The 461,373-nt window shown below is 46.4% G+C and carries 368 protein-coding genes, 10 tRNA genes, 6 rRNA genes, 1 other RNA gene, 1 pseudogene, 1 CRISPR repeat array and 4 riboswitches (2 of these 391 running past the window's edge); of the genes and pseudogenes, 178 read left to right on the forward strand and 208 right to left on the reverse strand.

Features of this window, described 5'->3' with window-relative positions:
• Together EL341_RS14010 and deoD are read left to right on the forward strand one after the other, a co-directional pair.
• On the forward strand, nt 1–267 hold the 3' portion of the coding sequence (locus EL341_RS14010) for an ABC transporter permease (protein ID WP_047782757.1). The gene continues 840 nt to the left of window position 1, outside the view; only the last 267 of its 1,107 coding nucleotides appear in the window; its start codon lies beyond the left edge, outside the window; it ends in the stop codon at nt 265–267.
• Nucleotides 268–366: 99 nt separating this feature from the next.
• Nucleotides 367–1,086, forward strand: a complete 720-nt coding sequence (deoD, locus tag EL341_RS14015) for a purine-nucleoside phosphorylase (RefSeq protein WP_047781877.1) — start codon at nt 367–369, stop codon at nt 1,084–1,086.
• A 500-nt stretch (nt 1,087–1,586) separates the two neighbouring features.
• Here deoD and pgtP read toward each other — a convergent pair whose 3' ends face one another.
• Nucleotides 1,587–2,975: a phosphoglycerate transporter PgtP gene (pgtP, locus tag EL341_RS14020; RefSeq protein ID WP_074821773.1), complete on the reverse strand. Its 1,389-nt coding sequence runs from the start codon at nt 2,973–2,975 to the stop codon at nt 1,587–1,589.
• Nucleotides 2,976–3,534: 559 nt separating this feature from the next.
• Here pgtP and EL341_RS14025 point away from each other — a divergent pair.
• From EL341_RS14025 to pgtA, 3 genes are read left to right on the forward strand one after another with little or no spacing between them, the layout of a single operon-like run.
• Nucleotides 3,535–4,758: an ABC transporter substrate-binding protein gene (locus tag EL341_RS14025; protein WP_074821771.1), complete on the forward strand. Its 1,224-nt coding sequence runs from the start codon at nt 3,535–3,537 to the stop codon at nt 4,756–4,758.
• Nucleotides 4,755–6,731: a two-component system sensor histidine kinase PgtB gene (pgtB, locus tag EL341_RS14030; protein ID WP_126468060.1), complete on the forward strand. Its 1,977-nt coding sequence runs from the start codon at nt 4,755–4,757 to the stop codon at nt 6,729–6,731. Before EL341_RS14025 ends, pgtB begins: the two co-directional genes overlap by 4 nt.
• Before the next feature lies 1 nt (nt 6,732).
• On the forward strand, nt 6,733–7,983 hold the full coding sequence (gene pgtA, locus EL341_RS14035) for a two-component system response regulator PgtA (protein WP_047781881.1): 1,251 nt from the start codon (nt 6,733–6,735) through the stop codon (nt 7,981–7,983).
• 92 nt (nt 7,984–8,075) lie between these two features.
• On the opposite strand, the gene ftsP is transcribed toward pgtA, so the two are convergent.
• The 9 genes from ftsP to nudF form a co-directional block, all read right to left on the reverse strand.
• Nucleotides 8,076–9,521: a cell division protein FtsP gene (gene ftsP, locus EL341_RS14040; protein WP_126468062.1), complete on the reverse strand. Its 1,446-nt coding sequence runs from the start codon at nt 9,519–9,521 to the stop codon at nt 8,076–8,078.
• Between the two features lie 194 nt (nt 9,522–9,715).
• Nucleotides 9,716–10,456, reverse strand: a complete 741-nt coding sequence (locus EL341_RS14045; protein WP_047781883.1) for a 1-acylglycerol-3-phosphate O-acyltransferase — start codon at nt 10,454–10,456, stop codon at nt 9,716–9,718.
• Between the two features lie 266 nt (nt 10,457–10,722).
• A complete protein-coding gene (gene parC, locus EL341_RS14050; protein WP_047781884.1) occupies nt 10,723–12,999 on the reverse strand; it encodes a DNA topoisomerase IV subunit A in 2,277 nt (758 codons plus the stop codon).
• Nucleotides 13,000–13,070: 71 nt separating this feature from the next.
• Nucleotides 13,071–14,960 carry a DNA topoisomerase IV subunit B gene (parE, locus tag EL341_RS14055; protein WP_047781885.1) on the reverse strand — a complete coding sequence of 630 codons (1,890 nt, stop codon included), beginning with the start codon at nt 14,958–14,960 and terminating at the stop codon, nt 13,071–13,073.
• Nucleotides 14,961–15,064: 104 nt separating this feature from the next.
• On the reverse strand, nt 15,065–15,646 hold the full coding sequence (gene yqiA / locus EL341_RS14060; protein ID WP_164720466.1) for an esterase YqiA: 582 nt from the start codon (nt 15,644–15,646) through the stop codon (nt 15,065–15,067).
• The gene (gene cpdA / locus EL341_RS14065; protein ID WP_047781887.1) at nt 15,646–16,473 is read right to left on the reverse strand and encodes a 3',5'-cyclic-AMP phosphodiesterase; all 828 of its coding nucleotides are present in this window, start codon (nt 16,471–16,473) and stop codon (nt 15,646–15,648) included. The genes yqiA and cpdA overlap by 1 nt, the downstream gene beginning before the upstream one ends.
• A gap of 50 nt (nt 16,474–16,523) precedes the next feature.
• Nucleotides 16,524–16,949 (reverse strand): DUF1249 family protein, encoded by a 426-nt coding sequence (locus EL341_RS14070; RefSeq protein WP_047781888.1) that lies wholly within the window; start codon nt 16,947–16,949, stop codon nt 16,524–16,526.
• Nucleotides 16,950–17,224: 275 nt separating this feature from the next.
• Nucleotides 17,225–17,563, reverse strand: coding sequence for a hypothetical protein (locus EL341_RS14075; protein ID WP_047781889.1), 339 nt, complete (start codon nt 17,561–17,563; stop codon nt 17,225–17,227).
• A 109-nt stretch (nt 17,564–17,672) separates the two neighbouring features.
• The gene (gene nudF, locus EL341_RS14080) at nt 17,673–18,308 is read right to left on the reverse strand and encodes an ADP-ribose diphosphatase (protein ID WP_047781890.1); all 636 of its coding nucleotides are present in this window, start codon (nt 18,306–18,308) and stop codon (nt 17,673–17,675) included.
• 236 nt (nt 18,309–18,544) lie between these two features.
• On the opposite strand from nudF, the gene tolC reads away from it, so the two are divergent.
• The 3 genes from tolC (at nt 18,545) to EL341_RS14095 (ending at nt 22,115) form a co-directional block, all read left to right on the forward strand.
• Nucleotides 18,545–19,894, forward strand: a complete 1,350-nt coding sequence (tolC, locus tag EL341_RS14085; RefSeq protein WP_047781891.1) for an outer membrane channel protein TolC — start codon at nt 18,545–18,547, stop codon at nt 19,892–19,894.
• A gap of 370 nt (nt 19,895–20,264) precedes the next feature.
• Nucleotides 20,265–20,942, forward strand: a complete 678-nt coding sequence (locus EL341_RS14090; RefSeq protein ID WP_047781892.1) for a DUF1190 family protein — start codon at nt 20,265–20,267, stop codon at nt 20,940–20,942.
• Between the two features lie 12 nt (nt 20,943–20,954).
• Nucleotides 20,955–22,115, forward strand: a complete 1,161-nt coding sequence (locus EL341_RS14095; RefSeq protein WP_047781893.1) for a glutathionylspermidine synthase family protein — start codon at nt 20,955–20,957, stop codon at nt 22,113–22,115.
• Nucleotides 22,116–22,178: 63 nt separating this feature from the next.
• Here the strand turns inward: EL341_RS14095 and ygiD are convergent, their stop codons facing one another.
• Nucleotides 22,179–22,961 (reverse strand): 4,5-DOPA-extradiol-dioxygenase, encoded by a 783-nt coding sequence (ygiD, locus tag EL341_RS14100; protein WP_047781894.1) that lies wholly within the window; start codon nt 22,959–22,961, stop codon nt 22,179–22,181.
• Nucleotides 22,962–23,278: 317 nt separating this feature from the next.
• Here ygiD and zupT point away from each other — a divergent pair, with 317 nt between their 5' ends.
• Complete coding sequence (gene zupT / locus EL341_RS14105; protein WP_074821751.1) at nt 23,279–24,046, forward strand: zinc transporter ZupT; 768 nt, start codon at nt 23,279–23,281, stop codon at nt 24,044–24,046.
• 275 nt (nt 24,047–24,321) lie between these two features.
• Here the strand turns inward: zupT and ribB are convergent, their stop codons facing one another.
• A complete protein-coding gene (gene ribB, locus EL341_RS14110; RefSeq protein ID WP_047781896.1) occupies nt 24,322–24,978 on the reverse strand; it encodes a 3,4-dihydroxy-2-butanone-4-phosphate synthase in 657 nt (218 codons plus the stop codon).
• A 110-nt stretch (nt 24,979–25,088) separates the two neighbouring features.
• A riboswitch (FMN riboswitch) is annotated at nt 25,089–25,255 on the reverse strand.
• Between the two features lie 188 nt (nt 25,256–25,443).
• On the opposite strand from ribB, the gene ubiK reads away from it, so the two are divergent.
• Entirely contained in the window at nt 25,444–25,695 is a 252-nt protein-coding gene (gene ubiK / locus EL341_RS14115; RefSeq protein ID WP_047781897.1) for a ubiquinone biosynthesis accessory factor UbiK, read from the forward strand.
• A gap of 51 nt (nt 25,696–25,746) precedes the next feature.
• On the opposite strand, the gene yjeH is transcribed toward ubiK, so the two are convergent.
• Nucleotides 25,747–27,003 carry an L-methionine/branched-chain amino acid transporter gene (gene yjeH, locus EL341_RS14120; RefSeq protein WP_074821748.1) on the reverse strand — a complete coding sequence of 419 codons (1,257 nt, stop codon included), beginning with the start codon at nt 27,001–27,003 and terminating at the stop codon, nt 25,747–25,749.
• A 10-nt stretch (nt 27,004–27,013) separates the two neighbouring features.
• Nucleotides 27,014–28,441, reverse strand: a complete 1,428-nt coding sequence (gene hldE, locus EL341_RS14125) for a bifunctional D-glycero-beta-D-manno-heptose-7-phosphate kinase/D-glycero-beta-D-manno-heptose 1-phosphate adenylyltransferase HldE (RefSeq protein ID WP_047781899.1) — start codon at nt 28,439–28,441, stop codon at nt 27,014–27,016.
• A gap of 124 nt (nt 28,442–28,565) precedes the next feature.
• Here hldE and lpxL point away from each other — a divergent pair, with 124 nt between their 5' ends.
• Nucleotides 28,566–29,498, forward strand: a complete 933-nt coding sequence (gene lpxL, locus EL341_RS14130) for an LpxL/LpxP family Kdo(2)-lipid IV(A) lauroyl/palmitoleoyl acyltransferase (protein WP_074821743.1) — start codon at nt 28,566–28,568, stop codon at nt 29,496–29,498.
• Nucleotides 29,499–29,544: 46 nt separating this feature from the next.
• Here the strand turns inward: lpxL and glnE are convergent, their stop codons facing one another.
• Together glnE and EL341_RS14140 are read right to left on the reverse strand one after the other, a co-directional pair.
• Nucleotides 29,545–32,385 carry a bifunctional [glutamate--ammonia ligase]-adenylyl-L-tyrosine phosphorylase/[glutamate--ammonia-ligase] adenylyltransferase gene (gene glnE, locus EL341_RS14135; protein ID WP_126468068.1) on the reverse strand — a complete coding sequence of 947 codons (2,841 nt, stop codon included), beginning with the start codon at nt 32,383–32,385 and terminating at the stop codon, nt 29,545–29,547.
• A 35-nt stretch (nt 32,386–32,420) separates the two neighbouring features.
• The gene (locus EL341_RS14140; protein ID WP_126468070.1) at nt 32,421–33,713 is read right to left on the reverse strand and encodes a CYTH domain-containing protein; all 1,293 of its coding nucleotides are present in this window, start codon (nt 33,711–33,713) and stop codon (nt 32,421–32,423) included.
• A gap of 206 nt (nt 33,714–33,919) precedes the next feature.
• On the opposite strand from EL341_RS14140, the gene EL341_RS14145 reads away from it, so the two are divergent.
• From EL341_RS14145 to EL341_RS14155, 3 genes are all read left to right on the forward strand, one after another.
• The gene (locus EL341_RS14145; protein WP_047781903.1) at nt 33,920–34,543 is read left to right on the forward strand and encodes a TIGR04211 family SH3 domain-containing protein; all 624 of its coding nucleotides are present in this window, start codon (nt 33,920–33,922) and stop codon (nt 34,541–34,543) included.
• Nucleotides 34,544–34,653: 110 nt separating this feature from the next.
• The gene (locus EL341_RS14150) at nt 34,654–35,886 is read left to right on the forward strand and encodes a multifunctional CCA addition/repair protein (RefSeq protein WP_126468072.1); all 1,233 of its coding nucleotides are present in this window, start codon (nt 34,654–34,656) and stop codon (nt 35,884–35,886) included.
• A gap of 144 nt (nt 35,887–36,030) precedes the next feature.
• Nucleotides 36,031–36,597 (forward strand): hypothetical protein, encoded by a 567-nt coding sequence (locus EL341_RS14155; RefSeq protein ID WP_126468074.1) that lies wholly within the window; start codon nt 36,031–36,033, stop codon nt 36,595–36,597.
• A gap of 1,107 nt (nt 36,598–37,704) precedes the next feature.
• Here the strand turns inward: EL341_RS14155 and bacA are convergent.
• Together bacA and folB are read right to left on the reverse strand one after the other, a co-directional pair.
• Nucleotides 37,705–38,526: an undecaprenyl-diphosphate phosphatase gene (gene bacA / locus EL341_RS14160; RefSeq protein WP_047781906.1), complete on the reverse strand. Its 822-nt coding sequence runs from the start codon at nt 38,524–38,526 to the stop codon at nt 37,705–37,707.
• A gap of 154 nt (nt 38,527–38,680) precedes the next feature.
• The gene (folB, locus tag EL341_RS14165; RefSeq protein WP_047781907.1) at nt 38,681–39,040 is read right to left on the reverse strand and encodes a bifunctional dihydroneopterin aldolase/7,8-dihydroneopterin epimerase; all 360 of its coding nucleotides are present in this window, start codon (nt 39,038–39,040) and stop codon (nt 38,681–38,683) included.
• Nucleotides 39,041–39,147: 107 nt separating this feature from the next.
• Between folB and plsY the strand changes: the two genes are divergently transcribed.
• Nucleotides 39,148–39,789: a glycerol-3-phosphate 1-O-acyltransferase PlsY gene (gene plsY, locus EL341_RS14170; RefSeq protein WP_074821728.1), complete on the forward strand. Its 642-nt coding sequence runs from the start codon at nt 39,148–39,150 to the stop codon at nt 39,787–39,789.
• Between the two features lie 73 nt (nt 39,790–39,862).
• Here the strand turns inward: plsY and tsaD are convergent, their stop codons facing one another.
• Complete coding sequence (gene tsaD, locus EL341_RS14175; protein WP_047781909.1) at nt 39,863–40,882, reverse strand: tRNA (adenosine(37)-N6)-threonylcarbamoyltransferase complex transferase subunit TsaD; 1,020 nt, start codon at nt 40,880–40,882, stop codon at nt 39,863–39,865.
• Between the two features lie 299 nt (nt 40,883–41,181).
• On the opposite strand from tsaD, the gene EL341_RS14180 reads away from it, so the two are divergent.
• From EL341_RS14180 to rpoD, 4 genes are all read left to right on the forward strand, one after another.
• Nucleotides 41,182–42,732: a vWA domain-containing protein gene (locus EL341_RS14180; RefSeq protein ID WP_164720467.1), complete on the forward strand. Its 1,551-nt coding sequence runs from the start codon at nt 41,182–41,184 to the stop codon at nt 42,730–42,732.
• Between the two features lie 244 nt (nt 42,733–42,976).
• Nucleotides 42,977–43,192, forward strand: coding sequence for a 30S ribosomal protein S21 (gene rpsU / locus EL341_RS14185; protein WP_027275017.1), 216 nt, complete (start codon nt 42,977–42,979; stop codon nt 43,190–43,192).
• Between the two features lie 149 nt (nt 43,193–43,341).
• Entirely contained in the window at nt 43,342–45,093 is a 1,752-nt protein-coding gene (dnaG, locus tag EL341_RS14190; RefSeq protein WP_047781910.1) for a DNA primase, read from the forward strand.
• Nucleotides 45,094–45,254: 161 nt separating this feature from the next.
• Complete coding sequence (gene rpoD, locus EL341_RS14195) at nt 45,255–47,096, forward strand: RNA polymerase sigma factor RpoD (RefSeq protein WP_047781911.1); 1,842 nt, start codon at nt 45,255–45,257, stop codon at nt 47,094–47,096.
• Between the two features lie 64 nt (nt 47,097–47,160).
• On the opposite strand, the gene mug is transcribed toward rpoD, so the two are convergent.
• Nucleotides 47,161–47,661, reverse strand: coding sequence for a G/U mismatch-specific DNA glycosylase (gene mug, locus EL341_RS14200; RefSeq protein ID WP_126468078.1), 501 nt, complete (start codon nt 47,659–47,661; stop codon nt 47,161–47,163).
• 142 nt (nt 47,662–47,803) lie between these two features.
• Here mug and EL341_RS14205 point away from each other — a divergent pair.
• From EL341_RS14205 to EL341_RS14220, 4 genes are all read left to right on the forward strand, one after another.
• Nucleotides 47,804–47,879 (forward strand) — tRNA-Ile (locus EL341_RS14205).
• 641 nt (nt 47,880–48,520) lie between these two features.
• Nucleotides 48,521–50,062 (forward strand): S-type pyocin domain-containing protein, encoded by a 1,542-nt coding sequence (locus EL341_RS14210; protein ID WP_126468080.1) that lies wholly within the window; start codon nt 48,521–48,523, stop codon nt 50,060–50,062.
• Between the two features lie 2 nt (nt 50,063–50,064).
• Nucleotides 50,065–50,325 (forward strand): bacteriocin immunity protein, encoded by a 261-nt coding sequence (locus EL341_RS14215; protein WP_126468082.1) that lies wholly within the window; start codon nt 50,065–50,067, stop codon nt 50,323–50,325.
• A 403-nt stretch (nt 50,326–50,728) separates the two neighbouring features.
• Complete coding sequence (locus EL341_RS14220; protein WP_126468084.1) at nt 50,729–51,820, forward strand: porin; 1,092 nt, start codon at nt 50,729–50,731, stop codon at nt 51,818–51,820.
• Between the two features lie 111 nt (nt 51,821–51,931).
• Here the strand turns inward: EL341_RS14220 and mscK are convergent, their stop codons facing one another.
• Complete coding sequence (gene mscK / locus EL341_RS14225) at nt 51,932–55,240, reverse strand: mechanosensitive channel MscK (protein WP_164720468.1); 3,309 nt, start codon at nt 55,238–55,240, stop codon at nt 51,932–51,934.
• A 645-nt stretch (nt 55,241–55,885) separates the two neighbouring features.
• Between mscK and nfrB the strand changes: the two genes are divergently transcribed.
• Genes nfrB through EL341_RS14240 form a run of 3 tightly spaced genes read left to right on the forward strand, consistent with a single transcriptional unit; the run spans nt 55,886 to nt 61,990 of the window.
• Nucleotides 55,886–58,117 (forward strand): cyclic di-3',5'-guanylate-activated glycosyltransferase NfrB, encoded by a 2,232-nt coding sequence (gene nfrB / locus EL341_RS14230; RefSeq protein WP_126468088.1) that lies wholly within the window; start codon nt 55,886–55,888, stop codon nt 58,115–58,117.
• 1 nt (nt 58,118) lies between these two features.
• Entirely contained in the window at nt 58,119–61,091 is a 2,973-nt protein-coding gene (locus tag EL341_RS14235; protein WP_126468090.1) for an NfrA family protein, read from the forward strand.
• Entirely contained in the window at nt 61,091–61,990 is a 900-nt protein-coding gene (locus EL341_RS14240) for a DUF4434 family protein (RefSeq protein ID WP_232036565.1), read from the forward strand. The genes EL341_RS14235 and EL341_RS14240 overlap by 1 nt, the downstream gene beginning before the upstream one ends.
• A 64-nt stretch (nt 61,991–62,054) precedes the next feature.
• Here the strand turns inward: EL341_RS14240 and EL341_RS14245 are convergent, their stop codons facing one another.
• From EL341_RS14245 to EL341_RS14265, 5 genes are all read right to left on the reverse strand, one after another.
• Nucleotides 62,055–62,591: a 4Fe-4S binding protein gene (locus EL341_RS14245; RefSeq protein ID WP_074821695.1), complete on the reverse strand. Its 537-nt coding sequence runs from the start codon at nt 62,589–62,591 to the stop codon at nt 62,055–62,057.
• On the reverse strand, nt 62,591–63,190 hold the full coding sequence (locus tag EL341_RS14250; protein ID WP_126468092.1) for a TorD/DmsD family molecular chaperone: 600 nt from the start codon (nt 63,188–63,190) through the stop codon (nt 62,591–62,593). Before EL341_RS14250 ends, EL341_RS14245 begins: the two co-directional genes overlap by 1 nt.
• A 107-nt stretch (nt 63,191–63,297) precedes the next feature.
• Nucleotides 63,298–64,074, reverse strand: a complete 777-nt coding sequence (locus tag EL341_RS14255; RefSeq protein ID WP_114987047.1) for a dimethyl sulfoxide reductase anchor subunit family protein — start codon at nt 64,072–64,074, stop codon at nt 63,298–63,300.
• Nucleotide 64,075: 1 nt separating this feature from the next.
• Nucleotides 64,076–64,693 (reverse strand): DMSO/selenate family reductase complex B subunit, encoded by a 618-nt coding sequence (locus EL341_RS14260; RefSeq protein WP_047781932.1) that lies wholly within the window; start codon nt 64,691–64,693, stop codon nt 64,076–64,078.
• Between the two features lie 10 nt (nt 64,694–64,703).
• Nucleotides 64,704–67,124 (reverse strand): DMSO/selenate family reductase complex A subunit, encoded by a 2,421-nt coding sequence (locus EL341_RS14265; protein ID WP_047781933.1) that lies wholly within the window; start codon nt 67,122–67,124, stop codon nt 64,704–64,706.
• Nucleotides 67,125–67,555: 431 nt separating this feature from the next.
• Between EL341_RS14265 and EL341_RS14270 the strand changes: the two genes are divergently transcribed.
• The gene (locus EL341_RS14270) at nt 67,556–67,825 is read left to right on the forward strand and encodes a hypothetical protein (RefSeq protein ID WP_047781934.1); all 270 of its coding nucleotides are present in this window, start codon (nt 67,556–67,558) and stop codon (nt 67,823–67,825) included.
• Between the two features lie 178 nt (nt 67,826–68,003).
• Complete coding sequence (locus tag EL341_RS14275) at nt 68,004–68,426, forward strand: DUF1622 domain-containing protein (RefSeq protein ID WP_197723507.1); 423 nt, start codon at nt 68,004–68,006, stop codon at nt 68,424–68,426.
• Between the two features lie 88 nt (nt 68,427–68,514).
• On the opposite strand, the gene EL341_RS14280 is transcribed toward EL341_RS14275, so the two are convergent.
• From EL341_RS14280 to EL341_RS14295, 4 genes are all read right to left on the reverse strand, one after another.
• Nucleotides 68,515–69,948 carry a DUF3999 domain-containing protein gene (locus tag EL341_RS14280; protein WP_114987049.1) on the reverse strand — a complete coding sequence of 478 codons (1,434 nt, stop codon included), beginning with the start codon at nt 69,946–69,948 and terminating at the stop codon, nt 68,515–68,517.
• Nucleotides 69,945–72,746 carry a DUF2339 domain-containing protein gene (locus tag EL341_RS14285; protein ID WP_126468094.1) on the reverse strand — a complete coding sequence of 934 codons (2,802 nt, stop codon included), beginning with the start codon at nt 72,744–72,746 and terminating at the stop codon, nt 69,945–69,947. Before EL341_RS14285 ends, EL341_RS14280 begins: the two co-directional genes overlap by 4 nt.
• A gap of 464 nt (nt 72,747–73,210) precedes the next feature.
• Nucleotides 73,211–74,098 carry a DMT family transporter gene (locus EL341_RS14290; RefSeq protein ID WP_232036566.1) on the reverse strand — a complete coding sequence of 296 codons (888 nt, stop codon included), beginning with the start codon at nt 74,096–74,098 and terminating at the stop codon, nt 73,211–73,213.
• Between the two features lie 21 nt (nt 74,099–74,119).
• The gene (locus EL341_RS14295) at nt 74,120–74,329 is read right to left on the reverse strand and encodes a helix-hairpin-helix domain-containing protein (protein ID WP_373994779.1); all 210 of its coding nucleotides are present in this window, start codon (nt 74,327–74,329) and stop codon (nt 74,120–74,122) included.
• Nucleotides 74,330–74,679: 350 nt separating this feature from the next.
• Between EL341_RS14295 and EL341_RS14300 the strand changes: the two genes are divergently transcribed.
• The 16 genes from EL341_RS14300 (at nt 74,680) to EL341_RS14375 (ending at nt 91,551) form a co-directional block, all read left to right on the forward strand.
• Complete coding sequence (locus EL341_RS14300; protein WP_047781939.1) at nt 74,680–75,165, forward strand: (2Fe-2S)-binding protein; 486 nt, start codon at nt 74,680–74,682, stop codon at nt 75,163–75,165.
• On the forward strand, nt 75,162–77,426 hold the full coding sequence (locus tag EL341_RS14305; protein WP_126468096.1) for a xanthine dehydrogenase family protein molybdopterin-binding subunit: 2,265 nt from the start codon (nt 75,162–75,164) through the stop codon (nt 77,424–77,426). Before EL341_RS14300 ends, EL341_RS14305 begins: the two co-directional genes overlap by 4 nt.
• A gap of 113 nt (nt 77,427–77,539) precedes the next feature.
• Nucleotides 77,540–78,859, forward strand: coding sequence for a c-type cytochrome (locus EL341_RS14310; RefSeq protein WP_126468098.1), 1,320 nt, complete (start codon nt 77,540–77,542; stop codon nt 78,857–78,859).
• Between the two features lie 175 nt (nt 78,860–79,034).
• Nucleotides 79,035–79,991 carry an XdhC family protein gene (locus EL341_RS14315; RefSeq protein ID WP_126468100.1) on the forward strand — a complete coding sequence of 319 codons (957 nt, stop codon included), beginning with the start codon at nt 79,035–79,037 and terminating at the stop codon, nt 79,989–79,991.
• Nucleotides 79,992–80,437: 446 nt separating this feature from the next.
• The gene (locus EL341_RS14320; protein WP_047781943.1) at nt 80,438–81,406 is read left to right on the forward strand and encodes a sugar-binding transcriptional regulator; all 969 of its coding nucleotides are present in this window, start codon (nt 80,438–80,440) and stop codon (nt 81,404–81,406) included.
• A 507-nt stretch (nt 81,407–81,913) separates the two neighbouring features.
• The gene (gene rpiB, locus EL341_RS14325; RefSeq protein WP_074821669.1) at nt 81,914–82,372 is read left to right on the forward strand and encodes a ribose 5-phosphate isomerase B; all 459 of its coding nucleotides are present in this window, start codon (nt 81,914–81,916) and stop codon (nt 82,370–82,372) included.
• A 78-nt stretch (nt 82,373–82,450) separates the two neighbouring features.
• Complete coding sequence (gene tal / locus EL341_RS14330) at nt 82,451–83,422, forward strand: transaldolase (protein ID WP_126468102.1); 972 nt, start codon at nt 82,451–82,453, stop codon at nt 83,420–83,422.
• Between the two features lie 94 nt (nt 83,423–83,516).
• Nucleotides 83,517–85,511: a transketolase gene (gene tkt / locus EL341_RS14335; RefSeq protein ID WP_047779943.1), complete on the forward strand. Its 1,995-nt coding sequence runs from the start codon at nt 83,517–83,519 to the stop codon at nt 85,509–85,511.
• A 643-nt stretch (nt 85,512–86,154) separates the two neighbouring features.
• Nucleotides 86,155–86,541: a fluoride efflux transporter CrcB gene (gene crcB, locus EL341_RS14340; protein ID WP_047781947.1), complete on the forward strand. Its 387-nt coding sequence runs from the start codon at nt 86,155–86,157 to the stop codon at nt 86,539–86,541.
• Nucleotides 86,542–86,966: 425 nt separating this feature from the next.
• Nucleotides 86,967–87,641 (forward strand): DedA family protein, encoded by a 675-nt coding sequence (locus EL341_RS14345; RefSeq protein ID WP_047781949.1) that lies wholly within the window; start codon nt 86,967–86,969, stop codon nt 87,639–87,641.
• Nucleotides 87,642–87,861: 220 nt separating this feature from the next.
• Nucleotides 87,862–88,173: a DUF883 family protein gene (locus EL341_RS14350; protein ID WP_047781950.1), complete on the forward strand. Its 312-nt coding sequence runs from the start codon at nt 87,862–87,864 to the stop codon at nt 88,171–88,173.
• A 2-nt stretch (nt 88,174–88,175) separates the two neighbouring features.
• Nucleotides 88,176–88,571 carry a phage holin family protein gene (locus EL341_RS14355; protein WP_047781951.1) on the forward strand — a complete coding sequence of 132 codons (396 nt, stop codon included), beginning with the start codon at nt 88,176–88,178 and terminating at the stop codon, nt 88,569–88,571.
• Nucleotides 88,568–88,852, forward strand: coding sequence for a YqjK-like family protein (locus tag EL341_RS14360; protein ID WP_074821662.1), 285 nt, complete (start codon nt 88,568–88,570; stop codon nt 88,850–88,852). Before EL341_RS14355 ends, EL341_RS14360 begins: the two co-directional genes overlap by 4 nt.
• 297 nt (nt 88,853–89,149) lie before the next feature.
• Nucleotides 89,150–89,545, forward strand: a complete 396-nt coding sequence (locus EL341_RS14365) for a DoxX family protein (RefSeq protein WP_047781953.1) — start codon at nt 89,150–89,152, stop codon at nt 89,543–89,545.
• Between the two features lie 145 nt (nt 89,546–89,690).
• On the forward strand, nt 89,691–90,683 hold the full coding sequence (locus EL341_RS14370; RefSeq protein WP_074821659.1) for a glutathione S-transferase family protein: 993 nt from the start codon (nt 89,691–89,693) through the stop codon (nt 90,681–90,683).
• 10 nt (nt 90,684–90,693) lie between these two features.
• A complete protein-coding gene (locus EL341_RS14375) occupies nt 90,694–91,551 on the forward strand; it encodes a pirin family protein (RefSeq protein WP_047781955.1) in 858 nt (285 codons plus the stop codon).
• Nucleotides 91,552–91,715: 164 nt separating this feature from the next.
• Here the strand turns inward: EL341_RS14375 and EL341_RS14380 are convergent, their stop codons facing one another.
• Nucleotides 91,716–92,573, reverse strand: a complete 858-nt coding sequence (locus EL341_RS14380) for a DMT family transporter (protein ID WP_074821656.1) — start codon at nt 92,571–92,573, stop codon at nt 91,716–91,718.
• Nucleotides 92,574–92,622: 49 nt separating this feature from the next.
• Complete coding sequence (locus tag EL341_RS14385; RefSeq protein ID WP_047781957.1) at nt 92,623–93,513, reverse strand: LysR family transcriptional regulator; 891 nt, start codon at nt 93,511–93,513, stop codon at nt 92,623–92,625.
• 240 nt (nt 93,514–93,753) lie between these two features.
• Here EL341_RS14385 and EL341_RS14390 point away from each other — a divergent pair, with 240 nt between their 5' ends.
• From EL341_RS14390 to EL341_RS14405, 4 genes are all read left to right on the forward strand, one after another.
• Nucleotides 93,754–94,863 (forward strand): cobalamin-independent methionine synthase II family protein, encoded by a 1,110-nt coding sequence (locus tag EL341_RS14390; protein WP_074821653.1) that lies wholly within the window; start codon nt 93,754–93,756, stop codon nt 94,861–94,863.
• Nucleotides 94,864–95,258: 395 nt separating this feature from the next.
• Entirely contained in the window at nt 95,259–96,230 is a 972-nt protein-coding gene (locus EL341_RS14395) for an HlyD family secretion protein (RefSeq protein ID WP_074821652.1), read from the forward strand.
• The gene (locus EL341_RS14400; RefSeq protein WP_074821649.1) at nt 96,212–97,363 is read left to right on the forward strand and encodes an ABC transporter permease; all 1,152 of its coding nucleotides are present in this window, start codon (nt 96,212–96,214) and stop codon (nt 97,361–97,363) included. Before EL341_RS14395 ends, EL341_RS14400 begins: the two co-directional genes overlap by 19 nt.
• 2 nt (nt 97,364–97,365) lie before the next feature.
• Entirely contained in the window at nt 97,366–98,520 is a 1,155-nt protein-coding gene (locus EL341_RS14405) for an ABC transporter permease (protein ID WP_047782766.1), read from the forward strand.
• Nucleotides 98,521–98,889: 369 nt separating this feature from the next.
• On the opposite strand, the gene EL341_RS14410 is transcribed toward EL341_RS14405, so the two are convergent.
• Nucleotides 98,890–99,546, reverse strand: coding sequence for a DUF4136 domain-containing protein (locus tag EL341_RS14410; RefSeq protein WP_074821648.1), 657 nt, complete (start codon nt 99,544–99,546; stop codon nt 98,890–98,892).
• 514 nt (nt 99,547–100,060) lie between these two features.
• On the opposite strand from EL341_RS14410, the gene EL341_RS14415 reads away from it, so the two are divergent.
• Nucleotides 100,061–101,221, forward strand: coding sequence for a NapC/NirT family cytochrome c (locus EL341_RS14415; protein WP_047781962.1), 1,161 nt, complete (start codon nt 100,061–100,063; stop codon nt 101,219–101,221).
• A 12-nt stretch (nt 101,222–101,233) separates the two neighbouring features.
• Nucleotides 101,234–103,753 (forward strand): trimethylamine-N-oxide reductase TorA, encoded by a 2,520-nt coding sequence (gene torA, locus EL341_RS14420; RefSeq protein ID WP_126468104.1) that lies wholly within the window; start codon nt 101,234–101,236, stop codon nt 103,751–103,753.
• A gap of 160 nt (nt 103,754–103,913) precedes the next feature.
• Here the strand turns inward: torA and EL341_RS14425 are convergent, their stop codons facing one another.
• The 4 genes from EL341_RS14425 to EL341_RS14440 all read right to left on the reverse strand — a co-directional run bounded on the left by EL341_RS14425 (nt 103,914) and on the right by EL341_RS14440 (nt 108,669).
• Nucleotides 103,914–105,413 carry a GntP family permease gene (locus EL341_RS14425; RefSeq protein ID WP_114987061.1) on the reverse strand — a complete coding sequence of 500 codons (1,500 nt, stop codon included), beginning with the start codon at nt 105,411–105,413 and terminating at the stop codon, nt 103,914–103,916.
• Between the two features lie 150 nt (nt 105,414–105,563).
• Nucleotides 105,564–106,565: a 4-hydroxythreonine-4-phosphate dehydrogenase PdxA gene (pdxA, locus tag EL341_RS14430; protein WP_074821645.1), complete on the reverse strand. Its 1,002-nt coding sequence runs from the start codon at nt 106,563–106,565 to the stop codon at nt 105,564–105,566.
• Entirely contained in the window at nt 106,566–107,903 is a 1,338-nt protein-coding gene (locus EL341_RS14435; protein WP_074821642.1) for a four-carbon acid sugar kinase family protein, read from the reverse strand.
• 28 nt (nt 107,904–107,931) lie between these two features.
• Nucleotides 107,932–108,669, reverse strand: a complete 738-nt coding sequence (locus EL341_RS14440; RefSeq protein ID WP_047782768.1) for a DeoR/GlpR family DNA-binding transcription regulator — start codon at nt 108,667–108,669, stop codon at nt 107,932–107,934.
• Nucleotides 108,670–108,909: 240 nt separating this feature from the next.
• Between EL341_RS14440 and EL341_RS14445 the strand changes: the two genes are divergently transcribed.
• Nucleotides 108,910–109,890 carry a KpsF/GutQ family sugar-phosphate isomerase gene (locus EL341_RS14445; protein ID WP_047782769.1) on the forward strand — a complete coding sequence of 327 codons (981 nt, stop codon included), beginning with the start codon at nt 108,910–108,912 and terminating at the stop codon, nt 109,888–109,890.
• A gap of 347 nt (nt 109,891–110,237) precedes the next feature.
• Here the strand turns inward: EL341_RS14445 and EL341_RS14450 are convergent, their stop codons facing one another.
• The 3 genes from EL341_RS14450 to EL341_RS14460 all read right to left on the reverse strand — a co-directional run bounded on the left by EL341_RS14450 (nt 110,238) and on the right by EL341_RS14460 (nt 113,628).
• On the reverse strand, nt 110,238–111,548 hold the full coding sequence (locus EL341_RS14450) for a cytochrome c (protein WP_074821639.1): 1,311 nt from the start codon (nt 111,546–111,548) through the stop codon (nt 110,238–110,240).
• A gap of 66 nt (nt 111,549–111,614) precedes the next feature.
• Nucleotides 111,615–112,031 (reverse strand): c-type cytochrome, encoded by a 417-nt coding sequence (locus EL341_RS14455; protein ID WP_053007658.1) that lies wholly within the window; start codon nt 112,029–112,031, stop codon nt 111,615–111,617.
• 16 nt (nt 112,032–112,047) lie between these two features.
• Nucleotides 112,048–113,628 (reverse strand): flavin monoamine oxidase family protein, encoded by a 1,581-nt coding sequence (locus tag EL341_RS14460; RefSeq protein ID WP_047781967.1) that lies wholly within the window; start codon nt 113,626–113,628, stop codon nt 112,048–112,050.
• Between the two features lie 1,081 nt (nt 113,629–114,709).
• On the opposite strand from EL341_RS14460, the gene EL341_RS14465 reads away from it, so the two are divergent.
• On the forward strand, nt 114,710–117,748 hold the full coding sequence (locus EL341_RS14465; RefSeq protein WP_074821637.1) for an autotransporter outer membrane beta-barrel domain-containing protein: 3,039 nt from the start codon (nt 114,710–114,712) through the stop codon (nt 117,746–117,748).
• 74 nt (nt 117,749–117,822) lie between these two features.
• Nucleotides 117,823–120,918 (forward strand): autotransporter outer membrane beta-barrel domain-containing protein, encoded by a 3,096-nt coding sequence (locus EL341_RS14470; RefSeq protein WP_232036567.1) that lies wholly within the window; start codon nt 117,823–117,825, stop codon nt 120,916–120,918.
• A gap of 107 nt (nt 120,919–121,025) precedes the next feature.
• Here EL341_RS14470 and EL341_RS14475 read toward each other — a convergent pair whose 3' ends face one another.
• The 3 genes from EL341_RS14475 to EL341_RS14485 form a co-directional block, all read right to left on the reverse strand.
• The gene (locus tag EL341_RS14475) at nt 121,026–124,583 is read right to left on the reverse strand and encodes an autotransporter outer membrane beta-barrel domain-containing protein (protein ID WP_232036568.1); all 3,558 of its coding nucleotides are present in this window, start codon (nt 124,581–124,583) and stop codon (nt 121,026–121,028) included.
• Between the two features lie 465 nt (nt 124,584–125,048).
• Nucleotides 125,049–125,552: a hypothetical protein gene (locus EL341_RS14480; RefSeq protein WP_126468106.1), complete on the reverse strand. Its 504-nt coding sequence runs from the start codon at nt 125,550–125,552 to the stop codon at nt 125,049–125,051.
• Nucleotides 125,549–126,331, reverse strand: coding sequence for a winged helix-turn-helix domain-containing protein (locus EL341_RS14485; RefSeq protein ID WP_164720469.1), 783 nt, complete (start codon nt 126,329–126,331; stop codon nt 125,549–125,551). Before EL341_RS14485 ends, EL341_RS14480 begins: the two co-directional genes overlap by 4 nt.
• 750 nt (nt 126,332–127,081) lie before the next feature.
• Here EL341_RS14485 and EL341_RS14490 point away from each other — a divergent pair.
• The 3 genes from EL341_RS14490 to EL341_RS14500 all read left to right on the forward strand — a co-directional run bounded on the left by EL341_RS14490 (nt 127,082) and on the right by EL341_RS14500 (nt 131,021).
• A complete protein-coding gene (locus EL341_RS14490; RefSeq protein WP_126468110.1) occupies nt 127,082–129,634 on the forward strand; it encodes an autotransporter outer membrane beta-barrel domain-containing protein in 2,553 nt (850 codons plus the stop codon).
• Between the two features lie 573 nt (nt 129,635–130,207).
• The gene (locus EL341_RS14495; protein WP_126468111.1) at nt 130,208–130,426 is read left to right on the forward strand and encodes a hypothetical protein; all 219 of its coding nucleotides are present in this window, start codon (nt 130,208–130,210) and stop codon (nt 130,424–130,426) included.
• Nucleotides 130,427–130,541: 115 nt separating this feature from the next.
• The gene (locus EL341_RS14500; RefSeq protein ID WP_126468112.1) at nt 130,542–131,021 is read left to right on the forward strand and encodes a recombinase family protein; all 480 of its coding nucleotides are present in this window, start codon (nt 130,542–130,544) and stop codon (nt 131,019–131,021) included.
• Nucleotides 131,022–131,186: 165 nt separating this feature from the next.
• Here the strand turns inward: EL341_RS14500 and EL341_RS14505 are convergent, their stop codons facing one another.
• From EL341_RS14505 to rsmI, 3 genes are all read right to left on the reverse strand, one after another.
• Entirely contained in the window at nt 131,187–131,684 is a 498-nt protein-coding gene (locus EL341_RS14505; protein ID WP_126468113.1) for a hypothetical protein, read from the reverse strand.
• Nucleotides 131,685–132,946: 1,262 nt separating this feature from the next.
• Nucleotides 132,947–133,323, reverse strand: an RNA gene (gene rnpB / locus EL341_RS14515) — RNase P RNA component class A.
• 88 nt (nt 133,324–133,411) lie between these two features.
• Nucleotides 133,412–134,287 (reverse strand): 16S rRNA (cytidine(1402)-2'-O)-methyltransferase, encoded by an 876-nt coding sequence (gene rsmI, locus EL341_RS14520; protein ID WP_126468114.1) that lies wholly within the window; start codon nt 134,285–134,287, stop codon nt 133,412–133,414.
• Nucleotides 134,288–134,385: 98 nt separating this feature from the next.
• Between rsmI and EL341_RS14525 the strand changes: the two genes are divergently transcribed.
• Genes EL341_RS14525 through dolP form a run of 4 tightly spaced genes read left to right on the forward strand, consistent with a single transcriptional unit; the run spans nt 134,386 to nt 137,721 of the window.
• Nucleotides 134,386–136,131 (forward strand): penicillin-binding protein activator, encoded by a 1,746-nt coding sequence (locus EL341_RS14525; RefSeq protein WP_373994780.1) that lies wholly within the window; start codon nt 134,386–134,388, stop codon nt 136,129–136,131.
• The gene (locus EL341_RS14530; protein WP_047782779.1) at nt 136,089–136,490 is read left to right on the forward strand and encodes a YraN family protein; all 402 of its coding nucleotides are present in this window, start codon (nt 136,089–136,091) and stop codon (nt 136,488–136,490) included. The genes EL341_RS14525 and EL341_RS14530 overlap by 43 nt, the downstream gene beginning before the upstream one ends.
• Before the next feature lie 48 nt (nt 136,491–136,538).
• On the forward strand, nt 136,539–137,129 hold the full coding sequence (gene diaA / locus EL341_RS14535) for a DnaA initiator-associating protein DiaA (RefSeq protein WP_047781971.1): 591 nt from the start codon (nt 136,539–136,541) through the stop codon (nt 137,127–137,129).
• 13 nt (nt 137,130–137,142) lie between these two features.
• On the forward strand, nt 137,143–137,721 hold the full coding sequence (dolP, locus tag EL341_RS14540; protein WP_114987067.1) for a division/outer membrane stress-associated lipid-binding lipoprotein: 579 nt from the start codon (nt 137,143–137,145) through the stop codon (nt 137,719–137,721).
• Nucleotides 137,722–137,966: 245 nt separating this feature from the next.
• On the opposite strand, the gene mtgA is transcribed toward dolP, so the two are convergent.
• The 4 genes from mtgA to EL341_RS14560 form a co-directional block, all read right to left on the reverse strand.
• Nucleotides 137,967–138,689, reverse strand: coding sequence for a monofunctional biosynthetic peptidoglycan transglycosylase (gene mtgA, locus EL341_RS14545; RefSeq protein ID WP_047781972.1), 723 nt, complete (start codon nt 138,687–138,689; stop codon nt 137,967–137,969).
• The gene (gene elbB / locus EL341_RS14550; protein WP_047781973.1) at nt 138,686–139,339 is read right to left on the reverse strand and encodes an isoprenoid biosynthesis glyoxalase ElbB; all 654 of its coding nucleotides are present in this window, start codon (nt 139,337–139,339) and stop codon (nt 138,686–138,688) included. Before elbB ends, mtgA begins: the two co-directional genes overlap by 4 nt.
• A 134-nt stretch (nt 139,340–139,473) precedes the next feature.
• The gene (gene arcB, locus EL341_RS14555; protein ID WP_047781974.1) at nt 139,474–141,798 is read right to left on the reverse strand and encodes an aerobic respiration two-component sensor histidine kinase ArcB; all 2,325 of its coding nucleotides are present in this window, start codon (nt 141,796–141,798) and stop codon (nt 139,474–139,476) included.
• A 179-nt stretch (nt 141,799–141,977) separates the two neighbouring features.
• Nucleotides 141,978–142,904, reverse strand: coding sequence for a TIGR01212 family radical SAM protein (locus EL341_RS14560; RefSeq protein ID WP_126468115.1), 927 nt, complete (start codon nt 142,902–142,904; stop codon nt 141,978–141,980).
• A 727-nt stretch (nt 142,905–143,631) separates the two neighbouring features.
• Here EL341_RS14560 and gltB point away from each other — a divergent pair.
• Nucleotides 143,632–148,095 (forward strand): glutamate synthase large subunit, encoded by a 4,464-nt coding sequence (gene gltB / locus EL341_RS14565; RefSeq protein WP_126468116.1) that lies wholly within the window; start codon nt 143,632–143,634, stop codon nt 148,093–148,095.
• Nucleotides 148,096–148,109: 14 nt separating this feature from the next.
• Nucleotides 148,110–149,528 carry a glutamate synthase small subunit gene (locus EL341_RS14570; protein WP_047781977.1) on the forward strand — a complete coding sequence of 473 codons (1,419 nt, stop codon included), beginning with the start codon at nt 148,110–148,112 and terminating at the stop codon, nt 149,526–149,528.
• Between the two features lie 114 nt (nt 149,529–149,642).
• Here EL341_RS14570 and sspB read toward each other — a convergent pair whose 3' ends face one another.
• From sspB to citC, 12 genes are all read right to left on the reverse strand, one after another.
• A complete protein-coding gene (gene sspB, locus EL341_RS14575) occupies nt 149,643–150,140 on the reverse strand; it encodes a ClpXP protease specificity-enhancing factor (protein WP_047781978.1) in 498 nt (165 codons plus the stop codon).
• Nucleotides 150,141–150,145: 5 nt separating this feature from the next.
• On the reverse strand, nt 150,146–150,787 hold the full coding sequence (sspA, locus tag EL341_RS14580) for a stringent starvation protein SspA (protein ID WP_047781979.1): 642 nt from the start codon (nt 150,785–150,787) through the stop codon (nt 150,146–150,148).
• A 318-nt stretch (nt 150,788–151,105) separates the two neighbouring features.
• The gene (rpsI, locus tag EL341_RS14585) at nt 151,106–151,498 is read right to left on the reverse strand and encodes a 30S ribosomal protein S9 (RefSeq protein WP_047781980.1); all 393 of its coding nucleotides are present in this window, start codon (nt 151,496–151,498) and stop codon (nt 151,106–151,108) included.
• A gap of 16 nt (nt 151,499–151,514) precedes the next feature.
• Nucleotides 151,515–151,943 (reverse strand): 50S ribosomal protein L13, encoded by a 429-nt coding sequence (gene rplM, locus EL341_RS14590; RefSeq protein ID WP_047781981.1) that lies wholly within the window; start codon nt 151,941–151,943, stop codon nt 151,515–151,517.
• Nucleotides 151,944–152,253: 310 nt separating this feature from the next.
• Nucleotides 152,254–153,687: an anion permease gene (locus tag EL341_RS14595; protein ID WP_047781982.1), complete on the reverse strand. Its 1,434-nt coding sequence runs from the start codon at nt 153,685–153,687 to the stop codon at nt 152,254–152,256.
• Between the two features lie 457 nt (nt 153,688–154,144).
• Nucleotides 154,145–155,287 (reverse strand): 2-methylaconitate cis-trans isomerase PrpF family protein, encoded by a 1,143-nt coding sequence (locus tag EL341_RS14600; protein ID WP_197723509.1) that lies wholly within the window; start codon nt 155,285–155,287, stop codon nt 154,145–154,147.
• A gap of 21 nt (nt 155,288–155,308) precedes the next feature.
• A complete protein-coding gene (gene citG, locus EL341_RS14605; RefSeq protein ID WP_232036569.1) occupies nt 155,309–156,229 on the reverse strand; it encodes a triphosphoribosyl-dephospho-CoA synthase CitG in 921 nt (306 codons plus the stop codon).
• Nucleotides 156,210–156,749 carry a citrate lyase holo-[acyl-carrier protein] synthase gene (gene citX, locus EL341_RS14610; RefSeq protein ID WP_126468117.1) on the reverse strand — a complete coding sequence of 180 codons (540 nt, stop codon included), beginning with the start codon at nt 156,747–156,749 and terminating at the stop codon, nt 156,210–156,212. The genes citG and citX overlap by 20 nt, the downstream gene beginning before the upstream one ends.
• A 3-nt stretch (nt 156,750–156,752) precedes the next feature.
• Nucleotides 156,753–158,309, reverse strand: a complete 1,557-nt coding sequence (citF, locus tag EL341_RS14615; protein ID WP_126468118.1) for a citrate lyase subunit alpha — start codon at nt 158,307–158,309, stop codon at nt 156,753–156,755.
• Nucleotides 158,310–158,324: 15 nt separating this feature from the next.
• The gene (gene citE, locus EL341_RS14620; protein WP_047781985.1) at nt 158,325–159,221 is read right to left on the reverse strand and encodes a citrate (pro-3S)-lyase subunit beta; all 897 of its coding nucleotides are present in this window, start codon (nt 159,219–159,221) and stop codon (nt 158,325–158,327) included.
• On the reverse strand, nt 159,218–159,514 hold the full coding sequence (citD, locus tag EL341_RS14625; RefSeq protein ID WP_047781986.1) for a citrate lyase acyl carrier protein: 297 nt from the start codon (nt 159,512–159,514) through the stop codon (nt 159,218–159,220). The genes citE and citD overlap by 4 nt, the downstream gene beginning before the upstream one ends.
• Nucleotides 159,511–160,587, reverse strand: a complete 1,077-nt coding sequence (gene citC / locus EL341_RS14630; protein WP_074821618.1) for a [citrate (pro-3S)-lyase] ligase — start codon at nt 160,585–160,587, stop codon at nt 159,511–159,513. Before citC ends, citD begins: the two co-directional genes overlap by 4 nt.
• Before the next feature lie 335 nt (nt 160,588–160,922).
• Here citC and dpiB point away from each other — a divergent pair, with 335 nt between their 5' ends.
• The 5 genes from dpiB (at nt 160,923) to degS (ending at nt 166,902) form a co-directional block, all read left to right on the forward strand.
• Nucleotides 160,923–162,551, forward strand: a complete 1,629-nt coding sequence (gene dpiB / locus EL341_RS14635; RefSeq protein WP_282569597.1) for a sensor histidine kinase DpiB — start codon at nt 160,923–160,925, stop codon at nt 162,549–162,551.
• 5 nt (nt 162,552–162,556) lie between these two features.
• Complete coding sequence (gene dpiA / locus EL341_RS14640; protein WP_047781988.1) at nt 162,557–163,246, forward strand: two-component response regulator DpiA; 690 nt, start codon at nt 162,557–162,559, stop codon at nt 163,244–163,246.
• Between the two features lie 282 nt (nt 163,247–163,528).
• Nucleotides 163,529–163,939, forward strand: a complete 411-nt coding sequence (gene zapG, locus EL341_RS14645) for a Z-ring associated protein ZapG (protein WP_047781989.1) — start codon at nt 163,529–163,531, stop codon at nt 163,937–163,939.
• Nucleotides 163,940–164,357: 418 nt separating this feature from the next.
• Nucleotides 164,358–165,731, forward strand: coding sequence for a serine endoprotease DegQ (gene degQ / locus EL341_RS14650; protein ID WP_074821616.1), 1,374 nt, complete (start codon nt 164,358–164,360; stop codon nt 165,729–165,731).
• 88 nt (nt 165,732–165,819) lie between these two features.
• Nucleotides 165,820–166,902: an outer membrane-stress sensor serine endopeptidase DegS gene (gene degS, locus EL341_RS14655; RefSeq protein ID WP_047781991.1), complete on the forward strand. Its 1,083-nt coding sequence runs from the start codon at nt 165,820–165,822 to the stop codon at nt 166,900–166,902.
• 105 nt (nt 166,903–167,007) lie between these two features.
• Here the strand turns inward: degS and murA are convergent, their stop codons facing one another.
• The 7 genes from murA to mlaF form a co-directional block, all read right to left on the reverse strand.
• Nucleotides 167,008–168,267, reverse strand: a complete 1,260-nt coding sequence (gene murA, locus EL341_RS14660) for a UDP-N-acetylglucosamine 1-carboxyvinyltransferase (protein WP_074821613.1) — start codon at nt 168,265–168,267, stop codon at nt 167,008–167,010.
• A gap of 101 nt (nt 168,268–168,368) precedes the next feature.
• On the reverse strand, nt 168,369–168,623 hold the full coding sequence (ibaG, locus tag EL341_RS14665; RefSeq protein WP_047781993.1) for a BolA family iron metabolism protein IbaG: 255 nt from the start codon (nt 168,621–168,623) through the stop codon (nt 168,369–168,371).
• Nucleotides 168,624–168,820: 197 nt separating this feature from the next.
• On the reverse strand, nt 168,821–169,141 hold the full coding sequence (gene mlaB, locus EL341_RS14670; RefSeq protein WP_047781994.1) for a lipid asymmetry maintenance protein MlaB: 321 nt from the start codon (nt 169,139–169,141) through the stop codon (nt 168,821–168,823).
• Nucleotides 169,141–169,773, reverse strand: coding sequence for a phospholipid-binding protein MlaC (mlaC, locus tag EL341_RS14675; protein ID WP_074821611.1), 633 nt, complete (start codon nt 169,771–169,773; stop codon nt 169,141–169,143). Before mlaC ends, mlaB begins: the two co-directional genes overlap by 1 nt.
• A 20-nt stretch (nt 169,774–169,793) precedes the next feature.
• Nucleotides 169,794–170,300, reverse strand: coding sequence for an outer membrane lipid asymmetry maintenance protein MlaD (mlaD, locus tag EL341_RS14680; RefSeq protein WP_074821608.1), 507 nt, complete (start codon nt 170,298–170,300; stop codon nt 169,794–169,796).
• Nucleotides 170,301–170,304: 4 nt separating this feature from the next.
• A complete protein-coding gene (gene mlaE, locus EL341_RS14685; RefSeq protein ID WP_047781997.1) occupies nt 170,305–171,087 on the reverse strand; it encodes a lipid asymmetry maintenance ABC transporter permease subunit MlaE in 783 nt (260 codons plus the stop codon).
• A complete protein-coding gene (gene mlaF / locus EL341_RS14690; RefSeq protein WP_047781998.1) occupies nt 171,087–171,890 on the reverse strand; it encodes a phospholipid ABC transporter ATP-binding protein MlaF in 804 nt (267 codons plus the stop codon). The genes mlaE and mlaF overlap by 1 nt, the downstream gene beginning before the upstream one ends.
• Nucleotides 171,891–172,331: 441 nt before the next feature.
• On the opposite strand from mlaF, the gene EL341_RS17825 reads away from it, so the two are divergent.
• The 11 genes from EL341_RS17825 to rnk all read left to right on the forward strand — a co-directional run bounded on the left by EL341_RS17825 (nt 172,332) and on the right by rnk (nt 180,078).
• On the forward strand, nt 172,332–172,502 hold the full coding sequence (locus EL341_RS17825) for a hypothetical protein (protein ID WP_083399645.1): 171 nt from the start codon (nt 172,332–172,334) through the stop codon (nt 172,500–172,502).
• Nucleotides 172,503–172,539: 37 nt separating this feature from the next.
• On the forward strand, nt 172,540–172,758 hold the full coding sequence (locus tag EL341_RS14700) for a hypothetical protein (protein ID WP_074821606.1): 219 nt from the start codon (nt 172,540–172,542) through the stop codon (nt 172,756–172,758).
• Nucleotides 172,759–172,898: 140 nt separating this feature from the next.
• A complete protein-coding gene (kdsD, locus tag EL341_RS14705) occupies nt 172,899–173,867 on the forward strand; it encodes an arabinose-5-phosphate isomerase KdsD (RefSeq protein ID WP_047782001.1) in 969 nt (322 codons plus the stop codon).
• Between the two features lie 53 nt (nt 173,868–173,920).
• On the forward strand, nt 173,921–174,469 hold the full coding sequence (kdsC, locus tag EL341_RS14710; protein ID WP_047782002.1) for a 3-deoxy-manno-octulosonate-8-phosphatase KdsC: 549 nt from the start codon (nt 173,921–173,923) through the stop codon (nt 174,467–174,469).
• A complete protein-coding gene (gene lptC / locus EL341_RS14715; protein ID WP_047782003.1) occupies nt 174,466–175,053 on the forward strand; it encodes an LPS export ABC transporter periplasmic protein LptC in 588 nt (195 codons plus the stop codon). Before kdsC ends, lptC begins: the two co-directional genes overlap by 4 nt.
• A complete protein-coding gene (gene lptA / locus EL341_RS14720; RefSeq protein WP_047782004.1) occupies nt 175,037–175,561 on the forward strand; it encodes a lipopolysaccharide ABC transporter substrate-binding protein LptA in 525 nt (174 codons plus the stop codon). The genes lptC and lptA overlap by 17 nt, the downstream gene beginning before the upstream one ends.
• A gap of 43 nt (nt 175,562–175,604) precedes the next feature.
• Nucleotides 175,605–176,330: an LPS export ABC transporter ATP-binding protein gene (gene lptB, locus EL341_RS14725; protein ID WP_047782005.1), complete on the forward strand. Its 726-nt coding sequence runs from the start codon at nt 175,605–175,607 to the stop codon at nt 176,328–176,330.
• A gap of 56 nt (nt 176,331–176,386) precedes the next feature.
• Nucleotides 176,387–177,817, forward strand: a complete 1,431-nt coding sequence (gene rpoN, locus EL341_RS14730; protein ID WP_074821603.1) for an RNA polymerase factor sigma-54 — start codon at nt 176,387–176,389, stop codon at nt 177,815–177,817.
• Nucleotides 177,818–177,836: 19 nt separating this feature from the next.
• Nucleotides 177,837–178,346: a PTS IIA-like nitrogen regulatory protein PtsN gene (gene ptsN / locus EL341_RS14735; RefSeq protein ID WP_074821601.1), complete on the forward strand. Its 510-nt coding sequence runs from the start codon at nt 177,837–177,839 to the stop codon at nt 178,344–178,346.
• 129 nt (nt 178,347–178,475) lie between these two features.
• Nucleotides 178,476–179,348, forward strand: a complete 873-nt coding sequence (gene rapZ, locus EL341_RS14740) for an RNase adapter RapZ (protein ID WP_047782007.1) — start codon at nt 178,476–178,478, stop codon at nt 179,346–179,348.
• 322 nt (nt 179,349–179,670) lie between these two features.
• Entirely contained in the window at nt 179,671–180,078 is a 408-nt protein-coding gene (rnk, locus tag EL341_RS14745) for a nucleoside diphosphate kinase regulator (RefSeq protein WP_047782008.1), read from the forward strand.
• Between the two features lie 76 nt (nt 180,079–180,154).
• Here the strand turns inward: rnk and pmbA are convergent, their stop codons facing one another.
• Nucleotides 180,155–181,495: a metalloprotease PmbA gene (gene pmbA / locus EL341_RS14750; RefSeq protein WP_074821600.1), complete on the reverse strand. Its 1,341-nt coding sequence runs from the start codon at nt 181,493–181,495 to the stop codon at nt 180,155–180,157.
• A 215-nt stretch (nt 181,496–181,710) separates the two neighbouring features.
• On the opposite strand from pmbA, the gene yjgA reads away from it, so the two are divergent.
• Nucleotides 181,711–182,268: a ribosome biogenesis factor YjgA gene (gene yjgA, locus EL341_RS14755; protein ID WP_047782010.1), complete on the forward strand. Its 558-nt coding sequence runs from the start codon at nt 181,711–181,713 to the stop codon at nt 182,266–182,268.
• 269 nt (nt 182,269–182,537) lie between these two features.
• Here yjgA and EL341_RS14760 read toward each other — a convergent pair whose 3' ends face one another.
• The 12 genes from EL341_RS14760 to csrD all read right to left on the reverse strand — a co-directional run bounded on the left by EL341_RS14760 (nt 182,538) and on the right by csrD (nt 197,736).
• Complete coding sequence (locus EL341_RS14760) at nt 182,538–182,807, reverse strand: barstar family protein (RefSeq protein ID WP_047782011.1); 270 nt, start codon at nt 182,805–182,807, stop codon at nt 182,538–182,540.
• Nucleotides 182,804–183,325, reverse strand: coding sequence for a ribonuclease domain-containing protein (locus tag EL341_RS14765; protein ID WP_114987074.1), 522 nt, complete (start codon nt 183,323–183,325; stop codon nt 182,804–182,806). The genes EL341_RS14760 and EL341_RS14765 overlap by 4 nt, the downstream gene beginning before the upstream one ends.
• 150 nt (nt 183,326–183,475) lie before the next feature.
• A complete protein-coding gene (locus tag EL341_RS14770) occupies nt 183,476–184,351 on the reverse strand; it encodes a DUF817 domain-containing protein (protein WP_197723510.1) in 876 nt (291 codons plus the stop codon).
• Nucleotides 184,352–184,527: 176 nt separating this feature from the next.
• Nucleotides 184,528–185,973, reverse strand: coding sequence for a metalloprotease TldD (gene tldD / locus EL341_RS14775; RefSeq protein WP_047782013.1), 1,446 nt, complete (start codon nt 185,971–185,973; stop codon nt 184,528–184,530).
• 5 nt (nt 185,974–185,978) lie between these two features.
• Nucleotides 185,979–186,827, reverse strand: coding sequence for a deaminated glutathione amidase (gene nit1, locus EL341_RS14780; RefSeq protein ID WP_047782014.1), 849 nt, complete (start codon nt 186,825–186,827; stop codon nt 185,979–185,981).
• The gene (yhdP, locus tag EL341_RS14785) at nt 186,824–190,669 is read right to left on the reverse strand and encodes an AsmA2 domain-containing protein YhdP (protein WP_126468119.1); all 3,846 of its coding nucleotides are present in this window, start codon (nt 190,667–190,669) and stop codon (nt 186,824–186,826) included. The genes nit1 and yhdP overlap by 4 nt, the downstream gene beginning before the upstream one ends.
• Nucleotides 190,670–190,725: 56 nt before the next feature.
• Nucleotides 190,726–192,195, reverse strand: a complete 1,470-nt coding sequence (gene rng, locus EL341_RS14790; RefSeq protein ID WP_047782016.1) for a ribonuclease G — start codon at nt 192,193–192,195, stop codon at nt 190,726–190,728.
• Nucleotides 192,192–192,788 (reverse strand): Maf family protein, encoded by a 597-nt coding sequence (locus EL341_RS14795; protein ID WP_074821594.1) that lies wholly within the window; start codon nt 192,786–192,788, stop codon nt 192,192–192,194. Before EL341_RS14795 ends, rng begins: the two co-directional genes overlap by 4 nt.
• 8 nt (nt 192,789–192,796) lie before the next feature.
• Nucleotides 192,797–193,285: a rod shape-determining protein MreD gene (mreD, locus tag EL341_RS14800; RefSeq protein ID WP_047782018.1), complete on the reverse strand. Its 489-nt coding sequence runs from the start codon at nt 193,283–193,285 to the stop codon at nt 192,797–192,799.
• Complete coding sequence (mreC, locus tag EL341_RS14805) at nt 193,282–194,301, reverse strand: rod shape-determining protein MreC (RefSeq protein WP_074821591.1); 1,020 nt, start codon at nt 194,299–194,301, stop codon at nt 193,282–193,284. Before mreC ends, mreD begins: the two co-directional genes overlap by 4 nt.
• Before the next feature lie 184 nt (nt 194,302–194,485).
• The gene (gene mreB, locus EL341_RS14810; protein ID WP_047782020.1) at nt 194,486–195,529 is read right to left on the reverse strand and encodes a rod shape-determining protein MreB; all 1,044 of its coding nucleotides are present in this window, start codon (nt 195,527–195,529) and stop codon (nt 194,486–194,488) included.
• Nucleotides 195,530–195,798: 269 nt separating this feature from the next.
• Complete coding sequence (gene csrD / locus EL341_RS14815; RefSeq protein WP_047782786.1) at nt 195,799–197,736, reverse strand: RNase E specificity factor CsrD; 1,938 nt, start codon at nt 197,734–197,736, stop codon at nt 195,799–195,801.
• A gap of 513 nt (nt 197,737–198,249) precedes the next feature.
• On the opposite strand from csrD, the gene msrP reads away from it, so the two are divergent.
• The 10 genes from msrP (at nt 198,250) to fis (ending at nt 207,301) form a co-directional block, all read left to right on the forward strand.
• Complete coding sequence (gene msrP / locus EL341_RS14820; protein ID WP_074821586.1) at nt 198,250–199,251, forward strand: protein-methionine-sulfoxide reductase catalytic subunit MsrP; 1,002 nt, start codon at nt 198,250–198,252, stop codon at nt 199,249–199,251.
• The gene (gene msrQ, locus EL341_RS14825) at nt 199,251–199,856 is read left to right on the forward strand and encodes a protein-methionine-sulfoxide reductase heme-binding subunit MsrQ (protein ID WP_047782022.1); all 606 of its coding nucleotides are present in this window, start codon (nt 199,251–199,253) and stop codon (nt 199,854–199,856) included. Before msrP ends, msrQ begins: the two co-directional genes overlap by 1 nt.
• 230 nt (nt 199,857–200,086) lie before the next feature.
• Complete coding sequence (gene aroQ / locus EL341_RS14830) at nt 200,087–200,530, forward strand: type II 3-dehydroquinate dehydratase (protein WP_047782023.1); 444 nt, start codon at nt 200,087–200,089, stop codon at nt 200,528–200,530.
• Between the two features lie 41 nt (nt 200,531–200,571).
• Nucleotides 200,572–201,027 carry an acetyl-CoA carboxylase biotin carboxyl carrier protein gene (gene accB / locus EL341_RS14835; protein WP_047782024.1) on the forward strand — a complete coding sequence of 152 codons (456 nt, stop codon included), beginning with the start codon at nt 200,572–200,574 and terminating at the stop codon, nt 201,025–201,027.
• A gap of 23 nt (nt 201,028–201,050) precedes the next feature.
• Entirely contained in the window at nt 201,051–202,406 is a 1,356-nt protein-coding gene (gene accC, locus EL341_RS14840) for an acetyl-CoA carboxylase biotin carboxylase subunit (RefSeq protein ID WP_047782787.1), read from the forward strand.
• A gap of 244 nt (nt 202,407–202,650) precedes the next feature.
• Complete coding sequence (locus tag EL341_RS14845; protein ID WP_047782025.1) at nt 202,651–202,896, forward strand: YhdT family protein; 246 nt, start codon at nt 202,651–202,653, stop codon at nt 202,894–202,896.
• Nucleotides 202,886–204,334, forward strand: a complete 1,449-nt coding sequence (gene panF, locus EL341_RS14850; protein WP_047782026.1) for a sodium/pantothenate symporter — start codon at nt 202,886–202,888, stop codon at nt 204,332–204,334. Before EL341_RS14845 ends, panF begins: the two co-directional genes overlap by 11 nt.
• A 40-nt stretch (nt 204,335–204,374) precedes the next feature.
• The gene (gene prmA / locus EL341_RS14855) at nt 204,375–205,256 is read left to right on the forward strand and encodes a 50S ribosomal protein L11 methyltransferase (RefSeq protein ID WP_074821583.1); all 882 of its coding nucleotides are present in this window, start codon (nt 204,375–204,377) and stop codon (nt 205,254–205,256) included.
• Between the two features lie 759 nt (nt 205,257–206,015).
• Nucleotides 206,016–207,023, forward strand: a complete 1,008-nt coding sequence (gene dusB, locus EL341_RS14860; protein ID WP_047782028.1) for a tRNA dihydrouridine synthase DusB — start codon at nt 206,016–206,018, stop codon at nt 207,021–207,023.
• Entirely contained in the window at nt 207,005–207,301 is a 297-nt protein-coding gene (gene fis / locus EL341_RS14865) for a DNA-binding transcriptional regulator Fis (protein WP_029096993.1), read from the forward strand. Before dusB ends, fis begins: the two co-directional genes overlap by 19 nt.
• Before the next feature lie 151 nt (nt 207,302–207,452).
• On the opposite strand, the gene EL341_RS14870 is transcribed toward fis, so the two are convergent.
• The 4 genes from EL341_RS14870 to EL341_RS14885 all read right to left on the reverse strand — a co-directional run bounded on the left by EL341_RS14870 (nt 207,453) and on the right by EL341_RS14885 (nt 211,784).
• Nucleotides 207,453–207,713, reverse strand: a complete 261-nt coding sequence (locus EL341_RS14870; RefSeq protein WP_047782029.1) for a hypothetical protein — start codon at nt 207,711–207,713, stop codon at nt 207,453–207,455.
• A gap of 316 nt (nt 207,714–208,029) precedes the next feature.
• Nucleotides 208,030–209,679 (reverse strand): Na+/H+ antiporter, encoded by a 1,650-nt coding sequence (locus tag EL341_RS14875; protein ID WP_047782030.1) that lies wholly within the window; start codon nt 209,677–209,679, stop codon nt 208,030–208,032.
• A 229-nt stretch (nt 209,680–209,908) separates the two neighbouring features.
• Nucleotides 209,909–211,276 carry an NCS2 family permease gene (locus tag EL341_RS14880; protein ID WP_047782031.1) on the reverse strand — a complete coding sequence of 456 codons (1,368 nt, stop codon included), beginning with the start codon at nt 211,274–211,276 and terminating at the stop codon, nt 209,909–209,911.
• A gap of 181 nt (nt 211,277–211,457) precedes the next feature.
• A complete protein-coding gene (locus tag EL341_RS14885; protein WP_083399644.1) occupies nt 211,458–211,784 on the reverse strand; it encodes a hypothetical protein in 327 nt (108 codons plus the stop codon).
• A 559-nt stretch (nt 211,785–212,343) separates the two neighbouring features.
• Between EL341_RS14885 and EL341_RS14890 the strand changes: the two genes are divergently transcribed.
• The 6 genes from EL341_RS14890 to kdpE are packed head-to-tail and all read left to right on the forward strand — an operon-like array spanning nt 212,344 to nt 220,230.
• Complete coding sequence (locus tag EL341_RS14890; RefSeq protein WP_047782033.1) at nt 212,344–212,433, forward strand: K(+)-transporting ATPase subunit F; 90 nt, start codon at nt 212,344–212,346, stop codon at nt 212,431–212,433.
• Nucleotides 212,433–214,109 (forward strand): potassium-transporting ATPase subunit KdpA, encoded by a 1,677-nt coding sequence (gene kdpA / locus EL341_RS14895; protein ID WP_074821577.1) that lies wholly within the window; start codon nt 212,433–212,435, stop codon nt 214,107–214,109. Before EL341_RS14890 ends, kdpA begins: the two co-directional genes overlap by 1 nt.
• Nucleotides 214,110–214,142: 33 nt before the next feature.
• Nucleotides 214,143–216,209, forward strand: a complete 2,067-nt coding sequence (gene kdpB, locus EL341_RS14900; protein ID WP_074821574.1) for a potassium-transporting ATPase subunit KdpB — start codon at nt 214,143–214,145, stop codon at nt 216,207–216,209.
• A gap of 45 nt (nt 216,210–216,254) precedes the next feature.
• Nucleotides 216,255–216,833 carry a potassium-transporting ATPase subunit KdpC gene (gene kdpC, locus EL341_RS14905; RefSeq protein WP_074821573.1) on the forward strand — a complete coding sequence of 193 codons (579 nt, stop codon included), beginning with the start codon at nt 216,255–216,257 and terminating at the stop codon, nt 216,831–216,833.
• Nucleotides 216,834–216,841: 8 nt separating this feature from the next.
• Nucleotides 216,842–219,541, forward strand: coding sequence for a two-component system sensor histidine kinase KdpD (gene kdpD / locus EL341_RS14910; RefSeq protein ID WP_074821572.1), 2,700 nt, complete (start codon nt 216,842–216,844; stop codon nt 219,539–219,541).
• Nucleotides 219,538–220,230 (forward strand): two-component system response regulator KdpE, encoded by a 693-nt coding sequence (gene kdpE / locus EL341_RS14915; RefSeq protein WP_074821570.1) that lies wholly within the window; start codon nt 219,538–219,540, stop codon nt 220,228–220,230. Before kdpD ends, kdpE begins: the two co-directional genes overlap by 4 nt.
• On the opposite strand, the gene EL341_RS14920 is transcribed toward kdpE, so the two are convergent.
• The gene (locus EL341_RS14920; protein ID WP_074821566.1) at nt 220,217–221,680 is read right to left on the reverse strand and encodes an aminotransferase-like domain-containing protein; all 1,464 of its coding nucleotides are present in this window, start codon (nt 221,678–221,680) and stop codon (nt 220,217–220,219) included. The two genes, kdpE and EL341_RS14920, sit on opposite strands and share 14 nt — an antisense overlap.
• Nucleotides 221,681–221,823: 143 nt before the next feature.
• Between EL341_RS14920 and EL341_RS14925 the strand changes: the two genes are divergently transcribed.
• Nucleotides 221,824–222,441, forward strand: a complete 618-nt coding sequence (locus EL341_RS14925) for a LysE family translocator (RefSeq protein ID WP_074821563.1) — start codon at nt 221,824–221,826, stop codon at nt 222,439–222,441.
• Here the strand turns inward: EL341_RS14925 and EL341_RS14930 are convergent, their stop codons facing one another.
• On the reverse strand, nt 222,442–223,215 hold the full coding sequence (locus EL341_RS14930) for an AraC family transcriptional regulator (RefSeq protein ID WP_074821560.1): 774 nt from the start codon (nt 223,213–223,215) through the stop codon (nt 222,442–222,444). It abuts the gene before it with no gap.
• Nucleotides 223,216–223,338: 123 nt separating this feature from the next.
• On the opposite strand from EL341_RS14930, the gene EL341_RS14935 reads away from it, so the two are divergent.
• Together EL341_RS14935 and EL341_RS14940 are read left to right on the forward strand one after the other, a co-directional pair.
• Nucleotides 223,339–224,253, forward strand: a complete 915-nt coding sequence (locus EL341_RS14935; protein WP_074821558.1) for a DMT family transporter — start codon at nt 223,339–223,341, stop codon at nt 224,251–224,253.
• Between the two features lie 88 nt (nt 224,254–224,341).
• Nucleotides 224,342–224,671 carry a hypothetical protein gene (locus EL341_RS14940; RefSeq protein WP_074821555.1) on the forward strand — a complete coding sequence of 110 codons (330 nt, stop codon included), beginning with the start codon at nt 224,342–224,344 and terminating at the stop codon, nt 224,669–224,671.
• A gap of 291 nt (nt 224,672–224,962) precedes the next feature.
• Here EL341_RS14940 and EL341_RS14945 read toward each other — a convergent pair whose 3' ends face one another.
• The 3 genes from EL341_RS14945 to EL341_RS14955 all read right to left on the reverse strand — a co-directional run bounded on the left by EL341_RS14945 (nt 224,963) and on the right by EL341_RS14955 (nt 226,895).
• Nucleotides 224,963–225,472, reverse strand: a complete 510-nt coding sequence (locus EL341_RS14945; RefSeq protein WP_071845516.1) for a deoxycytidylate deaminase — start codon at nt 225,470–225,472, stop codon at nt 224,963–224,965.
• A gap of 67 nt (nt 225,473–225,539) precedes the next feature.
• A complete protein-coding gene (locus EL341_RS14950; protein ID WP_074821550.1) occupies nt 225,540–226,253 on the reverse strand; it encodes a hypothetical protein in 714 nt (237 codons plus the stop codon).
• Between the two features lie 132 nt (nt 226,254–226,385).
• Nucleotides 226,386–226,895 (reverse strand): single-stranded DNA-binding protein, encoded by a 510-nt coding sequence (locus tag EL341_RS14955; RefSeq protein WP_047782044.1) that lies wholly within the window; start codon nt 226,893–226,895, stop codon nt 226,386–226,388.
• 467 nt (nt 226,896–227,362) lie between these two features.
• Between EL341_RS14955 and uvrA the strand changes: the two genes are divergently transcribed.
• Nucleotides 227,363–230,194 (forward strand): excinuclease ABC subunit UvrA, encoded by a 2,832-nt coding sequence (uvrA, locus tag EL341_RS14960; protein WP_047782045.1) that lies wholly within the window; start codon nt 227,363–227,365, stop codon nt 230,192–230,194.
• Between the two features lie 80 nt (nt 230,195–230,274).
• On the opposite strand, the gene EL341_RS14965 is transcribed toward uvrA, so the two are convergent.
• On the reverse strand, nt 230,275–230,826 hold the full coding sequence (locus EL341_RS14965) for a bactofilin family protein (RefSeq protein ID WP_082119045.1): 552 nt from the start codon (nt 230,824–230,826) through the stop codon (nt 230,275–230,277).
• A gap of 538 nt (nt 230,827–231,364) precedes the next feature.
• On the reverse strand, nt 231,365–231,733 hold the full coding sequence (locus tag EL341_RS14970) for an MmcQ/YjbR family DNA-binding protein (protein ID WP_047782046.1): 369 nt from the start codon (nt 231,731–231,733) through the stop codon (nt 231,365–231,367).
• A gap of 604 nt (nt 231,734–232,337) precedes the next feature.
• On the opposite strand from EL341_RS14970, the gene EL341_RS14975 reads away from it, so the two are divergent.
• Nucleotides 232,338–233,651 carry a cation:dicarboxylate symporter family transporter gene (locus tag EL341_RS14975; RefSeq protein ID WP_082118996.1) on the forward strand — a complete coding sequence of 438 codons (1,314 nt, stop codon included), beginning with the start codon at nt 232,338–232,340 and terminating at the stop codon, nt 233,649–233,651.
• Nucleotides 233,652–233,733: 82 nt separating this feature from the next.
• On the opposite strand, the gene alr is transcribed toward EL341_RS14975, so the two are convergent.
• Together alr and dnaB are read right to left on the reverse strand one after the other, a co-directional pair.
• On the reverse strand, nt 233,734–234,810 hold the full coding sequence (alr, locus tag EL341_RS14980; protein ID WP_047782047.1) for an alanine racemase: 1,077 nt from the start codon (nt 234,808–234,810) through the stop codon (nt 233,734–233,736).
• Between the two features lie 156 nt (nt 234,811–234,966).
• Entirely contained in the window at nt 234,967–236,388 is a 1,422-nt protein-coding gene (gene dnaB, locus EL341_RS14985; protein WP_126468120.1) for a replicative DNA helicase, read from the reverse strand.
• Nucleotides 236,389–236,541: 153 nt separating this feature from the next.
• Here dnaB and EL341_RS14990 point away from each other — a divergent pair, with 153 nt between their 5' ends.
• The 4 genes from EL341_RS14990 (at nt 236,542) to EL341_RS15005 (ending at nt 239,577) form a co-directional block, all read left to right on the forward strand.
• A complete protein-coding gene (locus tag EL341_RS14990) occupies nt 236,542–237,525 on the forward strand; it encodes a quinone oxidoreductase (RefSeq protein WP_047782049.1) in 984 nt (327 codons plus the stop codon).
• Nucleotides 237,526–237,604: 79 nt separating this feature from the next.
• Complete coding sequence (locus EL341_RS14995; protein ID WP_126468121.1) at nt 237,605–238,096, forward strand: YfbM family protein; 492 nt, start codon at nt 237,605–237,607, stop codon at nt 238,094–238,096.
• 135 nt (nt 238,097–238,231) lie between these two features.
• A complete protein-coding gene (locus tag EL341_RS15000; protein ID WP_074821540.1) occupies nt 238,232–238,609 on the forward strand; it encodes a MerR family transcriptional regulator in 378 nt (125 codons plus the stop codon).
• Nucleotides 238,606–239,577, forward strand: coding sequence for an aldo/keto reductase (locus tag EL341_RS15005; protein WP_114987089.1), 972 nt, complete (start codon nt 238,606–238,608; stop codon nt 239,575–239,577). Before EL341_RS15000 ends, EL341_RS15005 begins: the two co-directional genes overlap by 4 nt.
• Nucleotides 239,578–239,831: 254 nt before the next feature.
• Here EL341_RS15005 and dusA read toward each other — a convergent pair whose 3' ends face one another.
• The gene (gene dusA / locus EL341_RS15010; RefSeq protein WP_074821534.1) at nt 239,832–240,830 is read right to left on the reverse strand and encodes a tRNA dihydrouridine(20/20a) synthase DusA; all 999 of its coding nucleotides are present in this window, start codon (nt 240,828–240,830) and stop codon (nt 239,832–239,834) included.
• Between the two features lie 210 nt (nt 240,831–241,040).
• Between dusA and zur the strand changes: the two genes are divergently transcribed.
• Both zur and EL341_RS15020 read left to right on the forward strand, forming a co-directional pair.
• On the forward strand, nt 241,041–241,490 hold the full coding sequence (gene zur / locus EL341_RS15015; protein ID WP_047782054.1) for a zinc uptake transcriptional repressor Zur: 450 nt from the start codon (nt 241,041–241,043) through the stop codon (nt 241,488–241,490).
• A gap of 388 nt (nt 241,491–241,878) precedes the next feature.
• Entirely contained in the window at nt 241,879–242,418 is a 540-nt protein-coding gene (locus tag EL341_RS15020; protein ID WP_074821530.1) for a hypothetical protein, read from the forward strand.
• Nucleotides 242,419–242,503: 85 nt separating this feature from the next.
• Here EL341_RS15020 and lexA read toward each other — a convergent pair whose 3' ends face one another.
• Complete coding sequence (gene lexA, locus EL341_RS15025; RefSeq protein WP_047782056.1) at nt 242,504–243,115, reverse strand: transcriptional repressor LexA; 612 nt, start codon at nt 243,113–243,115, stop codon at nt 242,504–242,506.
• A 100-nt stretch (nt 243,116–243,215) separates the two neighbouring features.
• Nucleotides 243,216–243,581, reverse strand: a complete 366-nt coding sequence (locus EL341_RS15030; protein ID WP_126468122.1) for a diacylglycerol kinase — start codon at nt 243,579–243,581, stop codon at nt 243,216–243,218.
• Between the two features lie 122 nt (nt 243,582–243,703).
• Between EL341_RS15030 and plsB the strand changes: the two genes are divergently transcribed.
• On the forward strand, nt 243,704–246,157 hold the full coding sequence (gene plsB / locus EL341_RS15035; protein WP_074821527.1) for a glycerol-3-phosphate 1-O-acyltransferase PlsB: 2,454 nt from the start codon (nt 243,704–243,706) through the stop codon (nt 246,155–246,157).
• A 98-nt stretch (nt 246,158–246,255) separates the two neighbouring features.
• Here plsB and ubiA read toward each other — a convergent pair whose 3' ends face one another.
• The 5 genes from ubiA to EL341_RS15060 all read right to left on the reverse strand — a co-directional run bounded on the left by ubiA (nt 246,256) and on the right by EL341_RS15060 (nt 251,004).
• Entirely contained in the window at nt 246,256–247,128 is an 873-nt protein-coding gene (gene ubiA, locus EL341_RS15040) for a 4-hydroxybenzoate octaprenyltransferase (RefSeq protein ID WP_047782059.1), read from the reverse strand.
• On the reverse strand, nt 247,128–247,634 hold the full coding sequence (gene ubiC, locus EL341_RS15045) for a chorismate lyase (protein ID WP_074821524.1): 507 nt from the start codon (nt 247,632–247,634) through the stop codon (nt 247,128–247,130). Before ubiC ends, ubiA begins: the two co-directional genes overlap by 1 nt.
• Nucleotides 247,635–247,781: 147 nt before the next feature.
• Nucleotides 247,782–248,192 carry a phosphate-starvation-inducible protein PsiE gene (gene psiE / locus EL341_RS15050; RefSeq protein WP_074821520.1) on the reverse strand — a complete coding sequence of 137 codons (411 nt, stop codon included), beginning with the start codon at nt 248,190–248,192 and terminating at the stop codon, nt 247,782–247,784.
• Between the two features lie 70 nt (nt 248,193–248,262).
• A complete protein-coding gene (pgi, locus tag EL341_RS15055) occupies nt 248,263–249,906 on the reverse strand; it encodes a glucose-6-phosphate isomerase (RefSeq protein WP_074821518.1) in 1,644 nt (547 codons plus the stop codon).
• A gap of 186 nt (nt 249,907–250,092) precedes the next feature.
• The gene (locus tag EL341_RS15060; protein ID WP_047782063.1) at nt 250,093–251,004 is read right to left on the reverse strand and encodes a LysR family transcriptional regulator; all 912 of its coding nucleotides are present in this window, start codon (nt 251,002–251,004) and stop codon (nt 250,093–250,095) included.
• A gap of 148 nt (nt 251,005–251,152) precedes the next feature.
• Here EL341_RS15060 and EL341_RS15065 point away from each other — a divergent pair, with 148 nt between their 5' ends.
• From EL341_RS15065 to EL341_RS15085, 5 genes are all read left to right on the forward strand, one after another.
• Nucleotides 251,153–251,599: a nuclear transport factor 2 family protein gene (locus EL341_RS15065; RefSeq protein WP_074821517.1), complete on the forward strand. Its 447-nt coding sequence runs from the start codon at nt 251,153–251,155 to the stop codon at nt 251,597–251,599.
• Nucleotides 251,600–251,648: 49 nt separating this feature from the next.
• Nucleotides 251,649–252,284 (forward strand): NAD(P)-dependent oxidoreductase, encoded by a 636-nt coding sequence (locus tag EL341_RS15070; protein ID WP_047782065.1) that lies wholly within the window; start codon nt 251,649–251,651, stop codon nt 252,282–252,284.
• A gap of 283 nt (nt 252,285–252,567) precedes the next feature.
• Nucleotides 252,568–252,826: riboswitch (Lysine riboswitch) on the forward strand.
• 116 nt (nt 252,827–252,942) lie between these two features.
• Nucleotides 252,943–254,292 (forward strand): lysine-sensitive aspartokinase 3, encoded by a 1,350-nt coding sequence (lysC, locus tag EL341_RS15075; protein WP_047782066.1) that lies wholly within the window; start codon nt 252,943–252,945, stop codon nt 254,290–254,292.
• A 168-nt stretch (nt 254,293–254,460) separates the two neighbouring features.
• On the forward strand, nt 254,461–255,390 hold the full coding sequence (gene panS, locus EL341_RS15080) for a ketopantoate/pantoate/pantothenate transporter PanS (protein WP_047782067.1): 930 nt from the start codon (nt 254,461–254,463) through the stop codon (nt 255,388–255,390).
• A gap of 448 nt (nt 255,391–255,838) precedes the next feature.
• On the forward strand, nt 255,839–257,293 hold the full coding sequence (locus tag EL341_RS15085; protein WP_074825129.1) for a DASS family sodium-coupled anion symporter: 1,455 nt from the start codon (nt 255,839–255,841) through the stop codon (nt 257,291–257,293).
• 62 nt (nt 257,294–257,355) lie between these two features.
• On the opposite strand, the gene EL341_RS15090 is transcribed toward EL341_RS15085, so the two are convergent.
• From EL341_RS15090 to EL341_RS15135, 10 genes are all read right to left on the reverse strand, one after another.
• On the reverse strand, nt 257,356–257,772 hold the full coding sequence (locus EL341_RS15090; protein WP_074825132.1) for a DUF6691 family protein: 417 nt from the start codon (nt 257,770–257,772) through the stop codon (nt 257,356–257,358).
• A 4-nt stretch (nt 257,773–257,776) separates the two neighbouring features.
• Complete coding sequence (locus tag EL341_RS15095) at nt 257,777–258,211, reverse strand: YeeE/YedE family protein (protein ID WP_074825135.1); 435 nt, start codon at nt 258,209–258,211, stop codon at nt 257,777–257,779.
• On the reverse strand, nt 258,208–258,507 hold the full coding sequence (locus EL341_RS15100) for an ArsR/SmtB family transcription factor (protein WP_047782792.1): 300 nt from the start codon (nt 258,505–258,507) through the stop codon (nt 258,208–258,210). The genes EL341_RS15095 and EL341_RS15100 overlap by 4 nt, the downstream gene beginning before the upstream one ends.
• A 136-nt stretch (nt 258,508–258,643) precedes the next feature.
• On the reverse strand, nt 258,644–262,324 hold the full coding sequence (metH, locus tag EL341_RS15105) for a methionine synthase (RefSeq protein WP_126468123.1): 3,681 nt from the start codon (nt 262,322–262,324) through the stop codon (nt 258,644–258,646).
• A 90-nt stretch (nt 262,325–262,414) separates the two neighbouring features.
• On the reverse strand, nt 262,415–263,344 hold the full coding sequence (metA, locus tag EL341_RS15110; RefSeq protein WP_047782072.1) for a homoserine O-acetyltransferase MetA: 930 nt from the start codon (nt 263,342–263,344) through the stop codon (nt 262,415–262,417).
• A 583-nt stretch (nt 263,345–263,927) separates the two neighbouring features.
• A 5S ribosomal RNA gene (rrf, locus tag EL341_RS15115) occupies nt 263,928–264,043 on the reverse strand.
• 107 nt (nt 264,044–264,150) lie between these two features.
• Nucleotides 264,151–267,061: ribosomal RNA gene (locus tag EL341_RS15120) — 23S ribosomal RNA — on the reverse strand.
• Between the two features lie 207 nt (nt 267,062–267,268).
• Nucleotides 267,269–267,344 (reverse strand) — tRNA-Ala (locus EL341_RS15125).
• Between the two features lie 135 nt (nt 267,345–267,479).
• Nucleotides 267,480–267,556, reverse strand: a tRNA-Ile gene (locus EL341_RS15130).
• A gap of 103 nt (nt 267,557–267,659) precedes the next feature.
• Nucleotides 267,660–269,202, reverse strand: a 16S ribosomal RNA gene (locus tag EL341_RS15135).
• Together the 16S, 23S and 5S rRNA genes with 2 tRNA genes alongside form the textbook arrangement of a ribosomal RNA operon.
• A 610-nt stretch (nt 269,203–269,812) precedes the next feature.
• Between EL341_RS15135 and purH the strand changes: the two genes are divergently transcribed.
• Both purH and purD read left to right on the forward strand, forming a co-directional pair.
• Nucleotides 269,813–271,402, forward strand: coding sequence for a bifunctional phosphoribosylaminoimidazolecarboxamide formyltransferase/IMP cyclohydrolase (gene purH, locus EL341_RS15140; protein ID WP_047782073.1), 1,590 nt, complete (start codon nt 269,813–269,815; stop codon nt 271,400–271,402).
• 54 nt (nt 271,403–271,456) lie between these two features.
• Nucleotides 271,457–272,746 carry a phosphoribosylamine--glycine ligase gene (gene purD / locus EL341_RS15145; protein WP_047782074.1) on the forward strand — a complete coding sequence of 430 codons (1,290 nt, stop codon included), beginning with the start codon at nt 271,457–271,459 and terminating at the stop codon, nt 272,744–272,746.
• A gap of 71 nt (nt 272,747–272,817) precedes the next feature.
• On the opposite strand, the gene EL341_RS15150 is transcribed toward purD, so the two are convergent.
• The 6 genes from EL341_RS15150 to nudC all read right to left on the reverse strand — a co-directional run bounded on the left by EL341_RS15150 (nt 272,818) and on the right by nudC (nt 277,276).
• Nucleotides 272,818–273,474 (reverse strand): DUF1481 domain-containing protein, encoded by a 657-nt coding sequence (locus EL341_RS15150; protein ID WP_126468124.1) that lies wholly within the window; start codon nt 273,472–273,474, stop codon nt 272,818–272,820.
• 53 nt (nt 273,475–273,527) lie between these two features.
• Nucleotides 273,528–273,803: a nucleoid-associated protein HU-alpha gene (gene hupA, locus EL341_RS15155; protein WP_047782075.1), complete on the reverse strand. Its 276-nt coding sequence runs from the start codon at nt 273,801–273,803 to the stop codon at nt 273,528–273,530.
• Between the two features lie 187 nt (nt 273,804–273,990).
• The gene (locus EL341_RS15160) at nt 273,991–274,581 is read right to left on the reverse strand and encodes a YjaG family protein (RefSeq protein WP_047782076.1); all 591 of its coding nucleotides are present in this window, start codon (nt 274,579–274,581) and stop codon (nt 273,991–273,993) included.
• Between the two features lie 72 nt (nt 274,582–274,653).
• Nucleotides 274,654–275,328, reverse strand: coding sequence for a deoxyribonuclease V (nfi, locus tag EL341_RS15165; protein ID WP_074825092.1), 675 nt, complete (start codon nt 275,326–275,328; stop codon nt 274,654–274,656).
• The gene (hemE, locus tag EL341_RS15170) at nt 275,321–276,385 is read right to left on the reverse strand and encodes a uroporphyrinogen decarboxylase (protein ID WP_047782078.1); all 1,065 of its coding nucleotides are present in this window, start codon (nt 276,383–276,385) and stop codon (nt 275,321–275,323) included. The genes nfi and hemE overlap by 8 nt, the downstream gene beginning before the upstream one ends.
• A 117-nt stretch (nt 276,386–276,502) precedes the next feature.
• A complete protein-coding gene (gene nudC / locus EL341_RS15175) occupies nt 276,503–277,276 on the reverse strand; it encodes an NAD(+) diphosphatase (RefSeq protein WP_047782079.1) in 774 nt (257 codons plus the stop codon).
• 101 nt (nt 277,277–277,377) lie between these two features.
• On the opposite strand from nudC, the gene EL341_RS15180 reads away from it, so the two are divergent.
• From EL341_RS15180 to thiH, 7 genes are all read left to right on the forward strand, one after another.
• On the forward strand, nt 277,378–277,875 hold the full coding sequence (locus EL341_RS15180; RefSeq protein ID WP_047782080.1) for an Rsd/AlgQ family anti-sigma factor: 498 nt from the start codon (nt 277,378–277,380) through the stop codon (nt 277,873–277,875).
• Nucleotides 277,876–278,013: 138 nt separating this feature from the next.
• Nucleotides 278,014–278,131, forward strand: a riboswitch (TPP riboswitch).
• A gap of 96 nt (nt 278,132–278,227) precedes the next feature.
• The gene (gene thiC / locus EL341_RS15185) at nt 278,228–280,162 is read left to right on the forward strand and encodes a phosphomethylpyrimidine synthase ThiC (RefSeq protein ID WP_074825095.1); all 1,935 of its coding nucleotides are present in this window, start codon (nt 278,228–278,230) and stop codon (nt 280,160–280,162) included.
• Complete coding sequence (gene thiE, locus EL341_RS15190; protein ID WP_074825098.1) at nt 280,155–280,823, forward strand: thiamine phosphate synthase; 669 nt, start codon at nt 280,155–280,157, stop codon at nt 280,821–280,823. Before thiC ends, thiE begins: the two co-directional genes overlap by 8 nt.
• Nucleotides 280,824–280,825: 2 nt before the next feature.
• Complete coding sequence (locus EL341_RS15195) at nt 280,826–281,587, forward strand: HesA/MoeB/ThiF family protein (protein WP_047782083.1); 762 nt, start codon at nt 280,826–280,828, stop codon at nt 281,585–281,587.
• Nucleotides 281,571–281,771: a sulfur carrier protein ThiS gene (thiS, locus tag EL341_RS15200; RefSeq protein WP_126468125.1), complete on the forward strand. Its 201-nt coding sequence runs from the start codon at nt 281,571–281,573 to the stop codon at nt 281,769–281,771. The genes EL341_RS15195 and thiS overlap by 17 nt, the downstream gene beginning before the upstream one ends.
• Before the next feature lies 1 nt (nt 281,772).
• Nucleotides 281,773–282,552 carry a thiazole synthase gene (locus tag EL341_RS15205; RefSeq protein ID WP_074825100.1) on the forward strand — a complete coding sequence of 260 codons (780 nt, stop codon included), beginning with the start codon at nt 281,773–281,775 and terminating at the stop codon, nt 282,550–282,552.
• Nucleotides 282,552–283,676, forward strand: coding sequence for a 2-iminoacetate synthase ThiH (thiH, locus tag EL341_RS15210; RefSeq protein ID WP_126468126.1), 1,125 nt, complete (start codon nt 282,552–282,554; stop codon nt 283,674–283,676). The genes EL341_RS15205 and thiH overlap by 1 nt, the downstream gene beginning before the upstream one ends.
• Before the next feature lie 55 nt (nt 283,677–283,731).
• On the opposite strand, the gene arnF is transcribed toward thiH, so the two are convergent.
• The 20 genes from arnF to EL341_RS15310 form a co-directional block, all read right to left on the reverse strand.
• On the reverse strand, nt 283,732–284,121 hold the full coding sequence (arnF, locus tag EL341_RS15215; RefSeq protein WP_047782087.1) for a 4-amino-4-deoxy-L-arabinose-phosphoundecaprenol flippase subunit ArnF: 390 nt from the start codon (nt 284,119–284,121) through the stop codon (nt 283,732–283,734).
• A complete protein-coding gene (arnE, locus tag EL341_RS15220) occupies nt 284,118–284,462 on the reverse strand; it encodes a 4-amino-4-deoxy-L-arabinose-phosphoundecaprenol flippase subunit ArnE (RefSeq protein ID WP_047782088.1) in 345 nt (114 codons plus the stop codon). Before arnE ends, arnF begins: the two co-directional genes overlap by 4 nt.
• Nucleotides 284,459–286,114, reverse strand: coding sequence for a lipid IV(A) 4-amino-4-deoxy-L-arabinosyltransferase (arnT, locus tag EL341_RS15225; RefSeq protein WP_126468127.1), 1,656 nt, complete (start codon nt 286,112–286,114; stop codon nt 284,459–284,461). The genes arnE and arnT overlap by 4 nt, the downstream gene beginning before the upstream one ends.
• Complete coding sequence (gene arnD / locus EL341_RS15230) at nt 286,101–287,015, reverse strand: 4-deoxy-4-formamido-L-arabinose-phosphoundecaprenol deformylase (RefSeq protein ID WP_074825108.1); 915 nt, start codon at nt 287,013–287,015, stop codon at nt 286,101–286,103. Before arnD ends, arnT begins: the two co-directional genes overlap by 14 nt.
• A gap of 2 nt (nt 287,016–287,017) precedes the next feature.
• Entirely contained in the window at nt 287,018–288,997 is a 1,980-nt protein-coding gene (arnA, locus tag EL341_RS15235; protein WP_074825111.1) for a bifunctional UDP-4-amino-4-deoxy-L-arabinose formyltransferase/UDP-glucuronic acid oxidase ArnA, read from the reverse strand.
• Entirely contained in the window at nt 288,994–289,977 is a 984-nt protein-coding gene (arnC, locus tag EL341_RS15240) for an undecaprenyl-phosphate 4-deoxy-4-formamido-L-arabinose transferase (protein WP_074825113.1), read from the reverse strand. Before arnC ends, arnA begins: the two co-directional genes overlap by 4 nt.
• Nucleotides 289,970–291,118: a UDP-4-amino-4-deoxy-L-arabinose aminotransferase gene (arnB, locus tag EL341_RS15245; RefSeq protein WP_074825116.1), complete on the reverse strand. Its 1,149-nt coding sequence runs from the start codon at nt 291,116–291,118 to the stop codon at nt 289,970–289,972. The genes arnC and arnB overlap by 8 nt, the downstream gene beginning before the upstream one ends.
• Before the next feature lie 663 nt (nt 291,119–291,781).
• Nucleotides 291,782–296,008 (reverse strand): DNA-directed RNA polymerase subunit beta', encoded by a 4,227-nt coding sequence (gene rpoC / locus EL341_RS15250; RefSeq protein ID WP_047782094.1) that lies wholly within the window; start codon nt 296,006–296,008, stop codon nt 291,782–291,784.
• Between the two features lie 128 nt (nt 296,009–296,136).
• A complete protein-coding gene (rpoB, locus tag EL341_RS15255; RefSeq protein ID WP_074824993.1) occupies nt 296,137–300,165 on the reverse strand; it encodes a DNA-directed RNA polymerase subunit beta in 4,029 nt (1,342 codons plus the stop codon).
• A gap of 327 nt (nt 300,166–300,492) precedes the next feature.
• The gene (gene rplL, locus EL341_RS15260; RefSeq protein ID WP_047782096.1) at nt 300,493–300,861 is read right to left on the reverse strand and encodes a 50S ribosomal protein L7/L12; all 369 of its coding nucleotides are present in this window, start codon (nt 300,859–300,861) and stop codon (nt 300,493–300,495) included.
• Nucleotides 300,862–300,924: 63 nt separating this feature from the next.
• Nucleotides 300,925–301,422 (reverse strand): 50S ribosomal protein L10, encoded by a 498-nt coding sequence (rplJ, locus tag EL341_RS15265; protein WP_047782097.1) that lies wholly within the window; start codon nt 301,420–301,422, stop codon nt 300,925–300,927.
• A gap of 324 nt (nt 301,423–301,746) precedes the next feature.
• Nucleotides 301,747–302,451 (reverse strand): 50S ribosomal protein L1, encoded by a 705-nt coding sequence (gene rplA, locus EL341_RS15270; protein ID WP_047782098.1) that lies wholly within the window; start codon nt 302,449–302,451, stop codon nt 301,747–301,749.
• 3 nt (nt 302,452–302,454) lie between these two features.
• Nucleotides 302,455–302,883 (reverse strand): 50S ribosomal protein L11, encoded by a 429-nt coding sequence (rplK, locus tag EL341_RS15275; RefSeq protein ID WP_047782099.1) that lies wholly within the window; start codon nt 302,881–302,883, stop codon nt 302,455–302,457.
• A 160-nt stretch (nt 302,884–303,043) separates the two neighbouring features.
• Nucleotides 303,044–303,589, reverse strand: coding sequence for a transcription termination/antitermination protein NusG (gene nusG, locus EL341_RS15280; protein ID WP_047782100.1), 546 nt, complete (start codon nt 303,587–303,589; stop codon nt 303,044–303,046).
• A gap of 1 nt (nt 303,590) precedes the next feature.
• Complete coding sequence (gene secE / locus EL341_RS15285; protein ID WP_047782101.1) at nt 303,591–303,974, reverse strand: preprotein translocase subunit SecE; 384 nt, start codon at nt 303,972–303,974, stop codon at nt 303,591–303,593.
• A 235-nt stretch (nt 303,975–304,209) separates the two neighbouring features.
• Nucleotides 304,210–305,394: an elongation factor Tu gene (gene tuf, locus EL341_RS15290; RefSeq protein WP_047782102.1), complete on the reverse strand. Its 1,185-nt coding sequence runs from the start codon at nt 305,392–305,394 to the stop codon at nt 304,210–304,212.
• A gap of 117 nt (nt 305,395–305,511) precedes the next feature.
• Nucleotides 305,512–305,587 (reverse strand) — tRNA-Thr (locus tag EL341_RS15295).
• A gap of 3 nt (nt 305,588–305,590) precedes the next feature.
• Nucleotides 305,591–305,665 (reverse strand) — tRNA-Gly (locus EL341_RS15300).
• A 203-nt stretch (nt 305,666–305,868) separates the two neighbouring features.
• Nucleotides 305,869–305,953 (reverse strand) — tRNA-Tyr (locus EL341_RS15305).
• 13 nt (nt 305,954–305,966) lie between these two features.
• Nucleotides 305,967–306,042: transfer RNA gene (locus EL341_RS15310), tRNA-Thr, on the reverse strand.
• Nucleotides 306,043–306,622: 580 nt separating this feature from the next.
• Between EL341_RS15310 and atoS the strand changes: the two genes are divergently transcribed.
• From atoS to uhpC, 8 genes are all read left to right on the forward strand, one after another.
• Complete coding sequence (atoS, locus tag EL341_RS15315) at nt 306,623–308,473, forward strand: two-component system sensor histidine kinase AtoS (RefSeq protein WP_074824996.1); 1,851 nt, start codon at nt 306,623–306,625, stop codon at nt 308,471–308,473.
• Nucleotides 308,470–309,846 carry an acetoacetate metabolism transcriptional regulator AtoC gene (gene atoC, locus EL341_RS15320; protein WP_074824999.1) on the forward strand — a complete coding sequence of 459 codons (1,377 nt, stop codon included), beginning with the start codon at nt 308,470–308,472 and terminating at the stop codon, nt 309,844–309,846. Before atoS ends, atoC begins: the two co-directional genes overlap by 4 nt.
• Before the next feature lie 307 nt (nt 309,847–310,153).
• Nucleotides 310,154–310,813, forward strand: a complete 660-nt coding sequence (atoD, locus tag EL341_RS15325; protein ID WP_074825001.1) for an acetate CoA-transferase subunit alpha — start codon at nt 310,154–310,156, stop codon at nt 310,811–310,813.
• Between the two features lie 2 nt (nt 310,814–310,815).
• Nucleotides 310,816–311,481, forward strand: coding sequence for a CoA transferase subunit B (locus tag EL341_RS15330; protein WP_047782106.1), 666 nt, complete (start codon nt 310,816–310,818; stop codon nt 311,479–311,481).
• Nucleotides 311,478–312,800, forward strand: a complete 1,323-nt coding sequence (locus EL341_RS15335) for a TIGR00366 family protein (protein WP_047782107.1) — start codon at nt 311,478–311,480, stop codon at nt 312,798–312,800. The genes EL341_RS15330 and EL341_RS15335 overlap by 4 nt, the downstream gene beginning before the upstream one ends.
• Nucleotides 312,801–312,827: 27 nt before the next feature.
• Entirely contained in the window at nt 312,828–314,012 is a 1,185-nt protein-coding gene (locus EL341_RS15340) for an acetyl-CoA C-acetyltransferase (RefSeq protein ID WP_126468128.1), read from the forward strand.
• 474 nt (nt 314,013–314,486) lie between these two features.
• Nucleotides 314,487–315,284 (forward strand): inositol monophosphatase family protein, encoded by a 798-nt coding sequence (locus tag EL341_RS15345; RefSeq protein ID WP_047782109.1) that lies wholly within the window; start codon nt 314,487–314,489, stop codon nt 315,282–315,284.
• A 34-nt stretch (nt 315,285–315,318) separates the two neighbouring features.
• On the forward strand, nt 315,319–316,674 hold the full coding sequence (gene uhpC / locus EL341_RS15350) for an MFS transporter family glucose-6-phosphate receptor UhpC (RefSeq protein ID WP_047782110.1): 1,356 nt from the start codon (nt 315,319–315,321) through the stop codon (nt 316,672–316,674).
• 122 nt (nt 316,675–316,796) lie between these two features.
• On the opposite strand, the gene EL341_RS15355 is transcribed toward uhpC, so the two are convergent.
• The 4 genes from EL341_RS15355 to EL341_RS15370 all read right to left on the reverse strand — a co-directional run bounded on the left by EL341_RS15355 (nt 316,797) and on the right by EL341_RS15370 (nt 321,773).
• The gene (locus tag EL341_RS15355; RefSeq protein WP_232036570.1) at nt 316,797–317,816 is read right to left on the reverse strand and encodes an Ldh family oxidoreductase; all 1,020 of its coding nucleotides are present in this window, start codon (nt 317,814–317,816) and stop codon (nt 316,797–316,799) included.
• A gap of 250 nt (nt 317,817–318,066) precedes the next feature.
• Nucleotides 318,067–319,662 carry an aldehyde dehydrogenase (NADP(+)) gene (locus EL341_RS15360; protein ID WP_126468129.1) on the reverse strand — a complete coding sequence of 532 codons (1,596 nt, stop codon included), beginning with the start codon at nt 319,660–319,662 and terminating at the stop codon, nt 318,067–318,069.
• A gap of 109 nt (nt 319,663–319,771) precedes the next feature.
• Nucleotides 319,772–320,692 (reverse strand): dihydrodipicolinate synthase family protein, encoded by a 921-nt coding sequence (locus EL341_RS15365; protein WP_126468130.1) that lies wholly within the window; start codon nt 320,690–320,692, stop codon nt 319,772–319,774.
• A gap of 223 nt (nt 320,693–320,915) precedes the next feature.
• Nucleotides 320,916–321,773 (reverse strand): AraC family transcriptional regulator, encoded by an 858-nt coding sequence (locus EL341_RS15370; protein ID WP_082118997.1) that lies wholly within the window; start codon nt 321,771–321,773, stop codon nt 320,916–320,918.
• 443 nt (nt 321,774–322,216) lie between these two features.
• Between EL341_RS15370 and EL341_RS15375 the strand changes: the two genes are divergently transcribed.
• The 10 genes from EL341_RS15375 to EL341_RS15415 all read left to right on the forward strand — a co-directional run bounded on the left by EL341_RS15375 (nt 322,217) and on the right by EL341_RS15415 (nt 330,657).
• Nucleotides 322,217–323,164 (forward strand): 4-hydroxyproline epimerase, encoded by a 948-nt coding sequence (locus EL341_RS15375; RefSeq protein ID WP_181811617.1) that lies wholly within the window; start codon nt 322,217–322,219, stop codon nt 323,162–323,164.
• Nucleotides 323,161–324,324 carry an NAD(P)/FAD-dependent oxidoreductase gene (locus EL341_RS15380; RefSeq protein WP_126468131.1) on the forward strand — a complete coding sequence of 388 codons (1,164 nt, stop codon included), beginning with the start codon at nt 323,161–323,163 and terminating at the stop codon, nt 324,322–324,324. Before EL341_RS15375 ends, EL341_RS15380 begins: the two co-directional genes overlap by 4 nt.
• A gap of 3 nt (nt 324,325–324,327) precedes the next feature.
• Nucleotides 324,328–324,585, forward strand: a complete 258-nt coding sequence (locus EL341_RS15385; RefSeq protein WP_071845518.1) for a (2Fe-2S)-binding protein — start codon at nt 324,328–324,330, stop codon at nt 324,583–324,585.
• Nucleotides 324,582–325,853, forward strand: a complete 1,272-nt coding sequence (locus EL341_RS15390) for an NAD(P)/FAD-dependent oxidoreductase (RefSeq protein WP_126468132.1) — start codon at nt 324,582–324,584, stop codon at nt 325,851–325,853. Before EL341_RS15385 ends, EL341_RS15390 begins: the two co-directional genes overlap by 4 nt.
• Nucleotides 325,854–325,988: 135 nt before the next feature.
• Entirely contained in the window at nt 325,989–327,797 is a 1,809-nt protein-coding gene (frdA, locus tag EL341_RS15395; protein ID WP_047779751.1) for a fumarate reductase (quinol) flavoprotein subunit, read from the forward strand.
• Nucleotides 327,790–328,524 carry a succinate dehydrogenase/fumarate reductase iron-sulfur subunit gene (locus EL341_RS15400; RefSeq protein ID WP_047779750.1) on the forward strand — a complete coding sequence of 245 codons (735 nt, stop codon included), beginning with the start codon at nt 327,790–327,792 and terminating at the stop codon, nt 328,522–328,524. The genes frdA and EL341_RS15400 overlap by 8 nt, the downstream gene beginning before the upstream one ends.
• A gap of 17 nt (nt 328,525–328,541) precedes the next feature.
• On the forward strand, nt 328,542–328,931 hold the full coding sequence (gene frdC, locus EL341_RS15405) for a fumarate reductase subunit FrdC (RefSeq protein WP_047779749.1): 390 nt from the start codon (nt 328,542–328,544) through the stop codon (nt 328,929–328,931).
• Nucleotides 328,932–328,947: 16 nt separating this feature from the next.
• Nucleotides 328,948–329,304: a fumarate reductase subunit FrdD gene (frdD, locus tag EL341_RS15410; protein ID WP_047779748.1), complete on the forward strand. Its 357-nt coding sequence runs from the start codon at nt 328,948–328,950 to the stop codon at nt 329,302–329,304.
• A 99-nt stretch (nt 329,305–329,403) separates the two neighbouring features.
• Complete coding sequence (locus EL341_RS17625; protein ID WP_164720471.1) at nt 329,404–329,550, forward strand: hypothetical protein; 147 nt, start codon at nt 329,404–329,406, stop codon at nt 329,548–329,550.
• Nucleotides 329,551–330,045: 495 nt separating this feature from the next.
• Nucleotides 330,046–330,657: a trimeric intracellular cation channel family protein gene (locus EL341_RS15415; protein WP_047782117.1), complete on the forward strand. Its 612-nt coding sequence runs from the start codon at nt 330,046–330,048 to the stop codon at nt 330,655–330,657.
• Nucleotides 330,658–330,702: 45 nt separating this feature from the next.
• On the opposite strand, the gene rbsR is transcribed toward EL341_RS15415, so the two are convergent.
• From rbsR to EL341_RS15475, 12 genes and pseudogenes are all read right to left on the reverse strand, one after another.
• On the reverse strand, nt 330,703–331,713 hold the full coding sequence (gene rbsR / locus EL341_RS15420; protein WP_047782118.1) for a ribose operon transcriptional repressor RbsR: 1,011 nt from the start codon (nt 331,711–331,713) through the stop codon (nt 330,703–330,705).
• Nucleotides 331,714–331,723: 10 nt separating this feature from the next.
• A complete protein-coding gene (gene rbsK / locus EL341_RS15425) occupies nt 331,724–332,647 on the reverse strand; it encodes a ribokinase (RefSeq protein WP_047782119.1) in 924 nt (307 codons plus the stop codon).
• Between the two features lie 93 nt (nt 332,648–332,740).
• Nucleotides 332,741–333,628 carry a ribose ABC transporter substrate-binding protein RbsB gene (rbsB, locus tag EL341_RS15430; RefSeq protein ID WP_047782120.1) on the reverse strand — a complete coding sequence of 296 codons (888 nt, stop codon included), beginning with the start codon at nt 333,626–333,628 and terminating at the stop codon, nt 332,741–332,743.
• Between the two features lie 24 nt (nt 333,629–333,652).
• Nucleotides 333,653–334,621, reverse strand: coding sequence for a ribose ABC transporter permease (gene rbsC, locus EL341_RS15435; RefSeq protein ID WP_047782121.1), 969 nt, complete (start codon nt 334,619–334,621; stop codon nt 333,653–333,655).
• Between the two features lie 6 nt (nt 334,622–334,627).
• Nucleotides 334,628–336,133, reverse strand: coding sequence for a ribose ABC transporter ATP-binding protein RbsA (gene rbsA, locus EL341_RS15440; RefSeq protein ID WP_126468133.1), 1,506 nt, complete (start codon nt 336,131–336,133; stop codon nt 334,628–334,630).
• Between the two features lie 9 nt (nt 336,134–336,142).
• On the reverse strand, nt 336,143–336,562 hold the full coding sequence (rbsD, locus tag EL341_RS15445) for a D-ribose pyranase (RefSeq protein WP_047782123.1): 420 nt from the start codon (nt 336,560–336,562) through the stop codon (nt 336,143–336,145).
• Nucleotides 336,563–336,891: 329 nt separating this feature from the next.
• Nucleotides 336,892–337,560 (reverse strand): 3-oxoacid CoA-transferase subunit B, encoded by a 669-nt coding sequence (locus EL341_RS15450; protein WP_074825079.1) that lies wholly within the window; start codon nt 337,558–337,560, stop codon nt 336,892–336,894.
• A pseudogene (locus tag EL341_RS15455) lies at nt 337,560–338,167 on the reverse strand (3-oxoacid CoA-transferase subunit A). Before EL341_RS15455 ends, EL341_RS15450 begins: the two are co-directional and overlap by 1 nt.
• Nucleotides 338,168–338,179: 12 nt before the next feature.
• On the reverse strand, nt 338,180–339,358 hold the full coding sequence (locus EL341_RS15460) for an acetyl-CoA C-acetyltransferase (RefSeq protein ID WP_126468134.1): 1,179 nt from the start codon (nt 339,356–339,358) through the stop codon (nt 338,180–338,182).
• The gene (locus tag EL341_RS15465; protein ID WP_126468135.1) at nt 339,355–340,188 is read right to left on the reverse strand and encodes a BKACE family enzyme; all 834 of its coding nucleotides are present in this window, start codon (nt 340,186–340,188) and stop codon (nt 339,355–339,357) included. Before EL341_RS15465 ends, EL341_RS15460 begins: the two co-directional genes overlap by 4 nt.
• Before the next feature lies 1 nt (nt 340,189).
• Nucleotides 340,190–341,452, reverse strand: coding sequence for an MFS transporter (locus tag EL341_RS15470; protein ID WP_074825070.1), 1,263 nt, complete (start codon nt 341,450–341,452; stop codon nt 340,190–340,192).
• A gap of 15 nt (nt 341,453–341,467) precedes the next feature.
• Nucleotides 341,468–342,241: a cyclase family protein gene (locus EL341_RS15475; protein WP_126468136.1), complete on the reverse strand. Its 774-nt coding sequence runs from the start codon at nt 342,239–342,241 to the stop codon at nt 341,468–341,470.
• 457 nt (nt 342,242–342,698) lie between these two features.
• Between EL341_RS15475 and EL341_RS15480 the strand changes: the two genes are divergently transcribed.
• The gene (locus EL341_RS15480; protein ID WP_053007670.1) at nt 342,699–343,391 is read left to right on the forward strand and encodes a TetR/AcrR family transcriptional regulator; all 693 of its coding nucleotides are present in this window, start codon (nt 342,699–342,701) and stop codon (nt 343,389–343,391) included.
• 45 nt (nt 343,392–343,436) lie between these two features.
• On the opposite strand, the gene sugE is transcribed toward EL341_RS15480, so the two are convergent.
• From sugE to efp, 4 genes are all read right to left on the reverse strand, one after another.
• Nucleotides 343,437–343,751, reverse strand: coding sequence for a quaternary ammonium compound efflux SMR transporter SugE (gene sugE / locus EL341_RS15485; protein WP_047782130.1), 315 nt, complete (start codon nt 343,749–343,751; stop codon nt 343,437–343,439).
• 121 nt (nt 343,752–343,872) lie between these two features.
• Nucleotides 343,873–344,226, reverse strand: a complete 354-nt coding sequence (locus EL341_RS15490; protein ID WP_047782131.1) for a DMT family protein — start codon at nt 344,224–344,226, stop codon at nt 343,873–343,875.
• A gap of 47 nt (nt 344,227–344,273) precedes the next feature.
• On the reverse strand, nt 344,274–344,405 hold the full coding sequence (locus tag EL341_RS15495) for an entericidin A/B family lipoprotein (protein ID WP_047782132.1): 132 nt from the start codon (nt 344,403–344,405) through the stop codon (nt 344,274–344,276).
• Nucleotides 344,406–344,477: 72 nt separating this feature from the next.
• Entirely contained in the window at nt 344,478–345,044 is a 567-nt protein-coding gene (gene efp / locus EL341_RS15500) for an elongation factor P (protein WP_047782133.1), read from the reverse strand.
• 41 nt (nt 345,045–345,085) lie between these two features.
• Between efp and epmB the strand changes: the two genes are divergently transcribed.
• On the forward strand, nt 345,086–346,114 hold the full coding sequence (gene epmB, locus EL341_RS15505) for an EF-P beta-lysylation protein EpmB (RefSeq protein ID WP_126468137.1): 1,029 nt from the start codon (nt 345,086–345,088) through the stop codon (nt 346,112–346,114).
• A gap of 262 nt (nt 346,115–346,376) precedes the next feature.
• Nucleotides 346,377–347,606 carry a flagellin lysine-N-methylase gene (gene fliB, locus EL341_RS15510; protein WP_126468138.1) on the forward strand — a complete coding sequence of 410 codons (1,230 nt, stop codon included), beginning with the start codon at nt 346,377–346,379 and terminating at the stop codon, nt 347,604–347,606.
• 85 nt (nt 347,607–347,691) lie between these two features.
• Here fliB and groL read toward each other — a convergent pair whose 3' ends face one another.
• The 3 genes from groL to EL341_RS15525 form a co-directional block, all read right to left on the reverse strand.
• Nucleotides 347,692–349,338, reverse strand: coding sequence for a chaperonin GroEL (groL, locus tag EL341_RS15515; RefSeq protein ID WP_047782136.1), 1,647 nt, complete (start codon nt 349,336–349,338; stop codon nt 347,692–347,694).
• 54 nt (nt 349,339–349,392) lie between these two features.
• Nucleotides 349,393–349,686 carry a co-chaperone GroES gene (locus EL341_RS15520; RefSeq protein WP_047782137.1) on the reverse strand — a complete coding sequence of 98 codons (294 nt, stop codon included), beginning with the start codon at nt 349,684–349,686 and terminating at the stop codon, nt 349,393–349,395.
• A 184-nt stretch (nt 349,687–349,870) separates the two neighbouring features.
• Nucleotides 349,871–350,341, reverse strand: a complete 471-nt coding sequence (locus EL341_RS15525) for an FxsA family protein (RefSeq protein WP_126468139.1) — start codon at nt 350,339–350,341, stop codon at nt 349,871–349,873.
• Between the two features lie 410 nt (nt 350,342–350,751).
• Between EL341_RS15525 and aspA the strand changes: the two genes are divergently transcribed.
• From aspA to EL341_RS15550, 5 genes are all read left to right on the forward strand, one after another.
• Nucleotides 350,752–352,176: an aspartate ammonia-lyase gene (gene aspA, locus EL341_RS15530; protein WP_047782139.1), complete on the forward strand. Its 1,425-nt coding sequence runs from the start codon at nt 350,752–350,754 to the stop codon at nt 352,174–352,176.
• Nucleotides 352,177–352,323: 147 nt separating this feature from the next.
• On the forward strand, nt 352,324–353,625 hold the full coding sequence (locus EL341_RS15535) for an anaerobic C4-dicarboxylate transporter (RefSeq protein ID WP_047782140.1): 1,302 nt from the start codon (nt 352,324–352,326) through the stop codon (nt 353,623–353,625).
• Nucleotides 353,626–353,762: 137 nt separating this feature from the next.
• Nucleotides 353,763–354,107 carry a divalent cation tolerance protein CutA gene (gene cutA / locus EL341_RS15540; RefSeq protein ID WP_232036571.1) on the forward strand — a complete coding sequence of 115 codons (345 nt, stop codon included), beginning with the start codon at nt 353,763–353,765 and terminating at the stop codon, nt 354,105–354,107.
• A complete protein-coding gene (locus tag EL341_RS15545) occupies nt 354,083–355,852 on the forward strand; it encodes a protein-disulfide reductase DsbD (protein WP_126468140.1) in 1,770 nt (589 codons plus the stop codon). The genes cutA and EL341_RS15545 overlap by 25 nt, the downstream gene beginning before the upstream one ends.
• Nucleotides 355,853–355,962: 110 nt before the next feature.
• Nucleotides 355,963–356,038, forward strand: a tRNA-Phe gene (locus EL341_RS15550).
• Nucleotides 356,039–356,077: 39 nt separating this feature from the next.
• Here EL341_RS15550 and EL341_RS15555 read toward each other — a convergent pair.
• The gene (locus EL341_RS15555) at nt 356,078–356,776 is read right to left on the reverse strand and encodes an RluA family pseudouridine synthase (RefSeq protein ID WP_074824285.1); all 699 of its coding nucleotides are present in this window, start codon (nt 356,774–356,776) and stop codon (nt 356,078–356,080) included.
• Nucleotides 356,777–356,964: 188 nt separating this feature from the next.
• On the opposite strand from EL341_RS15555, the gene EL341_RS15560 reads away from it, so the two are divergent.
• Both EL341_RS15560 and EL341_RS15565 read left to right on the forward strand, forming a co-directional pair.
• Nucleotides 356,965–357,447, forward strand: a complete 483-nt coding sequence (locus EL341_RS15560; protein WP_074824287.1) for a cold-shock protein — start codon at nt 356,965–356,967, stop codon at nt 357,445–357,447.
• A gap of 403 nt (nt 357,448–357,850) precedes the next feature.
• The gene (locus EL341_RS15565) at nt 357,851–358,459 is read left to right on the forward strand and encodes a LysE family translocator (protein WP_074824289.1); all 609 of its coding nucleotides are present in this window, start codon (nt 357,851–357,853) and stop codon (nt 358,457–358,459) included.
• Between the two features lie 189 nt (nt 358,460–358,648).
• Here the strand turns inward: EL341_RS15565 and EL341_RS15570 are convergent, their stop codons facing one another.
• The gene (locus tag EL341_RS15570) at nt 358,649–359,656 is read right to left on the reverse strand and encodes a LacI family DNA-binding transcriptional regulator (protein WP_175474944.1); all 1,008 of its coding nucleotides are present in this window, start codon (nt 359,654–359,656) and stop codon (nt 358,649–358,651) included.
• An 81-nt stretch (nt 359,657–359,737) separates the two neighbouring features.
• Nucleotides 359,738–360,301 carry a D-lyxose/D-mannose family sugar isomerase gene (locus EL341_RS15575; protein ID WP_126468141.1) on the reverse strand — a complete coding sequence of 188 codons (564 nt, stop codon included), beginning with the start codon at nt 360,299–360,301 and terminating at the stop codon, nt 359,738–359,740.
• Nucleotides 360,302–360,515: 214 nt separating this feature from the next.
• Here EL341_RS15575 and EL341_RS15580 point away from each other — a divergent pair, with 214 nt between their 5' ends.
• From EL341_RS15580 to EL341_RS15605, 6 genes are all read left to right on the forward strand, one after another.
• The gene (locus EL341_RS15580; RefSeq protein ID WP_047782155.1) at nt 360,516–361,553 is read left to right on the forward strand and encodes an NAD(P)-dependent alcohol dehydrogenase; all 1,038 of its coding nucleotides are present in this window, start codon (nt 360,516–360,518) and stop codon (nt 361,551–361,553) included.
• 3 nt (nt 361,554–361,556) lie between these two features.
• Nucleotides 361,557–363,068, forward strand: coding sequence for a xylulokinase (xylB, locus tag EL341_RS15585; RefSeq protein WP_074824295.1), 1,512 nt, complete (start codon nt 361,557–361,559; stop codon nt 363,066–363,068).
• Nucleotides 363,065–364,567 carry a sugar ABC transporter ATP-binding protein gene (locus EL341_RS15590; RefSeq protein ID WP_074824298.1) on the forward strand — a complete coding sequence of 501 codons (1,503 nt, stop codon included), beginning with the start codon at nt 363,065–363,067 and terminating at the stop codon, nt 364,565–364,567. The genes xylB and EL341_RS15590 overlap by 4 nt, the downstream gene beginning before the upstream one ends.
• A gap of 44 nt (nt 364,568–364,611) precedes the next feature.
• Nucleotides 364,612–365,652 (forward strand): ABC transporter permease, encoded by a 1,041-nt coding sequence (locus EL341_RS15595; protein WP_047782158.1) that lies wholly within the window; start codon nt 364,612–364,614, stop codon nt 365,650–365,652.
• 51 nt (nt 365,653–365,703) lie between these two features.
• On the forward strand, nt 365,704–366,699 hold the full coding sequence (locus tag EL341_RS15600) for a substrate-binding domain-containing protein (protein ID WP_373876102.1): 996 nt from the start codon (nt 365,704–365,706) through the stop codon (nt 366,697–366,699).
• A gap of 751 nt (nt 366,700–367,450) precedes the next feature.
• Nucleotides 367,451–368,629, forward strand: coding sequence for a fimbrial protein (locus EL341_RS15605; RefSeq protein WP_074824301.1), 1,179 nt, complete (start codon nt 367,451–367,453; stop codon nt 368,627–368,629).
• 105 nt (nt 368,630–368,734) lie between these two features.
• On the opposite strand, the gene EL341_RS15610 is transcribed toward EL341_RS15605, so the two are convergent.
• Nucleotides 368,735–369,064: a NapC/NirT family cytochrome c gene (locus tag EL341_RS15610; protein ID WP_164720472.1), complete on the reverse strand. Its 330-nt coding sequence runs from the start codon at nt 369,062–369,064 to the stop codon at nt 368,735–368,737.
• Nucleotides 369,065–369,093: 29 nt separating this feature from the next.
• Here EL341_RS15610 and EL341_RS15615 point away from each other — a divergent pair, with 29 nt between their 5' ends.
• From EL341_RS15615 to EL341_RS15635, 5 genes are all read left to right on the forward strand, one after another.
• Nucleotides 369,094–369,558, forward strand: a complete 465-nt coding sequence (locus tag EL341_RS15615) for a response regulator transcription factor (protein ID WP_074824305.1) — start codon at nt 369,094–369,096, stop codon at nt 369,556–369,558.
• Nucleotides 369,559–370,389: 831 nt separating this feature from the next.
• Nucleotides 370,390–371,436 carry a UDP-N-acetylglucosamine--undecaprenyl-phosphate N-acetylglucosaminephosphotransferase gene (gene wecA, locus EL341_RS15620; RefSeq protein ID WP_074824306.1) on the forward strand — a complete coding sequence of 349 codons (1,047 nt, stop codon included), beginning with the start codon at nt 370,390–370,392 and terminating at the stop codon, nt 371,434–371,436.
• A 123-nt stretch (nt 371,437–371,559) separates the two neighbouring features.
• Nucleotides 371,560–372,756 carry a polysaccharide export protein gene (locus tag EL341_RS15625; protein WP_047782166.1) on the forward strand — a complete coding sequence of 399 codons (1,197 nt, stop codon included), beginning with the start codon at nt 371,560–371,562 and terminating at the stop codon, nt 372,754–372,756.
• A 176-nt stretch (nt 372,757–372,932) separates the two neighbouring features.
• On the forward strand, nt 372,933–375,074 hold the full coding sequence (locus EL341_RS15630; RefSeq protein WP_074824307.1) for a polysaccharide biosynthesis tyrosine autokinase: 2,142 nt from the start codon (nt 372,933–372,935) through the stop codon (nt 375,072–375,074).
• Between the two features lie 72 nt (nt 375,075–375,146).
• Entirely contained in the window at nt 375,147–376,190 is a 1,044-nt protein-coding gene (locus EL341_RS15635; RefSeq protein ID WP_047782168.1) for a hypothetical protein, read from the forward strand.
• A 6-nt stretch (nt 376,191–376,196) separates the two neighbouring features.
• On the opposite strand, the gene EL341_RS15640 is transcribed toward EL341_RS15635, so the two are convergent.
• The gene (locus EL341_RS15640; protein ID WP_074824310.1) at nt 376,197–377,423 is read right to left on the reverse strand and encodes an oligosaccharide flippase family protein; all 1,227 of its coding nucleotides are present in this window, start codon (nt 377,421–377,423) and stop codon (nt 376,197–376,199) included.
• 125 nt (nt 377,424–377,548) lie between these two features.
• Between EL341_RS15640 and EL341_RS15645 the strand changes: the two genes are divergently transcribed.
• The 3 genes from EL341_RS15645 to EL341_RS15655 all read left to right on the forward strand — a co-directional run bounded on the left by EL341_RS15645 (nt 377,549) and on the right by EL341_RS15655 (nt 381,342).
• The gene (locus EL341_RS15645) at nt 377,549–378,913 is read left to right on the forward strand and encodes an asparagine synthase-related protein (protein ID WP_047782170.1); all 1,365 of its coding nucleotides are present in this window, start codon (nt 377,549–377,551) and stop codon (nt 378,911–378,913) included.
• A gap of 114 nt (nt 378,914–379,027) precedes the next feature.
• A complete protein-coding gene (locus EL341_RS15650) occupies nt 379,028–380,176 on the forward strand; it encodes a glycosyltransferase family 4 protein (RefSeq protein ID WP_047782171.1) in 1,149 nt (382 codons plus the stop codon).
• Nucleotides 380,173–381,342: a nucleotide sugar dehydrogenase gene (locus tag EL341_RS15655; protein WP_074824313.1), complete on the forward strand. Its 1,170-nt coding sequence runs from the start codon at nt 380,173–380,175 to the stop codon at nt 381,340–381,342. Before EL341_RS15650 ends, EL341_RS15655 begins: the two co-directional genes overlap by 4 nt.
• A 92-nt stretch (nt 381,343–381,434) precedes the next feature.
• Here EL341_RS15655 and EL341_RS15660 read toward each other — a convergent pair whose 3' ends face one another.
• From EL341_RS15660 to tehB, 8 genes are all read right to left on the reverse strand, one after another.
• A complete protein-coding gene (locus EL341_RS15660; protein ID WP_126468142.1) occupies nt 381,435–383,381 on the reverse strand; it encodes an autotransporter outer membrane beta-barrel domain-containing protein in 1,947 nt (648 codons plus the stop codon).
• A 741-nt stretch (nt 383,382–384,122) separates the two neighbouring features.
• Entirely contained in the window at nt 384,123–384,674 is a 552-nt protein-coding gene (locus EL341_RS15665; protein WP_074824318.1) for an immunity 42 family protein, read from the reverse strand.
• Nucleotides 384,675–384,676: 2 nt separating this feature from the next.
• Nucleotides 384,677–385,900, reverse strand: coding sequence for a VENN motif pre-toxin domain-containing protein (locus EL341_RS17670; protein ID WP_232036572.1), 1,224 nt, complete (start codon nt 385,898–385,900; stop codon nt 384,677–384,679).
• Between the two features lie 308 nt (nt 385,901–386,208).
• Nucleotides 386,209–386,733, reverse strand: coding sequence for a hypothetical protein (locus tag EL341_RS15675; RefSeq protein WP_232036573.1), 525 nt, complete (start codon nt 386,731–386,733; stop codon nt 386,209–386,211).
• A complete protein-coding gene (locus EL341_RS15680; protein WP_126468143.1) occupies nt 386,730–396,095 on the reverse strand; it encodes a hemagglutinin repeat-containing protein in 9,366 nt (3,121 codons plus the stop codon). The genes EL341_RS15675 and EL341_RS15680 overlap by 4 nt, the downstream gene beginning before the upstream one ends.
• A 13-nt stretch (nt 396,096–396,108) precedes the next feature.
• On the reverse strand, nt 396,109–397,776 hold the full coding sequence (locus EL341_RS15685; RefSeq protein ID WP_074824415.1) for a ShlB/FhaC/HecB family hemolysin secretion/activation protein: 1,668 nt from the start codon (nt 397,774–397,776) through the stop codon (nt 396,109–396,111).
• 748 nt (nt 397,777–398,524) lie between these two features.
• Entirely contained in the window at nt 398,525–398,875 is a 351-nt protein-coding gene (locus tag EL341_RS15690; protein WP_074824329.1) for a DUF4156 domain-containing protein, read from the reverse strand.
• A gap of 181 nt (nt 398,876–399,056) precedes the next feature.
• Nucleotides 399,057–399,923, reverse strand: a complete 867-nt coding sequence (gene tehB / locus EL341_RS15695) for an SAM-dependent methyltransferase TehB (RefSeq protein ID WP_126468144.1) — start codon at nt 399,921–399,923, stop codon at nt 399,057–399,059.
• A gap of 576 nt (nt 399,924–400,499) precedes the next feature.
• On the opposite strand from tehB, the gene EL341_RS15700 reads away from it, so the two are divergent.
• Together EL341_RS15700 and EL341_RS15705 are read left to right on the forward strand one after the other, a co-directional pair.
• Nucleotides 400,500–400,889, forward strand: coding sequence for a hypothetical protein (locus EL341_RS15700; protein ID WP_074824336.1), 390 nt, complete (start codon nt 400,500–400,502; stop codon nt 400,887–400,889).
• Between the two features lie 3 nt (nt 400,890–400,892).
• Complete coding sequence (locus tag EL341_RS15705) at nt 400,893–401,444, forward strand: RNA polymerase sigma factor (protein WP_074824339.1); 552 nt, start codon at nt 400,893–400,895, stop codon at nt 401,442–401,444.
• Between the two features lie 60 nt (nt 401,445–401,504).
• Here EL341_RS15705 and EL341_RS15710 read toward each other — a convergent pair whose 3' ends face one another.
• The 8 genes from EL341_RS15710 to EL341_RS15740 all read right to left on the reverse strand — a co-directional run bounded on the left by EL341_RS15710 (nt 401,505) and on the right by EL341_RS15740 (nt 415,279).
• The gene (locus EL341_RS15710; protein ID WP_074824342.1) at nt 401,505–404,882 is read right to left on the reverse strand and encodes an autotransporter outer membrane beta-barrel domain-containing protein; all 3,378 of its coding nucleotides are present in this window, start codon (nt 404,880–404,882) and stop codon (nt 401,505–401,507) included.
• A 90-nt stretch (nt 404,883–404,972) separates the two neighbouring features.
• Nucleotides 404,973–405,239 carry a transposase gene (locus EL341_RS17855; protein WP_428480396.1) on the reverse strand — a complete coding sequence of 89 codons (267 nt, stop codon included), beginning with the start codon at nt 405,237–405,239 and terminating at the stop codon, nt 404,973–404,975.
• A 1,196-nt stretch (nt 405,240–406,435) separates the two neighbouring features.
• The gene (locus EL341_RS15715; RefSeq protein ID WP_074824345.1) at nt 406,436–409,609 is read right to left on the reverse strand and encodes an autotransporter outer membrane beta-barrel domain-containing protein; all 3,174 of its coding nucleotides are present in this window, start codon (nt 409,607–409,609) and stop codon (nt 406,436–406,438) included.
• Nucleotides 409,610–409,943: 334 nt separating this feature from the next.
• Complete coding sequence (locus tag EL341_RS15720; protein ID WP_074824348.1) at nt 409,944–410,960, reverse strand: ParB/Srx family N-terminal domain-containing protein; 1,017 nt, start codon at nt 410,958–410,960, stop codon at nt 409,944–409,946.
• Between the two features lie 215 nt (nt 410,961–411,175).
• A complete protein-coding gene (locus tag EL341_RS15725) occupies nt 411,176–411,499 on the reverse strand; it encodes a FaeA/PapI family transcriptional regulator (RefSeq protein WP_083399705.1) in 324 nt (107 codons plus the stop codon).
• 272 nt (nt 411,500–411,771) lie between these two features.
• Nucleotides 411,772–412,731 (reverse strand): D-2-hydroxyacid dehydrogenase family protein, encoded by a 960-nt coding sequence (locus tag EL341_RS15730; RefSeq protein ID WP_074824354.1) that lies wholly within the window; start codon nt 412,729–412,731, stop codon nt 411,772–411,774.
• 117 nt (nt 412,732–412,848) lie between these two features.
• Nucleotides 412,849–413,454, reverse strand: a complete 606-nt coding sequence (locus tag EL341_RS15735; RefSeq protein ID WP_126468145.1) for a response regulator transcription factor — start codon at nt 413,452–413,454, stop codon at nt 412,849–412,851.
• Between the two features lie 7 nt (nt 413,455–413,461).
• Complete coding sequence (locus tag EL341_RS15740; RefSeq protein ID WP_126468146.1) at nt 413,462–415,279, reverse strand: sensor histidine kinase; 1,818 nt, start codon at nt 415,277–415,279, stop codon at nt 413,462–413,464.
• Nucleotides 415,280–415,461: 182 nt separating this feature from the next.
• Between EL341_RS15740 and dsrO the strand changes: the two genes are divergently transcribed.
• Genes dsrO through EL341_RS15755 form a run of 3 tightly spaced genes read left to right on the forward strand, consistent with a single transcriptional unit; the run spans nt 415,462 to nt 420,390 of the window.
• Nucleotides 415,462–416,220: a sulfate reduction electron transfer complex DsrMKJOP subunit DsrO gene (gene dsrO, locus EL341_RS15745; RefSeq protein ID WP_047782181.1), complete on the forward strand. Its 759-nt coding sequence runs from the start codon at nt 415,462–415,464 to the stop codon at nt 416,218–416,220.
• On the forward strand, nt 416,217–417,311 hold the full coding sequence (gene nrfD / locus EL341_RS15750) for an NrfD/PsrC family molybdoenzyme membrane anchor subunit (RefSeq protein WP_126468147.1): 1,095 nt from the start codon (nt 416,217–416,219) through the stop codon (nt 417,309–417,311). The genes dsrO and nrfD overlap by 4 nt, the downstream gene beginning before the upstream one ends.
• On the forward strand, nt 417,304–420,390 hold the full coding sequence (locus EL341_RS15755; protein WP_126468148.1) for a tetrathionate reductase subunit A: 3,087 nt from the start codon (nt 417,304–417,306) through the stop codon (nt 420,388–420,390). Before nrfD ends, EL341_RS15755 begins: the two co-directional genes overlap by 8 nt.
• Before the next feature lie 54 nt (nt 420,391–420,444).
• Here EL341_RS15755 and EL341_RS15760 read toward each other — a convergent pair whose 3' ends face one another.
• From EL341_RS15760 to EL341_RS15780, 5 genes are all read right to left on the reverse strand, one after another.
• Nucleotides 420,445–421,044, reverse strand: a complete 600-nt coding sequence (locus tag EL341_RS15760; protein WP_047782184.1) for a nucleotidyltransferase family protein — start codon at nt 421,042–421,044, stop codon at nt 420,445–420,447.
• A gap of 199 nt (nt 421,045–421,243) precedes the next feature.
• Complete coding sequence (kdgR, locus tag EL341_RS15765; RefSeq protein ID WP_047782185.1) at nt 421,244–422,035, reverse strand: DNA-binding transcriptional regulator KdgR; 792 nt, start codon at nt 422,033–422,035, stop codon at nt 421,244–421,246.
• A gap of 341 nt (nt 422,036–422,376) precedes the next feature.
• Nucleotides 422,377–422,871, reverse strand: coding sequence for a GNAT family N-acetyltransferase (locus tag EL341_RS15770; protein ID WP_047782186.1), 495 nt, complete (start codon nt 422,869–422,871; stop codon nt 422,377–422,379).
• A 358-nt stretch (nt 422,872–423,229) separates the two neighbouring features.
• The gene (rnz, locus tag EL341_RS15775) at nt 423,230–424,144 is read right to left on the reverse strand and encodes a ribonuclease Z (protein ID WP_114987151.1); all 915 of its coding nucleotides are present in this window, start codon (nt 424,142–424,144) and stop codon (nt 423,230–423,232) included.
• Nucleotides 424,145–424,166: 22 nt separating this feature from the next.
• Nucleotides 424,167–425,090 carry a LysR family transcriptional regulator gene (locus EL341_RS15780; protein WP_074824379.1) on the reverse strand — a complete coding sequence of 308 codons (924 nt, stop codon included), beginning with the start codon at nt 425,088–425,090 and terminating at the stop codon, nt 424,167–424,169.
• A gap of 108 nt (nt 425,091–425,198) precedes the next feature.
• Here EL341_RS15780 and EL341_RS15785 point away from each other — a divergent pair, with 108 nt between their 5' ends.
• Nucleotides 425,199–426,065: a pirin family protein gene (locus EL341_RS15785; protein WP_114987152.1), complete on the forward strand. Its 867-nt coding sequence runs from the start codon at nt 425,199–425,201 to the stop codon at nt 426,063–426,065.
• 68 nt (nt 426,066–426,133) lie between these two features.
• Complete coding sequence (ycaC, locus tag EL341_RS15790) at nt 426,134–426,751, forward strand: isochorismate family cysteine hydrolase YcaC (RefSeq protein WP_047782190.1); 618 nt, start codon at nt 426,134–426,136, stop codon at nt 426,749–426,751.
• A 313-nt stretch (nt 426,752–427,064) separates the two neighbouring features.
• On the opposite strand, the gene EL341_RS15795 is transcribed toward ycaC, so the two are convergent.
• The gene (locus EL341_RS15795; protein WP_047782191.1) at nt 427,065–427,646 is read right to left on the reverse strand and encodes an NAD(P)H-dependent oxidoreductase; all 582 of its coding nucleotides are present in this window, start codon (nt 427,644–427,646) and stop codon (nt 427,065–427,067) included.
• 210 nt (nt 427,647–427,856) lie between these two features.
• Between EL341_RS15795 and EL341_RS15800 the strand changes: the two genes are divergently transcribed.
• The 3 genes from EL341_RS15800 to EL341_RS15810 all read left to right on the forward strand — a co-directional run bounded on the left by EL341_RS15800 (nt 427,857) and on the right by EL341_RS15810 (nt 429,889).
• Nucleotides 427,857–428,756 carry an AraC family transcriptional regulator gene (locus EL341_RS15800; RefSeq protein ID WP_232036574.1) on the forward strand — a complete coding sequence of 300 codons (900 nt, stop codon included), beginning with the start codon at nt 427,857–427,859 and terminating at the stop codon, nt 428,754–428,756.
• Between the two features lie 96 nt (nt 428,757–428,852).
• Nucleotides 428,853–429,569, forward strand: a complete 717-nt coding sequence (locus EL341_RS15805; protein WP_074824384.1) for an AzlC family ABC transporter permease — start codon at nt 428,853–428,855, stop codon at nt 429,567–429,569.
• Nucleotides 429,566–429,889 (forward strand): AzlD domain-containing protein, encoded by a 324-nt coding sequence (locus EL341_RS15810; RefSeq protein WP_074824388.1) that lies wholly within the window; start codon nt 429,566–429,568, stop codon nt 429,887–429,889. Before EL341_RS15805 ends, EL341_RS15810 begins: the two co-directional genes overlap by 4 nt.
• 69 nt (nt 429,890–429,958) lie before the next feature.
• On the opposite strand, the gene EL341_RS15815 is transcribed toward EL341_RS15810, so the two are convergent.
• From EL341_RS15815 to gltP, 3 genes are all read right to left on the reverse strand, one after another.
• Entirely contained in the window at nt 429,959–431,290 is a 1,332-nt protein-coding gene (locus EL341_RS15815) for an MATE family efflux transporter (protein WP_114987153.1), read from the reverse strand.
• Nucleotides 431,291–431,374: 84 nt separating this feature from the next.
• Nucleotides 431,375–431,977: a TetR family transcriptional regulator gene (locus EL341_RS15820; RefSeq protein ID WP_158487448.1), complete on the reverse strand. Its 603-nt coding sequence runs from the start codon at nt 431,975–431,977 to the stop codon at nt 431,375–431,377.
• A 173-nt stretch (nt 431,978–432,150) separates the two neighbouring features.
• Entirely contained in the window at nt 432,151–433,452 is a 1,302-nt protein-coding gene (gltP, locus tag EL341_RS15825) for a glutamate/aspartate:proton symporter GltP (protein ID WP_047782196.1), read from the reverse strand.
• Between the two features lie 841 nt (nt 433,453–434,293).
• Here gltP and acs point away from each other — a divergent pair.
• From acs to EL341_RS15840, 3 genes are read left to right on the forward strand one after another with little or no spacing between them, the layout of a single operon-like run.
• Nucleotides 434,294–436,252, forward strand: coding sequence for an acetate--CoA ligase (gene acs, locus EL341_RS15830; protein ID WP_074824398.1), 1,959 nt, complete (start codon nt 434,294–434,296; stop codon nt 436,250–436,252).
• Nucleotides 436,253–436,306: 54 nt separating this feature from the next.
• Entirely contained in the window at nt 436,307–436,618 is a 312-nt protein-coding gene (locus tag EL341_RS15835) for a DUF485 domain-containing protein (protein WP_047782198.1), read from the forward strand.
• The gene (locus EL341_RS15840; RefSeq protein ID WP_047782199.1) at nt 436,615–438,270 is read left to right on the forward strand and encodes a cation acetate symporter; all 1,656 of its coding nucleotides are present in this window, start codon (nt 436,615–436,617) and stop codon (nt 438,268–438,270) included. The genes EL341_RS15835 and EL341_RS15840 overlap by 4 nt, the downstream gene beginning before the upstream one ends.
• Nucleotides 438,271–438,322: 52 nt before the next feature.
• Here EL341_RS15840 and EL341_RS15845 read toward each other — a convergent pair whose 3' ends face one another.
• The gene (locus tag EL341_RS15845) at nt 438,323–438,874 is read right to left on the reverse strand and encodes a zf-TFIIB domain-containing protein (protein ID WP_074824404.1); all 552 of its coding nucleotides are present in this window, start codon (nt 438,872–438,874) and stop codon (nt 438,323–438,325) included.
• A gap of 407 nt (nt 438,875–439,281) precedes the next feature.
• On the opposite strand from EL341_RS15845, the gene aqpZ reads away from it, so the two are divergent.
• A complete protein-coding gene (gene aqpZ / locus EL341_RS15850) occupies nt 439,282–439,983 on the forward strand; it encodes an aquaporin Z (RefSeq protein ID WP_047782201.1) in 702 nt (233 codons plus the stop codon).
• 52 nt (nt 439,984–440,035) lie between these two features.
• Here the strand turns inward: aqpZ and EL341_RS15855 are convergent, their stop codons facing one another.
• The 9 genes from EL341_RS15855 to btuB all read right to left on the reverse strand — a co-directional run bounded on the left by EL341_RS15855 (nt 440,036) and on the right by btuB (nt 450,923).
• On the reverse strand, nt 440,036–440,968 hold the full coding sequence (locus tag EL341_RS15855; RefSeq protein WP_074824407.1) for an alpha/beta hydrolase family protein: 933 nt from the start codon (nt 440,966–440,968) through the stop codon (nt 440,036–440,038).
• Between the two features lie 54 nt (nt 440,969–441,022).
• Nucleotides 441,023–442,199 (reverse strand): IS3 family transposase gene (locus tag EL341_RS15860; protein WP_126468149.1). Its coding sequence is split into 2 segments (ribosomal slippage): nt 441,023–441,947 and nt 441,946–442,199, totalling 1,179 coding nucleotides; the frame shifts between segments, so codons are not numbered across the junction.
• Nucleotides 442,200–442,586: 387 nt separating this feature from the next.
• Nucleotides 442,587–442,702 (reverse strand): 5S ribosomal RNA (rrf, locus tag EL341_RS15865).
• 108 nt (nt 442,703–442,810) lie between these two features.
• Nucleotides 442,811–445,721: ribosomal RNA gene (locus EL341_RS15870) — 23S ribosomal RNA — on the reverse strand.
• A gap of 207 nt (nt 445,722–445,928) precedes the next feature.
• Nucleotides 445,929–446,004, reverse strand: a tRNA-Ala gene (locus EL341_RS15875).
• Nucleotides 446,005–446,139: 135 nt separating this feature from the next.
• Nucleotides 446,140–446,216 (reverse strand) — tRNA-Ile (locus tag EL341_RS15880).
• A gap of 103 nt (nt 446,217–446,319) precedes the next feature.
• A 16S ribosomal RNA gene (locus EL341_RS15885) occupies nt 446,320–447,862 on the reverse strand.
• 397 nt (nt 447,863–448,259) lie between these two features.
• A complete protein-coding gene (gene murI / locus EL341_RS15890) occupies nt 448,260–449,051 on the reverse strand; it encodes a glutamate racemase (RefSeq protein ID WP_126468150.1) in 792 nt (263 codons plus the stop codon).
• 24 nt (nt 449,052–449,075) lie between these two features.
• Nucleotides 449,076–450,923 carry a TonB-dependent vitamin B12 receptor BtuB gene (btuB, locus tag EL341_RS15895; protein ID WP_074824702.1) on the reverse strand — a complete coding sequence of 616 codons (1,848 nt, stop codon included), beginning with the start codon at nt 450,921–450,923 and terminating at the stop codon, nt 449,076–449,078.
• 71 nt (nt 450,924–450,994) lie between these two features.
• Nucleotides 450,995–451,205: riboswitch (cobalamin riboswitch) on the reverse strand.
• A gap of 126 nt (nt 451,206–451,331) precedes the next feature.
• On the opposite strand from btuB, the gene trmA reads away from it, so the two are divergent.
• A complete protein-coding gene (gene trmA, locus EL341_RS15900) occupies nt 451,332–452,435 on the forward strand; it encodes a tRNA (uridine(54)-C5)-methyltransferase TrmA (RefSeq protein ID WP_126468151.1) in 1,104 nt (367 codons plus the stop codon).
• A gap of 216 nt (nt 452,436–452,651) precedes the next feature.
• A CRISPR array of direct repeats spans nt 452,652–453,279; the repeat unit is 28 nt; unit sequence TTTCTAAGCTGCCTGTACGGCAGTGAAC.
• 156 nt (nt 453,280–453,435) lie between these two features.
• Here the strand turns inward: trmA and cas6f are convergent.
• The 6 genes in view from cas6f to cas1f are tightly spaced (at most 11 nt apart) and all read right to left on the reverse strand, a layout consistent with a single transcriptional unit that may run on beyond the window.
• Nucleotides 453,436–454,074, reverse strand: coding sequence for a type I-F CRISPR-associated endoribonuclease Cas6/Csy4 (cas6f, locus tag EL341_RS15905; protein WP_074824693.1), 639 nt, complete (start codon nt 454,072–454,074; stop codon nt 453,436–453,438).
• A gap of 8 nt (nt 454,075–454,082) precedes the next feature.
• Entirely contained in the window at nt 454,083–455,126 is a 1,044-nt protein-coding gene (gene csy3, locus EL341_RS15910) for a type I-F CRISPR-associated protein Csy3 (protein ID WP_126468152.1), read from the reverse strand.
• Between the two features lie 11 nt (nt 455,127–455,137).
• Nucleotides 455,138–456,031: a type I-F CRISPR-associated protein Csy2 gene (csy2, locus tag EL341_RS15915; protein ID WP_126468153.1), complete on the reverse strand. Its 894-nt coding sequence runs from the start codon at nt 456,029–456,031 to the stop codon at nt 455,138–455,140.
• A complete protein-coding gene (locus EL341_RS15920; protein WP_126468154.1) occupies nt 456,028–457,305 on the reverse strand; it encodes a type I-F CRISPR-associated protein Csy1 in 1,278 nt (425 codons plus the stop codon). The genes csy2 and EL341_RS15920 overlap by 4 nt, the downstream gene beginning before the upstream one ends.
• Entirely contained in the window at nt 457,305–460,679 is a 3,375-nt protein-coding gene (gene cas3f, locus EL341_RS15925) for a type I-F CRISPR-associated helicase Cas3f (RefSeq protein WP_074824687.1), read from the reverse strand. Before cas3f ends, EL341_RS15920 begins: the two co-directional genes overlap by 1 nt.
• On the reverse strand, nt 460,676–461,373 hold the 3' portion of the coding sequence (gene cas1f / locus EL341_RS15930; RefSeq protein WP_074824680.1) for a type I-F CRISPR-associated endonuclease Cas1f. The gene runs 292 nt beyond the window's last position; only the last 698 of its 990 coding nucleotides appear in the window; its start codon lies off the right edge, out of view; the stop codon is at nt 460,676–460,678. Before cas1f ends, cas3f begins: the two co-directional genes overlap by 4 nt.

Genomic DNA, 461,373 nt, shown 5'->3' on the forward strand with positions numbered 1-461,373 from the left:
CAGCAACAGGCGTTTATTGGGGTATTCGTCTTTATGATGCCGGCCATTTTGCTATCGGGTTATGTCTCACCGGTGGAAAATATGCCGGTCTGGCTACAGGATCTGACTTGGATTAACCCCATCCGCCATTTTACCGATATCACGAAACAGATTTATCTGAAAGATGCCGATTTCTCGATTATCTGGGGCAGCCTGTGGCCGCTGTTGGTCATTACCGTTACCACCGGTAGTCTGGCGTACTGGATGTTCCGACGCAAAATATCTTAATAATTACAGGAATTAGCCCACAATTCTGGGTTAACTCGGTTGCTGATGTCCCTTTGATAATGGCAATCTGAAACGTATCTTTTAATCAGGGAGAATTCTATGGCGACACCTCATATTAATGCCGAACGCGGTGACTTTTCCGATGTGGTTCTAATGCCCGGCGATCCACTACGCGCCAAACATATTGCCGAAACCCAGCTAGAACGGGCTAAACTGGTGACGGATACCCGCAATATGCTGGGTTTTACCGGTTATTACCGCGGCCGCCGAATCTCCGTGATGGGACACGGAATGGGCATTCCCTCCTGTTCAATCTATGCGAAAGAACTGATTACCGAGTATGACGTTAAACATCTGATCCGCGTCGGTTCATGCGGTGCGATCAATCGTCATCTGAAACTGCGCGATATCGTGATTGGTATGGGTGCTTCAACGGATTCCGGCGTAAATCGCCAACGTTTTAAAGGCCATGATTTTGCCGCACTGGCCGACTATGGTTTGTTACGCCATGCCGTTGATGCCGCACAGCAACAAAAAATTGATGTTCAGATAGGCAATATTTTTTCTGCTGACCTGTTTTATTCTCCGAACCCGGATATGTTCGATATTATGGAGAAGTTCAACATTCTGGCCGTCGAAATGGAAGCCGCTGGTTTGTACGGCGTCGCCGCTGAATTTGGTGCTAAAGCGCTGTGTATTTGCACCGTGTCAGACCATCTACGCCAGCCGGGCAACCTGAGTGCCGAACAACGGCAGACTTCATTTAATCAGATGGTTGAGATTGCGCTGGAGTCCGTGTTGTTGGGGGATAAGGCATAAAATAATAGTCTTAGAATAAGCGGGCATTCATTTAAGTATTTTTATTCTGTATACAATGACTGATAAATTTCACCATCCCGTCTTTATTCCCGTCATCCCAGCAAACGCTGGAACGCGTAGCCGTAGGAGAAGCAAACATTCACTATGTGAATGTTTGCTTAAGGGAGAGATCCTAGCTTTCGCTCTGTCTGAAGGATCCCCACAAATTTTTTATTTGGAGATTCAAAGGATTAAAGTAGGTATTTTGTGAGCGATTTGTTCCACTTATTAGTGACTCAGTCAGAATATGATCGCATTCCCCCCTTCGTCATTCCGGTGAAAACCGGAATCTAATGTTTTCGCTTAACGACAACGCTTGGCTTAAGAACGAGGTCCCCGCTTTCGCAGGGATGACGGCACCGATCAATTGTAAATATCACCGGAATGACGACTTAGATAGAACGTAAACGGCCTCACGATAGAGACCGTTTAACAAATGACAGATTATTACCTATTCAGCATTAAGCCGTCGCTGGCACTGCGTCATTCACTTCATCTTCTGCCGCTTTTGCCCTTTCACGCTCTAATTCCAGCGCTCCACGGTGAGTTAATATGCAGAAAATAATACAGCAGATCACGCCACCCAATAGCATGTAGAAGCCACCGTCCCAACCTACACGGTCAACCATCACACCAAACAGGCTGGTGCCTAATGAAGCCCCCAGAATATAACTAAGGAATCCACGCAGCCCCACAGCTGAACCCACAGCAAAGCTCGGTACGATTTCCATGGTCTGTACTGACGCTAGGAATTGCGGCACATAAATCAGACAACCCACGCAAGCGGCAAATACGGTCACCAACAGCAGAGAATTACTTTGCCAGTAACCCACCAAGCAGAAGAAGATCAGCGTCATACTGACAATCGCTAATGGCATGCGGCGTCCACGGAACAGCTTGTCACTTAACCAACCGGCCAACAAGGTTGACGGAATAGCCGCCCATTCAAAGAACAGGAACGCGACGCTCATTTCGGTTTTACTGAAATGCTTCACGGTTAACAGATAAATCGGTAACCAACTGATGATGCCAAAACGCACCATATAGACGAACACATCCACAAAAGAAACGTACCAGGCATTCTTATTTTTCAGTACATAGGTACAGAAAATCTGGAAGGCGGACATATTTTCTGGTGCCTTATCCCCTTTGATTTTCACTACCGGTGAATCGTCTTTTACAATCTCATTTAACGGCGGTAAACCTTCACTCACCGGTGAACCTTTACCGACGGTCAGAACCACCATCGCCAGAATCACAGCAATACCAGCAGGAACAATATAGCTGGCAATTTTCCAGTGCTCGGTACCCACCAGCGCAAAAGCAATCCCGATAATAGGCGCAACAATACCGCCACCCACGTTATGGGAAATATTCCAGATCGCTCCCGTTATGCCACGCTCTCTACGTGGGAACCAGTTAGCAATGGTGATAAACGATGGCCCGACACCCATTCCCTGAAAGAAACCGTTTAAAATAACTAACACGGCAAACATCCAGAAGGCAAAGCTGAAGCCCAATCCGACGTTAACCAGCGCACACAGAATCAAACCCACCGCCATATAGACTTTTGGATTGGCCTTATCCGCCAGACTACTCATGATGCCTTTACTGATCCCGTAAGCAATCAGCATGCAGCTACTAAGCAGACCAATCTGCGTCGCGGTCAGGTTGAGTTCTTGTTTTAAATAAGGGGTTGAAAGGGCAAAGTTATTACGCACAATGTAATAGGAAAGGTATCCAATAAATACGCTGAACAGCGCTTGAATACGATAGCGACTATAAGTACTTTGTATTTGGTCTTCCGGCACTTTATGTGTCGCGACCTTAGGTTTCAGTATAGATAGCATAGCATTACCTTAAACTGTTATTTTAAATTTATTGTTATCCGGAATATAAATAAGCCGTTCTAACCGACGGTTATTTCTATAAAAAAATCTTGGTTCTAATAATTAAATATGTACGCCGGAATTATTCATCCATTAAATAATAGAGTTATCTGACAAACCTAACTAACGAAGCTCGCTGTGGTCTCATCATGATTTATGCTGCATCCTGAGCGGTAAGCGGGATCGTTCCCCAGAGGTATATCAGTGGAATAATAATGACCTGAGATATTTTTATATTCAACAGAATGAAATGCGTCAAAAATAACCCAAAATATAAAAATCATGAGTCAATTTGTGACCATTAATATTTTTAGCTCGCCACCAAGATGAATTTTAGGATAAAATGTGTTAAATAAAACCGAATAAATAATAGCATCCGTTGAATTTATTTTATTATTATTTGAGCTTACTCACATATTTAAATGACACTTTTTCATAAATACGTTAGTTATTATTTTTTATTCGCCTATAACGACCCTGCATAACTGAAGTGGGTCATTCGTCATTACAGGAAACCTTCATGCTCCGCTGGCATTTACTTATTCTGTTGCTAACATCAGCCCTTGCGCACAGCAGTGAGCTGGTTATCGCCACCACGCTGTCGCCGGAGGCAACGGAACACATTATTGGCCAGTGGCAAACACAGCCTCAAGCGGTGAGTATCCGTACCCTTAACCGCACCAGCTCCTCTCTTGAACGTTTGCTTAATAATCCTCTGGGAGAAAAGATCGATCTGGTGCTGAGTTCATCGCCCATGTTAATGCAACGTTTACAAGATGGCGGCAAGCTATCCCTGTTTGAAAATAAAATTGAAGACAGCCGTCGATTGGTACCCGAATCAATCCGTAGCACCACCGTTGCGGTGGCTATTTCAGGCTATGGCATTCTGGTCAACCGTACCCGTTTACAGGAAAAAGGGTTACCCACACCGAAGACCTGGGAAGATCTGGGCGATGCGCGCTATCAGGGTATGATTCTCATGAGTAGCCCGTCCCGATCCGACACCACTCACCTGATGATTGAAAGCCTGCTGGAACAACGTGGCTGGCAACAGGGCTGGGCTTCACTCTTACAAGTCAGCGGAAATCTGGCGACCATTTCATCCCGCAGTTTTGGTGTAGCCAATAAAATCAACACAGGTTTAGGCGCCGCCGGTCCGGTGATCGATAACTATGCGAATGTATTACTCAATAGCCCAAATCTGAGTTTTAACTATTTTCCCACCTCGCGTGCTGCCCCGATGTTTATCGCAATAACTCATACCAGCACCAACCAGTCTGAGGCGGGACGTTTTATTACTTTTCTGCTTAGCCCATCTGGCCAGCAGGCTATGAGCGATTCAGACTCGGGTAAATATCCAGTCTACCCTTTACCGCCGAATCACCCGATGGCTCATCAGCAATCTTTACTGCTGGAACATCCGCCGCTGAATTATCCTTTAACTATTCAGCGCCAGAAGCTGGTTCAGCTACTGTTTGATTCCGCGATAACGTTCCGCCTGACCCAGCTACAAGATGCCTGGAAAGCGCTAAATCAGGCTGAACTGAATTTAAAGCGACCGCTGCCCGAGATTAGAGCCCTGTTAACTCAGGTTCCGGTCAGCGCCGAGCAGGCTGCCGATCCGCAGTATCTCAGCCAGTTGGAACAGCAACCTGACTTCCGTGAGTCCCAACTTATGGCATGGCAGCAATTCTTCCTCCAGCAGCAGCGATTAGCCATTAAACAGCTGGAAGCCTTGAAATGAGCGGTTTACTACATCGTCTGACCATCAGTGCCAGCCTACGTCTGGCTTTTGTCTTCAGCGCCATTCTGACGCTGTTTGTCAGCATCGTTAGCCTCTACTCATGGAATGTACAAAATACCCAAGTACGCTATGCGCTGGACGACTATTTCCCCAAAATTCAGGCCTCATTTCAGTTTGAGGAAAACCTGACTTCACTGGTGAATGAGTTTAACGAACTACAACAAAGCACCAATACCAGCAGTCGATTGCAGTTGCGGGAACAAATAAAGCTGCGTTTACAAAAAATTCAAACCATTAGCCCCCATCTGGATCAAGAGCGGCAAAGTACTCTACATCAGCAGGTTAATGCCAGTTATCAGCTGCTGAATAATCTGGACAGTACCTTGTACAACAGCTATCTGGAGAAAGAGAAGCTAAATGAAATTTCTTCGCGCATTAACTGGCTCCACGATGATTTCAGCAATGAACTCAGTTCCCTTTCTCAGGATCTGAGCTGGCAACAGTCGTCACTGTTGGAACAATTGAGCCAAACCAGTAGCGCCGAAAAAAGTCAGGCTTTGCAGCAATCTCTGCGTAATGTGCAAAATGAACTTCAGTTGGTATTCGCCCTGTCCCACACTGAAGTACAAATTGTGGAAGCACTGAGGGAAATGCTAAAAGCCGACTACAGAGACGAAAGCAATCTGGTCAGCCATATCAACTATCTTAATTATCTCAAACAGCTCACCGATGATGGCGCTCTGGCGCTGGAAAAGCATACCAGTACCGTTACCCTGCGCCAGACGGTGTATTCATTGTTGGAGTTGGGTATCTCGAAAAATTACTTACCGGGTGCGCTGGCGGATAATCAACACGCCCAGCAAATGCTGCAAAAAACCGTTGGCGAGAAAGAAATCCTGCTCACCCAACTACGCTCACAGTTAGAAAAACAGTTAGGCAATAGCCATCTACAGCTGCAAACCTTCAACCATAAGTTAGAAAATATCATGCAGATCAGCGGCATGCTGATCGTCGCCGCAATGCTTACCGCCCTGCTGTTTGTGGTTTTACTCAATTACCTGTTTATTCGCCCAAGGATGACCAATCGCTTTAAGGCGTTAAACGACGCCGTTGCCCGTTTAAGTAACGGTGAATTAGACGCGGAAATTCCCCTCTCCGGCAATGATGAACTGGGGCGGATTGCCAATCTGTTGCGTCAAACCATTGTGCAGATCAATCAACAAAAGCATCAGTTGGAGCAGGAAATTGGTGAGCGTATCGTGATTGAAAATAATTTAAGAACCGCACAGGACGAGCTGATTCAAACCGCCAAACTGGCAGTGGTAGGTCAGACCATGACCACGCTAGCTCATGAAGTAAATCAGCCGCTGAATGCGCTGTCGATGTATTTACATAGCATCGGCCGGGCGCTGGAACAGCGCAATACTCAAGCGGTAACGAACTATTTGCTGACAATGCGCTCATTAATTGAGCGTATGGATAATATTATCAAACGACTACGTTATTTTGCCCGCCGCCGCGATGGTGACCAATCATTGGGTGAGCTGGATTTACGTCAGGTTATTGAATCCTCCTGGGAACTGCTGGCCTTACGCCATCGTCCACTACAAGCGAAAATGACTTATCCCGAGCATATCCATCCTATTTTTGGTGATGATGTGCGGATTCAACAGGTGCTGGTCAATATACTGACCAATGCGCTGGAAGCCGTTTCTGGCCCGCCTCCTCAAATTACGATTGAGCAACAGGAAGATGATGAATCAGTCACGCTGTATGTTTATGACAACGGCAAAGGTTGGTCACTGGACCTGGCGGATAAATTGCTAACGCCGTTCACCACCGATAAATCAGTAGGATTGGGCATTGGCCTGTCGATTAGTCGTTCAATTATGCATCAATGTCAGGGCGAGCTGTTTATCGCCTCAAGCTTAGACCACCATGCTCTTGTCATTCTTCAATTCAGGAAACCGTAATATGTTAAGCGACCAACAGTCTATTCTGCTTATTGATGATGACCATGATGTATTAGAAGCCTATAGCGCCCTGCTGCAACAGGAAGGCTATCAGGTTTACACCTGTAGCGATCCACAGCAGGTTTCTGGCCTGCTGCCCGAAGATTGGCCCGGTATTGTTCTGACCGATGTCTATATGCCAGAAATTTCCGGTATTACCCTACTTGAACAGTTGCACAATACCGATAGCCAACTGCCTATTTTACTGATCACTGGCCATGGCGATGTACCGATGGCGGTTGAAGCGGTCAAAAAAGGCGCCTACGACTTTCTGCAAAAGCCGGTTAATCCGCAGCAGTTACTCACGTTAATCGAGAAGGCCTTAACTGAACGACGCTTGCTAATCGAACAGCGGAAATGGCGACGAGAGCAGTTGGGTGAGCATCTGATTGGTCATAGCGGTTGGATTCGCCAGTTGCGTCAACAGTTAGAAACGCTGGCGGAAACCACGCTCCCTATTTGTCTGTACGGTGAGCTGGGTACCGGGCGCACACTGGCCGCCAAATATCTTCATCGTATCAGCCCACAACGGGAGAATTCCTTAGTGGTTGAGGAGTTGACCGCGGATACCGAACAGCCTCTTGACCTGTGGGCTAAGCAGGCCAACGGTGGAACTTTGCTGTTAAAAAATATCGAATGTCTGACGTTGGTCAATCAACGTTTATTGATTCAATTACAGGATCAGCAGCAGGAGCGAAAATTCCGCCTGATCGTCACCAGCCAATGTCCTCCCGCAGAGCTGGCCGCTAAGCAGCAATTGATTCCTGAGCTGTATTACCTGTTCTCATTGACGCAAATTGAGTGTATTCCCCTGAGCAAACGCCCCGGCGATATTGAAGTGTTATTCAGGCACTATCTGGCCTATGCCTGTAAGCGCCTGAATCGCCAACAGCCTCAGTTAAGTGAGGCATTGGTTAAAAAATTCACCACGCGCCCGTGGCCCGGTAATGTGCGAGAACTGGCTAATGCCGCCGAGCTGGTTGCCGTTGGCGTGCTACCGATGGCCGGCCCCGTCAATACCTTAGCCACCGATGCCGACCCTACCCCGCTGGATGAACGCATCGAAAATTATGAGCGTAAGATCATCATCGAAGCCCTGAATATCCATCAGGGAAGAATTAACGATGTGGCGGAGTATTTTCAGATTCCGAGGAAAAAGCTGTATTTGAGAATGAAGAAGTATGGGATTGATAAGATGGATTATCGTTATTAAGGTATCGTTCAGAAGCCTATAAAGGCCGCTAATAGGACATCACATAGAATTACTATCGTCTTGGGGCGTTCGGGTAAACGCCCCTCACTCACCTAAAGTCTTTCTTCCACCAACAACTGCCCAATATTTCCCCGATCTGCCATTTCAAGATTCTGGCTATAGTACATAAACGGGAAATGCGGCGATGAAGATTGATTGAACTTCACCAGCAGTTCAACTTTACCATCGACCCAGACGGTATCTTTCCAGCCATTTTCTTCCTGAGGCGGTGTCGCGCCGTTTACCGCGCTGACAAAGAACGAGGCGCCCTGAAGATGGAACGGTTGAGGTTTGGCCGCATTAATCGTCCAACGCTCCCATGTCCCTTGTAGCGCTTGAGTATCGATGCGTAGCGGATCCCAAATCGCGCCATTAATCCCCGGTACATCATCACCTAAGACAAACTCGCGGGAACGGGCAATACTGCCATCCAATACATCAACTGGCTTCAGACTAGCAGGCAGCTTATCCGTAGCCAGCGCCATCAGCCCGGTTGGTTTAATGGTTAATACCAAAGAAGAATTAAGAATGCTTGATGGTTCAAAGAAGCTACGTATCCGATCCACCACACCGGCAGACAGCCCTGCGGAAATTGAAACCTCTTCGCCTTTCGACATATCGATCAGGACCTCACGGCGCTCCCCCGGAGCCAGATTTAGCAGAGGTAAACTAATCGGTGCCGGTAACAGACCACCATCGTTGGCAATCAAATGAAAAGGCCGATTGTCACTCAAACTCAGCGTATAGCGACGTGAATTAGATGCGTTAAGTAAACGCAGGCGCACCCATCCCCGACCAACTTCAACATAAGGTCCGATGGCGCCATTGGTCAGCAAAGTATCTCCCAGAAAGCCGGACTCACTATTACCGGTATATTCCGGCTGACCAAAAGCATCAAAATGCTTATCCTGCAAAATCACCGGGAAATCGTTAATACCATACTGGTTAGGAATGTTCAGTCCACGGGTTATTGCATCTTCAATAATCCACATACCCGCCAAACCGTTATAAATATGCGGGGCAATCTTATTAGGGGTAATCGCATGATACCAGCAGGTCGCCGCTTGCTGACGGATAGGAATAATCGGTGACCAATCTACGCCGGGTGACATCATGCGAGCACCGTTGCCCACTAACATCCCAGGTACCTGTAATCCGCTAACGGTGATGGCAACGGCTTCACTCAGGCGATTGCTGTAGACCATTTTAACATCGTCACCATCGCGCACTCTCACCGTTGGCCCTAAATATCGGCCGTTAAATCCCCAGGCCGCCACTCGGGCCCCGGCGATAAACTCCCAGTGCGTTCGCTGCATAGAAAGATAAAGAGGCTGACCACGACGAGTTTCCAACAACGGAGGAACCGGTAACGCAACCTGCGGTGTCGCTGCCATAACAGGTACACTTGGCAGCATACTTGCCCCTAAAGCCACGCTGGTCGCCTGCAATAAGCGACGGCGACTAATTGACGTCGTTTTTTTATTCAATCTATCAACCATTAATACAGCCTTTATTTAGCACAACTCAAGGGAGCTATCCCAATCTGTTTCAGGTTATCCATACTCAGGCCCATTACACCAAAAATAAAATGGTCTGATTATCGATATACAATAGAAAACGCAGGGACATTATTGTCTCTGCGTAAAATCATCAAATAGTCACCGTCGTGAACCAGCAATACCTAAAGCATTGGTTAACGCTGCCGGTCGTTCGCCTCACGTTGGGCCACTTCCTGATTCAACTGCGCCAGCTTTTCTACCATCACATCATGGCAATGCTGAGCAAGTTCACGCACCTGATCCTTATTATATTGGCTGGTATCAATAGGCGACATCATTTCAACGATCACATGCCCATTATTCCAACGGTTCAGGTTAATTTTGTTACTGGTATTGGATACACAAATCGGCACAATCTGCACGCCGGCGGCTATCGCCGCATGAAATGCACCGGTCTTAAACGGTAATAAACCACGACCGCGGCTGCGGGTACCTTCTGGGAACATCCACACCGAAAGATCGCGCTTTTTCATCTGTTCAACAATTTGATAAATCGTGCCGCGTGATTTGGTTTTGTTATTGCGATCGATCAGGATGTTACCCGTCAGCCAGTAGAAAGGGCCGAAGAATGGAATCCACAACAAACTTTTTTTACCCACGGTGACCGTTTTAGGCTGCACCGCAGCGGCAGCAGTGACCATATCGTAGTTATTTTGATGGTTAGCGATATAGATACAGTTACCGTCGGCTTTAACCGGAGGATTAACCCGGGTTTCAACGCTTAAACCAAATATCGGCGCCAGACGGCCAAATAACCGCCCAAAAGTATAAGAATGACGAGGATTACGCGGGCTAAAAAGGCAATATACTGAACCAAGTAGACAGACTAAAATACAAAACGGAATAACGATCAAAGCACGCAAAATTACTAGCATATAAATCCCTCTCATTTATAAGCGGTAAGTATACCCACTTATAAAGAAAACGCACTGATTCCAATATCAAGTTGATGAAAGAAAAACACACTTTATCTCAATGAATCATCGCAGAAAAGCAGCAAAATTATCGGTTATATAATAACCATCACGATTCGCATTCCACGCTAACCCACGCTTGATATAAAAACGGGTGCATATAAAACAAATAGGCTGCTCCAATAAAGAAACAGCCTATAATTCAATCAATTATTTTCAGCGACATATCAGCTTTCTACAGCAGGATCTTCACCCGGCTGTGGCGGTGTTTCCACCTCAATGCTGTCAATACGCTGCAAACCACGAGGCAGCAGTGTACCTTTACGACCGCGTTCCGCACGGAATTTCTGCAAATCTTCCGGTCTCAGTTGAAGTTTACGCTTACCAACATGCAGGGTAACCGATGACTTCGCCGTCAGGATAAACAGATAGGCGATCCGATCTTCACCGGCAGCGGCCTGTGCCGAAGGAATGGAGATAATCTTATTCCCCTTACCTTTGGATAACTGTGGTAAATCCCCAACCGGGAACAGCAGCATTCGGCCTGCAGCGGTAATAGACAGCAGCAAGTCATCTTCACTGTTCACATCCAGCGGAGGCAGCGCTCGAGCATTATCCGGTAAGGTAATCATCGCCTTACCATTGCGGTTACGCGCCACTAAATCTTCAAAGGTACAGATAAAGCCATAACCGGCGTCAGAAGCCATCAACAGTTTCTGATCGTCAGCAGCCATTAAGACCTGATCGATCGTTGCTCCCGGTGGCAGAGTCAGTTTGCCGGTTAACGGTTCCCCCTGCCCACGGGCAGACGGCAGCGACAGAGGATCCAACGCATAGCTACGGCCGGTGGAATCAATAAACACCACCGGCTGATTACTCTTACCGCGAGCAGCGGCTTTAAAGCTGTCTCCTGCGCGGTAGCTTAACCCTGAAGGTTCGATATCATGGCCTTTAGCGCTTCTGACCCAGCCCATATCAGACAACACGATAGTCACTGGCTCAGACGGTACAAAATCATGTTCGCTCATCGCTTTGGCTTCAGTGCGAGCCACCAGCGGTGAACGACGATTGTCGCCATAAGTTTCGGCATCCGCCAGAATTTCTTTCTTGATCAGCGTGCTCATTTTACGATCGGAAGAGAGCAGCCCTTGTAAATGCGCCCGCTCTTTTTCCAGCTCTTCTTGCTCACCGCGGATTTTCATCTCTTCCAGTTTGGCAAGGTGGCGTAATTTCAGCTCCAGAATAGCTTCGGCCTGAGTATCACTAATGCTAAAACGCTGCATCAATACCGGCTTAGGTTCATCTTCCGCACGAATGATCTCAATCACTTCATCGATATTGAGGAAGGCAACCAGTAAGCCATCCAAAATATGCAGGCGTTTTAATACCCGTTCTAAACGGTGATTCAGGCGGCGGGTCACGGTATCGCGACGATACACCAGCCATTCGCTGAGGATCTCAACCAGATTCTTCACCGACGGACGGCCATCCAGCCCCAGCATATTCAGGTTAATACGGTAGCTTTTTTCCAGATCGGTAGTGGCAAACAGATGATTCATCACCTGTTCCATATCAACGCGGTTAGAGCGCGGTACCAACACCAAACGCGTCGGATTCTCGTGGTCGGACTCATCACGTAAGTCGTCAATCATCGGCAGCTTTTTGGCACGCATTTGGCTGGCGATCTGTTCCATCACTTTAGCGCCGGAAGTTTGATGAGGAAGCGCGGTAATCACGATTTCGCTCTCTTCTTTCTTCCACACAGCACGCATGCGCACTGAGCCTTTACCGCTCTGGTAAATTTTACGGATCTCTTCCTGCGGCGTAATGATCTCGGCTTCCGTTGGATAGTCTGGCCCCTGAATCAGGGTCATCACGTCATCCAGTGTGGCCTTTGGATTATCCAGTAACATCACCGCAGCATTCGCCACTTCCCGGACGTTATGCGGAGGAATATCCGTCGCCATCCCCACCGCAATACCGGTGGTGCCGTTTAACAGAATATTCGGCAAGCGCGCCGGCAGCATCTTCGGTTCTTGCAGCGTACCGTCAAAGTTTGGCGTATAGTCCACTGTACCCTGACCTAATTCGCTAAGCAGTAACTCAGCATATTTTGACAGGCGAGATTCGGTATAACGCATGGCGGCAAACGATTTAGGATCGTCAGGTGCCCCCCAGTTTCCTTGACCGTCTACCAACGGATAGCGGTAAGAGAATGGCTGAGCCATTAACACCATGGCTTCATAACAGGCACTGTCGCCGTGTGGATGGTATTTACCCAATACGTCACCGACGGTACGCGCCGATTTCTTAAACTTAGCCGTGGCATTCAGCCCCAGCTCAGACATAGCATAAACAATGCGGCGCTGTACCGGTTTCAGACCATCCCCAATAAACGGCAGGGCACGGTCCATAATGACGTACATCGAATAGTTGAGGTACGCATTTTCAGTAAACTGGTGGAGCGGTTGTTGCTCCACGCCGTCGTGAGTTATATCACTCATAAAATTACTCTTTCCTTTCCCGCTTTAACTCAGCGTAATCACCGGGTTGAAACCGGGCTCAGATATCGATATTAAACATCAAGTTCCACCATATCGCCCTTTTCCTGTAACCAGTTACGGCGATCTTCCGAACGTTTCTTCGCTAACAGCATATCCATCAGCGCCATGGTGGTTTCGCTGTCTTCCAGCGTTAGCTGTACCAGACGGCGGGTATTAGGGTCCATAGTTGTTTCGCGCAGTTGCAGAGGGTTCATTTCACCCAATCCTTTAAAGCGCTGCACGTTTGGTTTGCCCTTTTTGCGCTTTAACTGTTCGAGGATACCGGCCTTCTCTTCTTCATCCAGCGCGTAATACACCTCTTTACCCAAATCGATGCGGTACAGCGGCGGCATGGCAACGTACACGTGCCCTTCTTCCACCATCTTACGGAAGTGGCGCACAAACAGGGCACAAATCAGTGTCGCGATGTGTAAACCATCGGAGTCCGCATCCGCCAGAATACAGACTTTGCCGTAACGCAATTGGCTGAGATCGTCGCTATCAGGGTCAATACCGATCGCCACGGAGATATCGTGAATCTCTTGCGAGGCCAGTACTTCATCGGAAGACACTTCCCAGGTATTTAGAATTTTACCTTTCAGCGGCATAATGGCCTGAAACTCACGGCTACGCGCCTGTTTAGCTGAACCGCCTGCTGAGTCCCCTTCCACTAAAAACAGTTCCGTCACGCTTAAATCTTGTGAAGAACAGTCTGCCAGCTTACCCGGTAAAGCCGGGCCGCTAACCAGTTTTTTACGTACCACTTTCTTGGCAGCACGCATACGCTGTTGAGCGCTGGAAATGGCTAATTCAGCCAGCTGTTCCGCTGCCTGTACGTTCTGGTTTAGCCACAGGCTAAAGGCGTCTTTAATAATTCCGGAGACAAAAGCCGAACTTTGACGGGAAGAGAGCCGTTCTTTGGTCTGCCCGGCGAACTGTGGATCCTGCATCTTAAGTGACAGCACGTAGGCGCAACGATCCCAAATATCTTCCGCGCTGAGTTTGACACCGCGCGGCAGTAGATTACGGAACTCACAAAATTCACGCATCGCGTCCAGTAACCCTTGGCGCAATCCATTAACGTGCGTTCCTCCCTGCATGGTAGGAATCAGGTTAACGTAGCTTTCGCTTAGCACTTCACCGCCTTCAGGCAGCCATAGCAGCGCCCAGTCAACGGCTTCAACTTCACCGGAGAAAGCGCCAACAAACGGTTTTTCCGGTAACGTAACCAGACCATTTACCGCTTCCATCAGATAATCGGTCAAGCCGTCCTGATAGCACCAGCGCTGTTCAGTACCGTTGACTTTGTCAGTAAAGACAATTTCCACGCCAGGACAAAGTACCGCTTTCGCTTTCAGTACGTGGACCAAACGGGAAACGGAAAATCTTGGGCTGTCAAAGAAGCTACCATCCGGCCAGAAATGCACACTGGTACCGGTATTACGGCGACCGCAGGTACCAATAACCGTTAAGTCTTGTACTTTTTCGCCGTTTTCAAAAATGATGCTGTACACCTGCGCATCGCGCCGCACCGTCACTTCCACGCGGGTAGACAGGGCGTTAACCACTGAAATACCGACCCCGTGCAGACCACCGGAGAATTGATAGTTCTTGTTAGAGAACTTACCGCCAGCATGTAGACGACACATAATCAGCTCGATTGCCGTGACCCCTTCTTCAGGGTGAATATCTACCGGCATACCGCGACCATCATCGATCACTTCCAGCGACTGATCTTCGTATAAAATCACTTCGACTTTACGTGCGTGACCGGCTAACGCCTCATCAACGCTGTTATCAATCACTTCCTGACCAAGATGGTTAGGGCGAGAGGTATCAGTATACATGCCGGGACGGCGACGTACTGGTTCAAGGCCGCTGAGAACCTCAATGGAATCAGCATTATAACTAGATTGGCTCATTGTTTAGCTTCTGGATAATAGTTTTAGGGCATAAAAACGATCATTGCTTATTATCGGTGTAAACCGGCTTACCTTCCATAGCTGGCAGGCTGAAGCCGGTATTATTAAGCCGCAGCAAGCCCTAAAAAATCAATAATCGGGGAAAAATAGTGATCAAAGCTGACAAAACTGTGATTTCCACCTGACTCTACCGTTTGTCTACAGGAAGTGTAGTAAGTGACCGCCTGACGGTAATCAAGCACTTCATCCCCTGTCTGCTGTAATAACCATAGCAAATCCGGAGATTCTAGTGGATCAATTTGCATAACTTTGAGATCGTAAATATGGCGTGACTCTATCACATATTGCTGTCCGGTGTAGGGATTCTCATATTCCCCAATATAATCCTGCAACCATTCATACGGCTTAACCGCAGGATTAACCAGAACCGCCGGCAACATAAAACATTGGGATAACCAAGTAGCATAATAGCCTCCCAATGAGGAGCCAACAATGCCGAGCGGCTCTCCAACCCGGTCTAACACGATCTGCTCTAACAACTCAGCCGCCTCCGATGGATACGGCGGAATTTGAGGAATTAGCATCTCAATATGCGGATGGTGCTCCGCCAGCCAACGCTGAAAACTGGCGGCCTTGGCCGACTGCGGCGAACTATTAAATCCATGTATATACAGCAGGGTTGCCATCAATAACCATCCGAGTTCATATCAGGACGGAATGCATCGCTGTTAAGGCGGCACACCGTAGTGTCAATCGAACCATCAGAATATAGATCAAGATAACGCCAGCCCGGCGCAAGTTCATCAATAGTAAAGTTAGTACAGTGGGGCTTAAATTGCACGCAGGTTGATGGAGAAGCCAGAACCCGTCGACCATTCCAGTCAAGATCGAGATCCTGATGAATATGCCCACATAGCAGCGTTTTTGCCTGCGGATGTTTATCCAACACTTCTGCCAACATATGGGCATTACGCAAACTATGTTGATCCAACCAAGTACAGCCGGAGGCCAGCGGATGATGGTGCAACAGGATTAACGCATGGCGATCGGCATAGCGAGATAATGAATGATCCAGCCAATTCAGTTGGTATTCGCTCAGCTCACCGTGAGGGACGCCTAAGACCTGGCTATCCAACAGAATCAGATACCAGTCATCGCCCAGCAACACCTGTTTTGAAGGCAGAATCTCTGCTGCGGCCATGGCATCGACCATCGCCGGTTGGAAATCATGATTACCCGGTAGCCATACGCAAGGAGCAGGTAGGTGGGCAATGCCGGCGGCAAAACGCTGATAGGCAGCGAGGGAACGATCTTGAGCCAGATCTCCTGTCGCAACGATTAATTGATAATCATGCCCTTGTTCAGCAATCGCCTCTAATACGGCCTGATAGCTTTGCAGAGTGTTAACGCCTAACAGCGTTTCATCCATACCAGCGAATAAGTGGGTATCAGTAATTTGTAAAACTCGCACTCTGGTCCCACGTGCCAGAGGGAGTTGAAAAAGGCTTTCCAAGAGGTTTCCTTCAAAAAGCTTAAGTTAGTAAGCTCCTGCTTTCTAAGTGTTTAACAAACCGGGACTGACATTGTCCCTTTCATCAGACAAAAACGTAACCAATCCGCCAAAAACTGATTGATTTGATGTTTCTCATCCCGCTGGTGCAATTTCTTATTAGGATAATCATAACTTGCTTTAAATCTAAAGATCTGTTGACTAGAACACACTTCTGCAACTAACGCATCATGGTACAGCCGAACGTTCAGTTGTGGCATGCTCCAATAGCTCACTTTAGGGTGCGCCTGTTTAATCGAAACCAGTGAGGTATAACGGGTCGATTCCAGCGTTTCAATATGATAAGTCGTGCCTGCTACCTCTAGTCCCACCCGACTTCCTAACGTATCACTACGAGGAATTAATCGGCGCAACTGAGCGTAATTAACTTCGGTTAAACGCATCATTGCCGGAAAGTCAGGAACATACCGCTTTTTCATATTACCCTTTTAAATATCATGAAACTGACCTTATTACACTAAGGTATACCAGACATGTCAGGTCATAAACCATGACAAATATATACTGCCGTCTCAAATCAATGACGTATTATGAAGGAAAAACCGTGGGCAAATAAAGAATCAATTGATAGAAAATCGTAAATAAACGACGAATTTACCTGATGCAACCCAACGATATATCCATACACATTGCATGGTTTAATGTCAAAGCGCCGACTTAATTAATCTCAACCGCAAGACATAAACGGCAGGTGTTAAATATGCCCATAATTAATTTCGCAGTAAAAGCCTTTCATATCACTACCGCCAGATATCAGCTTATAGCTCACCAAATGCTCATTGGCCTTTCTGGAATAAAAGGTAAAGTAGGAGTACTGCATCAGTGAAACTAAAGACATAAAGTGAATTTTAATAGTATGAATGTCAGGCTGTTTCAGCATCACGCTAATATAATATTTGTTATCTATCAGCTCATAACTAAACTCCACAACATTTTCATCATTATGATAAAAGTCATGCAATTGAGAATCTATCCATGGATCGGTGATTAGCTCGATGCTGCTGATGATATTTTCAACAATTTTATTCGCCACACGAGAGCCCCTTTAGTGATTATTCTTTTTATATTAGCAGTATCCGCATGATTTAACAGGCGACTATGGAGAGCAGCCAATAACCACCCTCGTGAGTACTGAATAATCACTACGATTTTTGCCACTCTTGTCGTAGGGAAATGTAATGCAGCTGTAGCCATTGCAGCGCAATCACTGAAGCGGCGTTATCAATGGTTCCATCTTCTACCCAGCGATAGGCTTGCTCTCGAGTCACCACATGAACCCGAATATCCTCATGCTCTTCAGCTAAGCCATGAATGCCAAAAGCGGTGGATGAATCCACTTCCCCCACCATAATCGACATTCTTTCACTGCTTCCTCCCGGACTGGACAGATAGCTCAACACCGGCTTACAGCGCCCAATATGGATTCCCGCCTCTTCCACTGCCTCGCGCCGAACCACTTGTTCAATATCTTCATCAGGCTCAATCATGCCGGCAATTAATTCAAGCAACCACGGAGTATCGCTGGTTTCCAGTGCCGCAATACGAATCTGTTCTATCAGTACCACTTTGTCACGTATCGCATCATAAGCCAGTAGAACCCCGGCATGACCGCGCTCAAAGATTTCCCTCATTACTTCGCCGCTCATACTACCGTCAAACTTTCGATGGCGAAAACGGTACTCGGTGAGAGAGAAAAAACCACGATAAAGCGGCTTCTGCGAGATAATTTCTATGTCTTGCTGACCCAGTTCAACGGGTGAAAGAGTGGATAGCGTCATTATTTCTTTCTCTTTAAGTCGATAAATGGTTTGATAGTGCCTATCTTGATTGGGTAGATACGTTGACTTCAACCAATAAATGCCCAAAACGCGTAAAAATTCTGTAAATAATAGTATGATGGCACATAAAGCTACCTTTATTATCAGAGATACTCTGGTAGAATTTGTCACTATATTTATTTCTGACAGTAACAATCAGTCAAAACAACATTATTGCTGTACAACAAGGATCGCCCATGAAGAAACTGCTTCCTTTGATTATTGGTCTTAGCTTGGGTGGCTTAAGTTCATTAAGCTACGCTGACAGTTTGGTACAAGTATACCAACAGGCTAAAAGCAATAACCCTGACTTACGTAAGGTTCAGTCTGACCGTGATGCAGCCTATGAAAAAATTAGTGAGTCGCGCGGAGCTCTGCTTCCTCAGTTGGGCTTAAACGCCGGTTATAATATCAATCGCGGCTATCGTGACAACAGCGGCAACCAAAGTGATGTCGGTAATGGTAGTTTGCAACTAAGCCAAACCATTTTTGATATGTCATTATGGCGTCAGTTGAACATTACTGAGAAGCAGGCTGGCGTACAGGATGTATCTTATCAAGCTCAGCAGCAAAAGCTGATTCTGGATACTGCAACCGCTTATTTCAACGTTTTGCGTAGTCTGGATACCCTATCGACGACTGAAGCACAGAAAGATGCCCTTTATCGTCAGTTGGATCAGGCTCGTCAACGTTTTAATGTCGGTCTGGTAGCCATTACTGACGTGCAGAACGCCCAAGCACAGTATGACCAAACACTGGCCAACGAAGTGACCGCCCGCAACAATCTGGAAAACGCGCTGGAAGTGCTGCGTCAAATTTCCGGTATGTTCTATCCAGAGCTGAGTTCACTGGATACCGCTCGTTTCAGCACTAAACGTCCTAATGACGTTAATAGCCTGCTAAAAGAAGCTGAGAGCCGTAACCTTAATCTGTTGACCGCCCGACTTTCTCAAGATCTGTCCCGCGATCAAATCAAGCTACAGCAAACCGGTCATATGCCGACGGTTGCACTGACTGCCTCTACCGGTTTATCCAATACTGACTACCGCGGTACAAGTACTATGGGACCGGATACTACAACCGGTGGTAGCACCACGGCAGGCGTCACGTTAAGTTTCCCATTGTTTAGCGGTGGTCAAACTAACTCCCGCGTTAAGCAGGCACAGTATAACTATGTCGGCGCTAGCGAAGCACTGGAAGCGGCTCATCGCTCAGTGGTGCAAATCGTACGCTCTTCCTACAATAACGTGTCGGCTTCTATCAGTTCAGTGAAGGCTTACCAACAAAGCGTTGTTTCTGCGCAAAGCTCTCTGGAAGCGACTCAGGCTGGTTATGATGTTGGTACTCGTACCATTGTTGACGTCTTGAACGCCACAACCACCCTGTACAATGCCAAGCAGCAACTCTCTAATGCACGTTATGATTACCTGATTAATCAGTTAAACATTCAATATGCTTTAGGTACGCTGAATGAAAACGATCTGACCAAATTGAACGGCTCTTTAGGTAAACCCGTTACTACCATTCCGGTGATTAAAACCAATTAATCCCTTGAGCTGAAAAAACCGATTGGTTTGGTCCATATAGCCCCTGAACTTCAAACGTTCAGGGGCTTATTTTTAAGCGCTAGCATCAGGCTATCAGGAACAAAACCGAGAGTCAGCGCACACTTTGCCCTACCTCAGAAATCAATTCCGTTGAAACTGCGTCTCTTTACTTTAATTTGTTTCTAATTTCGCCTATTCTAACGGTAGTTTATTAAAAGGGAATTTCCCTGCCTTGTCCTGCCTGAAACGGACAATCACCCGTGCATGTACAGCCAATTTTTTATTACCAACATGCACACATGTTCTTTTTTCCAAAACGCAGGACGATGCAGCGTAGGTATCTTGAATTTAACTCTGGGACTGATAAATAATGAAGCGCACTAAACAAATAAACCGTGACTCTTTCCGCAAATCATTTCGTACTTATCGCCTGGCGCCTGTGGCGTTGGCGGTAAGTGCCGTATTTATGCTGTCAGGCTGTGAACAAGCGGACGAAAGCGTATCTCTTTTCGCCAATGCGGACGAATGTAAACAAAGTAATCCGGCGATGGGTGACCAGTGTACTATTGCTTATAATCAGGCTCTGGAAGAAGCGGTTAAAACTGCGCCTAAATATGCCACCAAAGAAGATTGCGTCGCTGAATTTGGCGAGTCTCAATGTACTCAAGCACCAGCGCCAGCACAAGCAGGCATGTCTGCTGAACCTCAGCAAAGCGGTAGCATGTGGATGCCTTTAATGGCCGGTTACATGATGGGTCGCATGATGGGTGGCGGTTACGGTCAATCTCCTCTGTTTACCTCTAAGTCTGCCAGCAGCCCGGCTAACGGTAAATTCGTTGATTCCACCGGCCGTAATTACGGTAATGCCACCACAGGCAGAACCATGAAAGTAGACAAGAGCGCCCTTGCACCTAAACCAGCCACCACCAAAACCATTACCCGCGGCGGCTTTGGTGAGTCGGTAGCCAAGCAAAATGCCATGTCACGCAGCAGCAGCTCAACGAATAACTCATCAACATCGAGCAAAGGCCGTTCATTTGGCGGTTAAGGTTAACTTTTAATGATTCGTCAAACCATTGCTGAGCGCCCGAACTGGCGCGAAGTGGCTACAGAATATGGTTTTAACTTCCACACCATGTACGGTGAACCGTACTGGTGTGAAGATGCCTATTACCAATTTACCTTAGCCCAGATTGAAGAGCTGGAAAACACCACCGCCGAGCTACATCAAATGTGCTTACAGGTGGTGGAGAGAGTCGTTAATAGCGAAGAGCTGTTAACCAAGTTTCAGATTCCCCGCCATTGCTGGGAGTTCGTACGCAATTCATGGACCACTCAACAACCGTCACTCTATTCTCGCCTCGATTTAGCCTACGATGGCAAGAGTCCGGCCAAGCTGCTGGAAAATAATGCTGATACGCCAACTTCACTGTATGAAACCGCATTTTTCCAGTGGATGTGGCTGGAAGATCAGGTTAACGCCGGTAAATTGCGTCACGATGCCGACCAGTTCAACAGCCTGCAGGATAAGCTGATTGAGCGTTTCAGCGAGCTAAAAGCCCTGCACGGTTTTAACCTGCTGCATTTCGCCTGCTGTGAAGATACCGAAGAAGACCGTGGCACTGTACAGTATCTGCAAGATTGCGCTAACGAAGCCGGCCTGGCCAATGAGTTTCTGTATATTGAAGAAATTGGTCTGGGAGAAAGAGGCCAGTTTACCGATCCTCAGGATCAAGTGATCAGCAATCTGTTTAAGCTGTATCCTTGGGAGTTTATGTTCCGTGAAGTGTTCTCCACCAAGCTGGCAGATGCCGGTGTACGCTGGTTAGAACCTGCATGGAAAAGCATTATTTCCAACAAGGCACTATTACCACTGCTGTGGGAAATGTTCCCTAATCATCCCAACCTGCTGCCGGCTTATTTTTCCGGTGAAGCACATCCTGAGCTGTCTCATTATGTCACTAAACCGCTGTTCTCGCGGGAAGGTGCCAATATTCAGATTATCGAAAACGGCAAAGAAGTGTGTAAGGTTGACGGCCCTTATGGCGAAGAAGGTATGATTATTCAGCAGTTCCATCACTTACCGCGCTTCAATGATAGCTATACGCTAATTGGCAGCTGGCTGGTAAATGATGAACCTTGCGGTATCGGCCTGCGTGAAGATCGGAGCTTAATTACTCAGGATCTTTCCCGTTATTATCCGCATATTATTTTAGATTAATTCTAACGAATAAAAACGCCCCGAAATATCAGGGCGTTTTTTTATCTGTAATTCTGTTATCCATCACCCTATCTGCACCGACAACATACTTAATGACGCCATTTCAATGCCATCTACCGGAATAGTGATAGACTCACCCGGCTGCTTAGCGCCTAAAATATACAGCAGTGGTAAATAGTGCTCAGGCGTTGGACAAGACAAGGCGGCATCAGGATGCTGCATAAAATTAACCAGCGGATGATCATCACTATCATCGTTTAGGTTATCCCGCACAAAGGCATCGAAACGCAGTGCCCAGTCATAAGGTTGCGGCTCCCCCTGCCATTTAACCATACGCAGGTTATGCACCACATTGCCGCTGCCCACGATCATCACGCCTTCACGGCGTAATTCAGCCAATTTTTTACCCAACTGATAGTGATATTCCGCCGACTGCGTGCCGTCAATGCTGAGTTGTACCACTGGAATGTCAGCATCAGGGTACATCTTAATCAGCACACCCCAGGTACCGTGATCTAATCCCCATTCAGTGCTGTCAGACATTACGGCTACTGGCGCTAATAGCTGCTGAACCCGCTCAGCTAACGCAGGCGAACCCGGTGCCGGATATTGCGTGTCAAACAGCGCTTGAGGAAAACCGCCAAAGTCATGAATAGTTTTTGGCTGGCTCATTGCCGTTACTGCAGTACCTCGGGTATACCAGTGTGCTGAAATCGCGAGAATCGCTTTTGGTTTAGGCAATGTCGCGCCAAGCTGACGCCATGTTTGAGTGTAGACATTTTCCTCCAACACGTTCATTGGGCTACCATGTCCCAGAAACAGGGCCGGCATTAAACTATTGTTCATGATAATTCCTCTGCTTTCTGCTCATGTTATTCGATACATCAAGCTGTTACCTGTCTCCTTACAACATCAGGATAAGACAATAATTAACATTGATGGATTATTCTGGTAGATAAATCTAACCAAACAGTGAAATATATGTTAATCCTTATTCAGCAATTTAACAGAAGATAACCATGATAGAGATCGTCAAAAAAACTGAATAATCGGTAATTTGTCTTGCCTATCAAATAAATTGTTGCGATATATTCGTTATTTTTACAGAGTTTGTTATTATCGGTAAATGATAATAATTATCATATAGAGGTGATAGAAGTTTTATGTCGGTTCCACTTATTCTTACTATACTTGCTGGCGGCTCGACATTTATCGGCGCATTCTTGGGCATCATTGGCCAAAAGCCATCCAATCGCGTTCTGGCCTTCGCCCTCGGCTTCGCTGCCGGAATTATGCTGCTGATATCCCTGATGGAAATGCTTCCCGCCTCGCTGAATACGCCGGGAATGTCCCCAGTGCTGGGCTACAGCATGTTTATTGCCGGGCTACTGGGCTATTTTCTGCTGGATCGCCTGCTACCACATCAGCATGCCCACGATCTAATGCCAGGACAGAAAGCACCAAGAAACCTGAAGCGAACGGCTATTTTGTTGACGCTGGGTATCAGCCTACATAACTTCCCTGAGGGCATTGCTACTTTTGTTACCGCCAGTACCAACTGGGAACTCGGTCTGGGTATCGCCCTTGCCGTAGCCATACATAATATTCCAGAAGGATTAGCGGTTGCTGGTCCTGTGTATGCAGCCACCGGTTCCAAACGTGCTGCTCTGTTGTGGGCTGGTTTATCCGGAATGGCAGAAATTGCCGGAGGCCTGTTTGCTTTCCTACTGCTGGGTCCGAACGTTTCCCCAGTAATAATGGCCTCAATTATGTCCGCCGTTGCAGGAATTATGGTTGCCTTATCCGTTGACGAGCTTATGCCATTAGCCAAAGAGATTGATCCACATAATAACCCTAGCTACGGTATTCTTTGCGGTATGTCGGTGATGGGACTCAGCTTGATGCTATTGCAGATTTGGACAGTGGGCTAGTTAACCGATAAAAAAGAAGCCGCATTAGCGGCTTCTCTGATTGCTGATAAAACGTAAACGGAAGGAGAGGATTCTGTTGGGGTCGTAGCAGCTTTAGCTGCCGAAGCGCCCCTAAGAATCGTAGGCCTGACGCCCACAGAACTCAAAAACATCCCTCTCGTCCGTGAAACAATGTAAATATTCCTACGTTCTGTTTACGGACGAAATATTCACTGCAGTCAAATTAAATGACTTTATCGGAAGCCGCATTAGCGGCTTCTTTTTATTCCCAACTATCAGCTAGCTTGCTTAGCGTTCTTCAGCTCGATATAAGCAACCAGATCTTCAATGGTCACTACCGGCATATTGTGTTGCTTAGCAAATTTAATAACCTGAGGAGCATTGGCCATGCTGCCGTCATCGTTAGTTAATTCACACAACACGCCAGCAGATTTAAAACCAGCCAAAGTGACTAAATCAATGGTAGCTTCAGTGTGGCCACGGCGGGTTAATACTCCACCATCACGCGCGCACAGCGGGAAAATATGCCCTGGGCTATGCAGACTGGCTTCTGTAGCTCCATCAGCAACGGCAGCACGAATAGTGGTAATACGGTCAGATGCTGAAACACCCGTCGTCACACCTTCAGCCGCTTCAATACTAATGGTAAATGCCGTTTGGTAGCGGCTAGAGTTAGCCGGAACCATCATTGGCAGCGCTAGCTGCTCACGCATTTGTTCATTGATACAAAGACAAACAATACCGCTACCGTGACGAATGGTCAGCGCCATTTGCTCAACGGTCATGGTTTCAGCGGCAAAAATCATGTCGCCTTCATTTTCGCGGTTTTCATCATCAAGTACCATCACACCACGGCCATTGCGTAAAGCGTCCAGCGCCAGTTCAATGCGAGCAATCGGGGTACCAAATTCGGAAAGTAATGTCTGATTCATGGTAAAATAACCTCTTTATTTTTTAAATGGATTACCAGAATCAGGGCAGCTTTTGGAAGCAGGCGTAAACGCCTGAATAACGTAAGGCGAGCGAATGCCCGACCCGTTATCGTTACTCTCTCCCATCCGGACTATAACCGTCGGCCCCGGAATTACACCGGATCTGCTGACCTTGAACCTAGCGTTGGCTAAGTTAAGCGCTCGCGGGCTTTCACTTGGCTGTTACACCTGATGATTTACCGCCGGTGGGGACTTTCACCCCGCCCTGAGAATAAGCCTGAATACTATAGCGCTTATTAAAATGAGGGGCAATCTTTGGCCGCTAATCTTTATTGGATAATGTGCACCAACGCAGACACAAGGTAATCAAATGTTTATACTCTACTCAACAGACGATAAACTAAAGCCTGTCTCCCATTTTTACGGGACTAAATACAGATGCCATCAACCATCAAAGGTAGACGAATGATCGATCCGAAGAAAATTGAGCAGATAGCTAAACAGATTCACGAATCCATGCCTAAAGGCATTCGTGAATTGGGCGATGAAGTCGAGAAGAAAATCCGTCAAGGGCTGCAAAACCAACTGGCTAAACTCGATGTAGTTAGCCGTGAAGAGTTTGATATTCAGACCCAGGTTCTGCTGAGAACCCGTGAGAAATTGACCGCGCTGGAAAAACGTTTGACTGAACTGGAAGCAAAAAACAATCAGGAATAGTCAGCACCACAACGTCAATTGAATCGACGGAGCAAATACCTGCTCCGTTAATCATTCTGCCTTAACCGATTGTTCTCTTCCTTTAGGCAAAATCAGCCATAAGACCATAAACATCCCAATCGCATACAGCGTTTTCCAGCCGATCATAATCAGCAATAAAATACATAATCCACTACCGATAAAGGCCATAACTTTCGAACGCCCCTTGAGCAGTCGACAGCCGGACAACATACATAGCAGGTAGATAAAAACAAAAATACCGTTGGCATAGACAATTAAGGCATCGAGGGGCAAGGTCAGATAATAGGCCGCCAGAGAAGCAATCAGGCTGCATAATAGCACCAGCGTCAGCGCATTCAGTGGAGAACGAGAGCGGGAAAGTTGCGCGACCCAAGCTTTCGGTCGATGTTCATAGTTTTGTGACCAAACCAAGCGGGCAAAGCTTTGAGTATAGATATTCAAACTGGCAAAACAGGCTAAATAACCAATAATGCAGGCGACCCACAAAGCATGGGAGCCAAACAGTTGAACCACAATCGATGGCAGAGATGCCGCTGCAGCCATGTCACCACCGTAGGCATGAAATGCTAACACCGCAACGGTACAGCCCCAATAAACGCCTCCGGCCACTAACATACCAATGAGCAATGCCCGGGGAAAATCACGTTCAGGATTGCGAAACTCTGCCGCCAAATGAGCGAAAGCCTCCAGCCCTACAAAACACCAGAACATCACCGCCAGTGCATTGAACATCGAGTTTGCCGATAAGGTTTGTACCGCTGGCCAGTCAATGGTTGCAGGCGTAATCCCCCCTTTCCACCAAATAGCCACCACCATTGCCACAATCAGAATAGCAATCAACACCTGAATATTGGCGCTCGACCCGGCACTGCGCATGCCCAAAAACCAGATCGTCAGTAATGTAGCTAGCTGCACCAGCTGTAATCCAAGCTGATCCAAGCCAAACGCCGCCTGCCAGAAACCAGAAGCTATCTGTAATGCTGCCGGTAAACCGACCGGGATCACCGATAAAAATAGCCATCCGGTGACCTTGGCCATATGAGGGCCAAATGCCAGACTCACAAAATGCGCGGCACCGCCAGCATTAGGGAAATGGCGTCCCAATGCGGCGAAAGCAATAGCGATCGGGAACACTAAAAGAATCAGCAGCGGCCAAGCCCACAGGCTACCAGAGTCCGCTATCTGTGCCGCCAGTGCAGGAACGGCAAAAACCCCAGTACCCAACAATGACGTCGACAGTAACCCGATTCCTTGAACTAAGCCGATATCCTGTTTTAAGCCGCTCATTTATTGCTGATTAACCACGCTCTCTAATCGTTTTAATGATATTGCTGGTTGAGCAGCCATCTTCAAAATTCAATACCCGCACATCGCCTCCGGCAGCCCAAACCTCTTTACTTCCGGCAATATCTTCCGGCTTATAGTCACCGCCTTTCACCAGCAGATCCGGCAGAATATCAGCAATCAGACGCTGCGGCGTATCTTCATCAAATGAGACAACCCAATCAACGGACTCCAACGCCGACAGCACAATCATACGCTGAGCCAGCGGATTAACCGGGCGGGTCTCCCCTTTCAGTCGACGGGTTGAGGCATCGCTGTTAACTGCGACAATCAAACGATCCCCTAGCTTACGGGCATTGGCTAAGTAAGAAACATGACCGGCATGCAGAATGTCAAAACATCCGTTGGTCATCACGACTTTTTCACCGCGCTGGCGGGCATGAGCAACCGCCTGCTTAAGCTGCTGTTCGTCCATTACACCAAAACCGGTATCGGCTCTGCCGCGAATCGCATTCTCCAACTCAATAGGCGAAACCGTCGATGTCCCCAGTTTACCGACCACCACACCGGCAGCAGCGTTTGCCATAAAGCAGGACTCTTCTAACGACAGCCCCGCCGCCAGACTCACCGCTAATACGCCAATTACCGTATCACCTGCACCGGTAACGTCATACACTTCCTGAGCCTGAGTTGGCATATGGAATGGCTCTTTACCCGGCTGCAATAACGTCATACCGTTTTCAGAACGAGTGATCAACAGCGCGCTAAACTCGAACCGTTCAATCAGCGCCATACCACGCTCTACCAGCTGTTGTTCACTTGTACAGTGACCAACGACCGCCTCAAATTCAGACAGATTCGGCGTCAGTAATGTCGCTCCACGGTAGCGCTCAAAGTCAGCGCCTTTCGGATCGATCAGTACCGGAACACCCGCTTCACGCCCAAGCTGAATCAGTGACTGAACCGATGTCAACGCGCCCTTGGCATAGTCAGACAGCACTAAAGCCCCTAGTTGAGGCAGCGCGCGCTGTACGCGATCTAAAATAGGCTGAGCATCAACGTTGTCAAAACCTTCTTCAAAGTCGAGGCGTAGTAGCTGCTGGTTGCGAGAAAGCACGCGCAACTTGGTGATGGTTGGATGGGATTCCAGCGTCACAAAGTCACATTTCACGTTAACTTCGTTGAGTTTGGCATCCAATACCCGCGCCGCTTCATCCTGACCGGTTAAACCAACCAATTGGGAAATACCGCACAGGGATGCAATATTCATTGCCACGTTAGCCGCACCACCCGGACGATCTTCTACCACATTAACCTTGACCACCGGCACCGGTGCCTCAGGTGAGATCCGGCTGGCGGGCCCGTGCCAGTAACGGTCAAGCATAACATCGCCAACCACCATTACATTGGCACGGCTAAAATCAGGTAACATGACTTTCATCCCAAACTCCATAAACAAAGACCGCATATATTGTTTGCCAGTTTATCATAATCACGTCATAAAATAGGAATGCGTTAAAAATACCGCTAAACTAATTGGCAATAATTTTCTGATTCGAATCGTTATGTCAAAAAATCATATACGTCCGGAATTTACCCGCGACCTTTTACACCCACGTTATTGGTTGCTGTGGCTTGGCATAGGTGTCTTATACTTGCTGGTACTCTTACCCTATCCCTGGATTAATAGTATGGGCCGAGGCTTAGGCCGTTTTGCTATGCGTTTTATGAAACGCAGGAAAAAAATTTCCAAGAGCAATATTCAACTGTGCTTTCCTGATATGACCGAGGAAGAGCATACCGCCTGGATGCTTAAGAACTTTGAAGCTACGGGTCTGGCGGTCTTTGAAACCGGCATGGCTTGGTTTTGGCCTGACTGGCGGATTGAAAAGTGGTGTACCATTAAAGGTATCAATAACTTAGATGTCGGAAAAACAGAACAGCGCGGCGTTTTAGTTATTGGTATTCACTTTCTGACGTTAGAACTCGGGGCACGTATTATCGGCATACATCGACCCGGCGTTGGCGTTTACCGCCCTCACGACAACAAATTAATGGACTGGCTGCAAACTTGGGGCAGACTGCGCTCTAATAAATATATGCTGGATCGTCGTGATATTAAGGGCATGATTCGTTCCCTCAAGAAAGGCGAGCTTATCTGGTATGCACCGGATCATGACTATGGTCCACGCAATAGCGTTTTTGCGCCATTCTTTGCGGTAGAAAAAGCGGCAACGACGATTGGTACCACGATTCTGGTGCGCGCCGCAGACCCGCTATTAGTGCCATTTATTCCCATGAGAAATGAAGACAATAGCGGCTATAGCCTGATAGTACAGCCACCGCTGGAAGGATTTCCTAAAAAAGATGAAGTGGCCGCCGCGGCGTTTATGAATAAGGCTATTGAACAGCAAATTTTGATCGCACCAGAGCAATACATGTGGCTACATCGCCGCTTTAAAACTCGTCCTGAAGGTGAACCTTCACTCTATCAATAACTTTTGCTCCTCAGTGAAAAATAACGCGATCACTGAGGAGTAGGCTTTACTCTGCCAACCATCTCTGCCAGCTTTGGTTTACCTGCTGACGCTCCGCGGCAAAATGCGCTATCGATACCTTACCCGGCTTATCTTGCAGAGCCAGACGATGAATTTCATCGCGCATAGAAACATACGCATGGGTCAGCGCTGCCGCTTCTCGCTCATCCATAATCTGATAATTAGCCATCAGTTCAAATATCCGCACATTATCCGACCAGCGGGTGAGCTGAGGCTGCTGGTGAGCGTAACGCAACACTAAATATTGGGCGATAAACTCAATATCCGTGATACCCCCTTCATCGGTTTTCAAGTCAAATAAATCAGGATCTTTGTCCGCTAAATGACTGCGCATCTTTTCACGCATTTCACGCACATCCAGCTTGAGCTGGGGCTCATCACGCTCAAGGCTCAGAATGTCATGGCGAGCCCGATCGAACGCTTTATGCAAAATGGGATCGCTGTAAACGATGCGGGTCCGTACCAACGCTTGATGTTCCCAAGTCCATGCTTCATTACGCTGGTAGTCTTCAAATGCATTGATAGTACTCACTAACAAGCCAGACTCTCCAGATGGACGCAGCCGGGCATCCACTTCATACAGCACGCCAGAGGCCATACGTGCACTAAACAGATGCATAATCCGCTGTGCCAGGCGCAGGTAGAACTGGCGGCCATCAATACTGCGCTGACCATCGGTACTGATATGCTCAGGACAATCCACCAAAAAGACCAAATCCAGATCGGAACTATAACCCAGCTCTATTCCCCCCAGCTTACCATAGGCAACCACGGCAAAACCGCGACCTTCTCTATCGTATAAGTGAGTTGGCTGACCATAACGAGCCGTCATTTGGAACCAGGCTTGCTGGACGACTGCATCGATAATCGCTTCCGCCAGATAAGTTAAGTGATCGCTCACTTTCATTACCGGCAATGCTCCGGCAATATCCGCCGCGGCAATTCGCAGTAAATGAGTCTGCTTAAACTGTCGGAGCGCTTCCAGACGTTGCTCTTCGTCCTCTTCCGGCACCCGCAGTAAAAACTGCCGCAGTTCGTCGCGATAAGCGCTTAGCGGTACTGCCTGATACAGTGAATTCACATCGAGTAATTCGTCCAACAGAATTGGATAGCGAGCCAGCTTACTGGCGACCATGGGGGAAGCCGCACACAGACGAATAAGATGGGTCATCGCTAGCGGATACTCTACCAACAATTCCAGATAGGTGGTGCGAGTAACAATGCTAAGAATTAAATGCGTCAGCCTCGGTAATACACTGTCAGCATCGTCTCGTTTACCCACCTCAGACAGGAGTCTAGGCATTAGCTTATCAAGCACATCCCTGCCTCGCTGACCAATCGAGCGCTTATCCACATCATGACGAAATGCCTGCAAATGCTCGCTAAACTGTAAGCAAGATGCCTGATTTAACTGGGGCATTAACAGTGATAGTTCATCTGGATCAAAATCATCTAACCAGAGTGGGCTATACCGTAAACAGTCAGGATCGTCCTCTATATCAGGGCTATCATCGCCGATCAGGTCAGCAAAGATGGCTCTGACCGCAGACATGTATTCACTCAACTGCGTTAATAGCGTCGGCCAGTCGGGGCATCCCATACCGGCAGCAAGTCGAGCCTGATCCAATGGATTATCAGGTAAGGTCTGAGTTTGCTGATCGGCAATTGCCTGCAATAGGTTTTCTAACCGACGCAAATAAAGATAAGCGCCGGCCAGCGTCTCCGTCTCTTCCCGGGTTAGCAGCTCCAAATCAGCAATCACCTGCAAAGTCGGCAGCAGAGAATTACCCTGTAGTTTCGGCTCACGACCACCGCGAATAAGCTGGAAAACTTGAGTAATAAACTCAATCTCGCGGATCCCCCCCGCACCCAACTTAATGTTATCCGCCAGACCACGACGGCGGACTTCCCGGGCAATCATGCCTTTCATATTACGCAACGACTGAATCACGCTAAAATCGATATAGCGGCGAAATACAAAAGGCCGCAGCATCCGTTTAAGCTCCTCGCTATAGCCATCGTGACCATCGCCCATGATGCGTGCTTTAACCATGGCATAGCGTTCCCAGTCGCGTCCTTGTTCCTGATAGTAGTCTTCCAGCGCATTAAAGCTAAACACCAGCGGCCCGCTATCACCGAAAGGTCGTAAACGCATATCTACCCGGTAAACAAAGCCTTCTGGGGTGATCTGATCCAGCGCTTTAATCAGGCGTTGGCCAAGACGAGTAAAGAACTGGGCATTATCCAGTTGACGGCGTCCTCCCTGAGTTTCACCATTTTCCGGATAGGCAAAAATCAAATCGATATCGGAAGAAAAATTCAGTTCCCCGCCGCCCAGCTTTCCCATACCCAGAATAAATAGCGGTTGTGCAACACCCTCTGCATTTATCGGCGTACCCCATTCCTGACAGCAGAGGCGATATAGCCAATCTCTGGCGGCGATAATCAGGGTTTCCGCCAATATGCTCAGTTGACTAAGGGTTTGCTGGGTATCGCATAGCTTAAGGCTTTGTGCCCAGGAAATACGCATCATCATACGGCGACGAAACAGGCGTAAAACCCGCAACAACTCGGCTTCATCTATCACTTCCGCCAGCGCAGCGTTCAACCAAGCTTCATAATGTTGGGCGTCATCGGCTGAGGGTTCCATCAGATGGAACTCTGGCCACCACTCAGGATGTTGAAGTAAGCCATCACTAACAAAGTCGCTCAAAGCCAGTGCCATACCGTCTTGCGGGCTAAACTGAACAGAACCTGCCAAACGCTGCTCCAATTCAGACTGTCGTTTAATCCGCTGAGCATCCAGTAATGGGGAAAGTGATAACATAGGGCATCCTTTACACAACCAATAGAAAAAACGGGTTATACGTGCTGAGAGCTATTCAGCCAGAAAAGCGGTTGTTCCATCGCACTGCGACGCAGTAAATCGCGATCCCCCTCGGCATTAAACAATTTCTGCCAAACATCAATATAAGGCAGCGACTGCTCTGGGTCATAGGCACCAGACAACAGATAAAAATTGATAATTTGCCGTTCAAGACGCGGCTGTTGATCGTTATAGCCATCGTTAGTTAACGGCTTATTGAAAGCCTCTTTCAACTCAGAGCGGCACCGGGACATCATCACATCGGCAAAACGTTTGAAGGAACCAGAGAGCTTCTGTTTACCTTTCTCATCGATAAACAACCGCCAGCCTTTGTTCATCAACCACGCCATCACCGCTAGCTTTAGCTGCAAATAGCCGGGCTGCTCACATATCGAAGCAGCGTCCTGTTTACTTTCAAGCTGCTGCTCTAACGTTACCAAACGTTCACGTAGCGAAGTTGTCGCTTTTCGCGGAATCATCCCGCCAAAAACCACCAGAATTTGACGAATGGTGGTCAAAGCATGCCTGACGCCATATTGAGCCTGCGTTTCACCGTCAAACCAATTGGCTTCATTACGCTGCCAATACGACAGCGCCCATTCCAGTGCTGCTTCCAGCCCCTGTTCAGTATTGGCTTTATCCGATACCGTCAATATTGCCATTTCAGCCTCAGGTAGCTCAGCAGAACCCGCTAGCAGTCGGTATCCACGCGCCGCCTTACTCTGGCTACCAAGACGTAATCCCTCAACGGTAGTCAGTTGCTGCGCCAGCGCCAGCATATCCGCGGCATTGCCCTGTTTAAGCTCCATTTCCAGTTCACCGATTGGTTCGCTTAATTCACCGGCTTGAATGATGCCCTGATCGAGGGCGATCTCTATCTGGCTTTGCTGGAAATTTATCAACCACGTTTCTCGTTTAAAGTCGGTAGTAAACAGTGGATTCAACGTCTCTTGCAGCTCTGCTACATTCATATCATCAGGCCAAACATCTTTCGGCAATAATGAGATATCTAATTTATCGTCCGGTAAGTCAATATTATATTCCTGACGATGGGCGATACCGCCGACCACGCTTCCAGCTGACTTCAACGTCATTTCATAAGTCTGATTGCATCCCCTGACGCGTAACCCAAAGCGATGGGAACGTAGCACCCCCAGTTCTGAGTCGTAGTAAGTATTCGAGAGCTGTAATACTTCATGAGCTTCACACTTCCAGCCTGTTATTTTTTCCGGTAATGCGGCAAGAGCCGCAGGACTGGCAATGAACTTTAATTCTATTTCAACGGTCATAATAGTTTCCGCGGTCAGAGTCATTCGGGGAATAAACGATAATTATCGTGGTATTAGTGTAGTAATTTACGCTATCGGTGAGGTAAAAAACCACCTGATTTACGTCCTTTATTCAGACGTAACAAGGTTTTTACATTGCACCAGCTCCCTGAACGCTCTACTATCCGTACATACGTCATTTTTCTGAGAAGATAAAAATACCGACAATGCTTACATTAAGATCAATTACTATCGCCTTATTGGCATCCCTTAGTATTGCCGCATTTACCGCAACCGCGGCTGAAACCAGATATATCTCCGATAATCTGATTACCTATTTACGCGGTGGTCCATCGGACAACCACCGTATTACCGGCGCAATTAATGCCGGTGAAAAAGTCGAACTGCTTGCTGTGAATAGCGGAACCAAGTATGGACAAATTCGTGACGCGAAAGGTCGTACCGCTTGGATCCCATTAGAACAACTGAGCACTGACCCAAGCCTGAGCGAGAAAGTTCCCGCGCTGGAGCTACAGGTTAAAGAGTTAACCGATAAGTTAACCAATATTGATAACAGTTGGAATCAGCGCACCGCCGATATGCAGCAAAAGGTCGCTAGCAGCGATGGCATTATCAATGGGCTAAAAGATGAAAATCAAAAGCTAAAAGATGAGCTGGTTGAAGCGAAGAAAAAAGTGAGCGATATCAGCCTGCAATTGGATGACAAACAGCGCACCATTATTCAACAATGGTTTATGTACGGCGGCGGTGTTGCCGGCATTGGTTTGCTGTTAGGTCTGATTCTGCCTTATCTGATCCCACGTCGTAAAAAAGATCGCTGGATGAACTAATCTGATTTTTATCGTTTAAGTTAACCCGATACCAACGCCGGCACTCTTTGTCCGGCGTTTTACGTCAAACAGCCTGACATATTATTGAACCAAGATTTTCCGGAGAGACAGTGAAGACCTATCTTGTTGGCGGAGCCGTCCGCGATCGCTTATTAGGATTACCGGTACATGAATATGACTGGGTCGTCGTGGGTGCAACGCCAGAACAAATGCTGGCCATGGGCTATCAACAGGTAGGGAAAGACTTCCCGGTATTTCTGCATCCCACCACCCATGATGAGCATGCGCTGGCGCGCACTGAACGTAAATCAGGCCCCGGATATACCGGCTTTACTTGCTATGCCGCTCCGGACGTTACGCTAGAACAAGATTTACTGCGCCGCGACTTAACTATTAACGCCATTGCATCAGACCCCGATGGGAATTTAATCGATCCTTATCACGGCCAGCAGGATCTTGAACAACGCATTTTGCGTCATGTCTCCCCAGCCTTTCGTGAAGATCCATTGCGGGTACTTAGGATTGCGCGTTTTGCTGCGCGCTATGCCCATCTGGGCTTCACCATCGCACCAGAAACCCAACGCTTAATGATAGAGATGGTGAACGGTGGCGAAATTTCCAGCCTGACGCCGGAAAGAGTCTGGAAAGAGACGGAAAAGGCGCTGGCAACCCAATGCCCACAGGTATACTTTCAAGTCCTGAGAGATTGCGGCGCACTGGCGGTCCTGTTTCCGGAAATTGATAATCTGTTTGGTGTACCTGCTCCGGAGAAATGGCACCCTGAGATTGATACCGGCATTCACGTTTTAATGGTACTGGAAGTGGCAGCACAGTTCAGCGATGATATTGACGTACGTTTCTCAGCGCTGTTGCATGATGTCGGTAAGGGTTTGACCCCACAAGAGATGTGGCCTCACCATCACGGTCATGGATTAGCGGGCGTCAGGCTGGTGGAAAATATCTGCCAACGTTACAAAATCCCGAATACCACCCGAGAACTGGCTCGTCTGGTGTCGGAATTTCACGATCAAATCCATACGGTATATAAATTACGCCCCTCAACCATGCTTAATCTGTTTAATGCTATTGATGTTTGGCGTAAACCCCAGCGGCTGGAACAAATGATACTGGTTAGCGAAGCAGATTATCGCGGTCGTGCTGGCTGGCAGAATAAACCCTATCCTCAAGCCGATTACCTAAAGCAGGCTTACGCCGTTGCCAATGGCGTATCGGTGAAAGAAATTATTGATGCCGGGTTTAGCGGTGCCGATATTAAAACCCAACTAAATCAACGTCGGCTCGCGGCGTTAGATGCCTGGAAAAAAACTCAGCCCGAAAATTGAAAACCTAGCAGTTCATCTATACTACATATTGATAGAGATTAAATGGATTACATCTCGTCCTGATTGCGCATCATTTGCATTTCTTCAGGCCGATGCCGCAGACAGAATTAATTTATTTAAACTTATCAATATGAGTAATGAACGATGAAAATAAAAATTCTTCTACCTACTCTCATCGGTATGACTTACGCCGCCGCCGCTTTAGCCGTTTCCCCGGGTAACTATGATACACGTTTTAACATCAGCGCTCAGGTGCCCGGCAGCGCAATGATTACCACCCCGGAAGGAACGCCCATCACACAATTGGATATCCATCTGATACCGTCCGGTAGCCCTTATGCTGCTCCAGCAACGTTGTCTGCTGATACCGTTAGCATCAGGCCACTACGGTTATGGAGTAACAGCAGCTCCGATGACAAAGTTAGGCTTACGTTGGACGATGGCAATTCCGCCACCGGTCGGCCTTTCACCCTCAACAGTAGTTCTGGCGCTCAACTGAATAAAATGGAATATAAAATTTCCACCATCGACCATTCCGGTAAGAAGGCGTTTCTTTACTCTGGTGCCCAGCACGACTATCTACTGACTCGTCATGTTGGTTATGCAGAACAAGAAATCGCGTTCGTCTTTGAATCGCAACGAGTGCATAACGCTTATAAACCGGGGGATTATAGCGGTGTGGTTTATGCCAATGTTGCAGTTATGCCGTAGTGATTATTTTCACATGATAAAAGCTTCCCATATTTATTTGGGAAGCTTTGCTTGATGATAAACCTTCTTAAATCAGCAAAAGTGACAATTCCGGCTGTAAAAACAGTGAGCGAATATGGCTATTGTGCTCAGCCGGAAGACCATCTGTATTCAGCTATGGAGAGCGTTGGGCCTAGCCGGATTAGGGGCGCTCCGGTAGCTAAAGCTACTACGACCCCAACACCCGTCTCTCCCAACGATTGAGTTCTGCTAACAAAACTTTTTAAATCAGCAAACGTGACAATGCCGGCTGTAAAAACAGTGAGCGAATATGACTATTGTGCTCAGCCGGAAGACCATCTGTATTCAGCTATAGAGAGCGTTGGGCCTAGCCGGGTTAGGGGCGCTCCGGTAGCTAAAGCTACTACGACCCCAACCCCCGTCTCTCCCAACGATTGAGTTCTGCTAACAAAACTTTTTAAATCAGAAAACGTGAATGTTTCGGCTGTAAAAACAGTGAGCGAATATGGCTATTGTGCTCAGCCGGAAGACCATCTGTATTCAACTATAGAGAGCGTTGGGCCTAGCCGGGTTAGGGGCGCTCCAGTAGCTAAAGCTACTACGACCCCAACACCCGTCTCTCCCAACGATTGAGTTCTGCTAACAAACCTTCTTAAATCAGCAAAAGTAACAATGCCGGCTGTAAAACAATGAGAGAATATGGCTATTGTGCTCAGCCGGAAGACCATCTGTATTCAGCTATAGAGAGCGTTGGGCCTAGCCGGGTTAGGGGCGCTCCGGTAGCTAAGGCTACTACGCCCCCAACACCCGTCTCTCCCAACGATTGAGTCCTGCTAACAAACCTTCTTAAATCAGCAAAAGTGACAATGCCGGCTGTAAAAATAGTGAGCGAATATGGCTATTGTGCTCAGCCGGAAGACCATCTGTATTTAGCTACAGAGAGCGTTGAGCCTAGCCGGGTTAGGGGCACTCCGGTAGCTAAGGCTACTACGACCCCAACACCCGTCTTTCGCAACGATTGAGTACTGTAGAATTTTGTCAGCCGCCAGAACTTCCCATAACCGATATGGGAAGTTCTGGCTAAAATATCAATTCAAACGTTAACGATTAGAAGAACACCAAATAGATAACGCCGGCGACAAAGAAGCGATAAATCGCGAAAGGGATAAACGAAAAACGTTTAATCAGGTTCAGAAAGGTTTTAATCGCCAATAGTGCGACAACAAATGCGGTGAAGAACCCAACGGTAAACATCGGCAGATCGTCCCACACCAGCAGGCCAATACTTTTATACATCACCAGTATGGTGGCCCCCAACATCATCGGTACCGCCAGAATAAAAGAGAATTCAGATGCCGCATAACGACTCACGCCCATCAGCATTCCCCCAGAAATCGTTGCCCCTGAACGGGAGAAACCCGGCCACAATGCTAAACACTGGAAACAACCAATTATAAAAGCCTGACGATAAGTCATATCATCCAGACCTTCCGCCCGCGGCTTTTTCGGTTTCAGCAACTCCGCAGCGATCAGCAATAAACCACCGGCAATCAGCGCATACATGACGGTTTTAGCGCCGAACAGATTCGCTTTAATCATATCGTGTAAGGCGAATCCGACGACTACCGCCGGTAGCATGCCCAGAATAATATGACCAAGCGTTAAGCGCCCCTTACCTCTCCCTTCATGGGGTACTTCGCCAAAATGAATGCCAATTAAACCAAACAATCTGCGCCAGAACACCACAACAACGGCAAGAATAGAACCTAACTGTATAACAACTTCAAAGGTTGAAGCCCTATCACCGGAAAAGCCTAACAGTTCACCAACAATGATCATATGACCCGTCGACGAAACCGGTAGGAACTCTGTTAATCCCTCAACAACTCCGAGAATAAATGCAACCACCAGATCGTGGAAATTGCCCATCAATGTTATTCCTTGCTAAAGAAGAAAAATAAAATAAATAATAACTATAGTCTGTACAGCGCTTATTGTTTATAAAGCTGTCTAACTCAGACACAAAGCAACATATTTAGTTTCATTCGGGCATGATAACCGATGGTAAATTAAACAATTACCGTCAAACTGAGCGGGAACCACGTTCAATGATTACACCGACCTGTTTCGCCTCTGCGACAGCACCGGGTTTACTCACTTTAATTTTGATCCAAGGAATAGAAAACTGACTCATCAATAAATCGGCCACTTCTTCCGCAACGCGCTCAACCAAGGCAAAACGCTCGTTTTCAACCTTTTGAATCACCGCTTCACTCACATCCGCATAGCTCAGACAGTCGGCAACATCATCACTGGCCGCTGCTTTACGGTTATCCCAGCCCATTTCGATATCGAAAATTAGCCTCTGACGGATGGTCTGTTCCCAGTCATAAACCCCAATAGTTGTAATAACGTTTAGCTGTTCTATAAATACAATATCCATTACACCACTCTCAGTTTTTCAATTAAGACATACCACTTCAGGCAGAATATGCGTATTATCCATGTAAGCAATGAGTAAAACGACAATTATTAGATGGAATCGAGTTTATGAGTGCTATCGCGCTTGGCATGATCATTATCGCCTATCTATGTGGCTCTATTTCCAGCGCAGTGTTGGTTTGTCGTATCGCCAAGCTGCCCGATCCACGAGAACATGGTTCCGGTAATCCCGGAGCAACCAACGTGCTACGCATCGGCGGAAAAACCGCGGCGGCGGCAGTATTAATCTTTGATGTATTAAAAGGCATGATACCGGTTTGGGTTGCTTATAAACTGAATCTTTCTCCGCTGTATCTTGGCCTGACTGCCATTGCGGCCTGCTTAGGCCATATCTATCCGATTTTCTTCCATTTTCGCGGCGGCAAAGGCGTCGCCACTGCATTTGGTGCCATTGCCCCAATTGGCTGGGATCTCACTGGACTGATGACCGGAACTTGGCTCTTAACGGTATTGCTGAGTGGTTATTCCTCACTGGGTGCGATTGTGAGTGCGCTGATTGCTCCATTTTATACTTGGTGGTTCAAGCCCCAGTTTACCTTCCCGGTTGCCATGCTTTCCTGTCTGGTGTTAATGCGCCATCATGACAACATTCAGCGCCTGTGGCGCGGTCAGGAAGGTAAAATTTGGGATCGGTTCAGAAAGAAGAAAAAAGAAAATACAGTTACCGATTCGGATGATAAATCTGAATAGTTACTTACCCCATATTCAATTACAAAAAAGCGCGTAAATTACGCGCTTTTTGCTATTTAAACGGAAAGTTCTATTACACTTTCACTGCCGGCAGTTGCTCCAACGGCCAACGCGGCCGTACGGTCAACTCAAGCCCACTGTGCTCACCCGCTTTTAAGCGTACCATTCCAGCATAGGCAATCATGGCACCGTTATCGGTACAAAACTCAGGGCGGGCATAAAACACTTCACCTTTGCGCTGTTTCATCATCTCCGCCAGCTTGCTACGCAAAGTGCGGTTAGCGCTTACGCCACCGGCCATCACTAAGCGATTAAATCCTGTTTCTTCCAATGCACGACGGCACTTAATCGCCAGCGTATCAACTACCGCATCTTCAAACGCTTTGGCAATATCCGCCTTCGTTTGTTCATCATCGCCGGATTGGCGAATGGTGTTAGCGGCAAAGGTCTTTAATCCGGAAAAACTAAAGTCCATACCGGGACGATCGGTCATAGGGCGTGGGAAGGTAAAACGGCCGGCCACCCCTTGCTGCGCCATTTTTGACAACATCGGGCCACCCGGATAGTCGAGTCCCAGTAACTTGGCGGTTTTATCGAATGCTTCACCTGCCGCGTCGTCAATCGACTCGCCCAGCAGTTGATATTCACCAACGCCAGTCACGCTAATCAGTTGGGTATGCCCGCCGGAAACCAGCAAAGCGACAAAAGGAAACTGCGGAGGGTTATCTTCCAGCATAGGGGCTAGCAAGTGTCCTTCCATATGGTGAACCGCTATGGCTGGTACATTCCACGCCAGCGCCAGAGAACGCCCAATAGTAGCGCCAACCAACAAGGCTCCAACCAGCCCCGGACCTGCGGTATAGGCTACGCCATCAATATCTGTCGGTTGTAAATTGGCCTGTTTTAACGCGGCCTGAATCAATGGCACCGTTTTACGCACGTGATCGCGAGAGGCTAACTCAGGAACAACGCCGCCATAATCAGCATGCAGTTTAACCTGACTATACAGTTGATCTGCCAATAGCCCTTGCCGATCGTCATAAATCGCGACACCCGTTTCATCACACGACGTTTCGATACCTAAAATACGCATAACCCGTTAAACAGCCTCTGAATTCATTATTTAGCCCCGCTGTATTTCCAAGGGTAACCCCGAGAAACAGCGCATCTGCTGATACATCTATGGGCTAAATGATATCACAGACCGTATGCTCGAAATAAATAATCACTCACCAGAAGAAAAATTCTACTGAATATAATGAAATAGCGACAGCGGCCTATAGATTTCGCTAAACTACGCATAAAGTCGCTTGCAGCACACCAGAATCTCTGGGTATGCTTCGCTTTTCTTTATATCCATCCACGCCAAACAACCATTTGATTGAGATAGAAATGACTAAAGCTCAAAGTGTTAAACGCGGAATTCATTCCCTGGCATTGTTGAGTGCACTGGTACTCGCCGGCTGTAGCTCAACCGATCCAAATATGAATCTTCCTGCTGCAGTAAAGACGGCGGGTTCTGCGGATCAAATAACAAAATCTGCCCATAAAGCCAATGCCCAAACCGGGCCTGAAGTGCTGATGTCTGCCGGGCAGAACAACGGTAGCTATAACAATATGCGCCGTGCTCTGGTTCGTTCTGAACTCCCTGCTAAGAACGGTATCCAGCTTGCTGAATGGGTGAACTTCTTCCCTTACGACTATCCACAAACTCAGGGACGTATTCCTTTCTCCGCCGTCAGTGAAATGGCTAACACCCCGTGGAATCCTAACACTCGCTTATTGCGCGTGGCGATAAAAGCCGATGATGCCCAGACCAGCGAACGCCGTGCGGCCAATCTGGTGGTATTTGTTGGTGCGGATGGTAGCGACCTCTCTCTTATAAAACTCAGCCTGACGCGTCTGGTTAATCAGCTTACCGCACAGGATAGTTTGGCGATTATCACCACCGCTGGTGACAACGGTGTGTTATTAGCCCCAACCTACGGCAGCAGTAAAGATAAAATGCTGTCAGCCATTGATAATCTGAAAAGTGGGAAGGCCAACAAGGATACCGATCGCCTGAGCCAAGCCTATTCACTGGCTAAGGAACATTACCTCACTGATGGTATTAACCGCGTTATTCTGGCCGGAAACAGCAATTTCAGCGCCGGGTTTAAAGACATCGCAGAAGCACAGAACTTTTTTGCCAACCAGCAAAATTCTGGCGTTTCCCTGACCGCTTTAGGCTTTACCGCGACACAATTTACCCCATCCTCACTGGCTGAAATCGCCGATGAAGGAAACGGTGTCTATAGCTACATTGATAACCAACGCGATGCCGATAAAATCTGGTCTGAACAACTACGTTCAACGCAAACGCCAGTCGCCAAGGACTTCTCCATGAAAGTGGAGTTTAACCCAAGCTATGTGAAAGCCTATCGATTGCTGGGCTATCAAGCACCGGCTACGGACAATGAGTCAGCCAATAAAGGCATCGTAGTGACCGGTCAAACGTTAACGGCGCTCTATGAAGTGATTCCAGCAGGCGATGCCGGAAACTGGGCCGGTCAGGAGTTTGGCCCGATTTATACGCCATCAAACAGCAGCTACCTGAGCAAGACCAAAGAAATGGCCATGGTTCATCTGCGTTATCACAAACCAACCGCACAGGGTGACTCTCAACGCATTGAGCTACCGGTTCCTGCATCACGGATGAATACCCCGCTGAAAGACAGCAGCCAAGACTTCCGCTTTGCTGCGGCCGTCGCTGCCTTTGCACAACAGCTAAAAGATGGTGGTGTCACTACCGGTAACTTTACCCTGAATGACACGCTAAAACTGGCTAATGAGGGTCAAGGTAGCGATAAATTTGAACTACGTGGTGAATTTATCCAACTGGTAAAAAATGCCCAAGAAGCGTTACCAAAAGCTTCTCCGGTAAAAGGTAAAGAAGACAAGTAACCCGCTGATTAGCCTCAGTCATAGCGGGTTAGGAATCCATTTCCTGACTCGCTATTTCAAGGCAATAGCACCATTGCGAAAATTTATATCACGAATAAAGGCCGTTTTATCTGAGATACCGGTGAATGAATCGGTAACAGGACTTTACAAGCGCCCCCTATTCGCAGTAGAATTCCGCACCATTTTGAATATGGCTGGCACTAGCGCCAGCAGCAAAACCGATTTCTATTGAGGTGAAAGGCACATGCCGGTAATTAAAGTACGTGAAAACGAGCCATTTGACGTAGCATTACGTCGTTTCAAGCGTTCATGCGAAAAAGCAGGTATCCTTGCTGAAGTTCGTAGCCGTGAATTCTACGAAAAACCAACTACTGAACGTAAGCGCGCTAAAGCTTCTGCTGTGAAACGTCACGCGAAGAAATTAGCTCGTGAAAACGCACGCCGCACCCGCCTGTATTAATTTCTTTCGGATAGCTCCGAGCGCGCGATTAATGCGCAGGTTGGTCGTGTAGCTAAAGCTAGTAATAGCTAACTGCATATAAGTATGCCGTGCTTTCCGGAAGGGATGCGCGGCTTATTCTCATTTATGGATTTACGAATTGAGGCTTAATGGCAGGACGAATCCCACGCGTATTTATCAATGACTTGCTTGCCCGTACGGACATTGTCGATCTTATAGATGCCCGTGTGAAGCTGAAAAAGCAAGGCAAGAATTATCACGCCTGTTGTCCGTTCCATAATGAAAAAACGCCCTCTTTTACCGTAAACGGTGAGAAACAGTTTTACCACTGCTTCGGTTGTGGAGCTCACGGCAACGCCGTTGACTTCCTGATGAACTTTGACCGATTAGAGTTTGTGGAAAGTATTGAAGAGCTGGCCACGATGCACAGTCTCGAGGTTCCTTACGAATCGGGAACCGGCAGCAGTCAGCTCGAGAGACACCAAAGGCAAAGCCTTTACAAACTGATGGAACCGCTATCCCAGTTCTATCAGGAATCATTAACCCAGCCTCAGTCTCAAGAAGCGCGCAATTATCTGGCGCAGAGAGGTCTAAGCGACGATATTATCCAACGCTTCGCCATTGGCTATGCGCCTTCCGGCTGGGATAACGTATTAAAACGTTTTGGTCGTTCACCGGAGAATCGCGAATCACTCAGCGATGCCGGAATGTTAGTGACTAATGATAACGGACGTACCTACGATCGCTTTCGTGAACGCGTGATGTTTCCAATCCGCGATAAACGCGGTCGAGTGATTGCCTTCGGCGGTCGAATTTTAGGCAGTGGAACACCGAAATACCTGAATTCGCCAGAAACAGAGATATTCCATAAAGGCCGCCAGCTATATGGCCTGTATGAAGCCCAGCTCAATCATAATCAGTTGGCTAAGCTGCTGGTAGTTGAAGGCTATATGGATGTGGTGGCGTTGGCGCAGTTTGGCATCGATTATGCCGTTGCCTCGCTGGGTACCTCCACGACCGCAGAGCATATTCAGTTAATGTTTCGCAGCACGGACAACGTTATCTGCTGCTACGACGGCGATAATGCAGGTAGGGAAGCGGCATGGCGCGCTTTAGAAACCGCACTGCCCTATCTGACCGATGGCCGCCAGCTTAAATTTATGTTTTTACCCGAGGGTGAAGACCCAGATACATTAGTACGGAAAGAGGGTAAAGAGGCTTTCGAGCAGCGTCTGGAACAAGCCCAACCACTTTCTATGTTTCTATTTGATACACTTATGCCTCAGGTTGACCTCAGCTCGCCTGATGGACGTGCTAAACTGAGTACACTGGCATTGCCTTTAATCACCAAAGTACCCGGCGAGACACTGCGTTTGTATTTACGCCAGCAGTTGGGTCAGAAACTCGGTATTTTAGACGATAGTCAGCTTGATAAACTGATGCCCAAAACCATTGAGTCTGAACAGCAAGGTTATCAGGCTCCACAGCTAAAGCGCACTACCATGCGCGTACTGATAGGACTGATAATCCAACGACCAGAGTTAGCAACACAGGTACCCTCAATACAGGGATTGGAACAAACCGGTCTGGCCGGAGTCCCGCTATTTATCGAGTTGGTAAACACCTGTCTGGCACAGCCTGGTTTAACTACCGGGCAGCTTTTAGAGCTATATCGAGGTAATAAATTCAGTCAACAGCTTGAAACCTTGGCAACATGGAACCACATGATTGTAGAGGACATGATTGAAGAAACATTTATCGATACGTTAGCCAAACTGTATGACTCAGTTCTGGAACAGCGACAGGAAGAGCTAATCGCTCGCGACAGAACACACGGCCTGAATGCCGACGAACGTAAAGAGCTCTGGTCATTAAATATGGCCTTGGCGAAAAAAGATTAGTTTTTAACAGAATTAACGGCTTAAGTGCCGCTCATTGCAGGAACGAAATCCTGCGCATAGCTGTTAACAAAGGCGACAGCTGAATAAATTAGCCCGACGACTTATGATTACCGGCTTTAGCCGATAAAAAATTTAATACTCTGAAGTGTGGATACCGTCTTATGGAGCAAAACCCGCAGTCACAGCTTAAACTTCTTGTTACCCTTGGCAAGGAGCAAGGCTACCTGACCTATGCCCAAGTCAATGACCATCTGCCAGAAGATATCATCGATTCAGATCAGATCGAAGATATCATCCAGATGATCAATGATATGGGTATTCAGGTTATGGAAATAGCACCTGATGCCGATGATCTAATGCTCGCAGAAAACACGGCAGATACCGACGAAGATGCAGCAGAAGCTGCTGCACAGGTGCTTTCTAGTGTTGAATCCGAAATCGGTCGGACCACGGATCCCGTACGTATGTATATGCGTGAAATGGGAACCGTTGAACTCTTAACCCGCGAAGGCGAGATCGATATTGCAAAACGCATCGAAGAAGGGATCAACCAGGTTCAGTGCTCCGTTGCTGAATACCCGGAAGCGATTACCTATCTGCTTGAGCAATATGACCGCGTTGAAACCGGTGAAGCACGCCTGTCTGACATTATTACCGCGTTTATCGATCCGAATGCCGATGACACCATCGGTCCGGCGGCTACTCATGTAGGCTCGGAGCTCTCCACCGAAGAGCAAGACGACGACGATGAGGATGAAGACGAGGATGATTCCGATTCTGATGAAGATATCGGTATCGATCCAGAACTCGCTCGTGAAAAATTCAATGACCTGCGTGTGCAGTATGAAGCTGCGCGTAAAGCCATTAAAGAGTTTGGCCGCAGCCATCAAAAAGCGATAGACGAGATCGTTCAGCTGTCTGAAGTATTTAAACAGTTCCGTTTAGTGCCTAAGCAGTTTGACTATCTGGTCAACAACATGCGCCAAATGATGGATCGCGTACGTACTCAAGAACGCTTAATTCTTAAGTTGTGTGTTGAGCAAAGCAAGATGCCGAAGAAAAACTTCGTCACCCTGTTTGCCGGCAATGAAACCAATATGGCTTGGTTCCATAGCGCCATTGCGCTGGGTAAGCCTTGGTCTGAAAAGCTGAAAGATACCACTGAAGAAATTGAACGCAGCATTCAAAAACTGCAGTTAATTGAACAAGAAACCGGCTTAACCATTGAACAGGTTAAAGACATCAACCGTCGCATGTCTATCGGTGAAGCTAAAGCTCGCCGTGCGAAGAAAGAGATGGTTGAAGCGAACTTACGTCTGGTTATTTCTATCGCTAAAAAATACACCAACCGTGGCTTACAGTTCCTGGATTTGATTCAGGAAGGTAACATCGGTCTGATGAAGGCAGTAGACAAGTTTGAATACCGCCGTGGTTATAAGTTCTCAACCTACGCCACTTGGTGGATTCGTCAGGCGATTACCCGTTCGATTGCCGATCAGGCGCGTACTATCCGTATTCCGGTGCATATGATTGAAACCATTAACAAACTCAATCGTATTTCTCGCCAGATGCTGCAAGAGATGGGGCGTGAACCGCTGCCGGAAGAGCTGGCTGAACGTATGTTGATGCCGGAAGATAAGATCCGTAAAGTGCTGAAAATCGCCAAAGAGCCAATCTCCATGGAAACGCCAATCGGCGACGATGAAGATTCTCATTTAGGGGATTTTATCGAGGATACCACCCTCGAGCTGCCGCTGGATTCCGCTACTTCGGAAAGCCTGCGTTCAGCAACGCACGACGTTCTGGCTGGTCTGACAGCTCGTGAAGCCAAAGTACTGCGCATGCGTTTCGGTATTGATATGAATACTGACCATACATTGGAAGAAGTCGGCAAGCAGTTCGACGTAACCCGTGAGCGTATTCGTCAGATCGAAGCGAAAGCGTTACGTAAATTACGTCATCCAAGCCGTTCAGAAGTTCTGCGCAGCTTCCTTGATGAGTAATCTTGTCTGATTGACAGCAAAAAACCCCGGTCTCCGGGGTTTTTTATTGGCCTAAATTCAGCCTCTAAACCATTTTTAACGCCACTGCCAACTCATGATAGCTGGCGGTTAGCTGTTCCAGCGTCGCTCGATTTAAACCGCTTGGATTGGGTAATAACCAAACCTCAGTTTGACCAATACAGATGCCCTGCTTTCCCCATTTAGCATTACGTACGCCAAAAGCCTGATGATAAGCCTGCTTACCTAATATCGCCACGGCGCGAGGTTGATAGCGTTTAATGTTATTAATCAGCGCCTCTCCCCCCTGCTTTAATTCATCCGCCGAGAGTTGATCGGCTCTTACCGTCGGGCGATCAACCAACCGGGTGATACCGCAGTGATTATCCAACAGCATCAACTCATCCTGCGGCGCTAACAAGGTTTTGGTCAATCCAGCCAGATAGATCACTTTCCAAAACCGATTAGTCGGATTGGCAAAATGAAATCCGTCAGAAGACGAGGTTAAACCGGGATTAATACCGCAAAACACCACCTGCAGGCCGGGACGTAAAATATCGTTAGTCATAGAGCTCCTAAAATTAACGCACGAACCACCAATGCTTACGCTATCAATAAATACAATCACCTACAACTGTACAGAAAACCAACGTTTGCATTAAGTAGCTATGGACTAAGCGCTAAAGATTACCGTATAATCCCCGCCACTTGGCCCCTTAGCTCAGTGGTTAGAGCAGGCGACTCATAATCGCTTGGTCCCCCGTTCAAACCGGGGAGGGGCCACCAAATTTTAGCAGTAGATATAGAGAGTTAAGCCCGCTTTTTAGAGTGGGCTTTTTTGTGCCTGAAGCAGAGTGTCGCAAAAGTGTCGCACGAGTTTTTTGTACCACAAACGCAATGCAAAAGAGGTATAGATCTGGTATTGAACCTAGCACTATTAAAAACGCTGCGACTTATATTGACTCTCTTGACTAAGCTGAATAACTAACGTTATCAATTTCAGTATTTCATTTTTCCTATTCTTCCGAAATCAGCGATTTTCTCAAGCTCTTTCAAAAACTGTAATCCAATAAAAACCCTTTCAAAATTTTATCATTGTGGAATTGGTGAAAAAAACCAGCAGCAGCGTGATTGATAGGATCCTTTTAATTCTAATTCGGATTCATCTTAGATAATACGGACTGTGTAAATATGGGATCCATTAAGCAATAATTAGTAAGTATTTACCTTTTAATTAAGACACTTACGTTGTACTTCTTAGATCTGATCGACTTTCTATCTACCCATAAACTGAACTTCCCTTCAGTTAATAAAAATCAATACCTAAATGCCACTAACTCATTGAATAAATATGTTTTTGCCTTTCCATCTCTTTTTCCCTACTTTAATAAATTCGATACTGATTAAAGCAACAAGGACTGTTTGCTATGCCCAGAATGTTAGCCTGTTTAGGCAATAAAACAACGAAGGGAACCATAATTCACGCTTCCAGCACCTTATTTGAAGGCTCTCATCCTCTCGCCAGAGACGGCGATTTAGCTTGGTGCAATGAGTGTAAAAATTCATTTCCTATGCTCGGTACAGCAACCAGCATAATTGATGATCGTCCAATGGTCGCTTTCGGAGACAAAGTATTATGCCTGTGCTCCGATCATTGGGTAATCGCCCAATCTACTTGGTTTTGTGAACATCAAGACTCAGGTAAAGAGAGCACAATAACTAACCAACAATCATTCACACAGAGTAATCCACCTTCCCTAGCTGAATTATCATATACCGATAACTCTCCGTCTGTTGAGACTGTTTTTGCCAAATCCTGTTTGCTTAGCGACGGTTGTACTGATGCTGGTCAAGAGCAAGAACCAGTAGAGAATTTTGGTGAGGTTTCATTATTTCAGGGAACTGACATTGAGTGCGGTTATCGTTGTGAGCCTTCACCATCACCTCAAATAACTTCAATGGGTGCGCTGATAGCCTCACAGACCGGTATAAGAGTTTTACAACACAGTGCTGGAACATCTATTGCCGGACGCTGGATGGTATCTAATCCGATCTCCATATTATTAATTGGCTTATTTTATTCTCCAGAAATCAGTCAAGGTAGTCATCGTGATGGATTGGCCGATTATATTGCCCGTGATAAATTAGATTATTTGGCAACGACAGGTGGAACGGCTACAACACGGGTCCGCTTTCAGGCTCGAGTGAATATACAAACAAATCAACCAGTAATTGAGGGATACCACACACCAGCTAATTCAGAATTAGACCAAGTTCCAGTTATTAAGATGAGGCTGGATAGTTCTAACGGCATACGGCGATATATTCCTGAAGGTCAGAGTGGCCCGAGTATTATCTGGACACCAGCAGAACCAGAGTATAGCCCCATTAATCATACTGGCAATCATTCAGGTTATTCTGCTCCGCTATCTATTCTGGTTAATCCACTACCAGAAACTCCAGGGGATCATTCGACAACCTCGCCAATACCTGAAAAGAAAAACTTTAACGATTATATTTTGGTTTTCCCTGCTGATTCAGGTATGCCACCTATCTATATTATGCTGGATAGTCCACGCAATGAATCTGGTGTTGTCATTGGTCAGGGTGAAACCATCTTTGGTACTTGGTTAAGGGATGCGGGAGCAGGTTTAGGTTGCCCTGTTCCAGCTCAAATCGCGGATAAACTTAGAGGAAGAGAATTTACAAATTTTGACCAATTTAGGGAAGCATTCTGGATAGAGGTTTCAAAAGATGCAGAATTATCTTCTCAATTCATTCCTTCAAATCGTAAAAAAATGGCTAATGGTAGAGCGCCAAGAGCTAGATATAGAGATACTGTTGGTGGCCGCCGCTCTTTTGAATTACACCATAAACACCAAATACAGCACGGTGGAAACGTTTATGATGTTGAAAATCTAAATGTCGTCACACCTAAAAGACATATTGATATACACAGGGATAATTAATAATGATTCTACGTAGCCGATTAAACGAATATACAGAAGCTGAGTTTTTGGAGTTGATTAACGCATTATGTAACGATTTAGGTACGGAACAACAACAAGATTTATGGTTAGAACACTTTATCGAAGTAACAAACCACCCCGATGGTTCTGATTTGATCTATTACCCAGTGCATGAAGAAGATGGCACCCCTCAGAGAATTATTGAGATTGTAAAACAATGGCGTTCATCTCAAGGATTAGCCAGCTTTAAGGATACACAATAATTCTATAGGTCGGTTTTCGAAGAGGTTCATTTACCAATTTCTCTACATAAGAACCGACCTACTATTTAGGATCTATCAATAACTCAGTGTATTCCAAGGTATTAAAGGTTAAAGCTTGATCATCCAACTCGATAATAAAACAACTAATTACCAGCTACTTATTCTGAATTTTCATACCCCCACATTTTCAATGCCAACTTGCTGTCACCCTGTGTAATTATCACATATAACCCTATCCTCACCCATAAATGATAATGAAAATAATTATCATTTAATATTGTTTATTTAATCATTGTTTGCTTCAATAAAACGCAGTGTCAGGGCTGAAACTGTTACTTTAATGACTGATTCAGTCCTGAGTCACAACAACAAATAAAAACCAGTGCATCAAGGACAACAAACAATGAAAAACTACACACTGCTGGTGGGATTACTACCCGCGATAATGGTGACGGGTGCGGTAAATGCGGCTGAACTGTATAACAAAAATGGTAATAAGTTAGATCTTTCCGGTCAAATTGAAGGGAATCACTACATTTCCGATGATAAGAGCGAAGATGGCGATAATAGCTTTGTCCGTTTCGGCCTTATGGGTGAAACTCAAGTTAATGATCAAATTACCGGTTATGGTTTTTATCAGGCAGAACTGACCGCCAGCGCTTCTGAAGACGATGGTGATAACGGTTCAAAAACCCGTTATGCCTATGCCGGTCTTAAAGTTGGCGATGCGGGCTCCTTTGACTATGGCCGTAATAACGGCATTCTGTATGACGTTGGCGGTTGGACCGACGTTCTACCGGAATTCGGCGGTGACTCCTATCAACAAACCGATGTCTTTATGACTCAACGCGCCGGTAATCTGGCGACTTATCGCAACAAGAACTTCTTCAACCTGATTGATGGGCTGGATTTTGCGGTTCAATATCAGGGGCGTAACGACGCCAACGATCGCAATAAAAGCGAACGTAACGGCAACGGCTGGGGTATGTCGACCACCTACGACTTAGGTATGGGACTCTCTTTAGGTGCCGCCTATAGTTCATCCGAACGCACCAACAAACAAAAGGAAGATGGCAACGGCGACCGTGCCAATGCGCTAAGTACCGGCCTCAAATATGATGAAAACAATCTCTATTTAGCCGCACTCTACGCCCAAACCTATAATATGAATCTCTATGGCGGTGACGATCGCGTTGCTAATAAGACTCAAAACGTAGAGTTAGTGGCACAGTACCAGTTTGAATCCGGTCTGCAACCCTCTTTAGCCTGGATCTACTCTAAAGGTAAAAATCTCGGACATGAGGTCGGCAGCAAAAACTATAGCAGTGAAGCATTAGCAAACTACATTGATGTGGGTGCTAACTACCACTTTAACAAAAACATCACGGCCAAAGTCGATTACAAAATCAATATGTTGGATAACAGCGCCTTTACCAAAGACGCCGAAATTTCGACCGATGATATCGTCTCACTGGCAATTGTTTATCAGTTCTAATACTGAGTAAATCGACCTACAACACATCACCATCGTTTAGCCCGCAATCAGCGGGCTAATTGTTCACAACAGGACTTATCACTCCGTTTACAACCCGCTTAAGCCCTACTCCTATTGACGCCCAGATGCTGAATTATCAGCTTCAATATCCTGCGGTTGGTGCAAATGAACTTCTAACTGATTGAATGCGATATCAATATTATTCTCTCTGCACAAAGCATCAATCATGCGATTTAGCTCATCAACCGTACGAGTCCGATATTTCAATTCACCGACATAAAAACGCAGCTCATGATCGAGCGTGCTATCACCAAAATTGAGGAACAGTACCTGCGGCTCCGGCTCTGGCAATACGTGCGGGTTCATTTTCATCGCTTGTAATAAAACGGATTTTACCTTATCTAAATCAGAGCCGTATGCCACACCCAGCTTAATTGAAACGCGCGTTACCGTGTCTGACAGCGTCCAGTTAATCAATCTTTCAGTTACAAACGATTTATTCGGAATAATCACTTCCTTACGGTCAAAATCGATAATCGTCGTGGCGCGGATATGAATCTTACTGACTTTACCAGAATAGGTACCAATCGTTATCGTATCCCCGATACGTATTGGCCTTTCAAATAAAATAATCAGGCCTGAAACAAAATTAGCCAGAATTTCCTGTAGACCAAAACCTAAACCGACGGAGAGCGCTGCCGCTAACCACTGTAGCTTATCCCACGAAATACCCAATCTGCCTAATGCAATCATAATGCCAATCACTGCAATCAAATAGGTTAAAACCGCGGTAATTGCATAAGAAGTACCCGGTCTTAATTGCAGTCGGGACAATACCGAAACTTCTAATAATCCCGGTAAGTTACGCATCATAATGTAGCTCACGACTAATATCGCCAGACAGACTAATAAACTGCCCAACGTCACCGATTGCAACATCGCATTACCAGAAACGACGGCATCATAATTCCAAAGGGTAATACCGTATAAGTAAGAAAGATCGACAATGAGATCGGACCAAATCCAATAGAAAAGAACCGCAAAAATCAAAAAGAAAACCATGTTAATAATGCGCAGAGACTGATGGTTAATTTGCTCCATGGCTAACTGAGGCTCTTCTATCGGTGTTGGGTCATCATCCCCATTTTCCTCTTGTGTTAAATCCTGACGACGTACCACTGCTCTGCGATGGGCCAATTTTTGAGCGGCAACTCTTAGCACACACAGGGTGGTTAAAAAGATATAGTTCCATGCAATCAATAAATAAAGGCTATCAATCCAGCGGCTCGCTAAGCGTAATGTGGTATAAAAATACCCCAACACCATCAAAACAATGAAAATTAACGGCACAACGGCAACAATACAGACCACGGATAGGCGAATGGTAAGTGAATGACCCTGTTGTAAATAGCGCCGACACACCGGGAAAATTTGGACGCAGAGTAAAATCAAGATAAAGAGAATGATCGCCTGACCAATAACATCATCCATTAACCACAGCGGATTTTGCTCGCCTAATACTGACCAAAAAATAAAAGGTAAAATCGTCAGGCTCAACCATAACGTCTGACGCCGATATTGAATACAGTGCTGTGCCGGAAAAGCAAAATGATGCTCAACAATACCTTTCGGCGAAAGGCTATGCCAAATAAAGGCGCAAACGAACCAAAATAGCGCAAGTTCAAGGGACAAACGCCAGCAAAAATGGCTAATACTGCTGTTTGATTTTAAACACACTAAACCCACGGCTAAAATCATTAACGCTCCGGGAAGCGCTTTGATTAACGTGAGATAAATTGCTTTGGGGGTATTTATCTGGTTATCCTGAAAGTGACCAACCTCTGCCGATAACCGAGCAAGAGACCGATTAATACTGCGCATCCGCCAATAAATAACTCCGATGCCAAAGAGTATTAACAATAAATAACCAATTGAATTTTTCACACCTTGCATCAAGGCATCAGACGATATTGATAAATCAGTCGTTTTTAATTGCTGTTTAGCGGCAGCAGGAAAGTCAGTCAGCCAAGATAAATTCATGGGCTTATTACTGCTGACCCAAAAGATCTGTTGAGTCAGCGTACGCCAAATCGCGGTATTAATTTCAATTAACTGTTGTTGATTAATCTGCAGCTTGATTGACTGCGTGAGCTGATTGCCTAATTGCTCATTCAACTGCTCCAATAACTCCAGTCGAACCATAACAATCTTATTTAATGTCTCTCGCAGTTCACTGGATTGCTGCTCTGCACTTTGGCTGACAAGTAAGTTATTAACGTATTTCTCAGAGTCAAACAGCGTATTGATATTTTGGCTAATGTTAAACTTTTCAATACGGATATTATCAATATGTAAATCCTGCACCAGTACCTCAGACTGGAAATTTTTCTGTTGCTGATACAGAAGGCGGGAAAGTAATAGCGTTCCCCGAAACATATTGATCTGTATATTAAGATTACGCTGAACTTCCTGAACATTATTCAGCCCACCTCTAACCCTGATGTTTTCCTCAACTAAACGATTAGTATCATTTGTTACGGTATTGAGACGTTGGCCAATCCGATCGATCGCCTCAAGCTCTTGGTTAATTAATGGATGCTGCTTAACGTCTCCGGCAAGGTGCTCATCTTCAATAATACTTTTTGATAAATTAAGCCGCTTAGTATTTAACTCTGCCTGCAACTCAAACACCGTACTCTGTAATTTATTAATATAAACAGAAAGATAATCATTGCGCATTTGTACTAAACGGCTTAACTGAGTATTAATGTCTAACTTTTTAAATTCTAAAGCCCGCTGTACATCTAAAAAACTTTGCTGATTAACCAGCATAAGACGCTCAGTTGGACGTACGTTACTTGAAGAAGACAAATCGCTCAGTTGATTTTGTAATGCGACCTGCTGATGAGTCAGGTCTTGAATAATACTTTGGGCTCGTTCTGGTAATGTTTGTAACGAGGCTAGCTGGCTACTATAGGAAAAAAGACTTTCCTGAGCTATTTGTAAGCGGTTAGTTATATCACTAAGTAGGCTTTCTAACTGCTTAATTGATTGTGACCGTAACTTATCCGGTGTGGGTAACAGATTATCAGCCTGATTTAAGGTAATAAGGTTACTCGTTTCACTTTGTATCTGTGCTGGCTGCTGTTCTAACGCCAAACGTTCTTGTGCAACGTCATTAATTTTGTCCATATACTCTAACGTATGCATTAGATCATCTTTGATCAGTTTATCTTCTGGCGAAAGATTATTGTTATCATTCAGTATATTAAGCTGATTACTAACTTCATCACGCGTCGGAAATTGATTACTCAGTGCTAATACATCTGGCACCATAAATAAGAAAAAAAGGCAGAATAACGCGTCCATTCGACGAATCTGAAATAATGCAAAGGTGGCCGACTTAGTTGATTTAGTCATTTTATTTATAACTCGATAAAGTAAAGATAAAAATAACAAAACGTTTAAGACAAATCTGTGTGACATGAGCAATATCGTAGAATGTTCATATCGTCTGATAAAAAAACTATAAATTAGTATCATTTAAATAGATATAAACGCCCGATGTTTTTTCTCCTCTATTTTGCACCAACCAGAAAAACAGGATAAAAAATACCAGTTTTTTCCTCTCCTCAATAATCAATGTGCTAATCGTGTGTTTTTCTTTCTATCAAGGCCACTTTATTCTTGATATATGACATGGCCATATTGAAAAAAAACATCCAGCATAAGCCAGTACAAAAAACCAACTTTAAAGACAAATTCAATATAAATATTCTTTAACCAATATTATTATTTAACGATAACATCCAACTAGCCAACCCGATACGAAGTGCAACATAATCAAAAATAAAAAAATATAAAAAAACATTCTAATAAAATCAAAAAGTAATACTAAAAAGGTCTAAATAACGCACTATCATTCTTTTTTAGATTATTCCACTGCGCTTATATTTGTTAGATAATACCCATGACAACTATTAGATAAAGTTATAGTGTAATTTTTAGATGCTAATAATGAAAAGGAGGCCATTAACATAGATCTTGCTTAAGTTGGGGTGTCCTATGAGTTGGATGGTAGATGCGTTCGCAACCTATCTCTACGGTATGAAAGTCATCGCTATTGCACTGGCCATTGCCATGCTGATTAGCGGAATCGATGATTTATTCATTGATATTATTTACTGGTTTCGTCGTATAAAACGCGCCTTCACCGTCTATCGCCGCCATAAGCATATGGATTATCGTGAACTGTATAAGCCTGATGAAAAAGCATTGGCGATTATGGTTCCCGCCTGGAATGAAACCGGGGTCATTGGCCATATGGCTGAGCTTGCCGCCACTACCCTAGACTACGAAAACTACCATATCTTTGTCGGTACCTACCCTAACGATCCGGATACCCAACGCGATGTTGATGAAGTCTGCGTCCGCTTTCCCAACGTACATAAAGTGATTTGTGCTCGCCCGGGTCCAACCAGCAAAGCCGACTGTCTCAACAATATATTGGATGCCATTACCCAATTTGAACGTAGCGCTAATTTCACCTTCTCCGGCTTTATTCTGCACGATGCTGAAGACGTTATCTCACCGATGGAACTCCGCTTATTCAACTATCTGGTCGATCGTAAGGACTTAATTCAAATACCAGTTTATCCATTCGAACGGAAATGGACCCACTTTACCAGCATGTCATACATTGATGAATTTGCTGAACTACACGGTAAAGATGTGCCGGTACGCGAAGCCATAGCTGGACAGGTTCCCAGCGCCGGAGTCGGTACTTGCTTTAGCCGCCGCGCCATCATGGCCCTGTTAGCAGACGGTGACGGTATCGCTTTCGATGTACAAAGCTTAACTGAAGATTACGACATCGGCTTCCGCCTAAAGGCCAAAGGCATGACCGAGATTTTTGTGCGTTTTCCAGTCATACCGGACGACTACGACAGCAGGAAAAAGGCATTTTTACAGCGCACCCGCTCCGCTAACGTTATTTGCGTGCGTGAATATTTCCCCGATACCTTTAGCACCGCAGTACGTCAAAAATCACGCTGGATTATTGGTATTGTTTTTCAGGGGTTTAAAACCCATAAATGGAGCAGCAGCCTGACGCTGAACTACTTTCTGTGGCGCGATCGCAAAGGTGCCATCAGTAACTTTCTTAGCTTCACCGCCATGATTGTGATGATCCAGCTGGTATTGTTGCTGATCTATCAACGCCTTTGGCCTGATGCTTGGCAGTTCCTGTCTATTTTCAGCGGTAGCCAATGGCTGACCACGCTGCTGTGGCTCAACTTAGGGCTAATGATCAACCGTATTTTCCAACGGGTGATTTTCGTCACCGTTTATTATGGATTAAAGCAGGGACTGTTATCGATCCTGCGCCTGTTCTGGGGCAACCTGATTAACTTTACCGCCAACTGGCGGGCGCTAAAACAGGTGATTCAGCATGGGGATCCGCGTCGGGTTGCCTGGGATAAAACCACCCACGATTTCCCCAGCGTTACTGGCAATAACCGCGCGTTAAAACCGCTGGGACAAATTTTAATTGAGCAAGGTGCCATTAACCAAACCCAGCTTCAGGATGCGCTGATTCATCGCATGCCCGGCCTGCGTCTGGGAGGTACCCTAATCTATCGCCAAGTGATTACTGCCCAGCAGTTGGCTGCCGCATTGGCCGAACAAAGCGGCGTGAGTGCCGAATCTATCGATGCCTGGCAGATCCCCGAAGCGCTGATTAAGCTGATGCCAGACTCTGTCGCCCTGCACTATGCGGTATTGCCGCTGCGAATTGAGGACGGCACCCTGATACTGGCTAGCGAATCCGCTATCGATCCGGTTTCGCTGGCGGCGCTGGGGCGTAAAATGGACAAGCCAGTACGCTATATTATTGCCCCTCGCGGTCAAGTGGTGGTCGGCCTACGCCATTGGTATGCCCGTAAACGCCAAAATGATGAACGCTCCCTGCTGCAAAAAGCGGTTCAACGCCGTTGGCTCTCGGCGGAACAGGCAGAGATCATTTGGTCAAACTTCGTTCCACGTCAGCTGCTGTTCGCTGAAATCCTGATCTCTCTGGGTGATATTGATATGGCCGCCATGAATTCGCTGCTATTGCGCTATGAACGCAGCGATTTAGCGCTGGGAGAGTTTCTGGTTGAACAAGGCGTGATAAGTGCTGAGACACTGAATTACGCTCTCGAATTACAGCATCAGTTGCAGGTCTCGATGCCGACTCTGCTACAGCAGGCCGGAATCAGTGAAGAACAACTGCAACAGTTGGAACGGGAGAACGCCTGATATGTTAACCACACCACGAGTTAGCCACCTTACCCTACTGAGCCTACTGCTGACGACCGCGTTGGTTAGCCTACCAGTACAGGCCAATGAGCATCAACAAGCGACTCAAACCGATCTCGGCCTTAGCGATTATCACCGCTTTATTATTTTCCCGCATTTTGAAAAAGCCCTAAGAGCCCAAAAGAATAATGATGAAAAAACGGCGCTGTCTGAGTTTGAATATATGCATCAGCAGTTTCCCGACAATATTGCCATTACCTTGTATCTAAGCGAATCCTATCGCCATTTTGGTCATCATGATAAAGCACTCCAGTTACTGCGCCAGCAGTTGAAAAAAGCGCCAAACAATACACAGCTACAAAGCGCCTATGCGGCAATTCCCGTTGAGATAACACCGATTAACAATCTCGAGGAGTTACTGGCTCAGGAACGTCAATGTCATAGCCAGCCCGATCCCCTGTGCCGTAGTCGAATCGGACAAAGTGCCCTCAATCTGGCTAAATTAGACATTGCCGCTCGCCAGCTAACCGGCAGTTTCGCTGATTCTCCGCAGGGAACGACATTACGGGAAGCCATTCTCCAGCGAGCGGTTTATCTAAAGCAGTGGCAATACGCTGACGAGATGTTGATGCAACTACACCAGCAGCACACACTGAGCGCACAACAGGCTCAACAATGGTTTGATATTCTGCTTGCCGCCCAACGAGACGATCGCTTGTTGGCGCTCCAGTCTCAGGGGTTAATCAACTCGCCAGAACAGCAGATTGGCTACGCCAATAGCCTTATTGCCCGCAACGAAACCGCTAAACTACAAAACTATCTGGCCAACCGCCATCCATCGTTTGCTAACGCGGCACAGGAGAAAAGCTGGCTGTATCTGCTCACTCGCTACAGTAAAAATCCGGCACAATCGCTAAGCCAATTTAAGGCGCAATTTCCGCAAAATCAGCATTATCAAAACGGCTTTGAACTGGCGGATGCGCTAAAGGCTAAAGATTACGCCACCGCCCAGCGGTTGTTGGCTACTTTGCCAGAAAATGAGTGGTTGGAAGAGCGCTTTACCGTCAGCCTTGCTCAGGGCAACACAACGCAAAGCCGTCAATTGGCACAGCGGTTATCCGCTCAGCAACCAAAAAACATGGCCTTGTTGGATAGGCTCAGCTATCAACTCATGCGGGCTGGTCAGAACAAGACCGCCGCCCAACTCTTGCTATCATCCTATCCGTTTTCAGCGTCTACGATTGCCAGCCAAAACCTGAACACTCGCTTATTTGGCTTATTGACTCGGTACCCTGAGCTAACCAGCCCAGAACAAATAGCCAAACTAAGTCGCCCATTGTCTACTCCATCCCAACGGGAAATTCAGGCCGCATGGCTCGCGCCAAATGGGCAATGTGCCGATATTCAGCGACTGCTCGGGGATATGTCCACCAGCTATAGCGCCAATAGTTGGAATTTACTGGCAAACTGTTATCAGAAAACGCTGCCGGGTCTGGCGCTGTATGCCTATCAGCAAAGCGCTCAGCGTCAACCCAGCACCAACGCCCTACGCGCTGTAGCCTATCAAGCTTATCAAACCGAGGATTATGCAACGGCGGTGCGCACATGGGCCGATCTCAGCCCAGCAACGCTAAGCGACCAAGATATTATGGCTGCGGCCAACTCAGCACAGGCAGCCGGTAACCAAACCGCATTGCAAAGTTGGTTAGCTCAGGCCCAAAGCCGAAACCTCACCCACAGTGAAGCTTACTGGTGGTTACACGCTCAGCGCTTTATACCTAACGATCCTGATGCTGCGCTGGCGGATCTGAATCGGGCAAACCATATTCAGCCCAGCGCGCGGGTCTATGCGGCACGGGCAAATATCTATCGCCAACGAGGGGAATATGCGCAGGCCATCACCGAACTGCAACAGGCGCTGAAGTTAGAACCGAATAACAGTGATATCCAAGCTAACCTTGGCTATACGCTATGGGATAACGGCGATGTCGCACCGGCGCGCGAAATGTTGCAACAAGCTAATCAAACAACACCGGACGATCCAGCCTTATTAAAACAGCTGACATACGTTAATCAGCGACTGGCGGATATTCCGCAAACTCGGCATTACGCTGAACGAGTCATTGACGATATCGATAATGCCAGTGCATTACAGCCGATGAACGAACAAACGAACCAACAACGATTCAACTTCCGTCGATTACATGAAGACGTATCCCGGCGCTGGACCTTTAACTTTGATACGGTACTGGGTCTGCGTTCTGGCGCCGTCAATTCCGCCAACAATAACGTGGGTGGTCAGCCCGGCCAAAGCTATCGTAGCTTTGGTCAACTGGAAGCCGAATACCGTATTGGTTCTAATATGTTACTGGAGGGAGATCAGCTCTCCGCCTATAGCCGCGTATTTACCGGCACCGGTACCAGCGGAGTATTTATTCCCAGCAAAGATCCCATGTGGGGCACCGGTATCCGCTGGAAGCCGCTGTCCAGTCAGGTATTTTTTCTGGCGCTAGAACAGCAAATCCCTCTCGATCGCCACCATGGTGAATCCGATGTCATGATCCGTGCCAGTAGCTCATTCTTAAATAGCGGGAAATTCAGCGATGCGTGGCACCCAAACGGCAACGGCTGGCTGGCACAAAATCTCTATCTGGATGCTGCCCACTATATACGGCAAGACAACCAGGCCTATACCGCCGACTACCGCATCAGTTGGCATCAGAAAATTGCCGCCAATCAAACCATTGAGCCTTATAGCCATGTTCAATATAACGGATTTAACGGTGATAGCTTTCAGGGTGCACAGTTAGCCGGCATCGGGGTACGCTGGAATATCTGGACCGGGGAAAGCCATTATGATGCCTGGCAACATAGAATGAGTATCGGTCTGGAATATCAAAATACCTTTAAGGGTATCAACCAGCATATTGGTGAAAGAAACAGTGCCTTTATCACTCTGGGAGTTCATTGGTAATGTTAAACCTATATCGCATATTCATGATCGGCCTGATGCTGGTCGCTCCCGGCGCTTTCGCCATTAACGGCGTTATTTATCAACCACAGCTGCGGGACAGGCAAAGCGATCCAGCCCAGTGGCAAGCCCTGATGACTAAACTCCATCAACAGCAGATAGATACGTTGGTGGTGCAGTGGACCCGTTATGGTGATGCCTTTCAATCTCCGCAGGAGCAGCAGTGGTTACAGCAACGGCTGTTAACCGCTCATCAGTCCGGGCTGAGGCTGATTATCGGTCTTAACGCCGATCCGGACTTCTTTAGCCGCCAGAACCAACCACCAGCGGCGCTGGAGAACTATCTGAACAGGCTACGCAATCAGGATGTTCAGCAGGCTAAAGTCTGGCAACGGTTACTGGGCAGCCATCGTATCGATGGCTGGTATATCAGTGCAGAAATCGATGATCTCAATTGGCGCAGCGAAGCCAAGCAGGCTCAGGCTGAACAATGGCTACAGAGCACTCGACGCCAGCTTAACCAACTCGATGATAAGCCGGTATATGTCAGCAGCTTTTTCGCCGGCAATATATCACCGCAAGGCTATCAACAATGGATAAGCCGGTTAGCGGCAAGCGGTATGCAAGTCTGGGTACAGGATGGTGCCGGCGTCGCGAAACTCTCGCCTAATGAACGGAAACTCTATCTCAATCCCTTGGTCGAATGCACGAATCCATCACCAGCAGCGGGAATAGTGAATGAGGTTTTTCGCCAGTTACCGGGAGACACCTTTAAGGCTCAACCCATCACGGATAAACAGCTCAAACAGCTGCTTACACAGCCTCAACGCTGCGCGAAAGATCGGCTGTTATTCTCGCTACGCTATCTACCCCAGGCTCAGGGTGTATTGGATTACCGCTAGAATCGCAAAATATCAGGGGGCTAAATCCATGGGTTTAGCCCTCACCACAACCAAGCTTAAGCCACTAACTCAGCACCATCTCCAGCGCTTTTACCGGGCAAACAAACGCACATTCGGCGCAGCCATCACACGCCTCGGTTAATATCTGCGGCGAAAGTCCACTTTGCCAGCGAATCGCGTTTTTACTACAGCGCTCAACGCAGCTATCGCAGTACATATAGCTATTCTGACAGGCATGATTTAGCGTCGGACGAGCATGAATATTAAAGGTATTTTTTTGCAGTACGCCGATTGGGCAGGCCTGAATACAGGCTTCACAGCGGGTGCAGTAATTCGCCAGAAAATCGATCTCCGGCCGTTGTTCATTTAATACAATCAGCGACTCAGGACAGGCGGATACGCATTCGCCACAGCCGGTACAGGCCTGACGAAATAGTACTTCAGCTACCGCGCCGGGAGGACGAATCACTTCGGCTTTGATGTTATCTTCGTGCTGAATCTCTGGCGTGACTTGCGCTCCCTTTAACAAGCCACGAAACAGCCCCCGTCGGCTGACGGTTCGATGTTCCATATAGGCTTTATAGAAACGCTCATCTTTCATTACAGATATAAGTCCGTTGGTTTCTCATTTAAATCAAGCTGCTGCTGCAACGTTTGCAAATAGATATCTGCAATTTGTGCCAACAAAGGATAAAACCGCTGGCCGCTGTCATATTGGCTAACTAACTGCAAATAACGTCCGGCCCACGGCAGGATATATTGACTCAACAGCTCTATCGCTGCCTGAGATTTATCCGACTCTAGCAGGTAGGCAAAGGCCATCAGCATCAAACCAAACTGGTCATCCGGCTCTGGATTTTCCGTATCGGTTACCACACCATTGCTCAACAGAAACTCGCGATAGCGTTGAGTTGACTCCCCCATCAGCAGGTTGTCCTGCTCCAAATAAACCGAACTCCATGGCGGAGCAGGCATTTCCCCCTGCCCTTCAAACAACACCGAATAGTCATAATCCAGTAATGCCAGATCAACCTGTGATATTTGCTCTGCATGCTGGCGAATCAGTGCCGGCTGCGGCCATGGAAACAGATCGGCCAACTCGGATAAAGCGCCCGTTAACTGACTAAAGCTGTTTGAATAAGGAGGATAATAAAAACAGGCGCCGATAATTCGGGGAATGGTGGTATTCAGTAGCGTCACGGTAAAGCCTCTCAAAATATATCAGAACTGACTGACCAGAAAACCCGGCCAGTCAGATACGGCCTATCTTCACATAGTTCAAGTTACAAATTGAAGTATGGCGGAGATTACATCGGTATTGCCCACAAGTTATAGAAGGCAATACGCGCAGACAGCTCACCAATCACCACGGCACCGGCGCATAACGCCAGCAGTGCGGAGGATCCCTCGCGCTTAACCAGTGCCACCACTGCCATCAACAGCCCCACGGCCAGACAGAAGGTCTGTACTGCCCAGAACAGGGTTTGCTGAGAAGAAAGCATTGGGTCGGTATGACTGACAAAGTCGATATAGTCAGGCTTAGCAATCAGGCTGATCACCACGCCAATCGACAGCGCAATCGCACCAGTTTTACGTACCCCAGCCAGCACCGCACAGGCACCGCCGCCAACTAACACCGTTAGCCACATTTGTAGCGAAGTATGCAGGCTATCCCAGCTTGCCACGGTTTTCAGTTGGTAAACCTGAATAATTGACCAAACAAATACCAGACCAACCAGAATCGCCGCGACGTTACATACCCGCGCAAAACCGCTATGTTTTTTCAGGTAAGAGAAGAAAATAGTGCCGCAAACCAGCGCAAAGAAAGCGCCGCACAACACAATTTCATTACTCATTGGCGAGCGGCCTAATCCGGCCAGCATATTCGGTGCCCGGAAAATCTGCCCTAAATGGAGAATACCAATAGCCAGACCGACTGCCATCAGCACAAACGCCAGCAGATTAGCGCGCTTCAGCTGCTCCCCATCGCTCAGTTTTAGCTGATAGCTAATAAAGGCCAGCAGGAAGATGCCGACGGCGCTTTGTCCTAAAACGGTAAAAAATACCAGTGGTAATTCATGCATCTTACACCTCCGCCGGATTCTGAATATAGCCGGATGTATCACCGTTTGGTTTGGCATCTTGATGCGCCTTAATCACCAAACTCGGCTTAGTTAATGACGGATCGGGCAATGGCGCTACACCATCTTCATGACCATACTTCTCACGCAGTAAACCAATTTCATCAAAGTCCAACGCTCGCTGCGGACAAGACTCAACGCAAACCGGCTTCTGTCCCTGAGCCACACGCGCATAGCAACCATCACACTTGGTCATCACTTGCTTAGTGGCATCAAACTGCGGAGCACCATAAGGGCAGCGCATTTCGCAGTAACGACAGCCAACGCAGATGTCCTGATTCACCACCACTAAACCATCTTCTGCTCGCTTATGCATGGCTCCGGTCGGGCAACCAGCGACGCAGGTGGGTTCCGCACAATGGTTACAGGCGATAGACAAATAATAGCTGAACACGTTTTGGGTCCAGACATTACCTTGCTTCGCCCAGGTACCGCCGCCGTACTCATACACCCGACGTAATTTTGGCCCCAGCTGTAGGTCTTTTTCATCCTTACAGCTAATCTGGCAGGTCTTACAACCGGTGCATTTGGAGCTATCTACATAAAAACCATACTGTTTCATCACTATCTCCTTATGCAGGTTGTACTTCAACCAGGTTAGTGTGTTGCGGGTTGCCTTTCGCCAGTGGAGAAGGACGCTGAGTCGTCAGGGTATTGATACACCCGCCGACATCCACACCTTCAGCATTGGTATTGCGCCACGCCCCCTGCGGTACACCAATAACGCCGGGTAAAATACGGGCAGTCACTCTAACTGGAATGCGAATACGACCGCGATCGTTAAAGATCTCCGCCATATCCCCCTGCTTCAGGCCTCGAACCTGTGCATCAACCGGATTCATCCACACCATATGCGGTACAGCTTCACGCAGCATCGGTACCGAGTAGTAAGTTGAGTGGGTATGCCCCTTATCGTGGAAACCGATCATTTGTAGCGGATAGGTCTTTTTCTTCTCGCTATCCTGCACCCCTTCAAACGATGGGCAATATTCAGCTACCGCCGGAATACGATCCCCTTCGGCCAAATCCCAGGTCGCGCCAATCGTCGCCAGCGCCTCAGAGTAAATCTCAATTTTACCTGACGGCGTTTTGAGTGGATTAGCCTGCGGATCGTCACGGAACGCTTTCAACGCAATGTGCTTACTGCTGTCCGCCAGCACCCGATCGATAATGCCTTTATCGTTGGTGTCGGCAAACGTCGGCAGAGCGGGGTTCTTCTCACGCATCTTGTTATAGCAATACTCGATCCACTGCTCATGAGTGCGGCCTTCGGTAAACTTATCACCGATGCCCAGTTTCTCAGCCACTTCAGCCAGCACATCATAAGACTGACGGCACTCCCATAACGGCTCAATGGTATTTTGCATACGTACAAAGTAGTGATAAGCACCGCTGGCGTAAGAGTTATCAATTAAATCGTTAGACTCTACGCTGGTCACATCAGGCAACAGCAGGTCGGCATATTTCGCCGTAGCGGTCATATGGTTTTCCCATACCAAAATAAACTCACATAGCGATTCATCCTGCAAAATCGTATGGGTTTTATTGGTATCAGAATGCTGATTCATTAACACATTACTGGCATAGTTCCATAAGAACTTAATGTTGGTTTCTAGCTTATCTTTCCCCTTCACGTGAGCGTTTTTCGCAGTCATTTCCGTGCCACGGGTAATGGCATCAGTCCACATAAAGCAAGGGATAACCGTTTTCACCGGATTCGGCAGGCTAAAGCCTTGAACCGCGTATTTAACGTTACCGCCCCACCCGCCAGTGTTGGTGCCCGGGCGCCCAATCTGACCAGTCATCAGTGGAACCATCATCACCGCACGAGCAGCCTGTTCACCGTTGGCCGTACGCTGTAGCCCCCAGCCTTGAGAAATCCAAGCCGCTTTTGCCGTGGCGATTTCACGCGCCAACTGCATAATGCGATCCGCTGAAATACCGGTAATCTCACTGGCCCACTCGGGAGTTTTCGCGGTATTGTCCGGGCCATTACCCAGCAGATAATCTTTATAGGACGCGTTTCTCGGTGCTGAATCCGGCAGCGTAGACTCGTCCCAACCGACACAATACTGCTTAAGAAAATCTTCATTGGTCAGGTTTTCTTTGATCAGCGTATAGCCAATGGCGGCGACTAGTGCACCGTCAGTTCCCGGATAAATCGGGATCCATTCGGCATCCAGCGTGGTAACGCTATCGGTGCGGCGCGGATCGATAATAATTACCCGAGCTTTACTCTGCTTAAGGGCATTCAGGGTTTCATAAAATTGACCACCGCCTGACATCCGCGTTTCCGCCAGGTTATGACCAAACATCACCACCAAATCGGAGTTTTTGATCTCCGACAGCAAGCTTTCAGGCGCGCCGCCGTACACGTAAGGGAAAACGGTATTAATCTGAGCGGTGGAATAGGTGCCATGCTGCTCCAGGAAACCACCGTATAAATTCAGCAAGCGTTTACAGGCATTACGTCCCTGTAAGTTAGCACCGGTCGAACCGGAGCCATATTGATAATAGATCGCCTCATTACCGTATTTCTCAACGGTATATTTCAGCTTCTCGGCCAGAATGGTTGTAGCTTCATCCCAACTGATACGTTTGAATTTACCTTCGCCGCGCTTGCCGGTACGCAGCATCGGATACTTAACTCGATCCGGATTGTAGGTTTTCCAGCGTACTGAGCGCCCGCGTAAGCAAGGACGAATTTGGTGTTCACCGAATGTTGAGTCGTCATAGATTGACTCATTAGCAATCTTGGTAATGACTCCATCTTTAACGTGCACTTTAAGTGGGCAACGGCTACCGCAGTTAACCAGACAGGCACTGTATTTAATGGTTTCCGCAGAAGAAGAGTCAGACGTTGGTGTTGCGCTGGCAGTAAACGGTAGCGTAATTGAACTCGCCACCGCCACTGCTCCCGTCGCTGCTACAGAAGTTTGAAGAAACTCCCGTCGTGTCACCTCGCCAAGGTGAGATACTTTTTTAGTGTGCATCGACATTACCCTCGTGGTAATAACAATAAGAAATATAAAAGATTTTTATTTATTATGCTTACTGATATTACAATTAACTCCGCATACCCTTACTGATCTATATCAACGGCATTTCGCAAAATTCGAGAATGGCATCTTATTTGTTAAATCCATGCCCAAAGTATCACTGCACGTAGTCAGACAATAAATTAACAAGCTGAATAATATGAAATTTATTTTTATGCTAAATAAATCTGATGACGTCTAATTATTGGTATTTATGGCGAAGGGAACAGAAGCTGATTAAAAATCAAGCCAATGGATAACCGGAGAATAATCGGCGTCAATCACCTAACCGTTTGGGATGACCACACAGAGACTACCGCGCTATTTATCAGCACCTAAAATAGTGCTATTTTTGAACAACGGCAGCCATTGCTCAGAGAACCATCATGCCTCTACTCGAACAGCTTATTGAAGGTATTCAGCGCAAAAAAGAGGATATCTTTTTACAATACGGTCGAATTCCGTCGGACAAACTGCTGCTGGTGATGCGGAAAGACGATATGCATGAATTGTTTAAAATGCGCTACAACAATAAAAATGCGCCCCACATCACGCTCACTGCGGGCTATATGCTGAAAGTGATGGATATCAAGATCATCACGGCACCGGAAGAAGTGCTCAAGGGCAAGCTCTTTCACCTGACCATGATTACCTGAGAAATTTACCACTACGCGGAAAAATCAAATCCCAAAGTGTTGCTATTTCCCCTGCCAATAACCGGGAATATTGACAGCTATATTGAAAAACTAATTCATGCGATCCTTATAAGTGAGCTAACCTTAAGAAGAAGGATTGTAGGCGGCTCAGGACTTCACCATCTACAGGGATACTATTATGGTCAACATGCTTAACCTTATTGCTAATATCCTTAGCGTTATTAGTATATTAATCATTTCTTATGGCGCACTGATTGCGATCATCAACTTTCTACGGGGTGAGATAAAACGTAATGCTTCGCCCCTTAACGCACTCACTACCGTTCGCACCACATTAGGTTCCTACCTGCTACTCGGTCTGGAAATACTGATTGCCGCTGATATCTTAAAAACCATTCTGGAGCCAAGCTACAGAGAACTGATCGTTTTAGGTTCTGTTGTGCTGATTCGTACTGTTCTGTCCTTTTTCCTGAATCGGGAAATCAGCGAGCTATCTGCCCGATCGGAAGCGGTAAATAAAGTCACCACGCCGGAGATCGTGATTATAGATAATATCGTTAAAGATGAGATAAAGCCGGAAGAAGAGAAAGCGGATAAATAGCCATGATTTTATCATGTTAAGTTTAATGACCGAGCAAAGGCGCTAAGAACAGCGCCTTTGCTCCGAGTTCAGGTCGGTTATGCTTAAACTACTGAGGGCGAGATCCCATCACTTCTCGCGCCAACTTAACCACAATCAGCGCCAGACCAATTACCCCAACAATCAATAACCCCCACAGTAGCCATTTTTGCCACTGACTGGCCTGCTCCGCCGATGACATCGCCGTCAAACGCTGTTCTCCCCCCAAGACCATCACCGATCCAACGTGAGCCCTTGGCAAATCATTCAATCCGCTTTTTGGTATAGCGCTTGCCGGAATCAACTGTTCAATCGACATTGTCGCCGCTGGTGCCTGATGCGATCCCCAGGCTAGTAAATAAGGCGAACTCCCCTGAGCATTAAAGATCACATCGATCTGATTGCGGGTTCCCGTCATGGTCGGCGGTTGTTCGCCCCAGTTGCCGTTAATCGCCTTAATGCGTATCCCCTGCACTAGCTTTTGATTTAATGACAGCGGCTCAGAAACCCGATATCCAGTTTCACCATCAAGCTGATACACCACCGTATTCATCAACCAATGCCACTGGTCATCATGACTGGTACGATACTCAATGCTAATCGGCAACACCGTATTTTTCTGTTCAGGAACAATCGATAGTGTCGTCAGCGGCTGTGGACGATCCAAAACGTATTCCACTTCGATTTTCGATACCGCTTTGGCGTTGAAAGGTAAATCAACCGTCTCAGTCCGCTGGTCGCGAATAATAGCAATACTGTTGGCTTTAGTGATTATCGGCGCAGATGACTGACCATCGCTATTAATCACCAGCAACCAATAACGAGCTCGTTTGCTATTGTAGTTATCATCAATATCGATATGGTTGAGCAATAATCGATCGCTGCCGGAAGCCAGATCCATCAGCGGAGCGTTATCCGCCTGTTTATGCCAGCTTTTTAAATCACGGCTGCTAAATACCGTCACGTGGGCTTGCCAATTATGTTTCGACTGTGCCCAGTTCAGAACAATCTGGTTGAGGTTCTGATTTTCCTGTTCTCCTTCTACCTGTAGCAGATAAGAAGTGGCTAATTCACTCTTCTCATCCTGAGAAATCTTAATCTCCACACCGTCAGCTGACTTTAGAGTAATTCTTTCCCCTTGATAGCTGCCATCTGGCTTATCCACGCTCATTTTCAGCGGGAAAATCCGTAATGGACTCTCCCGCATTTCAACGCTGGATTGTTCAACCGGCGATAGCGAAAACGTCACAGCCTGCCCCGAGCTGTTAAACACCCGCATATCACTCAGATCGGGTTTGACGCTTTCGCGATAAACCTCTTCCGGCAGCGTTACGCGGTAAAAAGGAAAAGCCTCCGTCGTTTCCAGCTCTGCCCCATGATAAAAATCCTGCGGCGTCAGCTCAGGTGATTCTGCGTAAACCGGTGATAGGCTGAACAGGCATAATATCCCCAGCGCCACGCCCGAATTAAACGTTGAATTTTTTATATCCTTTAACCACATCATGCCTTTGACTCCTGCTCAATCGACGGCCGGGGAGGAAGAGGCGAAACGTATCCCACCACTAATAACAATATCGCGACCCCAATAAACGCGATAGCCCGGGCCAGACCGCCACCCTGAGCACTATCGACCAAAAATAGTTTAACAATCACCACACCTAACACTGCTGCCCCCGTAAACCAAAGCGTTCTACGAGCGATGCGAGTTGAATAAATCATACAGACCAGCGCAATCAGCGTCCAAACAATGGCAAACGTCGCCTGAATCAATCTTGATGCCCACAAACTATTAAGCCACCATGGCACATCGGCATAATAGGCCAGCGCTCGTAGTAGCATACCGTTCAACCACCATGCGGCTATTGCCCAAATAATCCAATGCACTAACACATCAAATTGCGGGGCAAACTGTCCCATCAGTGACGAAGTACGACGCAACCAAACGGCCAGCATCAATATGCCAAAAATCGCCGCTTCTTCTAACGGATTCACCAACGGAACATAGGTCCAATTGACCATCTGTCCATCCATCATATTGCCGGTCAATAGCATAATCATCATCGATAAAACCAAAGGAATACATCCCAACCAATAAACGTCACCATGCGTTTTTATTGGCCAAGCCTGACGGCGCTCTGCTATCCACAACAGCAGAATAACCAGCGACAGACTGCACATAAACAGGTAGAAGCGCCACTCGCTCATTCCCCATGACAACTCACTAATACGCCAGAGGATTTCACTACCAGCCAATATCAATACCAGCCAGAACAACAGCAAATGAGCACCTTTCTCCAATATCATTGGTAACAGTTTTGACGCATCCTTGAACAGTAAAAAAGCGGCAGAGACAATCACCGACAACCAGCTCAGGTTCCACCATCCCATTTCCAAAGGATGCGAACTACCCTGCAATTGGATTAACAAAATAAAACTGGCTACCGGCCATAATAGCCACACGGTTTGCTTCAGTTCCCGCCAGTCTAAGCGCTGTCCGGCTTGACGCCATATCCACACCGAGAGACTCCAGCCGAGCAGCGATAGCAGCACAGGTTGCAAATCGTAGGTACGCATATAGAAATAAGCCGGCATCTCCGCTAACCACCAGCCCCAAACCGCAATACCGACCATCAGCATACCCAGGCTTAATACCTGCCACGGGCTGTGTTGTGGTTTGTAATGGCGCCACAGCGCACCTGCGCTAATAAAGCACAGGAAAACCACCGGCAGTACCAATACCAGCGAGATCCCCCAGAGATAATCGGTATAGGCAACCAGTTGAGACCCCAGAGCCAGCACCAACAATGCGCTACCGCTCCAGCTTAAACGACGCTGGTTCTGTAGCAGACCAAACCATAGAATCCCCAAGCCTTCCAGTGACCATGCCAGCGCGGTCCATTGGGCTGACAGGGCTAACGGAATCGCCAACGTGACGAAACAGCCACCCAGCGCCAAATAGCCTGTAGCAATGCGCTTGCCATCCTGCGGGAATCGTCGCAGCGTACCCCAAGTAATCACCAAATAGATCAGCCCAAAACCCAGCGCGGAGAAGGCGGGGCCAAATGCCCAATGGGAGGTTATGGCATACTGCATAGCAAAGCCAATCAGCGGTGGGCCAAACAACAATGTGCCGTCGATAGCCATATGCTGTTGAATACGATTTTTTACCGCAAACAGTTCGGCCAACAGACTAAATAGAATCAGATTAGCCAGTAAAAATAGCTGGCAAGAGAGGTAATATTCAGGGCGGTAATATTCCATTCCCCAAATTGTTGCCACACCGAATGTAAACACAAATCCCAGCAGGTTTAACACCCGCCACGATTGCCAAACAGCAATGACTAAAATACCGCTGGAAATCAGCAGATAATAAGAGAATAAACCGACATGATTCGCACTGCCGGTTGATAATAGAATTGGTGATAAATACCCACCAATACTGGCCAACATCGCCAAGCTTAGCGCTCGCTGTAATACCGCCAAGCCAACGCTGGCAGCGCAGATGAGCAGCATCAGGCCAAAAGCAAACATATGTGGCAATAGCAGATAGAGCCTGAACGCGGCAAATACCGTGATATACAGCGCACCAACGGCACCACCCTGTAATATCAATCCGTACAGCGGCTGCTTATGGCGTAAACGCCAACCCAGTCCTAAGAGCACAATACTGATTAACGCTGCACTGGCTAAACGCAATTCAATCGGGAACATATCTCGATCGATGGTATATTTCATCAGATAGGCTAAGCCGAAAAACAGCAGCAGGATGCCTAACTTAGCAACGGGATTCTCTTTAAAGAACCAATGAATCAACCCTGAGAACAGATCGTTATCGGTACTTTTCGCTACCGGGGTTGAAGGTGTCACGACCTTGTTCGACGCAGCTTTAACCTCATCGTTGCTGCTATCGGCAGCAGGCGTAAAGGATTCTTGCGGGGCTGTAGTTTGAGCGGTGCTGGTCTGAGGAACAGGCTCACTCACCGTCGGTGCAATGCTGGAAGAGATAACCTCAGCTTCAAACTGTGGCTGAGGAATAGAATAGGCATTAGCCGCCCTTTCTGGCGGTGGAGCCACCAGTTCTTCAGTCACTAAGGCTTCAATCGGTGCCGGAGCTAACGGCTCAGCGGCCTCATCCTTATACTGTGCATTCGCCAGTTTCTTCTGCAGTTCCTCAACCTGCTGCTTGAGCTGAGAAATCGCATATTTAGCTTGATTGCTACGACTCAATGCCACCAATGCAATAATCGGTGCCGCAATTATCGCAACAAGAATAAGAAACCCAAATGCTATCAATCCATCCATATCTATTCATCCTGAATAAAGGTTAGACCAGTTTTACAGGAATCCCAGATATCGTCTACAAATGGAAGCGTAAACTGTTAGCTAAAGTGACAATATAATTGTAACGTTCTATGAAATAGGTAAATTTTCGTCTTTACTGATACCACTAAATTCATTCTCTGTTCAATTAAGAAAATGCGAGCAGTGAGTTTTCTCTTTTGCCCTTTCTATTGAGCGCTGGAATTTAGCCGACAACTGAGTTAGGGAGCACGCCCTCTGCTCGGCCACGTGCGCTCACGTTGATTTATACTCTGTACTCATAGTGGACGAAACATTCGATGTCATTAAACCTAACGAACAAACCTTCAGTCTACTCATCCTACACAACCGGAATTAACCAGCTAAAACTCATCTCAACCAACGTGTGAGTTAATAGTTAAATACAACACCAGAAACAAAGAGAATTAAATAACTTTAATAAAACATCATTTCTCAGTGGCCCTACCGCTCCGATGTTTTGGTAAACTCAATATCACCAATGCCAATACCACCAAAACAATCCCAACCAATTCCGGAGCATTAGGTCGTTCTCCCAATAGCCCCCACGATAGCAACGCACCTAAAACCGGAACCGCCAGCGTTCCCAGACCCGCAATCGCCGCAGGCAAATTTTTCAGGATAAACATCCACAAGATCCAGGCAATAGCCGTTCCCAGTACCGCCGTATAAGCCAGCCCGCCCCACAAATAAGGGTGCCAGATAATGGGTTTAGAGTGGGTGAATAGCGCGATAACCGTTAATACTATCGCCCCCATTACCATCTGCCAGGTCGTTAAAGACAACAGATCGGTTGGGTTACGAATATACAGCCGCTTAGCGATAATCACGCTGGCTCCCCAGCTTAAGCCAGAAAGTAACGCCAGTATCGAGGCCATCATCGAACCATCAGTATTCCACGGCTGCAGAATAAATATCATGCCGCCTATCGCAATACCTGTTGCCCAGTATTGTAGCTTACTCAGGCGTTCATTAAGAAAAAGAGCCGCCAGCAAAATCACCCAAAACGGCATGGTATAGGTCAAGATAGCCACTTTACCAGCACCACCGCTCACCAGCGCCCACTGGGAAAAACCCACCATGCCTGCGGTTTGTAATACCCCAATCATAAACGTTGGAACAAGGGGAGGAGGCTTCATACCGCGATTACGCAACTTTAAGACAACCAACAGTAATACGGCCCCTAACGCACAGCGCATGGCCGCAAAATCAAATGCACCGACATAAGGCAGCCCAGATTTCATTACAATCCAGCTATAGCTCCAAATGCAGGTAAGAACAATGAGAGCAATCACTGCCGAAAGATTGAGTTTCAAAATGCCTCCCTATAAACGAGCTCAGTTCTGAATAGACTTAGCCAGGTCAATGATTCCCTGAATAGCCCCCCGCGCCTGTGGACTATTATGCCAACAGGTCGACCCCATCATTTGCGCAATCTGTTTAGTGACATCGCCAGTATCAGCCTCAGCCAATTGAGACAGTGATGAAAAACCAATCTGTTCCAGTCGGGAAATCACCGTTTCACCGACGCCTTTTATGGCAAGCATGCGTGATCTTTCCTCGGAGGAAAACATAATGGCTCCTGACAATTAAAAAGGTGAATAAAAAAACAACAGGATCATCATACGACCAAGTACCAGATAAATACAGATGATAGCCATTTAAGGATAATTAACATCCTTGATAACGCGACTTAAGGCTAACTACCTGTACCGTGACGATTTATCTCTCCTACGCCAATCACTCTCAATGATTGCCGCACTTTTTGTATGTTCATCATGATTGTATTGGGCTAATGCCTTCGATAAACTATTAAGAAATTGTTAAGAAATATCATCAAACTAGTAAAAAGAATTATTGGATCTGGTCCGGTATCGGACTTATCAAGGAGAACCAAATGGCTTCCAGCCGTGCAATAAAAGTAAATGGACAATGGATCCGTTTAGAGAATACCCCGCCAACCACCCCATTATTATACGCACTACGCAATGACCTGATGCTTAACGGCCCGAAATATGGCTGTGGTTTAGGTGAATGCGGTGCCTGCACAATATTGATTGATGGTGTAGCCACTCGCTCATGTATTACCCCGGTGTCAGCGGCCTATCAAAAAGAGGTCACTACCCTTGAAGGTATTGGTACCGAGCAGGATATGCACCCGGTACAGCAGGCTTTTGTTGAAGAACAAGCTGCCCAATGTGGTTACTGCACCAACGGCATGATTATGACGCTGGTGGCGCTGTTTGAGCGCAATCCTAATGCTTCAGAAGATGAAATTAAGCAAGAGCTGACCTATAACCTGTGCCGTTGCGGTACCCATATGGAAATTCTCAGTGCGGCTGAAAAAGCCAAAGCGCTGCTGGCAGAGAGGAAAACCGCATGAGTATGTTAGAAATAACCCGCCGTCGGCTACTTCAGGCCGGTGGACTATTAATGGTCAGCGTGGCAATGCCTATGCCATTTAAAGCATTGGCGGACGACGTGGCTAAAGGCCATGGCAAAGAGATCCCCCTCGATCAGGTGGATAGCTTTATCGCCATTTCTGCCGACGGTCAGGTCACGGTCTTTTGTGGTCACGTCGATTTAGGTACCGGTATTCGCACCTCTTTGGCGCAGATTATTGCCGATGAGCTGTATGTCCCTTTTGAAAAAATCACCATGATTCTGGGCGATACATTACGTACTCCCGATCAGGGTCCAACCATTGCCAGCGCCAGTATTCAAGTTACCGCGATACCACTGCGTAAAGCCGCGGCACAGGTACGTCAGTTCCTGCTCAAACAGGCTGCGGTTGTTTTCGCACAGCCGGTTGACAAGCTGGTGACCCAACACGGAATGATCAAGATCGTTGACAATCCAGAGCGTGAAATCAGCTATGGCGATTTAGTTAAGGGCGAGAGTTTTAATCTCACCTTAAATAACGACATTGCCTTAAAACCAACGTATGAATACCAGTTTATCGGCAAACCCATTGCCCGCGTTGATATTCCGGCCAAGGTGACCGGCGGTCTGACGTTTGTCCATGATTTTCGCTTACCCAATATGCTGCACGGTCGAGTGATCTTGCCGCCATACGGTGGCGCAGACAGTTCCGCCCCGCTGGGTGATTGCTTACTGGAAGTCGATCAATCGTCGATTGCTGACTTACCCGGCATCGTTAAAGTGGTGGTGATTAAAGACTTTGTGGCAGTTGTCGCCGAACGTGAAGAACAAGCTATTCAGGCAGCTCGTAAGCTAAAAGTAAAATGGAAAGAGTGGGCTGGGCTACCGAATCTTGAACCTGATGATCTGTTGGCAACCCTGAAGGCTCATCCGAAAAGCCCGAGAATGCTGAAAGAAGATGATGGCGTCGATGGTGCGATGGGTAAACTGACTAAAGTGGTAAATGCCGACTACGTTTGGCCTTACCATATGCACGCTTCAATCGGGCCTTCCTGTGCGGTTGCTGACGTCACTGCCGATAAAGTAGAAGTGTGGTCCGGTACCCAAAATCCACACGATCTGCGTAACGATATTGTCACTTTGCTGGCCTGCGATCGTGAGAAAGTGAATATTCACCGCATGGAGGCTTCTGGCTGCTATGGCCGCAACTGCGCGGATGATGTAGCCGGTAATGCCGCCCTGCTTTCCCGTGAAGTTGGCCGACCGGTTAGAGTTCAACTGATGCGTGAGCAGGAAAATGCCTGGGAGCCTAAAGGTACCGCACAGCTTATCCAGATCCGCGGCGGTCTGGATGCTGAAAATAATGTGGGTGCCTATGAGTTTAAAACCTGTTATCCCTCCAACGGCGCGACGTTACTGCCGCTGATTTTAACCGGCGTTGTGGCGAATACCGCCGTGACTCAGCAAATGGGTGACCGTACCGCGGTACCTCAGTACGAATATCCCAATATGCGCGTCGTTTCCGAAGATACCGCCCCGATTGTCCGGGCATCATGGATGCGCGGTGTATCCGCGTTACCTAACGTCTTTGCCCATGAATCCTGGATTGATGAACTGGCTTATCTGGCACAACAGGATCCGATTGCTTACCGTTTACGCTACCTGAAAGATCCACGGGCTATCGCGCTGATTGAAGCGTTAAAGAAACAGTCTAACTGGGTTGATGGTCCATCGTTTAACCATAAAAACAGCCAGGATGACATTGTGACCGGCAGAGGATTTGCCTATGCCCGCTACTTCCACAGTAAATTCCCTGGATATGGCGCGGCGTGGGCTGCATGGGTGATTGATATTGAAGTTAACCGTAAAACCGGCCATATCAAACCGAAAAAGATCTTTATCTCCCATGACTGCGGACAAATTGTGAATCCGGCCGGCGTTCGCCATCAGATCCACGGCAATATTATTCAGTCCACCAGCCGAGTGCTTAAAGAGTTCACCACTTTTGATAAGTCTGGTGTGACTTCGCTGGACTGGGGCGGTTATCCGATCCTGCGCTTTGACGAACTGCCTGAAATTGATATTCATTTGATTGAAAATCAGGCCGAAGCACCAATGGGCGTAGGGGAATCAGCTTCAGTACCCAGTGCAGCAGCGATTGCTAACGCGGTGTTTGACGCCACCGGCGTCCGTTTGCGTCAAGTACCGTTTACCCCTGCCCGGGTTAAACAGGCGCTGGACAACGCCGCTACGGCTAAATAATTAGCCGATAATTGGACTGAATATCGCGTCCGTCAAGCTAACTGAGCGACGGACGCCATGTGACTTTTGGACTCTGAGCGTTGACCGATAAACGCCAAATAAATGGATAAATAATGATGAGGCTTAAACGTGTATTAGGCTGGTGTGTTGCTATCGTTGCAGTGGTCGGCGTAGCCGGTCTTTGGTATAGCAGCCATCCTGAAATTGAGCCGTTAAACGCGAGCAACCCGGCCAAGTTTTCTGATGAAATGGTGGCCCGAGGCAAACTCTTGGCAGACGCTGGCGATTGTGCGGTTTGCCATACCAGTAAAGATGGCGTGACCAATACCGGTGGTTTAGCAATTGAAATTCCTTTCGGCACCATTTACACCACCAATATCACCCCAGATGTTGAAACGGGCATCGGTAGCTGGAGCTTTGACGCCTTTAAGCGTGCAATGAGAGAAGGTATCGACCGAGAAGGTAACTACCTGTATCCCGCCTTTCCATATACCGCCTTTACTAAAACCAGCGATGCGGATCTGGAAGCGTTGTACGCCTATTTGATGTCGCAAACCGCAGTGAAAAGTCATAATCCGAAAACCGACCTTTCATTTCCGTTCAATATTCGTCGTGGAATCTCAGCCTGGAACTTGCTGTTTCTCTCTCCGGGCGCCTATCAGCCAGATACTGCGCAAAGTGAAGAGTGGAATCGTGGTGCTTACTTAGTCGAAGGTTTAGGCCACTGTAGTGCCTGCCATACACCGCGTAACCTGATGTTTGCCGAGAAAACCGGCGCTGACTATTTGGGCGGCGGCGTGGCTGAAGGCTGGATTGCCCCAGCGTTAAATCAACACTCACCGTCACCGTTAGGTTGGAATAAACAAGAGCTGGTTGAGTATATGCGTACCGGTTTCTCCATTAATCATGGTGTCGCAGCGGGTCCGATGGCACCGGTGGTGAAAGAGGGATTATCGGCGCAGTCTGATGCCGATCTCATGGCTATCGCGACCTATCTGCTGTCGTTTCAAGGTTCAGAAACCAAAATACCTGACGGCGACCGAGAAAAAGCCGCGGCGGATATTAATCTGAAAGCATATAGCCAGATTGAGCCATTAACCTCTCAAGGAGCGCGTATTTTCTCCGGAGCCTGTATGGCTTGCCATAACCAAGATAGTGGCCCGGCATTAAACGGGGTTAAGCCATCAATTGCGTTAAACAGCAACCTGTATGAGTCTTCGCCGGATAATATGATTCATATTATTCTTAACGGTATTCAGTCACCGGCAACCGACAAATTGGGTTATATGCCCGCTTTCCGCTACAACATGAACGATCAGCAAATTGTCGCGCTGTTAAGTTATCTGCGGGAAGATTTTGCCAAACAGTCGGCGTGGTCGGATCTGGCCGAACGAGTGAAACAAATCAGGCTGGAGACAGAGAAGGATAACTAAACCGATAAGCTAGCCTACACTTCACATGGTTCCGATAAAAACCGGAACCGGTCGTCGTAGGCTAAGCCAACATTCGCACGGTGAATCATCGGGCTTTTCGCTAACCAATTAACGGTTAACGCCGATCTTGGTATAGGTTTTATCCGACGTTTAAACTTTTGACAGGCTACTCGTAATGCAGCACATGGAACTCGAAGTGATTCAGCGTAGCATCGGCTGGATTGAACAACAGCAACCGATATGGCTTTGTACCGTACTCAATACCTATGGTTCATCGCCGCGCGGGCCAGGTGCCATGATGTCGGCTATTTCTGCTGGTCAATTTAGCGGTTCGCTATCCGGCGGCTGTGTTGAAGACGATTTTCTTGAGCGTATTGCCAACGGAGAATTCAGACAGCCGAGTCAGATCGTTCGCTACGGTGCAGATTCACCAAGAACGTCAGTGGCGCTACCGTGCGGTGGTTCGATCGACGTATTGGTAGAATACCTGCAACCTGGGGAAGAAAGCCTTAACCACTTAAGGCATATCGAGAATGCCCTCAAAGGACAAGGCCAGTGGGTTAAGCGAGTAACGCTTCCCCACGTCAGCCAGTTACCTGAACCTTGCCAGCGGGGCTCCGGCCCGGTAGTGGAACATCACGACAACGAAGTCACTCTTTATCTCGGAGCAGTCACGCGGATTATTATTGCCGGTCTGTCGAGCGTTGGCCAATACTGCGCCCAGTTCGCCGCCGCATTAGGTTTTGAAGTGATTATCTGTGAACCTCGCCCTGAGGTAATGGAAAACTTTGCTCATCTGGATATGCCTATTCTTGATATTTTTCCTGCTCGATATATCGAACAGGGCGGGGTTCATCCCAATACCGCGATTGTCGCCTTAACGCACGATCCACGTATGGATGACTTAACCATGATGGAAGCGGTTCATACTCCGGCGTTTTATATTGGCGTCATGGGATCGGAACGCACCAGCGCCAAACGCCGACAGCGGCTGATAGATATCGGCGAACTGACTCAAGATCAACTAAGCCGTATTCATGCGCCGATAGGACTGCCCATTGGTAGCAAAACCCCGGCAGAGATTGGCATCGCCATTGTCGCAGATATTGTCAGGGTCAAGAATGGGATGTGACCTATTCCCCCTATTCAGTCTACTTTGGATAACTGACTCAGCCCGTATTTGTTAGTTCAACTATCTATTGTTCAACTATCCATTCTTTAAGTAATGAGTTCATCAAGCGGCTAGCTTTGTAGCCGCTGTACCTCTCTCCGACAATCAAACAAAAGAACGAAATATAAACTTTCGTTCAAAAATATCAGCGAAAATTATGCAATAAAAAAAGACAAACGTCCCATTAACGGTTTTTTATTGGCAAATACCCCGACTTTCGTGAACTGAATCGCTTTTTCCAGCCAAGATAAAAGCCATGAATAAAGAACAAATGAAAATTATCTGTTCATGCTACATAACAAATGTTCTAATCCTTGCTATTATTCAATGCGATAGCTTTTGTCATTGAGCAATAAATCATCATGACGCTTCACAATGTGCATGATTGACTGAAAGGGCATAAACAAATGGAAAAACAGACCGTTCCTCAAGACAATGAACTACTGACAGAAATTGCGGTGGCTTATTATCAGGATGAAATGACTCAGGAAGAGATCGCGCATAAATTCGGCATATCAAGAATTAAAGTAGGTCGATTATTAAAGCGAGCCAAGTCAGAAGGCATTGTAGAAATTACCGTACGTTACCATCCGGTATTCAGCACCCGTCTGGAACAACAGTTGATCGAACATTTTGGTCTAAAGCGCGCATTGATTGCTCTGGATAATCAGGATGAAGATGAACAGCGGCGTCAGGTCGCGTCACTGGTTTCCGGCTATCTGGCTACCAACTTAAAAGACAACACGGTACTGGCGGTCGGCCAAGGGCGAAATATTGCCGCGGTGGCAGACCACGTCAGCATCGTACCGGAAAGAAACTGCAAATTTATCTGTGGCATCGGCGGCACACATCGCCCCGGTGATGCGATTAACGCTGACCATATCAGCCGGCGTCTGGCCAAAAAATTTGGCGGTACCAGCGAAACCCTTTATGCTCCCGCCTATGTGGAAAACCGTGCGCTAAAAGAAGCCTTTATGCAAAACGGAACCATTAAAGAGACGCTGGATCGGGCAAGAAAAGCCGATATTGCTCTGGTTGGCATCGGGGATATGAATGAAAACAGCTACATGGTTAAGCTGGGTTGGTTTACACCGCAGGAAATCGTTGATGCCAGTCTGCATCAAGGGGTGACCGGTGAAATTGCCGGCTATGACTTCTTTAATTCTCAAGGCCAACCGGCCAATACCGTGATGAACGATCGCGTTATCGGCCTCAGCACTGAAGAGCTGCGCCAAATTCCTTGTGTGATTGCCATTGCCTCTGAGAGCACCAAAGCCCTGGCTATTCTTGGCGCATTACGTACCGGCGCCATTGATATTATTGCCACCAGCGCGGCCAATGCACGTACTATTCTGAATATGCTACAGCAGCAATAATATCCACCCATATCTTAATGCTTCAACTGGCGTAAATACTCTTTTTTACGCCATCTTAGCTGAATACTCTCTCATCCCCGCCATCATGACCTAGCCTCATCGGGCTCCTTCGATAGCCCACGGTTCTAAATCGTTAACCGCCCAGAATGAACATAAGATTAACAAAAATACTATTGTTCAAATCAGCAATTAATCAGATGAAATCGAGTATAAATCACACCGTTTATTAATTATTACGGGCCTAAAAAGGACTTAAAATAAGCACCGCACTCACAAACCGATCAGAATAACGCTAAAACTGAACATAAGTTTATTGACTTAACATATGAAAAGCACGAGTATAAAACAAAAGAACAGTCATTGAACTTTTGTTGTTTATTTCGCGTCAATGCCGTAGTTGAGGCAACAGTCATCACACGACTCACTCTCCTTAACCCGGTAGATAGCCGATGTGACATGGCAGCAGCAACGCGATCGAATTACCGTTAATCTGTAAAGAGGTGAAATATGTTACCCATTGCTATCGGCTGTGACGATGCGGCGATTGAGATGAAAAACCAACTGGTGAGCTATCTACAACAGAAAGGCATCAAGGTTATTGATTACAGTTGCGATCGGCAAAGTGAGCCAACGATCTATCCAGATATTGCCATGCAAGTCGCTCAGGCGATCAAAGCCGGCACCCATGAACGCGGGATCCTAATTTGCGGCACCGGGATCGGTATGAGCATCACCGCCAATAAAGTCCCCGGTATACGTGCCGCCCAGTGTCATGATGCCTACTCGGCTCAACGAGCAAGAAAAAGCAATGATGCACAAATTATCTCGTTAGGCGCGCGCGTCATCGGGTTAGAACTGGCAAAAACCATTGTCGATAACTGGCTCGATGCCGAATTTGATGGTGGTAACTCAGCGCCTAAAGTTGACAAGATCGGTTATTACGAACAACAAATGCAGCGTGGCTGACACGCGCTGTTATGCCTGGCTCACTATGAATACGGTGGGCTGGGATCACGGTTTATATATGATTAAAGGAAATCCCTTATGAACCAGCTCGAAGCACTAAAACAAGTCACCACGGTAGTGGCTGACAGTGGCGATCTTGACTCTATCCGCCAGTTTTCACCGGAAGATGCCACCACCAATCCCTCTCTGATTCTAAAAGCCGCCGAACTCCCCCAATACCAACACCTTATCGATGCCGCAATTAACGATGCTAAAACACAAGGCGGAGATAAAGCCACGCAGTTAATTAACGCCAGCGATCGGATCGCGGTGTATATCGGCGCAGAAATCGTTAACAGCATTCCCGGCAGAATTTCAACCGAAGTAGATGCTCGCCTGTCGTTTGACCGCGGAATGTGTGTGGCAAAAGCCCGTAAGCTGATTTCTCTTTATCAAAAAGCCGGCATCGATAAATCACGCATATTGATCAAGCTGGCAGCCACCTGGGAAGGGATTCGCGCAGCGGAAGAGCTGGAAAACGAAGGGATTCATTGCAACCTGACCCTGCTTTTCTCATTTGCGCAGGCCAGAGCCTGTGCAGAGGCCGGCGTCTATTTAATTTCACCGTTTGTTGGCCGCATCTATGACTGGTATCAGGCCAATCAGCCTATCACTGATTATCAGGCGGAAACCGATCCTGGCGTGGTTTCCGTTCGTCATATCTACCAATATTATAAACAGCATCGCTACCCTACCGTCATTATGGGAGCCAGCTTCCGACGCACTGAACAAATACTGGCGCTGGCCGGTTGCGATCGCCTGACCATTTCCCCTGCTCTGCTAAAACAGTTACAGGAGAGTAACGGTTCGGTAGCCAGAAAGTTAGCGCCTACCAACGAAGTCCTCAATCCCCCCAGTAAAATGACCGAAGCGGAGTTTCGCTGGCAGCATAATCAGGATCCGATGGCGGTGGATAAATTAGCTGAAGGTATTCGTCTGTTTGCCGCCGATCAGCAAAAGCTGGAAACCATGCTGGCAGCGCGTCTGTCGTCAGATAAGATAAAAATTTAACTTCTTGGGATAAATAAACTGATATAACTATAGCCCTCAATAATAACAAGACGTTTAATTTATCCTGATATCCCTTATTTCAATGGAGTTAATCATGCCTTCTCATAAAGAACTCGCTAACGCTATCCGCGCCCTGAGTATGGATGCGGTGCAAAAGGCCAATTCCGGCCATCCCGGTGCCCCGATGGGCATGGCGGATATCGCCGAAGTGCTGTGGCGCGGTTTCCTGAACCATAATCCAACTAACCCTAACTGGGTGAATCGCGACCGCTTTGTACTTTCCAACGGCCATGGCTCAATGCTGATTTATAGCCTGCTACACCTGACTGGCTATGACCTGTCTATTGATGACCTGAAGCAGTTCCGTCAGCTCCATTCGCGCACCCCGGGCCATCCGGAATACGGCTATGCGCCGGGCGTAGAAACCACTACCGGCCCGCTGGGTCAGGGTATCTGTAATGCGGTGGGTATGGCGATTGCTGAACGTACCTTAGCGGCGCAGTTTAACCGTCCAAACCATGAGATTGTCGACCATTACACTTATACCTTTATGGGTGATGGCTGCATGATGGAAGGGGTTTCCCATGAAGCTTGCTCACTGGCAGCGACCCTGAAGCTGGGCAAACTGATTGCGTTTTATGATGACAACGGTATCTCTATCGACGGACACGTTGAGGGCTGGTTTACCGATGATACGGCGATGCGTTTTGAAGCCTATGGCTGGCACGTGATTCGCGGTATTGATGGTCATGATGCAGACGCTATCCGTCAGGCGGTTGAGCAAGCACAAAAAGAAACCGGCAAGCCTTCTCTGTTAATGTGTAAAACCGTGATTGGCTTCGGTTCACCGAATAAAGCCGGTACTCATGACAGCCATGGCGCACCGTTAGGAGCCGCTGAAGTAGCCGCTACCCGTGAAGCATTAGGCTGGAAATATGAGCCGTTTGTTATTCCTCAGGATATCTATGCCGACTGGGATGCGAAAGCCGCCGGTCAGGCCAAAGAACAGCAGTGGGATAAGCAGTTTGCCGCCTATCAGGCCGCCCATCCAGCTTTAGCCGCTGAGTTTAAACGTCGTGTGAATCATGAACTACCGGCGAACTGGGCCAGCGAAGCGCAGACGTTTATTGAACAGCTTCAGGCTAACCCAGCCAACATTGCCAGCCGTAAAGCCTCACAGAATGCCCTGGAAGCCTTTGGTAAAGTGTTACCGGAATTCCTTGGTGGCTCAGCCGACTTGGCCCCCAGCAACCTGACCATGTGGTCGGGCTCGAAGTCAATTGTTGACGACCTGGCGGGTAACTATATCCATTACGGCGTACGTGAGTTTGGTATGTCGGCCATCATGAACGGGATTGCGCTACACGGCGGATTTATTCCTTACGGCGCCACCTTCCTGATGTTTATGGAATATGCCCGTAATGCGGTACGCATGGCAGCGCTGATGAAAATTCGCAGCGTGTTTGTCTATACCCATGACTCCATTGGTCTGGGTGAAGATGGCCCAACGCACCAGCCGGTAGAGCAAATGGCTAGTTTGCGCCTGACGCCAAATATGAGCACCTGGCGTCCGTGTGACCAGGTTGAATCGGCAGTGGCGTGGAAATATGCCATTGAGCATTTAACTGGCCCAAGCGCGCTTATCTTCTCTCGTCAGAATCTGGTTCAACAGCCGCGCACCGCGGAGCAATTGGCGAACGTGGCGCGGGGCGGCTATATCCTGAAGGATTGCGCTGGAGTGCCTGAGCTGATTCTGATTGCCACTGGCTCTGAAGTGAGTCTGGCGGTTGATGCAGCGGCGAAACTGACGGCAGAAGGTCGTCAGGTGCGCGTGGTTTCCATGCCATCAACCGAAGTGTTTGACCGTCAGGATGAGAACTACCGTGAGTCGGTGCTGCCGTCAGCGGTAAGCGCACGCGTGGCCGTGGAAGCGGGTATTGCCGATTTTTGGTTCAAGTATGTGGGCTTAAATGGCCGCATCGTGGGCATGCACAGCTTCGGCGAATCTGCACCGGCAGACCAGTTGTTTGCTGAGTTTGGCTTTACGGTGGATAACGTGCTGACGCATGCGCGTGCGTTGTTGAAGTAAGATTGTTTTAACGTGTAATGAGCCCCGATATCAATATCGGGGCTTCTGATTGATAACAAAGTCCTAATATACTCAATCGTAGGGAGAGTTTTACAGGCAACATTCTGTAGCCTGCCCTTCGGGCCAACACTGAGTGTTGTTCAACGCTAAGGCGTTGTCCGTTGGGGTCGTAGCAGCTTTAGCTGCCGACAAATTTGTCAGGAACAAATTTGAACAGCACTCGTGCTGGCCCGTAGGGTGAGACACATGAATGTGTCTCATAACGGCCCCTAAGAAGCCTAGGCCCGACGCCCGTCGAACTCAAAAACATTACCCTCGTCCGTAAGGAAAAGCGAATATTCCAGCGTTCTCTTTACGGACGAAACATTCACTGAATTCAAATTAAATGATTTTAGCTACATCCTAAGCCCTGACAGCCATGTCATACCTTATGTACTTATCAAACGGTACTCATACATCATCGCCCAGCTTTCCCCCATCACCTCAATAACCTCAATAACCTCGGTTAATATCTGCCAAATATTGCTCTACGCTATAGGGAGGGATAATATGCATCGATTAGCTTTCAGACCCGACTCTGATGCCTTACTTCAAATAAACAGCATATTTACTCAATCCTATTCAGCGCGTTACGGGAGAAAAAATGAGCCATGGCATCACATTAATGATTGTTGCATTCGGCGGTGCCGTTGGTGCTATCAGCCGTTTTCAAATCACCCATTGGTTTACCCAGTGGTTTGGCAATAATTTTCCCTATGCCACTCTCGCGGTCAACGTCGGTGGCTCACTGATTATGGGGTTACTAATGTCAGCCTTGGCCAATGGTTCATTAATTTCACCCCACTGGCGTCCATTAATTGGCGTTGGTTTTCTCGGGGCGTTAACCACCTTCTCAACCTTTTCATTCGATACGCTGCTGCTGTTTACTCAGGGAGAATGGCTTAAAGCAGTGCTGAATATTTTGCTCAACGTTATCCTGTGTCTGATCGCCGTTGCAGTTGGTTACCAGCTATTACTCAAGGCTCAATAATTTTGGTTTTTTTGGCCTCTATCAATAATGTTTTCTGCTAGTGATGTTATCCTGCCCAACGCTTTTATATAACATCAGTTTTTCTGTAAAGATGTTAAAATAAAGCTCAGAAACGGCGAAAATACTTAATTTCTTCTGTTTCAGCATACTGAACTTTGGTAGAGTGCATTCACCTTTTTGCCCGGTATACAACCAAAACCATAACGGTACACCGGCAAAAATTAACAAAACTGATATTCAAGCCTGAATTTAACCATGGCTTACTCATTTAGCTGTAGATTACTTAGCGTCAAAAGAAGTCTGTGGATGTTCAGGTCATGCACCATGCCAGATGCAGGTCTTACTTTAGCAAGAGATATCTCTAGCAAACGTTTATTCCCCTTCGGGGCTATATTCCGGTTATACCCATGTTTTAGGAATACAAAATGGATGTAATACACACGCTCTGGCAGGCACTTTGGCATCATGATATTGCCATGTTGACTAACCCCTCTTTAGTCTGGACGTTATACGGCATACTTTTTACCATTCTACTGTTAGAAAACGGTGTCTTACCGGCGGCTTTTTTGCCTGGCGATAGTTTGTTATTGCTGGTAGGCGTGCTGGTTGCCAAGGGTGCCATCAACTATCCGTTAGCCGTTGTGATTCTGACCGCCGGCGCCAGTATTGGTAGCTGGATTGGTTTCCTTCAGGGGCACTGGTTGGGTAACACAAAAGTGGTGCAAAACTGGCTTTCCCACATTCCCTCCCATTATCATCAGCGTGCGCACAATCTGTTTCACCGCCATGGTCTGGCGGCCCTGTTTATCGGCCGTTTTCTGGCGTTTGTCCGCACACTGCTCCCGACCCTTGCTGGCATTTCTGGCCTGAACAGCGGTCGTTTTCAGTTCTTTAACTGGATGAGCGGTTTCCTGTGGGTGGTTATCCTAACCAGTCTGGGCTACGCATTAGGTAGCACAAAAACCTTCGACCGTTATGAAAACGAACTGATGAAAGGTTTGGTGCTTCTGCCCATCGTACTGTTGGTCTTAGGACTAGTGGGTTCTATCATTGTTATTTGGCGTAAAAAGCGGGAATCTAAAGCCAATAAATCCGAATAACCGCTGCCGTTGTAACAACATCAATTTCTCATCACCACCAGCGTAGTTAAAAACTGATTGCGTTGGTGGTTATCTCTTTGACTAGTCAAGATAAATAGCCATCATTTCACACTACCACCGTTAGCCTCGCCAACAAGAACAGCACAATTTCGCCTTTAACAAGCCTCGATTATGGGCTATGTTTATTAACACATTTCGCTAAAATAAAGGATATATCCAAATGGCACAGCAAAAAGAAAGTACTTCTGAATTACTTCGTGAAGAGCTGGAAACACTGGCGGACACTTTGGAAGAACTCCTGCACTCCTCAGGCGATAAACCTAAAGCCGAAATAGATAAATTACGTTCTAAAGCTGAAGGCTTATTAAAAAATACCCGTTCGCGCTTAACGGAAACCAGCGGAAAAATTGTCGATCAAACCAAAGAGATCGCCGATAAAGCCGATAACTATGTACATGAAAAACCTTGGACCGGCGTAGGTATTGGTGCCGCCGTTGGTTTAGTGCTCGGTGTTCTGCTAACGCGCCGTTAATCATGGCCAATTACTCCTCCTCTCAGGGCCCCGGCAAGGGTGCCCTGAGCACCATCCAACGTATTTTTACTTTGCTACACGGCATGGTGCAAACGCGGTTGGAATTACTGGCCGTTGAGCTGGAAGAAGAAAAAGTCCATCTGACTCAGCTCCTGATAATGGTGGGCTTAACGCTGTTGTTCGCCGGTTTCTTCTTAATGGGTCTATTTATTCTGGTCTGTCTGGCCATCGATCCTGCATACCGAGTCTTGGCGCTGTCTGTTATCACCGGCACCTTGTTCCTGCTGACCTTAATCGTCGGTATTTGGACCATGGTAAAAGCTCGACGCGTGACTTTCCTGAAAGAAACACGTACTCAGCTAAAGCTGGATCGCCATGCGCTAAAGGATGAGCAATGAATAAGAAATCACGTGAGTTAAAAAAAGCGTTGCTGGTGGATAAAATTACTCGGCAGCGCACTGAACTGGCTCAACAGTGTGATGCGTGGCTGGAATATACCGCCGATATCGACAGAGGATGGCTCACGCTATTCAAGTATCGCAAAGTTGCCGCCATCGGCGTTGGTGTAGTGGCGGTGGTCAGCCTACGTCATCCGAAAAAACTGATGGTTTGGGGTCGCCGTGCATTCGGTATATGGACAACGGTGAATCTGGTTCGACAGAATCTCAGCGCCAAGTAGTTCATTTCTCGCCCTTTCTAACTTTTCTAATCTCGCTCAACAATCCCACAGTAAAATTGAGGCATTCTGCCGATATCACCCGATAATTTTAGCGAAGAACTCAACAATCTTGATATACCAGCGCTCTTAGCACCTTCTCTTGCTCAATTTTTTTGAATTAATTATGCAATTCTTCTCGCTAACAAGTTTTTGTCAGTTGAACTACGATTACTTCATCGAAACGAAACAATGTTCATTCATGATTATTTCGAATGAATGTATTTATTATCAATTTTGGTTCTGGAGTTAAGAGTAGAAATGAAAAACGTAAATAATCTGGCGATTCTGATTGCTCGTGTTCTTATGCCGATTCTGTTCATCGTTGCCGGTTATGGCAAATTAGGTGATGCGTATGCTGGCACTCAGCAATATATGCAATCTATGGGCGTCCCTGGATTCCTGCTACCACTGACTATTTTACTTGAACTGGGCGGTGGTCTGGCGATATTACTGGGTTTTCTGACCCGTACAACTGCGTTATTTACCGTATTCTTTACTTTAATGACCGCGTTTATCTTCCACATTAACTTTGAACAAGGTGCTAACCAGTTAATGTTTATGAAAAACCTGACCATTGCTGGCGGTTACCTGTTACTGGCTGTCACCGGCCCAGGTGCATGGAGCATCGACGCCCTACTGAAGAAAAAGTGGTAATTCCTTTCTTACCAATGGGCCGTGCACATCCTGCACGGCCCATTGATTTTTAGCACTAATCAGAGCGATAGAGAGTATCGCCATACTTACCGCTCAAACTGAGCTATACCTTTATTACCCACCAACTTATCTGCGGAGGTACATCATGGGACAGTTAGTAAACGGAATCTGGCAGGATGTTTGGTACGATACAAAATCAACTCAGGGTCATTTTAAGCGTACAACGCCGCAGTTTCGCAACTGGATAACGGCGGACGGTCAACCCGGTCCAAGCGGTGACGGTGGTTTTAAGGCTGAGGCTGGCCGTTATCACCTGTATGTTTCTCTGGCCTGCCCGTGGGCTCATCGCACGCTGCTCATGCGTAAGCTAAAAGGTCTGGAACAGATGATCTCTGTTTCCGTGGTACACCCTTTAATGTTGGAACACGGATGGACATTCGCTACTGACTTTGCAGAGGCGACGGGCGATACCCTGTTTGGCTTTGACTATCTCTATCAGGTCTATCTCAAGGCCGCCCCTGATTATACTGGCCGGGTGACGGTTCCTGTGTTGTGGGACAAACAAAAAAATACCATCGTTAGCAACGAATCCTCTGAAATTATTCGCATGCTCAACAACGCATTTGATAGTCTGGGTGCTAAACCTGAAGATTACTATCCTGACGCGCTACGCAGTGAGATCGACAGTCTGAATGACTGGATCTATGCCAATGTTAACAATGGTGTTTATAAAGCAGGCTTTGCTACTGAGCAGCAAGCCTATAGCGAAGAAGTACAGAACGTGTTTCAAGCGCTGGATAAACTGGAAAAAATTCTGAGTCACCAGCGTTACCTGACAGGCAGTCAGCTAACCGAAGCCGACCTGCGGCTCTGGACCACGCTGGTACGTTTTGATCCGGTTTACGTCACCCATTTTAAGTGTGACTATCAGCGCATCAGTGATTATCCAAACCTGTATGGCTTCCTGCGTGATATCTATCAGATGACCGGCATTGCGGAAACCGTGAGTTTCCCACATATCCGCCATCACTATTATTGCAGCCACAAGACGATCAACCCGACCGGCATTATCTCTATCGGGCCAAAGCAAGATCTTAATGCGCCACACGATCGCCGTGACCGCTTCTCTGAGAAATAAGGAGAACCTAATGAGCAATCAACAATATCGTACTATCAGGCAGGTATTTTCTGCGCTGGCCACCGAGGACGGAGCCGGCGTTAGCCTTAAACGTGCGCTGGGCCAAACTGACGGTCAGAGGATGGATCCTTACCTGATGATGGATGTCTTTTTCTCTGACGATCCACAAGATTATATCGCCGGATTTCCCGATCATCCTCACCGCGGCTTTGAAACCATCACCTACATGTTGGAAGGCAATATGCTGCATGAAGACCACGTTGGGCATCGAGGTGAATTAAAAACCGGCGGTATTCAATGGATGACCGCGGGTCGGGGGATTATTCACTCAGAAATGCCCCAACAAATTGATGGTGAAATGCGCGGCTTCCAAATTTGGCTGAATTTGCCGCGCAGCGAGAAAATGAAAGCGCCCAGCTATCAAAATTTCGATGCCGAGCAGTTACCCAATATTTCACTATTGGAGCAGGGTCAAATCATCCTGATTGCTGGTTCTTTAACGCTGGATGGCGATACGTATACCAGCCCGGTTCAGGCGCAAGCGACCCAACCACTGATCGCCGATATTCGACTGGAAGCCCACGGTGAAGTGCATATCCCAATTCCTACCGGTCTTAATGCGCTGCTCTATCTGTTCGAAGGTGAAATTGAAGTTGGCGGCCATACCCTACAGTTTGATCAAACGGCTATTCTCAGCGATGGCGATATGGTTCATCTCAAAGCGGGTATTCTCGGTGGTCGAGTGATGCTGCTGGCAGGTAAACCATTGAATGAACCGATAGTGCAATATGGGCCGTTTGTCATGAACAGCGTGGAAGAGATCCAACAGGCGATTGATGATTACAATAGTGGTAAGTTTATCTCATAGCGCCAAAGTAGGAACGCAATACAACTTCTGAGACGGCTGATAAACCTTTTTTAAAATTGGGTCTTGTGGATATTCCGGTCGTAGCTAATGTTGAGAAAATATCACCATCTCGCACGACCGGGCTGGTGTATTCTCGACTCCGTAATATAACGTCCCCATTTTATCTATCCGACTGACTTCTTCTTCGTCGACCAACCCACGGCAAAAATAATTAATACGCCGCCCAGTAACATGCGTAGTCCAGGTTGTTCGTGGAACAGCATCCACGCCACCAAAATCGCATACACCGGTTCCAAAGCGATTATTAACGCCGCCGTACGGGCATTAATCACTTTCAGACCGTTAATAAAAAAGCTATAGGAGAGTCCGGTACACAATAGCCCCAAACAGGCTATCCATACCCAATCCAGCCACGGCACCAGTGGAATATCGCTAAAGGCAAAAGGAAGTAAACACAGTATCGCCGATAGATTTTCCCACCAGTTAACCTGTACTCCTGACATTTTAGCCGCCACATTACGGTTGCCGATGGTCAGTAAGGCATAGATAAAGCCTGAGGCAATACCCCAAATCAGCCCTTCGGTGGCACGATCAGAAAAATCAAAGCTGGGGGTAACCAACACTAAGCCGAGGGAAACCAAACCAATCAACGTATATTCTGTGCGGGTCAATTGTTCGCGGTATAACACGCTTTCCAATATGGCAACAAAAGCGGGGAAACAGGCAAAACCCAACGTAGCTACCGCGACACCGCCCACTTTGATACCAAGAAAGAAAGTCACCCAGTGCGCCACTAACAACAGGCCCATTGCCATCAGATTAAAAATGCGTTGCATGCTAACGCCATGCCAAGGCATACGGCGCGATTTCACTAACAACAGCGATAATGACAGCAGGGCAAAAAATGCCCGACCAAAGACCAGCACAGCAACGCCGCTCAAAATCAGCTTACCGAAAATACCGGATATGCCGAACAGAAGCGCGGCGATATGTATTTGAATAAGGGCACTACGACGCGTCATAGTCCAACCTGAAATCACTGAAAGACAGGCAGTATACTATGAGCGCGGATCAGGAGAACAGTTTTGGAATCTCACGTAGTAACCATGCTTTGGCTTTACCAATCTGATCCCGTCGCCACGCCATAATAATTTCAACTTCACTACCAGGATCGTTACCAATAATCTTCAGCCTACCCGCCTTTAGATCGTCCTGAATCGCATCAGATGGCATAGAACCAATCCCCAAACCGGCCACCAGCGCTTTGTGTTTATCTTCCAAAGAACTTACCGTCAGTCGGCGCTGTTTTTCCAACACTTTAACCGTCAGAATCGGGCGTTCTTTAGCCGTATCTGCAATCGCCACGCCTCGATACTTCAAGCGAACAGCGTCATCCAGTGGGTTTTCTTCCTGATGAATAGGATGATCCGGGGAAGCAACGTATTGACTGCATACTTTATACAAACTAATAAAATTTATTTCCGCGGACTGGCGCAAATAGCCCGATGGGCCAATAACAATATCGGCTTTTCCCAGCTCCAATTGTTCCCATGCACCGGCCAATACTTCAGTGGTAATCGATAGTTGGGTATCTGACTTCTCTGCCAACCGATTGACCAACGGAAATAGCCGCCAGGCGGAAACCAACACCTCGGTCACCACACTGATATTGGTTTCCCAGCCGCGTGACAAAGCTTCAGCATCCGAGGTGAGCTTATCCGCGGCTTCCAACAGAATACGGCCTCGCTCTAATAATAAACGACCAACGGGGGTAAACTTGGTGCGATGCCCGGAGCGGTCAAACAGCACCACATCGAGCTCCTCTTCCAGCTTTTGCATAGTGTAACTCAATGCCGAAGGCACTCGCCCCAGCTCTTCTGCTGCGGCTGCAAAACTACGACGGCGCTCGATCGCATCCATTACTCTCAACGCCTCAAGCGTTAATGCCCGGTCTTTATTCATATTCTTAGTCGTTAATCTGTTGTTTTTTATTGCTCATAATGGGGATCAGACTAGCTTGTGAATCTATGCTCGTCCAGTGACAATCAAGCCATTGCCGATTTTTTTATACCCTATATCACAGAGAACATGAATAATTTTCATCATCAGTGAAAATTATTCAATTGTCTTTATTCAGCGCAAGTGACAGGATAAAACCATCAATTTAGCCATCTAAACGTCTAAATAAAGCAGGAGTCAATCATGGCAAAATCTTTACCCCCATTTAGAGCGGATACCGTAGGTAGTTTACTGCGTACCCAGCGCTTAAAGCAGGCACGTCAACAATTCGCCAGTAATGAAATTAATGCCGCACAGCTGCGACAAATTGAAAATGAAGAAATTAAAAAAATTGTCGCCAGTCAGGAACACGTTGGCCTGCAAGCAGTCACCGACGGTGAATTTCGCCGAGCATGGTGGCACTTTGATTTCCTTGAAGGTTTAGATGGTGTAGAAGGTATCGACGCTGCCCAAGGCATTCAGTTCAATGGCGTACAAACCAAAGCCCGTAGCATCAAGGTTACCGGCAAGCTTGGGTTCAGCAATCATCCGATGCTGGAAGATTTCCGCTATTTAAAGAGTATTGTTCAACATGCAGTCCCCAAAATGACCATCCCTAGTCCAAGTATGCTGCACTTTCGCGGGGGTCGGGCAGCCATTAACAGTCAGGTTTATCCCGATATTAAAGATTACTTTGCCGACCTTGCCGAAACTTATCGTCAGGCCATTCATGCCTTCTATGATGCCGGCTGCCGCTACTTACAGTTGGACGATACAGTTTGGGCCTACTTCTGCTCAGAACAGCAGCGCCAGCAAATTCGCGAGCGTGGGGAAGATCCTGAGCAGTTAGCGGCGACCTACGCATGGGTGATTAATACCGCGATTAAGGATAAGCCAAGCGATCTCATTATCGGTCTGCACGTTTGCCGGGGTAATTTCCGTTCCACCTGGATTTCAGAAGGCGGTTATGAACCCGTTGCCGAATTATTGTTTGGCAGCGTTAATGTTGATGCCTTCTTCCTTGAATATGACAGCGAACGTGCCGGTGGTTTTGAGCCACTGCGTTTTATTAAGCCTGGGCACCAGCAGGTAGTATTAGGATTAGTCACCACTAAAACCGGCCAACTGGAAAATCCACAAGACGTCAAACGACGGATTCAGGAAGCGGCACAATACGTCGACATCAATCAGCTGTGTCTTAGCCCACAGTGTGGATTTGCCTCAACGGAAGAAGGTAATCTACTAGCGGAAGAAGAGCAGTGGAATAAGCTAAAACTTACGGTTGAAGTGGCGAAAGAGGTTTGGGGGGAATAATTTATATTATCCGACAAGTATTCCAGATCAAAATATCGTCATGCCGTCTTGGTACCAGCCAGGATGGCGACTCCCCAATTCCGGCAATATCTCTGACAATCATAAAAAAACCATAAAATGCCCCTTTCTACCTCGGCCAGTTAGCACTTTATGCTAAGGTAGAACTAGGTTCATTAGGCGGTTTAGGGTAGAATTTCAGGTCTACACAGAGAATAAATCCTGTTTTACTCTAATAACCAAGAAAACACCGCCACCTCAAACGGGCGTACCGTACACCGTTTGGTATCTATCTGTCCCTGAGACATGGTTATTAGTCTAAATTTTAGGCTATTATTTATTATGCCCGGTGTTAACTCAATACACTCAACAATAATGATAACGACGATATATCTGATATGAAGAAACAATCTATTATTACGCTACTATTTATTATCGTTGTCGTTGCATTGGCTATATTATTTCGCGCCCATAACCAATATATCCTCTTACAGGGTGAGGTGGATGCTCCAGAGGTATTAGTGACCTCTAAAGCGAAAGGGCGAATAATAGAGCGCTATGTTGAACGCGGCGATGATGTCAAAACCGGTCAGCTACTGATGAAGCTCGACAGCCCGGAGCTGGATGCACAGGTCAAATCGCTGGAAGCCGCCCGCGATCAGGCGAAAGCACGCTTAGAAGAGTCGATGCACGGTACCCGTGAAGAAAGCATTCGCAACCTCAAAGCCGCCTTGGCGCAAGCGGAAGCCTCATATCAAAATGCCGAGAAAGATTACCGTCGTAACCTCAGCATGGCACCTAAAGGCTATGTTTCTGCTTCGATGCTGGATTCATCATTAAAAGCCCGAGACACTGCGCTTCAACAGGTCAACTCCGCTCGTGCCCAGTTAGATCAAGCGGTGCACGGCGATCGTTCCGAACAGCGCGATGCATTTGTTGCCGCGCTCCATCAAGCGGAACAGAATCTGGCTCAGGTGAAAGTCCAACAGGATGACTTACTGGTTAAGGCACCGGTTGATGGTGAAGTGGGTACCATTCCAGCCGAACAGGGAGAGCTATTAAACGCCTCCAGCCCGTTACTGACCATTATTCGGCTACCTGACGCTTACTTTGTCTATAACCTGCGAGAAGATATTCTGGCTCACGTTCGTAAAGGCGATAAAGTGAAATTGCAGGTTCCGGCACTGAATAATCAACAGCTTGAAGCCGAAGTTCGGTTTATTGCTCCAATGGGCGATTTCGCTACTAAACGCGCGACTCGCGCAACCGGCGATTTTGATTTAAAAACTTTTGAAGTGCGGCTTTACCCGATTAAACCGGTTGAAGGGCTTCGTCCTGGAATGAGCACCTTATGGAAATGGGAAGACTAAAAGCCGGCTGGCGCTGTTTTAACCGCTCATTTAACGTTGAAGCGAAAGCGGGATCGCGCAGCATTGTTCTGCACTGGCTAACGTGGATTTTTCCACTGCTGCTGTTTACCTTGATCAGCGCTAACTTTTCTGCCGGTACATTACTGGAACTTCCGATTGCCGCTATCGATCACGATCACACCACGCTATCGAGAAAAATCATCCGCAATTTGGATGCCGGTTCGCACGCGCAGGTCAATATCTATCAAGACGGAATAGAACAAGCGTTAATCGATCTGCGTTCGGCTAAAATCTATGCCTTACTGTATATCCCCCATAACTTTGAGGCGGACGTTCTCGCGGGTCGTCAACCCAGTCCGGTTCTTTATTATAATGGGTTATTCTACGGCGCAGGCCTGTATTCAACTCAGGACTATCCCGGTCTGATATCTGAGCTTAATCAAACCTACTCACAAATTCTGGCGACCGCAATCGGTCACCCGCTTCCCCCACTGGCTCAGGTGAACCTTTCGTATGAAAGCCTGTTTAACGCCAGCGGTAATTTCATCTATTATCAACTGTTTGCGGCAACTATCCATCTGCTGCAACTGTTCGTTGTAACCTGTACCATTTATGTACTTAGCCGTCGTAAAATGCTGCTTAAAGCTAAACCCTTTAGTCTAGCGCTGATGGGCAAACTTGCCCCCTATACCATTGGTTACACCATTTTGTTGATGGTGGAAATTGCTGCACTGGTTATCTATTCCGGGGCTCGGGTTAACGGTAATCCGCTGTTTATGCTGGCCATTGGTTTTTGCTATGTGATGGCGGCGCAAAGTATCGGCCTGTTACTGTTTACCTTTACCAAAGATATCATTACCGCCTATACCTTGATCGGTCTGCTGGTGGGGATTGCCATGACTTATTCAGGCATTGCAGTGCCCGAGCTTTCGATGCCCCTTGCCGCCCAAATCATCGCAAATATTGAACCCCTGACCCATGCGCTATACGCCCTGTTTGATATTTTCCTGCGCGGTATTTCCGCAACTTCAGTGCTGTATGTCTGTGGATTGTTAGTGCTTTATCCGCTGGCAACCGCTTTTCTGGTGCGTAAACGGTTACCGCTACGGCTGCACGGTGAGGATATTCGCTGATGATGAAAGCCTATTTCCGCGGGTTTATGATGATCACCACCCGGATGTTAGAGAAGCCATTATGGATGATGCTGCTCTGCTCCCTGTGCATTATGAGCCTGGTTTATGCTAATCACTCGGTCTGGGATTTACCGGTAGCCGTAATCGATCAGGATCACAGCTCCGCCAGCAGAATGATGACCCGTAGTTTGGATGCCAGCTCAAAAATCGCGGTTAAAACCTATAACACCGTGGAAGAAGCACAGCAAGATTTGGTTGGTCGTAAACTGTTTGCCGTGGTGGTGTTACCCCACAACATGGAAAAACGTATTCTCCATGGAGAAAATGTCACCATACCGGCCTATGGTGATGCCACCAGTCGACTGGCTAACGGCCAAATAGAAATGGATATTCTGGCAGCCTACCGCACCATGCTCTTGTCCTACAATCAAGAGCTGATGATGAACAATGGCTTTACGCCGACTCAAATTGACAAAATTCTGTCACCGATTAAAGCCCAAACCGTCGATTTATTTAACCCGGGGATCAGCTTTGCCGCCATCACATTCCCGGGTCTGATGGTGATGCTACTCCAGCACTCCCTGTTAATTGCCGGTACGCGAACCAGCATCGTGTTGCATTCTTTACCACAGGGTAAACCGCCCCTACCTGTCTACCTTGGCTGCCTGTCAGCGTTAATTCCTATCTGGCTATTTTTATCGGTTGTGTTATTCGTGGTCTGGCCGATGCTGCTGGGCTACCGACAGACGGCCCCCATACCAGAAATATTACTGCTCACCTTTCCATTTATTTTAGCCACCCTTGGCTTTGCCAAGTTGATTACTGAATGTTTACGTAATGTTGAGTTGATCTATCTGACGCTGGCGATGGTCACCACCCCAGTGTTCTATATTTCCGGTACTATTTGGCCGCTACAATCCATGCCAGCTTGGGTGAGATTTATCTCTCATTTACTGCCCTCCACCTGGGCGACTAAAGCCATTGCCAGCGTCAACCAAATGGGATTATCGATTAGCGAAGTTGGCTTTGAAGTGATGATGCTCTTGGTACTGGGTGTGGTTTATGCCAGTTTAGGTTTGCTTGTTGCTGCATTGAGAGATGGGCATTTGAGAAGATTTATCAGTGCCAGAAGACATCGCCGTCATACTGCTCCCTGATAGTTAGCTATATGCTTGTCAGTTACGTTTAATGGTAGCGAACGTTTCGTCCACTATCAGTAAATCAACGTGGGGCACGTGGCCGAGTAAAGGGCTTTAGGGCGAGATCCCCGCTTTCGCGGGGATGACAGCACAGGCAGATGAATATCTCATCGTCATTCTGGTGACGGAAGAGGGCTCTTGATGATACCTATGTTGTCATCCCTACATTTATACCGTCATATTTTGGCACTTTAGATGCCGTAAAGTCGGGGCGTCCATCTCATTATCCATGCTGCTCATACAGCCTTATTGGCTACGTCGGCTGAATTCCAGCGCTCAATAGAAAGAGCAAAAGATAAAACACATTAATCGTCAGCAATCCCTCGATCACATCCCTCTCAATTGCATCACCGCAGGATCTTTCTCCGGCACGGACACCTCAATACTATGGGCAGAATTCCGACCAATATAAGGCTCGGCAGCCACCAGCATATAAGGGAACATATAGCGTAAATCGTCATTATCATTATGGCTGATAATCATGACATCCCACAGTGGCTTAACCGTTTTATCTTTAGCGTAAACCACCGCATCAATTGCTTGTAGGCGTACCAGTTTTTTATAGATAATCGACTGGTAAACCATCGGTTGATAGACCGGATAACCTAGTATCGGATAGGGATGATGGCCGAAACGGGTATCGTAAAATGGCCCAACATTTGGGTAAACGGGCACATTCACAATATCAGTTCGGGTTTGCGGTGCGCTAAGCCGATAGCTTAAGGACACCAGAATCTGGGCATCTTTACTGTTCTGCGCCTGCACATACCCTTGTTGATTCAACACAGCAGTCACTTGACGAGCATATTCGGCAAACTGTAAGTCATCATTAGTCGCCTGATATTTATCAGACACGATGGCAAACTTTTTATATTGTGTGGAATCATCACCGGCGGCAATCGCGCTAACCTGGATATTTTCCGTATGAGCACAGCCGGATAGAACACCAACCAAGAGTAGAGTGAACATCATTTGCCAACGCATAGCTACGCTCCTAACTTATTAACTTCTAATATGAAGTATGGCAGCTAAATACAATATTAGTTCGGTAAAAAGCAATATTTGTTTAATGGCTTAAGTCATGCCACTGACTTAAAAAAACAACAAATCACCGTAAACGTATCTATTTATAATTACTTGTTTTTCTATTCTTTAATACTGAAAGCTCAGTGTACATTTCCCCCCTTAGGGGGTGTGCCCAACCTATGGCAACAGTCAACGATTGTTAAAAGGTCAAAATCACCAACTACGTTTATCTCACCGTCATACATAATCAAATTGACTATATTTACATCTGTATTTTTTCTATTCGGTTAACACGGCAATCGTTTATTTTCCCTGCAAACTGTACGGTTACCTACCTCTTTCTGGTGAAAAATGGGCTACACTACCCACAGCCGAAATAGGATTACTCATATTTATCGGCTTTCTTTAGTACTTTTCGTGGTGAGACGAATAGTTACTTTCATAAAAAATCACATGATTAAACAGGCGAGCAATGAAAAACTTAAATCAACCGAAAGCCAAACGGCGCGGATGGGGTGTGCTATGGATTTTAATCATAGGCATCATTCTTGGCGCTGTTTTGCTGGGTGGCTCAGCATTCGTTATGCATAAAACCAGCGATACCGCCTTCTGCGTATCCTGTCACTCTATGCAACAACCTCTGGCAGAATATCAGGGAAGCGTGCACTTCCAGAATACCAAGGGGATTAGAGCCGAATGCTCTGACTGCCACGTTCCTCACGAACCTATCGATTACCTGTTAACTAAAGTTGCCGCACTGAAAGACGTATACGGTGAAATGACCGGAAAAATCGATACCCCGGAAAAATACGAAGCGCATAAATTGGAAATGGCGCAAAAAGTTTGGAAAGACTTTGAGGCGAATGATTCAGCCACCTGCCGCTCCTGCCACAGTTTTGAAGCCATGGATATCGTCTCTCAGAAACCTGAGGCGCGCATTCAGCACCCGACCGCCATTAAAGAAGGCCAAACCTGCATTAGCTGCCACAAAGGCGTTGCCCACATTCTGCCGGATATGAGTTCCTTAGCCGCTGCCGGCGCCGGTGAACTCTCCAGTGCCGCCGCTAAAACACCGGATAGCGCCACTAAACTTTATACCATCGCGACCGAACCGTTCTATCTACAGGCGAAAGAAGAACACAATGCCGGTAACCTGATGCCTTCCACCGAAGTTAACGTGATTCAGCGCGATGGCGATCGTGTTTTAGTTAGCGTCGCGGGCTGGCAGCAAGACGGCGTCAGTGAAGTTCTGTACGCCGCCGAAGGTAAGCGCATCCTAAGCGTATTACTGGGTGATGAAGCACAGAAAAATCTGAAAACCGAAAGCAGCGTCACCGATCCAGAAACCGGTTTAGTCTGGCATCAGGCTTCTATTCAGGTATGGATAGCTAAAAATCAACTGATCGACGATCAAGAGAAAATCTGGCAGTACGCCTCCAATATGATGTCCGCTAACTGTACCGGCTGCCATGGTTTAACCGCATTGGATCGCTTCAATGCCAACCAGTGGATCGGCGTCGTGAAAGGTATGGCTCCGCGCACCTCCCTAACGCCAGAACAGCTGCGTCTGTTGACCCAGTACGTTCAGAAACACGCAAGCGATATGCAAAATGCGCAACCGTCTAAATCTTAAGGAATACAGAAAATGAGTAAATATGATTCCGACGACCGTACCGTTGATACGTTTGCCGCTTTTGAACAGCAACCTTTAAAACTGAGCCGCCGTCGTTTTTTACTTGGCACCAGTGCCATGGCAGCACTGCCTTTACTGAGTGGTCTGTGGCCTAAATCGGCGTTGGCAGAAGCCATCAGCCAGGCACTGCCACAATTTATTGCTTTACGTCAGGCACAAAAAGGTATTCTGACCGCTGCCCACTGGGGCGCGTTCGAGGCCATAGTCCAAGATGGAAAAATGGTTTCGACCCAAGCGATTCAGGACGATCCCTATCCGAACGATCTAATCGCCATGGCGCCTCATCAGGTACATGCTAAAAACCGCATTAAGTACCCTATGGTGCGTAAAAGCTGGCTGGAGAAAGGCCCGGGTGCGAATCCGGAACTGCGCGGTAACGATGAGTGGGTTCGGGTTAGCTGGGATAAAGCCCTCGATTTAGTGGCGGCGCAAATTACCCGCCTGCAAACCGAGCACGGCCCGCAGTCTATTTATGCCGGCTCCTACGGCTGGAAAAGCGTTGGTATGCTGCATAACTCCCGTACCCTGCTTCAGCGTTTAATGAACCTGAGCGGCGGCTTCCTCGGTTACGCTGGTGACTATTCAACCGGTGCGGCACAGGTCATCATGACCCACGTGGTCGGTTCGATGGAAGTGTATGAGCAGCAAACCGCTTGGCCAAACGTGATTGAAAATAGCCAACTGGTGGTGATGTGGGGCTGTAACCCAATGATCACCCTGAAAAACAGTTGGAACGTGCCGGATCACTACGGTCAAACCGGATTTGAAGCCCTGAAGAAAAAAGGCACTCGAGTGATCAGTATCGACCCGGTTCACAGCGACAGCGCCAAATTCCTGAACGCTGAGTGGATTGCTCCCCATGCTTATACCGATAGCGCCATGCTATTAGGTATCGCACATACCCTGCTAACGGAAAAACTGCATAAGCCGGACTTCCTGAAAACCTATACCGTAGGTTTTGATAAGTTTGAAGAATATCTACTGGGTAAAACCGACGGTGAAGAGAAAACCGCCGAATGGGCTGCGGCTATCTGTGGTGTCAAAGCTGACGATCTACGCCAGTTAGCTCGCGATATGGCCAACAACCGCACCATGATTATGGGCGGCTGGGGTATCCAACGTCAGCACCACGGCGAACAGCCACACTGGCTGTTGGTAACGGTCGCGTCGATGCTGGGGCAAATTGGTTTACCGGGTGGTGGCTTTGGCTTTAGCTATCACTACTCTTCCGGCGGTAGCCCAACGGCTAAAGGCGGCATTGTTGCGGGTATCTCCGCCGGTAACGCACCGAAAAACTCACCGACGCCAATTCCGGTTGCGCGGATTGCCGAATGTCTGACCAGCCCGGGTAAAACCGTTGATTTTAACGGTAGCAAAGTCATCTATCCGGACGTGAAAATGGTTTATGTTGCCGGTGGTAACCCATTCCACCAGCATCAGGATACCAATAACCTGCGTCAGGCTTATCAGCATCTGGAAACCGTGGTAGTTAACGAACCTTACTGGACTGCATCGGCCAAACACGCGGATATTGTGTTTCCTATCACCACCAGCTACGAACGCAACGATCTGGAGATGGGCGGTGACTATTCACAGCTGTATGTCTTCCCTATGCATCAGTGTGTTCCACCGCAAAATGAAGCGCGCAATGACTTTGATGTCTTTGCTGGTTTAGCTGAACGTTTAGGGATTCATGATGCCTTTACCGAAGGCAAAGATGAAATCCAGTGGCTTAAAGGCATGTATGACGATATGAAACAGCAAGCGCGTGATGCCAAAGTGGCACTACCGCCGTTTGATATGTTCTGGTCATCCAATAACTATGTGCGTTTCCCAGTGCCGGAAGCCAATACCCAGTGGATCCGTTTTGCCGATTTCCGCGACAATCCGTTGCTTAACCCGCTGGGAACACCGTCCGGTAAAATTGAGATCTTCTCGGAAACCATCGCCAAGATGAACTATTCTGACTGCCGTGGTTATCCAAGCTGGATGCCGCCACACGAGTGGAATCAAGCGGAAGTCGCAGCTAAATACCCACTGTCGCTGAACACCGCCCACGCCGCTAACCGTCTGCACTCCCAGTTGGATAACACCCCGCTGCGCGACAAGTATGCGGTAGCCGATCGGGAAGCGATTATGATTCATCCGCTGGATGCTGAAAAACGTGGCATCAAAGACGGTGATCTGGTTCGCGCGTTTAACGATCGTGGACAGATTCTGGTTGGTGCTCTGGTCAGTGAAGATATCCGTGATGGCGTGGTACGCATCAGCGAAGGGGCATGGTTTGATCCGGCAGAGCCGAGCGAAGAAAAATCGCTGTGTAAAAACGGTAACGTCAACTGCCTGACCTTCGATATTGGCTCCTCCAGTCTGGCACAGGGTAACTGTGGTCAGATGGCGCAGTTGGAAATCGAGAAATATCAGGGGCCGGTACTGAAAAACACCGCCCACGATGTTCCCGCTGGAGCATAATTTCAGCAACAGAGAGCGTCGGGCCTACCTTTCCTATTGGCACTCCGGCAGCTAAAGCTGCTACGACCCAAACGGAAAGGTCTCCCTCCGTTTAAATGTATTAAGACTTTGTCATCAATCTGACGCCGGGTAAATGCCCGGCGTTATTCTTCATCTAACCTTAAAAGAACAGCGCATTCACCACTAACAGTGCCACCACACCCGCAGCCCAGCAAATCGTGGAGGTAATACTCCAGACTTTAATCTGTTCGTTCACCTCGGTAACGCCCAGCGAGCGGTTAACCACCCAGAAGTAAGCATCATTAAAGTGGGAGAAAATAAATGAACCGATGGAGCACCCCAAACCAGCCATAATCGGATCGACGCCTAATGTACCGATCATCGGTGCGGTAATACTCGCTGCCGTAATCATCGCCACCGTACCAGAGCCCTGAATCAGACGAATCAAGGTTGAAATGGTCAACGGCAATAGAATGCCCGGCACGCCAATACTGACAATATACTCAGCAATCACGTTACCCGTGCCGGAATCACGCAGCACCATGCCCAGCGCTCCACCGCCGCCAATCACCAGCAAAATGATGCCGGCAGAGCGAATAGAGCCTTCCATATGATGAACCACTTCCTTTCTTGGGAATCCATCGGTTAATCCCATAATGGCCACCAGCAAACCAATACCCACTGCGATCACCGGATGGCCGATGGTTTTAAACATATTGGCCAGAATGCCGTACCACTCTTCCTTATAGGTAATATTCCAACGCATTTCACCAATAAGAGTAGAGATAAGAATTAACACAATAGGCACCAAAATCGGCGCAAAGGAGATAAAGGTTCCCGGTAATGTTTCGCCCTCTTCCACTTCGGTAAAGTGAGCGATTAAACGTTCACGGGTGAAGCCTTCACCATCTTCCGTGGGTACTTGATAAATCTTCTTACCGATATAGGTGGTGTAGGCAAAACCAGCAATGGTAATCGGCACCGCCAACACCATACTCCACAGCATATATTCCCCCAGCGGGATGCCAAACTGGGAAACCACGCCAAATGGCCCAACCGCCGGTGGAATCATACTGTGACTGATCACTAATCCCATGGCCAATGTAGCCCCCAATCCCACCACCGATTTCCCCGAACTGCGGGAAATGGCTTTGACTAGCGGCGTTAACACAATAAAGGCCGAGTCGCAGAACACCGCCATACTGACAATCAATCCGATAAACACTAATGCCAGTTCTTCACGACCTTTACCCAATAGCCGAATAAAAGTCTGAGCCATTTTTTTCGCCGCACCACTCAGTTGCAGCAGCGATCCCATCATCACGCCAAAACCGATAACAATACCGATATGTCCCAGCGTATTACCAAACCCTTTACTGATAGCCGCGATCATGGCATCGCTTTGCATGCCGCCGATTGAGCCGGTAATAATCGAGGCGATAATTAATGCCGGAAAGGCCTGAATGCGTGTTTTTAATATCATAAATAACAGCATGGTAATCGCAATGATCAAACCAATAACCATACGCACGCTGTTTCGCTCTATATCCGGCATGCTGCCCAAATAGAACACAAACAGTCCTATTATCAGCAGTAACAGATAATTTAATTTATTATTTTTTCGACCCGGATTACTTTTTGCTTCTATTGCCTTTTCCATAAACAATACCGCCCGTTCGAGGTCGGGCTATTCGCGGATTACAGACAGCGTAACTCCGTCAGATAGCGCCGACAATATGATGATTTTTATATTAGTTTTTAAATATAACGACCGTAATTCAGATCGGTTATTATCGTTTCAGACTAATATTTATTTTTTGAAATAAGGCGCATAGAGCGCCGCCAAACGAACGGCTTCAATTAAACTAACGGCATTCGCGATCCCTTTGCCGGCAATATCATTTGCCGTCCCGTGATCCACCGAGGTTCTTAAAATCGGCATACCGTTGGTAATTGAAATCGTGCGGTGGAAATCCACCATCTTGGTCGCGATATGCCCTTGATCGTGGTAAGGCGAGAGCACCGCGTCATACGCACCGAGTAAGGCAAAATGGAATACGCTATCCGCCGGTTTAGGGCCAACCACATTGACGCCCGCTTTTTGCGCCATCTCGATACCCGGCAATAAAACGTCATCGTCTTCATGACCAAATAAGCCGTGCTCACCACAGTGTGGATTAATACCGGCCACCGCCATTTTCGGATCTTTAATCCCTAATTTATGCAGCGCTTCTGCACAGCGGATGGCATAGTCACACACCCGCTCCGGTGTTAAGGTCTGAATTGCTTTCACCAAAGACAAATGGCGCGTCAGGAAGAACACCCGCAGCTCTTTAACCTGAAACATGGTTAGCGGATCGTCAGCGCCGGTTAGATCGGCCAGTATCTCGGTATGACCGATATAGTTAACCTTGCCTGCTTTTAATGACTCTTTATTAATCGGCGTTGTTGCCAATACATCAAACTGATTGGCCAGCGTCAGTTCAGTGGCGACTTTGATATATTCATAGGCTGCTTTACCACACTGCCCCTGAATCGCTCCGGGTTTAAATGCCTGATAATCCAGTTCACCGCACTGGATCAGATTCAGCGTTCCATCCTGGTATATGGCCTCATTAACATCTCCGATAGGGTTAATGTCAATATCCACATTCGAGAACTTCGCGGCATCCTCCAATATGCGTTTATCCCCCACAATAATCATTCTGCCATATTGATGGGCCTCTTTTGCCGCAACGGTTTTCACCACGATTTCCGGCCCAATGCCTGCCGGGTCACCCATAGGAATACCAATTAAAGGTTTTGCGTTCATTTATGCTCCTGAATTAATAACGGTAGATACTGAAATGTCTCTGTTCACGTTGGTATCGTAAGTCGAGATTTTGGTACTGAGATAATCGATACAGTGGACTAACGTACTGTCGTTACCGACAAATCCACCCTTAGTGACAATCGATAATCCATTACATCTTTCGCCGATTAAGTGACCGTAAACCGCCAGCGGCTCAACTTCATCTTTCAGAATGAATCCCTTACTCCCTAAACGGTTAGTAACCGCTACGGTAACGTCACCGCCACTGGTATAGATGCCCCGAAAGGTCGATTCTCGATTGAGTAAAACCTGAGCCGTCACTTCGGCAATACCGCGGTTGATCATCTGGCTGGCTTCGGATTTATCCACCTGATATTCCTGCGCCAACTGATTGAGATCGCAAACGTGCTCCGGCGCTTCCACCGTATCTATTCCGACAATGTCAAACTGCTCTGATTTATTCAGCAGCATCTTCACCAACGGCCCGGCTTTACCCGGATGACGGGAAATATCCATCAACTGGCGTGGTGCCACCACTTCCAGCCAAACGTTACGGTCATACTTCAATTTTTTGATCTGCCGCTGGGTCAGCTCCGACACGCTGCCAATGGCGATAAACACTTTATTGGTCATGGTACGGTTGCTGGAGTAGCGTAAATGGGCTAACTGGGCGGTAAACGGCCCGGGATCGACACAAAATACCGGGAGCAGCGATTGCTCAGCCGCTTTAGCAATGGTGGCAATATCCAGATCGGTCGTGGCATCGAAGATCACCAGACGACCGCCCTGCCGGTAAATTTCCGTCAAACGATCCGCCAGCACTTGCTCCCCGGCTAACACATCCCGCAGCGGGATATGGAACGGTTCATACTCAGACTGCTGACGAAACAGCTCCAGTACCGACGATTCGGTCATTGGATTTTTAGGATCGTCTTTCATCATGGTGTTCTGTAGCGGTATGCCAGCAACCAGCAGCGATCCACCGACGCAAATTCGTCCGCTGGAAGGATAAACCGGCACCACTAGCGCCATTAGCTCCGGGTTATTATCCAACACGGCATCAACCTCAGCCCCCAAATTGCCCCTAAGGGTAGAGTCAATGCGTTTACTGATCAGCGGAGCCAAAGGTTTAAACTGTTCGATACATTGACTCACTCGGCTATAGGCTTCCTTTGCCGGAATGGAACGGGAATCGGTAGAAAAAGAGACAATTTCAAAATCACTCAATGAGTGATGAAACTCCTCTAAACAGGTGATGGCGCTAAACCCTTTCTTACTCAGCAATGCGCTGGTGGCATTGGCGCCGGTTAAATCATCGGCAACAATCGCGACTTTCATGGTGTGCTCCTTAATCTTATTATTAGTGTTATTGGGACAAACGCAGGTCTTGTGTGGAATTGGGATAGAGCTCGGTCAATGTCCGGTCGGTAATCAGGTGGTGAAACTGAGACAGGTCGCCAATTTTATGGCGACAGCGAATATTCAACTTGCTGCTATCCACCAGCAGCGCGGATTGAACAGAACGATTTATCGCCATCCATTTGCAATCGGCTTTGATTTGACTGGTGGTAAGCGCACCAAATTCAGTGCTGAAGCCATCGGCACCAATGAAAGCAATATCGGTAATACGTTCAGACAGATAGCGAATGGTTTCGGAGTTATAGCAGGCTCGATTTTTTGGCAGTACTTCCCCCGGACAGAGAATCAACTTCACTTCAGGCTTACTATTCAGCGCCATGGCAATCGCCAGATCCAGCGTGATCACCGTAACCGGTACTTGGATGTATGGAATCATCTCGCGCACGGTAGTGCCGCCGTCCATAAACACCACCATATCTGGCTGGAGCAGCTCACAGGCCTTCTGACCAATCAGCTTTTTGCTTGCAGAACAGCGAGTTTCTTTGATGTCATAAAGCGGGCTCTGTTCGAGAAACCGCTTTTTAACCTGCCCTCCGTAAGCCAGTTGAACCAGCCCTCGCTCCTGCAACTGTTTTAAATCTCGACGAATACTCATATGAGACACGGCTAACAACCGAGCCAGATCGTTAATCATGCAGACTTCATAATTATCTAATATTTCTAATATTTTTTTATATCTTGGCATCTCCAGCATCACACTCCCTCACATCACACATCAGTGAAAACAGCAGCAAGTATGCCCGGTGAATTTTTAGCATCTGTGAATCCATTAACACTTTCACAGAATAAAATCACAGTTGCTAAGCAGCTCTAATTTCTTAAATTTGATTATTCAATTTCTGTTAACCCGGGCTTAATGCCATAGAGCGGATATGCCGTAGGCGTTATGCTAAAGGCCGTTTAAGCAGGATTGGCGAGAGTGAATATGAACAAGCATCTGGACTTTATTGAGCAAGCCCGGCAGGTACTGACAACTGAAATGCAGGCAATCCAGGTTGCCGCAGACCGAATCGATGGGCAATTTAGCCAAGCTATTGAAACCATCCTAACGATGAAGGGACGGCTCATTCTGACCGGAATGGGAAAGCCGGGTTACATTGCCCGCAAAATAGCAGCAACACTGATGAGCACCGGAACACCAGCCTATTACCTGCATCCGGCAGAGGGCAGCCACGGTGATTTAGGCATGATTACCCCTCATGATGTGGTGATTGCCCTATCCAACAGCGGTGAAACCCCGGAAATTATCAATATATTGCCGGCGATTCGTCGTATCGGTGCACAAATTATCGCCCTGTGCGGTAACACTCACTCTACGCTGGCTCAATATTCAGATATCACCTTGGATGCCTCGGTAGATAAAGAAGCCTGCCCGCTGGATTTAGCCCCGACCAGTAGCACCACCGTGGCACTGGCATTAGGTGATGCCTTGGCCGTTGTACTGATGCAGTCTCGCCAATTTACTGCCAATGACTTTGCTCTGTTCCACCCGGGAGGCGCACTGGGGCGCAAGCTGCTGTTAACCGTTGAACATGTGATGCACAGCGGAGAACAAAACCCACTGGTCACACCGGAAAACAGCATTGCCGACGCGCTGTTCGTCATGACCGACAAAGGGTTTGGTGCCACATCGGTGATTGATTCAGCGGGTAAATTAATCGGTTTGATAACCGATGGGGATATCCGCCGACATCTGGCGCAAGATACGCAAATTCTGCACCAGCCGGTAGCCAGTGTAATGACCCGAAATCCCCTCGCAGTGCATCACGACAAGCTGGCAGCAGAGGCAATTTCCCTGATGGAAAATCATCAACCTAAACCGATAACCGTACTACCGGTGATCAATGATGAAAGTGAAGTGGTCGGTATATTACATATTACCGATTTGATGAAGGGGTTTTTATAACGCCAATTTAGATATGTTACTTTTTGCGGCATAAAGGACAGAATGGATAAGCTGGTTAGTCAAGATAAACCCGAGCAGAAGCAAAACCATGCCAAGGCGTAAGGGAGAGTTCAGGAACAGTTCAGAGCTGTCTATCTGGCTTATCCCCCCCGGAGGTGCTCAGAGCAAGCCGGCGAAAGTCCGGCTACAATAAAGGTATCATGGCTAATAGGAGTGATAGATTAAATATGTATGAATCAAAAAAATAAGCCGGAAAAGGAACCTTTGTTCCCTTCCCGGCCTAGGTGTTTGTAATATGGGCAAACCAAAATCGATAAGCCCATGCTTCAAGACATCAATGTGACAAACTACTTATGCTCAAGCCTGATTTGTTTAACCTGCTCAGGCGTTACCATCGATGCCTGATTGCCCCAGCTTCCACGAATATAATTAACGATATCGGCAATTTCCTTATCGGATAATCTGTCACGGAAATACGGCATACGCATTGGGATCTGCTTACTATCGATAGTTGGCACATCATAGCCATCCAAAATAATGCGGATGACTGACTGTGGATTCGGCGCAAGCACCGTGTTATTTCCAGCCAATGCAGGGAATATATCGGCCTCTCCCTGCCCATTACTTTCATGGCAATATGAACAAGATTTCTGATAGGCAAAGGCCATACGCGCTTTTTCGTTCAGCACTTGATCGCTTTCTTGAGATACCACAGCAACAGGTGCAGTAGCTTCAGACTTAGACTCTGGCAATGATTTAAGATAAGCAGCAACTGCCTCCAAATCATCGGTATTCCACATGGAACTGCTATTGATCACCACATCATTCATTGGGCTACCAATCACCACGTGTTTTGCCGTACGGCCGGTACGCAGCGTTGCCACAATATCCTCTGCTGAATAGTGTTTAAGCCCTTCCGCATTATTAAGCAGGCTTGGCACAAACCAGCCATCGATAACCTGTCCGCCAGCCAAATAGGTTGGCGATGAGTTATCAAGGCCTTGCTCTTTCAGGGTAAAGTCACGAGGCGTATGGCAGGTACCGCAGTGTCCCAGTCCTTCGACAATATAAGCCCCTTGCGCAATTTTAGCATCGTGATAGCGGGCGGCATCGAACGCCACATCCTCAGGAGCAAAAAGTTTACGCCAGATAGCCAAAGGCCAACGTGTAGAAAGAGGCCAAATAATATCAGTCGGCTTATTCGGCGTTGCGTTAGCCTCCACCCCATAGCGGAAATAAGCATAAAGGGCGGTAATATCATCATCACTTAGGCGTGAATAGGAAGGATAAGGCATCGCTGGATATAGGGTAATGCCATCTTTACGAATACCGTTACGCATCGCTCTGGCAAAATCATCAAGCGTATACTCACCTATACCATTTTCTTTGTCCGGTGTGATATTGGGAGGATAGATGCCGCCAATCGGCGACTGAATTGCTGCACCGCCGGCATACAATGCGGAGCCAGACTGAGTATGGCAGGCCGCACAGTCACCTAATGTTGCCAGATAGCGTCCTTTCTGAACCAGCTCGGGATTGTCCAAGGCGTGTTGATCTGCGTTTAATGGCGGAGTACTAGTCGGCCACAGCGCAAAAGCAAGCACGATCAAGAAACAACAGATGAGCGTGACAACGGTTCTCAAGATAAATTTTTTCATCTTTGGTCTCACATGCTTTTCAATACAAAAAATAAGAAAGCCTAATCAGGGCAAATCGTAACGGAATTAGTCCATATCAACATATTCATAGCCAGGTTTACGCAGGAAATGAATCTGCTCCTGAGTAATTTTATCTTTGTAATCATTACCAAAATGACTGCGAATATAGTTGGTCAATTCCATAATTTGCTCATCATCCAGCACGCCACCAAAAGGCGGCATACCGCGTTTTCCATACATAATGATATCGGCTAAAAACATCGATGAGATCAGGTCCCCGTTATCAGCCAACGGTGGATAATGACCCGCGCCTACCGCACCTTCACCGGCAGGCATATGGCAAGATTGGCATATGGATTGATACAAGGCATCACCAGTGCGTTCTGGAAATTGGCCAGGCCCCGTGGTGCCAACACCATCTGCAAAGCACAGACTGGTACCCAAAAGCGACAGGCTTAAAGCCAGAATCAATTTTCTAAACATCGCAATGTCTCCCCTATTATTTAGACGCAGCCGCACGCTCATTAACCTGACGGATTGCTTCCATCGCGGAAAGAATGGCACCTTCCTGCCAGGCCGGAATATAGGAGATATGTTCGCCAGCCATCACCACCCGATTATCCATCTGCGATACGTTTTTAAAGTGCTTATCTCTGGTTTCTGTCGTCCAAAGACCATAGCAGCCTAATGAGAAAGGTGAACGGTGCCATGCCATGGTGACGCCATTATCAAATTCATCTTTCGCCTGCGGATGGATTTTGGTAAATGACTCCATGGTTTTTTTCAATCTTTCCTCTGGTGACAAACTGGAAAACTGGAAGGCATTAACACCAAACAGATAGGAACCCAACACCACACCCTTACCTTTAGACAGGTAATCACTGCTTGGGTAAGATATCTGACCGATTGGCAAATCGGTAAAGGTAATGCCGCCGTAGATGGCTTCATCTTCTTCCCAGAAGCGGCGTTTAAATTGGATACCGGCTTTAAAGCTTGGTGCATAAGGCACACTGGCAATACCCGCTTCCATGGCTTCACTAAAGTTATGCTCGATTTGTGCCAAGATAGAGAATGGAATGGTACAGATACACCAGTCAGCCTGAACCGTTTTTTCTGCATTATTGTTCGCAACATCTTGATAAGTGACTGTCACATTCTTATCGGACTGAATGATCTTTTTCACCTTGGCATTAAACGTCACCAAATCGTTCAGCGTTTTGCCCATCGCTTTAGGCAACGCATCCATACCACCTACCGGTTGGAAAATACTGGAACCGTACTCATAAGAGAATGGCAGACTGAGCGTTTCCCACAGGCGGGATGACAAAATATCATCGAGTTTTATTGGCGTGCTCGGTACACCATCGGCGGTGGCACCCGGATCTTGTGCAAAACCACGCTGGGCTGAAGCGGTGGCTGGCGTATAGCGGAAGTCTTTATCTAACACCCCCCACGAACGTAATGATTCCAAAAGGACTTCCTGAGTCTCTTTTGTCACCATATCGTCAAGCTTATCTTGGGTTACCGCTTTACTTAGCAGTTCAGTAATCTGGCCGTTGTAATCGGAAACAATATGGCGATAACGCTGAGGTTTGCCGCCAAATGCCTGAGAATTATGCAGAAAAGCATTACCATTAAGGGCATTGAACGCTTCCAGCTTAACGCCAAATTCACGGGCATAGTGTAGATAGCCTCGATGATGATAAGGAACACGCCATGGACCCGGGTTAATGTACAGGCCGGGATCAAAACGGCATTCCTGAGTGAAACCGCCAAGTTCAGTATATTTATCACCGCCGTGGATAGCCCAAGCTCGACCGCCAACCCGATTGTTATATTCGAGAAGAGTGACCTTGTAGCCCGCCTTGCGCAATTCATGTGCAGCAACCAGACCGGCAATACCTGCTCCCAGAATGACAACGCTCGACCCATTCGGTGCCCCACCCAGTACTGGGGGAGCAGTAAAGTCACTTTCATTCGCATGGGCTAAAGCCGTCATTACCTGATACATCACGGCGCCACCCGCCGTTGCACCAATAACTTTGAGCAAATCTCTACGACTCACATTCTTTGTATTCATGATAAAACACCTTGAAAGTTGCGATAAATATAGTTTCCTGCGAACTATATCAATTTGTTTTTTCACCAAACCATACAAATAATGTGCTTTTCAACTCATATTTTTTAACATACTGATTACATTAATTTTATATATTTACAATAAGCACAATATGTAAATAAACCTGTGTTTTCGTCATAATTTGTCAATTAACCGTTGCTTGATGCATATTTTCTTAATCATTGTTTTATATTTTTACTTAACTAAAAACCATAGGCGCTCAAATACCTCCATTCCTCAGCAGGATTGAAATATGTTGATATCACATCTGCTGATAATAAAAATAAAAGCGCTTAAAAATTTAAAAAACAGCGAGTCCGCAGGCTAACATCGAAATACAGAATACCGTTTTTAATATATATAGGAGGCTTTTAGTTTAAAAGGTCACTATCAATATCATCGACCCTATGCTTGATAATGTAGAATCAGTCATGTATTGCTCAGTGATGACATTCAATGAAGATGGATTAAAAAATTGATAAAACAGTAAGATAACCGCTATGGTTTGGCAAAATACAGTCACTTTTTCAGCCGGACTTCCTCTATGCTTTAGTTAAAAAAAGTCTATCATTATCTAAAAATAATCTGGGTTCATCAGATATCATCTTAAATAACGCATAATAGATAACGATGATATTCTCACGCCTTTAATTTAAACCCATCAACCTGATTAATTAATAACAAAAAAACCTATCAAAATTTACATATCCCCCCTGCTAATTTAATTTATTTAAATTATTTATCAAAACAAGCAACCAAAGCGTTGTTGCACTTCAGCACCTTCTCTTAAAAAACAAATAAAAACCAAACCACTTAATATTCATACAGATAAATAATGTTAACAAATCAAACGATCTGTTACACCGATCATTAATAAGGCATTGATAGTGAAAAGCTATTGCAAAAGAAGAAATCAAAATGAATAAACGATTTTTTTGTTATGTCTTAAACGTGTAATCTACCCTCATCAGGATAAATATTAAAACGTTGCATATTAATAATAATTAATAGTTATTAATTCAATGAAAAGGATATTCATTTAATGCCGAATACATTTAATTATAAAAAATTATCGCTTCTTATATTATTATCGCTCTCCGTGAATATCCCTAAATATTCAATCGCCGCCCGTTATAATATCACTATCGATGATGGTAAAAATTACAAATTCAGCTTCCCTTATTTTGGTAAAATTTTTATTACTGGGGAAAACAGTTCTGCCGACTTTTATAATGAACCCGAGATCAGTGTGAAATCTCTTGGCATGGGCGTGTCTTTAGATCTCGGTGGCAGCGCAACCTTTCACCGTAATTTGAATATATCCGGCGCCCCTAACCAGGAGGGAACCAATAACCTTTCCGTTATCAATGAGAGTTCATTTTTAGTCAAAGAGAATCTAACCATAACCGGTCAGGGCGAAAATGCTGCCCATATTAATGTTGAGAATAACAGTTCCGTCAATATTGGGGGCGATCTGAGTATTCGTCATACGACCAACAAAAGTATCAATGATGCCACCCTGATTAACCTCAGCCAGAACAGCATTTTTCGCGTTGGCGGCAATACCACCCTGACCAATGAGGGCAGCAATGAAGGAATCGCATTACAGTCCGGGGCTCAGGCCATTTTTGAGGGCAGCTTCTCATTAGCACAGCGGGCAACCGCCCTGACGGTGGCAGACAACGCCAGCTTTACCACCAAAGGCGATACCGCTATCTCGGTCACCGACCCGCTTCTGGTGGAAGATCCCGACGGCAAGATGACGCGCCGCCCCGCCACCGCGGTTAATGCTTACGGTACATCGTTAATCAGCTTAGGCTATATCGATCAAGCGACGCAGTCTGAACTCGATGCCAACCGCGCAACCCATGCACAAGTCTATGTCGGCCAAAATACCCGCATTACCGCCTCTGCTACCGACCCTATTCATGACGTCATTGCCCTCAACCTCAAAGCCGATAACGCCTCACAGGTGATTGTTGACGGCTTGCTCAGTGCCAAAGCGGGGGGCGGACAGGCCCTGGCCTGGTCGCTCTTCAGTGCGGGCGATGCAGCCGATACGGTAAAAATCAGATATGGCGGTAACCTCATTGGTAGGGTGAATTTAGGCAATGGCGATGATGCGCTCTATGTCGATGCCGGACCCAAAGGCGGAATTACCGGCGATACCTACACCGGCAATGGTAACGATAAGGTGGTTGTCACTTCCGGTCATATCAACGGCGATATCTACTTTTATGATTATGCCGACAACACCAACCCCGGTGGCGATGACTATTTCGACTTTGTCGGTGGAAAAATCACTGGCCGGGTGTTAATGGGCGGCTACGGCCATGATAAAGCCTTTATCCGGCAAGGTGCCGATATCTCCGAACTGTACAATGTCGACGGTGGCGGCGGTCTCGGTAGCGGCGCTAATCCAAACTCAACCGGTGAAATCACCTTTGAAGGCCAGAAGTTCAGAGCCTATAGCGGTTATACCGATAACCGTGAAAACGGGCTGCGGGTATCCGCCTGGAATAGTGTGTCACTGAACAAAGGATCCGAGCTAACCCTGACCGGAGACGGCCTGTTTGATAGCCAAAGAACCGGTACCTTAAATATTGATAACTCTTCGACGCTAAAATTAGAGGGCATCAATGCCAGCAAGCGCATCGAGGGGCATGTTAATAACAGCGGAACCCTTCATCTGGCCAATAAAAACCCCGGCGAAACCCTCAATATTGCCGGTAACTATACCGGTAACGACGGTTTAATCATGATGGATGTTCAACTGGGTAATGATAACTCGCCAACGGATAAGCTGGTTATCACCGGAGATACCGCAGGCACCACCTTAGTCCGAGTGAATAACATTGGTGGTCTCGGGGCGTTTACCGATAAAGGTATTGAATTAATTAAGGTGGGAGGCGCCTCAAACGGCACCTTTAAACAGGATGGGCGCGTCGTCGTCGGGGCCTATGATTATTTTCTCAATCGGGGAAATACCGCCAGAGGCGCAGACGCCAAAAGTTGGTATTTAACGTCAGGGTTACCGACAACAACGCCTCCGGCAGATCCTCAAGACCCGGGAAATGGCCTGCCCCCCAAGCCATCGACGCCTGCACCGATTGTCCGTCCGGAAACCGGCAGCTATATCACCAATATGGCCACGGCCAACCATTTATTTATTACCCGCCTGCACGATCGACTGGGGGACACCCAATACACCGATATCCTTACCGGTGAAAAGAAAGTCACCAGTTTATGGTTACGTCAGGTCGGTGGACATAATCGCGCCCGCGATAGCAGCAGCCAATTAAAAACCCAGAGCAATCGTTATGTGGTGCAACTGGGGGGCGATATTGTCGACTGGTCTCATGATGGTTTAGATCGCTGGCACCTGGGCTTAATGGCCGGTTATGGCAACAGCCACAGCAATACTGATTCCAAAGTAACTGGCTATACATCCAGAGGTACGGTCAGCGGATATTCCGCCGGGGTATACGGCACCTGGTATGCCAACGATGAAGATAAAAACGGCACCTATATTGATACCTGGGCCCTGTACAGTTGGTTTAAAAACACCGTTAAAGGCGATGGGCTGAACAGCGAAAAATATAACAGTCAGGGCGTCACCGCCTCCATTGAAGCCGGCTACACCTTCAATCTGGGTCAGTACGATGAAAGAACCCGTTATTTTCTCCAGCCCAAAGCACAGGTGATCTGGATGGGGATCGACGCAGACACGCATAAAGAACACAACGGAACAACGGTAACCAGCACCGGCAAAAACAATATTCAAACGCGGTTAGGTTTACGCGCCTATTTAAGCGGTCATAGCACCCTTGATGATGGCAAAGATCGCACCTTTGAACCGTTTGTCGAAACCAACTGGATCCATAACACCAAAAATATGGGCGCCAAAATGAACGGCGTTAGCCATACGCAGGTGGGTGATGACGATATTGCGGAACTGAAAACCGGCGTAGAAGCGCAGTTTAACCAAACGCTGACCGGTTGGATTACTGTCGCTCAGCAAATCGGCACCAAAGGTTACAGCGATACTTCGGCAATATTAGGCATGAAATATAGCTTCTAATGATGCCATCGAAGTTCAAACACCCGGATTAAAACGCTGCCTGTTATTCATCCAATGAAAAGGATATTCATTTCATGCCGAATACATTTAATTATAAAAAATTATCGCTGCTTATCTTGTTATCGCTATCAGCCAATGCGCCGCACTATGTCATCGCCGCGCCAATTAAAGTCGATATCAAAAATGGTCAGAACCACAAATTTACTAACGATGAATTTAGTAGCATTTCGATTAGTAGGGAAAACACTTCCGCCGATTTTTATGCTGACGAAGTCAGTGTCGCGGCCCCCTATACCGGAGTGGAGGTCTTTAAGGGCGGCCGCGCCACCTTTCACAATAATCTGAATATTACCGGCGCCCCGAACCAAGTCACATCGCATAACCTTGCGGTCACAGATAAGAGTTCTGTGTTAGTAAAAGGTAATCTCAATATAACCGCTCAGGGGGAATGGGCTCCCCATGTTAAGATAGCTGATGACAGCACCCTCACGGTCTGGGGCGATTTAAACATTCATCATACCGCCAGAAAAAGTAAACATGATGCCCAGCTCATTACCCTCAACCATAAAGACAGCCGCCTACACGTTCGGGGAAATACCACACTCATCAATGATGGCGGTAATAACGGGATATCATTACAGTGGGGCGCTCAGGCGACTTTTGATGGCAACTTCTCATTAACACAGCATGCGGCAGCCCTTACGGTTGGAGATAACTCCAGCTTTGTGGTGAAAGGCGATACCGATATTTCGGTCACCGATCCTATTCAGACTGAGGATCCTGCGGGTAACGGTCTTATACGCCGCGGAGCCTACGCGATTACCTCATATGATACGTCTTTAATTAGCTTAGGCTATATCAATAAAGAGACGCAGGCTGAACTCAATGCCAACCGTGCAACCCATGCTCAAGTCTATGTGGGCCAAAATGCCAAAATTTCCGTCTTGGCCACCGACCATTATAGTGACTCCAGAGCGCTTTGGCTCCGAGCAGATACAGCGTCACTGGTGATTGTGGATGGTTTGCTCAGTGCCAAAGCGATATTAAGCGAAGGGGGCGGGCTGGCGGATCAGCGTAAGGCCTGGTCGATCTTCAGTGATGGAAAGGCGGCCGATACGGTAAAAGTCAGACAAGGCGGTAAGCTGATTGGTATGGTGAATTTAGGCAATGGCGATGATGCGCTGTACGTCGATGCCGGGTCAAAGGGGGGAATTGACGGCGATATCTACACCGGCAATGGTAACGATAAGGTGGTTGTCACTTCCGGTCATATCAAAGGGGATATCTACTTTTACGATTACCAGACTGTCAATAATATCAACCCCGGCGGTGATGACTACTTCGACTTTGTCGGCGGAAAAATTACCGGCCGGGTGTTAATGGGCGGCTACGGCCACGATAAGGCCTTTATCCGGCAAGGGGCCGATATCTCCGAACTGTATCATCTCGACGGCGGTGCCAGTATCGGTAACGATCCCGAACCGAGCTCAACTGGTGAGATCACCTTTGAAGGTCAAACGTTTAGAGCCTATAGCGGGTATCACGATAACCGCGAAGACGGACTGCGGTTATCCGCCTGGAATACCATCTCACTCAACAAAGGATCGGAGTTAACCCTGACCGGAAAAGGCCTGTTTGATAGCCAAAGAACAGGCACCTTAAATATTGATGCCTCTTCCACCCTAAAATTAGCCGACATCAATAATAATAAGATCGTTGAAGGACACGTCAATAACAGCGGAACCATTAACCTCGCCAATAAAAACGCTGGAGAGACCCTTAATATTGCCGGTAACTATACCGGTAACGACGGTTTAATCGTCATGGATGTTCAATTGGGTGAGGATAATTCGCCAACGGATAAGCTGGATATCACCGGGGATACGTCAGGTACTACCTTAGTCAGAATCAATAACATTGGCGGTACCGGCGCACTCACCGATAAAGGCATTGAACTCATTAAGGTGGGTGGCGCCTCAGACGGCACCTTTAAGCAAGATGGTCGCATTGTGGCAGGTGCCTATGATTATTTTCTCAATCGGGGGAATACCGCCCGAGGTGCAGATGCCAAAAATTGGTACTTAACCTCTGAGCTTCCACCGAGCCCACCGCCGGAGCCTCAAGAGCCAATTATACCGCCACCTTGTGATTGTGTGCTGCCACCACCGGTAACGCCAAAACCACCGGTTCCGGCGCCGATTGTCCGTCCGGAAACCGGCAGCTATATCACCAATATAGCCACCGCCAACCGTTTATTTATTACCCGCCTGCACGATCGACTGGGGGACACCCAATACACCGATATCCTTACCGGTGAAAAGAAAGTCACCAGTTTATGGTTGCGTCAGGTCGGGGGACATAATCGCGCCCGCGATAGCAGCGGTCAGTTAAAAACCCAAAGTAACCGTTATGTGGTTCAACTGGGAGGCGATATTGCCGACTGGTCTCATAATGGTTTAGATCGCTGGCATCTGGGCTTAATGGCCGGCTATGGCAACAGCCAAAGCAATACTGACTCCAGAGTGACCGGATATACATCCAGAGGTACGGTCAGCGGGTATTCCGCTGGAATATACGGTACCTGGTATGCCAACGATGAAGATAAAAACGGCACCTATATTGACACCTGGGCCCTGTACAGCTGGTTTAAAAACACCGTTAAAGGCGATGGGCTGAACAGCGAAAAATATAACAGTCAGGGTATAACCGCCTCCATTGAAGCCGGCTATACCTTCAATCTGGGTCAATATGATGAAAGAACTCGCTATTTTCTCCAGCCAAAAGCGCAGGTGATCTGGATGGGCATTGGCGCAGACGATCATACAGAACACAACGGGACAACGATAACCAGCACCGGTAAAAACAATATCCAAACGCGGTTAGGTTTACGCGCCTATTTAAGCGGCCACAGCACGATTGATGATGGCAAAGATCGCACCTTTGAACCGTTTGTTGAAGCCAACTGGATCCATAACACCAAAAATATGGGAGCCACAATGAACGGCGTTAGCCATACGCAGGTGGGAGATGACGATATTGCTGAACTGAAAACCGGCGTAGAAGCGCAGTTTAACCAAAAGCTGACCGGCTGGATTAATGTCGCTCAGCAAATCGGAACGGAAGGCTACAGCGATACCTCGGCAACATTAGGCATGAAATATAGCTTCTGATTGATGGCTGAGTTCAGCAATAATGATTTTATTGCTGAACTCACGCTTTCAAGATATATCGTCGATTTTCAGGCTGCAAGCCCGTGACTTATAGCAAGTTGACGCAATTACTTTTTCGAAATCTGTCCAAAGTTATATTTAACCCCGAGCATAAAGACTGCATCGCTATACCCGCTGTCACCAACTTGAACCCCGACGTTTCCCCACATATTAAAATTAGGGTTAATCTGACCTTCAACCCCCAATTTAATTTCAGCGATATTATCGGTACCCACTAACTTAATGCGTTCATTCCCCATTAAGGTACTAAACGTTTTCATATTGTGTATCCAGTTAGCTTCCACAAATGGCTCAAACTCTCGCCCTTTTCCCTCATCAGACTGATGATGCCCCTTCAGGAAAGTACGAATACCCAAGCGGGTTAAAATATTACCATTACCTTCGCTGCGAACCCGAGTAGCGTTGGCATTCGCTTCAGTAAATGTGTTGGCCTTGACGCCCATCCAAATTATTTGAGCCTGCGGTTGCACAAACCACTGGTTATTCTCGCCCTTGCTATCTTTATAATCGCCGCCTTTAAAGGTATAACCGGTTTCAATAGATGCCGTGATTCCTTTAGATTTATAGGATTCGGCTACCTGCTCCTGCCCCTGAACCCTATTTTTAAACCAGCTATACAAAGCCCAGGTATCAATATAGGCACCGGTGCTTTCACCTTCATTTTGTTGCCAGGTGCCGTAACCGCCTAGGCTATAACCATTGACAGAACTATCGGCACCATAGTGTGTAACCGATGAACGCGTATTGCTATGGCTGTTAGCGTAGCCCGCCATCGCACCGAGATGCCAACGGTCTTCACCATCGCTGCTCCACTGGGCGACATCACCACCCAGCTGTAAAATATAACGATTGGTTTGAGTTTTAAGCTGACCACTACTGTCTCTTGAGCGAGTATGTCCACCCACGTTGCGCATCCACATGCTGGTGACCTTCTCTTCCCCGGTCAAAGTATCGGTGTAATAAGTTTCACCTAAACGGTCGTGTAACCGATGAACAAAAAGCATATTAGAGGCGGCGATATTATGACTATAGCCACCAGCTTCAGGCCGAATGGTTGGCACAGCAGGTTCTTTTGGACTCGGTTTTGATTGAGAGTTCGTTAAGTACCAGCTCTTCTCATCGGCACCTTTGGTGGTATCCCCTCGATTGAGAAAGTAGTCATAAGCCCCGGCAGTAATACGCCCGGACTGAAGAAAAACGCCATCTGACTGACCACCAACGGTAATCAGTTCGATCCCCTTTTCCGTGTAATTCCCCATGCCGCCAACGTTTTTAACAGAAACCATGGTGGTTCCTGACGTATCCCCCATCACCGTCATATGGTCAGTGATAGAGTTATCGTCGCCAACAATAGTATTAAAATGAAGTGAACCACCGCCCTGATAGTTACCATTCACAACCAGCTTATTTCCGACCAGTGACGGAGCATTATTGTTGGTTCTACCTACATATATATACCCTTGGTTATTGAGATGAGTATCAATATTCAGGGTCGATAAACTCGGTTGGTTGGCATGGTACAGACTTCCTACCATCAGACTTCCGCCGGACGCTACCGTTGTCTTGCCCAAATACCCAGTAGCAGAAAGCAACGCCTGTTTTTCAACAGTGATTTGACCACCTAAAGCGTTGGTTGAATCCAGATTACCATTCGCCACCGTCGTTAACCCGTTATAGCCTCGGCTATCTCCACTGAGGGCTAACTGAGCCTTTCCTGACTTGGTGATAGTGCCAGCACCGTCAAACTGCCCCGCAAAGTAACTATCTACATTTTGATTAATCGTCAGATCTGCGGAAGTGACGCCAACCACGCCGCCGGAACCCGAAAGCGACGACATAATCAGATCGTGATGATTAAGATTTAACCGACCACCATTAACGATATAAGCGGTGTTATTAACAAATGCGCCAGAAGAGTTTGAACGCAGTTCCCCGGCTTCGACGCGAGTTCCGCCAGTATAATTATTATCACCAGAGAAAATAACCGTTCCTGCACCGGTCTTAACCAGCCCACCAGCACCAACCAGATTGCCATTCAGCATCATGCGTTTATCGGCGTCATCCGCTTCCAGAAAGGATTCGGAGAGCACGTTCATATTTACCGAGGTCGTTAACTTATCATCACAATATTTACAAGAATTAACCCGAAGAGTGCCGCCATTGAGATTAAAGTCATAAGCTCCCGCGCCTGCCACAATCCCGTCTTTATTCGGAGATAAATTGCTATCAGAAATGGAAATTGTTCCCCCGGCGTTCAGGTTTACCGTAGCAGATGAACCCTCATCACTGGCCAGAAAGAGTCCTGACGTTGGCACTTCAAAACCATCCCCGCCCACATAAGCCTTACCTTCAAAATAGACTTCAGCCCCCTTTTCAACGGTTAAAACTGCACTTCCAATCCCTTTTATATCAGTGCCAATATCAACAGTATAAACTCTGCCTCCCGCGTTTGAAGCCAGCGCCATTAAACCCTGAACGCCTAACTTACTACCGGCCCCAGTAACATTAATATTGACTGAAGGAAGCTTGGACAAATTACCAACAATGTCATTTTTTCCAATAAATGAAGCAATGATACGACCGGCAATAAATGAACCGCCATCGGATATATTAATATCAGCCTCACCGAGATACCCTAAAAAAGCATCGGCATCTACCATCGAGTCATCATAATAAGGATGTTCTTCTATATATTTATTAATTAAAGAAAGCTGACTGTTTTTTCCACTGATATTAATTGTGCCGGAGTTCACTGAATTTCCGCTTCCGACCCATAGCTGAGAGTCAGAATATACCCAGAATTTGTCTGGAATTGGGCTAACACTCAGCCTTGCACCATCGAGAATATTCAATATTCCTGTAATGGCTTTATCACGTTGAGTCTTTACGTCAAATAATAAACCAGTATCGCCAACGCTCAATCCTCTGGAGTTAATCTCCCCCATACCTGAGCCTATCAAGTTCAGAACGCCGTGGGTTTCACTTGAGGGTGTATTGCGAGGGTAAACTGTTCCTATCTGGAAACGAGTCAGACCATTAGCATTAATGGCATTATCTTTGATGGTCAATACACCATTGCCGCCGTTATATCCGACGGAGAAGTCATTATTATAACTGGCAGAACCTTGCAGAATTAATTCGCCCCGATTACCGTCACCTCCACCAATAACATTGCCCTTATTTTTCCAGTCCCATACACCGCTACTCACAACGTCTGAATCATTGAAATAAGGAGGAGCAGCTTTCGCTGAGCTGAGGGCTGAGGCATTGCTCATAATGCCCATAGAAGGCGCGGAAAAGGCACGCATCTTGGAACTGGTAGCGGTAACCACAGCGCTATCGCTATCCCGATAAGCAACATATAAACGCTTGGTTGTCAGCGTTGGATTTGTCCCATAGTTAAATGCACGATCAATATCGCCATTTACATTAGACATAACGCCAGTATTTAAGGCTTCAGAATCAATAGCTTTTGAATAATTATTAACATAGCCAAGATATGAAGAGGCTAAAGATAACGCAGGCGTCGACATGAATGCTAATTGAATACCCACAATCAGCAAATGACGTTTTATTACAGATTTTAACGTTGTTTGCACGTACACAATACATCTCCATATGCTAATAAACCAATCCTTGGAATACTTAAGCACTTTAATCTTTAAAAAACATTTAACATCAATTAGTTAACAAAATCAGTTAAATTTACTATAGAAATAATTCACATAATAAACTAAATCAAATACGTTTTTTTATCAATGCTTTTAATTTTATTAATGCGTTGTATATGATATTTAAGGGTTAGTCGTTATTTGGTAAAATTTCCACTTTAGTGAGCTGAGTAGCCCGATGAGGGTTTAGTTATATGATTTGTAACCATAACGTTTATCAAATAGCAGAGATACGATAGCTAGGACGTTTGATAGTATCTTAGAATTAACATTAAACTGACGACCTAATACAACAGGCTATCTTTCAACCGTATAGAGTTTTGATAAATTTACCGGTGTAACTCGGCGTGTATCCACCGTATCTTAGTAGAGATAGTACGTCACCAGGCAATTGGAAAGTTAATTTTTTTGTACATGGCGACAGTAAAATAAAGGTATATTATCGTTGATCAAAATAGCGCCATCTTTCATATTAAAAATATCAAAATAAATTGAGCTATTATTCTTAATGAAAAAATTATGAAGTATTTTTTCAGCTATATTTTCCGATAGATTATCTTTAGGAAAAACCGTTACGTTATAACTCTGATAGTTGACTGTACCATGTTCCCTTGTAGCACCAGGCATTCTCTTTACGGTAAATTCAATTTGCCGATTAACAATCCCGACCAATTTATTGTCAAGAAAAACAGGACCCTCATAAAAAATAAGGCCTTTATCTTTATCGACTCGAAAATTGACTATTAATGGTGCTCTATAACCCTTTTTATTAAATTCCGTTGTGGCCAGACACTCAGGTATATGGCTACCGACCTTTAATAAGCTGGCTTTCCATATGAATAAAACACCCAATATGCTAGATAAAATGACAAATACCATGACAATCCAGTGTTTTTTTGTCATTGATAATTGCTCTCATAAAAATAAGTAGTACAAGATAGCTCGTCAGATGGGTATCGAGCCATAGAGCACAAGACAATCGAAGTTCTTGTCCACTCTGGCCACCTTGTAATATAGGCTTGGTTGAATTTTTTACAATCCATGGTATTAATTATTTGCATACCTGAGTATATAAGTGCTTCATTATCCAGCTTATTTATAAAAACATCACATCCAGAATTTGATTTCCCATACAGAGTGTACTGATTAAAAAATAGAGTGTTTTTCTCTAACTGATATCGGTAATAAACTATGCTGGAAGCCAAAAATAGCAAAGCTATCAAACAAATAGTTAAAGATATCGTTAGATTATATTTTTTTCTGAACGTTGAATAAGAATCAATGTATATATCAGGATCCTGGATCCTCTCTGAGAAAACCTCAGGATTAGCACCGATAGACTCGATATTAACTTCATTACTAATGAGTAAACCAACGCGTTTTATCGTTGTAATAACCTCCAGCCCAGGAAGTAGCTCATTGAACGCCCTACGGATATTAGCAATATTTTGATAAAAAGCATTGGGGGAGACGCTCAAACCATGCATCTCCCAACCGATCAACATAAGTTCTTGCTGCTTAATGATAGTATTCTGTTTTTCAATAAGTAAAAGCAGGCAGCGGGAGGCTGGAGCAAAAAGTGTCACTTCAACGTTAGTAGAACAATGCCGTAAAATATGATTTTGAGGTTCATAGTCAATCTGACCGTTTATCCGATAAAAAGTATTAGATGATGTAGTCACGGTAGCGTCATTACTCACTATTTTAGCCAATCAATACAGTTATTCTGCCTATATAGCATAACGCATTCTGGTAGCGTATGTACAAAAGTTCCAGCTAAAAAGAGAAATAAAAAAATAACATTAACCTTAAAAAACCGAATAATAAAGCAAACAATAACAACGTATTAAAAATAAAATAAAATTACCTCGAAAATAATAACCAACTGTAATTATTTATTTTTAACATAAGTAACGAATTAATCACAAGTCATTAAAAATAAATCTCCACTATAGCAATAATAAATTTCTCATCAATTATACTTATGAACATTAATTGTCCTTACTAATTATAAATTATCATAAAACCTAAAATTACCAACGCCTTAAATCGATAAATATCAATCAAAAAGCACATTAATAAAAGCAATAACTCCCCCCAACTCACTACACCCACGTTATATTTACAATAATTTACAAAAAGAAGCAGGATAAAAAAGTCAATATAAAACAATGCAATAGATTCATTTTTGGTGAAATTGATTTTTAACAAAGTCTCTTTATTACATTTAGTTCCTTAATTAATACATTAAAGCATTCTCATTGTAAAAGTTCCTCCTTATAATAAGATAAATTTAGAGTTTCGCTTCCATTTTTACTTTTTCTAAAGCAGAATGGAGGAGAATTCAATTTTATTAAATAATCATACTAACCGATATATTAAAACGGATTAATCATTTCCACCTTAAAGGAATTACTAAGGTTAACATATTTATGAACACCAAAATACAACGCTTTAATTTATCTATCGCCGCAGTACTTGTACTTTCTTCAATTCATTCAGCCTATGCCGCGACAACAAATGTTGATGGTAAAGCGTTAACCGTGACGACCGACCAGCAAGGAACAAAATTTCAGGTTTCAAATGGGGGGCATCTGACCGTTGATAGCGGTGGCGTTATTGGTGGAGAAAGTCTGACTCAACGAGCTGCTATACAAGGCTCTACCCTTGATGTCAAAAATGGTGGCATTTCTGGCTCTATTTCTGCGGACGCAAATAACGCAGGAGCGAGTTCAACAATTAACGTTAGTAATGGTGGCAAGATATTAGGCTATATCGCTACCAACACCAGAGATGGCGAACGCCATATCCTTACCATCAATGACGCTTCAGTGAAGAGTACTCGGTTGAGAAACTTCGCGCTTGCCCTACAAAGTACCAACGCCACTATTAATAACAGTACGATTGACAGTGAAGCCTACGGTATAGGCTTATCTTATGATTCTATTGCCAATATCGATAATAGCGTAATAAATGCAACGGGTACGGTGGAAAAAGGTGGCTACGGAGTTTCCAGTATGTCGTCCGATTTAACCATGACAAATTCGGTAATTAACTATGCAGGTCCGATTGGTAGCGGTGCAGGTCTAACAATATTTGGCAGTAACAAAAATGATTCGAACACGCTTATTTCAAGTTCGAAAATCAATTCAAGTGATACCGGTGCTTATATAATTGGTGGCGATACTACTATTTCAAACACCGAAATTGTGAGTCAAGGTAATAACGCTATTTTGCTGCAAGGCGGAGAGCTTAACCTAACTAATAATAGTTCTATTAAAGCATTCGGTAACGGTTTTGGCCTTTTATTATATAAGGGAGATGATACCGGTGACTATTTAGAGAATAATATTACTCTGAATAACTCGACCATCGAGACGGAAGCTGCGCCAGGAATTTATGTTGGCAGAGATGCCACAGCGAATATTCATATTGAAAATAATGCAAATATCATTGGTGGTTTTGGCACCTTTTTACACGTTTCTTCTGGAGCGATAACGGCAGCATCACTCGATGATAGTCATATCGTTGGTGATGTGGTATCTGCCACTGACGCTATCACAGACATCACTCTTCAGAATGGCGCTTCGCTAACCGGTAAGATGTTAAACGTGAATAGATTAGACGTTAACACACAATCGTTATGGTCATTAAGCGAAAACTCAAATATCAACCACCTGTCGATAAACAACGGCATAATCCGGTTTGCTTCCAATAATAATGACACGACATTTAATACGCTGACGATAAATGATTTAAGCGGTAGCGGTACATTTATCATGCGTACAGATATTGCTGGAGAGGGTGATGGCATCAATAATAGTGGCGATAAACTCGTTATTTCAGGTACCAGCCAAGGTAACCATAAACTTACCATCTTAAACCGTGGAGATCTGTCTACTAACGGTAATGAAACCTTAACCGTGGTGGAAACTGCCGATGGTAACGGTCAGTTTGCGGTGACCAATAAAGTTGAACTGGGCGGTTATGAATATGATTTAAGAAAAACCGGTACTGATTGGGAGCTATTCGGCACCCCAGTTGATAATAATACCGGCCCAATAACGCCTGAAATTACCTCGACGGCCAACGCTGGAGCTAATTTCCTAAATATTGGTTACCTGATGAATTATGCTGAAACGCAGACGCTATTACAGCGAATGGGGGATTTACGTCAAAACGGTGAACACGGCGATATGTGGCTACGCGGTTTTGCTGGTAAATTTGACTCTTTCTCCGGCGGGAAACTCAATCAGTTTGATATGACTTACAACGGTATACAAATCGGTGTCGATAAGCGAATTTCACCACAAACTCCGCTATTTTTAGGCGTGTTTATGGGGCAAACCCATGGTAGCCCAGATTATCGCTCAGGTGACGGTACCACTGAATCCAATAATGCCGGTATTTATGCTTCATACCTAGCCAGCAATGGTTTCTATCTTGATTCTGTTGTGAAATATTCACACATAAAAAATAAGTTCAACGTCAAAGATAGTCAAAATGAACGGGTAAGCGGTAATGGTAATTCCGATGGCGTGAGCTTCTCGCTGGAAGCAGGCCAAAAATTCAGCCTGAGTGAACAAAACAATGGTTTCTATATCGAACCACAAGCACAGCTAGCCTATGGCCATCAAGAAGCAACGCATATTAAAGCCTCAAACGGCCTGAAGGTCGATTTAGGGAGCTATGAGTCGCTAATGGGAAGAGCCAGTGCTTTGTTAGGCTATGAGCTTAATCAGGGTGATAACAAAGTGAACGTTTACCTAAAGACCGGTATCGTGCGTGAGTTTGAAGGGGATGTGAACTATCAGCTAAATGGCTCAACCGAAAATCATACCTTTAAAGGAAACTGGTGGAATAACGGAGTAGGCGTTAGCACCCAGGTAGCAAAACAACATACCTTCTATCTGGATGTCGACAGTTCTACCGGCAACAAGTTTGATCAACGCCAGATAAACGGCGGCTATCGCTTTAGCTTCTGATAAATAGATAAAGCTTATAGACCTCATAAAGGCAGCGCTAAATAGTGCTGCCTTTATCTTTTATCGCCGTAAAAATCTCTTAAAAATGAAGTTAATCTGAAGGTTCTTAGGCCAGCTCAATATAATAATGATTTAAAAAACCGATTATCAGGCAGCCGAAAGTAGAGATAAAAAATCCCGTTTCGTTGCAAGGTATAAGGAACGTTTTGTGTTGGAAGGCAACTGTCGATGTATCCCATTATCTGAGATACGGCAGTTGGGACGTTTGATAAGATCTTGGAATTAACATTAAACTGATGACCTAAAACACCAAGCTATCTTTCAACTGCATAGAGCTTTGATATATTTACCGGTATAACTCATCTTATCCAAGCTAAAATTCAACGTCACTAAAAGTTTCCTAAATTAGTCATATAGATACTCATCGATCGCTTTTACCGATCGATATCCTCTTATTGATAGGATTGATCGTTTTTACTGATCATAATTTAATTATTGATAGATAAAACAGATCATTTTGTGTAATCTTACAGAAAGAGATTTCATCTGATATAGGAAGGAATAATTGCTCTTATGCCAAGACAATTTGTGGTAATTGAAAGAGTTAACTATAGTGATAGACAAGACTATGGCTTGAAGCTCCTTGCTATTACAGATTCACCAAAAGAAGCAGAAAAACTTACCCAAAAGCTCAGAGAGACCTATATACAAAACGAACACTACCAAATTAGCTTTTTGTATCTGGAAGTTGATAACAATCTGCTAAAAAAACGATTGGAAAATATTTGCTAGAAGGGAAAACAATGGCAATCATTAAGTGCAGAGAGTGTAAGAATCAAGTTTCATCTGAAGCTAAAATATGTCCACATTGTGGTATAAAAAAACCTAAACCAAGTATACCGGAACGATGCTTAACCGTCCTGTCCTGAACAAACTATTAGAAGATGCACTTCCTAATGATGTTTTATTAGTCGAGTCTGTAGATCGATTAAGCCGTTTATCCTTAGATAACTGGGAAACTTTAAAATCCAAAATCAATGATAAGAAACTGAGACTGGTTGTTCTTGATATGCCAACTATACACCAGCAGGTAACTAAAAAAGGGATCGAATCTGAAATCATGTATGTCATTAACAATATGCTTATTGATTTAATGGCTACGATGGCTCGCTTGGATCAGCAGAAGCGAGTTGAGCGGATTAGACAGGGGCAAGAAAGAGATAAAGCTCAAGGTAAGCGTATTGGCGGAAAAGGGGTTAATAAAGAGCTTCATGAAAGAGTGAAGAAACGCTTAGCTACGAACAATATTAGCGTTGAAGATATCGCTAAGCTTGAAGGTTGTGGAATAGCTACGGTTTATAGAATTAAAAATCTCAACAAAAAATAACTATTTATATATAGATATAGTAGCTCAGACCCGATCTGGCACTGACAGGTACCCGAATTACTCACTCGTTTAGATAACTATCAGGGCGGATACCTAACCCCCCACGGTGAAACTTACCTTACTCATATTTAACCGAGTAACATTCGTCTCATTGTCCTCTTTTTATCATCCAGCCTCAACAAAGACTTCCGTTTCAGGAGGTTGAGGGGGAGAGTGTTCACTATCTAACTGATAATAGAGAGTTTGGCCATTGGGTAATTCCATTTTGACATAGCTTAATGAGCTATTTTCTGGCAATAGTTGAATGGGGTAATCATAGACAATATGGTAATCCGCCAGCCAACTCCGTGTCTGATAACCTTTGGCTGTAATAGTTATAAAGCCCGGCCATTGAAAATCTTGTGGGGCTCTTCCATCCATCATCCCCACTATTTCCCAGCCGGTTTTCTCATCCATATGAAAATGCCCCTGCTGGTCAGTAGTCATTTTCACTGTTATCGCTAAATACTCAATGACAACCAGTGCATCGGCAATAGGTTGCTGTGTTATTACATCTTTGACGATACCTGAAACAGAACCATTCTTATATGTTGTTTGTATTCGACATCCAGCCAGCATGACAAAACACAAACATAATAATAGAAAGCTACTTATCTTTTTCATATCCCTGAAATACCTATTCTGCTTATGATTTATACTATTTGAGCCAACGTTTAAATCTTAGCTGTTGCCAAATATTTAGTCATCCCTTCGGCACGGACCATCGCCCAAACCAAATGTATAGCATTTTCATTCTTTCTCCCGTCAGTTGCTTATCAGCCAAATACTCGGGATATATTTATGGCTTAACAATTTTCATATCTATAGGAACATCTCTTAAAATAGGTACTAAACCCACCCAATCCCATCCACCACACACAACAACTGCGATACAGTCAATCTATGCGTATACCTCTGAGTTTGACCAATATTAGAATGCTCATGGCCTACAACCTGCTGAATAAGTACTGTATTAGATACATTAGCCTGAGCCTCTGTAATGAATGTATGACACAAACTATGAACGATTCGCCTTTCACTATAATCATTCAGGTAAGGTATATCTAAATGCTCTCTAATATCATGAAAAGCTTTGGTAATTTGGTTGTTATATGTAACTTGGGGAAATAATTTCCCTTTCCCTATTTGGTTTACCAAATTCATAAATCCAAGTTCAACTAACTTGTTATGCAATGGAATTTGCCGTGTTCCTACCTCGGTTTTACTATCTTCAGATAATAACGCCGCGAGTCAACATCTAAACGAACATTTTCAGCAGTTAATGTAACTATTTCTTTCCTACGAGCACCGGTATAAGCAAGTAACAAAAACACCCATTTCCTCCAATCAGATAACGAAATAAAGTAGGTCACTAAATTCTTCATTTCTGTTTGGGAATAAACCCCATAAGGTTTACTTTTTGAGTCATACTTCACACCATGAGTTGGTGAAACTGTATATATATCTTTATCATCAGTTAGATACGTAGAAAACAGTGACTGACAAAGTTTTAAATACCCAGCAACAGACTTTGAAGCTATTAAATCATTCTCTCTAATATCATCGCAATCAATGCATTCTTGGTTAGCTTTCTCATTCCTGTCACAATCCGCTATAGCTGTTTACATGCCATCTTACCAAGCTTAACTGATGAAATATAAGACATAAGCCGAGATATCATAAATCTGGCTCTTCTCAAGCTGTCACAGCCTAACGATGATTTAAAAAAGCGATTATCAGGTAAGCGAAAATAGAGATAAAAAATCCCGTTTCGTTGCAAGGTATAAGGAACGTTTTGTGTTGAAAGGCAACTGTCGATGTATCCCACTCTGTATCCCATTATCTGAGATACGGCAGGAACTACATCAACACATTGTTTTATAAGATATTGGAGTCGGCCGTTAAGCCGGGTTCTGTCGTGGACAGTCATTCATCTAGGCCAGCAATCGCTCACTGGCTCAAGCAGCCTACCCGGGTTCAGTACGGGCCGTACCATGTGAACCCCTATTTGGCCTTGCTCCGGGTGGAGTTTACCATGCCACGAACTGTTGCCAGCCGCGCGGTGCGCTCTTACCGCACCCTTTCACCCTTACCTGATCCCACTTACGCGGGCCATCGGCGGTTTGCTCTCTGTTGCACTTGTCGTGGGCTTGCGCCCCCCAGGCGTTACCTGGCACCCTGCCCTATGGAGCCCGGACTTTCCTCCCCTCCACCCGTCTCCCCGAAAGGACTACGGTGAAGCGGCGACTGTCTGGCCGACTCCGGCGCGGAGTATACATGCGCCGAGCCTGAGAATCCAGAAAACAAGAATCTTATTTATCGTTTATCTGCGCGCTAACGCCGATAAAGTCTTACTCTTGATCGTCCTGCTGTTGCTCTAAGGCATATTTATATAGCGCGTTTTTCTTTACCCCATGAATTTCTGCCGCCAGCGCCGCTGCCTTTTTCAACGGCAGCTCTTTGTGCAGTAAAGCCAGAGTGCGTAAAGACTCAGGAGAAAGCTCAGCAGACTCGGGAGCCTTATACCCCTCAACCACCAACACCATTTCACCTTTACGGCGCACTTCATCTTCTTTGATCCACGACAGCAGCTCCCCTACCGGGGCACCGTAAATATTTTCCCAGGTTTTGGTTAATTCACGGGCCAGCACCACATAACGTTCTGCTCCCCAAACCGTCACCATATCTTGCAAACTGTCGAGTAATCGATGGGTAGACTCATAAAAGATCAGTGTTCTGGGTTCGGTTTCTAAAGCCCGCAACGTATCACAGCGAGCCTTGGTTTTAGCCGGCAGAAAACCTTCGTAACAAAAACGATCGGAAGGCAGTCCCGCAGCAGACATGGCGGTAATTGCCGCACAGGCTCCCGGTAACGGTATGACTCGAATGCCAGATTCCCGGCAACGACGGACTAAATGATAGCCGGGATCGTTAATTAATGGGGTTCCCGCATCAGAAACAAGCGCTATACTGTGTCCATCTTGCAGTTTTGCGATTAAACTATCGGCCTTTGCCTGTTCATTATGGTCATGCAGTGCAAAAAGCTGAGCATTAATAGCAAAATGTTGTAATAGTAGACCGGTGTGTCGGGTGTCCTCTGCCGCAATTAAATCAACGGCGCCCAGAACATCCAAGGCTCTCTGAGTAATATCGCCAAGGTTACCGATGGGCGTGGGTACCACATAAAGGGTCGAAGGCTGAATAGCGACTTGATTGTGTTGACTCATTGTTTCGTCCAGATGACCGCTTTAATATTAACGATCTCAAATTAGAATAAATTGGATACAGCATGCGTTTAATCACATACCTTCGTACTAGGGCAAGCATGGCTCTGCCAGTAGTACTGGCTGCGCTGTTTTTGGTAGGATGCCAAGGATTAAAAAACTCCACGGACAGTATTCAGGGTGAGATTACCCAAAAATCACCTTACTACCTGCAACAGGCTGCCGAAAGTAACGGCGAAACCAAAACAAACTGGCAACTCTTGGCTGTCAGAGCGCTGATTCTCGAAAACGATACCAAACAAGCGTTCAGTATACTGCAAGAATTCCCAGAGCTTCTCCCTATTCCACAGGATCAGGAAAGACAACTTTTACGTGCCGAGCTAGCTGCAAAGCAACAGGATAGCAAAGGTATGTTCCAGTGGCTAAAAAACATTAACCTTGCCAGCCTGTCTAACGAACAAAAAGCCCGCTACTACCGGGTAGAGATTCAGGCCAATCAGGGGCGCGACTCATTAGCACAACTGCGTGCCTATATTAACCTTGAGCCTCTGGTTTCTGACGAAGAGCGCCCTAAAGTTATCGACAAAACCTGGAATCTGTTAACCCAGTTTACCCCAGCGATGCTGAATGCACTGGTCATTGATGCCAATGAAGAAACTCTGCGCGGCTGGTTAGAACTATTACAGACTTACCAGAACAATAAAGCAGACAATACCATGCTTCAGACTGCCATCAAAGATTGGCAGGATCGCTATAACCGCCACCCGGCATCTATAACCCTACCCGGCCAATTAGCTCGCGCGTTAGGTTTCCAGAAAGTCTCTAATACAAACATTGCTCTGTTATTGCCATTAAGTGGTCCGGGTAACAAGTTCGGCCCAGCCATTCAGGATGGTTTTAATACCGCCAAATCCATGAGCAGTAACGGTGCCAATACTCAGGTGAAAGTTTATGACACCGGCAGCAAGCCATTAACCGCCATTTTGGCTCAGGCCGAGTTGGACGGTGCCACAATGATTGTTGGGCCACTGCTTAAAAATGAAGTCGAGCAGTTAGCACAGTCCGCTTCACCATTAAGTATTCTGGCGCTGAACCAACCAGAAAAAATGGCCGATCGTCCGAATATCTGTTATTTCGCCCTGTCTCCGGAAGATGAAGCGATTGATGCAGCAAAACACATCAATATTCAGGGTAAAAAATCACCGTTAATCATAGTGCCTCGCGGTAACTTCGGCGATCGCGTAGCCAGAGCGTTTGGCGAACAATGGAGCAAGTTCGGCGGTGATGCTGCCCGTGTGCAATATTTTGGCAAGCTGGGTGATCTGAGAGAAGCCATTAGCCGTGGCGGCGGTATGAGTGCTAGCGGCCAGCCTATCACCCTCTCTTCTGGGGTAACCGGTGTTGCTTCCGGTTCGGTCGATGCGATTTATATTGTGGCCACTCAACCAGAGCTAGCCCTGATTAAACCTATGCTGGATATCTCTAAAGCCTCCAAGTCTGCCGCTCTTTACGCCAGCTCACGTAGCTATCAGGCGGGTGCTGGCCCTGACTTCCGCTTTGAGATGGACGGCGTTCAGTTCAGCGAAATTCCAATGCTAGTCGGACTGTCTCCGGCACTCTCTCAACAGGGTAGCAGCAAATACGGCAGCGACTATTCTCAGTTCCGTTTATTCGGTATGGGAGCAGATGCTTGGGAACTTGCGATGCATTTCGCAGAGATTCGCCAGTTACCTGACTTCCAACTCACTGGCTCTACAGGCATACTCAGTACAGACAATAACTGTGTGGTGCATCGCCAATTGCCATGGATACAATACCGTCAGGGACAACTCGTACCGGTAAAATAACCAGCCATCAGGTCGGGGCGTGTTATGAAGCAATAGCACGCCGCTATCTGGAACGTTCTGGTTTACGCTTCATCGATGCTAATATTAAATATCGCGGCGGTGAACTCGATTTAATCATGCAGGACGGCGATATCTGGGTGTTTGTTGAAGTCCGCTACCGCCGAAACGCTTACTATGGTCACGCAGCAGACTCCATTACCTGGCATAAGCGACAGCGTTTACTTTATGCAGCTGCACGCTGGCTGAATCAACGCCAGTTATGTCTGGAAACAACAAACTGCCGGTTCGATGTTTTAGCCATTACCGGTAATCAGTTACAATGGCTGCCAAATGCATTTAATGCCGATGGTAGTACTTAGTACCTGTCTCAGGTCATCACAAGCAAAGACGAAAGCAGAACTTAAATTATGTTGGAAAGAATCAAAGGTTGTTTCACCGAAAGCATTCAGACACAAATCGCGGCGGCGGAAGCGCTACCCGACTCAATCTCCAGCGCGGCCATGACCATCGTTCAGTCTTTACTTAACGGTAATAAGGTACTGACCTGTGGCAATGGTGCTTCAGCGGCCAATGCTCAAAATTTCGCAGCCAGCCTGATTAACCGTTTTGAAACTGAACGCCCAAGCCTACCCGCTATCGCCCTCAGTGCCGATACCATCACCCTAACGGCCATCAATAACGATGGTATCAAGGATGAAGGTTACGCCAAACAGGTGCGAGCCTTAGGTCAGGCCGGTGATATTCTGTTGGCCATTTCAAGCCGTGGTAACAGCCGTGATATTATTAAAGCCGTTGAGGCCGCAGTGACTCGCGATATGACGATTATTGCCCTGACCGGTTCAGACGGTGGCGAACTAGCCGGTCTGCTGGGCCTGCAAGATGTTGAGATCCGCATTCCTTCACACCGGGGCGCCCGGATACAAGAAATGCATATGCTGATCGTCAACTGTCTTTGCGATCTTATTGATTACACCCTATTCCCACACCAGGATGACTGAAGGAGCTTTTTGCATGAAAATTCGTAACCTAACGGCATTGGCTATTTTATTAACCACCACGATGCTGCATGGCTGTGTTGCCTTCGTCGCCGGTGGTGCCGCTATGGCCACCAAAACAGCGACTGACCCTCGCACGGTAGGGACACAGGTAGACGATGTTACCCTGGAAGCCCGCGTGAGTAGCGCTATCGCTAAAGATCAGGAAATTAAGCAGCAGTCGCGCATTATTACCACCGCCTATCACGGCAGCGTATTATTAACCGGCCAATCGCCAAGAGCAGAATTAGCAGAACGAGCCAAAAATATCGCCGTTGGCGTAGATGGCGCTCAGGAAGTGCATAATGCGGTACGTGAAGGTAAACCGGTGGATATCGGCACAGCATCCAGCGACAGTTGGATCACTACCAAAATCCGCTCACAGTTACTCACCAGTGATAAGGTCAAATCCAGCAACGTCAAAGTCGTGACCGAAAATGGTGAAGTCTTCTTGCTTGGTTTAGTCACCGAAGCACAAGGTCAGGAAGCCGCCAAAATTGCCAGCGAAGTGAACGGCGTTAAACACGTTATTACCGTGTTCCAATTGGTGAAGTAAATTTTGGCTCAAGGATGTCATCCTGGCTTTTGCCAGGATCTCATCCTCATATATTCCCGTCATTCCAGCAAAAGCCGAAATCTAGGTTTTAGCTTAATCACAACGTTTGGCTTAAAGGGCGAGATCCTGACTTTCGTCAGGATGACGAAGTGGTGGGCTAAACATACCCTCGTCATTTCGATACTAGATAGCTAGAAATATTCCTCCCGTCATTCCGACAAAACGAAATGACGAGGTCATCAAGATCAAAGCTCATCAACCACACTAACACCGCCTAGCTGTTTCATCTGGCGCAGGATCCAGTTCTGACGTTGGATAACATAGCCGGATGGTTTATTCGCTTTAAAACGTATTGGATTAGGTAATACCGCGGCTAATCTGGCGGCTTCGGTGGCGGTTAATTTTTTCGCTGGCTTACCAAAATAGCGTTGTGATGCCGCTTCAACCCCAAACACACCGTCACCAAACTCGGCAATATTCAGATAGACCGTCAAAATACGGCGCTTAGTCCAAATGAGCTCCATTCCTCCGGTCAAGGCAACTTCCAGCCCTTTTCGGACCCAGCTTCGATCGTTCCATAAAAACAGATTTTTGGCGGTTTGTTGAGAAATGGTGGAGGCACCACGAATACGGCTAGGCTTTCGTTCATTATGGCTAAATGCAGAGGCAATCGCCCCCAGATCAAATCCCCAATGGTCGGGGAATTTTTGATCTTCGGCGGCAATCACCGCTAACGCCATCTGGGGAGAAATGTCGTCCATTGAAACCCAACTTTGGTGGGCCACATAGGAAAAATCACCGCTAAACCAAGCACCCAGCTGTTTTTCTACCATTACGGCAGAAAAGGGAACCGGCAGAAAGGCGAACAATATCAAGCCCGCCCCCCACAGTAACAAAACGACCTGAACCAGTCGTTTTCCCAAAAAAAGCAGGCGCCCAATCACCCGTGATAGGGCGGATTTTCTCATTCGCTCAGAACCAGTACCCTGGCAACCAGCTTATCAATACCTTGCGCGGCTTCAGCAATACCCTGTGCCAACATATAAGCTGGCGTGCTCACGACTTTCTGCTCTTCATCGACCACGATATCATCAACCGGGCAAGTGACGTGCTCTCCCCCCATCTCATCAATGAGTTCAGCGGTATCAATATCATTACCAATGGTTAAACGCACCGGAACGCCCAGCATTTTAGGTAACAAGGCCGGTGCAATACAGATAAAGCCCATTGGCTTACCGGCTTGATGCATCGCCTTAACCAAGCGAACCAAGTCTGGATTGATATCGCATTCGGCTCCCTGGGTGGCAAAGCTACTCAGATTTTTCGCGGCGCCAAAACCACCCGGCACAATCAGAGCGTCAAATAATCCGGCATCAGCCTGAGAGAGCGGCTGAATTTTCCCCCGGGCAATACGTGCAGATTCGGTCAAAACATTACGGCTTTCAGTAGAGGGCTGACCAGTAAAATGATTGATGACCTGAGCCTGAGGCTGGTCTGGCGCAAAACAGGTTACTTCGGTTCCGGCACGATCTAACGCTAACAGCGTTAACACCGACTCATGAATCTCGGCACCGTCTAAAAAACCACATCCACTTAATACAACGGCAACCCGTTTCATTGATAGCTCCTCTTACACACGCTTCTTTCTTATTTATTCATCTGATAATCGCTGACGCTCACAATAATGATTCGCGCCAGCTGATGTGGCAAGTCCTCTGACTTTGCCGCTTTGTCTTCACTTGACGTTACAAGTTACCCTTGCGCGTCAACCCAAGCACGTAACACAGCAACATCGTTACGCCATTCAAGCGACATCTCATCGAACCATTCTTCCACATTGTCCCACCAAGCCGGTAGTGTTGGCGTTTGAATTTGACGAGCCAGTTGCTGAATATGTTTTAACCCAACAGAACCTGAAGCCCCTTTAATCTTATGCGCTTCTTCAGTAATGCCTTTTTCATCTTTAGCCGTCATATTCGACTCAAGTACCGCTAAATAGCTCGGCATCACTTGTTCATACATGGTCAGACCGTCAAGAATAAGCTGTGGACCAACTAACTCCATATACTGCTCTAACATGGTTAAATCGAGTATAGACTCATTGGACTTCATCGCGCCTTGCTCCTGTAAATTAGGTAAAACTTTCTGTTGGGCACTTCCGATTTTTCTGATGACAACCATTAACTCCGGCACTGAGAGCGGCTTACTGAGTACATCATCCATCCCTGAGTTTAAATACTCTTTTTTATCCTTTAACACATTGGCCGTTAGCGCAACTAATGGAGGAATCTCTTCGGTAGCATAAGTATTTCTAATTTGTTTCGCGATATCAAAACCTGTCATATCCGGTAGCTGAATATCCAGTAGCAATAAATCATAGGCTGCCGGTTTAAACTTATTCAGCGCTTCCGTTCCGGTCATCGCAACGTCAACAGTATGCCCCAATTTTTCTAAAACCGAGCGGGCAACTATCACATTCAGCTCAATATCTTCTACCAATAATACCCTTAAATGGGGTGAAGGTAACTCTTCTTTCTGAGGCGCTTCTTTAATCGCTGCCGGTGCTTTAATAAATACGGTAAAGGTTGTTCCCCTACCCACTTCACTCTTAACAAAAATGTCTCCCCCCATCGCCTGAGCCAGTCGCAGAGATACCGCCAGCCCAATTCCGGTTCCGGTTGCCGGGCGACCGCCGTGTTGGCTGGGTACCTGATAGTACATGGCGAAAATCTTATCGATCTCCTCCTGCGGGATACCAATCCCCGAGTCCTCCACTTCAAAATAGAAGCGGTCTTCCCCTTCATGACGTAAGCGAACGGTAATGCCGCCCTGACTGGTAAACTTCACCGCATTACCGATCAAATTCCATAGAATCTGTCTCAGGCGGGTACCGTCAGTCATAATAAATTCAGGTAGATGCTGGCTATATTCCAGAGTAAAGGTTAATCCCTTAGCTTCAACCAGCAGTCCGGACAGATTTTCCAGATCGGAAAGGAAGTTGATTAAATCAACCGGTGCCACTTCCAACTGGGTTTTTCGCCGTTCAATTTTGTCCAGCTCAATCACATCATTAAAGATATAGCCCAATGTGGTGGCGCTGACATAAATCGTGCGCAGATATTTAAGCTGCTCTTGATTGAGTTCGGTATCCAGCAGAATACGGCTTAAGCCAACAATGCCGTTAAGGGGGGTTCTGAGCTCGTGGCTAATAGTAGAGATAAAGGTGGTCTTATCCCGGCTGGCTTTCTCCAACGCATCCTGATAGCGCTTACGCTCGGTAATATCGCGGCCAAACCCCATTAGGCCATGACGTTTTCCATCCAAAGCATAAAAGGGGACTTTTCGCACTTCAAAACAGGCTTTACGCCCGTCAGGGTAAACCAACCACTGTTCATAAGTGAGGGAAACATTATGACGAAAAACCTTATCGTCAGTTTCAATTACTTTTTCCGCTACGTCTTTGCTGTAAATATCATTGGGCGTCAGGCCAATAAGCTGTTTTTCACTGCGGCCGGTCAGTAATTCCATTGCTCGGTTACAGCCAGAGAATTGGCCGCGTTCGTCGCGGTAATAAACCAGATCTGGCGAAGAATCGAGGAAGGAGCGTAAAAAGACCGACTGTTGTTCATACTCAATTTGAGCCTGTTGGCGTTGAACGATTTCTATCTGTAAATCTTCAATGGCTTGTTCTCTCGCCTCTTCCGCCTTAATCCGTTCACCGATTTCCTGATTCAGTCGCTCGATATTATCCCGTAGTTGATGATTAAGCTGTCGATCGCGATCGCGCATTTCCTCCAGCTTTTCAACCAGATTAGCTAAACGTTGACGAGAGTCTTCCAGTTGCTCCACCACGATGGAGAGAAAATAAACCGCCCACGGCGTTACCAACAACCCAAAAAAGATGGAGCGAATAATATCAATACGCTCTATTTCACCGTGCAATAAGATAGTGACGGAAATCTGTACGATAAAGGCGAGAATGATAATAATCGACGCTAAAAGAAGAGAAAAGCGTACCAGCCCCAATTTCACCATCGCATCGACGTAGTATTGGGCCAGTTTTCTCAGTTGCTTCATTGTCACTCCCGAAATTTTTCTAACCGGATATCTTATTGCTGAGCCGGAATAATAGCGTAAAAATCACCGCGAACGCACCAAATGCGGCCTGGCGATAAATAAAAATGTGAAGTACCAACACGACCAACAAGTAAAGCACACATCGGGAAGATCTGGCTATATCAATGTCATCAATCTGATTATGTATGCGGAATCAAAATCTGCCCAAGCGCAGAGCCTTGATTGCCCTTTGCAATCAAATAGTTTGCAATGGCGTTCATGGCATCCCAACGATATTCACACCATAGCGGTGCCAACAAAGTTGGTTGTCGGGCAGTGGCGGAGATTCGATGATAAATAATCTCTGTCGGCGTATGTCTGATCATCTCCCCGGCAATCTGAACATACTCGTCCAATTCCAAAGCAGAAAGACGCCCAGCTAACCATGCTTTTCCCATGATACTGCCGGTGACAATGTGCAACGGATGTAGCTTCACACCATCGGTACCGGTATCGACCACGCGAGCCATCGTCTCGAGGTTATCCTGAGCGTTTTCCCCCGGTAATCCAACAATAAGATGAGTACATACTTTAATACCGCGCTGACGCGCCGCAATCGCCGTAGCCTGATAGCAGGCAAAATCATGACCGCGGTTGATTCTCTTCAGCGTTTTATCATTGGCACTTTGCAGACCCAGCTCCAGCCATACTTCATACCCTTGCTCGCAATAGCCAGACAGTAAATCCAGCACCGTTTCAGAGACGCAATCAGGCCGGGTTCCCACACAGATTCCCACCATATTCGCCAAAGAAAGCGCCTGCTGATACATATCGCGCAGCAGACAAATTTCAGCATAGGTGCTGGTATAAGCCTGAAAATAAGCAAGATAACGTTTAGCCCGATCGGCCTTTTCCGCCTGCTGCACCAACTGTTCGGCAATACTTTGGTACTGCATGGTTTCATCAGAAAATGAAGCCACATTACAAAAAGTACAGCCACCACGCCCCACGGTCCCGTCGCGGTTCGGACAACTAAATCCGCCGTGTAACGTCAGTTTGTGAATTTTCTCACCGTAACGTCGCTGTAAATCAGCGCTAAACATATTGACATGTTGATGTAATTGCATGGTTTTTCGAAGTATTATCTGCTCTGGTAACCGTATTAAGTGCTAACAGACTACCTTTAATTCCGCCTTATCAGGGTGATAGAGATCAATTCGATCGCTCTGTTTGTTCAGTTCAATCTGCGATATAAGCCCAAATAAACTATTTGGCCGAATTATGATTTCTTTTCATACCGATGTTCGACCAACCGATAACATATTTATCACAAATAACGCCATTAAATTTCAAATATAATTATAAAGTAAGGATATAACACCAGATTAAATCTATTAAGGAGTATATGAGATTAATTCCCACGCCAACTTATAGTGACTTAGCTCACACTTTAATGTGGCATAAAAATAAAACAATAATCTCATATACAAGATAAAATCATTTTATTTCATAATGATAACAACAAAACCCTTCAATATCGCATTTCAGACAACATATTTGACCTGAATTCTCTTTCTATATTAAGTTGAGTGAGTAGTCGTTTTCAGAACCAAAGGATCGGGTTCTGTTATCAAATAGCAATGACGAGATGTATTCAATCCGTGTATGAGCACACCGACGATACATTCCCTCTCCGGACAGGCTAATTAATGTTTTTTAGGCTAAACAATAGCGTGGTTGATTAACGCGCGTAAAACGAGTGCGCGCTATATTGGGCGTCATCAACAAACAACAAAAATAACCAGATAACAACATCAGAAACAGCACACACTGGGGTAATTGGGGAGCATCAACATGTTATACGACGCGTCGAAAGAACGTGACAACTGTGGTTTTGGCCTTATCGCCCACATCGAAGGTGAACCAAGTCATAAAGTTGTCAGAACGGCTATCCATGGCCTGTCACGCATGCAACACCGCGGCGCGATATTATCAGATGGCAAAACCGGTGATGGCTGTGGCCTGTTACTGCAAAAGCCCGATCGCTTTTTTCGTCTGGTGGCGGAAGAGCAGGGTTGGCGTCTGGCCAAGAACTATGCGGTGGGCATGTTATTTCTCAGCCAAGATCCAGAAGAAGCCGAAGCCAGCCGTAAAATTGTAGAAGAAGAACTACAGCGCGAAACCTTGTCAATTATTGGCTGGCGCGTGGTACCAACCAATCCTGATATGCTGGGTGAAATCGCCCTCTCTTCCCTACCGCGCATCGAACAAATTTTTGTTAACGCACCGGCCGGTTGGCGCTCACTGGATATGGAACGCCGCCTGTTTATGGCACGCCGCCGTATTGAAAAGCGGGTGACGGACGACACGTTCTACGTTTGCAGCCTGTCCAACGTGGTCAGCATTTATAAGGGCTTATGTATGCCCGTCGATCTGCCGCGCTTCTATCTGGATTTAGCCGATCTGCGTTTGGAGTCGTCCATCTGTTTGTTCCACCAGCGCTTTTCTACCAATACCGTACCCCGCTGGCAGTTGGCACAGCCGTTCCGCTATTTAGCGCACAATGGCGAAATCAATACCATTACCGGTAACCGTCAGTGGGCCAGAGCCCGCTCTTATAAGTTTAAAACGCCGCTAATCCCCGATTTACAGGATGCCGCCCCCTTCGTTAATGAAACCGGCTCTGACTCCAGTTCATTAGATAATATGCTGGAGCTATTCCTCAGCGGTGGTATGGATCTGATTCGCGCCATGCGTCTGTTAGTGCCACCAGCATGGCAAAACAACCCGGATATGGATGAAGAGCTACGCGCCTTCTTCGACTTTAACTCCATGCATATGGAACCGTGGGATGGCCCAGCCGGTATCGTGATGTCAGATGGCCGCTATGCCGCCTGTAATCTGGATCGTAACGGCTTACGCCCTGCCCGCTATGTGATCACCAAAGATAAGCTGATCACCTGTGCCTCAGAAGTTGGCATTTGGGATTACCAGCCGGACGAAGTGGTGGAGAAAGGCCGCGTTGGTCCCGGCGAACTGATGGTTATCGATACCCGCACAGGAAAAATTCTGCGCACTCATGAAACCGATAACGACCTGAAAAGCCGCCACCCTTACCTCAGTTGGATGGATAAAAACGTTCGTCAGCTCACCCCTTGTGAAACCCTGCCTGATGAGCAAATCGGCGATCGTGAATTTGATGACGCCCTGTTGGAGACCTATCAAAAACAGTTTGCCTACAGCAATGAAGAGCTGGAGCAGGTTATCCGGGTACTGGGAGAAAACGGTCAAGAAGCCACTGGCTCCATGGGAGATGATACGCCGTTTGCCGTGCTGTCCAGTAAGCAGCGTATTATTTATGACTACTTCCGCCAGCAGTTCGCTCAAGTCACTAATCCCCCCATCGACCCATTGCGTGAAGCCCATGTAATGTCACTGGCCACCAATATTGGTCGTGAAATGAATGTGTTTTGTGAAGCGGAAGGCCAAGCTCACCGCTTAAGCTTCACCTCTCCGGTGTTACTCTATTCCGACTTTATTCAGCTCACTACGCTGAAAGAGGAGTATTACCGCGCGGATACCGTTGATATCACCTATAACCCGGAAAAAATGGATCTGCAGGCCGCTATTGTGGCGATGTGTGAAGAGGCAGAAAAGAAAGTCCGTCAGGGAACGGTATTGGTTGTGTTGTCCGACCGTAATATTGCCGCCGATCGTTTACCGATTCCGGCGCCAATGGCAGTGGGTGCGCTGCAAACCCGTCTGGTTGAAGCCAACCTGCGTTGTGATGCCAACATCATTGTCGAAACCGCCAGCGCCCGCGATCCGCATCATTTTGCGGTCCTGCTGGGTTTTGGCGCCACCGCGATCTATCCTTATCTGGCCTATGAAACGCTGGCCAGAATGGTAGAAACCGAGGTGATTGAGAAGAGTCAGCGTGCCGTGATGCTGAACTATCGTAACGGCATCAATAAAGGACTGTACAAAATTATGTCCAAAATGGGCATCTCTACCGTCGCCTCTTATCGTTGCTCCCAGCTATTTGAAGCCGTTGGCCTGCATGACGAATTGACCGCCCTGTGTTTTAAAGGCGTTTCCAGCCGAATAGGCGGTGCCAGCTTTAGCGACTTCCAGCAGGATTTAATCAACCTGTCTAAGCGTGCGTGGCTCAAGCGTAAGCCGCTGGATCAGGGCGGTTTACTGAAGTTTGTTCACGGCGGTGAATATCACGCTTACAACCCCGATGTGGTATCTACCCTACAAGCAGCGGTGAAATCCGGCAACTATCAGGATTATCAAGCCTATGCCGACTTGGTGAATAAGCGTCCGGTCACCACCCTGCGTGATTTATTAGCCTTAAAACCACAGGATGAAGCACAGGCTATTGCCATCGATCAAGTGGAGCCTGCCGAGTCGCTGTTTTCCCGTTTCGATACCGCGGCCATGTCCATCGGTGCCCTAAGCCCGGATGCCCATGAGTCGCTGGCGATTGCCATGAACACTATCGGAGGAAAATCCAACTCCGGCGAAGGTGGCGAAGATCCGGTGCGCTATGGCACTAATAAGGTGTCGCGTATCAAGCAAGTGGCCTCAGGTCGTTTCGGCGTTACGCCAGCCTATTTGGTTAATGCCGACGTGATCCAAATTAAAGTGGCACAAGGTGCTAAGCCCGGTGAAGGCGGTCAGCTTCCCGGCGATAAAGTGACGCCATATATCGCTAAACTGCGCTATTCGGTGCCCGGTGTCACCTTGATTTCACCACCCCCTCACCATGATATTTATTCGATTGAGGATTTAGCCCAGCTGATTTTCGATCTGAAGCAGGTGAATCACAAGGCGATGATCTCCGTCAAACTGGTGTCCGAGCCAGGTGTCGGCACTATTGCCACTGGCGTAGCGAAAGCTTATGCCGATCTCATCACCATCGCTGGCTACGATGGCGGTACCGGTGCCAGCCCGCTGAGTTCAGTAAAATATGCCGGTAGTCCGTGGGAATTAGGTCTGGCAGAAACCCAACAAGCGTTGGTTTCAAACGGTCTACGCCACAAGATTCGCCTCCAGGTCGATGGTGGGCTGAAAACTGGTCTGGATATCATTAAAGCGGCAATCCTCGGTGCTGAGAGCTTTGGCTTTGGTACCGGCCCGATGGTTGCGCTTGGGTGTAAATATCTACGTATCTGCCACCTGAACAACTGCGCGACTGGCGTAGCAACACAGGATGAGAAGCTACGGGCCGATCACTACCATGGTTTACCGGAACGCGTGATCAACTACTTCCAATTTATCGCTCAAGAAACCCGCATGATTATGGCAGAGTTGGGTATTCGCCAGTTGACCGATTTAATTGGCCGTACCGATCTGCTGATTGAGCTAGATGGTTTCTCGGCTAAACAGCAGAAGCTGGATCTGTCCTCACTGCTCTACAGTGCCCAACCTCATCCGGGTAAAGCGCTGTACTGCACCGAGAACAATCCACCGTTTGATAAAGGCATACTCAATCAAACGCTACTCAGTCAGGCTGAACCCTATATTCAGGCAAAACAGAGTAAATCCTTCTACTTTGATATCCGTAATACCGACCGCTCTGTTGGCGCTTCACTGTCCGGTGCCATTGCCGAAAAACACGGCGATCAAGGTCTGGCTGGCGATCCGATTAAAGTCCATTTTAACGGTACTGCCGGTCAAAGCTTTGGCGTCTGGAATGCTGGCGGCGTTGAGTTGACCTTAACCGGTGATGCCAACGACTACGTCGGCAAAGGAATGGCGGGCGGTACTATTATTATCCGCCCACCGGTTGGTTCAGCCTTTGTCGGTCACGAAGCCGCCATTATTGGCAATACCTGCCTGTACGGAGCCACCGGCGGTAAATTATTTGCTGCCGGTCGAGCCGGTGAGCGTTTTGCGGTGCGTAACTCTGGCGCGATTACCGTGGTTGAAGGAATCGGTGATAACGGCTGTGAGTATATGACCGGAGGTATTGTGTGTATTCTTGGCCGTACCGGTATCAATTTTGGCGCAGGTATGACCGGCGGCTTTGCCTATGTTTTGGATCAGGATGATGAGTTCCGTAAACGTGTGAATCCGGAACTGGTTGAAGTGCTAGCGGTCGATGCGCTGGCGATCCATGAAGAACATCTGCGTGGGCTGTTAACCGAACATATCCAACATACCGGATCCGTCAGGGCTGAAGATATTCTTGCCAACTGGTCTCAGTGGGCCAGCAAATTTGTGTTAGTTAAACCCAAGTCCAGCGATATCAAAGCGCTACTTGGCCATCGTAGCCGTTCCAGCGCTGAGCTGCGGATTCAGGCGCAATAAGAGGAAGATAAACCATGAGCCAAAATGTCTATCAATTTATCGACCTACAGCGCGTTGATCCGCCTAAGAAACCGTTAAATATTCGCAAAATACAGTTTGTCGAAATTTATGAACCGTTTCAGGATAGCCAAGCGAAAGCACAGGCCGATCGCTGTCTGGCCTGCGGTAATCCTTACTGTGAGTGGAAGTGCCCGGTACATAACTACATTCCCAATTGGCTAAAGTTAGCTAATGAGGGGCGAATTATGGAAGCGGCAGACTTAGCTCACCAAACCAACAGTTTGCCGGAGGTCTGTGGTCGAGTCTGTCCTCAGGATCGCCTGTGTGAAGGTTCCTGTACCCTGAATGATGAGTTTGGCGCCGTCACTATCGGTAATATTGAACGCTATATCACCGATAAAGCCCTCGAGATGGGCTGGAAACCCGACATGTCGCAGGTAAAAGCCACCGGTAAACGCGTCGCTATCGTCGGTGCGGGCCCCGCAGGTTTAGCCTGTGCCGATGTGCTTACCCGCAATGGCGTACAGGCGGTGGTTTTCGATCGTCATCCGGAAATTGGCGGGTTACTGACCTTTGGTATTCCTTCCTTCAAACTGGATAAAGAAGTGATGGTCAAACGCCGGCAAATTTTCACCGATATGGGCATCGAATTTCGACTGAATACTGAGATCGGTCGCGATATTTCAATGAACGATCTGCTGGCTGAATTCGACAGCGTATTTCTTGGCGTCGGTACTTATCAATCAATGTCCGGTAGCCTGCCAAACGAACAGGCTAAAGGGGTATTTAATGCCCTACCTTACCTGATCGCCAACACCAAACATCTGATGGGCTATCCGTCCACGTCCGATGAACCCTATCTCAATTTTGAAGGGAAACGCGTTGTGGTGTTGGGCGGCGGAGATACCGCAATGGACTGTGTGCGTACCGCTGTCCGTCAGGGAGCAACTCAGGTGATTTGCGCCTATCGACGCGATGAAGAAAATATGCCAGGTTCACGCCGGGAAGTGAAGAATGCGCGGGAAGAAGGCGTTGAATTCCAGTTTAATTTGCAGCCGGTCAGTATCGAAGTTAACGCAGCGGGTCAGGTCAACGGCGTTAAAGTGGTGCGTACCGAGCTGGGAGAACCAGATGCTAACGGACGCCGCCATCCTCAGATTATTCAAGGCTCAGAACATACCTTGAATGCTGATGCGGTGATCATGGCATTTGGCTTTAAACCGCACAGCATGCCATGGTTAGCAGAACAACGTGTCACCATGGACAAACAGGGACGAATTACTGCCCCTGAGTTCGCAGACATCCCCTATCAAACCAGCAACACAAAAATCTTCGCTGGTGGTGATGCCGTCAGAGGTTCCGATCTGGTCGTCACGGCTATTGCCGAAGGGCGAAAAGCCGCGGATGGAATTATGACCTTCCTCGGCGTGTAATATTCTGGCTTTGATAGTTAATCAATACGTCAGATACAGGTTAAAAACAAAAAAGGCGGATTATGATATCCGCCTTTTTTAAGCCTGCATTTTAAACTCGATATGCCGATAAACCTATTTAACAACCCTCAGCGCCGGGCGACCCCGTGGCGGTTGAGGTGGTTCATCATCACCGGAATTATCATCAGAGACTTTCGCTTGCTCATCTGAAACCAAACGCATCGATGTTTCAGGTCTATCACTGCTGGTGACCTCGTCATCTTGTTCCAGCGCCGATACCAGATAATCTGGCTCCGGCTCAAACATGGTACCTGCACCATTTTCACGGGCATAAATGGCCTGTACCGCAGCCAAAGGAACCTGAACCTGACGAGGGATGCCACCAAAGCGGGCATTAAACCGAATTTCATCGTTACCCAGTTCAAGATTGCCAACGGCATGGGGAGCAACGTTTAAAATGATCTGTCCGTCACGGGCAAACTCCATCGGAACAGAAATCCCAGGGATGGAGACATCCACCACTAAATGTGGTGTTAACTGGTTATCAATCAACCAGTCATAAAAAGCCCGTAACAGATAGGGGCGTCGTGGAGTCATTTGTGTCGGCTCCATCACGCTTATCCCCGCATTTGCAGACGCATTTCACGCTCGGCTTCAGTCAGAGAGGCCAGGAATGATTCGCGTTCGAACACTCGGTTCATATAAAGCTTAATCTCTTTAGAACCTGCACCTGTCAGCTCAATACCCATTTGCGGCAGACGCCATAACAGCGGAGCCAAATAGCAATCAACCAGACTGAACTCTTCGCTCATGAAATAAGGTGCATCATTGAACACTGGCGCAATAGCCAGTAACTCTTCACGCAGTTGTTTACGTGCAGCGTCAGCGTCCTGAGTCGTCCCGGTCAGAATAGTATTCAGCAGCGAATACCAGTCTTGCTCAATGCGGTGCATCATTAAACGGCTGGTTCCACGGGCAACCGGATAAACCGGCATCAATGGAGGATGAGGAAAACGCTCATCTAAATACTCCATAATAATGTGAGATTTATACAGCGTTAACTCACGGTCGACTAAAGTTGGTACGGAACCATAAGGATTCAGATCGACTAAATCCTGCGGCAGGTTATCCATGTCGACCTGCTCAATCTCGACACTCACACCTTTCTCAGCCAATACGATACGCACTTGATGACTAAAGATATCTGTAGGGCCGGAAAATAGCGTCATGACCGAACGTTTATTGGCAGCGACAGCCATGAAAACCTCCAAGTTTTTCTATAATAATGACCAATGGCGGGTGGCAGTTAAAAATAACGCCCCCTAATTTTTGCTATCAGTGATGGATTATCTATTTACAGTATTCATTACCTGAATCGATAAAACATACGAAGCGCCGGGTAGTTTAGCAGATTTTTAACCATCTTGATCAGATGACCATGATGATTTATTCAACATTCTTTGCGAAAGCTTATAATCCAACTAAATATAAGCACGCTTGTTTTATTAAGACATAAAAAAACCCGGTATAAAACCGGGTTTTTAACATTAACTGTTTGCCACCTAAGGGGCAAAAAATTAACGCTTGGAGAACTGAGGACGACGGCGTGCTTTACGCAGACCGACTTTCTTACGTTCAACCTCACGAGCATCACGAGTAACAAAACCTGCTTTACGCAGTTCGCCACGTAGTGATTCGTCGTATTCCATCAGCGCACGAGTAATACCGTGACGGATAGCACCAGCTTGACCAGAAATACCACCACCTTTAACGGTGATGTACAGATCCAGTTTCTCAGTCATCTCGACCAGTTCTAACGGCTGACGAACTACCATGCGGGCAGTTTCACGGCCAAAATACTGTTCCAGACTACGCTGGTTAATAACGATGTTCCCGCTACCCGGCTTAATAAAGACGCGTGCGGAAGAGCTTTTGCGGCGACCTGTGCCGTAGTATTGATTCTCTGCCATTGCCTAATAATCCCGATTAAATGTCAAGAACTTGCGGTTGTTGTGCCGCATGGTTGTGCTCGTTACCTGCGTAAACTTTCAGTTTACGATACATAGCACGGCCCAGCGGGCCCTTAGGCAGCATGCCTTTAACCGCGATTTCAATCACACGCTCAGGGTGGCGAGCAATCATCTCTTCAAAGGTCGCTTGCTTGATACCACCAACGAAACCGGTGTGATGATAGTAAATCTTGTCAGAACGCTTGTTGCCGGTTACAGCAACTTTTTCTGCATTCAGAACAATGATGTAATCACCAGTATCAACGTGCGGAGTATATTCCGCTTTATGCTTGCCGCGTAGACGACGAGCCAGTTCAGTAGCGAGGCGACCCAGCGTTTTGCCAGTCGCATCTACAACATACCAGTCACGTTTTACTGTTTCTGGCTTAGCTGAAAAAGTTTTCATTTAAATAACTTACCCAATCTAAAGTTACACACGTTGGCGAACACCAAAACGTTAAAAAAACATATTGAGGCTCACACGACCAATCGAGTCCAGCAAACCTACCCCTTCGAGCAGTTAATGCCGGCACTATAAAGTTTCTGGGAAAAAAACTTTGTTGTAACGTGGGGTCGCAAGATTATAGAGAAGTCGACAGTAAAAATCGACCTGTTTTTGCTTTATTGTTGTTTTAAGGAAAATATAAAAATTTCGCCCGCGGATTATGCCGGCGGGCGAAATAGATAGTCATGTTAGCACTCAGCGTTAATCAAGCTTAAATGATACCCATGCTGATTAACATTTCCCACCAGCCCAAGCCGATGGTCATATGCACCAACAAGCTTAAGAAGGCGATAACACCACCGATAATCCACCAAGAACGAATATCGTTATAACCAGCACCAAATACGATCGGCGCAGCGGCACCGCCATAATGGGTTAAACTGCCACCGTAAGCGTTGGAGAATAACAAACCTAACGCCAGCAGCATCGGAGGCGCTCCCGCCACCATACCAACAGTAGCAAATACCGGAACCATCGCCGCAACGTAAGCACCGCCGGAAGCAAACAGGTAGCGAATCGCCACACTGATAAACATAATCACAAAGAATGCCACCATCGAATGGTCACCAAAGGATAAGCCTTCACCCATCACATCAGCTAACCATTTGAAAAACCCGGCTTTGGTCAACACACCAGACATACCGATGATGCCGCCGTACCAAATCAAAGTGTTCCAACCACCTTTGTTCTTTAATACGTCATCCCAGGTCACTACGCCCAGTAACAGGGTAATCGCCATTACGCACAGCGCAACAGTAGATGCATTAATACCGATCATATCGGCGAAGATCCATCCTAATAAAGCCAGAATAAACACTACGCCTAATAGTTTTTCCCGCATGCTCATAGGACCAAGCTGAGCCAGCCCTTCCGCTGCAATCTCTTTATTATTTACTTTTTTCAGCTCTGGCGGATACATTTTATAAATCAGGTATGGCGTGATAGCTAACATAATCAGACCAGGCACCGCAGCGGCTAATGCCCAACCCGCCCAGCTTAGCTGAATATGTAGAATGTCTGCCATCATGGCCAATGCCAACGCATTAGGCGCCATAGCCGTCAGGAACATATAACTGGTGGTTTTAGTCACCATGTAAACGTTAACCATCAGGTAGTGACCGGCTTTACGCGGACTATCATTAGGATCGGAACCTAAGGCCACCGATACACTGTTGATAATTGGGAATACGATACCACCCGCACGAGCGGTGTTGGATGGCGTTGCCGGTGCAATACACAGATCGAGAATCGCCGTGACATAACCTAAGCCCAGCGTGGTTCCGCCCAGTTTTCCAATCAAAATATAGGAGATTCTTTTCCCCAAACCCGTGATCACAAAAGCGGCACTCAGGGTAAACGCCGCAAATACTAACCATGTCGTCCCGGAGGAGTAGCCCTTTAACACTTCGGCGATTTTTATATCTTTGCCGCCAAACAGGCCTATCACTACTGCCGTAGCTGCAATAGTCGCCAACAATATCACCGGCTCTGAGTACGGTTTCAGCACCAAACCAACAATCGCCGCCAGGTAGAGACCAAACAATAGCCATGCTATTGGCGGTAATCCTGCCGGCGTTGGTATTAACGCGATAATGATGGGAATGGCTATTAATAATAATAGCTTCCACATTTTCTCTTTACTCATTCCTAACAATCTCCTTAAGATTAAAAAATAAAATCCGGCTTATGCTTAAGTTGATAAACGTAAGCATTAATAATTCTTTATAAGGATCGAGAAGCAGCACTAAACGCTAATAAAACCATCACCTAACTGTTATTAAATAAAGTTAAAAACCGAAGATAAATATCTTTCTTTTCTATTGCTGAGAATAATGCGTCAAAGAAAATAATAAATATGTGACCTAACCTAAATTGAAGTTATAAATTTAATGTTTTTAATTATTCTATTAAGCACAATGAATTTTATAAACTTAATTATCCATATAAATCAGCCTAAATAACGAAAATAGCGCTTATCCGAATGTTGATAAACGCTATCATTAACAGTCCAATAAAATATATTTTATAAAAACGTCCGTATCGAATATGTTCTTTATAAAATTTTTAATAAAAAGGCTTAATTAACTAAATAGTTTTTTAAACTAACTCAGTTCAACATTTCCTTTCATTAATACCCGAGCCGTACGATATACAGTGCCGTTCAATGCCTGAATTTCACCGTGGTTATTTTCAACATTAGCGCTCACGGATAATACGCCGCTGCAATGGCCAATATTTAACTCATCCTTATCAGCACAGCGCTCCGTAATCTCATACACTAGCGTACCCGGGATTTTTGCCGCTACGCCGATACAAATACCACCGGTAATCGCCAGCACAGGATGTAACTTACCCATAGACAACATTCTGGCCAAAATATCAATCTGCTGTACCGGAACCTGCTGCCCCTGTAGGTTGGTATATTCAGCTGGCGGTGCGATAAAGCAGAACTTTGGTACCGCCTGACTGTTATGTCGGGCATCGTCCATATCCTTTGCTAAACCAATCAAGACCGCGGTAGCTTCGCGAATCGCCAACATTCTTCTCAATAATTCAGGATCGCTATCGATTTGTGCCGGCAATTCTTGTCCGGTTAAGCCAAGATCTTTAGCTCGCACGAATACCAGAGGATTACCCGCATCAACCACTGAAATTTCAACATCACCATAGCCGGGAACGTCGATAACATCTTTGGTATTGCCGGTCGGTAGCAGCTTGCCGGTCACCGCTCCCCCAGGGGATAAGAAATCCAGTTGGATGCGAGCCCCGGTTCCTGGCACGCCGGAAATAGCAAAATTACCGTCATAAACCACTTTGCCATTTTTCACCGGTACGTGTGACACAATGGTTTTTTGGGTATTGGTATTAAAAATGGTAACCTCGGTCATCGGTTCAGTAATCTCATCCACTAAACCATTTTCTATCGCAAACGGCCCCACCGCTGAAGAGATATTTCCACAGTTACCTTTACGATCAACGGCATTAGCCGAGGTTTCCACCTGACAAAAGGTGTAATTAACCGCGTTTTTTTCTCCTGGCCGCTTTCCGACAATCATGGCTTTACTGGTGGTTGATGTTCCACCACCCATTCCATTGATTTGACGCCCGGAAGGATCGTCGCTGCCATAAATACGACACAAGATATCATTTTGCTCGGTAACAGACTCAGGCAGATCGGACTCCATAAAACATCCAGCCTTACTGGTTCCACCGCGCATCCAAAAACAGGGAATACTTTCCATCATGAATATCTCCAGCAATGATAATTAATTGGAATTTTTGCTATGGGATTCAGGAAACTGGGCTAAAAACCAAGTGACAATAAGCAAATCTGCGCTACCACCCGGACTCAGATTCCGTTCAATACACAGCCGATCAAACTGTTTGAGCTGGCTGATATAATCCGACTGCATCACCCCGCCCAAATCGAGAAACTGTCGGGACATTTTCTGTAACCAAGCCAGTCCTTCCGGACCGCCACGAGAGGCCACATTAGTATCACCGTTAACGGCCATCAAGCTCAGCAATGCCTGCAACAGTGCACGCTGAGGATCGACGCCTTGAGCAATCAACCGTTGGTAAATCGGCAAAGAAACCGACTGTACCAAATAGAATCCAGATTCAGCCTCTCCCCTCGCCCCGGTCAATCCGTACTGCTGATACAACCGTTGACCGGCGGTTAACGCTTGATTATTTTGTTCAAGTTCACGCTTCACCAGGCCGCTGCTCATCGCCGCCACTTCATGACACAGATTTTGTTGAGTAATACCACGCTGATTTGCCACTAAACGCCCCATGGCGGTAGCCAGTAATCCCAGCGAAAAGATGGTGCCTTTATGGGTATTAACCCCAGAAGTGGCTTTAAACATTGAGGCTTCACAAGCCAGTCCCAATGGTCTCAGGCCACAAAGGATCTCACTACTGGCCTGCATATGGCTGCTCATGCCATATTCAATAAAGTAGGGGATCCAAACTCGTATGGCTTCCGCACTGCGATAAAAATCGGTGAGATCCATATCCTTATGGGCACCACTATTACGCATATCAACCAGACCAGGTTTTGGCGTCAGGTTAACTTCATTCAACATAGCACTGTTAGCCAGTTCAGCACAACGAATAACCCAAGGTAACTTATTGATTTCCAGACTGGATATGACGGTAGCGGAATCAGTTGATTTCAGCATCATGAAATAAAGCCTCCATCGCGTCATGTAACGCTGGTATGGAATGGGCTCGCTCCCGAGCGCAAATTCGAGCATCACGCTGGCAGACAAAACATTGACGCGGTGCCATACCGATCGCCTGACGGGAAATAATCCCCCGCTCACTGATAACGTCAATATCCCATAAGCGCCCTATCGGGCTATGCTGCTCACACTCAACGCAGGCTTGTTTCACCACGTCTGCTGGTTGGTTAACGGCCAACAATCCCTCTGGTCCGGTAGGCAAACAGAACACTTCTCGGTTAATAACCTGCCAACCGCGAGCGCGGCAAAGCGTTTCTAACGCCTGCCAAGCCAGATTAAAAGCTCGGCGAGCAATAGTGCTGTCTTTGACTTCTCCCGGCACCACCATCGTCAAAGAGACAATGGTGGTTTGGCAACTGGCCAGCCAATTTTGCTGGCGTTTCTGGCGCGATTCCCTACTTTGAAGAATCTCTGCCAATGACACCTTATGGTTGGTAGCCTGCTCCGGGAGAATATTCATCGGTTATGACTCTTTTATTTGATTAACCACATCAATCACTGAACCATCACGATAACGAACCACCGCAACTACGCGATCGGTGAATTCGATAGGCTTCGGTTTACCGGTCAGCACAAGTGCGCGCTGATAAAGATCGTTGATGCTAACGATTTGCATCCCCGCTTTCTGTAACTTTTCAGCCAGTTCAGGACGCGCAGGGTTAACCGCAATACCGTGATCGGTAACCAGAATATCGATACTGCTTCCCGGCGTGATCATGGTAGTCACTTGTTCAACGATGGTTGGAATACGACCGCGAACTAATGGCGCAACAATAATCGACAGCTTAGACGCCGCAGCAGTATCACAGTGACCACCGGAAGCGCCGCGAATCACGCCGTCAGAACCGGTTAATACGTTGATATTAAACTGGGTATCAATTTCCAATGCGCTGAGGATAACCACATCCAGATGGTCAACTGAGGCACCTTTAGAGGTAAAGTTGGCATACTGGTTAGCACTAATTTCCACATGGTTAGGATTACGCGCCAGTGAAGCCGCGGCACCGCTATCAAAACTCTGTACGTCCAGCAGCTTCTCAATCAGCCCTTTCTCATGCAGATCCACCATCGCCGCAGTAATACCACCCAGCGCAAAACCGGCGGTGATATTCTGGCTACGCATTTTGTTTTCAAGGAAACGAACAACCGCCAATGAAGCGCCACCGGTTCCGGTTTGCAATGAGAAGCCCTGTTTGAAATAGCCAGAGTTAATAATCACTTCCGCTGCCCGGCGAGCAATCAATAGTTCACGCGGGTTAGAGGTCATACGCGTCGCATCAGCACCAATTTTGTCAGCATCACCAACGCGATCAATCTGAATAATCAGATCGACCTGATCCTGACAAATGCTCAACGGATGATGTGGGTAAGGACGTAACTCTTCGGTCAGTAGCACCACAGTTTTGGCGTACTCGGCATCCACCCGGGCATAGCCCAAGGAACCACAGCAGGCTTTACCGGTAAAGCCATTAGCATTACCAAACTCATCACAGGCAGGCACACCGAGGAAAGCCACATCAATGCTTAATTCACCCGACTCCACCAGATTCACCCGACCGCCATGAGAGTGGACGTGTACCGGCTCTTTCAGTAAGCCACGGGAAATCTCTTCCGCCAACGGACCACGCAGCCCTGACGTATATATTTTGGTCACTACGCCATTGCGGATATGTTCGATTAACGGCGAGTGACATTCAGCCAATGAACTGGAAGCCAGGGTCAGATTTTTAAACCCCATTGCCGCAATTTGCGCCATCACCAGATTGACGGTTAAATCTCCACCGCGGAAGGCGTGATGGAAAGAGATAGTCATACCATCTTGCAGCCCTGAACGGCGAATAGCATCTTCCAGAGAAGAACAGAGCTTTTTATCACGCGGCTTTTTAGACTGAAGATTAGCCTTTGAAGTATCGCGAAAAGGTATCAGTTTTAATGCTGCTTTCAGTTCTTCTCCGTCCGCCGCTTCGGCTTGCTGAAGAAGACTGTTACATAAATTCGTTACACGTTGTTGACGAGCCATTTTATTCACCTCATCTTATTCTTCACGGATGCCGGAAAGGGCAGCGCGTTGTACAACCAGACGAGCACGTTCAATAATCGGGCCGTCAATCATTTTGCCGTTCAGAGACACGACACCCAGTCCTTCAGCGGCCGCAGCTTCCGCGGCTTCAATCACGCGCTGGGCGTGTTCAAGCTCTTTAAGCGTTGGTGCATACAGGTTATGAAGAAGTTCTATTTGACGAGGGTTAATCAGCGACTTACCGTCAAAACCCAACTGCTTAATATGCGCGGCTTCATTCAGGAAACCTTGCTCATTGTTAGCGTCAGAATAAACGGTATCAAACGCAGCAATACCCGCCGCGCGAGCGGCCTGAAGAATTGAGCAGCGAGCAAACAGCAATTCAATTCCTTCCGGTGAACGTTCAGTGCGTAGATTGCGCACGTAGTCTTCAGCCCCCAGAGCTATCCCAATCAGACGCGGGGAAGACAGCGCGATCTCTACCGCATTATTGATCCCTTCCGCTGATTCAATGGCGGCTAACATGCCGGTACTGCCGACTTCACGACCGCACTCAGCTTCAATACGTGCGATCTCTTTTTCCATATCAATCACATCTTGTGCACTGTCGGTTTTAGGCAGGCGAACAATATCGACACCACCACGCACCACCGCTTCCAGATCCTTAATGCCAAACTCGGAATCCAACGCATTAACACGCACAACCGTTTCAATTTGCTGATACATCGGATGCTGTAAAGCATGAAATACCAGTAAACGTGCGGCATCTTTCTCTCTTAACGCCACCGAATCTTCCAGGTCAAACATAATGGCATCGGCAGAATAGATAAAAGAATTACTCACCATGGCCGCATTAGCGCCGGGAACAAACAACATGCTACGACGAACTCGCTGTTTTAACTCAACATTCATGATAAGGCCTCCCACGGTAATTCCTTGCTGTCGCTGGCTCTGAGCAACACCGTTTGTAAGCGAGCACGCAGAATGCAGTCCAACGCACCTTTGTCATCAATGATCAGTTGAACGCCGGTTACACCCAGCTTAGCCAGCGTGTCCAACACCGTTTCCCGGATAGCATCACCAAACTGCTTTTCCACACTACTGTGTAACTGCAAATCGATTTCAGCTCCGTCAATGGGGGCAATCCGCACCATAACATCGCTTGACTCAAGCGTGCCGGCGACGGCTTCTTTGATAATTTTCATAGTTCACCTACGGTAATAATAGATTCTTCAGCAGGGTTGCCGGCGTTTTTATGGCGGATGTTCGGATTGTTTATCAAATAGTTATATGTACAGTCCGGTACCAAATCGGTAATCACATCAAACTGTTTTTTAGCCAACAAACGACGTACCCATGAAGCTGAAATAGCCGTTCCTTCATGCTGTAAACGTTCTATTTCAACTAATTCAATCGGTGGAAAAGCTAATTCCGGCGTGTTCAACCAATAACGCATATCGGCGTTATATTTACTGGTGACTTCACAGAAAGGTTCAGTGCCAACAAACCGGTGCGTGACCCCCAACGCTGGCGCTAAATATTGGCGGAATATTTTGAGGTCTATCTCGGTATAGCAGTTATCAATAACGCCTTGCTCTTTAATGAAATAGCAAGGGAAAGTCGCCCGGGAAATCATATATTCCGAGCCGGGATGTACGGTTAAATTGGGGATCCCCGCCGTCCCTTCGCTAACCAATCGCAAACGATCAACGTAGGGGAAAGTCGAGGTATTTTCTTTGACCAAAAATAGGTGCAGCCAGTCGCACTGGGCCGCAGCCTGCTGAACCAGATATTGATGACCCAAGGTAAATGGATTGGCATTCATGATGATGCAGCCAATCTTCTCACCGGGCTGGCGGCTCTTGGCTAACCGATCGCTATAACGACTTAATCGGCAACAGCTGTTCTCCATCAGAACAATGATGCCCGGTACCGAAGCAATGGGAAAGAAGCCACACTGGCGAAACAGCACTTCATTTTGCGTCTTGGTGTAAATAAATAAGTGACTGTGGTTACGCTCATAAGCCAGATTAACCAACTCAGTAGCCAAAGAGAGCGCAATACCCTCTCCACGGAGGCTTTCATTGATTGCCACGCACTTAATAATATTATCCGCAATACCACCACAGGCAATAATCTGGCTATCACGAGTAACGGTAATAAATTCTTCAACGGTGGTATCAATATTCAAATCGTTTTGACGTAAAAACTTGGTGATATCAGCTATTTTTTTATACTCTGACCGCTTCACACGATTGAATATTGTTGAGTCATACATAATTTACTCTCTGTATAAGTATTTTATTCCGGACAATAAAATATGCTATCTGCTTTATTGTTGTGACACGGCAAATAAAATTAAAAACATGTCACTTCAAGGACATTCTTAAAATGTGTTCGTTATTAATTAAAGAAATAAGTCAGTTGACTAGTAACACCACGGCTTACATGATAGTAACTACCCTATGAGAGTTAATTGATCTGCTTCACAGTTAGCCTAATAAACATAAACATCTTAATGGTTTTAATTTTCTTAATTAATTAAATGCATTTTATAAATAAATTAATTATATTTATTCTCGCCTCTGGAAATAATAAAAAAGCGAATGTTACATGCATATTAAATTAACCAAAGAATATATGAAGAGTATGTTAAAAAACATGTCATTCCAATGGCGCGTCTTCTTATTATTGTTGGTCGTTTTTTCATTACTCTTAGGTGCTTTAAATAAATTCATGGAATATCAGTTAGATAACTACCTAACGGAGAAAGTGAGCGAGATAGCCATGAATCAGGCAAAAATTATTGCCTCTATTGATGATGTGATTGAAGGTGTCGAGCAGCGCAATACCGAGAAACTGAAAAAAATCGCTGACCGCCTGAGTATGGAGTCTAACTTTAGCTATCTGGTTATTGGCGATGAGAAATCCGTCCGCCTCTATCATCCTAACCCAGAGAAAATTGGCTATACCATGCAATGGAATAAACCTGGCGCTCTGGAGCGAGGAGAAAGTTATATCGTCAGTAGCGAAGGGTCCATGGGGCTGGCATTACGGGCAAAAACACCGATCTGGGATAAAAACGGTCAGGTTATTGGCGTGATTTCCCTCGGCTATCTCAATAGCAAAATAGATATCTGGCGTTCTAACCAAATCTTACCGCTAACCAGTGCGCTGCTGCTCATTCTGTTCCTGTTAATTCTGCTGTCTTGGCAATTTTCAACCCATATAAAAAAGCAGATGATGGGCATGGAACCACTAGAAATTGCTCGAGTACAACGCCAGCAAGATGCCTTATTCGGTGCAGTATTTGAAGGCTTATTAGCGGTCGATACGCAGGGAAAAATCACCGCCATTAACCAAAATGCGCAAAAAATGTTAAAGCTAACCGGCGCACCAAAGCATCTGGTGGGTCGCTTAGTTCAAGACCTGATCACGCCAGCAGATTACTTTATTGACCTCAGCGGCACCAACCGAATTGATGACCTGTTGATTATTAATGGACTCAAAATTATCGCCAACCGGGTCGGCATCTGGATTGACGGCGAGTTTCAGGGTTGGGTCATCAGTTTCCGCCGCCATGATGAAATGAATATTCTCAGTGCTCAGCTCACACAAATTCAACAATATGTAGAGAATCTACGTACGCTACGCCATGAACACCTTAACTGGATGTCGACGATTGGTGGCCTGCTGCAATTAAAAGAGTACGATCGCGCGTTGGAAATGGTGAAGTTTGAGTCATCCAATCAACAGTCGCTTATCGATAATATCAGCGGCATGTTTAAAAACCGGTTAATTGCCGGGTTACTCTTTGGCAAATATCATCGCGCCAAAGAGCTGGGGCTGGATATGGTCTTTATTCCTGGCTGTTCAATCAGTTCCCAACCTGCCCCACTAACAGAAAATGAGCTGGCCAGCATTCTGGGTAATCTACTGAATAACGCCTTCGAAGCGACGCTAAAAAATCCCGACAGTAACAAGCTCATTGAATTTTATATTTCTGATGAAGGCGAAGAGCTGGTTATTGAGGTTTCTGATAATGGCATCGGCATCGAACCGTCAATTCGAGAGAAAATTTTTACGCGGGGCGTCACATCTAAAAGCAGTAGCGATCACGGTATTGGCTTATATCTGGTAAAAACATACATCGACCAATACCATGGTTCGATAACCGTCGATGATAACGATCCCTGTGGCACCGTATTCTCTATTTTTATCCCCAAAGACAAAGGAAATTAATAAAAATGAAATATTTAAATATTTTGATAATTGAGGATGAAACCCCGCTCGCCGAAATGCACGCTGAATTCATTAAACGCCACAGTGCCTGCCGTCAGGTTTGGCTCGCCGGTAATCTTGAGCAAGGCCGAATGATGATCAATACCTTCAAACCCGACCTGATTATCCTCGATAACTATCTGCCAGATGGTAAAGGTATTGAGCTATTGCAGGAGCTTTCAGTGACTAAATATCATGGAGAGGTGATTTTCATCACTGCCGCCAGCGATATTGATACGGTATCGGAAGCCATCCGTTGCGGTGTTTTTGACTATCTGATTAAACCGGTTTCCTACGATCGTCTGGAACAAACGTTGGAACGACTCAGCCATTTACATAAAGTACAAAAACAAACTGAAGACGTCAGCCAATGGCAGGTCGATGAAATGTTTAATACCTTTGCACGTATTCAGGCCAAACCAACGATGCCCATTGGTATTGATGAAATTACCCTGAAAGTGGTTCAAGACGCTTTCAGCAATATAGAAGCGGGCTATACCGCCGAGGACATAGCGAAAAAACTGGGGCTAAGCCGCACCACCGCACGGCGCTATCTGGAATTTTGTACCAAAGAGCATTTTCTACAGGCTGAAATTATCTATGGTAAGGTGGGTCGCCCACAACGCATTTATCGACTCAACCCGCAAATCAATTAATATTAACTATATAATATATAAGAAATTATTAATTAAACTGAGATTTAATCTCAATTTAGATTTGAGGTTAAAAAATGCGTTTTATCATGGTAGGATATAAGGCAGCGTTGAACTAGGTTCCCCCGGACCATGATTTGCAGGTATAGTTGTCTGGTGAAATGCGTAGCGCAGGCCGATAAGAAGAACAGAGGAATATCAGTAACAGATGGTCTTACTCTGTGGTCTCGTTCCATTATTTGGGATCGCCCCCTCTGTAATTAGTGACCGTAAAAAGGAGTCAATATGACTTGGGAGTATGCACTTATTGTTGGCTTAGTCGTTGGCCTGGTTATTGGCGCACTAGCTATGCGTTTTGGCAACCGTAAACTACGCCAGCAAACTGCATTACAGCAAGAGCTGAATAAGAATAAAGCTGAACTGGAAGCTTATCGGCAAGAGTTAGTCAGCCACTTTTCCCATAGCGCGGAACTATTAGAAAAAATGGCTCAGGACTATCGTCAATTCCAGAAACATATGATTAAAAGCTCAACCACGCTGTTACCGGATATCGCCGGTAGTGATAATCCGTTTAGCTATATCAACTATAAACCAACCGTTTCAGAAGCCGATCAGGAACGTTTGTCAGCAGATATTCCGCCTCGTGATTACTCTGAAGGTGCATCCGGGTTATTCCGCCCCGATCGTAGAGACTAAATATTCAGCATGACGCCACCGTTTTGGTGGCGTCATTTTCAACGATTACAATAAATTACCTTTCTTTACGTTATCAGCCATTCCTACGTCGTTACTGTATTTGAAGACGATCACATTTCTTAAATTAATCGATATTGTTCCTTGCCAGGGCTAGAAGTGTGAACTTTTTATCCTCATATATACTCTTAGATTAGCTACACAATTTTAGACTGTTGATAAACCTCTTTAAATAAGGTGCTGTGGATATTACGGCTGTAAAAATTATGCATAAACTTTACTTTTGTGCGTAGCCGGAAAACTATCAGTACTTGGCTAAGGAGAGCGGCAGGCCTGGTTTGGTAAGTCGCCTTTTATTATCAGTCTGACTATTTGTCATCGTTTATTTAAGTAACCCGTTGGTATTGAGAGTAGATCATCCATGAAAAAAACAACTTTATTATTAAGTGCATTGACCGTTAGTTTAGGATTAACGTTTTCCTCAGTACCGGCTGCCAATGCAGCTCTCCCCGCTTCTGTTGCTGGGGAGCAAATTCCTAGTCTGGCGCCGATGTTAGACAAAGTCCTTCCTGCCGTGGTTAGCGTGTATGTTGAAGGAACTCAGGTTCAGCGTCAGCGGATCCCAGAGGAATTTAAATTCTTCTTCGGCCCGAATATGCCGTCAGAGCAACAAAGCACTCGCCCTTTTGAAGGACTCGGTTCAGGCGTAATTATTAATGTTGATAAAGGCTATGTGGTCACTAACAACCACGTCATCAACAATGCCGATAAAATTCGTGTCCAGTTAAACAATGGTAAAGAATATCAGGCCAAACTGATCGGCCGTGACGAACAGTCAGATATCGCCTTGTTGCAGTTAGTTGACGCCAAAGCGAAAGATCTCACATCCATTAAAGTCGCTGACTCCGATGCCTTACGCGTTGGTGATTTCGCTGTTGCCGTGGGCAACCCTTTCGGATTAGGTCAAACAGCAACCTCCGGTATTGTTTCTGCCTTGGGTCGTAGCGGCCTCAATCTGGAAGGTCTGGAAAACTTTATTCAAACGGATGCCTCAATCAACCGCGGTAACTCAGGTGGCGCATTGGTTAACCTTAACGGTGAGCTAATCGGTATCAATACGGCGATTCTGGCACCAAGCGGCGGTAACGTCGGTATTGGCTTCGCCATTCCAAGTAATATGGTACAAAGCCTGACTGAACAGCTCATTAAATATGGCGAAGTAAAACGCGGTATGTTGGGCATTAAAGGCAGTGAAATGACCGCCGAAATGGCTAAAGCCTTTAAAGTTGACGCTCAGCGCGGTGCTTTTGTCAGTGAAGTGATACCAAAATCAGCTGCGGCACTGGCCGGTATCAAGTCTGGTGACGTTATCGTCTCGCTGGATGGTAAAGCAATTAGTAGTTTTGCTGAGTTACGCGCCAAAGTTGCTACTGCCGGTGCAGGTAAAAAAGTGAAAATGGGTCTGCTGCGTGAAGGTAAACCGTTAGAAGTCTCGGTTGAACTACAAAACAGCGATCAATCCTCAACTAATGCTGAATCTCTGTTACCTGCGCTGCAGGGAGCAACCTTGAATAATGGTGAGGTTAAAGGTACCAAAGGTGTGGTAATCAAAGATGTTGCTAAAGGTTCTCCAGCCGCACAAGGTGGATTAAAGGCCGGTGACGTTATCATCGGCATCAATAGCGACCGAACCACCAATATTGGCGAACTGCGTAAAATTCTCGACAGTAAACCAAACGTATTAGCCTTTAATATCTTACGTGGTGAAGACAATATCTATTTAATCCTGCGTTAATCACAATTGCAAAAATGGATACGGCACTATGCCGTATCCGTTCAACTCATGATATCCTTACTTACCTTTTCTTTTCTTGAACATATGCATGCTTGCCAAACTGTTACGTCCAATAATTGTAGGCTTAATTATTGCCGCCGCTTTACTGATGATATTCCCGTCACTGCGTGACGCATCGGGGCTATCTGACAATTCCCTCAGCCTACCGCTGAGTGAATCTCCAGCAAGCTACAACAGTGCCGTCAGGCGTGCTGCTCCGGCAGTGGTTAACGTTTATAACCGCAGTGCCTTAAGTTCTTCCAGTCAGAATACGCTGGGGATCAATACGCTTGGTTCTGGCGTTATCATGGATAAAAAAGGGTATATCCTGACCAACCGACACGTTATTGTGAACGCGGATCAGATCATCATTACCCTACAAAACGGTCAGGTTTATGAAGCCTTGCTGGTCGGTTCAGATACCATGACCGATCTGGCGGTGCTGAAAATTCAGGAAGGCAACCTCCCCGTGATCCCCATGAACGTTAAACGCACTCCCCACGTTGGTGATGTGGTATTAGCGATTGGTAATCCTTACAACCTCGGGCAAACCGTTACACAGGGAATTATTAGTGCCACTGGGCGTACCAGTCTAAGCCCTTCCGGACGGCAAAATCTGTTGCAAACGGATGCCTCCATTAACCGGGGTAACTCCGGTGGTGCACTGATAAACACGCTTGGAGAGTTGGTGGGCATCAATACCAACACCTTATCATTGCTGGATAAACGCACCGATGGCGATCCGCCGGAAGGCATTGGCTTTGCCATTCCCCTTGAACTGGCCACCAAGATAATGGGTAAGCTTATCCGCGATGGTCGAGTTATTCGTGGTTATATCGGTATTGAAGGGCGAGAATTCAGCCAAACGCAAAATCAGGGCAGTCCATTCGATCGTTTGCAGGGCATATTAGTCCGCTCGGTCAGCGCTGGTGGACCAGCAGAACAGGCTGGTTTGGTGGTAGGTGATATTCTGTTAAGCGTCAATAATCAACCGGCAACTTCAGCGCGGGAAGTAATGGATCAGGTAGCTGAAATTCGCCCCGGCACCAATATTCCGGTAGTTGTACTGCGACAGGGCCAAAAGCTCACTTTCACCTTAAAGATTACCGAATATCCGACCCAGCAAGACTGATCATATCTATTTCAGTAATCAGACTAACCCATATAAGCAAGGGGCCAGAAAATCGCTTTTCTGGCCCCTTGTTTGAGTCATCAACGTTGGTATAACCGACAGTGATTACTCTTCTTTAACCCGCTGGATATTTGCACCCAACGCGTTCAGTTTTTCTTCAATACGCTCATAGCCACGATCGATATGATAAATACGATCAACCATAGTCACGCCTTCAGCAATACATCCCGCCAGCACTAAACTGGCTGATGCGCGCAGGTCGGTTGCCATAACCTGAGCCGCAGATAACTTATCTACGCTATGGCAAATAACGGTATTCCCTTCAATCTCAGCATGGGCTCCCATACGGATTAACTCAGGAATATGCATAAACCGATTTTCAAAAATGGTTTCGGTAATCACGCCAGTTCCTTCCGCCACCAGGTTAAGCAGTGAGAACTGAGCCTGCATATCAGTAGGGAAACCCGGATGCGGTGCCGTTCTAATATTAACGCTACGTGGACGTCTGCCTTGCATATCCAGACTGATCCAGTCGCTACCGGTTTCAATTTCTGCACCAGCTTCACGCAGTTTGGCTAATACCGCATCCAACATATCCGGGCAAGTATTGCGACAGATAACTTTACCGCCAGAAACTGCTGCGGCAACCAAGAAAGTCCCGGTTTCAATACGATCCGGCAGTACGCGATAAACACCACCACCCAGACGCTCAACGCCTTCAATGGTAATACAGTCGGTACCTGCGCCACTAATTTTCGCACCTAAGGTATTCAGAAACTCAGCGGTATCGACGATCTCTGGTTCACGAGCGGCATTTTCAATGGTGGTGGTACCTTCCGCCAAGGTAGCTGCACTCATGATAGTCACCGTTGCACCAACGCTGACTTTATCCATAACGATATGGGCACCTTTCAAACGACCATCAACCGACGCTTTAACGTAGCCTTCTTCCAGCTTAATTTCTGCACCTAGCTGCTCCAGGCCAGTAATATGCAGGTCAACAGGGCGAGCGCCGATAGCACATCCACCCGGTAATGAAACCTGACCTCGACCAAAGCGAGCAACCAGCGGCCCTAAAGCCCAGATAGAAGCACGCATGGTTTTCACCAAATCGTAAGGCGCGCACAGCTCAGTTACATGACTGGCATCAACAAAAATAGCGCCATTACGCTCAATTTTAACGCCCAGCTGACTCAGCAACTTAATCGTGGTATCAATATCTTTCAGTTTAGGCACGTTCTGCAATTCAACCGGCTCTTCCGCCAGTAACGCAGCAAACAAAATAGGTAGCGCCGCATTCTTAGCCCCGGAAATCGTCACTTCACCACTCAGTCGGGTTGGGCCTTGTACTCGAAACTTGTCCATAACCAATCTCTCTTTAAAACAATCAGTAAATAATTATCGCCGGCTCAGTTATTCTATTTTTATCGGTATTTTTCTGACCGGCCACAGAATAGAACAGCGGATTAAAGACCGCTTAACTTACGATCGCGTTCCCACTCAGCCGGGGTATAGGCCTTAATGGAAAGCGCATGAATACGGTTATCAGAAATATATTCCATTAGAGGCGCATAGACCGCCTGCTGTTGCTTAACCCGGCTCATGCCAGCAAACATCTCACCAATAGCGATTACCTGAAAATGGCTACCGTCTCCGGTGACGAGAACATCCTGCAGGTTTAATGCATTCATTAAAACTTGTTTAATTTCATTAATATCCATGGTCTTCACTATGTTGGTCAGAAATTCTCTACTTCTACGGAAAGGAGAAGCAGTCGGAGGCTAACGTTTTAGCACAGGGCCTGAATACCTCCCCTTATTATGCCAATACGATTATTAAATATAGAATAAAACATCGCGGAGATAGAGTTAATCCCTATCTCCGCGACTTATCTTACATCAGTCTGCGGACAATATTATCACACCACATCAGGTGTACTCACGAGATAAGGCTGAATTATTTGTTGCAGATTATATAATGCCGTTAACGTCTGTAGCTTCTCAGTCACCCCGGCCAGCTTAAACTGCTGAGGTCGCTGGGAAACTTCATCCAGAATATGCACTAACATGGCCAATCCGGCAGAATCCACCCGCACCAGTTGAGCCACGTTAATGGTATGAATATCAGAAGTTAAAATTTGCTGTCGTGCGTTCCAGAACGGCAATAACGTTTCGCGATCCAAATCACCGCTCAACGTTAATTCACCATTTTCAGCCTGCCAGTTCAGCGTGTTCTGCATTATTTGTCATCATCCAGCGTAATGTGTTGGTTCGCAGCGCTACGCAGCTGTTTGATTAAACCGTCTACACCGTCACGACGCAAAGTTTCAGCCCACTCATTTTGTTTAGTGGTAATCATGCTGATCCCTTCGGCAATCATGTCATAAGCCTGCCATTCACCCGTTTTACTGTTTTTACGCCATTGGAAATCCAAACGAATAGGTGGACGACCGTTGGTGTCGTTAATGGTAATACGGATGGAGATATTATCTTTACCATCCAGCGGTTGCTCCGGGGAGATTTGATAAGACTGACCATTATACATGGCTAATGCCTGACCATAGGCTTGCTCCAGATAAGCTTCAAAAGCAGGCATATAGGCATCACGCTGAGCAGGTGTCGAATCACGATAATAGCGGCCAAGAACCAGTGCTCCGGCATATTTAACCTGAACATAAGGAATAAGTTCCTGCTTTACGATAGTCCGCAAATAGTCAGGATTCTGCTTAATTTTCGGCTGTTCATTCTTCAGACGAGTAAATACCTTATCCGCAGCTTCTTTCATTTGCTGGTAAGGATTGGTTGCATCAGCTGCATTGACTGCGAAAGGCGCAATAACTAACAGTGCAGCCATCATTAAACGTTTAAACATATCGATTCCTCTTATCCTTATTAATGTGCTGCTGGAGCAGTATCTGCAGGTTTATCATCGCCACCACTCTTATATAAGAACTGGCCGATAAGATCCTCTAACACCATGGCAGATTTAGTATCTTTAATGGTATCGCCCTCTTTCAGGAGCTTGGTACCCATCTCTTCATCTTCAAAGCCAATATTCAGCGCCAAAAACTGCTCGCCCAACAAGCCTGAAGTACGGATAGATAAAGAACTGGTATCTGGAATGTGGTTGTAGCGTTGCTGCATATCAATAGCTACGGTTGGGAAATAGGTTTTATCATCAAGCGTGATATCTGCAACCCGACCCACTAATACGCCCCCCACCCTAACAGGCGAGCGCGCTTTTAAGCCGCCGATATTATCAAATGAGGCATATAACCGATAAGTCGGTTCATTACCTAACGATTTGACATCTGCAACTTTTAAACACAAAAATAGCAGTGAACACAGCCCAATTAGCATGAACACGCCGACCCAAATTTCCGTTTTTTTACTTTGCATCGATTTAATTCCCAAACATCATTGCGGTCAGTACAAAATCTACGCCTAATACGGCAAGAGAAGCATGTACAACAGTACGAGTAGTCGCCTGACTAATCCCTTCCGATGTCGGAATACAGTCATAGCCATTATAAAGCGCAATCCAGGTCACCGTGATTGCAAATACAATACTTTTAATTAAACAATTCAGCAGATCGGTATGCCAACTGACAGAGTCCTGCATGGCTGCCCAGAAGAAGCCATCGTCAATCCCTTTCCAGTCAACGCCAACCATCGCTCCGCCCATAATACCAACGGCAACGAAAATAGCGGTTAACAACGGCATACTGATAAAACCAGCCCAGAAGCGTGGTGTAATCACCCGACGCAGCGGATCGATAGCCATCATTTCCAGACTGGATAACTGTTCAGTGGCCTTCATCAAGCCAATTTCCGCCGTCAGGGCAGATCCTGCTCGACCGGCAAACAGTAAGGCGGTCACCACCGGCCCCAGCTCACGTAATAATGACAACGCCACCATCATGCCAAGGCTGGCCTCAGCACTGTAAGTTGTCAGAATAAGATAGCCCTGCAATCCTAAAACCATACCGATAAACAGTCCGGAAACCATAATAATCAGTAAAGATTGCACGCCAACTACATACAGTTGCTTCAGCAGCAGCGGCCACTGTTTACGAAACTCCGGTTTGCCAACCAAAGCCCCATATAACATCATGCCCGAACGGCCAAATGAGATGGAAAATTGAATACCACGGCGCCCAATAGACGCCAATGTCTGTAACAGCATTAGCTTAGTAACTCCGTTTTATAATCACCAGCAGGAAAACGGAAAGGAACCGGGCCATCCGCCACACCGTCCAGAAACTGTCTGGCTCGGGGATCGGGGTTGGCACGTAGTTCGTCAGGCGTTCCTTGAGCAATAACCCGATGTTCCGCCACTATGTAAGCGTAATCAGCAATGCTTAACACTTCCGGCACATCGTGTGAAACAACAATGCAGGTGATACCTAACGCGTGGTTTAGCTCATCAATCAGCTTAACCAAAACGCCCATGGTGATCGGATCCTGCCCAACGAAAGGCTCATCAAACATGATCAATTCCGGTTCCAACGCAATCGCGCGGGCTAATGCCGCACGACGAGCCATACCACCAGACAATTGCGCAGGCATAAGCTCCGCCGCGCCGCGCAGCCCTACCGCTTCCAACTTCATCAGAACGGTGCTACGCAATAGCGTTTCGGGTAACCGGGTATGCTCCCTCAGAGGGTAGGCTACGTTTTCGAACACGGTTAAATCCGTAAACAGAGCACCAGACTGAAACAGCATGCTCATTTTTTTACGAACTTCATAGAGGTTACGACGAGAAAGCTTCGGAATGTTATCCCCGTCGAACATGATATCGCCGCTATCCGGCGTCAATTGACCGCCGATTAGCCGCAATAATGTGGTTTTACCAATCCCTGAAGGCCCCATAATCGCAGTCACTTTGCCGCGAGGAACCGTCAGATTAATATCCTGAAAGATTGGCCGACCGTCACGGGAAAACGACATATCCCGAACTTCTACCAAATTCACTGCCGATTTGCTCATAATGTCCTTAAACTGTCAGGATGAATACTCATTCTATCCATAATAAGTATTAATATACTCTGGCTCAACACTTCACTTTATTCCCTGATATCTCAAGGTGGTGTTAACGCCGCGGTGTTGCTTTTCATCCAACGCGAATCAGAATTCGCCCGTAATCTTACCAAGATTATCTATCGTTGGCTGAAATATTCTTGCGATAATGCAGTAACCATCGCACCAAAACAACATCCATCTATTTTAGCAGCATGCTCTCACCATCCAACTAAACTGATGCAACAAAAGTATAAAATTACCGCTAAATATTACACAGGATTACACATGCTAATTGCTCTGATGTTCCTGTCTGTCGGCGTTATGTTGCTATTTTACGCAGCCGATTGTTAAGTTTTTGGTGCTATCGCCAACACCAATTCCTTCAACGCGCCCCGTTTTACTCTTGGTATGATAACAATCGGCCAGAGTAGTTCACTATCTGAGCAGGCATTTTCCATTACTCCCCGCATCAGCGGCAAAACGGAGATGATTATCGGCAATGAGTTGGGCTCAAACATCATTAACGTTTTGCTTATATTAGGATACATTGCGATAATTCAGTCGGTAAACTTACCTTGAAAACGCCCAAAGAGATAAGCCAGACCGTGGCTTTTTTATGGATAATCATCGGACTGCTCCCGTTACCCATACCGCCAGAATGAGGATGGATAACGCTACGGTGGTGGCGCGTTATTTAGGCTTGAGTGAATTGATAATAAGCCTCACAATTGTCGCTATGGGTACTAGCTTACCGGTGCTAGCAGCGCCAATCACCGATATGTATAAGCATGAAAATGACATCATGCTGGAAAATATTATCGCCGCGGCCAATTAATGCAACGATCGGGTATTGGATGACTGGCCGGTTTTATCTTTTATATTAGTGTACTGATGTATTCTGTGTACGCTTAGTATCCGCAGCGCTTATCAGATAGACGCTGTGGGATAGTTTATTGAATACAGTGAGACTGAGTAATGTCCAATTTTGATTTTCAGCAAGCAGGTAAACAGGTTCTTGATATCGAAAGAGCCGGTCTTGAACAACTCTATCAATATATTAATCAAGACTTCGAACGCGCTTGTAACATGATATTTGACTGCAAAGGCAAAGTTGTAGTGATGGGCATGGGTAAATCAGGGCATATTGGCTGCAAGATAGCCGCTTCATTCGCCAGTACCGGTACGCCCTCTTTCTTTGTGCATCCGGGTGAAGCCAGCCATGGCGATCTGGGGATGATTACCGCTGACGATATCGTCATTGCTATTTCGTATTCTGGAGAGTCCAGTGAAGTGATGGCGTTAATTCCAGTGATTAAACGCCTACAAATACCCCTCATCTGTATAACCGGTAATCCGAACAGTTCAATGGCTAAAGCGGCGAACGTTCACTTATGCATCAACGTTCCTCAGGAAGCATGTCCTTTGGGCCTTGCCCCAACTACCAGCACAACCGCCACTCTGGTGATGGGAGATGCTTTAGCCGTCGCCCTGTTGAAAGCCAAAGGGTTTACTGCTGATGATTTTGCCCTGTCCCATCCGGGGGGAGCGCTCGGCCGTAAACTGCTGTTACGCGTTAGTGATATTATGCATACGGGCGATGAAATTCCTCGAGTAACAAAAGAGGCGTCTTTGCGTGAAGCGCTGGTAGAAATTACCCGAAAAAATCTGGGTCTGACCATAATCTGCAATGATGACATGATTATTCAGGGTATATTTACCGATGGTGATTTACGCCGTGTGTTCGATCAGGGTGTCGATATCAGCCATGCTAAAATTGCCGACCTGATGACCAAAGGCGGCATTCGCGTTAGCCCCAATATGTTAGCGGTGGAAGCCCTAAACCTGATGCAATCACGCCACATTACCGCAGTTATGGTTGCCGAGGGTGACCGACTGGAAGGCGTTGTTCATATGCATGACATGCTGCGTGCTGGCGTAGTTTAAGGCAAAATAGCGGATTCCATTATTTTAGTGAAGCGTTTCAAAAGAGTATAAATATGATTAACACGTGCTATGGCGCTGTAAGCAAAGATGTTTTTCAGCGTGCCGCTAACATTCGACTGCTGATTTGTGACGTTGACGGTGTAATGTCTGACGGCCTGATTTATATGGGCAATCAGGGCGAAGAGTTAAAAGCGTTTAATGTGCGTGATGGCTACGGCATTCGCTGCCTGATCACCTCCGGTATTGATGTGGCTATTATTACCGGACGAAGCGCTAAATTAGTCGAAAACCGGGCGAAAACATTAGGAATAACCCACCTTTATCAGGGACAGTCTGATAAACTGATTGCATTCAGCAAAATACTCCGTGAATTAGCGCTGACACCGGAGCAGATCGCCTACATTGGGGACGATCTTATTGACTGGCCAGTGATGCAAAAAGTGGGTTTAGCCGTGGCGGTGGCCGATGCCCATCCATTGCTCATACCGAAAGCCCACTATGTGACTCATATTGCCGGTGGGCGTGGTGCGGTTCGTGAGTTATGCGACTTAATTTTACAGGCACAGGATAAACTCGACGGTGCGCAAGGGTTATCAATATGAGTAAAGCAAAGCTGAGCCTGACGATTATTTTGACGTTAATTGCCTTGGGATTGATTGGTTGGAATCTGACTGATTTTAAAGGAAAAAAAATAACTATTCCGCCAGATGATAAAGAGCCAACTTACCAGACCCAACAAATGGTCACTATAGTGTACAATCCAGAAGGTCAGCTCAGCTATAAACTGACCGCTGAGGATGTAAAATACTATGCGGCACCAGAAGATACCTGGTTCACCAAACCCGTAATGATTATGTACGATAAAGACCATGTCGCTACCTGGTCGGTGCGCTCAGATCGCGCTAAGCTGACAAAAGAAAGAATGCTCTATCTTTATGACAATGTGGAGGTCAACAGTCTGACAACCACATCGCAGCTGGAAAGAATAAAAACTAACAGTGCTGAAGTTAACCTGATTACGCAGGATATCAGCTCTGATGACAACGTGACTCTGTACGGAGCAAATTTTACCTCCGAAGGAATGAAAATGCGTGGTAACCTGCGCAATAAAACAGCGAAGCTGATTGAAAAGGTAAAAACCTATTATGAAGTTCAACCAAGAGCCGGTCATGCCACTAATCCATAACCGTAAAGGCATCGTTAATACTGTGATAGCCGGCGTTCTTCTGGTTTCCAGCGCCTCTGCTTTTGCATTAAAAGATGATACCAATCAACCCATTAATATTACTTCAGCCCAGCAATCGCTGGATATGAACGGGAATATCGTCACTTTCACCGGTGAGGTTGTTGTTAAACAGGGCTCCATTGATATCCGTGCGGATAAAGTGGTCGTCACTCGCTCTGAAGGCGATAAAGGTAAAGAAGTGGTGGAAGCCTTTGGTAATCCAGTCACCTTTTACCAAATGCAAGACAGCGGTAAGCCAGTCAAAGGGCATGGCGCTAAACTTCGTTACGAGCTCGCCAATGACTTTGTTGACTTAACCGGTAATGCCTATCTGGAACAATTGGATAGCAACGTTAAGGGCGACAGAATTACTTACAAAGTGAAGGATCAAAAGATGGAAGCGTTTAGTAATAAAGGAAAACGCGTCACTACCGTATTGGTACCATCTCAGCTCCAGAAGAAAGACTAATTATTTTTAACAGCAATCAGATAACAAGAGTAAACAACAGCGCATGGCAACATTAACAGCAGAGAATTTGGCCAAAGCCTACAAAGGTCGCCGGGTTGTAGAAGATGTCAGCCTGACCGTAAACTCCGGAGAAATCGTTGGTTTACTCGGTCCTAACGGTGCAGGTAAAACCACTACCTTTTATATGGTGGTCGGTATCGTTCAGCGTGATGCTGGTTCAATTTTCATCGATGGTGAAGATATTAGCCTGCTCCCTCTGCATGCTCGTGCCCGTCGGGGTATCGGTTATTTACCACAGGAAGCCTCGATCTTCCGTCGCCTGAGTGTGTATGACAATCTGATGGCCGTGCTGCAAATTCGCAACGACCTCTCCAGCGAACAGCGAGAAGATCGCGCTAACGAGCTGCTGGAAGAGTTCCACATTGAGCACTTACGTAAAAGCCTGGGGCAATCCCTCTCTGGTGGTGAACGCCGTCGAGTAGAGATCGCCCGTGCGCTGGCCGCCAACCCCAAATTTATCCTGCTGGATGAACCTTTTGCCGGGGTTGACCCCATCTCGGTCATTGATATTAAAAAAATCATTGAACATCTACGGGATAGCGGACTTGGCGTATTAATTACCGACCATAACGTGCGCGAAACGTTAGACGTATGTGAACGCGCTTATATTGTGAGTCAGGGTCACCTCATCGCTCACGGAACGCCATCCTCCATTCTGGAAGATGAGCATGTTAAACGGGTTTACTTAGGTAATGAGTTCCGGCTTTAGTCATCGAGATATCCACTCACGGTCGGAATAAAGGACAAGAAGTGTAATATGTCACTATGAAGCAAGGTTTACAGCTCAAGCTAAGTCAGCAGTTAACAATGACTCCCCAGTTACAGCAGGCGATCCGTTTGCTGCAACTGTCGACGCTTGAACTCCAGCAGGAAATTCAAATTGCGCTGGAAAGTAACCCCTTGCTGGAACAGGACGATAACCATGATGAAATCGACTCGCCTCAAGATGTAGACCGCGAGCAACTCGATACCAGCGAAGCCTTACAGCAGTCCGATATTCCTGAGGATTTACCCCTTGATGCCTCGTGGGATGAAGTCTATACCGCAGGAACGCCTTCCGGTACCCATAACGACTATGGTGGTGATGAACTGCCGGTATTTCAGGGCGAAACCGTACTGACATTGCAGGATCATCTCACGTGGCAAATGGATCTCACTCCGTTCTCTGACGTGGATAAAGCCATCGCCACCGCCATTATTGATGCGGTAGACCCTACGGGTTATCTGACTGTTCCGCTGGAAGATATCTTAGAGAGCCTGGGGCTTGATGATATCGAGATGGATGAAATTGAAGCGGTTCTCAAACGTATTCAGCGTTTCGATCCCATTGGCATCGCCGCTCGCGATCTACGCGAGTGCCTGTTAGTTCAGCTTTCTCAGCTTGATGCGAAAACTCCCTATTTATCTGAAGCGCGGCAAATTGTCGATCAACATCTGACACTGTTGGCCAGCCATGACTTTCGCACGCTGATGAAGCTCGGCCGTTTAAATGAAGAGTCGCTGAAAGAAGCTATGCAGTTAATTCAGCAGCTCGATCCACGACCGGGCCAATCGATCCACGCCAGCGAATCAGAATACGTTATTCCAGATGTTCTGGTACGTAAAATTCAGTGTAAGTGGAGCGTTGAGCTCAATACTGAAAGCATGCCCCGATTAAAGATTAATCAGCATTACGCCTCAATGGCGAACGGTGATAATGCCAGCGATAATCAATATATTCGCACTAATCTACAAGATGCCAAATGGCTGATAAAAAGTCTGGAAAGTCGTAACGACACGCTACTTAGAGTGACAGAATGTATCGTGGAGCGACAGGAAGAATTCTTTGAATATGGCGCTGAACATATGAAGCCAATGGTATTGGCCGATATTGCTCAAGCCGTTGATATGCATGAATCAACCATCTCGCGCGTGACAACTCAGAAGTACTTACATAGCCCAAGAGGCATATTTGAGTTAAAATACTTCTTTTCTAGTCACGTAAATACGGACAGCGGCGGAGAAGCTTCTTCTACCGCGATTCGTGCGTTGGTTAAAAAACTGATTTCAACTGAAAATCCCGGTAAACCGCTTAGCGATAGTAAAATCGCAGATATGTTGACCGAGCAAGGGATTATTGTTGCCAGACGGACGGTAGCAAAGTACAGGGAGTCATTATCTATTCCCCCGTCAAATCAACGTAAACAATTGATCTGACTCTATGGTTCCTACAATAATGAACACGCTATCTACCATGCAATTACGCTCTATTCTGAAACTGGACAGTACACGCAGCGCCGTTCACTGCACCAGCAAAAAACGTGCTTTGGAAATCGTGAGTGAATTGGCCGCCAGCCAGCTCAATATTCCTACTAGCGTAGTCTTTGAGGCGATCCTCAGTCGCGAGCGTATGGGCAGTACCGGTATTGGTGCTGGTATTGCTATTCCACATGGAAAACTGGAAGAAGACACCACTCGTGCTATCGGCGTGTTTATCACATTAGACGCACCGATTAGTTTTGATGCAGTGGATAATCAACCCGTTGATATTTTATTTGCTCTTTTAGTCCCCGCTGAAGGGTGCCAATCTTATCTGGAAACTCTATCAGCCATTGCCCAGCGATTGGCCGATAAAACGCTGTGCCGCCAGCTACGTATGGCAAAAACGGATGAAGAAGTTTATCAGCTCTTTACGAAAGAAACCTCAGACAATGATAATTCAATGCCTGAAAATCAATCTGTTTAAAAAACAGAGTTCATGATAACGTTTATTGCGTAAAGTGCGTATGAACAGAACAACACATAATGTGTTGTATCAAGATACTAACGGTAATAATTAATAATCGTACCGCGATGACGAAAGAGGAATAGCAACATGGTGCTGATGATTGTCAGCGGCCGTTCAGGCTCAGGTAAGTCCGTTGCGCTTCGTGCGCTGGAAGATATGGGTTTTTACTGTGTCGACAATTTACCGGTTGTTTTGTTACCACAATTGGCGGAAACGCTGGCTGAACGTGGTACTTCTGCAGCAGTAAGTATCGACGTACGCAATTTGCCTGAAACACCGGAAATTCTGGAAGAAGTTCTCAATAATTTACCGGGTGATTTCTCTCCGCAGCTACTGTTTCTCGATGCCGATCGCAATACGTTAATCAGACGTTACAGCGATACCCGTCGTCTGCACCCGTTATCCAATAAGAATCTTTCTCTGGAAAGTGCCATCGATGAAGAAGATAGCCTGCTTGAGCCACTCCGTTCCAGAGCGGATCTGATCATTGATACCGCAGAGATGTCGGTACATGAACTGGCTGAAATGCTACGTACTCGTCTGTTAGGCAAACGTGAACGTGAACTGACGATGGTATTTGAGTCTTTTGGCTTTAAACACGGTATCCCCATCGATGCCGACTACGTTTTCGACGTGCGTTTTCTTCCTAACCCACACTGGGATCCTAAACTGCGCCCAATGACGGGTTTGGACAAACCGGTGGCTTCATTCCTCGATCGCCATACGGAAGTACACAACTTTATTTATCAGACTCGCAGTTACCTTGAACAATGGTTACCGATGCTGGAAACTAACAACCGCAGTTACTTAACCGTGGCTATTGGTTGTACCGGTGGTAAACACCGTTCTGTTTACGTGGCAGAACAGTTGGCGGATTATTTCCGCTCCCGTGGCAAAAATGTGCAGTCACGCCATCGCACCTTAGAAAAACGTAAGAACGACGGGAAGAATAGTCACTGATGACAAATTGGCCTTCTGCTAAGTTTGCTGATATGATTCTCGTAACGCGTTATCAATATGATAACAGCCAAAAAATAAGATGTTATATAAAAACCGGAAGCAACAAAGCGTGATCTTGATCTCTTTAATTTAGCCAGTTTTTATTAATATCAGGAAATAAATGCTCTTAGCCCCCGCATATAATCTGCGGGGGTTTTATTTTGTTTGGTATTTTTAGATACGCCGCAGACAACGATATGGCTTTTACCAACGAGACCTGCGGAATGTGAACCCCAAAAATTAGATAGGGCTTTTCTAATCAAAGAAATTATCGGAGTGATGTATGCTTAAACCCGCCATAATCATTAATGAACTGGATGCAGAGCGTATCGATATGCTGCTTGAACACCCTGAATTCGCTTCATCTCCGGTGGCTCAGGCACTTAATTCAGAAATCGATCGGGCTGAAATTGTCTCGCCTGAAGAAATTCCCGCCGACGTCGTCACCATGAACAGTCGCGTGCGGTTTCTCGATCTCAGCAATCAGGAAGAACGGACCCGTACTCTGGTCTTCCCTCAGTCCCTAAATGACAGCAATGAACAGCTTTCTGTTCTGGCGCCTATTGGCGCAGCCTTGTTAGGATTGCGTGTAGGGATGGAAATTAGCTGGCACCTGCCAAACGGCACAGTGGCCCAAATTAAGGTTCTGGAACTGATATATCAGCCAGAAGCCGCTGGCGAGTTTCGTTAAGCTACCGCCAGGGCTAAAACGGAAACCGACTTCACTCAGGAAGTCGGTTTCAGATCGTTAACGTCTGTTGTGAAAACTACTCACCGGCAATTTTCATCTGCTCCAGCAGTACTGAACCACACTGAATATTACTGCGCGTTTCGATATCATCACCCACCGTCACAATACTACGCAGCATATCTTTTAAGTTACCGGCAATAGTAATTTCGCTAACCGGATACTGGATCTCGCCATTTTCTACCCAAAAACCAGCGGCGCCGCGAGAGTAATCGCCAGTTACAGTACTAACGCCCTGTCCCATCAGTTCGGTAACCAACAGACCGCGTCCCATCTGCTTCAGCATGGCGTTGAAATCATTACCCTGCCCTTTAATCCGCCAGTTATGTATCCCGCCGGCATGACCGGTGTTCGTCATGTTAAGCTTACGAGCGGAATAGCTGGTTAACAGGAAGGTTTCCAGTACACCCGCTTTCACGATATCCCGCTCTTGGGTACGAATACCTTCGCTGTCAAACGGCGTAGAAGCCATCCCTTTTAATAAATGAGGATGTTCACTAATAGTCAGCCAGTCTGGCAGAATCTGTTTTCCGAGATGGTCTAACAGAAATGATGACTTGCGATAAATACTGCCGCCGCTAATAGCAGAAACTAAGTGACCAAATAGCCCAGTTGCCACTTCTGCTGCAAACATAACCGGCGCTTGCATGGTTTGTAGCTTACGTGGATTAAGGCGCGATAAAGTACGACGAGCACACTCTTGTCCTACCCACTCAGCACTTTTTAAATCCGCCACATCACGAGCGATGGTATACGCATAATCTCGCTCCATATCACCGTTATGCTCGGCAATCACACAACATGACATCGAGTGACGGCTTGAACAGTAGCTTTGCAGCATACCGTAGCTATTACCGTAGACTTTGATGCCATAGTGGCTGTTATAGCTACCACCTTCACTATTGGTAATACGTGAGTCTGCCTGCATGGCCACGCGTTCAGCGATAGCCGCCTGCTGAATAAACTTATCCGCATCTAATTCTGTAGGGTAGAACAGATCCAAATCCGGCGCATCAAACGCCATTAACTCGCGTTCGCCCAAGCCGGCAAAAGGATCGGGAGAAGTATAACGAGCAATATCCAGCGCAGCCTGAACCGTACGGGCAATCGCATCCGGGCTTAAGTCGGTTGATGATGCATTACCTTTGCGCTGCTGGTGATAAACCGTAATCCCTAAAGCGCCGTCGCTGTTAAACTCTACATTCTCCACTTCACCAAAACGGGTAGAAACACCAATACCGGTAGATTTGGTAATGGCCACTTCGGCAGCATCAGAAGCCGCTTTAGCAAGATCCAGCGCCTGAGCGACTGCCTGCTCTAACATTTTACGTTGTTCCGCAACTTGAGTGACTATATTCATGGTCTAAGGCTCTGCTATCATCAGAAAAATTACGCCAAGTTTAACAGGATCTGCGTACGATTTCGCAGAAAGCCAACAACCTGTTAATATTAATTCCAGATTTCGTCCCTGATGTTAGCTTATTCGGGCTCTGTTTATCCTCGCGATTGGGGAAAAGCAGACAGAGATTAGAAAATTACCCACTTTAAGCACCCAGATTTAGGTTAAGTAATACTATGAATAAATTCGATAATGACAGCGAATGGCTTGATGACGATCTTCCAAAAGAAGAGCCAGAAGATGATGAAATCATCTGGGTCAGCAAAAGTGAAATTAAGCGGGATGCTGAGGTACTTAAAGATCTCGGTACCGAATTAGTTAAGCTGGGGAAAAATGCCCTGGAACGTATTCCTCTGGATGAAGATTTACGTGCAGCAATTGAATTAGCCCAGCGCATTAAGAAAGAAGGCTATCGCCGTCAGATTCAACTGATTGGTAAAATGCTGCGTTCCCGCGACGTTGAGCCGATTCAGACCGCATTAGATAAACTGAAAAACCGCCATAATCAGCAGGTTTCTTTGTTTCATAAGCTGGAAAGCCTGCGTGATAAGCTCATCGATCACGGTGATGAAGCTATTTCTGACGTTCTGGATCTCTACCCGCACGGTGACCGCCAACAGCTACGTTCTATGGTGCGCGCAGCCCAAAAAGAACGCGCCGGGAATAAACCCCCTAAGTCATCCCGTCAGATATTTCAGTATCTGAAAGAGTTGGCAGAAACAAATCAAGAATAATCTCTTGGCGATAACCAATAAATAGTCTGTGTTGCCATCCCGATAAATCGGGATGGTTTCTCTATCATCATCATTTGAGCTAAATATCAGGCATGGCCTTTCTTAAGGTATTTAATAATATTTAACCTTAATCAATGGGAAAATATTCAGCGAACAATAAACCACAGAAATATTGTGGATTTATCATCTGGTTCTATAACCTATACCGAATAACATCACCTGAATATGTGTTAACGGCATCAAAACATCAGACCATCAATCAATCAGAATTAGATTTCACTGCTATCGAATGTTAATAGCCCATCCAGTTCCCTCTGTGCCTCTCTGAATAGCTTATATAAAGAAGCAAAGTCCAGAGATTGAGGGTCAAAATGCGTAAATTCAATCTGAACCGGTAAACGAATCCCAACGGTTAAGGCATCCCACAATGCATCAAGATTATTACCAAACCAGTCGGGAAGTAAAAATATATCCGCAAACTGTAGATAAAAATCCGGCATTGAATGAATATTTGAGAAATCAAAAGTGACGCTTCTCATCTGTTTCTCACCTCCGTGAAACGTTTATAATGATCGTGAGTGACATATATCAAACCATCATTTGAATACAGTAATCTTTCCGCTCCGCGATGCCCACAGCGATAATTAATATCCGCTTCAAACCAGACTCGCCCGGAAGCATTTGGCAAAGCGCCTTCTCGATTAGAGAAGCGATCGCCACCAATCGCCTTGCCCGGCATCACTGAACAAAGATTACCATTTCGCGCATCCCAGCCTTGCGAACGAGCCTGTTTTTTTGTCACGTAATAGTCCGGCAGTCGCTTATTCTGGCGAAGATAGTTCGCCACAACGTCCTGCCGGGTTAAACCATCAATACTCAACGCAGACGAATTTGGTGCTGAATTCCGTCGGTTATTTATTTCAGGTTTCGATTGAGGGATCTGCGAGGATTCCGCTACCGGGCCAGAATCTTTAGTCGGATATAATTTTTTAAACCCGATACCAACCACAATCAGTAAAGCGCAAAAAATCAATATCCCTAATGTATTTCTCTTCATATCACTCAATCACGAATTATTATAGTTAGCCCACTGATGGAATATTTTAATAACGCAGCGAATAATCAAATATTCAATACCCCTTCGGGTCGAGCTAAAAAAACCATCAGCATATATAAAGCATAGACCAATAAAAATATTCTATATTCATTAATCCGTCAGCTTATTTTCGTTTTCTTTACGTTGGCTAAATAATTTTAATTCCGCCACAATCACAAAAGTAATCACCACCAGCAAACCCCATGAGCTAATTTTACCTAAATGCACAATATCCCAATTGCTAACTTGATTGGGATATTGCCAGCCGCCAAACAGCGTCGCGATGTTTTCTGCAATCCACACAAAAAAACCAATCAATAAAAAAGCCAGCGGTAGAGGCATCCAGAATTCACGAACCATTGGCTTAAAATGGACTTTGGTACGACAAAATATGGCAATCAAAATAAAGGTTAACGGCCAACGATAGTCACCAATAAAGTGATGGGTAAAGAAATTCAGATAAATCGCCGCAGCCAGTGCAATAGCAACACTATGATGGGGATATCCGGTTAAGCGTAATGAAAGATGACGCCAGGACTGCAGCATATAACTGGCCACCGCGGCATGCATAAAACCGCTGTATAACGGCGCACCAAATACCTTGGTATAAGCAAACTCGGGATAACTCCATGAACCAATGCCCGGCGCTGTTTTAAAAATTTCTAACGCTAGCCCTAACAGGTGAAACAGCGAAATCGCCATCAACTCTTTTTTGGTCTCTAATCCGTAATAGACCAGCGCAAACTGTACCGCCAACGCCACCAGCAGCACAAAATCATAACGAGGTAGACCACCTAGCGGTATCAGCTTTGACAACGCCAGCGTAAGAAAAAAAGAAACGGCAAAAATACAGCTGAGAGCCTCCTTAATACCAAAGCTCCAAAACTCCAGCAACGGTAAAGGCAGGCTACGCATCCAACGCGGCATATACCATGGATAAGCATAACCTGTGAGATAATGAGGAGAGTAAATATCAATGGCCGACATAGCAAAATCTCTGCTGATTTAAACAATGTCGGCAATATAGCAATGCTATGTGTGAAGTAAGTGAAGCTAATGTGAAGTCAAACGGCTAACCCACTTTTAGATTAACGATAAGACAGACATATTTCACTACAACAGAAAAATGAAAATGCAGAGCCTTGACCCCGCATCCAAATCTATTACGCAGTTCCACCCACGGTTAAATTATCCAGCTTCAACGTCGGCTGACCCACGCCTACCGGCACGCTTTGTCCTTCTTTACCGCATACGCCAACGCCTTTATCCAGCGCCAGATCGTTACCTACCATAGAGATCTGCTGCATGGCTTCAATACCAGAACCGATTAAAGTCGCGCCTTTTACCGGCTTAGTAATGCGGCCATTCTCAATCAAATAGGCTTCAGAGGTAGAGAAAACAAACTTACCGGAAGTAATATCAACCTGACCACCGCCAAAGTTAGGGGCATACAGACCATATTCAACGCTGGAAATAATCTCTTCACGGCTGGACTGACCCGCCAACATATAGGTGTTGGTCATACGCGGCATCGGTAAACTGGCATAAGATTCACGACGACCATTACCCGTCGGCGCCAATCCCATCAGTCGGGCATTCAGTTTATCCTGCATATAGCCTTTTAATATACCGTTTTCAATCAGCACATTGTATTGACCAGGCGTTCCCTCATCATCAACGGACAAAGAACCCCGACGCCCCATCATGGTACCGTCATCCACCACGGTACACAGTTCAGAAGCAACCAGTTCACCCATACGTCCGCTAAATACCGAAGCACCTTTACGATTGAAATCCCCTTCAAGGCCGTGACCAACCGCTTCATGCAACAACACGCCCGGCCAACCTGCACCTAATACTACCGGCATGGCACCAGCCGGAGCGGCAATAGCAGAAAGATTCACTAAGGCGACTCTGACCGCTTCCAGAGCAAAATCTTCTGCGCGAGTTCCCGTTTGGGTGGGCTCCAGAAAATAATCATAGCCAACCCGACCACCGCCACCGCTGGAACCGCGCTCACGCTTGCCATCTTCTTCCACCAACACGCTCACGGACAGGCGAACCAGCGGACGCACATCCGCAGCCAACGTGCCATCCGTTGCCGCAATCAGCACCGTTTCATAAACGCCGCTAATGCTGGCACTCACTTCTTGCACCCGCTTATCGGCGGCTCTGGCGACTTTATCTACTCGATGCAATAGTTCAATTTTGGCTTCACGAGTCAAGCTTTGTAGCGGATCCATGGCCGGATAAAACGCCGCATAATTTACCGCACCTAATACATGACTTTTACCATTACCCTGCTCATTCACAATACTGCGAGCTGCGTGGGCACTCTGGGTCAAAGCATTCAGGGTAATCTGATCGGCATAGGCAAAACCGGTCTTTTCACCGTTAACCGCCCGTACACCAACACCCTGATCGATGTTATAAGAGCCTTCTTTAATAATGCCGTCTTCAATCACCCAAGACTCATGGTAGCTGGATTGAAAAAACAGATCGGCATAATCCAGACGCCGTTCAGAGAGTTGTCCCAGTACATTAAACAAGTCCTGATGGCTTAATTTATTGGCAGCAAGCAGCTGCTCACTGACGAGCGTCAGATTCATAATGGTTATTCGCCTTTCTTCAATGGATTTTTCAGCACTGGCTGAAATCTGTTGTGTTTGACTACCGGCATCTGCTCACGCAGTTTTTGCATGCCGGAAGTATCCACATGAACTTTAATACCTTCTACCGCATCGGCATTAAGACCAACGATATTTCCCCATGGGTCGATAGCCATAGTGTGACCCCAGGTACGGCGAGTAGCGCCGTGACGGCCAACTTGGGCCGGAGCTAAAATCCAGCATTGGTTCTCAATCGCCCGCGCCCGCAGCAAAATCTCCCAATGCGCTTCACCGGTTACCCGAGTAAACGCAGCAGGTATAGCAATCAATTCGGCCCCTTTCTCTCTTAAGGCCTGAAACAAACCGGGAAAACGTAAGTCATAGCAAATCGTCATTCCCAAACGCCCAACCGGCGTATCCACCACCGTCAAATGCTGGCCGTAATCATACGTGTCCGACTCACAATAGTGGCCGTGACCATCGGCAACATCAACATCGAACATATGCATTTTATCGTAACGCGCCTTTAACTCACCTTGATCATCAAACAATAGGCTGCTGGCAGTCAATCGATTCGGGTCTTCACGGCTGATTAATGGCATTGAGCCAATCAGGATCCATACGCCATAACGTATCGCCATTTCTCTTATGGCATCCTGTAAAGGGCCGCTTCCTTCTGTTTCTGAATGTTTATAATAAGTTTGGGTATCAGCAAACAGTAAGGCATTTTCTGGAGTCATCACCAGCTTTACATGTGGTTTCAACTGCTTAATCTGTTGTTCAATTTGGGCCAAATTAGCCCGGATATTGTCACCACTGCATAGTTGCAACAAAGCAACGTTGGCTCGTCTCATTGACTATCATCTCCCTTAGGTTGACGTAATACTTCATTTACGGCAGGATTTTCAAGGCTTCCATCAATTCTATAACGAATCAACGAAATCTTATTCCATAGCGGCGCCAAGACTTGGCTGGCAGCAAAAACCGCCGCGCCGGCAATCGGGTTAACGACAAACGCCGTTGCCACACCAACCGTCGCCGAAATTTCAGGTGCGACCACCGCATTGAGGTTAAGCTTCTGGTTAACGAGATCCACCGAACCATCTATCGCAATATCGGCGGATAGACCATCGACCAATAAATCATTGGTCGTGGCGATCCCTTTAGAGAACTTCACACTGCCAGTGATAGTATCAAAGTAAAAGCCTTTACCAAACGTATCACTAAAATCAAACTGCAATTTACGCAGTAACGCATTAAAGCTTAGCAGCCGCAAAATCTGGCCGGTATGTCCACCCACATTATCTACCTGCCCTTTACCCAATTGAGCCGTCATCTGACCATTCAACGTATTTATTTGAGGTGACCAAGGTTCACCTTGCCAGGTCAGGTCAAAATCCAGATTAAACGGTGCCCCTTTCAGTGGAGTAAACACGCCGAAATAGTCCATACTCTGGTCAATATCTTGTCCTGATAACTTACCATCTATCCTCGTAGCCGAACCGGCAGAAGAGCGCAGCCAATCACCGGTAAAGTTGAGTTTGGCCATACCGGTATCAATCAACCCCTTAGTTAAGCTCATATTATCGCCACGAAACACCAAATCGGCCTGAACAACGCCCAAGCGTTGCCCCATTGCCCAACACTCTTTACAGCGCACCACCATGGCCGGTAGCTGAGAGAAATTTATCCCGGATGAAGCTCTGGATGCTCTACTGCCTTTAGCCAACTGATTTTTACCGCTTGGCGCGTTATTAGCACCACCCAACAGGCGACTTGGCTGCGGGTTGAAATAGAGATAGTCAATATCCGCACGCCACGGCTGATTACCGCGCACCGCTACATTCGCGTTGATCTCTTTTCCTTTCAGCGCCACATTCATATTACCCGGGCGGTTATCAACGTTCACGTTCAAGTCTCGCCAGTATTGTCCGGCTAAATCCACCTGAGGCGAATGAAATACCCAACGTTGTGGCATCACCAATTTGCTGGCTACGCTACGGCTGGTCCCTGAACTCAAGAGCGGCGCTAAAATGGTCATTAAGTTATTGCCATCCAGCGCCGGGAGTTGAATATCCAGACGTTCGTCAGACGGTAATGACGGAATTTTGCTGCTGTTGGTCTGCCAGGCCAGGCGTGACAGCTTGGTTTGATCTTTAGTAAACGCCCACTGACTATTGATCGCTTGATTACCGGCAATCAAACCATCCATGTTAAAGCCGTTCAGATCGCCGCTGGCTTTAAGATTAAGCGGCATTGCCACTCCGGCTGACTTATTCAGCGGAGCAGGTAAGCGACTGCTTACTCCTTTTAGATCGCCATCCAGCGTCACATCATAAGTGGCACTACCTTTGGTTGGCAGCGTAATCAGTACACGACTTTTCCAGTTGGCATTACCTGAAAACTCAGAAGTCATGTTTTGCGGTATCCACGGCATGTTTGCCACTGCCCAGTTGCCATCAACGTCGACATTAACCCGATAATCTTTGGCATTCTGACGAGTCGAGAAATTCAGTTTAACTGGTTGATTAAACCACTCGGCACTTAATGGACCGCTAACCAAATCGCCATTATCAAAGCTAAATGTACCGCTCACGTTTTCCATCACCGAAGCGATGGGTTTGATATTTAGCTGATTATTTTTCAGCGTAATATCCCCTTTGGCGGCGGCATCTTGACCATTTAAAGGAATGTCCAGATGTAAGCGCCCGCTAACGTTACCTGTTACTTCTACTTCATCTAACGCGGAACCCACCGAAGATTTCAACGGTGAATTGTTCATGTAATCCCGCACATCCAAACCTTCACCGCTCACATCGGCAGCAATCGTCAGCTGTTGTTTAGCAAAATTGGCAATCACCGCCTCAATATTGTTACCATCAACCTTACCCAGCTTGGCTGTCGGGGCATCCATCCATAAACCGTCATTAATAAAATCCAGATTGATGGTCATATCCGTCAACGGTTGCCAGGTTGGCTGAAATTTAAAGGTGGTTTCTTTTAACGGTGCATAGACTTCAAATAAACCGTCTTTTTCCGGGTAAGGGAATTTGCGCGGATTACCGGCAAAAATCAGTGTGGCGTCGTCCGCTGATTTACCAGCAATAATTGCAGAGGAAAGATAATCAACCAGATTTTTGCCCATCAACGGCTCAGGGAAATAGCGCCACGCATCGCCAGCATCCGACACGCGAATTCCCGCCAGAATACTTAGCCACGGTTGCTCCCCTTCTGGCTGAGTGAAATCAAAATTACCGTTAGCCCACAGCGATTTAGCCTGTACATCGATACCGTCGCTCCACAGGCGAAACTCATTTTGGTTATTCAGCCAATTAACCGTGGCATTAGCCTGACTCACTTCCAGCGGGGCCTTAAACATATCGCTATAAGGCAAGGTACTTTGTTGCAACGCGACACTCACCGTCCCACTACTCAGACTCCCCTGAATAGCTCCGTCGGTGTGGTTACTGCCGGGAATGTGTTTCCACGGCTGCCAACTGGCATTTTTCCACTGGCCTTGAAAACGAATCTGTTCCGGCTGCTTCAAGGGAATATCCAAAGCCAGAAGCGGCAGATTTCCCTTGGGTTGCAGATTAAACCAAACGTCTAAACTCTCCGGCGTCAGGAAACTGAAAATAGGTAGCAAGGGATTGATATAATCGAGGTCTAAGCCATTAGCACGAATGCGTAACAGCGCTTCCAGCTTCTCGCCAGAAGCCGTCATTCCTTCCGGCTGCCAGAATAGACTAACTTTACCCTGTGGCCATTGCTCACCGTCAGTCTTTAAATTCAGTGCTGGCACATCCAATCGCCAGCCGTTGGTTTGTCGACTCATGTGTATGCCAAGCTTATCGACGTCCAATTGATGCTGATAGTCACCATTATGCCAGTTAGCGCTACCCTCAGTGAGTAACACATCGCCGCCATCAATCTCACCACGCTTAATATATAGCCACGAAGCTAAACTAAATTTGGCGTTTTCAAAACCGGAGTTGTCTTTAAACCAAAGGCTTAACCAAGGCAGCATATTGACGTTATCGGCCTGTAGATAAACGGTGCCATTATCCAATAGCCCCTCTTCATCCCTTAAATCTAGCCGTACCTGTAACAGCCCGTGTGGGCCATCTTGGGTAGTAACGTTGACCTGTCCTTCTGCCCGATGACGATTTCTACCGTTCATCCATGTTAAACGGGGAATATCCAGTGAAATTCTCTCACCTGATAAGCCCAGAAAGGAAATTTTGCTGTCGCGCAGAATAAAATGGTCAAACTGCTTTAAAAAAATATTTTCCAGCGTACTGATTTGAGAAGAGCCCTCGCTCTTTTCTGCATTACCAACCATATAGTTGAGATCGCCATTGACCCGATAAAAGGTTAAATCGCGAAACTGCCAGCGTAAGTGAATCAGAGTATCCCAAACATCAAGGGCAAGGGTAACGCGGGAAATATCGACTTTTCCCATGGAGGTATTTAAGGTGATATCACGTAATTCGAGCGTGGGGCCAAATATTTCCCATTTTCCTTCCATATAACCAACGTCCGTTGGAATACCGGAAAAACGGGAAACACGCTCCAGAATGGGTTGGCGATACTCATTAAGATGGGGTAAAGCAAGCCTTAAACCACCAACGGCCAGAGTAAGCAGTACCAATAGCGCGATCGCTATTTTTAACAGCATGCGGCTGGTTCGCCTCATCCTTCCTCCTATGGCTACCGCTGGCCAGCGGCAAAATGGACGCTTGTTATATCAAACTACATCATAACGACGTCAAACTGTTCCCTGTTATACAGTGGCTCTATCTGAATTTTAACCTGTTTTCCAACAAACAACTCGACTTCCGCCACAGAATACGACTCTTCGCTCTTCAGCGCCTCACCAACGGCAGGCGAGGCATAAACCAAGAATCGATCCGCATCATAGGCATGATGCACTCGAACAATTTCCCGTAGAATTTCATAACAAACGGTTTCCACCGTTTTCACCCAGCCACGACCACGGCAGCTTGGGCATTCACTGCATAAAACATGTTCCAGACTTTCCCGTGTACGTTTGCGGGTCATCTCCACCAAACCAAGGGCGGAAAAATCATTAATACTGGTTTTTACCCGATCTTTGGAGAGAGCCTGTTCTAAAGAGTGTAGAACACGACGACGATGATCCTCATTGGTCATATCGATAAAATCAATGATGATGATACCGCCCAAATTACGTAAGCGAAGCTGGCGGGCAATGGCCTGCGTGGCCTCGATATTGGTATTGAAAATGGTCTCATCAAGATTACGATGACCGACAAAAGCACCGGTATTAATATCGATGGTGGTCATGGCTTCAGTCTGATCGATAATCAGATAGCCGCCCGACTTCAACTCCACTTTACGATCCAGCGCCCGTTGAATTTCATTCTCAACGTCATACAGATCGAAAATAGGCTGCTTTCCAGTATAGCGCTCAAGTTTAGCCGTCATCTGAGGCATAAACTCGGTGGTAAATTCCGCCAAAGAATCATAAGTTAGACGAGAATCGACGCGAATGCGGTCTAATGATTCACCAACAAAATCACGCAGCACCCGCTGAGTCAGGGCTAATTCACCGTACAGCATATTTTTGGTGCCGCCACGGCTTTTTCTTTCAATCACTTTGCCCCACAGGCGCTTCAAAAAAGCAGCATCCTGTGCTAATTCTTCGGAACAGACCCCTTCTGCCGCGGTACGAATAATAAAACCACCGGTTTCATCACAGTATGCAGCAACAATCTGCTTCAGACGCTCACGCTCTTCTTCGCTTTCAATGCGTTGAGACACCCCAACATGAGAAGCGCCGGGCATAAAAACCAGATAACGAGAAGGTAACGTAATATCCGTGGTCAATCGCGCACCTTTAGTCCCCAGCGGATCTTTCACCACCTGAACTACTAAATCCTGCCCCTGACGAACCAGTTCGGTAATATCGCGTACATGAAACTGTTTTTGTTCATTATCAGCAATGCACTCTGTATGCGGCATGATATCTGATGCATGAAGAAAAGCAGCTTTATCCAAGCCAATATCGACAAAAGCAGCCTGCATTCCCGGTAGTACCCGGCTAACGCGACCTTTATAAATATTACCCACAATACCGCGCTTGGACTCACGATCGATATGGATCTCCTGCAGAATGCCGCCAGCAATAAAGGCGACTCGCGTTTCCGAAGGTGTGACGTTAACTAAAAGTTCCGCTGTCATTGTTGTTCCTTATTTATGCGCATCGCCTGAGCCTCAAGAAATGCAGCGAGAAGCTCGCGAGTTTCAACCAACGGTAAGCCGACAACCGCATGGTAACTACCATGAATAGCGCGAACAAAACTACCGCCAAATCCCTGAATACCGTAAGCCCCGGCCTTATCCATCGGCTCACCACTAGCAATATAAGCGGTAATGTCCTGCTCCGTCAGTTGGCGAAAAATCACTTCGGTAGTCACAGAATAGCACATCACATCCTGTTGATTAGCAAACGCAATTGCAGTAATAACTAAATGTCGCTGACCGGATAGCGCAGTTAATATTCTGGCCGCATCATCTGCATCTTTCGGTTTTTCCAGAACTTGATCGCCCAACACCACAATAGTGTCGGCTCCCAAAACAGGATAGTCCCGCTCTGCCACTAATACGCCGGCCTGAGCTTTACTCTTGGCTAAACGACAAACGTATTCCTCGGCGCTTTCTCCCGACATCTGCTGCTCTTCCACATCGGTAACCAGACGTTCAAAAGGAATCTGTAATAATGTGAGCAATTCACGACGGCGGGGGGAGGCAGAAGCCAGATAAATAGGCTGCATATCAGGTCTCATCTAACGGCAAGGCGCCGGCGTATTTTACGCATTAATAAAAATAGCCATGGCCACAATAAACCATTAATAATGCTATTCCATAAGATTTCTGGGCGAAAAATCACATTATGAACCAGAAATTCTGCCCAAAAGACAATAACATCCATAACCAGAGAAAGCAGAACCACAACCAGCGCCTGCTGCCACAGCGCCATATTGCGCAGTAGCTGACAGCGAAAAGCGACAACATACACCACAATACTTAATGCCAACCCGCGAACGCCTAGCGTGGCACCTAAGGTTAAGTCCCAGATCAGCCCTAAAATAAACGCGGTGCCAACATTAATTCGATGGGGTAATGCCATCACCCAATAGACCAGAATCAGCATCACCCATGAAGGCCGGTACAAAAACAGCTCCTCCGGCCACGGCATGATTTGCAATATCAGCGCCAGCAGAAAAGAGAACCAAATAATCCAAAGGCCGGAGCTATTATAATGACTCATTGCCTACCCCGAGTGGCCGGCGCAACGACTGGAGGGGGTGGTGGAACCGCTGGCGCAGTCGAATTCACCGTCGGATTCGCTGGCACCGTTGATGGCGGGGTGTTCTCAGGCGGTAAAACCTGCGGCATCATTTTGCGTAAACGCTCTCGGGCAATCCGCCTGACTTCTTCTGAAGGTAACGGTTGGAGGCCTTCTCGATCGCTTGGCCAAAGCAGCAGTAAATAGCGTAAACGCTGTAACGCTACGGTAGGATGCGCCTGAATAACGGTATTGGCTCGCTGATCGTCAATGGTCACCGATGAGACAACGGCAACCGGATAACCTTCTGGGAACCGCCCGCCTAAACCGGAAGTCACTAAAACATCCCCCACCCGAATATCCGTATCGCGCGGTAAATATTCTAGCTGCAAATCTTCGGTACAGCCGGATCCAACGGCAATCACCCGAATATCGTTACGTAGCACCTGAATAGGTAAAGAATGGGAAGTATCACAAATCAACAATACTCGGCTGGTATTACGGGCCACGGCAACCACCTGACCCACCACGCCTCTATCGTTAATAACCGGTTGTCCTTCATAAACGCCGTCTTGAAAGCCTTTATCGACAACCACCTGATAACTGTATGGATCGGACTCAGTGGAAAGCACCTGAGTAATCATTTTATGTTCATCACCGCGCAACGGCGAACCGAGCAGCTCACGCAGGCGGTCATTTTCCTGCTTAAACTGACCAAGCAACTGTAGATCGCTGTTTTTTAGCAGCAGTTCATTGCGCAGAAGATCGTTTTGTTTCTGCAGTTCCTCACGAGAAACCAATGAGTCCGATACGCCATCTAAGACATCTCGCGGCCCATTAGCCATGAAGAAAAAAGGACTCACCGCAGTATCCAGATAGCTGCGTACCTTGGAAAAAATACTCAATCGGCTATCGGCAATAATCAATACGATAGCAAAGATAACGCCGAGACAAAGACGGAGCTGCAGGGATGGTCCCCGACTAAAAATAGGCTTCATAAATCGCATTATCCTTGTCGATAACAAGGGGCCACAGCCCCCCATGGCAGGGACAACTTATTTCTATCTGTGCTTACACTACAGCAACGCTCCATGGGACAAAACCGGCAGGCACCAAAACTAGCGGAACCTAAAAAACCAGCAATATCTCAAAGAGCGTAGGCTGTTAGAGAACAAAACGAAATTAGTCCTCGCTGAATAAATCGCCACCGTGCATATCGATCATTTCTAACGCTTTACCACCACCGCGGGCAACGCAGGTCAGAGGATCATCGCCAACCACAACAGGAATACCCGTTTCTTCCATCAATAAGCGATCTAAATTACGCAGTAAAGCACCACCACCGGTCAGCACCATACCGCGCTCAGAAATATCTGACGCCAGTTCTGGAGGACACTGTTCTAACGCAACCATCACCGCACTCACGATGCCGGCTAGTGGTTCTTGTAATGCTTCAAGAATTTCATTGGAGTTCAGCGTAAATCCGCGAGGTACACCTTCAGCCAGATTACGACCACGAACTTCAATTTCACGCACTTCATCACCCGGATAAGCCGAGCCGATTTCATGCTTGATACGTTCTGCCGTGGCTTCACCAATCAGTGAGCCATAGTTACGGCGCACATAGTTAATAATCGCTTCATCGAAGCGGTCACCACCAATACGCACAGAAGAGGAGTAAACCACACCATTCAGGGAGATAACGGCAACTTCAGTGGTACCACCACCGATATCCACCACCATTGAACCCGTTGCTTCTGAAACCGGTAAACCGGCACCGATCGCTGCGGCCATTGGCTCTTCAATCAGGAACACTTCACGAGCACCAGCCCCTTGAGCTGATTCACGAATTGCACGGCGTTCTACCTGAGTCGCGCCAACCGGCACACACACCAGCACGCGCGGACTTGGACGAAGGATGCTGTTGCTATGCACCTGACGAATAAAGTGCTGTAACATTTTTTCGGTCACAAAGAAATCGGCAATCACGCCGTCTTTCATTGGGCGAATAGCTGAAATGTAACCCGGTGTACGGCCAAGCATTTGCTTAGCTTCATGACCAACGGCAGCCACACTCTTTTGAGTACCTACGCGATCCTGACGAATCGCAACCACTGAAGGCTCATTCAGTACGATGCCCTGCCCTTTTACATAGATAAGGGTATTTGCAGTACCCAAGTCAATGGACAGGTCGTTAGAAAACATGCCGCGAAATTTCTTAAACATTCTAGAGAGTAATCCTGAAAGCTGAGGCGGTATATAAATCCACCTACTTTACCAACCACGAAGGACGGCCACAAAGCATCCAAAAGCGTTAACTTAATAAACGCACCCAACGTGAGCTCAATACGCATGTTGCACTTAACATCAGCCAACACACGCGACATAAACTTTTAACTTGATTATATCAACTTACCTGTCATGTCATATGCAGGTAAACGAACATAGATAAGCAAGACTCGCTATTCTACGTGAAAATCATCCATATTTCAGAGTTAAAAATGACGTTTTTGCCGACTATTTTTTTCTTTAAGAAACGGAATCGGCGTCGGCCGGGCAAAAAATTCACCCTGACCACCGCTAACTCCGCGAGAACGCAAGGTTTCCCACTCATGCTGCGTTCTTACACTCGCCGCCATCACCACCACATGGGTTCCTTCACAAGCGCTAACCAGACTATCGACAAACAACTGGTTTTCTGGACGACGATCGATATTACGTACTAATCCTGGATGCAGTTTGATCACTTCAATCGGCATGGTTTTGATATAAATGGTACTGACCACTGTCAAACCGGCCTGAACAATCCCCAAACGACAGCCTAATGCGTGTAGTAACCGAATCACAGGACGTAGACGATCGCTATATTGACACACATCAGCCTCTGCAAGTTCAAATATTATTCGTTTTCGATATGATTTTGCTTTTTCCAACAGCTGATCGCGTAACCAAATCTGAAATGAGTGTTTCAATAAAGAATCTACCGTCACCGAAACCGCAATCGTATCCGTCGGCCAGCGATCCAATAGCGGTAGCGTTTTGCTCAGCACCAAGCGGTCAAAACGTTCGGATAAACCAAACTGCTGAACCAGCGGCATAAACTCCGACGGCTGTAGGACATCGTTGCCATCATGAATACGAATTAAGATCTCTCGGTGATTAAGATCGCCATTTACCATTACCGCGGGTTTGTAATAAAGATCCGGCCCGCCCTGCGATAACATTTTTTCTAATAGCGTCCTCCAGCGTACGCTGCCTCTGGCGACGTTGGTGACCTGATTCTCATCAATAAACCAGCCATTACTCCCCTGCAATACTGCGGTACGAGCAGCCTGCTCCGCATTATCCATAATTTGCTCTGGAGTTTGCCCCTGACGATAGGCACAAATACCGATATGGATCAGCGACTCTTTGGCAATATTCGGCAGCAGCGGCAGTGTCCCAATCGCATTGACCAGTTGAGCGCCTATCGCATCCGCTTCTTTTAAAGAGCGATGCGGTAGCATCACACTGAAATCATTGCTGAAATAACGAGCCAACAACGCCGCTGGATGACGCATAATGAATGTCGATAGCATGTTGACCAGCATATAAAGCAGCTCATCAACCGACTCTTTACCGTACTCTTCGACCATCAACTCTAATTCCGGCAGGCGAATCATCATCACCACCCCATGAGCATTCGGTTCTTCAAGTTGAGTGGCCAGATGGTTATCAAAAAACAGTCGATTACTCAGCCCGGTTTGCGCATCTTGCGCGGCAAAAGCACGGATAAGTTTATCCATACGCACGCGCTCATCACTCATATTTTTCAGATCGGATAACAAACTATCGATAGCTGCGCTAGTGTTCACCGGCCATTCATGCACATCCGCGGTGGTTACCCCTTCCCGCTCACCGGACAAAATTCTCAGTGACCGTTCCTCTAATAACAACAACCCACGAAACTGTTGTTTGAGCCAGTGTACCCACCAGAACATCACCAAAGAAATAAACACAATAACCGTGACAATCGCCAATAAAATAGGCAGAGAAAACAAAGTACTTAGAATCGGATTAGCATAGGTAATACTCATGCTATAGCCCGGATGCTGCTGCAAGATTAATTCGGTACTACTCAGGTTATGAAAACGCTCCCAGAAATCAGGCTTACTCTCACTGGTATGGGTATAGATAATCTTGTCTTTTTCATCGGTGATTGTCAGTTGATGAACGCCCGTTGCGAACATCACGACCGGAAGCCAGCGGTCATAAACCGCGGGTGATTGATAAATTAACGCCTGATCAACCGTCGAGGCCAGCGCATGCCAGTGTTTCTCCATTTTGTTCTCACCTACAAAATAGATACTCACCATGCTGGTGAGTAGCGCTAAAATCATAGTAAGAAACACTAATAGAGAAATAAAAATAGACAATCTAGCGGTAAATCTCATTCCCATAATGATTTATTCTGAACAGTATAATAAATGGACATTAATTGTTTTAATAACGTCACCCACGCGTTGGGGCAGCAAAGCAACATTCTAGCAGACTTTGTTATTTCTTGAGTGCTCCATGCCATATTTTCATAATAAACAACCACTCTAGAAATATTAGCTTATTTTTTGTTCAATTGCGTAATTAACCGAAATTATCAACCACACATACATTGGTTACTATCGCAGGTGAAACTATATCGTTCAGGTCACTATCCCAATAACAAAAGTAAATCATAGCATTAGCATTGAAACGCATTCCCTAACTATCACGATGGCCGAATAAACCGCGTACCCAGCGTGCTGTCGCCCGCCATACTAGCGCGAGGAATTTATTTTTTACCGTCGTCGTTAAATGATGAAATCTAAATAATAAAAATATCACCTAATCACTGGCGAAAAATGAATTTTGGGATAATTCTGTGTCTAACAAAACACACTATTGATTAAACATAAAACAGGTAACCCTCTATGACCAAAAAATTACGCTTAACAGAGAGTCACGTCACTCCGGAGAACCTGTTTTATCAACGTCGCCGGGTGTTACAGGCTTTAGGTATTACCGCCGCCACACTGGCACTCCCAACATCAGCTCAGGCAGAGCTACTCTCCTGGCTGAAAGAAACCGATAAACCACAGCCCCCTAATGTTAAACCTCTCACTTTTAGTCAGTCCGCCCTTTACCATCCTGATCTACGGCTCACGCCCGAAGACAAGGTGACGGGCTACAATAATTTCTATGAGTTTGGTCTGGATAAAGCCGATCCTGCCGCCAATGCCGGTAGCTTAAAAACCGAAGGGTGGAAAATCCGCATTAGTGGGGAAGTCGCCAAACCCATCACCTTAGATATGGATGACATTCTCAAGCGCTTCCCGCTGGAAGAACGCATCTATCGCCTACGCTGCGTAGAAGCCTGGTCAATGGTTATTCCCTGGATTGGCTTTGAGTTAAACAAGCTATTACAAGCGGCAGAACCAACCAGTAAGGCTCGCTATGTGGCTTTCCAGACGCTATACGATCCAGAGAGTATGCCAGGGCAAAAAAGCCGCTTTATCGGCGGCGGTTTAGACTACCCTTATGTCGAAGGTCTGAGAATCGATGAGGCCATGCATCCGTTAACGCTGCTGACGGTTGGGGTGTATGGTAAAACCCTACCTAATCAAAACGGTGCTCCCGTTCGTTTAATCCTGCCTTGGAAATATGGTTTCAAGAGCATAAAGTCTATCGTAGAAATCAAACTGGTAGAGAAACAACCGCCTACCACTTGGAACCTTGGCGCACCTAATGAGTACGGCTTTTATGCCAATGTTAATCCACAAGTGGATCATCCTCGCTGGTCTCAGGCAACGGAGCGAGTGATCGGTAGCGGTGGCCTTCTGGATGTTAAACGACAACCGACACTGATGTTCAATGGTTACGGTGAACAGGTTGCTTCTCTGTACCAAGGCTTGGATTTGCGGAGTAATTTCTAGTGAAGTTGACGCCAGGCAATATCAAATGGTTAAAACTGCTGCTCCATTTAGCGGCATTTATCCCCTTTCTTTGGTTAATCCTGTCGATTAACCAAGGCTGGTTAGGTGCCGATGCGGCAAAAGACATCCAACATTATACCGGCCGAATGGCGCTGAAACTGTTATTAGCAACACTGTTGATAACGCCGCTGGCCAAGTTGCTCCATCAAGCCCTATTAGTTCGCTGTCGACGTCTGCTGGGGTTATGGTGCTTTGCCTGGGCAACCCTGCATTTGATGAGCTATAGCGTATTGGAGTTAGGATTAGATATGTCTCTGTTATTGAGTGAGCTTATCCGCCGTAACTATCTAATATTAGGTATTATTAGCTGGCTGATACTGGTGGTTATGGCGATAACCTCAACGCAGAACCTTCAGCGAAAACTGCGTGCTAAGTGGCAAACTATCCACAATTTCATTTATCTGGTGGCGATCTTAGCCCCATTACACGCGCTGTTATCAACGAAAGTATTATCATTACAGCTGGTGATTTACGCCATCATTGCTGCGTTATTATTAGCCTTTCGTTATAAAAAACTCATCCGCTGGTATCAAAAATACAAATAATCTGATGAATTTTTTGTTCGCCAACAACTGATGCAACAAGGCTTTCCGCGAAACGGTTAAACTATCTTCGCTGATAAGACCAGTAAACAGCTGTTAATTTCGGCGAAATAGATATAATGTCGCACTTTAAAATCAGCCTATCGTGCAATTTCACCAGAAGAAAGGTGACAATTGGGCAACATCAGGTTATTTTTAGCGATTACTGTTTTATTGTTGGAGATGTCAGCACAATGTCGAAAAAAACGCATATTTTGCTGTTAAATGGGCCTAACCTGAACCTTCTGGGAACCCGGGAGCCTGAAAAATATGGTTATACCACGTTGACTGACATCGTGAAAAAACTGGAACAAGAGACCCAGCGTTTAGGTTTTGAGTTTTCTCACCTGCAATCCAACGCAGAGCACGCTATTATTGATGCTATTCATCAAGCACGCGGCTCGGTTGATTTTATCCTGATTAATCCGGCAGCGTTTACCCACACCAGTGTGGCGATTAGGGATGCGCTGTTGGCCGTCAATATACCTTTTATTGAAATCCACCTGTCTAACGTCCATGCCCGTGAGCCCTTTAGACACCACTCTTATCTGTCTGATATTGCAGTGGGCGTCATTTGTGGTCTTGGTGCCGACGGTTATGACTTTGCTTTGCAAGCGGCGGCTCGCCGACTGCAATAACCTTTTTTCCATCTAAACAAGAGAAATACGGAATCACACCTATGGATATTCGTAAAATTAAAAAACTGATCGAACTGGTTGAAGAATCTGGTATCAATGAGCTGGAAATTTCAGAAGGCGAAGAGTCAGTACGTATCAGTCGCGGTCCGGTAGCAGGTAGCTACGCAGCACCAATGCAACAATATGCCCTGCCACAGGCACCTATGGCGCAGCCAGCTCCGGTAGCTGCTGCACCGGTTGAAGCTGCACCAGCTGCCATCAGCGGTCATATTGTGCGCTCACCAATGGTTGGTACGTTCTACCGTACGCCAAGCCCTGATGCAAAACCGTTTATTGAAGTGGGACAAACCGTCACCGTTGGCGATACCTTATGTATCGTTGAAGCAATGAAAATGATGAACCAAATCGAAGCGGATAAATCAGGTGTGGTTAAAGCTATCCTGTTAGAAAGCGGTCAACCGGTAGAATTTGACGAGCCGCTTGTCATCATTGAATAACGAGGCGAGCTATGTCTAAAAAAATGGACAAAATAGAAAAAGTTGTTATCGCTAACCGCGGTGAAATCGCGTTACGTATCCTACGCGCTTGTAAAGAGCTGGGAATTAAAACTGTCGCGGTTCACTCCAGCGCAGACCGCGATTTAAAACACGTACTGCTGGCAGATGAAACTGTATGTATCGGCCCTGCTCAGTCAGTCAAAAGTTACTTGAATATTCCGGCATTGATCGCGGCGGCCGAAATCACCGGTGCAGACGCTATTCACCCGGGATACGGCTTCTTGGCAGAGAATGCTGACTTCGCTGAACAGGTTGAACGCTCAGGCTTCGTCTTTATTGGCCCGAAAGCCGAGACCATCCGTATCATGGGTGATAAAGTCTCCGCTATCCACGCGATGAAGAAAGCTGGCGTACCATGCGTACCAGGTTCCGATGGTTCGCTGGATGATGATATGGCAAGAAACCGCGAGCTGGCTAAGCGAATTGGTTATCCGGTCATTATCAAAGCCTCCGGCGGCGGCGGCGGTCGTGGTATGCGCGTAGTGCGCAACGACAAAGATCTGGAAGAATCCATTGTTATGACCCGTGCGGAAGCGAAAGCTGCTTTCAACAACGACATGGTCTACATGGAGAAATTCCTGGAGAATCCACGCCACATCGAAATTCAGATTATGGCTGATGGTCAGGGCAATGCCGTTTATCTGGCAGAGCGTGATTGCTCTATGCAGCGCCGCCACCAGAAAGTGGTTGAAGAAGCGCCAGCACCAGGCATTACTGAAGAATTACGTCGTAATATCGGTGAGCGTTGTACTAAAGCCTGCGTAGAAATTGGCTACCGTGGTGCAGGTACGTTCGAGTTCCTGTATGAAAACGGCGAGTTCTATTTTATCGAAATGAACACCCGTATTCAGGTAGAGCATCCGGTAACAGAAATGATTACCGGCGTTGACCTGATTAAAGAGCAGCTGCGCGTTGCTGATGGTCAGAAACTGTCTGTTAAACAAAAAGATATTCAGGTTCATGGTCACGCGATTGAATGCCGTATCAACGCAGAAGATCCGGATAACTTCCTGCCTTCTCCGGGCAAGATTACCCGTTTCCACGCGCCAGGCGGTTTCGGTATTCGCTGGGAATCTCATATTTATGCTGGCTATAGCGTGCCACCATATTATGATTCCATGATCGGTAAACTGATCGCTTACGGTGAAACTCGTGAAGTGGCAATCTCCCGCATGAAAAATGCGCTGGATGAACTGATTATCGATGGTATTAAAACCAACGTTAGCCTACAGCTACGCATTATGAACGACCGTGGTTTTGAGAAAGGTGGTACTAACATCCATTATCTGGAAAAAATGTTAGGTATTCACGAGAAGTAATTGCTCGCTAAAACCAATAAATAATCAGGCCGATAACAAGTTATCGGCCTTTTTTATAAACATAAACTGCACTAAATGATTTCATTCAATAAGTAAGCATGGCGATTAAAAATACAAATACCCATGATATCCCGGCACAACACAAAAAATTCCTAGGCAAACTTATCTGTTTCCGTACAATCCTACACTTTGGCCGATATCTCTCATTGAATATGCTTATAAGACAACGGTGACGGAGTACATCATGGATCCTCGTTTTCATCAGGCCCATAAAGAGGCGCTCTGGGCTTTAGGGTTGACTATCGCCTATTTAATCGTCTGGACGCTGGCCGCCTATTTGCCGGACTCTCAGCAGGGTATTACGGGACTCCCGCACTGGTTTGAAATGGCCTGTCTGCTGGTTCCACTGGTATTTATTCTTTTATGCTGGCTAATGGTACGTCTGGTGTTCCGCGACATTCCTCTTGAGGATAATAGCAATGCAAATTGATATTATTTTGCCGCTGATCGCCTATTTACTGTTAGTTTTTGGCCTGTCCATTTATGCCTATACCAAACGCCAGAAGGGTAATTTTCTCAATGATTATTTCCTTGGCGACCGCTCTATGGGTGGTTTTATTCTCGCAATGACCCTCACGGCTACTTATATCAGCGCCAGCTCATTTATCGGTGGCCCCGGCGCCGCATACAAATACGGCCTCGGCTGGGTATTGCTGGCGATGATTCAACTGCCGGCGGTCTGGTTGTCATTGGGCGTTTTAGGTAAAAAGTTTGCCATTCTGGCCCGACGCTACAATGCCGTTACCCTAAATGATGTGCTGTATGCCCGCTATAAAAGCAAAACGCTGGTGTGGTTTGCCAGTATCAGCCTGTTGCTGGCCTTTATCGGTGCGATGACCGTACAGTTTATCGGCGGAGCTCGCCTGTTAGAAACCGCTGCTGGTATTCCCTACGATGTTGGCTTACTGATTTTTGGTGTAACCATTGCCCTTTATACTGCTTTTGGCGGCTTCCGAGCCAGCGTGCTCAATGATGCGCTACAAGGGCTGGTAATGCTGATTGGCGCAATTTTACTGTTGGTCGCAGTGATTTATGCCGCCGGAGGATTAGGTTCTGCGGTAGATAAACTACAACAGATTGATCCTAAGCTCCTGTCAGCCACCGGTGCCGATGATTTCCTTTCCCTACCGTTTATGGCCTCGTTCTGGATTCTGGTCTGCTTTGGCGTTATCGGTCTGCCGCATACCGCCGTGCGCTGTATTGCCTATAAAGACAGCAAAGCGGTACACCGCGGGATTATTATTGGCACCATTGTCGTGGCTATCCTGATGTTTAGCATGCATCTTGCTGGCGCTCTGGGGCGAGCCATTATACCGGACCTGACTATTCCCGATCAGGTTATCCCGACGTTAATGATCAAAGTGCTGCCACCGGTTGCCGCTGGCATTTTCCTTGCGGCACCGTTAGCCGCAATAATGTCGACTATCAATGCTCAGCTGTTGCAGTCATCGGCAACGTTAATTAAAGACCTCTACCTCAGTCTAAAGCCAGAGCAAATCAGCAATGAGCGCCGACTGGCACGCATTTCCAGCTCGGTCACCTTTATACTGGGTATTCTGCTGATTTTAGCGGCATGGCGTCCGCCGGAAATGATCATCTGGTGGAACCTGTTAGCTTTTGGCGGGCTAGAGGCAGTATTCTTATGGCCATTGGTGCTGGGTTTATATTGGGATCGCGCCAATGCCAGTGGTGCCCTATGCTCTATGGTCTCCGGCGCCGTCTGCTATGCCATACTGGCAAGCTTCCATATCCAGATTTTTGATTTACACCCGATTGTACCGGCTCTGAGCCTGGGGATTATTGCCTTCCTGTTAGGCAATAAAATGGGTGAACGTATGCAGGCCGAACCGGCCATATCTGTTAAATAGAATCATGGGATAACCCATCGATCCCATAAAGAGAATTACTATGCCTTGGATACAACTGAAATTAAATACCACCGGCGATAAGGCCGAAGAACTCGGTGATGCACTGGTAGAAAGCGGTTCGGTTTCGGTAACCTTTCAGGACACTCACGATGTCCCTGTTTTCGAACCATTACCGGGAGAAACTCGACTATGGGGCGATACTGACGTTATTGGCCTGTACGATGCCGAAACCGATATGAAGCAAGTGGTTGCTATGCTGGAACACAACCCGCTGCTGGGAAGTGGTTTTACCCACAAAATTGAACAGTTGGAAGACAAAGACTGGGAACGTGAATGGATGGACAATTTCCATCCGATGCGTTTTGGTGAGCGCCTGTGGATTTGCCCAAGCTGGCGTCCAGTGCCCGATGAGAATGCGGTTAATGTGATGCTGGATCCCGGTCTGGCCTTTGGTACCGGAACCCATCCAACAACGGCCCTGTGTCTCCAATGGCTGGATAGCCTCGATCTGGCAGGAAAAACCGTTATCGACTTCGGCTGCGGCTCCGGTATTTTAGCCATTGCCGCGCTAAAACTCGGGGCAGCCAAAGCCATTGGTATTGATATTGATCCACAAGCGATTCTGGCCAGCCGCGATAATGCCGAGCGTAACGACGTATCCGAGCGTTTATCCCTTTATCTGTCTAAAGACCAGCCTCAGGATCTCCAGGCTGATGTGGTCGTCGCTAACATCCTTGCCGGGCCGTTAAAAGAACTCGCCCCGATTATCGGCCTGTTACCAAAGGCAGGTGGTCATTTAGGCCTGTCTGGCGTTCTGGCAACGCAGGCGGAAGGGGTTGCCCAGGCTTATCAGGCTCAATTCCAGCTCGATCCGATTGCTGAAAAAGAAGAATGGTGCCGCATCACTGGTATCAAGAAATAAGCTGAAGCATTTTTGTCATTCTGGTGAAAAATGGAATTTGAGTTTTAGCTTTATGGTAATTCTTGGCCTTAGTACGAGATCCCCACAAATTTTTTCGTTGGGGATTCAAAGGATTAAAGTGGGTATTTTGTGAGCGATTTGTTCCACTTATTAGTGACTCAGTCAGAATATGATCGCATTCCCCCCTTCGTCATTCCGGTGAAAACCGGAATCTAATGTTTTCGCTTAACGACAACGCTTGGCTTAAGAACGAGATCCCCGCTTTCGCGGGGATGACGGTATAAATGTGGGAATGACAATATAAATCATAGTTAAGAATTCATGTTTATTTTTCTGGGGATTCCTCAGCGCTTTCGCGGGGATGACGATATTAATATTGCAATATGAGTGCGATGGATAGGACAGAATCGATAAGCTGAGCCATTCTGTCATTCCACTAAAAACCACCACCACGCTTACCTTTTGCCCCTGCAACAAGTGACCATATTGTCACCCACTGAGCGATATAACCCCTACCAAACAGGCAAATCATCCCTTCCCACGTGATTATTTACAGATTAACACTGAAATTTTATAAAAATCCCCTTGGGCTATGAAAACGGTAACTTATTGTAAAGTATTGAAAATAACTCAACTTTCACCACAACATTTTTATTTCTTTGATTTTAGTCGCGGATTGTTCAAAGTTTGGCCTTTCATCTGCTTCAAAAAATGCGTAATATACGCGCCCTTGCAGACATATATGGTCTTTTGTTGTCAATGCGCATTGGTAACCTTCAACTAACAAATCGTTTAATTGCCGCTCCAATGGCGGGGATCACAGATCGCCCTTTTAGAACGATGTGTTATGCGATGGGTGCGGGTATGACCGTCTCGGAGATGCTGTCTTCCAATCCGGAAGTTTGGCGGACCGATAAGTCAAGATTGCGCATGGTACACCTTGATGAGCTCGGTATTCGGGCCGTTCAAATCGCTGGATGCGATCCAGATGATATGGCGGCAGCGGCGCGCATCAATGTGGAAAACGGTGCACAGCTTATTGATATCAATATGGGCTGCCCGGCCAAAAAAGTTAACCGCAAGCTGGCAGGATCTGCGTTGTTGCAGCATCCGGAACTGGTTGAAAAGATTCTTAAAGCCGTAGTGAACGCCGTTGATGTTCCTGTGACCTTAAAGACTCGAACCGGCTGGGATCCGGAACACCGCAACTGTGTTGAGATTGCTCAACTGGCTGAACGCAGTGGTATTCAAGCTATTACGATACATGGCCGCACTCGGCACTGTTTATTTAATGGCGAAGCAGAATACGACAGCATTCGGTTAGTTAAACAGAACGTCGATATCCCGGTTATCGCTAACGGGGATATCACTGACCCGCATAAAGCCAGAGCAGTTTTGGACTATACTGGAGCTGATGCTCTAATGATAGGCCGGGCCGCTCAGGGAAGACCTTGGATCTTCCGGGAAATCCAGCATTATCTGGACACTGGGGAGCTGTTACCATCGATGCCGTTGGCTGAAGTGGAACGCTTGTTAACCGAACATGTGAGAGAGTTGCATGACTTTTACGGTCAAGGCAAAGGACTCCGCATCGCACGTAAGCACGTATCCTGGTACCTTCAGGAACATGCCCCAAATGACCAGTTTCGGCGCACCTTCAACGCAATAGAGGATGCCAGCGAACAGCTGGAAGCGTTGGGGGCATATTTTGAAATTTTGCCTAAACAGATAGAAGAGCTAACAGAACTATGTTCGAACAACGCGTAAATTCTGACGTACTAACAGTCGCCACCGTAAATTCACAAGACCAGGTCACTCAAAAGCCTTTACGTGACTCGGTTAAACAAGCATTAAAGAACTACTTTGCTCAACTTAACGGTCAAGACGTGAACGATCTTTATGAACTGGTATTGGCTGAAGTTGAACAACCTCTGTTGGATATGGTTATGCAGTACACTCGCGGTAACCAAACCCGTGCAGCAACCATGATGGGTATCAACCGTGGAACTCTGCGCAAGAAGCTGAAAAAATACGGCATGAACTGATAGTTAATCAGTTAAATTTCTGATTCTTGAAAAGCGCCAGTGGATTCCCTCTGGCGCTTTTTATTGATGATTAGCCTTGTTGCCTAACAGCGTGTGAATCATGACCAATGTCAGATAAAATAACAAAATAGTTATCGCCATCGAAAGAAGATTAGATTTTAATACAATCAACGCCATCCACATTATCAACAATAACGTTTCGTCCCTTAATCCATCCACCATCTTCTGACTGAGATATGGTAGAAAAGGTATAGCCAAGATTGATCATCTGCACCACCCACTGAGGAGAAACAGCGGTATAATCACCGACGTGACCATCCTGATTCTCATGAACATAGACCCGTTCAATACACCCCCCAGAATGGCTATAATGAACGGCAGAAATCAAATAATCAGTAAAATCGATATTCACAGTTTTTCCTTTCTTATTAAACTAGTAGAGTATCCCTATGCATATACTAATTAAGTCAATCGGAATCAGACAAGCTGAAATATATAAATTAGTCCTTAAATAATAAATAACCCTATAGAAACACAGCAAATAGCAAACCAAACCCGGCAAATAAATAAGCCAAATTAAAATAATATTTATAAATAAATTAATATTACTTAGATTAATTTAAATGCAGCCTAATAAAAAATAAGTTCCGCAAATAACAATAAATGTAATATATATATCTTATTCAATAAAAAGGTTCCGCTTTTCAGGGAACCTTTGTTAAGAACAATTAATGACTTTTATCTATCAATAACGTTTCCATCAAGTCCAGGTCATACAGCACTTTCTGTAGGGTTTCATTACTGATTTTTCGCGTCGCCCTCAAGTGATATAGCTCACCCCGTTCAGCCCTTAAAGCAGTTAACCGGAAACGCCGTTCAAGATGCTCATCTTCCAATGCTCTGGCTCGTTCATCATTAATATAGGTACGCTTGCGCAATGTACCGATAATGCGCGAACTAACCTCGGTAAGGAGCTGAGGGTCGACATTCTCTTCACTGCTGGCTTCAATGCGATCACGTAGCTTCTCCAAGCTAACGATGCCCACTTCTGCCATAGATGCCCAGGCAACGCGCATCTCTTCATCCAGCGTTGCCCTGTCAGAAATAACCAATCCTCTCAACAAGAGAGGTAAGATGATAACCCCCATGATCAAAGAGAATAAAATAACGCCGGTTGCCAAAAACACTAACTGATAACGGCTGGGAAAAGGTAATCCACTACTCAACAACAATGGAATAGACAGCACACCCGCCAGCGTTATCGCACCACGCACCCCAGCGAAAGTAGCAATAAACATACCGCGTACCGTATAGGTGCCAAACAACAGAGGGTGTTTCTTCAAGAAGCGATTGCTAAAGGTTTTCATCAACCAAATCCAGCCAAAACGCATAAACATCAAGGCAAAATAGATCCAGACGATATCAAGAAACAGATACTGAATCTCAACGGTAGGATCGCTTTCCGCCTGAAGAATCGAAGCAGAAATAATATCCGGCAGTTGCAGCCCCAACATAATAAACACCATACCGTTAAACACGAACTCCAGCATCGACCAGACGCTGTTTGCTCGTAATCTCATGGTTAATGGCGCATTGCGAATAACCCCGGACTGGCTAATGGTCATACCGGCAGCAACCGCGGCTAAGATGCCGGAAACCCCTAAATGTTCGGCGATCAGATAAGAGGCAAAAGGTAACAGCATCATCAACACAATTTGCGTCGCCGGATCATCACCACTCCAACGGCTAAATGCGCGCAATGATTTACTGTATAACCAGGTCACCACAATACCGGACAATACGCCCCCCACAGCGACGATAAGGAAATCGATAGAGGCCCCATAAACGGTAAACTCCATGGTTCCCATGGCTACCGCCACCGCCAGCTTAAGAGAAACCAGACCGGAAGCATCATTCATCAACGCCTCCCCTTCCAGCACCCCCATAATGGACTTAGGTATTTTGCCTTCGCCAACGATCCCACCCAGTGCCACGGCATCGGTAGGCGACAGCACCGCAGCCAGTGCAAAAGCGGCAACCAAAGGAATACTCGGGATAATCAGATGAATCAGATAACCAACCCCAACTATGGTGAGTACCACTAACACCAGCGCCAGACCTAATATCTCACGACCATGATGTAAAAATTCGCGCAGTGGCGTTCGCCAACCATCGGCAAACAGCAGTGGCGGAATAAACAGCACCAAAAACAGTTCAGGATCAAAGTTAACGTGTAGTCCAAATGTTGGCCAAGCCAACAGGGCTCCACAGGCAATTTGCATCAACGGTAGGGGAATCTGGAAAGGTAACATTCGGGTAACTACCCCCGAAAGTGAAACCACTAAGATTAAAATAAGAATGGTAAAAAATATTTCCATAGATTCATCAGACTCCTCATGATGCAGGGCAAAAGCGGCCTCGGCCGCCGAATCACGTGCAACTATAAAATAGCATCATCCGTTTTTTAGCTAAAACTAAAAAGTGCCTTTTAATACACATTCTTGAAACCAATAGAAAACCAAGAAAATAAGGGAGGGAGGAAGGGATAGGCTTCTGACCTTACGGTTAACACCATAAGGCCAGAAAAGAGATATTCAACGGAACGACTTAAATAGCCCAGCCACCGACATAGAAAGTAACCAGTGCTACTGCAATCAGAACGACGCTAATATTCAGCTTACGCCATTCACCAGAGCAAATACGCCCAATAACCAACGAGGCAAAACCCAGCATGATGCCGGTCACGATATTACCGGTTAACACAATGAATACCGCGCAGATCAGACCCGACATGGCATCAACAAAATCATCAAAATCCAGACGCGATACGTTACTCAACATCAGCAAACCAACATACATCAGGGCTGGAGCGGTCGCATAAGCAGGAACCAAACCGGCTAACGGTGAGAAAAACAGCAGCAGCAGGAATAACACCCCCACAACCAGCGCAGTCAAACCGGTACGTCCACCAGCGGCAGTTCCCGCCGCAGACTCAATATACACCGCCGCCGGCGATGCCCCGACCAAACCGGAGACCATACTGCTAACGGAGTCAGTGGTTAGCGCACGACCACCGTTAATAATCTGGCCTTCTTTATCCAGTAAGTTAGCCTGCCCGGCAACAGCACGAATTGTACCGGTTGCGTCAAACACCGCCGTCATAACCAGGGCCAAAATGCTAGGCAGCACCGCCAGTTGAAGCGCCCCCATAATATCCAAACTGAAGATCAACGAGGTACCATCTTTTGCCACCAGCGTTGGCATTGAACTCATGCCGGTATAGGTAACCTGCGGATCGAAAATTAAGCCGAGCGCTGATATCGCCACAATCACCAGCAAAATTCCGCCGGGAACTTTTAGCTTTTCCAAACCAATGATCATTGCCAAACCGATAAAGGCTATCATCACGGGAAACGAGGTAAAGTCACCAAACTGAACCGGTAAACCCGCTCCCGGATTTTTCACCACCGCGCCAATACCGCTGGTGGCAATCATCAGCAAAAATAGCCCAATACCAATACCGGTACCGTGTGCAATACCAATCGGAATATTACGCAGTATCCATGCCCGAATGCCGGTAGCCGAAATCAGGGTAAACAGTGCACCCATAACGAATACCGCGCCCAGCACCACCGGAATACTCAGCCCCTGTCCCAAGACCAGACTAAATGCCGTAAACGCCGTTAATGAAATGGCACAGCCCACCGCCATAGGCAGGTTTGCCCATAGCCCCATGGCAATAGAACCCAGACCAGCCACAATACAGGTGGCAACGAATACGGTTTCGACCGGGAATCCAGCCTGACCCAGCAAACTCGGCACAACAACAATGGAATACACCATTGCCAGAAAAGTGGTTAATCCAGCCAGAATTTCCTGCCGTACGCTACTGCCACGGGCAGAGATTTTGAAATAGCGATCTAACGTTCCATTCTGACCGGTAGCATTTATATTCCGATCGTTTGCATTCGACATTAATGATGTCCTCAGAAGGGGGTAAGTTTGCTTCAGATTGATGAGGCAAACGATTATCTGAGCTTATACCCCTCGATTTCAACTGTTATCGTTAGATTTTAGTAGATTTCTATCAGAGAAGGAAAAATTGATGGCACGCAAGTCGGGGAAAATGACCAGCGTGCTCTTGATTCAAGCGATCTTAGTGCATCATCGAAACGCCGGCAAAAAACAGACATGCCAGCAACGGCAGCGCCAGCAGCAGCATCTCAAAAATTCGCATCACCGGATTAAACTCAACGCCTTGCGGCAAACGATACAGTGAAAGCGCGTTCAAAATTACGGCAAAAAAGGCGATTACACCGGCTAAAAAGACATCAACCAGCAATACGCTAAGCATCCAGCCTAAATCATCACTGCTCAGACCGGAGGCCATTAATTTCTGATGCTGTGACCATTGCCATGCATACAGGGCGACAGGAACCAACAGCGACAGTATGCCCAATCCCCAAGATATTCTTCTTAGCATCAACCTAACCTTTTATCAGAACAACAGAGTAGCTATCAGTATGAAACAAAAATCGAAACCTCATATGACGTTGTATCAAATTATCTTTCAATATTGAAACCGGCATACAGTGAGCCTGGTTACTATATCAACTCTTGATAGGGGGTAAATACCTAATAACGGTGTTGATGGTGTTTGCACCTAGTGTACGACCTAAACTATCCCGCGGGCTCAAAACACGCTAAATAAAATATATTTTCCAGTCAACTTATCGCAAAGACTATTTTGATATAATGTCAAAACTATTAATTAATAATCAGTTAAATTAAAAAGATAATTATCTGAAATTAATCCCCCTTATCAAAACAAATAATAAAATAATTTATTTTTTGAAATAGGAATAACGGCAAGATAAATATCTCATCAATAGCAATGCAGATATCATTTTAAATGACCGACTTTCAACCTGATCCTCACGATTTTTATACTTTTTTTACACCTTTCAGCCCTCTTTTATCAACATTTTTGCATTAACCCTTCTAATATTGATATATCTAAAAATAACCTTCAGGAAAAAGCTATGAGTATCAGCATCATTCTCGGTGTGTTATTCGTTATCCTGTTATTGGGGTATTTAGTTTATGCCCTGTTTAATGCGGAGGATTTCTAATGACCGCCACGTTGTTTATCACCATTGCCGTTTTTCTGGCGGTGTTGTTTATTCTGTCGTTACCATTAAGTCGGTTACTGGTGCAGTTAATTGACGGTGAACCGGCGCGCAGCCTGATGCAAATGGAAAAAAGGCTCTGGCGTTGTAGCGCCGTTAAGCCTAGGGAGATGAACAAATATCAGTATGGGCTAGCGATTATCATCTTTAACCTGTGCGGATTAGTGTTGCTATTTACCCTGCTAATGACTCAGGCTTGGCTACCTTTAAACCCGGAACATATGCCAAATATGTCTTGGGATCTGGCGCTCAATACCGCCGTTAGCTTTGTCACCAATACTAACTGGCAAGCCTATAGCGGTGAAACAACCCTAAGCTACTTTAGCCAAATGGTTGGATTAACGGTACAGAACTTCCTGTCTGCTGCGACCGGCATCGCGGTGGTGTTCGCCTTTATCCGGGCGTTCAGTCGTCATTCTTCCCAAACCATCGGTAACGCCTGGGTAGACCTCACCCGCATTACCCTTTATATCCTGCTGCCGCTGGCGCTGGTACTGGCACTGTTTTTTGTCAGTCAGGGCGTGCTGCAAAACGTAAGTCCTTATATTCATCTGACCTCACTGGAAGGTGCACAACAAGTGCTGCCGATGGGGCCTGTAGCGTCTCAGGAAGCGATTAAACTGCTAGGAACCAACGGCGGTGGCTTCTTTGGCGCCAACTCATCCCATCCGTTCGAAAACCCAACCGCACTCAGTAATATGGTGCAAATGCTCGCCATCTTCCTTATCCCTTGTGCGCTCTGCATGGCCTTTGGTAGAGCCGTCGGCGATAGTCGTCAGGGCAACGCGTTGTTATGGGCGATGGTGCTGATCTTTATTGTTGCGGTGATTGTCGTTATCTATGCCGAACTCAACGGACCTGACTTTCTGACTCAGCTTAGCCTGAACGGCCATAGCAATATGGAAGGTAAAGAGAGTCGCTTTGGCATTATCGCCTCTTCACTGTATGCCGTAGTGACAACGGCGGCTTCCTGCGGTGCGGTTAACGCCATGCATGATTCCTTCACCGCGTTAGGTGGCATGGTGCCAATGTGGTTAATGCAGATTGGCGAAGTGGTGTTTGGCGGCGTTGGCTCCGGCCTTTACGGTATGTTGCTGTTTGTTTTACTAACGGTATTTATTGCCGGACAGATGATTGGCCGTAGTCCTGAATATCTGGGCAAAAAAATCGAAGTGTATGAAATCAAAATGACCGCGTTAGCCATTCTGGTCACGCCGACATTGGTACTGCTAGGCACGGCTTTGGCTATTAGCACCGATGCAGGCAGAAGCGGCATTCTCAACCCCGGCGCCCACGGTTTTTCTGAAGTGCTGTATGCCTTCTCATCCGCTGCAAATAACAACGGTAGCGCATTCGCTGGCTTAAGCGTGAATACGCCGTTCTACAACCTGATGCTGGCGCTGGCGATGTTTCTTGGCCGTTTCGGCGTGATTCTACCGGTGTTAGCCATTGCCGGTTCACTCGCAGCTAAGAAACACCAACCTGCCGGTAACGGCACGTTACCTACGCATGGCCCGCTGTTTATTGGCCTGCTGATCGGCACAATTTTACTGGTCGGCGCCCTGACCTTTGTTCCAGCACTGGCGCTTGGCCCGATTGCAGAACATTTACAGTTCTGAATGTTCCGGTAAAAAACAAAAGAGATATCCCAAATGACCCGTAAACAAAGTGCACTGTTTGAACCTAAACTGATGCGTACATCGTTGAAAGAAGCCTTTAAAAAACTGGACCCGCGCGTGCAGTGGCGCAATCCGGTTATGTTTGTTGTTTATCTGGGCAGCATTATCACTACGGTAATCTGGCTGGCCATCCTGTTCGGCAAAACCGACGGCGGCGCTCTGTTTACCGGAAGTATCGCCCTCTGGCTTTGGTTCACGGTGTTATTCGCCAACTTTGCCGAAGCACTGGCTGAAGGCCGCAGCAAAGCGCAGGCGGAAAGCCTGAAAGGCGTGAAAAAGACCAGTTGGGCAACCAAACTGGCTGAAGCACGCCTTGATTCACCGTCCGAAACTGTGACCTCTGAGAACCTGCAAAAAGGCGATATCGTGCTGGTTAAAGCCGGGGATACCATCCCCTGTGACGGTGAGATCATCGAAGGTGGCGCATCGGTGGATGAAAGCGCCATTACCGGTGAGTCAGCGCCAGTAATCCGTGAAGCGGGTGGCGACTTCTCCTCAGTAACCGGAGGTACGCGTATTCTGTCAGACTGGTTGATTATTCAAAGTACCGTTAATCAGGGAGAAACCTTTCTCGATAGAATGATTGCCATGGTTGAAGGCGCTAAACGTCGTAAGACACCGAACGAAGTGGCTTTAACCATTCTGCTGGTAGCGTTAACCATTGTCTTCCTGCTGGCAACCGCCACCATTTTTCCCTTCTCGATTTTCAGCGTTGAAGCGGGTAAGTCCGGTACCGCCGTTAGCATCACTACGCTAGTTGCGCTGCTGGTTTGTCTGATACCCACCACCATTGGCGGTCTGCTCTCCGCTATCGGCGTCGCCGGTATGAGCCGGATGTTGGGGGCAAACGTGATCGCCACCAGCGGTCGCGCCGTGGAAGCCGCCGGGGATGTTGATGTTCTGCTGTTGGACAAAACCGGTACCATTACCCTTGGTAACCGTCAGGCGTCCGAGTTTCTACCGGCTCCCGGCGTCAGTGAAACCGAGCTGGCAGATGCCGCTCAACTCTCTTCTCTGGCCGACGAAACGCCGGAAGGCCGTAGTATTGTGGTGCTGGCTAAGCAGCGTTTTAACCTGCGTGAACGAGATATTCATGCGCTGGAAGCCTCCTTTATTCCGTTCTCAGCCCAGACCCGAATGAGCGGCGTTAACATTCATGGTCGAAAAATCCGTAAAGGTGCGGTAGACGCTATCCGTAATTATATGGAATCTAACGGGATAACGTTTCCGCCAGAAATTAATGTCCTGGTTGAAGGGGTAGCCCGCACCGGCGGTACGCCTCTGGTCGTCGCAGATAATCTGAAAGTTTTAGGCGTTGTGGCACTCAAAGATATTGTTAAAGGCGGTATTAAAGAACGCTTCGCCCAACTACGACTAATGGGCATCAAAACCGTAATGATCACCGGCGATAACCATTTGACCGCCGGAGCCATTGCCGCCGAGGCCGGCGTGGATGATTTCCTGTCGGAAGCAACACCGGAGGCCAAACTGGCGCTGATTCGTCAGTATCAGTCTGAAGGACGACTGGTGGCCATGACCGGCGACGGAACCAACGATGCGCCAGCACTGGCACAGGCCGACGTTGCCGTAGCCATGAACTCCGGAACCCAAGCGGCGAAAGAAGCAGGTAATATGGTGGATCTGGATTCTAACCCCACCAAACTGATTGAAGTGGTGCATATCGGTAAACAGATGCTGATGACGCGCGGTTCATTAACCACCTTCAGTATCTCTAACGATGTGGCGAAATATTTTGCCATTATCCCGGCCGCCTTTGCTGCCACCTACCCACAGCTTAATGCGCTCAACGTGATGCAGTTGACATCTCCGACTTCGGCGATTTTATCGGCAGTTATCTTTAACGCGTTGATTATCGTGTTCCTGATTCCGCTGGCATTGAAGGGCGTGAGCTATACCGCCATGTCCGCTGCCGCTCTGCTGCGACGCAATCTGTGGATTTATGGACTGGGTGGCCTATTGGTGCCGTTTATTGGCATCAAGCTGATTGACGTGCTGCTGACGTTGCTCGGTTTGTCATAACCCTATATTAAATAACCCAACAGGATTTTAATCGGACACTCAATCATGAACTATTTACGACCTTCGATTGTGTTATTGATATTACTGACCTTGATAACCGGCGTGATTTATCCGCTGGCGGTAACCGGGCTGGCTCAGGCTTTTCTACCCGGCAAAGCGCAAGGCTCACTGATTATGCAGCAGGATAACGTGGTCGGTTCACAGCTTATCGGCCAGAACTTTACCCGAGCAGACTATTTCCACGGGCGGCCTTCTGTTACGGCACAAATGCCCTATAATGCGTTAGCATCCGGCGGCAGTAATCTGTCGAGCAATAATCCCGTGCTGAAACAGCGAATCGAGGCGGACGTTCAACATTTGCGCGCGGAGAATCCGAACGCGACTGGCGCTGTTCCACTGGAACTGGTTACCGCCTCAGCAAGTGGCCTCGACCCGCATATTTCACCGGACGGTGCCATTTATCAGGCTGAACGCGTCGCCGCGGCTCGGCATCTGCCACTGGAAACCGTACGCCAGTTAATCGAACAGAATACTCAACAACCTGCCGATATTCTGGGCGCACCGGTGGTCAACGTTTTGATGCTGAATCTGGCTCTGGACAGTGAAACCCAGAGCAGAAAATAAGGACGGTCATGACAGACGATGAACTCCAACGACCCGATCCAGACCGACTGCTGGCTCAGGTCAATGAAGAGGCCAGAGGTAAGCTGAAAGTCTTTTTCGGCGCCTGTGCTGGCGTGGGGAAAACCTACGCCATGCTACAAGAAGCCCAGCGTTTACGCGCTCAAGGCTTAGACATTGTAGCTGGCGTGATTGAAACCCACGGCCGCAGTGAAACCGCGGCTCTGCTTGATGGTTTGGAAACCCTGCCCCTGAAACGCGTGAATATGCGTAGCCATCAGGTCAGAGAGTTCGATATTGATGCCGCCCTTGCGCGGCATCCTGCCGTTATTCTAATTGATGAACTGGCCCACACCAACGCCAGTGGCTCCCGCCACCCTAAGCGCTGGAATGATGTGGAAGAGCTGCTCAATGCGGGCATTGACGTATTTACCACGGTTAACGTTCAGCATCTGGAAAGCCTGAATGATGTGGTTGGCGGCATTACCGGCATCCGCGTGCGAGAAACCATTCCCGATCGAATCTTCGACGATGCTACCGACGTTATTTTGGTGGATATTCCACCGGATGACCTGCGTCAACGCTTGAACGAAGGCAAAGTGTATATTTCCGGTCAGGCAGAACGTGCAATTGAAAACTTCTTCCGCAAAGGCAACCTGATCGCGCTACGGGAACTGGCATTACGACGTACCGCCGACCGAGTCGATGAACAGATGCAAGCCTTCCGGAAAACCGGAGATGGAGAGCGCGTCTGGCATACCCGTGATGCCATTCTGTTATGCATTGGTCGTCATTCCGGTAGCGATAAGCTGGTACGAGCCGCAGCGCGTTTAGCCGCCAAACTAGGCTGCGTTTGGCATGCGGTGTATGTTGAAACCCCGCGTCTGCATAAGATGAGTAAACATCAACGCCGCGCCATTCTGCTCTCTTTAAAACTGGCTCAGGAACTGGGGGCAGAAACCTCCACGCTGTCCGATCCTTGTGAAGAACGGGCAATATTACGCTACGCCAGAGAGCACAATCTCGGCAAAATACTGATTGGTCGCCGCAGTGAACAACGCTGGAAGCTGCGCGGCAGTTTCGCCGATCGTCTGGGGAAATTGGGGCCAGATCTCGATCTGGTGATTATTGCCGTTGAAGATACTCCCCTACCGCTTAACGTAAAAGAAAACGACAATCGCCCCATTACCGAAAAATGGCGGCTGGAATTGTATGGTTGCCTGATGGCCACCCTACTTTGTTCGTTAATTACGCTGCTTGCCCATTGGCAATTACCGATGTTCGATTTAGCGAACATTGTAATGATCTACCTGTTAGGGGTGGTGATCATTGCGCTATTTTATGGCCGCTGGCCATCGGCGTTTGCTACGGTGATTAACGTTGCCAGCTTTGACCTGTTCTTCGTTCTACCGCGCTGGTCATTCTCGGTCAGCGATGTGCAGTATATTGTCACTTTTGGTGTCATGCTTAGCGTCGGTCTGGTGATCGGTAATCTGACTGCCGGAGTACGTTATCAGGCCAAAGTCGCCCGATTGCGTGAACAGCGCGCCCGTCATATGTATGAAATGTCCAAAGTCCTCAGTCAGGCTCTGACGGTAGAAGATATTGCCAAGAGCAGCGGGTACTTTATTTTCAGCAGCTTTAACGCTAAAAGTACGCTGATGCTACCCAACGCGAGTGGAACCCTACGGGAAATTAAAGTCAAAAATCAGTCATCCATTCTGGTTGATGGCGCTATTTCCCGTTGGTGTTTTGATAAGCGTTCCCCAGCGGGTTCCGGTACCGATACGCTGCCCAGCGTTCCTTATCAGCTTCAACCGCTGGTGAGTCAGGATAGAACCTTAGGTGTTTTAGCTATTGAACCGACCAGCCTGCGGCAATTGATGGTGCCGGAGCAACAACGTCTGTTACAAACTTATACCGTCCTGATCTCCAACGCCCTGGAACGTCTATTGCTGGCACAAACCGCCGAAGCAGCCAAGCTGGATACTGAGCGGGAACAGTTACGTAACTCACTGCTGGCGGCGTTGTCCCATGATTTACGCACGCCGTTAACCGTTTTATTGGGACAAACCGATATTCTGGCAGTTAATCTGAAAAGCGAGGGTTCACCTTACTTTTCACAAGCAGAGAAAATTCGCCGCTATGTCTTGAATACCACTCAATTGGTGAATAACCTACTGGATATGGCGCGTATTCAGTCCGGCGGTTTTAGCCTGAAAAAAGAGTGGCAATCGTTGGAAGAGATCGTCGGTAGCGCATTACACACGCTGGATAACATTCTTGAATCTCATCAGCTTGCTATCGACGTTCCGGCCGATCTACCATTGATCAATTGTGACTCGTCGTTAATCGAACGCGTGCTGCTTAACCTGCTGGAAAATGCAGCTAAATACGCAGGCCCACAAACAACAATTGGCATCAAAGCCTTAGCTAAACCTAAACAAAAGCTGATTGAAATAGAAATATGGGATAACGGCGCGGGCATTATTCAGGGGCAGGAAAAGATTATCTTTGATAAATTTTCCAGAGGAAGTAAAGAATCCCCCATTCACGGTATTGGACTTGGCTTAGCCATCTGTCAGGCTATCGTTAATCTACACGGGGGAACAATTAGAGCGGCAAATGGACCAGAGGGCGGAGCCCACTTCTATTTTACGCTACCGTTAGAAACTCAACCTGAAATCATTACCAGTATGGAAGAAACATGACTCAACTCTCTCCGGCTATTCTAATTGTAGAAGATGAAAAAGAGATAAGGCGATTTGTTCGCTCAGCGCTGGAAAGTGAGAACTGCCGCGTGTTTGAAACCGATACGGTACAACGCGGTTTGATTGAAGCCGCAACCCGTAAACCTGATTTGATTATTCTCGATCTTGGCCTGCCAGACGGTGACGGTCTGGATTTTATCCGCGATCTGCGTCAGTGGAGCGCCATTCCGATTATCGTGTTATCCGCCAGAGTCTCGGAGGAAGTGAAGGTTGAAGCGCTGGATGCCGGTGCCGATGACTATCTGGTCAAACCTTTCGGCGTCAGTGAGTTAATGGCTCGAGTGCGTGTTGCCCTGCGCCGTCGATCGACTTCGCCTCAGGAAGAACCCGTTATTCGCTTCGCCGATATTAGCGTCGATCTGATTAATCGTCAGGTGATGCGCGGTGAAGAGATGATACACCTGACGCCCATTGAGTTCCGTTTATTATCGGAGTTATTGGCTAATAGCGGTAAAGTTCTGACCCAGCGCCAACTCCTCAGCAGCGTATGGGGGCCAAATAACGTTGAACACGGCCACTATCTGCGTATTTATATGGGACATTTACGGCAAAAGTTAGAGCAAGATCCGGCTCGCCCTAAACATTTACTCACTGAAATCGGTGTCGGTTATCGGTTTATGGCTGGCTAATACCTAGAGGTGGCGCTATCCCCGCCATCTCGCAGGCCAGTTCTCCCACCCGCTTTATCGCAGTGATATAGCGTTCATTAAATGAATAGCAACAGGATAAACGGAAGGCATTATCATAACGGCCACTGGGCGAAAATAACGTTCCCGGTGTCAGACTGATGCGTTCAGCCAATGCATGGTGAAATAATTGAACGCTGTCTACGCCCGGTGGAAATTCTACCCAAATTACAAATCCGCCATCGGGCTGAGTGGCCCGGGTTCCTTCAGGAAAATACTTGGCGATTAACCCTCTGGCCTCCTGCACTTGATGAGCATAACGTTTACGCAACCCACGTAGATGCTGATCGTAGCTGCCCGTCGCCAGAAATCGCCCCAACGTTTCGGCCAAAATCGCAGGCTCGGACATCGAGGACAAGGTTTTCATTCGCCGCAGTTTTTCTGCAAAACGCCCTCCTGTCATCCAACCAATGCGAAAATCCGGCGCTAACGTTTTGGTAAAACTGGTACAGAAAATGACCCAACCCTCTTTATCAAAAGATTTCACGGCCGGTAAAGGGTCTCCAGAAAAAACCAGCTCAGCGTACAACGCATCTTCAATCAACGGAATCTGGTACTGATTGAGCAACCGTGCCAGCCGTTGACGGGCAGCAACCGGCATACTGCATCCCAATGGATTCTGCACGCTGGGCATCAACAACAGCGCATTCAGTTGGTTATCTTTTAACAGGGTTTCTATGGCATCCACCGAAATTCCCCGTTGAGGATCGGTTGGAATTTCTACCGCCCTTAACCCAAGCGATCCCAGCAGGGAAATCATATAAAAATAGGTCGGTGACTCCAGCCCGACACAATCACCGGGCTGAGTGATGGCGCGCAGAGCAAGTTGCAACGCTTCCATACAACCGTGAGTCAGAATGATATCGTCAGCATCCAGAGACATGCCAAGTGAAGAAGCCCGATGCGCAATTTGCTGGCGCAAACGTATACTGCCGGGCGGTAAACTGTAAGTACCCAGCATTTCCGGTCGGGAACGCACTAACTGATTCAGAATGCGCGCCAGCTTCTTTTCTGGATAGAATTCACCGCCTACCGGGCAGGCCAGAGAGATATCGGTAAATAACGGATTCTGTTGAGCCGCAAAAACCGTATCGATTAAATCCAATACTTCCAGTTTGGGAAACAATACCGGCGATGTCGGCATCACCGTTTGACTCACCGTCGGCAAACGCGAGCGTACGTAGTAACCGGATTGCGGACGCGCCTCAATCAACCCGCGTTCTTCCAAATGTCGATAAGCAGAGAGTACCGTATTGATACTCACATTACGGCTGCGGGCTTGATGCCTTACCGACGGTAGCTTATCACCAACCTGCAAATGCCCCCGTTGAAGAGCATCAACAATATTCTCGGCAATAGATTGATATAGCGTGATATTATCGTTATGTAACATGATGACTACCGCCAGCAGAGCCCTCGAATAAGCGTTACGCTAGCACAACTGTATCCATTTAAATATCAGTTTTCTGTATCTGTTACCTGATTAAAATCAAATTTACTATACAGTGAATATCCGCAACAAATACAGGTACCGCTATGCCAGACTTGGCCCTAATCAGCTATATCATTGTAATGAGTATTACTCCCGGCCCCAATAATCTGATGCTGGCTACATCCGGGGTTAACTTTGGTCTGCGTCGTACGATGCCCCATTTGATCGGCATCTGTCTGGGATGTGGCGTACTGTGCCTGTGTATTACTTTCTCGTTTAGCGCGATTCTAAGTTATATCGCCGCTATTCGACTGCCGTTGGCCATCTTTGGCTGTACCTATTTATTATGGCTATCGTGGAAAATATGGCTGGCGGGTAGCCCAGAGGGTAAATCCCACGCCCATCCCATGTCGTTGATTGGCGCAATGCTGTTTCAATGGGTTAATCCCAAAGCCTGGCTAATGCTGGTCAACGCGGCTATCCTGTTTAGCATTCAGGACGCCAGCATTACCAGCAATGCACTCTTGCTGTCGATATCGTTTACCCTGGTTGGTTTTCCCTGCGTTTACGTCTGGGCACTGATGGGCGACCGCCTGAGGGAAACCCTGCAAATCGGTTGGCGTTTACGCCTGTTTAATGGCGTGATGGCGGGATCGCTGGCGATTACTGCCCTATGGCTGCTGTGGGATGAATGGAAAACTTTTCAGGCCTTGGGGGCTTAATCACCCTCTACGATAACGTTCAGGCGTGGTTCCGGCAATATGCTGGAACATCGCAATAAACGCGGAAGCGGAACTGTAGCCGACTTCCAGCGCAACATCCTGTACGGTTTTTCCCTGTTCCAGTAAAGAAATACCGTACAAAAAACGTAATCGCTGACGCCATTCACCAAATGACATACCCAGTTCTTGGCTACAGCGGCGTGCCAACGTGCGTTCAGTGGTATACACTCGCTTGGCCCAGTCAGCCAATGAGGTGTTATCCGACGGATTGGCTTCCAGCGCCTGCAAAATCGGCGCCAGAAATTTGTCATCACTGCCAGGTAAATAGGTATGCTGTACCGGTGCAACCGACAGTTGATCGATCAAGACGCGGCACAAGCGGCGATCGGCCGGCGTTTGGGGAACCATTACATCGCGCTCAAAGCATGATTCGACAATGGCGCTACATACGGCGTCCATATTCAACACGCAGGGTTCAAGGGGCATTAAGCCACAAAAACGAGCATCAATATTAATCGAACGAAAGCGAGTAGGCTTACGGTTGTAGCTAGAATGTTCCATCCCTACCGGTATCCAGATAGCAAAGCCGGAAGGGGCTAAAAAACGCTGACCGCCGATATTAAGGGCAAAGACTCCGCTCTTCACGCAGATCACTTGCCCCCAATCGTGCAAATGGGGTCCAAATTCAGTATTAGAATTCACGTTTTCACAGCGAAAAAACAAAATACTGTCAGGGTAAGATTGCGTTGAGGTAACACATTGTGCTCCAGCCATGATTCTCCGTAGTGATAAAAGCGATTGTCTGAAAAACGTTATCAATTGTCAGATATGAAGTATATATACCAAACAAGACAGATGTACACTCTGTCGCTCAATTAAACCCGTGTGAGATTCTATATGGCTGCGCTTTATCCTCTGCTTGCTGTCCTGATTTGGGCTATTAATGCCATTGTTAATAAGCTATCGGCTGGCGCTATCGATCCGGCCGCCATCTCGTTTTATCGCTGGCTGCTGGCGCTCATCGTACTAACACCATTTATTTTACCCGGCGTTATCCGCAACAGAAAAAACATCTATCCCTACTGGTGGAAGCTATTAATACTCGGTCTGCTGGGAATGGCGCTGTATCAGAGCTTAGCCTACTACGCGGCTTACACCATCAGTGCCCTGACTATTGGTATTTTTATTTCCCTTATCCCACTGCTAACGGTGCTGCTGAGTATTATTATCCTGCGCACGCCTCCTACGCTGGGCACCTTGGTCGGAGGCCTGTTATCTTTCGCCGGGCTGGTCTGGTTGATCAGCGGTGGACATCCCGCTCAGCTATTAACCATTGGCATAGGTAAAGGCGAACTGATGATGCTCACGGCGGCAACGGCCTATGCGCTATATGGCGTATTAACCAAACGTTGGGCGATGGCGTTACCTAACTGGCAATCGTTATATATGCAGGCATTCTTTGGTGCGCTGCTGCTGCTACCGGATTTCTTGATGGCGGCAGATGTCTCCCTCAATGCAGAAAATATTCCTTTGGTGCTGTTTGCTGGCATCCCGGCCTCAGTCATTGCACCTTATGTCTGGATTCATGGCGTAATGAAGTTGGGCGCCAGTAAAACCGCGCTGTTTATGAATCTGACACCGGTATTCACCGCGATTATTGCCATAATCTTCCTGCGTGAACCGCTGCACAGCTACCACATTATTGGCGGCGGCGTTTCACTAATCGGCGTTATTCTGGCTCAGCGACTGCGTATGCCGCTGGGGAAAAATCAGCCCCCAGCGGGGGCTGAAATTAACAAACAGAATCAGTAGCAAATCTATACGCCAATACTTTACTATTCCTACTTCAACAGGCGGTTAAACATACCGCCTTGTCCTTTAGGCAGAGAGCCAATAGCGTATGAAATTCCAACTTATGGTCGATGGTCATGTCTTACCCGCAGTTGATATTCATCAGTTGGAACAAGCGGTGGTGAATTTATCCGATGATGTGAGCAGCTTTATTGTCCTGGCACCAGAAAGCCCTATTGAAGATTCAATCTATCTACAGGCGGCGCTAACGGATCAGCAATATATGCTGGAAACGCGTCTGGTAAACGGTGAGGACTTTACTCACTATCGCTATACCACGCTGGAAATGGATAAAGCGGTGCAGATGTTTACCGCGTACTTCCGCGATCAGCAAAGACCTAACCTCAGCCAGTGGCAAAATGTCACCGATGAGTTTTGATATGCTAAGGGCACGTATCCCTGACTCTATAAATTGAGCATTAATGCCCCTAAATAATCAATCGGAGGGAGAGACGGGCGTGGGGGTCGTAGCAGCTTTAGCTGCCGGAGTGCCCGTAGCCTGGCTAGGCCCGACGCACATTAGAGCTAAAAAACATCCCTGTCCGGTCGCGCTCGATGGTTATATTTTCTTAACATTAATGACGACCGGAATATTCACTGCACTTAATCTAAAAAGTTTTTCAACAATCTCAATGAGTAGGAATACCGGCCCTTATTATAATGAATAATACTAAGCCACCGGTAACGTAACACCATTCGCCCAATCCGCTTCAGGATCGACCATCTCAACCTGATGCACGCCGCCGGGGAATTGCCCCTGTAGCAGCTCATATTGTTCCTGTAATTCACCAATCGGGTGTTTCCAGTCGTGGAGATAATAGATTGCCTGAACCTTGGCCTGTAGCATTGATTTGGTGCAGTCAAAGCATGGGCGTAGCGTTGAATACACCACTGAACCTTCAACTGGATTACCAAAACGCGCAGCTGAAATAATCGCGTTCTGTTCGGCATGAACGCAGATACACACGTCATAACCTACGCTGGCTTTATACGCAGCGCGATCCCGACAGCGAACACAGCCACCATCGGTGCAGTTGGTAATCCCTTCCGGCGTACCATTATAACCGGTGGAAATAATGCGATTATCCTTAACCATCACCCCGCCGACTTTACGACCGAGGCAGTTAGCCTTTTTACGCACCGCCATGGCAATATTCATATAATACTCATGTCTATCCATTCGCTTTCTCCGGTGGTCTGAACGGCTGATGATTTAGGATAACATATTGATGCTATCGTTCTGTGAACTACGAATAGGTAGCAATATACCAGTGTGCATTAAGCTTTTCTAACGTATCACCGTCGAGAGGATGAGTCCCATCTGCAATACGCACCAGATTAATGGTCCAGGGTACCCCTCCTTTTCTCCACAGGTTAAAAGAGATATCCCCATTATCCATCAGGCTAAAGCCATTAATTTTCAACCGTTCTAACTCATCCCGCATCTGATAATAGACTTTCAAAGAGATTTCATGCTGCTGGCAATAGGAGTCAATAAACCATATCGGCTTCCCTGAATCAGGAGAAGGATCGTGTCCATCCTGATAAAGCGTAATCCGAGTACCATTCAGAAAACGATAGGAATCATAACGAACCGTGCGATCGCCATCCTGATAGCTATCATCAATGCCCATATCCAAAGATTGAATTTTGCCATACGTCGTAATTTGATGAGCCAGCGACTCCAGCTCCCGCGCATTCACCCAGTAATACCCTTGCCAGGTAAAATAGGCGTGCCAAATCCAGATAACTGATAATCCAATAAAAATGAGCACAGCCAAAGCACGCTCCCGCTGCCGGAACAGTGAAATCATCGCGGCTAGAAGCAGCAAGGCAATAATCACGGTAACCGATGAAGAGACGTGCAGAAACGGTAGCAGGAACAACAGAAACAACGGCGGGACAATCGCCAGCAATGGATTGATATTTTTAAACTTACTGTACACAGAGAGCAATAACACTATTCAATGTCCATTCAGTCGTGAAGATATAACAGTATGATAAATATCCGGTTATGACAAAGGGTTTCATCGTAATAAAAAAGCCCCGTTGTGACGGGGCTGATTAAATATTGGGGCTAAATCAGATAAACCTTAGAACGGAATATCGTCATCAAAATCCATTGGTGGTTCGTTCTGCGGAGCGGCTGGTGCGCTGCTTTGCTGTTGAGCTGCCGGGCGAGAAGCCTGAGCCTGTGGCTGCTGTGGTTGACCCCAGCTACCTTGTGGCGCTGACTGACCTTCACCACCGCCTTGACGGCCGCCTAACATCTGCATAACGCCGCCGATGTTAACAACCACTTCCGTGGTATAGCGATCTTGGCCGCTCTGATCCTGCCACTTACGGGTTTGCAGTTGACCTTCAATATACACCTGCGAGCCTTTACGCAGATATTCACCGGCAATTTCCGCTAATTTGCCGAAAATTGCGACACGGTGCCATTCAGTACGCTCTTTTTGCTCACCGGTTTGCTTGTCCCGCCAGCTTTCAGAAGTAGCGATGGTAATATTCGCTACAGCACCACCATTAGGCATATAACGAATTTCCGGGTCCTGGCCCAGATTTCCGACTAGAATTACTTTATTTATGCCTCTGCTGGCCATGTCGATTCTCCTGATGAGTAAACAGATCTACGATTTTTATCCAACGATTGTAGCATGGCAATGGACGAAGGACACTACTCGTAAAAAATGGAATTCAGTACACAAACTTTAATACAACATAAACACTGTTGCATTATTGCTGTCACTAAGTTTAGCAAAATTAACCGGTGTTTTGCTGCGCTAGCCAGCGAAAAACCGTCTTTTTACCCCTTGCGAAACTTTCTGCATCGGTGCCAACTTCTCTGGTCGAGACTATATCATTATGGTTAAAAACCGACTCGCCGAACCTTCCGCAGTTCGTGAGAATAACCGCCAATAGCTTGAAAATATTGACTGTCATATTTCAGCACGATTTATGATAGCAATGTGAGCTAAATCTCATCATAGCACTGTATATCCATTCAGTTCACTTTGTGTAATAATTGTCAGATCGGTGTCAGAAGCAAACTTAGTTAAGGCATGTTGAAATGGATAAGATCGAAGTCCGGGGCGCCCGCACCCACAACTTAAAAAACATTAACCTGACGATGCCACGCAACAAGCTGATTGTTGTGACCGGACTTTCTGGTTCAGGTAAGTCATCATTAGCGTTTGATACCCTTTATGCAGAGGGGCAGCGCCGCTACGTCGAATCCTTATCAGCCTATGCACGTCAATTTCTCTCGCTGATGGAAAAACCAGATGTAGACCATATTGAAGGTCTTTCCCCGGCCATTTCCATTGAGCAGAAATCAACCTCACACAACCCGCGTTCAACCGTTGGTACCATTACTGAAATCCACGATTATCTGCGCCTGTTGTTTGCCCGAGTTGGTGAGCCACGCTGTCCAACCCATAATATTACGTTGGCGGCGCAAACCGTCAGCCAAATGGTGGATAACGTATTAACCTTGCCGGAAGGCTCGCGCTTAATGCTGTTAGCCCCGGTGGTAAAAGACCGTAAAGGTGAACACATTAAGACGCTGGAAAATCTGGCGACCCAGGGCTACATTCGCGCACGTATTGATGGCGAAGTGTGTGACTTATCCGATCCCCCCAAGCTGGAACTACAGAAAAAACACACCATTGAAGTGGTAGTCGATCGCTTTAAAGTCCGTGAAGATATGGCTCAGCGATTAGCGGAATCGTTTGAAACCGCGCTGGCACTCTCTGGCGGTAGCGCCGTAATTGCTGATATGGATAACGACAAGGCCGAAGAGTTACTCTTCTCTGCCAACTTTGCCTGTCCGGTCTGCGGCTATAGCATGCGTGAGCTGGAACCCCGCCTGTTCTCATTTAACAACCCAGCGGGTGCTTGCCCAACCTGTGATGGCTTAGGGGTACAGCAATATTTCGATCCAGATCGAGTGGTGCAGAATCGGGAGCTCTCTCTGGCTGGCGGCGCTATCCGTGGTTGGGATCGCCGTAGTTTCTACTACTTCCAGATGATTCGTTCTCTGGCCGAACACTATAAGTTTGACGTAGAAACTCCGTTTGAAAACCTGCCGGAAACCGTCCAGAAAGTGATACTTAACGGTTCCGGTAAAGAGAATATCGAATTTAAATACGTCAACGACCGTGGCGATACCACGGTACGTAAGCATCCGTTTGAAGGCGTTCTGCACAATATGGAGCGCCGCTATAAAGAAACCGAATCTACCGCGGTGCGTGAAGAGCTGGCTAAATTTATTAGCAACCGCTCATGTACTTCCTGCGGCGGTACTCGCCTGAAGGAAGAAGCCCGCCACGTTTTTGTGGAAGATACCACCCTGCCAGAAATTTCCGAACTGAGCATCGGCGATGCGCTAAAGTTCTTTGGAGCCCTTTCGCTACAAGGACAACGCGCGCAAATTGCGGAAAAAATTCTGAAAGAAATCGGCGATCGTCTGAAGTTCTTGGTTAACGTTGGCCTGAATTACCTGTCTTTATCCCGTTCGGCAGAAACCCTGTCCGGTGGTGAAGCCCAGCGTATTCGCTTAGCCAGCCAAATCGGTGCGGGCTTAGTGGGCGTGATGTACGTGCTGGATGAGCCGTCTATCGGCCTGCACCAGCGAGACAACCAGCGTCTGCTAGATACCCTGATCCATTTACGCAATCTGGGTAATACCGTGATTGTGGTTGAACATGATGAAGACGCGATCCGCGAAGCCGACTATGTTATTGATATTGGCCCGGGTGCTGGCGTTCACGGTGGTAGCATCGTGGCTGAAGGTACCGTTGACGATATCATGAAGGTGCCGGAATCGTTAACCGGGCAATATCTGTCAGGCAAACGCAAAATTGAGATCCCGAAAAAACGTATTCCTGCCGATGCCTCTAAGGTATTAAAAGTCATTGGCGCAACCGGTAATAACCTGAAAAACGTCACGCTGACCATTCCGGTCGGCCTATTCACTTGTATTACCGGCGTATCCGGTTCGGGTAAATCGACGTTAATCAACGATACCCTGTATCCGGTCGCTCAGCGCCAGTTAAACGGTGCGACGGGTGATGACGTGGCACCTTATAAAGAGATCACCGGTCTGGAACACTTCGATAAAGTGATCGATATCGACCAGAGCCCTATCGGACGTACGCCGCGTTCTAACCCGGCAACCTATACTGGTATCTTTACCCCAATTCGTGAACTATTCGCCGGCGTACCTGAATCAAGGGCGCGTGGTTATAACCCAGGCCGCTTCAGCTTTAACGTGCGCGGTGGTCGATGTGAGGCCTGTCAGGGCGACGGCGTGATTAAAGTAGAAATGCACTTTCTACCGGATGTCTATGTTCCTTGCGACCAGTGTAAGGGTAAGCGCTACAACCGCGAAACGCTGGAAGTGAAATACAAAGGCAAGAGCATTCATGAAGTGCTGGATATGACGGTGGAAGATGCTCGTGAATTCTTCGACGTGGTGCCAGCCCTGTCTCGTAAGCTCCAAACATTGATAGATGTTGGCCTGTCCTATATCCGTTTAGGTCAATCAGCCACCACGTTATCCGGTGGGGAAGCCCAGCGAGTCAAGCTTGCTAAAGAATTGTCCAAACGCGGCACCGGTCAAACCCTGTATATTCTGGATGAACCCACTACCGGCCTGCATTTTGCCGATATTGAGCAACTGTTGGTGGTTCTGCACCAGTTACGCGATCAGGGCAACACCATTGTGGTTATCGAACACAATCTGGATGTGATCAAGACCGCAGACTGGATTGTCGATCTTGGTCCGGAAGGCGGCAGCGGCGGCGGCCAAATTCTGGTGGCAGGAACGCCGGAAACCGTAGCCGAATGTGCAGAATCCCATACTGCCCGTTTCCTGAAGCCTATTCTGGATAAAGGCTAAAATAGAAAAGGGTTGAGCCTGCTGGTTCAACCCTTTTAATCACTATCCTGAACGTTAAGCTTGTTCTTTAATTCTCGCCATCAGGCAGGTTGTTCTTCAGCTTCTAACGCATCTTCATCCGGCACAATATACAACTGAGCGTCAGGACGAGTATTGTTCGATTCAATCTGCTGATACTCAGCTTCATCTACCTCAGAAATCGCCTTCGGCGTCCACTCTTCTGACTGACCAACAAAAACGCCACCGCGCTTAATCGAGAAATTACGACAGCAGGTAATACCGCGTAGTGTACCGTGTTCAAGAATATCAATATTTTCAGCGAAGCATCTGCCGCTCACCTCACCATCAATAATAATTTCTGGTGCGTTCAATTCCCCTTTAACATATCCGGTACTCATCACCCGGATCGCTCCCTCAGTAATATTGATATTACCAATCACTTTGCCATAAATTCGGATATCACCATTGTCTTCAATATTACCGGAAAATACGGCATTTCTGGCAATGATAGTGCAACGCTGGCGCAGATCTACACCGTCTGAAGGAGCGTTTAATTCATTATCCGAGGCTGATGTGATTGCCACTGGGGGAATTACGTTGGCTGAAACGTTTGATATTTTTTTCTTGAACATAAATGAAAACTTCGTCCTTAAGTTGGTTAAATAAAGAAAGAACAACAGCGAGAGCGTAGATGAAATAACGCTCAGCAACAGATGGCCGGTGATATATAAAACAAGCGCGCTTCCCCATAAAATCAATATAATACAAAAGGAAACTCCCTTGAAAAACTGCTTTTGTTTTTTAACAGAATCCATTCAAAATATTCCGGTAATGTGTCATGTCACTCTCATAACCGACTGATTATCATAATGATAAAAACCTGCCGATACATTATATTTTTTCTTATTATACAATAATTCTATTAATATGAGCAGAGATTTAAATTAGATTAATTTTTCTCATATAAAAGATAATACGCTATTATTTAACCGGTAAAAATAAGCGCCTATTTATATATAACAAAAATACGGTAAGATATTTCTCATTAATCCTTAATTTTTTATTGTTATTTAATTAAAAATATAATAAAGCAGAGAAGTAATAACAGCCTATCCGAAAAATCGGCTGTGCTCCCGTACTGGTTGCCCCCTCTCTCACGGCCAAAGGTGCTCAATCCAAGCTCGTATTTTTGGCCAGTATCTGCTGTATTCGCTTTGGTAGCTTAGACAGAACCTCATGATAAGAAACGTCAATCATCTGGTGTAGGAAAGCCTGCTCCAGCGCACCATCAAGAAACAGCGTGTTCCATAATGCCTTATTCAGATGGTAGCCGGGAATAACCTCTTTATATTTGGTACGCATTTGTTCAGCTAATTCAGGTGGACATTTCAATGCCATACACGGTCGGCCATCAAGCTCACTAAAAATAGCAAATATCTTACCAGAAACCTTTACCCGTTCAGCCCCCCAAAGCGGCTGATAGTCATGCTCGGTTCCCAATTTAGTCAAACAATATTCAATCAGGCTTTCTTTATCCATGTTATCTATTCCTGAAAATCTAATGATTTTATTTTTGTTTATTTATTTAATCACCATATTGATACATTCAAACCAACTAAAGACAATATTTTATTGCTGAATCGCTTTTATACACTATTTAGATCAAATTAAATCTGACCAATTAGGCTAATCTAGCAAAACTGCATTTCAGGTAGGGAACCGGATAAACCCAATAATCTGAAAGATAATGATAAATACTGACTTTATGAAAAAACGCGCTCATTTAGAGAGGTTTAACACAACAATTTAGTTGATTAACCATGGCGTTTAACAAAAATAAAGAAGTAATGCATGATTAAAAAATGCTTTTTCTGTTTTGTATTATCATTCTGCTAGTAAGATCATAAATTTCATGCCGGTACCTTGGCGAAAACACTGTTAAGGCTCTATAACAGCAATATGATGTTGAACCCATAATAAATAAACCATAAGAATGAATTTTCGTGCTTTAATCCGCAACGCGAATAAAGCATAGCAACCTGTAGGTCATTCGCGACGGTTATTTTCTAACCTAAGCATTATTCCTCTCGTTTTACATATTCTTATAAATATTCCTACACGAACGATAGTTAAGGCAGCTTCTATGACAAACCACTCGCAAACCATGGAGCAAGATAAAACATCATTATCTTCTCCCCCTAAAAAAGCGTTTTGGAAAGGCCTCGGATTCCAAATTGCCGTCAGTATGATCCTCGGTATTCTGGTGGGGTTTATCTGGCCTGAATTTGCCACCAGCCTTAAGTTGCTCGGAGATATCTTCCTGCGCCTGATAAAAAGTGCGGTTGCCCCACTGATCTTTCTGACCGTGGCATTAGGTATCGGTGCAGCTGGTGACATTAAGCAGGTGGGCAAGGTCGGCTTAACCGCCATTATCTACTTTGAAATCGTTTCGACGATCGCTATCCTGTTTGGTTTCGGTATGGGTGAATTGCTGAGCGTAGGTAGCGGTACGGTATTAACCGAAAGCCATGTGAACTCACAGGCAGCCAGCCTGATTCAAGCTTCCCATGCAGCCCCAAAATCCTTTGGTCAATTCTTTCTGGAGATATTCCCCGATAGCTTTGTTGGTGCCTTCTCCACCAACAATCTATTGCAGGTATTGGTGCTGGCGCTGATGTTTGGCTTTGGTATCCTGTTACTGAAAGAAAAAGAGCGTGTAGTGGTAGAGAATGCCCTTAACTTTATCGCTAAAGCCTTCTTTAAGTTTATCTACGTGATTATGCTGCTGGCTCCGATTGGTACCTTCGGTGCGATTGCTTATGCGGTCGGCAGTAACGGCGTGGATATGCTGATTAAGCTGACTTATCTGGTGTTAGCGTTCTATCTGACGCTGATCCTGTTTATTATTATTGTACTGGGTACGGTCTGTGCCATCTTTAAGCTTAATCTGTTTGATATTATTAAATTTATTCGCGAAGAGCTGTATATCACCTTCGGTACTGCGTCTTCCGAGAGCGTACTTCCCCGACTGTTAGAGAAACTCCCTAAGTATGGTGTATCCCGCCAAACCGTCGGTCTGGTACTGCCTACAGGCTACGCTTTTAACCTCGATGGGACTTCCATCTATATGTCGATGGGCGTCATCTTCCTGGCCAATGCTTATGGTATTCCACTCAGTATTGAACAGTTATTTGGTATTCTGATTATTATGCTGCTCACCTCCAAGGGTGCGGCAACGGTTTCCGGCGGTGCTTTTGTGGTATTTGCTGCCACTATTACTACCACCGGTTTGCTACCGCTGGAAGGCGTGGCGGTGATGTTTGGGGTTTACCGCTTTATGTCAATGGCACTGGCCGTTACCAATATTATCGGTAATACCGTAGCCACCATTGCCGTGGCTAAGCTTAACCATGAATATCATCCAAGCCGCCGTGAAAAGCTGGAAAGTGAAGATTAAAACTGACAATTTAACGTATTAGTAAAATAAAACGCCCGGCATGAAATCTCAATGCCGGGCGTTGTTATTCGCTCAGGGTCGGTTAATCAATATATCGACACGCTACTCGCGCTGTCAGTTTAGTGATCAGCTCATAAGGAATAATACCGGTATATTTAGCAATAGTTTCCACCGGTAGCTCTGGCCCCCAAATGGTCGCTTCATCCCCCACGTTATCCGTGGCATCCGGCCCTAAATCTACCGTAATCATGTCCATTGAAACGTGCCCAACTAGCGGCACGATGCGGCCATTCACCAGCACCGGAGTACCGTTTGGCGCATCTCGTGGATAGCCATCGCCATAACCAATAGCAATCACCCCTAAACGCGTATCTCTCTCGCTGACCCATGCCCCGCCGTAGCCTACTGCTTCGCCCGCTTTATGCTCACGTACCGCAATCAGACTGGCTTTTAGCGTCATCGCCGCCTTAAGGCCATAATGATCGGCAAAGTTGGCTGCTAATGGTGATACGCCGTACAGAATAATACCGGGGCGGATCCAATCACGGTGCGCCTCTGGCCATAATAATATGCCGCCCGAGGCCGCTAAGGTTTTCAGTCCGGGCTTGTCATTAACAAAAGCATCAAAGCAGTCGATTTGCTTACGGGTGGTATCCACTTCAGGCTCATCTGAACGGCTAAAATGGCTCATAATATTTACCGGCTGTACTACATTCTCACAGGCGCTTAACCGCTGATAGAATGCTTCCGCTTGCTCAGGACGAACGCCCAAACGATGCATACCAGTATCCAGCTTCATCCAAACCTGTACCGGGCGATCTAACTCTATCTGCTCCAGTGCCTGTAGCTGTTCAATGTTATGCACCACTGTTTCAATGTTATTCACCGCCAACATCGGTAAATCTTCTGCACAGAAAAAACCTTCTAACAATAAAATCGGCTTAATCACACCGCCAGAACGCAGCATTAACGCTTCTTCAATTCGCGCTACGCCAAAACAGTCTGCATCAGGAAGCGTATGGGCAACGTCTAATAAACCATGCCCGTAGGCATTAGCTTTGACCACGGCAATAATGCGGCTATCGGGAGCCATTTGGCGGATTTGCTGTAAATTATGTTTTAATGCACCGCGATCGATTACCGCTGTTGCCGAGATCATTTTAAATCCTTAGTTAACACATTAATGCAGTATGGAATCGATGCAAATAAAGCGGATTCCACGGATAAGGCATAACTTTTACGTTAGGTTTGTGAAGTCAGTATGAAATAGCCTGATAATAAACATTATCAGGCATAGGCTGAGTTTTAAACCCGCTTACTCATCATCAAATTGCGGACCGGCATAATTATCAAAACGCGACCACTGACCGTGGAAGGCTAAACGCACAGAACCAATTGGGCCGTTACGCTGCTTACCGAGAATAATCTGAGCTACGCCCTTTTCTTCACTGTTTTCGTTATACACTTCGTCACGATAGATAAACATAATCACGTCGGCATCCTGCTCAATCGAACCCGATTCACGTAAGTCGGAGTTAACCGGACGTTTATCCGCTCGCTGCTCCAGACTACGGTTAAGCTGGGATAGCGCAATCACCGGCACCTGAAGTTCTTTTGCCAAGGCTTTTAAAGAACGGGAAATTTCGGCAATTTCCAAGGTTCGGTTATCAGACAATGCCGGAACCCGCATTAATTGCAGGTAGTCAATCATGATCAGGCTAATGCCACCGTGTTCACGGAAAATACGCCGGGCACGGGAACGAACTTCCGTCGGCGTCAGACCGGAGGAGTCATCAATATACATATTGCGTTTTTCCAGCAAAATTCCCATAGTGCTGGAAATGCGCGCCCAATCTTCATCATCCAGTTGACCGGTACGGATTTTGGTCTGATCGACGCGAGAAAGGGAGGCTAAAATACGCATCATAATCTGTTCGCAGGGCATCTCCAGACTGAAGATCAGTACCGGTTTATCCTGCATCATGGCTGCGTTTTCACACAGGTTCATGGCGAACGTGGTTTTACCCATGGACGGACGAGCAGCAACAATGATCAGGTCAGACTTTTGGAACCCAGCAGTTTTTTTATCCAGATCAACAAAGCCGCTGGATACGCCAGTTACCCCATCATGAGGGCGCTGATACAGCTGTTCGATACGGGATACCGTCTCTTCCAAAATCTGATCGATGCTTTTGGGGCCTTCATCTTTATTACTGCGGCTTTCCGCGATCTGGAAAACCCGAGATTCGGCTAAATCCAGCAAATCTTCACTGGTACGCCCCTGAGGATCGTAACCGGCATCAGCAATCTCATTGGCTACCGAAATCATCTCACGCACAACCGCACGTTCGCGCACGATATCCGCATAAGCACCGATGTTGGCCGCACTTGGTGTGTTTTTCGACAATTCAGCCAGATAGGCGAATCCACCCACCTGATCGAGCTCACCTTTTTGTTCCAGTGACTCTGATAAAGTAATCAGGTCGATTGGTTTCCCTTGCTCCAGCAAGCGCTGCATTTCAGCAAAGACGGTGCGGTGTGGACGACTGTAAAAGTCATTCGCCGTAACCCGCTCAGAAACGTTATCCCAGCGTTCATTATCCAACATCAGGCCACCGAGCACCGATTGCTCGGCCTCAAGGGAATGAGGTGGCATCTTTAGCCCTTCCATTTGACGGTCGACTGACCGCTCAGTACGGAAGTTTTGTTTATTATTAAAAGGTGTTTTGCCTGCCATGGGGTTGTCAACGATCCGATTACGGTTACGATTAAAAGAGAACAGTCATTCAGTATACGCGATGATAGCAACTGACCCAACGATCAACATGGCTGTTATACTAAATTTAAATGATATCGGCTAATAATCCTTCACTATCCCGGAGTATAGACTATGGCTAAGCGTATCGAGTTTTCCGTCACCGGCGGGCCTGATGTACTGAATTATGTAGATTTCACTCCCAGAGAACCGGCTGAACATGAGGTTCTGGTTGCCAATAAAGCAATTGGGATTAACTACATCGATACCTATGTCCGCAGCGGTTTATACCCTCCGCCATCGCTTCCTTCCGGTTTAGGGACTGAAGCGGCAGGTGTCGTAGAGAAGGTTGGCGCTGGCGTTACACATATTCACGTGGGTGACCGCGTGGTTTACGCGCAGTCAGCGCTGGGTGCCTACAGCGAATATCATTGCGTACCTGCGGATAACGTCGCCAAACTACCCAATGCCATCTCTTTTGAGCAGGCCGCCGCTTCTTTCCTGAAAGGACTCACCGTCTATTACCTGTTACATATGACCTATAAAGTTAGGCCGGGAGAAACCATCGTGTTTCATGCCGCCGCAGGAGGAGTCGGTCGAATTGCCTGTCAGTGGGCTAAAGCGCTGGGGATAAAGCTTATTGCTACCGTTGGCTCCGCGGAGAAAGCCGAGCAGGCCAAACGAGATGGCGCCTGGGCAGTCATTAACTATCGAACAGAAAATATTGCCGAAAGAGTCGTGGCTCTGACCAACGGTGAAAAAGTCAATGTGGTCTATGACTCGGTTGGTAAATCAACTTGGCTGGCATCATTAGACTGCCTGAAGCCTCATGGTCTGATGATCAGCTTCGGTAACTCCTCTGGCGCAGTCACTGGCGTGGACTTAGGGATTTTGAATCAGAAAGGCGGACTGTTTGTCACTCGACCTTCCCTTGGCAATTACATCACCACGAAGCAACTATTGCAGCATGCGGCTAACGAACTATTTTCTATGATTGCCAGCGGTGCCATTAGCGTTAATGTTCCATCGGAACAACAGTTCCCGTTGAAAGATGCCGTAAGGGCTCATAAAACCCTGGAAAGTCGGGCGACATCAGGTTCATGCCTGCTAATCCCCTAATACCACTGAACGCCGGTAGTGATTAAACGCCGGCGCTGCTTTATGATGTGCCCAGACAACTGACATACGGATATCCGCCATGGGAATACAAGCCTGCTATACCGCTATCAGCGAAAATGAATTGAGTAACCTGATCGAACTTAACGAGCAAACCTTGCTTGATGAATTAGAAGAGCTTGAGGAAGAAAACGATACGCTGGATATCGGTAAAATGTGGGATGGGCTGCACTTTATTCTCACTGGAACCTCTGCCAGCACTCCGTTAGAAGACAGTCCTTTAAGCGATGCCATCGTGGGCGTGCATGTGATGGATGAGGAGAATTTTATTGCCGCCATCGGTAATAATGAACTGCCAGAAATTATCGCTGCGCTGGAAAAAGTGGATCTACCATCGCTGAAAGCTCAGTTTAATCCTCAGCAGCTAAACGATAATGATATCTACCCGGACATCTGGCTTTCACAGGATAAAGATTCTTTGTTCACTGAGCTGGAGCAAGCGCTGACGGAACTGTTACAGTTTTATCGCCGCTGTCTTAACGATGATAAACACGTAGTGGTCGGTATTTACTAATTTTTATCCTCTGCGCAGGTAGCAACCGCTGCCTGCGTATCTCTGACAATTTCGTCAACAAAACCATTTTCTACTTGACCTAGAGTGCACTCTAACCTTTAAGGTGGTACCACTTCTCACGAACAGGTCTGTTATATGAAAATCGGTACGCTGGCCAAAAGAACCGGACTCACGGCACATACCTTACGTTATTATGAACGTCTCGGCTTACTGCCTCACGTTCACCGTGACGCCTCAGGTCAGCGCCACTACGATGAAGCCACCCTCAATCGCATAGATTTTCTTAGCAAAATGAGAACCACCGGCATGCCGCTACGCGATATGCTGCGCTATGTTGAATTGGTTGCAGCGGGTTCCGCAACTGAAGATCAACGCCGTATGCTGCTGGAGGATCACCGTGAAAATGTCCGTGCCCGCTTAGCTGAACTACAAAACTGCCTGCTGGTCCTTGATAAAAAAATTAGTGGCTACTGTAGCCACCCAACTCACGATAAGACAGGAGATTCCAAATGAAATACGTTCGTTTTGGCTCTACCGGCATCAAAGTATCCCCACTCTGTCTCGGCTGTATGACTTACGGCAGTCCGCAATGGCGCGACTGGGTCTTGGACGAAAACGCCACCAGACCTTTTATCAAGAAGGCGTTGGATCTCGGCATTAACTTTTTCGACACCGCCGATATGTACTCCTTAGGCGCTAGCGAAGAAGTGCTTGGTAAAACGCTATTAAGCGCGGTGCCGCGAGATGATGTGGTGATTGCCACCAAAGTCTTTCAGCCAATGAGTGATAACCCAAACGATCGCGGTCTGTCACGTAAACATATTCTGAAGAGTATTGATGCGTCTCTGAAACGTCTGGGCACCGATTACGTTGATCTCTATATCATCCATCGTTTTGATCCAGAAACCTCCATTGAGGAAACCATTGAAGCACTGGATACCGTGGTTCGTTCAGGAAAGGCTCGCTATATTGGCGCTTCTTCGATGCATTCATGGCAATTTATGCGGATGTTAGCGCTACAGGAGCAACACGGGCTGGCTAAATTTGTCTCCATGCAGAATCACTATAATTTAATTTATCGTGAAGAAGAGCGAGAAATGTTGCCGCTGTGCAATGAAATGGGGATTGCCGTCACGCCGTGGTCACCGCTTGCCCGCGGCGTCCTCACCGGCTCCAGAAAAAACCAAACCCTCCGCGCCACCACTGATGACCCGGCTCATAGCTGGTATAACCATCAGGCTGAGGAAGATGCCATTGTCGCTGCCGTTGAACAGATTGCCGCTGGACGAGGTGTACCTCCGGCTCAGGTTGCACTGGCTTGGGTAAATAGCCGCCCGGGGATTACGTCTTCGATTATCGGAGCCAGTAAACCCCATCATTTAGATGATGCAGTAGCGTCTTTGTCTCTCACGCTGAGTGATGAAGAGGTCTCGATTCTGCAAGCACCTTATCGCCCGAGGAATTTGGCTGGGCACGAATGAGTGCTATCTTTTGCCCTTTTTATTAAGCGCTGGAATTCAGCCGACAACTGAGTGAGGGAGCACGCCCATCAAGGATGATGGGCGAAGGCGCGGGGGTGCAGGGGGCGTTCGCCCTTAACGCACCCTGCTCGGCCACGTGCACCCAAGTTGATTTTATTCTTTGTACTAATTGTGGACGAAACCTTTGCTGTCATTAAGCTTAACTAACAAGCAGTAAGCCCAGAAGCTATCTTCACTCTCTTACTCAAACTCAACTAACTATCCTTCCCCGTCACCAAAGCCAGCGCTTGCCGCAAAACCTCAACATCGGCACCGGCCTTATGAGCATTCTCACTCAAATGTCGGCGGAACTGGCGTGCTCCGGGTATTCCCTGAAACAATCCCAGCATATGGCGAGTTATATGACCAAGATAGGTGCCTTTGGACAGCTCCTGTTCAATATAAGGGTACATCGCCTCTACCACATCGGATGCCTGACGAATATCTCCCTCAATGCCGAACAACTCGCGATCTACTTGGGCTAGTATCCCCGGATTTTGATACGCTTCCCGGCCCATCATGACGCCATCAACGTATTGCAAATGTTCTTTAGCCTGCTCCAGGGTTTTAATACCACCGTTAATCGCAATAGTCAGATGAGGGAATTCCTGCTTCACTTGATAAACGCGCGGATAGTCCAACGGAGGTATCTCACGGTTTTCTTTCGGGCTCAAGCCAGAAAGCCAAGCCTTACGCGCATGAAGCGTGAAGTTATCACAATCACCCTGCTCTGAAACCACAGTGATAAAACGCTGAAGGAATTCATAACTGTCAGAATCATCAATACCAATTCGGGTCTTTACCGTCACTGGAATCGACACTGCGTCTTTCATCGCTTTAACGCAGTCAGCCACCAGCTCGGGTTCTGCCATTAAACAAGCGCCGAAACGACCGTTCTGTACTCGATCGGAAGGACAACCGGCATTCAGATTAATCTCGCTATAGCCTAAGGCCTCAGCCCGCCGGGCGCACTCAGCCAGCGCCTGCGGATCGCTGCCGCCCAGTTGTAGTGCTACAGGTTGCTCTTCCTGGCTATAGGCCAGATAGTCACCTTTGCCAAACAGTATGGCGCCGGTAGTAATCATTTCGGTATACAGCAGAGTCTGCCCACTCAGCAAACGATGAAAATAACGGCAATGACGATCGGTCCAGTCAAGCATCGGTGCAACGGAAAAGCGCTGCATCGGGTAAGGATGTGTTTTATCAGAATTCATTATGAATTAACGGCTATCAGATAGTTGTTTCTGTTGATAAATAAATTTAAGGGAATTAACAGAATATATAGGGCACATATTCTACCATAGAAAAAACAGATCTCAGCTATAACTGACCGGACTTAATCCTCAGCGGATAGCGAAGCCCTATCGATTGCCGCCCTAAGCATGGTAGAATCTATAGCAAGATGGTCAATAAAAGAGATAACAATGAAATCGATCAATATTGAGTTAATGTTGGCTAAAGTTCAAAAGCTCTGTGAACAACGCGCCGTGCGGTTAACGCCACAGCGTCAGTTAGTCCTACGTTTGATGGCCGAACAAAAAAATGCGATTAGCGCTTACGATTTATTAGACCTGCTGCGTTTATCTGAACCTCAGGCCAAGCCGCCAACAGTTTATCGCGCCCTCGACTTTTTATTAGAACAAGGATTCATTCATAAAATCGAGTCAACAAACAGCTATGTCGTGTGCCATCACGTTGGCGAACCACTGCATACTTCAGCCTTATTTATCTGTGATAGCTGTGGATTAGTGACTGAATATCATGCACAAGGCATCGATCGGTTATTAGAAGAGTTAGCGGAGAAAAGTCATTTTACTATTCAGCACAGCGTGTTAGAAACACACGGTGTTTGTTCTAAGTGTGTAAAAGCCTAAGTAAGTTATCTAAATTAATTATTATTAATTAATATTTAAATCATTATTTTAGAATACCCCACGATTTCATTTATTGTGTAAAAATAGTCATAACGCTATAAAGTTAAATGAATTATTTTATTATTAACAATAGACCTCATATCGATAAATATTTAATTAACAATAGGTTAATCAAATTAAAAACCCCTTTACCAGAGAAAAAACATTAAAACCAACATATAAAATCAAATTACTCAATTGAATCAGGATATCATCCTATTCGTATTTTTTATTTTATTCCCCCGTCAATAAAGGATATATTCTCATCATACTAACTATAAGTAACCTCGATCATTAATCACTATGCTATTCCCCTAATGTTAGGGGTAATTTTCCAAGGAAAACAACAATGAAGCAGTTTATATGGGCGCTTCTGACTATTGCTGGGACATTATCAAATACCCCTGCCAGGGCGACTGATGAGCTCATGAAACTTATTGATGATAATCAGCATCATACTTCCGTACAAAACTGGACGGAGATAACGGGCCTACCCGGTCAACTATCGGACAACTGGGAACTGGTAGAAACCGATCTGTCATCTATTTGGCTGTTAAAAAATGAAATTGACCCAAATCTGCTGGGACGAATCTCCGCTCAACAGTTAGAAGATAGCGTTCAGTTGAAAGATGAAGTTGACGCCATTGCCGAAAGCTTTGAGTTTCAATCAGCCAAATTAAAACGCAGTACCGAGGTTTATGGTGAAGTCTCAACTGAACAGCTTGAGGTCAGTACCAAAGACGGGAATCAGGATATCTCCGGTATATTTGTACTCATGAACTATCAGAATAAACTTTATACTTTGCTATTAACCAGCCATTACGATATTGCCCGACTAAAACAACATAAAAATAATTTAATGGATGGCATTTTTCTGACGAAGAAATAATGTCCAATATATTGCAGCAATAAAAAAGCGCCCAAAGGCGCTTTTTTGTATCGTACTTCTGCATCAGAAGCCAATCAGTATAAAATTACATCCAATCGCCGTTGCGAATCACGCCAACCGCAAGCCCTTCGATGGTCAGGCTTTGCTCACGTAAATCAACCTCGATAGGTGAAAACTCTTCATTTTCAGGTAATAGCTGAACAACGTTACCTTGCTTCTTCAAGCGCTTAACCGTCACTTCATCATCAATTCTGGCAACCACAACCTGACCGTTACGTACATCTTGAGTTTTATGTACCGCCAGTAAATCACCGTCCATAATACCAATATCTTTCATTGACATACCGCTAACCCGCAGCAAAAAATCAGCATGAGGTTTAAACAAAGCAGGATCAACTTGATAGTGGTTTTCAATATGTTCCTGCGCCAGCAACGGTTCTCCTGCAGCCACACGACCAATCAGTGGCAGCCCCTCTTGCTCGGTTTCCATCAACAGACGAATACCCCTTGAGGCACCGGTAACAATCTCAATAACGCCTTTACGCGCCAACGCTTTCAAATGTTCTTCAGCCGCATTAGGCGACTTAAACCCCAAAGTTTGGGCAATCTCAGCACGAGTTGGAGGCATACCTGACTGACTGATATGGTCACGAATCATGTCATAAATTTGCTGCTGTCTGGCGGTTAATGCTTTCATCTCTGGATTCCCTCAACCTGTTTTTATATACAGTTATGCTGTGAGTATATACAGGTATCCATTGGATGGAAACCTTAAAAAGATATATTTATGAGATAACTCAGAAAAAATGACTATAAAGAATGCTCACCCAAACAAACAGAGCCAGAAAAATCGTGACCAATACCGCCGCAGACCCCATATCTTTAGCCCGGCCTGACAACTCATGACGCTCGGTGCCAATGCGATCAACCACCGCTTCAATCGCGCTGTTAATAATTTCAAAAATCGCGATCAACACCACTGAGCTAATTAATAAAATACGTTCGATAATCGTCACATCCAGCCATGTTGCCAGCGCTATCGCCACCACAACCAGCGCCGTTTCCTGACGGAATGCTGCCTCATTCTGCCACGCGGCACGCAATCCTTTCCATGAGTATCCCGCTGCTTTAATAATGCGGGTTAGCCCCGTTGCCTGATTCATTTAATGACGTCCTCTAAAAAATTCTAACCAATTTTAGCAATTATCAGACATCACATCATCACAGATTACGTATAGTTCTGTTATTCTTGCAATTCACTATTTATATGAGGCTCGCAATATTTATGTCTGGTTGGCGTAAACTTTACTATAAGCTATTGAATATACCTATAAAAATGCTAGTTCGTAGCAAATGTATCCCTTCCGATCCCGTGGCTGAATTGGGATTAGATACCACACGCCCGATACTCTATGTTCTGCCCTATAACTCAAAAGCGGATTTATTAACCCTACGGGCCCAATGTTTGGCTCAGGAGTTACCCGATCCGCTAGAACCTTATGAAGTTGACGGTCAATTGCTGCCCCGTTATGTGTTTACTCATGACGGCCCACGGTTATTTAGCTATTACGCACCGAAAGAAGAATCCGTCAAACTGTTCCACGACTATTTGGATTTGCATCGCAATCATCCAGATTTAGATATTCAAATGGTTCCGGTATCGGTGATGTTTGGTCGTTCTCCTGGCCGTGAAGGTCATGGAAACACTGGCGCTCCTCGCCTACGCCTATTTAACGGGATTCAAAAATTCTTTGTTGTCCTGTGGCTTGGTCGCGATAGCTTTGTGCGTTTCTCTCAACCCGTGTCATTACGCCATATGGCGAACGAACATGGCACCGACAAGAGTATTGCGCAAAAACTCGCCCGCGTTGCGCGCATACACTTTGCCAGACAGCGTTTGGCGGCCACCGGTCCGAAACTGCCAATGCGTCAGGATCTGTTTAATAAACTGTTAACCTCTAAAGCCATTGAAAAAGCGGTAGAAGAAGAAGCAACGGCCAAAAAGATCTCTCTCACCAAGGCGAAACAAAACGCCGTGGATATTATGGAAGAGATCGCCGCCAACTTTAGCTATGAAGGCCTACGAGTAACCGATCGCGTCTTAAGTTGGACCTGGAACCGCCTCTATCAGGGTATCAATGTCCATAACGCCGAACGTGTACGTCAGTTGGCACAAGATGGGCACGGTATCGTCTATGCGCCAAGCCATCGCAGCCATATGGACTATCTGCTGCTCTCTTATGTGCTCTACCATCAAGGGCTGGTACCGCCGCATATCGCCGCAGGTATTAACCTGAACTTCTGGCCTGCTGGCCCGATTTTCCGCCGTTTGGGCGCGTTCTTTATTCGCCGTACTTTCAAAGGCAATAAACTTTACTCCACCGTATTCCGTGAATATCTCGGGGAGCTGTTTAACCGCGGCTACTCCGTTGAGTATTTCGTTGAAGGTGGGCGCTCACGTACCGGTCGTTTGCTGGAGCCGAAAACCGGCACCCTTTCCATGACCATACAGGCCATGCTACGCGGCGGTAATCGTCCTATCACCGTGGTACCGGTTTATATTGGTTATGAGCACGTAATGGAAGTGGGTACTTACGCCAACGAGCTACGCGGTGCCACCAAAGAGAAAGAGAACTTGTGGCAGGTTGTGCGCACCATGCGTAAGCTGCGTAACTTGGGAATGGGCTATGTTAACTTCGGTGAACCTATTCCACTGATGACGTACCTCAATCAGCATGTTCCGGACTGGCGTGACGCTGTCGATCCGATAGAAACCCCTAGACCAAACTGGCTAACGCCAACGGTTAACCAGATCGCCAACCGGCTGATGACCAATATCAATAATGCGGCAGCGGCCAATGCCATGAACCTGTGTTGTACCGCATTACTGGCCTCTCGCCAGCGCGCCTTAACCCGTGAGCAGCTACTTGAGCAGCTCGACTGCTATACACAGCTACTGCGTAATGTTCCTTATGCAAAAGATGCCACGGTGCCATCCAGTACCCCTGAGCAAATGCTGGAACACGCGCTGAAAATGAGTAAATTTGAAGTCGAGAAAGATAACGCAGGTGAAATTATTGTCCTACCGCGCGAACAAGCGGTGCTGATGACCTACTATCGCAATAACATTCACCATATGCTGGTTTTACCATCGTTGATTTCCAGTATTGTTATGCATCACGACAGTATTTCTCGTCAGGAAATTATTGAACAGGTCGCTCTGATCTATCCATTACTGCGAGAAGAGCTTTTCATGCACTACGATGCAGAAGAGCTACCTGACGTCATTGAAACACTGATTAATGAGCTGGAACGGCAGAAGCTGATTAAAACGCTGGCGGATGGCCGACTGGTGCTTAATCCCCCTCGTATACGTGCCCTACAGCTGTTGGCCGCCGGCGTTCGGGAAACATTACAGCGTTATACCATCACCCTATCGTTGTTACGTAATAACCCGAGCATTAATCGCGGTATGCTGGAAAAAGAGAGTCGCCTGCTGGCACAGCGTCTCTCGGTGCTGCACGGTATTAATGCGCCGGAGTTCTTTGATAAAGCGGTATTCTCTACGCTGGTCGCAACACTACGCAGCGCTGGATATATCAATGACGTTGGCGATGCCATTCCTGAAAATATTCAGTCGATGTACGACATGCTGACCAGACTGATGACGCCAGAAGTGAAATTAACCATCGAAAGCGTCACTGAAGCATCGGTTGAGCCAGCAACACCGGAAGAATAGACCGTAGCGCAAAATAAAATGCCGGCAGGTTATGATGAACCTGCCGGCATTTTTTATTGTCAGAAAAATAAGCATCCGACTTTGATTTAATCACCTCTTCAGCCGATGGTAAGATCCATCAGCAAGCCGAGGAAAATCACTAAACCAACATAGTTATTATTCATAAAAGCTTGAAAGCACTTCTCTCGCTCACGCCCGGCAATCAGCTGCTGCTGATAAACAAACAGCGCGCTCACCAGCAGTAAAGACCAATAAAATGGCCCACTCAGCTGATTTAAATAGCCAATCCAAGCCAGTAGCAATACCGTCGCTAACTGGAGTAAACCGATAATTATTTTATCGTAGCGGCCAAACAGAATAGCGGTCGATTTAATACCAATTTTTACATCATCATTGCGATCAACCATGGCATATTGCGTATCGTAAACCACAGTCCAGCAAATATTCACCAACAGCAGTAGCCAACAGCTCAACGGTAGCGCATCGCTAACGGCGGCATACGCCATGGGGATTGACCAGCCAAACGCCATACCCAAAATCACCTGAGGAAGATGAGTAAAGCGCTTCATAAATGGGTACATCCAGGCAAGGATCACACCGGCGACAGAAAGTAAAATAGTCAGTTTATTCAGCGTCAGAACCAAAAGAAAAGAGATGGTGACCAACACCAAAAATAGTATCTTGCTCTCTTTTTCCGTTACCGCTCCGCTAGGCATTGGACGAGAACGAGTACGTTCTACGTGGCCGTCAAAATTGCGGTCGGCAAAGTCATTAATCACGCAGCCGGCGGCGCGCATCAGAAATACGCCGATGATAAAGATAACCAAAATATAAACATTTGGCGTCTCTTTTCCAGCCAGCCACAAAGCCCAAAGCGTTGGCCAGAGCAGGAGTAACGCGCCAATTGGCCGATTAATACGCATCAAACGGCAGTAAGCCAGCCATTTGCCTTGAGTCACATTTTCCCCCATTAATATAACGGTGCCGACGGTAAAAAAATTTCTGTCAATAACAGAGGCTTACCAGATAAACATAAGCGGGAGCGTCGCCCCCACAGGTCATCAAACAATGAAACCTGGATGTAATCTCGTTCTAATTCTGCATGACTGAACAAATAACGCCCTAAAGGCATATCACCCAACGCAGTCAAACGTTGCTCGGGACCACACAGCGTTTTTTCGGGTACGACAGTACGCGCCCATATCCACGGCATGGTATCACCAAACAGCAGAATTTCACGTATCCAATAACGTGTATCTACCGGTAATTCTGATATTTCTTTCCCTAAAAGGTCAAAGGATACATACCCTTCAAACAGTGGCTTAACCATCACGTTCTGACAATACCGCTCGCAGCGGCTGGTCATAGAATCTTCTTCCAGCAACCAGTCAGAAACTGATTGAGTCAATAAGTGCGCTGCCGACGAATCCCAGTTTCGATCTTTCCAGTTTGGCGCAGAAAGCGTCTGGTTCACCATGGTAACACCCTAATATAATCAGTTCTGATAACCAATTGGCTATAAAGAATTAGGCGGTTATTGTAACGTAAAATAGCCCTCAGCAAACACTGAAGGCTTCATTTTTAGAACTATTTTTTAACAATACGTCAATAATCTGACGGAGGTTTACTCACGCTTTAATCGATCGGTGTTCGCCAGATAAAGCGCAATCACCAGTATCAAGATAGCACCGGAGTAGATCAGGGTATCAATGGGATCTTTATGATCGACAATGATTAAGCGAATAATCGCCGTTATACCGATATAAATAAAATAACGTAGCGGGAAGTGATAACCACTCTGAAAATACTTGACGATCAAGGCAATAAATTCAAAATATAAAAAATAGATGACGATGCCTTCAATCAATAAATAACTGGAAGACTGGGCTGAGTTAACAAAGAGTACCTGAATCAATGAATAGGTTTCTTTACCAAGGAAAACAATAAGAATAATTGCCAACACCAGCAGCCAAAAATTTAATATTGTTTGCAGTATTCTGCCCACGAAAGTCGCTCGCTTAAGGTTATCCTGCATAGTTTTTCCTTCATTTCACAATAAAGCGGGAATACATTTTATCCCCGCATTGTTACTGATTAACGACCCATTAACGCCATTGCTTAAACGTATTAATCAAACCGTTAGTTGATGAGTCGTGGCTGGAAACCGACTGATTACCAGAAAGCTCCGGTAAAATACGGTTAGCCAACTGTTTGCCCAACTCTACTCCCCATTGGTCAAAGCTAAAAATATTCATGATCACACCTTGAGTGAAAATCTTATGCTCATACAACGCAATAAGCGCACCAAGACTATAAGGCGTTATCTCTTTTAGCAGAATAGAGTTAGTCGGACGATTGCCCTCAAATACTTTAAACGGAACAATAGCTTCAAAGTCAGCAGCTTGCTGTCCAGCTTTGACAAACTCTTCACGTACTTCATCGGCGCTCTTACCAAATGCCAACGCTTCAGTCTGAGCAAAAAAGTTGGATAGCAGTTTAGCATGATGATCGCTCAACGGATTATGACTGTGAGCCGGTGCAATAAAATCACATGGAATCAGCTTAGTACCTTGGTGAATAAGCTGGTAGAACGCATGCTGACCGTTGGTACCCGGCTCACCCCAAATAATCGGACCAGTTTGGTAGCTCACTTTATTACCATTACGGTCAACATACTTACCGTTGGACTCCATATTTCCCTGTTGGAAATAGGCGGCAAAACGATGCATATACTGATCGTAAGGTAAGATGGCCTCGGTTTCCGAACCATAAAAATTGTTATACCACAGACCAATCAGCGCCAACGTGACCGGCAGGTTCTTCTCTATTGGCATATCGGCAAAGTGACGATCCATGGCATGAGCACCGCTCAGCAACTTCTCAAAGTTATCAAAGCCGATCGATAGCGCAATCGACAGACCAATGGCCGACCACAGAGAATAGCGCCCACCAACCCAATCCCAAAACTCAAACATATTGTCGGTATCAATACCAAACTCGGCAACCGCTTTGGCATTGGTCGACAATGCAGCGAAATGTTTAGCCACGTCCTTCGGTTGACCGACGCTCAGAAACCAGTCACGCGCGGTGTGGGCATTGGTCATGGTTTCCTGAGTGGTAAACGTTTTAGAAGCAATCAGAAATAAGGTGGTTTCCGGATTCAGGGTCTTAATCGTTTCTGCAATATGCGTTGCATCAACGTTAGACACAAAATGCATGGATAAATGGTTTTTATATGGACGTAAAGCCTCAGTGACCATATAAGGTCCGAGATCCGAACCACCAATACCGATATTGACGACATCAGTGATGGCCTTACCGCTGAAGCCCTTCCATTCTCCGCTGATAATGCGCTGACAAAAGGCTTTCATCTTAGCCAGTACCGCATTCACTTCCGGCATAACATCTTGGCCATCAACCAAAATCGGCGTATTAGAGCGATTACGTAATGCAACATGCAATACTGCGCGATCTTCGGTACGGTTTATTTTTTCACCGCTGAACATGGCCTTAATCGCACCGGTCAGATCGGATTCTTTTGCCAATTCCCGCAACAGCGTCAGCGTTTTATCGGTGATGCGATTCTTGGAGAAATCGATCAACATCTGATTATCAAACGTTGCTGAAAAGTGAGCAAACCGGTTACTGTCCTGAGTAAATAAATCACGAATAGTAACGTCTTTCATCTCTGCAAAATGCTGATTAAGCGCCTGCCATGCGGCTGTTTCCGTCGGGTTAATACTTTTCATCATTGGACCCTTCTACATAAAATAAAGATAAAATTTGCATCGATTGTATCCCGTTTACCTGTGAATTAGATGACTTTCACCAATAGCCAAAGGCTATCATGTTCACACTAAGGCTGACAGGATTCAGCAAAAAATTCATATTTCAAATTATAGACAGATAATCAAAGAAAATACCTAAAATTACCGCTATTCACCTTGCCAGAATGCATCCGATTTGAATCGTTCATCAAGAAAATTGAGTAAGGCACGTAATGCCAGCGACATATAATTACGCGAAGTATAAATGGCATATACCGATAGCGTCTCTAGCTTATACTCCGGTAGGATAACCTCTAATGTGCCATCAATAATTTCATTTTTTACCAGATAAGTAGGTAATAACGTGACCCCTACTCCCGCTAATGCCGCCTGTTTCAACACCATGGCTTCGTTAGCACAAATCCTGCCCTTAATCGGTATTCGAATCATTTTACTCTTATCCAGAGGATCATAGAAAGACCAAGAGTGGGTACTAAATTGCGAATGCGTCAGACAGGTATGCTGGGCTAAATCATCCGGCGTTTGCGGGCGAGCGGTTCGGTTAAGGTATTCCGGTGAGGCACAAACAACGGAATGACAAAGGGCAAGTCGTTTGGCAATGATACCCGGTTCCAGAGTATTGGTAATGCGAATAGCCAAATCAATTCTTTCATCCACCAGATTAATACTGCGTTCCAGCAGTTGGATATCGATATTGACCTGAGGATAACGTAACGAATAGTCGGCGATCACCCCAGACAGATAGGCCTGACTAAATGATTGACTACAGGTGATGCGTAAAGCCCCTTTCGGTTCCGATGAATGATCCAGTTTACCCGCCAGCATCTTTTCTTGTACCTGCAGCATCTGCCGACAGTCAATTAAGGCTTCCTCACCTGCCGATGTCAAACTCAGGCTACGAGTAGAACGATGCAACAATCTGGCGCCGAGCCAACGTTCCAATTCGGCAAGATAACGTGAGGCCGTCGCTCGGGTTAATCCCAACCTTTCTGCAGCCGCCGTTAAACTACCGCGCTCGACGGTTTCGACAAATACCTGCATTGCCGTTAATCGGTCCATTTATTCGCTCACTTTCTGCAACAAACTATTATTGAATAGACTATATTTAAAACAATAAAAAGCAATTAAAGTTGTCCCGTCAAATTAATCGAACAGCGATATCGCCAATAGCGTCAAGCCAATGGATAAAACAGCCCAGGAGAGTCCCATGAAGTCCAAATTATTATTTAGCCTGTTACTGCTTACTTTTTCTCTGGTCGGCCACGCTGCCACAGAGAACCAACAGGAATTGAACAAACAAGTTGTGACTAAATTTTATCAGCAGGCGCTCAACGACAAGGATGGCGAAGCGGCGGCTCACTATTTGGGAAAAGTTTATATCCAACATAATCCCAATGCGCAAGACGGCGTAGAAGGTTTCAAAAAGTATATTGATTATCTGAAGAAAAATTCACCGAACGGCAAAAGCGAAATCAAGCAGGTGTTTGCCGAGGGTGATTATGTGATTCTGCATGTCAAAAGTACTCGTTCACCAGAAGATAACGGACAAGCCATTATTGATATTTTCCGCCTTGAAAACGGCAAGATTGTTGAGCATTGGGACGTGATCCAAGCGATTCCTAAACAATCCGCTAACGGTAACGGCATGTTTTAACCAGTCAGTCTGGTATCAATCTATTAAAAACAAACGGTAGGACAATACGATGAAAGTAGCAATTATTGGTGCCGGTGGTAAAGCCGGTCATAAAATTATGGTTGAGGCACTCAGCCGGGGTCATCAAGTCACTGCAATCGTGCGTGATGCAACAAAAATCACCGACAAATCAGTCAAGATTTTGGAAAAAAGCCTGTTCGATTTAACCGCCGACGACGTGAAGCCGTTTGATGCAGTGATCGATGCTTTTAATGCCCCAGCCGGGCATGAAGAGCAACATCAGAGTTCATTAGCACACCTGACTAAAATATTATCAGGTAACCAACACACCCGTTTATTGGTGGTTGGCGGCGCAGGTAGCCTATACGTTGACGATAAACTTTCGCTACGCGTTGTGGATACCCCTGATTTTCCTGCCGCTTATAAACCAACGGCAAGCAATATGGGCGAAGCGTTTTTACAGTTAAAATCCCATAACGATGTTAACTGGACCTATTTCAGCCCTGCCGCCATGTTTATGGCCGATGGCAAACGTACCGGCCAATTTACGCTGGGTAACGATCGCCTGATGGTGAATGCCGCCGGTGAGAGCACCATTAGCTATGCTGATTATGCCATTGCCATGATCGATGAGCTGGAACAAGGCAAACATATTCGCCAGCGTTTTACCGCTGTTGCTAAATAATCTCATCATTTAGACAAAACCGGGGAAACTATCAGGCTTCTCCGGTTTTTAATCCTCTATATTCACCAATAAGTTAAAAAATAATTATTATAAAAACCGCAAAAAACTTAGCAGCAAACATCGAAAAACCGCCCCTCAATAACGCTTTTATCTATCCATAATCCACAAAACCAAGTAAACCTCCGATAGCCGATTAAAGAAATAAAAAACAAACACATAAACACCATTGACACCGGCTTCAGAACCCGCTATTTCTTAAGGCCTACTTGTGTATCCTAATACATAAGCCAGAAGAGGCGCGTCGTTCAGGTAAAGTGTCAGAGGAACCGGTATCCGATGAAGACACTCCAGGGGATACGACGCCGAGGCAGTTCGCTAACCGGATAAGCGCACCGTCGACCACAAGGGCTGAATCCCTTGGGTTGTCACCCATGTTACCCACAAACATATTGTGGGAATAAGAGTCTTTAAGTAGCATTCGCGCAAACACGTTTGACGCAGCGACAAACTAGACTCTGGCAAGGTGGAGCGCTTCTGGGTGTACCGTAGTGTTTTCTTCCTACGCTTGCTCCCTGTTTACCGCGCTTCCTTTGTGCCAAGGCTGATGAATTTAAGGGCTATATACTGAGCCCCACCTGACACGAGGAATTATTGATTTATGTCTCAAATCGTTATTGCAAAATTTGGCGGAACCAGCGTGGCCAACAGTGCCGCCATGAACAACTCCGCTGACGTGGTGTTATCCAATCCTGACGTAAAAGTGGTGGTGCTTTCTGCCTCTGCCGGCGTTACTAACTTACTGGTTGCTCTGGCAGAAGGATGTAACCCAGATGTGCGTCAGGAAAAAATCGAACAAATCCGCCAGATTCAGTATCAAATCCTCAATACTCTGCCTGACTCACAGGTTGTTCGTGACGAGATCGATCGCCTGCTGGAAAATATCACCACCCTTTCTGAAGCTGCTAGCCTGGCTACCTCACTGGCGTTGACGGATGAGCTGGTCAGCCACGGTGAACTGATGTCTACCCTGTTATTTGTCGAACTGCTGAGAAGTCGCAAGGTGAACGCCGAGTGGTTCGATGTGCGTAGCGTGATGAAAACCAGCGATCGTTTCGGTAAAGCCGAACCCGAAGTCCAGACGCTTAGCTCACTGTGCCAACAACATCTACAGCCGCGTTTAGCCGACACGCTGGTGATTACTCAGGGCTTTATCGGCAGCGAGTCCAAAGGCCGCACCACCACATTAGGCCGCGGCGGCAGCGACTATACTGCCGCTCTGCTTGGTGAAGCGCTGAACGCCAAACGCGTTGATATCTGGACTGACGTTCCCGGTATTTACACCACCGATCCGCGAGTGGTGCCTAACGCTAAACGTATTGATGAAATTGGCTTTGAAGAAGCCGCAGAAATGGCAACCTTCGGCGCTAAAATTTTGCATCCGGCGACCCTGATCCCTGCCGTTCGTCGGAGCATTCCGGTATTTGTCGGCTCCAGCAAAGAGCCTACCGCTGGCGGTACATTAGTGTGTAATAAAACCAGTCAACCGCCGTTGTTCCGCGCGCTGGCGCTACGCCGTAAGCAAACCCTCCTCACCCTACACAGCCTCAATATGCTGCATGCGCGCGGTTTTCTGGCTGAGATCTTTAACATTCTTGCCAGCCATAATATTTCCGTTGACCTGATTACGACTTCAGAAGTCAGCATCGCGCTGACGTTGGATACCGCGGGCTCATCAACCAATGGTTCCAGCTTGCTAACCAGCGCACTATTAACCGAGTTATCGGCGCTGTGTCGGGTAGAAGTAGAAGAAGATCTGGCGCTGGTTGCTTTGATTGGTAACGAACTGGCAAAAGCCAGAGGCGTGGGTAAAGAGGTATTTGGCGTATTAGAACCGTTCAATATCCGCATGATCTCTTACGGTGCCAGCAGCCATAATCTGTGCTTGTTAGTTCCGGGTGACGATGCCGAACACGTCGTTAAAACCTTACACCATAACCTGTTTGAATAAGGTTATTGCACCATCCTAAAATTGATGGGTTAATAGACGAGTGAGCAACGGGCAACCGTTGCTCACTCATTTTTAATCTGTCGTCTGGAAAATAAATAATAACCACCAGATTAGCAATGAATAACAACATCACATATTAATCATGCACTAATAAGGAAGTATCGATACATGTTAGCCAAGGTTACACGCTTATTCCCATTATGGGCCCTGTTATTATCCTTCTCCGCTTACTACACGCCGGGGACGTTTACCGGTATTGCGCCCTATATCAGCTATCTACTCATGCTGATTATGTTTGCTATGGGCGTTACTCTGCGGGTAAGCGATTTTAAACGTATCGCCACACGTCCTGCTCCGGTGGTTGCCTGTACCCTACTTCACTATCTGATCATGCCGTTAGCGGCGTGGATTCTGGCTAAAATTTTCAGTATGCCAGCCGATCTGGCCGCAGGGATGATTCTGGTGGGCAGCGTTGCCAGTGGTACCGCCTCTAACGTTATGATTTATCTTGCCCGAGGTGATGTCGCCCTTTCTGTTACCATCTCTTCCGTTTCGACTTTAGTCGGGGTATTTGCCACACCACTGTTAACCTATTTATACGTTGATGCCTCAATCGACGTAGATATTTTAGGTATGTTACGTTCTATTCTACAGATCGTGATCATTCCTATCGGTGCAGGTCTTATTGTTCATCATACCTTTACCAATACCGTAAAACGCGTCGAGCCATTCCTGCCTGCATTATCCATGATCTGTATTTTGGCTATTATCAGTGCAGTTGTGGCTAAAAGTCAGGGCCATATTGCTTCAGTCGGTTTTATCGTCGCCATTGCCGTTGTATTACATAACGCCATTGGGCTGTTGGGTGGCTACTGGGGTGGCAAGCTGTTTGGATTTGATGAATCAACCTGCCGCACTCTGGCTATTGAAGTCGGTATGCAGAACTCCGGTCTGGCCGCAACGCTGGGCGCTCAATATTTCTCTGCGGTTGCCGCACTGCCGGGGGCTCTGTTCTCCGTATGGCATAATCTGTCGGGTTCGCTGTTAGCGGGTTACTGGCAGGGAAAACCAACCAAAGATACAGCCGCTAAAGAATAATTGATTATCGTAGGTTGAAAATAAGAGAGGCTATGCCTCTCTCCTCTTGATGACCAACCTTGTTAAATTAGCGGTAGTGATAATTCCGGCTGTAAAAGCCCTGAGCGAATATGGCTATTGTGCTCAGCCGGAAGTGCATTAATACTCAGCTACAGCGTGCGCCGGGCCTAGCCGGGCTACGGGCACTCCGGCAGCTAAAGCTGCTACGACCCCCACGCCCGTCTCTCCCGTCGATAACATGTATTAAGATTTTGTCAGCCGATGGAAGAGAGGTTATTCCTCTCTCTTTTTAATCAATATTCCAATATAAAAAGAACATGATTCGCCCGAAATAATATCCACAATATTTTTCCATATATAGCCTAAACTTATTTAGCTAACGCCCTTTCTTAACTCAAATTAAGTATTTCATTTTTTTACTTCTCTTTTTATAGAGTAGGGATAACCCGTGAATGCAAAAAAAGTTTCTCCGGTTAATTGGCTTCCGCTGATTATCATTGTGATATGTGCCACCGTGCTCTGGCACGTTTCGCCACCTGAAGGCCTCAGTCAACCAGGCTGGCATTCAGCCATTGTGTTCGTTGCTACCATTGCCTGTATCGTCACTAAAGTTTTGCCCATCGGAGCTGTCGGCCTCATTGGTATCACGGTATTTGCTCTGACCTATGCCGCTGGCGCATCAACGGCAGTCGAGGCCATTACCACCGCTTTAAGTGATTTAAATAGCTCACTCATCTGGCTGATTGTGGTTGCCTTTATGATCGCCAGAGGCTTTATCAAAACCGGTTTAGGTCGCCGTATCGCATTGCAGATGATTCGGTTATTGGGCAAAAGAACTCTCGGCTTGGCTTATGGTTTGGCCTTTGCCGATCTGATCCTGTCACCGGCCATGCCAAGTAATACCGCTCGATGCGGCGGCGTTATCTATCCAATCGCTGACTCTCTGGCGCGCAGTTTTAATTCCAATCCGGAAGATCAATCACGCAATAAAATCGGTACTTTTCTTATCACCTGTATCGGTAACGTTAATGATGTCACCGCCGCGATGTTTATGACCGCCTACACCGGTAACCTACTGGCGGTGAAACTGGCCGCCAATGCTGACGTACATTTAACCTGGGGAAGCTGGTTTGTTGCTGCAGTGGTTCCTTGTTTGGCTTCTCTGCTCATTGTTCCGCTATTAGTCTACTGGCTGACTAAACCCGAAATTAAGCATACGCCCGATGCGCCAAACCTTGCCAAAGCCGAACTGGAAAAGATGGGTAGCATGACCCGTAGTGAATGGATTATGACTGCTACGGTTGTTTTGTTACTGGTACTGTGGATTTTTGGCGACCAACTTGGCGTTGATCCAACCGCCGCTTCCTTTGTTGGCCTGTCATTTCTGTTACTAACGGGAGTGCTGACTTGGGAAGATGTGAAGAGTGAGAAAGGTGCTTGGGATACTTTAATCTGGTTTGCTGCACTGTTAATGATGGCCAACCAATTAAAAAATCTGGGTTTTACCACTTGGTTTGGTAATCTGATTGGTGACCACATCGGCGGAGCTGTAGGAGACAGCAGTTGGATTTTAATTCTGCTGTTACTCAATGCGGCTTATTTTTATACCCACTATTTCTTTGCCAGCGGAAATGCCCAGATTGCCGCGCTATATGCGGTATTCCTTGGCGTCGGTATCAATCTGCATATTCCCGCTGTACCGATGGCTCTGATGCTGGCATTCACCAGTAGTCTGTACTGCTCTTTAACCCAGTATTCCCACGCCCGTGGCCCTATTTTATTCGGAGCCGGATATGTGCCTACCGGAACCTGGTGGAAAGTGGGTTTTGTGGTGAGTCTTGCTAATCAGGCAATTTTCCTGACCTTAGGGCTGATTTGGTGGAAGGCAATCGGACTGTATTAATTTTAGGGCAATAACATAAAGAGATCGCATCAGGCCATGCAACAACGCATGGCCTGAATCTGTCAATGACGAGCACGTTCAATCAGGTTAAAGATCAGCATTCCCGCTACCATAGCCGCGACGAAAATAAATCCTTTTGCTACTCCAGCTCCTAACAGAACCAGACCAGGGCCGGGACAAATACCGGCAATACCCCAACCGATACCAAATAAAGCGCTACCGCCAATCAGACGTTTATCGATATGACGTGCAAGCGGCAATTGAACGCTTTCACCAAGTAAAGAGCGCTGCCGACGTTTCATCCATGAGAAAGCCAGTAATCCAACGGCTATCGCTCCCCCCATCACCAACGCTAACGAGGGATCCCAACTGCGGGTAATATCCAGAAAGGAAAGCACCTTCAGCGGATTCACCATACCTGAAATCAACATCCCTAACCCAAAAATCAAACCGCTCAAGAATGCAAATACTAGCTTCATCGTCTCAGCCTCCTTGTAACGGATTAAATAGCCAAACGGTAATCATACCGGTCAGCATAAAAGTCAGCGTTGCCACCAGAGAACGCAACGATAAACGGGATAAGCCACATACACCATGGCCGCTGGTACAGCCTGAACCATAACGGGTTCCGATCCCCACCAGTAATCCAGCAATAATTAACTCCGGCCAATCGACCGTAATATCAATTTGCGGCATTGGCTGAAACAATAGGTAAAACAGAGGGGACAAAATCATACCCAGCAGAAAGGCCACTCGCCAACCGATACCTTCACCTTTCCCAGTCAGAACACCGGCCAGAATGCCGCTAATGCCGGCAATGCGCCCATTAAAAATAATCAATAACGCTGCGCCACAGCCGATCAACAACCCGCCGATCAAAGCCGATAGGGGCGTAAAAGCCATCCAGTTGATACTCATACTTCCTCCTCTGTCAAAATTGGGCAATAGAGCTGATAAAGCGTATTCAGCAAAGTTAAAACTTTTTCATCACCGATAGAGTAGAAAATCCGTTTACCATCACGTCGAGTGCTGACCAATTGTTCCGCGCGCAGTACCGTTAACTGTTGTGATAATGTTGGCTGGCGTATATCCAAACACTGCTCAAGTTCGCCAACGGAAAGTTCCCCCTGACTGAGCTGGCAAAGAATAAGCAGGCGGTCTTCATTAGATAGCGCACGCAAAAGAGCCGCAGCGTTACCCGCCGCGGCTCTCATTAACTGAATATCAGAAAGTATATTGTTCTGATCCACTGAAGCACCTCAATCTATAAATTAACATTATATAAAAATATATAATGTTCAAAATATAGACTTAAAGTCGCCTTAGTGCAAGTCAATATACCTTGTTTAATTAGTCTGCATCATAGCCCAAATTAGGTGCCAACCAACGCTCAACGTCACTGATACTCATGCCCTTGCGCTTAGCGTAGTCTTCAACCTGATCCCGTTGAATCTGCGCTACCGCAAAATACTTACTGTCAGGATGACTAAAGTACCAACCGGATACCGAAGCACCTGGCCACATGGCGTAAGATTCCGTCAGCTTCATACCAATTCGTTGCTCTACATCCAGCAGTTGCCAAATAGCTAACTTCTCCGTGTGCTCAGGACAAGCGGCATAGCCTGGCGCAGGACGAATTCCCTGATAATTCTCGCGAATCAACTCTTCATTCGGCAGGTTTTCATCGGCGGCATAACCCCAGATTTCTTTACGCACTTGTTCATGCAGGTACTCGGCAAATCCTTCAGCTAAACGATCTGATAACGCCTTAATCATGATTTTATTATAGTCATCATGAACCGCTTCATAGGCATTCGCTAACGTATCTTCTTCCAAACCACCGGTCACGGCAAAAGCGCCTAAATAGTCCGCTTTACCACTGTGTTTTGGTGCCACAAAGTCAGCCAAACAATAGTTAGGAAAATCGGTTTTTTCCGTTTGTTGACGTAAGTGATGGCTAACGGCAATCACTTCAGTACGCGTTTCATCAGCGTAAACTTCAACATCATCCCCCACGCGGTTAGCCGGAAAAATCCCCATAATGCCGCGTGGCGTGATGCTGTTATTTTTCGATAATTGATCTAACAGCTCATTAGCATCAGCGAATAACCGCTTGGCTTCTTCCCCAACCACTTCATCTTCCAGAATACGCGGATATTTACCGGCCAACGACCAAGTCATAAAGAATGGCGTCCAGTCGATGTAGTTTCTCAGGATATCAATTGACGCTTCGACCTGCCGTACACCAAGATGTTTCGCTACCGGCGGCGTATAACTGTTCCAGTCACATTCCCAGCCGTTATCTCTGGCGGCTTGTAGCGTTATCGGCGCCGTTCTCGGCTTTTTACGCGCATGCTGAATTCTGACCGTTTCATACTCTTTACGCGTACGGGCAATAAAATCATCCCGCTGAACAGCAGAAAGCAGCATTGAGCACACGCCTACGCTGCGTGAGGCATTCTGCACATAAACCGTTGCTCCGCTGTAGTTCTGTTCAATTTTTACGGCGGTATGGGCTTTGGACGTGGTGGCTCCACCAATCAACAACGGCAGGTTAAATCCCTGACGTTCCATTTCTTTCGCCACGTTGACCATTTCATCCAATGACGGTGTAATCAGACCGGAAAGGCCAATAATGTCGACGTTTTCTTCACGCGCAGTTTTTAGAATTTTCTCGGTAGGTACCATGACGCCAAGATCAATAATCTCATAGTTATTACACTGCAAGACCACGCCAACAATATTCTTACCGATGTCATGTACGTCACCTTTCACCGTTGCCAGTAAAATCTTACCGGCCGCAGTGCCTTTCTGCTTGCTGGCCTCAATGTAAGGTTCAAGATAAGCAACCGCCTGCTTCATGACTCGTGCAGATTTTACGACCTGCGGCAGGAACATTTTTCCTTCACCAAACAAGTCACCGACGATGTTCATACCGGCCATGAGCGGCCCTTCAATCACCTCAAGCGGTAAGTCGGCCTGTTGGCGCGCTTCCTCGGTATCAAGCTCAATAAATTCGGTAATCCCTTTAACCAGAGCGTATTCCAAACGCTTGGTCACCGGCCAGCTACGCCATTCCGCCTGTTGTTTATCCGCTTCAGCATCATTACCTGAACCGCGATATTTCTCCGCTAACTCCAATAAACGCTCGGTACCGTCAGCCCGGCGATTCAGAATAACGTCTTCTACTGCCAGTTTTAACTCCGCCGGTAAATCATCATAAATCGCCAGTTGCCCAGCATTTACAATGCCCATATCCATGCCGTTCTTAATCGCGTGATACAGGAAAACCGCGTGAATGGCTTCACGAACCGGTTCATTACCACGGAATGAGAAAGAGACGTTGGAAACACCACCGGATATCAGCGCATGAGGTAGCTGTGCCTTAATGTCGCCACAGGCCTCAATAAAATCAACGGCATAGTTGTTATGTTCTTCAATACCGGTAGCAACGGCAAAAATATTCGGGTCAAAGATAATGTCTTCCGGTGGAAAGCCGACCACCTCAGTTAATATCTGGTAAGCCCGGCGACAAATCTCAATCTTTCGAGCGCGGGTGTCAGCCTGACCGACCTCATCAAAGGCCATTACCACCATGGCAGCGCCATAGCGACGAACCAGTTTGGCCTGCTGAATAAATTTCTCTTCACCCTCTTTCATGGAGATAGAGTTGACGATGCCTTTACCCTGAATACACTTCAGACCTTTTTCAATCACCTCCCATTTAGAGGAGTCGATCATAATCGGTACCCGAGCAATATCTGGTTCACCGGCTATCAAGTTCAGAAAACGTACCATGGCGGCTTCGGCATCAAGCATGCCTTCATCCATATTGATATCGATGATTTGGGCACCGCTTTCTACCTGCTGTAATGCAACCTCTAGCGCTTCGCTATATTTTTCTTCTTTAATTAGGCGCTTAAATCGAGCAGAACCGGTGACGTTAGTCCGCTCGCCAACGTTAACAAACAGCGTTTTGCTATCAATAGTCAGAGGTTCAAGACCAGCCAAACGGCAGGCCACTGGAATATCTGGTAGTGGCCGAGGAGCCACCTTCTCCAACACTTTACTTATCGCGGCGATATGCGCAGGCGTTGTACCACAACAGCCACCAACAATATTGACGAAACCAGATTTAGCCCATTCTTCAATCTGAACCGCCATATCTTCTGGGCCAAGATCGTACTCACCAAAGGCATTAGGTAAGCCGGCATTCGGGTGAACCGAGACAAAATATTCAGAAATACGCGACAGCTCTGCCACATATTGACGCAATTCATCTGGCCCAAGTGCACAGTTCAAACCAAATGATATCGGCTTAACGTGACGCAGCGAGTTATAAAACGCTTCCGTGGTCTGCCCCGACAAAGTACGGCCTGATGCGTCGGTAATGGTACCGGAAATCATCACCGGCAGCTCAACGCCCATCTGTTCAAAAACTGACTCAACCGCAAAAGTTGCTGCTTTAGCATTCAGGGTGTCAAAGATGGTTTCAATCATAATGATATCCGCCCCACCCTCGATCAACGCCCGAGTAGACTCCTGATAGGCTTCAACCAACTGATCAAACGAGATATTACGAAATGCCGGATCGTTAACGTTAGGTGAAATAGATGCTGTACGGTTAGTCGGCCCTAAAACACCGGCCACATAGCGCGGCTTATCCGGCGTTTTCGCCGTCCATTCATCGGCACAGATTCGGGCTAAGCGCGCACCTTCATAGTTAATTTCCGCCGACAGCGACGCCATATGGTAGTCAGCCATCGCAATAGGCGTGGCATTAAAGGTATTGGTTTCTAAAATATCAGCGCCAGCCTCCAGATAGGCATGATGAATCTCTGATATCATCTCAGGCTTTGTTAAAACCAATAGATCGTTATTGCCTTTCAGATCGCTTTCCCAGTCGGCAAAACGTGCCCCCCGATAATCGCTTTCTCCCAGCTTATAACTTTGAATCATTGTTCCCATACCGCCATCAAGCACCAAAATTCGTTTGGTTAGTTGCTGACGTAGTTGTTCTGTCTTGGTCATCACGTTGTCTCTTCAGAAAAGCAGGATGCCAGAGTGATCCAGCATCCGTTTCAAATCATATTATTATCAAGAGTATCTGTCTGCGGCACACTAATCCATCGTTGGATTCATTTGGCGTAAATCGTATGGCGTTCTTTGATAGACAAAGTAATTCAGCCAGTTATTAAACAGTAAATAACCGTGGCTGCGCCAAGAAGCCGTTGGCGGTAGTTCGGGGTTATCCTGAGGGAAATAGTTTTCCGGTATGGCTGGCGCCAGCCCGGCATCGAAATCTCTAAAATATTCTGCCGATAAAGTATGAGCATCATATTCAGGATGGCCGGTTGCGAAAGCAAAGCGGCGATCTTTACTGGCAAACAGGTAAGCGCCGGTTTGCTCTGACTCCGCATAAATTTCCAAATCGGTGTGCTGACGAATCACATCTGAAGGAAAATGCGCATAGCGTGAATGAGGAGCGAGGAAACGATCGTCAAAGCCACGGGTCAACGGCGCCAGTGGTTCCACAATATTATGCCAATACACTCCAGACAGTTTTTCTGTCATGGTTAGCTTAGGAATATTGTAGAGAATATTTAACGCCGCCTGTACTGCCCAGCAAACAAACAGCGTAGATGTTACGTGCTCTTTGGCCCAGTTGGTGATTTTTTCAATCTCATCCCAGTAAATCACATCTTTAAATTCAACGAGTCCTAACGGCGCACCGGTAACGATTAGACCATCGAAGTTTTGATCCTGAATATCTTCGAAATTACAGTAGAAGTTATTCAAGTGCTCTGCCGGCGTATTCTTCGACTCATGGTTATTGATTCGCAATAGCTGAATATCCAACTGTAAAGGCGAATTGGATAGCAGACGCAAAAACTGGTTTTCTGTCTCAATCTTCTTTGGCATAAGATTAAGAATAAGTACCTTTAGCGGACGTATATTCTGATGGCTGGCACGCGTTGACGTCATAACAAATACGTTTTCATTGCGTAATACATTAACGGCTGGGAGTTCATCAGGTATACAAATCGGCATTACTCAATCCTCAAATATCCATTTATACGTTTATACATTTAGACTTCTATACCGCTAAAGATAACGTCTTTCTTATAACATGTCGAGAGGGAAAAATAGATTTGGTTATATCTAATTGTTAGAAAGCGTGTGCTGAATGGATAAATCGCCATCTTAATGATATTTAATGGATTTTATTGCAATGATCTGAAGAGGTAAAAGCAAGTTGGTATTGAGTCTGGGCGAACTTCGGGCCTAGCCAAAGGGGGAGTTGGTATTAAGTCTGGCGAGCTTCGGGCCTAGCCAAAGGGGGAGTTGGTATTAAGCCTGGCGAGCTTCGGGCCTAGCCAAAGGGGGAGTTGGTATTAAGCCTGGCGAGCTTCGGGCCTAGCCGCGCTACGGGCACTCCGGCAGCTAAAGCTGCTACGACCCCCACGCCCGTCTCTCCCTCAGATTAGCATCCAAAAAAATGCCTGTAGGGATTGGTGACTCTAACTCCCCGAATAAAATGAGGACACTGAAGATAGGCAGAACATCCAGCAAAGTTCAACGGCCCAAAACGCAAAAACCCCCAGCTTGCGCTGAGGGTTATCACTTAATTGGAGCCTGGCAGTTCCCTACTCTCGCATGGGGAGACCCCACACTACCATCGGCGCTACGGCGTTTCACTGCTGAGTTCGGCATGGGGTCAGGTGGGACCACCGCGCTATCGCCGCCAGGCATATTCTGTATTGTAAACCGTCATGTCCGTCTCTCAACGCACACAACCATTCACTTTAATCCGTTCACAAGCTGAAAATTCTCAATCAAAACACCTTCGGTGTTGTAAGGTTAAGTCTCACGGTTCATTAGTACCGGTTAGCTCAACGTATCGCTACGCTTACACACCCGGCCTATCAACGTCATGGTCTTTAACGTTCCTTTAGTGGACTCAAGGTCCAAGGGAAGACTCATCTCGAGGCAAGTTTCCCGCTTAGATGCTTTCAGCGGTTATCTTTTCCGCACGTAGCTACCGGGCAATGCCATTGGCATGACAACCCGAACACCAGTGGTGCGTTCACTCCGGTCCTCTCGTACTAGGAGCAACCCCTCTCAATCTTCCAACGCCCACGGCAGATAGGGACCGAACTGTCTCACGACGTTCTAAACCCAGCTCGCGTACCACTTTAAACGGCGAACAGCCGTACCCTTGGGACCTACTTCAGCCCCAGGATGTGATGAGCCGACATCGAGGTGCCAAACACCGCCGTCGATATGAACTCTTGGGCGGTATCAGCCTGTTATCCCCGGAGTACCTTTTATCCGTTGAGCGATGGCCCTTCCATTCAGAACCACCGGATCACTAAGACCTACTTTCGTACCTGCTCGAGCCGTCACTCTCGCAGTCAAGCTAGCTTATGCCTTTGCACTAACCTCACGATGTCCGACCGTGATTAGCTAACCTTCGTGCTCCTCCGTTACTCTTTGGGAGGAGACCGCCCCAGTCAAACTACCCACCAGACACTGTCCTCAACCCCGATTAGGGGCCAAAGTTAGAACATCAAACATTAAAGGGTGGTATTTCAAGGTTGGCTCCACGCAGACTGGCGTCCACGCTTCAAAGCCTCCCACCTATCCTACACATCAAGGCTCAATGTTCAGTGTCAAGCTATAGTAAAGGTTCACGGGGTCTTTCCGTCTTGCCGCGGGTACACAGCATCTTCACTGCGAGTTCAATTTCACTGAGTCTCGGGTGGAGACAGCCTGGCCATCATTACGCCATTCGTGCAGGTCGGAACTTACCCGACAAGGAATTTCGCTACCTTAGGACCGTTATAGTTACGGCCGCCGTTTACTGGGGCTTCGATCAAGAGCTTCGCGTTGCCGCTAACCCCATCAATTAACCTTCCAGCACCGGGCAGGCGTCACACCGTATACGTCCACTTTCGTGTTTGCACAGTGCTGTGTTTTTAATAAACAGTTGCAGCCAGCTGGTATCTTCGACTGGCTTCGGCTCCATCCGCGAGGGACTTCACCTAATGCCAGCGTGCCTTCTCCCGAAGTTACGGCACCATTTTGCCTAGTTCCTTCACCCGAGTTCTCTCAAGCGCCTGAGTATTCTCTACCTGACCACCTGTGTCGGTTTGGGGTACGATTTAATGTTACCTGGAGCTTAGAGGCTTTTCCTGGAAGCAGGGCATCAACTACTTCATCTCCGTAGAGACTCGTCATCACGCCTCAGTGTTTAATAGTCGTCCGGATTTACCTAAACAACCCACCTACACGCTTAAACCGGGACAACCGTCGCCCGGATAGCCTAGCCTTCTTCGTCCCCCCTTCGCAGTAACACCAAGTACAGGAATATTAACCTGTTTCCCATCGACTACGCCTTTCGGCCTCGCCTTAGGGGTCGACTCACCCTGCCCCGATTAACGTTGGACAGGAACCCTTGGTCTTCCGGCGAGCGGGCTTTTCACCCGCTTTATCGTTACTTATGTCAGCATTCGCACTTCTGATACCTCCAGCAGACCTCACAGTCCACCTTCGCAGGCTTACAGAACGCTCCCCTACCCAACAATATTTTCATATCGCTGCCGCAGCTTCGGTGCATGGTTTAGCCCCGTTACATCTTCCGCGCAGGCCGACTCGACCAGTGAGCTATTACGCTTTCTTTAAATGATGGCTGCTTCTAAGCCAACATCCTGGCTGTCTGTGCCTTCCCACATCGTTTCCCACTTAACCATGACTTTGGGACCTTAGCTGGCGGTCTGGGTTGTTTCCCTCTTCACGACGGACGTTAGCACCCGCCGTGTGTCTCCCGTGATAACATTCTTCGGTATTCGGAGTTTGCATCGAGTTGGTAAGTCGGGATGACCCCCTAGTCGAAACAGTGCTCTACCCCCGAAGATGAGTTCACGAGGCGCTACCTAAATAGCTTTCGGGGAGAACCAGCTATCTCCCGGTTTGATTGGCCTTTCACCCCCAGCCACAGGTCATCCGCTAATTTTTCAACATTAGTCGGTTCGGTCCTCCAGTTAGTGTTACCCAACCTTCAACCTGCCCATGGCTAGATCACCGGGTTTCGGGTCTATACCTTGCAACTATGACGCCCAGTTAAGACTCGGTTTCCCTACGGCTCCCCTATTCGGTTAACCTTGCTACAAAATATAAGTCGCTGACCCATTATACAAAAGGTACGCAGTCACACCCCTATAGAGTGCTCCCACTGCTTGTACGTACACGGTTTCAGGTTCTGTTTCACTCCCCTCGCCGGGGTTCTTTTCGCCTTTCCCTCACGGTACTGGTTCACTATCGGTCAGTCAGGAGTATTTAGCCTTGGAGGATGGTCCCCCCATCTTCAGACAGGATATCACGTGTCCCGCCCTACTCATCGAACTCACAATCTGTGCATTTTGGTGTACGGGACTATCACCCTGTATCGCGCGACTTTCCAGACGCTTCCACTAACACACAAACTGATTCAGGTTCTGGGCTGCTCCCCGTTCGCTCGCCGCTACTAGGGGAATCTCGGTTGATTTCTTTTCCTCGGGGTACTTAGATGTTTCAGTTCCCCCGGTTCGCCTCATAACACTATGTATTCATGTTATGATAATGTGTCGAAACACACTGGGTTTCCCCATTCGGGTATCGCCGGTTATAATGGTTCATATCACCTTACCGACGCTTATCGCAGATTAGCACGCCCTTCATCGCCTCTGACTGCCTAGGCATCCACCGTGTACGCTTAGTCACTTAACCTCACAACCCGAAGGTGTCTCTTACAAGACGCTTTCGTGCTGTAAATATTGAGAGACTCGCTCAGTTCAACAATAGAAGTCGTAAAACTCATTGTTGCTGAGGATTCAAATTTCAGCTTGTTCCGGATTGTTAAAGAGCAATATTTCACAGCACACTGACCGTAATCAGTACACTTTGAAATAATTTATTGGGGATAGTTGGTCTTTATGGTGGAGCTAAGCGGGATCGAACCGCTGACCTCCTGCGTGCAAGGCAGGCGCTCTCCCAGCTGAGCTATAGCCCCATAAAGAACAGCACACCTTATTTCTTTCACTTTATCACCACTTCGCTTAACCGCCGGTGATTTCAACGCGAGTAACGCAATGTGCAACCGCACATGAGTAACGCAGCGCTTGAAAGCGACAAGGATAAGTAGAAGTGGTGGGTCTGAGTGGACTTGAACCACCGACCTCACCCTTATCAGGGGTGCGCTCTAACCACCTGAGCTACAGACCCAATAAGGTGCTTAAGATTCAAGGCTCGCTCAAATCTTTTTGCTCTCTTTTCATTTCATCAGACAATCTGTGTGGACACTGCACTCAACTGCGTATCTTTTAGGTAAGGAGGTGATCCAACCGCAGGTTCCCCTACGGTTACCTTGTTACGACTTCACCCCAGTCATGAATCACAAAGTGGTAAGCGCCCTCCCGAAGGTTAAGCTACCTACTTCTTTTGCAACCCACTCCCATGGTGTGACGGGCGGTGTGTACAAGGCCCGGGAACGTATTCACCGTGGCATTCTGATCCACGATTACTAGCGATTCCGACTTCACGGAGTCGAGTTGCAGACTCCGATCCGGACTACGACGTACTTTATGAGGTCCGCATGCTCTCGCGAGTTAGCTTCTCTTTGTATACGCCATTGTAGCACGTGTGTAGCCCTACTCGTAAGGGCCATGATGACTTGACGTCATCCCCACCTTCCTCCGGTTTATCACCGGCAGTCTCCTTTGAGTTCCCGACATGACTCGCTGGCAACAAAGGATAAGGGTTGCGCTCGTTGCGGGACTTAACCCAACATTTCACAACACGAGCTGACGACAGCCATGCAGCACCTGTCTCAGAGTTCCCGAAGGCACCAAAGCATCTCTGCTAAGTTCTCTGGATGTCAAGAGTAGGTAAGGTTCTTCGCGTTGCATCGAATTAAACCACATGCTCCACCGCTTGTGCGGGCCCCCGTCAATTCATTTGAGTTTTAACCTTGCGGCCGTACTCCCCAGGCGGTCGACTTAACGCGTTAGCTCCGGAAGCCACTCCTCAAGGGAACAACCTCCAAGTCGACATCGTTTACAGCGTGGACTACCAGGGTATCTAATCCTGTTTGCTCCCCACGCTTTCGCACCTGAGCGTCAGTCTTTGTCCAGGGGGCCGCCTTCGCCACCGGTATTCCTCCACATCTCTACGCATTTCACCGCTACACATGGAATTCTACCCCCCTCTACAAGACTCTAGCTTGCCAGTTTTAAATGCAGTTCCCAGGTTAAGCCCGGGGATTTCACATCTAACTTAACAAACCGCCTGCGTGCGCTTTACGCCCAGTAATTCCGATTAACGCTTGCACCCTCCGTATTACCGCGGCTGCTGGCACGGAGTTAGCCGGTGCTTCTTCTGCGGGTAACGTCAATGTAAGCACGTATTAAGTACCTACCCTTCCTCCCCGCTGAAAGTGCTTTACAACCCTAAGGCCTTCTTCACACACGCGGCATGGCTGCATCAGGGTTTCCCCCATTGTGCAATATTCCCCACTGCTGCCTCCCGTAGGAGTCTGGGCCGTGTCTCAGTCCCAGTGTGGCTGGTCATCCTCTCAGACCAGCTAGGGATCGTCGCCTAGGTGAGCCATTACCCCACCTACTAGCTAATCCCATCTGGGCACATCTGATGGCGAGAGGTCCGAAGATCCCCCTCTTTGGTCTTGCGACATTACGCGGTATTAGCCACCGTTTCCAGTAGTTATCCCCCTCCATCAGGCAGTTTCCCAGACATTACTCACCCGTCCGCCGCTCGCCGGCAAAGTAGCAAGCTACTTTCCGCTGCCGCTCGACTTGCATGTGTTAGGCCTGCCGCCAGCGTTCAATCTGAGCCATGATCAAACTCTTCAATTAAAAGCTTGATGCTCAAAGATTACTTTCGTAATAAAACGTCTGTAATAAATTACAAATGAATTACTGCTTGGTCACTCTTTAAGACTTGGTATTTTTTGTTGCTGAACACCGAAGTGTCAGCGTGAGATACCGTCTTGTGAGTGCCCACACAGATTGTCTGATAAATTGTTAAAGAGCATGGCCAACAGTAAGCTTCGCTTGCTGTGGCACGGGCTGCGTATATTACGCTAATCCGTTTCAGAGTCAATCAATTCATTAACTCTATCGATGTCATTTCGTGAGTTGCCTCACATGCCGTTCGATGGAGGCGCATTATAGGGAGTTTATTGTCATCTGCAATAGGTAATTAGAGAAAAATGAACTGTTTGCTGCTTTACACAGCAAAACCCCACTTTATACCGACTTTCACACAGAGTTATCCACAGAACATGAAAAACAGAAAATTTCACGAGCGCGACGCAAACGTTTTCGTTACAATCTGCCTAAATAAAAATAATGGAAAATTACCGTTCACTCGTCGCCATTCGATCGGATATTTTGTTATTTTAAACTCATCCTTATATGTCTACTGTGTTTTCACTCTGAAAAAGCCAATAGGAAATTATCAGCTATGCAATCATCTCGTCCTATCCGTCGCGCCCTTCTCAGCGTTTCCGATAAAACCGGCATTGTTGAATTCGCTCAAGCGCTATCACAACGTGGCGTTAAACTGCTTTCTACCGGAGGCACGGCAAAAATGCTGGCCGATGCAGGTCTTGCCGTGACGGAAGTTTCTGACTACACCGGTTTTCCAGAAATGATGGACGGCAGAGTAAAAACGCTACACCCCAAAGTTCACGGCGGTATTCTGGGACGCAGGGGCATTGATGATGAAATCATGGCAAAGCATGCCATTGAACCTATTGATATGGTTGTGGTGAACCTCTATCCATTTGCCCAAACCGTTGCCAAGCAAGACTGTTCTTTAGCGGATGCAGTAGAGAATATTGATATTGGCGGCCCAACCATGGTGCGTTCCGCGGCTAAGAACCACAAAGACGTGGCGATTGTGGTTAACAGCCAAGACTATAACGAAATTATTAATGAGATGGATCGTTCGGGAAATGGCCTCAGCCTTGAAACCCGCTTTGATCTAGCAATTCGTGCATTTGAGCATACCGCTGCTTATGACGGTATGATTGCCAACTACTTCGGTACGCTGGTTACGCCTTATCATGGTGAAGTCGATAAGCCATCTGGCCGCTTCCCACGTACGCTCAATCTGCAATATATTAAAAAGCAGGATATGCGCTACGGAGAAAATAGCCATCAACAAGCGGCTTTCTATATTGAGGAAACGCTGAAAGAAGCCTCCGTTGCCACTGCAGAGCAACTTCAAGGTAAAGCGCTTTCCTATAACAACATTGCTGATACCGATGCTGCGCTGGAATGTGTAAAAGAGTTCAGCCAACCGGCCTGCGTTATTGTTAAACACGCTAATCCGTGTGGCGTCGCCCTTGGTGACAACATCTTACAGGCTTACGAACGCGCTTATCTCACCGATCCTACTTCAGCATTTGGCGGTATTATCGCCTTTAATCAGGAATTGGATGCTAAAACCGCGGAAGCCATTATCAGCCGGCAGTTTGTTGAAGTCATTATCGCGCCACGCATTAGTCAAGCCGCACTGGACGTATTGGCTCCAAAACAAAACATCCGTGTATTGGAATGTGGTGAATGGAGCGATCGTGTTCCAGCCTTAGATTTTAAACGCGTCAACGGTGGATTACTGGTGCAGGATCGCGATCTCGGAATGGTTGGCCAGTCAGATCTGAAAGTCGTTTCACAACGCCAACCCACCGCCAAAGAGTTAAGCGATGCCCTGTTCTGCTGGAAAGTCGCCAAGTTCGTTAAGTCTAATGCCATCGTTTATTCCCGCGATAATATGACTATTGGTATTGGCGCAGGTCAAATGAGCCGCGTGTATTCCGCCAAAATTGCCGGTATTAAGGCTGAAGATGAGAATCTACAGGTTGCCGGTGCCGTTATGGCATCCGATGCTTTCTTCCCATTCCGCGATGGTATTGATGCCGCCGCCGCCGTTGGTATTACCTGTGTGATTCAACCAGGCGGTTCTATTCGTGATGATGAAGTGATTGCTGCGGCCAATGAACATGGTATTGCGATGATCTTTACGGATATGCGCCATTTTCGTCATTAATAAGTGAATGATTCACTGCTGATATCAGGTTAAAACATTCTCGGAGCCAGAAAAATGAACATATTAATTATTGGTAATGGCGGGCGTGAACACGCTCTGGCATGGAAAGCAGCGCAATCACCGCTGGCAGATAAGGTGTTCGTGGCTCCCGGCAATGCGGGAACTGAACTGGAATCCAATCTGATTAATGTGGCTATTTCCGCCACTGATATCGATGCTCTGGTCGCTTTTGCCCAGAAAGAGAATATCGGCTTAACCATTGTCGGTCCGGAAACGCCATTAGTAATGGGCATAGTTGATGCTTTCAGAAAAGTTGGCTTGAAAATATTTGGTCCAACTCAAGCCGCAGCCCAACTTGAAGGCTCAAAGGCTTTCACCAAAGACTTTCTGGCTCGCCATGCTATTCCCAGCGCAGATTATCAGAACTTTACTGAGATTAACGCCGCGCTGGACTATATCCGCGCCAAAGGTGCACCGATTGTGATTAAGGCTGATGGCCTTGCCGCCGGTAAAGGAGTCATTGTGGCAATGACTCTGCAAGAGGCTGAAGACGCCGCTAAAGATATGCTACAGGGTAATGCCTTTGGTGATGCCGGGCACCGCATCGTGGTAGAAGAGTTTCTGGATGGAGAAGAAGCCAGCTTTATTGTGATGGTTGATGGTAAAAATGTGATACCGATGGCCACCAGTCAGGATCATAAGCGAGTTTTTGATGCCGATACCGGCCCTAATACCGGTGGTATGGGCGCTTACTCCCCTGCACCAGTGGTTACCGATGAAGTGCATAACCGCATTATGGATCAGGTGATCTGGCCAACGGTCAAAGGCATGGCAGCTGAAGGAAATACCTATACTGGTTTTCTGTATGCCGGCCTGATGATTGATAAAGCCGGTAATCCCAAAGTTATAGAATTTAACTGTCGCTTTGGCGATCCAGAAACTCAGCCCATTATGTTGCGTATGCAATCCGATTTAGTTGAACTTTGTTTAGCCGGCGTTGAAGGCAAACTCGACCAAAAAGAATCTAAATGGGATCCACGAGCATCACTGGGCGTGGTATTGGCCGCCGGTGGTTATCCTGGTGACTATAAAACCGATGATATTATTATTGGGCTTCCTCAGCAGGAAGTTGAAGGGGAAAAGGTATTTCATGCGGGAACTCGCCTGAAGGAGTGCCATGTGGTAACTCAAGGTGGTCGGGTACTCTGTGCCACTGCGTTGGGAGATACCGTTGCCGAAGCTCAGCGCCGCGCTTACCAGTTAACAGGGAAAATTAATTGGCATGGCTGCTTTTATCGTAAAGATATCGGCTATCGTGCCATTGAGCGTGAGCAAAAGTCCTGAGGTTTCTGCCCCATAGATACTAACGGGTCGCTATTGCGGCCCTTTTTTATGGGCTAATCAGAATATTGCTATCAAAAGGCGTCCCGTGAAGGTTCCCACTGACAGAAGTTTTCATTGGCGACTAACAACAGCTGAATTCCGCGCGGAGCCGTCAGCCAGGCAAGACTAATAAAGCCACCGTTACTTATTCGTTTGTTAATCCAGGACTGTTCTTCAGCAGAGAACGTCGGCGTTACCGTTTCCCCTTGGCAGGTAATAATGCTGCCATCACGAACATAGCCTTGATGAAGACGAATGTCGCCCGCAGACAAGGAGCGGCTTGCCATTAGCGTTCGTTGTTCTTCATATTTCAGACGCAGAATATCATCAGAAGAGAGTTGTTCCTTACGTTCAGGAAGTTTACGTTCCATAAAGCTAGGATTACCTTCGGCGTCTAGTCGTAGCAAGATTTGAGGCAGTTTTTCACTGTTTTGCACATTACTACGAATCAGGCTGAGTTTACCGGCAAGATATTCATAGTACGTTGAAATGGTTTCACCTGAATAAGGGGTATAAACCCTCATTAACCGTATTGGCTGATTGTCGCCACTGACTTTTGTCCAGACGCGCACCACACCCTCATCAGCAATATATCCTGCCGCATTTAACGTTGGCCCACGGGTCGTTGAACCGCATCCTGCCAACAGCAATAACAAACTACTGACTACAATTAATCGTTTTAGCATCATATAAAGACAAAGAAAGGGGCCAAATGCCCCTTTATCTAAATCGTAATCGGAAATTAACCTTTAACGGCTTCTTTCAGCGCTTTGCCAGAAACGAATGCTGGAACGTTAGCCGCAGCAATCTTAATTTCTTTACCAGTCTGTGGGTTACGACCAGTGCGAGCATTACGGTGATTTACTTTAAATGTACCAAAACCAACCAGTTGTACTGGGTCACCATCTTTCAGAGACTCAGTAATTGCGCCTAAGGTTGATTCCAGAGCCGCTTTGGCTTGTGCTTTGGTAATACCAGCCTTATCTGCAATTACGTCAATCAGTTGAGTCTTGTTCATAAATTATCCTTACAATGTATTTTATCGCATGCAATGTATCGAATACGGGCAGGGAAAGAAAACTCTTTACCCTTTGCCTAAGCGTCTCGATAGCTACCTTTTAAAGGTAAGACAAATGTAGACCAATAGAGGACGGCTGTGAAGTATTAACATGCTATTATTTAAGCTCTGAATCACGTTTTATTATCTATTGTGTTAAATTTATACCGATATTGCTTATTGCCGCTTCTTTTAGATCGGCACGTAAGCCTTTTATCAATTCAATATCACGCTCTTCACATTCAGCCAATAGACGGAAAATTTCCCATTGAACATCCCATTCATTCTCAATAGATGGCAGGACTTTTAACTCATCCTCCGTCATTTCTCGGTTAGCTTCCGTCATTTCTAACATCGCTACGGTACGAATCGACATTTCGCTAACGGCAATGGCATGTTCCAGAGTTTCACCACTCAAATGAGCGTGCAGTAGCTCACTTAGCGCAACACAAGCATCGATCGCAGGATAAACACCATATATATCAAACTGTTCAGCATCAGGAATCGCATCTTCCAGCTTTTCCAGTTGGCTATCAAAGTTAACTTTCGCATCTTTGATCACCAGCGCTTCCCAAACTAAATCGAGAATACGGCGATAAATGGCTGGATCGTTAAAACCCGTTGTCTGACAAAAAGCTTTATAATTTGGATACATACGCTCACACAGACAGGCCATAAACGTGTAGTGCTGCCAGCTGGACAATTTTTCCAAACGCAGGTGTATTGGATTACGCAACATGAAAAGATCTCATTAATTAAAAAATATAGAGGGCAGTGCCCTGATATAGAACAGCAGAATGTACGTTGTGTACTATCCCTGCTGCGACTGCCAGCGCACAAATGCAGGTCGACGTGAAGCAATGGCGTCAGCCCAACGAGTGGGTTCCGGTAAACGATACCCTCGCATACAGCGCTTAACCCAATTTAATGCCGTTTCCTGACTAATTTTATGTCCAACTGATATAAAGAGTGGTTTACAGCGAATCTTACTGTTCCATACCCAACCAATCTGTTCTTCTTTATCAATTAACCGTGCCAGGTCGCCAACTTCATCGCCCAATGCTTGAAACTGACCGCACAAGCGGCTCTTCGCCACACCAATGGTCGGCACATCAACCAACAGGCCAAAATGACTGGCAACCCCAAGACGGCGTGGATGAGCAATACCTTGTCCATCGACAAAAACCAGTTGAGGTTTAATCACCAACTGTTGCCATGCGGCAACCAGCGCCGGGCATTCACGAAAAGAAAGCAAACCGGGAATATAGGGAATAGACGTTGGAATTCTGGCTACTTGATACTCTACCAACTCCAATGAGGGATAACGCAATATGGCAATTGCCGCCCGGGTAATGGTTCCACCCTGCTCAAAACCAACATCGGCACCAGCGATCCATTCCGGTTCAGTAAAACCCAGCCGATCGCTTCGCACAATCAGCTGGGCCTTTTCAGTCTGCTCAGCGCGTAACGCAGCAGTATCAATCATGGTATTGACGGGAGAGCTTATGCACGGCTTCAACGAATACGCCAGCATGCTCAGGCGGTACATCCTGATGAATACCGTGTCCTAGGTTGAATACGTGACCCTCTCCGGCACCAAACCCGGCTAAAATACTCGCCACTTCCTGCTCAATTCGCGCCGGAGGTGCATACAGCATCGATGGATCCATATTGCCTTGCAGCGCAACACGGTGACCAACACGTTGACGAGCATCGGCAATATCGGTCGTCCAGTCCAATCCCAGAGCATCACAGCCGGTATCGGCCATCGCTTCCAGCCACTGACCGCCACCTTTGGTAAACAAGGTCACCGGTACCCGACGTCCGTCATATTCACGGATTAGGCTATCAATAATTTTATGCATGTAGACCAAAGAGAACTCGCGATAATCTCGTCCGGTCAATACGCCGCCCCAAGTGTCAAAAATCATTACCGATTGAGCACCGGCCTTAATCTGTGCATTCAGGTATAAAATAACGCTGTCCGCGATCTTGTCCAATAGCTTATGGAGCGTAGGTCCGTCGGAATACATCATTTTCTTAATTTTAGTGAAGGCTTTACTGCTGCCGCCCTCAATCATATACGTCGCTAACGTCCACGGACTGCCGGAGAACCCAATTAAAGGTACCTCTCCAGCCAGATTACGGCGAATGGTACGCACCGCATTCATCACGTAGCCCAGCTCTTGTTCTGGATCGGGAATCGGCAGGCGATCGACATCAGCACGACAGGTAATCGGGCGTTCAAAGCGCGGGCCTTCACCGGTTTCAAAGTACAAACCTAATCCCATCGCATCAGGAATAGTGAGAATATCGGAAAACAGAATCGCGGCGTCTAATGGGTAACGGCGTAATGGCTGTAAAGTAACTTCACAGGCCAACTCAGCATTTTTGCATAACGACATAAAATCGCCGGCTTCAGCCCGCGTTGCCTTATATTCTGGTAAATAGCGACCGGCCTGACGCATCATCCAAACCGGTGTAACATCAACTGGCTGACGTAATAGTGCACGCAGATAACGATCGTTTTTTAATTCACTCATTATTTTTATCCTTCAGGTATCGCGCGCATTATAGCATGCGAGAAACGCTTCCTATACCAACCGGCTATATTACTACATCTACCAGAGTAATTGCCGCTAAAATGCCAGAAATACGACTTAACTCGACTCTGCCCGACACAGTGCGATGGTATCTTCAATTAATCTGCGAGCAATCGTCCCCGGAGGAGGGAGCTGCGGCAGTTTTTCATAATGGAACCAATCAGCATCCAGTAGTTCGGAAGTATCAATTTTCAACTCCCCACTCTCGTAATCCGCCAGATAAGCCATCATCAGTGAATGAGGAAATGGCCAGGGTTGAGAAGAGATATAACGCAGATTTTTTATCTTGAGATTACTCTCCTCCATCACTTCTCTCGCCACCGCCTGTTCCAACGTTTCGCCCACTTCAACAAAGCCAGCCAGCGCAGTATAGATTCCCCCGCGATGGCGACTATGCTGCGCCAATAAAATCTTATCGTCACGTCGGATAGCGACAATAATGCAGGGCGCAATCTGCGGATAATAGCGTTGTCGGCAATGATCGCACAGGCAAGCCCATTCCCGATCGCTGATAGACATTTTTTGCCCGCAATAACCGCAGAACTGATGAGCGCGATAAAACTCTGCCAGTTGCACCGCACGTCCGGCGAGCTGAAATAGACCTCGATCTTCATTCAGCAGTTGGCGCACCGATGCCATCTCTTTATCGCGTTCCTGACACACCAACCAAACCGCTTCACTTTGCCATTCGCCAATACGATGTGCTGTTGTGCCCTTTAAACCAAAATCCTGCGCATAACCATGGGGAATCTCACCTTTCGGCAGCCATAATTTGCCTGCATGACTCAATAGCCACCAGCCTAATTCATTACCCTGTAATTGTTGCTCCATAACCGTCTTGCTCAACCTCTTATTTACTGGCAATCTAACAACAATAGATTTACATTAGCTTAACTTTTTCTTTTACTAACATCGATCTATCTGGGACTTATATGCTAAACCGACTAGAAAGCTTAGCCGAGCGCGTTGGCGGCACAAATAAACTGATTGACCAATGGTTAGAATCTCGCAAAAACCTGCTGGTAACCTATTACCGTCTGGTTGGTATTAAACCAAACAAAGAAAAAAATATCCCCCTCGACGAAAAAGCGCTGATCGATTTCGGTCACCACTTGGTCGATTATCTTTCTTCCTGCCATTTCCATATCTATGACAAAATTATTATTCAGGAAGAAGGTGCTAAGAGCCCTAATTTAGCTATCGCCGCAAGAATCCATCCTCGTCTGGAAGAAAACACCGAAAATATTATGGCCTTCTATGATAGCTATGTCGAAAAAGGCATTAATGAAGACACCATATTACAGTTGGATAAAGATCTTTCAACGGTCGGTGAACTGTTAGAAAAACGCTTTACTCTGGAAGACAAATTGATTCAGGAAGCGACTAGCCGTTGGCTTAGCCATCACGCATCTGATGAGGCAGCAAAATAATTTATTTGCGCCGCCCATCCCTTGTTTAATGATGAATGGGCGTGAATACTACATTCGTTCAGGTATCGGTTAGCCGCAAAACTCGCTTGTAGTTTTTGTTGGCTTACCTATACTGTGTTTCATCACCTTTACCGGTGTTTTATCTTGTCGGAGTGCCTAGCGTTGCTTTTACAGAACGCAGGCTGAGACCGTTAATTCGGGATCCGCGGAACCTGATCGGGCTAATACCCGCGAAGGGAACAAGAGTAATTCCATTTAGATAAGTCGAAAAAACCTACGTAATTTCCGCCTTATCGTTACTCCCTCTCCGAACTCCGGACAAGCAATCCTTAATGTATTTTAGGAGTTTGCTATGTCTAACCGAAGAACCCAACGCGCTCAGGCGCAGCAATTTATCGACCAGCTACAGGGGAATGCTTTCCCTAATTCCCGGCGTATTTACCTACAGGGCTCCCGAGCCGATCTACGCGTCCCTATGCGTGAAATTCAACTCTCTCCCACACTGCTTGGCGGCAGTAAGCAGCAACCGGAATATGAAGATAATGAAGCGATACCGGTTTATGATACTTCCGGCCCCTATGGCGATCCTCAGGCAACACTGGACGTCAGAAGCGGCTTATCCCCTTTACGTAAAGCCTGGATTGAAGATCGCAACGATACCGAACAACTCCATCACGTCAGTTCTCAATTTACCCAGCAGCGACTGGCTGATGAAGGCTTAGATCACCTGCGCTATACCCATCTTCCTGCGCCGAAAAAAGCCAAACCCGGTAAACGCGTCACCCAGCTCCATTACGCCAGAGCAGGTATTATCACACCGGAAATGGAATTTATTGCCCTGCGGGAGAATATGGGACGGGAACGCATTCGCACCGACGTATTAAAACAGCAACATTCCGGCCAAGGCTTTGGTGCCTCGTTACCAGAGAATATTACCCCGGAGTTTGTACGCGATGAAGTCGCCGCCGGGCGAGCCATCATTCCGCTGAATATTAACCATCCTGAATCGGAACCGATGATTATTGGCCGTAACTTTCTGGTGAAGGTCAACGCCAACATTGGCAACTCAGCTCTAACCTCCTCAATCGAAGAAGAAGTCGAAAAATTAGTTTGGTCAACTCGCTGGGGAGCCGATACGGTGATGGATCTGTCAACCGGCCGCTATATTCATGAAACCCGAGAGTGGATTATTCGTAATAGTCCGGTGCCCATTGGTACCGTGCCGATTTATCAGGCTTTAGAAAAGGTCAACGGCATCGCAGAAAACCTGAACTGGGAGGTGTTTAAAGATACCCTGATTGAGCAGGCCGAACAGGGGGTAGACTACTTCACCATTCATGCCGGTGTTTTGCTGCGATATGTACCAATGACGGCCAAACGCCTGACCGGTATCGTTTCGCGCGGCGGCTCGATTATGGCGAAATGGTGCTTGTCTCATCATCAGGAAAACTTTCTTTATCAGCACTTCCGTGAAATCTGCGAAATCTGTTGCCAGTATGACGTTTCCCTCTCTCTCGGCGATGGCTTACGCCCCGGTTCGATTCAGGATGCCAATGATGAAGCCCAGTTTGCGGAACTACATACTTTAGGTGAGCTGACTAAAATTGCCTGGGAATACGATGTACAAGTGATGATTGAAGGCCCCGGTCACGTGCCGATGCATATGATTCATCGCAATATGACTGAACAGCTTGAGCACTGTCATGAAGCGCCATTTTATACCTTAGGGCCACTAACCACCGATATTGCACCGGGATACGATCATTTTACCTCCGGTATCGGTGCCGCCCTGATTGGCTGGTTCGGCTGTGCCATGCTGTGTTATGTCACACCGAAAGAACATCTTGGATTACCCAATAAAGAAGACGTTAAGCAAGGGCTCATTACCTACAAAATTGCTGCCCATGCCGCCGATTTAGCGAAAGGTCATCCGGGAGCCCAAATTCGCGATAATGCCATGTCCAAAGCGCGCTTTGAGTTCCGTTGGGAAGATCAGTTTAATTTGGCCTTAGACCCAGAAACCGCCCGCAGTTATCACGATGAAACGCTGCCTCAGGCCTCCGGTAAAGTTGCTCACTTCTGCTCAATGTGCGGGCCAAAATTCTGCTCAATGAAAATATCTCAAGAAGTACGGGAGTTCGCTAAAGGTCAGGTGCAGGAAGAAAATACCGCAGCCAAAGCCAACGGTATGGCAGAGATGTCCGATATCTTTCGCGCTCGCGGTAGTGAGCTTTACCACCCGGCCTCACAGGATCAGATCATCGTAAAGGAGCACCAGCATGACTGACCGCGGATTAACCGGACTCCCTCCTCTGCCGGATACGCCATTTCTGCCAACTGAGAAACATTTGGGTCTGTATCCAGTGGTCGATACGTTGGAATGGCTCGAACGCTTGCTCAATGCAGGCGTCACCACCATTCAATTGCGTATCAAAGATAAGCAGGAATCCGATGTTGAAGCGATTATCCGTCAGGCTATTGAACTGGGTAAGCGTTTTAACGCCAGACTGTTTATTAATGATTACTGGCGACTGGCGGTAAAACACGGCGCTTATGGTATTCATCTGGGGCAAGAGGATTTACTGACCAGCGACCTGAAAGCCATTCATCAGGCTGGTTTGCGCTTGGGTGTGTCTACGCATGATGATCAAGAGTTGGCGCGGGCGGTGGCTATTCGCCCTTCCTATATTGCTTTAGGACATATCTTCCCTACACAAACCAAAGATATGCCATCAGCGCCGCAAGGCTTACAGGAGTTGAAGCGCCACGTTGCCTCAATCCCTGATTACCCTACGGTAGCCATTGGCGGTATTAGCATTGATAAAGTCGATGCCGTTTTGGATTGCGGTGTAGGTAGCATTGCCGTGGTTAGCGCCATTACTCAAGCTCCAGACTGGCAACAAGCGACGGCGCAGCTACTGTCAATGATTGAGCATCGGGAGCGTTAATCATGTTAAATGATGGCGAATTCTTACGTTATAGCCGTCAGCTACTGTTGGAAGATATTGGACCGGAAGGCCAGATGAAACTCAAACAGTCTACGGTATTAATCGTAGGCTTGGGTGGTCTTGGCTCGCCGGTGGCGCTCTATCTGGCCGCCGCCGGTGTGGGAACCATTCTTCTGGCTGACGATGACACACTTCATCTGACCAATCTTCAGCGTCAGATCCTGTTCCGCACGCAGGATCTGCGGCGCGGCAAAGCTGAATTGGCCAAAGAGCAGCTACAGGCGCTTAATCCACAGCTTAACTATCAGGTTCTGACGGAACGGCTGACGGAAGATAATTTAGAGGACATCCTCCAGCAAACGGATCTGGTACTGGACTGCTGTGACAATATGGCGACCCGCCATGCGGTTAACGCGGCCTGTATTAAGCATCGAGTTACGTTAGTTAGCGGCAGCGCCGTTAGCTTCAGCGGACAACTGCTGGTACTCAATCCCCCGTTTACCCACGGTTGCTATGCCTGCCTTTACCCCGATCGGACAGAACCCTCTCGTAACTGTCGTACCGCCGGAGTACTTGGCCCGATGGTGGGTGCCGTTGGTTCGCTACAGGCGCTGGAAGCCATAAAAATACTGTCGGGAATGCCTTCTGCACTGGACGGTAAACTGCAACTTTTTGATGGCAAAAAGCACCAATGGACCTCGCTGCAACTGCGTCGCGATCCTGCCTGTGCCGTATGCGGAGGTCAGCATGCAAATATCGGTTAATGACCAGATGATAGAAGTATCAAACCATCTGACGGTGGCTTTGCTGCTGGAGCAGTTGGGTAAATCGACTTCAGGTATGGCGATGGCGATTAATCAAGAGATACAGCCGCGCACCTGTTGGGATAGCCGTTTATTAAACAGCGGCGACAACGTGTTACTGTTTCAGGCTATTGCCGGAGGTTGATATGTTAACGATTGCAGACGTTACATTTACATCACGTCTATTTGTTGGTACCGGAAAGTTTTCATCGCCGAGCGTTATGGAACAGGCTATCGCTGCTTCCGGCTCACAGCTAGCCACCATGGCCATGAAACGCGTCGACCTGAATAAGACCGATGACGCTATTCTGGCCCCATTACAGCGTTTAGGCATTCGGCTGTTACCCAATACGTCCGGCGCCAAAACGGCAGCCGAAGCGGTATTTGCCGCTCAGTTGGCGCGAGAAGCATTAGGAACCCATTGGGTAAAGCTGGAGATTCATCCTGATGCGCGCTACCTGCTACCCGACCCGATTGAAACGCTAAAAGCGGCGGAGCAGTTAGTCAAACTGGGGTTTGTTGTGCTGCCCTATTGTGGTGCCGACCCGGTGTTATGTAAGCGGTTGGAAGAAGTTGGCTGTGCCGCCGTGATGCCGTTGGGTGCGCCTATCGGCTCCAATCTCGGCCTGATCACCAAAGAATTTCTGAACATTATTATTGAACAGTCCTCCGTTCCGGTGGTGGTTGACGCAGGTATTGGCAGCCCCAGCCATGCTGCCCAGGCGCTGGAATTAGGTGCCGATGCGGTTCTGGTGAATACCGCCATTGCCGTAGCCCGAGATCCCGTCGGGATGGCCAATGCTTTCCGACTGGCAACGGAAGCCGGCAGTCTGGCGAAACAATCCGGATTAGGCAGCGTGCGCCACGATACCCGCGCATCGGCCTCCAGCCCATTGACCTCATTTCTCGCTCAAGCAGGTGCCTGATGAAAAATGAATTTCGTCATCATTGGCAGCAACTGGACTGGGATGATATTTCGCTGACCATCTACAGTAAAACCGCCGCCGATGTGGAGCGGGCGCTCAATGCCCATATTCGTTCCCGCGATGACTTTATGGCGCTGATTTCCCCCGCGGCTCAGCCCTATCTGGAAACAATGGCTCAGGAAGCGCAACGTTTAACCCGTATACGCTTTGGCAATACCATCAGTTTCTACGCCCCTCTCTACCTGTCTAATCTTTGCGCCAATGACTGTACTTATTGCGGCTTTTCAATGAGCAACCAAATTAAGCGTAAAACCCTTAATGCTCAAGAGATTGAAATGGAATGTGCCGCATTAAACGCCATGGGTTACGAACATCTGCTGCTGGTGACCGGAGAGCATCAGAGTAAAGTCGGTATGGCTTACTTTCGCCAGCATTTACCGGCTATTCGCAGCAAGGTCAGTTCACTGATGATGGAAGTCCAACCGCTGTCTACCCAAGATTACGCCGAACTCAAGGGCTTAGGATTGGATGCGGTTATGGTATATCAGGAAACGTATCACGCCCTGACCTATCAACAGCATCATCTTCGCGGCAATAAACAGGACTTTTTCTGGCGACTGGCTACGCCAGAAAGGTTGGGACAGGCCGGAATAGATAAAATTGGACTGGGTGCCCTGATTGGGCTTTCCGCTGACTGGCGTACCGACTGTTATTTTCTGGCAGAGCATCTGAGCTATTTGCAAAAGCACTACTGGCAAAGTCGCTATTCCATCTCTTTTCCACGCCTGCGCCCCTGCGCTGGCGGGATTGAGCCAGCTTCATTGATGAGCGATGCCCAACTGGTACAGCTTATCTGTGCCTTTCGCCTGTTCGCCCCGGACGTCGAACTGTCTCTTTCGACGCGAGAGTCGCCCCACTTTCGCGATCATGTAGTCCCTTTGGCGATAAATAGCGTGAGTGCTGGCTCCAAAACTCAACCCGGTGGTTATGCCAATAATACCCCGGAGCTGGAACAGTTTGCTCCCCACGATAACCGTTCCCCACAGCAAGTCGCAGACGCGTTATATGCCCGAGGATTACAACCGATATGGAAAGACTGGGACGGATTTCTGGGACGTAATTAAACATATAAGCGTAGCGCCAAAAGACCGACGCTACGCTTATTATTCAATCAGATCATCAAGATGATTGGCTGCGTGGGCGGTTAATCACCCATACGCCAATAATAATCACCACAATGCCTGCGGTACGAATAAAGGAGAATGGTTCCTGGAACCAAGGTAGCAGTATTGCCCCGAGATATACCACACCATAGCTAATGCTCAATAACGGATAAGCCTTATTCAGTGGCAAATAGCGCAGGGTAAAAAACCAACAGACCATCGAAAGTACATAAAACAGGATACCGCAGCCAACGGCCAATAAAGGCAGAATAAAATCAGACAGCTGACTCAACCATCCCATTTCAACCAGCAGCGATTGGGGCAGCTGGGTCATGCCCCATTTCATTAGTAGCTGAGCGCAGCTGGCCAATAAAATACTGCCAACCGCCCATCCATATCCTTTCATAGGCCGCGACTCATTAAAAATATACCCAACATAATTAGTCCAATGCCAATCCAGTGTTGTTTATCGGTGGGCTCGCCAAAAACATAGCGAGCGCACAGGGTTACCAGCACAAAATTCAGGCTAATCATCGGATAGGCCACGCTGAGGGGGAGCAATTGCAACACCCTCAGCCACACCAGCATCGCCACGCCCAGCAATAACGCGCTGAGAAATAGCCAATACAGCGTTACCCTGAGTCGGGATGACTCAGGATGGCTCTGCCAACGTTGCGCCGCTACCTTTTGACTAAGCTGTCCACAGCAGGTCAAGATACTGACGATAAACAACAACAGATAACTCATTGTTCAGTTTGCTTATAAAACAGTAATGCCGTGCGTTGATTTTGCACCACGGAGTCTGCTTTAGGCAATCGAACATCAACTGCTTCGCCTTTTCCTAAACGAATCACCAATGAGACGTTACCTTGTTGACGCGCTTTAGCTAACCAGTCAGGAAAAAGGTTCGCAGGAATATATCGCAGCCCGGTATCCGGATAATCCAGACCATAGCTGACCTCGCCTTTGACATCATACAGAATGACATCATCACGATTTAATTCCCATGCAATGCCGGAGGCAATACCGGTCGTTTCCGCCAAGATATAACGGCTATTTTGCAGTTGGCTGATATTTTCAGACACGAATGCCTGCGGTTGCTTTGAATCCATCACCTGCTGAGGAATCGCATAACCATATAATAATGCCAATATCACCGGTGCCGCCGCAGCCAAGCTCCAACGTTTTAATGGCGAAGTGAAGGTAATGATCCCCACCAAGGCCCAACAGCCAAAGCAGATCATACCAATCACCGCTTTTGACCATTCGGCAGGGAGAAACACTCTGGCATTAGGTAAAACGTCGCTGGACATCACCCATATCGCAACCACGCCGACTATGCCAAAAATGGTATTAATCACCGCATTAGTTTTCAGTGCTCGAGTAGAACCAGACTGAATATATCCCTGTACCCATGACGCCATTAAAATGGCCAGCGGAGCAAAACACGGCAGGATGTAAGTCGGCAGTTTTCCTTTAGCAATACTGAAAAACAGGAATGGCATCACCATCCAGCCTAACAAATAAAACAGTTCTGGCTGCTGCTTCCTTTCTTTCCACCCTTTAAATAAAGCGCCAGGGAGCAAAGCCAACCAAGGCAAAGTACCGCCCAGTAGAATCGGAAAGTAATACCAGAATGGCGCTTTATGCTGAGCATTCTGTTCAGCAAAGCGTTGAACATGCTCAACCCAAAAGAAATAGCGCCAGTAGTCAGGTTCCTGCCAGTGAATAGCCAGAACCCATGGCAAACTGATCAGCCCCGCTGCAATAATCGCCATTGGGCCAAAAATAAATAACTCTTTTAACCGTTTTTGAGTAATCACATAGGGCAGTACGCTAATCACCGGAATCGCTAAGGCCAAAAAGCCTTTCGTCAGGAAACCCATACCAGAGGCAAAGCCTAACAAAATATAAGCGATTAATTTCTGGCGATTGTTGGTGGCTTTTATCGTTAAATAAAAGCTGGCCATGGCCGCAGTCACCCAAAGGGTTAAAATAGGATCCAGAATGGCATATCCACCAATACTGAATACTAATACGCTGGAAAGATAGATAATCGTCGCCAGATAACCACCGCGACGATCGTTAAGAATACGTGATGCCAGCCAGTAAACCAGCAAAGCACTCAATGCAATACTTAACGATGAGCCAAACCTAACGGCAAAGTTATTATGGCCAAATAACCATTGGCTAATGTTATTCATCCAATAGCCGGCAACAGGCTTCTCAAAATATCTGACCCCCATAAAGTGAGGGACAACCCAATCGCCTCTTGCCAGCATTTCCCGACTGATCTCTGCATAGCGAGTTTCATCCGGCTGCCACAGCAAATGAAGACTGGATGGAATCAAATAAACCAAGCCAAAAAACAACGCCAACAACCAATTACATACTCTCATTCGAACCCTCATAAAGAGATTGGCACCCCAGCCAGCCTTCTCGACCGGCAAAAGAAGAACGCACCACTAAACCAATAGGTAATTGAGCCATATCTTCGGGGAGTAGCTGACCAAGAGGACAAAACTGCATACCGGCTTGCGACATTCTGCTCAGCAATTGATCAAACGCATCAGCCTTTACAATACCTTCCACCTCGGCATGAATAGTATAAACCGGTGTTCCGGTATCCCGCTGCATGGCTTGGAGAATGAAATCATTAAAGTCAGGGTCGGAAACCTCACTACCGATAACTTCATCATAGGTTGGCAGCGTAACCGGAATTTGTACCGTACCCACTTTTCCATTACTCAATACCGGGCGAAATGGCTCTCTTCCGCGACAGTCACTGTTATAGGCAAAAGCAAAAGGTTCTTTAACATCGACCACCCGTTGATCGGCACGCCATCCCGCAGCCGCAGAACAATTCACCGGGCGCTGTAAAATTTGTTCCAGCATCTCGGCGCCTAATCGAACCTGTCGAGTCAGCTCATCTTCACTCCAGCGTTCAACATTGGCTTGCCAACCATGATGATCCCAAGCGTGCAAACCCATTTCATGACCTTTATCGGCGGTATCTCGTATTATTTGTCCCTGAGAGGCACCAATAACACGACCGGGCCATGCGGTACCCGCCAGTAAAATATCCCAGCCATAAAGAGATGCGGCATTGGAACGCAACATCTTCCATAAAAAACGGGGACGCAAAAGGCGCCATAAATGGCGCCCCATATTGTCCGGGCCAACGCTGAAAAAGAAACTTCCCTGAATTCCGTGCTTCTCCAGTAAAGATAACAACCGTGGTACGCCTTCACGCGTACCACGTAAGGTATCTACATCAATCCGCAGACCTATCTTTTTCATTGCTATTTACCGTCATCACATTCAACCGTACGCAAGAAGAAATCTAATGTTTCCTCTACCGTCTGATGCATGTCAATGGTTGGTTTCCAGTTAAGCAAACGTTCAGCGTTTTTAATGCTCGGTTTTCTATGTTCAACATCTTGATAGCCTTTACCGTAATAGTTCCCGCTCTCAATCACCTTAAAGCCGGCAAACGGAGGGAATTGCGACCGTAACGGGTGCTTCTCAAAGCAATCCAACAGCATTTCAGCCAATTCACGAATGCTGGCCTCATTCACCGGGTTACCTATATTGATAATTTGACCGTCACATTTTCCGCCCTGATTTTCAATAATGCGGAATAGTGCCTCGATGCCATCGTTAATGTCGGTAAAACAGCGCTTTTGCTGACCGCCATCCACCAGATTAATTGGTGAACCTTCAACCAGATTAAGGATCAACTGAGTAATCGCCCGTGAACTACCGATTCTGGCCGCATTCAGATTATCCAAACGAGGTCCCATCCAGTTAAACGGACGGAATAAGGTAAATCTCAGCCCTTCTTTAACACCGTAAGCCCAAATAACCCGGTCTAACAGTTGTTTAGAAATAGAATAAATCCAGCGCTGCTTATTGATTGGCCCAACAATCAAGCGTGAGTTGTCTTCATCGAATTCTTTATCATCGCACATACCATAAACTTCAGAAGTGGATGGGAAAATAATGCGCTTCTTATATTTCACACAGTCACGCACAATTTTTAAGTTTTCTTCAAAATCCAGCTCGAACACTCTTAAAGGATTACGGGTATATTCAATTGGCGTGGCGATCGCCACCAGCGGTAATATCACATCACATTTCTTAATGTGGTATTCAATCCACTCGGAATGGATACTGATATCGCCCTCCACAAAGTGGAAATGAGGATTACCAATAAAGCGTTCAATGGCATCTGAGCTGATGTCTAATCCATAAATTTCATAATTATCATCACGCAGCAGGCGTTCTGTCAGATGGTTACCGATAAAACCGTTCACGCCCAAGATCAGAACGCGGGTGCGGCGTTGTAAGCCGGCACGCGGTTTAGTTCCCAGAACTGTTCCACTCACCAGACCAACTTCTAATGCCAACTGAGCCCCTTGAACATAGAGTCCAGAGTTCCCTTGCCCTGAGATAACTTCTAACGCCCCTTTACCACAAGCAATTTGCAATGGAGAGGTCGAAATAATGGTACCCGGCTGATAAGCATGTTCAATATCCAAAACACGCGAACGCCAAATGGTCATTCTCTTTTTGCCGTGAACCGTAAACGCACCGGGATAAGGGTCGGTTACCGCACGCACCAGGTTATAGATCGTTTGTGCTGGCTGTGCCCAATGGATTTCACCATCTTCCGGTCTACGACGACCAAAATAGCTAGCCTGAGACTCATCTTGCTTATGCAGTTTAAACTCAGAACGTTTAATCGCAGGAAGTAACTCAGCCAACAGATGGGCTGCCGCATCACGTAGCTTTCCGTGTAGTGTTAAGGCGGTATCCTGATTATCAATCGCCACTTTCGACTGACCGACGATATCGCCAGCATCCGCTTTAGCCGTCATCTGGTGCAGCGTAACCCCGGTTTCAGTTTCACCATTGACCAGCACCCAGTTAGCTGGAGCACGGCCACGATAGCGCGGCAGCAAAGAACCATGCAGGTTATAAGCCCCCTTTGGCGCTAACGATAAAATGTCATCGCAGAGCAAGTCGCGATAGTAAAAAGAGAAAATAATATCCGGCGCATACTCACGAATGTGGTTTACCCATAAAGGATGATTAACATCTTCTGGTGCAAAAACGGGTAAGCCAAGTTCCGCGCCTTTGTGAGCGACCGAAGAAAAAAACCGGTTCTCACCTGGGTTGTCTACATGAGTAAACACCGCCTGTACATCATACCCAGCAGCAACCAAGGCTTCCAATCCAGCACAACCTATATCATGGTAGGCAAATACGATAGCTTTCATTCATTCTCTTCCTGATTGTTAACCTGATTCTGTTCACCAACAATTTTCTGAATAAAGTAGCGGGGGCGCGCCCGAACATCGGTATAAATCCGTCCGATGTATTCACCAAGCAGCCCCATCCCAATAAACTGGGCACCGATAAACATAAACAGCACGGCAAATAGCGTAAATACACCTTCCGCCGCCCATGTAGGACCAAAAATTAATCTCAGCACAATCAGAACCACTGCCAGAGTAAATCCCGACAGCGCCACAATACTGCCTAAGACACTTAACAAACGTAACGGTGTGGTGGTCAGGCAGGTAAGCAGGTCATACATCAGATTGATCAGCTTCATTAAGCTGTATTTGGAATCACCAAATTCACGTTCAGCATGCCGAACTTCTATTTCTGTGGTATGACGAGCAAAGGTATTGGCCAGAATAGGAATAAAAGTGCTACGTTCATGGCAGTGCAACATCGCCTCAATGATATGGCGACGATAGGCGCGTAACATACAGCCGTAATCCCCCATACTTTTGCCGGTCGCGCGTTGGATCATCATATTGATAATTTTGGAGGCCGTTTTACGGAACCATGAGTCTTGACGGTTCGCTCTAACGGTACCCACTACATCGTAGCCTTGCTCAGCCACTTCAACCAGACGAGGAATTTCTTCCGGCGGATTCTGTAAGTCAGCATCTAAGGTAATGACCAAATCACCGCTGACCTGATTAAAACCGGCCATAATGGCCGAATGTTGACCATAGTTTCGGTTCAGCAATACTGCAATAACGTGGCTACCCGGTTCTTCCGCGGCCGCGGTCAACATATCGCCGGATGCATCGGTGCTGCCATCATCAACCAAAATAATTTCGTATTGTTGTTTCAATTGCTTACAGGCAGCAATGGTGCGAGACAATAAGGTTGGTAAACTTTCTTGTTCGTTATAAACGGGAATAACTACAGAAACTTTGGATATCTTCTGCAAATCATCCATTGGAACGCTCCAGGATCTCTTTCATCGTACGAATAACGCGATCGACATCGGCAAAGTTCATATCGGGGAACAGAGGTAATGAACATATGCGAGCCGAATTCCATTCGGTGGCAGGAAGGTGAACATCGGAATAACGTTCACGATAATATTTTTGAGTATGCGCCGCGCGGAAATGCAAGCCGGTGCCAATACCGCGCTCTTTTAAGGCAGCCATAAAGTCATCGCGTGAAATGCCACAACGTTCAGGATCAACACGAACAATAAACAGGTGCCAGCCGTGTTGATGGGAATATTCTGGTATGCCTAATGGAACAACAGGAAGCCCAGCGATTTTCTCTAAATAATATTCAGCCAGCGCTTTACGCTTTGCATTAAGCTCAGGTAAACGGTGTAACTGAACCAGCGCAATGGCAGCATTAATGTCCGCTAAATTATATTTAAAGCCCGGCTCAATAACTTCAGCCTGCGGTGAGCGCCCCTGAACCATACGGTCAAAAGCATCAACGCCTAAACCATGGAATTTGAGACTGCGGATACGATTAGCTAATGCCGGATCGTCAGTGACAACCATCCCACCTTCAGCACAGGTCATATTCTTAATAGCGTGAAATGAGAAAATCGCGGTACCGGTCGCACCAATCCACTGCTCTTTATATTGAACGCCAACCGCGTGGGCAGCATCCTCAATCAACATGATGTTATGGCGCTGGGCAACGTCCCGAATGGGATCTAAATCAACCGGCGCACCGGCATAATGTACTGGAATAATCGCTTTGGTTCTTGGGGTAATCGCCGCTTCAATCGCTTGAGCATCCACCATCAATGTTTCGGGGTCTACATCCACCATTACCGGCGTCGCCCCCAGTAATTCAATCATATTCAGAGTAGAAACCCAGGTTTGAGAAGGTGTAATCACCTCATCCCCTTTACCAATACCTAATGCCAGTAAGGTAACGTGCATCCCGCCAGTGGCAGAACAAACCGATATTGCGTACTTACAGCCAAACGTTTTACAAAATTGTTCTTCTAATAATTGGTTTTTAGGCCCAGTGGTAATCCATCCAGAACGCAACACTTCTGTCACGGCAACAATTTCTTGCTCCCCCATCGCTGGACGAGAAAAAGGTAAGAATTGCTCCATAAATTAACATCCTAATCTCATAATTAATAAAGAGAAAACCTGATAATGCCGAGACCCAGCAAAAATCATGCTGAATTATAGACCAGGAAAAATTAAGAGAATCTTAAGCAATTTAAATTGTTAAACATTTTTAATAGCAATAATGCATTCATTTCTTTAGGCTTTCGCATTATGCATACGCGCCATTCCAGCTATTTCAAGAGTGCTAGCGCAGTGATGTCATCCAAAAACCACATTATATAAGCCAATAAACGCTAAATTTATTTTTAAAGAAATTCACAACAGCTTAAAAAACGAGCGTTTTAAAAAAACTTCACAGAATTTTGATACCGAATGCAGCCCATCAAAGAAGGTTAAGAGACAGCGCGCAATTTGGAGAAATGAGAATCGATTGTATAAAAGACAACCGCCATAATTGAAATGTAACGAGTTATACCACTCGCGACCAAAGTTCCCCCGGACTTTGTATCGAGATGACCGGAGCTATAATTAAAATCAATATTGAATTGTAGCTCCGGTCTTTCTTTGGATTGTTCCTGAGGTAACAAATGGTATAGCTAACATATTTCCCCTCTCCTCAAACTATTCATGGGCATGATTACCCTATACGCCAGACATAAAAAAACCGCCCTTTCAGGCGGTTTATTAAGTCAGTAGCGTTGATTACTCGTCACTGTGACCCAGACCGGCATTCAGCAATTCAGCCAAGTTAGCTGTTGCTTCTTCTGCGCTGACCTGTGGAGCACTAGCACTGGAGATTTCTTCAACGTGGCGACGACGTGCACGAGCCTGGTGATAAGCGTAACCGGTACCCGCCGGAATCAGGCGACCAACGATAACGTTCTCTTTCAGACCACGTAACTCATCACGTTTACCTGCAACGGCAGCTTCAGTTAACACACGAGTTGTTTCCTGGAACGACGCAGCAGAAATGAAGGACTCAGTTGCCAACGATGCTTTCGTAATACCTAACAGGTCACGAGCAAAGGTTGCGCCCAACTTACCACCTGCTTCAAGCGTGCGGTTAGCAATCTTGATGCGCGCGTACTCAGCCTGCTCACCTTCAAGGAACTCGGTGTTGCCAGGATGAACAATAGTCCCTTTACGCAGCATCTGACGAACGATAACTTCAATGTGTTTATCGTTAATCTTAACGCCTTGCAGACGGTAAACTTCCTGAACTTCGTTAACGATGTAACGAGTCACTTCATGCACACCACGCAGACGCAGGATGTCATGTGGAGACTCTGGACCATCGGAAACAACGTCACCGCGTTCTACCAGTTCGCCTTCAAATACGTTCAGCTGACGCCATTTCGGAATCATCTCTTCGTACGGCTCGCTGCCATCCATCGGAGTGATAACCAGACGACGCTTACCTTTGGTCTCTTTACCGAAGGAGATTACGCCGCTGATTTCAGCCAGAATCGCAGGCTCTTTCGGACGACGCGCTTCAAACAGGTCGGCTACGCGTGGTAGACCACCGGTAATATCGCGAGTACCGCCAGATTCCTGAGGAATACGTGCCAGAGTGTCACCCTGATTGATCTCTACGCCATCTTCTAACTGGATAATTGCTTTACCCGGTAAGAAGTATTGAGCAGGCATATCAGTACCTGGGATCAGGACATCATTACCTTTAGCATCAACCAGTTTTAACGCAGGACGCAGGTCTTTAGTACTACCAGTACGTTCAGCACCTTCCAGCACAACGATTGAAGACAGACCAGTTAATTCGTCAGTTTGACGAGTAATTGTCTGGCCATCAACCATATCGGTAAAGCGAATGAAACCGGCAACTTCAGAGATAACTGGCATGGTATGCGGATCCCAGTTAGCGACAGTTTCGCCACCGGTAACGCCAACGCCATCGCCTTTCGCCATAACCGCACCGTAAGGTACTTTATAGCTCTCTTTAGTACGACCGAACTCATCGATCAGGGTCAGTTCAGTATTACGTGAAGTAATCACCAGCTTGTTAGCAGGATTGATAACAAACTTAGCGTTCTTCAGCTTCAGGCTACCTGTATTTTTCACCTGAATACTGGACTCAGCTGCCGCACGCGATGCCGCACCACCAATGTGGAACGTACGCATGGTTAACTGTGTACCCGGCTCACCGATTGACTGAGCTGCGATAACACCGATAGCTTCACCTTTGTTGATGATATGGCCACGAGCCAGGTCACGACCGTAACAGTTAGCACAAACACCAAAATCGGTATCACAGCTAACAACGGAACGTACCTTGATAATATCAACAGAGTGCTCTTCTAACAGGTCACACCATTTTTCATTCAGCAGCGTATTACGCGGTACCAGAATGTCAGCCGTACCCGGTTTCAGAACGTCTTCAGCCGTTACACGACCTAATACACGCTCACGCAGTGGTTCTTTAACGTCGCCACCTTCGATAACCGGGGTCATAACGATACCGTCATGTGTTCCACAGTCATCTTCGATAACAACCAAGTCCTGCGCCACGTCAACTAAACGACGGGTCAAATAACCGGAGTTTGCTGTTTTCAGTGCGGTATCCGCCAAACCTTTACGAGCACCGTGAGTCGAGATGAAGTACTGGAGTACGTTCAGACCTTCACGGAAGTTCGCAGTGATCGGGGTTTCAATGATCGAGCCATCTGGCTTAGCCATCAGACCACGCATACCGGCTAACTGACGAATCTGTGCTGCCGAGCCCCGTGCACCGGAGTCAGCCATCATAAAGATGCTGTTGAAGGAAACTTGCTTCTCTTCTTCGCCGTCACGGTTAATCACGGTTTCTGAAGACAAGTTTTCCATCATCGCTTTTGCTACGCGTTCGTTAGCAGCAGCCCAGATATCGATAACTTTGTTATAGCGTTCGCCAGCAGTAACCAGACCTGACTGGAACTGCTCCTGAATTTCTGCAACTTCAGTTTCGGCTTCCGTGATGATTTCAGCTTTCTTAGCCGGAATCACCATGTCGTCGATACCAACAGACGCACCAGAACGTGCCGCATAGGCAAAGCCGGTGTACATGGTCTGGTCAGCAAAAATAACAGTCGGCTTCAGACCCAAGATGCGATAACAGGTGTTAATCATCTTGGAAATAGCTTTCTTGCCTAACGCTTGGTTAATAATCGAGTAAGGTAGACCTTTAGGTACGATCATCCACAGGATGGCACGACCAACGGTAGTATCTACCAGACCGGTTTTAGCAACCAATTCACCTTCAGCATTCTTCTCATACTCGGTGATACGAACTTTAACGCGGGCATGTAGTTCAGCGTGGCCGGCACGGTATACGCGCTCAGCTTCTTTTGGTCCGCCTAAGACCATGCCTTCGCCTTTCGCATTCACTTTGTCGCGGGTCATGTAGTACAGACCCAATACCACGTCCTGAGAAGGAACGATGATTGGCTCACCGTTAGCTGGCGACAGAATGTTGTTGGTGGACATCATCAACGCACGTGCTTCCAGCTGAGCTTCCAGCGTTAGCGGTACGTGAACAGCCATTTGGTCACCATCGAAGTCGGCGTTATAAGCCGCACACACTAATGGGTGCAACTGAATCGCTTTACCTTCGATCAGAACCGGTTCAAACGCCTGAATACCTAAACGGTGCAGGGTTGGTGCACGGTTTAACAGTACCGGGTGTTCGCGGATAACTTCATCCAGGATATCCCATACCACGGCTTCTTCACGCTCAACCATTTTCTTAGCGGCTTTGATGGTGGTCGCTAGACCGCGCAGCTCAAGCTTGCCGTAGATGAATGGTTTGAACAGCTCTAATGCCATCTTCTTAGGAAGACCGCACTGATGCAGACGCAGGTATGGACCTACGGTAATAACCGAACGACCGGAGTAGTCAACACGCTTACCAAGCAAGTTCTGACGGAAACGACCCTGTTTACCTTTGATCATATCGGCCAAAGATTTCAGAGGACGCTTGTTAGAACCGGTGATAGCACGACCACGACGACCGTTATCCAACAGCGCATCCACGGCTTCCTGCAGCATACGTTTTTCGTTACGTACGATGATATCCGGCGCAGCCAGATCCAGCAGTCGTTTCAGACGGTTGTTACGGTTAATTACGCGACGATATAAATCGTTCAGGTCGGAAGTCGCAAAACGACCACCGTCCAGCGGAACCAGCGGACGTAAATCTGGCGGCAGAACCGGCAGAACAGTCAGAATCATCCACTCAGGCTTGTTGCCAGACTGAATGAAGGCTTCCAACAGCTTAACGCGCTTAGTCAGCTTCTTACGTTTGGTTTCAGAGTTGGTTTCATTTAACTCTTCACGCAGTTGTTCACATTCCGCTTCCAGATCCATGCCTTTCAGCAGTGACTGGATAGCTTCTGCACCCATCTTCGCGTCAAATTCATCACCGAACTCTTCCAGCGCATCCAGATACTGCTCTTCAGTCAGGATCTGACGACGCTCAAGGTTAGTCATACCGCCTTCAACAACCACATAGGATTCGAAGTACAGTACGCGTTCAATATCACGTAAAGGCATGTCTAATAACAGACCGATACGGGACGGCAGTGATTTCAGGAACCAGATATGCGCAGTAGGAGAAGCCAGTTCAATGTGGCCCATACGCTCACGACGCACTTTAGTCTGAGTCACTTCAACGCCACATTTTTCACAAATGACGCCGCGATGCTTCAGACGCTTGTACTTACCGCACAAGCATTCGTAATCTTTTACTGGTCCGAAAATACGGGCACAGAAAAGGCCGTCACGTTCTGGTTTGAACGTACGGTAGTTAATGGTTTCTGGCTTTTTTACTTCGCCAAAAGACCAAGAACGGATCATGTCTGGCGATGCCAGCGCAATTTTGATTGCATCAAACTCTTCGGTCTTAGTTTGTGCTTTCAGAAACTTCAGTAAATCTTTCACGGATCGGCTCCTGTCGGAGTTAAACCTGTTGGGCGCAAAACCTGATCTTAAACGCAATGTTTAAGGGGTTAAGCGCCCCTGTGCCCTGCAACCATCCCCGGCGAACCGGGGCTGGAGATTAGAGGAAATTATTCCTCTTCCAACTCGATGTTGATACCCAGCGAGCGGATCTCTTTCAACAATACGTTGAAGGATTCCGGCATGCCTGGCTCCATCTGATGGTTGCCATCCACGATGTTTTTGTACATCTTGGTACGGCCGTTTACATCGTCGGACTTGACGGTCAGCATTTCCTGCAGAGTGTACGCTGCGCCATAAGCTTCCAGCGCCCACACTTCCATCTCACCGAAGCGTTGTCCACCGAACTGAGCCTTACCACCCAGCGGCTGCTGAGTAACCAAGCTGTAAGAACCGGTAGAACGTGCATGCATCTTGTCATCAACCAAGTGGTTCAGTTTCAGCATGTACATATAGCCAACGGTAACCGGACGTTCGAACTGTTCACCGGTACGTCCATCAAACAACGTGATCTGGCCAGAAGTCGGTAAACCGCCCAAGGTCAGAAGTTCTTTGATTTCTTTCTCTTTTGCACCATCAAACACTGGTGTCGCAATCGGCATACCCTTACGCAGGTTCTCTGCCAGAGTCAGCACTTCTGCATCAGTAAACTTAGCTAAGTCTACTTTCTGACGCGTATCATCACCCAGATCGTAAGCTTTCTGGATAAATTCACGCAGTTTTGCCGCTTCTTGCTGCTGCTTCAGCATGGTGTTGATCTTGTCACCAATACCTTTCGCAGCCAGACCCAAGTGGGTCTCCAGAATCTGACCGATGTTCATACGTGATGGTACACCCAGCGGGTTCAGCACGAGGTCAACAGGCACGCCGTTTTCATCGTAAGGCATATCTTCGATCGGGTTGATCTTAGAGATAACACCTTTGTTACCGTGGCGACCTGCCATCTTGTCACCAGGCTGGATCTGACGTTTAACCGCCAGGTAGACTTTGACAATCTTCAGTACGCCAGGAGCTAAATCATCGCCCTGAGTGATCTTGCGACGCTTACCGTCAAGTTTCTTCTCGAATTCGGATTTCAGTTCGTCGTACTGCTCAGCCAACTGTTCCAGTTGGTTTTGCTTGTCTTCGTCACTTAATCCAATTTCCAGCCACTTGTCGTGAGTCAGCTTGCTTAGTTTGTCTTCTTCGATGCCGCCGGCAACCAGCACATCGTGAATACGCGCAAACAGACCTGCTTCGAAAATCTTCAGTTCTTCAGTCAGGTCTTTCTTAACCTGCTTAAGCTGCATATCTTCGATTTCAAGCGCACGCTTGTCTTTCTCTACGCCATCACGGGTAAAGACTTGAACGTCGATAATGGTACCTGAAACGCCGTTTGGCACGCGCAGTGAGGAGTCTTTAACATCAGACGCTTTCTCACCAAAAATCGCGCGCAGCAGTTTCTCTTCTGGCGTCAGTTGGGTTTCACCTTTAGGCGTTACCTTACCAACCAGAATGTCGCCGCCGGTCACTTCAGCACCGATATAAACGATACCTGACTCATCCAGTTTAGACAGTGCCGCTTCACCCACGTTAGGGATGTCAGCAGTGATCTCTTCCGGCCCTAACTTGGTATCACGAGATACGCAAGACAGTTCCTGAATATGGATAGTCGTAAAACGGTCTTCCTGTACAACACGCTCAGAAACCAAGATGGAGTCTTCGAAGTTATAACCGTTCCAAGGCATGAACGCGACGCGCATGTTCTGGCCTAGTGCCAATTCGCCCAAGTCAGTCGATGGGCCGTCAGCTAACACGTCACCGCGTTCAACTGGCTCATTTAAAGAGACGCATGGCATTTGACTGATACAGGTGTTCTGGTTAGAACGGGTGTATTTCGTCAGGTTATAAATATCGATACCTGCTTCGCCCGGCATCATCTCGTCTTCGTTAACTTTAATCACGATACGCGATGCGTCGACGTACTGAACAATACCGCCGCGTGTGGCAACGGCGGTTACGCCGGAGTCAACCGCTACAGCACGTTCCATACCGGTACCAACCAGCGGCTTATCAGCACGCAGAGTAGGAACCGCCTGACGTTGCATGTTTGCACCCATCAATGCACGGTTGGCGTCATCATGCTCCAGGAACGGAATCAAAGAAGCACCTACGGACACAACCTGTTGGGTTGAAACGTCCATATAGTCAACTTGTTCGCGGCTGAATAAGCTTGATTCGCCTTTGTTACGACAGGTCACCAGGTCTTCCATGAAGTGGCCTTCGTCATCCAGGTTTGAGTTAGCCTGAGCGATAACGAAGTTGCCTTCTTCAATGGCAGATAAGTAATGAATCTCATCGGTTACCATACCGTCACGTACGCGACGATAAGGGGTTTCCAGGAAACCATACTCGTTAGTCTGTGCATACACAGATAATGAGTTAATCAAACCGATGTTTGGACCTTCCGGGGTTTCGATTGGACATACGCGACCATAGTGAGTCGGGTGTACGTCACGTACTTCAAAGCCGGCACGCTCACGCGTTAAACCGCCCGGGCCCAGTGCAGAGATACGACGCTTGTGCGTAATCTCAGACAACGGGTTGTTTTGGTCCATAAATTGGGATAATTGGCTGGAACCAAAGAACTCTTTCACCGCCGCCGAAATCGGCTTAGCGTTGATCATGTCCTGAGGCATCAGTGTGTCGAGATCGCCTAATGACAGACGCTCTTTAACCGCACGCTCAACGCGCACTAAGCCGACACGGAACTGGTTTTCAGCCATTTCACCAACGGAACGAATACGACGGTTACCCAAGTGGTCGATATCATCCACTTCACCAACACCGTTACGGATGCCGATAAGTTTCTTCATCACTTCGATGATATCTTCTTTGCTCAGGATGCCGGAGCCTTCAATTTCTTCACGACTTAAAGAACGGTTGAACTTCATGCGGCCTACCGCAGAAAGATCGTAACGGTCTTCAGAGAAGAACAGGTTCTCAAACAGATTTTCTGCTGCTTCGCGCGTTGGTGGTTCACCAGGACGCATCATGCGATAGATTTCAACCAATGCACTTAAGCGATCAGAGGTTGGGTCTACGCGCACGGTCTCAGACATATAAGCGCCGTGGTCCAGATCGTTGGTGAACAGCGTTTCGATACGCTTATGGCCTGCCATGCTTAATTTAGCCAGCAGATCCAACGTCAATTCCATATTCGCAGGGCAAATAATTTCCCCGGTACTCTCGTCGATATAATCTTTAGAAACGACTTTTCCAATAATGTATTCAGTCGGCACTTCGATTTTATTGACGCCGTCTTTTTCAAGCTGGCGAATATGGCGAGCAGTAATACGACGACCTTTCTCTACGAAAACTTTACCGTCAGCTTCGATATCGAAAGAAGCGGTTTCACCGCGCAAGCGCTCAGGAACCAGTTCCATTTGCAGCTTATTATCGCGGATTTCGAAGACAATCTTGTCAAAGAACAGGTCTAAAATTTGTTCAGTGGTGTAATCCAGCGCACGTAAAATGATAGTCGCAGGTAATTTACGACGACGGTCAATACGAACGAACAAGTTATCTTTCGGGTCAAACTCGAAATCTAACCAGGAACCACGGTAAGGAATAATACGTGCGTTATACAGCACTTTACCCGATGAATGGGTTTTACCCTTATCACTATCAAAGAACACACCCGGACTACGGTGTAACTGGGACACGATAACACGCTCTGTACCATTGATGACAAAGGTACCGTTATCGGTCATGAGCGGAATTTCGCCCATATAAACTTCTTGTTCTTTGATGTCTTTAACCGTGCCCGCCGGAGCGTCACGATCGTAAATCACCAGGCGCAGTTTAACGCGCAGCGGTGCAGAATACGTCACACCACGGATTTGACACTCTTTGACATCGAATACAGGTTCACCAAGACGATAGCTCACATACTGCAACTCAGAGTTGCCGCTGTAGCTCTGGATAGGGAACACAGAACGGAATGCAGCTTCCAGTCCATGTTGGCCTTCCATATCTTGCTCGATGAACTTCTGGAACGAGTCAAGCTGGATAGAAAGAAGGTAAGGAATGTCCAGTACTTGTGGACGTTTACCAAAATCCTTACGAATGCGTTTTTTCTCGGTATAGGAGTAAACCATAGGGTTCCTCAGCTCGCTGATCAGTGACCCACTCTGTCCGTCCGAATAGGGACAGTCGTTACAACACTATTTATTTCGATCGGAAGTATGAAAATCTTCCGCAATACTCATTTCTATCACTCTTAAATCATTTCATTACGCAGACCCAGAGCCTTCGGCAGTGGTCGTCAACGCAGTATATTAAGTCGTCTATAGAAAGAAATATTGGGGCTTTTCAGTAGGCAAACAGTGTGAAACCCTACTGAAACCCTATAGCGCAAAAAGGCTGGTGACTAAAAAGTCACCAGCCATCAGCCTGTAAGTCAGGCTGCAAACTGGAAAGAGGTCTTACTTAACCTCAACAGAAGCGCCTGCTTCTTCCAGAGCTTTCTTCAGAGCTTCAGCGTCATCTTTGCTAACGCCTTCTTTGATTACAGCTGGTGCAGATTCAACTAAATCTTTAGCTTCTTTCAGACCCAGGCCAGTTGCGCCACGTACTGCTTTGATAGCAGCAACTTTGTTAGCACCGGCAGCAGTCAGAACTACGTCGAATTCAGTTTTCTCTTCAACAGCTTCAACCGCAGCAGCTGGACCAGCAGAAAGAGCTGCAGCAGAAACGCCGAACTTCTCTTCCATAGCTGCGATCAGCTCAACGATTTCCATTACAGACAGAGCTGCAACGCCTTCTAAGATTTGGTCTTTAGTGATAGTTGACATAACAAGTGTTCCTAAAATATAGAAATAGTTTATACGTTAAAAAGCAACGATACAAAAGAGCAATTAAGCTGCTTCTTTCTGATCGCGCAACGCAGCCAAGGTACGAACCAGTTTGCCGGCAGCGGCTTCTTTCATGGTTCCCATCAGGCGTGCGATTGCTTCATCGTAGGTTGGTAAGGTTGCTAAGCGGTCAATATTTGCCGCAGAGATTAACTCACCTTCAAAGGCTGCTGCTTTAACCTCAAATTTTGCATTATCTTTAGCAAAAGCTTTGAATAAACGAGCGGCTGCGCCCGGATGTTCGTTAGAAAATGCAACTAAGGTTGGACCAACAAACGTGTCTTTCAGGCACTCGAATGGAGTCCCTTCAACGACGCGACGCATTAAGGTGTTACGAACAACACGCATATAAACGCCAGCTTCACGACCTGCTTTACGCAGTTCAGTCATTTTATCTACAGTTACGCCGCGGGAATCCGCAACCACTACAGACAGCGCGCCCTTGGCTACTTCGCTAACTTCAGCAACAATCGCTTGTTTGTCTTGAAGATTTAATGCCATTGGCTTTTTGCTCCTGGATTAGACCGGGAAAATCCCCGGAACTCACATCACCTGAATCAATCGTTTCCGAAGAAACGATGAGCAGGCGTTAAAACACGGTGAGTAGAATCCAGCAAAGAGCATTTTCTTGTAACAAGAAAAAACATTCTTTAGGCTCTCTCACCGTCTACGCAGGCCGTTATACCTTTAATAAGGAAACAGCAATTAAGTATGTTGCCATACGCCTGCGGTCTTGGACGGAGGCCTGGATATGGCCAGGCTCCAACCGAAAAAATCTAAGGGGACAAATTCTAGACGAATCTGCCCCCATAGTAAAGCAACGAATTAACTCGCTGCTGCGCTCAGGCTGCTTTGATCGATAGCTACGCCAGCACCCATAGTGGTGGACAGGCTAACTTTCTTAACAAAAACACCTTTAGCGGTAGATGGTTTAGCTTTCTTCAGAGCAGACAGCAGAGATTCTAAGTTCTCTTGCAGTTGAGCTGTATCGAAGTCAACTTTACCGATAGTGGTATGGATAATACCGTTTTTATCATTACGATAACGAACCTGACCCGCTTTAGCATTTCTAACTGCTTCAGCAACGTTAGGTGTAACAGTACCCACTTTCGGGTTTGGCATCAGACCACGTGGGCCTAAAACCTGGCCTAATTGACCAACAACGCGCATTGCATCAGGAGAAGCAATAACAACGTCGAAGTTCATTTCGCCTTTTTTGATTTGGTCTGCTAAATCTTCCATACCGATCAGATCGGCACCGGCTTCTTTTGCAGCTTCAACGTTTGCGCCCTGAGTAAACACAGCAACGCGAACGGTACGACCAGTACCGTGTGGCAGTACAGTTGCACCGCGAACGTTTTGGTCAGATTTACGAGCGTCGATACCGAGGTTTACGGCAACGTCTACACTTTCAACGAATTTAGCAGTTGCTAATTCTTTCAGCAGAGCAACAGCTTCAGCAATTTCATACTGTTTAGTTGCATCAACTTTGTCACGGATTACGCGCATGCGCTTGGTTAGCTTAGCCATTGATTAACCCTCCACTACCAGGCCCATGGAACGAGCAGTACCTTCAATAGAACGCACCATCGCGTCTAAATCAGAACCAGTCATATCCGTAGCTTTAGTTTGTGCAATTTCACGAACTTGCGCGTTTGTTACTGTTCCAACTTTAGTTTTGTTTGGAACGCCAGAACCAGACTTAACGCCTGCAGCTTTTTTCAGCAGCACAGCAGCCGGTGGGGTTTTGGTAACAAAAGTGAAAGAACGGTCTGCATACACAGTGATAACAACAGGAATTGGTAAGCCTTTTTCAATGCTTTCAGTTTTAGCATTGAACGCCTTACAGAATTCCATGATGTTTACACCTTGCTGACCCAGAGCTGGACCAACTGGTGGACTTGGGTTAGCCATACCAGCTGCAACTTGCAGCTTAACGTAGGCTTGGACTTTTTTAGCCATGAGTTATTTCCTCGGTTTGGGTAATAGCGCCTCGAAAGGCTCCCCTATCTTTAATAAAATGTGTTTTATCTTTATACGTAATAAAAATAAAAGGCGCGGAATTATACGATAACCCCACGCCTAATACAATATGATTATTCAATCACCACACGGTGCTTGATTAGCCTTTCTCTACCTGACCGAAGTCTAGTTCAACTGGTGTTGCGCGACCAAAGATAGAAACCGATACTTTCAGACGGCTCTTCTCATAGTCAACTTCCTCAACCACACCGTTAAAGTCAGCAAATGGGCCATCATTAACGCGCACCAGCTCACCCGGTTCAAATAGTGTTTTCGGCCGTGGCTTATCACCAACTTGTTGTAAGCGATTCATAATCGCATCGACTTCTTTATCACTAATTGGTGCCGGACGATCCGACGTTCCGCCAATGAAACCCATAACGCGTGGAATGCTGCGAACTAAATGCCATGTAGCATCGTTCATCGCCATCTGGACTAATACATAACCAGGGAAGAATTTGCGTTCACTTTTACGACGTTGGCCACCGCGAATCTCAACAACCTCTTCGGTTGGAACCATCACTTCGCCAAACTGATCTTCCATCTCATTCAGTTTGATGTGCTCACGCAAAGATTGCGCAACGCGACCTTCAAAACCGGAGAAAGCTTGAACTACGTACCAACGCTTTTTAGGGGCTTCAGACATCTTAGAACCTCAGGCCAGTTATAAATGAGACCAAACGGACCAGAATACCATCCAGCCCCCATAGAATCAGTGACATCACGACAGTGACCGCAGCAACAATCAACGTTGTCTGTAGCGCTTCCTGACGCGTAGGCCAAATCACCTTGCGAACTTCAACGCGTGCAGCACGCGCAAACTCCAGTGTCGCTTTACCTTTCGCGGTAAATAACGCGATAGCAAAAGCAACGCCAATGATAGCAACGACGGCTATCGCACGCAGAGGTAAACTATATCCACGGTAAATATAATTACCCACAATAGCGGTAATCAGTAATGCCGCGACAATCACCCATTTAACTATTTCTAGTCCGCGCCCGTTTCCTTGAGCTTCGGTATTCGCACTCATAAACCAACCTGTCAGTATGACTTAAATAATTCACTCACCCCGCATTATAGCAGAGCAACCAAGCCGAATGCTCGTTCTTCGGCATAATACGCCGTATCTGAGCCTATCTCACCCTAGCTCTCACTGACTTATACCAGAAAACAAGACAGAAAAACTTGATGAGATAGGTTCTTTTTATTCACAACGTTGAAAAAGGGCATCAAATGATGCCCTTTTAAAGCCTGCCGAGTCAATCTTATTTGATGATCTTAGCAACAACACCCGCACCAACGGTACGGCCACCTTCACGGATAGCGAAGCGTAAACCTTCGTCCATCGCGATTGGGGCAATCAGAGTTACAGTCATCTGAATGTTATCACCTGGCATTACCATCTCTACGCCTTCTGGCAGTTCGATGGTACCGGTCACGTCAGTTGTACGGAAGTAAAACTGTGGACGGTAGCCTTTGAAGAATGGAGTATGACGACCACCTTCATCTTTGCTCAGGATATAAACTTCTGATACGAAGTTAGTATGCGGGTTGATTGAACCTGGTTTTGCTAATACTTGACCACGTTCGATTTCATCACGCTTAGTACCACGCAGCAGAACACCAACGTTCTCACCCGCACGGCCTTCGTCCAGTAATTTACGGAACATTTCAACGCCGGTACAAGTTGTTTTCACAGTATCTTTGATACCAACGATTTCAACTTCTTCACCAACTTTAACGATACCGCGCTCTACACGACCGGTTACTACTGTACCACGGCCAGAGATTGAGAAAACGTCTTCGATTGGCAGCAGGAACGGCTTATCAATTGCACGCTCTGGCTGTGGAATGTAGCTATCCAGTGCTTCAGCCAATTCGATGATTTTAGCTTCCCACTCAGCTTCGCCTTCCAACGCTTTCAGCGCAGAACCACGAATTACTGGGGTATCATCACCTGGGAAATCGTACTGAGACAGAAGCTCACGAACTTCCATTTCAACCAGTTCTAACAGCTCTTCATCGTCAACCATGTCACACTTGTTCAGGAACACAATGATGTATGGTACGCCAACCTGGCGGCCTAACAGGATGTGCTCACGAGTCTGAGGCATAGGACCATCAGTTGCAGCAACAACCAGAATAGCGCCATCCATCTGAGCAGCACCAGTGATCATGTTTTTAACGTAGTCGGCGTGTCCTGGGCAGTCAACGTGTGCATAGTGACGCGTAGGCGTGTCGTATTCTACGTGAGATGTATTAATGGTAATACCACGCGCTTTTTCTTCTGGTGCGTTATCGATTTGATCGAATGCACGCGCGTTACCACCGTAGGTTTTTGCCAATACGTTGGTGATAGCTGCTGTCAGAGTTGTTTTACCGTGGTCAACGTGGCCGATAGTACCGACGTTTACGTGCGGTTTTGTACGTTCAAATTTTTCTTTAGACATCGATAGTCCCTCTAAATCACGATAGATAGATCGTGGTTAAACCACATTAACCAAGCAAAAGCTTGTAATAGCATGTTGAGGTGGAAGTAATCAGGGGGATAACCAGAGAAGGGAAAGTGGTGCTGATAGGCAGAGTCGAACTGCCGACCTCACCCTTACCAAGGGTGCGCTCTACCAACTGAGCTATATCAGCACTTGGAGCGGGCAGTGGGAATCGAACCCACATCATCAGCTTGGAAGGCTGAGGTAATAGCCATTATACGATGCCCGCAGTTCCGAACTCAGTGACCTGGTGCTTCAACACTCTAAACTCGGTGGTGGGGGAGGAATGACTTCAGAAGCAGTGATAAACCTTAGTAGCTTATCGTGCTTTGCTGAGTGCTGAACTCCAAAGTGAAGCTCTTAACTCATCCCCTTTCAGGTGTCTTTTCAGACACTGTATTGATGCCACATCGCGTCAACACAATCAAATAATGGTGGTGGGAGAAGGATTCGAACCTTCGAAGTGAGTCACGGCAGATTTACAGTCTGCTCCCTTTGGCCGCTCGGGAACCCCACCCAGAATTCTTGATTGGTGCCGGCTGCCGGAATCGAACTGGCGACCTACTGATTACAAGTCAGTTGCTCTACCTACTGAGCTAAGCCGGCATCAAGTGCTGCGCATTCTAGGGAGACATTACGAACGATGCAACAAAAAATTTCACTTTAATGCGCTATCGCTCACTTTTTAATCAAACGAGCCTTTTTTTTACCCGTAAAGTATAGATTATAGCCAATCGTCATCACCACAGTGAAGAAAATTTAAACACTTTTTTTGCTGACTTTTAATCACCCTAATTTTTAGAGCACATTTCCTTCTTATTCCAAGAACCCGAACGATATCAAAGTGCTCCTTTTTTAACCTGATAATCAAAATCAACCAAAGTCTGACGCTTTAATGACATGTTATGAACGTTATCAGCCAGAGTTAGGTGCAGCCTGACACCTGATTTGTATAGGAAGCGATTAATATTTTTATTATGCTATTGAACAGCATTACCGCAAACGATGAAAACCAGCGCTGATCAAACTTAAACTATCGTCGATTATTATTCCGTGCTTTCGATGCGCTTCACATTTCAGTACTGTGCCTCTTGTGCCTGGCCTCTAACGCTCTATAGTTCAAACAACGCTATGGCTACACTCAAACGCTTGGCACCCTATTATTATCACCAGGGATTTGGTTGCAATGTCTTCTCTTTACTCCGCCTTTAAACGATCTATTCAGACATGCCGACCGCATACCCTGCGTGGAAAAATGATGGTACTGGCTATTCTGATGGTGTCTTTGCCAACGCTAATCATTGGCTATCTGGTTGAAACCGAAGGGCGAGATGCCCTATTACAAGAAAAAAGAATCAAACTCTCCGCCGTCACAAAATTACTAGACCAATCACTGGCAGATTCATTCAGCCTCTACGCCGACCTTCCTCGGGAACAGAGAATAAAAGCCCTGAATCAAAAATTGGCACCGGAAACCGATAAGATAACAGGCGCTTTTTCCGGCGTAGGTGCTGGCTATTACAGCAAGGAACTGGATGCCATCATAACCTATGGCCCACAGGCTCTGCATGGTAATGCCGTCGGCGTAACCATTAAAGCCGATCATCCGGGACGTGAAGTGATGGCCAGCGGTGAACCGCTGGTTAAATGGGGTTCTCAGGTACGTGGCAATATCATGAACTCCATGATCCCGATTAAACGGGATAATCAGGTTATCGGTTATATCTGGGCCAACGAACTCTCTAACGATATCGATCGTCAGGCGCTGGCCATGGATATCAAAATTATGTTCGTCCTCGTTATTGGCCTGCTGTTGAGTATCTGGATGATCGCCGTCTTCTCCCGCCGCTTTACTACCGACATTGATACCATTAAAACTGGACTAACCGAGCTCTCATTGGATCTGAAAGCGACCATTCCCCCCATGAAGGGAGAAATGGGGGAGATATCCGACAGCGTTAACGCCTTGTCCAGGGCCTTACGTGAAGCCAAAACCCTCAATGAATTAGTGATAGAAAGCGCCGCCGACGGCGTCATTTCCGTGGATATTCACGGCTGCGTCACCATGATTAATCCGGCGGCAGAAGGCATTACCGGCTACCGTAAAAAAGCGCTTATCGGTAGACCTTACGCCGAGATATTTGACAAGACCGACTTCCATAGTCCGGTTTTAGATACCTTAATTCATGGTATCGATCATGTCGCACTCGAGGTGGAATACCCGGCTAAAGATCGCAAAATTCAGATTAGCGTTAGCACCAGCCAATTACACAATGCGCAGGGAGAAACGATTGGCGCACTGGTTATTTTCACCGATTTAACGGCCAAAAAAGAGGTTCAACGCCGCATTGAACAGGCGGAAAGATTAGCCACGCTAGGTGAATTAATGGCTGGAGTAGCCCATGAAGTCAGAAATCCACTCACCGCAATCAGCGGGTTCGTGCAAATACTCAGGGATAGCGAGCAAGACCCACAACGTCGAGAATATACCCAGATTATTCTTAAAGAGGTTAATTCCATTAATCGGGTTATTCAGCAACTGCTGGACTTTGCCCGGCCACGCCCAAGCCTTTACCAGCAAGTAAATTTAAATCAATTGATTAACCAAACGTTAATTCTGGTGAAAACTAAAGGTATTGAGGTACGCATCGATTTTATTCTGGAGCTGGAACAACATCTGCCGGATATTGAAGCCGATGGCGAGCTGTTAAAACAGGTACTGCTTAACCTATTGATTAACGCCGTACAGTCTATCGCTACCAGAGGTAAGATAATGATTACCACCCGCTCTCGAGACCAGTATTGGCAAGAAATAACCATTCAAGATACTGGTTGCGGCATTGGCGATGACATCAAATCCAAAATTTTTGATCCATTCTATACCACCAAACCGTCCGGTACCGGGCTGGGGTTATCCATCAGCCACCGAATTATTACCGCTCACGACGGCGATATTACCCTGAACAGTCAACTAAATCAGGGAACCACATTTACTCTTGTTCTACCGGTTAAACATGGCGAAGGAAATCCGTTATGAAAAAATCTTATCGTATTCTGATCGTGGACGATGAAGAAAACGTTCGCCGTATGTTAGCCACCGTTTTTACTCACGATAACCATCAGGTTATCTGTGCTGAAGATGGGCAGCAGGCGTTAGAATTATTTCAACAGCAAACGCCCGACGTCGTGTTAATGGATATTCGCATGCCTAAGCTCAACGGCATGGAAGCCCTGCAAGTGATGCGTCAGCTCAATCAAGATACGCCGATTATTTTAATGACTGCCTACGCCGCGGTGGAAACCGCCGTTGAGGCACTTCGACTAGGGGCGTTCGATTACGTTATCAAACCCTTCGATCTGGATGAGCTAAAAATCATGATCGGACGGGCTATGCAGCTACGGGAAATGAAACAGGAGATCAACCTGCTTCATCGCGCCCTATCCGATAGCTATCAGTGGGATCGGATTTTAACCAACAGTCCAAAAATGATGGAGCTGTGCCGAGATACCGCCAAAATCGCCCAGAGTAACGCCAGCGTCTTGATTACCGGCGAAAGCGGTACCGGCAAGGAACTAATCGCCAAAGCAATTCACTACAATAGTCCACGAGCCAAAGGCCCATTTATAAAAATTAACTGTGGCGCACTACCGGAATCCTTACTAGAAAGCGAGCTGTTTGGTCATGAGAAAGGTGCCTTTACCGGAGCACAAACTCAGCGTCAGGGACTATTTGAACGGGCTAATCAGGGAACCTTGCTGTTAGATGAAGTTGGGGAAATGCCCCATAACCTACAGGTTAAACTCCTGCGGGTACTACAAGAGAGAGAGTTTGAACGCTTGGGCGGCAGCCAAACCATTAAAACTGATATCCGCCTGATTGCGGCAACTAACCGTAATCTGTCAGCCATGGTAGAACAAGGGGAATTCCGTCGAGATCTGTTTTATCGCCTAAACGTCATGCATCTTTCCCCTATTCCACTTCGTGAACGCCCGGAAGATATCTCACTCTTGGCTCAGCACTTTGTCCAAAAATTCAGTGCAGAAAATGGCAAAGAAATTGTCGAGCTCGATCCCAGTACGCTGACTATTTTGGAAGCCTATCCATGGCCGGGCAACGTCAGGGAATTGTCTAATGCTATTGAGCGAGCGGTCATCATGAGCACCGGATTTATTATCTTCCCGGATGAACTGCCAGAGCACCTACAACAACAGTTAAACGTTCCCCATCTCAGTGAATCAACCAATACGCTAACCGGACATACGCTGAAAGAGAATTTAAAAGCTTACGAACGTGAATTAATTTGCACAGCACTGGGCAACAATCAGGGAAACCGCGTGCAAACCGCACGAGTACTGGGTATCAGCCGTCGGGCGCTGATGTATAAACTACAGGAATATCATATCGAATAACCATTCGATAGCCTTACCGCTACCGCTCACTCCATAACAATATCTCATGCCCCTGATTTATCAGGGGTCTTTGCATTATTTAGCGATCAGACAAAATATGCACACCTGTGCAAAAATTTGCACTCTTGTTCCAGCCTATTATGCTTGCTTGATCGTTTCAATTCATTAAAACCATTCATTTAATCTTTTACTTATCAATAAATTAATAGAATAACATCGAAAAAAAACCATAAAAAACATAACTGGCACAACCATTGCAATTCCTTAATTGAGTCCGAATTCGGATATCAAAACATAAGGAATAACGATGAAAAATAAACATATTGATATACAGCAAGCTGCTGAATATTTTCGTGATGGCATGACCATCATGGTTGGCGGTTTTATGGGTGTGGGCACACCGCCACGTCTGGTGGAGGCACTACTCAATTCAGGTGTTAAAGATTTAACCATCATTGCTAACGATACCGCTTTTGTTGATACCGGTATTGGTCCGTTAGTGGTCAACGGTCGGGTGAAGAAAGTCATCGCTTCACACATTGGTACTAACCCGGAAACCGGTCGTCGCATGATCGCTGGTGAAATGGAAGTCGAACTGGTTCCTCAAGGCACGCTGATTGAACAAATTCGCTGCGGCGGTGCTGGTTTAGGTGGCTTCTTAACCCCCACCGGCGTCGGTACCGTGGTTGAAGAAGGTAAACAAAAAATCACCATTGCGGATACCGAATACCTGCTGGAACTCCCTCTGCGCGCCGATTTGGCGCTGATTCAGGCACATATTGCCGACCATCAAGGCAATCTGGTTTATCAAATGACCGCCCGTAACTTCAACCCGTTAATCGCGCTGGCTGCTGATGTGGTTATTGCGGAACCGGACAGTCTGGTTGCCGTTGGTGATATCTCTCCGGATCAGGTGATGACCCCCGGTGCCCTGATCGATCACATTGTTTGCCCGAAGGAGTGCTAATCATGAATGCTAAAGAACTTATCGCACGCCGCGTTGCCCTTGAACTACACGACGGAGATATCGTCAATCTGGGCATTGGCCTACCCACTCAAGTGGTTAACTACTTACCAACCGATATCCACATTACCCTACAGTCTGAGAACGGCTTTCTGGGTCTCGGTCCAGTAACCGAAGCCCATCCGAATCTGGTTAACGCCGGTGGTCAACCTTGTGGCATGTTGCCGGGTGCAGCCATGTTTGACAGCGCTTTCTCATTTGCTTTGATTCGCGGTGGTCACGTTGATGCCAGCGTCCTCGGCGGCTTACAGGTCGATCAGGGTGCCAATCTGGCTAACTGGATGGTACCGGGAAAAATGGTACCGGGTATGGGAGGTGCGATGGATCTGGTCACCGGCGCTCGTCGAGTGATTATCGCGATGGAACACTGCGCTAAAGACGGTTCCTCCAAAATTCTCAAGCAGTGCACCCTGCCATTAACCGCCAAAAACAAAGTCAGCATGATTGTCACTGAACTGGGCGTTTTCAACTTTGAAAATGGCTCTCTGGTGTTAAAAGAACATGCACCGGGCGTAACGCTGGAAACCATCCGTGAGAAAACTGAGGCCGACTTTATTGTGGCGCCAGATTTCAAACCAATGCCTATCGTGGTTGAGGAAGGTGTCGCATGATCGGCCGCATATCGAAGTTTTTAACCGGATTTGTCAGCCGTTACCTGCCCGATCCACTCATTTTCGCCATGTTGTTGACCATGTTCACATTTGTGATCGCCCTGGCTCTGACCCCACATACCCCTATTGATATGGTTCAAATGTGGGGTAACGGCTTCTGGAACCTGCTTGGTTTCGGTATGCAAATGGCATTAATTATCGTCACCGGACATGCGCTAGCCAGCTCTGCGCCGGTGAAGAAAATCCTTAAGTTAACCGCTTCTGCCGCCAAAACGCCGGCTCAGGGCGTTATGCTGGTTACCTTCTTTGGTTCGGTGGCCTGCGTTATTAACTGGGGATTTGGTCTGGTCGTTGGCGCCATGTTCGCCCGTGAAGTGGCACGTCGGGTCAAGGGCTCTGACTACCCGCTGTTGATTGCCTGTGCTTACATCGGCTTTCTAACCTGGGGTGGTGGTCTCTCCGGCTCTATGCCGTTACTGGCAGCAACCCCGGGCAATCCGGTTGAGCATATCGCCGGTCTGATTCCTGTTTCCCAAACTATCTTCACCGGTTACAACATCTTTATCACCTTAACGCTGATTATCGTGATGCCATTTGTTACCCGCATGATGATGCCAAAACCGGGTGATATCATCACCATCGATCCTGCGCTATTGCAGGAAGAAGCTGACTTCCAGAAAAAATTACCTGCTGATGCACCTGTTGCAGAGAAAATGGAAGAAAGCCGGATTATTGCCTTTATTATCGGGGCATTAGGTATTGCCTATCTGGGTATGTACTTCTGGGAAAAAGGCTTCAATATCACCATTAACACCGTCAACATGATGTTTATGATTGCCGGCCTGCTGCTGCATAAAACACCGATGGCTTATATGCGTGCGATCTCCGCCGCAACTCGGAGCACCGCCGGTATTTTGGTTCAGTTTCCGTTCTATGCCGGTATCCAACTGATGATGGAACACTCCGGTCTGGGTGGATTAATTACCGAATGGTTTATCAGCGTTGCCAATAAAGACACCTTCCCCATTATGACCTTCTTTAGCTCCGCATTGATTAACTTTGCCGTGCCATCAGGCGGTGGTCACTGGGTTATTCAAGGTCCATTCGTTATGCCTGCTGCACAAGCGCTGGGCGCTGACTTAGGTAAATCAGCCATGGCCATTGCCTATGGTGAACAGTGGATGAATATGGCACAGCCATTCTGGGCGCTGCCTGCACTGGCGATTGCCGGACTGGGTGTTCGGGACATTATGGGTTACTGCGTAACCGCCCTGCTGTTCTCCGGTCTGATATTTGTTATCGGCCTCACGGTATTTTGACGCTAATTTGGAATAAGGAATTGAGTTATGAGCAATATTGTTATTGTCAGCGCAGCCCGCACCGCCATTGGTAGCTTTAACGGCGCTCTGGCCTCTGTTTCTGCCGTAGATTTAGGTGCCACCGTTATTCGTGAAGCCATGGCACGTGCCGGCATCAACGGAGATGCCGTAGACGAAGTGATCTTTGGTAACGTACTTCAGGCCGGTCTCGGCCAAAACCCGGCTCGTCAGGCGCTGCTGAACAGCGGTATTCCTGATAGCGTTTGCGCTTATACCGTGAACAAAGTGTGCGGCTCCGGTTTGAAAAGTGTCGCTCTGGCCGCTCAGGCTATTCTGGCTGGCGATGCTCAAGCTATCGTAGCTGGCGGTATGGAGAATATGAGTCAGGCGCCTTATCTGCTGGATAGCAAAGCACGCTGGGGCTACCGTCTGGGTGACGGTAAGCTGATGGACGTGATTCTACAAGACGGCTTAATGTGCGCGACTAATCATTACCATATGGGTATTACCGCTGAAAACGTCGCTAAAGAGTATGATATTAGCCGCGAAGCACAAGACGCTCTGGCACTGGCATCACAACAAAAAGCGGTGGCCGCCATTAACAGCGGTACATTTGCCAAAGAAATTGTACCGGTCACAGTAAAAAGCAGAAAAGGCGAAATCATTGTTGATACCGATGAATTCCCGAAAGCTGACACCACCGCAGAAGGCTTAGCTAAACTGCGCCCGGCGTTCACGAAAGAAGGTACGGTGACTGCCGGTAACGCTTCTGGTATTAACGACGGTGCCGCAGCGCTGGTCGTGATGTCCGAAAGCCGCGCTAAAGCATTAGGGTTACAGCCACTGGCGCGTATCCGTGGCTATGCTAATGGCGGTGTTAATCCTTCGATTATGGGAATGGGTCCGGTTCCGGCAACCCTGAATGCCCTGAAGAAAACTGGCTTAGCACTGTCCGATATCGATCTGATTGAAGCCAACGAAGCCTTTGCGGCTCAGTTCCTTGCCGTTGGCAAAACGTTAGGATTCGATCCGGCAAAAGTCAACGTCAACGGAGGTGCCATTGCTCTCGGTCACCCAATCGGAGCCAGCGGTGCACGCATTCTGGTCACGTTATTACACGCCCTGCAAGCCAGAGATAAAACGCTAGGTCTGGCAACGTTGTGTATTGGCGGTGGTCAGGGTACAGCAATGATTATTGAGCGAATGAGTTAATCATCATCGCCATGGCCCGACAATCTCGTTGGGCCATCTTTACCACCGAAGCGATTAAATCCATACCGGTAACGACTACCTCGTACTATTTTGAGTAATCAGTCACATTTCTTGAATAATAAATGCTGAAAATAACATTGAGGCTGGCGACCAAATATTGACGGTTCAAGCTCAGTTTCTCGCCACTTTCATACGCAAAACCACGCCGCAGACACACATAGCCCCTAATTTTTTATTTGAACTATGCCGATTTCATCATAATAGCTAGCAAAATCCCTCAAGAATATCCTTCCATTTCAGACCATCCTGCCACTCTCGATTAACAAATATTAAACAAATAATAAACACAAACAACACAAGAAACATCACAAACCTATGTAAACCGCTGCGTACAGAGACGATACAACACCGGTTTGGTGACGGATAGCTATCACACTATCGCACATCGCGGCTTACCCATTGGGAGTAAAATGCATGGATAACAATAAATTAAAACATTTCTTAGCAATCGCAGAGAGCATCGCCGACCAGACTCGCCAACTGTTAAAACAAGAACGACAACGCTATCTCTATTCAGGGCGAAACTTTGTGACTAAAGACGACCAAAGTCCAGTGACAGAAATCGACCAACAAGTAGAGAAACTGATAAGAGAACGTATTACTGATGCTTTTCCCGATCACGGAATTTTAGGAGAAGAGTTTGGAGCCCAGGCTCAATCAGAAGAGTTTGTTTGGGTTATTGATCCTATCGACGGTACCAAACAATTTATCGCGGGCGTACCGGTATATGGCACGCTGATTTCACTATGCCAGAACGGTAAACCGATCCTCGGAATTATCGATATTCCTTCTCTTGATGAACGTTGGGTCGGTGCACAAAACTTACCCACTACGCTAAACGGTCATCCGATTCAAACCCGTTCCTGCCAAAACCTCCCTGATGCCCTCATGTCCACCAGCAACACCGAGTTTGTCCTGCCCGAACATCGTGCCGGTTTCAATTATCTGATTGGCGCAAGCAAGTGGCGAATATACGGGGCTGCCTGCTATGCCTACGGCTGCTTAGCATCTGGACGTATCGATCTCAGCATTGATAGCGGCGGCATGCGTGAAGTGGATTACTGCGCAATGGTGCCAATTATTGAAGGTGCCGGAGGAAAAATAAGCGACTGGGACGGTGAACCACTGACGATGTATTCCAAGTCAACGGTCGTTGCTGCCGGCGATCCTCATTTACACGCTTTAGTTATAGAGACACTGAAAAAACACTAATTACTACAACAGATTAATTAATAAGGTGGTCACTATGCTTAAATGGATGAAATCAGCGCTGGAAAAGCCTGTTAAGGATGATAAAGAACACATTAACCATACCTATCGCTATTGGCGGATCCACATTATGCTTGGCATGTATGCTGGCTATGCTGTCTATTATTTTACCCGTAAAAGCTTTAACTATGTGATGCCAGAGATGTTAGTCAATCTGAATATCACTGTCGCTGATGTTGGATTAATGGGCACGCTGTTCTACTTTATGTATGGCGCTTCACGTTTTATTTCCGGCATTTTAAGCGATGCAGCAAACCCCCGTTACTTTATGGGCATAGGCTTAATTTTAACCGGCATCATTAATATTCTCTTTGGTTTAAGCTCCTCGTTATGGGTACTTATGGTCTTTTGGATCTGTAATGCCTTTTTTCAGGGTTGGGGCTGGGCTCCCTGTTCCAAACTCTTAACGTCCTGGTATTCACGGAATGAAAGAGGGTTTTGGTGGGCGGTGTGTAATACCTCACATAATGTAGGGGGAGCCATTATCCCATTGCTAGCCGGGTATCTGGCGGTTCAATACGGTTGGCGTTACGGCATGATAGTCCCGGGAATCATTGCTATCGTCGTTGGATGCTTTCTCTGTTTTCGTCTGCGAGACCGGCCGGTAAGTATGGGATTACCGACCGTCGGATACTGGCGTGACGACCAATTAGAAATAGAACAAGAACAAAAAAGTGCAAAACTGCCCATAATGGAAATTCTAAAGCGTTATATTTTTACTAATAAATATATTTGGTTATTGGCTATCTCCTACGTATTTGTCTATATCGTGCGGATCGGGATTAACGATTGGGGAAATCTCTATTTAGTCAAAAACCATAATTACTCTTTAGTCAAAGCGAATTCCGCCTTAACCATGTTAGAAATTGGTGGTTTTATAGGAACAATCGTCGCTGGCTGGGGGTCGGATAAGCTATTCTCCGGTAACCGGGTACCGATGAATATCATATTTATGGCAGGTATCTTCTTTAGCGTTCTATTCTTGTGGTTATTGCGCATTGACAGCTATTTTCTTAATGCTGCCTGCTTCTTTGCCATCGGATTCTTTATTTTTGGCCCGCAAATGTTAATCGGTATGGCCGCGGCCGAGTCAGCCCACAAAGACTCAGCCGGAGCAGCAACCGGTTTTGTCGGCATTTTTGGTTATCTGGGTGCAGGTCTGTCCGGATGGCCGCTGGCAAAAGTATTAGAAATTTGGCATTGGAATGGTTTCTTTACCGTCTTATCCATAACCACAGTCCTGTCAGCGCTATTATTACTGCCGCTGATATCTAAAAAGAAAATACCGACCTTTCAAAAACAACAGTTTATTGAGGAAAAACAGGGAATCTAAAACAGCATCACGTTTTATGATTTCATTAACGAATAATAAAACAAAAACAAGGTAGGACTTCCTACCTTGTTTTTATTTATAAAACCTTATCCTATATGTGCCATGCCAAGTGACTAACATGACTATGCGGAATAACTCAGAGATTTAATTTCATCATAAAGTTTCTTGGAAATGTCTAATCCTTCTTCCAAAGCCCTCATCCGAGCCTGATAGCGACGCTGTGAAGGCAGTCTAGCTCCCTGACTTTCAATCGCGGTAAACATCTTCTCTGCACGAGAAAAATGTTGCTCTCTGTCATCCCCCAAAAAACGATCCGGATCAATGGCGATAATCAGCTCCCCACCACGTGGAGATGAACCGGTTCCTTTATCAAACTCAATAGAGTCAGCACTGGTCATATCACCGATAAGCGGCCCCGCAATAAGCTCAACCATCGCTGATAGTGCCGATCCTTTATGACCACCAAAAGTTAACATCGCACCATCCAACACCGCTTGAGCATCCGTTGTTGATTTTCCTTCGGCGTCAATCCCCCAGCCTTCAGGAATAGGTTTACCCGCCCGGCGATATAACTCAATTTCACCTCTGGCAACCATACTGGTCGCCAGGTCAAAAATAAAAGGTGAGCGATCCTTTCTTGGCCAGCCAAAAGCAATAGGATTCGTCCCGAACACCGGACGATTTCCTCCCGCAGGTGCCACCCAGGCGTGACTCGGCGTAAAAGCAAACGCGACCATTCCCGCTTCAGTTAATGGCTCAATATCCATCCATAGCGCTGAAAAATGGAGGCAATGATTAATAGCCAGCGCCCCTATCCCTGTTTTACGTGTCTGTTCAATCAATACAGGCAATGCCAGACGATGAGCTAGCAGTGAATACCCGCCTTGCGCATCGGCTTTAACAATCGCTGGTGCTGGGGTCGTAATAATCGGTAAAGCATCCGCTGACACTTTACCCGACCTTAGCGAGTTTACGCAGACCAGTACGCGATAGAGACCGTGAGATGCGCAACCGTCTCGTTCACCCGACGTCACATTTTCTGCGATAGCTTGGGCATGTTGCTCACTAAAACCATTCGCTAGCAGCGCTTCTTTGGCTAATTGATGAACTTCATCAATAGTTAAATGCAATTTCTCTTCCACTTTTTTCTCCTTTTACTCATATCACTCATATAGATATATATGATTAATGGGTTATTCCTCTTAAATCGTCTTCAGGCAGACAGAAGGGAAAAACGATAGATACTGAAAGCACAAGCGACCAACTGCTGCGCTAAGAATATTGACGATTTCGGATAGGGCTTACGCCAATAAACCGAAATCATTGATGCCTATTTGGCTTGTTAGTTGTTGAACAGTTATCGCTCAACAACTAACCAGGCGAGGGGATTGTTTATAAAGGATCGCGGGTATAAACGCCATTAACTAAACGCATTAATTTCATTGGGTTACTGTCTTTTAGTGTTTCAGGTAATAGTTCTTGGGGATAATTCTGTAAACAAACCGGTCTTAAAAAACGTTCTATCGCCAGCGTTCCAACCGAGGTACCTCTGGCATCAGTCGTAGCCGGATAAGGACCGCCGTGAACCATGGAATCACATACTTCTACACCGGTAGGATAGCCATTAATTAACAAACGACCGGCCTTACTCATGACCAATTGGCTTAAGGCATCTGCTTGAGCAATTTCCGTTTTCTCGCCGATTAACGTTACCGTAAGCTGTCCCTGTAAGCCTTGTAATGCGCGATATAGCTCACTTTCATCTCTGGCTTCAACAACCAGAGATACCGGGCCAAACACTTCTTCCTGAAATAACGGATCCTGATTAATCAATAGGGAAATATCTGCCTGAAAAAGTTGGGCATCGGCCTGCGTCTGACTCTTCATCTGTCCGCCAATACGCTTAATTTCAGGGTGACTTTCTAACGCTGTAATACCCTCTTGATAACTTTTCAGCGTGCCATAATTCAGCATAGTCTGAGCTGAGCACTGCTCAACATGATGCACTAATTGAGCAATGAACTGTGAAAAAGCGGTAGAGCGAATACCAATAATCACCCCAGGTTTAGTACATAATTGACCAACGCTTGATGTAAATGAACTGACTAATTCCTGAGCTATTTTGTCACCGCGTACCACAAGTGCCTGCGGCATAACTATCACCGGATTGATACTCGACATTTCTGCAAAAACAGGAATAGGTTGAGGGCGACGCGTTGCTAAATCAAACAGTGCTCGTCCACCCTGGAGTGAACCGGTAAATCCGACCGCCTGAATAGCGGGATGTTGAACAAGATCGGCGCCGATCTTGCTACCATAGATCATATTAAAAACGCCGACTGGCATATGTTGTTTTTTTGCCGCCTTCTCTATCGCCTGAGCAATAAATTCCGCAGTGCCCATATGGCTACCATGAGCTTTAACGACCACCGGACAACCCGCCGCTAACGCTGAGGCCGTATCTCCCCCGGCAGTGGAAAAAGCCAGCGGAAAGTTACTCGCGCCAAAAACCGCTACCGGACCGACGGCAATTTTACATTGGCGCAAATCGGGACGAGGAAGGGGCTTCCTGTCGGGAAGAGCGGTATCGATGCGTGCTGCATGATAATCGCCCCGGCGTAATAACTGAGCAAATAAACGCATTTGTCCGCTGGTGCGAGCGCGTTCCCCTAACACTCTCGCTTCAGGTAGTGCCGTTTCTTCCATAACCAAGTGAATAAACTCATCTCCGAGCGCATCAATTTCAGTAGCAATTTGCTCTAAGAAAGCGGCTCTTTCATCACTGCTTATTTGGCTATAGGCCAGATGAGCGGCTTCCGCTGCCTTTACCGCCAGTTCAGCATCATTAATTGTTGCCTGATAAAAACGATATCCCGTAGGTTGTCCGTCAACTGCACGAAGGCTGACTAAGGTGCGCTCACCTTCCGCGACCCTTTCCCCACCAATAAATTGTTTTCCGCTGTGAGTGATTTCTGATTGATAGGCCATGATGTCTTTCCATTATTTAATCGAGGGATTTCATAGAGTAAGCAACTCAATCGCCATTGATTCCATCAATGTGCTCGGCAAAGATGCCGAGCACAGGAAAATTAAGCAATCAGAGACCGACATCCGGCAGTTGAGGACGGTTAGCCAGCGCTTTTTCAACGACCGCTTTAACTTCAGCCAATACTTTGCCTTCTAATGGTAAACGCGGTGGGCGGGTAATTGAGCTTCCTCTGCCAACCATCTCTTCACATAACTTAATGCATTGCACCAGATCAGGACGGAAATCCAGATGAAGCAACGGCATAAACCAATGATAAAGCTCCATTGCTTCTGCAAATCGCCCCTGCTTGGCAAGACGAAACAGCGTTTCCCCTTCGCGCGGGAAGGCATTGGACATACCTGAAATCCAACCCGCCGCTCCTACCGCAACGCACTCCACAACCACATCGTCCAATCCGGCAAACAAAATAAAACGATCGCCGACCTCATTTGGAATATCGATAAACGGACGCGTATTACCCGATGAATCTTTAAAGGCAACGATATTTTCACAATCCGCCATAGTGGTCAGAACTTCCGGCGTAACATCATTCTTATAAACAAGCGGGTTGTTATACAACATGATAGGAAGGTCGGTTGAGGCCGCGATATCGCGGAAGTAAGCCACCGTTTCCCGAATAGTTGGTGAATAGACTAAAGGAGGCATAATCATGACGCCATCAGCGCCTGCCTGACGGGCAGCATGTGTCATCTCTTTTGCTTTTGCCGTCGTCAGCTCTGCAACGCCTGATAATACAGGCACTTTACCTTTCGCGGCATCAACCGCGACTTCAACTATCGACTTTCTCTCTTCCAATGTTAAAGAGGTATTTTCCCCTACGGTGCCGTTAACAACTAGTCCAGAGACACCATCATTAATCAAGTTTTCCATCACCTTATGGGTGGCTTCAAGATCAACAGAGAAATCCTTTTTAATCTGGGTACTCACTGCTGGAAAAACACCGCTCCAGTTAATCGCCTTATAACTCATATTATCAGTCCTATTCATTAGTTATTAACGGTGCTGAAGTTGGCCTTAGCCACGTCAACATAGTTGCTTTAAGTGAAATGTTAATAAAAAGTAAACCAACGGTGAAAAGTTAATGACATAGTGACGATTAATAGTCTGTGAGGCTTGAGGTTTTTCCCCCTAAGCAATGACGAAATCAGCATACTTTTATCAGAAACAGAAGAATCAAGAAGGAATGATAGCTTTAGCACTCAACATTGAGAGTTGCTCGGAAATGGCGGGGTGTTGAGCCGGTCAATGCCTTAAACTGACGGCTAAATGCGCTATGATCGGTATAGCCACAGTGAAGGGCAATATCGGTAATTGGCATAGTGGTTGCTAAAAGTTTAGTGGCATTTTCTAAACGAACTTTATGGATCATTTGCCGTGGGGTCAGACGAAATATGCGCTTGCAATAGCGTTCAAGCTGAGCAACGGAAAACCCGGTTAAGCTCGTTAGTTCATTCAGGCTAATGGTACGGCTGTAGTGTTCACGAATATAGCTGTCAACGGCAACAAGCTGTCGGTAAGCAGGGTGATTTGCTTTGGCTTCCTGCAAATCATATGAAATGCCTGCCATACCGATAATTGTGCCATTAATATCATATAAAGGCAGTTTTTGGGTTAAGCACCAGCCCGTTTCACGCCCGTTATAAAGGTGCATTTCAAGCTGATCTTGAATCTTAATCCCTTGTTGCAGGACTAATCTATCCTGTTGAGTATATCCAGAACCTAACTTAGACGGGAAAATCGCTTCAGATGTCTTACCCAATAAAGGATTAATCGTTTTAAAACCACAGCGTTTCGCCAACGTCAGGTTGGCAATCAAATAACGCGCCTCACGATCTTTAATAAAAAAAACCACATTAGAAATAGCGTTAAGCAACGGCAAAATCAGCGCTATTGAATTAAGAATGCCATGAATATTTTGTGGACGCTGAATAACAAACCCTTCGCATAGGGTTGCGAGCTGTTCTATCGATAATGGTAAAACTGAATCAGACTGTGCAGACAATGGAAAAGGTTCATCAAAGTTAACATCCTTATTTTTTACTATTCTCATCGCATCACCTGACTATTTAGCCACAGCGTTAAATTGAAGATCGCATCAATGACTGACATATGCTTTCGATTAAAAAACAAAGAACATCAATTTATTTACTAGGTTTAATATTAACTTTATTAATAATCGTCAAGCGTTATTCAATATCATTTGTTAATTCTGCTAACCAGCCCAAGTTTTATGCCAACAACCGTAGATCTTTAGACTATTTGCCATTTTGAACATTCAGCAAGAGATATAACGAATTAAGAAACCAATACATTAACCTATTAACACTATGAATAATTTTACATGATTTTATTTTTCATTCCGTTACCGAAAAACGCTCAACTATGCTGATTTCTACATTCTAAGAATTGAAATGTATCAAGCGCCGAGACTGAGAATACGTCACTCTTTTATCAATGCCATAACATTTAATTAACTTAATATAGGGCGCGATAATGACATCTTCTTCATTTACGGCAATCCGCGTTATTGATTCTCATACAGCAGGAGAACCTACACGATTAGTCATTGATGGCTTTCCTTCTCTCGGCCATAACGGTATTGCCGAACAACGCGCCCGTTTTGAAGCAGAATTTGACCACTGGCGCTGTGCAACCATTCTGGAACCGAGAGGAAATGATGTTTTAGTGGGTGCTCTACTTTGCCCCCCCACTTCTCCAGACTCCTGCGCCGGCGTTATTTTCTTTAATAACGCAGGGTATTTAGGCATGTGCGGTCATGGCACTATCGGCGTGGTTGCCTCTTTGGCTTATTTAGGCCGAATCGGTGTGGGTATTCATCGAATTGATACGCCCGTTGGTACTGTTGAAGCCCAGTTGCACCAAGATGGCAGCGTCACCGTCCGCAATGTACCCGCTTACCGTTATCGCCAGCGGGTTATGGTTGATGTCCCTGAATACGGTACAGTTTGCGGGGATATTGCCTGGGGAGGAAACTGGTTCTTCCTTATCGGTGAGCACCACCTCACGATTGACCTGCAAAACGTCGAAGCCTTAACACATTTTAGCTGGGCAGTCCGCCAGGCTCTTGAAAAAGCAAATATTTGTGGTGATGACGGTGGTCTCATCGATCATATTGAACTTTTCAGCCCGGATAATAAAGCCGATAGCCGCAACTTTGTTTTGTGCCCCGGTAAAGCTTACGACCGTTCCCCTTGTGGCACCGGCACCAGTGCCAAACTGGCCTGTCTGGCGGCGGACGGTTTGCTTCACCCTGGGGAAATTTGGCGGCAGGCGAGCGTTATTGGCAGTGAATTTCAGGCATCCTATGAAATTGAAAATGGAAAAATCATCCCCTCTATTAGAGGACATGCTTATATCTGTGCTGACAGTCAGCTGTTGATTGACAGTAAAGATCCGTTTGCCTGGGGTATTCAAGAATGAATCAAAAGCGGGCTTCTCAGGCTAATGCGGATATTGTCATTATAGGTGCAGGCATCATCGGTGCTGCCTGCGCCTACCGTTTGGCGCAGGATGGCTACCGCGTTTTAATTTTGGATAATGGCACAGCCGCGGCAACCGCCGCAGGTATGGGCCATCTGGTTTGTTTAGATGATAATCCGGCAGAACTGGCTTTAAGCCATTACTCAATTTCACTGTGGCGTCAGTTAGCCAACCAGATGCCGGAGAGCTGTGCCTGGAGTGACTGCGGGACATTATGGCTGGCCAATAATGCAGATGAAATGGAAATAGCGCGACAAAAAAAACAGCGTTTATCCGAATGGCAAATAGAGAGCCAACTGCTGAATCCATCGCAAGTTGCTCTGGCGGAACCGATGCTACGCAGCGGGCTTGCCGGTGGTTTAGTTGTCCCTAGCGACAGTATTTTATATGCGCCGAATGTGGCTAAATGGTTAATCAATGCGGCCAGTCATCGGGTAACGCTGCAACAGGCTAACGTCGTTGGTCTGGAAGAACAAAACGTGATCCTGTCTGATGGGCGCAGGATAACAGCCCCGGCAATTATATTGGCTAACGGTCTACGGGCGATTGATCTATTACCGGAATTACCTCTTGTTGCCAAAAAAGGTCATTTAGCAATCACCGATCGTTATCCCACTCGTACAACACATCAATTAGTCGAACTGGGTTACGCCGCAAGCGCCCATGCCAGCAGCGGTACCTCCGTCGCCTTTAATGTTCAACCTCGCCCTACCGGACAATTGCTTATCGGCTCATCACGTCAATTTGATACCTTAGATAGCAATGTTGAGCTGCCGATATTACGCAGCATGCTGCAACGTGCACAAAGCTATTTACCCGATTTAGCCACAATGAACATTATCCGCTGTTGGACAGGATTTCGTGCCGCATCGCCGGACGGATTGCCCTTATTGGGGCAACATCCACGCTATCGCGGATTATGGTTAGCCGTGGGTCACGAAGGGCTAGGAGTAACAACGGCTTCTGGCAGCGCAGATATATTAGCGGCATTACTGCAGGGACATGCATCGCCCATTGATGCAACGCCTTATCTGGCCAGCAGGTTCCTTGATTCTGAACCTAATCCGCTTTCTTCTCCCACCGCAATCGATGGGGTTTAAACTATGCATCAACAACAAAATAGAGTGATGATAACGATTGATGGCGACTCTTTTTCCGTTCCTCAGGGCATAACGGTCGCTGTTGCATTGGATTTAACCGGACATCCCCAGTGTCGGCAATCAGTAACCCATCAAAACCGCCTCCCTTTTTGCGGAATGGGAATTTGTCAGGAGTGTCGAGTAACAGTTAACGGACAACGCCGTCCCGCCTGCCAAACCCTTTGCAGCGAAGGAATGAACATAGAGAGAACCTCATCATGAATCAGACCTTATTTTCCAGCGTTAGCAAAAAACGTTGTCAGATTTTAATCGTCGGGGCTGGGCCTGCCGGTATGTCGGCGGCAAAAGCGGCGGCGGAAAGCGGACAGAAGGTGATAATGATTGATGATAATCCTGTACCCGGCGGACAAATATGGCGTGATGGCGCCAATGTCACTTTACCGCCGCTGGCGGTGAAATATCGCCAACATTTAGCGGCATTATCAAACGTTGAGATCTTAAGCGGCAGCAAAATTATTGCCCCAGGCGGTTCACAGAGCGTGATTTATGAAAATATGTCCGGCTGTGGTGAAATTTATTACCAGAGCCTGATTATTTGCAGCGGAGCGCGTGAAATACTCTTGCCCTTCCCCGGTTGGACGCTGCCTGGCGTAATCGGAGCCGGAGGCCTGCAAGCCATGATTAAAGGAGGGCTTCAGCTACAGAATCAGCGCATTGTTATTGCTGGCAGCGGCCCGTTGCTGTTGGCGGTAGCGACCAGCGTCAATCAAGCTGGCGGCAACATAGCCGGCCTGTTTGAACAGACATCATGGCGAGCTCTGTTCTCTTTTGCTTTCACTCTTTGGCATTGGCCGACAAAATTCTATCAGGCTCTTACCTCATTCAATTCTGCTTATCGCGCGAATAGCTATGTTTTAGAAGCGCTGGGAGACAAGCAAATTGAAGCAGTACGGATACAGCAAGGAACAACGGAAAAAATCATCCCCTGCGACAGGCTTGCCTGTGGATTTGGCTTAGAACCCAATACGGATTTGGGACAATTATTAGGTTGTCGATTAGAGAGTCGTGCCTTCGCGGTAGATGAACGGCAACAAAGTTCAGTAGAAAACATTTACGCTGCCGGGGAATGCTCAGGCATTGGCGGTGGTAAGCTGTCATTAGTGGAAGGCGCTATTGCAGGCTATAGCGCAACACAGCAATACCAACGCGCAGAGGAACTGATTAAACAACGACAAAAATGGCAGCACTTTGCTAATAAAATCATCCAAACATTTCCGTTAAGGGATGAATTAAAAACACTCGCACGACCAGATACCCTGATTTGTCGCTGTGAAGATGTGCCATTTTCGATGCTGGAACCACATACCAACTGGCGGCAGGCAAAATTAAATAGCCGCTGCGGCATGGGTGCCTGTCAGGGAAAAATATGCGCTACCGCAGCCTATCACCTGCTTGGCTGGCAAACTCCGCCGCCAAGAATACCGTTGTCTCCGGTACGCGTACAAAGCTTAACGAATGAAGAAAAGTGAAAACAGTGATGTAAATGCCATATTCCTCCCTCCAGCTCATCTATAATAACCCGATGCGGTTAATCATCGTATTAACCATACAATAATAACAAACCTTAACCATTCACTAAAAACTGGAACATTTGGAGGAGTGCAGTGCAAACCTTTAACGCAGATATTGCTATCATCGGGGCAGGTGGCGGCGGTCTTCGTGCAGCCATTGCCGCTGCCGAAGCTCATCCTGACAGTACCATCGCCCTCATTTCTAAAGTCTACCCCATGCGTAGCCACACCGTGGCCGCCGAAGGGGGCTCCGCCGCCGTCCTCAAGCCTGAAGACAGCTTCGAGTCCCACTTCCACGACACCGTCGCCGGTGGGGACTGGCTTTGTGAACAGGACGTCGTGCAATTCTTCGTCGAGAACAGCCCACGCGAAATGATACAAATGGAGCAGTGGGGCTGCCCATGGAGCCGTAAAGACGATGGCTCCATCGATGTCCGTCGTTTCGGCGGCATGAAAATCGAACGTACCTGGTTTGCCGCCGATAAAACCGGCTTCCATATGCTCCACACCCTGTTCCAGACTTCCCTCAAGTACCCAAACATCAAGCGCTTCGATGAACACTTTGTTCTCGACCTGCTCTCCGATGAAGGTCATGCCCGTGGTCTGGTGGCCATGAACATGATGGAAGGCACCCTGATTCAAATCCGCGCCAATGCGGTAGTGATGGCCACCGGCGGCGCCGGTCGTGTCTATCGCTACAACACCAACGGCGGTATCGTCACCGGTGACGGTATGGGCATGGCCTTCCGTCACGGTGTGCCACTGCGGGATATGGAGTTCGTCCAGTATCACCCAACCGGTTTACCGGGCTCCGGTATTCTGATGACCGAAGGTTGCCGTGGTGAAGGCGGTATTTTGGTAAATAAAGACGGCTACCGTTATCTACAGGATTACGGCATGGGACCAGAAACCCCACTCGGCCATCCTGAAAACAAATACATGGAACTCGGTCCACGTGACAAAGTCTCCCAGGCCTTCTGGCACGAATGGCGCGCCGGACGCACCATCCCAAGCCCGCGCGGCGATGTGGTCTACCTTGACCTGCGTCACCTCGGCGAGAAGAAACTGCTGGAGCGTTTACCGTTTATCTGTGAACTGTCTAAAGCCTACGTTGGCGTTGACCCGGTGAAAGAGCCCATCCCTGTTCGTCCAACGGCGCACTACACCATGGGCGGTATCGAAACCAACCAGCAGTGTGAAACCCGTCTGACCGGCCTGTTTGCCGTCGGTGAATGTTCTTCCGTCGGGATGCACGGTGCCAACCGTCTGGGCTCTAACTCCCTGGCTGAGCTGGTGGTGTTTGGTCGCGTAGCCGGTGAACACGCCATTGAGCGTGCGAAGCATGCGGCACCGGCCAACAGCAGCGCTCTGGATGCGCAAGTGGCCGATATCGAAGGCCGTCTGCATACCCTGCTCAAGCAGCAAGGCACCGAAAGCTGGTCGAAAATTCGCGACGAGATGGGCATGAGCATGGAAGAAGGTTGCGGTATCTACCGGACCGAAGAGCTGATGCAGAAGACCGTCGACAAGATTGCTGAACTGAAAGACCGCTACAAGCGCGTCAGCATTGCTGACCAGTCCAGCGTGTTCAACACCGACCTGCTGTACACCATCGAACTGGGTCACGGTCTGGATGTCGCTGACTGTATGGCACACTCCGCGCTGCTGCGTCGCGAATCCCGCGGGGCTCACCAGCGTCTGGATGACGGCTGTACCGAGCGTGATGACGTGAACTTCCTCAAGCACTCACTGGCCTTCTACAGCCCGGACAGCAGCACCCCGCGCATTGAGTACGGTGATGTGAAAATTACCACCCTTGCCCCGGCCAAACGTGTATACGGTGCCGAGGCGGAAGCCCAGGCAAAAGAAGAGGCATTAAAGAAGGAGCAGGCGAATGTCTGAGATGAAAACCCTCAAAGTTGAAGTCATGCGTTATAACCCTGAGCATGACACCGCTCCTCACTTCGAGGCCTATGACGTGCCTTACGATGCGTCCACCTCTTTGTTGGATGCATTAGGCTATATCAAGGACAATCTGGCACCGGACCTGTCTTACCGCTGGTCCTGTCGGATGGCCATTTGTGGCTCCTGCGGCATGATGGTCAACAAGGTGCCGAAACTGGCCTGTAAGACCTTCCTGCGTGAATACACCGACGGTCTGAAAGTGGAAGCCCTCGGTAACTTCCCGATTGAGCGCGACCTGGTGGTGGACATGACTCACTTTATTGAGAGTCTGGAATCCATTAAGCCTTACATCATCAATGACAGCCTGAAACCGGAAAATGGCCCAACCACCCAAACCCCGGCGCAGATGGAGAAATACCATCAGTTCTCCGGCTGTATCAACTGTGGCCTGTGCTACGCGGCCTGTCCGCAGTTTGGCCTCAATCCTGAGTTTATCGGCCCGGCAGCGATTACCTTAGGTCACCGCTACAACCTCGATACCCGTGATAAAGGCAAGGCGGCACGTATGCCTCAGCTGAACGGCAAAAATGGGGTGTGGAGCTGTACCTTCGTCGGTTACTGTTCTGAAGTCTGTCCGAAACACGTCGACCCGGCCTCTGCTGTTCAGCAAGGCAAGGTGGAAAGTTCGAAAGACTTTATGATTGCCATGCTGAAACCGCAATAAGGGAGAGGGAAAGTATTATGATGACCAAACGTAAACCCTATGTCCGCGAGATGAAAGCCAACTGGTGGAAGAACCTCGGGTTTTATAAGTTCTATATGTTCCGTGAAAGCACCGCTATTCCGGCCGTGTGGTTCAGTATTGTGATGATTATCGGGGTGTTTGCCCTGCGCAATCCGGAAAGCTGGGACGGCTTTGTGGCCTTTCTGCAAAATCCGCTGGTGATGGTGATTAACATCATTACCCTGATTATGGCGGTAGTGCACACCAAGACCTGGTTTGACCTGGCACCGAAGGCCGCCAATATTGTGGCTAACGGCGTGAAGATGGGGCCTAAACCTCTGGTGACCGGCCTGTGGGTCCTGACCATTGTGGTGAGCCTGATTATTCTGGCTGTGGCACTGATTTAAGCGGAGGCGAACTAAAATGATTGAACAAAACCCGAAGCGTTCTGATGAACCGGTATTCTGGGGCCTGTTTGGTGCAGGCGGTATGTGGGGTGCAGTGGTGGCACCGGCAATTATCCTGCTGGTGGCGATTATTCTGCCGTTAGGCTGGGCACCGGAGGCGTTAAGCTATCCGCGTATTCTGGCCTTCTGTCAGGGCTTTGTTGGCCGGGTGTTCCTGCTGCTGATGATTATCCTGCCGTTATGGTGTGGTCTGCACCGTATGCACCATATGACCCACGACCTGAAGTGGCATATTCCGGCCAGTAAACTGGTGTTCTACGGACTGGCCTCGGTTCTGAGCGTGATTGGCGTTATCGGCGTGTTTATGCTGTAAGGGCTGATTAAGGCTGATAGACCTGATGATAAACGCCCTCAATGGAGGGCGTTTTTTATTGGATAACGATGTCCTGATACTCAATTAAAGGACGACCTTATGTCCTTAACATCGGTGGGCGTCGGGCCTACCTTTCCTGGGGGCCCTCCGGCGGGTAAACCCGCTACGACCCCAACGGACAACGCCTTAGCGTTGAACAACACTCAGTGTTGGCCTGAAGGGCAGGCTACAGAATGTTGCCTGTAAAGCTCTCCCTCCGATTAAGTGTATTAAGATTGATAGCTATGAAGACATCCCTATCGTCATCCCAACGAAAGTTGGGCTCTCGCCCTAAGCCAACCATTGTCATTAAGCTAAAACAGAGATCCCGGTTTTCACCGGGATGACGAAAAGGTGACCAATGAGGACATATCACCGTATTCCTATCGTCATCCCAACGAAAGTTGGAACGCGTAGCCGTAGGCGAAGCAAACATTCACAGAGTGAATAGCCCGGAGGGTGAGCGCAGCGAATCATCTCGCCCTAAGCCAAGCGTTGTCGTTAAGCTAAAACAGAGATTCCGGTTTTCACCGGAATGGCAGAATTAATAGCTTCTTGAATACAGAGTGCGAATGCTTAATTAACCAGCAACCTACCGCAATATAAAAAACCAACCAAACACCAAAAATACAGCTGCAAAAACCATGGAAAGCTGAAATAATTAACACATACACCCACCATTACCATCAAATCAGACACACCATGCTATTCTATCTCTATATTATTGGTATCACCGCAGAATCCATGACCGGAGCGTTGGCTGCGGGTAAGAGTAAAATGGATATTTTTGGCGTTCTTATCATTTCATCCGTTACCGCCATTGGCGGTGGCACCGTGCGCGATATGATTTTGGGTCACTACCCGCTGGGTTGGGTCGCCCATCCGGAATATGTGCTCATCGTCGCCGTTGCATCGGTGCTGACGGTAGCCACTTCAAGGGTCATGATCTATCTACGCAAATTCTTTCTGGTGTTGGATGCCGTTGGATTGGTGGTATTTTCCATTATCGGCGCTCAGGTAGCGATGAGTATGAATCTGCCAGTGATCATTGCGGCCATTGCCGGGCTGATTACCGGGGTATTTGGTGGGGTATTACGGGATATCTTCTGTAACCGTATTCCGTTGGTGTTCCAAAAAGAGCTGTATGCCAGCGTGTCCTTTACCTCAGCCATGCTATACATTGGTCTGATTCATCTGAACATTATGACTGATATCGCCATTATCGCGACACTGGCCTTCGGCTTTACCTTCAGAATGTTAGCTATCTGGTTTAAGATTGGCCTACCGGTATTTAGCTACCAGACGGATGACTAGCCTTCGTTGACTGGGCTCTGATGCCGCTTTAGAAGCTTAGCGGCATCAGCACAACTCTCCGTTACCAACGGAATCTCGCTCCATCAGTTTCGGCGTCAATGCTAGCGAGCGCGGTTCAGTGATTTGTTTTTCCAAACGCTGTAATAAGGTGTCAATCGCCAGCTTACCTAGGGCGTCTGTTGGCTGATGAATGGTGGTCAGCGGTGGTGACATAAACTTCGCCAACTCAATATCATCATAACCGACCACGGCAATATCTTGCCCAACCTTCAATCCGGCCTGATTTAGCGCCAGATACACGCCAACCGCCATCGCATCATTACAGGTAAACACTGCATCCGGTAATTGCGGTAATTTAAGCAGAGACTGCATCGCTTCCAGCCCGCCAGAAAACTCAAAATTACTAAAAATACGGTAATTTTCCGGCGATGCCAGTTTAGCGTCATCCATAGCTTGTTGATAACCAGACAAACGGCGGCATGCCTGAGTATTATCCTGTGGCCCGGTAATACAGGCAATTCGGCGATAACCGCGAGAGATCAGATATTCGGTGGCCAGTTGACCACCGATAAACGAATTGTCCTGAATGGTATCGCAGACCCCGTTAAACGGTGCCCAGTCCATCATCACGATGGGCAGTTTAGGATAGTGGCAAAACAACGCTTCAGAGATAGGATTACGATCGTTACACATCAAAATCAAGCCATCGACCCGACGCTGTAGCAGCGTTTCCAGACTGCTGCCCATACGTTGGGTATTGCCTTCGGTATTGCACAGAATCAGACTATATCCGCGTTCATAGCAGCTCTGCTCAACGCCTCTGACCACTTCGGCATAAAATGGGTTATTACTGGAAGTCAGTAACATGCCAATGGTGCGAGTCTCTTTCGCTTTAAGACTACGCGCCACCGCCGATGGCGAATAGTTCAGTTCAGCAACCGCAGAAAGAATCTTATCTCTGACCGGTTGGCTCACGAAGCGATTATTGTTAATCACATGAGACACCGTCGATGTGGAGACCCCGGCTAAACGGGCTACGTCCTTCATTGTTGCCACAACGCCACTCCTACCTGATTGCTAAAAATTCATCGATCTCTTTGCGCCATGGAACTGAAGGCTGAGCGCCTCGACGCGTGACGGCAATGGCTGCCGCGGCATGAGCAAAACGAACCGCTTGGCTTAATTCCTGACCTTCCAGCATCGCGGTAATCAAAGCACCATTAAAGGTATCGCCAGCCGCTATGGTATCAACTGGCTCAACGGTATAGCCTTCAATCAGACGACCAATACCGTCAATACTGACCCAAGCTCCTCGGCTACCCAGCGTAATAATCACCGTTCCAATGCCTCGAGCGTGCAATACAGCAGCTGCGCGGTCTGCATCATCATTATTCACAATCGCCACACCGGTCAATTGCTCAGCTTCGGTCTCGTTTGGCGTAATAATATCAATATTGGTCAGCAGTTCATCGGGTAATTCCCTTGCCGGTGCGGGGTTCAATGCAACCAAGGTATTATGCTGCTTTGCCAATTGAGCTGCGGCAATAATGGTTTCCAACGGCGTTTCCAACTGCATCAACAAAGCATCGGCAGTAATAACCTGCTGGCGATACTTTTCCAGATAGTCTGGCGTTACTGCGGCATTAGCGCCGGCATCGATGGCAATCATGTTTTCGCCTTTGCCATTCACAAAAATCATGGCAACGCCGGTATGATTATCAGCCACACGCTCAATAGGATGAATATCGATATTATCCTTCGCCAGTTGGCGGCAAACCTGTTGACCAATATCATCATCGCCAACACAGGCAATAAAAGTAATATTCGCCCCACTGCGCCCTGCGGCAACGGCCTGATTAGCCCCTTTACCACCAAATGAGATGCGATAGTCCTTACCCGTGATGGTTTCACCTGGGCGAGGGAATTCATTTACATTAAGAATGTGGTCAGCGTTGATGCTGCCCAACACCACCAGTTTGTTTGATGACATCTGTTGCCCCTTTGGAAAAATCACGCGGTAATCCTTATCGATTACCGCGCGTTACTGCTATCAGGTTAATCCTTAAAAACTTGGCTTAAACCTTTATTGAGTAATCAGCTTTAAAGCAACCGGGATATTGGCATCCACTTTTTCGCCTTTCAGAATCTTATCGGCCGCTTCAACGCCCATGCTACCAATCAACTCTGGCTGTTGAGCAACGGTGGCACCCAGACGACCACTTTTCACCGCTTTAATACCGTCATTGGTGCCATCAAAACCGACGATCAACACATCTTTCTTACCGGCAGTTTGCAGCGCGCGCATTGCACCCAACGCCATTTCGTCATTTTGAGCAAATACCGCTTGAACATCAGAGTGAGCCGTCAATAGGTTCTGCATAACGTTCAAACCCTTGGTACGGTCAAAATCCGCCGGTTGGCTGGCTAACAGCTTAAATGGATGATCTTTCATTGACTGTTTGAAGCCTTCACCACGCTCACGGGCGGCAGACGTTCCGGTAATGCCTTCTAACTGAATAACCTTCGCTTCATTACCTAATTTCTCAGCAATATAGTCACCGGCCATTTTACCGCCGGCCACGTTATCAGAGGCGACATGACTGGCTACTACGCCTTTATTGGCTGCGCGGTCCAGGGTGACCACGGGAATATTGGCTTTATTCGCCATCATCACCGCATTACCCACGGCATCAGAATCCGTTGGGTTAATCAGCAGTAATTTGGTACCGCGTACGGTTAAGTCCTGCACGTTACCCAGCTCTTTAGCCGGATTATTCTGTGAATCCAACACGATCAGGTTATAGCCCAGCTCATCAGCCTTTTTCTGTGCACCATCTTTCATGGAAACAAAGAATGGGTTATTCAGCGTAGAGACCACCAGTGCAATGTTATCTTTTGCCATTGCACCAGCACTGACAGAAAGGGTTAAGACTGTAGCAGAAACTAAGGTAGCCAGTTTTTTCATATTCATCGTCATTATTCCTGTATAAAAAGGTTATTTACTGCTTCTGTTTTCTACTAATACCGCCAAGAGAATGACGGCACCTTTAACGATCATCTGGAAGTAGGCAGAGATACCCAATAAATTAAGCGCATTGCTCAGGAAGCCCAGAATCAGTGCACCAATCAGAGTACCGGTAATTCGGCCCTTACCACCTGCCAGACTGGTTCCACCCAGTACCACGGCGGCAATAGCATCAAGTTCATAACCCAAGCCCGCCGTTGGTTGTGCTGAAGACAAACGCCCGACTTCAATCACACCGGCCAGTGCGGTGAGCATACCGCACAAAGCATAAACAATAATCTTAACCCGATCGACGCTAATACCGGATAAACGGGTCGCCGCTTCGTTGCCACCCAATGCATAAATATAACGCCCTAAACGGGTATGGTTTAGCAAATACCAAGCACCAATAAAGACGATTGCCATAATCCAGATCGGCGTTGGAATACCTAACGGGCGACCAATACCAAACCATTCAAATGCATCGGATGCATCAGAAAAACCAAGGTTGATTGGGCTGCCTTCAGAGAATTGCAGCGTTGCACCGCGTAAGATCAGCATCATCACCAGCGTTGCGATAAATGCCTGTACTTTGCCCTTCGCCACAATCACCCCGGTAATGGTACCCATTGCGGCACCTAAGGCTAATGCGCCGCCTAAGGCAACAAAGACATTCAGCTCCATCCCCACCAACGTTGCAGCAACCGCACCGGTCAATGCCAGTAGGGAACCGACGGATAAATCAATGCCCGAAGTCAATATCACCAGCGTCATCCCGACGGCAATAATCGCGTTCACCGAGGTTTGTTGCAGGATATTAAACAGGTTATCGACGGTAAAAAAGTTAGGGCTCAGAAATGAAACCACAATGATCAACACGATCAAAGCAATCAACGATTTCTGTTCAAGCAACCACTCTTTATTGAAGCGGCTTGTTGAAGGGCTATTTGAGTTATTCACTGTCCGTTACTCCTGAGTCACACCGTACTGTTTGCCCACTGCCGCGGCCATCAGTACTTCTTGCGTTGCCTGTTCAATAGGGAATTCGCCGCTAATACGGCCTTCATGCATCACCAAAATGCGATCGCTCATGCCGATAACTTCCGGCATTTCGGAGGAAATCAGAATGATGCTTAACCCTTCTCGTTTAAATTGATTAATCAGCTGATAAATTTCTTTTTTGGCACCCACGTCCACGCCACGCGTTGGTTCATCGAGGATCAAAACGTTGGGTCGGGTCATCAAACCGCGGGCGATAGCAATCTTCTGCTGATTACCACCGGAGAGCAAACCAATAGGCTGCATCATCGATGGCGTTTTAATATTGAATAATTTAATAAAGTCGCTGACCGCCTGCTGTTCTTCGGCATGCTTCAGTGAACCCCACTGTTGACTGAAATAGCGTAGCGCGGTGAGTGACATATTCTCCTTCACCGACATACCCAGCACTAAACCATCGCCTTTACGATCTTCTGAAATATACACAATACCGTTTTTCAGACCATCCTGTGGGCTATGGATTTTGATGGTATGTCCATCCAGCACAATGCTGCCAGCGGTGTGAGGCAGTGCACCGTAGATCATCTTCATCAGCTCGGTACGTCCGGCACCCATCAAGCCAGAAACGCCAAGAATTTCACTGCGATAAAGATCGAAGCTCACATCATGAACGCCTTTACCGGACAGATGCTTCACCTGTAACTGCAAAGCACCGCGCGGCTGATCCAAACGCGGGTAAAGCTCTTCTAAACGACGACCAACCATCATTTCAATCAGTCGATCTTCATCCAGTTCTGCAACCGGGCGTTCGCCAATAAATGAGCCATCGCGTAATACTGTCACATCATCACAAATCTCAAAGATCTCTTTCAGACGATGGGAGATATAAACGATACCGCACCCTTGAGCGCGCAATTCATTAATCACGTGGAACAGTGAGGCGGTTTCGGTATCGGTTAGGGCATCGGTGGGTTCATCCATAATGATGACTTTCGACTCAAAGCTCAGCACCTTGGCAATCTCAACCATTTGCTGATCGCCAATCGACAGTTCTCCCACCAAACGACGGCTGCTGTAATCAACATTCAGGCGGCGCAGCAGGCGATCCGCCTCGGCATAAGTTTTCTTCCAATCAATACGTCCGAAGATATTGACGAACTCACGGCCGAGAAAAATATTCTCTGCCACGCTGAGCTGAGGAATCAGGTTCAGTTCCTGATGGATAATACCGATTCCCGCTTCCTGAGAGGCTTTTGGGCCGCTAAAAGAAACGTCTTTGCCCAAATATTCGATGGTGCCTGCATCTTTGCTATAAATACCGGTCAGCACTTTCATCAGCGTTGATTTACCGGCACCATTCTCTCCCAGCAATGCCATCACCTTACCGGGATAAACGCTCAGGCTGGCACCAGACAGCGCCTTAACCCCTGGGAAGGATTTATCAATACCGCTGAGTTTAAGTAGGGGTTGCATATCAGGCCCTCAAAAAACGACGCCGGAGCACAAAATCACGTTGGCGTAAGGAGAACACTCTCCGGTACGCACCACCGCACGGCTATCGTGAGATAACGCTTTAAATGCTTCATGGCTGATATATTCCAAAGCAATGTGATTGCCCTGACGCTGTTCAAGCTGTTTAATGCAGCTTAGCAGTTGCTGATGAAGCTGCGGATTTTTATCTTTAATCTCATTGGCGAGAATCGCCTTTTCGACCTGCATTTCATCGGTAACGACATCCAAAACCTGTAAGAATGAAGGTACTCCATGGGTGACGGCTAAGTCGATACGTTCAACCGACGCCGGAATGGGTAAACCAGCATCACCGATAACCAACGTATCAGTATGCCCTAATCGCGAAATCACCGAAGAAAGCATGGAATTCAGCAAGGTACCCTTTTTCATTAAACCCACCTCATTAAACGGGCGTTTAGCACGCCATCGAAACGTTTCGTTGATAGGGGGAGTGTAGGAAGATTAAGAAAGAAAGCAAAAACTATTTTGAAAATTTGTGACGCTTATCGAAACGTTTCGATTTATATGTAGACTGGCTTTCCAGCTGAAACGGTTAAGTTAAAACTGGTGTTTATTTAACAAATATGGACGATTGTCTTATCAAGGATGAAAGAAATACCCGAGCATCGCCATCCATGGCAACAGTCGGGTAGCAAAACTCAATTAATCAGCAAAGAATGCTGCCATCGCTGGCACCATCTTTGTCAATTAGCGGATGTTCACGCAGTGGTGAGAACCTCGACATTGATCTGGGCAAGTGCATTATCTACCACAAACTCTGCTTCGGTTCGTTGCCGAATATCCTCAACAGAAACTCCCGGTGCATGCTCCGTCAGCACCAGTTTTCCATGCTGAAACCGGAAAACTGCCAGTTCAGTGACAATCATTGAAACGCAGCTTTGGGCAGTTAATGGTAATGCACACTGTTTAAGGATTTTTGCCGCCCCGTTTTTCGCATTGTGTTCCATGGCAACGATAACTTTACGTGCGCCGGTGACCAAATCCATAGCACCCCCCATACCCGGCACCATTTTGCCGGGGATCATCCAGTTAGCCAGATTGCCCTGTTGATCCACTTCCAGACCACCTAATACGCAAGCATCCACATGACCGCCGCGAATCAAAGCAAACGAAAAGGAACTATCAAAAGTGGAACCACCGGCAATAATCCCACATGGCTGCCCTCCCGCATTGGCCAGGTCAGGATCCGGATTCGCCTCATCGACCGGGCAGATACCCAGAAAGCCATTTTCCGATTGCAGCACAATATCGACATCATCAGGAATAAAGTTGGCGACCAGAGTGGGTAAGCCGATACCCAAATTAACAATATCGCCATCCTGCAATTCCTGAGCGACACGTCGGGCAATAAACTCTTTTGGGCTCATCACTCATCTCCTGTTATCAGACCGCTCACCAGCATGCCGGGCGTCATCACCATATCTGGATCAAGATCGCCGACGTTAACCAGCTCTTCTACCTCGGCAAATACCTGCTCAGCCGCCAGAGCGATAATCGGATTAAAGTTTCTGGCAGAACGCCGATAATAGAGATTACCGGCAGTATCGCCGCGTTTGGCATGGATAACCGCCAAATCAGCCTTTAAGGGCAGCTCCAACAGATAATCTCGCCCATCGATAGTCATCCGTTGTTTTCCCTGTTCCACCACGGTACCGACACCGGTTGGCGTCAGAAATCCACCGAGTCCTGCTCCACCGGCACGAATCCGTTCAACCAGCGTTCCCTGAGGAACCAGTTCCACTTCCATTTCACCCGCCATCATTTGCCGACCGGTTTCCGGATTCAGTCCAATATGGGAAGCGATCACTTTGCGCACCCATTGCCGATCAGGGTTAAATCTTTTACTCCCGAATCAAACAGCATTTTCATGATGGCAGGCGGTGTACCGCTGCCCATAAAACCACCGAACATGATGCTCATGCCATCGCGAAAATGGCGAGTCATATCCGTTCTGGTCATCACTTTGGATTTCATTGAACCCTCCTGTTAGACCCGTTCAACAATCACTGACACACCCTGTCCACCACCCACGCATAGCGTGGCCAGTCCAAAGATTTTATCCCGAGCTTGTAGCGCATGCAGTAAGGTCACCAGAATACGTGCACCGGATGCACCGATAGGATGCCCCAGCGCAATAGCACCACCGTTAACGTTAGTTTTTTCCACATCGAAGCACAGCTCCCGGCCAACGGCGATAAATTGGGCAGCAAACGCTTCGTTAGCTTCAATCAGATCGATATCGGCCATACTTAAGCGGGCTTTTTCCAGCGCTTTGCGGGTGGCAGGAACCGGTCCCATGCCCATAAAGGCCGGATCGACACCGCCCGTGCCGTAGCCGCGAATGCGCGCCATCGGTTTCAAGCCAAGGGCTTTCGCTCTTTCGGCACTCATGACAATCAATGCCGCAGCGCCATCGTTGATGCCGGATGCATTACCTGCCGTGACGCTTCCGTCCGCTTTAAACGCGGGACGCAGCTTGGCTAATGCCTCAGCAGAGGCTTCTGCTCTCGGATATTCATCCTGATTAAAGACAATATCCCCCTTTTTCTGACGAATAGTGACCGGCGTTATCTCTTGGCTAAAAGCACCGCTATTTATCGCTGCCACCGCGCGCTGCTGTGAACGCAAAGCCACTTCATCCTGTTCTGCTCGAGTAATCCCGTAGCGCTCAGCAACATTCTCGGCGGTCATGCCCATATGATATTGATTAAATGCGCAGCTCAACCCATCGTGAACCACGCTATCCACTAAAGTGCCATTGCCCATCCGGTATCCCCAACGCGCTTTATCCAGCAAGTAAGGGGCGGCGGACATATTCTCCATGCCACCAGCCAGTACCGTTTGCGCATCGCCAGCGGCGATCATTTGCGCCGCCATCATCACGCTTTTTAAACCCGAGCCACACACCACATTAATGGTGGTTGCCGGTACGCTCTGCGGTATACCGGCGTTCAGCGCAGCCTGACGCGCTGGGTTTTGCCCCAGGCCGGATTGCAGCACATTGCCCAAAATAACTTCATCGATCACGCCGGGCTCAATACCAGCGCGCTTTATCACCTCTTCCGCGACCAACGTACCTAATTTAGGGGCAGAAACCGACGCTAACGCCCCGCCAAAGCTACCAATCGCCGTTCTTGCGGCATTAACAATAACGATATCACTCATAGCGCCGCTCCTCTCAGGCCAAGAATCTGCCGTGCTTCTGCCGGTGTTGCCGCTTCACGACCAGCTTCATCCGCCAGACGTACCGCTCGGGCAACAAACTCTGAGTTCGATTGAGCCAACCGACCTTTGCTGTAATAAACGTTATCTTCCATGCCAACGCGCACGTGTCCGCCTAATGCCAGCGTTGCCAGCAGAATAGGCATATGACCTCGCCCAATGCCAAACGCAGACCAGTGTGCTTCTGCTGGCAATAGATTTTTCAAATACACCAGATTCTCTACCGTTGCAGCGGTACCCCCGGCGGCACCCAATACCAGTTGGTAATAGGCCGGTGTTTTAATCAGATTTTTCTTGATGTAATAGAGGGAGTTATAAAACATACCGGCATCAAAAATTTCAATTTCCGGTTTTACCCCGCTATCAATCATCACCTGACCCAGCTTTTCGAGGAATTTAGGATGATTAATAAATAAACCACTATGGGCCCAGTTCATGGAACCACAGTCATAAGAAGCCAGTTCTGGCTTCAAGGCGGGTACGTGCATCATGCGCGTTTCATCGGTGGCATTCAGATCGCCGGAGGTCGTCAGATTAATCACGATATCGCATCTTTCACGGATTAAACCTACGGTTTCGGTAAATTTATCGATACTCATGGTGCCTTTGCCTTCGTCGTCACGCATATGCAGGTGAGCAATAGCGGCACCGGCCTGCCAGCACTCATAGACATCATCGGCAATCTCTTTCGGCGTCAACGGAATATTCGGGTTATCCTGCTTGCTAGGGAAAGCGCCGGTCGTGGCGACGGTAATAATCGTTTTGTTATTCATATTAATTTCCTTCCTGTACTTCGGTATGAGATGGCGCTACTGCGGACTGTTTTTTGGCGTCAATATTCGGTAGAGCGAACATCATGAATCCAGCGAGACAGAAGAAAACAGCGCAGATCATAATGCCGGTCGTCAGGCCATAGCTTTGGGCGATAAAGCCCATCGCAAAAGGGGCAAAAGCGGATACGCCACGGCCAATGTTGAAACAGAAACCGGCGCCAATGGTACGTACCCGAGTCGGGAACAACTCCGGAAAATAAGAGCCCATCAGGCCAACAAACGCGGTAAAAAAGGCATAAACCGGCCCCATAATCAGTAAGGCGGTTTCCCCAGTCATACTGACGTAGATGGGTAAAGTGATGGCGGTACCAATAAATGACCAGATAAGTGCAGTACGTCGCCCCACCTTATCGGCCAGCACCCCAAAGGCGTTATAACCAACAAACATACCGACGTTCAGTACCACGAAGAACAAAGACATGGTTTCCAGACTCAAGCCACGATCCTGAGTCAGGAATAGCGGTAACCAGGTGGTGCAGCCCCAATAACCAATCAGTCCGAAACTGGCAACGACGGTGGCAAGAATGGTATTGCGAGCCAAACCGGCAGAGAAAATTTCAGAAATCGATACTTTTTCCCCTTGGTTTTTCCGCGATGCTTTCTCTTTCTGCCAGGTTTCTGACTCGGGAACGAAAATCAGGAAGTAAATCGCCGCAATAATCGCACCGGCACCGCACAGAAACAGCGCTCGCCAGCCATAGCTTGGAATAATCAGATAAGACAGAAAAGCGGCTAAACCAGCTCCAACCGGGAACGAACTCAGCACAAAGGATGCTGCACGTCCACGTTGTTTGGCGGGCCAGGTTTCAGAAATATAGGCAACGATAATGCTCCATACCCCACCCAGCCCTAAACCGGCCAGAAAACGCAGGACTAAAATTTCAAACCATGTACTGGTGAAGGCAATCGCCGCCGTCAGAACGCTGAATAGCATCAGGCTCCAGAACAGCGTTTTACGCCGACCATAGTTATCAGCGCACCAACCCACCACAATACTACTCAGGCCAATCCCCACCATCGTCGACGTAGCCAACAGGCCACCATCTGCTTTGGAAATGCCGAGATCGGCAATAATGACCGGCATTGAAACGGCCAACAGCAAAATATCTACCGCATCAAACATGTAACCAAAGAAGCCGCCGAATAATACGTGCCATTTGACGTTCTTTTTGCCGCTGGTTGACGCACTACTGGAATTCGTCATGATGTCGTCTCCTGATTAGAGGTCAAACATAGCAACCGGACGGCACCAGCCTGCGCTGGCAGCCTTAATTTTCACGGGAAAACAGGCGATCTTGAAGCCAAATGGCGGTAACTGATCAAGATTGCACATTTTTTCCATGTGATAATATTCCCGTTCGATACCGGCAAAGTGCCCTTCCCATATCAAAGAAGAATCACCGGTTTGTTCGAATTCTTCTGCAATCAGAGAAAGCGGGCGATCCCAGCTCCAGGCATCGGTGCCAACCACTTTGATACCGCGTTCCAGCAAATACAGAGTTGCCTCACGACTCATGCCACAGCCAGCACTGGTGTAAGCCGCCGTCCCCCAGTGCTTCATGGCACCAGTATGGATAACCACAATATCCAGTGGTTTCAGGGTATAACCAATGCGTGCCAGTTCTGCTTCAACATGCGCGACGGTAATCTTGCCGCCTTCACCGGGCGTTTTAGAGAAATCGAGCTTTACGCCGTCCGAGAAGCACCATTCCAACGGAACATGATCGATAGTGCGGGCGGGCTCGCCTTTATTCATGGTGGGGTGATAATGCCAAGGGGCGTCCAGATGTGTGCCGCTGTGGGTGGTTAGCTGGATATATTCAATTGACCAACCGAGGCCATCCGGCAGATCCTTTTCCGTTGCGGTAGGGAAAAATTGGCGCATATGTTCAGCGCCTTTTTCATGCCCCCAATAGTCAATTCGGGTTGGCATTGAAGGAGGATCGCACGGGGTATTGTCTTCAATGGTTACGCTAAGATCGATGATTTTCATGGGTCACTCTCACTTTTATTTATCTAAACTGGCTTCCACTGTTTTTTCTGGAATTTGATGACAAGCAACTTATTGGTCGTACGTCCAACCTATAGATCATTTGGACAGTCGTCCAACCCATTTTTATCAGATCGTGAGATGGATCCTGATAAATCGATATAAGGTAAATAAAAGTTTTCCAACCTGTTAAAAAATAGGGTGATTATTGGATTTTTTTAGCCCAACAGGCAGGCGAAAAAACATAGCCATACGTGCTGTCTATGTTGAAGATGGGATAAAATTAGATGTATTTCTCTTATGCGGCTTTATAATGATCAATCGCTTACCTTGAATATGATTGAAAGTGATTGCTCCGGCAGATGATTTACGCTTCGGTATATTAAGCGTTTCACGCTTTACGACAGGTTTACTGCCCCGATAAGCCATTAGTTGCTTTTTAGACGGTACAAAATACGACATGCAAATATCAACATCAGAAAAAATTCTTAATGCTGCTGAAGAACTCTTTGCCCTGAGTAGCTATGATGCCGTATCTATCCGTCAGATTACGCAAAAAGCTGACGTTAAGCTGGCATTGGCGCACTATCATTTTGGCACTAAAGACGCGCTGTTTGATGCGGTAATTAAACGCCGGATTGGTTTATTGAGTGAATCACGACGGCAGCTACTGGATTACTTCAGTAAAGAGAATAACGGTAAACCTCTCTCCATTGAGCAAATCGTTCATGCCTTTATCACGCCCTACTTATTCTGGCATCTAAATGGCGGTGCGGGCTGGCGCAGCTATGCACGTATCGTGTCGACGCTATTAGGCTATAACCTATCATTGTTGCAAGATCAGTTTGATTCCAGCGCCGTGCTATTTCAGCAAGAGATGCGCCGTACGTTACCTAATACAGATGAAGCCAGCATTCAATGGGGTTTTGATTTTATGGTGGGGGTGATGTGCAATACCTTCTCAGAAGTCGATCGTATTGGCGGGCTGTCTGAGCAGCTTTGTTCGGTGGAAAACAAAGAACAGGCGTGTGAATATCTACTCTCGTTTATTGTCGCCGGGCTGGAACGGCTGGCAGACAATAAAAAACAAGATCTCAGCCATACTCTGTCAATCCTAACGGCGTTAAACCCCACAGAGAATCTGTCGGAATAACTTGGTTAGCCTTATCCCTAATCCGGAATAAGGCTAACTCATGGCTTACGAACTAAATTTCAAGCCAATAATTCCGCCAATGATTAAACACAGGCTGATGATTCTCATCGCATTGACCGACTCACCCAGTAAGAGAATACCGGTTATCGCCGCACCAACGGCACCAATCCCGGTCCACACCGCATAAGCCGTGCCTACCGGCAGCGTTTTCATGGCGTGCGCCAATAGAAAAACGCTGGCCGCCATGGCGACTGCGGTAATAATACTTGGCGTTAAACGGGTAAATCCGTGACTGTATTTCAAACCGATTGCCCATACCACTTCCAACATACCGGCAATAATTAAAATAATCCAAGCCATACTTATACACCCCTAATGCTTTGGGGTCGTCCCCAGATAACTGATGCGTAATCAGGTCGTCCCGATTAGCGAGTTTGAAATGAAAAATGATCGCCCTGACAGGCTGATATTAACGTGCCGATTATACCATGATTTTATGGCGGAACATAAAAAATACCGCGCCCAGTAAACAGAGCCCAGCCCAAATATAATCGGTACGGAATGGTTCTTTCAGGATATACATCGAAAACGGAATAAATACCGTCAGGCTAATCACTTCTTGAATAATCTTAAGTTGACCGGCACTAGCCACCTCATAACCAATACGGTTGGCAGGTACCTGTAGTAAATATTCAAACAGGGCGATTCCCCAACTGACGAAAGCCGCAATAACCCAGGTTCTGCTATGAAAATACTTCAGATGGCCATACCAGGCAAAAGTCATAAATACATTGCTGAGGGTCAGCATGCAAATCGTAATCACTAACGGTGGCATTAGAAATGATCACCCATGGTAAGAGAGTAATGTAGAAAAGTTGTGCTTCAGCTTGCTCCACGCTCAATGGCGCTGCCTACGTGGCGAATATCTTCACCGAAACCACGGACGGTATTACATCCGCTGAGAGCGGATAAAATCACTAACGATAATAATAGTGCACTTATTGTCTTTAACATCCTCCCCTCCTTATCTTTAGTTGGATACAGATAAGGCCGTATTAACGGCCTTATTGAATATCCGGGGTGAAATTATTTAACCCGTGATACGTATTCGCCAGAGCGAGTATCAACTTTGATTACTTCACCAATTTGCACGAATAACGGCACTTTCACTACTGCACCGGTAGACAGTGTTGCAGGCTTGCCACCAGTACCGGCGGTATCACCTTTCAAGCCAGGATCGGTTTCTGTAATTTCCAGCTCAACAAAGTTAGGTGGAGTCACAGCGATAGGTGAACCATTCCATAGAGTCAGGATACATTCAGCTTGTTCAACTAACCATTTGGCATTGTCACCAACGGCTTTAGCATCAGCGGCTAATTGCTCAAACGTCTCATTATTCATGAAGTGCCAGAAATCACCGTCGTTATATAAATAAGTCAGGTTCATATCCATAACGTCAGCGCCTTCGGCACTGTCGGTAGATTTGAAGGTTTTTTCTAATAATTTACCAGAAATCAGCTTACGTAAACGTACGCGAGCAAAGGCCTGGCCTTTACCTGGTTTAACAAATTCACTTTCAATGACAGCACAAGGCTCGCCGTCCAACATGATTTTAAGACCCGGACGGAAATCGTTGCTAGAATAAGACGCCATGATGGTCCTCTTTCTTAATTAATTAGGTAGCTCAGCTAAAAATGGCGCACATTGTAACCCATAACACCGCAACTAGAGAAGGATGGTTGCAGCAGTTATCGGATGTTATTACCGATCCTGAAGAATTATTACAACTTTTATCGTTACAAAATCATCCTGAACTCCTTGCAGGGGTTGACGCTCGTCGTTTATTTGCTCTGCGGGTTCCCCGAGTATTTGCCGCCAAAATGCGTAAAGGTGACGCTGAAGATCCGCTGCTACGACAGGTCTTAACCCTTCAGGATGAATTTTTTGAAACCCCGGGATACAGTAAAGATCCTCTTGAAGAGCAGCATACCGCAGCTCCTGGATTGCTGCACAAATATCATAATCGTGCCTTACTGCTGGTTAAAGGCGGCTGCGCCGTCAACTGCCGCTACTGTTTTCGCCGTCATTTTCCCTATCAGGATAACCCAGGCAACAAAGCCAGTTGGACAAAGGCACTGGATTACGTCAATCAGCACCCCGAGTTGGATGAGCTAATTTTCTCCGGCGGTGATCCGTTAATGGCCAAAGATCATGAACTGGACTGGCTGATAACCGAGGCAGAAAAAATACCTCATCTGCAACGACTACGCATACATTCGAGACTCCCTGTGGTGATTCCCGCTCGTATCACCGATGCTCTATGCTGCCGCTTTGCCGAATCTCGCCTACAAATTATTCTGGTAACGCATATTAATCATGCCAATGAAATTGATATTGAAGTGACTAAGAGCATGCAGCAGCTAAAAATAGCCGGTGTTACGCTACTCAATCAAAGTGTGCTGCTAAAGGGAATTAATGATAATGCAGACACCCTAGTTAAACTAAGTAATAGCTTATTTAATGCGGGCATTCTTCCTTATTATATTCACGTTTTAGATAAAGTTCAGGGCGCGGCTCATTTTATGGTAGATGACACTTCAGCCCGAGAAATTATGCGACAAATGTTAGAAAAAACCTCCGGTTATTTAGTCCCTCGGTTAACTCGAGAAATAGGAGGACAACCGAGTAAAACACCGTTGGATTTAAGATTAATCGATCAATAAAATTATCTCATTATTTACACTACCGGCTGGCTCTCTCCGCCAGTCGGCCTTTAAAATAATAAATACAAATAATGAGAAATGACACAATAGTCATATTCAACCACATTATATTATTGGCTTTTTTAATAAAAAATAACGTATTAACTTGATAGGTTTATTGCTTAATAACAATAAAAACTATATTAACTCAAATAATATCAATTGAGGTATTTACCATTATAAAATAAATCCGTACTATAATTGCATAAGGAAATTATATAGCTTGGATAAGTTTCGGATGAATATTATCAATATATATGAGCCTGAATATGTTCGCAGGTTTCAATGCAATGGTGGTGGATGCTTATGCACGTGCTGCATTGGTAAAGAGATCCCGCTGGATAAAATCAGTTCCCGCTCTTATCTGAAAAGCAAAGATAAAACGATTCGCGCCGTTGCTCAGCAAAATATCCATTTAGAAAAAATCGATCCCGATAATTGGGGAATTATTCATCTCACCAACGATAACTACTGTCCATTTTTTGAGCGCGATCGCAGCTATACCTACTGTCGTATCGGTGACTCTGGTAATTGTCATACTCGACCTAAATTTTGTATCGACTATCCTTACGTCAATATTCGCTGGAAAAATGAGTTACGTAAAAGTCTGGCAATAGAATGCCCGGAGGCCTGCGGTCAGATTTTAATGAGCCAGACCTCTATCTGGGTGGAATCCCATAAGAATATCGCCGCACGTAGTCAATCACCGCTCAACGATGTTTATCAGTTGGTCAATTCAGAATGTATCGCCATTGCATTACGTCCAGAATTAACGCTATCTGAAAGGCTATTCGCCATTGGCCAAATCGTTCTTTCGTTAAATAAAGACGACTATACCAACAAGAAAATGCTCAATCAGACGAAAGAAAAAATAAAGGCGCAGATGGCGTTACTGACGCAGTCATTTATCAAAACCAGTATGAGCCAAATTCCTCATGACTATCCAAAGCAATGGCAGCTGTTTGCCCGGATTGGTGCCCAAGTTTCTGCACTGGCCAATACGGAAACCGTACCAACCATGGAAACGTTTTGGCAATCGGTGCATCAGGACATTATGGAGCAATCGTCGGAAAGCGGGGCACAAAAAATAGCCGAATTAGAGAACACCTGGAAACGTATCGCGCTGCCGGTAGTGAATGATTTTCCGCACATTGTGACCAATTATCTGTTTTATCGCCTGTATCACGACGGCTTTCCCTTCCACGCCAAAATGGATGAGCACGAAAGCTACTATCAGTTGGTCACTGACTGCTTTATGTTACGCAATCTCACCAGTTATTGGGCGATGATGTATTCACAGCTGAGAAAATCTAAGCTGATTGATATTGTGAACATTTATCACCGCTGGCGTCGGCAATATACTGGCGCATTAATTCAGTCGGCAGAAAGTCTGAAAGAATGTGGTTATTACCATCCGGATAGCATTATTCAGTTATTGCACCATCAGGAATAAATAGAATCACTCACGAACTGAAGATATAAAAAAACCCCGATTTAATCGGGGTTTTTATTATTCAGAAAGACTGAATGGAGGGGAATTACATCATTCCGCCCATACCACCCATGCCGCCCATACCGCCAGCGCCACCCATGTCTAACTTCTCTTCTTTTGGCAGATCGGTCACCATACATTCGGTAGTGATCATTAAGCCAGCGATTGAAGCTGCATATTGCAGAGCTGAACGAGTAACTTTAGTTGGATCCAGGATACCCATATCGATCATATCGCCATACTGTTCAGTTGAAGCGTTATAACCGTAGCTACCTTCACCCGCTTTAACGTTGTTAGCAACAACAGATGGTTCTTCACCGGCGTTAGCAACGATTTGACGTAATGGCGCTTCCATTGCACGTAGAGCAACGCGAACACCAACGGTCTGATCTTCGTTATCACCTTTGGTGTCAGCAATTTTAGCAGCAACGCGGATTAACGCTACGCCACCACCAGCAACCACACCTTCTTCAACCGCAGCACGAGTTGCTTGCAACGCATCTTCTACGCGAGCTTTCTTCTCTTTCATTTCGATTTCAGTTGCTGCGCCAACTTTCAGAACCGCAACACCGCCAGCTAATTTAGCTACGCGCTCTTGCAGCTTCTCACGGTCGTAGTCAGAAGTTGCTTCTTCGATTTGCTGACGAATTTGGGTTACGCGGCCTTTGATTGCACCTTCATCGCCCACACCATCGATAATGATAGTGGTGTCTTTGTTGATAACAACGCGTTTTGCCTGACCTAAATCTTCCAGAGTAGCTTTTTCTAACTCTAAACCGATCTCTTCAGAAATAACGGTACCACCGGTCAGTGTAGCAATGTCTTGCAGCATGGCTTTACGACGATCGCCGAAACCAGGTGCTTTAACCGCTGCAACTTTAACGATGCCGCGCATGGTGTTAACAACCAGCGTAGCCAACGCTTCACCTTCAACGTCTTCAGCCACGATAACCAGTGGTTTACCTGCTTTAGCAACCGCTTCTAATACCGGCAGCATTTCACGGATGTTAGAGATTTTCTTATCTACTAACAGAATGAATGGGCTTTCCAGTTCAACAGCGCCAGTCTCTGGCTTGTTGATGAAATAAGGAGACAGGTAGCCACGATCGAACTGCATACCTTCAACAACGTCTAATTCGTCTTCCAGGCCAGTGCCTTCTTCAACGGTAATAACGCCTTCTTTACCTACTTTTTCCATCGCTTCTGCAATTAATGCACCCACGCTAACGTCGGAGTTTGCAGAAATAGTACCAACCTGAGCAATCGCTTTGGAATCAGAGCAAGGTACAGACAGTTTTTTCAGTTCTTCTACCGCTTTTACCACGGCTTTGTCGATACCACGTTTCAGATCCATCGGGTTCATACCCGCGGCAACGGCTTTTAAACCTTCAGTAATAATCGACTGGGCTAAAACAGTGGCGGTGGTAGTACCGTCACCTGCAGCATCATTGGCTTTGGAAGCAACTTCCTTAACCATTTGCGCACCCATATTCTCGAATTTATCTTCCAGCTCGATTTCACGCGCAACAGAAACACCATCTTTAGTGATCGAAGGTGCGCCAAATGACTTATCCAGTACGACGTTACGACCTTTAGGTCCCAGAGTCACTTTAACTGCATCGGCCAGAACATTTACGCCACGTAACATTTTTACACGAGCGTCATTACCAAATTTAACGTCTTTAGCTGCCATCTTTATGGTTTCCCTTAACTTTTAATTCAGTTCAAAAACAAGAGCGCTCTATAATTACGCTTCAACAATAGCCAGAATATCGCTTTCGGACATGATCAGGACTTCATCGTTATCGATTTTTTCAACTTTCACGCCATAGCCATCGTTAAAAATCACGACATCGCCGACTTTTACATCCAGAGCCTTCACATCACCGTTTTCCAGGATGCGGCCATTGCCTACGGCTAATACTTCACCGCGGGTAGATTTTGCCGCAGCAGAACCGGTAAGAACGATACCACCAGCAGACTTGGTTTCAACTTCTTTGCGTTTAACAATTACGCGATCGTGTAATGGACGAATTTTCATTGATAGCTCTCCTTTGAGAAGGTCCTTATCAGGTTAGGGTTAAGCCGGTATATGCATACCCGCCTTGTGCAACAGATATTGGGGGCATTTTCTCCCCTTCAAGGGGGGAAAGGTAAAAAAAACTCTACATTCGAGTGTTTGCCTAAATAACAGACAATGATAGGGTGAAAAAGCGCAACGACGTTTATTTACTCTTATCATCAAGATGTTTATTGCTATCGTCTTCTTTACGTTGAAACTCACCCTCAACCGTGTAGCCCTGTTGGCTATCTGACTGATAAGTTCCTGAAGTGGCGCGGAAAGTATGAATATAGGGCATCATTCTCAGGGTTAGCAGTTTTTGCACCGGCGGCAGCAGAAACAATAATCCTAAAAAATCGGTAAAGAAGCCGGGAATCAGTAACAGAAATCCCGCTAACAACAGTGAAACACTCTTCACCATTTCATTGGCTGGATTTTCACCCGAGGCCAGCTTCTCCTGCATTTGAATTAACGTTCTCATCCCTTGATGACGAACCAGCGAAACACCGAGGCAAGAGGTTAAGATAACCAGAATAAGCGTCAAGGCCACACCAAAAACAGCGGATACTTTAATAAAAACAGTGATCTCGATGTAAACCAATATAAACAGTAAAACAAGCGGCAACCAGCGCACAGAGGCTCCTTCCGGTAAGGTAAAATTAGATTGTTTTTTATCGCGTTACATCATGATGTTATATCAATAAATCGCAATAAGTAACATCATCATGATGTTTTGATAACCTATCATAAAAAAAACAGAAAGTAGTTTAATACACTAGTTATCTAGCTTTGATATAGTGACGACGTCTTAAAATTTCAACTCTGACGACAAAAACAACAACCTGTCATTTTCGTGACATAAATCACATTTATACCAACATTATTTTTTGTGATGTCAATAATCTGATCTAGGTTCATACTTTTAAAAAAAAGGCGCTTATGATCCTTACCTCAAGAGCACCAACGCTTCTAATTATAACTTGTAGTACTTAGCAACACAGTTTTTCTCTGTTTATTCATCTTGGTATATTAAAGAAGGTTTACATGTCAAAAAACATTCGTATCGAAGAAGACCTGTTAGGAACACGTGAAGTACCAGCCGAAGCTTATTACGGTGTTCATACGCTACGCGCCATTGAAAACTTCTATATTAGCAACAACAAAATCAGTGATATTCCAGAATTTGTTCGCGGCATGGTGATGGTAAAAAAAGCAGCAGCAATGGCTAACAAGGAACTGAAAACCATTCCTCGTGCAGTTGCTGATACCATTATTCAGGCTTGTGATGAAGTATTGAAAAACGGTAAGTGCATGGACCAATTCCCGGTTGATGTTTATCAGGGTGGTGCGGGTACTTCAGTTAATATGAACACCAACGAAGTTATCGCCAATATTGGTCTGGAAATCATGGGCCATCAGAAAGGTGAATATCAGTACCTGAATCCAAACGATCACGTGAATAAGTGCCAGTCCACTAACGATGCCTATCCTACTGGTTTCCGTATCGCGGTTTACGCTTCCCTGATGAAGCTGGTTGAGTCTATTGAAGTGCTTCGTGCCGGTTTCGATCGTAAATCAGAAGAGTTCAAAGATGTGCTGAAAATGGGCCGTACTCAGCTTCAAGATGCGGTTCCGATGACTTTAGGTCAAGAGTTCCACGCTTTCAGCGTACTGCTGAAAGAAGAAGTGAAAAGCATTAACCGTACCGCTGAACTACTGCTTGAAGTTAACCTTGGTGCCACGGCGATCGGTACCGGTTTAAATACACCAAAAGAGTACTCTCCTTTAGCAGTACAGAAGCTGGCTGAAGTGAGCGGTTTCCCGTGTGTTCTGGCCGAAGACTTAATTGAAGCAACGTCCGACTGTGGTGCCTACGTTATGGTTCACAGTGCGCTGAAACGCCTTGCGGTTAAAATGTCTAAAATCTGTAACGATCTTCGTTTATTATCTTCCGGCCCTCGCGCTGGCTTGAACGAAATTAACTTACCTGAGCTACAGGCTGGTTCTTCCATCATGCCGGCAAAAGTTAACCCAGTGATTCCAGAAGTGGTTAATCAGGTTTGCTTTAAAGTTATTGGTAATGACACCTGCATCACCATGGCTGCTGAAGCAGGCCAACTGCAGTTAAACGTGATGGAGCCGGTTATCGGTCAGGCGCTATTTGAGTCTATCCATATCCTGTCTAATGCATGTCACAACTTGGTTGAGAAATGCGTTGATGGCATCACTGCAAATAAAGAAGTCTGTGAAGCTTATGTCTTCGGTTCTATCGGTATCGTTACCTATCTGAACCCATTCATTGGCCACCATAACGGTGACATCGTCGGTAAGATTTGTGCTGAAACGGGCAAAACCGTACGTGAAGTAGTGCTTGAGCGCGGCCTCCTGACCGAAGCAGAGCTGGATGATATTTTCTCTATCAAGAACCTGATGCATCCAGAATATAAAGCGAAACGTTACGACGACTAATTTTTGCGAGTGACAAAAACTCATCAATAGGACAAAGGCATGTTACATAAAAAATTAACATGCCTTTTTATTATCCAAAGGAACTGGCCAGCCATTCATTTTGTGTTATCTCGCTTTATAACACCTATAAAATCAAGGAAATAATATATGTTAGCCGTACAATTCGTGATTGTCCTGCTGGCCATCTACGTTGGTGCTCGACTCGGTGGCATTGCCATCGGTTTTGCCGGTGGATTTGGTGTACTGGTTCTCACCCTTGTTTGTAAAATTAACCCGGGAAATATCCCATTCGACGTTATTCAAATCATCATGTCCGTTATCGCAGCCATCGCTGCGATGCAGGTTGCCGGAGGCATGGATTACCTGGTCAGTCTGGCGGCAAAACTGCTGCGTAAACACCCTAAGTACATTACGTTTCTTGCACCTATCGTCACTTACTTTATGACAATTTTTGCCGGCACTGGCCATACCGCATTCTCTACCATGCCGGTTATCGCTGAAGTCGCCAAAGGTCAAGGCATTCGCCCTTCTCGTCCGTTATCCATCGCCGTGGTTGCTTCTCAGATTGCCATTACCGCATCACCGATTTCTGCCGCAGTGGTATTTACCGCAGGCTTACTGGAGCCGGTTGGCGTCAGCTATCTGCAACTGTTAGGTATTTGTATTTCAACCACCTTTACCGCCGTCATGCTGACCGCTATTGTCAGTAACTTCCTCGGTTGTGAGTTAAAAGACGATCCGGTTTATCAAGAGCGTCTGGCAAAAGGTTTAGTCAGCGATATTAAAGTGACGGATATCGCGATCAAGCCCGGTGCAAAACTTTCCGTGGCGCTGTTTCTGATTGGTATTATTGCCGTAATGCTTTATGCAACGGCGATCAGCAGCTCCGTTGGCCTGATCGAAAATCCGATTCTGGGTCGTGACCATGCCATCGTGGTCTTTATGCTGACCATTGCCACCATGATTTGTATCTGCTGCAAAGTGGATACCAACGAAATTCTCAATGCCGGTACCTTTAAATCAGGCATGAGCGCTTGCGTTTGTGTGCTGGGTGTTGCTTGGTTAGGGGATACTTTCGTTCAAGCCCATATCGTTGATATCAAAGCGTTCTCCGGTTCTTTACTGCAAGAGCACTCATGGATGTTAGCCATCATCCTGTTCTTCGCCGCGACCCTGCTTTATTCACAGGCCGCCACGGCAAAAGCATTACTGCCAGCGGCACTGGCGCTGGGCGTATCTCCGGTTGGTATTGTCGCCTCATTCGCCGCCGTTTCAGCCCTGTTCGTGCTGCCAACTTATCCAACCTTGCTGGCCGCGGTTCAGATGGATGACACCGGTTCCACGCGCATCGGCAAATACGTATTTAACCATTCCTTCCTGATCCCGGGCGTTATTGCGATTACCCTTTCGGTACTGTTTGGATTTATCGTCGGTAATATCGTTCTGTAATTGTTCTGTCTAGCCTGAGGCATTCACACCTCAGGCTGCTTTCCCCCATGCCCATCGCTATTTACTGACAAACGCCCGTTCACCCCGTATAGTGTTTTGCTAAATGCAGTATGTTTTCCCGCCACGAGGTGAACATTATGACGTCCGCAATGACTGAAAATCACAGCATTAATACCACCATTGTCCTCTGCACCGCACCGGATGAAGCCAGCGCGCAAGAGCTTGCTACTTTAGTTCTGGGCGAAAAATTAGCCGCCTGCGTCACCATTCTACCGGGAGCGACTTCGCTGTATTACTGGCAAGGCAAGCTGGAACAAGAATATGAAGTTCAGATGTTGTTTAAGACCAATGCACAATGTCAGGAAAACCTGATGGCAATGTTAAAACAGCATCATCCTTATGAAACACCAGAGCTGCTGGCGCTACCCGTCAGCGCAGGCAACAAAGAATATTTATCATGGCTCGACACATCACTAAACTAATCGCTTTTTTCTGGCTTGGCTTATTTTGTACCGTATTTGGCGCTCAGGCGGCACTATTCGATAAATCTCCATCGCAAGGGAAATTTATTGCCGTCGATCAAGCCTTTGCTTTTGATTTCAGCCAGAATAACCAACATCTCACCCTGAAATGGGATATCGCGCCCGGTTATTACCTCTATCAGCACCAGATTAAGATTGTCCCACAAGAGGCAGAGATCGCCCCCTATCAGCTACCAAAAGGCCATAGCCATACCGATAGCTTTTACGGCGATACCATTATCTACCAGCAATCCTTATCCATCCCGCTGACGCTCACTCAGGCCAACAATGATGCTGAGGTGATCGTGAGCTATCAGGGCTGTGCTGAGGCTGGCTTTTGCTATCCGCCAGAAACGCGCAAAGTTCCGCTAAGTGCCATTACCGCAGCGTCAGCCCAAGGGGAAAGCAGTGCCGCGGTTAGCTCGCTGGAAAGTAGTCAAACCAATAGCCCACAAGATGCGGAAGCAACCCCGCTTCCCTTTTCTCCCCTCTGGGCTCTGGTGATCGGTATCCTTGCTGCCGCAACGCCTTGTGTATTGCCAATGTACCCACTGATTTCCGGTATTATTCTCGGCGGTCAGCAGCGTTATAGCCTGACCCGTACCTTCTTTCTGGCGTTAGTCTACGTGCAGGGAATGGCCTTGACCTACACGGCGCTGGGGGTAGTGATTGCCGCTGCCGGTATGCAATTCCAGGCCTATTTTCAGCATCCTGTGGTATTAATTGGTTTATCGCTACTGTTTATCCTGCTGGCATTATCTATGTTTGGGGTTTATACCCTGCAACTCCCCTCTTCTCTGCAAACCAGAATTACCGGATGGAGTAATCACCAGAAAGGCGGTTCTCCGCTAGGGGTGTTTATTATGGGCGCTCTGGCCGGATTAATTAGCTCCCCTTGCACTACCGCGCCGTTAACCGCCATTCTGCTGTATATCGCCCAAAGCGGTAATTTGTTAGCCGGCGGCGGTACGCTTTACCTCTATGCATTAGGCATGGGGATTCCACTGATACTGGTTACCCTATTTGGTAATAAGGTTCTCCCACGCAGTGGTCCGTGGATGCAGTATGTTAAAGAAGGCTTTGGTTTTATCATTCTGGCGTTACCGGTGATTTTACTGGGTCGTCTGTATGGCGATGTCTGGGAATTACGCATGTGGTCGGCGCTGGGGCTGGCCTTCTTCGGCTGGGCATTTATTATCAGTTTACGCGCCTCTCAGGGTTGGATGCGCATCGTTCAGTTACTGTTTCTGGCGGCCGCGCTGATCGTTACCCGACCGTTACAGGATTGGGCTTTTGGCTCTTCTACGGCACAAACCTCAGTCAATGAACACAGTATGTTTAGCCAAATCAGTAACCGTGACGATTTACATCAGGCTCTGGCACAGGCCAGAGGTAAAACCGTGATGCTCGATCTCTATGCTGACTGGTGTGTCACCTGTAAAGAGTTTGAGAAGTATACCTTCAGCGATCGCTCAGTTCAGAATGCATTAGCCAGTTCTGTACTGCTTCAAGCGGATGTTACAGCCAACAATGAGCAGCATATCGCCTTGTTAAAGAAGTTTCAGGTTCTGGGTTTACCCACCATTCTATTTTTCGATAAGCAGGGTCATGAACTCACCGATTTAAGGGTGTCAGGCTTTATGAATGCAGAGCAATTTATCGCTCATTTGGAGAAGGTCAAACAACGCAACGACAGCGCTAATTGATGAAAATACCAGCAAACAATCGGCAAATTGACGGTTTGTTGTGCACTTCATCATTATCCGCATAAATTTCGTTGACGAACTCAACGTAATCCTGTTTAATGCGCCCCGTTGCCCGGATAGCTCAGTCGGTAGAGCAGGGGATTGAAAATCCCCGTGTCCTTGGTTCGATTCCGAGTCCGGGCACCATATTTAAAGAAACCAGCCTAAGGGCTGGTTTTTTGCTTTTCAGAACGGGCTGGCATGATGGGCTTTGACCCACTCTTCGCTGACGGGATGAACAAAATGCAGCTCACTGGCGTGCAGCATCAGCCGAGGTGTCCGTTCGGTGCCTGGTAGCAGGCGACCGCCATACAGGTCGCAGCCCCAAATAGGGTGGCCCAACTGCTGGCAGTGAATACGCAGTTGATGAGTGCGTCCGGTTTCCGGGGTTAGCTCTACCCGCGTCAATGGTAATAACTTCCCGTCTTCCAACTCATGATAAAAGCGTTCAACGACCTGATATCTGGAACGAGCGGGCTTACCGTGGATTAAGCAAATTGACATCAGCGGGAACAGCGCCGGGTCTTTGGCAATCGCCGCATCTATCACCCCTTGGTTGTTATCCAGATGTCCACACAGCAGTGCGCTGTATACTTTGGTCACTGTACGCTGACTAAACTGTCGGCAGAGCGCGGCATTGATAGCCTTATTGCGGGCAATCACCATCAATCCAGAAGTACCAAAATCAAGGCGATGAACCAAGGTGCAGCCGGGGAATATCTGTACCAGCCGATGATGCACCGAATCGAGATTTTGCGGATTTTTCCCTGAGAGACTGAGCAGCCCGGAAGGCTTATTGATAAGCACCAGATGATCGTCCTGATAGAGAATCTCTATCTCGTCATGGCATGACGGGGCAATAAAGGTATCGATAATCTTAGACATCAGGTTACCCGGATAGAGAGTGGAAGCGGATGATAACGAATTTTAAACCGACTGGCGAATCTGGTCGTTCCCCGCGCATCCCTGAAATTTATCATCTAGACTTGAACCAAAGACGTGGTCTGCGCAGCCATTGTGCTTTACACTGCGCGTTGCAAAAACTGAGTGGATAAACGATTAAGTAGGCGGTAATGGCAATGAATGGAACGATCACAACGTGGTTTGAAGATAAAGGTTTTGGATTTATCAAAGATGAAAACGGTGATAACCGTTATTTTCATGTGATTAAAGTTGCCAACCCTGAACTGATTAAGAAAAATGCGGCGGTAACTTTCGAACCCACCACGAATAACAAAGGTCTGTCAGCTTATTCTGTAAAAGTCATACCAGAAAGCAAATACATCTATATCGCGGGCGAGCGCATTAAACTTACGTCGATCAAGTCTTATCTGGTTTACAGTGAAGAAGTGTCAGCCGATAGCCATATTGATAAGGAAAATGTGGTGATGTCTGTGGGTATACTGATGAATAGTATCAGACCGAAATCAGCCACTAAGCCTGGTGAAATGCGTTCGCTGAAAAAACTAGCGATTACCACCTTTCAGGGTACGACGTTAATCTTCTCAGAAGATGAGATAGACGTAGATGCTACTGTGAAAATGCTCAAGGTCTGATGGCGTCATAAATCCGGTAGTGATGTCCTCTTATTGCTCTTAGTCGACTATCTGGGAGCAATCACCTCTTTCTACAAATCTGACACGCGTTTTGAAAATCCCTGTGTCCTTGGTTCGATTATTCGTCTCATCCATAAGGCTCCCCTCTGCGGAGTCAAGCTATGGCATTGTTCAAATCAAGGCACCTTCCCACAACTCCTGAATTCAACTAAAATCGTTGTTGTATTCAATATTATGACCTCGTCAGCGCTACGGAAGTCTACCAGTTCCTACCTGAATCCAGTGTTGGTTGGAGCCTATCTGAGGGCTCATCTTATTCGACGTTATTTTGGGATCGGTTCACTGTCTGGTAGAAGGATTAAGATTGGATCCCCCGATTCTAATTAACCCATGGAGAAGAAAAATGGAATTTGGGCTGATTTTTGCGATGAGCATGTTTTCACTGAGCATGTCCATCTCACCGGGTCCGGTGAATATGGTGACAATCGCCTCCAGTGCTAACCACGGTTTCTGGCGAACCTTCCCGTTCGTTTCTGGCGCAACTATTGGTTTCACTCTGTTACTGGTCTTCGTTGGATTTTGGTTCCTTGGGGTGATTGAGAACTATCCGATATTTTTCGAGTACCTCAGCCTAGGTGGTTCGGCTTTTATTATCTATGTCGGCTACAAAATTGCCTCGTCGCCTCCTGAGTTAGTGGTGGAGAAAAGCGATACTCCCAGCTTTATGCAGGGCTTCCTGCTCCAGTGGCTCAACCCCAAGGCGTGGATCGCCTGTGCCTCTGGCTCAGCACTATTTTCAACCCCGCAGACGCACACTACGTTGTTCACCTTCATCGTAATCTACTTCGTCATCTGCTATCTGTCGCTGGCGGCCTGGGCTGTATTAGGGGATAGAGTCTCAATGCTCCTCAATAGCGTACTGCGTATCCGTATCTTCAACCTCATTATGGGCGGCATGCTAATCTTAACCGCCTGCTACATGCTTTACTTACAGTTTTTCACTGCTAGCTAACTCAGTAAGCATAAATGAAATGAGTTGTTGATAACATTAATCATAGGTATTGGCAGCACGATAGGGAGACCAATCTGGCGCTTTAGATTAACAGGGCGTCATCAATGCCTAAATTGAGGCCACTAAGTTATTGGTACATTTAAAAAACCAGCCTTTAGGCTGGTTTCTTGCTTCTTCGAATAACGACCATTACAAACCCAGCTTACCTCTAACAATCACTTTCCCGGGTTTTGCCGCTTTATCTGATGCACGCCTGACCGCCATGCTGACAGCTTGCCAGGCAATTTCTTGCAGGTCGTGTGAGATGCAGGGGAAATTAAAGCCATAAATTGTGGCATAAGAGACTTCATCAATACTGAATAACGAAACATCTTTCAGCAGCGCTAATTGATGATTAATACACGACTTGATAATACCCAAAGAGATCTGGTTATTGCAGCCAACAAAATAGTCCGGTGCCTGATGATGCTTCAAATAGTGGTTGGTCGCGTTATAGGCTTCATTCATCAGAAAATCGGCATATAAAATTTCAATATTATCGACATTTCCCTGCAAGGCGGCCTGTAAGCCCGTCACTCTGTCTCTGGCAACGTTAGAGTCTTCCGGACCGGAAATAATGACAATGTTTTTCGCTTTCTGAGAAAGCAAATAGCGGCCAGCCTGCAAACCACAATCCAGATTATCAATATACACGCCACTACAGTGTTTAATATCCATTTCCCGGTCGACCAAAATAACCGGAATATTTAATAATTCTAACTGCTTAATATAATCAGGCCGATAAAAACGTTCGGCAGACACCACGGATAAAATGATGGCATCGACATTGTAGCCAATCAATTTATCAATAATACGGGCTTCATTCTCTTTTGATTCATAGGAATCAAACAGCAACGTATCATAACCCGCGCGATAAGCCTCTTGTGTCATCAGCTTTGCCAGCCCACCAAAGAATGGGTTGGCCATATCAGGACTGACAATCCCGATGGTGTTTGATGACTTGGCCCGTAAACTACGCGCCGCGGCATTCACCACATAGCCAATTTTATCAGCCGCTTCCAAAATACGCTTTAATGTATCGGGATGAACTTTATCTGGCTGAGAAAAAGCACGGGATGCGGTAATTTTACTAACATTCGCAATAGCCGCGACATTTTCTAACGTCACTTTTTGTGAACGATTATCTGCCAATTGCATCTCCTTATCAAAAAAGCATCATTTTGTATCATTATATTATCATTTAATCGATTCAGTCACGTAAAAATGACGTCAATACCATCAATCTTCTAAACGCTTTACCCGTGGATCGGTAAAAACATCGAATTCATCACGACTTTCGCTTGAAAACTCAGAAACTACGGCCCCATTTGGCCCAGCTTTAAACCAGTGTAGCGTATCAGGTGGGATCGTGTATTGTTGACCCGGTGTTAATACGATAAAACGATCGCAGCGATACCACTGCTCATCACCTTCTGGCGGGCTATAAATCGGATTTCCTTGTTTATCTTGATTTAATGTTAACGAATCATCATCCACCAACAAATAAACCTCTCCCCAACGGCAGCGGAATGTTTCCTGCTTACCCGTTTTTCCTTCAAAGGGAGGATGTCTATGCTCCGGACAGACCTGATTGGGAAAGAGCACCAGCTCTTTGGCACAATATCTTGCGTCATTAAAGTATGTCAGTAACTGTAACCCTGAACGTGGATAGTCAGGTAATCCGAAATGCGCAATTTCAATATTATTTTTTTCATTATCAGTCAGTTGAATATGTGTTTTCAATAAAAACTCAACCGTTTTCTCTTGATATTGTTTTTTCACGGCCAACCGTTTGTTATTCATTTCTACTCTCACACCACAATGATATCGATATCATTATAGGGTAAAGGATAATGATGATAATGTGATGAATGAGGCTATTTTTCGGTTGTATTTTACAAAAAACTCCACCATTTAATAGAAATTTAACCTACATCACATAAACACACTAAATTTCGATCTAATATCCGAATCATTGCAATGATATCGATATCATAAAAATGAAACGGAGAAGATCATGAAAGCATTAGTATTAGAAAAAGCAGGCAAAATATCTATCCAGGATTGGCAAAGTCCGGAAGTTCTCGGCGACAATGATGTTGAAATTAAGATTCATTCCGTTGGTATCTGTGGCAGTGATGTCCACTATTATCAACATGGACGCATTGGCCCATTTATTGTTGAAAAACCGATGATCCTTGGCCATGAGGCATCCGGTACCATCACTGCGGTAGGTAACAAGGTTTCTCATCTGAAAGTGGGCGATCGGGTTTGTATGGAACCCGGTATTCCTAATCTGCAATCGCCTCAATCACGCGATGGTATTTATAATCTGGATCCTGAAGTCCGTTTTTGGGCTACTCCACCAATTGACGGCTGCTTACGTGAGAGCGTCATTCACCCTGCGGCGTTTACCTTTAAGCTCCCTGAAAACGTCAGTTTTGCCGAAGGCGCTATGGTTGAACCACTGGCAATCGGCATGCAGGCAGCCACCAAAGCAGAAATAAAACCCGGTGATATCGCATTAGTTATCGGTTCTGGCACTATCGGTATTATGACCGCCCTTGCCGCGCTGGCAGGCGGTTGCTCCGATGTTGTTATCTGTGATGTGTTCGACGAAAAACTGGAAGTCGCCAAACAATATTCAGGCTTACATCCGATCAACAGCAAAAACGCCCAAGCGCTTACCGATAAAATCAATGAGCTGACTGAAGGTAGCGGCGTGAATGTTCTGTTTGAGTGCAGTGGTTCAAAAGCGGTTATTGCCAATATTTCTGAACATATCGCCCCGGGCGGAATCGCGGTTCTGGTGGGTATGCCCATCGATCCGGCACCGCTGGATATTGTCTCGGCACAGGCTAAAGAGATTACCTTCAAGACCATTTTCCGCTATGCCAATATGTACCCGCGTACCATTCGGCTACTGAGCTCCGGTAAACTGAATGTTCAGCCATTACTTTCAGCGACGTTCAAATTTAACGACAGTATTGCTGCCTATGAACGTGCTGTAGAAGGTCGGCCGACTGACGTCAAAATTATTCTGGAAATGGAGTAACGCATGACGCTCTATGCCGGGATCGATTGCGGTACGCAAAGTACCAAAGTTGTCATCGTCGATAGCCAAAAAGCGATTATTTTGGGTGAAGGCAGTGCGCCTCACCCTATTATCAGCGATTCATCAGGTCGTCGTGAGCAACATGCCCACTGGTGGACTGATGCATTAGAATCCGCTTTTGCACAGGCTATTCAGAACGCTGGCATCATTGGAACAGAAATTGTGGCCCTTGCCGTATCAGGCCAACAACACGGATTTGTGCCATTAAATAGTCAAGGAGAGGTGTTAGCACCAGCCAAACTCTGGTGTGACACTGAAACCGCGTTAGAAAATCAGCAAATCATTGATGCGCTGGGCGGGCCTCAAGCCGCACTGGACCAATTGGGTTTAATGCCGCAAACCGGTTATACCGCATCAAAAATATTATGGTTCAAGACACACCAGCCAGAGTTATGGCAGCAATTAAGCTGCGTCTTACTGCCACATGACTACTTAAATTTCTGGTTAACCGGCAAGCAAATCGCTGAATATGGTGATGCATCAGGGACCGGATTGTTAAATATCCGTACGCGCCAATGGGACGATCGCGTGGTCAATCTGATTGATCCTGAAGGTCGTCTCAGAAAGGCATTACCCGATCTGATTGCGGCAGAAACCTGCATCGGCACCGTGCTGCCAGAGATTGCTGAAAAACTGGGTATTTCCGCCACTACCAAAGTTGCCACCGGCGGTGGCGATAATATGATGGCGGCGATAGGCACAGGGAATATTTCCCCTGGTATTATTACCATGAGCTTAGGCACATCAGGCACCCTGTTTACTTATTCAGATACGCCTGTGGTGGCGGACTCCGAAATGATCGCCGGATTCTGTTCATCCAATAATGGCTGGCTGCCGCTGATTTGTACCATGAACGTCACATCAGCCACCACCATCATTCAAAACTTTTTGGATCTGGATATTCATGCGTTTAATGATGCATTAAATCAGAGCGAACCCGGCGCAAATGGGTTGATGATGCTGCCGTTTTTTAACGGTGAACGCGTTCCGCCCCTCCCCCACGCCAAAGCCAGCTTACACAATCTGGATGGTTGTAATTTAAACCCGCAAAACTTAAGTCTGGCAGTAGTTGAAAGTGCCACTTATGGATTACGTTTTGGCATCGATCTGTTCCGCCAGCAAGGCATTGAGACCAATGAGATTCGTCTAACTGGCGGCGGTGCCCGCAGTGAAAAATGGCGGCAGATTGTTGCCAATATCATGGCAACACCGGTGGTATGCGTAACGCATAAAGAAACAGCGGCGCTTGGCGCAGCTATTCAAGCCATCTGGTGTAACACGCTGACCGAGCAAGATGATAAATCAGCCTTATTAGCCAACCTCTGCCAGAAATTTGTCCATCTTGATGAAACAACCCACGTTGTTCCTGATGCTGACATGGTTTCTCGCTATGAAGTGCTTTATCAGGATTATCTTTCGCTGCTAAAAGCGGAGTACCCAAAGGTGCCGTTATGACAACATCAATGGATAATCAGACTCATGAGCTTCTTCGTGTTACCGGGGTAAAAAAATCTTTTGGCCCGGTGGTCGCACTGAAGAATGCCCAATTCAGCCTGAAAAAAGGATCTATCCACGCCTTATGTGGCGGAAATGGTGCGGGTAAATCAACATTTCTCAGTATTCTGATGGGATTTATCCAGCCGGATGCCGGTGAAATCACCGTTAAAGGCCAACGCCATGAATTCCATCATCCAAAAGATGCGTTAAAAGCGGGTATTGCTATCGTTCAGCAAGAACTAAGTACTATCCCTGACTTAACAATCGCAGAGAATATTTGGTTAGGCCGTGAACCCAGGCGCTGTGGCTTAGTTGACTTCAAAAAAATGAATCAGCTCACCGCAGAACTGATGGACGATCTGCACTTTACCCTTTCACCCACTGAAAAAATGCGTAATTTAAGCGTCGCTGAACAGCAGTTAGTGGAAATCGCCAAAGCGCTATCTCATGCCGATGCTGACATCATCATTATGGATGAACCCACATCAGCCATTGGTGAAGAAGATGCACAGAAAATCTTTGATGTCATCACGCGACTGGCTCAAAAAGGCAAAGGGATTATTTATGTTTCCCACCGACTGTCTGAAATCTTCCAGATAGCGGATACCTTCTCCATCTTCCGCGATGGCACCTTTATTACCGAAGGTGCCATTGCTGATATCACCCGTGAACAATTGATCGAACACATCATCGGCGGTGAATTTAAAGATGAATTTGCCAAGTTCAATCAGCCGACTGATGAAACCATCATGAATATCAGTAAGCTAACCTGGAATAATAAAGTCAAAGATATCAGCCTGACGCTAAAAAAAGGCGAGATCTTAGGCATTTATGGCTTGGTTGGCTCCGGGCGCAGTGAGTTTCTCGATCTTATTTTTGGTATTGAACACGCCACCAGCGGCTCGATCCATATTAAAGACCAACATTTACATCACCATTCCCCTCAAGATTCCATTAAAGCGGGGATAGCCTACGTGACGGAAGACCGCAAAGACACCGGATTAATGCTCTGCCGTTCAATTAATGAAAATATTAATATCGCCTCTTTTTCCGCTATTAGCCGGGCAAGTTTTATTAATGAGAAAAAAGAGCAAAACCGATCAAATAAAATGATCAAATTATTTAACGTCAAAACCCCCGATGCCGATCAGCTCGTTGGCAACCTCAGTGGAGGAAACCAGCAAAAAGTGGTACTAGGCCGTTGGGCTCTTCTCGATCCTGACGTGATGTTATTAGACGAGCCGACCCGAGGTATTGATGTCGGCGCTAAAAAAGAGATCTACCGGTTTATGTCTGAATTCGCCTTACAGGGTAAAGGCATCATTATGGTGTCTTCTGAATTATCCGAAATCATTGGCATGAGCGATCGCATCATCGTCTTTCGTGACGGTGATATGGCCGGTGAGCTTTCCGCCAAAGACGCGACACAAACAGAACTCATGAAGCTCGCCGTTTAAGACATTAATTTTCGTATTTATTTTAAAAACCAAGAGAAAAGACAATGAATAGCACTTACTCTGCACCAGCATCGGGAATGTCTTTTTTAGCCCGTAATAAAAAAAATATGCATAAGTATGGCATTATCATGGCCTTTTTTGCGCTCTGCCTGATTGTTGCCGTGGTTGGGGAAATCCAGGTTGCTCGAGGAGAATGGACGAATAACTACTTTCTAAGTCAGGATAATATGTTGATTGTCCTGCGTCAGATTTCCATCAACGGCATTCTGGCGATCGGAATGACGTTTGTCATTATTACCGCCGGTGTTGACCTGTCTGTTGGCTCGGTACTCGCTCTCAGCGGTATTGTTGCCGCCCGCTTTGCCACCACCAATGCCGGACTCTCGATTGGCGATACCGCCAATGCCGTGATGGTGCCGATGATCATTGCGCTAGGCATCGGTATTGTGTGTGGTTTGATCAACGGAACCATTTTAGCCCGATTCAATTTACAGCCTTTCATTGTCACCATGGGAATGCTATCTGCCGCCCGCGGCCTGACATTATTAACCACTGACGGCAACCCCGTTTCACAGCTAAACAGCGATTTTCGCTGGCTCGGCAATGGCTATATTTTTGATATTCCGGTGCCGGTTGTGATCTTGGTGGTGATCTTTGCGCTGGCATGGATTGTGCTGAATAAAACGACCTTTGGCCGCTACGTCTACGCTGTCGGTGGTAACCCGAAAAGCGCCAGAACCTCAGGTATCAGCGTTATCAAAATTAAAATTCTGGTTTATACCCTGTGTGGTGCTCTGGCCGGGATCGCAGGTTTAATCCTAACCGCCAGAACCGGCTCGGCACAAACCAGCGCTGGTAGTGCCTACGAATTAGATGCTATTGCCGCCGTTGTTATCGGTGGAACCAGTATGTCAGGGGGTATCGGTAACCTTGTAGGAACCCTGTTCGGCGTACTGATTATTGGCGTGATGAATAATGGATTGGATTTGTTGGGCGTGCCTTCTTACTACCAACAAATTATTAAAGGCGCATTAATTGTTATTGCTGTACTACTCGACCCGTCACGTAAGCAACGACGTGATTAATATAATAAATAACAACACCCTACAGATAAAAAAGGAACAACAATGAAAAAAATGACAAAAATTGCTGCTCTGACTTCCGCACTATTCGTCAGCAACATGGCATTTGCGGCACAAGATAATCCGGTCAAAATTGCGGTTTTGATGTACGGCATGAAGGCTGAATTTGTACAGCTGATGGAAAAAGCAGCGAAAGAGCATCCAGCAGTCAAAAGTGGCGCAGCAGTGATCACGGTTTATGATGGCCGCTACGATCCAATGGTACAGAATAATCAGGCTGAAACTGCTATTCAGACCAAAACAGACGCCATCATTATTAATCCGATGGATTATGAAGCAAACATCGATGTCGTCACTATGGCAAATAAGGCAAAAATCCCCGTCATTGTAACGAATGCGCGGTTAAATACCGATAAAATGACCGCTGAAGTGGTTTCTGATGACGTGCTCGGCGGTTATATGGAAGCCAAAGCGGTACTGGCAAAAATGAACTGCGAAGGTAATGTTGTCATCATTGAGGGACCTAAAGGCGGTAGCGGTGAAATTCAGCGCGGTGAAGGAAATGACAAAGCGATTGCTGAATGTGGTGCGGGTAAAGTCAAAGTCCTCGAGCGCAAAACCGCCAACTGGTCTCGCGCAGAAGCCATGCCACTGATGGAAAACTGGTTACAGAAACACCGCGGTAAAATTAACGGCGTTATCGCTCAGAATGATGAAATGGCATTAGGCGCCATTGAAGCCATTAAAGGTGCCGGAATTGATGTTAACACCATCGCGATTGCTGGCGTTGACGGCGTTTCAGATGCCATTCGTTCAGTCCAAAGTGGCGAAATGGTTTCCATCCTGCAAGATGCCAACGCACAAATGCAGGGTTCGATTGATATCGCCATGAAATCCGTTAAGGGTGACAGTTATCAACCACAGTCTGCAATCTGGAAACAATATGCCGATAAACTGCAATGGAATGAAGGCAAAGATAAACGCTATGCTATTCCATGGACAGTGGTGACCGTTGAGAATGCCCAGCAATTACTTGATGCTCGTAAGTAACGGTTAATTCATACTAATATCACAGCGGGTCATATGACACGCTGTGATTTATTGAAATCCCGACTCTCCTACCCTTCCTTTTTCGCCATTCCAGCGCATCATTCAAATAACATCACCACACTACGTATAAAAACAAAAACCACAAATCCAACATATACAAACTTGACTTTTTAAATCCCAACACATTTTCACTTAAAATAAAAGATAATCTAAAAAACTGAAAATTGCTTATGGATAATATGATTATTAAAACTATTCCAGTTAGAATAAAAAACACTAAGAGTTAATTATCAATAATAGAAAATCTCATTTATTCAAAGTAAATCAATTAAAAAAAATGAAATATTATTCAATGATCAACTTGAATAATATTAGAAAATAAACAATAAATATCATGTAGTTAAAATGAAACTTGGCGATTATACAATCTAGTTACCTTGATTTAAAAACAACATATTGATAATTGACACCCAACTTTCCTTTCGTTTACATTATTTTTTCCACGTGATAGATTGAAAAATTGAATAGTCACCCAATGCATTTTTTAATTACTCACATAATAACAACGCACGTGATTATTTTCTCTAACATATTTAAAACACCTATTATTCAGATTAATTTCTGAATTTATAGTTCGATATATTCGATCTCGTTATCTATCTTCCAAATTTAACAGAAGAGCTTTACCCTCCTCTTCTGCTTTATTCGCTGATGCAAAGCTGGGTAATGGATTAAGAGCCGATTCATCACAATGAAACCGATAAATATTTTATTATTACCATACCGCTACTATCAGAGCGTTCTGGCTAGCCTGATACTCAGTTTTCTAACGCTTTCGGCATTTGATGCCCACGCTGCCGCGTGTGAGTCATGGGATTCAAGCTATAGCCGCAATATCGCAGTGCCGATTATCGGGCCAGGCGTTATTACTGCCGGGGAAGATTTACCGATAGGTTCGATACTGTATGCGCAAACCTATACACCAAAGATAGATACCATTGGCTATAAATGCTCATGGAGCAGAAGAGAATTGCCAATAACCATACAGCCTTATCTTCAAGGCCAGACATTAATATCACCATCAGGCCCGCCAACCGAGTCAGGTAATAAAAGTGTATTCCCAACAAATATCCCGGGTGTTGGCTTGGTTATCTATGTGAAAAACGCATCTACCGAGTCGACGGGCAAAATGCCCTTTAAATGGAGTCAACCTCCCGTCACTGAAACCAGACTTTTGGCACGGGAAGGTACAGAAAAAACCGACAGTATTGCGATAGAATTAATCAAAACCGGGCCAGTGGTCTCCTCAGACGTACAACAGGTGTTAGCATCCTCATTTCCCTGGATTGTCTTGTCTAATGGTGTCGACTCACCTTTCTCTTTTTATCGCCCTTACTGGACCATACGTTTTTCCGGTGCGGTGAGCATCGTCACTAAAACCTGTCAGGTTAGCGACGTTGATGTGAACTTAGGCAAGCACTTACTCTCTGACTTTAGCAAAGTTGGTTCGGCTTCTGAATGGAAGGACTTTCAAATTACGCTGAAGAACTGCCCGCCATTTCATGGCTATCAATCATCGCGCTTAAATCTTCATCAAGACGAAATTATGGGTGATATTGGTAGTAATGCCTTTATTAAGAATAAACTCACCATTATCTTCAATAGCGTCAATGGTTATCACGACGATTTTACCGCTAAATTAGAGAGTGGCGACAATGCCGCCGAAGGCTTAGGGCTGCAAATAGGGAATAAGAATGAATCGGTTCTTAATATAAGAAAAGCCAACGGTTACAACACCGGCTTGCCGCTGACTCAAGTCGACGGAGCCAACTATATTATTCCGTTAAAAGCGCGATATTATCGCTTTGGCGATACGGTTAAAGGTGGCAAAGCCAATGGTGCAATTGCTTACACCATTAATTATTATTAGGGTTACTCAGTAAAGAATCTAGATATGAATAAAGAAGTCAGCCTGACCTTGCTCACCCACCTAAAACTATTGGATGTTTGAACAAGTCAGGCGTAGTTAAAAACTTTACTCTGCGTTTTCTTTCTTATATTTGTATTCCGGATGCGTTTTGTTTAGTTCGTTTCGTAGTTCGCCGTTGTGACCGATGGTCACGTGGCAAGAAACACAGGCAACCGGATTCTCTGTTTGTTGCAGTACCTTATAATGCTGATGCATTTGCTGAGATTTAAAGCCATTTTCCTGCGCCTTATCCAACAGCGTTTTATGACACTCCAAACAACCCGAATCATAAACAAACGACTCTCGAAGCTTTCTGTGTGACAACCAATCAATTTTATCAGCGTCGGTAAACACCACCTTCACCACATCATTAATGCCCTGTGTACCTTTAGACACCAGATAATTCAAGGTACTAGGTTGTTACCATGGGTTGCATCACATGGCATTCACCACAAAACGCCTCACCGCCCGTTAGTTTTACGACTTCGGTCGTCAACAGCGCAATGCCACAGCTAATCAGGCCAACAACCAGTAAGGTGTTTAAAAATGGCGCATTTGACCTGCTGGAGAAACCCGTTGAAGCAAAAATCTTGATTGATACCATCCATAATGCCTTGGCTCTCAGTGAACACCGTGCTCAGTATCAACAAAAAAATCAGACGTTACGTACCAAATTTTCACGACTCACTGTACGAGAAAAACAGATCCTGCATTTAGTTCTGGCTGGCTACACTAACAAAATGACTGGCGATAAACTTTATCTGGCGTTACGCACAGTAGAAATTCACCGCCATAATATGATGAAAAAGATGGATAGTGATTCTCCGGTGCAATTAGCGCAACAGTTATCCCGTTATCCTGAGTTTAATGAATTATTCCTGATACCATAAAGAAGCAACAGACTAAATTTTAAATAATAGTTATGATTAATTAGCTTCTTACTCTATGAAAATAATACGCCAGGCTCAGAGATAAATCCGCTAAATGCGAAAATATTGATATTTTATTTCTATTAGAATTGCCTTGCTGATGTCTTTCTATTTTTCTTTCCTTTTATTGTAAAACATCGCGTTTTCACCTGAATGGCAAAAGCATTTATATGCCACCAACATAAATATATCCTTATAACAAATAAATTTCTCAAATAACCTTACTTGATTAAAAATTGATTATAAAAAACAATACGGTTAAATAAAAATCTATAAATCATTTAACGCTCAAAGAAAAACACAGAGTAACAGCATTAACCCAATAACCGATAGAGAAAACAAAAAAAACATAACCACTTAATATGTAAAAGTTAAATAAAAATAGAGAAGATTAAGAAACACAACCAAAACACAAATTTAAATAATATTTAAAGATTAAATTATTATGAAAATAAATCATTAATCATGATTAAAATTGCATATAAAAAAAGAACCAAAATGAATAAGAAAAATAAATTAAGATTAATACAATTGACAATAAATCATGTCAAACATAAACTCGATTTTAAAGTGCTAATAGTAAAAACCAGCATTTTAAAAAATAAAAAAAATAAAAATCATAACCGTGGTTAACCCCATGAATTACACACTATTCATGGAGCACACTTTTATTTTCAACCAATAGTTAAAAAACAGAAAACTGAACAGCAGTCTATTTTTTACATTGGCGATATGGCAGCTGTAAGCCATAGGCGGTAGCGTTCCTAAAATTAACAGAGAGAAAATAAAACTATGCTTCAATATTTAATTTTCCCATCGATTTGTTGCTTAATTATATTATTAATCACCAGAAAAATAGCGATTAATATTGGCTTGGTAGATAAACCAAACGATAGAAAACATCATCATGGTCATATACCATTAGTTGGCGGAATCGCTATTTACATCTCTATTTTTCTGGCTAGTCTCTTTATATTAAATACACCCTCTACGCCTAATATAATGGCTTACTTATTGGGTGCGTTCTTACTCTTGTCCGTAGGTATTCTTGACGATTATATCGATTTACCGGTCTTACCACGCGTTGCGGCACAGGCTCTGGCGGCTATATTTTTGATGATTGACGGCGTTTATCTGCATTCATTAGGCAATCTGCTCGCTGATAATATTCTTATTTTGGGCTCTTTTGGCTATTTGATTACGCTATTTGCCACTTGGGCGGCCATTAATGCTTTTAACATGACCGATGGAATTGATGGACTGCTCGGCGGGCTCACTTGTGTCTCCCTGATCTCATTAGCGATTTGTTTCGCTCTGGGTGGTCAAGAGGACTTAATGATCTGGTGCTTGTGCCTAACGGCTATCGTTGTTCCCTATTTAATACTTAACCTCGGATGGCCGTTTGGCAAAAGCTTGAAAGTATTTATGGGTGATGCGGGCAGTACGCTAATAGGGTTTACCATCCTTTGGCTACTGTTGCTAGCCACTCAGGGAGAAAACGCGGTTATCAATCCGGTCACCGGATTGTGGATCATCGCCCTACCGCTGATGGATATGGTATTGGTCATGATTCGTCGTATCAAACAGGGTAGTAGTCCATTTAAACCAGACCGAAGTCACTTACACCATATTCTGATGCAACAAGGTTTAACCGACCGACAAACGCTTGCCAGCATTATCATGCTGGCGCTATTCATCGCTGGGTTGGGTATCTTGCTCGAACAAATCCATGTAGGAGAATCACTTTCTCTGATTTTATTTCTATTTTTGTTTATGGGTTATTCCTACGTATTAACTCAATTACAACGCCAACATCAAAATAACCTAAAAAAAGCATAGTGCGACCTTCAATTCGCTAGCTCAACACTCAACATGTCATCCAACGTCAACTTAAATCATCAATTTCGCGTTCAAATTTACCAGACCCAATGTTGATTGATCGTGTATTCAGGTATTTATGGAATGAAAATAAGAACAACAATAATTAGCTCTTTTATCAGTACAATGATGCTATTAAATGGCTGCACCGTTGAACCAGGTAGCCAACTTCCCACGTCAAATAAAACCATTATTGAATCATCCGATACAGAGTTTGATATCAACGACCGAGTCAATGTTTATCCTATTACGCCTCAATTAATCGAGGATATGCGGGTTAATCCTATTACAGCTCAAGCTAACCCTGATCTGGATCGTGAACTGCAACACTATGAATATCGCATTGGTGTCGGCGATATTCTGATGGTAACGGTATGGGACCATCCAGAATTAACTACCCCGGCCGGCCAATATCGCAGCGCCAGTGATACCGGAAATTGGGTTCATTCCGACGGCACCATTTTTTATCCTTATATCGGAAAGCTCTATGTCAAAGACAAAACCATGCCTCAGGTACGATCAATCATTGCCAAAAAATTAGCTCAATTTATTGAATCTCCACAGGTTGATGTCAGTATTGCCGCCTTTCGGTCTCAAAAAATTTATGTTACTGGCGAAGTATCGAAAACCGGTCAGCAGGCCATTAGCAATATTCCCCTCACCATCATGGATGCGTTAAATCAAGCGGGTGGTTTAACCGAACATGCCAATTGGCGCAACGTCACCCTCACCCGACAGGGGGAAAAATATCCAGTATCTCTACAGGCGCTGATGCAAAACGGCGATCTGACACAAAATCGTTTACTGCACGATGGGGATATTCTCTATATTCCGCGCAATGACGATCTGAAAGTCTTTGTTATGGGGGAAGTGAAAACACCAAGCACACTACTGATGGATCGCAGTGGCATGACATTAACCGAAGCTTTGGGAAATGCAAACGGCATCGACCAAGCCCTTAGCGATGCCAGCGGTATTTTTGTTATCCGCTCGCTACAAGGTAGTAATAAACCAGAGAACGTTGAGCAAGTTCAAGATAATGACGAAGACGAGAGCGAGATCCACTATCAAAAACTTGCCAATATTTATCAACTTGATGCAAAGGACGCTACTGCACTGGTATTAGGCACCGAATTTCAACTACAGCCCTATGACATTGTTTATGTTACTACAGCTCCAGTTTCTCGCTGGAATCGTGTTATTAGTCAGCTAACTCCAACTATTACCAATATTAACAGCATAACCGAGACCACCCGTTGGATAAAAAATTGGCCACAATAGTGATTAACTCAATGCCGAGTAGTTTGTCTCGGTCATATTTATCGTTCTGCTATCGATAAATAGTTTCTGCAAATTTAATAAAAACCAGCATAAATATAAGTAAATGTATTCATCTAAATAAAAATTATTAGCAAAAATAAAGTTTAGGTCGACCCGTCAGGATTAAAGGAATAAGCATGGTAAGCACTCAAAAAAACGTCAATAATAATTGGAAAGAAAATGGGGAGATCCACCTAGGTAAAATTATCGGAACCATTGTTGATCATAAAAAATTCATTCTCATCATCACTCTATTTTGTACCACAATCGCTATATTTTATAGTTTGCTTGCCACACCAATCTATAGAGCAGATGTACTGATTCAAATAGAAAAAAACACACAGGACAATATATTAAGTAACTTCTCTGACATACTCTCAGATGATAAGCCTCAATCCGCTGCGGAAATGGAATTACTTAAATCAAGAATGGTAATGGGAAAAACCATCGACGATCTTAATCTCGATATACAGGTTTCAGAAAAGAGCTATCCGATTATCGGCAGAGTCATCAACCTACTACAAAAAAAACCAGCTACAACTATCGTGGTGTCAAAACTAGAAATACCCGAGTCTATATATGATGAGGAATTAATATTAACTGTTCTGCCCGATGACCACTATAAAATAACCTCAAATAATATTGAGATAAACGGACAAGTCGGCGTCATCAAAAAACAGAATGAATACACTATTCTAATTAGTGATATTGATGCTGCCGTTGGCACCGAATTTCGTATCAAGCGGTTAGATAAAATTACCGCTGTTAATAATCTGCTGGCGAATTTTTCGGTCTCTGATACAACAAAAGACAGTGGTGTATTGAAGCTTAATTTTAAAGGCAGAAATAAACATGAAATCCGAAAAATCCTCGATAACATCAGCAATAATTATCTGCAACAAAACATTGAAAGAAAATCAGCTGAAGCCGCTAAAAGCCTGGATTTTTTAAATCAGCAACTGCCACTGATAAAACAACAATTAGAAGAAGCGGAAGGTAAGCTCAACCAATTTAGACAAACTCATGAATCTGTCGACTTAAATTTAGAAGCAAAGTCCACGTTAGAATCTACTGTTGCGATCACATCTCAGCTCAACGAGGCTATCTTTAAAGAAGCTGAAATATCTAAATTGTATACCAAAGAACACCCGGCCTATCGATCGCTGCTGGAGAAAAAGGAAGCATTACTACAAGAGAAAAACATTCTTAATCAACGAATTGCTAACCTTCCTAAAACCCAGCAAGAAATTCTTCGCCTGACCAGAGATGTACAATCAGGCCAAGAAATTTATGTGTCACTATTAAATAAGCAACAAGAATTGAATATTAATAAAGCCAGTAAAGTTGGCAATGTTAGAATCATCGATAAAGCAGTTACTCAACCAGATAAAATAAAGCCAAATCCGCCGGTCATTATTGGATTAGCGTTCACCCTGAGCCTACTGCTATCTATTGCCTTGATATTGGGTAGAGAATACTTCAGACGGTTTATTAATGACTCCACACAACTAGAAAGCCTTAATATTAATATTTATGCTAATATTCCCTTGTCTAAAGCGGAATCCAAAAAAAACAAAGAAATTCAATCTGATAAAAACACAAATCACATTAAATTACTGGCAGTAAAGCACCCTACCGATCCCGCTATTGAAGCCATTCGTAGTTTAAGAACCGCGCTCCATTTTGCTTCACAGAATACACTCAATCGGATACTGATGGTCATTGGTGCAACTCCAGGTGTAGGGAAGAGTTTTGTTAGTAGCAATCTTGCTGCCGTTGTAGCCAATTCCGGTAAAAAAGTGCTGCTTATCGATGCAGATATGAGAAAAGGCAGTTTGCATAAATCATTTGGCAGAACGCCGGAAAATGGCCTCTCTGATATTCTATCAAATAGAAAAGAGATTGCTGATTGCCTATATAACACCCCTGTAGAAGGGCTCGATTTTCTTCCCAGAGGCACCGTGCCCCACAATCCATCAGAACTATTAATGAATGAATATTTAGCCGAATTACTATTATGGGCAAATAGTCACTATGATCTAGTGATTATGGATCCCCCTCCAACGTTAGCCACAACAGATTCAACCATAATAGGAAAATATTCTGGTATGAATATTATTATTGTTCGCTTTGAAAAAAATACCATTAGCGAAATTGAATCTTCCATTAAGCGTCTTGAACAGAGTGGAGCGATGATTAATGGCGTCGTATTGAATGCTATCCAAAAAAGGGCCGCTAAACATTATAGCGATGGGAGTTATGAATATTATATCTATTAATATTAAAGATATAATATTAAAGATGATTGTTATCAAACAATCATCTTTAACAAAAAGAGATTAGCTTAAATAATGTCCATCCCAAAGAACACAATACTTTATATTATTCTGATAAAAATAGTGTACTCTTTTTTAGCAGTTTTTGTATTTTCTCAGTTTTCGTCTCTGGGAGATACCGATGATTATCTGAATGGCCATTATTTACATCGCAGTGATTTTTCCAGCACGGCCTATCTTATGTCCGTTATTGGTTCATCACTGGGTTCTCTCGGCAGTTTTTTATTCTCGATTATATTATCTATAATCGGTATTCTCTATATGCTGGAGAAAGCAAATCTTCAACATAGGACATTACCCCTTGTTTTATTGCTTATTGCTTTACCCTCTTTTGGGGTGTGGACGTCCATATTTTCTAAAGAAATATTTGTACTCTTCTCATTTTGTATTTGCGTAGGCGGGCTGATAGATCAACTCAATGATAAAAGAAAGTTTTTCTCCATCTTTCAAATTTTTGCATTACTATTATTGACCTTTATTAAGCCCCATTACTCTATTACAATTTACTTTTCCATGTTAACAATATTATTTTACAAAATTGGAATAAAATCTGAACTTTCAATCAGTTTAAATATAGTTGTATTTTGCTTAGTTATTTTAATATCAATGCATTATATCGATTCAATATTTGAATACTCTCAAATCATGCCAAAACATTTCTCATCAGATGGTGGAACAACCCGGAAAAATGAATTTTGGCATAATGAGTATGATTTTTTTACCTTTATGCCAATTGGCCTTCCTATGGCCTTCAGCGGACCAACATTAGTTGAAGCAATCAATAATGTAAAACTATTTCCATTCTTTTTTGAAGGCACTTTCCTATTTATTTTATTAGTCTATTACAACTTAACATCCATAATAGTCAGAAAAAAAGTCAATACGCTTGCGCTATCATTATTTTTTTCTTTCACCTGTATGATACTAATAACTCACTATCCTTTTGGTTTGTTTAATGCCGGTTCAGCAATGAGATATCGTTCAGGATTTATCCTTCCTATGTGCGTATTCTTAATTTATATGAAACAATATGTCACACAAGGCAGCGCTAAAAATTAGCCTCAATTAAGCTATATTTTTACTTTCAATTTTTCGATAAATAATAAAGTAACAGATGGCAAATAAAAACCGGGCAAACACAAACATGATAATTGCACCAACAACGCTAAAAAAGTAAATCATCACATAGCCAAAAATTGCTGATAATACAGAAACAAACAAGGATATGTTTCTAAATTCCCTGTCCAAACCTCTGGCAAGAAAATAGCCATAGGAGAAAGAGCTCAATATGCCATTAAATAAAATACCCATCGAAAGATAAGTTAAGTATAGAGAAGCATTGGTGTAGCCAGGTCCAAGAAAAATATTCACTAAAGCATCACCAAAAAGAATAATGGCAATAATCGGCGGCAAGGAAAGTAGCACATTCATCAACAGTAAGGCCTTAAGGGTTCCTTTCCCTTTAACAATCACTGGATAAGCCGCTTTCGATAACATTAATTGAATAGAACCCGCAATGCCAACTAACCGCATCGCAATAGAATAACTGGCATAGATAGCAGGAGTTGTAAAAGCGCCAATAATCAACAAAGGGATATTACTGTAGAGGTTAGGTGAAAAATCGCCAATAAAACTATCAAAACCGGACTTTATCTTTCCTAACGTATGGGTAAAGTTAATACTTTCTTTTACGCCAATTCGTTTATATCGATATATAGAGATAACAATGCCAGTAATAATAAAAACTAAAGCATTAGACATAATGGCATAAGATAAATCATCCGTAGATTTTACAAATAAAAATATCGTTGATATCTGGACTATTCTGGCAATTAAGGTTGATAACGCGAGGAATTTCATATTTGAAGTTCCCTGATGAAACCATGGCGCAGTTAAATAATAGCCAAAAATACTAATAATATAATATGAAAGCACGAATAAGACAGTTTGATCACTGGTTGAATAGAGTGTGTAGACAGTAAAAATCACTAGCGAAAAAACCCCAAAAACAAATCTAATCGACTGAGTATAAGAATATATTTTCTGCTGGTCTGACTTATTCTGAGCAAGTGCCACATCCCTGACACCGGTAATGTTAGTACTGTAATCGGTTAAAATAATGGAAAATGTTGATGCCGCAATATAGATAAAATAGATCCCATAACACTCAGGCCCCAGTACTCTTGATAGATAAGGCATAGTTATTAGAGTTACTAAAAGATTGAGAATATTTATTGAGGAAAGCCCCATAAAATTAGAAACAGTTTCTTTATATTTGGACAGCTTTCTCATAATTATAACCAAATTAATATGAAGTTATCAATATTATAACTTTTTTCACCTGATATGTAATGAATATTTCTGGCGATGAAAAATTTAGATGCCGACATTAAAATTATCTTAATTTAAGGAAAATTATGATCATCATAAATCCGCTAAATATAGCATCATCAGAGGCCTCTATTCGGTCAATGGGATTAATCATAAAATCTGATGCTATATTTAACGAAAGCCTAACCACTCGGCTATACCTTTGTTACTTTAATAATGACATTATTATTTCTGAAAACGTCAGCGAACTGGTAGATAAAATCGATGCAGAAATTGATCGGGATGCCGCTGAATTTTATATCAGGTATGGTTTTATATTTCCGCCATTCACCCTATATAAAAACATTTTTCTTATGTCTGCCTATACTGGATTTTCTCTATCAAAACCACTCGAAACGTGCACTATTCTTCCCGAAAAACCACTACCCGCGGAAGAATCGCGAAACTACTCAGCAAACGTTCAAGATGATTTAATTACGTCGCTAGAAAAAAACTCAGGGAAATACAACGTATTATTCAGTGCTGGCGTTGATTCATCCGTTCTGTTGGGTATGGCTATTCAACTGGATAAAGCCGAAAACGCAATAAATTGTTTTATGTCATCCATGCCCGAGGAAAGTCATAAAGCCAAGAAAATGTGTGAATTAAAAGAGATTCCTATTCAAACAATTTCTGTCAGACACGATCTGGAAAATCAGGCAAATGAATTTTTGAATATCACATCTGAACCGATCTCCGATAAAATCGCATTAGTTATCCCGACCATTATCAACGACCTCAATTTAGATAAAAGTCTTTTTATTCTTGATGGGCAAGGGGCTGATTCACTCTTCTCTGGCCTACCTCATGATAAATTATATAACTTATATCATAAAAAATTAGTGCGCCTTATTGCCAGACCATTCTCTATTTTACCCATATGGGAAAATAAAAAAACCAGAGCTGGCCGCTTATTATACCGGATCACTAAAGTGTTAAAATGCCTCTCATCAACATCAGATGAAGAACTACTGGCCCACTCTCTTGTTGAGGAGAGTGATAAAAAAATCAGTAGTAACAATAAAATACTCCAGCAATTCTATAGCGAAATAAACATATTGAAAAAAGAGCTAAAAGACTTCCATTTAGTTATTCGGTATATATTTATGTTTAGAATATTACCAGCCAGAGAAATGCAAAAATATATTTTATCTCAGCAACAAGGGTATCAATTTAAACTACCTTTTTTAGAGACTGATTTTATTAAACGTCATTTCTATATTTCCAGTAATCAATCAATCATTGATAACATATACAAATACCCCATGACTAAGCTAGCTAAGCATTACTGGCCAGGCTTTTTTAAAGACAGTAAAACCAGCCCTTTTCAAGTCGATTTCAATACAGGAAGTCTCGGCATAAAAGAATTATCTTTAAATCACATATCAATAAAAACAAAATCGCCTCTTTAATAAAATAAAAAAACCTTAATACCCCATTTCAAACCTGAACTATTTTCACTGTTAAATATTTATACAAATTCAAAATCAACCTAATTAATTTGCATGGAAAAAGGGAGATTCATCATGTTCAGGAAAAATAGAAAGTACACTATCGCTATCACCGCAAATACCAGTTGGTATTTGTATAACTTTAGAAGGAATACAATAAACTCATTGCTCGACATGGGTTATAACGTTGTCGCTATTGCACCAAGAGATAATTATTCAAAACAACTCTCATCGTTAGGATGTCGATATATTCCAATAGACATAGATCAGGGAGGCATGAACCCAATAAAAGACTTCATTACCATATTAAAAATGGCGATGGTTCTTTACAGAAATCAATTTAATATAATATTAAACTTCACACCAAAAAATAATATTTACTTTTCTATTTTGGCTAAAACATTCAATATCGGCGTAATCAATAACATTGCCGGATTAGGCATTATCTTTGTAAAAAAAGGCTTTATTTCCAGACTTTGCACATTACTTTACAAATTTAGCCAACGCGATGTCGATAAGATATTTTTTCAAAATGAGGATGACCGAACGTTATTTCTTAAAGAGATTATTCCTGACGCTGAAAAAACCGATCGTGTGCCAGGTTCCGGCGTTGATTTAACGCGATTTTCAGTCAAAGAAGCCCCTGATGATGGCGTGGTCAGATTCATTCTGGTAGCCAGAATGCTCTATCATAAAGGCATTGAACAATATGTCGAGGCAGCCCGACAGTTAAAAACAAAATATGGTGATCGATGTGAATTCAGATTGCTTGGTTTTGTCGATATCAATAATCCTGCCGCAGTTGCAAAAGAAAAAATAGAAACCTGGGTCAATGACGGCATTATTAATTATCTGGGCGTTTCCGATAACGTTGAGCAGGAGTTATCTATTGCTGACTGCGTCGTTTTACCTTCATTTTATCGGGAAGGGGTACCTAAATCACTGTTGGAAGCCGGTGCCATGGGCAAACCCATAATAACAACCCGCAACGTAGGCTGTCAGGAAACTGTTGATGATGACTATAACGGCTTCCTGTGCGAACCTCAATCGACTGAAAGTTTAATCGACGCTCTTGAACGAATGATTAGCTTATCCCATAAAGAACGGCTGGCAATGGGGCTTAACAGCCGTAAAAAAATCGTGCGGGAATTCGATGAAAATATTGTGATCGAAAAGTATATAGAATCCATTGGAATCTTACTCAAGAGGGAACTCTATCAATGAAAATCGCTATCGCAGGTACCGGCTATGTTGGCCTGTCAAATGGGATCTTACTGTCTCAACACCATCAGGTGGTTGCTCTGGATATTGATGCCCGCAAGGTCAATCTGTTAAATAACGGGACATCACCTATTGTTGACCAACTTATCGAAGATTATTTAAAAAATAAGACGCTAAATTTTAAAGCTACGCTGGATAAGCATGAAGCCTATCAGGATGCGGACTTTGTTATCGTCGCTACCCCAACGGATTACAACCCCGAAACTAACTACTTTAATACTTCATCCATTGAGAGCGTAATACAGGACGTTCTGGCCATTAATCCGCACTGCGTCATTATCATTAAGTCGACGGTGCCCGTCGGATATACCCGGAAGTTAAAAGAATCCCTTAACGCCGACAATATCATCTTCTCACCAGAGTTTTTACGGGAAGGTAAAGCATTATTCGATAATCTTCATCCTTCACGCATTATCATTGGTGAGCAGTCTGAGCGAGCCCGTCTGTTTGCCGATTTATTGCAACAAGGCGCCATTAAACAGGATATCCCGGTTTTGTTAACTGACTCGACCGAGGCCGAAGCCATTAAGCTATTCTCCAACGCTTATCTGGCGATGCGCGTAGCCTATTTTAATGAGCTGGATAGCTATGCCGAATCACACAACCTATGCCCCCGCCAAATTATCAATGGCGTTAGTCTGGATCCACGCATTGGTAATCACTACAACAACCCGTCATTTGGTTACGGTGGGTATTGCCTGCCGAAAGATACCAAACAGCTTTTGGCGAACTATCAAGATGTGCCTAACAATATTGTTTCCGCTATTGTGGAAGCGAATCGTACCCGCAAAGATTTTATTGCCGATGCTATTCTCAGCCGAAAACCTAAGACCGTAGGTATCTACCGACTGATTATGAAAAGTGGTTCCGATAATTTTCGCGCTTCCTCTATTCAGGGAATTATGAAGCGTATCAAAGCCAAGGGAGTCAATGTGGTAGTTTATGAACCCACATTGCAAGAGCCGGTATTTTTCCACTCTAAAGTGGTCAATGACCTCAATGAATTTAAAGCGCTGTCAGATGTGATTATTTCCAATCGTATGGCTGAAAAACTGGCGGATGTGCAGGATAAGGTCTATACCCGGGATCTGTTTGGACATGACTCATAGTGGAAGCAGTTGGCTTTGATGGCGGGTGTTTGGAACAGAGGTGATACATCTCACCGCTGTTCCAGTGGCTAAATTTAGTTAACCATCAATCATCAAAACCGAATTCTGAATCCAGCATCAACCCTGACTGGGGTTTCAACTTTATTACCGTTTTGATAATCCACTTCCGCATACACCGAAGCATGGTTGGTAATAGCAGCATCAAGACCTAAACCGTATTTCCCAACGTTACCGGAAAAGTTGTTATTGAAGCCAATGTCATTGATGTCCACTTTATTCGACTTGATAAATTCACGGGCAACGGCCAGTTTCGCGTAAGGCTTAACCAGCATTTGTCCTGATGAAAACTGGGTACTGAATAATGTGCCAAGTTCCCCCTGAACGCTGTCAGCATTATCAATATGCGCATTCATCCCATTACTTAAGGTGTAATTCGCACTACCAATGTTTGAATACTGAACTTTGGCATAAGGTTCTATGGCATAAGTTTGATAAAGCGGAATATTAAAACCACTCTCCAATGACGCGGTAATCGCATTCTGACTATAGCTACCGGTTCCCGTATTGCCACTGCTCATTTGAGTACGGATTTCATTACTCAAGTGATTACCTTTCAGAACGGAATCAATATAGAAACCGGAGATATCCAGATAGGTCAGATAAGCACCGCCACCGTAGCTTCTGATTTCACCATTACCGCCATTATCAAACTTAACGTCAGAATTACTGTAGGAAGTAAAAACACCAACCAGCAGTTTGCTCTGATTCAAATCAATCTGCTTGTCACCGCCAATTTCCAATCCGTTTAAGGTGTTCTTGAAAGAAGTATGCTTGTTATCAGAAAGACGGCTGGTATCGTTGGTATAACGAACCCATACTCCGGCATTTCCCGCTTTATCGAGGCTCAAATCACCCTGACGTTGGCGAAGGGTGGATAACTCAGCCGATAAGATATGGCGTGGTGCCGCAGCCATATTAAGAACCCCTTTTGCACTTGAGCTCAGCGTTCTATTCACTGTTCCACTTCCATTTCCATTTCCATTTCCATTTCCATTTCCCGCGGAGTTTGCATCCCCACTTTCTTGCAAGTCCTCAAGCTTTACCGGAACAGGATTCAAATACCAATCGGTACTTTCACCAGACTTAGCGCTATACAATTTGTACTGATAAACACCCAGATCGACCACGTTATTGGCATTCAACAGGCTAAAGTTGGCATCGCCGCTATTAACATGAACCACCGTCAATGGTGCCGTCGTCTGTGGTTCTTTACCGCTATCATTCACCATCAGACCAAACTGACCCGTTGCCTTATTGGCAATATGAATAAAGTCACCCATTTTGTCCGCTAACTGAGTCGTGATGGCAAAATTACCCTGACCTGAAAGGTTATTGATCTCTAAACGATTAGGCTGTGCTGCTGGCGAATAGGCGATCAGGTCAACATATCCGTCCTGAAGAACGAGATTATTGATTTGAGTTATCAGGCTCGTTCCTTTCGTTGACGGCATTGGCGCAAAATCTTCCAGCTCTCCGTTTAGCCATGTCGGCCCGATTGAAACCGTACCGGCAACATTCAAGTTTTCGATGGTAATATTAGCTGCCTTGGCGGGGTTGTTAGTCGTGACATCGATAGCGGTGTGATCGGTATTACTGATAGATAGCTTTCCCCCCTGGGCTATATTCAAATAACCAATTGAACGGCTGTCGAAATACATATCCAGCGAGCCACCAGCATTAACCTGAGTGTTATTAATAACGCTATTCTCTACCGATAGTCTTCCATTTTGATCAACGGTGGTGTCATTGGCACGACCTTCATAACGGATAAATATTGTTCCATTATCACGGACGATATTGTTATTGATAATACCGCCGTTCGATACTGATTGATTACCCTGCCCCGCCGTGTTTTCCGGTATTGATACAATCTCATTGTTAACCGTAATTCCATCAACATTTTCTGTATAGGCAATTGCACCGCCTGAAAAACCTAAAAATGATGCGCCGATAATATAGGCAAGTAATGTTTTTTCCATGATGTTTACCTTTGTAACTCCTGTTGTTTTATAAAAATCTTATTGTATTAATCCATTATATAAATGGTATTACCCGCCTGATGACAGCAGGTACGGACTTCGTTTGCCGATTACTGTGATGGTGGTTGGCTGGGGTAGATTGGTTTTACGGCCAGTCAACTGGTGATGATGACCAGTGAATGGGGACGGTTGGTTATTTAAGTTGATATTAATTTTTGATGGTTAAAACAAAACTCCCAGTATTTTAGCTTAGAGTTTTAAGCTACATATATTCTTTTCTTAAATATACGCAATACCCGTGATTAACTTTTATTAGTTCTGGATAATCAAGTCGTTCAATATGCACATTGATAGTAAAATAATCATCAAAATCGGCAATTACTTCAGTTTCGACCTCCGAAGCAGTTTCTTCATTACATTCAGTAACCTCACCATTAAAGTAGAAAATAACTGAATTCTTTTATTATCTAAGGATACAGCAATACATCTAATGTTAGAGGTTATATTCCTAAGTAAAGCCCTTTGCAAAGGTAATTTTAGATAACTAGGTAAATCAATATCATTCATCATCATAATTCTCTTTATGACCTTGCTGGAATAACCTAATCTTACGCCCGACCAACGGTGACGATTACTCGTGGACGGGGACGGTTAATGATTGAGACAGATATTTAACACTGACTACTAAAAGTAAAATCCCAGTTTAAAGCTGGCTGGGATAATTATACTGTTAACTAATTATTAAAGACTAGAGTAGAAATTTATTGTGGAGTCAACGATATCTTTTACAATCTCTTTTTTTAAGATTACATCGCTAATATGCGGATCATTTATATCAATCCAATGGTAACCTATATCACCATCACCGCTCAAAGTACTAAGCTTTGCCCCTAAAATTCTAATCATATCTTTGAAAGAAACAGCAAAAACATAACAACAGTCATCTTCTAAATTATATGTAGATGCTTGGTATTGATAAGATGTAACAAAATCATCAGAAACTTCGATTTCCGGATCTACTCGTTCAGGTAACATTGTGCCCAACAGAAAGAAAAACGCCTCTTTCTTTCCCATATTGAAAATATCCTCACTTGTTATAGGTAAGACCAAGGCATTTCCATTAGATAAACAAGATATATCACCACCCAATGTAGCCACTCTAGCACTATCTGGATACATTCGTCCGTCTATACAAAAATGAAATAAACCATTCTTAAAGCTCCCTTGCACCTCACTCCACTGAGGTAAGTATTCAATAAGAATAGCAAAATGATTAGGATCACCAAAAACCATAACTATCTCCATTTCCCTGGCAAACCAAGGATTTTTTTAACATCTGATGGAATATCTTTCTTACTTACGGCTGCGCTTTTATCACCCGTACTACCAGACCAATGCCACGTTCCATCATTAGTATTAGTAAATTGGTGCACATTACCATCACTATCTAAAGCATATCTCTTTTTGCCACTAGCCACTGAATTACCAAATAACTTAATAGAATCTTTAGGCTCAGTTCCTGCATTACGATGATATCCCATCTGCCCTGGAGTATGTTTGGGATTCGATACATAATTTAACCCATTGGAGGCTGGAATTGCTGTTGGAGTTGGCAGCGAACTCCCTTTAGCCGACTGATTCTTACCAATCACTCCCAACGCCGCTAAACCATAGCCACCATTAATAACAGCCTTCAGTCCTATCTCTTCAAGCGCTTCCTTACCGTTTAGTGCTAGCTTCACATAACTCGGCAAAGACTGGTAAATAGCTCTTGCGCTATCTTCGTTCTCTGCTAAAACAAAACGATCGAGTTGAGCTAAATCTTCACTGCTTAAATCAGAAAATATAGGTAAACGATTCAAGCTGTTAGCGATACTATTACCAGCTTGTATCTGTGCGAACTCAGCATTGGCACAAAACGGATCACCTGAACAACTTTCAGCGATAGCTTCTTCTCGATTTTTCTTACTGATTTCTGCATATTTCTCATAAATAGCTAATTTATCTTCGTCATTTACCTCTGCCTTTATCAGTTCCTTATGCATATCCAAGACATTCTTGGAGCTCAGCGAATTATTCTCCACCTCAACCCGAGCAGCATTACCTCCACTGGCGATTGACAGTCCATCACCACCGGCCATACCGCCTGCCGCTGAACCCAACATCGTGACCAGATTGCTAATCAGCGTCTTCTCATCGCCGACCAACTCTGAGGCAGGTTTTCCATAAAACGCTTGCGCCAGCACATCTGAACTCGCGGCAGCAACCAGTCCACCCGCTGCTGCTGCCCCTAGGTTCGCACCCTGTGCTGAAGCCAACGCGCCAGAAACAATGGCATGTAACGCAATACGCGCCGCGTCATTACCTTTGGTCGCATCTTTTACCAGTGCCGCCATATAAGGCGCTGAGCCCGCGGCAAGACCACCGGTGACATTACCGCCCAATACGCCCGCCAGTAATCCGGTTGCCACCGAACCATGGGTCCAAAACTCACTGCCCACGCCGTACTGTTTATCCACCTCTTTATACTTATTTGAGGCGAAACCGAAGCTCCTCACTTCAACAACCCACTAAAACACTTTATCCCAATATTGTTAAAGAGCAGACAACTGTAACAATGCTCAAACTAAAATTTCATTGTTATACAATTTATTACAAACCTGATAATAAACGTAGCCCCTATTCACCATTAAGGAGATTTGATTCCTCACAGATAGTGTAGTAGTGATTAATATTGAGCAAGACCAGTTAATTATTAGACTTGCAATGCAGGTCTAGAGATTAGAAAAAAATAGCTCCCCCACAGAGAACAGAGGAGCTACGGTAATTAAACAATAATTAATTCACCAGAATAATCAAAAGCCATATTTTTTATATAATGTCGAGTATCAGTACTCACTGAATGCCGCAAATATTCATAAAAAGTCTTATTTGTTGATTTTATCATTTCTTGATTTTCATCATAGTGATAAACCAGATCTACGTTATCTGAATCAGTTAATAAAAAAAAGTACTGAGTTTCACTTTCAAATGAAAATATAAATGGTTTCTGTTTAACTAATTCCCATTGTTGCAATGAACATAGATCTTCACAAAAAGAATATTGAAAAAGAATATGTGAGCGAACGCCGTTATTCTGCCTATAGAACATCAAAGGGTCATCCCCAAAAAAACCACCACTACACCGCCCCATACACAGTAAAAAATCATATAATTGTCCTTTCACCTTGATATCATAAAGGCGTTCAATTTTCTTAATTTCATCCACTGAATAGCCTTTTATATAATTAATATCAATTAATAATTCAGGATAAGCTGAATGCAGGTAATTTATCAGTTCTTGATTTATCATGGTCTTTTTCCTGTTGTTCCCTGATACATTTGTATATTGAAGTTTTCTCCCATTTCTTCAGCAAATTTAACACCTGAACCATTACAACCATTACACATACCAGGTTTTATTTTAGAAGTGTTCTCAACAGATATTTTCACATCCACTTTTTGCCCTGAGTAATTATCTTTCATATAGCTAAATAATTTATGCTCCGCATGATTATAGTTAGTTTGTGTTGTGGATGATGGATAATTACGAATACTTTGAGAGTCTTCTAAGATCACTTTATAATTAATACCATTAATATTAACAGACGTAGGCGCATTTCCTTTCCAAGATTTACCACTAACCGCTAATACATACTCTGTTTTGCCATTCACTGCAATAGATCCTGTTGCGATAGAGATATTATCAACCTTATTACCCTTTATATATATACCTAATTTCCCTCGAATTTTAGTAACATTTAAAGCATTATCATCAATTTTAGACAAATCATTAACTTTGTAATTAGGAAGAATATCATTGCCTTTTATTGCATTTTTTCCCTTTCCAACAAGTGTTAAAATCGCCTTAGCCGCTACATACTGAGCCACCTTTGCTTCACTTGTCGGCACACCGCTGGCTACGATTGACGCTGCTTTTTCTAACGTCATGTCCCCTTTTGATATGACCGCTTCCAGCGGCATCCCAAAGAAATTACCCCATGCAACAATCAATCCTTCCGCTGCATTCTGTCCTTCTGGAATTTGGCCTTTAGCATATAGTGAAAATGCGTCGCTTATCTCATCCGGCGAAGCTCCACTTTTAACCATCGTCGCACCGATAGTTACTTGCTCCTGCCCGTTATGCATCATACCCGGTGTGAAAAAACCACCCCAGCCTTGTGCCAGCGAATTATTCTCCACCTCAACCCGAGCCGCATTACCTCCACTGGCGATTGACAGTCCATCACCACCGGCCATACCGCCTGCCGCTGAACCCAACATCGTGACCAGATTGCTAATCAGCGTCTTCTCATCGCCAACCAACTCTGAGGCAGGTTTTCCATAAAACGCTTGCGCCAGCACATCTGAACTCGCGGCAGCAACCAGTCCCCCCACCGCTGCTGCCCCCGGGTTCACGCCCTGTGCTGAAGCTAATGCGCCAGAAACAATGGCATGTAACGCAATACGCGCCGCGTCATTACCTTTGGTCGCATCTTTTACCAGTGCCGCCATATAAGGCGCTGAGCCCGCGGCAAGACCACCGGTGACATTACCGCCCAATACGCCCGCCAGTAATCCGGTTGCCGCCGAACCATGGGTCCAAAACTCACTGCCAACGCCGTACTGTTTATCCACCTCTTTATACTTATTTGAGGCGGCAATCTTATCGTTGATATCATTCTCTGACAGACCGTTCAGCTCGCCGTTAGCCGCCATTTCAGCCCGAATTTGCTCTTTAGCCTCATTCAGCTTACTTTGCTTATAGGCATCCATGGCCTGAGTACCCAGCGCTACCGCCTCTTTCTGAATAGTCAGCTTGTCCTTTATTTTGTCCTTATCAAAGTTATTATCCAACGCCTGATGCGCATTATCCGTATCACGGCTCAGGCCAGCAATATCCTGCTGCTGGTTATCTTGGTCACGGATAATAATATCCCCAGGCGAGATCGCACTATGAGTTGTGCTGCTGTTTTTATCCGACACTTTACCCATTGACGTTGTCGGCATCGCTGGCGTATTGGCGGTATAACTATCGCTATTTTTATCATACTGAGTTCCGGCAGATACGCTCGCGCCATACTGCTTACCCGCCCATTCCGATTGATTCTCAATATCCTTCCAACCTAATGTGCCAGTACTGATACGGTTTTTATCCGCATCGGCTTCAGAGGCAATAACTGCACCGTCCAGCTGAGTATGTTTACCCACATTGATATCAAAACCGCTGGAACCAGCAAAAATACCGCTCTGATCGCGCACTGCATCATAATCATTGGTGATTTTCTCACCGCTGAAGTTAGCACTTCCCTGAGCACCTGGTGCCCCCCAACAAATCGGCGGTACACAAATACTGACATTGACACCGCTGGAGGTCTGCTTACTGTCATATTTTGCGCTGTCTTGCTGGCTGCTAATGGTCAGATCGCGCCCAACGTTAGCGATCACTCGCTCGCCGGACAACTCCGCGCCCTTAAGGGTGGTATCACGGCCGCTGGTGACGCTTAAGGTTTCATCCGCCTGAATCTGACTATTATGATTAGTTAGCGAGCTGCCATTTTCTTTGCCTTTGTACTGGCTGGCACCGATCTCAATAGTAAAGCCATTTTGAGTACCACCAAAACCGGCACCCACACCGATACTCTGTTGATTTCCTGAGTTACTGCTTTCCAGCTTGTCTTTGTCCTGAGCGGCGATCAATGCGATATCCTGACCGGCATTCAGAATCACATTCTTCCCGTGAATATCCACGCCTTTACCGCGAATATCCTCAGTCGCATTAATATTGACTGTTTCCTTCGCTTTCAGGGTACTTCCCTGCTGCTGCTGGCTTTCATATTTCTGCTGCTGTTGAGAACTTCCTGCCGTGGCGCTAACCGTCACCTTCACCGCCGACGGATTCATATTGGACTGTATTGTTTGTGAAGCGATATTCAACGCTGCTTGAGCGCCATAAATAGCGGTCAAGCGTGGATCGCGTCCATCCTCCGCTGACTGGGCCGCCTTCTCAATCGCTTGAGCAGCGGCCACGGCATAACCTGATGTGGAAGCGGTAACACCATACTGCGTTGAGCTGGAACGATTTTCATGCAGTGAGCTGTCTTCACTGACATCCATCAGCACGTTTTTACCGCTCAGATTGATCGATTTACCCGCGCTAACGTCAGCACCATTAAGCACCACATCTTGGCCCGCCTGTAGCGTCACATTGCCACTACCGCTGGTCAGTTGACTGCGAACCGTACTTTGTTGAGTGCTCTCATCAAGTCGGGAGTGATTCTCTTTCCGCCAGCCTGCGGTGCCGCTATAACCATCACCGCCTAATTCACCAACGGTGGTGCGGCTACCGGTTTCATGTTGACGCACGGTATTACTACCGGAACTCACCCGGATATCACCTTGCTTGGCGGTCAGCATCAAATCATTGACGGAGGTCAGCGCACTGCCGGCAACATCAATGCTGCCTTCTTTGCTATTGATATAAATATCCTGACCGGTCAGAACGGAAGGATTTTGAGCAGTAACCTGTTTATCACCTTTACTTTGCGACTTATCCATACCAACAGGTAATACGCTGGAACCGTGATTTGGCCCGCCCCCCATAGCTCGGGTCACTGACCCTAGGGTCGGCGTGGCATCCGTCACGCTCCAACTACTGCTGCTTGATTTACTGGTACTGTTCTGACTATCGGTTGAAGGGGCAATCACCACATCGCGCTTAGCATCAATGATAATTGACTCACCAGCACCTAACCGACTGCCGCTAATCACCACATCACCATGGGTAAGCTTACCGTCAGCTAAACGACTGTCATTGCCAGTGGCATTAAGCTGAATATTGCCGGCCGCATTGACGTTGCTACCGCTTTGATATTCTCCGTGGGTGGTGGTTTCACTCTTGCTGGATGAACGTCCGTAACTTGTCGGAAGCTGAGTCGGGTTAAACCAATCCGCTCCCGTGGCCGCCGCTTCATTTAATACATTTTTGGTTTTCTGTACCCCACCATCGTCGGACTTGCCGATATCACGGAAGTTACGCACGCTATTAATTAGCGGGTCCGAAATGGAAATACCGATACCGCTACTTTTCGATGAGTGAGTAGTTTTTTGATCCACCACATCCCTACCGGGGAGAATGGCAATATCTTGCGCGGTAACATCAATATGCCCCGTCGCACGAGAGGTATCACCCACGGCACGCCCGGCAACAATATCACTGCCGCTGATGGTGGCAGTGTTTCCGGCAGAAATAACCACGTTACCGCCGGAGGTGCCGACCATACTGCGAGCATCGCTTTGATTAACTTGCGCACCGTCAAACGTCGATTTAGTCGACTGGGAACCAATCGTGACGCCTAAACCACCGCCGCTAAACATACCGCTCTTTTTCACTTCTTTCAGGCGATAAGTAGACTGTTCCTCGGTAGCCGCAACGATATTGACGTTATTCCCCGCCGCCAGTGCAACATTCCCTTCACCAGCCACCGATGAACCCTGTACGGTTAAATCATGACCGGCAGACATGGTGATATTATTGCCGCTCAGCACCGATCCCTTTTCATGGGTGCTATAGTCTTGCTCAACAATGCGGGTTGTCTTTTTGGAGAAGGTTTTCTTTTTAACTTTGGTTTCTTTAAAGAAGCGATAATCGCTTTCCGTGGCGCTGCTCAGATCAATATCACGACCTGCATACAGCTTCAGATCGCCTTCCGCCTGAACCTCAGCGGCCTGAGCCTTGATATCACGCCCGGCAACAATTTGTGTATTTTTGCCGCTGCTAATCTCCGTACCTTGCTGGCGAACCGACTCATCAATCTGCTGTTTGCGTTTACCATGAGTTTCCTGATAAACCCGACTTTGGGCGGTCGTCAGATTGACATCTCGCCCGGCAACAAGTGAAGCATTACCTTTCGCGTCCACTTCCGCCGCTTGCGCGTTGATATCACGTCCTGCGGCGATGGTAAGATTATCACCGCTTTGTAGTGTGCTACTGAGTGCACCTTCGATTTGCGTTTTATTCTTACCTTTCTGAATAGACTGGCTTTGCCGAGCCACTTCAATATTGACATCATTCCCTGCGGATAGCGTTAAGTTCCCCTTATCAGAGGTGACTTCTGCTGCATGAATGGTTATGTCTTTACCAGCGGTTAAATTCAATGCCCCCTCAGACTGGATGGAGGCAATATTACCGACTTCAGTCTTTGAAAAACCAATAGTTTGTTGGTTATATAATAACCCTCTTCCACTATAGGTATTGCCTGAGGCTCCCCACTGCTGGGTTTCCGTTCGATTAACGATATTACCATCAACACTTTCTATCTCAACCTGCTGTCCACGGATGGTTGAGCCTATATTGTTAATATCGCCCATAGCCATCATAGATAACGCACCACCCGCTTTTATTTGCCCGGCGTTAACGTTATCGATGGTGCTTTGGCTATCAATAAGCAGCGAGTTATCCGCCAAAATGCTGCTGTTACGGTTAACAAGTCGTCCACCGTCCAGCTCGACATGGCTACCTTTAATCACGCTGCCATCAAGGGATGTGACATCGTTTTTCGCCAGATACAGTTTAGGGGCTAATACCGTCTGTCCGTTCACCGTAACCGGTTCCCACCAAACGATACTTTTATTTAGCTGAGCCACCTGCTGCGGAGTCAGGCCAATGCCAAATGTCAGATTCAGGCCAGCCTGAGCATCCGCTGCATTATCAATCAGGTATTGCATCTGAGCTAAATCAGAACCAACGCCATTGATATAACGGTTACCGGTTTGTTTAATTAACGCATCGCTAATATAGCGAGTATCAAACGCCGCATCGCCAAGGAAACGATAATTGAGGTCAGGGTTTAAGCCTAAACGATCAAGAAAATAGGCCGATCCCAGAAATTTATTTTTATCGGTAAAACGACTATCCGTTTCACGCGGTGCAGACCCCGGCTGACGGCCTAACAGCGCATAGAGATCGTTAAACAGGCCATTATTCAGTCCACCTAAACCATCCAGTTTCGGATTGGTGGTAATTAAATAAGGACTATCCGGATCAGAATTTTGCACAAACAGACCATTTAAACCATCAGGTAGTGCAATATTATTTTGTCCGCTTAGCGTAGGCGCATTCAGCGTATGGTTGATATTGCCTGCATTGGCAACTGCGGTGGTATTGCTGATATCGTTATTAAAACTGGCTTGTAGAGTACCGCCTGCTTGAATGGTTGAGCGATAGAGTTCGGAGTCACCGCTGCGTTCAAAGCGGCGCTCGCCGGTGGCAGTGTATGACACTGAGCTATTATCGAAAAAAATTTGCTCCTCACGCTCTTTGTCGTAATAGTAAACCGAGCCATTCATGTCAATTGACGCTGCGTCTGGCAGCCACTCCCACTCATAAAAAGAATAGCCACGGGAATGGGTATAGCTTTGATACTGAGTTTCCGTACCACTGAACCAAGATTGGTTATTAAGTATGTTACCAGATAAGAAAATATCTCGATTAGCCAGAATATTGCTGGCGTGGTTATCCAATAAACCTGTTGAGATAAATAAATCACGTCCAGAAGCTATTCTGGCAGATTTTCCATTACTCGTTACTCCCACAGTTGAAATAAAAACGGGTAATTCTTTTGTTTCAGAGCCGAGTAACGGCGCCATGTAATAAAAATATCTATCATTAAACCCACCATTCCCATTCGAACCTGGATCAAAATGGTATCGGTATACTCCCACCTCATTTTTATCTAAATCACGCAACGGAATATTAGCTTCTGAAGCACTTAACCATTTATATTCCTTAGTTAAATCGCGATCTGATTGAACTATCGATAATCCATTCTGTTCATTCAATAATCTAGCCGTATTTATCGTAATATCGCCATTAATTGTCTCAATAGTACCCGAACTATTAAGCACTAAACTGTTGGCATGACCCGCAGCATCCTTCTGCATCCACAAACTCTTACCCGCCAGAATATCGCCTTTAATATTACTGATACTGTTGGCGAACAACCGCATATCACCCGCGGCATATAGCAGTGCGCTATTGGTAATGGCATTAGCCGCGCTGAGCTGCAAATCACCACCCGCACCGGTAAAACCATCATGGGTAATTGAATCGCCGCTGGTGAGCTGAATATCACCTGCGGACTGTAAATGGCTGTTGGCAGTCAGGCGAATATCCGCAGCATTCACGCTTAAGGTGCCTTCTCCTGCCGTTATCTTGCCCTGATTGGTAAACAACCCACCACTGGTAACGCTAACCTCTTTACCTTGCAGCGTACCGGCTTGGCTGATGGTGCCAGCACTACTCAGCGCTAGCGCATTACCTGCCGCAATCGTGCCGCCTTGCACAAAATTCTGCTGCAAGTGAATAACCAAGTCAGATAGCGCCAACATTTGCCCTGAATGGCTGAGAGAATCACTGGTTAAGTCCAGACTACCGGCGCTAAACAGCTTGCCGCTGCTCTGGTTGTTAACCTGCTTGGCATTAACCGAAAGCTGGTCGAGGGCTAATACCGTGCCGCTATTGGTTAGCCCTTGTCCGTTAATCTTGACCGTCTGACCTTGCAGTGTGCCCTGTTGGTTAATCTCAGTACCGGTTAATGACAGCGTGCCGTCAGACTTCAGTATGCCTTGTTGATTGATAGCCGTACCCGTCAAGGTCAGGCTATCACCCGCCGTCAATACGCCCTGTAGCTGTGCGTTTTCACTGGCGTTAAGGGACAAACCTGCGTAAGCCTGGATCTGAGCACTGGCTAACGTGGTAAATAATGGGGAATCAATCGACAGTGAGCCATTAGACGAGACTAAACCACCCAGCGTCATACTCGATGCCATCAGCCCAATATGTTTATCACTGAGTAAACGACTGCCTTGTACAGTATTCAGCGCCTGAGCATTAAGTGACATAGCCTGTTGTGCATGTAGCAAACCGGCAATATCCGCACGACCAACCTGTAGACTCAGGCTGCCATCACTAAGTACAGAACCGCTTTGCTCAACCTTCAGCCAGTCATTAGCGGTTAATGTCAGCGTCTGCTGAGAACCGATACTGCCGGAAAGTGAAACTCCGTTGCCAGTTAAGGTGAATAAGCCACCGGATAATAACGCTCCGCTATTATCCACCGTTTCAGCCGTTATAGACTGCGTACCTAGCGACTGAATACGGCCCTGATTATTCACTCCGCTAGCGGTAATAACGTTATTACCATTAGTGGCAATGAGTCCCTGATTATCAAGTTTCCCTGCTGATATCGTGGTGAGGTAACCTGAATTTATTTCACCCAGATTATTGAGCCTCTCATTGGCCCGGATATTCAAGCTCTGCTGAGCAGAAACGTTGGACTTTGCACCAACTTGAATATTATTCGCATCCAATGCCATATCCTGTCCGGCACTAACCTGACCATCGAGCAACAGTTGGGAACCTGTCAGGCTAACGCCGGTGGTTCCCATCAGGCGCGAAGCGCTATCCTGCTGTAGCACCTGACGGCTTTTTGCCGTCACCTGTGCCGCAGATAACTGGCTGTTACTCCACTGCTGGCTATCCGCCTCTAATTGCAGGGTGCCACTCTTGCCCACAATGCCCTGAGCATCAACCCCGGCGGCAACTACGCTATCACTGAGCGTTAATTGCCCCTGGCTATTCAGTGCCACATGTTTACCGGATGAGATAACGCTATTTTTGACTTTGGTCTGGCCTTTACTGCTTAAACGGATATCACCGCTCGCCTTATGGTTACCGGTTAAAGCTAATTCATCAGCACTGGCGGTTATCGCTCCCTGAGCTAATGTGCTACTCAGCGTCAGCTTACCGTTAACATCCAACTGAACATCACCCTGCCGAGCATTCAGATTGCCGAGGTTAACCCCCACGCCTTTATCGCTGGAAACCAGATGAATACGATTGGCATACATGCCGCCCAATGAACCGGTATCTACAGCAATTCTTGGCGTGCTGTCGGTTCCGGCAATCGGCGTCACTGAACCATCATTCCCAACCCGATTACTTCCGGCAATCACGGTCAAATCCTGAGCGTGCAATCCGGCATTAATCTCAGTGGCACGGGAAATAATCGCCACCGAGCTACTTTGGCTGGCATCCAGCCCCTGACCATTGATAGTAATCGAGCCCTGAGTAACGGATAGCGCTTCAAGATTCCCCTGAGCATCCATCACCGGTTTACCAGTGGTTAACGTGACGTTGGGTGTATTAATAAAGCCGCAACCATCGCAGGTAATCCCATAAGGGTTGGCCACCATAACGTTGGCTTGTTTACCCGCCACTTCGGTATAGCCCTGAAGCTGTGAGCGATTTGCTCCTACCACTTCATTGATAATCGCCTGTGCTTCCCGTCCGGCTTTTAGGTTAGGGTTGTTCTGGATGATGCCGCCGAGCTGAGTCTGATTAAGCGCACCGGTCGCGTTATTCAGTATCAGCCCCTCTTTGCCCACGTTAAACTCATGATATTGGTTGTGGGAAATGCCCTGTTGATTTGGCGTAGCGATATTCACCACCGGTACACCGTTAGCGGCCTGCTCAGTTGTCGTATTCCCGCCCGCCACACTGACACCGGCAGCAACAGCAGGCAGTACCGGTTGTACCGCAAGTAGCCCACTGATCAGGTAGCTGAGTAAACGTCTGGAAGTATTAACCGGCAACGATGTCATATTATTGTTCATGATGATTAATCCCTTAGAATATCAATCCGATGCGGTAATACATTGATAGTGAATCAGACTTAAGCCAGTCAGGAGAACTCAATGGTTTTCCCACCGTAAAGCTGCTGTAGTAATGATTATTGTTAGTCGTGAGCCCGATAGCACTTCCCCAGAGCGTACCTGAGGCGTAAGGATCCAGACTGTCGTGATGTAGATAACCGCCGTCGACGGCAGCGATGGTATTAATATTGCCCAGCACAGGCAGAGTGGTCAGATTCCAGCTAATTTCATTACGCAAATAACCACCGCTGTCGCCCGCCAGATACTGTTCTTTAAACCCTCTGACAGAACTCTCACCACCGATAGTCAGGCGTTCAGAGCCATACAGCCGATCCGACGTCCACTGCCCGTACAGACTACTCAACCAAGTGACTTTCTCCGACAGCGGGAAATAGTAACTACCCGACACGTTCCACTTAGAAAACCCCGCCTTCGGCGCACCAAATACTTTACCGCGATCGTCTTCAGCCCCTAACCACGGCACACCATGGCTATAGGTCGGATTCAATGTTGCAAACCCTCCCCATACTTTCTGACTATGGTTCACACCAACGCTCACGCTAGAAAGTTTGCGACTGCTACTTTGTAGCAAAATATCATTTAAATAATTTCGACTAATACGATGGGTAATACCCAGAGAAAGCCCTGACTTAATATCACTGTCCCGATATAACACCCATGAACTATTTAAACGGTGGGTTTGAGTGTTACCGCGAGAACGCCAGTAAAAACCGCGGTTTTCAATACTGCTCAGGTAATCGCTATATGAGTAGTTATAATCCAGCAGACCATAACCATAGGGAATGCTGATACCTGTTTGTATACTTTGGGCATCGTGGCTGTTGGATAAGTCGCTACTTTTCGCACCGGCAACAAACCATTTATCCGCCAACCCCACTAAATTATTACCGGTGATAGAGGCATTTACCTGCCCGGTACCGGTGCTTTTTTGCCCACTATTGTCAAATCCTACGTTTAGCAACAGTGGAAATTCCGGCGTCGCTGTCAGATTAACAATAGAAAGCCCCTGCTCACTACCGGGTAAAATTTCAATTTGTACCGGTACGTTACGCACCCGATTAATCTGCTCCATCCCTTGTTCAATATCGCGCAGATTTAAAATACCGCCGGTTAAATGCGGAAAAGCCATTTTAATTTCAGACGTCACTTTCCCTTCAAGGTAAATCGCCTCGAGCTTGCCTTCTAACACCACAATATTCAGCGTGCCTGACGAGAGATCCTGTTCGGTTAAAAAAGCCCGGCTGGTGATATATCCTCGACTGATATACCAATCGGAGACCTTTTCAACTAACTGTGAAATTTGATTAATGCCGCTACATTGGTTGAGATAGGGTTGTATTAGCTTCTGCTTTGCGCTTTCTGATAATAATGAAGCCCGTTCAATATTAATCTGAGAAAGTGTAAAACAGGGTCCCTGAACCTTCTGAGAAGAGGATTGAGCCTGTTGGCGAATGCGTATATTTCGCTCCAAATCCTCTCGCTGCTGTTGGTTTTGCAACAAAATATCCCGTTGCTGCTGTTGATTATCTTCCCGTTCAGCAGGATTAAGCGGAGCGCAAGATAAATGCGCCGAATAGGCCAATAAACAAACCACTGCAACAAAAGGCAGCGTTCTTTTCATGGTCTCTAATAAACCACAAAAACCGATATTAAAATCGACTGATTTTCCACACAATATTTTTTTCATTACCAATCCATAGGTATTAATAAAACGAAACCATTCAATTCATCAAGGTTTAATAGAAAAATTTAAAATAAAAATTTAAAATTAATAAGCATTATTCTGAAAGTATAGAGGTATTTTATGACATTTATAACCTAGTAAAAATACCTGTTTAAATCAATAATTTTCCTAATACCCCAAAGAGGGTATATTAAATTTAAGTTATTAATATAAAATTAAAAATAAAGAAAAATAAAAAGAAACAACAGGTAGGGACAGTAAACAATCCACTGAAATTATATTTTTAAAATAAACTAATTGGCAATATTATCAGAAGATAGAAACGCTTATTAAGCAACATTAATTGCTGCGTATAAATATAAATACAGAATATCGTTATAAATAATTTTCAGTCATTTAATAAGAATCAACCATGCTTATTTCCCCATTATTAGCAGGGAAATATCTGGAGACGTTAGAGGCTTTTCACGATCGGCAATGATTCTGATCTCTTTGAAGGGAAGATTAAGCACATAACAACTGACGCGAATTATCGGCCATCAGCAAAAACGATTAAGACTAATGGTGGCCGTGGTTGACTATAGAGAAATGGTTTTATAACAGAAGACACAGCATCAGGTCGTTCTGCCAGTATGGCCGGTTTATCTCGCCACACTAACAGAATACCCAATCTCATTAATCGTTATCAGTTCGGGCAGCGATATACCTGACCGCTGACTTTACTGTCTAACGGCACAAAATCCGACAAAAAGCTCGGGCCTTGGCCAGAGACACCGTAGAGTACATTGCCACCCATGGCTGCCGCTTTGTTGCGTAGCTCGTTAGTCGCACTGCTCACTGAATCATATTCACTGTTAGCACCGGATAACCAGTTACTCTGGCTTCCCTCTGCTGAACCCAGTAACTGACACTCGGCACCGGGCTTATCATCAACCAATCTAACCTGCTGACCGGCACCGCTTAATGGATTTGAACTGGAACACCCTGCCAGCAGTAACGTTGCAGCCGCAAGGCCTAAGAACAATTTATTCTGCATGTTTCCCCCACATCATATTGAGAATTCCACTCACGTTAACAAAAATCTGAAAAAAGCTTTAGGTATTCACTGCTACCGTTAATCAACATTATGATTCGCTATTAACTAACAATAGCATCAGCTTACTCCATTATTTTTATCCGCGCCCGCAATACCAAATAAAGCGGGTTCACGCGTTGAGTTATTCACTCACTTTCTTAGCCAGCATGGTGGCAAAACGCAGCTTAATGCGTTTTCCTTCAGCATCGGTTTTATGCAGCTCACCTACATCCTGGTTATATTTGATGATTTCCCAATCTTGATAATAGTGCTTCAGTTCATCGTGATTAAACAGGAAAGAGAACGGCACGCTACAGGGAAAATCCGGCGTCGACATGGCGGAAACAATCAAGTTATAGCCACCGTTGTTAGTCTTATCCTGCATATTACGGATAATGCCCGGAACCCGTTCTTTATCCAGAAACATAAACACCACGGTGGAAAGAATAAAATCGTAGCTCTCTTCAATCGACTGTTGATTGATATTAAATACTTGAGCGGAAAGATGGCTTAACGACTCTGATTGAATCAAGTCCTGAAGCGCGCTGATATTTTGAGTATTTTTATCGCAGGCCGTAACGTCAAAGCCCAATTTATTCAAATAAAGGGCATTACGCCCGGAGCCGCAGCCAAAGTCTAATGCTTTACATGGCTTAATATAGCGCACCGCATTTATCACTTCCGAATGGGTTTTAGTCATGCCATATTTCTTCTGGGTATAGTCTTCCGGCAGACAATAAAATGATAATTGGCACTCTAAATCAGATGAACAGGAAGCGATCTTATGCCACTCCTGTGGCTTAAGAAACGGGGGCTGACATACGGCTGAAAACCGATCGCGCTGAATAACCTCACCATTTTCTTCCAGTAATGCAATATCCAGATTCCCTTTAAAAATCGTGAGCTTAGCCCAGGTTCCGACCTGTGTATTATGCTGCTCCTGAAACATTTTAGGTAACGTTACCGCTTTCCAAAGTGGCATCTGTTTATAGCAAATAAGATTTTCCATATTAGATCTCTTACTTCAAATTGAATCTACGAAAAAACCATGGCCAGGTGGATAACAATCAGCGTATTCACAATTCTACTGTTCAACATGAAATACGGAGGTTAAAACATGCCGAACCAATATATAATAGTTGCACAATAAATCATTCCACTATTCATTAATCAAACACCGATCACAGCTAGATTAAAAATAAGATAAATCAGTCAATTGACATTAGCTGAAACGAGTCAACTAAAAGAGATAAATCTCACCAACAAACGGAATTTCCCCCTAAATAACGTAGCATATTAGCGCTAAAAATCAGGATATTAACTGATGCCGAAACGGCTTATACGGCGTCAACTTCCCCTATGCAATATTGTTCCATTCACCGACAAAAAGAGACTTATCCTCATAATTCATTTGTGTAAGTATGTGCTCACTTATCAATTCTGTTTTACATCATCTAACGAGCTGAATTAAAGGGGTTACCATCACATTATTTGACGAACTAAAAAAATAATTAATTTAAATAACACGATTTTGTTTCCTCATTCGTCTACATAAGTATGTTCAACTAACAAAGATGAGTTCCCAATGAAAAACGCTACCATAAGATTTATTTGCATCGTCATCGTCGCGCTGTTTGCCCTTAGCTTTATAACTCAGCAGCTCTGGAATGCGCTCTTGCCGGCAATCTTTAATCTGCCTACCATCAGTTTTCTACAGGCTGCCGGTCTACTTATTTTAAGCCGCCTGTTATTTGGTCACCTTCTACCGCGCTTTGGCCGCAGAGGATTTGACAGAAGAGCCCTATTTGAAAAATGGCACAACATGAGTGATGAAGAACGTGAGCAATATCGTCACCGTTTTGATTCACTCCGCCATGGTCGCTGTTCTGAGCACCATCATGGTCGTCATCACCGACGCCATACTGAAAAAAAACCAGAGTGTGAATGCCCAGATACTCCGCATGATGACAAATAAACGATGAATAGCGCCCGTAGTGCTGACACGTTAAGTAAATACTACCGACAGCTGCGAGCTTTTATCCGTAAACGCGTGATGACAGCAGATGAAGCTGAAGACATTGTGCAAACAGTTTTTTATCAGTTAGCGAAAGCCGATAGCCTGCTTTCACCAATTGAGCACCTTACCGGTTGGCTATATAAAACCGCCCGCCATCAAATCATTGATGAAGGGCGTAAAAAGAAAGAAATCTTACTTGATGATTATCTGGCGGATAGCGATGACGACGATGATATCAACGATCTTATCTCGCTATTGGCGATCGATAATAGCAGCCCGGAAAGCGAGTATTTACAGAACATATTCTGGGGCGAACTGGAACAGGCGCTTGCTCTGTTACCGGAAGAACAGCGACAGGCTTTTGAAATGACGGAGCTTCATGGCTTATCATTTAGCGAATTAGCCGAGCAGACAGGGTGTAATATTAATACGCTGATGGCGCGTAAACGCTATGCCGTGATGTTTCTACGCACTTATCTGGCCGATGTTTATCAAGATATGCTACAACAATAATATGACTCCCCAGAAACGGTCCAAAATATTTTCGGCCGTTTCTGGGTTATCTGTCGTTTTTTAGAACATGTACTTAACACCAACGATTGCGGTGGTATTGCTGTAGCCATTCTTACCAAGCTGCTCAGAGACGTTACCCCAGAGATTAACCTGCTTGTTAATTTGCCCTTCCACACCCAATTTCAACTCACCCAGATTACGCGAACCTTTCTGCTCAACCCGCACCTTATCCATGGTTGCACCAAAGTTTTTCGTATTGTGTAACCAGTTCGCTTCAATAAACGGTTGGAATATGCGGTCTTTGCCATGATCGATTTCATGATGGCCCTGCCAGTACAAACGGCTACCCAAACGCGTCATGATATTTCCATCGCCAAAGCTGGACACTCGAGTTCCGTTCACTTCTCGGTGATTTTTAGATTTCACATTCATCCACACTATCTGTGCTTGCGGCTGTAAAAACGTTTTCTCTTCACGCTGTTTATTTTCATTCACCAGGAAGGTATAACCCGACTCCAGCGATAACACGACACCCCGTGATTTATACTTTTCACTGTTGAGATACTCGCCGTTTACCCTATGCGTAAACCAATTGTACTGTGCCCAGCTATCTACATATAAGCCGGTTTTCTCTGCGTCATTGTCATACCAGGTACCATAAATACCGGCGTTATAACCGTCGGTTTCCCCCCGCGCCGAGTATCCGGTAATATTGGAGTCGGTATTGCTGCTGGCGTGAACATATCCAAACATCAGCCCCAGATGAGTACGATCTTCACCATTATTACTCCAGCTCGCCATATCACCCCCACCGTGAATAATAAAACGGTTGGTCTGTGTTTTTAACTGGCCACTGTTGCGAGAACGGGTATGTCCGCCAATCGTCCTTAACCACATGCTGGTTGGCCGATCGATCTCGCCCTGTACGGCATCGGTATACTGCGGCTCGCCCAAACGGTCATGTAATGTGTGCACAAACGCCATATTCGCGGTGGCGATATTATCCCCGTAAGCCCCGGCTTCAGGACGATAGATATGATTTTTCCCATTGCCACTACTATTACCCTTATCGCCACTATTACCGCTATCACCATTATCGCCGGTATTGGGTGGCGTGATTTCCTCTTGCTCTTCACAGTCACCAGCACCATTAACGCAGGTCGAGGTTAAATACCAATTTTTGCTGAGATTGTTTGGATTAGCATCGGTTCCTCGCGCGAGATCGTATTCATAAGCACCAGCGACAATACGGTGGTTAGCCGCTTTAACGAAGGTGCCATCAGACAGGCCCTGAACTTCGACTATCTGAATACCATCCAGCGTTCTTGCGCCGGTTCCTCCCGCATTGATCACTCTGACATTGGTGGTTCCCGAGGTATTCCCCGTCACCACTAAGCGATCGGTCGCCGCATCGTCATAAGCCAACACCGTGTTATAAACGATGGTTCCGTTATCCCCGTGATAGTTTCCCTGTACCCTCAGCAGATTATGCGCCTCACCTTTACCGATAGTATTGGTATGGAAAGTAATCAGGCCTGCGTTGGTGGTATTCCCTAACGTCTGTTGATAACTGGCCATGTCCAGCCATGCACCGTTGTCTATTTGGTAATCAGAGTTGGCACTAAAGGCATTTTTTGCCCCCGCGCGGGCTACCGCCAAACGATGGATTTCGGTCATACCACCATAAGTATTCTGGCCGTTAAACAACGTAGTACCACTGTGTACCAGCACGTTACCATAGCCCGAGGTATTGGCATTGAAACGATAACCACCGTTGGTAGCATCAAAGTGGGTATGATTAAATACGATAGTCCCATCGCCGCCGGTGTTCATTCTCGTGGTCGAGGTATCCCCCAGCTTGATGTCAGAGACATTCAATATACCTGCTACCGTAGCCGCTTTATCCAAGGCCGATCCAATATTCAACGTTCCTGTTCCTCCCGCCTGCGCGCCAATACTTAACACACCGCCCACAGTCAGGTTTGCTCCTTGGATTAACGTCAACGTACCAATACCAGCATCACCAATAATCATATTGCCTAAGTTATTCCAGCGAGTACCTTCATCCTTGAGCAAAACATCGCCTTTAGCCCCGGCAAATACGCCAATCGAGGATGAGCCGGACTCCACTGCGCCTTGATTAGCAACAGTCATTTTTGCCATACCCTTGCGAGCCAGCCAAAGTTCGTTGTCGTTTATCCAACGGGAACCGGCATCGGATACCACGACCTCACCAATGCCTGTCGGATTCGTGCCGACAAAGGCACCGGAAGAGTGCACCACACCTTCGTTGGTGATGCTCATAAGACCTTTATTACCATGACCAATCGATAGACCAATACCCGTATTGGCATCACCAGTCACATTCAGTATGGAACCTTTATCCGCAATGGTCAGAATACCTTCACTGTCTTCTTCAAAATTATTAATAATGAAATAACCCGTGACATTTACCGCACCACCATCGCGAATATCTAAACGGTGCTTGGTCCCCTCACTGGAGCCGTAATGAAGAAAAAATCCCTTATTCACATTCCAGGCTGAGCCTTCACCGGTCACCAAAGCCCAGGAATTAGCCGTATTGGGACGGCCATAAGTATTAGCAATCGTGCCAAGCCCACCGGTATTCACCACACCACCTTTTTCAATGGTGAGGGTACCCAGACCTTCAAAGCCGACCTTCAGTTCGTTGACGGTATTCAGAGTACTACCTTGACCTGATACCAAAACATGACCTTCACTGCCATTATAGTGAGCAAGATGCAGCGTGTTGATATTAGCCAGCGCACCATCCAGAATCTGTAACGATCCTTTACCCGATTGTCCTACCCGCATTAGTGCATCAGTATCAATGGCAGCAATCTTATTACCGTTAACATCCCGTTCTGCACCTGTGGCAATAATCGTGCCACTGCCGCCGCCAACAACATCGCCCAGATGAATAGTATTAGGATTCGCTCCCTTATGCAGCAGTTGTCCACCCTTTTCGAGGCGAATAACGGCCTCACCGTTCTTACCGAAAGTCCAAGTATTTCCGTCGGTACCATTAGAGCGAATGGAGGAGCCAATACCACTCACTAAAACCGTGGTTTTAGTATTCGCTTCATAGCCGAAGGTCACGAGTTTATCGACCAATAGCTCACCGCCGAAGAGAATATTCAACGTCGCATCATTACTGTAAAACTGTTTAACAACGCCAGTCGGCTGGGTCAAGTTAACGCTTGCGCCATCCTGAAGCATCACCACACTGTCACTAACCGGTAATCCTTTGTCCCAATTAGCCGCTTCGTGCCAGCTTCCGTTAGGCTCCCCCTGCCAAGTCACCTGTCCAAAAAAAGCTCGGGATTCAGCCTGAGCATAAAAATTACAGCACAGTGCACCAATAAGAATAACCAGCGGTTTCTTTGTCATACTGAATATCTGTCTTTGACTTGGCATAGAACACTCCGTTATACCAAATTAATATAAACAATAAGCATTTTCACTTATTAAGTTATAAAAGACCAGTATCGAAGTAAGGTTATTTTATTAATTTTTGGGCTTCATGTAGTGAAGAACTGTAGATAAGCGAACCTGCAGACTGGTACTTATCGCTTGCGGAAGATGTCCTTGAGTTGATAAACGCTCGATCTGCTTTTCGATCTTGTCTTCATTACCTTTATAGACATATCTGGTCTGAAATGTTTTTCGACATACCAAACAATAATAACGCTGAAATCCGGTACGGCTTTTCCCGTGCTTTTTTACCTGAGTTGCATGATTACAATGGTGACATATTGGAAAAGAGTTGTTCATGATAAATCCCTCGGTACGTTAAATAATAAAGAGATGTTATTAATTAACGCAAAGCATCCGTATGCGAATATTAAAAACACTTTAACAGAGAAAATATTTTGCACTAAGACAATATAAATTAAGCTTAAGTTGAAAACCTCAACACAAATAGCAGGATGAAAATCATTAATACAAAAAATAACATCAAGAAACACAGCTTAAATATATTGAAATTGAATGAACGAGTTAATTAATTCTAATAATAAAATTCTATCTAAAATCAATAGTAATTCATGGCTTCCAACAACATCAAATAGATTTAAACGATCGATAACACCACGCTGATAGCATACAGCTATCAATATTAATGTAACGATCGAGCAATTCAATTGAATATTAATAGCACGACTTACCTGAATATAAAATACCCTTTAATTTCAATTTGTTATATTTGATTCACTTATAAGGAATTACACATAAACTAATGATGCAATTCACTAAAAACATACAGTAAGAATAAATTATTATTATCAGGAATATTATAAATAATATTAATTACACATGCTTTTATTTCAATAAAAACAATGAGCAATCAATGTATTTAAACAAAAACAAAAGATAGCGAATTTCATTAATAATAAATTAACAAAATTTAAATTAAAATAGATACAATAGTTAATTCCATAACATAAATAATATAAATAAATCACTTGAGAATTATAAATAACATGGACTAACCAAGCTCAACAATGGAATACTCCTCCAGTAATTCCATTAAAAAATAAAGCCATCGTTATAGTATTAATAAATATAATTTCCATCATTAATTAATGTATCTATTTTCATATAACTCCCAATTTGACATTATCCAATAAGCACATAAGGCCGAATATTCATATTGAGTCATTCTTAGAAAGTTAGCACTGACAAACCTACGATACCGTATACCAACGAATACCGATTCAATCAGGCCCTTCGGAATAAAAAAGTATTTTCGGTTCTAATCAGATGAAGAGAGAAGTGAAGTGATTTCATTTTTTGACGCCAGAGATAATAACCCTACGGCATTCCTGACTCATTGTGAGACGGGAAATATTAGAAACAATAGTGATTTACCTTACCCTCCCCATACCAAAGTATAAGGAGGGTTTATTCACACTGATATTGCAGAAATCACGGCACCTTAATAGCCCATTTTTCCGACGATTTACCAACAATCAGAACTGATACTTCACTCCCAGCGTTCCTGCTGTATAGCTATAGTCTTGTCCGTCAAACTGATGAGCAACATTGCCCCATACGGAAAAACTATTGGTAAGTTTACCTTCAATACCAATCTTAGCTTCACCGATGTCTTTCGCGGTATCACTCTCGTAATGACGCGTACCGGAGGCAATACGATAATCTACTCCATAGTCATTACCATTGTGTAACCAGTTAACCTCAATAAACGGCTGGAATGTCTGCTGTTGATTAACCGGCGATTTACCTTGTAGATAGGTGCGTAAACCAACCCTTGTCTGCCAGTAATCCTGATTACCACTATCAATCGTGCTACCGCGACCATCGTTAACATTATCGGCATGAACCCCCGACCAGATCACCTGAGCCTGCGGCTGAACAAACCATGAGCCATGGGCGTAATCGATGATTTTTTGGGTATAGCCCGTTTCCAACGAGGCGCTAAATCCTTTGGATTTATAGTGAATCGTTGAGCGCTGGTCGCCAGTCACATCATTATCAAACCAGTTGTGCTGTAGCCAGCTGTCAACATACAGACCATTTTGTTGCAAATCCTGATTTGCATACCAGGTTGCATAGGCTCCAAGGTTATAACCATCGATCTGACTCTTCGCTGAATATTCGCTCTGCATTGAACGGGAGGTCAGATGAGCGTTCCCATATCCCGCCATCACGCCTAAATGCAAGCGATCCTGACCTGTCAGATTCCATTGGGCAATATCTCCCCCTAACTGCACCAGCGTCGCGTTAGTTTGAACCTTCAAACGATTGTCCGCCACACGATTTCTTTCCTGTGAACTGACAACCCGTAGCCACATAGACGATGCCAGCGAACGGTCACCCTGTGCGTGTGCCGTAAACTGAGGTTCACCTAGTCGGTCATGTAACCGTAAGTTAAATAACGTATTTGCAACCACCTGATTACCAACGTAAGCACCCACTTCAGGTTCAATCACCGGTTTAGTCTGTGGTAACGGTGGTGGTGTCGGTAGCAACGGATCTGGATCTGGATCCGGGCCAGGGGGTGGCACAGGGGTAGTCACATATTCAGAACGCAGATACCAATCACCTCCGTTACCGGCAGAATCGCCCTGATAGAGGAAATATTCATAACCGCCATAACTAACCCGGCTATTCAGAGTAAACGAGCCATTTGACTGACCGCCGACGTTAATCACTTCAATACCATTAACCGTTTCACCGCCGAGGCCACCTGCATTATTGATTTGCAGGTAAGATTGGCCGGAGGTATTACCCGTTACCAGCAATTTATCGGTTGCCGAGCTATCATCGTTTAACTCAGTGTTTAAAATTAACACACCATTATTGCCGACATAATCGCCATTAACCGTCAAAACGCGTCCTGGCATCCCCTGTGGGTCAAACTTGACTGTACCGCTATTTTCCAGACGATTAACCGCAGAGTCATCGGTAATTTGCCATTGACTGCTGCTATCAATCAGCAAATTGGTTCCGGTGATACTCCCCTTTAGCACTGAAGCATTATTCAACTGCAAATTTACCTGACTGCCTTGAGCCGCCGTAATATCACCGGTTGCATTAACCTGATTCATCGTCATATCGGTATTGGCTGAAGCCCCCGCCACGATTACCCCGGTTAATCCGCTGATATCCATATGGCTCAGGTTAATGGTACTAAAACCTGCCGTCGATATTGCTGCTCCCTTGTTACTGGTAATCTTGCCGCCGTTCAGGGTCAGACTGTTGCTTTTACCTGCCGTACCGGCGATCACCTCCAGCGCAGTGGTGTATTCACCGTTCGATTCAAGCGTGACATTACTTCCCATCACGGAAACGCCCTCTGCCAATGCCAATGCTGCAGAGTAAAGCCCCCCAGTAGTAATCTTGACTGAATCCAACGTCCCCGTCACTTGCCCGGCGTCAGTATAATTACGCAGATAAACCCCACGGGCACTCTCCCCGGAAGTATTAATCTGGCTATTGGTTAATTTAAGGGATGAAGGTGAATAGCTAGAACTACTGCCAGAAACATATACACCCATTGAGCTGTTGCCCAAGGTAGTAATCACCGTATTATCAATGTCCGCTTTCGCCCCAACAGTCAGATAGACACCGTTAGACGATGTGCCAACCGTATCAATCGTTGACCGCTTTAACTGCATGGTGTCACAGCCCGTTATACAACTGCGATCAAGGTTCTGTAACCAAATACCATGCCCTAAGTTAGAACCCGTTGTGGTAATGGCTAAATCGCTTAAATCCAGTTTGGCACTGTCAGCATAGATACCATCCAGTCCGCTAATTTTTGAATTACCACTGAGGGTCAGAGAACTCCCCTGAGTTATCTGTACCGCACGACGACTATCGGAAATAATCTCTACGTTATCACCTTCAAAAGTGCTGTTCTGATTGATTGATAATGCGCCCGTTTCCGCTCTGAGGATACCTCCATAAAATTTGGCGCTTCCTTGATTGGTAATCACCATACCGCCACCACGGCCAAATAGCTTGCTGTTATCAATACGTAAATCAGAACCCGATAACGTTACCGCAACACCGATATTTGATATTGCCTTAATATCGCTATTTTTAAGCGTTCCTGAACTCCCGCTGGTCAGATAAATACCAGCAGATGAATTCAGGTTATCGATGGTCAATTTAGTATTATTAGAGGCAAGTAGCGAAAGATAATGGTCGCCACTAATCGTGACATTATTGAATTCAACTTCAGCTTTGTCTCTGACGGTAATCGCATTGCCAGCCTCAGGCGTAGACAACGTTACCCCATTCAGAATTAGCTTACTTCCCTCATCGGCGGCAATAATTCTGGCGTTGCTGATATCAGAATCAGTTAAGGTAATCTTTCCGCCTTGTTCGACATAGACGCCAGCATCAGCGGCGGTTGCTAAAGCATCAGGAACTTTAATATTGAGATTACTCGCATCAATCTCATAACCAATTCCAGAAGCGATTACCGCAGCATCCGTCAAACCGGTGCCGGCATTAATAAACTCTCCACCATCAATACCGATTTGAGAACCATGTACCGAGTCGGCAATAAGTTGAGCAGCAAATAGGGAAGAAGAGCTCGTTGAAAATAACACTGCACTCATCAAACTGATTAAGTAGCGTTTTTTAAATCCGGCTGCAGATGATTTATTATTCATACTTCATTCCGTGAAATTACGTAAATTTAAATATCAGACAGTAACTCAATCTATTTCCTCAGAAAAAACCAGCCAAAAAACATCAATAATAGAACTCATCATTGATATTCCAATGAACCAGCGATTAAGACCATTTGATTTGTTTATCAATAAGATAGGAATTAACGAGACATGTTAATCACGTTGCGTTATTAACCTATATAGGAGAGTATCTCTAACGAATATCATAAATCCGCCAATTTGAGATTAATTAAGATGTATTGAAATATTTTCAGATATAGAGCGAGACAAAATTAGTCTATCATCAGGCCAATTCTCAGAATGATGTCTCGGCTCAATGTGTGGCCTGATAGGCTAGCGCTTTGGCTAATTTAGAGTCGTGCTGCGCCAATTTTTTCAGCTTTTTCTGATGAATTTTATTTAACTTCCCAAGCTCTGCTGCGGTTTTCCCTGAGCTGCCAATAAGTTGGCTATCGGATAGTCCAACCATAACCAAAGCCGCATCATTAAGCGCCCTGATATAATCATCCTGCTGACCCAAATCATAACGGCTAAGATCCATTTTTTCATTCAACAGCTGCCCCCAATAGAACTCAAGAAAAGGTACATCCGAGTAGGGCTGACCGGTATTTGGATTGAGATTCTTGTCCGACTTATCGTAAGAAACACCGCGCAGGTAATACAGCATGGAACGATAAGGATCGTCCTGAAAAGCCGCCATACCCAACGTTTGAGGCAATTGGGCAAACGTAATCGGTTTTCCTGCTGCATCAATCGGCAAAAAATGCTTTAACTGCGCCATTTTTTGCTCAAATTGCTGGTGACTTAGTGGATTCCCCTCGGCATCGTGAGTTAAATTTTCTCCTACCAATACGGCTAATGTCACCTCGCCGCCACCGCCAACGGCATCCCAAAAACTGTTAAAGGCATGATGTCCATCCGTCAGATAGAATTCCCCCCCGGAGCCAATATCAATGGTATTCATCGCCGATTTATCACTGCCCGGCAATAAAGAACAACGGTAGGAAGAAGGATCGTGTGGTGTAGAGCGTTCACTACTGCTCAGCAGTTTACCGGCGCCCTGAACTTTGCATAAATCTTTAAATAATGAGGTTCTATCCTGAGCATAGTCAGCCAAATCACCCGCAATTTGCAATTTACCCACCGCACTCTGGGTAGGGTGTAATTCACGGAGTTGCACCTGAATAATATCACCCGCTTTAGCCAATAATCGGTTATCCAATACTTGTGCTCCCAAAACAGAACCGGAATACAGCCCCAGCCCCGAAACAACGATGACGGCAAATACCATAGGATATAAGTAAAGCGGATAAAATTGTTGGGAACGCATGCACTCCATCCCTGCTTACTTGGTAAATTTAAACGTTAATGGATATGAATAAACTATAGACCCTGATAATCGATTTCTCGAATGAAGAGCATAGAGGGATAAAAAGAAATCAAACCAAGAAAACGTACAACGGCAGAGCAAAGCTGTAGCGAGCAGAATATCCGTAATACCGCTAGTTATCCCTGATATATCGTCCTGAGAAAAGGCATTTTGAACTACGCTTTATCAGCGCCGATTAACCACCAGTGTAACGGATAACCTTTTTTCACCCCAGTTTTCATCACTAAACCCTCTTCCATCAACTTCAATAAATAGTAGCGAGCCTGATAAACGTTTATCACACATGTTTCAGCGATATCATTGGTCGTTGGGGCGATTTTACGTAATACGTCATCACTAATATCATCGCCGATAGTCACTTCATGCTTAACGGCTGCATATTTAGTTGTGCACTGTTCGGCCAAAGCTTCTAAAACTTCTTGAGTAATCGCTGCGCCCTTAGTCATTTTCTGAGTGGATTCACTATTATTGGTCATCATTTACCCTCTACATTCCCAGTATAAAATCATATCGCTGGGAGTATACACTAGTCGTAAAACTTTTATCTATCAGTGAGTAACCACTCTTTTTCCTTTTGTGACCCCAATTAAATATCGGAAAAAAACCGTCCAACACCCTAATGCGTTGCATCCTTTTTCAAAGTATGGTGGAGAAATCCAACAACACTAACTTTAACATTGCTTCCAAAGAAGAGGCCTTTATCACATCGTGCCTTATACCTCTGCGGCACTACTCTATTTTACTCAATCAATTAGCCTAATTGGCGCACCGGAGTACCAGCCAGAAAAGCCTGAATATTCTCTACTGCCTGCTGGAAATAGCACTGATAATTACTGTCTGCAACATAGCCTAAATGCGGAGTCGCCAACACATTGGGTAGATTCCGAAAAATATCATCTTCCGGTAATGGCTCAATATCAAAAACGTCGATACCCGCACCACCAATTTGCTGATTATGCAGGGCATTAATCAGCGCATCCCGATCGACAATGGCCGCCCGGGAAGTATTAATTAAAAATGCACTTGGCTTCATCAACGCAAATTCAGCTTCGCCAATCAGACCACGAGTACGTTCACCCAGCACTAAATGAATCGACACAAAATCGCTATGTGCCAACAAGGCCTCTTTGGATGGGGCTAACATAACGCCAACTTCACTCGCCCGTTCCTGAGTCAGATTGTGGCTCCAGGCAGAGACTTCCATCCCGAAGGCTTTAGCCACCTGAGCAATTCGGCTGCCTATTTTCCCCAAGCCAAGTAGACCAAGACGCTTACCGTTTAACGTTACACCAACGGTGCTTTGCCACGGACCATTATGCCGAAACGCATGATTCTCTGGCACAATATGGCGAGCCAATCCCAGAATAAGTGCCCATGTCAGTTCCATGGGTGGCTCAGAACTGCTGGCGGTGCCACACACCGTGATACCTCGCGCCGTTGCCGTTTTCACATCAATAGAAGCATTACGCATTCCGGAAGTAATTAATAACTTTAGATTAGGCAATCTGGCCAGCAGCCCAGCGGTGAAAGGGGTACGCTCACGCATAATGACAATAATATCGCAGTGCTCAATCGCTTTAACCAACGCATTTTCATCAGTGAAATGCTGAGACAGGGAAAACACCTCGACCCGATCGCCTAACGTTGACCAATTAGCCATCGATAAGGCTACATTCTGAAAATCATCAAGAATTGCGCATTTCAATTTCATAGGTTGAGTCCTGTTTATCAGTTCATCACGATGTCAGTTAGGCGCCAAAAATGTACCGCAGAATCAACAGAAAAACGTGGCTTAGCGTCTGAATTCTGTCACAGAAAAGATAACTTTTTATTCAGATAACGGCCTATCTTTTAACGTGCCATACACGGAAGCCAGCTCAGCAACCGTTTTAACATTCAGTTTTTTCATTAAGTTAGCCCGATGAACTTCTACCGTTCGCAGTGAAATACTTAACTTATCGGATAACTGTTGGTTCTTATATCCCTGAGTAATCAGAGAAAACAGCTCTTTTTCCCGGTCAGTCAGACGTTGATACAATCGCTGATAAACCAAGGTATTTTTTCTCGTTACTGAAATCTGTAAGGCGTCCTGCAAAGCAATTGCCAACGCATCCCCATCGACCGGCTTCTGAAAAAAATCTACCGCTCCTTTTTTAAAGGCATCCACGGCCATCGGTACATCCCCCTGACCGGTCAAGTAGATCACGCTAAGCGGGCTGGATTGTTCATTCAGAATTCGTTGCACCTGTTGACCACTCAGGCCTGGCATACTGCTGTCCAGAATGACGCAGCCGGGTTGCTCAACATCTACTTTTTGCAGGAAATCCTCCCCACTGGCATAAACCTCAGTCTGAAAATCATATCCTTCCAGCATAAACTTTAGAGAGTTCCGTACCGACTCATCATCATCAACAATATGAATATTCGTCATCATGTGTCCGTTACTGTTCGTTATCAATAAATGGAAAAGTGACTTCAACTCGACAGCCGTGGGGCGCTACATTACACATTTCCATATGGCCGTGATGGCTTTTCACCACATCCCGGCAAATCGCTAAACCCAGTCCGAGCCCTTCAGCCTTAGTCGAATAAAACGCACTCTGCAAAAGCGCAGGTTCAACAGCGAAGCCCTCTCCACTATCAGTGACCCGAACAACCAGCTGTTGAGGAGTAAAAACCAGTTCAATAGCAATCGTCGCTGATGGTGAACATGCCTGATTACAAGCATCAATCGCATTTTTTATGATGTTTAAAATCAATTGCTGGAAGCCCACCGGGTCAATCCATACCGGCCGGCCTTCGCCTTCATGACTAACGGTTACGCTAATCGCGCTTTTTTCCAGCTCATATCGCAGCAGTAGCAAAGTATCATCAATAATATCGGCAACATCACTCCATTTTTTTTCACTGGCTCGCTTATTAATTAATCCCCTGAGACGTTGAACAATATCGCTGGCACGCATCACCTGATGCTGAATATGTTCCAGTACCGGCTGGAGTTCGGTTACCGGCTTGCCTTTATTTACCCGTATCAAACCACCCTGACTGTAGTTCTGAATCGCCGCTAAAGGCTGGCTGATTTCATGGGCAATGCTTGCCCCAAGTTCCCCGACAATGGCTACCCGCTGAGCATGTTCCAACATTGCAATTTTTTCATTCAACTCATTCTGGACTCTCAATAAGCGTTTCTGGTTTTTGTTAAACCGATACTCCAGCAGAAAATGATAGCCGTTCAGTACCACAATCAAAATAATCAGCAGCCAACCCCACTGTTGATTGGCTTTTAACCAAACCAGTGCTTCCTTCCACCACGGGTTTTGCAGCGGATGTATGTCCAGATCCTGATACAGTTTATCCACCGTTAATTGGCTAATTGGCGTGGTCCAGCCAAGGGAATCGGCGGCAATCGCTGCGGGATGATCTTCAGGCAGTGCCAGCAAGGCTCGAGAAATTTGCTTTGCCAATGCCTCCGATGTCTTACCGGTTTTCGCAAATGACCAGTTCGGGTACAAACGCGTCGATGCCTGACAAGGAAAGCCATCAGGTGCCTGATTATCCAACACGCGATAATTTTTTCCGGCAATCAACCCTTCACGCACCATATCTTCCAGTTGGCAAATGGGCAGCACAGCCCCTTCTACATCGCCATCACGCAGTTTGTAAACAATGGCATCTAACGGAAAACCGGTAAAATCAATGGTTGAAAAGAATCGCTCGGGATCGTGCCCTGCCTGCTGCATTTCCCGCTTTAAGGTCAAATATCCGCCAAATGCTATTTTAGATACTGCCGCGACTGATTTACCTTTCATATCGCTTAAATGCTGGTAGGGCGAATCTGCGCGAACGACAAAAGCAGAACCGATGGCTTGTGATGTTCCTTCCTGATATCGGCTACGCAACGTCGCTAACCATGAAAGTGGGTACTGACGTCCTAACTGAACTGACTGCCCAGGATTGGTAATAATAAAATCAATATCCTGAGATTTTACTACCGCAGCCATTTGCTCCAGCGTATAGGGGTGAAGTTGAAAATGCGCGTTAGGAATACGCGCCGTTAACCAGTCCATCAGTGGCTGCCAGCGTTCAATTGCCGCGCGGTCTCCGCGCGTCGCCAAGACACCAACATTAATCGTCTCAACCTCAGTCGTCGTCGGCACCTGAGCCAATGCTGAACAACAAAACATCACCATCACAATGCTGATTGTTTTTATATAGCTAACCATATCTACCCTAATTTTCTGCCGTAGACTTGCCTTCATCACACACTTTTAACTGACAGATTAACCGGTTTTAATCTGACTGAGAGAAAAAGTCTGGTCACTTCTTTTGTTTTAGATCAACAAAGCCTGAGACATGTGGGAAACCACAATAGCCACTTATCATCCTGCTGCTGACAATGGTGCCATTCCAACCTCTCACGAGCCATTAACGGGATATCACTATGGATAAAAATAAACGCAAGCTGTTATCCGGCCTCGGATTAATTACCGCCGGAGCCGCTTTAATACCAGTGACTTCCGCTGGCGCAGCGGCACTTTCCCCATCGTCAGATAATGCCAGAAAAGGTATCAGCGGAAAACGTTTCGCCATGGTCATTGATTTACGCAAGTGCGTTGGTTGCCAAGCCTGTACCGTTGGCTGCGCCATTGAAAATCAGGCGCCGTTGGGTCAATTTCGTACTACGGTGAAACAGTATCAAGTCACCTTGGATCAAACAACACCAACTCAGGTGAAAGCTTTTATGCTTCCTCGCCTGTGTAACCACTGTGCCGATGCTCCCTGTATTCCGGTCTGCCCGGTACAGGCAACTTATCAACGTGAAGACGGTATCGTTATGGTAGATAACCAACGCTGTGTTGGTTGCGCTTACTGTGTTCAGGCCTGTCCTTATGACGCCAGATTTATCAATCAAGAAACGCTAACGGCCGACAAATGTACCTTCTGTGCCCATCGTCTGGAAGTTGGATTACTCCCGGCCTGCGTAGAAACTTGCGTTGGTGGAGCCAGAGTCATTGGTGATTTAAACAATCCCAACAGCGAAATTAACAAAATACTGAAAGACAACGCCAGTGATATCAAAGTATTGAAGCCAGAGCAAAAAACGGCACCGCACGTTTTCTATATCGGTATGAGCGATGAGTTTACTTCCCATATTCAGGGGAAAGCTGCCATTCATTCACTGAAAGGAGAAATACAATGACTATCACTGAAGTGTTAGTGCCTGCTCAGGAAGTCGCATGGCTACCGTGGGCAGTACAATATTTTTTCTATATCGGTTCTGCTTACGCCGCAGCCATTCTGTTTGCTCTGGCGCTGTTTTGTCATCGCTCTACTTCTCATACCTTACGCTCAGTTTTAGCGCTGGTACTGGCAATTTCCGCGCTGGTAGGTCCGCTGGCGCTAACTGCCGAACTCCATCAGCCCGGAAGAGCCTGGCACTTTTTCGCTCACTTAACACCCAGTTCATGGATGTCACGGGGAGCCGTTCTATTACCCCTATTTTCAATATTATCCACTATCACTGCCTGGCTATATCTTCGCCCAGAAATACAAGCGCTGAGCCGACATGCATCCCCGGTAATACGGTTATGCAGCCGTCTGGCTATGGGGAAATGGCAAACCTCTCTCTCAACCATGAAAGTCATTACGCTACTGACAGTTATCTCCGGACTGAGTATCGCCCTGTATACCGGTTCTGAAATTGCAGTCCTTCGCAGCCGCCCGCTGTGGAACCAACTAACATCCCCCATTCTCTGGTTTGTTACGGCCTTTCTCGCCACCGGAGGTCTATCTCTGCTGATGCTGGCAACGCTCAAACCGATTCTCCGTCAGGATCTACAGTTTATTCGCCGTACCGTATTACTCAGTGCTTTACTGTCTTGCGTCCTGTTTCCCCTGTGGCTGGTTAATGGCAATGGGCTGGAACTGTTGGACTATAGCATTTGGCGCTGGCGCACAGGTTTAATGATGCTGTTATTGGTTGCCAGTCTGTTAGTCGGTTGGCGCTTTCCTACCGGCAGAAAGTCAATCATCTTGCTGAGTTTGCTTTCTATCGCAACCTGCTGGTACCTGCGCTGGCTGACCATTTTGGATGTACAAACTATTCCGCGCTATGACGCAGGCATGTACCCAAATGCCCTTGCCTGGGGGAGTTCCGGCGTATTAGGCATTATTGGTATGGCGGGTTTATGGCTGGCTCTGGCGGTAGTGACCACCAGCATCATTAATCAAGCAGACAACGCCGCCCTTTCCCCATTAGCTCCGACAGTTCAAGGTGAATATCATGAATAAACATCGTCGTCACTTACTTAAAGCCGGTTTGGCTGTTGGCGGAACCGCTGCATTTGTCGCCGGCTATGGCTCAACAACCAAACATTTAGTGGAAGGCGCGGTTACCGGCTCATCCGGGGAAAAACCGAAGCATGCCCACTTTGGTAACTCACTGGAACCTGAATATCAGATAAATCCTCAGGGAAAATTAATCAGTAATCCAAATCAACGAGTCAGCCCATCCATGTGTCTGGGATGCTGGACGCTTTGCGGCGTTCGAGTCAGGATTGATAATCAAACGGATAGCATATTGCGTATTTCCGGTAATCCCTATCATCCGCTCTCTCAAGAACATCAGATCCCATTCACCATGCCGCTGCAACAGGCCTATTTGTCTTTGACCGGTGACCATGGCGCGACTGACGGGCGCTCTACCGCCTGCGCACGCGGTAACAGTATGTTGGAACTGCGCAACAGCCCATACCGAATTACTCAGCCACTAAAACGAGTAGGCAAACGTGGCGAAGGCCAGTGGCAAACCATTAGCTATGAACAACTGCTACAGGAGATTATTGAGGGTGGCGATCTGTTTGGTGAGGGCCATGTTGATGGGTTACGCGCCATTCGTGATGTTGAAACGCCGCTGGATAGCCAAAATCCGGAATATGGTCCGAAAGCAAACCAGTTACTGGTCACCAATGCCAGCGATGAAGGTCGTGACGATATTATTAAACGGTTCACCTTCAATAGCTTTGGCACACGTAACTTTAGTAATCATGGGGCTTACTGCGGCTTCTCTTTTCGGGCAGGTTCCGGCGCACTGATGAACGATCTGGACAAGTATGCCCACGTAAAACCCGATATTGAAAACGTTCAATTTGCCCTGTTTATCGGTATGTCCCCTGCACAGGCAGGTAATCCATTCAAACGTCAGGCGCGTCAATTGGCCAGCGCCAGAACTCGCCCAGACTTTGAATATGTGGTGGTATCCCCTGCGTTGCCGGCCTCCTCCAGCCTGTCTGCCGGCGACAACAATCGTTGGTTACCCATCAAACCGGGAACCGATGCAGCGCTGGTGATGGGGATGATCCGCTGGATTATTGAAAATGAGCGCTTCAACAAAACCTTCTTATCCCAACCCGGTGAAGTGGCAATGGCGGCGGCGGGAACGGCGCACTGGAGTAACGCCACCCACTTGGTTATCTGCGATGAGCAGCACCCAAGATGTGGTGCTTTCCTGCGCGCCTCACAGATAAACCTCCCTTATAGCGGAGAAGCATTTTCTGATGGCGATAGCTATGTCATCCTTGATGAGCAAAGCCATCAGCCGGGGCTCAACACACAACCAGCACCCGCTTCTCTGTTCGTCGATACCCAACTGGGCACCACTTCTGGCACCGTTAGAGTAAAGTCATCTCTTCAATTGCTTAAAGAAGAAGCCTTGAAATATGACTTGGCCACTTACAGCCGTGAATGTGAGGTTCCTGAAGAAAAAATTGTGGAGTTGGCCAACTGTTTTACCAGCTATGGCACACAGGCGGCGGTCGATACCCATGGTGGAACCATGCACAGCAACGGGTTTTATACCGCCTACGCGATACTGATGCTAAACGCATTAATCGGTAACCTGAATATGAAAGGTGGTGTGATGGCGAAAGCCGGCCGTTATCCCACCGATGGCAAGGGCCCTAAATATAATTTTGCTCAGTTCCCGGGAAAATTGGCACCGAAAGGCGTATTTATTTCACGTAACAAATTTAAGTATGAAAACACCAGCGAATACCAACGTAAAATCGCCGCTGGACAATCGCCTTATCCTAGTAGAGCGCCTTGGTATCCGTTCTCTCAGCCGTTAATGACCGAGCAGCTCAGTGCAGCAATCGATGGATATCCATATCGACTGAAGGCTTGGATCAACCATATGTCCAATCCACTGTATGCCATTCCCGGTCTGAATACCTTAATTGGTGAAAAGCTGAAGGATCCTAAGCAGCTACCGCTGATTATTACCATCGATCCTTTTATCAGTGAAACCGGTGCACTGTCTGACTATATCGTACCAGACAGCGTAACCTATGAAAGCTGGGGCATGGCGGCACCTTGGCACGGCGTTCCTACCAAGGCCACCACTGCTCGTTGGCCGATTGTTAACAGCCTTAATGCCAAAACCGCAGATGGCCGTTCCATCAATATGGAAAACCTGATTATCGATATTGCCAAACGCCTGAACCTAAAAGGGTTTGGTGAAAAAGCCATTCAAGATACTCAAGGAAACTGGCACGCCATTAACAGCGCCGAGGATTACTATCTGAGAGCGGCAGCTAATCTGGCATTTATTGACGGTGGTGTACCCGATGCCAGCGCTGAAGATATCCAACTCTCTGGGCTGGAGCGGCTATTGCCAGAGATGCAGAGGATATTAGCGCCAGATGAACTGCGTAAAGTGGCTTATGTATTAGCTCGGGGCGGACGGTTTGAAGATGCAACAGAAAGCTATCAGGGCGATCGGATGAAGCATCGCTGGAAAAAGCCATTGGCTATCTGGAATGAAACGCTAGCTACCAGTAGAAACAGCATGTCTGGCAAACGCTACACCGGTTGTCCGACTTGGTATCCGCAGCAGTTAGCGGATGGTACGCCGTTGCACCAAAGCTATCCGGAAACCGAGTGGCCGTTTATGCTCACCAGCTTCAAGTCTAATATTCACAGTGGCATCTCCCATCTTTCGCCCCGGCTAAACTCAATCAAAGGGCTTAACCCGGTCTATATCCATCCCATTGATGCACAGCGGCACGCAATAACTACCGGGGATGATTTCACTATCACTACCCCCAACAACACCATACAGGCAACGGCTATTGTGGTAGAAGGAGTCAGACAGGGAACGCTGGCTGTTGAACATGGGTTTGGACATCGAGAGCTTGGTGCCCATGCCCATATCATTGATGAAAAACCACAAACGGCCAGCATTCAACCAATTCAGGGAGTGAATCTCAACGATCTCGGTCTGATCGATGCCAGCCGTGAAGGAAAAGGTATCTTGCTCGATTGGGTGGTCGGTTCTGCGGCAAGGCAAGCATTACCCGCAAAAATTGGCTAACTGGGCATACTGCCTCAGGCGAAAGCCTATATCGGTTAAAAAGAATATAGGAAGTTACGGCACAGGTTGCCGTAACAGCGCCTGTGGCGTATCAATGTCAAACAGAATACCGGGATCGTTCACCGGTACCAAATAAGGGGGAGCCTGAGCAAACAGGTTTTTAGCGCCCTGGTCACCATTCAACGCCATTAATGAATCTCTGAACTCAGCACCAAACCCCACGGGGTGTCCCGGCTGGTCTTGATAGACTGGCCTCACCGCCCTATTGGACTTTAGCGCCTGTATCACCTGCGTATATGTTTCAGGGCGAATAAAAGGCATATCCGCCAGCGTAATTAACCAGCCACGCCACTGCTTTGTTGCTTTCACCCCGGCGGCAATAGAATCGCCAATACCCTGACTATCGATACAAATACACTGGCAACCGGACGATTCAGTAATTTGCTGTATTGCCCGATATTCAGGGCGCGTCACCACGACCACATGACGCATTGTTTGTAGCGTATTTTGCAAAGTATGGGTAAATACGGACAGTGGACTGCCGCTGATACCGGAACAAATCGCCATAAGTTTATTGGCTTCACTCTCACTATCAGCCATGTGGCGAAAACGCGTTCCTAAACCAGCAGCAACAATAACAGCACCTATTGTCATAACCTGAGTTCCTTTTTATCCCAGCGCACATCATTCTGATTTTATTCAATTCATTCAGCTGTCGGGCTATTACTCTAAAGTATAGTTATTCTCAGGTAATTCAACATAATCAACACAGCGTTTATTGTAAGGAGGGATATAACAACAAGGAAAATAGCAAAAGTAACAGAGTAAGGAGGCCTAAGCCTCCCTGAAGCAATCAAAATGGATAATCGTGATAGCCTAACTGAGCCGAAATATTGCGGGCAGCCTCATGCAACATGTTAATAATTTGCGGCTTATTCTCTTCAGAAAAACGAATCGTTGGCAGAGAAATACTTAATCCAACAAGCACAATACCAAAACGGTCAAATACCGGAACAGCAATACAGCGAAGTCCCTCTTCCTGTTCTTCAATATCTTCCGCATATCCTTGTGCTCGGGTAGCCGCTAATACCGGCATAAATTCTTCAATACTTTGAATCGTATTATTCGTACTGCGGGTAAAAGTTATTTTGCCCAGCGTTTCCTGTACTTCCTGTGGATCGCTCCACGCCATCAATACCTTACCAATGGCGGTACTATGAATCGGATTACGACGCCCAATCCGCGAGTACATACGCAGGTTATACATGGAGTCTATCTTATGGATATAGATGATAGCATCGTCATCCAAAGCACCTAGATGAATCGCTTCTCGGGTATGTTTCGAGATTTCACGCATCTGGATGTTAGCATAGCGAATCAAATCAACGTTCTGTAACGATTTGGCGCCCAGTTCAAATAGCTTTAGCGTAAGAGAGTATTTATCAGTTTCTTCTTCTTGCGTAACATAACCCAATGACTTCATCGTTTGCAGAAAGCGATACACCGTACTTTTAGACATCATGATCTGTTGGGCAAGCTCAGAAATGCCCATTTCACGCTCTTCACCCAACGCATTTAAAATACCAAAAACTTTAAGTACTGATGAAACCGAATCGGGTTGTTTATCTAGATCGTCCACAGCCATTCGGCAGCCACCTTATCTTTAATTATTCGTTTCAGAAAAATTGGAACAGTGTTTTTATTATAAGGTTAAAGAGGAGTTAATGACAATCAGTGATGCTGGTTCACTTAACGTATGGCCATTTGCACAATATTAATAAGTTAATTGCTCAAATTCACTTTTATTATATTGATTAATTAATTGAAATATATTGTTTTTAAATTTAATAAAAAACGCTTTTGCGTCATTATTTTTTAGCCCACAACAAGCCGAGCCTGCTTGCTATTTATCAAACAGATCGTCATATACTGGGATTGTCATACTTCCCTCAGGAAACGTAAAACTTAACGCACGAATATGTCCTGTTAATGAAGCGTGTTTGCTCCTATAGGAAAGAAAGGAATACGCTTTCTTTTGGCAAGAATATAATGATCGGGGCTATCACTTGGGGCAATGACGGTCCATCCTCTGGAAGTATAATAATTAATATTTTCATCCGCCGCCAAATAAACGCTAGGAAAGCCGCTCGCCCTGGCTCTCTCCAGCGCATTTTCAATCAGCATAGTACCAAAACCCAGATTTCTAAAACCGGGTAATACATATAAGCCGGTCAAACAAGGAGAAAACGGATTCGTATCGTAGCCTTTTTCAACCAAATGCACAGAACCCACCGGCCTTCCATCACACAAAGCAACCAGTGAACAAGGGATCTTATTTTTATCCAAATGCCCTTTCAAAAACTCATTGAGTTCAAAATCATCCGTTTTCGGGCCCTGCCAAAACTCCCGATAGCACCAGCCCATAACATCATCAAAATACTGAGGATATTCAGCTAATGAAACAATAAGCTTCCTATACATGACTCTCTCTGACTAATATTCGAAGTGGAGGAATCTTACCGATTAAAAAAATATTTTCACCTGTAAACTGACAGTCTAATTCATTATTTTCCATAAAATTGCGCAAGCACACAATTTTAACCACATCATGTATATACAAGTCATTACAAATAATTCATTAAATACAGATAACTACCAATTATAAATAAAAATAAACACGGCTTGATCTCCCTCTAAATATCATTTTTAAAAAGATGAAAGATAGCAACTAGACAAAGACAAATCTAAGATATTATTTATTTAATAATGAACTTTAGTACAGGAAAATAAAGGAAAAGCCTTATCGACTTAGCATTAAAATATGATGGATGATAACCAATCACACGTTAAAAACCGCCAAATCGTAGGCCAACTCCGTCGCCGGAAAAATTTGCTGGCATTCCGCCAACAGACGGTGGCTTTCATTCTGATCATAACGAGCACTGAAATGTGTGATAATCAGCTTTTTAGCGTGGGCGGCTTTCGCTAATTCAGCCGTCTGACAGGTGGTAGAGTGCCCTCGGCTATTCGCCAATTCCGCCATTGCCCCTTCCAGCGTTGCTTCATGCACCATAATATCCACGCCCTGAGCTAAAGCAATGCCGTACTCCGTTGGCGCGGTATCACCAAAAATTGCCAGTGATTTTCCCTGCTGAGGTGGGCCAAGATACTCTTTACCATGCATAATCTGACCATTCTCTAACTCAACGCTTTCTCCCTGCTTGAGACGCTGAAATAGTGGGCCAGGTGGTATGCCGGCAGCAATCAGTTTAGCCGCATCCAATGTTCCGGGTTTATCCGCTTCCTGGATACGATAACCAAAACTCTCTACGCCATGAGTCAGTGGTAACGCCTGAACGCTAATTTGTTGATCTTTAAACACCTCTCCCGGTTGAATTTCCTCAACCGTTAATGGGTAGGTCAAATATGAGCCACTGAGCCGTAGCGTGGTATCAATGAATTCTTTAATACCTTGTGGGCCGTATACGGTTAGCGGTTCCTGACTGCCGGACATGGAACGGCTACTGAGTAATCCCGGCAAGCCAAAAATATGGTCGCCGTGTAAATGAGTGATAAAAATCTTTTCCAGACGTCCAAGCCGAATTGAAGTATGCAAAATTTGGTGCTGGGTTCCCTCACCACAGTCAAATAGCCAGAAACTATTACGTTCTGCTAATAAATTGACGGCAATGCTGGTGACATTACGTTCTTTCGTTGGCGTACCCGCCCCAGTACCTAAAAAAATCAGTTCCATAATGCATCACTTCTCTATGTGTTTATTCATCAGCAATATTGCCAATAAAATCCAGTTCGCCAAAGCAGTCTGACAGATAATCTAAAAAGCTTCTTACTGACGGTAATAAACCCCGTCTTGACGGGAAAACCACATGCACCACCGCAGACTTGGGCCGCCAGTTTTCAACAACCGGTACTAATGTACCCGCCATCAGGTCATGATGAACAACCAGTAAGGGCAATTGAACTACCCCAATACCTGCCAACGCCGCTTCACGTAAAGTGACCATATCATCAGTCACCAGACATGGACTATGGTGAATGGCAGCGGTCGCGCCATCAGGCCCTTCAAGATGCCAAATATGATCCTGTCGACTCCATCCCCAATCGAGGGTGGGTATCTGGCTTAAATCCCCCGGCAAAATACAACCACCATAGCGGGTGGCCAACTCCGGGCTGGCAACCAGCTGCTGTGGACTGGATGCCAATACTTTCATCACCAGATCGCTGTCTTCCAGCGGAGGAAAACGCACCCGAATGGCCATATCGAAACCTTCTTTTAGCACATCTACCGCCCGATCGGTGCTTTCTAAATGAATTTTCACCTTCGGATACTTCTTCATATATCCCGGTAGCAATTTAGCCACCTGAAAATTCAACATTCCGGTGGCACAGCTAAGACGGATCGAACCCTGTGGTTCGGTACGTGTAATATCGATAGCATCCTGCGCAGCATCAGCCTGCATCAACATCGCCTCACAATGTTGATAATAAATCTGCCCTACCTCTGTCACCACAAACCGTCGAGTAGACCGATTAATCAGTCGTACACCGATACGTTCTTCCAACTGAGCAATATGACGACTCAGCTTGGATTTAGGCATCTTTAATGCGCGGCCCGCTGGAGCAAAACCACCATATTTCACCACTTGAACATAAAAATAGAGGTCATTCAGATCGTACATATCATTGTTCCATTAATAGAACGATTAGTTCATTTTTTCAATCTACCGCATCCATTGTTCTATATCTATAATTTTCACAACTAAACAACAAACCAATAGGTATGTGTTATGAGAAAGATTTCTGGCGTATATGGCGCACCAAAACAGCACTGGGTCGGTGACGGCTTCCCTGTTCGCTCCCTGTTTTCCTATCAAAGCCTGGGGGCAAAAAATATCAGTCCATTCCTGTTGTTGGACTATGCTGGCCCGGTGGAATTTACGCCAACTACCGCCCATCGCGGCGTTGGTCAGCATCCACATAAAGGATTTGAGACGGTAACACTGGTTTATCAGGGGGAAGTAGAACACCGCGACTCAACGGGAGCGGGTGGCGTTATTGGCCCCGGTGATGTGCAGTGGATGACTGCGGGATCGGGCATTGTTCATCAAGAGTTTCACTCTGACGCCTTTGCTCGCTCAGGAGGTCAACTGCATATGGTTCAACTGTGGGTCAACTTACCGGCCAAAGACAAATCGGCACCAGCTGGGTATCAGTCGATTACCAACCAGCAAATACCGGTCATTAATCTGCCACAGAACGCCGGTACCGTTAGCGTTGTCGCCGGTGAATATCAGCAGACTAAGGGCCCGGCAAGAACCTTCACCGATATTAATATGTGGAATGTGAAGTTAAATGCGGGTGGAAGTACCGCCCTTAATGCCCCTGAAGGCCATAACACCCTGCTCGTGGTCGTTAGCGGTACCGTATTGATTAATGACCAACAGATTGCCCGTGAAGCCGATCTGATCTGCTTCGAAAACCACGGCGGTGAGATAACGCTGGAAGCCAATAATGACGCCATTGTGCTGTTATTAAGCGGCGAGCCGATTAATGAGCCGGTTGTTGGTCATGGCCCATTTGTAATGAATACCAAAGAAGAGATCCTACAAGCAATTGAGGATTTTAATCAGGGAAAAATGGGGATGATTGCCTGATCCCCAAACTCTGGCACAGTTCAGCTAACGAAGCACAATTTTAATCTATTTAACCCAGGAGATTTACCATGTCTTTTACCTATAACCGCCTAAATAAAGATGATGTTGCCGTATTATTTGTCGATCACCAAGCTGGTCTGCTGTCATTAGTACGTGACTTCAGCCCCGATGATTTTAAAAATAACGTATTAGCCTTAGCTGATATTGCCAAATTTTTTAATTTGCCAACCATTCTGACCACCAGCTTTGAAGATGGTCCTAATGGCCCGCTGGTGCCGGAGCTAAAGGAGATGTTTCCTGAAGCACCTTACTTCGCTCGCCCAGGGCAAATTAACGCTTGGGATAACGAAGACTTTGTGAAAGCTATTAAAGCCACCGGTAAAAAGCAGCTGCTGATTGCTGGTGTGGTAACCGAAGTTTGTGTGGCTTTCCCGGCACTTTCCGCACTGGAAGAAGGTTTTGAGGTATTTGTTGTCACCGATGCCTCCGGTACATTTAACTTAACAACCCGCGATGCCGCATGGGATCGCATGTCACAGGCTGGCGCGCAGTTGATGAGTTGGTTCGGTGTTGGTTGTGAATTACATCGTGACTGGCGTAACGATATCGAAGGCTTTGGCGGTATTCTCGGCAAACATCTGCCTGCTTATGCCAACCTGATACAAAGTTTTAGCGTTAAAAAATAAGCCATTTGGCTAAAAGATGAATAACAGCGGGCAATAAAAGCCCGCTGTTATTCACTGACTTAACGCGTTGTACTGTTATACACATCCCAACAAAAGCTGGAACGCGTAGCCGTAGGCGAAACAAACATTCATATAGTGAATGACCGAAGGGTTAAGGGCGAGATCCTAGCTTTCGCTAGGATGACGGCACAGAACGGTTGAAAACATCATCGTCACTCTGGTGAAAAGCGGAATAACGGGTTAGATGGAGTAAGAATACTTAATTGACTGGCATTACCCATGAAAATAACCGTTTTTATCTAACCGGGTAAAATCAGGCAAAAACCTCAGTTAAATGTTGGTGTAAACGCTTAAGGTTATTTTCCACATCCGGACGTTTCATCACATCGGTACACAGGAAAGTCGGCAGCGGCGTCATCCCCAAGAACTGATTAGCCTTATGGAACGGCAAATAAACACCATCTACACCGGCACCTTCAAAGAACTGTTCAGGATCGTCAAACGCTTCCTGAGGGGCATTCCAGGTTACCGATAGCATATACGTTTTACCCTGAATCAATCCTCCTGAACCGTATTTTTTGGCACCATCAGAGCGAGTACGACCATCGCTGGCATATAAACGACCGTGCCCTTCGGTAAACACATCATCAATGTATTTTTTTAGGATCCATGGCGTACCCATCCACCAACCCGGTTGCTGATAAATCACCGTATCCGCCCAAAGATATTTCTCAATCTCTTCTTCAATGTTATAGCCGTGATCGATAATGGTTTCTTGCACCTGATGCCCAGCCTGAACTAAAAAGTCGGCGGCAGCATGGTGTAAGGTCAGATTCAGTTCACCGTTAGAGTGAGCATATTTTTTCATTGCATTGATAATCAGAATATTACTCATAGTTTCACTTTGTTTAATGAATTTAAAACGACAGCCCGCTCCAAATACTTGAAAGTGGCTAGCCCGATGTAATGAAACTATTCTAGCCCTGCTTATTCACCAATAAAATCGCAATAAATACACAATATAATTGACTAAAAATCAACAATTGAGGATAAGCCAAAAAAATAACGGTCAGTGCAATTTTGTACAAAGGGTGACGGAAAATGAATGCTATGGTATTCAGGTAATCAAGACGGCGTTTATGGTATGGGGAACATGACTACTCACAAAGAAAACGTGACTTTCACTCATGTAGAGGATCTTGGTGGTCTGGAGGTTTTACAGGCCCGCTATCATCGTCAAACTTTCTCACGCCACAGCCATGAAAACTTTTGCGTCGGTGTGATTAATGAGGGTGCCCAGAGTTTCTATCGTACCGGCGGAACCCATATCGCCCCGCAGGACAGTATCATTCTGGTCAATGCCGATGATATTCATACCGGCAGAGCCGCTACCGAAAATGGCTGGTCCTATCACGCGATGTATCCATCGGCAGAGCTACTGGCATCCTTATCCAAAGACATGAAGACAACAGCAGGGGCAACCCCCTATTTCCCTGAGGCCGTTGTCTATGATCCCATTCTGGCTCTGGAATTAAGGCAATCCTTTAAACTGCTGTCTATTGCCAATAATAAGCTATTAAAAGAAAGCGTCGTCTTCTCTGCCTTGGCTCGACTGATGATGAAACATGCCAAAACCAGCATAACACCGCCGGTTCAGATTAATGCACAGAGCCAAGTCCTCAGAGTAAGATCGTTTTTGGACGATTGCCCAGAAGAAAACATATCGTTACTGGAGCTTTCATCACTGGTCTCCCTCAGCCCTTATTATTTATTACGTCAGTTTCAAAAAATGACCGGGCTGCCTCCCCATGCCTATCAGATTCAAGCCCGACTCAGAAAAAGTCGCACGCTGTTAAAACATGGGTGTAGCATATTGGAAACGGCTATGTTGCTCGGCTTTCACGATCAGAGCCATTTTCACCGCCATTTTAAAAAATCGATGGGCATAACCCCCAAAGAGTATGTTAAAAACCTATTGCCAGAATTGGCGAACAGCGCAATTTAAAACAGCATTATCCCCTTGAGGTGAAATAACCTGAGTTGATCTACCTTATGTCTCACAAGGGACCGCAGTTATTTTTACGGATAAAACAGAATAGTTATGAGTGAATTAATATCAGAAGACAGAGCAGCTTACCGATGGAGCCGTTTCCTGAAGGGATGCATCGCCATTCTACCGTTGAGCCTTGCCGTACTACCTTGGGGTATCCTCGCCGGCTCAATGGCCATTGAAACTGGTCTGACACCGGCGGAAGGCGTTGGGCTATCGGCCATTGTCTTTGCCGGAGCGACTCAACTGGCAACCATGGGAATGATTAAGGCCGGTGCGGGAATAATGGCGATTATTATTTCGGTCTTTTTTATTTCCTCGCAACATTTGCTGTATAGCCTGTCTTTGCGCGATCGCATTGCACCGCTGCCGTTGAGATGGCGTCTGATATTAGGATTTCTATTAACCGATGAGCTGTTTGCCCTTATCGGTAAACACAGCGCCGCAGAATTTGACCGTTGGTATGCCCTCGGCGTGGGTTTGTTCTTCTACCTGTTTTGGATTGCGGCAACCCTGGCGGGTGTGCTGGCCGCTACTCAAATAGAAGATTTAGGCAGCTATGGGTTAGATTTTTCTATTGCCGCAACGTTTATTGTCATTGTGGTTCCGATGATAAAAAATCTTCCAGTTGTCGTTTGTGTGGCTACCGCGCTTATTCTGTCGGTAGTTCTGGGTTATTTTCACGTCCCCAGCTCATTAATTATTTCAGGCGTTATCGCCATGTTTGCAGGATTAATAACGTCAATGATCGTGGGAGATAAAGAGTGATTTGGTTAACAATATTCATTGTTGCGCTGGTGGTCTTTTTCAACCGCTATGTTTTCCTTGAACCTAATTTGCCTATCCGATTAAGTCCAGCGATTAAAAAACTGCTGAGTTTCTCTATTCCTGCCATTCTAACGGCTATTTGTGGGCCGATAATCTTTCTACAAGAAGAAGGGGGATTACGGGATCTGCCATTAAATCCCTATATTGTTGGTGCCATTATTTCAGTATTACTGGCAATGTTTATCAGAAACACACTGGTTTCAGTGATTCTTAGCTTAGCCATCTTTATGCTACTCAAACAGTTTATTCTGATTTCTTAGCTATAACCTAAATACTGCCCTCTGAACGTTATGACGCCTGAAGAAATAAATTCTTCAGGCGTCAGACGCTTATGCAGCCGCAATTTGCTGGTTTAGCATACGAATTTGTTTCATTAACAAAAACACCACCGGAATCATTAGTACAATTGCCGATATTGGCATCGCCAACCAAATACCGTTGATATCCAGATAATGTGGCAGAATAAACAAGAACGGTAGCTGAATCACCATATTACAGATGGTAATAATCAGTGCCTTATGCCCCTCGCCAATCGACTGGAAGAAAGCCTCAGCCACCACAAAGAATCCTTGAATAAACAGGACAAAGAGTGAGATTCGAATAGCGTGGACAATCGCCTGACGCAGGCTTTCATTATCACCGGCAAAAAAGCCAGCAAACAGCGACGGAAATAGCAGTAATGCCGCAGTGAATATCACCCCACCACCAACGCTGAAATACATGGCCAGTTTGAGTACCTGTTTTGCCGCCACAATGTTTTTCTCACCGTAAAACCGACTAACGATAGGTTGCATACCATGAGCCAGCCCTTCTGATAATAAATAATAGAATGTCAGCAAATACCCCGTTACCGCATAGGCTGCCACTTCAATCGGCCCGCCATAACGTAAAAACATAAAGTTATAGGCAATAATCGTCGCACCAAGATACAGATACATAAATAAGCTGGAGGAACCATTCTTACAAATATTCCAGCTAAGGTCCGAACGAAACTTAAAGTGCTGACGACGCAGCCTAACCGGACTACGCTTGCTAAAAATATAAAATAGCGCCAATACCATGGCGGTGCTTTCCGCAATCACCGTTGCCAACGCAGCACCAACCAGCTCCATTCTAAAATGCACGATAAATACATAATCCAGAGCAATATTCATCAGGGCACCAATCACCATAAAGGTGGTTGCCAGACGAGGTGCATTAAGATTACGCATCAGATAAGGCGCGGCAATACTGCCTAACACCAGTGGAGTAGAAAACGCGATGACCTTCAAAAAGTCATATCCGTATTCCAGCGCTTTACCCGTTGCGCCCTGAAACTCCAGAATTTGATATCCGGCGAAATACAAAATGGCGCTAAGTAAAAGGCTCGGTAACATCACTAATAGCGGCAGTTGCCCAATATAAGCCGAAGCTTTATCCCGCTCCCCCGCCCCACGAGATAGCGAAACATGACTACCGATACCAATACCGATCATCAAACCAACGGCCAACATGACGCCAACCAACGGCCAGGCCAAATTAATCGCAGCTAAACCATCGCTACCAATATAGCGCCCAACAAAAATACCCGCGATTATCTGATAGGTTCCGCTGACCAGCATCGCGATAAGAGCAGGGATAGCATAACGGGCGAAGAGCGCCCCTATACGCTTGTCTTGCATAAAATATCCTGAATATATTGAATAAGTTTGTGTAAAAAAATCAGCCAATGACCATAAAAAGCGTTAACCAATAACTTTTAGCAGCTACCAGTCGTCAACGGCCTTCACACCCAATTCACAGCGGATGCTGTTTTTTAGCAGATCTGCCGATGAAATCGGCTGCATAATGGATGAATCAATATCAGAGATCGACGTAGCGCCAAAACTCACTGACATTAATCGCCAGGCTTTAATTGAAATATCTTCCCGCTGGGTATCCGGTTGGAAATGACCCGTTAGGCACCCTTGTTCGATGATCCGTACCGCTTCTTGATGTAGGACTTTCAATGAATCGCTATACACTTGCCCCAGCTGTTTATCCCGCACTGCTTCAGCCCATGCATCGTTCCATAGCTGGCTAACGGGATCTTCCGGGGTAGTCTCAGAATAGTCCAACAGATGAAACAGCTGATCTGGTGGTGTCATGCCGGTAATTTTCTCGCATACGGCCTGATGAGATTGCAGAGTAAACTGGCGGAATACTTCCTGTCTTAATTCAACCGTTGAGGCGAAGTGATGGTGAATTATCCCCGTTGCAGCACCTAATTCGGCGCTCACTTTACGGGTAGTAATATTCATTAGTCCTTCTTTGAGCGCGACCTTAATCGCCGCTTCGAGAATGGCAGCGCGGCGTTCATCTTTCGCCATATAGGACATAATACACCTGAGTTCGGAATTAAAACGAAGTTGATCATACGTTCAACTTGAACATCTGTCCATAATTTTTCAGATACCAGAGAAACAACAATCCAAGACGCTTTACCAATAAAAAAGCCACCATTAAAAGAGGGTGGCTTTTTTGTTTATCAATCAGTCAGTAGCTAAGCAATGTGTGACTTGCCAATCATTTCAACTTCATAAGCGCGGGCTTTGTCTTTATCAAACTGTCTTTCCCACTTGGCAATCACCAGCACCGCTAACGCATTACCAACCACGTTTAAAGCTGTACGAGCCATATCCATAATGCGGTCAACACCAGCAATAAACATCAGGCCATCAAGTGGAATGCCCACACTGCCCAAGGTTGCCAACAGAACGACAAATGAAACGCCCGGTACGCCAGCGATACCTTTCGAGGTCACCATCAGGGTTAATACCAGTGTGATCTCCTGCATTAACGACAACTCAATGCCGTATAGCTGAGCAATAAAGATGGCAGCAATACTCTGATACAGGGTTGAACCGTCAAGGTTAAAGGAATAACCGGTTGGTACCACAAAACCAGTGATGGCTTTAGGTGCACCATAGGCTTCCATTTTCTCGATAATTCTTGGTAACACTGTTTCAGAACTTGATGTTGAATAGGCCAAAATCAGTTCGTCTTTCAGAATGCGAATTAACGTCCAAATACGCAATCCACAAATGCGAGCGACCGTACCTAACACCACTAATCCGAAGAATAGAATCGCGGCATAAACCAAGACCACGAGTTTCACCAATGGAATCAGGGAAGAGAAACCAAAATTTGCTACGGTAACAGAAATCAGTGCAAACACGCCCACCGGCGCATAACGCATGATCATATGGGTCACTCTAAACATGGTTTCAGACATCGATCTGAACACGTTCAGTAACGGCGCACGGGTCTCTTTAGGCAAGGATGACAATCCTAAGCCAAACAAAACTGAGAAGAAGATAATCGGGAGCATCTCGCCTTTGGCCAGCGCTTGGAATATATTCGTCGGAATTAACGACATAAGAGTGATAACTAGGCTATGAGCGCCACTCTGCACTTCTGCCGTTGTTGCTTTATATTGAGATATGTCCACCTTATGTAGTTGGGACATATCGATACCGTGACCGGGTTGAAAAACATTAGCCGCCACTAAACCAATAACGATGGCTATAGTAGTGATAACTTCAAAATAAATAATGGTTTTCAATCCGATGCGGCCTAACTTCTTGGCATCGCCAACCCCTGCAATACCAACCACCAGCGTTGATACAACAATAGGCACAACAATCATCTTAATTAAACGGATAAAAATGTCGCCAGCAGGCTTGAAGAAATTCGCCACTAACCAATCGGTTGAGGTTCCTCCATGCATGATCGAACCAACAATCACCCCGAGAACCAGAGCAATCAGAATCTGCCAAGCTAAACTTACTTTAAAACCTTTCATATAAAACATCCTTCAATCTCGTTAAACGCCTGTTTGCAGGCTCACCTTAAGGTAAGGTGTTATCATTATTTTTATGCGGGGTTCAGGAACTTAAACTTCGCCGCCAAATGGTCCACTCCCCTTTTTCTTACTATTGAAAATAATCGGTAAAGATCTCCGGCGCTCTTTTTAGCATCTTATGCATGAAAATTACATTTTTCTTTACATAATCACTGCAATTCAGACGAATTCACTAGTGAAAACCGTACAAGATAGCTATCTGGGCAGTAGAAACACACCGAGAATATTCGGATGTTGGCGAGTTGCTACCGGCATGATTAACCCATCATTAAATTACATATAATTAATTGATTAATAACAATTAAAATTAAATTAAAGTGGACTGAAAGCGACTAAAAAACCTGACGACATCTGGCTAATAAGAAAGCAATAAGTTCTTATATTGGTCACTCTGACTATTTTAATCACCCAGATGTGTAAAAATGCGATAAAAAGGCACAATAAAGTATGGGTTTTACCCAATTCAACATATAGGTCGTTTAATTCCTATCCATTTGTATATCAGCGCTATACTCAATTTAACCAAGCAATTAACACAAATGAATGATAATCCATCTTCTGAAAGAATGGGGAGGGTTATCATCAGGTCATTCAGAATAAATAATCGTATTTATTAAAAAAACCTTTTGATTAATTAAGTTATTAATAAATTAACTTACCACACATCACGATCATCTATAACGAAGCGTGATCTTCCGCGCAAAAAACGAACATAAGATGTGCGCAAAGTTTAAATAACAACTAGATTACATAATATTAACAAATATAAAGAGGGACAATAATGAGCACTGTTCATAAGCATCCCGTTCCTGCTGCTATAGCAGAAAACGCACTGATAAATAAACAACAATACCAAGCGATGTATCAGCAATCGGTGCAAAATCCCGATGAATTCTGGGCTGAACAGGGAAAAATTGTTGATTGGATCAAACCTTATACCAAAGTTAAAAATACTTCATTTGCACCGGGCAATATTGATATCCGTTGGTTTGAAGATGGTACGCTTAACTTATCGGCTAACTGTCTGGATCGCCATTTAGTAACTCGAGGGGAGCAAACCGCCATCATTTGGGAGAGTGATGATGGTTCTGAAACGCAAAAAATCACCTATCGCCAACTCCATCAGCGAGTCTGTAAATTTGCCAATGTTCTGAAATCGCTGGGGTTACAACGGGGCGATGTCGTCGCTATTTATATGCCGATGGTTCCCGAAACCGCCATCGCGATGCTGGCCTGCGCGCGTATTGGATTAATCCATTCGGTGATCTTTGCCGGCTTTTCTCCGGAAGCCATATCCGGACGTATTATCGATTCCAATGCACGGCTACTCATTACCGCAGATGAAGGTCTGCGTGCGAATAAGACCATTCCTTTAAAGAAAAACATTGATGATGCGCTATCCAATCCCAATGTGAAGAGCATAGAACACACCATTGTCTTTAAAAGAACCGGTAACACCATTAATTGGAAAGTCGGGCACGATTTGTGGTGGCATGAGTTGGAAGATCTGGCGAGCGATGATTGCCCACCAGTAGAATTACCGGCAGAAAATCCATTGTTTATTCTTTATACCTCCGGTTCAACCGGCAAGCCAAAAGGCGTGCTGCATACCACTGGCGGCTATCTGGTTTATGCCTCTCTCACCTTTAAATACACGTTTGATTACCACGATGGCGAAATTTACTGGTGTACCGCCGATATGGGCTGGGTAACCGGCCATAGTTATGCGCTGTACGGCCCACTAAGCAATGGGGCCACGACGCTATTGTTTGAAGGCTTATTGACTTATCCGGGCCCTAATCGCATGTCTCAAGTTGTGGACAAGCATCAAGTTAATATTCTTTATACCGCGCCGACGGCCATCCGTTCTCTAATGGCGCAGGGCGATCTGGCCATCGCCGATACCAAACGGAGTTCATTAAGAATTATGGGCACCGTTGGCGAGCCCATAAATCCTGAAGCCTGGGAATGGTATTACTACACCATCGGTAATGGAAAATGCCCAATTGTTGATACCTGGTGGCAAACGGAAACTGGCGGTTTTATGTTAACCCCGCTACCCGGAGCCACCGAGCTTAAAGCTGGATCAGCAACTCTACCGTTCTTCGGTGTTCAGCCTGCTTTAGTGGATAACGATGGCAATATACTTACCGATACCTGTGAGGGTAATCTGGTGATTACCGACTCTTGGCCGGGACAGGCTCGCACCCTTTATGGCGACCACGAGCGGTTTGAACAAACCTATTTTTCATCGTTTAAAGGTACCTATTTCAGCGGTGACGGCGCCCGCCGTGATGAAGATGGCTATTACTGGATTACCGGACGAGTTGATGATGTGCTCAACGTATCAGGCCATCGTCTGGGTACTGCTGAGATTGAATCCGCTCTGGTAGCCCATCCACAAATTGCTGAAGCCGCCGTGGTTGGTATTCCCCATTACATTAAAGGGCAGGCTATCTACGCCTATATCACGTTGAACAATGGCGTCGAACCCAATGATGAACTCTACGATAACGTCATCAAGTGGGTGCGTAAAGAAATCGGCCCTATTGCCACCCCGGATATTCTGCACTGGACCCAAACGCTGCCAAAAACACGTTCAGGAAAAATCATGCGCCGTATTCTGCGGAAAATCGCCGAAGGCGATACCAGTAACCTGGGTGACATCTCAACCCTTGCCGACCCTAGCGTCGTAGAAAAATTGCTGCAGGAAAAGGAGTTAATGAAAGTCGCCTCATAGACTACGCCGCTTCGCGCGGCGATATTCAATCGATATCTCACAGGAGACGCTCTGATGAATGAACACATTTATCAACGGATTGAAAGTAACCCGCGCTTCAAAGACTTGGTGCGCAAACGAGATAGATTCGCTTGGTCGCTCTCGTTTATCACACTGGCACTCTATGTAGGTTTTATCCTACTGATCGCCTTTGAACCTCAGTGGCTGGGCACCCCCATTGCAGAAGGGACCAGTATCACCCGGGGGATCCCCGTGGGCATCGGCCTGATTATTACTTCATTTTTATTGACCGGAATTTATGTCTACCGCGCCAATAGAGAGTTTGATGAAATTAATGCCAAAATACTCGATGAGGCACACCAATGAAAATGCGCCCTCTCTCTCTATTACCCCTATTAGCTATATCACCAATGGTTTTTGCTGAAGGTATCAGCGGCGAGGTGAAGCGCCAACCGCTTAATATCGAAGCTATCATTATGTTTGTTCTGTTTGTCGGGGCAACGCTCTACATTACTTATTGGGCTTCCAAGCGCACCCGTTCTCGCTCTGACTACTATACGGCAGGAGGTAAGATTACCGGTCTACAAAATGGGCTGGCCATCGCCGGTGATTTTATGTCCGCCGCCTCCTTCCTCGGCATCTCAGCTTTGGTTTACACATCCGGCTATGACGGTCTAATCTATTCCATTGGCTTTCTGATTGGCTGGCCTATCATTCTGTTTCTGATTGCTGAGCGCCTACGTAATCTAGGCAAATATACCTTTGCTGATGTCGCCTCCTACCGTTTAAAACAGAAGGAAATCCGCACCCTATCGGCTTGCGGCTCGCTGGTAGTGGTTGCTCTATATTTGATTGCCCAAATGGTTGGAGCCGGTAAGTTAATTCAACTGCTGTTCGGCCTGAATTATCATGTGGCTGTGATTCTGGTCGGTATCTTGATGGTACTGTATGTCCTGTTTGGCGGTATGTTAGCCACCACGTGGGTACAAATTATCAAAGCCGTATTGCTACTGGCTGGCGCCAGCTTTATGGCTATCATGGTCATGAAGTCCGTAAACTTCGATTTCAATGAACTGTTTGTGCAGGCGATTAAAACCAGCCCTAAAGGGGTGGCTATTATGAGTCCGGGTGGATTAGTTTCCGATCCAATCTCCGCCCTTTCCCTTGGTCTGGCCTTAATGTTCGGTACTGCTGGATTACCGCATATTCTTATGCGTTTCTTTACCGTCAGTGATGCAAAGGAAGCGCGTAAAAGCGTATTCTACGCTACCGGTTTCATCGGCTACTTCTATATTCTGACCTTTATCATTGGATTTGGCGCCATCTTTCTGGTGGGCGGAAACCCGATATTTAAAGATGCTGCCGGCGCGCTAATTGGTGGAAATAATATGGCTGCCGTGCATCTTGCTGATGCGGTTGGCGGTAGTTTCTTCCTCGGCTTTATCTCTGCCGTTGCCTTTGCAACCATACTGGCAGTAGTGGCTGGTTTAACCTTAGCGGGTGCATCCGCCGTTTCCCACGATCTGTATGCTAATGTGATTAAACAGGGCAAGGCCACCGAACGCGATGAGCTCAAGGTCTCTAAAGTCACAACGATTGTCTTGGGATTTGTGGCTATCGGGCTGGGAATTCTATTTGAAAAGCAAAATATCGCTTTCATGGTAGGTTTGGCATTCTCTATCGCTGCCAGCTGTAACTTCCCCATTATTATACTATCCATGTACTGGCGTAGATTAACCACTCGGGGAGCCATGATTGGCGGCTGGTTGGGATTAATCAGCGCGGTAACCATGATGGTCCTTGGACCAACCATTTGGGTGCAAATCCTTGGGCATGCTAAACCGATTTATCCTTATGAATATCCGGCACTATTTTCGATGACCATTGCATTCTTTGGGACTTGGTTCTTCTCCATCACTGATTCATCACAAAGTGCGATACAAGAACGACAACTTTTCTATCCGCAGTTTATCCGTTCACAAACTGGTTATGGCGCATCGGAAAGCGTATCTCATTAGCCTCGATTCATGTCATTAAAGGCGCTTTAGCGCCTTTAATTTTTTCATATCACTACTTAACCGCTGACCAAGGATTATCTGCCAACAGAAATGCCTTTAATCGATCTTTTTGCGGATGTTGCTGTAGCCATTCACGTAGATCTTTAACTTTGTCATAGTCTTCCTGACCAAACTGACTCAGATACATTTCATCAAACTGCGCCTGAGTATGGGCTTCCCGAATCTGCCTCTGCCATACATCGGTAAAAATAGCATTTAATTTGTCAGCCAGACCATGGGCGTTTAACAGCTCCCATTCACCTTTATCCAACCAAATACCGTTTACTTTCGGGCTTAAATCCAAACGATGTTCAGTATCTTTAGATATGCGGAATTTAAGCATCAGTGAACCAGTAACCGGACAGAGTAACGCTGATTTGGTTTCCTCACTTTTAACAACCACATCATTCGGCAATTCAGCAGACTCTGGTAACTGCCCTTTGTATCTTAGATAGTCTTCTAATATCAGCCAGTTTCCACCACAAGCATTACAGGTATGAACTGGTATCAGATTATCCAAACGAGTCGGTTGTAACACGCCAGTTTTACATTTTGGACATTGCATTAATTATCTCTCTTTCCTTGAAAGCAACTCTTTGAAAATAATATCTGCTCAAAGTGCAACAGAATTGCAATTACAGATATTAAAGTAGTAATAAAGTGCATCAAATAATATCAAAATATAAATATTATCAGCATAAAAAATCGTAATATTGAATAAAATATCATCTGAATGATGAATAATCAAACATCAATTTCATAAAACACGCAAAAATATTGTTTATTATCAATATATTAAAATTAAATTCTAATTCAATAATTAATGTAACAGTTTTTTTGTGATCTAATCCGCATATTTAAATAATATTCAGCAGCTAGTTACACTCTGGTTAGGCCACCATAATGGACTATATTCACAATAAGCATGCCCCAAACCAGTATGTATATTTATATTTTTAAGGAAACTGCATTATGTTTAAAAGATTATCTGCCGAATTCTTCGGTACTTTTTGGTTGGTTTTTGGTGGTTGCGGCAGCGCAGTTCTGGCGGCTGCATTCCCGGGCTTAGGCATCGGTTTTGCCGGTGTTGCTCTTGCATTCGGTCTGACTGTATTAACAATGGCTTATGCTGTTGGTCACATTTCTGGCGGCCATTTTAATCCAGCGGTTACTCTTGGCCTGTTTGCCGGTGGTCGTTTCCCAGCAAAAGACGTTGTTCCCTACATTATCGCCCAGGTTATTGGTGCCATTGCTGCCGCAGCGGTATTATGGGTTATTGCCGACGGTAAAGCAGGTTTTGATGCCAGCGCCAGCGGTTTTGCCTCTAACGGATACGGTGAACATTCTCCGGGTGGATTCTCTTTACAGGCCGCTATCGTTGCTGAGTTGGTATTAACTGCCTTCTTCCTAATCATTATTCATGGTGCAACAGATAAACGCGCTCCAGCGGGTTTCGCGCCTTTGGCTATCGGTCTTGGCCTGACGCTAATTCACTTAATCAGCATTCCTGTTACCAATACCTCAGTTAACCCAGCACGTAGTACTGGTGTAGCTATTTTCCAAGGTGGTTGGGCACTTGAGCAGTTATGGATGTTCTGGCTGGTTCCATTAATCGGCGGTGTTATCGGTGGTTTAATCTATCGTTTCCTGCTGGAAAGTAAGAAAGCTGACTAATATCGATCTGTATAGCGCCTGTTGTTTATCATGGCAGGCGCTATATCCTTATTTAATTACCGCTATTTCGCATCACCTTCTTAAGCCAAATATTTATCTCTTTAGCAACCTCTGACATTTGGCTATTTCCTTCTTTATCCTGCAAAACATGATCCAATTCGGGATAAAACAGGTAATCGATATTATTTTTGCCTGCTCCCTGTAATATCTCTATCATTTGACTAACTTTTTTTGGTGGTACCGAGGTATCCTTTCCACCCTGAATAATTAAAACCGGTGATGTTACTGAACTCAGTACTACCTGCTGATCGACGCTTAACACACTACGCCACCAACCATACCCATGATTGCTCATTTCCAGTTCGAAAGGCTTAGCGGATAGAATATATTTCACCATTTCTCCGAAATTGGCCGCATCTTCCTTAACTTTTGAGGGATTATCAGTATCAACTGACATACTGTGCAAGACATCATCCTTAAACCAACGTCCACCGCCACTAAATGACACGGTAGCATCAATGTAATCCACTTTTGAAGCCAGTATATTAGCCACCACTGCCCCTTCACTTCCTCCTAATACAATAACGCTACCGTAATGATATTTATCTCTACTAACATCCATAACCTGCTTTATATCCGTAACCCGCTGTTCTAGATTATCCCTCTGCATGTATTGTTTAGGGCAATCCTCACGCTCAACGGAATCGCTATATACCAGCGTTGAATCAATCCCATATTTTTCTACCGTAAGTACATCAGCCTGAGGCCATACATACTTCAACTGATTTTTAATCAAGCGATTTTTAGACACGCTATTGCAGTCAGAACCTTGAATAATGACGAGTAATACGGGAGATTTATCGGACGTAGAATTACGTTCCAGATAGTAAGTGATAGCGGAGCCATCTTCTCTGTTTAATAATTCGGCAGAAAAAGAGCTTAACGGTAGAAGTAATGATATTGAAAACAGCAGTCTAAGAATCATTTGCCTATCCTTATGCACATCAATAGTAAAGATTAGACAATCAGTATGTAGTGGTCAACAAAAATTGGCCACAGTTTTAGAGTTTTCCCAGAACAATCGCTCTGATTCATTGGGTGTTAATCCACCATTATATTGGTGGGGTCTGAGCTGGCTGTAATAACCAATGATGTAATTCGTTATGGCCATATTTGCTTCACTAAAATTAGCGTATCCACAGTTGGGTACCCATTCTGATTTCAGACTGCGAAAAAATCGTTCCATCGGGCTGTTGTCCCAGCAATTCCCTCGCCGACTCATACTTTGTTTTATCCGATAACGCCACAGTAACCGTCTGAATTCCCTACTGGTATAGTGACTTCCCTGATCAGAATGATACATAACGCCAGCCGGCTTCCTCCGAGATTCCCAGGCCATCGTTAATGCTTTTCCTGTCAGTACTGAGTCTGGAGAAAACGACATCGCCCAGCCTATTGGCTTGCGGGAAAATAAATCCAAAACAACCGCCAGATAAGCCCAGCGTTTACCCGTCCAGATGTATGTCACGTCACCACACCAGGTCTGATTGGGCTCAGTCACTGCAAACTGTCGGTCCAGATGATTAGGGATATCTACACGCTCTTTTGTGGCTTTCCTGCAACGATACTTCGGTTGCTGGCAACTAACAATATTAAGCTCTTTCATTAGCTTACTGGCTCGCCAACGGCTCAACGGAACACCTCTTCCGCTGACCATATCGGCAATGCTTCGGGCTCCCGCAGAGCCATTGCTGGCATGATGAACTTCACGAACCAGGCTTAGTATAACGATGTGTTTTGCATCAGGTTTCTGCGGTCGGCTTATCCAGTACCGATAGCTACTGCGATGGATCCCGAACACATTGCAAATGAAAGCAACAGGAAACCGCGTCCTGAGTCTCTCAACTAACGAGAATTGTTCAGGGAGTCTGACATCAAGAGCGCGGTAGCCTTTTTTAATATATCGTTTCCATTTCAATACGTTGTAGGCGTTTTTCTAATTCCCGAATGCGAAGTTGCTCAGGTGTCATCGGAGAGGCTTTCGGGGATTTCCCTGCGCGTTCTTCTTTAAGTTGGCGAACCCATTTATCCATTGTAGATTTACCGACATTCATTGCCGTAGCCGCTGCGGTAACGGTGTAGTGTTGGTCGAGAACTAACTGAGCAGCCTCAAGTCTGAACTCTGGGCTGAAATTACGTCTGCTATTTCTGATCATTGTGTCACCTGTTTTGACTATGAGGCGATGATATCACCTCTATTCAGGTGGCCAAATTAACTATGCCACTACAGTATCGGTAAAGTATCCGTTTAGCTAGGAACACGCTGGTAGTGAGCCCGATGAGATTCGGGCCTAACCGAAAATACGCGGGTATTAAGCCTGGCGAGCTTCGGGCCTAGCCGCGCTACGGGCACTTCGTTGGCTTACGCCAAGTCGACCCCCACGCCCGTCTCTCCCTCAGATTGGCATCCAAAAGAAGTGCCTGTGGGGATTGGTGACTCTCAATACCGGGATAATATAAAAACATGGAGAACAGGCCGAGAAGTTTAACCGCCCAAAACGCAAAAACCCCCAGCTTTCGCTGAGGGTTATCACTTAATTGGAGCCTGGCAGTTCCCTACTCTCGCATGGGGAGACCCCACACTACCATCGGCGCTACGGCGTTTCACTGCTGAGTTCGGCATGGGGTCAGGTGGGACCACCGCGCTATCGCCGCCAGGCATATTCTGTTTCATGAACCGTCAGGTCCGTCTCTCAACGCACTCAACCATTCACTTCAATCCGTTCACAAGCTGAAAATCTCTCAATCAAAACACCTTCGGTGTTGTAAGGTTAAGTCTCACGGTTCATTAGTACCGGTTAGCTCAACGTATCGCTACGCTTACACACCCGGCCTATCAACGTCATGGTCTTTAACGTTCCTTTAGTGGACTCAAGGTCCAAGGGAAGACTCATCTCGAGGCAAGTTTCCCGCTTAGATGCTTTCAGCGGTTATCTTTTCCGCACGTAGCTACCGGGCAATGCCATTGGCATGACAACCCGAACACCAGTGGTGCGTTCACTCCGGTCCTCTCGTACTAGGAGCAACCCCTCTCAATCTTCCAACGCCCACGGCAGATAGGGACCGAACTGTCTCACGACGTTCTAAACCCAGCTCGCGTACCACTTTAAACGGCGAACAGCCGTACCCTTGGGACCTACTTCAGCCCCAGGATGTGATGAGCCGACATCGAGGTGCCAAACACCGCCGTCGATATGAACTCTTGGGCGGTATCAGCCTGTTATCCCCGGAGTACCTTTTATCCGTTGAGCGATGGCCCTTCCATTCAGAACCACCGGATCACTAAGACCTACTTTCGTACCTGCTCGAGCCGTCACTCTCGCAGTCAAGCTAGCTTATGCCTTTGCACTAACCTCACGATGTCCGACCGTGATTAGCTAACCTTCGTGCTCCTCCGTTACTCTTTGGGAGGAGACCGCCCCAGTCAAACTACCCACCAGACACTGTCCTCAACCCCGATTAGGGGCCAAAGTTAGAACATCAAACATTAAAGGGTGGTATTTCAAGGTTGGCTCCACGCAGACTGGCGTCCACGCTTCAAAGCCTCCCACCTATCCTACACATCAAGGCTCAATGTTCAGTGTCAAGCTATAGTAAAGGTTCACGGGGTCTTTCCGTCTTGCCGCGGGTACACAGCATCTTCACTGCGAGTTCAATTTCACTGAGTCTCGGGTGGAGACAGCCTGGCCATCATTACGCCATTCGTGCAGGTCGGAACTTACCCGACAAGGAATTTCGCTACCTTAGGACCGTTATAGTTACGGCCGCCGTTTACTGGGGCTTCGATCAAGAGCTTCGCGTTGCCGCTAACCCCATCAATTAACCTTCCAGCACCGGGCAGGCGTCACACCGTATACGTCCACTTTCGTGTTTGCACAGTGCTGTGTTTTTAATAAACAGTTGCAGCCAGCTGGTATCTTCGACTGGCTTCGGCTCCATCCGCGAGGGACTTCACCTAATGCCAGCGTGCCTTCTCCCGAAGTTACGGCACCATTTTGCCTAGTTCCTTCACCCGAGTTCTCTCAAGCGCCTGAGTATTCTCTACCTGACCACCTGTGTCGGTTTGGGGTACGATTTAATGTTACCTGGAGCTTAGAGGCTTTTCCTGGAAGCAGGGCATCAACTACTTCATCTCCGTAGAGACTCGTCATCACGCCTCAGTGTTTAATAGTCGTCCGGATTTACCTAAACAACCCACCTACACGCTTAAACCGGGACAACCGTCGCCCGGATAGCCTAGCCTTCTTCGTCCCCCCTTCGCAGTAACACCAAGTACAGGAATATTAACCTGTTTCCCATCGACTACGCCTTTCGGCCTCGCCTTAGGGGTCGACTCACCCTGCCCCGATTAACGTTGGACAGGAACCCTTGGTCTTCCGGCGAGCGGGCTTTTCACCCGCTTTATCGTTACTTATGTCAGCATTCGCACTTCTGATACCTCCAGCAGACCTCACAGTCCACCTTCGCAGGCTTACAGAACGCTCCCCTACCCAACAATATTTTCATATCGCTGCCGCAGCTTCGGTGCATGGTTTAGCCCCGTTACATCTTCCGCGCAGGCCGACTCGACCAGTGAGCTATTACGCTTTCTTTAAATGATGGCTGCTTCTAAGCCAACATCCTGGCTGTCTGTGCCTTCCCACATCGTTTCCCACTTAACCATGACTTTGGGACCTTAGCTGGCGGTCTGGGTTGTTTCCCTCTTCACGACGGACGTTAGCACCCGCCGTGTGTCTCCCGTGATAACATTCTTCGGTATTCGGAGTTTGCATCGAGTTGGTAAGTCGGGATGACCCCCTAGTCGAAACAGTGCTCTACCCCCGAAGATGAGTTCACGAGGCGCTACCTAAATAGCTTTCGGGGAGAACCAGCTATCTCCCGGTTTGATTGGCCTTTCACCCCCAGCCACAGGTCATCCGCTAATTTTTCAACATTAGTCGGTTCGGTCCTCCAGTTAGTGTTACCCAACCTTCAACCTGCCCATGGCTAGATCACCGGGTTTCGGGTCTATACCTTGCAACTATGACGCCCAGTTAAGACTCGGTTTCCCTACGGCTCCCCTATTCGGTTAACCTTGCTACAAAATATAAGTCGCTGACCCATTATACAAAAGGTACGCAGTCACACCCCTATAGAGTGCTCCCACTGCTTGTACGTACACGGTTTCAGGTTCTGTTTCACTCCCCTCGCCGGGGTTCTTTTCGCCTTTCCCTCACGGTACTGGTTCACTATCGGTCAGTCAGGAGTATTTAGCCTTGGAGGATGGTCCCCCCATCTTCAGACAGGATATCACGTGTCCCGCCCTACTCATCGAACTCACAATCTGTGCATTTTGGTGTACGGGACTATCACCCTGTATCGCGCGACTTTCCAGACGCTTCCACTAACACACAAACTGATTCAGGTTCTGGGCTGCTCCCCGTTCGCTCGCCGCTACTAGGGGAATCTCGGTTGATTTCTTTTCCTCGGGGTACTTAGATGTTTCAGTTCCCCCGGTTCGCCTCATAACACTATGTATTCATGTTATGATAATGTGTCGAAACACACTGGGTTTCCCCATTCGGGTATCGCCGGTTATAACGGTTCATATCACCTTACCGACGCTTATCGCAGATTAGCACGCCCTTCATCGCCTCTGACTGCCTAGGCATCCACCGTGTACGCTTAGTCACTTAACCTCACAACCCGAAGGTGTCTCTTACAAGACGCTTTCGTGCTGCAAATATTGAGAGACTCGCTCAGTTCAACAATAGAAGTCGTAAAACTCATTGTTGCTGAGGATTCAAATTTCAGCTTGTTCCGGATTGTTAAAGAGCAATATTTCACAGCACACTGACCGTAATCAGTACACTTTGAAATAATTTATTGGGGATAGTTGGTCTTTATGGTGGAGCTAAGCGGGATCGAACCGCTGACCTCCTGCGTGCAAGGCAGGCGCTCTCCCAGCTGAGCTATAGCCCCATAAAGAACAGCACACCTTATTTCGTTCACTTTATCGCCACTTCGCTTAACCGCCGGTGATTTCAACGCGAGTAACGCAATGTGCAACCGCACATGAGTAACGCAGCGCTTGAAAGCGACAAGGATAAGTAGAAGTGGTGGGTCTGAGTGGACTTGAACCACCGACCTCACCCTTATCAGGGGTGCGCTCTAACCACCTGAGCTACAGACCCAATAAGGTGCTTAAGATTCAAGGCTCGCTCAAATCTTTTTGCTCTCTTTTCATTTCATCAGACAATCTGTGTGGACACTGCACTTAACTGCGTATCTTTTAGGTAAGGAGGTGATCCAACCGCAGGTTCCCCTACGGTTACCTTGTTACGACTTCACCCCAGTCATGAATCACAAAGTGGTAAGCGCCCTCCCGAAGGTTAAGCTACCTACTTCTTTTGCAACCCACTCCCATGGTGTGACGGGCGGTGTGTACAAGGCCCGGGAACGTATTCACCGTGGCATTCTGATCCACGATTACTAGCGATTCCGACTTCACGGAGTCGAGTTGCAGACTCCGATCCGGACTACGACGTACTTTATGAGGTCCGCATGCTCTCGCGAGTTAGCTTCTCTTTGTATACGCCATTGTAGCACGTGTGTAGCCCTACTCGTAAGGGCCATGATGACTTGACGTCATCCCCACCTTCCTCCGGTTTATCACCGGCAGTCTCCTTTGAGTTCCCGACATTACTCGCTGGCAACAAAGGATAAGGGTTGCGCTCGTTGCGGGACTTAACCCAACATTTCACAACACGAGCTGACGACAGCCATGCAGCACCTGTCTCAGAGTTCCCGAAGGCACCAAAGCATCTCTGCTAAGTTCTCTGGATGTCAAGAGTAGGTAAGGTTCTTCGCGTTGCATCGAATTAAACCACATGCTCCACCGCTTGTGCGGGCCCCCGTCAATTCATTTGAGTTTTAACCTTGCGGCCGTACTCCCCAGGCGGTCGACTTAACGCGTTAGCTCCGGAAGCCACTCCTCAAGGGAACAACCTCCAAGTCGACATCGTTTACAGCGTGGACTACCAGGGTATCTAATCCTGTTTGCTCCCCACGCTTTCGCACCTGAGCGTCAGTCTTTGTCCAGGGGGCCGCCTTCGCCACCGGTATTCCTCCACATCTCTACGCATTTCACCGCTACACATGGAATTCTACCCCCCTCTACAAGACTCTAGCTTGCCAGTTTTAAATGCAGTTCCCAGGTTAAGCCCGGGGATTTCACATCTAACTTAACAAACCGCCTGCGTGCGCTTTACGCCCAGTAATTCCGATTAACGCTTGCACCCTCCGTATTACCGCGGCTGCTGGCACGGAGTTAGCCGGTGCTTCTTCTGCGGGTAACGTCAATGTAAGCACGTATTAAGTACCTACCCTTCCTCCCCGCTGAAAGTGCTTTACAACCCTAAGGCCTTCTTCACACACGCGGCATGGCTGCATCAGGGTTTCCCCCATTGTGCAATATTCCCCACTGCTGCCTCCCGTAGGAGTCTGGGCCGTGTCTCAGTCCCAGTGTGGCTGGTCATCCTCTCAGACCAGCTAGGGATCGTCGCCTAGGTGAGCCATTACCCCACCTACTAGCTAATCCCATCTGGGCACATCTGATGGCGAGAGGCCCGAAGGTCCCCCTCTTTGGTCTTGCGACGTTACGCGGTATTAGCCACCGTTTCCAGTAGTTATCCCCCTCCATCAGGCAGTTTCCCAGACATTACTCACCCGTCCGCCGCTCGCCGGCAAAGTAGCAAGCTACTTCCCGCTGCCGCTCGACTTGCATGTGTTAGGCCTGCCGCCAGCGTTCAATCTGAGCCATGATCAAACTCTTCAATTAAAAGCTTGATGCTCAAAGATTACTTTCGTAATAAAACGTCTGTAATAAATTACAAATGAATTACTGCTTGGTCACTCTTTAAGACTTGGTATTTTTTGTTGCTGAACACCGAAGTGTTACAGCGTGAGATACCGTCTTGTGAGTGCCCACACAGATTGTCTGATAAATTGTTAAAGAGCATGGCCAACAGTAAGCTTCGCTTGCTGTGGCACGGGCTGCGTATACTACGCTTTCCCGCTACAGAGTCAAGTGTTAAATCACAGATTTATTCATCTTAAACTCTGTCTTCGCCGGCTGTTGCCGGGTCAGTGGAGGCGCATTATAGGGATTCAGATTTATCTGGCAAGTGCTAATTGCAAAAAAATTACTGACTGCTGATTGTTTAAACAAAAACCACTCAAATTGACTGTTCCGTCAGCGATTCAAAGCCAAACTGATGTAAAATCGGTAATAACTTCTCAGCTTCAGCATCGAGCCGTGAACAATAAGCGATGTTTGGCGCTTTCTTCACTTTCTGCCAATCAACATCACCAAGCAGTGTGGCAACTCTGCGGGCCACCGCCGCGCCGGAATCAACCAACAGTGTTTCTTTTGGTAATACCGCCGCCAGTTCCTCTTTAAGCAGAGGGAAATGGGTACAACCTAAAACAATGGTATCCGGAGCTTGTGGTGTATTTAGCCATGGCGACAAAATTTGTTTTAGTTCTTCCGCCATTACCGGTTGGCCATGCAGTTTTTCTTCGGCCAACTCCACTAAGCGACTGGAGCCCATTAATTTTATTTGGCAATCCTGAGCAAATTTAGCGATTAACTCATGGGTATAAGGGCGATTAACCGTCACTTTCGTCGCTAATAGTCCAACAATACCGTTACGCGTCAGGCTAGCAGCCGGCTTCACCGCTGGTACCACGCCAACAACAGGAATATCAAAACTATCGCGCAAAGCAGGAAGGGAAACAACGCTGGCGGTATTACAGGCAATAACAATAATATCGATTTGATGCTGCTGGCATATCGCCCCAACCAGTTTGACCACCCGTTCGGCAATCACCTGTTCGCTTTTTTCTCCGTAAGGAAAACCGGCGCTGTCAAAAGCATAAATGATGGATAAATCCGGCAATAATTGCCGGATTTCCTGATAGACCGAGAGACCACCTACGCCTGAGTCAAAAACCAATGCTGTTGGCATAGAAGGTGCCCCTTGTATCGTTGATTAGAAAGTATAGCTGGCAGTGAGGGTATACTCTCGTTCCGCCGTTTCATATCTGTACGCCGTTTGGTAATCTTTATCCAGCAGATTAGCAACCTTACCGCGCACGGTGAAATTCTCCGTAATTGGGTAAGCTGCTGACACATCCACCGTACTGTAGCTAGACAACCGTCTTTGCGTATTCGCGTACTCATTGGTGTTGTTATCATAGCGTTTGCCGTAGTACTGATATGATACATCCATATCCAGACCAAACATATTCCAATCAAGCTGATATTTTGCTTTTTGTTTGGAGCGGCGTCCCAGCACCTCATTATCTTTGTCACGACGCGGATCGAGGTATTCGAGAGTAATTCGATGATCCAATGGACCCGTGGCAAACGACCCCGTCCATTCAACACCCTTGATGGTAGCAGACTCGATATTGTAGTAGCCACCTTGCCAGGTTATTGGATCAGACTCATAACCAATCAGGTTAGTAATCTTGTTTCTATACGCAGCTAAACGCCAGTTTAACGGACCGGTATCCCCTTCCAGACCAGCTTCCCATTGACGGGATTCCTCCGGCTTCAAATCATGATTTGAAGAGATATTGAAACGATCGGAGCCATAAAGTTGGCCTAATGTCGGTGCCAAAAAGCCGGTGCCATAAGACAATGTCAGGCGATATGCCGGAATGAACTCCCATGCCGCCGCCGTTTGCCAGGTTTCATGCCAGCCAAACTGTTGGTTTTTATCAGTCCGCACAGCCCCTTCAAAGGTAAAATCACTGAGGGATTTCTGTCCTGTAATATAGAAGCCGGTATTATCACGCTTATAGCTATCAGAAACATAATTATTCGATGACTCCAGTTTTTCCTGACGCCAATCTATTCCACTGCTGATAACACCACGATCCAACTTATAGGAGTTCCCCCATTGGATATTACGCTGCGTCATATCATCCAGCGTTGTTCCATCCTTATACATACCTTTAGCACTATTATAGTTATAGTCTTTATAGGTCTGATAGCTAGCGATCAGTTGGGAAGAGAAATCGCCCTGTAGAAAACGTAGGCCTGTATCATAGTTGCGGCTATAGAGCTGACGCTCATCGCCATAGCTGCCGTCATACTCGGTATTATTGCTATAACCATAGGCACGTAGGAAACCAGAAAACTGCGAAGAAAACTGCTGCTCAATGCCAGCCCACAGAGATTTACTGCGGAACCCGTCTTTATCACTATCCGGCGGATAACTTGAGCCAGGTTGTATATTAAATCCACGGGTATCTTCAAATGCGCCCGCTGCGGTTATTGTGGTTTTTTCTCCAACGGTCTGGCGAACACTACCGTCATAAAGCTGATAATGGTTTGAACCCAGGCCGGCTTCAATTTTTCCACCATCTTTTTCAGCATTAGTAATAATGTTGATCACACCGCCAATAGCTTCAGAACCGTACACCGCAGAACGTGGGCCACGAATATATTCCACCCGCTGCACCAATGAAATTGGGATTTGGTTAAAGTCGGCCACACCCATAATACCGCTGATCGGCACACGAATACCGTCCACCAGCACTAATACATGACGCGACTCAGTACCACGAATATAAAGAGAAGAAGCCTGTCCACGACCGCCATTTTGGGCAATATCGACTCCCGGTAAACGGCGTAGAACATCGGTTAAACTTTTAGACTGCCAGAGATCAATTTGATCGCGGTCAACGACATCCATCGGTGCCAGAACTGTTGATACTGGTTGTGGAAAACGGTTTGCCGTCACCACCATTTTTTCGGCATCTTCCTGTGCCCATGCGGAAAAAGCCGCCGCGGAAAGGGAGGTTATTAATACTATTTTTTTTGTAGACATTACGTTAAGCATCCAACTTAAAGTTGCAGGATGCCGCAAAAAGACAGCACGTAGTACGCGACGGCTGTGATAAATGCGACAGATTTCCGGCAGGTCTTCGGGCTTAAGGAGACTTACTTAACAACGACTTCCCGTCTTGCTAGACAGTGTCTGCATCCTATCGCCAGATAATAGCGAATGATGCGGCTGTTATTTTTCCTGTTTACCGCTGCGCGTCAGCTCTGGATTTACACCAGATTCCCTTTTAACTTTATTTAAAAGGCCGGAACCCGCACATGCTACAAGCAACCTATATAGAAGTCTAGACTGCTATTTATATTTAAATCGTTTCTCTGCACTGGACATCACGCCATCATTCCCTACAATTCCGCCCTAGCAAATACATTCTATAAGATACCTGAGAAGCCTATGACCCCAGATTCGCTGCCGACCGATCAGTACAATGCTCAACTGACGGAAAAGAAAAACCGCTTAATGTCGATGATGGCACCGTTTTCAGCACCTGAACCGGAGGTTTTTCGTTCACCGCTAAGCCATTACCGCATGCGAGCAGAATTTCGTATTTGGCATGATGGTGATGACCTTTACCACATCATGTTCGATCAGGCGACCAAGCAGCGTATTCGGGTCGAGACTTTTCCTGCCGCCAGTGAATTGATTAATCGGCTGATGCCAGAACTATTGGCCGGCGTAAAACCTTATAAAACATTACGCTATAAGCTGTTTCAGATTGATTATCTTTCGACAATGAGCGGAGAAATTGTGGTTTCTCTGCTCTATCATCGCCAGCTTGATGATGAATGGCTACAGCATGCAACGCAGTTGCGTGATGCGCTTCGGGAACGCGGATTTAACCTGCAACTGATTGGTCGAGCCTCAAAGCAAAAAATCTGTCTGGATCGCGACTATGCCGATGAGCGTTTAATGGTTGCTGGCCGAGAGATGATCTATCGCCAAACGGAAAACAGTTTTACTCAGCCGAATGCAGCGGTAAATATTCATATGTTAGAGTGGGCATTAAGCGTCACCGAAGGCTCAAAGGGTGACTTGCTTGAATTATACTGCGGTAACGGTAATTTCTCTTTGGCGCTGGCGCGCAACTTTAATCGTGTACTGGCAACAGAAATAGCCAAACCTTCCGTTGCTGCCGCCCAGTTCAATATTGCCGCCAATAAGATTGAAAACGTACAAATCATTCGAATGGCGGCAGAAGAATTTACTCAAGCGATGCAAGGTGTCAGGGAATTTAATCGACTAAAAGGCATTGATTTAACCAGCTACCAGTGCGAAACCATTTTTGTCGATCCGCCGCGTAGCGGCCTCGATCCGCAAACGGTCACCATGGTTCAGGATTACCCAAGAATTCTTTATATTTCCTGTAATCCGGAAACCCTATGTGAAAATCTGACTGTCCTCAACCAAACTCATCGGGTGAGTCGACTGGCGTTATTTGACCAATTCCCTTATACCCATCATATGGAATCGGGTGTACTTCTAGAGCGCATTAAATAAGGCTTATCACCGATAATTTAAAGTAGAAGAAATTGGGATGGGTACGATATGAGGTACGGGGACGATTCAAACTACAAATACCTTTCTTAACATTCCCTTCCTAACAATTATTGTTGATGCATGGCGGCTCTTTGCCGCCAATACTCTCGAGATTAACTGTAAACGATACATATTGTCGCAATGCTGCGTAGATGATGAATAGTTTGATTTCATACCTTTCTAAGCTGCCTGTATGGCAGTGAACTGGCCAGTGATTATGTTCAACATAAACAGCACTTTCTAAGCTGCCTGTATGGCAGTGAACTTGGTTTTGATTCAACTAATTGCGCTGAATATTTTCTAAGCTGCCTGTACGGCAGTGAACCGACCACTCTCAACAGGTGATGTCTGCGCCAATTTCTAAGCTGCCTGTACGGCAGTGAACGCCAGCTTTAAACATTGACAATATCCGCTTGCTTTCTAAGCTGCCTGTACGGCAGTGAACCTTACGGCGCTTAACCACATTAGAGGGATAGATTTCTAAGCTGCCTGTACGGCAGTGAACCACGGCCGCAGAGATTTCCAGTTCTTGATGCTTTTCTAAGCTGCCTGTACGGCAGTGAACGTGATAAAAATATCGCAAAAGGGACTCGCTTTTTTCTAAGCTGCCTGTACGGCAGTGAACATAATGCTCAGTTAATAACCGTTTCTTGGAACTTTCTAAGCTGCCTGTACGGCAGTGAACAAACGTGCGGGAAAAATACGGCTCAACGCTATTTTCTAAGCTGCCTGTACGGCAGTGAACAAGCCAAACCTATCGAGCGGGCGTTCTCGCATTTTCTAAGCTGCCTGTACGGCAGTGAACAATAGAATAAATCAATAAAAATAAGTTACAACAAGCAGTTAGGATAAAAATCGCATTTTTACCTTGTTAAAAACCGCGCATTGCAACCCATTGTATTTAAATAATATTTTTAAAGAGCAAAAATAAAGGGTAAAAACTTACCCTTTATACCTGAGTTTAAAAGTGCGGCACGGTGGCAAATGCTGGCTTACCACTCGCTTTAGCACTCAAGCCATAACAATCAAACACCCCATCCAACGATGCACTTTGCGGATGCATCTCAATAAACAGCGGGAACTTGCTGTTTTTATCTGGCGAGCGCTGCTTGGTTTGCTGGCTATGCAAGTAAATAAACGGCAAGCGACATAGATCGGTCGGTTTACTTTTTTCAAGCTCAATTAAGCATTCTGCCAGCGATTTACCCGATTTAGCTGCCCACAATGCCGATTTTTGCTGCATATCGCGCTCAATCCGCTCTGGCGATTTCACCTGTTTACGCACAAAGCTCACGTAGGTGACATCACTGGGTACGGGTTTTATCCCTTTGATATGCACATAGTCTTTCAGGCGAGCCAGCCATTGGTTAATGGCTATTTTTTCCAGTGTCGCTTGCTCTTTAGCAAACAGCCGCAACTTACTGCCGAGTGGAAATTGCGCTTGGCGATAATCAGGAAAGCCAACCGCAACGGCAGACTGATTCGTATCCACTTTGTGCTCAACGAGGGCAATGTGTACTTGTTGAAAGACATTTTGCCAAAGAAAACCCAGCGAGATATCCGCATCCGGCAGTAAGGTAATTTCTTGGTAGTAGTTCATACCGCCACCTACTTATCGCTTTCGCCAAATACCCCACCGCGCACTAGCACAGCCACCAAGTAATGTTCATCTTCTTCACGCGCTAAGGCTTCGCCACGCGCCCACTTGTCAAAGAAAGTGTAAAAATCCTGCTTGTCTTTCGGGGTACGGAACGCTTTACCTAAATTGGTGACCGCGCCATAAGGCTCAATAGCAATCGCTCCTGCACTTTGTTCTTCTGAAACGTATTCCGGGTACCAAGTATCAATCGAACGCAGCGCGTTACCGATTTTTTGTGAGTGCATCGCTGCATGTTCATTGACCGCATAGAGAATTTTACTTTTCTTGGTTTTACTATTGCCTTTATCCAGCACTAACTCTTCACTTGGATAGACTTCTTGCGCTTTACCGACGTTGGCATAGCAATCAATTTGTAGCATCAGGTGACCGGATTCACTGGCCAGCGCCTGAGCAATGCGATCCGCCAAGCTATTGATCTGTGCATCGTTATGCTCAAAGTGACGAGTGCTGAACTGTTTGGCATCAAACGTCCAAGTTTGCTCTGCCCCTTTGTTGAGCGCTTTGACTTGCACTTCAATTTCCTCAGCACCAACTCGGTTACGCCATAAGAAACGTGCATTCGCAAGGTTGGTGGCGTAACGTTTTGCCAGCTCCAGGCAGCCATGTTTGGCAATGTACTGCCCAACGGCGGCACTATAGCTCTGTTTAAACAGCGCATTATTGCAAGCCGAAGGCTGAGCTAAACCACCTAATACTTTTAGGGTGAAATGCAGTTTAAGAGTGTCTTGGTCTTGCCCTAACGCACAAGCATCAACACGTTGTAAATTTGGACTTTCAACTTTTGCATCGAGTTTTGCTGGGTCTTTTGTGAACTCCCCAACATCTTTCTTATTAAAACGATTGGAAATAGTGCCGCGTACCGATTTTTCTTGCAGTGCTAACGGCGTTGTTTGTTCTTTAGTCTCCCAGTTGGTACCAAATAGATAGCCATCCGATGGAACTAATTTTTTTTCAAATGCTAATACAGATGCGGTGTCGTTATTTTTAGCCATGAGGTTGTTCCTTATTGATGTTCGTTGATAGCGTTAACTTGCTGACAAAGGTAAAGATCGTTTTCTAAATCGTTGTGGTAGTGCCAAAGCATGTCGTCGAGATGCTGAATTTTGTGCGCCATGACAAATTCACCGAGTGTAACTACGCTTTCGGCAAAGCGGTGCGGCACAGAAGGATCGCGCTGATTTTTCGCCTCACCTAATGGCGAAATGCCCTGAAAACCAGTTGCGATCGGTACAATCCAGCCACTGGCTTTACGCTGGCTGCGCCAGATAACGCTTCCATCTTCAAGCTGCTCACAACGGTGGTTAACGGTGAGATAACTGAGAAGCGCATCTAATGCATCAGAACCTTGCGCCATCGCCTCAGTCATTAAATCGCGTCGTTCGATCAGCACATAACCGGGCATTAACTTGCGCAGCAATGCTCTGGTTTCTTGTGGGTTATCAATATCGACGGATTGATTAAGTGGTCGATGCATGCTCAGTACATCGCCCCCCGCTACTTTCATGGTGGCGATCACCGCTTGCAACTGCTCGGCAAAGTCCGCGTGCTGTACTTGATCCTCATTACCACCCCACTCAATCACTAATGAGACGTCTAAGTGACAGCGTGCTTCTTCTATAAATGCCGAGCGTGAGCCATCTTTGTCGAGTGGGTTCCCAGTACCAATAATCGAATGGACAAAATCCCCCTCACCTTTGTGAGTTTGTACATCACACCGATGGCTGACGACCGCTGCGCTGTGCAGCATTAACTCTGGCAAGCCTGCTTTGTTCAATTTGCGTTCTAAAGCATGGACAAAGCCTAACCATGCAGTCATGGCCGGAAAGCCAATGGTAAAAGAGCTCGACAGGGCATTGGCGTTGTGAATATTAATATGCGGCAAAATCAGCACATTCATCGTAAGTTCTCCTTATTGCTGGAAACAACTTTCTCGATTGCCAGTAGTTCTTGGTCGGCCAGCAAGACAGGATTGGCAATAACTTTGCTGCGGCTGTAATGGAGGATTAAGCTGCGTGCAATTTGCCGAGTGATTTTATCGAGCCACTCATCCTCTTGCTCTCGCTGCTGCTCAAACTCAGGGTAAAGCCAGATTTTTTGCTCTTGCAGTAATTCGTCTGGCAGTTCACCCTGATACTCGGCTAGAAACAGACGTACTTGCCACATTTTTTCAATCACCAGATCAACGTATTGCTGAATACGGTAGTCGCGCCCCTCACGAATATGGATATTGTTGTAATCGGTAATAAACAGACGATGTAGTGATTCCAACACCTCTTTGGATTGCCAAGCAGTAAAACTCTCTTTGAAAAAATCAGTTTTCGGTAGCCGGATATCTCTGGGTTTTAGATCTGGCGGAATGGAAGCGAGTAAATGCGCTTTCCCCGCATTTTGGTTGTTAAGTACGCTGATGTTTTGAGGCTTTGTACCACCGAACCCAATGGTGGTTAGACCGAATATTTCTTGGTAACCCGTCGGATGAAAGTGATTAGATTTTTTGCACTCTCTTACCTTTTTCACTTCTTCGCCAAATCGAAGTGCATCAAGCCGCTTACGCAGTTCAAAAAGATGGCCTGAATGCGTCAATAACGACAGTAAATGATATTCACCATCGGCTATCGGAAAATAAACCTGCTTAATCTTCGAGCTTGAAACAGAGTCTTGATCGGTATTGATCATTTTTAAAAAACCGTCGCGTAGAGTCTGGTAATCACAGGTTGGCACATTCAGTAACTGGCGCGCTAACTCACTCTCTTGCTCAATATGCACGAGTAAAGAACGTTGATCGCTCATCGCCAAACTCAGGAACTTGTACACATCTAAAGCCGCAGCGTTTCCGAGTGCATCTGGTTCCACGCTCACATTGCCGGAGCGAAGAAAGCCATCGGTTCGCGGTTTATTCTTGGCAATAATCGAGGAAACATAACCATTTTTATTTTTCCGAGCACTTGGATGGCTGAATGTACAGGGATGTGAGGCAACTGAGATTTGCCCGGCCCTTCTTGCTGCATCGGGGAGCCAATTGACTAACAAAAAGTTTTGCTCACATTCCTGTTGTTTTTCGTACACTTCTGATGCTTGCATTGCTGCACTAATGTTCTTCTTAAGCCAAGCCTCTTTGCGCTCAGCAAAAAAGGTGGCTATTGCTGGATCTAACACGCTAATCTCCTCCATTATTTCACCTTAACCAACCCTAGCTGGTCGTTGTAGCTATATTGCTGATTGCCTTCACGGTAGATAAAACTGATTTCTCCGTATCGCACTGACGTAGCAAACTCCTGCTCGGCACTTGAACTGTATTGTCCAATCAGCTCGCAGTAATCACGTTGTAACCAGAGTTTCTGCTGTTGCTCAGGCGCAAGCGGCTGATGCTGAATATTCAAAACTCGCTCAATCGGGCATAAACCGCCCTGCTCTTCTCGCAAACAAAACTCAATGCTGCGCGTTTTTTTGACTAAGTAGATCTGCACGGTTGGCTCACTTTTTCGAAAACGTTTGAAGTATTGCGGCAATGCAGTAAGCCACCAGTAGCCATGAAGATGACCGTGTAAATGCTCACTCCAATAAGGATGAGGCTGTCTGTCACGGCGGTTGCGGCTGTATCTCTCCTGACGGCTGGCAGTGGTTACCTCTGGTTTGCCAATCTGATCGGTACCGAGTGTTTTTGCAGTAGCAAAATGCTCTAAATCCGCCAATTTTTTTTGTGGCTCTAAAGTCGTTCGCTTTTGAATGCGGGCAATGGCATTGACCGATTGCAGTAGCGTTTTTTCATCGACCAACTGTGTTAAATCATGAGTGACTAGCTGGGTCGTTCGGTCCGTTTCATAGCCTGGGTGGTTAAATACACGCTCTTCCCCCCCTTTAAAGCCTTTGACGTTGTACTGCAATAACCCAATGTTGGGCGCAATAATTTCCCCGTCACGATGCCTGCGCACACGACCTGCCATTTGGATAATAGAACGGTAAGAAGATGGCTCAATCACAGCCCAATCAAAGTCATGATCACGCCCCACCTCTTCCACAGGCGTAGCCACCAGAATAAAAATCAGATTTTTCGCACCACAAGTATCCAAATGGCCGCGAATCGTAGGATGGGCAAAGGCAGCCGGTAATTCCCCCGCTTTTTCTTTGCGCTTGAGAACCTCGTCAAGATGCTTTTCTTGCTCATGGCGCAGCAGCAACACTTGCTGACTGTGATAAGCCATACAACGAACTTCCGTATCTTCTGGCCAGTCAGAACTGAGTAAATGCTTGGTTAATTCCACGCAGGGCTGAATGTTGGCCACCCGCACCACACCAAAAGAAACCTGCGTTTGGCTTTCGGGATCTAAGGTGAAATAGTGCTGGTGCTTATCCAAAACTGCTTGTTTTACCGTTTCAAAATACTGCTTCTCAAGTGGTAAACCTGGCTGTTTGAGGCAGGGAATAATCTCGGCTTTGCGTTTAGCGGTTTGCTGCTTAAGCTTCTCGACTCGCTTAATAATAAAGCCTTGTTGAAAGGCTTGGTAGGCGTCTAAGTTTTCATCGCTGCTGCCCACCAACTCGGTATGCGCAGTAAATTCATCGACATAAACACAATTAATGCTGGTGGTTCGGTCACGGCTAGCCGCAAAAACCGCCCAGCCTTGGCGATAAGCATTATACAAACCGAGCGCCAAATCCGGCGGAATGGTTGCAGAGGAAATCATCACTTTTCGCCCTAACATGCCGGCTAAGTGGACTAAGCGACCAATCGCAATCAGATCGTCTTCCGTAAAGTCATCGATTTCATCAATCACCAAGTCCGACGACATTAAGCGTAAACAAGGCAAAATATAACGCCCACCCCGTTTGGTTTCGGTGGCCGCCATAATATGATCAATGGTACAAGCCAATACCGGTGCATACAGCAGCTTGCGATCTTTTTCCTTGGTTAAAACTGTGGTGAGCTCTTCTTTGGGTAATTCACCTTGCCAGTGGAGTTCATCTGTCTCTTCTTGCAAACTTTCCATCGACTCGGAGCCAAGCTCCGCTTGATTCAGTTCAATTTCCTCTTTATCAACTTGCTTGCCCGACTGGTGCAACTCATAAATCGCTTTAGAGCCAATTAACACCGCAATATCGCTGTCTTGCAATTTAAGCCGCTGCTTATATTCATCGCCGGTTTGCAAGGTAAGAGTACGTAGACCAAGCGCGAGAATAAAACGCAGACTTTCACCATCCTCCGAGAGCGCTTGCATGATTTTGGCGTTAGCCATGGTTTTTCCGCAGCCGGTGCTCGCCATGTTCACCACAAAATAGCCTTGGCTTTTATCTTCGGTATGCTCGCGCCACTCGATAATTTTGCGCACCGCTTTGTCTTGCCAACGGAACGCTTTGGGTGTGCAGGCCTTCGGTGCTAGCTCGGTGAGTTCGGTCGCTTTAAGTGGCTCAGATTCAAAAAACGGCAGCAATTTCACTGTATTCACGGTCACTTTGGCGACATTGACTAAATGCTCATCCAGCTTTTGTTTGAGTGCTTTGGTACTGGGATCGGTGTTAGCGTATAACTCGCTGGAACTGTGCCACTGTGGATCATTGGCTTGTGAAGAGTAATAGTGATCGCCAAGCATCAAGCACAGCCGAGCATGGTGCAAAATCACGCGCCAGCTGCCATCATTCATCGCCTGCTCTAACAAAGGTAGATGATGCAATAAATCTTTCGCACGATGCTTAAGTTCAGCAAGCCAAGTTTGGGCGTTAGAAAGTAGTCCCAACGGAAATTCAAAGCATTTGGGAAGCAGCGAGTTGTACTCGTCGAAGCGGTTTTCATAACCCCAAGATGGAGTTATTTTAGCCAGTAAATCGGCAAGCGAGGCATTACTATTCTCTCGTTGAGCCTTACAGAGTTCTTGCTCTTTAGGCAAAGGCAGCCTGTGATGAGAAACAATCAGCCAAGCTATCAGCGCTGCTGCGGAAGGTAACTCGGCAAGCGCTTTCTCTCTTAATAAAGAGTTGGAGTTAAAGCTCGGCTCATCAATGCCTTGATTAATCAGCGAGTTCAACCAAGCTCGATCGTGATTTTCGTTAGTGTGGTTCGTAACAAACTGATGAAACAGCAGACAAGATACCCATTCATGGCGCAATGGATCACCTTTATACTTGGTTTTAATTTCTGGGTTTAATTTTGCCTGAAACAGTAAAGAAGATTTACCCCAATCGTGTAGCAAAGCAGCCATGGCGGCGAGGGCTTTAATCAGTGGCAAATATTTCCAGTCACTTTCATATTCGCTGTTGAGCAAATCTTTCTCGGTGCTATTCACCGGTACCACACCCTCCGCATTAAATTTCTTTTTGTTACCCACCACCCATAAAAACTGGCTGCGGGAGCGAGAGCGGATCCAGTGGCAACTAACGGCGGTGCTGCGGCTGGCGGTTTGACGCAGCATTTTTTTCACCGTTAACAATCCTTCTTCGGTGATCAGGGTTTGCCAAGTGTTATCGCCAATCCGATTGGCGAAAGCATCCAACACCCGACGGGTTTTCTTCAATGCGTTTTTCTCACATTGAGATATGAAAGTGACCATCATAACGGTCGATCCTCGCTCTCTTCTTCGCTTTGGCCTTGTAGCGCGACGCGTTTCACTGTGTCAAACATAAAGTCAAGTGCTTTATGTTCAATAAAGGCTTGCAGGATTTGCTGGCGGAACTCTTGTTCGCTGGCATTTTCTTTAGCACAAACAAAGGCCCACGGCAGCACGATAGCGTCTTTGATTAAGTCGGCCACATCAAACACCAAAGCACCGCGCCGGGTTTTACCGTGCATCACCGCCAAACCGTGCGGAATGCCCAATACCCATAAACAACTGGCGGCAAGGCCATAAGCTAAGTAGTTACCGTGGTTTAAAAAGCCGTTGGCTTTGTCAGTGCATTTTTTGTCGGGTTGATGCTGGCGAGAAAAGCCCTCTTTGCCTGTGTTGTTGGCCGCGTATTTGTATAAGGCTTTGGTCAGTTGTGCTTCTGTGAGTAGTAAATCGGATTGTTTGCTGGCTGCATCGGTGCGTTGGTGAAAGGTATCAAGTGATTGTTTGATGACCTCATCCTGAACATTGAACTTTTCCAGGGCGAGCTCACGGTCCGAGCTCCACACTTGTTGTAAGTACTCTATCCGCGCGTTTTGAAATTGTTTCGCGGCGGCTAAGCGTTTTTCATCATCAAACCAAAAAGAGAGCCAGCCTTGCAGGTATTCGGTCGGGCGATATTCGCTTTGCGGCGTGAACCATT

The sequence above is a fragment of the Pragia fontium genome, assembly GCF_900638655.1.
Lineage (GTDB): Bacteria > Pseudomonadota > Gammaproteobacteria > Enterobacterales > Enterobacteriaceae > Pragia > Pragia fontium.

What these genes read in the sequence shown, in the direction of transcription:
- deoD (WP_047781877.1), top strand. Translation starts at nt 367, where the DNA reads ATGGCGACACCTCATATTAATGCCGAACGCGGTGACTTTTCCGATGTG.
- pgtP (WP_074821773.1), bottom strand. Translation starts at nt 2,975, where the DNA reads ATGCTATCTATACTGAAACCTAAGGTCGCGACACATAAAGTGCCGGAA.
- EL341_RS14025 (WP_074821771.1), top strand. Translation starts at nt 3,535, where the DNA reads ATGCTCCGCTGGCATTTACTTATTCTGTTGCTAACATCAGCCCTTGCG.
- pgtB (WP_126468060.1), top strand. Translation starts at nt 4,755, where the DNA reads ATGAGCGGTTTACTACATCGTCTGACCATCAGTGCCAGCCTACGTCTG.
- pgtA (WP_047781881.1), top strand. Translation starts at nt 6,733, where the DNA reads ATGTTAAGCGACCAACAGTCTATTCTGCTTATTGATGATGACCATGAT.
- ftsP (WP_126468062.1), bottom strand. Translation starts at nt 9,521, where the DNA reads ATGGTTGATAGATTGAATAAAAAAACGACGTCAATTAGTCGCCGTCGC.
- EL341_RS14045 (WP_047781883.1), bottom strand. Translation starts at nt 10,456, where the DNA reads ATGCTAGTAATTTTGCGTGCTTTGATCGTTATTCCGTTTTGTATTTTA.
- parC (WP_047781884.1), bottom strand. Translation starts at nt 12,999, where the DNA reads ATGAGTGATATAACTCACGACGGCGTGGAGCAACAACCGCTCCACCAG.
- parE (WP_047781885.1), bottom strand. Translation starts at nt 14,960, where the DNA reads ATGAGCCAATCTAGTTATAATGCTGATTCCATTGAGGTTCTCAGCGGC.
- yqiA (WP_164720466.1), bottom strand. Translation starts at nt 15,646, where the DNA reads ATGGCAACCCTGCTGTATATACATGGATTTAATAGTTCGCCGCAGTCG.
- EL341_RS14070 (WP_047781888.1), bottom strand. Translation starts at nt 16,949, where the DNA reads ATGAAAAAGCGGTATGTTCCTGACTTTCCGGCAATGATGCGTTTAACC.
- nudF (WP_047781890.1), bottom strand. Translation starts at nt 18,308, where the DNA reads ATGACGCTATCCACTCTTTCACCCGTTGAACTGGGTCAGCAAGACATA.
- tolC (WP_047781891.1), top strand. Translation starts at nt 18,545, where the DNA reads ATGAAGAAACTGCTTCCTTTGATTATTGGTCTTAGCTTGGGTGGCTTA.
- EL341_RS14090 (WP_047781892.1), top strand. Translation starts at nt 20,265, where the DNA reads ATGAAGCGCACTAAACAAATAAACCGTGACTCTTTCCGCAAATCATTT.
- EL341_RS14095 (WP_047781893.1), top strand. Translation starts at nt 20,955, where the DNA reads ATGATTCGTCAAACCATTGCTGAGCGCCCGAACTGGCGCGAAGTGGCT.
- ygiD (WP_047781894.1), bottom strand. Translation starts at nt 22,961, where the DNA reads ATGAACAATAGTTTAATGCCGGCCCTGTTTCTGGGACATGGTAGCCCA.
- zupT (WP_074821751.1), top strand. Translation starts at nt 23,279, where the DNA reads ATGTCGGTTCCACTTATTCTTACTATACTTGCTGGCGGCTCGACATTT.
- ribB (WP_047781896.1), bottom strand. Translation starts at nt 24,978, where the DNA reads ATGAATCAGACATTACTTTCCGAATTTGGTACCCCGATTGCTCGCATT.
- ubiK (WP_047781897.1), top strand. Translation starts at nt 25,444, where the DNA reads ATGATCGATCCGAAGAAAATTGAGCAGATAGCTAAACAGATTCACGAA.
- yjeH (WP_074821748.1), bottom strand. Translation starts at nt 27,003, where the DNA reads ATGAGCGGCTTAAAACAGGATATCGGCTTAGTTCAAGGAATCGGGTTA.
- hldE (WP_047781899.1), bottom strand. Translation starts at nt 28,441, where the DNA reads ATGAAAGTCATGTTACCTGATTTTAGCCGTGCCAATGTAATGGTGGTT.
- lpxL (WP_074821743.1), top strand. Translation starts at nt 28,566, where the DNA reads ATGTCAAAAAATCATATACGTCCGGAATTTACCCGCGACCTTTTACAC.
- glnE (WP_126468068.1), bottom strand. Translation starts at nt 32,385, where the DNA reads ATGTTATCACTTTCCCCATTACTGGATGCTCAGCGGATTAAACGACAG.
- EL341_RS14140 (WP_126468070.1), bottom strand. Translation starts at nt 33,713, where the DNA reads ATGACCGTTGAAATAGAATTAAAGTTCATTGCCAGTCCTGCGGCTCTT.
- EL341_RS14145 (WP_047781903.1), top strand. Translation starts at nt 33,920, where the DNA reads ATGCTTACATTAAGATCAATTACTATCGCCTTATTGGCATCCCTTAGT.
- EL341_RS14155 (WP_126468074.1), top strand. Translation starts at nt 36,031, where the DNA reads ATGAAAATAAAAATTCTTCTACCTACTCTCATCGGTATGACTTACGCC.
- bacA (WP_047781906.1), bottom strand. Translation starts at nt 38,526, where the DNA reads ATGGGCAATTTCCACGATCTGGTGGTTGCATTTATTCTCGGAGTTGTT.
- folB (WP_047781907.1), bottom strand. Translation starts at nt 39,040, where the DNA reads ATGGATATTGTATTTATAGAACAGCTAAACGTTATTACAACTATTGGG.
- plsY (WP_074821728.1), top strand. Translation starts at nt 39,148, where the DNA reads ATGAGTGCTATCGCGCTTGGCATGATCATTATCGCCTATCTATGTGGC.
- tsaD (WP_047781909.1), bottom strand. Translation starts at nt 40,882, where the DNA reads ATGCGTATTTTAGGTATCGAAACGTCGTGTGATGAAACGGGTGTCGCG.
- EL341_RS14180 (WP_164720467.1), top strand. Translation starts at nt 41,182, where the DNA reads ATGACTAAAGCTCAAAGTGTTAAACGCGGAATTCATTCCCTGGCATTG.
- rpsU (WP_027275017.1), top strand. Translation starts at nt 42,977, where the DNA reads ATGCCGGTAATTAAAGTACGTGAAAACGAGCCATTTGACGTAGCATTA.
- dnaG (WP_047781910.1), top strand. Translation starts at nt 43,342, where the DNA reads ATGGCAGGACGAATCCCACGCGTATTTATCAATGACTTGCTTGCCCGT.
- rpoD (WP_047781911.1), top strand. Translation starts at nt 45,255, where the DNA reads ATGGAGCAAAACCCGCAGTCACAGCTTAAACTTCTTGTTACCCTTGGC.
- mug (WP_126468078.1), bottom strand. Translation starts at nt 47,661, where the DNA reads ATGACTAACGATATTTTACGTCCCGGCCTGCAGGTGGTGTTTTGCGGT.
- EL341_RS14210 (WP_126468080.1), top strand. Translation starts at nt 48,521, where the DNA reads ATGCCCAGAATGTTAGCCTGTTTAGGCAATAAAACAACGAAGGGAACC.
- EL341_RS14215 (WP_126468082.1), top strand. Translation starts at nt 50,065, where the DNA reads ATGATTCTACGTAGCCGATTAAACGAATATACAGAAGCTGAGTTTTTG.
- EL341_RS14220 (WP_126468084.1), top strand. Translation starts at nt 50,729, where the DNA reads ATGAAAAACTACACACTGCTGGTGGGATTACTACCCGCGATAATGGTG.
- mscK (WP_164720468.1), bottom strand. Translation starts at nt 55,240, where the DNA reads ATGACTAAATCAACTAAGTCGGCCACCTTTGCATTATTTCAGATTCGT.
- nfrB (WP_126468088.1), top strand. Translation starts at nt 55,886, where the DNA reads ATGAGTTGGATGGTAGATGCGTTCGCAACCTATCTCTACGGTATGAAA.
- EL341_RS14235 (WP_126468090.1), top strand. Translation starts at nt 58,119, where the DNA reads ATGTTAACCACACCACGAGTTAGCCACCTTACCCTACTGAGCCTACTG.
- EL341_RS14240 (WP_232036565.1), top strand. Translation starts at nt 61,091, where the DNA reads ATGTTAAACCTATATCGCATATTCATGATCGGCCTGATGCTGGTCGCT.
- EL341_RS14245 (WP_074821695.1), bottom strand. Translation starts at nt 62,591, where the DNA reads ATGAAAGATGAGCGTTTCTATAAAGCCTATATGGAACATCGAACCGTC.
- EL341_RS14255 (WP_114987047.1), bottom strand. Translation starts at nt 64,074, where the DNA reads ATGCATGAATTACCACTGGTATTTTTTACCGTTTTAGGACAAAGCGCC.
- EL341_RS14260 (WP_047781932.1), bottom strand. Translation starts at nt 64,693, where the DNA reads ATGAAACAGTATGGTTTTTATGTAGATAGCTCCAAATGCACCGGTTGT.
- EL341_RS14265 (WP_047781933.1), bottom strand. Translation starts at nt 67,124, where the DNA reads ATGCACACTAAAAAAGTATCTCACCTTGGCGAGGTGACACGACGGGAG.
- EL341_RS14270 (WP_047781934.1), top strand. Translation starts at nt 67,556, where the DNA reads ATGCCTCTACTCGAACAGCTTATTGAAGGTATTCAGCGCAAAAAAGAG.
- EL341_RS14275 (WP_197723507.1), top strand. Translation starts at nt 68,004, where the DNA reads ATGGTCAACATGCTTAACCTTATTGCTAATATCCTTAGCGTTATTAGT.
- EL341_RS14280 (WP_114987049.1), bottom strand. Translation starts at nt 69,948, where the DNA reads ATGATGTGGTTAAAGGATATAAAAAATTCAACGTTTAATTCGGGCGTG.
- EL341_RS14285 (WP_126468094.1), bottom strand. Translation starts at nt 72,746, where the DNA reads ATGGATGGATTGATAGCATTTGGGTTTCTTATTCTTGTTGCGATAATT.
- EL341_RS14295 (WP_373994779.1), bottom strand. Translation starts at nt 74,329, where the DNA reads ATGCTTGCCATAAAAGGCGTCGGTGAAACGGTGATTTCCCGACTGGAA.
- EL341_RS14300 (WP_047781939.1), top strand. Translation starts at nt 74,680, where the DNA reads ATGGCTTCCAGCCGTGCAATAAAAGTAAATGGACAATGGATCCGTTTA.
- EL341_RS14305 (WP_126468096.1), top strand. Translation starts at nt 75,162, where the DNA reads ATGAGTATGTTAGAAATAACCCGCCGTCGGCTACTTCAGGCCGGTGGA.
- EL341_RS14310 (WP_126468098.1), top strand. Translation starts at nt 77,540, where the DNA reads ATGATGAGGCTTAAACGTGTATTAGGCTGGTGTGTTGCTATCGTTGCA.
- EL341_RS14315 (WP_126468100.1), top strand. Translation starts at nt 79,035, where the DNA reads ATGCAGCACATGGAACTCGAAGTGATTCAGCGTAGCATCGGCTGGATT.
- EL341_RS14320 (WP_047781943.1), top strand. Translation starts at nt 80,438, where the DNA reads ATGGAAAAACAGACCGTTCCTCAAGACAATGAACTACTGACAGAAATT.
- rpiB (WP_074821669.1), top strand. Translation starts at nt 81,914, where the DNA reads ATGTTACCCATTGCTATCGGCTGTGACGATGCGGCGATTGAGATGAAA.
- tal (WP_126468102.1), top strand. Translation starts at nt 82,451, where the DNA reads ATGAACCAGCTCGAAGCACTAAAACAAGTCACCACGGTAGTGGCTGAC.
- tkt (WP_047779943.1), top strand. Translation starts at nt 83,517, where the DNA reads ATGCCTTCTCATAAAGAACTCGCTAACGCTATCCGCGCCCTGAGTATG.
- crcB (WP_047781947.1), top strand. Translation starts at nt 86,155, where the DNA reads ATGAGCCATGGCATCACATTAATGATTGTTGCATTCGGCGGTGCCGTT.
- EL341_RS14345 (WP_047781949.1), top strand. Translation starts at nt 86,967, where the DNA reads ATGGATGTAATACACACGCTCTGGCAGGCACTTTGGCATCATGATATT.
- EL341_RS14350 (WP_047781950.1), top strand. Translation starts at nt 87,862, where the DNA reads ATGGCACAGCAAAAAGAAAGTACTTCTGAATTACTTCGTGAAGAGCTG.
- EL341_RS14355 (WP_047781951.1), top strand. Translation starts at nt 88,176, where the DNA reads ATGGCCAATTACTCCTCCTCTCAGGGCCCCGGCAAGGGTGCCCTGAGC.
- EL341_RS14360 (WP_074821662.1), top strand. Translation starts at nt 88,568, where the DNA reads ATGAATAAGAAATCACGTGAGTTAAAAAAAGCGTTGCTGGTGGATAAA.
- EL341_RS14365 (WP_047781953.1), top strand. Translation starts at nt 89,150, where the DNA reads ATGAAAAACGTAAATAATCTGGCGATTCTGATTGCTCGTGTTCTTATG.
- EL341_RS14370 (WP_074821659.1), top strand. Translation starts at nt 89,691, where the DNA reads ATGGGACAGTTAGTAAACGGAATCTGGCAGGATGTTTGGTACGATACA.
- EL341_RS14375 (WP_047781955.1), top strand. Translation starts at nt 90,694, where the DNA reads ATGAGCAATCAACAATATCGTACTATCAGGCAGGTATTTTCTGCGCTG.
- EL341_RS14380 (WP_074821656.1), bottom strand. Translation starts at nt 92,573, where the DNA reads ATGACGCGTCGTAGTGCCCTTATTCAAATACATATCGCCGCGCTTCTG.
- EL341_RS14385 (WP_047781957.1), bottom strand. Translation starts at nt 93,513, where the DNA reads ATGAATAAAGACCGGGCATTAACGCTTGAGGCGTTGAGAGTAATGGAT.
- EL341_RS14390 (WP_074821653.1), top strand. Translation starts at nt 93,754, where the DNA reads ATGGCAAAATCTTTACCCCCATTTAGAGCGGATACCGTAGGTAGTTTA.
- EL341_RS14395 (WP_074821652.1), top strand. Translation starts at nt 95,259, where the DNA reads ATGAAGAAACAATCTATTATTACGCTACTATTTATTATCGTTGTCGTT.
- EL341_RS14400 (WP_074821649.1), top strand. Translation starts at nt 96,212, where the DNA reads ATGGAAATGGGAAGACTAAAAGCCGGCTGGCGCTGTTTTAACCGCTCA.
- EL341_RS14405 (WP_047782766.1), top strand. Translation starts at nt 97,366, where the DNA reads ATGAAAGCCTATTTCCGCGGGTTTATGATGATCACCACCCGGATGTTA.
- EL341_RS14410 (WP_074821648.1), bottom strand. Translation starts at nt 99,546, where the DNA reads ATGCGTTGGCAAATGATGTTCACTCTACTCTTGGTTGGTGTTCTATCC.
- EL341_RS14415 (WP_047781962.1), top strand. Translation starts at nt 100,061, where the DNA reads ATGAAAAACTTAAATCAACCGAAAGCCAAACGGCGCGGATGGGGTGTG.
- torA (WP_126468104.1), top strand. Translation starts at nt 101,234, where the DNA reads ATGAGTAAATATGATTCCGACGACCGTACCGTTGATACGTTTGCCGCT.
- EL341_RS14425 (WP_114987061.1), bottom strand. Translation starts at nt 105,413, where the DNA reads ATGGAAAAGGCAATAGAAGCAAAAAGTAATCCGGGTCGAAAAAATAAT.
- pdxA (WP_074821645.1), bottom strand. Translation starts at nt 106,565, where the DNA reads ATGAACGCAAAACCTTTAATTGGTATTCCTATGGGTGACCCGGCAGGC.
- EL341_RS14435 (WP_074821642.1), bottom strand. Translation starts at nt 107,903, where the DNA reads ATGAAAGTCGCGATTGTTGCCGATGATTTAACCGGCGCCAATGCCACC.
- EL341_RS14440 (WP_047782768.1), bottom strand. Translation starts at nt 108,669, where the DNA reads ATGCCAAGATATAAAAAAATATTAGAAATATTAGATAATTATGAAGTC.
- EL341_RS14445 (WP_047782769.1), top strand. Translation starts at nt 108,910, where the DNA reads ATGAACAAGCATCTGGACTTTATTGAGCAAGCCCGGCAGGTACTGACA.
- EL341_RS14450 (WP_074821639.1), bottom strand. Translation starts at nt 111,548, where the DNA reads ATGAAAAAATTTATCTTGAGAACCGTTGTCACGCTCATCTGTTGTTTC.
- EL341_RS14455 (WP_053007658.1), bottom strand. Translation starts at nt 112,031, where the DNA reads ATGTTTAGAAAATTGATTCTGGCTTTAAGCCTGTCGCTTTTGGGTACC.
- EL341_RS14460 (WP_047781967.1), bottom strand. Translation starts at nt 113,628, where the DNA reads ATGAATACAAAGAATGTGAGTCGTAGAGATTTGCTCAAAGTTATTGGT.
- EL341_RS14465 (WP_074821637.1), top strand. Translation starts at nt 114,710, where the DNA reads ATGCCGAATACATTTAATTATAAAAAATTATCGCTTCTTATATTATTA.
- EL341_RS14470 (WP_232036567.1), top strand. Translation starts at nt 117,823, where the DNA reads ATGCCGAATACATTTAATTATAAAAAATTATCGCTGCTTATCTTGTTA.
- EL341_RS14480 (WP_126468106.1), bottom strand. Translation starts at nt 125,552, where the DNA reads ATGACAAAAAAACACTGGATTGTCATGGTATTTGTCATTTTATCTAGC.
- EL341_RS14490 (WP_126468110.1), top strand. Translation starts at nt 127,082, where the DNA reads ATGAACACCAAAATACAACGCTTTAATTTATCTATCGCCGCAGTACTT.
- EL341_RS14495 (WP_126468111.1), top strand. Translation starts at nt 130,208, where the DNA reads ATGCCAAGACAATTTGTGGTAATTGAAAGAGTTAACTATAGTGATAGA.
- EL341_RS14500 (WP_126468112.1), top strand. Translation starts at nt 130,542, where the DNA reads ATGCTTAACCGTCCTGTCCTGAACAAACTATTAGAAGATGCACTTCCT.
- EL341_RS14505 (WP_126468113.1), bottom strand. Translation starts at nt 131,684, where the DNA reads ATGAAAAAGATAAGTAGCTTTCTATTATTATGTTTGTGTTTTGTCATG.
- rsmI (WP_126468114.1), bottom strand. Translation starts at nt 134,287, where the DNA reads ATGAGTCAACACAATCAAGTCGCTATTCAGCCTTCGACCCTTTATGTG.
- EL341_RS14525 (WP_373994780.1), top strand. Translation starts at nt 134,386, where the DNA reads ATGGCTCTGCCAGTAGTACTGGCTGCGCTGTTTTTGGTAGGATGCCAA.
- EL341_RS14530 (WP_047782779.1), top strand. Translation starts at nt 136,089, where the DNA reads ATGGATACAATACCGTCAGGGACAACTCGTACCGGTAAAATAACCAGC.
- diaA (WP_047781971.1), top strand. Translation starts at nt 136,539, where the DNA reads ATGTTGGAAAGAATCAAAGGTTGTTTCACCGAAAGCATTCAGACACAA.
- dolP (WP_114987067.1), top strand. Translation starts at nt 137,143, where the DNA reads ATGAAAATTCGTAACCTAACGGCATTGGCTATTTTATTAACCACCACG.
- mtgA (WP_047781972.1), bottom strand. Translation starts at nt 138,689, where the DNA reads ATGAGAAAATCCGCCCTATCACGGGTGATTGGGCGCCTGCTTTTTTTG.
- elbB (WP_047781973.1), bottom strand. Translation starts at nt 139,339, where the DNA reads ATGAAACGGGTTGCCGTTGTATTAAGTGGATGTGGTTTTTTAGACGGT.
- arcB (WP_047781974.1), bottom strand. Translation starts at nt 141,798, where the DNA reads ATGAAGCAACTGAGAAAACTGGCCCAATACTACGTCGATGCGATGGTG.
- EL341_RS14560 (WP_126468115.1), bottom strand. Translation starts at nt 142,904, where the DNA reads ATGCAATTACATCAACATGTCAATATGTTTAGCGCTGATTTACAGCGA.
- gltB (WP_126468116.1), top strand. Translation starts at nt 143,632, where the DNA reads ATGTTATACGACGCGTCGAAAGAACGTGACAACTGTGGTTTTGGCCTT.
- EL341_RS14570 (WP_047781977.1), top strand. Translation starts at nt 148,110, where the DNA reads ATGAGCCAAAATGTCTATCAATTTATCGACCTACAGCGCGTTGATCCG.
- sspB (WP_047781978.1), bottom strand. Translation starts at nt 150,140, where the DNA reads ATGGAGCCGACACAAATGACTCCACGACGCCCCTATCTGTTACGGGCT.
- sspA (WP_047781979.1), bottom strand. Translation starts at nt 150,787, where the DNA reads ATGGCTGTCGCTGCCAATAAACGTTCGGTCATGACGCTATTTTCCGGC.
- rpsI (WP_047781980.1), bottom strand. Translation starts at nt 151,498, where the DNA reads ATGGCAGAGAATCAATACTACGGCACAGGTCGCCGCAAAAGCTCTTCC.
- rplM (WP_047781981.1), bottom strand. Translation starts at nt 151,943, where the DNA reads ATGAAAACTTTTTCAGCTAAGCCAGAAACAGTAAAACGTGACTGGTAT.
- EL341_RS14595 (WP_047781982.1), bottom strand. Translation starts at nt 153,687, where the DNA reads ATGAGTAAAGAGAAAATGTGGAAGCTATTATTATTAATAGCCATTCCC.
- EL341_RS14600 (WP_197723509.1), bottom strand. Translation starts at nt 155,287, where the DNA reads ATGATGGAAAGTATTCCCTGTTTTTGGATGCGCGGTGGAACCAGTAAG.
- citG (WP_232036569.1), bottom strand. Translation starts at nt 156,229, where the DNA reads ATGATGCTGAAATCAACTGATTCCGCTACCGTCATATCCAGTCTGGAA.
- citX (WP_126468117.1), bottom strand. Translation starts at nt 156,749, where the DNA reads ATGAATATTCTCCCGGAGCAGGCTACCAACCATAAGGTGTCATTGGCA.
- citF (WP_126468118.1), bottom strand. Translation starts at nt 158,309, where the DNA reads ATGGCTCGTCAACAACGTGTAACGAATTTATGTAACAGTCTTCTTCAG.
- citE (WP_047781985.1), bottom strand. Translation starts at nt 159,221, where the DNA reads ATGAATGTTGAGTTAAAACAGCGAGTTCGTCGTAGCATGTTGTTTGTT.
- citD (WP_047781986.1), bottom strand. Translation starts at nt 159,514, where the DNA reads ATGAAAATTATCAAAGAAGCCGTCGCCGGCACGCTTGAGTCAAGCGAT.
- citC (WP_074821618.1), bottom strand. Translation starts at nt 160,587, where the DNA reads ATGTATGACTCAACAATATTCAATCGTGTGAAGCGGTCAGAGTATAAA.
- dpiB (WP_282569597.1), top strand. Translation starts at nt 160,923, where the DNA reads ATGCATATTAAATTAACCAAAGAATATATGAAGAGTATGTTAAAAAAC.
- dpiA (WP_047781988.1), top strand. Translation starts at nt 162,557, where the DNA reads ATGAAATATTTAAATATTTTGATAATTGAGGATGAAACCCCGCTCGCC.
- zapG (WP_047781989.1), top strand. Translation starts at nt 163,529, where the DNA reads ATGACTTGGGAGTATGCACTTATTGTTGGCTTAGTCGTTGGCCTGGTT.
- degQ (WP_074821616.1), top strand. Translation starts at nt 164,358, where the DNA reads ATGAAAAAAACAACTTTATTATTAAGTGCATTGACCGTTAGTTTAGGA.
- degS (WP_047781991.1), top strand. Translation starts at nt 165,820, where the DNA reads ATGCTTGCCAAACTGTTACGTCCAATAATTGTAGGCTTAATTATTGCC.
- murA (WP_074821613.1), bottom strand. Translation starts at nt 168,267, where the DNA reads ATGGACAAGTTTCGAGTACAAGGCCCAACCCGACTGAGTGGTGAAGTG.
- ibaG (WP_047781993.1), bottom strand. Translation starts at nt 168,623, where the DNA reads ATGGATATTAATGAAATTAAACAAGTTTTAATGAATGCATTAAACCTG.
- mlaB (WP_047781994.1), bottom strand. Translation starts at nt 169,141, where the DNA reads ATGCAGAACACGCTGAACTGGCAGGCTGAAAATGGTGAATTAACGTTG.
- mlaC (WP_074821611.1), bottom strand. Translation starts at nt 169,773, where the DNA reads ATGTTTAAACGTTTAATGATGGCTGCACTGTTAGTTATTGCGCCTTTC.
- mlaD (WP_074821608.1), bottom strand. Translation starts at nt 170,300, where the DNA reads ATGCAAAGTAAAAAAACGGAAATTTGGGTCGGCGTGTTCATGCTAATT.
- mlaE (WP_047781997.1), bottom strand. Translation starts at nt 171,087, where the DNA reads ATGCTGTTACAGACATTGGCGTCTATTGGGCGCCGTGGTATTCAATTT.
- mlaF (WP_047781998.1), bottom strand. Translation starts at nt 171,890, where the DNA reads ATGAGCAAATCGGCAGTGAATTTGGTAGAAGTTCGGGATATGTCGTTT.
- EL341_RS17825 (WP_083399645.1), top strand. Translation starts at nt 172,332, where the DNA reads ATGATAACAATCGGCCAGAGTAGTTCACTATCTGAGCAGGCATTTTCC.
- EL341_RS14700 (WP_074821606.1), top strand. Translation starts at nt 172,540, where the DNA reads ATGGATAATCATCGGACTGCTCCCGTTACCCATACCGCCAGAATGAGG.
- kdsD (WP_047782001.1), top strand. Translation starts at nt 172,899, where the DNA reads ATGTCCAATTTTGATTTTCAGCAAGCAGGTAAACAGGTTCTTGATATC.
- kdsC (WP_047782002.1), top strand. Translation starts at nt 173,921, where the DNA reads ATGATTAACACGTGCTATGGCGCTGTAAGCAAAGATGTTTTTCAGCGT.
- lptC (WP_047782003.1), top strand. Translation starts at nt 174,466, where the DNA reads ATGAGTAAAGCAAAGCTGAGCCTGACGATTATTTTGACGTTAATTGCC.
- lptA (WP_047782004.1), top strand. Translation starts at nt 175,037, where the DNA reads ATGCCACTAATCCATAACCGTAAAGGCATCGTTAATACTGTGATAGCC.
- lptB (WP_047782005.1), top strand. Translation starts at nt 175,605, where the DNA reads ATGGCAACATTAACAGCAGAGAATTTGGCCAAAGCCTACAAAGGTCGC.
- rpoN (WP_074821603.1), top strand. Translation starts at nt 176,387, where the DNA reads ATGAAGCAAGGTTTACAGCTCAAGCTAAGTCAGCAGTTAACAATGACT.
- ptsN (WP_074821601.1), top strand. Translation starts at nt 177,837, where the DNA reads ATGAACACGCTATCTACCATGCAATTACGCTCTATTCTGAAACTGGAC.
- rapZ (WP_047782007.1), top strand. Translation starts at nt 178,476, where the DNA reads ATGGTGCTGATGATTGTCAGCGGCCGTTCAGGCTCAGGTAAGTCCGTT.
- rnk (WP_047782008.1), top strand. Translation starts at nt 179,671, where the DNA reads ATGCTTAAACCCGCCATAATCATTAATGAACTGGATGCAGAGCGTATC.
- pmbA (WP_074821600.1), bottom strand. Translation starts at nt 181,495, where the DNA reads ATGAATATAGTCACTCAAGTTGCGGAACAACGTAAAATGTTAGAGCAG.
- yjgA (WP_047782010.1), top strand. Translation starts at nt 181,711, where the DNA reads ATGAATAAATTCGATAATGACAGCGAATGGCTTGATGACGATCTTCCA.
- EL341_RS14760 (WP_047782011.1), bottom strand. Translation starts at nt 182,807, where the DNA reads ATGAGAAGCGTCACTTTTGATTTCTCAAATATTCATTCAATGCCGGAT.
- EL341_RS14765 (WP_114987074.1), bottom strand. Translation starts at nt 183,325, where the DNA reads ATGAAGAGAAATACATTAGGGATATTGATTTTTTGCGCTTTACTGATT.
- EL341_RS14770 (WP_197723510.1), bottom strand. Translation starts at nt 184,351, where the DNA reads ATGTCGGCCATTGATATTTACTCTCCTCATTATCTCACAGGTTATGCT.
- tldD (WP_047782013.1), bottom strand. Translation starts at nt 185,973, where the DNA reads ATGAATCTGACGCTCGTCAGTGAGCAGCTGCTTGCTGCCAATAAATTA.
- nit1 (WP_047782014.1), bottom strand. Translation starts at nt 186,827, where the DNA reads ATGAGACGAGCCAACGTTGCTTTGTTGCAACTATGCAGTGGTGACAAT.
- yhdP (WP_126468119.1), bottom strand. Translation starts at nt 190,669, where the DNA reads ATGAGGCGAACCAGCCGCATGCTGTTAAAAATAGCGATCGCGCTATTG.
- rng (WP_047782016.1), bottom strand. Translation starts at nt 192,195, where the DNA reads ATGACAGCGGAACTTTTAGTTAACGTCACACCTTCGGAAACGCGAGTC.
- EL341_RS14795 (WP_074821594.1), bottom strand. Translation starts at nt 192,788, where the DNA reads ATGCAGCCTATTTATCTGGCTTCTGCCTCCCCCCGCCGTCGTGAATTG.
- mreD (WP_047782018.1), bottom strand. Translation starts at nt 193,285, where the DNA reads ATGAGTCATTATAATAGCTCCGGCCTTTGGATTATTTGGTTCTCTTTT.
- mreC (WP_074821591.1), bottom strand. Translation starts at nt 194,301, where the DNA reads ATGAAGCCTATTTTTAGTCGGGGACCATCCCTGCAGCTCCGTCTTTGT.
- mreB (WP_047782020.1), bottom strand. Translation starts at nt 195,529, where the DNA reads ATGTTTAAGAAATTTCGCGGCATGTTTTCTAACGACCTGTCCATTGAC.
- csrD (WP_047782786.1), bottom strand. Translation starts at nt 197,736, where the DNA reads ATGAGATTTACCGCTAGATTGTCTATTTTTATTTCTCTATTAGTGTTT.
- msrP (WP_074821586.1), top strand. Translation starts at nt 198,250, where the DNA reads ATGACCAAAAAATTACGCTTAACAGAGAGTCACGTCACTCCGGAGAAC.
- aroQ (WP_047782023.1), top strand. Translation starts at nt 200,087, where the DNA reads ATGTCGAAAAAAACGCATATTTTGCTGTTAAATGGGCCTAACCTGAAC.
- accB (WP_047782024.1), top strand. Translation starts at nt 200,572, where the DNA reads ATGGATATTCGTAAAATTAAAAAACTGATCGAACTGGTTGAAGAATCT.
- accC (WP_047782787.1), top strand. Translation starts at nt 201,051, where the DNA reads ATGGACAAAATAGAAAAAGTTGTTATCGCTAACCGCGGTGAAATCGCG.
- EL341_RS14845 (WP_047782025.1), top strand. Translation starts at nt 202,651, where the DNA reads ATGGATCCTCGTTTTCATCAGGCCCATAAAGAGGCGCTCTGGGCTTTA.
- panF (WP_047782026.1), top strand. Translation starts at nt 202,886, where the DNA reads ATGCAAATTGATATTATTTTGCCGCTGATCGCCTATTTACTGTTAGTT.
- prmA (WP_074821583.1), top strand. Translation starts at nt 204,375, where the DNA reads ATGCCTTGGATACAACTGAAATTAAATACCACCGGCGATAAGGCCGAA.
- dusB (WP_047782028.1), top strand. Translation starts at nt 206,016, where the DNA reads ATGCGCATTGGTAACCTTCAACTAACAAATCGTTTAATTGCCGCTCCA.
- fis (WP_029096993.1), top strand. Translation starts at nt 207,005, where the DNA reads ATGTTCGAACAACGCGTAAATTCTGACGTACTAACAGTCGCCACCGTA.
- EL341_RS14875 (WP_047782030.1), bottom strand. Translation starts at nt 209,679, where the DNA reads ATGGAAATATTTTTTACCATTCTTATTTTAATCTTAGTGGTTTCACTT.
- EL341_RS14880 (WP_047782031.1), bottom strand. Translation starts at nt 211,276, where the DNA reads ATGTCGAATGCAAACGATCGGAATATAAATGCTACCGGTCAGAATGGA.
- EL341_RS14885 (WP_083399644.1), bottom strand. Translation starts at nt 211,784, where the DNA reads ATGCTAAGAAGAATATCTTGGGGATTGGGCATACTGTCGCTGTTGGTT.
- EL341_RS14890 (WP_047782033.1), top strand. Translation starts at nt 212,344, where the DNA reads ATGAGTATCAGCATCATTCTCGGTGTGTTATTCGTTATCCTGTTATTG.
- kdpA (WP_074821577.1), top strand. Translation starts at nt 212,433, where the DNA reads ATGACCGCCACGTTGTTTATCACCATTGCCGTTTTTCTGGCGGTGTTG.
- kdpB (WP_074821574.1), top strand. Translation starts at nt 214,143, where the DNA reads ATGACCCGTAAACAAAGTGCACTGTTTGAACCTAAACTGATGCGTACA.
- kdpC (WP_074821573.1), top strand. Translation starts at nt 216,255, where the DNA reads ATGAACTATTTACGACCTTCGATTGTGTTATTGATATTACTGACCTTG.
- kdpD (WP_074821572.1), top strand. Translation starts at nt 216,842, where the DNA reads ATGACAGACGATGAACTCCAACGACCCGATCCAGACCGACTGCTGGCT.
- kdpE (WP_074821570.1), top strand. Translation starts at nt 219,538, where the DNA reads ATGACTCAACTCTCTCCGGCTATTCTAATTGTAGAAGATGAAAAAGAG.
- EL341_RS14920 (WP_074821566.1), bottom strand. Translation starts at nt 221,680, where the DNA reads ATGTTACATAACGATAATATCACGCTATATCAATCTATTGCCGAGAAT.
- EL341_RS14925 (WP_074821563.1), top strand. Translation starts at nt 221,824, where the DNA reads ATGCCAGACTTGGCCCTAATCAGCTATATCATTGTAATGAGTATTACT.
- EL341_RS14930 (WP_074821560.1), bottom strand. Translation starts at nt 223,215, where the DNA reads ATGGCTGGAGCACAATGTGTTACCTCAACGCAATCTTACCCTGACAGT.
- EL341_RS14935 (WP_074821558.1), top strand. Translation starts at nt 223,339, where the DNA reads ATGGCTGCGCTTTATCCTCTGCTTGCTGTCCTGATTTGGGCTATTAAT.
- EL341_RS14940 (WP_074821555.1), top strand. Translation starts at nt 224,342, where the DNA reads ATGAAATTCCAACTTATGGTCGATGGTCATGTCTTACCCGCAGTTGAT.
- EL341_RS14945 (WP_071845516.1), bottom strand. Translation starts at nt 225,472, where the DNA reads ATGGATAGACATGAGTATTATATGAATATTGCCATGGCGGTGCGTAAA.
- EL341_RS14955 (WP_047782044.1), bottom strand. Translation starts at nt 226,895, where the DNA reads ATGGCCAGCAGAGGCATAAATAAAGTAATTCTAGTCGGAAATCTGGGC.
- uvrA (WP_047782045.1), top strand. Translation starts at nt 227,363, where the DNA reads ATGGATAAGATCGAAGTCCGGGGCGCCCGCACCCACAACTTAAAAAAC.
- EL341_RS14965 (WP_082119045.1), bottom strand. Translation starts at nt 230,826, where the DNA reads ATGTTCAAGAAAAAAATATCAAACGTTTCAGCCAACGTAATTCCCCCA.
- EL341_RS14970 (WP_047782046.1), bottom strand. Translation starts at nt 231,733, where the DNA reads ATGGATAAAGAAAGCCTGATTGAATATTGTTTGACTAAATTGGGAACC.
- EL341_RS14975 (WP_082118996.1), top strand. Translation starts at nt 232,338, where the DNA reads ATGACAAACCACTCGCAAACCATGGAGCAAGATAAAACATCATTATCT.
- alr (WP_047782047.1), bottom strand. Translation starts at nt 234,810, where the DNA reads ATGATCTCGGCAACAGCGGTAATCGATCGCGGTGCATTAAAACATAAT.
- dnaB (WP_126468120.1), bottom strand. Translation starts at nt 236,388, where the DNA reads ATGGCAGGCAAAACACCTTTTAATAATAAACAAAACTTCCGTACTGAG.
- EL341_RS14990 (WP_047782049.1), top strand. Translation starts at nt 236,542, where the DNA reads ATGGCTAAGCGTATCGAGTTTTCCGTCACCGGCGGGCCTGATGTACTG.
- EL341_RS14995 (WP_126468121.1), top strand. Translation starts at nt 237,605, where the DNA reads ATGGGAATACAAGCCTGCTATACCGCTATCAGCGAAAATGAATTGAGT.
- EL341_RS15000 (WP_074821540.1), top strand. Translation starts at nt 238,232, where the DNA reads ATGAAAATCGGTACGCTGGCCAAAAGAACCGGACTCACGGCACATACC.
- EL341_RS15005 (WP_114987089.1), top strand. Translation starts at nt 238,606, where the DNA reads ATGAAATACGTTCGTTTTGGCTCTACCGGCATCAAAGTATCCCCACTC.
- dusA (WP_074821534.1), bottom strand. Translation starts at nt 240,830, where the DNA reads ATGAATTCTGATAAAACACATCCTTACCCGATGCAGCGCTTTTCCGTT.
- zur (WP_047782054.1), top strand. Translation starts at nt 241,041, where the DNA reads ATGAAATCGATCAATATTGAGTTAATGTTGGCTAAAGTTCAAAAGCTC.
- EL341_RS15020 (WP_074821530.1), top strand. Translation starts at nt 241,879, where the DNA reads ATGAAGCAGTTTATATGGGCGCTTCTGACTATTGCTGGGACATTATCA.
- lexA (WP_047782056.1), bottom strand. Translation starts at nt 243,115, where the DNA reads ATGAAAGCATTAACCGCCAGACAGCAGCAAATTTATGACATGATTCGT.
- EL341_RS15030 (WP_126468122.1), bottom strand. Translation starts at nt 243,581, where the DNA reads ATGAATCAGGCAACGGGGCTAACCCGCATTATTAAAGCAGCGGGATAC.
- plsB (WP_074821527.1), top strand. Translation starts at nt 243,704, where the DNA reads ATGTCTGGTTGGCGTAAACTTTACTATAAGCTATTGAATATACCTATA.
- ubiA (WP_047782059.1), bottom strand. Translation starts at nt 247,128, where the DNA reads ATGGGGGAAAATGTGACTCAAGGCAAATGGCTGGCTTACTGCCGTTTG.
- ubiC (WP_074821524.1), bottom strand. Translation starts at nt 247,634, where the DNA reads ATGGTGAACCAGACGCTTTCTGCGCCAAACTGGAAAGATCGAAACTGG.
- psiE (WP_074821520.1), bottom strand. Translation starts at nt 248,192, where the DNA reads ATGCAGGATAACCTTAAGCGAGCGACTTTCGTGGGCAGAATACTGCAA.
- pgi (WP_074821518.1), bottom strand. Translation starts at nt 249,906, where the DNA reads ATGAAAAGTATTAACCCGACGGAAACAGCCGCATGGCAGGCGCTTAAT.
- EL341_RS15060 (WP_047782063.1), bottom strand. Translation starts at nt 251,004, where the DNA reads ATGGACCGATTAACGGCAATGCAGGTATTTGTCGAAACCGTCGAGCGC.
- EL341_RS15065 (WP_074821517.1), top strand. Translation starts at nt 251,153, where the DNA reads ATGAAGTCCAAATTATTATTTAGCCTGTTACTGCTTACTTTTTCTCTG.
- EL341_RS15070 (WP_047782065.1), top strand. Translation starts at nt 251,649, where the DNA reads ATGAAAGTAGCAATTATTGGTGCCGGTGGTAAAGCCGGTCATAAAATT.
- lysC (WP_047782066.1), top strand. Translation starts at nt 252,943, where the DNA reads ATGTCTCAAATCGTTATTGCAAAATTTGGCGGAACCAGCGTGGCCAAC.
- panS (WP_047782067.1), top strand. Translation starts at nt 254,461, where the DNA reads ATGTTAGCCAAGGTTACACGCTTATTCCCATTATGGGCCCTGTTATTA.
- EL341_RS15090 (WP_074825132.1), bottom strand. Translation starts at nt 257,772, where the DNA reads ATGAAGCTAGTATTTGCATTCTTGAGCGGTTTGATTTTTGGGTTAGGG.
- EL341_RS15095 (WP_074825135.1), bottom strand. Translation starts at nt 258,211, where the DNA reads ATGAGTATCAACTGGATGGCTTTTACGCCCCTATCGGCTTTGATCGGC.
- EL341_RS15100 (WP_047782792.1), bottom strand. Translation starts at nt 258,507, where the DNA reads ATGAGAGCCGCGGCGGGTAACGCTGCGGCTCTTTTGCGTGCGCTATCT.
- metH (WP_126468123.1), bottom strand. Translation starts at nt 262,324, where the DNA reads ATGACCAAGACAGAACAACTACGTCAGCAACTAACCAAACGAATTTTG.
- metA (WP_047782072.1), bottom strand. Translation starts at nt 263,344, where the DNA reads ATGCCGATTTGTATACCTGATGAACTCCCAGCCGTTAATGTATTACGC.
- purH (WP_047782073.1), top strand. Translation starts at nt 269,813, where the DNA reads ATGCAATCATCTCGTCCTATCCGTCGCGCCCTTCTCAGCGTTTCCGAT.
- purD (WP_047782074.1), top strand. Translation starts at nt 271,457, where the DNA reads ATGAACATATTAATTATTGGTAATGGCGGGCGTGAACACGCTCTGGCA.
- EL341_RS15150 (WP_126468124.1), bottom strand. Translation starts at nt 273,474, where the DNA reads ATGATGCTAAAACGATTAATTGTAGTCAGTAGTTTGTTATTGCTGTTG.
- hupA (WP_047782075.1), bottom strand. Translation starts at nt 273,803, where the DNA reads ATGAACAAGACTCAACTGATTGACGTAATTGCAGATAAGGCTGGTATT.
- EL341_RS15160 (WP_047782076.1), bottom strand. Translation starts at nt 274,581, where the DNA reads ATGTTGCGTAATCCAATACACCTGCGTTTGGAAAAATTGTCCAGCTGG.
- nfi (WP_074825092.1), bottom strand. Translation starts at nt 275,328, where the DNA reads ATGATTGATACTGCTGCGTTACGCGCTGAGCAGACTGAAAAGGCCCAG.
- hemE (WP_047782078.1), bottom strand. Translation starts at nt 276,385, where the DNA reads ATGAGTGAATTAAAAAACGATCGTTATCTGCGTGCACTATTACGTCAG.
- nudC (WP_047782079.1), bottom strand. Translation starts at nt 277,276, where the DNA reads ATGGAGCAACAATTACAGGGTAATGAATTAGGCTGGTGGCTATTGAGT.
- EL341_RS15180 (WP_047782080.1), top strand. Translation starts at nt 277,378, where the DNA reads ATGCTAAACCGACTAGAAAGCTTAGCCGAGCGCGTTGGCGGCACAAAT.
- thiC (WP_074825095.1), top strand. Translation starts at nt 278,228, where the DNA reads ATGTCTAACCGAAGAACCCAACGCGCTCAGGCGCAGCAATTTATCGAC.
- thiE (WP_074825098.1), top strand. Translation starts at nt 280,155, where the DNA reads ATGACTGACCGCGGATTAACCGGACTCCCTCCTCTGCCGGATACGCCA.
- EL341_RS15195 (WP_047782083.1), top strand. Translation starts at nt 280,826, where the DNA reads ATGTTAAATGATGGCGAATTCTTACGTTATAGCCGTCAGCTACTGTTG.
- thiS (WP_126468125.1), top strand. Translation starts at nt 281,571, where the DNA reads ATGCAAATATCGGTTAATGACCAGATGATAGAAGTATCAAACCATCTG.
- EL341_RS15205 (WP_074825100.1), top strand. Translation starts at nt 281,773, where the DNA reads ATGTTAACGATTGCAGACGTTACATTTACATCACGTCTATTTGTTGGT.
- thiH (WP_126468126.1), top strand. Translation starts at nt 282,552, where the DNA reads ATGAAAAATGAATTTCGTCATCATTGGCAGCAACTGGACTGGGATGAT.
- arnF (WP_047782087.1), bottom strand. Translation starts at nt 284,121, where the DNA reads ATGAAAGGATATGGATGGGCGGTTGGCAGTATTTTATTGGCCAGCTGC.
- arnE (WP_047782088.1), bottom strand. Translation starts at nt 284,462, where the DNA reads ATGAGTTATCTGTTGTTGTTTATCGTCAGTATCTTGACCTGCTGTGGA.
- arnT (WP_126468127.1), bottom strand. Translation starts at nt 286,114, where the DNA reads ATGAGAGTATGTAATTGGTTGTTGGCGTTGTTTTTTGGCTTGGTTTAT.
- arnD (WP_074825108.1), bottom strand. Translation starts at nt 287,015, where the DNA reads ATGAAAAAGATAGGTCTGCGGATTGATGTAGATACCTTACGTGGTACG.
- arnA (WP_074825111.1), bottom strand. Translation starts at nt 288,997, where the DNA reads ATGAAAGCTATCGTATTTGCCTACCATGATATAGGTTGTGCTGGATTG.
- arnC (WP_074825113.1), bottom strand. Translation starts at nt 289,977, where the DNA reads ATGGATGATTTGCAGAAGATATCCAAAGTTTCTGTAGTTATTCCCGTT.
- arnB (WP_074825116.1), bottom strand. Translation starts at nt 291,118, where the DNA reads ATGGAGCAATTCTTACCTTTTTCTCGTCCAGCGATGGGGGAGCAAGAA.
- rpoB (WP_074824993.1), bottom strand. Translation starts at nt 300,165, where the DNA reads ATGGTTTACTCCTATACCGAGAAAAAACGCATTCGTAAGGATTTTGGT.
- rplL (WP_047782096.1), bottom strand. Translation starts at nt 300,861, where the DNA reads ATGTCAACTATCACTAAAGACCAAATCTTAGAAGGCGTTGCAGCTCTG.
- rplJ (WP_047782097.1), bottom strand. Translation starts at nt 301,422, where the DNA reads ATGGCATTAAATCTTCAAGACAAACAAGCGATTGTTGCTGAAGTTAGC.
- rplA (WP_047782098.1), bottom strand. Translation starts at nt 302,451, where the DNA reads ATGGCTAAGCTAACCAAGCGCATGCGCGTAATCCGTGACAAAGTTGAT.
- rplK (WP_047782099.1), bottom strand. Translation starts at nt 302,883, where the DNA reads ATGGCTAAAAAAGTCCAAGCCTACGTTAAGCTGCAAGTTGCAGCTGGT.
- nusG (WP_047782100.1), bottom strand. Translation starts at nt 303,589, where the DNA reads ATGTCTGAAGCCCCTAAAAAGCGTTGGTACGTAGTTCAAGCTTTCTCC.
- secE (WP_047782101.1), bottom strand. Translation starts at nt 303,974, where the DNA reads ATGAGTGCGAATACCGAAGCTCAAGGAAACGGGCGCGGACTAGAAATA.
- tuf (WP_047782102.1), bottom strand. Translation starts at nt 305,394, where the DNA reads ATGTCTAAAGAAAAATTTGAACGTACAAAACCGCACGTAAACGTCGGT.
- atoS (WP_074824996.1), top strand. Translation starts at nt 306,623, where the DNA reads ATGTCTTCTCTTTACTCCGCCTTTAAACGATCTATTCAGACATGCCGA.
- atoC (WP_074824999.1), top strand. Translation starts at nt 308,470, where the DNA reads ATGAAAAAATCTTATCGTATTCTGATCGTGGACGATGAAGAAAACGTT.
- atoD (WP_074825001.1), top strand. Translation starts at nt 310,154, where the DNA reads ATGAAAAATAAACATATTGATATACAGCAAGCTGCTGAATATTTTCGT.
- EL341_RS15330 (WP_047782106.1), top strand. Translation starts at nt 310,816, where the DNA reads ATGAATGCTAAAGAACTTATCGCACGCCGCGTTGCCCTTGAACTACAC.
- EL341_RS15335 (WP_047782107.1), top strand. Translation starts at nt 311,478, where the DNA reads ATGATCGGCCGCATATCGAAGTTTTTAACCGGATTTGTCAGCCGTTAC.
- EL341_RS15340 (WP_126468128.1), top strand. Translation starts at nt 312,828, where the DNA reads ATGAGCAATATTGTTATTGTCAGCGCAGCCCGCACCGCCATTGGTAGC.
- EL341_RS15345 (WP_047782109.1), top strand. Translation starts at nt 314,487, where the DNA reads ATGGATAACAATAAATTAAAACATTTCTTAGCAATCGCAGAGAGCATC.
- uhpC (WP_047782110.1), top strand. Translation starts at nt 315,319, where the DNA reads ATGCTTAAATGGATGAAATCAGCGCTGGAAAAGCCTGTTAAGGATGAT.
- EL341_RS15360 (WP_126468129.1), bottom strand. Translation starts at nt 319,662, where the DNA reads ATGGCCTATCAATCAGAAATCACTCACAGCGGAAAACAATTTATTGGT.
- EL341_RS15365 (WP_126468130.1), bottom strand. Translation starts at nt 320,692, where the DNA reads ATGAGTTATAAGGCGATTAACTGGAGCGGTGTTTTTCCAGCAGTGAGT.
- EL341_RS15370 (WP_082118997.1), bottom strand. Translation starts at nt 321,773, where the DNA reads ATGAGAATAGTAAAAAATAAGGATGTTAACTTTGATGAACCTTTTCCA.
- EL341_RS15375 (WP_181811617.1), top strand. Translation starts at nt 322,217, where the DNA reads ATGACATCTTCTTCATTTACGGCAATCCGCGTTATTGATTCTCATACA.
- EL341_RS15380 (WP_126468131.1), top strand. Translation starts at nt 323,161, where the DNA reads ATGAATCAAAAGCGGGCTTCTCAGGCTAATGCGGATATTGTCATTATA.
- EL341_RS15385 (WP_071845518.1), top strand. Translation starts at nt 324,328, where the DNA reads ATGCATCAACAACAAAATAGAGTGATGATAACGATTGATGGCGACTCT.
- EL341_RS15390 (WP_126468132.1), top strand. Translation starts at nt 324,582, where the DNA reads ATGAATCAGACCTTATTTTCCAGCGTTAGCAAAAAACGTTGTCAGATT.
- EL341_RS15400 (WP_047779750.1), top strand. Translation starts at nt 327,790, where the DNA reads ATGTCTGAGATGAAAACCCTCAAAGTTGAAGTCATGCGTTATAACCCT.
- frdC (WP_047779749.1), top strand. Translation starts at nt 328,542, where the DNA reads ATGATGACCAAACGTAAACCCTATGTCCGCGAGATGAAAGCCAACTGG.
- frdD (WP_047779748.1), top strand. Translation starts at nt 328,948, where the DNA reads ATGATTGAACAAAACCCGAAGCGTTCTGATGAACCGGTATTCTGGGGC.
- EL341_RS17625 (WP_164720471.1), top strand. Translation starts at nt 329,404, where the DNA reads ATGTCCTTAACATCGGTGGGCGTCGGGCCTACCTTTCCTGGGGGCCCT.
- EL341_RS15415 (WP_047782117.1), top strand. Translation starts at nt 330,046, where the DNA reads ATGCTATTCTATCTCTATATTATTGGTATCACCGCAGAATCCATGACC.
- rbsK (WP_047782119.1), bottom strand. Translation starts at nt 332,647, where the DNA reads ATGTCATCAAACAAACTGGTGGTGTTGGGCAGCATCAACGCTGACCAC.
- rbsB (WP_047782120.1), bottom strand. Translation starts at nt 333,628, where the DNA reads ATGAATATGAAAAAACTGGCTACCTTAGTTTCTGCTACAGTCTTAACC.
- rbsA (WP_126468133.1), bottom strand. Translation starts at nt 336,133, where the DNA reads ATGCAACCCCTACTTAAACTCAGCGGTATTGATAAATCCTTCCCAGGG.
- rbsD (WP_047782123.1), bottom strand. Translation starts at nt 336,562, where the DNA reads ATGAAAAAGGGTACCTTGCTGAATTCCATGCTTTCTTCGGTGATTTCG.
- EL341_RS15450 (WP_074825079.1), bottom strand. Translation starts at nt 337,560, where the DNA reads ATGAGCCCAAAAGAGTTTATTGCCCGACGTGTCGCTCAGGAATTGCAG.
- EL341_RS15460 (WP_126468134.1), bottom strand. Translation starts at nt 339,358, where the DNA reads ATGAGTGATATCGTTATTGTTAATGCCGCAAGAACGGCGATTGGTAGC.
- EL341_RS15465 (WP_126468135.1), bottom strand. Translation starts at nt 340,188, where the DNA reads ATGAATAACAAAACGATTATTACCGTCGCCACGACCGGCGCTTTCCCT.
- EL341_RS15470 (WP_074825070.1), bottom strand. Translation starts at nt 341,452, where the DNA reads ATGACGAATTCCAGTAGTGCGTCAACCAGCGGCAAAAAGAACGTCAAA.
- EL341_RS15475 (WP_126468136.1), bottom strand. Translation starts at nt 342,241, where the DNA reads ATGAAAATCATCGATCTTAGCGTAACCATTGAAGACAATACCCCGTGC.
- EL341_RS15480 (WP_053007670.1), top strand. Translation starts at nt 342,699, where the DNA reads ATGCAAATATCAACATCAGAAAAAATTCTTAATGCTGCTGAAGAACTC.
- sugE (WP_047782130.1), bottom strand. Translation starts at nt 343,751, where the DNA reads ATGGCTTGGATTATTTTAATTATTGCCGGTATGTTGGAAGTGGTATGG.
- EL341_RS15490 (WP_047782131.1), bottom strand. Translation starts at nt 344,226, where the DNA reads ATGCCACCGTTAGTGATTACGATTTGCATGCTGACCCTCAGCAATGTA.
- EL341_RS15495 (WP_047782132.1), bottom strand. Translation starts at nt 344,405, where the DNA reads ATGTTAAAGACAATAAGTGCACTATTATTATCGTTAGTGATTTTATCC.
- efp (WP_047782133.1), bottom strand. Translation starts at nt 345,044, where the DNA reads ATGGCGTCTTATTCTAGCAACGATTTCCGTCCGGGTCTTAAAATCATG.
- epmB (WP_126468137.1), top strand. Translation starts at nt 345,086, where the DNA reads ATGGCGCACATTGTAACCCATAACACCGCAACTAGAGAAGGATGGTTG.
- groL (WP_047782136.1), bottom strand. Translation starts at nt 349,338, where the DNA reads ATGGCAGCTAAAGACGTTAAATTTGGTAATGACGCTCGTGTAAAAATG.
- EL341_RS15520 (WP_047782137.1), bottom strand. Translation starts at nt 349,686, where the DNA reads ATGAAAATTCGTCCATTACACGATCGCGTAATTGTTAAACGCAAAGAA.
- aspA (WP_047782139.1), top strand. Translation starts at nt 350,752, where the DNA reads ATGTCAAAAAACATTCGTATCGAAGAAGACCTGTTAGGAACACGTGAA.
- EL341_RS15535 (WP_047782140.1), top strand. Translation starts at nt 352,324, where the DNA reads ATGTTAGCCGTACAATTCGTGATTGTCCTGCTGGCCATCTACGTTGGT.
- cutA (WP_232036571.1), top strand. Translation starts at nt 353,763, where the DNA reads ATGACGTCCGCAATGACTGAAAATCACAGCATTAATACCACCATTGTC.
- EL341_RS15545 (WP_126468140.1), top strand. Translation starts at nt 354,083, where the DNA reads ATGGCTCGACACATCACTAAACTAATCGCTTTTTTCTGGCTTGGCTTA.
- EL341_RS15555 (WP_074824285.1), bottom strand. Translation starts at nt 356,776, where the DNA reads ATGTCTAAGATTATCGATACCTTTATTGCCCCGTCATGCCATGACGAG.
- EL341_RS15560 (WP_074824287.1), top strand. Translation starts at nt 356,965, where the DNA reads ATGGCAATGAATGGAACGATCACAACGTGGTTTGAAGATAAAGGTTTT.
- EL341_RS15565 (WP_074824289.1), top strand. Translation starts at nt 357,851, where the DNA reads ATGGAATTTGGGCTGATTTTTGCGATGAGCATGTTTTCACTGAGCATG.
- EL341_RS15570 (WP_175474944.1), bottom strand. Translation starts at nt 359,656, where the DNA reads ATGCAATTGGCAGATAATCGTTCACAAAAAGTGACGTTAGAAAATGTC.
- EL341_RS15575 (WP_126468141.1), bottom strand. Translation starts at nt 360,301, where the DNA reads ATGAATAACAAACGGTTGGCCGTGAAAAAACAATATCAAGAGAAAACG.
- EL341_RS15580 (WP_047782155.1), top strand. Translation starts at nt 360,516, where the DNA reads ATGAAAGCATTAGTATTAGAAAAAGCAGGCAAAATATCTATCCAGGAT.
- xylB (WP_074824295.1), top strand. Translation starts at nt 361,557, where the DNA reads ATGACGCTCTATGCCGGGATCGATTGCGGTACGCAAAGTACCAAAGTT.
- EL341_RS15590 (WP_074824298.1), top strand. Translation starts at nt 363,065, where the DNA reads ATGACAACATCAATGGATAATCAGACTCATGAGCTTCTTCGTGTTACC.
- EL341_RS15595 (WP_047782158.1), top strand. Translation starts at nt 364,612, where the DNA reads ATGAATAGCACTTACTCTGCACCAGCATCGGGAATGTCTTTTTTAGCC.
- EL341_RS15600 (WP_373876102.1), top strand. Translation starts at nt 365,704, where the DNA reads ATGACAAAAATTGCTGCTCTGACTTCCGCACTATTCGTCAGCAACATG.
- EL341_RS15605 (WP_074824301.1), top strand. Translation starts at nt 367,451, where the DNA reads ATGAAACCGATAAATATTTTATTATTACCATACCGCTACTATCAGAGC.
- EL341_RS15615 (WP_074824305.1), top strand. Translation starts at nt 369,094, where the DNA reads ATGGGTTGCATCACATGGCATTCACCACAAAACGCCTCACCGCCCGTT.
- wecA (WP_074824306.1), top strand. Translation starts at nt 370,390, where the DNA reads ATGCTTCAATATTTAATTTTCCCATCGATTTGTTGCTTAATTATATTA.
- EL341_RS15625 (WP_047782166.1), top strand. Translation starts at nt 371,560, where the DNA reads ATGAAAATAAGAACAACAATAATTAGCTCTTTTATCAGTACAATGATG.
- EL341_RS15630 (WP_074824307.1), top strand. Translation starts at nt 372,933, where the DNA reads ATGGTAAGCACTCAAAAAAACGTCAATAATAATTGGAAAGAAAATGGG.
- EL341_RS15635 (WP_047782168.1), top strand. Translation starts at nt 375,147, where the DNA reads ATGTCCATCCCAAAGAACACAATACTTTATATTATTCTGATAAAAATA.
- EL341_RS15640 (WP_074824310.1), bottom strand. Translation starts at nt 377,423, where the DNA reads ATGAGAAAGCTGTCCAAATATAAAGAAACTGTTTCTAATTTTATGGGG.
- EL341_RS15645 (WP_047782170.1), top strand. Translation starts at nt 377,549, where the DNA reads ATGATCATCATAAATCCGCTAAATATAGCATCATCAGAGGCCTCTATT.
- EL341_RS15650 (WP_047782171.1), top strand. Translation starts at nt 379,028, where the DNA reads ATGTTCAGGAAAAATAGAAAGTACACTATCGCTATCACCGCAAATACC.
- EL341_RS15655 (WP_074824313.1), top strand. Translation starts at nt 380,173, where the DNA reads ATGAAAATCGCTATCGCAGGTACCGGCTATGTTGGCCTGTCAAATGGG.
- EL341_RS15660 (WP_126468142.1), bottom strand. Translation starts at nt 383,381, where the DNA reads ATGGAAAAAACATTACTTGCCTATATTATCGGCGCATCATTTTTAGGT.
- EL341_RS15665 (WP_074824318.1), bottom strand. Translation starts at nt 384,674, where the DNA reads ATGGTTTTTGGTGATCCTAATCATTTTGCTATTCTTATTGAATACTTA.
- EL341_RS15675 (WP_232036573.1), bottom strand. Translation starts at nt 386,733, where the DNA reads ATGATAAATCAAGAACTGATAAATTACCTGCATTCAGCTTATCCTGAA.
- EL341_RS15680 (WP_126468143.1), bottom strand. Translation starts at nt 396,095, where the DNA reads ATGAACAATAATATGACATCGTTGCCGGTTAATACTTCCAGACGTTTA.
- EL341_RS15685 (WP_074824415.1), bottom strand. Translation starts at nt 397,776, where the DNA reads ATGAAAAGAACGCTGCCTTTTGTTGCAGTGGTTTGTTTATTGGCCTAT.
- EL341_RS15690 (WP_074824329.1), bottom strand. Translation starts at nt 398,875, where the DNA reads ATGCAGAATAAATTGTTCTTAGGCCTTGCGGCTGCAACGTTACTGCTG.
- tehB (WP_126468144.1), bottom strand. Translation starts at nt 399,923, where the DNA reads ATGGAAAATCTTATTTGCTATAAACAGATGCCACTTTGGAAAGCGGTA.
- EL341_RS15700 (WP_074824336.1), top strand. Translation starts at nt 400,500, where the DNA reads ATGAAAAACGCTACCATAAGATTTATTTGCATCGTCATCGTCGCGCTG.
- EL341_RS15705 (WP_074824339.1), top strand. Translation starts at nt 400,893, where the DNA reads ATGAATAGCGCCCGTAGTGCTGACACGTTAAGTAAATACTACCGACAG.
- EL341_RS15710 (WP_074824342.1), bottom strand. Translation starts at nt 404,882, where the DNA reads ATGCCAAGTCAAAGACAGATATTCAGTATGACAAAGAAACCGCTGGTT.
- EL341_RS17855 (WP_428480396.1), bottom strand. Translation starts at nt 405,239, where the DNA reads ATGAACAACTCTTTTCCAATATGTCACCATTGTAATCATGCAACTCAG.
- EL341_RS15715 (WP_074824345.1), bottom strand. Translation starts at nt 409,609, where the DNA reads ATGAATAATAAATCATCTGCAGCCGGATTTAAAAAACGCTACTTAATC.
- EL341_RS15720 (WP_074824348.1), bottom strand. Translation starts at nt 410,960, where the DNA reads ATGCGTTCCCAACAATTTTATCCGCTTTACTTATATCCTATGGTATTT.
- EL341_RS15725 (WP_083399705.1), bottom strand. Translation starts at nt 411,499, where the DNA reads ATGATGACCAATAATAGTGAATCCACTCAGAAAATGACTAAGGGCGCA.
- EL341_RS15730 (WP_074824354.1), bottom strand. Translation starts at nt 412,731, where the DNA reads ATGAAATTGAAATGCGCAATTCTTGATGATTTTCAGAATGTAGCCTTA.
- EL341_RS15735 (WP_126468145.1), bottom strand. Translation starts at nt 413,454, where the DNA reads ATGATGACGAATATTCATATTGTTGATGATGATGAGTCGGTACGGAAC.
- EL341_RS15740 (WP_126468146.1), bottom strand. Translation starts at nt 415,279, where the DNA reads ATGAAGGCAAGTCTACGGCAGAAAATTAGGGTAGATATGGTTAGCTAT.
- dsrO (WP_047782181.1), top strand. Translation starts at nt 415,462, where the DNA reads ATGGATAAAAATAAACGCAAGCTGTTATCCGGCCTCGGATTAATTACC.
- nrfD (WP_126468147.1), top strand. Translation starts at nt 416,217, where the DNA reads ATGACTATCACTGAAGTGTTAGTGCCTGCTCAGGAAGTCGCATGGCTA.
- EL341_RS15755 (WP_126468148.1), top strand. Translation starts at nt 417,304, where the DNA reads ATGAATAAACATCGTCGTCACTTACTTAAAGCCGGTTTGGCTGTTGGC.
- EL341_RS15760 (WP_047782184.1), bottom strand. Translation starts at nt 421,044, where the DNA reads ATGACAATAGGTGCTGTTATTGTTGCTGCTGGTTTAGGAACGCGTTTT.
- kdgR (WP_047782185.1), bottom strand. Translation starts at nt 422,035, where the DNA reads ATGGCTGTGGACGATCTAGATAAACAACCCGATTCGGTTTCATCAGTA.
- EL341_RS15770 (WP_047782186.1), bottom strand. Translation starts at nt 422,871, where the DNA reads ATGTATAGGAAGCTTATTGTTTCATTAGCTGAATATCCTCAGTATTTT.
- rnz (WP_114987151.1), bottom strand. Translation starts at nt 424,144, where the DNA reads ATGGAACTGATTTTTTTAGGTACTGGGGCGGGTACGCCAACGAAAGAA.
- EL341_RS15780 (WP_074824379.1), bottom strand. Translation starts at nt 425,090, where the DNA reads ATGTACGATCTGAATGACCTCTATTTTTATGTTCAAGTGGTGAAATAT.
- EL341_RS15785 (WP_114987152.1), top strand. Translation starts at nt 425,199, where the DNA reads ATGAGAAAGATTTCTGGCGTATATGGCGCACCAAAACAGCACTGGGTC.
- ycaC (WP_047782190.1), top strand. Translation starts at nt 426,134, where the DNA reads ATGTCTTTTACCTATAACCGCCTAAATAAAGATGATGTTGCCGTATTA.
- EL341_RS15795 (WP_047782191.1), bottom strand. Translation starts at nt 427,646, where the DNA reads ATGAGTAATATTCTGATTATCAATGCAATGAAAAAATATGCTCACTCT.
- EL341_RS15800 (WP_232036574.1), top strand. Translation starts at nt 427,857, where the DNA reads ATGCTATGGTATTCAGGTAATCAAGACGGCGTTTATGGTATGGGGAAC.
- EL341_RS15805 (WP_074824384.1), top strand. Translation starts at nt 428,853, where the DNA reads ATGAGTGAATTAATATCAGAAGACAGAGCAGCTTACCGATGGAGCCGT.
- EL341_RS15815 (WP_114987153.1), bottom strand. Translation starts at nt 431,290, where the DNA reads ATGCAAGACAAGCGTATAGGGGCGCTCTTCGCCCGTTATGCTATCCCT.
- EL341_RS15820 (WP_158487448.1), bottom strand. Translation starts at nt 431,977, where the DNA reads ATGGCGAAAGATGAACGCCGCGCTGCCATTCTCGAAGCGGCGATTAAG.
- gltP (WP_047782196.1), bottom strand. Translation starts at nt 433,452, where the DNA reads ATGAAAGGTTTTAAAGTAAGTTTAGCTTGGCAGATTCTGATTGCTCTG.
- acs (WP_074824398.1), top strand. Translation starts at nt 434,294, where the DNA reads ATGAGCACTGTTCATAAGCATCCCGTTCCTGCTGCTATAGCAGAAAAC.
- EL341_RS15835 (WP_047782198.1), top strand. Translation starts at nt 436,307, where the DNA reads ATGAATGAACACATTTATCAACGGATTGAAAGTAACCCGCGCTTCAAA.
- EL341_RS15840 (WP_047782199.1), top strand. Translation starts at nt 436,615, where the DNA reads ATGAAAATGCGCCCTCTCTCTCTATTACCCCTATTAGCTATATCACCA.
- EL341_RS15845 (WP_074824404.1), bottom strand. Translation starts at nt 438,874, where the DNA reads ATGCAATGTCCAAAATGTAAAACTGGCGTGTTACAACCGACTCGTTTG.
- aqpZ (WP_047782201.1), top strand. Translation starts at nt 439,282, where the DNA reads ATGTTTAAAAGATTATCTGCCGAATTCTTCGGTACTTTTTGGTTGGTT.
- EL341_RS15855 (WP_074824407.1), bottom strand. Translation starts at nt 440,968, where the DNA reads ATGATTCTTAGACTGCTGTTTTCAATATCATTACTTCTACCGTTAAGC.
- murI (WP_126468150.1), bottom strand. Translation starts at nt 449,051, where the DNA reads ATGCCAACAGCATTGGTTTTTGACTCAGGCGTAGGTGGTCTCTCGGTC.
- btuB (WP_074824702.1), bottom strand. Translation starts at nt 450,923, where the DNA reads ATGTCTACAAAAAAAATAGTATTAATAACCTCCCTTTCCGCGGCGGCT.
- trmA (WP_126468151.1), top strand. Translation starts at nt 451,332, where the DNA reads ATGACCCCAGATTCGCTGCCGACCGATCAGTACAATGCTCAACTGACG.
- cas6f (WP_074824693.1), bottom strand. Translation starts at nt 454,074, where the DNA reads ATGAACTACTACCAAGAAATTACCTTACTGCCGGATGCGGATATCTCG.
- csy3 (WP_126468152.1), bottom strand. Translation starts at nt 455,126, where the DNA reads ATGGCTAAAAATAACGACACCGCATCTGTATTAGCATTTGAAAAAAAA.
- csy2 (WP_126468153.1), bottom strand. Translation starts at nt 456,031, where the DNA reads ATGAATGTGCTGATTTTGCCGCATATTAATATTCACAACGCCAATGCC.
- EL341_RS15920 (WP_126468154.1), bottom strand. Translation starts at nt 457,305, where the DNA reads ATGGAGGAGATTAGCGTGTTAGATCCAGCAATAGCCACCTTTTTTGCT.
- cas3f (WP_074824687.1), bottom strand. Translation starts at nt 460,679, where the DNA reads ATGATGGTCACTTTCATATCTCAATGTGAGAAAAACGCATTGAAGAAA.